This window comes from Acaryochloris marina MBIC11017 (assembly GCF_000018105.1).
Lineage (GTDB): Bacteria > Cyanobacteriota > Cyanobacteriia > Thermosynechococcales > Thermosynechococcaceae > Acaryochloris > Acaryochloris marina.
The window spans coordinates 2,825,479-3,286,851 of sequence record NC_009925.1; the positions used below are offsets into that span (position 1 = coordinate 2,825,479).

At 47.8% G+C, this 461,373-nt stretch carries 426 protein-coding genes, 3 tRNA genes, 7 pseudogenes and 3 riboswitches (2 of these 439 cut by a window edge); of the genes and pseudogenes, 230 read left to right on the plus strand and 206 right to left on the minus strand.

Annotation, left to right across the window (positions count from 1 at the left end; genetic code table 11):
* The 5 genes from AM1_RS12650 to AM1_RS12670 all read left to right on the plus strand — a co-directional run.
* Positions 1–6, plus strand: partial view of a hypothetical protein gene (locus AM1_RS12650; protein WP_012163240.1) — the end only. The gene continues 528 nt to the left of window position 1, outside the view; 6 of the gene's 534 nt are visible here — the last part of the coding sequence; the start codon falls outside the window, past its left edge; the stop codon is at positions 4–6.
* A gap of 42 nt (positions 7–48) precedes the next feature.
* Positions 49–330, plus strand: a complete 282-nt coding sequence (locus AM1_RS12655; RefSeq protein ID WP_041659792.1) for a hypothetical protein — start codon at positions 49–51, stop codon at positions 328–330.
* Positions 331–802: 472 nt separating this feature from the next.
* Positions 803–2,932, plus strand: coding sequence for a glycosyltransferase (locus AM1_RS12660; RefSeq protein WP_012163243.1), 2,130 nt, complete (start codon positions 803–805; stop codon positions 2,930–2,932).
* A gap of 482 nt (positions 2,933–3,414) precedes the next feature.
* Complete coding sequence (locus AM1_RS12665; RefSeq protein WP_012163244.1) at positions 3,415–3,795, plus strand: response regulator transcription factor; 381 nt, start codon at positions 3,415–3,417, stop codon at positions 3,793–3,795.
* A 17-nt stretch (positions 3,796–3,812) separates the two neighbouring features.
* Positions 3,813–4,301: a CYTH domain-containing protein gene (locus AM1_RS12670; protein ID WP_012163245.1), complete on the plus strand. Its 489-nt coding sequence runs from the start codon at positions 3,813–3,815 to the stop codon at positions 4,299–4,301.
* Between the two features lie 73 nt (positions 4,302–4,374).
* Here AM1_RS12670 and AM1_RS12675 read toward each other — a convergent pair whose 3' ends face one another.
* The 4 genes from AM1_RS12675 to msrA all read right to left on the minus strand — a co-directional run bounded on the left by AM1_RS12675 (position 4,375) and on the right by msrA (position 8,148).
* Positions 4,375–5,208, minus strand: coding sequence for a prohibitin family protein (locus tag AM1_RS12675; RefSeq protein WP_010471733.1), 834 nt, complete (start codon positions 5,206–5,208; stop codon positions 4,375–4,377).
* Positions 5,209–5,238: 30 nt separating this feature from the next.
* A complete protein-coding gene (locus tag AM1_RS12680) occupies positions 5,239–6,651 on the minus strand; it encodes a sensor histidine kinase (RefSeq protein ID WP_012163246.1) in 1,413 nt (470 codons plus the stop codon).
* A gap of 10 nt (positions 6,652–6,661) precedes the next feature.
* Positions 6,662–7,231 (minus strand): protoporphyrinogen oxidase HemJ, encoded by a 570-nt coding sequence (hemJ, locus tag AM1_RS12685; protein ID WP_012163247.1) that lies wholly within the window; start codon positions 7,229–7,231, stop codon positions 6,662–6,664.
* Between the two features lie 260 nt (positions 7,232–7,491).
* Entirely contained in the window at positions 7,492–8,148 is a 657-nt protein-coding gene (gene msrA / locus AM1_RS12690) for a peptide-methionine (S)-S-oxide reductase MsrA (protein ID WP_012163248.1), read from the minus strand.
* 197 nt (positions 8,149–8,345) lie between these two features.
* Between msrA and AM1_RS12695 the strand changes: the two genes are divergently transcribed.
* The 3 genes from AM1_RS12695 to smc all read left to right on the plus strand — a co-directional run bounded on the left by AM1_RS12695 (position 8,346) and on the right by smc (position 17,469).
* Complete coding sequence (locus AM1_RS12695; protein ID WP_012162310.1) at positions 8,346–9,764, plus strand: IS4-like element ISAcma16 family transposase; 1,419 nt, start codon at positions 8,346–8,348, stop codon at positions 9,762–9,764.
* 791 nt (positions 9,765–10,555) lie between these two features.
* Complete coding sequence (locus AM1_RS37585; protein WP_012163249.1) at positions 10,556–13,624, plus strand: zinc-dependent metalloprotease family protein; 3,069 nt, start codon at positions 10,556–10,558, stop codon at positions 13,622–13,624.
* 182 nt (positions 13,625–13,806) lie between these two features.
* The gene (gene smc, locus AM1_RS12705) at positions 13,807–17,469 is read left to right on the plus strand and encodes a chromosome segregation protein SMC (protein WP_012163250.1); all 3,663 of its coding nucleotides are present in this window, start codon (positions 13,807–13,809) and stop codon (positions 17,467–17,469) included.
* A gap of 21 nt (positions 17,470–17,490) precedes the next feature.
* On the opposite strand, the gene AM1_RS12710 is transcribed toward smc, so the two are convergent.
* Both AM1_RS12710 and AM1_RS12715 read right to left on the minus strand, forming a co-directional pair.
* Positions 17,491–18,723, minus strand: coding sequence for a glycosyltransferase family 2 protein (locus AM1_RS12710; protein WP_012163251.1), 1,233 nt, complete (start codon positions 18,721–18,723; stop codon positions 17,491–17,493).
* 134 nt (positions 18,724–18,857) lie between these two features.
* Positions 18,858–19,799 (minus strand): CpsD/CapB family tyrosine-protein kinase, encoded by a 942-nt coding sequence (locus tag AM1_RS12715; RefSeq protein WP_187152936.1) that lies wholly within the window; start codon positions 19,797–19,799, stop codon positions 18,858–18,860.
* A gap of 200 nt (positions 19,800–19,999) precedes the next feature.
* Between AM1_RS12715 and AM1_RS12720 the strand changes: the two genes are divergently transcribed.
* Positions 20,000–21,004 (plus strand): IS630 family transposase, encoded by a 1,005-nt coding sequence (locus AM1_RS12720; RefSeq protein WP_012163122.1) that lies wholly within the window; start codon positions 20,000–20,002, stop codon positions 21,002–21,004.
* Here the strand turns inward: AM1_RS12720 and AM1_RS12725 are convergent.
* A complete protein-coding gene (locus AM1_RS12725) occupies positions 20,930–22,270 on the minus strand; it encodes a GumC family protein (RefSeq protein WP_012163253.1) in 1,341 nt (446 codons plus the stop codon). The genes AM1_RS12720 and AM1_RS12725 overlap by 75 nt on opposite strands.
* 707 nt (positions 22,271–22,977) lie before the next feature.
* Between AM1_RS12725 and AM1_RS12730 the strand changes: the two genes are divergently transcribed.
* Together AM1_RS12730 and AM1_RS12735 are read left to right on the plus strand one after the other, a co-directional pair.
* A complete protein-coding gene (locus tag AM1_RS12730) occupies positions 22,978–23,565 on the plus strand; it encodes a hypothetical protein (protein WP_041659793.1) in 588 nt (195 codons plus the stop codon).
* A gap of 112 nt (positions 23,566–23,677) precedes the next feature.
* Entirely contained in the window at positions 23,678–24,421 is a 744-nt protein-coding gene (locus AM1_RS12735; RefSeq protein ID WP_012163256.1) for a PEP-CTERM sorting domain-containing protein, read from the plus strand.
* A gap of 90 nt (positions 24,422–24,511) precedes the next feature.
* Here AM1_RS12735 and AM1_RS12740 read toward each other — a convergent pair whose 3' ends face one another.
* Entirely contained in the window at positions 24,512–25,675 is a 1,164-nt protein-coding gene (locus AM1_RS12740; RefSeq protein WP_012163257.1) for an NAD-dependent epimerase/dehydratase family protein, read from the minus strand.
* Positions 25,676–25,937: 262 nt separating this feature from the next.
* Positions 25,938–27,035, minus strand: coding sequence for a TRAP transporter substrate-binding protein (locus tag AM1_RS12745; RefSeq protein WP_012163258.1), 1,098 nt, complete (start codon positions 27,033–27,035; stop codon positions 25,938–25,940).
* A 251-nt stretch (positions 27,036–27,286) separates the two neighbouring features.
* Between AM1_RS12745 and AM1_RS12750 the strand changes: the two genes are divergently transcribed.
* The 3 genes from AM1_RS12750 (at position 27,287) to AM1_RS12760 (ending at position 32,158) form a co-directional block, all read left to right on the plus strand.
* Positions 27,287–29,623 carry a glycoside hydrolase family 2 protein gene (locus tag AM1_RS12750; RefSeq protein ID WP_238549243.1) on the plus strand — a complete coding sequence of 779 codons (2,337 nt, stop codon included), beginning with the start codon at positions 27,287–27,289 and terminating at the stop codon, positions 29,621–29,623.
* On the plus strand, positions 29,607–31,346 hold the full coding sequence (locus AM1_RS12755; RefSeq protein ID WP_041659795.1) for a glycoside hydrolase family 9 protein: 1,740 nt from the start codon (positions 29,607–29,609) through the stop codon (positions 31,344–31,346). Before AM1_RS12750 ends, AM1_RS12755 begins: the two co-directional genes overlap by 17 nt.
* Positions 31,347–31,552: 206 nt before the next feature.
* Complete coding sequence (locus tag AM1_RS12760; protein WP_012163262.1) at positions 31,553–32,158, plus strand: hypothetical protein; 606 nt, start codon at positions 31,553–31,555, stop codon at positions 32,156–32,158.
* 3 nt (positions 32,159–32,161) lie between these two features.
* Here the strand turns inward: AM1_RS12760 and AM1_RS12765 are convergent, their stop codons facing one another.
* Together AM1_RS12765 and AM1_RS12770 are read right to left on the minus strand one after the other, a co-directional pair.
* Complete coding sequence (locus tag AM1_RS12765; protein WP_012163263.1) at positions 32,162–34,030, minus strand: NACHT domain-containing protein; 1,869 nt, start codon at positions 34,028–34,030, stop codon at positions 32,162–32,164.
* A 9-nt stretch (positions 34,031–34,039) separates the two neighbouring features.
* Positions 34,040–34,315, minus strand: a complete 276-nt coding sequence (locus tag AM1_RS12770; protein WP_041659797.1) for a hypothetical protein — start codon at positions 34,313–34,315, stop codon at positions 34,040–34,042.
* A 486-nt stretch (positions 34,316–34,801) separates the two neighbouring features.
* On the opposite strand from AM1_RS12770, the gene AM1_RS12775 reads away from it, so the two are divergent.
* The 3 genes from AM1_RS12775 (at position 34,802) to AM1_RS12785 (ending at position 41,702) form a co-directional block, all read left to right on the plus strand.
* The gene (locus AM1_RS12775) at positions 34,802–36,694 is read left to right on the plus strand and encodes a bifunctional serine/threonine-protein kinase/formylglycine-generating enzyme family protein (protein WP_012163266.1); all 1,893 of its coding nucleotides are present in this window, start codon (positions 34,802–34,804) and stop codon (positions 36,692–36,694) included.
* Between the two features lie 303 nt (positions 36,695–36,997).
* Positions 36,998–38,872, plus strand: coding sequence for a bifunctional serine/threonine-protein kinase/formylglycine-generating enzyme family protein (locus AM1_RS12780; protein ID WP_012163267.1), 1,875 nt, complete (start codon positions 36,998–37,000; stop codon positions 38,870–38,872).
* 88 nt (positions 38,873–38,960) lie between these two features.
* On the plus strand, positions 38,961–41,702 hold the full coding sequence (locus AM1_RS12785) for an AAA family ATPase (protein WP_012163268.1): 2,742 nt from the start codon (positions 38,961–38,963) through the stop codon (positions 41,700–41,702).
* A 28-nt stretch (positions 41,703–41,730) separates the two neighbouring features.
* On the opposite strand, the gene AM1_RS12790 is transcribed toward AM1_RS12785, so the two are convergent.
* Complete coding sequence (locus AM1_RS12790; protein WP_012163269.1) at positions 41,731–42,222, minus strand: hypothetical protein; 492 nt, start codon at positions 42,220–42,222, stop codon at positions 41,731–41,733.
* A gap of 698 nt (positions 42,223–42,920) precedes the next feature.
* On the opposite strand from AM1_RS12790, the gene AM1_RS12795 reads away from it, so the two are divergent.
* The 3 genes from AM1_RS12795 to AM1_RS12805 all read left to right on the plus strand — a co-directional run bounded on the left by AM1_RS12795 (position 42,921) and on the right by AM1_RS12805 (position 44,997).
* Positions 42,921–43,469, plus strand: a complete 549-nt coding sequence (locus AM1_RS12795) for a hypothetical protein (RefSeq protein WP_012163270.1) — start codon at positions 42,921–42,923, stop codon at positions 43,467–43,469.
* 133 nt (positions 43,470–43,602) lie between these two features.
* Positions 43,603–44,340 carry a CPBP family intramembrane glutamic endopeptidase gene (locus AM1_RS12800; protein ID WP_012163271.1) on the plus strand — a complete coding sequence of 246 codons (738 nt, stop codon included), beginning with the start codon at positions 43,603–43,605 and terminating at the stop codon, positions 44,338–44,340.
* Between the two features lie 156 nt (positions 44,341–44,496).
* Entirely contained in the window at positions 44,497–44,997 is a 501-nt protein-coding gene (locus AM1_RS12805) for a photosystem I assembly protein Ycf3 (protein WP_012163272.1), read from the plus strand.
* 125 nt (positions 44,998–45,122) lie between these two features.
* On the opposite strand, the gene AM1_RS12810 is transcribed toward AM1_RS12805, so the two are convergent.
* Complete coding sequence (locus tag AM1_RS12810; RefSeq protein WP_012163273.1) at positions 45,123–46,007, minus strand: DMT family transporter; 885 nt, start codon at positions 46,005–46,007, stop codon at positions 45,123–45,125.
* Between the two features lie 202 nt (positions 46,008–46,209).
* Here AM1_RS12810 and AM1_RS12815 point away from each other — a divergent pair, with 202 nt between their 5' ends.
* The 9 genes from AM1_RS12815 (at position 46,210) to AM1_RS12855 (ending at position 55,695) form a co-directional block, all read left to right on the plus strand.
* On the plus strand, positions 46,210–47,979 hold the full coding sequence (locus AM1_RS12815) for a DUF389 domain-containing protein (RefSeq protein WP_012163274.1): 1,770 nt from the start codon (positions 46,210–46,212) through the stop codon (positions 47,977–47,979).
* 386 nt (positions 47,980–48,365) lie between these two features.
* Positions 48,366–48,554 (plus strand): hypothetical protein, encoded by a 189-nt coding sequence (locus AM1_RS12820; RefSeq protein WP_012163275.1) that lies wholly within the window; start codon positions 48,366–48,368, stop codon positions 48,552–48,554.
* A gap of 129 nt (positions 48,555–48,683) precedes the next feature.
* Positions 48,684–50,198 carry a ligand-binding sensor domain-containing protein gene (locus AM1_RS37590; RefSeq protein ID WP_012163276.1) on the plus strand — a complete coding sequence of 505 codons (1,515 nt, stop codon included), beginning with the start codon at positions 48,684–48,686 and terminating at the stop codon, positions 50,196–50,198.
* A 157-nt stretch (positions 50,199–50,355) separates the two neighbouring features.
* Positions 50,356–50,492, plus strand: a riboswitch (guanidine-I (ykkC/yxkD leader).
* A 148-nt stretch (positions 50,493–50,640) separates the two neighbouring features.
* Positions 50,641–51,837: an agmatinase family protein gene (locus AM1_RS12830; RefSeq protein ID WP_012163277.1), complete on the plus strand. Its 1,197-nt coding sequence runs from the start codon at positions 50,641–50,643 to the stop codon at positions 51,835–51,837.
* A 3-nt stretch (positions 51,838–51,840) separates the two neighbouring features.
* Positions 51,841–52,221, plus strand: a complete 381-nt coding sequence (hypA, locus tag AM1_RS12835; RefSeq protein ID WP_012163278.1) for a hydrogenase maturation nickel metallochaperone HypA — start codon at positions 51,841–51,843, stop codon at positions 52,219–52,221.
* A complete protein-coding gene (gene hypB / locus AM1_RS12840; protein ID WP_012163279.1) occupies positions 52,205–52,903 on the plus strand; it encodes a hydrogenase nickel incorporation protein HypB in 699 nt (232 codons plus the stop codon). The genes hypA and hypB overlap by 17 nt, the downstream gene beginning before the upstream one ends.
* 27 nt (positions 52,904–52,930) lie before the next feature.
* Positions 52,931–53,956, plus strand: coding sequence for an ABC transporter substrate-binding protein (locus AM1_RS12845; protein WP_012163280.1), 1,026 nt, complete (start codon positions 52,931–52,933; stop codon positions 53,954–53,956).
* Between the two features lie 87 nt (positions 53,957–54,043).
* Positions 54,044–54,916: an ABC transporter permease gene (locus AM1_RS12850; RefSeq protein WP_012163281.1), complete on the plus strand. Its 873-nt coding sequence runs from the start codon at positions 54,044–54,046 to the stop codon at positions 54,914–54,916.
* 2 nt (positions 54,917–54,918) lie between these two features.
* The gene (locus AM1_RS12855) at positions 54,919–55,695 is read left to right on the plus strand and encodes an ABC transporter ATP-binding protein (RefSeq protein WP_012163282.1); all 777 of its coding nucleotides are present in this window, start codon (positions 54,919–54,921) and stop codon (positions 55,693–55,695) included.
* Between the two features lie 7 nt (positions 55,696–55,702).
* Here AM1_RS12855 and AM1_RS12860 read toward each other — a convergent pair whose 3' ends face one another.
* The 6 genes from AM1_RS12860 to AM1_RS12885 all read right to left on the minus strand — a co-directional run bounded on the left by AM1_RS12860 (position 55,703) and on the right by AM1_RS12885 (position 62,599).
* On the minus strand, positions 55,703–56,188 hold the full coding sequence (locus tag AM1_RS12860) for a hypothetical protein (protein ID WP_012163283.1): 486 nt from the start codon (positions 56,186–56,188) through the stop codon (positions 55,703–55,705).
* A gap of 62 nt (positions 56,189–56,250) precedes the next feature.
* Positions 56,251–57,390, minus strand: coding sequence for an anhydro-N-acetylmuramic acid kinase (locus AM1_RS12865; RefSeq protein WP_012163284.1), 1,140 nt, complete (start codon positions 57,388–57,390; stop codon positions 56,251–56,253).
* Positions 57,391–57,392: 2 nt separating this feature from the next.
* A complete protein-coding gene (locus AM1_RS12870) occupies positions 57,393–59,825 on the minus strand; it encodes a serine/threonine-protein kinase (RefSeq protein WP_012163285.1) in 2,433 nt (810 codons plus the stop codon).
* Between the two features lie 53 nt (positions 59,826–59,878).
* Positions 59,879–60,763 carry a DUF6999 family protein gene (locus tag AM1_RS12875; protein ID WP_012163286.1) on the minus strand — a complete coding sequence of 295 codons (885 nt, stop codon included), beginning with the start codon at positions 60,761–60,763 and terminating at the stop codon, positions 59,879–59,881.
* Positions 60,763–61,464 carry an iron-containing redox enzyme family protein gene (locus tag AM1_RS12880; protein WP_012163287.1) on the minus strand — a complete coding sequence of 234 codons (702 nt, stop codon included), beginning with the start codon at positions 61,462–61,464 and terminating at the stop codon, positions 60,763–60,765. Before AM1_RS12880 ends, AM1_RS12875 begins: the two co-directional genes overlap by 1 nt.
* Positions 61,465–61,468: 4 nt before the next feature.
* Positions 61,469–62,599 (minus strand): beta-ketoacyl-ACP synthase III, encoded by a 1,131-nt coding sequence (locus tag AM1_RS12885; protein ID WP_012163288.1) that lies wholly within the window; start codon positions 62,597–62,599, stop codon positions 61,469–61,471.
* A 558-nt stretch (positions 62,600–63,157) separates the two neighbouring features.
* Between AM1_RS12885 and AM1_RS12890 the strand changes: the two genes are divergently transcribed.
* Together AM1_RS12890 and AM1_RS12895 are read left to right on the plus strand one after the other, a co-directional pair.
* Positions 63,158–64,069, plus strand: coding sequence for a tetratricopeptide repeat protein (locus AM1_RS12890; RefSeq protein ID WP_148215737.1), 912 nt, complete (start codon positions 63,158–63,160; stop codon positions 64,067–64,069).
* 131 nt (positions 64,070–64,200) lie between these two features.
* Entirely contained in the window at positions 64,201–64,509 is a 309-nt protein-coding gene (locus AM1_RS12895) for a hypothetical protein (protein WP_012163290.1), read from the plus strand.
* A gap of 238 nt (positions 64,510–64,747) precedes the next feature.
* Here the strand turns inward: AM1_RS12895 and AM1_RS12900 are convergent, their stop codons facing one another.
* The 5 genes from AM1_RS12900 to AM1_RS42170 all read right to left on the minus strand — a co-directional run bounded on the left by AM1_RS12900 (position 64,748) and on the right by AM1_RS42170 (position 68,830).
* Positions 64,748–65,140 carry a DUF1823 family protein gene (locus AM1_RS12900; RefSeq protein ID WP_012163291.1) on the minus strand — a complete coding sequence of 131 codons (393 nt, stop codon included), beginning with the start codon at positions 65,138–65,140 and terminating at the stop codon, positions 64,748–64,750.
* Positions 65,141–65,143: 3 nt separating this feature from the next.
* Positions 65,144–65,731, minus strand: coding sequence for a DUF3611 family protein (locus AM1_RS12905; RefSeq protein WP_010475499.1), 588 nt, complete (start codon positions 65,729–65,731; stop codon positions 65,144–65,146).
* Between the two features lie 6 nt (positions 65,732–65,737).
* Positions 65,738–66,931, minus strand: a complete 1,194-nt coding sequence (locus AM1_RS12910; RefSeq protein ID WP_010475501.1) for a Coenzyme F420 hydrogenase/dehydrogenase, beta subunit C-terminal domain — start codon at positions 66,929–66,931, stop codon at positions 65,738–65,740.
* A gap of 141 nt (positions 66,932–67,072) precedes the next feature.
* Positions 67,073–68,596 carry an aromatic ring-hydroxylating dioxygenase subunit alpha gene (locus tag AM1_RS12915; protein ID WP_012163293.1) on the minus strand — a complete coding sequence of 508 codons (1,524 nt, stop codon included), beginning with the start codon at positions 68,594–68,596 and terminating at the stop codon, positions 67,073–67,075.
* Positions 68,597–68,662: 66 nt separating this feature from the next.
* The gene (locus AM1_RS42170) at positions 68,663–68,830 is read right to left on the minus strand and encodes a hypothetical protein (RefSeq protein WP_187152937.1); all 168 of its coding nucleotides are present in this window, start codon (positions 68,828–68,830) and stop codon (positions 68,663–68,665) included.
* A gap of 113 nt (positions 68,831–68,943) precedes the next feature.
* On the opposite strand from AM1_RS42170, the gene AM1_RS12920 reads away from it, so the two are divergent.
* Positions 68,944–69,753: an HpsJ family protein gene (locus AM1_RS12920; RefSeq protein ID WP_012163295.1), complete on the plus strand. Its 810-nt coding sequence runs from the start codon at positions 68,944–68,946 to the stop codon at positions 69,751–69,753.
* Between the two features lie 67 nt (positions 69,754–69,820).
* The gene (locus tag AM1_RS12925) at positions 69,821–71,167 is read left to right on the plus strand and encodes a UDP-N-acetylmuramoyl-tripeptide--D-alanyl-D-alanine ligase (protein ID WP_012163296.1); all 1,347 of its coding nucleotides are present in this window, start codon (positions 69,821–69,823) and stop codon (positions 71,165–71,167) included.
* A gap of 4 nt (positions 71,168–71,171) precedes the next feature.
* Here AM1_RS12925 and rph read toward each other — a convergent pair whose 3' ends face one another.
* On the minus strand, positions 71,172–71,891 hold the full coding sequence (gene rph, locus AM1_RS12930; protein WP_012163297.1) for a ribonuclease PH: 720 nt from the start codon (positions 71,889–71,891) through the stop codon (positions 71,172–71,174).
* A gap of 240 nt (positions 71,892–72,131) precedes the next feature.
* Here rph and AM1_RS12935 point away from each other — a divergent pair, with 240 nt between their 5' ends.
* Together AM1_RS12935 and dcd are read left to right on the plus strand one after the other, a co-directional pair.
* The gene (locus tag AM1_RS12935) at positions 72,132–72,668 is read left to right on the plus strand and encodes a P-loop NTPase family protein (protein ID WP_041659803.1); all 537 of its coding nucleotides are present in this window, start codon (positions 72,132–72,134) and stop codon (positions 72,666–72,668) included.
* Between the two features lie 16 nt (positions 72,669–72,684).
* A complete protein-coding gene (dcd, locus tag AM1_RS12940; protein ID WP_012163300.1) occupies positions 72,685–73,281 on the plus strand; it encodes a dCTP deaminase in 597 nt (198 codons plus the stop codon).
* Between the two features lie 11 nt (positions 73,282–73,292).
* Here dcd and AM1_RS12945 read toward each other — a convergent pair whose 3' ends face one another.
* Together AM1_RS12945 and AM1_RS12950 are read right to left on the minus strand one after the other, a co-directional pair.
* Positions 73,293–74,135 (minus strand): 2OG-Fe(II) oxygenase, encoded by an 843-nt coding sequence (locus AM1_RS12945; protein ID WP_012163301.1) that lies wholly within the window; start codon positions 74,133–74,135, stop codon positions 73,293–73,295.
* Between the two features lie 56 nt (positions 74,136–74,191).
* The gene (locus AM1_RS12950) at positions 74,192–74,983 is read right to left on the minus strand and encodes a cobalt-precorrin-6A reductase (RefSeq protein WP_012163302.1); all 792 of its coding nucleotides are present in this window, start codon (positions 74,981–74,983) and stop codon (positions 74,192–74,194) included.
* Positions 74,984–75,243: 260 nt separating this feature from the next.
* Here AM1_RS12950 and AM1_RS12955 point away from each other — a divergent pair, with 260 nt between their 5' ends.
* The 9 genes from AM1_RS12955 (at position 75,244) to rplL (ending at position 82,263) form a co-directional block, all read left to right on the plus strand.
* The gene (locus AM1_RS12955; protein ID WP_010475518.1) at positions 75,244–77,949 is read left to right on the plus strand and encodes an EAL domain-containing protein; all 2,706 of its coding nucleotides are present in this window, start codon (positions 75,244–75,246) and stop codon (positions 77,947–77,949) included.
* A gap of 114 nt (positions 77,950–78,063) precedes the next feature.
* Positions 78,064–78,426 (plus strand): 50S ribosomal protein L19, encoded by a 363-nt coding sequence (gene rplS, locus AM1_RS12960; RefSeq protein ID WP_010475520.1) that lies wholly within the window; start codon positions 78,064–78,066, stop codon positions 78,424–78,426.
* A gap of 133 nt (positions 78,427–78,559) precedes the next feature.
* Positions 78,560–78,632, plus strand: a tRNA-Trp gene (locus AM1_RS12965).
* A 279-nt stretch (positions 78,633–78,911) separates the two neighbouring features.
* Positions 78,912–79,184 carry a preprotein translocase subunit SecE gene (gene secE / locus AM1_RS43965; protein ID WP_012163303.1) on the plus strand — a complete coding sequence of 91 codons (273 nt, stop codon included), beginning with the start codon at positions 78,912–78,914 and terminating at the stop codon, positions 79,182–79,184.
* A gap of 6 nt (positions 79,185–79,190) precedes the next feature.
* Complete coding sequence (nusG, locus tag AM1_RS12975) at positions 79,191–79,811, plus strand: transcription termination/antitermination protein NusG (RefSeq protein WP_010475524.1); 621 nt, start codon at positions 79,191–79,193, stop codon at positions 79,809–79,811.
* Positions 79,812–79,818: 7 nt separating this feature from the next.
* Positions 79,819–80,244: a 50S ribosomal protein L11 gene (rplK, locus tag AM1_RS12980; RefSeq protein ID WP_010475526.1), complete on the plus strand. Its 426-nt coding sequence runs from the start codon at positions 79,819–79,821 to the stop codon at positions 80,242–80,244.
* Positions 80,245–80,334: 90 nt separating this feature from the next.
* Positions 80,335–81,045: a 50S ribosomal protein L1 gene (gene rplA, locus AM1_RS12985; RefSeq protein WP_012163304.1), complete on the plus strand. Its 711-nt coding sequence runs from the start codon at positions 80,335–80,337 to the stop codon at positions 81,043–81,045.
* Between the two features lie 253 nt (positions 81,046–81,298).
* Positions 81,299–81,829 (plus strand): 50S ribosomal protein L10, encoded by a 531-nt coding sequence (rplJ, locus tag AM1_RS12990; protein WP_012163305.1) that lies wholly within the window; start codon positions 81,299–81,301, stop codon positions 81,827–81,829.
* Positions 81,830–81,873: 44 nt separating this feature from the next.
* Positions 81,874–82,263: a 50S ribosomal protein L7/L12 gene (gene rplL / locus AM1_RS12995; protein WP_012163306.1), complete on the plus strand. Its 390-nt coding sequence runs from the start codon at positions 81,874–81,876 to the stop codon at positions 82,261–82,263.
* 96 nt (positions 82,264–82,359) lie between these two features.
* On the opposite strand, the gene AM1_RS13000 is transcribed toward rplL, so the two are convergent.
* The gene (locus AM1_RS13000; RefSeq protein WP_012163307.1) at positions 82,360–82,641 is read right to left on the minus strand and encodes a cell division protein SepF; all 282 of its coding nucleotides are present in this window, start codon (positions 82,639–82,641) and stop codon (positions 82,360–82,362) included.
* Between the two features lie 56 nt (positions 82,642–82,697).
* On the opposite strand from AM1_RS13000, the gene AM1_RS13005 reads away from it, so the two are divergent.
* Positions 82,698–83,150: a GNAT family N-acetyltransferase gene (locus AM1_RS13005; protein WP_012163308.1), complete on the plus strand. Its 453-nt coding sequence runs from the start codon at positions 82,698–82,700 to the stop codon at positions 83,148–83,150.
* Positions 83,151–83,212: 62 nt separating this feature from the next.
* Here AM1_RS13005 and AM1_RS13010 read toward each other — a convergent pair whose 3' ends face one another.
* Positions 83,213–83,947, minus strand: a complete 735-nt coding sequence (locus AM1_RS13010) for a hypothetical protein (protein WP_012163309.1) — start codon at positions 83,945–83,947, stop codon at positions 83,213–83,215.
* 294 nt (positions 83,948–84,241) lie between these two features.
* Entirely contained in the window at positions 84,242–87,226 is a 2,985-nt protein-coding gene (locus AM1_RS13015) for an FHA domain-containing protein (RefSeq protein WP_012163310.1), read from the minus strand.
* Positions 87,227–87,536: 310 nt separating this feature from the next.
* On the opposite strand from AM1_RS13015, the gene AM1_RS13020 reads away from it, so the two are divergent.
* From AM1_RS13020 to opcA, 5 genes are all read left to right on the plus strand, one after another.
* Positions 87,537–88,466, plus strand: coding sequence for an IS5-like element ISAcma6 family transposase (locus tag AM1_RS13020; RefSeq protein WP_012161013.1), 930 nt, complete (start codon positions 87,537–87,539; stop codon positions 88,464–88,466).
* Between the two features lie 310 nt (positions 88,467–88,776).
* Complete coding sequence (gene fbp / locus AM1_RS13025; protein WP_012163312.1) at positions 88,777–89,850, plus strand: class 1 fructose-bisphosphatase; 1,074 nt, start codon at positions 88,777–88,779, stop codon at positions 89,848–89,850.
* Positions 89,851–89,894: 44 nt separating this feature from the next.
* Complete coding sequence (tal, locus tag AM1_RS13030) at positions 89,895–91,040, plus strand: transaldolase (protein ID WP_012163313.1); 1,146 nt, start codon at positions 89,895–89,897, stop codon at positions 91,038–91,040.
* 121 nt (positions 91,041–91,161) lie between these two features.
* Complete coding sequence (gene zwf, locus AM1_RS13035) at positions 91,162–92,691, plus strand: glucose-6-phosphate dehydrogenase (protein ID WP_010475541.1); 1,530 nt, start codon at positions 91,162–91,164, stop codon at positions 92,689–92,691.
* Between the two features lie 42 nt (positions 92,692–92,733).
* Positions 92,734–94,086 carry a glucose-6-phosphate dehydrogenase assembly protein OpcA gene (gene opcA / locus AM1_RS13040; RefSeq protein ID WP_012163314.1) on the plus strand — a complete coding sequence of 451 codons (1,353 nt, stop codon included), beginning with the start codon at positions 92,734–92,736 and terminating at the stop codon, positions 94,084–94,086.
* A 53-nt stretch (positions 94,087–94,139) separates the two neighbouring features.
* Here the strand turns inward: opcA and AM1_RS37595 are convergent, their stop codons facing one another.
* Positions 94,140–94,442: a hypothetical protein gene (locus tag AM1_RS37595; protein WP_049783725.1), complete on the minus strand. Its 303-nt coding sequence runs from the start codon at positions 94,440–94,442 to the stop codon at positions 94,140–94,142.
* A 315-nt stretch (positions 94,443–94,757) separates the two neighbouring features.
* Here AM1_RS37595 and AM1_RS13050 point away from each other — a divergent pair, with 315 nt between their 5' ends.
* Positions 94,758–96,152 (plus strand): cobyrinate a,c-diamide synthase, encoded by a 1,395-nt coding sequence (locus AM1_RS13050; RefSeq protein WP_012163317.1) that lies wholly within the window; start codon positions 94,758–94,760, stop codon positions 96,150–96,152.
* Positions 96,153–96,156: 4 nt separating this feature from the next.
* Here the strand turns inward: AM1_RS13050 and AM1_RS13055 are convergent, their stop codons facing one another.
* The 3 genes from AM1_RS13055 to AM1_RS13065 form a co-directional block, all read right to left on the minus strand.
* Positions 96,157–96,780 carry a hypothetical protein gene (locus tag AM1_RS13055; RefSeq protein WP_012163318.1) on the minus strand — a complete coding sequence of 208 codons (624 nt, stop codon included), beginning with the start codon at positions 96,778–96,780 and terminating at the stop codon, positions 96,157–96,159.
* Between the two features lie 223 nt (positions 96,781–97,003).
* Positions 97,004–97,630 carry a Holliday junction branch migration protein RuvA gene (ruvA, locus tag AM1_RS13060; RefSeq protein WP_012163319.1) on the minus strand — a complete coding sequence of 209 codons (627 nt, stop codon included), beginning with the start codon at positions 97,628–97,630 and terminating at the stop codon, positions 97,004–97,006.
* Positions 97,627–98,376 carry a sucrose-phosphate phosphatase gene (locus tag AM1_RS13065; protein WP_012163320.1) on the minus strand — a complete coding sequence of 250 codons (750 nt, stop codon included), beginning with the start codon at positions 98,374–98,376 and terminating at the stop codon, positions 97,627–97,629. Before AM1_RS13065 ends, ruvA begins: the two co-directional genes overlap by 4 nt.
* Positions 98,377–98,433: 57 nt before the next feature.
* Between AM1_RS13065 and AM1_RS13070 the strand changes: the two genes are divergently transcribed.
* Entirely contained in the window at positions 98,434–99,711 is a 1,278-nt protein-coding gene (locus AM1_RS13070; protein WP_012163321.1) for an MFS transporter, read from the plus strand.
* Positions 99,712–99,886: 175 nt separating this feature from the next.
* Positions 99,887–101,491 (plus strand): serine/threonine-protein kinase, encoded by a 1,605-nt coding sequence (locus tag AM1_RS13075; protein ID WP_012163322.1) that lies wholly within the window; start codon positions 99,887–99,889, stop codon positions 101,489–101,491.
* A 21-nt stretch (positions 101,492–101,512) separates the two neighbouring features.
* Here AM1_RS13075 and AM1_RS13080 read toward each other — a convergent pair whose 3' ends face one another.
* Entirely contained in the window at positions 101,513–102,424 is a 912-nt protein-coding gene (locus AM1_RS13080; protein ID WP_012163323.1) for an alpha/beta fold hydrolase, read from the minus strand.
* A gap of 89 nt (positions 102,425–102,513) precedes the next feature.
* Between AM1_RS13080 and AM1_RS13085 the strand changes: the two genes are divergently transcribed.
* The gene (locus AM1_RS13085) at positions 102,514–102,738 is read left to right on the plus strand and encodes a hypothetical protein (protein WP_012163324.1); all 225 of its coding nucleotides are present in this window, start codon (positions 102,514–102,516) and stop codon (positions 102,736–102,738) included.
* A gap of 56 nt (positions 102,739–102,794) precedes the next feature.
* On the opposite strand, the gene psbA is transcribed toward AM1_RS13085, so the two are convergent.
* Positions 102,795–103,877: a photosystem II q(b) protein gene (gene psbA, locus AM1_RS13090; RefSeq protein WP_010482631.1), complete on the minus strand. Its 1,083-nt coding sequence runs from the start codon at positions 103,875–103,877 to the stop codon at positions 102,795–102,797.
* Between the two features lie 254 nt (positions 103,878–104,131).
* Positions 104,132–104,542 (minus strand): hypothetical protein, encoded by a 411-nt coding sequence (locus tag AM1_RS13095; protein ID WP_012163325.1) that lies wholly within the window; start codon positions 104,540–104,542, stop codon positions 104,132–104,134.
* Positions 104,543–104,606: 64 nt separating this feature from the next.
* On the opposite strand from AM1_RS13095, the gene recJ reads away from it, so the two are divergent.
* The gene (gene recJ / locus AM1_RS13100; RefSeq protein ID WP_049783726.1) at positions 104,607–107,033 is read left to right on the plus strand and encodes a single-stranded-DNA-specific exonuclease RecJ; all 2,427 of its coding nucleotides are present in this window, start codon (positions 104,607–104,609) and stop codon (positions 107,031–107,033) included.
* Here recJ and psb30 read toward each other — a convergent pair.
* Positions 107,030–107,149: a photosystem II reaction center protein Ycf12/Psb30 gene (psb30, locus tag AM1_RS44260; protein ID WP_071819949.1), complete on the minus strand. Its 120-nt coding sequence runs from the start codon at positions 107,147–107,149 to the stop codon at positions 107,030–107,032. The genes recJ and psb30 overlap by 4 nt on opposite strands.
* 186 nt (positions 107,150–107,335) lie before the next feature.
* On the opposite strand from psb30, the gene AM1_RS13105 reads away from it, so the two are divergent.
* The 5 genes from AM1_RS13105 (at position 107,336) to AM1_RS42860 (ending at position 109,090) form a co-directional block, all read left to right on the plus strand.
* The gene (locus AM1_RS13105) at positions 107,336–107,686 is read left to right on the plus strand and encodes a YkgJ family cysteine cluster protein (protein WP_012163327.1); all 351 of its coding nucleotides are present in this window, start codon (positions 107,336–107,338) and stop codon (positions 107,684–107,686) included.
* A gap of 18 nt (positions 107,687–107,704) precedes the next feature.
* Entirely contained in the window at positions 107,705–108,121 is a 417-nt protein-coding gene (locus AM1_RS13110; protein WP_012163328.1) for a TMEM165/GDT1 family protein, read from the plus strand.
* A gap of 19 nt (positions 108,122–108,140) precedes the next feature.
* The gene (locus AM1_RS13115) at positions 108,141–108,428 is read left to right on the plus strand and encodes a TMEM165/GDT1 family protein (RefSeq protein WP_012163329.1); all 288 of its coding nucleotides are present in this window, start codon (positions 108,141–108,143) and stop codon (positions 108,426–108,428) included.
* A 128-nt stretch (positions 108,429–108,556) separates the two neighbouring features.
* Positions 108,557–108,709, plus strand: coding sequence for a hypothetical protein (locus tag AM1_RS42855; protein WP_012163330.1), 153 nt, complete (start codon positions 108,557–108,559; stop codon positions 108,707–108,709).
* A gap of 27 nt (positions 108,710–108,736) precedes the next feature.
* The gene (locus AM1_RS42860) at positions 108,737–109,090 is read left to right on the plus strand and encodes a DUF6155 family protein (RefSeq protein WP_238549286.1); all 354 of its coding nucleotides are present in this window, start codon (positions 108,737–108,739) and stop codon (positions 109,088–109,090) included.
* 52 nt (positions 109,091–109,142) lie between these two features.
* Here AM1_RS42860 and AM1_RS13125 read toward each other — a convergent pair whose 3' ends face one another.
* The 3 genes from AM1_RS13125 to AM1_RS13135 form a co-directional block, all read right to left on the minus strand.
* Positions 109,143–109,382, minus strand: coding sequence for a DUF1830 domain-containing protein (locus tag AM1_RS13125; RefSeq protein WP_012163332.1), 240 nt, complete (start codon positions 109,380–109,382; stop codon positions 109,143–109,145).
* Positions 109,383–109,592: 210 nt separating this feature from the next.
* The gene (locus tag AM1_RS13130; protein ID WP_012163333.1) at positions 109,593–109,943 is read right to left on the minus strand and encodes a PipX family protein; all 351 of its coding nucleotides are present in this window, start codon (positions 109,941–109,943) and stop codon (positions 109,593–109,595) included.
* Between the two features lie 224 nt (positions 109,944–110,167).
* Positions 110,168–111,043 (minus strand): hypothetical protein, encoded by an 876-nt coding sequence (locus tag AM1_RS13135; RefSeq protein ID WP_012163334.1) that lies wholly within the window; start codon positions 111,041–111,043, stop codon positions 110,168–110,170.
* 259 nt (positions 111,044–111,302) lie between these two features.
* On the opposite strand from AM1_RS13135, the gene AM1_RS13140 reads away from it, so the two are divergent.
* The 8 genes from AM1_RS13140 to AM1_RS13175 all read left to right on the plus strand — a co-directional run bounded on the left by AM1_RS13140 (position 111,303) and on the right by AM1_RS13175 (position 119,723).
* A complete protein-coding gene (locus AM1_RS13140) occupies positions 111,303–112,112 on the plus strand; it encodes a Nif3-like dinuclear metal center hexameric protein (RefSeq protein ID WP_012163335.1) in 810 nt (269 codons plus the stop codon).
* Positions 112,113–112,215: 103 nt separating this feature from the next.
* Positions 112,216–112,671, plus strand: a complete 456-nt coding sequence (locus AM1_RS13145; RefSeq protein ID WP_012163336.1) for a hypothetical protein — start codon at positions 112,216–112,218, stop codon at positions 112,669–112,671.
* Positions 112,672–112,893: 222 nt separating this feature from the next.
* On the plus strand, positions 112,894–114,201 hold the full coding sequence (gene hisD / locus AM1_RS13150) for a histidinol dehydrogenase (protein ID WP_012163337.1): 1,308 nt from the start codon (positions 112,894–112,896) through the stop codon (positions 114,199–114,201).
* Between the two features lie 24 nt (positions 114,202–114,225).
* Positions 114,226–115,449 (plus strand): aminoglycoside phosphotransferase family protein, encoded by a 1,224-nt coding sequence (locus tag AM1_RS13155; RefSeq protein ID WP_012163338.1) that lies wholly within the window; start codon positions 114,226–114,228, stop codon positions 115,447–115,449.
* A gap of 39 nt (positions 115,450–115,488) precedes the next feature.
* A complete protein-coding gene (locus AM1_RS13160) occupies positions 115,489–116,046 on the plus strand; it encodes a GNAT family N-acetyltransferase (protein WP_012163339.1) in 558 nt (185 codons plus the stop codon).
* A gap of 770 nt (positions 116,047–116,816) precedes the next feature.
* A complete protein-coding gene (locus AM1_RS13165) occupies positions 116,817–118,193 on the plus strand; it encodes an aromatic ring-hydroxylating dioxygenase subunit alpha (protein WP_012163340.1) in 1,377 nt (458 codons plus the stop codon).
* 596 nt (positions 118,194–118,789) lie between these two features.
* Positions 118,790–119,233, plus strand: a complete 444-nt coding sequence (locus AM1_RS13170) for a DUF4079 domain-containing protein (RefSeq protein ID WP_012163341.1) — start codon at positions 118,790–118,792, stop codon at positions 119,231–119,233.
* Positions 119,234–119,291: 58 nt separating this feature from the next.
* Positions 119,292–119,723, plus strand: coding sequence for a GFA family protein (locus AM1_RS13175; RefSeq protein WP_012163342.1), 432 nt, complete (start codon positions 119,292–119,294; stop codon positions 119,721–119,723).
* 25 nt (positions 119,724–119,748) lie between these two features.
* Here AM1_RS13175 and AM1_RS13180 read toward each other — a convergent pair whose 3' ends face one another.
* Positions 119,749–120,342, minus strand: a complete 594-nt coding sequence (locus AM1_RS13180) for a flavin prenyltransferase UbiX (RefSeq protein WP_012163343.1) — start codon at positions 120,340–120,342, stop codon at positions 119,749–119,751.
* 232 nt (positions 120,343–120,574) lie between these two features.
* Here AM1_RS13180 and AM1_RS13185 point away from each other — a divergent pair, with 232 nt between their 5' ends.
* The 4 genes from AM1_RS13185 (at position 120,575) to AM1_RS13200 (ending at position 123,930) form a co-directional block, all read left to right on the plus strand.
* A complete protein-coding gene (locus AM1_RS13185; RefSeq protein ID WP_238549245.1) occupies positions 120,575–121,054 on the plus strand; it encodes a VanZ family protein in 480 nt (159 codons plus the stop codon).
* Positions 121,051–121,434 carry a VOC family protein gene (locus tag AM1_RS13190; RefSeq protein ID WP_012163346.1) on the plus strand — a complete coding sequence of 128 codons (384 nt, stop codon included), beginning with the start codon at positions 121,051–121,053 and terminating at the stop codon, positions 121,432–121,434. Before AM1_RS13185 ends, AM1_RS13190 begins: the two co-directional genes overlap by 4 nt.
* Entirely contained in the window at positions 121,412–122,200 is a 789-nt protein-coding gene (locus AM1_RS13195; protein ID WP_012163347.1) for an MOSC domain-containing protein, read from the plus strand. The genes AM1_RS13190 and AM1_RS13195 overlap by 23 nt, the downstream gene beginning before the upstream one ends.
* Positions 122,201–122,262: 62 nt before the next feature.
* The gene (locus AM1_RS13200) at positions 122,263–123,930 is read left to right on the plus strand and encodes a CTP synthase (protein WP_012163348.1); all 1,668 of its coding nucleotides are present in this window, start codon (positions 122,263–122,265) and stop codon (positions 123,928–123,930) included.
* On the opposite strand, the gene AM1_RS13205 is transcribed toward AM1_RS13200, so the two are convergent.
* Positions 123,904–124,788, minus strand: a complete 885-nt coding sequence (locus tag AM1_RS13205; RefSeq protein ID WP_012163349.1) for an ROK family protein — start codon at positions 124,786–124,788, stop codon at positions 123,904–123,906. The two genes, AM1_RS13200 and AM1_RS13205, sit on opposite strands and share 27 nt — an antisense overlap.
* Positions 124,789–124,811: 23 nt before the next feature.
* Positions 124,812–125,297, minus strand: a complete 486-nt coding sequence (gene ispF, locus AM1_RS13210; RefSeq protein ID WP_012163350.1) for a 2-C-methyl-D-erythritol 2,4-cyclodiphosphate synthase — start codon at positions 125,295–125,297, stop codon at positions 124,812–124,814.
* A gap of 283 nt (positions 125,298–125,580) precedes the next feature.
* Here ispF and AM1_RS13215 point away from each other — a divergent pair, with 283 nt between their 5' ends.
* The 3 genes from AM1_RS13215 (at position 125,581) to AM1_RS13225 (ending at position 127,809) form a co-directional block, all read left to right on the plus strand.
* Positions 125,581–126,081 (plus strand): hypothetical protein, encoded by a 501-nt coding sequence (locus tag AM1_RS13215; RefSeq protein WP_238549246.1) that lies wholly within the window; start codon positions 125,581–125,583, stop codon positions 126,079–126,081.
* 164 nt (positions 126,082–126,245) lie between these two features.
* The gene (locus AM1_RS13220; protein ID WP_012163352.1) at positions 126,246–127,223 is read left to right on the plus strand and encodes a hypothetical protein; all 978 of its coding nucleotides are present in this window, start codon (positions 126,246–126,248) and stop codon (positions 127,221–127,223) included.
* Between the two features lie 139 nt (positions 127,224–127,362).
* Positions 127,363–127,809, plus strand: a complete 447-nt coding sequence (locus AM1_RS13225) for a hypothetical protein (protein ID WP_012163353.1) — start codon at positions 127,363–127,365, stop codon at positions 127,807–127,809.
* Positions 127,810–127,894: 85 nt separating this feature from the next.
* On the opposite strand, the gene AM1_RS13230 is transcribed toward AM1_RS13225, so the two are convergent.
* Positions 127,895–127,967: transfer RNA gene (locus tag AM1_RS13230), tRNA-Ile, on the minus strand.
* A gap of 205 nt (positions 127,968–128,172) precedes the next feature.
* Between AM1_RS13230 and AM1_RS13235 the strand changes: the two genes are divergently transcribed.
* Positions 128,173–128,904 carry a hypothetical protein gene (locus AM1_RS13235; RefSeq protein WP_012163354.1) on the plus strand — a complete coding sequence of 244 codons (732 nt, stop codon included), beginning with the start codon at positions 128,173–128,175 and terminating at the stop codon, positions 128,902–128,904.
* A gap of 66 nt (positions 128,905–128,970) precedes the next feature.
* Positions 128,971–130,434: a hemolysin family protein gene (locus AM1_RS13240; protein ID WP_041659817.1), complete on the plus strand. Its 1,464-nt coding sequence runs from the start codon at positions 128,971–128,973 to the stop codon at positions 130,432–130,434.
* Positions 130,435–130,555: 121 nt separating this feature from the next.
* Here AM1_RS13240 and AM1_RS13245 read toward each other — a convergent pair whose 3' ends face one another.
* Together AM1_RS13245 and AM1_RS13250 are read right to left on the minus strand one after the other, a co-directional pair.
* Positions 130,556–130,855, minus strand: a complete 300-nt coding sequence (locus tag AM1_RS13245; RefSeq protein ID WP_010478653.1) for a 30S ribosomal protein PSRP-3 — start codon at positions 130,853–130,855, stop codon at positions 130,556–130,558.
* Positions 130,856–130,959: 104 nt separating this feature from the next.
* The gene (locus tag AM1_RS13250; protein ID WP_012163356.1) at positions 130,960–131,565 is read right to left on the minus strand and encodes a thioredoxin family protein; all 606 of its coding nucleotides are present in this window, start codon (positions 131,563–131,565) and stop codon (positions 130,960–130,962) included.
* A gap of 336 nt (positions 131,566–131,901) precedes the next feature.
* Between AM1_RS13250 and AM1_RS13255 the strand changes: the two genes are divergently transcribed.
* The 4 genes from AM1_RS13255 (at position 131,902) to AM1_RS13270 (ending at position 137,624) form a co-directional block, all read left to right on the plus strand.
* On the plus strand, positions 131,902–132,564 hold the full coding sequence (locus AM1_RS13255) for a hypothetical protein (RefSeq protein ID WP_012163357.1): 663 nt from the start codon (positions 131,902–131,904) through the stop codon (positions 132,562–132,564).
* 35 nt (positions 132,565–132,599) lie between these two features.
* Complete coding sequence (locus AM1_RS13260; protein ID WP_012163358.1) at positions 132,600–133,559, plus strand: DUF1822 family protein; 960 nt, start codon at positions 132,600–132,602, stop codon at positions 133,557–133,559.
* Positions 133,560–133,636: 77 nt separating this feature from the next.
* Complete coding sequence (locus tag AM1_RS13265; protein ID WP_049783728.1) at positions 133,637–136,744, plus strand: CHASE2 domain-containing protein; 3,108 nt, start codon at positions 133,637–133,639, stop codon at positions 136,742–136,744.
* Positions 136,745–136,775: 31 nt separating this feature from the next.
* A complete protein-coding gene (locus AM1_RS13270; protein ID WP_012163360.1) occupies positions 136,776–137,624 on the plus strand; it encodes a DUF928 domain-containing protein in 849 nt (282 codons plus the stop codon).
* A gap of 56 nt (positions 137,625–137,680) precedes the next feature.
* Here the strand turns inward: AM1_RS13270 and AM1_RS13275 are convergent, their stop codons facing one another.
* The 7 genes from AM1_RS13275 to AM1_RS13305 form a co-directional block, all read right to left on the minus strand.
* Positions 137,681–138,976 carry a DUF1835 domain-containing protein gene (locus tag AM1_RS13275; protein WP_012163361.1) on the minus strand — a complete coding sequence of 432 codons (1,296 nt, stop codon included), beginning with the start codon at positions 138,974–138,976 and terminating at the stop codon, positions 137,681–137,683.
* 632 nt (positions 138,977–139,608) lie between these two features.
* Positions 139,609–139,679, minus strand: a tRNA-Cys gene (locus tag AM1_RS13280).
* 159 nt (positions 139,680–139,838) lie between these two features.
* Positions 139,839–140,066, minus strand: a complete 228-nt coding sequence (locus AM1_RS13285; RefSeq protein ID WP_012163362.1) for a DUF2839 domain-containing protein — start codon at positions 140,064–140,066, stop codon at positions 139,839–139,841.
* 111 nt (positions 140,067–140,177) lie between these two features.
* On the minus strand, positions 140,178–141,722 hold the full coding sequence (locus tag AM1_RS13290; RefSeq protein ID WP_012163363.1) for a helicase C-terminal domain-containing protein: 1,545 nt from the start codon (positions 141,720–141,722) through the stop codon (positions 140,178–140,180).
* Between the two features lie 59 nt (positions 141,723–141,781).
* Positions 141,782–142,825, minus strand: a complete 1,044-nt coding sequence (gene trpD, locus AM1_RS13295; protein ID WP_012163364.1) for an anthranilate phosphoribosyltransferase — start codon at positions 142,823–142,825, stop codon at positions 141,782–141,784.
* Between the two features lie 4 nt (positions 142,826–142,829).
* Positions 142,830–143,306, minus strand: coding sequence for a GNAT family N-acetyltransferase (locus tag AM1_RS13300; RefSeq protein ID WP_012163365.1), 477 nt, complete (start codon positions 143,304–143,306; stop codon positions 142,830–142,832).
* A 14-nt stretch (positions 143,307–143,320) separates the two neighbouring features.
* A complete protein-coding gene (locus AM1_RS13305; RefSeq protein ID WP_041659821.1) occupies positions 143,321–143,767 on the minus strand; it encodes an ABA4-like family protein in 447 nt (148 codons plus the stop codon).
* A 132-nt stretch (positions 143,768–143,899) separates the two neighbouring features.
* Between AM1_RS13305 and AM1_RS13310 the strand changes: the two genes are divergently transcribed.
* Complete coding sequence (locus tag AM1_RS13310; RefSeq protein ID WP_012163367.1) at positions 143,900–144,904, plus strand: vitamin K epoxide reductase family protein; 1,005 nt, start codon at positions 143,900–143,902, stop codon at positions 144,902–144,904.
* A gap of 3 nt (positions 144,905–144,907) precedes the next feature.
* On the opposite strand, the gene AM1_RS13315 is transcribed toward AM1_RS13310, so the two are convergent.
* Both AM1_RS13315 and rpmF read right to left on the minus strand, forming a co-directional pair.
* A complete protein-coding gene (locus AM1_RS13315; RefSeq protein WP_012163368.1) occupies positions 144,908–145,501 on the minus strand; it encodes a sulfite oxidase-like oxidoreductase in 594 nt (197 codons plus the stop codon).
* Between the two features lie 5 nt (positions 145,502–145,506).
* Entirely contained in the window at positions 145,507–145,686 is a 180-nt protein-coding gene (gene rpmF / locus AM1_RS13320; RefSeq protein WP_010476021.1) for a 50S ribosomal protein L32, read from the minus strand.
* A 235-nt stretch (positions 145,687–145,921) separates the two neighbouring features.
* Here rpmF and AM1_RS37600 point away from each other — a divergent pair, with 235 nt between their 5' ends.
* From AM1_RS37600 to AM1_RS13330, 3 genes are read left to right on the plus strand one after another with little or no spacing between them, the layout of a single operon-like run.
* The gene (locus tag AM1_RS37600) at positions 145,922–146,482 is read left to right on the plus strand and encodes a hypothetical protein (RefSeq protein ID WP_012163369.1); all 561 of its coding nucleotides are present in this window, start codon (positions 145,922–145,924) and stop codon (positions 146,480–146,482) included.
* The gene (locus AM1_RS13325; protein WP_238549287.1) at positions 146,460–146,909 is read left to right on the plus strand and encodes a GGDEF domain-containing protein; all 450 of its coding nucleotides are present in this window, start codon (positions 146,460–146,462) and stop codon (positions 146,907–146,909) included. Before AM1_RS37600 ends, AM1_RS13325 begins: the two co-directional genes overlap by 23 nt.
* Before the next feature lie 26 nt (positions 146,910–146,935).
* Entirely contained in the window at positions 146,936–147,490 is a 555-nt protein-coding gene (locus AM1_RS13330) for a peroxiredoxin (RefSeq protein ID WP_012163371.1), read from the plus strand.
* A 188-nt stretch (positions 147,491–147,678) separates the two neighbouring features.
* On the opposite strand, the pseudogene AM1_RS13335 reads toward AM1_RS13330, so the two are convergent.
* The 6 genes and pseudogenes from AM1_RS13335 to AM1_RS13355 form a co-directional block, all read right to left on the minus strand.
* A pseudogene (locus AM1_RS13335) lies at positions 147,679–148,560 on the minus strand (FAD-binding oxidoreductase); the annotation flags it as partial.
* A gap of 155 nt (positions 148,561–148,715) precedes the next feature.
* Positions 148,716–149,552, minus strand: coding sequence for a prephenate/arogenate dehydrogenase (locus tag AM1_RS13340; RefSeq protein ID WP_012163373.1), 837 nt, complete (start codon positions 149,550–149,552; stop codon positions 148,716–148,718).
* Positions 149,549–149,836: a hypothetical protein gene (locus tag AM1_RS13345; protein ID WP_012163374.1), complete on the minus strand. Its 288-nt coding sequence runs from the start codon at positions 149,834–149,836 to the stop codon at positions 149,549–149,551. Before AM1_RS13345 ends, AM1_RS13340 begins: the two co-directional genes overlap by 4 nt.
* 4 nt (positions 149,837–149,840) lie before the next feature.
* A pseudogene (locus tag AM1_RS43205) lies at positions 149,841–150,689 on the minus strand (ABC transporter permease); the annotation flags it as partial.
* Between the two features lie 141 nt (positions 150,690–150,830).
* Positions 150,831–151,613: pseudogene (locus AM1_RS43210) on the minus strand (WD40 repeat domain-containing protein); the annotation flags it as partial.
* A 143-nt stretch (positions 151,614–151,756) separates the two neighbouring features.
* Entirely contained in the window at positions 151,757–152,269 is a 513-nt protein-coding gene (locus AM1_RS13355) for an adenine phosphoribosyltransferase (RefSeq protein WP_012163376.1), read from the minus strand.
* Between the two features lie 287 nt (positions 152,270–152,556).
* Between AM1_RS13355 and AM1_RS13360 the strand changes: the two genes are divergently transcribed.
* The 9 genes from AM1_RS13360 to AM1_RS13395 all read left to right on the plus strand — a co-directional run bounded on the left by AM1_RS13360 (position 152,557) and on the right by AM1_RS13395 (position 160,063).
* Complete coding sequence (locus tag AM1_RS13360) at positions 152,557–153,162, plus strand: DUF3038 domain-containing protein (protein WP_012163377.1); 606 nt, start codon at positions 152,557–152,559, stop codon at positions 153,160–153,162.
* Positions 153,163–153,167: 5 nt separating this feature from the next.
* Positions 153,168–153,947 carry a DUF4335 domain-containing protein gene (locus AM1_RS13365; RefSeq protein ID WP_012163378.1) on the plus strand — a complete coding sequence of 260 codons (780 nt, stop codon included), beginning with the start codon at positions 153,168–153,170 and terminating at the stop codon, positions 153,945–153,947.
* Between the two features lie 47 nt (positions 153,948–153,994).
* Positions 153,995–155,953, plus strand: coding sequence for an FAD-dependent oxidoreductase (locus AM1_RS13370; RefSeq protein WP_012163379.1), 1,959 nt, complete (start codon positions 153,995–153,997; stop codon positions 155,951–155,953).
* A gap of 14 nt (positions 155,954–155,967) precedes the next feature.
* Complete coding sequence (locus AM1_RS13375; protein WP_012163380.1) at positions 155,968–156,180, plus strand: type II toxin-antitoxin system HicB family antitoxin; 213 nt, start codon at positions 155,968–155,970, stop codon at positions 156,178–156,180.
* Complete coding sequence (locus tag AM1_RS13380; RefSeq protein ID WP_012163381.1) at positions 156,173–156,439, plus strand: PDDEXK family nuclease; 267 nt, start codon at positions 156,173–156,175, stop codon at positions 156,437–156,439. Before AM1_RS13375 ends, AM1_RS13380 begins: the two co-directional genes overlap by 8 nt.
* A gap of 120 nt (positions 156,440–156,559) precedes the next feature.
* Positions 156,560–156,718, plus strand: a complete 159-nt coding sequence (locus AM1_RS41000) for a hypothetical protein (protein ID WP_012163382.1) — start codon at positions 156,560–156,562, stop codon at positions 156,716–156,718.
* Positions 156,719–156,774: 56 nt separating this feature from the next.
* Positions 156,775–157,604 (plus strand): IS5 family transposase gene (locus AM1_RS13385; protein ID WP_148215738.1). Its coding sequence is split into 2 segments (ribosomal slippage): positions 156,775–157,195 and positions 157,195–157,604, totalling 831 coding nucleotides; the frame shifts between segments, so codons are not numbered across the junction.
* A gap of 3 nt (positions 157,605–157,607) precedes the next feature.
* Positions 157,608–158,912, plus strand: coding sequence for an AAA family ATPase (locus tag AM1_RS13390; RefSeq protein ID WP_012163384.1), 1,305 nt, complete (start codon positions 157,608–157,610; stop codon positions 158,910–158,912).
* Complete coding sequence (locus AM1_RS13395) at positions 158,909–160,063, plus strand: tetratricopeptide repeat protein (RefSeq protein WP_012163385.1); 1,155 nt, start codon at positions 158,909–158,911, stop codon at positions 160,061–160,063. Before AM1_RS13390 ends, AM1_RS13395 begins: the two co-directional genes overlap by 4 nt.
* 59 nt (positions 160,064–160,122) lie before the next feature.
* Here AM1_RS13395 and AM1_RS13400 read toward each other — a convergent pair whose 3' ends face one another.
* The gene (locus tag AM1_RS13400; protein WP_012163386.1) at positions 160,123–160,608 is read right to left on the minus strand and encodes a GNAT family N-acetyltransferase; all 486 of its coding nucleotides are present in this window, start codon (positions 160,606–160,608) and stop codon (positions 160,123–160,125) included.
* Complete coding sequence (gene miaE, locus AM1_RS13405) at positions 160,608–161,234, minus strand: tRNA-(ms[2]io[6]A)-hydroxylase (RefSeq protein ID WP_049783730.1); 627 nt, start codon at positions 161,232–161,234, stop codon at positions 160,608–160,610. The genes AM1_RS13400 and miaE overlap by 1 nt, the downstream gene beginning before the upstream one ends.
* A gap of 199 nt (positions 161,235–161,433) precedes the next feature.
* On the opposite strand from miaE, the gene AM1_RS13410 reads away from it, so the two are divergent.
* Complete coding sequence (locus tag AM1_RS13410) at positions 161,434–162,675, plus strand: ABC transporter substrate-binding protein (protein WP_315897249.1); 1,242 nt, start codon at positions 161,434–161,436, stop codon at positions 162,673–162,675.
* A gap of 12 nt (positions 162,676–162,687) precedes the next feature.
* Here the strand turns inward: AM1_RS13410 and AM1_RS13415 are convergent, their stop codons facing one another.
* A complete protein-coding gene (locus AM1_RS13415) occupies positions 162,688–164,571 on the minus strand; it encodes a bifunctional serine/threonine-protein kinase/formylglycine-generating enzyme family protein (RefSeq protein ID WP_012163389.1) in 1,884 nt (627 codons plus the stop codon).
* 217 nt (positions 164,572–164,788) lie between these two features.
* On the opposite strand from AM1_RS13415, the gene AM1_RS13420 reads away from it, so the two are divergent.
* The 3 genes from AM1_RS13420 (at position 164,789) to AM1_RS13430 (ending at position 167,475) form a co-directional block, all read left to right on the plus strand.
* A complete protein-coding gene (locus AM1_RS13420; RefSeq protein ID WP_012163390.1) occupies positions 164,789–165,700 on the plus strand; it encodes a carbohydrate ABC transporter permease in 912 nt (303 codons plus the stop codon).
* 3 nt (positions 165,701–165,703) lie between these two features.
* Positions 165,704–166,561 (plus strand): carbohydrate ABC transporter permease, encoded by an 858-nt coding sequence (locus AM1_RS13425; protein WP_012163391.1) that lies wholly within the window; start codon positions 165,704–165,706, stop codon positions 166,559–166,561.
* A 164-nt stretch (positions 166,562–166,725) separates the two neighbouring features.
* Positions 166,726–167,475 (plus strand): superoxide dismutase, encoded by a 750-nt coding sequence (locus tag AM1_RS13430; RefSeq protein ID WP_041659827.1) that lies wholly within the window; start codon positions 166,726–166,728, stop codon positions 167,473–167,475.
* A 16-nt stretch (positions 167,476–167,491) separates the two neighbouring features.
* On the opposite strand, the gene AM1_RS13435 is transcribed toward AM1_RS13430, so the two are convergent.
* Complete coding sequence (locus AM1_RS13435) at positions 167,492–167,803, minus strand: hypothetical protein (protein ID WP_012163393.1); 312 nt, start codon at positions 167,801–167,803, stop codon at positions 167,492–167,494.
* A 155-nt stretch (positions 167,804–167,958) separates the two neighbouring features.
* Between AM1_RS13435 and AM1_RS13440 the strand changes: the two genes are divergently transcribed.
* The gene (locus tag AM1_RS13440) at positions 167,959–169,698 is read left to right on the plus strand and encodes a GMC oxidoreductase (protein ID WP_012163394.1); all 1,740 of its coding nucleotides are present in this window, start codon (positions 167,959–167,961) and stop codon (positions 169,696–169,698) included.
* Positions 169,699–169,703: 5 nt separating this feature from the next.
* On the opposite strand, the gene AM1_RS13445 is transcribed toward AM1_RS13440, so the two are convergent.
* On the minus strand, positions 169,704–170,159 hold the full coding sequence (locus AM1_RS13445; RefSeq protein WP_012163395.1) for a VOC family protein: 456 nt from the start codon (positions 170,157–170,159) through the stop codon (positions 169,704–169,706).
* A gap of 224 nt (positions 170,160–170,383) precedes the next feature.
* On the opposite strand from AM1_RS13445, the gene AM1_RS13450 reads away from it, so the two are divergent.
* Entirely contained in the window at positions 170,384–171,091 is a 708-nt protein-coding gene (locus AM1_RS13450; RefSeq protein ID WP_012163396.1) for a hypothetical protein, read from the plus strand.
* A gap of 17 nt (positions 171,092–171,108) precedes the next feature.
* Here AM1_RS13450 and AM1_RS13455 read toward each other — a convergent pair whose 3' ends face one another.
* The 4 genes from AM1_RS13455 to AM1_RS13470 are packed head-to-tail and all read right to left on the minus strand — an operon-like array spanning position 171,109 to position 175,451.
* Positions 171,109–171,852 carry a DUF4340 domain-containing protein gene (locus AM1_RS13455; protein WP_049783731.1) on the minus strand — a complete coding sequence of 248 codons (744 nt, stop codon included), beginning with the start codon at positions 171,850–171,852 and terminating at the stop codon, positions 171,109–171,111.
* On the minus strand, positions 171,815–173,575 hold the full coding sequence (locus AM1_RS13460) for a GldG family protein (protein WP_012163398.1): 1,761 nt from the start codon (positions 173,573–173,575) through the stop codon (positions 171,815–171,817). The genes AM1_RS13455 and AM1_RS13460 overlap by 38 nt, the downstream gene beginning before the upstream one ends.
* Before the next feature lie 53 nt (positions 173,576–173,628).
* Positions 173,629–174,399, minus strand: coding sequence for an ABC transporter permease (locus AM1_RS13465; protein ID WP_012163399.1), 771 nt, complete (start codon positions 174,397–174,399; stop codon positions 173,629–173,631).
* Complete coding sequence (locus tag AM1_RS13470; protein ID WP_012163400.1) at positions 174,396–175,451, minus strand: ABC transporter ATP-binding protein; 1,056 nt, start codon at positions 175,449–175,451, stop codon at positions 174,396–174,398. Before AM1_RS13470 ends, AM1_RS13465 begins: the two co-directional genes overlap by 4 nt.
* A 118-nt stretch (positions 175,452–175,569) precedes the next feature.
* Between AM1_RS13470 and AM1_RS13475 the strand changes: the two genes are divergently transcribed.
* Entirely contained in the window at positions 175,570–176,388 is an 819-nt protein-coding gene (locus AM1_RS13475; RefSeq protein ID WP_012163401.1) for a PD-(D/E)XK nuclease family protein, read from the plus strand.
* A gap of 33 nt (positions 176,389–176,421) precedes the next feature.
* Here the strand turns inward: AM1_RS13475 and AM1_RS13480 are convergent, their stop codons facing one another.
* Positions 176,422–177,021, minus strand: coding sequence for a rhomboid family intramembrane serine protease (locus AM1_RS13480; protein ID WP_049783732.1), 600 nt, complete (start codon positions 177,019–177,021; stop codon positions 176,422–176,424).
* Positions 177,022–177,103: 82 nt separating this feature from the next.
* On the opposite strand from AM1_RS13480, the gene AM1_RS13485 reads away from it, so the two are divergent.
* Positions 177,104–177,586, plus strand: a complete 483-nt coding sequence (locus tag AM1_RS13485) for a hypothetical protein (RefSeq protein WP_012163403.1) — start codon at positions 177,104–177,106, stop codon at positions 177,584–177,586.
* 107 nt (positions 177,587–177,693) lie between these two features.
* Positions 177,694–178,344 carry a CPBP family intramembrane glutamic endopeptidase gene (locus AM1_RS13490; protein ID WP_238549249.1) on the plus strand — a complete coding sequence of 217 codons (651 nt, stop codon included), beginning with the start codon at positions 177,694–177,696 and terminating at the stop codon, positions 178,342–178,344.
* 78 nt (positions 178,345–178,422) lie between these two features.
* On the opposite strand, the gene AM1_RS13495 is transcribed toward AM1_RS13490, so the two are convergent.
* The gene (locus AM1_RS13495; protein ID WP_012163406.1) at positions 178,423–178,803 is read right to left on the minus strand and encodes a hypothetical protein; all 381 of its coding nucleotides are present in this window, start codon (positions 178,801–178,803) and stop codon (positions 178,423–178,425) included.
* A gap of 410 nt (positions 178,804–179,213) precedes the next feature.
* Here AM1_RS13495 and AM1_RS13500 point away from each other — a divergent pair, with 410 nt between their 5' ends.
* On the plus strand, positions 179,214–179,441 hold the full coding sequence (locus AM1_RS13500; protein ID WP_012163407.1) for a hypothetical protein: 228 nt from the start codon (positions 179,214–179,216) through the stop codon (positions 179,439–179,441).
* Between the two features lie 109 nt (positions 179,442–179,550).
* Here AM1_RS13500 and AM1_RS38700 read toward each other — a convergent pair whose 3' ends face one another.
* Complete coding sequence (locus AM1_RS38700; protein ID WP_010471365.1) at positions 179,551–179,814, minus strand: Mo-dependent nitrogenase C-terminal domain-containing protein; 264 nt, start codon at positions 179,812–179,814, stop codon at positions 179,551–179,553.
* Between the two features lie 402 nt (positions 179,815–180,216).
* Between AM1_RS38700 and AM1_RS13505 the strand changes: the two genes are divergently transcribed.
* The 3 genes from AM1_RS13505 to AM1_RS13515 all read left to right on the plus strand — a co-directional run bounded on the left by AM1_RS13505 (position 180,217) and on the right by AM1_RS13515 (position 182,671).
* A complete protein-coding gene (locus AM1_RS13505) occupies positions 180,217–181,614 on the plus strand; it encodes a chloride channel protein (RefSeq protein WP_012163408.1) in 1,398 nt (465 codons plus the stop codon).
* Between the two features lie 147 nt (positions 181,615–181,761).
* Positions 181,762–181,965, plus strand: coding sequence for a hypothetical protein (locus AM1_RS13510; protein ID WP_012163409.1), 204 nt, complete (start codon positions 181,762–181,764; stop codon positions 181,963–181,965).
* 46 nt (positions 181,966–182,011) lie between these two features.
* Positions 182,012–182,671, plus strand: coding sequence for an HAD family hydrolase (locus AM1_RS13515; RefSeq protein ID WP_012163410.1), 660 nt, complete (start codon positions 182,012–182,014; stop codon positions 182,669–182,671).
* 54 nt (positions 182,672–182,725) lie between these two features.
* Here AM1_RS13515 and AM1_RS13520 read toward each other — a convergent pair whose 3' ends face one another.
* Together AM1_RS13520 and AM1_RS13525 are read right to left on the minus strand one after the other, a co-directional pair.
* Positions 182,726–183,187 carry a hypothetical protein gene (locus AM1_RS13520; RefSeq protein WP_012163411.1) on the minus strand — a complete coding sequence of 154 codons (462 nt, stop codon included), beginning with the start codon at positions 183,185–183,187 and terminating at the stop codon, positions 182,726–182,728.
* Positions 183,188–183,340: 153 nt separating this feature from the next.
* Positions 183,341–184,528 carry a HEAT repeat domain-containing protein gene (locus AM1_RS13525; RefSeq protein ID WP_012163412.1) on the minus strand — a complete coding sequence of 396 codons (1,188 nt, stop codon included), beginning with the start codon at positions 184,526–184,528 and terminating at the stop codon, positions 183,341–183,343.
* A 225-nt stretch (positions 184,529–184,753) separates the two neighbouring features.
* Between AM1_RS13525 and AM1_RS13530 the strand changes: the two genes are divergently transcribed.
* The 8 genes from AM1_RS13530 (at position 184,754) to AM1_RS13565 (ending at position 197,331) form a co-directional block, all read left to right on the plus strand.
* Positions 184,754–186,691, plus strand: a complete 1,938-nt coding sequence (locus AM1_RS13530) for a ferredoxin--nitrite reductase (protein ID WP_012163413.1) — start codon at positions 184,754–184,756, stop codon at positions 186,689–186,691.
* Between the two features lie 75 nt (positions 186,692–186,766).
* Entirely contained in the window at positions 186,767–188,365 is a 1,599-nt protein-coding gene (locus AM1_RS13535; protein ID WP_012163414.1) for an MFS transporter, read from the plus strand.
* 391 nt (positions 188,366–188,756) lie between these two features.
* On the plus strand, positions 188,757–190,568 hold the full coding sequence (locus AM1_RS13540; RefSeq protein WP_012163415.1) for an iron uptake porin: 1,812 nt from the start codon (positions 188,757–188,759) through the stop codon (positions 190,566–190,568).
* A gap of 292 nt (positions 190,569–190,860) precedes the next feature.
* Positions 190,861–193,086, plus strand: a complete 2,226-nt coding sequence (locus tag AM1_RS13545) for a molybdopterin oxidoreductase family protein (RefSeq protein WP_012163416.1) — start codon at positions 190,861–190,863, stop codon at positions 193,084–193,086.
* 260 nt (positions 193,087–193,346) lie between these two features.
* Positions 193,347–194,825: a leucyl aminopeptidase gene (locus tag AM1_RS13550; protein ID WP_012163418.1), complete on the plus strand. Its 1,479-nt coding sequence runs from the start codon at positions 193,347–193,349 to the stop codon at positions 194,823–194,825.
* A gap of 318 nt (positions 194,826–195,143) precedes the next feature.
* Entirely contained in the window at positions 195,144–195,806 is a 663-nt protein-coding gene (locus AM1_RS13555) for an NAD(P)H-dependent oxidoreductase (RefSeq protein ID WP_012163419.1), read from the plus strand.
* Between the two features lie 82 nt (positions 195,807–195,888).
* Complete coding sequence (locus AM1_RS13560) at positions 195,889–196,152, plus strand: hypothetical protein (RefSeq protein WP_238549250.1); 264 nt, start codon at positions 195,889–195,891, stop codon at positions 196,150–196,152.
* A 6-nt stretch (positions 196,153–196,158) separates the two neighbouring features.
* A complete protein-coding gene (locus tag AM1_RS13565) occupies positions 196,159–197,331 on the plus strand; it encodes a trypsin-like peptidase domain-containing protein (protein ID WP_012163421.1) in 1,173 nt (390 codons plus the stop codon).
* 32 nt (positions 197,332–197,363) lie between these two features.
* Here the strand turns inward: AM1_RS13565 and AM1_RS13570 are convergent, their stop codons facing one another.
* Entirely contained in the window at positions 197,364–197,798 is a 435-nt protein-coding gene (locus AM1_RS13570) for an Hsp20/alpha crystallin family protein (RefSeq protein WP_012163422.1), read from the minus strand.
* Positions 197,799–198,008: 210 nt separating this feature from the next.
* Here AM1_RS13570 and AM1_RS13575 point away from each other — a divergent pair, with 210 nt between their 5' ends.
* Positions 198,009–198,365 carry a cyclic nucleotide-binding domain-containing protein gene (locus AM1_RS13575; RefSeq protein ID WP_012163423.1) on the plus strand — a complete coding sequence of 119 codons (357 nt, stop codon included), beginning with the start codon at positions 198,009–198,011 and terminating at the stop codon, positions 198,363–198,365.
* A 32-nt stretch (positions 198,366–198,397) separates the two neighbouring features.
* On the opposite strand, the gene AM1_RS13580 is transcribed toward AM1_RS13575, so the two are convergent.
* From AM1_RS13580 to thiC, 8 genes are all read right to left on the minus strand, one after another.
* Entirely contained in the window at positions 198,398–198,814 is a 417-nt protein-coding gene (locus AM1_RS13580; protein WP_012163424.1) for an NUDIX hydrolase, read from the minus strand.
* Positions 198,815–198,893: 79 nt separating this feature from the next.
* On the minus strand, positions 198,894–200,639 hold the full coding sequence (locus tag AM1_RS13585) for a putative bifunctional diguanylate cyclase/phosphodiesterase (RefSeq protein ID WP_012163425.1): 1,746 nt from the start codon (positions 200,637–200,639) through the stop codon (positions 198,894–198,896).
* Positions 200,636–201,637, minus strand: coding sequence for an adenylate/guanylate cyclase domain-containing protein (locus AM1_RS13590; RefSeq protein ID WP_012163426.1), 1,002 nt, complete (start codon positions 201,635–201,637; stop codon positions 200,636–200,638). The genes AM1_RS13585 and AM1_RS13590 overlap by 4 nt, the downstream gene beginning before the upstream one ends.
* A gap of 6 nt (positions 201,638–201,643) precedes the next feature.
* Entirely contained in the window at positions 201,644–202,135 is a 492-nt protein-coding gene (locus tag AM1_RS13595) for a Rab family GTPase (RefSeq protein ID WP_012163427.1), read from the minus strand.
* Between the two features lie 6 nt (positions 202,136–202,141).
* Complete coding sequence (locus tag AM1_RS13600; RefSeq protein WP_012163428.1) at positions 202,142–203,896, minus strand: OmpA family protein; 1,755 nt, start codon at positions 203,894–203,896, stop codon at positions 202,142–202,144.
* A gap of 187 nt (positions 203,897–204,083) precedes the next feature.
* Positions 204,084–204,707: a hypothetical protein gene (locus AM1_RS13605; protein WP_012163429.1), complete on the minus strand. Its 624-nt coding sequence runs from the start codon at positions 204,705–204,707 to the stop codon at positions 204,084–204,086.
* A gap of 203 nt (positions 204,708–204,910) precedes the next feature.
* Complete coding sequence (locus tag AM1_RS13610; protein WP_012163430.1) at positions 204,911–205,720, minus strand: DUF6816 family protein; 810 nt, start codon at positions 205,718–205,720, stop codon at positions 204,911–204,913.
* A gap of 11 nt (positions 205,721–205,731) precedes the next feature.
* On the minus strand, positions 205,732–207,108 hold the full coding sequence (gene thiC / locus AM1_RS13615) for a phosphomethylpyrimidine synthase ThiC (RefSeq protein ID WP_012163431.1): 1,377 nt from the start codon (positions 207,106–207,108) through the stop codon (positions 205,732–205,734).
* 7 nt (positions 207,109–207,115) lie between these two features.
* A riboswitch (TPP riboswitch) is annotated at positions 207,116–207,209 on the minus strand.
* 297 nt (positions 207,210–207,506) lie between these two features.
* Between thiC and AM1_RS13620 the strand changes: the two genes are divergently transcribed.
* The 4 genes from AM1_RS13620 to AM1_RS13635 all read left to right on the plus strand — a co-directional run bounded on the left by AM1_RS13620 (position 207,507) and on the right by AM1_RS13635 (position 211,439).
* Positions 207,507–209,168, plus strand: coding sequence for an alpha/beta hydrolase (locus AM1_RS13620; protein ID WP_238549251.1), 1,662 nt, complete (start codon positions 207,507–207,509; stop codon positions 209,166–209,168).
* On the plus strand, positions 209,169–210,038 hold the full coding sequence (gene truB / locus AM1_RS13625; RefSeq protein ID WP_012163433.1) for a tRNA pseudouridine(55) synthase TruB: 870 nt from the start codon (positions 209,169–209,171) through the stop codon (positions 210,036–210,038). It abuts the gene before it with no gap.
* An 85-nt stretch (positions 210,039–210,123) separates the two neighbouring features.
* Positions 210,124–210,894 carry a peptidoglycan recognition protein family protein gene (locus tag AM1_RS13630; RefSeq protein ID WP_238549252.1) on the plus strand — a complete coding sequence of 257 codons (771 nt, stop codon included), beginning with the start codon at positions 210,124–210,126 and terminating at the stop codon, positions 210,892–210,894.
* 215 nt (positions 210,895–211,109) lie between these two features.
* Positions 211,110–211,439 (plus strand): hypothetical protein, encoded by a 330-nt coding sequence (locus tag AM1_RS13635; protein WP_012163435.1) that lies wholly within the window; start codon positions 211,110–211,112, stop codon positions 211,437–211,439.
* Between the two features lie 272 nt (positions 211,440–211,711).
* Here the strand turns inward: AM1_RS13635 and AM1_RS13645 are convergent, their stop codons facing one another.
* Positions 211,712–213,199 carry an Ig-like domain-containing protein gene (locus AM1_RS13645; protein ID WP_238549253.1) on the minus strand — a complete coding sequence of 496 codons (1,488 nt, stop codon included), beginning with the start codon at positions 213,197–213,199 and terminating at the stop codon, positions 211,712–211,714.
* A gap of 233 nt (positions 213,200–213,432) precedes the next feature.
* Here AM1_RS13645 and AM1_RS13650 point away from each other — a divergent pair, with 233 nt between their 5' ends.
* A complete protein-coding gene (locus AM1_RS13650; RefSeq protein WP_041659839.1) occupies positions 213,433–213,861 on the plus strand; it encodes a hypothetical protein in 429 nt (142 codons plus the stop codon).
* A 157-nt stretch (positions 213,862–214,018) separates the two neighbouring features.
* Positions 214,019–214,243, plus strand: a complete 225-nt coding sequence (locus AM1_RS13655) for a hypothetical protein (RefSeq protein WP_012163439.1) — start codon at positions 214,019–214,021, stop codon at positions 214,241–214,243.
* 32 nt (positions 214,244–214,275) lie between these two features.
* Here the strand turns inward: AM1_RS13655 and AM1_RS13660 are convergent, their stop codons facing one another.
* A complete protein-coding gene (locus AM1_RS13660) occupies positions 214,276–215,151 on the minus strand; it encodes an alpha/beta fold hydrolase (protein WP_012163440.1) in 876 nt (291 codons plus the stop codon).
* Between the two features lie 111 nt (positions 215,152–215,262).
* On the opposite strand from AM1_RS13660, the gene AM1_RS13665 reads away from it, so the two are divergent.
* Genes AM1_RS13665 through AM1_RS13675 form a run of 3 tightly spaced genes read left to right on the plus strand, consistent with a single transcriptional unit; the run spans position 215,263 to position 218,125 of the window.
* Positions 215,263–216,489, plus strand: a complete 1,227-nt coding sequence (locus AM1_RS13665) for a SidA/IucD/PvdA family monooxygenase (protein ID WP_012163441.1) — start codon at positions 215,263–215,265, stop codon at positions 216,487–216,489.
* Between the two features lie 51 nt (positions 216,490–216,540).
* A complete protein-coding gene (locus AM1_RS13670; protein WP_012163442.1) occupies positions 216,541–217,014 on the plus strand; it encodes a SufE family protein in 474 nt (157 codons plus the stop codon).
* Positions 217,007–218,125: a CobW family GTP-binding protein gene (locus AM1_RS13675; RefSeq protein WP_012163443.1), complete on the plus strand. Its 1,119-nt coding sequence runs from the start codon at positions 217,007–217,009 to the stop codon at positions 218,123–218,125. The genes AM1_RS13670 and AM1_RS13675 overlap by 8 nt, the downstream gene beginning before the upstream one ends.
* Positions 218,126–218,135: 10 nt before the next feature.
* On the opposite strand, the gene AM1_RS13680 is transcribed toward AM1_RS13675, so the two are convergent.
* From AM1_RS13680 to AM1_RS13690, 3 genes are read right to left on the minus strand one after another with little or no spacing between them, the layout of a single operon-like run.
* Positions 218,136–218,654, minus strand: a complete 519-nt coding sequence (locus AM1_RS13680; RefSeq protein WP_012163444.1) for a GNAT family N-acetyltransferase — start codon at positions 218,652–218,654, stop codon at positions 218,136–218,138.
* 52 nt (positions 218,655–218,706) lie between these two features.
* Positions 218,707–219,273 (minus strand): hypothetical protein, encoded by a 567-nt coding sequence (locus tag AM1_RS13685; RefSeq protein WP_012163445.1) that lies wholly within the window; start codon positions 219,271–219,273, stop codon positions 218,707–218,709.
* A 57-nt stretch (positions 219,274–219,330) separates the two neighbouring features.
* Positions 219,331–219,903, minus strand: a complete 573-nt coding sequence (locus tag AM1_RS13690) for a hypothetical protein (RefSeq protein ID WP_041660889.1) — start codon at positions 219,901–219,903, stop codon at positions 219,331–219,333.
* A gap of 152 nt (positions 219,904–220,055) precedes the next feature.
* On the opposite strand from AM1_RS13690, the gene AM1_RS13695 reads away from it, so the two are divergent.
* Positions 220,056–220,643, plus strand: coding sequence for a TetR/AcrR family transcriptional regulator (locus AM1_RS13695; RefSeq protein WP_012163447.1), 588 nt, complete (start codon positions 220,056–220,058; stop codon positions 220,641–220,643).
* A 109-nt stretch (positions 220,644–220,752) separates the two neighbouring features.
* On the opposite strand, the gene AM1_RS13700 is transcribed toward AM1_RS13695, so the two are convergent.
* Together AM1_RS13700 and AM1_RS13705 are read right to left on the minus strand one after the other, a co-directional pair.
* Entirely contained in the window at positions 220,753–221,370 is a 618-nt protein-coding gene (locus AM1_RS13700; protein ID WP_012163448.1) for a cation transporter, read from the minus strand.
* Between the two features lie 85 nt (positions 221,371–221,455).
* Positions 221,456–221,821, minus strand: coding sequence for an ArsR/SmtB family transcription factor (locus AM1_RS13705; RefSeq protein ID WP_012163449.1), 366 nt, complete (start codon positions 221,819–221,821; stop codon positions 221,456–221,458).
* Between the two features lie 269 nt (positions 221,822–222,090).
* On the opposite strand from AM1_RS13705, the gene AM1_RS13710 reads away from it, so the two are divergent.
* The 3 genes from AM1_RS13710 to AM1_RS39830 all read left to right on the plus strand — a co-directional run bounded on the left by AM1_RS13710 (position 222,091) and on the right by AM1_RS39830 (position 225,340).
* The gene (locus tag AM1_RS13710) at positions 222,091–222,582 is read left to right on the plus strand and encodes a DUF29 domain-containing protein (RefSeq protein ID WP_012163450.1); all 492 of its coding nucleotides are present in this window, start codon (positions 222,091–222,093) and stop codon (positions 222,580–222,582) included.
* 105 nt (positions 222,583–222,687) lie between these two features.
* Positions 222,688–224,106, plus strand: coding sequence for an IS4-like element ISAcma16 family transposase (locus AM1_RS13715; RefSeq protein WP_012163451.1), 1,419 nt, complete (start codon positions 222,688–222,690; stop codon positions 224,104–224,106).
* 174 nt (positions 224,107–224,280) lie between these two features.
* Positions 224,281–225,340, plus strand: a protein-coding gene (locus AM1_RS39830) for an IS630-like element ISAcma28 family transposase (RefSeq protein WP_076611764.1) whose coding sequence is annotated in 2 segments (ribosomal slippage) — positions 224,281–224,757 and positions 224,759–225,340 — 1,059 coding nt in all. Because the reading frame shifts where the segments join, the coding sequence is not laid out codon by codon here.
* A gap of 11 nt (positions 225,341–225,351) precedes the next feature.
* Here the strand turns inward: AM1_RS39830 and AM1_RS13730 are convergent.
* The 4 genes from AM1_RS13730 to AM1_RS13745 form a co-directional block, all read right to left on the minus strand.
* Positions 225,352–225,801: a hypothetical protein gene (locus AM1_RS13730; RefSeq protein WP_041659843.1), complete on the minus strand. Its 450-nt coding sequence runs from the start codon at positions 225,799–225,801 to the stop codon at positions 225,352–225,354.
* A gap of 6 nt (positions 225,802–225,807) precedes the next feature.
* The gene (locus AM1_RS13735) at positions 225,808–226,617 is read right to left on the minus strand and encodes an HvfC/BufC N-terminal domain-containing protein (RefSeq protein ID WP_012163452.1); all 810 of its coding nucleotides are present in this window, start codon (positions 226,615–226,617) and stop codon (positions 225,808–225,810) included.
* Positions 226,593–227,423, minus strand: a complete 831-nt coding sequence (gene bufB, locus AM1_RS13740) for an MNIO family bufferin maturase (RefSeq protein WP_012163453.1) — start codon at positions 227,421–227,423, stop codon at positions 226,593–226,595. Before bufB ends, AM1_RS13735 begins: the two co-directional genes overlap by 25 nt.
* Positions 227,424–227,493: 70 nt before the next feature.
* Positions 227,494–227,808 (minus strand): BufA1 family periplasmic bufferin-type metallophore, encoded by a 315-nt coding sequence (locus AM1_RS13745; RefSeq protein WP_012163454.1) that lies wholly within the window; start codon positions 227,806–227,808, stop codon positions 227,494–227,496.
* A 424-nt stretch (positions 227,809–228,232) separates the two neighbouring features.
* Here AM1_RS13745 and AM1_RS13750 point away from each other — a divergent pair, with 424 nt between their 5' ends.
* Positions 228,233–228,745 (plus strand): hypothetical protein, encoded by a 513-nt coding sequence (locus tag AM1_RS13750; RefSeq protein WP_012163455.1) that lies wholly within the window; start codon positions 228,233–228,235, stop codon positions 228,743–228,745.
* A gap of 87 nt (positions 228,746–228,832) precedes the next feature.
* Here the strand turns inward: AM1_RS13750 and AM1_RS13755 are convergent, their stop codons facing one another.
* From AM1_RS13755 to AM1_RS13765, 3 genes are read right to left on the minus strand one after another with little or no spacing between them, the layout of a single operon-like run.
* On the minus strand, positions 228,833–229,093 hold the full coding sequence (locus AM1_RS13755; protein ID WP_012163456.1) for a hypothetical protein: 261 nt from the start codon (positions 229,091–229,093) through the stop codon (positions 228,833–228,835).
* A gap of 23 nt (positions 229,094–229,116) precedes the next feature.
* Positions 229,117–230,166: a WD40 repeat domain-containing protein gene (locus tag AM1_RS13760; RefSeq protein ID WP_041659845.1), complete on the minus strand. Its 1,050-nt coding sequence runs from the start codon at positions 230,164–230,166 to the stop codon at positions 229,117–229,119.
* A complete protein-coding gene (locus tag AM1_RS13765) occupies positions 230,154–231,122 on the minus strand; it encodes a CobW family GTP-binding protein (RefSeq protein ID WP_012163458.1) in 969 nt (322 codons plus the stop codon). Before AM1_RS13765 ends, AM1_RS13760 begins: the two co-directional genes overlap by 13 nt.
* Positions 231,123–231,655: 533 nt before the next feature.
* On the opposite strand from AM1_RS13765, the gene AM1_RS13770 reads away from it, so the two are divergent.
* Positions 231,656–232,636 carry a bacteriophage abortive infection AbiH family protein gene (locus AM1_RS13770; RefSeq protein WP_012163460.1) on the plus strand — a complete coding sequence of 327 codons (981 nt, stop codon included), beginning with the start codon at positions 231,656–231,658 and terminating at the stop codon, positions 232,634–232,636.
* A 481-nt stretch (positions 232,637–233,117) separates the two neighbouring features.
* Here the strand turns inward: AM1_RS13770 and AM1_RS13775 are convergent, their stop codons facing one another.
* Positions 233,118–233,843: a helix-turn-helix domain-containing protein gene (locus tag AM1_RS13775; RefSeq protein ID WP_041659848.1), complete on the minus strand. Its 726-nt coding sequence runs from the start codon at positions 233,841–233,843 to the stop codon at positions 233,118–233,120.
* Positions 233,844–233,942: 99 nt separating this feature from the next.
* On the opposite strand from AM1_RS13775, the gene AM1_RS13780 reads away from it, so the two are divergent.
* The 3 genes from AM1_RS13780 to AM1_RS13790 all read left to right on the plus strand — a co-directional run bounded on the left by AM1_RS13780 (position 233,943) and on the right by AM1_RS13790 (position 235,965).
* Positions 233,943–234,620 carry a DJ-1/PfpI family protein gene (locus AM1_RS13780; protein ID WP_012163462.1) on the plus strand — a complete coding sequence of 226 codons (678 nt, stop codon included), beginning with the start codon at positions 233,943–233,945 and terminating at the stop codon, positions 234,618–234,620.
* An 85-nt stretch (positions 234,621–234,705) separates the two neighbouring features.
* Complete coding sequence (locus AM1_RS13785; protein WP_148215740.1) at positions 234,706–235,077, plus strand: hypothetical protein; 372 nt, start codon at positions 234,706–234,708, stop codon at positions 235,075–235,077.
* Positions 235,078–235,395: 318 nt separating this feature from the next.
* The gene (locus tag AM1_RS13790) at positions 235,396–235,965 is read left to right on the plus strand and encodes a Uma2 family endonuclease (protein WP_012163464.1); all 570 of its coding nucleotides are present in this window, start codon (positions 235,396–235,398) and stop codon (positions 235,963–235,965) included.
* Between the two features lie 56 nt (positions 235,966–236,021).
* On the opposite strand, the gene AM1_RS13795 is transcribed toward AM1_RS13790, so the two are convergent.
* The 4 genes from AM1_RS13795 to AM1_RS13810 form a co-directional block, all read right to left on the minus strand.
* Positions 236,022–236,417, minus strand: coding sequence for a Fur family transcriptional regulator (locus AM1_RS13795; protein WP_012163465.1), 396 nt, complete (start codon positions 236,415–236,417; stop codon positions 236,022–236,024).
* A gap of 202 nt (positions 236,418–236,619) precedes the next feature.
* A complete protein-coding gene (locus tag AM1_RS13800; protein WP_012163466.1) occupies positions 236,620–238,080 on the minus strand; it encodes a WD40 repeat domain-containing protein in 1,461 nt (486 codons plus the stop codon).
* Complete coding sequence (locus tag AM1_RS13805) at positions 238,077–239,912, minus strand: nucleoside recognition domain-containing protein (RefSeq protein ID WP_012163467.1); 1,836 nt, start codon at positions 239,910–239,912, stop codon at positions 238,077–238,079. The genes AM1_RS13800 and AM1_RS13805 overlap by 4 nt, the downstream gene beginning before the upstream one ends.
* 407 nt (positions 239,913–240,319) lie before the next feature.
* On the minus strand, positions 240,320–241,441 hold the full coding sequence (locus tag AM1_RS13810; protein ID WP_012163470.1) for an NAD(P)/FAD-dependent oxidoreductase: 1,122 nt from the start codon (positions 241,439–241,441) through the stop codon (positions 240,320–240,322).
* 296 nt (positions 241,442–241,737) lie between these two features.
* Here AM1_RS13810 and AM1_RS13815 point away from each other — a divergent pair, with 296 nt between their 5' ends.
* Positions 241,738–242,328 carry a Uma2 family endonuclease gene (locus AM1_RS13815; RefSeq protein ID WP_012163471.1) on the plus strand — a complete coding sequence of 197 codons (591 nt, stop codon included), beginning with the start codon at positions 241,738–241,740 and terminating at the stop codon, positions 242,326–242,328.
* Between the two features lie 33 nt (positions 242,329–242,361).
* On the opposite strand, the gene AM1_RS13820 is transcribed toward AM1_RS13815, so the two are convergent.
* Positions 242,362–244,077 carry a hypothetical protein gene (locus AM1_RS13820; protein WP_148215741.1) on the minus strand — a complete coding sequence of 572 codons (1,716 nt, stop codon included), beginning with the start codon at positions 244,075–244,077 and terminating at the stop codon, positions 242,362–242,364.
* A gap of 681 nt (positions 244,078–244,758) precedes the next feature.
* On the opposite strand from AM1_RS13820, the gene AM1_RS37605 reads away from it, so the two are divergent.
* Positions 244,759–245,868: a GGDEF domain-containing protein gene (locus AM1_RS37605; protein WP_187152938.1), complete on the plus strand. Its 1,110-nt coding sequence runs from the start codon at positions 244,759–244,761 to the stop codon at positions 245,866–245,868.
* Positions 245,869–245,969: 101 nt separating this feature from the next.
* Here AM1_RS37605 and AM1_RS13830 read toward each other — a convergent pair whose 3' ends face one another.
* From AM1_RS13830 to thrS, 8 genes are all read right to left on the minus strand, one after another.
* Complete coding sequence (locus tag AM1_RS13830; RefSeq protein ID WP_012163474.1) at positions 245,970–246,497, minus strand: TIGR02652 family protein; 528 nt, start codon at positions 246,495–246,497, stop codon at positions 245,970–245,972.
* Between the two features lie 2 nt (positions 246,498–246,499).
* Entirely contained in the window at positions 246,500–247,654 is a 1,155-nt protein-coding gene (locus AM1_RS13835; protein WP_012163475.1) for a WD40 repeat domain-containing protein, read from the minus strand.
* Between the two features lie 35 nt (positions 247,655–247,689).
* Positions 247,690–248,313, minus strand: coding sequence for a Crp/Fnr family transcriptional regulator (locus tag AM1_RS13840; RefSeq protein ID WP_012163476.1), 624 nt, complete (start codon positions 248,311–248,313; stop codon positions 247,690–247,692).
* Between the two features lie 306 nt (positions 248,314–248,619).
* On the minus strand, positions 248,620–249,012 hold the full coding sequence (locus AM1_RS13845; protein WP_012163478.1) for a DUF1636 family protein: 393 nt from the start codon (positions 249,010–249,012) through the stop codon (positions 248,620–248,622).
* Positions 249,013–249,270: 258 nt separating this feature from the next.
* Positions 249,271–250,203, minus strand: a complete 933-nt coding sequence (locus tag AM1_RS13850; RefSeq protein ID WP_012163479.1) for a ribulose bisphosphate carboxylase small subunit — start codon at positions 250,201–250,203, stop codon at positions 249,271–249,273.
* Positions 250,204–250,240: 37 nt separating this feature from the next.
* On the minus strand, positions 250,241–250,726 hold the full coding sequence (gene hisI, locus AM1_RS13855; protein ID WP_012163480.1) for a phosphoribosyl-AMP cyclohydrolase: 486 nt from the start codon (positions 250,724–250,726) through the stop codon (positions 250,241–250,243).
* Between the two features lie 45 nt (positions 250,727–250,771).
* Positions 250,772–251,308, minus strand: a complete 537-nt coding sequence (locus tag AM1_RS13860) for an SgcJ/EcaC family oxidoreductase (RefSeq protein WP_238549255.1) — start codon at positions 251,306–251,308, stop codon at positions 250,772–250,774.
* 10 nt (positions 251,309–251,318) lie between these two features.
* Entirely contained in the window at positions 251,319–253,169 is a 1,851-nt protein-coding gene (thrS, locus tag AM1_RS13865) for a threonine--tRNA ligase (protein ID WP_012163482.1), read from the minus strand.
* A 142-nt stretch (positions 253,170–253,311) separates the two neighbouring features.
* On the opposite strand from thrS, the gene folE reads away from it, so the two are divergent.
* From folE to AM1_RS13890, 5 genes are read left to right on the plus strand one after another with little or no spacing between them, the layout of a single operon-like run.
* Positions 253,312–253,947 carry a GTP cyclohydrolase I FolE gene (folE, locus tag AM1_RS13870; RefSeq protein ID WP_012163483.1) on the plus strand — a complete coding sequence of 212 codons (636 nt, stop codon included), beginning with the start codon at positions 253,312–253,314 and terminating at the stop codon, positions 253,945–253,947.
* Positions 253,948–253,971: 24 nt separating this feature from the next.
* Positions 253,972–254,946 (plus strand): CobW family GTP-binding protein, encoded by a 975-nt coding sequence (locus AM1_RS13875; protein WP_012163484.1) that lies wholly within the window; start codon positions 253,972–253,974, stop codon positions 254,944–254,946.
* Positions 254,943–255,701 carry a CobW family GTP-binding protein gene (locus AM1_RS13880; protein ID WP_012163485.1) on the plus strand — a complete coding sequence of 253 codons (759 nt, stop codon included), beginning with the start codon at positions 254,943–254,945 and terminating at the stop codon, positions 255,699–255,701. Before AM1_RS13875 ends, AM1_RS13880 begins: the two co-directional genes overlap by 4 nt.
* Positions 255,702–255,729: 28 nt before the next feature.
* Positions 255,730–256,542, plus strand: a complete 813-nt coding sequence (locus tag AM1_RS13885; protein WP_012163486.1) for a metallophosphoesterase family protein — start codon at positions 255,730–255,732, stop codon at positions 256,540–256,542.
* A 25-nt stretch (positions 256,543–256,567) separates the two neighbouring features.
* The gene (locus AM1_RS13890; RefSeq protein ID WP_012163487.1) at positions 256,568–257,320 is read left to right on the plus strand and encodes a metallophosphoesterase family protein; all 753 of its coding nucleotides are present in this window, start codon (positions 256,568–256,570) and stop codon (positions 257,318–257,320) included.
* 62 nt (positions 257,321–257,382) lie between these two features.
* On the opposite strand, the gene AM1_RS13895 is transcribed toward AM1_RS13890, so the two are convergent.
* From AM1_RS13895 to AM1_RS13905, 3 genes are read right to left on the minus strand one after another with little or no spacing between them, the layout of a single operon-like run.
* Positions 257,383–260,478: a pPIWI_RE module domain-containing protein gene (locus AM1_RS13895; protein ID WP_012163488.1), complete on the minus strand. Its 3,096-nt coding sequence runs from the start codon at positions 260,476–260,478 to the stop codon at positions 257,383–257,385.
* Positions 260,479–260,488: 10 nt separating this feature from the next.
* Positions 260,489–263,920 carry a pPIWI_RE_Z domain-containing protein gene (locus AM1_RS13900; protein WP_012163489.1) on the minus strand — a complete coding sequence of 1,144 codons (3,432 nt, stop codon included), beginning with the start codon at positions 263,918–263,920 and terminating at the stop codon, positions 260,489–260,491.
* The gene (locus AM1_RS13905) at positions 263,910–265,415 is read right to left on the minus strand and encodes a restriction endonuclease-related protein (RefSeq protein ID WP_041659854.1); all 1,506 of its coding nucleotides are present in this window, start codon (positions 265,413–265,415) and stop codon (positions 263,910–263,912) included. The genes AM1_RS13900 and AM1_RS13905 overlap by 11 nt, the downstream gene beginning before the upstream one ends.
* A gap of 105 nt (positions 265,416–265,520) precedes the next feature.
* Here AM1_RS13905 and AM1_RS13910 point away from each other — a divergent pair, with 105 nt between their 5' ends.
* The 3 genes and pseudogenes from AM1_RS13910 (at position 265,521) to AM1_RS42175 (ending at position 266,853) form a co-directional block, all read left to right on the plus strand.
* Positions 265,521–265,856, plus strand: coding sequence for a type II toxin-antitoxin system RelE/ParE family toxin (locus tag AM1_RS13910; RefSeq protein WP_041659856.1), 336 nt, complete (start codon positions 265,521–265,523; stop codon positions 265,854–265,856).
* Positions 265,857–265,898: 42 nt separating this feature from the next.
* Positions 265,899–266,159 (plus strand): annotated as a pseudogene (locus AM1_RS13915) (helix-turn-helix domain-containing transcriptional regulator); the annotation flags it as partial.
* Positions 266,160–266,664: 505 nt separating this feature from the next.
* Entirely contained in the window at positions 266,665–266,853 is a 189-nt protein-coding gene (locus AM1_RS42175) for a hypothetical protein (RefSeq protein ID WP_012163493.1), read from the plus strand.
* A 34-nt stretch (positions 266,854–266,887) separates the two neighbouring features.
* Here AM1_RS42175 and AM1_RS13925 read toward each other — a convergent pair.
* The 3 genes and pseudogenes from AM1_RS13925 to AM1_RS13935 form a co-directional block, all read right to left on the minus strand.
* Positions 266,888–267,201 (minus strand): annotated as a pseudogene (locus AM1_RS13925) (HigA family addiction module antitoxin).
* 159 nt (positions 267,202–267,360) lie between these two features.
* Positions 267,361–267,564 carry a hypothetical protein gene (locus AM1_RS13930; RefSeq protein ID WP_012163495.1) on the minus strand — a complete coding sequence of 68 codons (204 nt, stop codon included), beginning with the start codon at positions 267,562–267,564 and terminating at the stop codon, positions 267,361–267,363.
* On the minus strand, positions 267,561–267,905 hold the full coding sequence (locus AM1_RS13935; RefSeq protein ID WP_012163496.1) for a hypothetical protein: 345 nt from the start codon (positions 267,903–267,905) through the stop codon (positions 267,561–267,563). Before AM1_RS13935 ends, AM1_RS13930 begins: the two co-directional genes overlap by 4 nt.
* A gap of 454 nt (positions 267,906–268,359) precedes the next feature.
* On the opposite strand from AM1_RS13935, the gene AM1_RS13940 reads away from it, so the two are divergent.
* From AM1_RS13940 to AM1_RS13960, 5 genes are all read left to right on the plus strand, one after another.
* Positions 268,360–269,397 (plus strand): CobW family GTP-binding protein, encoded by a 1,038-nt coding sequence (locus tag AM1_RS13940; protein ID WP_012163497.1) that lies wholly within the window; start codon positions 268,360–268,362, stop codon positions 269,395–269,397.
* A 251-nt stretch (positions 269,398–269,648) separates the two neighbouring features.
* Positions 269,649–270,683, plus strand: coding sequence for a porphobilinogen synthase (hemB, locus tag AM1_RS13945; protein WP_012163498.1), 1,035 nt, complete (start codon positions 269,649–269,651; stop codon positions 270,681–270,683).
* A 45-nt stretch (positions 270,684–270,728) separates the two neighbouring features.
* Positions 270,729–271,970, plus strand: a complete 1,242-nt coding sequence (locus tag AM1_RS13950; RefSeq protein ID WP_012163499.1) for a metal ABC transporter solute-binding protein, Zn/Mn family — start codon at positions 270,729–270,731, stop codon at positions 271,968–271,970.
* Between the two features lie 11 nt (positions 271,971–271,981).
* The gene (locus AM1_RS13955) at positions 271,982–272,752 is read left to right on the plus strand and encodes a metal ABC transporter ATP-binding protein (protein ID WP_012163500.1); all 771 of its coding nucleotides are present in this window, start codon (positions 271,982–271,984) and stop codon (positions 272,750–272,752) included.
* Positions 272,753–272,768: 16 nt separating this feature from the next.
* Positions 272,769–273,608: a metal ABC transporter permease gene (locus tag AM1_RS13960; protein ID WP_012163501.1), complete on the plus strand. Its 840-nt coding sequence runs from the start codon at positions 272,769–272,771 to the stop codon at positions 273,606–273,608.
* 132 nt (positions 273,609–273,740) lie between these two features.
* On the opposite strand, the gene dmeF is transcribed toward AM1_RS13960, so the two are convergent.
* The gene (dmeF, locus tag AM1_RS13965) at positions 273,741–274,721 is read right to left on the minus strand and encodes a CDF family Co(II)/Ni(II) efflux transporter DmeF (RefSeq protein WP_012163502.1); all 981 of its coding nucleotides are present in this window, start codon (positions 274,719–274,721) and stop codon (positions 273,741–273,743) included.
* Between the two features lie 1,355 nt (positions 274,722–276,076).
* Here dmeF and AM1_RS43220 point away from each other — a divergent pair.
* On the plus strand, positions 276,077–281,722 hold the full coding sequence (locus tag AM1_RS43220) for an alkaline phosphatase (protein ID WP_012163503.1): 5,646 nt from the start codon (positions 276,077–276,079) through the stop codon (positions 281,720–281,722).
* A gap of 339 nt (positions 281,723–282,061) precedes the next feature.
* Here the strand turns inward: AM1_RS43220 and AM1_RS13975 are convergent, their stop codons facing one another.
* Both AM1_RS13975 and AM1_RS13980 read right to left on the minus strand, forming a co-directional pair.
* Positions 282,062–282,385: a hypothetical protein gene (locus AM1_RS13975; protein ID WP_012163504.1), complete on the minus strand. Its 324-nt coding sequence runs from the start codon at positions 282,383–282,385 to the stop codon at positions 282,062–282,064.
* Positions 282,386–282,530: 145 nt separating this feature from the next.
* Complete coding sequence (locus AM1_RS13980; RefSeq protein ID WP_012163506.1) at positions 282,531–283,364, minus strand: DNA adenine methylase; 834 nt, start codon at positions 283,362–283,364, stop codon at positions 282,531–282,533.
* Between the two features lie 95 nt (positions 283,365–283,459).
* On the opposite strand from AM1_RS13980, the gene AM1_RS13985 reads away from it, so the two are divergent.
* The 4 genes from AM1_RS13985 (at position 283,460) to AM1_RS14000 (ending at position 288,923) form a co-directional block, all read left to right on the plus strand.
* Positions 283,460–283,666 carry a DUF751 family protein gene (locus tag AM1_RS13985; RefSeq protein ID WP_010480124.1) on the plus strand — a complete coding sequence of 69 codons (207 nt, stop codon included), beginning with the start codon at positions 283,460–283,462 and terminating at the stop codon, positions 283,664–283,666.
* Between the two features lie 64 nt (positions 283,667–283,730).
* Positions 283,731–284,147 (plus strand): 30S ribosome-binding factor RbfA, encoded by a 417-nt coding sequence (gene rbfA / locus AM1_RS13990; protein ID WP_012163507.1) that lies wholly within the window; start codon positions 283,731–283,733, stop codon positions 284,145–284,147.
* Between the two features lie 12 nt (positions 284,148–284,159).
* A complete protein-coding gene (locus AM1_RS13995) occupies positions 284,160–285,776 on the plus strand; it encodes a glycoside hydrolase family 3 N-terminal domain-containing protein (RefSeq protein ID WP_012163508.1) in 1,617 nt (538 codons plus the stop codon).
* A gap of 234 nt (positions 285,777–286,010) precedes the next feature.
* Positions 286,011–288,923 carry a pentapeptide repeat-containing protein gene (locus AM1_RS14000; RefSeq protein WP_012163509.1) on the plus strand — a complete coding sequence of 971 codons (2,913 nt, stop codon included), beginning with the start codon at positions 286,011–286,013 and terminating at the stop codon, positions 288,921–288,923.
* Between the two features lie 147 nt (positions 288,924–289,070).
* Here the strand turns inward: AM1_RS14000 and AM1_RS14005 are convergent, their stop codons facing one another.
* The 4 genes from AM1_RS14005 to hpf all read right to left on the minus strand — a co-directional run bounded on the left by AM1_RS14005 (position 289,071) and on the right by hpf (position 293,634).
* Positions 289,071–289,532 (minus strand): hypothetical protein, encoded by a 462-nt coding sequence (locus AM1_RS14005; RefSeq protein WP_012163510.1) that lies wholly within the window; start codon positions 289,530–289,532, stop codon positions 289,071–289,073.
* A gap of 2 nt (positions 289,533–289,534) precedes the next feature.
* Positions 289,535–291,343 carry a biosynthetic-type acetolactate synthase large subunit gene (gene ilvB, locus AM1_RS14010; RefSeq protein ID WP_012163511.1) on the minus strand — a complete coding sequence of 603 codons (1,809 nt, stop codon included), beginning with the start codon at positions 291,341–291,343 and terminating at the stop codon, positions 289,535–289,537.
* A gap of 146 nt (positions 291,344–291,489) precedes the next feature.
* Positions 291,490–292,779 carry an MFS transporter gene (locus tag AM1_RS14015; protein WP_012163512.1) on the minus strand — a complete coding sequence of 430 codons (1,290 nt, stop codon included), beginning with the start codon at positions 292,777–292,779 and terminating at the stop codon, positions 291,490–291,492.
* 216 nt (positions 292,780–292,995) lie between these two features.
* Positions 292,996–293,634 carry a ribosome hibernation-promoting factor, HPF/YfiA family gene (hpf, locus tag AM1_RS14020; RefSeq protein ID WP_012163513.1) on the minus strand — a complete coding sequence of 213 codons (639 nt, stop codon included), beginning with the start codon at positions 293,632–293,634 and terminating at the stop codon, positions 292,996–292,998.
* Between the two features lie 147 nt (positions 293,635–293,781).
* Here hpf and lipB point away from each other — a divergent pair, with 147 nt between their 5' ends.
* Positions 293,782–294,510 carry a lipoyl(octanoyl) transferase LipB gene (gene lipB, locus AM1_RS14025; RefSeq protein ID WP_012163514.1) on the plus strand — a complete coding sequence of 243 codons (729 nt, stop codon included), beginning with the start codon at positions 293,782–293,784 and terminating at the stop codon, positions 294,508–294,510.
* Positions 294,511–294,559: 49 nt separating this feature from the next.
* Positions 294,560–295,024 carry a molybdenum cofactor biosynthesis protein MoaE gene (locus AM1_RS14030; RefSeq protein WP_012163515.1) on the plus strand — a complete coding sequence of 155 codons (465 nt, stop codon included), beginning with the start codon at positions 294,560–294,562 and terminating at the stop codon, positions 295,022–295,024.
* 2 nt (positions 295,025–295,026) lie between these two features.
* Here the strand turns inward: AM1_RS14030 and AM1_RS14035 are convergent, their stop codons facing one another.
* The 6 genes from AM1_RS14035 to rpmH form a co-directional block, all read right to left on the minus strand.
* Entirely contained in the window at positions 295,027–295,530 is a 504-nt protein-coding gene (locus AM1_RS14035) for a YceD family protein (protein WP_012163516.1), read from the minus strand.
* 31 nt (positions 295,531–295,561) lie between these two features.
* Positions 295,562–296,086, minus strand: coding sequence for a Jag family protein (locus AM1_RS14040; RefSeq protein ID WP_012163517.1), 525 nt, complete (start codon positions 296,084–296,086; stop codon positions 295,562–295,564).
* 5 nt (positions 296,087–296,091) lie between these two features.
* Positions 296,092–297,306: a membrane protein insertase YidC gene (gene yidC / locus AM1_RS14045; protein ID WP_010468790.1), complete on the minus strand. Its 1,215-nt coding sequence runs from the start codon at positions 297,304–297,306 to the stop codon at positions 296,092–296,094.
* A gap of 252 nt (positions 297,307–297,558) precedes the next feature.
* On the minus strand, positions 297,559–297,960 hold the full coding sequence (locus AM1_RS14050; RefSeq protein ID WP_010468792.1) for a PH domain-containing protein: 402 nt from the start codon (positions 297,958–297,960) through the stop codon (positions 297,559–297,561).
* 30 nt (positions 297,961–297,990) lie between these two features.
* Positions 297,991–298,311 (minus strand): ribonuclease P protein component, encoded by a 321-nt coding sequence (gene rnpA, locus AM1_RS14055; RefSeq protein ID WP_012163518.1) that lies wholly within the window; start codon positions 298,309–298,311, stop codon positions 297,991–297,993.
* Positions 298,312–298,373: 62 nt separating this feature from the next.
* Positions 298,374–298,511 carry a 50S ribosomal protein L34 gene (gene rpmH / locus AM1_RS38705; protein ID WP_010468797.1) on the minus strand — a complete coding sequence of 46 codons (138 nt, stop codon included), beginning with the start codon at positions 298,509–298,511 and terminating at the stop codon, positions 298,374–298,376.
* Positions 298,512–298,663: 152 nt separating this feature from the next.
* On the opposite strand from rpmH, the gene dnaA reads away from it, so the two are divergent.
* The 3 genes from dnaA to AM1_RS14070 all read left to right on the plus strand — a co-directional run bounded on the left by dnaA (position 298,664) and on the right by AM1_RS14070 (position 302,197).
* Positions 298,664–300,031 (plus strand): chromosomal replication initiator protein DnaA, encoded by a 1,368-nt coding sequence (gene dnaA, locus AM1_RS14060; RefSeq protein ID WP_012163519.1) that lies wholly within the window; start codon positions 298,664–298,666, stop codon positions 300,029–300,031.
* A 626-nt stretch (positions 300,032–300,657) separates the two neighbouring features.
* The gene (gene dnaN, locus AM1_RS14065) at positions 300,658–301,776 is read left to right on the plus strand and encodes a DNA polymerase III subunit beta (protein WP_012163520.1); all 1,119 of its coding nucleotides are present in this window, start codon (positions 300,658–300,660) and stop codon (positions 301,774–301,776) included.
* A 217-nt stretch (positions 301,777–301,993) separates the two neighbouring features.
* Positions 301,994–302,197: a hypothetical protein gene (locus AM1_RS14070; RefSeq protein ID WP_012163521.1), complete on the plus strand. Its 204-nt coding sequence runs from the start codon at positions 301,994–301,996 to the stop codon at positions 302,195–302,197.
* A gap of 81 nt (positions 302,198–302,278) precedes the next feature.
* Here the strand turns inward: AM1_RS14070 and AM1_RS14075 are convergent, their stop codons facing one another.
* The gene (locus tag AM1_RS14075) at positions 302,279–304,252 is read right to left on the minus strand and encodes a glycosyl hydrolase family 28-related protein (protein ID WP_012163522.1); all 1,974 of its coding nucleotides are present in this window, start codon (positions 304,250–304,252) and stop codon (positions 302,279–302,281) included.
* Positions 304,253–304,381: 129 nt separating this feature from the next.
* On the minus strand, positions 304,382–305,416 hold the full coding sequence (locus AM1_RS14080; RefSeq protein WP_012163523.1) for a glycosyltransferase family 2 protein: 1,035 nt from the start codon (positions 305,414–305,416) through the stop codon (positions 304,382–304,384).
* Between the two features lie 56 nt (positions 305,417–305,472).
* On the opposite strand from AM1_RS14080, the gene AM1_RS14085 reads away from it, so the two are divergent.
* Positions 305,473–306,135, plus strand: coding sequence for a response regulator transcription factor (locus tag AM1_RS14085; protein ID WP_012163524.1), 663 nt, complete (start codon positions 305,473–305,475; stop codon positions 306,133–306,135).
* Here the strand turns inward: AM1_RS14085 and AM1_RS14090 are convergent.
* Genes AM1_RS14090 through AM1_RS14100 form a run of 3 tightly spaced genes read right to left on the minus strand, consistent with a single transcriptional unit; the run spans position 306,132 to position 309,478 of the window.
* Complete coding sequence (locus AM1_RS14090; protein WP_012163525.1) at positions 306,132–306,602, minus strand: low molecular weight protein-tyrosine-phosphatase; 471 nt, start codon at positions 306,600–306,602, stop codon at positions 306,132–306,134. The genes AM1_RS14085 and AM1_RS14090 overlap by 4 nt on opposite strands.
* A gap of 14 nt (positions 306,603–306,616) precedes the next feature.
* The gene (locus AM1_RS14095) at positions 306,617–308,068 is read right to left on the minus strand and encodes a carotenoid oxygenase family protein (protein WP_012163526.1); all 1,452 of its coding nucleotides are present in this window, start codon (positions 308,066–308,068) and stop codon (positions 306,617–306,619) included.
* A gap of 6 nt (positions 308,069–308,074) precedes the next feature.
* The gene (locus AM1_RS14100; protein ID WP_012163527.1) at positions 308,075–309,478 is read right to left on the minus strand and encodes a folate/biopterin family MFS transporter; all 1,404 of its coding nucleotides are present in this window, start codon (positions 309,476–309,478) and stop codon (positions 308,075–308,077) included.
* A gap of 200 nt (positions 309,479–309,678) precedes the next feature.
* On the opposite strand from AM1_RS14100, the gene AM1_RS14105 reads away from it, so the two are divergent.
* Positions 309,679–310,194 carry a hypothetical protein gene (locus tag AM1_RS14105; RefSeq protein WP_012163529.1) on the plus strand — a complete coding sequence of 172 codons (516 nt, stop codon included), beginning with the start codon at positions 309,679–309,681 and terminating at the stop codon, positions 310,192–310,194.
* Positions 310,195–310,440: 246 nt separating this feature from the next.
* Here the strand turns inward: AM1_RS14105 and fabG are convergent, their stop codons facing one another.
* Positions 310,441–311,136, minus strand: coding sequence for a 3-oxoacyl-ACP reductase FabG (gene fabG / locus AM1_RS14110; RefSeq protein ID WP_012163530.1), 696 nt, complete (start codon positions 311,134–311,136; stop codon positions 310,441–310,443).
* A gap of 213 nt (positions 311,137–311,349) precedes the next feature.
* Between fabG and AM1_RS14115 the strand changes: the two genes are divergently transcribed.
* On the plus strand, positions 311,350–312,018 hold the full coding sequence (locus AM1_RS14115; protein ID WP_012163531.1) for a hypothetical protein: 669 nt from the start codon (positions 311,350–311,352) through the stop codon (positions 312,016–312,018).
* A 113-nt stretch (positions 312,019–312,131) separates the two neighbouring features.
* Here AM1_RS14115 and AM1_RS14120 read toward each other — a convergent pair whose 3' ends face one another.
* The gene (locus AM1_RS14120) at positions 312,132–312,647 is read right to left on the minus strand and encodes a hypothetical protein (RefSeq protein WP_012163532.1); all 516 of its coding nucleotides are present in this window, start codon (positions 312,645–312,647) and stop codon (positions 312,132–312,134) included.
* A 144-nt stretch (positions 312,648–312,791) separates the two neighbouring features.
* Here AM1_RS14120 and AM1_RS14125 point away from each other — a divergent pair, with 144 nt between their 5' ends.
* Positions 312,792–313,124: a 2Fe-2S iron-sulfur cluster-binding protein gene (locus AM1_RS14125; RefSeq protein WP_012163533.1), complete on the plus strand. Its 333-nt coding sequence runs from the start codon at positions 312,792–312,794 to the stop codon at positions 313,122–313,124.
* Positions 313,125–313,196: 72 nt separating this feature from the next.
* Complete coding sequence (locus AM1_RS14130; RefSeq protein WP_012163534.1) at positions 313,197–314,585, plus strand: aldehyde dehydrogenase; 1,389 nt, start codon at positions 313,197–313,199, stop codon at positions 314,583–314,585.
* An 8-nt stretch (positions 314,586–314,593) separates the two neighbouring features.
* Here the strand turns inward: AM1_RS14130 and AM1_RS14135 are convergent, their stop codons facing one another.
* The 3 genes from AM1_RS14135 to gyrA form a co-directional block, all read right to left on the minus strand.
* Positions 314,594–315,202: a macro domain-containing protein gene (locus tag AM1_RS14135; protein ID WP_012163535.1), complete on the minus strand. Its 609-nt coding sequence runs from the start codon at positions 315,200–315,202 to the stop codon at positions 314,594–314,596.
* Positions 315,203–315,219: 17 nt separating this feature from the next.
* Positions 315,220–316,116 carry a hypothetical protein gene (locus AM1_RS14140; protein WP_012163536.1) on the minus strand — a complete coding sequence of 299 codons (897 nt, stop codon included), beginning with the start codon at positions 316,114–316,116 and terminating at the stop codon, positions 315,220–315,222.
* A gap of 121 nt (positions 316,117–316,237) precedes the next feature.
* Positions 316,238–318,853 (minus strand): DNA gyrase subunit A, encoded by a 2,616-nt coding sequence (gene gyrA, locus AM1_RS14145; protein WP_012163537.1) that lies wholly within the window; start codon positions 318,851–318,853, stop codon positions 316,238–316,240.
* Between the two features lie 427 nt (positions 318,854–319,280).
* On the opposite strand from gyrA, the gene AM1_RS42180 reads away from it, so the two are divergent.
* The 3 genes from AM1_RS42180 (at position 319,281) to AM1_RS42185 (ending at position 320,042) form a co-directional block, all read left to right on the plus strand.
* The gene (locus tag AM1_RS42180) at positions 319,281–319,445 is read left to right on the plus strand and encodes a hypothetical protein (protein ID WP_012163538.1); all 165 of its coding nucleotides are present in this window, start codon (positions 319,281–319,283) and stop codon (positions 319,443–319,445) included.
* A 97-nt stretch (positions 319,446–319,542) separates the two neighbouring features.
* Positions 319,543–319,896 carry a hypothetical protein gene (locus AM1_RS14155; protein ID WP_012163539.1) on the plus strand — a complete coding sequence of 118 codons (354 nt, stop codon included), beginning with the start codon at positions 319,543–319,545 and terminating at the stop codon, positions 319,894–319,896.
* Positions 319,893–320,042: a hypothetical protein gene (locus AM1_RS42185; protein WP_012163540.1), complete on the plus strand. Its 150-nt coding sequence runs from the start codon at positions 319,893–319,895 to the stop codon at positions 320,040–320,042. The genes AM1_RS14155 and AM1_RS42185 overlap by 4 nt, the downstream gene beginning before the upstream one ends.
* A 37-nt stretch (positions 320,043–320,079) precedes the next feature.
* Here the strand turns inward: AM1_RS42185 and AM1_RS14160 are convergent, their stop codons facing one another.
* The 3 genes from AM1_RS14160 to AM1_RS14170 form a co-directional block, all read right to left on the minus strand.
* Entirely contained in the window at positions 320,080–320,730 is a 651-nt protein-coding gene (locus tag AM1_RS14160; protein WP_012163541.1) for a DUF3386 domain-containing protein, read from the minus strand.
* Positions 320,731–320,902: 172 nt separating this feature from the next.
* On the minus strand, positions 320,903–322,018 hold the full coding sequence (gene wecB, locus AM1_RS14165; protein ID WP_012163542.1) for a non-hydrolyzing UDP-N-acetylglucosamine 2-epimerase: 1,116 nt from the start codon (positions 322,016–322,018) through the stop codon (positions 320,903–320,905).
* A gap of 158 nt (positions 322,019–322,176) precedes the next feature.
* Positions 322,177–322,548 (minus strand): hypothetical protein, encoded by a 372-nt coding sequence (locus AM1_RS14170; RefSeq protein ID WP_012163543.1) that lies wholly within the window; start codon positions 322,546–322,548, stop codon positions 322,177–322,179.
* A gap of 946 nt (positions 322,549–323,494) precedes the next feature.
* Here AM1_RS14170 and AM1_RS14175 point away from each other — a divergent pair.
* The 3 genes from AM1_RS14175 to AM1_RS14185 all read left to right on the plus strand — a co-directional run bounded on the left by AM1_RS14175 (position 323,495) and on the right by AM1_RS14185 (position 326,656).
* Positions 323,495–324,850: a type IV pilus twitching motility protein PilT gene (locus tag AM1_RS14175; RefSeq protein WP_012163544.1), complete on the plus strand. Its 1,356-nt coding sequence runs from the start codon at positions 323,495–323,497 to the stop codon at positions 324,848–324,850.
* Between the two features lie 62 nt (positions 324,851–324,912).
* Positions 324,913–325,731 carry a circadian clock KaiB family protein gene (locus tag AM1_RS14180; RefSeq protein ID WP_012163545.1) on the plus strand — a complete coding sequence of 273 codons (819 nt, stop codon included), beginning with the start codon at positions 324,913–324,915 and terminating at the stop codon, positions 325,729–325,731.
* A gap of 196 nt (positions 325,732–325,927) precedes the next feature.
* Positions 325,928–326,656 carry an HAD family hydrolase gene (locus tag AM1_RS14185; protein WP_012163546.1) on the plus strand — a complete coding sequence of 243 codons (729 nt, stop codon included), beginning with the start codon at positions 325,928–325,930 and terminating at the stop codon, positions 326,654–326,656.
* A 17-nt stretch (positions 326,657–326,673) separates the two neighbouring features.
* Here the strand turns inward: AM1_RS14185 and AM1_RS14190 are convergent, their stop codons facing one another.
* The gene (locus AM1_RS14190) at positions 326,674–329,034 is read right to left on the minus strand and encodes a tetratricopeptide repeat protein (RefSeq protein WP_012163547.1); all 2,361 of its coding nucleotides are present in this window, start codon (positions 329,032–329,034) and stop codon (positions 326,674–326,676) included.
* A 429-nt stretch (positions 329,035–329,463) separates the two neighbouring features.
* Between AM1_RS14190 and AM1_RS14195 the strand changes: the two genes are divergently transcribed.
* From AM1_RS14195 to AM1_RS14205, 3 genes are all read left to right on the plus strand, one after another.
* Entirely contained in the window at positions 329,464–330,522 is a 1,059-nt protein-coding gene (locus AM1_RS14195; RefSeq protein WP_012163548.1) for a D-alanine--D-alanine ligase family protein, read from the plus strand.
* 179 nt (positions 330,523–330,701) lie between these two features.
* Positions 330,702–331,100, plus strand: coding sequence for a DUF3592 domain-containing protein (locus tag AM1_RS14200; RefSeq protein WP_041660896.1), 399 nt, complete (start codon positions 330,702–330,704; stop codon positions 331,098–331,100).
* A 38-nt stretch (positions 331,101–331,138) separates the two neighbouring features.
* A complete protein-coding gene (locus tag AM1_RS14205; RefSeq protein ID WP_238549256.1) occupies positions 331,139–331,576 on the plus strand; it encodes a DUF3592 domain-containing protein in 438 nt (145 codons plus the stop codon).
* Positions 331,577–331,603: 27 nt separating this feature from the next.
* Here AM1_RS14205 and AM1_RS14210 read toward each other — a convergent pair whose 3' ends face one another.
* On the minus strand, positions 331,604–332,917 hold the full coding sequence (locus tag AM1_RS14210) for a D-alanyl-D-alanine carboxypeptidase (RefSeq protein ID WP_012163551.1): 1,314 nt from the start codon (positions 332,915–332,917) through the stop codon (positions 331,604–331,606).
* Positions 332,918–333,094: 177 nt separating this feature from the next.
* Here AM1_RS14210 and AM1_RS14215 point away from each other — a divergent pair, with 177 nt between their 5' ends.
* Together AM1_RS14215 and aac(3) are read left to right on the plus strand one after the other, a co-directional pair.
* Entirely contained in the window at positions 333,095–333,736 is a 642-nt protein-coding gene (locus AM1_RS14215; protein ID WP_012163552.1) for a hypothetical protein, read from the plus strand.
* 191 nt (positions 333,737–333,927) lie between these two features.
* Positions 333,928–334,677 carry an aminoglycoside 3-N-acetyltransferase gene (gene aac(3), locus AM1_RS14220; RefSeq protein ID WP_012163553.1) on the plus strand — a complete coding sequence of 250 codons (750 nt, stop codon included), beginning with the start codon at positions 333,928–333,930 and terminating at the stop codon, positions 334,675–334,677.
* 151 nt (positions 334,678–334,828) lie between these two features.
* On the opposite strand, the gene AM1_RS14225 is transcribed toward aac(3), so the two are convergent.
* The 3 genes from AM1_RS14225 to AM1_RS14235 form a co-directional block, all read right to left on the minus strand.
* Complete coding sequence (locus AM1_RS14225; protein ID WP_012163554.1) at positions 334,829–335,422, minus strand: hypothetical protein; 594 nt, start codon at positions 335,420–335,422, stop codon at positions 334,829–334,831.
* A 57-nt stretch (positions 335,423–335,479) separates the two neighbouring features.
* Entirely contained in the window at positions 335,480–336,223 is a 744-nt protein-coding gene (locus AM1_RS14230) for an SDR family oxidoreductase (RefSeq protein ID WP_012163555.1), read from the minus strand.
* A 63-nt stretch (positions 336,224–336,286) separates the two neighbouring features.
* Entirely contained in the window at positions 336,287–336,877 is a 591-nt protein-coding gene (locus tag AM1_RS14235; protein WP_012163556.1) for a TetR/AcrR family transcriptional regulator, read from the minus strand.
* Positions 336,878–337,098: 221 nt separating this feature from the next.
* Between AM1_RS14235 and AM1_RS14240 the strand changes: the two genes are divergently transcribed.
* Positions 337,099–337,617 (plus strand): YHS domain-containing (seleno)protein, encoded by a 519-nt coding sequence (locus AM1_RS14240; RefSeq protein ID WP_041659869.1) that lies wholly within the window; start codon positions 337,099–337,101, stop codon positions 337,615–337,617.
* Here the strand turns inward: AM1_RS14240 and AM1_RS14245 are convergent.
* From AM1_RS14245 to AM1_RS14255, 3 genes are all read right to left on the minus strand, one after another.
* Entirely contained in the window at positions 337,610–338,539 is a 930-nt protein-coding gene (locus AM1_RS14245; RefSeq protein ID WP_012163558.1) for a tetratricopeptide repeat protein, read from the minus strand. The two genes, AM1_RS14240 and AM1_RS14245, sit on opposite strands and share 8 nt — an antisense overlap.
* An 88-nt stretch (positions 338,540–338,627) precedes the next feature.
* Positions 338,628–339,248, minus strand: a complete 621-nt coding sequence (locus AM1_RS14250) for a DUF4272 domain-containing protein (RefSeq protein WP_063710522.1) — start codon at positions 339,246–339,248, stop codon at positions 338,628–338,630.
* A 39-nt stretch (positions 339,249–339,287) separates the two neighbouring features.
* The gene (locus AM1_RS14255) at positions 339,288–339,758 is read right to left on the minus strand and encodes a cupin domain-containing protein (RefSeq protein WP_012163560.1); all 471 of its coding nucleotides are present in this window, start codon (positions 339,756–339,758) and stop codon (positions 339,288–339,290) included.
* A gap of 82 nt (positions 339,759–339,840) precedes the next feature.
* On the opposite strand from AM1_RS14255, the gene AM1_RS14260 reads away from it, so the two are divergent.
* The 3 genes from AM1_RS14260 (at position 339,841) to AM1_RS14270 (ending at position 341,903) form a co-directional block, all read left to right on the plus strand.
* On the plus strand, positions 339,841–340,131 hold the full coding sequence (locus tag AM1_RS14260; RefSeq protein ID WP_012163561.1) for a hypothetical protein: 291 nt from the start codon (positions 339,841–339,843) through the stop codon (positions 340,129–340,131).
* Positions 340,132–340,236: 105 nt separating this feature from the next.
* Complete coding sequence (locus tag AM1_RS14265; protein WP_012163562.1) at positions 340,237–340,743, plus strand: DUF1499 domain-containing protein; 507 nt, start codon at positions 340,237–340,239, stop codon at positions 340,741–340,743.
* A gap of 2 nt (positions 340,744–340,745) precedes the next feature.
* Positions 340,746–341,903, plus strand: coding sequence for an esterase-like activity of phytase family protein (locus tag AM1_RS14270; RefSeq protein ID WP_049783737.1), 1,158 nt, complete (start codon positions 340,746–340,748; stop codon positions 341,901–341,903).
* 3 nt (positions 341,904–341,906) lie between these two features.
* On the opposite strand, the gene lepB (AM1_RS14275) is transcribed toward AM1_RS14270, so the two are convergent.
* Positions 341,907–342,581: a signal peptidase I gene (gene lepB / locus AM1_RS14275; protein WP_012163564.1), complete on the minus strand. Its 675-nt coding sequence runs from the start codon at positions 342,579–342,581 to the stop codon at positions 341,907–341,909.
* A 120-nt stretch (positions 342,582–342,701) separates the two neighbouring features.
* Complete coding sequence (gene lepB / locus AM1_RS14280; protein WP_012163565.1) at positions 342,702–343,310, minus strand: signal peptidase I; 609 nt, start codon at positions 343,308–343,310, stop codon at positions 342,702–342,704.
* Between the two features lie 245 nt (positions 343,311–343,555).
* Between lepB (AM1_RS14280) and ilvD the strand changes: the two genes are divergently transcribed.
* On the plus strand, positions 343,556–345,241 hold the full coding sequence (gene ilvD / locus AM1_RS14285) for a dihydroxy-acid dehydratase (RefSeq protein WP_012163567.1): 1,686 nt from the start codon (positions 343,556–343,558) through the stop codon (positions 345,239–345,241).
* Between the two features lie 71 nt (positions 345,242–345,312).
* Here the strand turns inward: ilvD and AM1_RS14290 are convergent, their stop codons facing one another.
* The 3 genes from AM1_RS14290 to AM1_RS41010 all read right to left on the minus strand — a co-directional run bounded on the left by AM1_RS14290 (position 345,313) and on the right by AM1_RS41010 (position 348,820).
* Positions 345,313–346,665: a hypothetical protein gene (locus AM1_RS14290; protein ID WP_012163568.1), complete on the minus strand. Its 1,353-nt coding sequence runs from the start codon at positions 346,663–346,665 to the stop codon at positions 345,313–345,315.
* A gap of 203 nt (positions 346,666–346,868) precedes the next feature.
* The gene (locus AM1_RS14295; RefSeq protein WP_012163569.1) at positions 346,869–348,149 is read right to left on the minus strand and encodes a hypothetical protein; all 1,281 of its coding nucleotides are present in this window, start codon (positions 348,147–348,149) and stop codon (positions 346,869–346,871) included.
* Positions 348,150–348,541: 392 nt separating this feature from the next.
* Positions 348,542–348,820, minus strand: coding sequence for a hypothetical protein (locus AM1_RS41010; protein ID WP_148215744.1), 279 nt, complete (start codon positions 348,818–348,820; stop codon positions 348,542–348,544).
* Positions 348,821–349,203: 383 nt separating this feature from the next.
* Between AM1_RS41010 and AM1_RS14300 the strand changes: the two genes are divergently transcribed.
* On the plus strand, positions 349,204–350,703 hold the full coding sequence (locus AM1_RS14300; protein ID WP_012163570.1) for an NB-ARC domain-containing protein: 1,500 nt from the start codon (positions 349,204–349,206) through the stop codon (positions 350,701–350,703).
* Here AM1_RS14300 and AM1_RS14305 read toward each other — a convergent pair.
* Both AM1_RS14305 and AM1_RS14310 read right to left on the minus strand, forming a co-directional pair.
* Positions 350,689–351,102 (minus strand): acyl-CoA thioesterase, encoded by a 414-nt coding sequence (locus AM1_RS14305; RefSeq protein ID WP_010468745.1) that lies wholly within the window; start codon positions 351,100–351,102, stop codon positions 350,689–350,691. The two genes, AM1_RS14300 and AM1_RS14305, sit on opposite strands and share 15 nt — an antisense overlap.
* A 95-nt stretch (positions 351,103–351,197) precedes the next feature.
* Positions 351,198–352,067, minus strand: coding sequence for a lysylphosphatidylglycerol synthase domain-containing protein (locus AM1_RS14310; RefSeq protein ID WP_012163571.1), 870 nt, complete (start codon positions 352,065–352,067; stop codon positions 351,198–351,200).
* Positions 352,068–352,288: 221 nt separating this feature from the next.
* On the opposite strand from AM1_RS14310, the gene AM1_RS14315 reads away from it, so the two are divergent.
* Together AM1_RS14315 and AM1_RS14320 are read left to right on the plus strand one after the other, a co-directional pair.
* Positions 352,289–352,714, plus strand: a complete 426-nt coding sequence (locus tag AM1_RS14315; RefSeq protein WP_010468740.1) for a VOC family protein — start codon at positions 352,289–352,291, stop codon at positions 352,712–352,714.
* A gap of 134 nt (positions 352,715–352,848) precedes the next feature.
* Complete coding sequence (locus AM1_RS14320) at positions 352,849–353,685, plus strand: prohibitin family protein (RefSeq protein WP_010468738.1); 837 nt, start codon at positions 352,849–352,851, stop codon at positions 353,683–353,685.
* Positions 353,686–353,742: 57 nt separating this feature from the next.
* Here the strand turns inward: AM1_RS14320 and AM1_RS14325 are convergent, their stop codons facing one another.
* The 3 genes from AM1_RS14325 to fabI all read right to left on the minus strand — a co-directional run bounded on the left by AM1_RS14325 (position 353,743) and on the right by fabI (position 358,831).
* Positions 353,743–355,722, minus strand: a complete 1,980-nt coding sequence (locus tag AM1_RS14325) for an EF-hand domain-containing protein (protein ID WP_012163573.1) — start codon at positions 355,720–355,722, stop codon at positions 353,743–353,745.
* Positions 355,723–356,478: 756 nt separating this feature from the next.
* The gene (locus AM1_RS14330; protein WP_012163574.1) at positions 356,479–357,960 is read right to left on the minus strand and encodes a hypothetical protein; all 1,482 of its coding nucleotides are present in this window, start codon (positions 357,958–357,960) and stop codon (positions 356,479–356,481) included.
* Positions 357,961–358,054: 94 nt separating this feature from the next.
* On the minus strand, positions 358,055–358,831 hold the full coding sequence (gene fabI / locus AM1_RS14335; RefSeq protein WP_010468727.1) for an enoyl-ACP reductase FabI: 777 nt from the start codon (positions 358,829–358,831) through the stop codon (positions 358,055–358,057).
* A 354-nt stretch (positions 358,832–359,185) separates the two neighbouring features.
* Here fabI and ntcA point away from each other — a divergent pair, with 354 nt between their 5' ends.
* Positions 359,186–359,875: a global nitrogen regulator NtcA gene (ntcA, locus tag AM1_RS14340; protein ID WP_012163575.1), complete on the plus strand. Its 690-nt coding sequence runs from the start codon at positions 359,186–359,188 to the stop codon at positions 359,873–359,875.
* 18 nt (positions 359,876–359,893) lie between these two features.
* Here the strand turns inward: ntcA and AM1_RS14345 are convergent, their stop codons facing one another.
* The 3 genes from AM1_RS14345 to AM1_RS14355 form a co-directional block, all read right to left on the minus strand.
* Positions 359,894–361,480, minus strand: coding sequence for a hypothetical protein (locus AM1_RS14345; protein WP_012163576.1), 1,587 nt, complete (start codon positions 361,478–361,480; stop codon positions 359,894–359,896).
* A 224-nt stretch (positions 361,481–361,704) separates the two neighbouring features.
* Positions 361,705–362,583, minus strand: coding sequence for a shikimate dehydrogenase (locus tag AM1_RS14350; protein ID WP_012163577.1), 879 nt, complete (start codon positions 362,581–362,583; stop codon positions 361,705–361,707).
* Positions 362,584–362,645: 62 nt separating this feature from the next.
* Positions 362,646–362,984, minus strand: coding sequence for a P-II family nitrogen regulator (locus AM1_RS14355; protein ID WP_010468720.1), 339 nt, complete (start codon positions 362,982–362,984; stop codon positions 362,646–362,648).
* A gap of 605 nt (positions 362,985–363,589) precedes the next feature.
* On the opposite strand from AM1_RS14355, the gene AM1_RS14360 reads away from it, so the two are divergent.
* On the plus strand, positions 363,590–364,684 hold the full coding sequence (locus AM1_RS14360) for an ABC transporter ATP-binding protein (RefSeq protein WP_012163578.1): 1,095 nt from the start codon (positions 363,590–363,592) through the stop codon (positions 364,682–364,684).
* Here the strand turns inward: AM1_RS14360 and AM1_RS14365 are convergent.
* From AM1_RS14365 to AM1_RS14385, 5 genes are all read right to left on the minus strand, one after another.
* Positions 364,635–365,615: a serine/threonine-protein kinase gene (locus AM1_RS14365; protein WP_012163579.1), complete on the minus strand. Its 981-nt coding sequence runs from the start codon at positions 365,613–365,615 to the stop codon at positions 364,635–364,637. The two genes, AM1_RS14360 and AM1_RS14365, sit on opposite strands and share 50 nt — an antisense overlap.
* 160 nt (positions 365,616–365,775) lie before the next feature.
* Positions 365,776–366,135: a single-stranded DNA-binding protein gene (locus tag AM1_RS14370; RefSeq protein ID WP_012163580.1), complete on the minus strand. Its 360-nt coding sequence runs from the start codon at positions 366,133–366,135 to the stop codon at positions 365,776–365,778.
* A 53-nt stretch (positions 366,136–366,188) separates the two neighbouring features.
* Complete coding sequence (locus tag AM1_RS14375; RefSeq protein WP_012163581.1) at positions 366,189–367,349, minus strand: AI-2E family transporter; 1,161 nt, start codon at positions 367,347–367,349, stop codon at positions 366,189–366,191.
* Positions 367,350–367,412: 63 nt separating this feature from the next.
* Positions 367,413–368,294, minus strand: coding sequence for a glycine--tRNA ligase subunit alpha (gene glyQ, locus AM1_RS14380; RefSeq protein ID WP_012163582.1), 882 nt, complete (start codon positions 368,292–368,294; stop codon positions 367,413–367,415).
* A gap of 131 nt (positions 368,295–368,425) precedes the next feature.
* Positions 368,426–368,977 carry an NYN domain-containing protein gene (locus AM1_RS14385; RefSeq protein WP_012163583.1) on the minus strand — a complete coding sequence of 184 codons (552 nt, stop codon included), beginning with the start codon at positions 368,975–368,977 and terminating at the stop codon, positions 368,426–368,428.
* Positions 368,978–369,057: 80 nt separating this feature from the next.
* On the opposite strand from AM1_RS14385, the gene AM1_RS14390 reads away from it, so the two are divergent.
* Positions 369,058–370,341: a glycosyltransferase family protein gene (locus AM1_RS14390; RefSeq protein WP_012163584.1), complete on the plus strand. Its 1,284-nt coding sequence runs from the start codon at positions 369,058–369,060 to the stop codon at positions 370,339–370,341.
* Here the strand turns inward: AM1_RS14390 and AM1_RS14395 are convergent.
* Both AM1_RS14395 and AM1_RS14400 read right to left on the minus strand, forming a co-directional pair.
* Positions 370,338–370,730, minus strand: coding sequence for a hypothetical protein (locus tag AM1_RS14395; RefSeq protein WP_012163585.1), 393 nt, complete (start codon positions 370,728–370,730; stop codon positions 370,338–370,340). The genes AM1_RS14390 and AM1_RS14395 overlap by 4 nt on opposite strands.
* 181 nt (positions 370,731–370,911) lie before the next feature.
* A complete protein-coding gene (locus tag AM1_RS14400) occupies positions 370,912–371,319 on the minus strand; it encodes a Fur family transcriptional regulator (RefSeq protein ID WP_012163586.1) in 408 nt (135 codons plus the stop codon).
* A gap of 300 nt (positions 371,320–371,619) precedes the next feature.
* Here AM1_RS14400 and AM1_RS14405 point away from each other — a divergent pair, with 300 nt between their 5' ends.
* Both AM1_RS14405 and AM1_RS14410 read left to right on the plus strand, forming a co-directional pair.
* Positions 371,620–372,483, plus strand: a complete 864-nt coding sequence (locus tag AM1_RS14405; protein WP_012163587.1) for a hypothetical protein — start codon at positions 371,620–371,622, stop codon at positions 372,481–372,483.
* A gap of 143 nt (positions 372,484–372,626) precedes the next feature.
* Positions 372,627–373,757 carry a sugar phosphate nucleotidyltransferase gene (locus AM1_RS14410; RefSeq protein ID WP_012163588.1) on the plus strand — a complete coding sequence of 377 codons (1,131 nt, stop codon included), beginning with the start codon at positions 372,627–372,629 and terminating at the stop codon, positions 373,755–373,757.
* Between the two features lie 337 nt (positions 373,758–374,094).
* Here AM1_RS14410 and AM1_RS14415 read toward each other — a convergent pair whose 3' ends face one another.
* Positions 374,095–375,447, minus strand: coding sequence for an oligosaccharide flippase family protein (locus AM1_RS14415; RefSeq protein ID WP_041660899.1), 1,353 nt, complete (start codon positions 375,445–375,447; stop codon positions 374,095–374,097).
* Positions 375,448–375,450: 3 nt separating this feature from the next.
* Here AM1_RS14415 and AM1_RS38710 point away from each other — a divergent pair, with 3 nt between their 5' ends.
* From AM1_RS38710 to AM1_RS14435, 5 genes are all read left to right on the plus strand, one after another.
* The gene (locus AM1_RS38710) at positions 375,451–375,657 is read left to right on the plus strand and encodes a hypothetical protein (protein ID WP_012163590.1); all 207 of its coding nucleotides are present in this window, start codon (positions 375,451–375,453) and stop codon (positions 375,655–375,657) included.
* The gene (locus AM1_RS14420; protein WP_012163591.1) at positions 375,636–376,589 is read left to right on the plus strand and encodes a stage II sporulation protein M; all 954 of its coding nucleotides are present in this window, start codon (positions 375,636–375,638) and stop codon (positions 376,587–376,589) included. The genes AM1_RS38710 and AM1_RS14420 overlap by 22 nt, the downstream gene beginning before the upstream one ends.
* An 84-nt stretch (positions 376,590–376,673) precedes the next feature.
* On the plus strand, positions 376,674–377,030 hold the full coding sequence (locus AM1_RS14425) for a HesB/IscA family protein (RefSeq protein WP_010468699.1): 357 nt from the start codon (positions 376,674–376,676) through the stop codon (positions 377,028–377,030).
* 12 nt (positions 377,031–377,042) lie between these two features.
* A complete protein-coding gene (locus tag AM1_RS14430) occupies positions 377,043–377,468 on the plus strand; it encodes a tetratricopeptide repeat protein (RefSeq protein WP_012163592.1) in 426 nt (141 codons plus the stop codon).
* 86 nt (positions 377,469–377,554) lie between these two features.
* On the plus strand, positions 377,555–377,806 hold the full coding sequence (locus tag AM1_RS14435) for a hypothetical protein (protein ID WP_010468695.1): 252 nt from the start codon (positions 377,555–377,557) through the stop codon (positions 377,804–377,806).
* A gap of 18 nt (positions 377,807–377,824) precedes the next feature.
* Here the strand turns inward: AM1_RS14435 and AM1_RS14440 are convergent, their stop codons facing one another.
* Positions 377,825–378,121 carry a hypothetical protein gene (locus AM1_RS14440; RefSeq protein WP_010468693.1) on the minus strand — a complete coding sequence of 99 codons (297 nt, stop codon included), beginning with the start codon at positions 378,119–378,121 and terminating at the stop codon, positions 377,825–377,827.
* Positions 378,122–378,495: 374 nt separating this feature from the next.
* Here AM1_RS14440 and AM1_RS14445 point away from each other — a divergent pair, with 374 nt between their 5' ends.
* Complete coding sequence (locus AM1_RS14445) at positions 378,496–379,383, plus strand: alpha/beta fold hydrolase (protein ID WP_012163593.1); 888 nt, start codon at positions 378,496–378,498, stop codon at positions 379,381–379,383.
* A gap of 9 nt (positions 379,384–379,392) precedes the next feature.
* On the opposite strand, the gene AM1_RS14450 is transcribed toward AM1_RS14445, so the two are convergent.
* Entirely contained in the window at positions 379,393–380,256 is an 864-nt protein-coding gene (locus AM1_RS14450; RefSeq protein WP_012163594.1) for a class I SAM-dependent methyltransferase, read from the minus strand.
* 793 nt (positions 380,257–381,049) lie between these two features.
* Here AM1_RS14450 and AM1_RS14455 point away from each other — a divergent pair.
* The 4 genes from AM1_RS14455 to AM1_RS14470 all read left to right on the plus strand — a co-directional run bounded on the left by AM1_RS14455 (position 381,050) and on the right by AM1_RS14470 (position 390,013).
* Positions 381,050–383,992 carry a beta strand repeat-containing protein gene (locus AM1_RS14455; protein ID WP_012163595.1) on the plus strand — a complete coding sequence of 981 codons (2,943 nt, stop codon included), beginning with the start codon at positions 381,050–381,052 and terminating at the stop codon, positions 383,990–383,992.
* 722 nt (positions 383,993–384,714) lie between these two features.
* Positions 384,715–385,467 (plus strand): peptidylprolyl isomerase, encoded by a 753-nt coding sequence (locus tag AM1_RS14460; RefSeq protein ID WP_012163597.1) that lies wholly within the window; start codon positions 384,715–384,717, stop codon positions 385,465–385,467.
* The gene (locus AM1_RS14465; RefSeq protein ID WP_012163598.1) at positions 385,464–388,421 is read left to right on the plus strand and encodes a peptidase domain-containing ABC transporter; all 2,958 of its coding nucleotides are present in this window, start codon (positions 385,464–385,466) and stop codon (positions 388,419–388,421) included. The genes AM1_RS14460 and AM1_RS14465 overlap by 4 nt, the downstream gene beginning before the upstream one ends.
* Entirely contained in the window at positions 388,418–390,013 is a 1,596-nt protein-coding gene (locus AM1_RS14470) for an HlyD family efflux transporter periplasmic adaptor subunit (protein WP_012163599.1), read from the plus strand. Before AM1_RS14465 ends, AM1_RS14470 begins: the two co-directional genes overlap by 4 nt.
* Positions 390,014–390,538: 525 nt before the next feature.
* Here the strand turns inward: AM1_RS14470 and AM1_RS14480 are convergent.
* The 5 genes from AM1_RS14480 to AM1_RS14505 all read right to left on the minus strand — a co-directional run bounded on the left by AM1_RS14480 (position 390,539) and on the right by AM1_RS14505 (position 400,783).
* Positions 390,539–391,412 (minus strand): IS630-like element ISAcma25 family transposase gene (locus AM1_RS14480; RefSeq protein ID WP_076611737.1). Its coding sequence is split into 2 segments (ribosomal slippage): positions 390,539–391,081 and positions 391,083–391,412, totalling 873 coding nucleotides; the frame shifts between segments, so codons are not numbered across the junction.
* A gap of 175 nt (positions 391,413–391,587) precedes the next feature.
* On the minus strand, positions 391,588–397,116 hold the full coding sequence (locus AM1_RS14490) for a calcium-binding protein (protein ID WP_012163601.1): 5,529 nt from the start codon (positions 397,114–397,116) through the stop codon (positions 391,588–391,590).
* A 171-nt stretch (positions 397,117–397,287) separates the two neighbouring features.
* The gene (locus AM1_RS14495) at positions 397,288–398,244 is read right to left on the minus strand and encodes a pentapeptide repeat-containing protein (RefSeq protein ID WP_012163602.1); all 957 of its coding nucleotides are present in this window, start codon (positions 398,242–398,244) and stop codon (positions 397,288–397,290) included.
* A gap of 157 nt (positions 398,245–398,401) precedes the next feature.
* Positions 398,402–398,713, minus strand: coding sequence for a hypothetical protein (locus tag AM1_RS14500; protein ID WP_010480514.1), 312 nt, complete (start codon positions 398,711–398,713; stop codon positions 398,402–398,404).
* A 405-nt stretch (positions 398,714–399,118) separates the two neighbouring features.
* Positions 399,119–400,783 (minus strand): adenylate/guanylate cyclase domain-containing protein, encoded by a 1,665-nt coding sequence (locus AM1_RS14505; RefSeq protein ID WP_012163603.1) that lies wholly within the window; start codon positions 400,781–400,783, stop codon positions 399,119–399,121.
* Positions 400,784–401,138: 355 nt separating this feature from the next.
* Here AM1_RS14505 and AM1_RS14510 point away from each other — a divergent pair, with 355 nt between their 5' ends.
* Positions 401,139–402,668, plus strand: coding sequence for a protein kinase domain-containing protein (locus tag AM1_RS14510; protein WP_012163604.1), 1,530 nt, complete (start codon positions 401,139–401,141; stop codon positions 402,666–402,668).
* Here the strand turns inward: AM1_RS14510 and AM1_RS14515 are convergent.
* A complete protein-coding gene (locus AM1_RS14515) occupies positions 402,665–403,192 on the minus strand; it encodes a hypothetical protein (RefSeq protein WP_041660900.1) in 528 nt (175 codons plus the stop codon). The genes AM1_RS14510 and AM1_RS14515 overlap by 4 nt on opposite strands.
* 465 nt (positions 403,193–403,657) lie before the next feature.
* Here AM1_RS14515 and AM1_RS14520 point away from each other — a divergent pair, with 465 nt between their 5' ends.
* Together AM1_RS14520 and AM1_RS14525 are read left to right on the plus strand one after the other, a co-directional pair.
* Complete coding sequence (locus tag AM1_RS14520) at positions 403,658–404,614, plus strand: DMT family transporter (protein ID WP_012163606.1); 957 nt, start codon at positions 403,658–403,660, stop codon at positions 404,612–404,614.
* 389 nt (positions 404,615–405,003) lie between these two features.
* Positions 405,004–405,156, plus strand: a complete 153-nt coding sequence (locus tag AM1_RS14525) for a high light inducible protein (protein WP_010480524.1) — start codon at positions 405,004–405,006, stop codon at positions 405,154–405,156.
* A gap of 112 nt (positions 405,157–405,268) precedes the next feature.
* On the opposite strand, the gene AM1_RS14530 is transcribed toward AM1_RS14525, so the two are convergent.
* The 3 genes from AM1_RS14530 to AM1_RS14535 all read right to left on the minus strand — a co-directional run bounded on the left by AM1_RS14530 (position 405,269) and on the right by AM1_RS14535 (position 409,591).
* Positions 405,269–407,551 carry a family 16 glycosylhydrolase gene (locus tag AM1_RS14530; protein WP_012163607.1) on the minus strand — a complete coding sequence of 761 codons (2,283 nt, stop codon included), beginning with the start codon at positions 407,549–407,551 and terminating at the stop codon, positions 405,269–405,271.
* Positions 407,552–407,783: 232 nt separating this feature from the next.
* The gene (locus AM1_RS41015) at positions 407,784–408,137 is read right to left on the minus strand and encodes a hypothetical protein (protein ID WP_148215746.1); all 354 of its coding nucleotides are present in this window, start codon (positions 408,135–408,137) and stop codon (positions 407,784–407,786) included.
* A 185-nt stretch (positions 408,138–408,322) separates the two neighbouring features.
* A complete protein-coding gene (locus AM1_RS14535) occupies positions 408,323–409,591 on the minus strand; it encodes a glycosyltransferase (RefSeq protein ID WP_012163608.1) in 1,269 nt (422 codons plus the stop codon).
* 310 nt (positions 409,592–409,901) lie between these two features.
* Between AM1_RS14535 and bicA the strand changes: the two genes are divergently transcribed.
* From bicA to AM1_RS14585, 10 genes are all read left to right on the plus strand, one after another.
* Positions 409,902–411,581, plus strand: coding sequence for a bicarbonate transporter BicA (bicA, locus tag AM1_RS14540; protein WP_012163609.1), 1,680 nt, complete (start codon positions 409,902–409,904; stop codon positions 411,579–411,581).
* Positions 411,582–411,690: 109 nt separating this feature from the next.
* A complete protein-coding gene (locus AM1_RS14545) occupies positions 411,691–413,058 on the plus strand; it encodes a cation:proton antiporter (protein ID WP_148215748.1) in 1,368 nt (455 codons plus the stop codon).
* Between the two features lie 94 nt (positions 413,059–413,152).
* The gene (locus AM1_RS14550) at positions 413,153–413,488 is read left to right on the plus strand and encodes a cation:proton antiporter subunit C (protein ID WP_012163611.1); all 336 of its coding nucleotides are present in this window, start codon (positions 413,153–413,155) and stop codon (positions 413,486–413,488) included.
* Positions 413,485–414,915 (plus strand): cation:proton antiporter, encoded by a 1,431-nt coding sequence (locus AM1_RS14555; RefSeq protein WP_012163612.1) that lies wholly within the window; start codon positions 413,485–413,487, stop codon positions 414,913–414,915. The genes AM1_RS14550 and AM1_RS14555 overlap by 4 nt, the downstream gene beginning before the upstream one ends.
* Positions 414,912–415,298: a Na+/H+ antiporter subunit E gene (locus AM1_RS14560; protein ID WP_012163613.1), complete on the plus strand. Its 387-nt coding sequence runs from the start codon at positions 414,912–414,914 to the stop codon at positions 415,296–415,298. The genes AM1_RS14555 and AM1_RS14560 overlap by 4 nt, the downstream gene beginning before the upstream one ends.
* Complete coding sequence (locus AM1_RS14565; RefSeq protein WP_010471110.1) at positions 415,295–415,546, plus strand: hypothetical protein; 252 nt, start codon at positions 415,295–415,297, stop codon at positions 415,544–415,546. The genes AM1_RS14560 and AM1_RS14565 overlap by 4 nt, the downstream gene beginning before the upstream one ends.
* The gene (locus tag AM1_RS14570; protein WP_012163614.1) at positions 415,543–415,824 is read left to right on the plus strand and encodes a monovalent cation/H(+) antiporter subunit G; all 282 of its coding nucleotides are present in this window, start codon (positions 415,543–415,545) and stop codon (positions 415,822–415,824) included. Before AM1_RS14565 ends, AM1_RS14570 begins: the two co-directional genes overlap by 4 nt.
* On the plus strand, positions 415,824–416,366 hold the full coding sequence (locus tag AM1_RS14575; RefSeq protein ID WP_012163615.1) for a DUF4040 domain-containing protein: 543 nt from the start codon (positions 415,824–415,826) through the stop codon (positions 416,364–416,366). The genes AM1_RS14570 and AM1_RS14575 overlap by 1 nt, the downstream gene beginning before the upstream one ends.
* Positions 416,363–417,025 (plus strand): Na(+)/H(+) antiporter subunit B, encoded by a 663-nt coding sequence (locus tag AM1_RS14580; protein ID WP_012163616.1) that lies wholly within the window; start codon positions 416,363–416,365, stop codon positions 417,023–417,025. Before AM1_RS14575 ends, AM1_RS14580 begins: the two co-directional genes overlap by 4 nt.
* A gap of 43 nt (positions 417,026–417,068) precedes the next feature.
* Positions 417,069–417,728 (plus strand): Uma2 family endonuclease, encoded by a 660-nt coding sequence (locus tag AM1_RS14585; RefSeq protein ID WP_012163617.1) that lies wholly within the window; start codon positions 417,069–417,071, stop codon positions 417,726–417,728.
* 174 nt (positions 417,729–417,902) lie between these two features.
* On the opposite strand, the gene AM1_RS14590 is transcribed toward AM1_RS14585, so the two are convergent.
* The 3 genes from AM1_RS14590 to nirB form a co-directional block, all read right to left on the minus strand.
* The gene (locus AM1_RS14590; RefSeq protein ID WP_012161147.1) at positions 417,903–419,321 is read right to left on the minus strand and encodes an IS4-like element ISAcma16 family transposase; all 1,419 of its coding nucleotides are present in this window, start codon (positions 419,319–419,321) and stop codon (positions 417,903–417,905) included.
* 127 nt (positions 419,322–419,448) lie between these two features.
* Entirely contained in the window at positions 419,449–419,790 is a 342-nt protein-coding gene (gene nirD, locus AM1_RS14595; protein ID WP_012163618.1) for a nitrite reductase small subunit NirD, read from the minus strand.
* Between the two features lie 116 nt (positions 419,791–419,906).
* Positions 419,907–422,468 carry a nitrite reductase large subunit NirB gene (gene nirB, locus AM1_RS14600; protein ID WP_012163620.1) on the minus strand — a complete coding sequence of 854 codons (2,562 nt, stop codon included), beginning with the start codon at positions 422,466–422,468 and terminating at the stop codon, positions 419,907–419,909.
* A gap of 210 nt (positions 422,469–422,678) precedes the next feature.
* On the opposite strand from nirB, the gene AM1_RS43225 reads away from it, so the two are divergent.
* Positions 422,679–422,873, plus strand: a complete 195-nt coding sequence (locus tag AM1_RS43225) for a hypothetical protein (RefSeq protein WP_238549258.1) — start codon at positions 422,679–422,681, stop codon at positions 422,871–422,873.
* 5 nt (positions 422,874–422,878) lie between these two features.
* Here the strand turns inward: AM1_RS43225 and AM1_RS14610 are convergent, their stop codons facing one another.
* Positions 422,879–424,708, minus strand: coding sequence for a serine/threonine-protein kinase (locus AM1_RS14610; protein WP_012163622.1), 1,830 nt, complete (start codon positions 424,706–424,708; stop codon positions 422,879–422,881).
* Between the two features lie 334 nt (positions 424,709–425,042).
* On the opposite strand from AM1_RS14610, the gene AM1_RS14615 reads away from it, so the two are divergent.
* The 4 genes from AM1_RS14615 (at position 425,043) to AM1_RS14630 (ending at position 429,354) form a co-directional block, all read left to right on the plus strand.
* On the plus strand, positions 425,043–425,627 hold the full coding sequence (locus tag AM1_RS14615; protein WP_049783832.1) for a hypothetical protein: 585 nt from the start codon (positions 425,043–425,045) through the stop codon (positions 425,625–425,627).
* A 166-nt stretch (positions 425,628–425,793) separates the two neighbouring features.
* Positions 425,794–426,252, plus strand: coding sequence for a DM13 domain-containing protein (locus AM1_RS14620; RefSeq protein ID WP_012163624.1), 459 nt, complete (start codon positions 425,794–425,796; stop codon positions 426,250–426,252).
* 558 nt (positions 426,253–426,810) lie between these two features.
* Positions 426,811–428,487, plus strand: coding sequence for a chaperonin GroEL (gene groL / locus AM1_RS14625; protein WP_010472301.1), 1,677 nt, complete (start codon positions 426,811–426,813; stop codon positions 428,485–428,487).
* Positions 428,488–428,786: 299 nt separating this feature from the next.
* Positions 428,787–428,877: riboswitch (Glutamine riboswitch) on the plus strand.
* A gap of 30 nt (positions 428,878–428,907) precedes the next feature.
* Positions 428,908–429,354 carry a DUF4278 domain-containing protein gene (locus AM1_RS14630; RefSeq protein ID WP_010472302.1) on the plus strand — a complete coding sequence of 149 codons (447 nt, stop codon included), beginning with the start codon at positions 428,908–428,910 and terminating at the stop codon, positions 429,352–429,354.
* Positions 429,355–429,529: 175 nt separating this feature from the next.
* Here the strand turns inward: AM1_RS14630 and AM1_RS14635 are convergent, their stop codons facing one another.
* From AM1_RS14635 to AM1_RS14645, 3 genes are all read right to left on the minus strand, one after another.
* Positions 429,530–429,748: a hypothetical protein gene (locus AM1_RS14635; protein WP_012163625.1), complete on the minus strand. Its 219-nt coding sequence runs from the start codon at positions 429,746–429,748 to the stop codon at positions 429,530–429,532.
* Between the two features lie 495 nt (positions 429,749–430,243).
* Positions 430,244–431,254 carry a CsgG/HfaB family protein gene (locus tag AM1_RS14640; protein WP_012163626.1) on the minus strand — a complete coding sequence of 337 codons (1,011 nt, stop codon included), beginning with the start codon at positions 431,252–431,254 and terminating at the stop codon, positions 430,244–430,246.
* A gap of 96 nt (positions 431,255–431,350) precedes the next feature.
* Positions 431,351–432,607, minus strand: a complete 1,257-nt coding sequence (locus AM1_RS14645) for a tetratricopeptide repeat-containing S1 family peptidase (RefSeq protein WP_012163627.1) — start codon at positions 432,605–432,607, stop codon at positions 431,351–431,353.
* Between the two features lie 284 nt (positions 432,608–432,891).
* On the opposite strand from AM1_RS14645, the pseudogene AM1_RS14650 reads away from it, so the two are divergent.
* Positions 432,892–433,987: pseudogene (locus AM1_RS14650) on the plus strand (ISL3 family transposase); the annotation flags it as partial.
* A 1,007-nt stretch (positions 433,988–434,994) separates the two neighbouring features.
* Here AM1_RS14650 and AM1_RS14655 read toward each other — a convergent pair.
* Entirely contained in the window at positions 434,995–437,172 is a 2,178-nt protein-coding gene (locus AM1_RS14655; protein WP_238548932.1) for an NACHT domain-containing protein, read from the minus strand.
* A 522-nt stretch (positions 437,173–437,694) separates the two neighbouring features.
* Here AM1_RS14655 and AM1_RS14660 point away from each other — a divergent pair.
* Positions 437,695–438,978 (plus strand): metallophosphoesterase family protein, encoded by a 1,284-nt coding sequence (locus AM1_RS14660; RefSeq protein WP_012163632.1) that lies wholly within the window; start codon positions 437,695–437,697, stop codon positions 438,976–438,978.
* A gap of 9 nt (positions 438,979–438,987) precedes the next feature.
* Here the strand turns inward: AM1_RS14660 and AM1_RS14665 are convergent, their stop codons facing one another.
* The 3 genes from AM1_RS14665 to AM1_RS14675 form a co-directional block, all read right to left on the minus strand.
* Positions 438,988–439,482, minus strand: coding sequence for a thiol-disulfide oxidoreductase DCC family protein (locus tag AM1_RS14665; RefSeq protein WP_012163633.1), 495 nt, complete (start codon positions 439,480–439,482; stop codon positions 438,988–438,990).
* An 85-nt stretch (positions 439,483–439,567) separates the two neighbouring features.
* The gene (locus AM1_RS14670) at positions 439,568–440,914 is read right to left on the minus strand and encodes a flavin-containing monooxygenase (RefSeq protein ID WP_012163634.1); all 1,347 of its coding nucleotides are present in this window, start codon (positions 440,912–440,914) and stop codon (positions 439,568–439,570) included.
* A gap of 23 nt (positions 440,915–440,937) precedes the next feature.
* Positions 440,938–441,756 (minus strand): SDR family NAD(P)-dependent oxidoreductase, encoded by an 819-nt coding sequence (locus AM1_RS14675; RefSeq protein ID WP_012163635.1) that lies wholly within the window; start codon positions 441,754–441,756, stop codon positions 440,938–440,940.
* A 116-nt stretch (positions 441,757–441,872) separates the two neighbouring features.
* Here AM1_RS14675 and AM1_RS14680 point away from each other — a divergent pair, with 116 nt between their 5' ends.
* The gene (locus AM1_RS14680) at positions 441,873–442,709 is read left to right on the plus strand and encodes a GNAT family N-acetyltransferase (protein ID WP_012163636.1); all 837 of its coding nucleotides are present in this window, start codon (positions 441,873–441,875) and stop codon (positions 442,707–442,709) included.
* On the opposite strand, the gene AM1_RS14685 is transcribed toward AM1_RS14680, so the two are convergent.
* Positions 442,706–443,989 carry a hypothetical protein gene (locus AM1_RS14685; protein ID WP_063710524.1) on the minus strand — a complete coding sequence of 428 codons (1,284 nt, stop codon included), beginning with the start codon at positions 443,987–443,989 and terminating at the stop codon, positions 442,706–442,708. The genes AM1_RS14680 and AM1_RS14685 overlap by 4 nt on opposite strands.
* 195 nt (positions 443,990–444,184) lie before the next feature.
* Between AM1_RS14685 and AM1_RS14690 the strand changes: the two genes are divergently transcribed.
* Positions 444,185–444,397 (plus strand): chlorophyll a/b-binding protein, encoded by a 213-nt coding sequence (locus AM1_RS14690; RefSeq protein ID WP_010472313.1) that lies wholly within the window; start codon positions 444,185–444,187, stop codon positions 444,395–444,397.
* Positions 444,398–444,479: 82 nt separating this feature from the next.
* Here the strand turns inward: AM1_RS14690 and rpaB are convergent, their stop codons facing one another.
* Both rpaB and AM1_RS41025 read right to left on the minus strand, forming a co-directional pair.
* Positions 444,480–445,193: a response regulator transcription factor RpaB gene (gene rpaB, locus AM1_RS14695; RefSeq protein WP_012163638.1), complete on the minus strand. Its 714-nt coding sequence runs from the start codon at positions 445,191–445,193 to the stop codon at positions 444,480–444,482.
* Between the two features lie 147 nt (positions 445,194–445,340).
* Complete coding sequence (locus AM1_RS41025) at positions 445,341–445,520, minus strand: hypothetical protein (RefSeq protein ID WP_012163639.1); 180 nt, start codon at positions 445,518–445,520, stop codon at positions 445,341–445,343.
* Between the two features lie 103 nt (positions 445,521–445,623).
* On the opposite strand from AM1_RS41025, the gene AM1_RS14700 reads away from it, so the two are divergent.
* The 6 genes from AM1_RS14700 (at position 445,624) to AM1_RS14725 (ending at position 452,249) form a co-directional block, all read left to right on the plus strand.
* Positions 445,624–445,767 (plus strand): hypothetical protein, encoded by a 144-nt coding sequence (locus tag AM1_RS14700; protein ID WP_010470165.1) that lies wholly within the window; start codon positions 445,624–445,626, stop codon positions 445,765–445,767.
* A gap of 464 nt (positions 445,768–446,231) precedes the next feature.
* On the plus strand, positions 446,232–446,384 hold the full coding sequence (locus AM1_RS14705) for a high light inducible protein (RefSeq protein ID WP_010472315.1): 153 nt from the start codon (positions 446,232–446,234) through the stop codon (positions 446,382–446,384).
* Between the two features lie 111 nt (positions 446,385–446,495).
* Positions 446,496–447,452, plus strand: coding sequence for an RNA polymerase sigma factor, RpoD/SigA family (locus AM1_RS14710; protein ID WP_012163640.1), 957 nt, complete (start codon positions 446,496–446,498; stop codon positions 447,450–447,452).
* Positions 447,453–447,837: 385 nt separating this feature from the next.
* Positions 447,838–448,035, plus strand: a complete 198-nt coding sequence (gene pgr5 / locus AM1_RS14715; RefSeq protein WP_012163642.1) for a cyclic electron transport protein PGR5 — start codon at positions 447,838–447,840, stop codon at positions 448,033–448,035.
* Positions 448,036–448,241: 206 nt separating this feature from the next.
* Positions 448,242–450,137: an ATP-dependent zinc metalloprotease FtsH gene (ftsH4, locus tag AM1_RS14720; protein WP_012163643.1), complete on the plus strand. Its 1,896-nt coding sequence runs from the start codon at positions 448,242–448,244 to the stop codon at positions 450,135–450,137.
* Between the two features lie 369 nt (positions 450,138–450,506).
* Complete coding sequence (locus AM1_RS14725; RefSeq protein WP_012163644.1) at positions 450,507–452,249, plus strand: hypothetical protein; 1,743 nt, start codon at positions 450,507–450,509, stop codon at positions 452,247–452,249.
* Positions 452,250–452,263: 14 nt separating this feature from the next.
* Here the strand turns inward: AM1_RS14725 and AM1_RS14730 are convergent, their stop codons facing one another.
* Together AM1_RS14730 and AM1_RS14735 are read right to left on the minus strand one after the other, a co-directional pair.
* Complete coding sequence (locus AM1_RS14730) at positions 452,264–452,671, minus strand: DUF6691 family protein (RefSeq protein WP_012163645.1); 408 nt, start codon at positions 452,669–452,671, stop codon at positions 452,264–452,266.
* Between the two features lie 10 nt (positions 452,672–452,681).
* A complete protein-coding gene (locus AM1_RS14735) occupies positions 452,682–453,110 on the minus strand; it encodes a YeeE/YedE family protein (RefSeq protein ID WP_012163646.1) in 429 nt (142 codons plus the stop codon).
* 154 nt (positions 453,111–453,264) lie between these two features.
* On the opposite strand from AM1_RS14735, the pseudogene AM1_RS14740 reads away from it, so the two are divergent.
* A pseudogene (locus tag AM1_RS14740) lies at positions 453,265–453,615 on the plus strand (response regulator); the annotation flags it as partial.
* 164 nt (positions 453,616–453,779) lie between these two features.
* On the opposite strand, the gene AM1_RS14745 reads toward AM1_RS14740, so the two are convergent.
* A complete protein-coding gene (locus tag AM1_RS14745; RefSeq protein ID WP_012163649.1) occupies positions 453,780–454,499 on the minus strand; it encodes a DsbA family protein in 720 nt (239 codons plus the stop codon).
* Between the two features lie 93 nt (positions 454,500–454,592).
* Here AM1_RS14745 and AM1_RS14750 point away from each other — a divergent pair, with 93 nt between their 5' ends.
* Positions 454,593–455,978, plus strand: coding sequence for a Glu/Leu/Phe/Val family dehydrogenase (locus tag AM1_RS14750; protein ID WP_012163650.1), 1,386 nt, complete (start codon positions 454,593–454,595; stop codon positions 455,976–455,978).
* A 97-nt stretch (positions 455,979–456,075) separates the two neighbouring features.
* Here AM1_RS14750 and AM1_RS14755 read toward each other — a convergent pair whose 3' ends face one another.
* Together AM1_RS14755 and AM1_RS14760 are read right to left on the minus strand one after the other, a co-directional pair.
* Positions 456,076–456,633, minus strand: a complete 558-nt coding sequence (locus AM1_RS14755; protein WP_010479074.1) for a mechanosensitive ion channel protein — start codon at positions 456,631–456,633, stop codon at positions 456,076–456,078.
* Positions 456,634–457,128: 495 nt separating this feature from the next.
* On the minus strand, positions 457,129–457,977 hold the full coding sequence (locus AM1_RS14760) for a DUF3179 domain-containing (seleno)protein (protein ID WP_012163652.1): 849 nt from the start codon (positions 457,975–457,977) through the stop codon (positions 457,129–457,131).
* Between the two features lie 123 nt (positions 457,978–458,100).
* Here AM1_RS14760 and AM1_RS14765 point away from each other — a divergent pair, with 123 nt between their 5' ends.
* Complete coding sequence (locus tag AM1_RS14765) at positions 458,101–458,760, plus strand: TetR family transcriptional regulator (protein WP_012163653.1); 660 nt, start codon at positions 458,101–458,103, stop codon at positions 458,758–458,760.
* A gap of 37 nt (positions 458,761–458,797) precedes the next feature.
* On the opposite strand, the gene AM1_RS14770 is transcribed toward AM1_RS14765, so the two are convergent.
* The gene (locus AM1_RS14770) at positions 458,798–459,385 is read right to left on the minus strand and encodes an NADPH-dependent FMN reductase (protein ID WP_012163654.1); all 588 of its coding nucleotides are present in this window, start codon (positions 459,383–459,385) and stop codon (positions 458,798–458,800) included.
* Between the two features lie 256 nt (positions 459,386–459,641).
* A complete protein-coding gene (locus tag AM1_RS14775) occupies positions 459,642–460,484 on the minus strand; it encodes an alpha/beta fold hydrolase (RefSeq protein ID WP_012163655.1) in 843 nt (280 codons plus the stop codon).
* A 361-nt stretch (positions 460,485–460,845) separates the two neighbouring features.
* Between AM1_RS14775 and AM1_RS14780 the strand changes: the two genes are divergently transcribed.
* Positions 460,846–461,373: the 5' portion of a tetratricopeptide repeat protein gene (locus tag AM1_RS14780; RefSeq protein WP_012163658.1), read on the plus strand. The gene runs 186 nt beyond the window's last position; only the first 528 of its 714 coding nucleotides appear in the window; its start codon is at positions 460,846–460,848; its stop codon lies beyond the right edge, outside the window.

The window sequence follows — 461,373 nt, forward strand, 5'->3', positions numbered from 1 at the left end:
CTCTAGCACTTCAATGACTACAAATGGACTCTACACATCGAGATAGCTGTGACAAAAAAGCCCACCGATTGGTATGAATTCCTCTTTTTATTCAGTCTAGCAATAGTGTTCGGAGCGGTTGCCTTGCCGACCATGGGTGGTATCTGGACCTTACCTGGGTGGCTAATCCTGATGCTGACTCCAGTTGGTTGGGTCCTCTACATTGCCATAGACGCAACATTGACGAACCTATACCAGAAGAAAGGGGCCGTCCTCCCTTTCACTGTATTTGTTTTGGGTAGCATCATCGGTGCCATGATACTGAGATGGCTCCAGTTGCTATTGAGCTAGAAGATTGATTGGGTTGAAATTCTTGCTCAACAGTCATCTCTGCCCTGTATGAGCCACCATAACGAAAAAGTACAGCCTTAGACTCCAGCCCTCTCCATAAACTGCACTAGCCCCCAGCCATCAACCGCTTGCTGCAAGTTGGATCGGTTAATTCTGATCCAAGGTTCACACAACACCCAAATCACCCTTCTTCCTAGCCAATTCAACCACACTCCTATTAGCAGCTCACAGCTCTACTGATATGGGCTATATATTCGCTTTAGATTTTACAGGAAAAAATATAAGCAAGATATAAGACACCAAGCTGTCTATTATGATTATTTTTGGGGAATTATAGTCAAACAACCGAATTATTGTCTAAAATTGCGATTATTTTCTACACTAACGCTGACAATGATTCATTAACAACATCCGGCAATTATGACTGTACCCCATGCAATATCTCTCTATTAAGGGACTAGGGAGCTAGTGAATGCGAGCCGTAGCCAACTACCTACGATCGCGACCAACTGACTATAGAGTTATTTGTAGTAAATATTTTCTAGTATTCCTTACGTTAGGGTTCATTGCCTACGATTTCACGCAAATTGTCCCCAAGATTGGATCCCTATCTCGCACCGTTTTACCCGCTTTACCGATCTGTTCTTCACTGTTGATTTTAGGGGCCTTAAGAATTTTTCTACCCCAACGTCCACCTAAATGGATTCAAGGGCTCTTAGTTTTTGTCTTGTTTTTTGTGCAAGCCAGGTACCTTCTATGGCGAGCAACTCATACTCTTGTTTTGAAGGGGCCAGAAGCTGTTTTGTGCATTGGCCTCTTTGCTTATGAGCTACTCAGCATTCTGAATAGCTGGACGAATAATACTTTAATCTTACGGTCACCCAACCGCAGTAGTGAAGCCGATCAATATAGTCAGTGGGTGCAAAAAACCTTTAAGCCCAGCGTCGATATTTTAATCCCCACTTATAACGAATCTTCCAAAATGTTGGAGCGCACGCTGATTGGTTGTAAATCTCTGAAATATCCTAAACAACAGAAGCACATTTGGTTATTGGATGATGGCCAGCGGCCCGATATCCAAGCCCTCGCTCAAAAATGGGATTGCAATTATCTCACTCGGCCGATTAACGACCATGCTAAGGCAGGCAACCTCAATCATGCGTTACAGCATGTCAATAGTGACATTGTGGTTGTTTTTGATGCTGACTTTGTCCCCCTCAATCACTTTTTAGAACGAACCATTGGATTTTTCAAAGCAGACGATAATTTGTCTATGGTCGTCACCCCCCAAAAGTTCTACAATCCAGACCCGCCTCAAAAGAATCTAGGCGGGCAGTTTATTACGGATGAACAAACTGATTTTTACCAAGTGATTCAGCCTGCACGTGATTCTGTCAACGCCGTGGTTTGTTCAGGTAGTTCCGTGCTGTATCGACGTCAACATTTAGATGCCATTGGCGGTATTCCTCTGGATACCATTGTTGAGGACTATGCAACAGGCATTTTAATGCAGGCTCAGGGCTATAAAACCGTCTATTTAAACGAACTACTGAGTGTCGGGTGTGCCGCCAACAATATTAATGAATATCTCAAACAACGGATGCGTTGGGCTGAAGGCACGTTAAGGATGGTGATTAGCCAACATAATCCGCTGAGGTTGCCTGGTCTCACCTTTATGCAGCGGTTTACCTATGCCTCTGGCACATTATATTGGCTAGAAGAGATGCTGAAGACTTTAAGCTTTTTGGCTCCCCTGTTCTACCTGTTCTTTGGGTTCAAAAGCATTGACATCACCTTAGGGGAAGCCAGTACCTACACCTTCTATAACTATTCCCTGTCTATTATTGTGATGAGCTGGATGCGAGGCAGCGTCTTGTTATTGATTATCTATAACCTATTACAAGGGTTTCATATTTTCAAAGTGATATTGAAAATATTTTTATATTCTCAAATCTCTGATCCCTTCCACGTCACCAATAAACAATTAGATGGTTTTGGCATCAGGTTCAATTTTCATAGCTTGGCACATCTTTTTGTCCTCTTCGGACTAACGCTCTTAGCAATGATAACTGGCTTATTCCACCACACAGGCGATGACCTGTACATTATCAATCTTATTTGGGCCCAAGTGAATCTAATCTTTTTGGCAACAGCGCTAATTGCTGGCGTCAGTGCCGATCATGATCGGGGACATCCTCGCGTCTTTTCGGATGAAGTTTGCCAGGTCACCCCTCCAACCGGACAGAGCATGATGGGGCAATTTATAGATATTTCGGAAGCAGGCTGTCGCTTTAAGACCAACCACCCGACTGCCCTAAACCTTTTTGAAACAGTTGAATTAGCCGTTCCCCGGACGAGCCTACGCATGATGGCTGAGATCCGTAACCAACAAAAAAACGGCATGGTATACGGCTGCATGTTTAAAGAGGTCGATGCAGTCACCCTCTGGAAAATTGTTAACTTTACCTATTGCAGTCCCCAGAACTGGAAACTACCTCGACTTCCGACTGAGTGGGATACGATCCGTGCGATCGCATCTGGCTTATATGGCCTTTATCCTTTTCGCAATCTTAAGCAATCCTGTAAAGTCAAGCCACGCTAAAAGTCATCACTACAGTTAACGATTCAACAGTCCTGACCCATAAAATTAAATACACCTAAACCGTCATTCTGGAGCGACACCTGTGTACTATTGAGATCGGACGGATCAATTACGATCTAAGTGTTTCCCCTGATTTGCTTGAGACACATCATGAATTATGCTTGTGCCTAGGTAAGCAGGAGTCTTGTTCTTACTTCGTTTAAGATAAAGATTGCACCTAAAAAAGGTAGATTTAGACTATTTGAATAACTCACGTTGTCTATAGATCTAGTCCAATCAAGGTAAAGATACTCTTGATCAATTTCCTGGTACCCATTTTAGTTTTGGCCCGCTCAACTCAGAGCCCAAGATAATGGCACCTTGTTGATTTAAAGCGAAATTCTCGTAAAAATACGGAGTATTCAAAGTTAGCTAGAGCGTCTTAACAGGGAATCCTTGAATGAAGAGCTGTGGGTCTCATGGAGGTAAAAGGGAAGAGAGACATGACAACAGTAATGGTAGTTGATGACAGCCCCACCATGCGTGCCATGCTAACGGATATGTTACAGCGCAATGGTTTAGAGGTCATTGAAGCTGAAGATGGTCTAGCAGCTAAAACGATGCTGCAAGACAGTAGCTATCCAGACTTGGTAATCACAGATATCGTGATGCCTCGCATGAACGGCTATGAATTGTGCCGCTGGGTCAAAAATGACCTGACAGACCGAAACTTACCCGTCATTATGTGCTCTACCAAAGGTGAAGCATTTGATCGACATTGGGGGATGAAGCAAGGGGGAGATGCTTACATCACCAAACCCTTTAACCCCTCAGAAATGCTCGATTTGATTCGTAAGCTGCTCAAAACCCGGGCCGAGTCCTAGGGGTTGGATTAGCCACTATGGGCATTGAGATCGAGCGTAAGTTTCTCGTTACAGGAGAAGCATGGCGATCCATGGGACAGAGTATCCCTCTTGTTCAAGGATATTTAGCCGGAAGTGATCAGGCCACCGTCAGGGTTCGTATTGCTGGAGACACCGGTTTTCTCACCGTTAAAGGAAGAGTCAAAAACCTAACGAGACAAGAGTTTGAATATGAGATCCCAGTGGCTGATGCTGAAGCCATGATGGATCTCTGCCAGCCAAGAGTTGTTGAAAAAACCCGCTACAAGATTCCGATAGAAAACCTCATTTGGGAGGTTGATGAGTTTGCTGGCACTAATCAAGGGTTAGTCTTGGCTGAAGTAGAGCTAACCTCTCCTGAACAGTTTGTGAGCTTACCCAGTTGGATCGGCCTAGAAGTATCGGATGATCCGCGATATTTCAATTCATACCTAGCTGCCCATCCCTATTCAACTTGGCCTAACGGGTCAAGCCCTCATCCAGAATAAGGCAACTGGCATTATTTATGATATCAGCCCTCATGTCTAAGGCATGAGGGCTGATTGCTGTTCAGGCCGGGTTTTATCCCTTACTATCCCCATTGAGGTTCAAGAGAAATGGCATCTGCCCGCCATCTTTGCCACTGCCACTAATCAAAACACGAGGCATTTGAGATCCGCCCTGTCTCCAGGCTTCAATCGCTTCTTTTTCTAGCACCAACTTGCCCCCTTGATCTTTCAAGGTTTCAGCTAATAGTCGTTGGGCTTCGGCCTTACCCTTAGCACGGTTCACTTCAGCCAGGGCTTCTTGCTCAGCCTCCCGGGCCACATAAACCGCTCGCTGTGCGCGTTGCTCAGCAATTTGTTTCTCTTCAACGGCCTGAGCAAATTCTGGGGAAAAGTCTAGATCCACAACGCTAGTATCCAGCACGATAATGCCGTATTTTTCCAGTCGCTTACTCAAAGCGTCATCAAAATCAGATTTCAGAACTTCCCGTTGGGTAATCGCTTCTTCGACGGTGCGGCGAGAGGCAGCAATCTTAAAAGACTCCTGAGTCTGGGGCGCAATAATTTTGGAAACAATATTTTGAAGAGACCCTTGCTTCCGTCTGACTTCTACCACTTCCGTTGCATCGAGTCGGAAGTTAATGGCAAACCGGGCGGTAAGGTCTTGAAGATCTTTAGTCGAACTCTGGGCGGGAACTTCAAATTTTTGAACCGTTAAATCATAAACATCGACTCTGGAAATAAAGGGAGCTTTGACATGGATCCCTTCCAAGAGCGCTCCATCCCGTGCTTTTCCCAAAATACTGAGCACGCCAGCTTGACCGGGATTGATAATCACAACAGAACTGAGGCCCAACAGAACCAACAACGCAATGATAATTCCGAGATTTGCTGGATTCCAATCCTTCATGCTTAAGCCTTTTTGGTAATCTTGCCTTTCTCAGGGTAGCTGATTTATCTCTTCCGAGGGCGCGGATTTAACGTCAATCTTTCTGGAGAGCTGCTGGGGTAGGGTCACTGTGAAGAGAGTCCCCTGCTGCAATCTACTGCTAACACTCATTTGGCCTTGGTGATTGTGGCAAATCGCTTGTGCGATCGCAAGCCCCAATCCCGTCCCCATCACTTTGCCAGAAGAAACAGGTTGCTGAGTCGCCGGTATTAACGACCGCTGTCGAGCCGGATCCGCTCGGTAAAACCGATCAAACACATGGGGAATTGCCTCCGCCGGGATGCCTAGCCCCTCATCTTCAACCATCGCTTTTAGGTAAGGTATGCCTTGTCGAAGAGACTGTTTGAGCGTCACCCTAACTCTGCCCTCTGCAGGGGTGTATTGAATGCCATTACTCACCAAATTGGTAAACAACCGGACCAGCTGATCGTAATCTCCAATCACCGAAAAGGGCTCTTCACTAGGGACCGTTTCTGCCCCTGTCTCTTCTAAATGCAAATGTAGATGAACCCCCTTACTCGTTGCTAAGGCTCTTTGGTCTTCCACCACTTCCATCAACACAGCATCCAACGGACAAGGTTGATAGTCAATCTCGAGCATGCCACTGTCTTGGCGGGCTAAAAACAATAAGTCATCCACCAAGCGTCCCAGACGCTGAGTCAGCCGCTCAATCACTTCCAGCTGCTGCCGTTGCTCAGGCATCTCCAGTTCGGGATCCGCTAACGCTACTTGCACATTTGTTTGGATCAGTGCGATCGGATTTCGCAACTCATGGGAGGCATCCGCCGTAAACTGCTTCAGATGCTGGTAAGAGTCTTGAATGGGTTCAATCGCTAACCCTGAGAGGAACCAACCTGTCATCGCCACTAACCCGACTAACAAACTCGTCCCTAAGCTCAGGTCAATAAACAATTGACGAGCAGGTTTTGTCACCTCAAACCAGGGATGGCTCACCCGCAGATAGCCCAGCACATTACCATTCAACATGACCCGCTGAGTGAGCTGCCGCAACAAGTAATCGTCTGCGATTTCAACCGTTTCGCCACGGTAGCCCAAACGAATGGGAACCTCTAATACTTCAGATAGAGTTGACCATAGCAAATCACCCTCCGCACTAAACCATTCCAAGTCAATTCGGTCATCATCCACCGCATCCGGTGGATCACCAAAGCTCGCTTCTAAATTGACAATAAACGGAGAGTCTAGAGGGGAAAGATCAGCATTACTCGCTTCGACGACTAGCGAACGCTGTACCACCTCCACCACATGGCTCAACGTATCATCGACCCGCTCAATCAAAGTTCCCCGTACATACAGATAAAAGCCGCTAGCAAAAACCAGCAGCAAAATCGCAGTGACCCCTGTATACCAGAGTGCTAATCGCCGTCGAGTTGTTTGGAACATGCCGTCAAGACTATTCTGATGCCGTTTCTAAAGCCAGCCTTTCCTTATCTCGCTTCCGCTTCTTGGCATAAAGCTGAATTGTCACCACCATCGCAATCACCATGGCAAAAATCACCCATACTGTTGTATCCGTTGGCAGACTATTTTTGAAGACCGCCAACAGCACAATGGCGACTAGCATCAATGTTGGCGCTTCATTTAACGCCCTCAATTGCTGCCCCGACCAACCACAAGTTCCTTCTTCTAGTTTTTTCATCAACCGACGACAGTAGAAGTGGTACACCAGCAGCAAGGCGACAAACGCTAATTTAACCTGCAGCCATCCTTGCTTCAACAAATCTGGTTGGGTTACAAGCATACCAATCGCCATCGTCACCGTCACCATCATGCCAGGACTAGTAATGATGCTATAAAGACGCTTTTCCATCAGCGTATACTGCTGCTTGAGAATAGCAGGTGCGGGCTCCGGTTCCTCGTTGGCTTCTACGTGATAGATAAATAAGCGGACTAAATAAAAAAGTCCTGCGAACCAAACAACAACGCCAATAATGTGAAATGCTTTGAACCAAAAGTAAGCCATAAACCTGCCAACACTTCAAAGAACCTAAAATCCATCCTAAACTAACCCTTGCCATAGCAAGAGCGCGACGAGGCGTTGCGTTATCTTCCTTAAAGATTGGGGGTCAAACGCAGATTCTCATAGAGTTGAGACAGTCATCAAGAACTAACTGTTCACAGCAACGTCGATCTACCCTGAATAGCAAAATCTTCAGTGCAATCTCTCGTGATTAACTTCTACTATTTGAAGTGATGGTCTGATAGAGAAATTGCACTGAAGATTTATGCTTCTACTAACGGAGGGCATGTCACGCTAGTCCCTCCTAATCCACAATAGCCACCCGGGTTTTTTGCCAAGTATTGCTGGTGATAATCTTCCGCATAGTAGAATTCAGGAGCATCCAACACTTCAGTCGTAATTTCGCTGAGGCCAGCTTTTTGTAAGGCATCCTGATAAATCTTCTTGGAAGACAACGCTAGCGCTTTTTGCTGATCAGAGTAGGTGTAAACCCCAGAGCGATATTGCGTGCCCACATCATTCCCTTGCTGCATCCCTTGGGTTGGATTATGGCTTTCCCAAAAAACTTGCAGCAAGCTTTCATAGCTAATTTTTGAGGGGTCAAAAATGACCATCACCACTTCGTTATGCCCGGTCATACCTGAACAGACTTCTTGATACGTTGGGTTAGGCGTTATACCACTGGCATAGCCCACAGCAGTCACATACACCCCTTCTTGTTGCCAAAAGCGTCGCTCAGCTCCCCAAAAACACCCCAAACCGAACATGGCTTGTTCCATTCCTTCAGGAAATGGAGGTTTGAGAGCATGACCGTTGACAAAGTGCTTTTCAGGAACAGGCATTGGCGTTGTTCGACCTGCTAATGCCTCCTCCGCAGTAGGTAACGTGAGCTTTTTCCCAAATAATCCAAAAAGAGCCATAGTACCAAAAATTAATTGATGAAGAACAGAGAGATACTATCTTCAGGGTAACGAATTCATGGATGGGCACGTTTCCCTTGACATGTCATAGATCAACATCTCCAGTAGCCACAAGCGTGAAAGATTAGAAGGCGAATCTATCGCTATTGCATCGTTCAATGGCACTGACTTAAGAAGTCAGGAAAAGGCTACAAGTCTTGATAGATATAGGATCAAGACTTGCACGCCATAAACTTCTGCCTTTCACTATGTCTGAGTCAGCCGAAATTCTCAAGCAGCAATTTTCCCAAAGCCTGGGTTTACCGTGGACAGATATCCTTCCAGCCTCAAGGTTAGAGGAACTCCTGAAAGAAGAAGCATTCTCCTATCGCAACCGGATATATAGCCCCATCGTTACGCTGTGGGCCATGCTTTACCAAGTGCTATCAGCCGATAAAAGCCTTCGTAACACAGTCAAATGCATCACGACTTGGCTCACAGCGGCTGGCATCCAACCGCCCTCATCTGATACCGGAGCCTACAGCAAAGCCAGAAGTCGCTTTCCAGAGTCACTGTTGCAACGTTTAATTCCCGAAAGCGCTGAGTGCTTAGCGCAACCCCTCTCCCCAGAGCACCTCTGGTGTGGTCGGCCCGTCAAGGTCTACGACGGAACCACCGTGTTGATGGCTGATAGTGCGGCCAACCAAGCATCATATCCACAACATGGCAATCAAACAGCAGGCTGTGGTTTTCCCATCGCTCGCTTGGTAGTGTTCTTCTGTTTGGTTACCGGTGCAGTGGCGTCAGCTTGTATTGCCTCCTGGGACACCAGTGAAATTGTCATGAGTCGTTTGCTCTATCAAGACCTTGAGGTCGGTGATGTGGTCATGGCGGACCAAGCTTATGGCAGCTATGTTGATCTAGCCATCATTCAACAACACAGGGCTGATGGAGTGTTGCGTAAACATCATGCTCGCAAGACTGATTTCCGCAAAGGCAACAAGCATGGCATTGGTGATCATCAGGTGACATGGCATAAGCCAGCCCAACGGCCTGAGCACATGAGTGAGCAAGATTTTGCCCTGATTCCTCAAACATTGGTCGTTAGAGAGGTGTGTTTGCGCTTATCCCTTAAGGGCTTTCGCGACCAGCACATTATTGTGGTGACGACGCTGCTGGATGCTCAACGCTACAGCGCTGGGCAACTGACTCGCTTGTATGGCTGGCGTTGGCCAGTGGCGGAAGTCAATCTGCGCCATCTCAAAACCACCTTAAAAATGGAGATGCTCAGTGCCAAAACTCCGGATATGGTGCGCAAGGACATTTGGGTACATTTGTTGGGCTATAACCTACTCAGAAGTCTCATGGAACTTGCGGCACCGCTAGCAGATAATGCTAGAACTCAACTGTCTGTGCAAGGAGCACGACAACACTTCAATCAGATGCTTGCTTTGTTGGCGACAGCCAACCGTGCGACCAGAAAGCGGTTGTTTACTCATCTACTTGAGACCATGGCAGCCGATCTATTACCCTCTCGACCGAATCGGCACGAACCGAGAGTCGTCAAACGCAGACCCAAATCTTTCCCGCGAATGCGACAACCTCGCTCTGCTCTCAAAGCTAAGCTAGCTGTTTGATTGAGCTTAAGTCAGTGCCATTGATTGCATCGTTCAATCTCTCAACGCTGAATCTACAACGCTATTTTACAGACAATTATGTAGATAAAAACACTGAGGATAACTTTAGAAGTTAGTTTGAGCAGCAAAACAGATATGAAAATTTTTTCGGATTCCATAGATACAATACTTTATTTGATCGGAAAACACTGAGGGAATCCATCGTTATTTTATTTTCAGATTATAAATATCAGAGTATTTACTGAGGTAGCCATATTTCTGAAGTAGCTACGCTAGTTATAGAATTCCCCACAAAATAAATATTCCGTATTTTCTCGCAATAAAAAATCTAAACACTCAATGATAAATCAATAAATCAGATATCAATCGATAGACTAAGCTAACCGTCAAAGCTTTTCCATAGCCAGAACTCACTTTTATCACTATTTTATTTTTTAATCAGGCTAAAAACAAAAGCAAAAGAAATTAAATCAGAACAAATAAAGCTTCATTATCTCTCTTCTAATCAAGTTATACATTAGATGAAGTTTAATGACGTTAATTCATACACGGCAATGCCAGTATTGATATATGGCCTTCTATATCAATAGAAATTCGTATGTCCAGATCACTCATTTTTATGAAAGTCTCATCATCAAACACACAACATCTGGGAAAGATTTACTGATTCATTTATAAATAAATGAATCCATTAACACGACATTTATAAATTCAAAAATCCAATTATTGCAAGCAGTAAATCTATAAGATATCTTTGCTAGCTTTTAATATCTCATATAACATCCAGCGTAATGACCAATCCAGCTAATCTCCAACAATCTAGTGATGTTATAAGTTCAGATCTGGATCATGATAAAAACTCTGATATTAAATTTTCATCTAGCAATACAGCGGCTGCTTCAAACAACAGAAAAGAAGATAACCATCTCTCTAAAGCTGGCATAAAACCATCACAATTTTCTATTGAAGCATTAGAATCTTTATCAACTGAAGGAGTCAGCTTTCAGCAAGGCGATAGCGTTGAACAATATCGTTTTGAACAGTATCTGAGCAGTAAGACATTTTCTCTATCTCCAAATCTGACCTCTCTCCTGACCCCTACCAAGCAACAAGCAAGCTGTTCCAAATGTGGTCAAGTCGGATGCGCATGTTCTTCAAACCAGGCCCAGCCAAACCAGCAAGACAACAATCCTGCATCCAGTGGACACAACCACTATCATGGCAGTACTTCACATACCCATGGATTAGAGGGAGATTTCCCTGTATGGAATACGGCTGGCACTTCAGCTAGTAACGCTCCATCTTCTTCTTTAGCTGTTGGCAACACGTTTCGGCTCCACAGCAATCCTAATGCACAACACACCATTTATTTAGACTTTGACGGACATACGACATCCGGTACATGGTGGAATAATGGAGGTACCATCCGATCCTCAGCGTATGATCGAGATGGAAATAGTTCATCCTTTAGTACGAGTGAATTATTAGAAATTCAGTCTATTTGGCAGCAAGTTGCTGAAGATTTTGCCCCTTTCAATGTCAACGTCACGACCCAAGATCCAGGTGCTGCAGCCTTAAGCAAAACCAGTAGCAGCGACCGTCAATGGGGCGTTCGCGTTCTATTCACTGACAATCGTAACGATCTAGATGGCAGTGCCATAGCCGCCGGAGCCGGAGGAGTAGCCTATATTGGAAGTTTCAACCGGAATGTAGACCAGCCTGTTTTTGTCTTTAATAAAGGAGCTAGAGCTGCTGCCGTCACTGCCAGTCATGAGGTAGGGCATAGCTTATACCTCAGCCATGATGGTATCAGCGGTCAGACTGACTACCACCCTGGCCATGGGAATGGTGCCACCAGCTGGGGAAGCATTATGGGTGCGCCTTTTCAGGAAAGCCTCACACAATGGAGTAAGGGAGATTACTACAACGCCAGTAATAAAGAAGACGATCTTGCTCTGATCACCACTAGGAATGGTTTTGGTTACCGATCCGATGACCATGGTAATAGCCAAGGTAATGCTTCAGCATTATCCCTAAATAATGCCGGTCAAATGAGTGCATTCGGCACTATCGAAAGGAATACAGATGTTGACTATTTTTCCTTCACGATAGGAACAGGCGACGTTTCCTTTACAATTACTCCTACATCCAAAGCCTTCGTTGGGAATGGTAGCGGTGGCTATGCCACTGAATATTTAGATGCTCAAGGCGCTAACCTCGATATCTGGGCAGGACTATACAACTCCAATGGCACGTTGTTAGCATCTTCTAACCCGAGCAATCTATTAACCGCAAGTTTAGACTTGTCCTTGACTGCAGGAACTTACTTTATCCGCATTGATGGTGTGGGCAAAGATAATCCCTTAGTCAGTGGATCACAAGGCTATTCTGATTATGGCAGTTTGGGCCAGTATTCCATCCTTGGAAGTGTTGAATCACTTGATTCGAGAGTCATTGAAGGGTCAGGGACTGCCTCATTACTCACGACAGCGGTTGGGTATCAAATTCAAGGGCAAGGAGAAACGGCTCAGTTTGTTCGGTTGAATGGAAATGTGGTCAGCGAAAACACCTTCTCTGGATGGTCTGCGATTGGTGTAGAAAAATTAGGGCAAGGCTTTCAACTACTGTGGAAAAATGTTGATGGCCGCTATTTAGACTGGCGGGTAGATGCGAAGGGTACATATCAAAGCTCTCAAAGTATCAGTCAAACAGAACTCACCAACTTAGAGACCACTTTCCTGCAAGATCTAAATGGCGATACACAGGTGGGGTGGGCTTCAACTGCGATAGAAGCAGTGGGGACTGCCTCATTACTCACGACAGCGGTTGGGTATCAAATTCAAGGGCAAGGAGAAACGGCTCAGTTTGTCCGGTTGAATGGAAATGTGGTCAGCGAAAACACCTTCTCTGGATGGTCTGCGATTGGTGTAGAAAAATTAGGGCAAGGCTTTCAACTACTGTGGAAAAATATTGATGGCCGCTATTTAAGCTGGCGGGTAGATGCGAAGGGTACATATCAGAGCTCTCAAAGTATCAGTCAAACAGAACTCACCAACTTAGAGACCACTTTCCTGCAAGATCTAAATGGCGATACACAGATGGGGTGGGCTTCAACTGCGATAGAAGCAGTGGGGACTGCCTCATTACTCACGACAGCGGTTGGGTATCAAATTCAAGGACAAGGAGAAATGGCTCAGTTTGTCCGGTTGAATGGAAATGTGGTCAGCGAAAACACCTTCTCTGGATGGTCTGCGATTGGTGTAGAAAAATTAGGGCAAGGCTTTCAACTACTGTGGAAAAATGTTGATGGCCGCTATTTAAGCTGGCGGGTAGATGCGAAGGGTACATATCAGAGCTCTCAAAGTATCAGTCAAACAGAACTCACCAACTTAGAGACCACTTTCCTGCAAGATCTAAATGGTGACCAGAGAATTGAGCAAGCTGCTCCCGCTTCTAATTTAAGACACAATGATTTGTTGTTAGGTGGACCTAGTAATCAGATGCTGGTGGGGAGTGCTAGGAATGATTTTCTAATACAAGAGGACAGCTCAAATCCATTTATTTTGCTGAATATCACGGATGGTATTGATACGATTACTAACTTTATACCTGGTAAAGATTTGATTCAGATTTCTGCTACAGATTTGGGCTGGGATGTTGGGGGTGATATACATTTAGCGAGTGAACAATTTGGATTAGGGGTTGGCGCAACCACTCATCAGCAACGTTTTCTGTATGATCAACTGTCAGGATATTTACGCTATGATGCTGACGGTATAGATAGCATCGCTTCTATCCATATTGCCACTTTTAGCTCAAAGCCTGAGCTGTTTCATCAAGATATTCAACTGGTGCTCTAAGGTGAGCTATTTTCCAGTGGGTTGACAATCCTTACATCATTAAGTACTAAGAAACGCAAATTTCTAAAGAGTCAATCTGGCAACTTGTAACAGTCGTGCTACCCTGTTGGCAATTCTAATTATCTTGTCTTGGAATTAGCTTTCCCTAGAAGTTCGCCACATTAGTTCGACCAAAGTAATTTGTGTACGTAAAACAGCTAGAGCTTTCTCACTTCAAATCCTTTGGTAGCACCACTGCCATTCCTCTATTGCCAGGATTTACAGTCGTCAGTGGGCCAAATGGATCGGGTAAATCCAACTTATTGGATGCCTTATTATTTGCGTTGGGACTAGCGGGATCAAGAGGGATGCGGGCTGAGCGTCTGCCTGATTTGGTGAATCATGCCCAAATTAAGCGGGGACATGCGATCTCAGAAACCCGAGTCACAGTCACGTTTGAACTCTCCCCCCAAGAGCTGGAAGAGTTAGCAGCAGCAGAAGCCGCTGAGGCAGAAGAAGCGGAACGACACACCGATACCAGCACCGTATCAGTGATACCAAAACCGGATACGGAAACCAATCTTGCTCCCAATGAATGGCAGGTAACCCGGAAGCTACGGGTGACCAAACAAGGCACTTATACATCCTCCTATGCCATCAATGGTGAGTCCTGTACCCTCACCCAGCTCCATGAGCAGCTCAATCGCCGTCGGATTTATCCCGAGGGCTATAACGTCGTTCTCCAGGGGGACGTCACCAGCATTATTTCCATGAATGCCCGCCAGCGGCGAGAAATTATTGATGAGCTGGCCGGGGTAGCAAACTTTGATCGGCGCATTAATCAGGCCAAAGACAAACTAGATGCGGTTAAGGAGCAGGAAGAGCGTTCTCGCATCGTTGAGCAGGAACTGAATGATCAGTGCGAAAGACTCGCCCGCGATCGCATCAAAGCCGAAAAGTACCAGAAACTGCGCACCGAACTGCAATCGAAAGCGGCCTGGGAAGGGGTATTGGCCTGGCGCGACTTACAAGCTCAGATTGACAAGAAGCAAAAACAGCTGGCCACAGAACAGCAAACCCAAGCCAAGCTGGAGATCGAAGCAACCACCCTCGCCACAGAACTAGAAGAAATCTCCCAGAAGCTGGAAACCCTCAATGCCCAAGTCAAAGCGTTAGGGGAAGAAGAACATCTCGCCCTCCAAGCTCAAATTGCCACTCAGGAAGCCGAACTCAAGCAGCTTCAGCGCCAACAGGGGGAGCTAGAACAATCCCAAGAGCAAATTGCCCAATCCATCCAAAATACACAACAGCAACTGCAAACGCTCCAGGCCGAGATTCAGCAGGTTGGGGAACAGCGACAAACCTTGGAAACCACAGAAATTCCTCGATTAACCCAAGCTCGTAATCAGGCCCAGGAAGCTCTGGATACCACCCGACAGCAGGCTCAAGCCATTGCCCAATCCGCCGATGCCTGGATCGAACAGCAGTCCCACCTGAATCAGCAAATTAAAACGGTGCTGCAAGCCTTGGAACCCCAGCGGGCCGAACAGGCTCAACTGCAAGAGCGGGTCCAGCAGTTAGACCGCCAAAGCGATCTGCAGCAGCAATCGGTAGAGCAAATCGCCCAAGAGGTGACGGAAACCCAAGTACAGCTAGAAACAGCAGAAGCTGAGGTCTTGCAACGGCAAGAGCAGGTGCAAGATTGTGCCGGTGCGATCGCAGAAATCGATCACGACATCAATACCCAACAAGAAACTCAAAATCGGCTGCTGCGGGAACAACAGGAGAAACAGCGTCAGCTTGATAAGCTAGAAGCTCAAGAACAGGCTCAGCAAGAAGTCCAGGGCACCCATGCCACCCATATTATTCGCAAGGCTAAGTTAGCAGGGGTCCACGGTTTAGTAGCCCAACTGGGGCAAGTGGATTCTCATTATCAAACCGCCTTAGAAGTCGCAGCAGGCGGTCGCCTCGGCTGCTTAGTGGTCGATGATGACGCTGTTGCCTCCGCCGGAATTGAACTGTTAAAGCGGGAGCGGGGTGGGCGAGCTACCTTCTTACCCCTGAATAAAATGCGGCCTCCGAAGGGACTGCCGTCGTTAACCGCCTCGGGAGCCATCGATTTTGCCATTGAACTGATCGACTTTGACCCCATCTATGAGCCGATTTTTGCCTATGTGTTTGGCAATACCGTCGTCTTCAAAACCCTAAGTGATGCCCGTCGCCATATCGGCAAATACCGCATGGTCACCTTAGATGGCGAACTGCTCGAACCCACTGGAGCCATGACGGGCGGCAGCCGCAATCGCCATAACACCCTCCATTTTGGGACCGGCGAAGCAGGAGAATCAGCCGCCATTATGGCTTTGAAACAGCGCTTGTCGGAAATTGCCACCCTACTCCAGCCCATTGAAAACAAAATCGAGCAGACTCAAGCTAAGTTAGCCAGCAAACATCAAGAGCTGAGTGGCTTACGGCAACAGCATCGTGAAGCTCAGCTCAAAACCGAGCAGTTGCAAAAAGAACTCAAGGTATTGGCGGATCGCCAAGCCCATCTGGAAAAACAGCGACAAACCTACGGCTCGGACCTCAAGGGTGCACAAGATCGCCTCCAGACCCTACAAACTGATCTCCCCCAACAAGAAACTGAATTAGAACAGCTGCGGGAAGCTTTAGAAGAGCTGGAGCAGTCCCAAACCCATGGCGAATGGAAAACCCTGCAAAACCAGATTCAGGGCCAAGAATCCATTGTGGCTGGACGCGAACAGGCCCTGCGCGAGGTCCAACAACACATTCAAGAGCTAACCAGCCAGCAAGAGCGTCTGCAAGAGAAACAAGAGCAGGCGGAAGTAACGTTGCAAACCCTACAGACCCAAACTGAAACCCAGGCTACTCAAAAAGCCGAAAATCAGGACCAGCAGCAGCAAATTGAAGCCACCATCGCCACTTTGCGCACCGAGTTAGCCAAATTAGAAGAGCGCTTAGGGAGTGAGAAACAGGAGCGCGATCGCGTCGAAAAACACTTACAAGAGCGCACCGCTGCCCATCAGCAACTCCTCTGGCAAATTCAAAAAACCCAGGATAAACAGCAAGAGCACCAAGACCTCATTCAGCAGCTACAAACCCAGCTGCAAGCCAAAGCAACAGAACTCCCCGATCCCTTACCGGAAATTCCTGAGGACCTAACCCTAGAGCAGCTGCGCGAGGAATTGCAAAAGCTGCAAAAGCGCCTCCAGGCCATGGAGCCAGTAAATATGCTGGCCATCGAAGAGTATGAGCGGACCCAAGAACGCCTGGTTGAGTTAACCGAAAAACTGACCACCCTAGAATCTGAGCGCACGGAACTCCTGCTGCGCATTGAGAACTTCCGTACCTTACGCTATCAATCCTTTCGCGAAGCCTACGATGCCATTGACGTCAATTTCCAGAGTATCTTCGCTGAACTCTCCGATGGAGATGGGCATTTACAGCTAGACAACCCCGAAGATCCCTTCCAGGGCGGCCTCAATCTCGTGGCCCACCCCAAAGGCAAGCCCGTCCAGCGCTTAGCCTCTATGTCCGGGGGCGAGAAATCTCTGACCGCTCTGAGCTTTATTTTTGCTCTGCAGCGCTATCGGCCGTCTCCCTTTTATGCCTTTGATGAAGTCGATATGTTTCTAGATGGGGCCAACGTAGAACGTCTGTCCAAAATGATTCAGAAACAGGCCAAGCAGGCCCAATTTATTGTGGTCAGCCTCCGTCGTCCCATGATTGAAGCTTCCGATCGCACCATTGGCGTCACCCAGGCTCGCGGCACCCATACTCAAGTGATTGGTATGCAACTACGCCCGACGGTGACCGAACCTGCTACCCCTGTAGAAGCCTCATAAATTAGCATTTATTCTAGACGCCTATTGCTTCGATGCTTCTGGTTCAATATCTCGTTCCGTTTTCAGCCAGCGCGTTTGGGGCTGGACAAAAAACTTGAAGTATATCGGCAATTTCCACAGAAGATAGACCGGAATAACAAAGAGCGTCGAGACGGGCAAATCTTCTCGTCCAACACTGAACCAGGCTGCACCTAAGGCAAGACTGAGGCAACTACCCATCAAGGTCAACACCAAGAGAGGGAGCCACGAGACGAGGCCTAGGATCCAGAACAGGCTAGAAAGACTGAACGCTAACAACCACAACAACACTAGCAGGGATAACGGCGGGACCGATAAGTCCAAAGCCAGCATCACAAGATCCAGTCGTTTCTGGTGCCATGCTTCCCTTAGCAGCTTAGGAACCTGGGTCAGAATCACCTCTAGATGGCCATGTTCCCAGCGAGAACGCTGGCTTTGAGCCGCCTGGTTTTGCATCAGCCGTCCGGTGACTCGGCCCGTGGTTATGTAGGTTGGAGTATGACCTGCGATCGCAAGATCGATCGTCAGCTGCATATCATCCACACACTTACTGCCCGCCAACGGGGCCTGCTGCAAAATAGTCCAGGGAAAGGCCATCCCCGACCCTGCTAAAACACAGGGATAGCCCAGCTGGGTAATCCCAACCGACCGCACCCAATTCCGCACCTTAATAGCAAAAACAGAGATGCGATCGGTGATACCACTTTCCGCTCCCACATCCATCAGATAGGTCGCCTGAATCGGGCACTGTTGCTGCACCACTTGCTGAGCCAATCGGGTAATCGTTCCTGGCATCAACTGACAATCAGCATCAACAATGATAACCACCTCAGGAGGGTTCGCCTGTATATGCTTCACTGCATAATCTAGGGCATATCCTTTGCCCGGACAGTTCGCATCCTCCCGCTCTAGAACCGTAACCCCACAGGAGCGCGCGATCGTCGCTGTCTGATCCGAACAATTATCCGCAATAACTATAATTTGAGAGGCCTCTGCAACTTGCTCTAACAATCCATCCAGAGTTGCCCCAATATGATCCGCCTCATTATGAGCTGGCACCAGAATATTGAGGCTGAGGGGAGACATCACCTCTTCCTCATCCACCTCCTGATGCCGGATAGTCGCAGCTCCAACTAAACACTCAATACAAAAGACAAGACTGGGAATGCCAAGGAGTACAGCACTACCCCACAGCAAAATATTACTAAACAGAGAGACCAACCGACTCAACAACACAGTAATTTCGCCTTACGCATGAGGACTAACCAGTCTGCTATTGCAGATAAGGCTTATCCCTAGTTTTCCCTGGATGCTCAACCTAATTTTCTCTTATGCCAAGGACTTGAACACCCGTCAAACCAAGGCATACCTTACTGCCGAGGACTGACCCTGAAAATATCAAACTCATCCTCTAATTCTTCTGCATCAAAATAGTCATCATCAATATATTCTTCCTCAGAGCCGCCACTTGCATCTTCTCCAGAAAAATTAGAAACCAGTCCCAAAATAGGCAACCGCGAAGCCTGGAGATCTTTCAACATTTTGATCAAACTAGACTGCTGTGTCTTACCAATCCCCACCACCATTAACAATCCATCCGCATTGATCGATAAGAAATTTGCATCTGCATGCCCCTGAAGATAGGGCGTGTCATAAATGACTAAATCAAACGTACTCTGGAGTTGTTCCATTAAATACTTCATTTGATTGGAGGCCGAAGACTTATTAGCCTTTGACCCCGTTTGTCCCGCAGTCAGCAACGACAGGTTCTTCTGATAGGGCACCCGTTGAATCAACTCATTCGGATCCAGGTTGCGATCGATCACATCACTCAATCCCTCCGCATTGGGCACACCTAAGCGGGTATGGAGTTGGGGAAACGCCATATTGGCATCTACTAGCAACACCCGTTGTCCCATGCGGGCAGCAGACTGGGCCAGATAGAGAGCCACGGTGGTCTTGCCATCCCGAGCTGCCACAGAGCTGATCACCAAGGACCGTACAGGGGGTTCGATCGGCAAAAACCGGATCTTGGTATACAGGGCCTCTGCTGCTTGCAAAAAGGCTTGGTTTTGATGATTCGCCACAGAGGCTTCCCCAAACTCACTACCATTGGGGTTCTTATCGATGGCTTCAATGGCTTGATTAAACGGTAAACTCCCCAATAAGGGCAACCGAGTTTGATCCGTTAAATCATCAATACTAAAAAAGGCATCTCGGTGTTTCTCTCGCAAGAGTGCAGCGCCTAACCCTAGCAAAAAACCACCAATCACACCCAAGGCAATTTTTTTAGTCCGACTTTGCTCCGGCAAGACCAAGTTACCCTCATCATCGGTTCTGAGCTGTGGTTCCGTCGGAATTTGCCAAGGGATTTCTCTTTGCGCAGCTTCAACTTTTAAAGCTTCTCGTTTTAATAACAGCTGATTCAGAGTTGTAGTAAGTAGATAGCCAGAAATATTTACATCATAATAAGTGGTTTCAGTTCAGTTGATAGCGAATAGCTTGTAGCCCAATGAAACAACGTTTTATTCAGGGATTGAGCCCAGAGACCATCCATTTACTCAGCCGGATTCATCGCCATAGTTATCACCACCAAGTCCGTCAACGTGCCCATTGCATTCTGTTGAGTTTTGAAGGGTTCAATGTCACAGAGTTAATGAGCATCTTTGCCGTCACCCGAAAAACGGTTTATACCTGGTTAGATGATTGGGACAACCACTGCTTAGTGGGTCTGTATGATCAGCCAGGCCGGGGCCGTAAACCTAAGTTGAATGACGTGCAGAAGGAGCAAATCCGAGCGTGGGCAAAAATGACTCCGCATAACCTCAATGCTGTGTTGGCCAAGATCAAAGAAGCCTGGAACATAGCGGTGAGCAAAACCACCCTCAAGCGCATCCTCAAATCATGTTCCATGAGCTGGCGTCGTCTCAGGCGGGTCGTTGCAGGCCAGCCAGACCCAGTGGAGTATGAAACCAAACGTCATCAGTTAGAGGTCTTGAAGCGCCAAGAGGAAAAAGGTGAGCTGGACCTGAGATATCTCGATGAAAGCGGGTTTTGCTTAGTGCCGTATGTCCCCTATGCTTGGCAGGAGAAAGGGGAAACACTAGGACTTCCCAGTCAACGCAGCAGTCGATTCAACGTGTTGGGGTTGATGAATCGGCACAATGACCTCACTTCCTATGTGTTTGACAAGAGTATTACCAGTGCTGTGGTGGTGGCCTGTATCGATGATTTTAGTAGGACCTGTGATCAACACACGGTTGTGGTGATGGATCAAGCCAGCGTCCATAAAAACGCTGAAATTGAAGAAAAAATTGAGGACTGGAAAGCCAAGAATGTCGAAATTTTCTGGCTACCTACCTATTCACCGCATCTGAATTTGATTGAGATTTTCTGGCGTTTTATGAAATATGAGTGGATTGAATTTGCTGCCTACAAGTGTTTAGGCAGCCTGAGTCTGTACATCGACAAAATCCTTAAGGGCTTCGGAAAAGATTATGTAATTGATTTTGGATAGGTACTTATCAATTTCTAGCTGACGACTCAGTTGCTCATACTTACGCTTTACGGCAGGGAATCGGCGCAATTGCGCATCCACTGTAGCAGCCGCTTGGACCGATGCCTGATTGCGTATTTCTAAGACTTGAATTTCATTCAACGTGTCGATCATTTGCTGACTTAACGAGCGTTGAATAGAATTTTGAAACTGAGGTAAAGCATTCGCACCAGACGAACCAGCGCGACTTTGGCTGACAAGCTTACGCGTCTCCTGGTTCAATAAAGCCTGCAGATTTCTTTGGCGTTCTCGTAATTCTTGAACCACCGGGTTGGCATCTGTAAAACGAGCTCGTTCTTGCGCCAACTGAGTCTCAATTTGCTTCAACTGATTCAGCAACTCTTGATAACGTGGATCTTCACTGAGAGACGATGCAGCAATCACTTGATTGGGTGCTAACCCTAGCTGTTTCTGCAAATTGGCATACAGTTTTTGCTGGGCTCTTAAATTCCGTTGGGTTTCTAACCGCTGAGTTTCTAGTTCCCTCGCTTGCTTCGCTAATTCAACCCCTTCACTATCCAAATCGCTAATGCGCTCTTGCTGTTGGAGGGTTTGCAACTGCCCTTCCAAACTGTTGACCCGTTGCCTCAGCTCTGGTAGTTGTTGCTCAATAAAAGCCACCCCACCTCCAATACGGCTTTTACGATCTTCAAGACTGTATTTGAGATAGCCGTTGGCCAATTGTTCCAGCACGTAGATAATTTTGACGCGATCGGCTGATTCATAACTGACTCGAATCAGCTTGGTTTTCTCAAACTCGTCCTGACCGATGCGCTCAACCTTCATATCTTTCAGCAATTCGTTGTAGCTGACTGGATATTTCGATTCAATTTGCTTCAAAATTCCCGCCAAGACTTTAGGACTTCTGAGGACTCGAATTAGCGTTGAGTAGTCTAGCCCTTCTTGATTGGGAATATTGCCATCACGAGACAACACAGAAGGATCGGTCAATCGACCCGTTTCTGTCACTGGCTCCACTAACAGCTGAAACTCCCCTTCATAGGTTAAGGGGCGACTCAGAACTAAATAAATCGTCAACCCAGCCACTAAGATGTTAATCCCACCAATCAGCAATATATTGCGACGAATCAATCGCCACAAGGGCCGAACGTTGAGTCCTTGCTTACCAGCAGACTGATGATTCTCTGGACTTCCTAGAGGCGTATACTCTGACTGCTCATAAGCCTGCATCAAAGATAAGGATTGTTCATCAAGTTCAGATTTCATCGTGACCTCAAAGGAGAAGGCTCAGGACCCTACATACATCAAAATACTAACTTGCAAATCGATTAGGGAATGAATTCACGAGCCTGAGTCGGTTCTTGCACACCATATTTTAAGATTTATCTGCTGTTTCCACGCCAAATTACATCAACAATTAGAGTCTTTCTGGAGAGAATATTTTTTTGATGAGTTCGACAGTACTGTTCTCTCCCGTGGTCTCTTGCGTTTGAGAGACAGAACTGTCTTTGCTGCTTAATAAATAGTATAACGAGGTATTTTCAAGAGCGTAAAATAGCTACAGTTGCTAAAAGCCTTATGGCTCAAGACTTTTCACCTTGCCTTCAGTCAAAGAGCCCATAATGAAAAATTTTAATTCTCGCAGAAAATATTTTATTTAAACTTCTATAATTTATCCCACCCCATACCTCATAAGTCCCTCACACTCTGAGAGTAGTTTTGTGACAAGATATTTTATTGAGTGCGGCAGCAGGGTATAAATTATTCAGTGAATCTAACTTCTTTTTCCCTAAGATTCATATTAAAATTTCCCTATTCAAAAGAATCTTTTCATTTGATTTCTCTTGTGTTGCCACTTTTATTTTCTTTGGCTATCCTTATGGAGTGTAATTTAGATCACAGCATTTCTTGTTTCACAAAACGGACTTGCGGGGGCATCCTAAAACCTATATTTTCTAAAAGCGAGAGCACTCATGGATAAATTAATGAGAGTGGCCAGATTATCGGTTTTGGTTGGTGTTGTCTCCCTTTGCCCAACAATTGTTATCACCCCAGCAGCTTCTGCAGAGTCTATTTCGCCGACTACTGCCGTAGGACAAGCTCCTCAAAATTACGGTATCGTTCGGTCAGCAGGCCTCAACACCCTGGAAATTAGACATTTAAGTGGGGGTTATCAGACATACTCGGTTTCCAGTGATTTAACCGCTTCCATGGCTTTAGGCCCAGGAGACTTTGTAGCCTTTAATGCGGATGCCAACGGCACACTCACCCAACTCCGTCCCCCTCGAATTGCTCGCATTTTTGAAGGAACGATTTCTAACATTCAAGGCAATCAGATTACGATTGTTGCACCGGACGGTTCATCGTTGACAACAACCGTTGCCGCCAATTCCGTGAATCGGCTAAAGCTATCTCTTGGAACAGGCTTAAGCGTGACTCAATACGAAGGCATTAGTGCCACGAAAGTATGCTGCATTTCTAAGTTTACACAACAGCCTCCAGTGGTCGTACCTCCGGAACCCGCGGCTGAACCTCCTCAACCTATCCCAGCCTTATGGTAAACTCACTCCTTCTCAACACCTCAAACAACAGCTGGCTCCTTCGAGGTCCGTCCCTTGATCCAGCTATAGCTCTTCTTCAGATTGATCCTGGGGAAATAGGGAGTAAACGCAAATGAACAACATTAATAAACATCCATCTCAAACGATTGGCCTCGCCATCACCCTAGCGGGTGTTATGCACACACTGCCCCTACACGCCGCGCAACTCAACTTTGATCAATCAGAAACCGAGGGCAGTCTAACAATACCCAACGCTATTAGTAATTGCACCCAAGAGTCTGATCCAAATTTGACATCCCAGTCTAATCCAGAGATCTCCAATCCATCCCAAACCTTGACACTGGGCTCCACTCTTATTGCTGACAATCGTGCCACGGCAAATGATGCTGGTTTGTTCACGTCCGAATCATCCTTAGTCGCTCAATCGGTCATAGATGATTGCTGTGTTGTTGGAGACACAGCAATTGGTGGCCCTTCTGCTTTTGAAGATGCTGCATTATGCGGTCTGGGTGGCGTACCTCCAACCGGGGGGGCTGCACCGGGTGGCTTTCCTTTTCCTGTACTAGCCGCTTTAGCACCAGCAGCAGCTGTTCCCTTGATCGCAACAGGTGGAGATCCAGAACCCACTCCAACACCAACACCTACTCCAACGCCGACACCCACACCTACTCCAACGCCGACACCCACTCCTACTCCAACGCCGACACCCACACCTACTCCTACCCCGACACCCACTCCAACACCGCCTCCCACCAAGCCTCCAGAAAAAGTACCTGAGCCATCTACAATGGCTGGACTGCTGATTGGCGGTGCTATCTTCGGCATCTACAAACGGAGAAAGAAATCAAAAGACTAGTGACGCCAGCTTGACTCCTTAAGCAAATAGCGACGGCCTAAAAAGACCGTCGCTATTTGCTCAAATTCAGCTAGGTAGTATTGAATCTGCCTATTTACGCCACTTAGACGTACATAGAATTTTGGAGTGATCGCACCGATCTTTATACTTCGCTGCAATTTCAGTTACTTCTTTCATCAGGCCAACATCTAACTTCGTCGGTTGCAGACCTAAATCCATAAAGCACTTATTCTCAACAAATAATTCGTTTTCTGCTGCCTCTGTTCTGGGATTTTCTAAGTAGTCAATCTTAGCCCCAGTAATATCTGCAATAATCTTGGCCAAATCCCTCACCCGGTGGGTTTCAGTCATTTGGTTAAATATTTTGACCCGCTCTCCAGCTTCAGGGGGGTTCTCAACGGCTAGTTGAATACATTTAACAGTGTCCTGAATATGAATAAATGCTCGGGTCTGACCGCCCGTACCATGCACTGTTAAGGGGTGGCCAATGGCGGCCTGCATCAGAAATCGGTTCAGGACAGTCCCATAATCACCGTCATAATCAAAGCGATTAATCAGGCGTTCATCCTGCTTTGTATCTTCTGTATTCGTTCCCCAGACTACACCTTGGTGCAAGTCGGTGACTCGAATCTTGTCATTCTTGTTGTAGTAGTAGAAGAAGAGCTGATCCTGGGTTTTGGTCATGTGATAAACACTGCCCGGATCCGCAGGATAGAGGATTTGCTTTTCAACCACCTCACCGGTATCAATCACCACCTGAACATCAAGATAGCCTTCAGGAATCTTCATGCCAGCAGTACCATAGCCATAAACGCCCATGGTGCCCAGGTGAACCACATGGATATCCAGGCCAGATTCAACGATGGCGGCTAAAACGTTATTGGTCGCATTGAGATTGTTATTAACCGTGTAGCGCTTTTGCCGGGATGACTTCATGGAATACGGTGCAGCCCGTTGCTCAGCAAAATGCACAACCACATCAGGGCGATAGGTGCAAAACAGATTTAAGAGCCGATCGTATTCCGCCGCGATATCGAAGTTATAGAACTGAATATGCTTGCCTGTTATGTCTTGCCAGGTTTTCAGGCGAATCGAAATCGGACTAATGGGGGTTAACGAGTTGGTCTCCAACTCATTATCAATGTTGCGCCTGGATAAATTATCCACAATGACAACATCATGGCCAAGTTTGGATAGATGTAGCGCAGTTGGCCAGCCGCAGAACCCATCACCGCCCAATATTACAATGTTCATGCTTTGTCCCTAAACCGAATGTCTCAATTACAGACGAGAATTTGAATCTTCAGAATTGCTGGTCAGTCAACGACACACCCTTTTCAGCAACCGTTAGATACGCTACCCGTTTATAACAGCTTCATAGTCTTTAAGAATATCTCAAATCGGGGACCATCACGATTTGGGGTTGTGACAATGCTCAGATCGTATTTTGGCCAACCGCTGGGATAAGGTGAGTCTTACAAATAATAAGGTTCAGTTTCTAGACCTCACATGGACTTTAGGCTTTAGGCATGATGAAATTGGCAAAGCTTAGCTCGTTGACCTTATTCCACTGGTAAACCTTCTCGCGAAAGGCTTTCCAGGGTTCGTAGATCTCTTTAAAGCTAGCCTCTTTTGCCGCGTTCTCCTCATAGATCTCAAAGGAGATTTTTTGGGCGGCTTGCAGGATATCGTCGCTATAGCGAGTGAGTTGCGTCCCCCCTGCCACTAACTGAGAGATAACATCACGGTTTAAGGCATCATAGGCGGCCAACATGTTGATATTGGCTTCGTAGGCCGCCGTTTTGAAGATTTCTTGGTATTCCTTGGGCAATTTATCCCAAGCTTGGCGATTGACTAGGACATCGAGGGTAGGACCAGGTTCCCACCAGCCGGGATAGTAATAGTATTTGGCGGCTTTTTGTAAACCGAGTTTCTGGTCATCATAGGGTCCCACCCATTCTGCGGCGTCGATGGTGTTTCGTTCTAAGGCCAGAAAAATATCGCCACCGGGCAGGACTTGCACATTGACTCCTAGCTGCCGCATCACTTCACCCCCTAAACCAGGGATCCGCATTTTGAGTCCTTTTAGATCGCTAGCCGTTTTGATCTGGCGTTTGAACCAGCCGCCCATTTGCGCTCCCGTGTTACCCGCCGGGAAGTTAATGACGCCAAAATCTGCATAAATTTTTTGCATGGCTTCCAGACCACCGCCATGATAGAGCCAGGCATTTTGCTGCTGGGCAGTCAAGCCAAAGGGAACGGCAGTGGCAAACCCCAGAGCGGGGTTTTTACCAATGTAGTAGTAACTAGCGGTATGACCACATTGGACACTACCGGAGCGAACCGTGTCTAAAACTTCTAAGGGTGGGGCAATTTCGCCCCCCGGTGAGACCTGAATTTGAAACCGACCATCGGTCATAGCATTGACGCGATCGCTAATGGTTTTGGCACCGCCATAGATCGTGTCTAAGGATTCTTGCCAACTGGTGGCCATCCGCCAGCGGACTCGGGGTAGGGAACCGGAGCTAGTCGTAGAGGAACGCCGACAGGCCGCGAGGGTGGTGGTTGCGATCGCACCCACGGCCGAATTTCGTAATAAATTGCGTCGTTTCAACTGTTCGCTCCTCAACCCTACAGGGGCCATCTCGCTAAGCCTGCTATCAGAGGACTTTCGGCAAATCTTCCGAGAGATAACCGCCTCCAATCCTACCGATAAATGAATCCGCTGCTGGAAAACGCAACAGAATGTTGCCATTCCTTCCCAATTTCCCTGATTTTTTAGGCAGAGGAGTAAATCAAGACTGTCGCTTCATGCAACGGTAGGGGAACTCTAGGGCCATAAATTGACTTGTCTCTGGTAGCAAGATGTCGAAAAGGCGACGATACCGACCGTTTTTAATTCTTTTTGCGATAGGAATGTTCCTAGGATGCTTAACTGCCACGCATCCTAGACTGATCGCCAATCCTCACTTATTCCATGCCCAAGCTTACTGGACTCCGACGGTTACCCAGACGGTCAATCAAACGTCCTTGGCGGGAACCTGGGAGTTTCAAGCCGATCCGCAGCCCCCGGCAGACAAGCTAGTGCTACAGCCAAGTGGCCCAGATCTCCCACCCCTACCGCAAGGACAATGGCAAAAGATTACCGTGCCCTCCAACTGGTATCTACAGGGGCAAGATGCATCGGGGGTGGTTTGGTATCGCCATCAATTTCGCGCTAACGATCGATGGCGTCGAAAGATTACCCGCCTCGTTTTTTCGGGGGTGGACTACACCGCCGATGTTTGGCTAAACGGACAATATTTAGGGTTTCACGAGGGCTATTTTCAGCCCTTTTCCTTTGATGTGTCTAAGGCCCTAATGTTTACAGGTCAGAATGAATTATTAGTCCGGGTCAATAGCCCCTTGGAGCCTGAAGGCCAGGATTGGTCCCTGCGTAAACGGTTGATTAAAGGCATTTTTAGCCACCACGATACCCGTCCGGGTGGGGCATGGACCGATCGCGGCCAGGAGAAAAACACCGGGGGTATTTGGGCACCCGTATTTTTGCAAGTCTCGGATCAAGTCGCCATTGAAACACTTCAAATCACCCCGGAGTTAGATACCGACCATCAACAGGCAACGGCCAAGGTGGATCTGGTGGTCAACTCTCCAGGGCTGGGCAAGACCACTCTAGATGCCCATATGAAGTTAGAGCCAGAGAACTTTGAAGGGGTACCGATTGGCCCCATTCAAGTGCAGCGAACCCTGCATCAAGGGGCCAATCACCTAAAGCTAGAGGTTCCCGTAGATGACCCGAAACTCTGGTGGTCTTGGGAGCATGGAGACCCCAATTTATATCGCCTCACGGTACAGTTAGCCGATGGCAATCGGCTCCTGGATAAGGCTTCTGATGTGTTTGGATTTCGCACCATTCAGTTTGACCCGACAGAAAAAATCTGGCGACTGAATGGTCGCCGCCTATTTTTGCGAGGCACCAATTACATTGCCACCCAATGGCTGAGTGAAATGACGCCGGACAAATACCAGACGGATATTGACCTGATGAAAGCGGTCAATATCAATACGGTGCGGGTTCATGCCCATGTGATCGGCAAGGAGTTTTATGAACTGTGCGATCGCAACGGCGTATTTATCTGGCAAGACTTCCCCTTGCAGTGGGGCTACGAAGATACGCCCCAATTTCTCAAAGAAGCCACCCGCCAAGCCAAGGACATGATTGGTTACCTTTACAACCATCCGTCGATTCTGGCCTGGAGTCTGCATAATGAGCCACCCTGGGATGCGGACTGGATGAAGTATAAGTACGAGTCCTATAATCCAGAGCAAAATCGCGAGCTAGATGCCAAACTGTTTGCCAATCTCCAAGGAGAAGACCCGACCCGTCTGCTCCATCCCGTATCTACCGTCGGGGAGCATCCCTGGTGGGGCTGGTATTCCCACACGATGTATAAATATGCAGAACCAACTACAGAAGCGATTATTTCCGAATTTGGCGCTCAAGCTTTACCCCATATAGATTCCCTGCGGCGCATCTTTACGGAGGACGAGCTATGGCCGGATACAGAAGCGGAATGGGATAAGTGGCTCTATCACAACTTTCAACGCCATGAAACCTTCAACATTGCCAAGGTGCCCATGGGCAACACCACCCAGGAGTTTATCGACAACACCCAGCAGTACCAGTCCCAACTGATTCAGTTTGCCGCCGAAGCCTATCGTCGCCAGCGCTATCAGCCCGTTTCATCCATTTTTCAATTTATGTTTGTGGAGGATTGGCCGTCCATGAACTGGGGCATTGTCGATTACTGGCGACAGCCTAAGCCCGGCCATGAAGCCCTGAAATGGGCCTATCAGCCGGTCTTACCCAGTATTGCGTGGCCGCAACTCACCTGGACCTTGGGAGAAACGGTAGAGCTGGAACTCTGGGCCATCAACGATTTGTGGAAAGACTATCCAGAGGCCATCTTTACCTATGCCCTGCGCCAGAATCAACAACGCCTTAAATCCGGTCAAAGTCGGATTAATTTGGCTGCCGATAGCAGTCAGCCTGTAGATAAGATCTTTTTCCAGCCCCAGAACTTGGGTAGCTACACCGTCACCGCCACCCTCAAGGATCGGCTAGGAACGGTCTTGGGAGAAAACCAGTTTGTGTTTGATGTGATTGATCGGGGGGATCAAACCAATGAGTCGACGTCGTAAGTTACGGACGCTATTGATCTGTTTTATCGCCTCAGTCGCCTTAACGATTGGGGTGGCTAAGTGGGTCTGTAGCCAGCAGCTCGCCGAGGACTTTGCACCTAAAATTGTGCTCAACCAAGTTGGGTATCGCGCTAACTGGGACAAGGTGGCCTTTTTACTCAATGCAGAAGACAATGCACCTATTACAACCAACGTCATTGACCGTCAATCGGGGAAAACAGTGGCTACGATCCAGCCTGGGCCCGCTGAATTGGATGAACAGAGTCGCGATCGCATCCAAACCCTAGACTTTTCCAACTTCAAACGATCCGGTGAATACTACCTGCAAGCGGGCGACTTAAAATCAGTCCCTTTCCAAATTGGCCAGGATATCTATCAAGACACCTTTACCAAGCTCCTACGCACCTATTATTTACAGCGCTGCGGCGTCGCCATCTTTGATCCAATTACCGGAATTTATCACCCTCCCTGTCATCTCAAAGATGCCGTAATCGCCCATGATGACGCCTTTCACAAAGCGGGCGATACAGTGCAAAGCCAAGGAGGGTGGCACGATGCAGGGGACTACGGCAAATACGTGGCGACCACAACGGTCACTATCGGCAGCTTATTCAGTCTGTACGAGCAATATCCCCAAAACTTTACTGACGACCAGTTAGATATTCCCGAAAGTGGCAACCAGCTCCCCGACTTGCTAGATGAGATGAAAGTCGGGCTAGACTGGCTGCTCTCCACGCAGCGCCAAGATGGTGGGGTCTATCGCAAGCTTTCAGGCAAGGAATGGCCCATTGGCAAAGCCCCCGATGAAGACAAACAAACTCGCTACCTGTACGGCGTGTCTACCCCTGAAACCGGGAAATTCGCCGCAGTGATGGCCATGGCCGGTCGGATTTACAAGGACCCCCAACAGGCCAAAACCTACCTAGATGCCGCTCAGCTAGCCTGGGACTATTTGCAGACTCAAGACCAAATGCAAGAAGGCTGGATTGACGGCGACGATAGTGGTTCTGGTAAGTATCTCCTATCTGAAATTGACATCGAGGACAGTTTGAAAACGGACATTGACGATCGCTACTGGGCCGCCGCCGAATTATTTCTGACCACTGGAGACTCAAAGTTTGAGCAATATCTGGTGGACCATTTCGATCAGATGCCCTTTAACCTCTACGAGTGGAAGGATGCCTCCACTCTAGGCATGGTCGATTATCTGTTCTATGCCAAGGCGGACCCCAACCAGCTCAAACCTCAAATTCAGCAAAAGCTTCTAGACCGTGCCGATCAAATTATGGGGCGGGTCGAAGGAAGTGGCTATCGGCTAGCCAACCATCGCTTTATTTGGGGGTCCAACAAAATGACAGTCGAAGAAGGCATTACCTTAGTCCATGCCTATCACCTCACCCAAGAGCAGAAATATAAAGAAGCCGCTCTCGATCAGCTCCACTACATGATGGGTCGCAACCACTTTGATCAAACCTTTGTCACGGGGGTGGGTACTCATCCTGTGGCAAAGGTGAACCACCTCTTTGCCAGAGCGAAGCAAATCAACATTCCGGGTTTAGTGGTCGGAGGGCCTAATGATGGAGCCCAGGATAATATTGCCCCCAAAGGGTTAGGCATTCGCAGCTATCTCGACAGCGAAAAGTCCTATGCCACCAATGAATATGCCATTGACTACAACGCTCCCCTGATCACTCTTTTAGGAATGCTGTTGGAGACGTCTTAACTGAACTCTTGCAACAACTCCTTGAATGCCAAAGGCCATAACACAGCATTCTTCCCCCAGCATATAGCCTACAGCATTCAAGAAAAGGGGGTCGGGGGGGCCTAATGCAGAGAAGTAAACTTTGACCCACGTTTTCATCAGGGGCTGTGAAGCGTCAACTCACCGAGTGTTATCTTGAGTCATACTGAATTACTTGAAAAAACCCCGTGAACACGCCTAGCCACACGATTATCAACCTTGCTCTGCTGATGAATGTGACGGAGCAGCCAGCGGTGTTGGCGGTGACGGCAGGAGCCATTGCCCCAGATCTACCCATGTTTGTGTTTTATGCCTGGGTGAAGGGGATTCGGAAATTACCAGAAGGCCAAATCTGGACGGAAGCTTACTATCATCCTTTCTGGCAAGCTTGCATCGATTTATGCCATTCCATTCCATTGGCAGGGCTGGCGGCGTGGGGCTGTTGGCAACTGGGGTGGATGCCTGCGGCGTTGTTTTTTATCAGTATGATTCTCCACTCTTTGGGAGATTTGCCGGTTCATAATGACGATGCTCATAAGCATTTTCTGCCGTTGAGTCAATATCGGCTGATTAGTCCCCTGTCTTATTGGGACCCAAAGCATTATGGTCGGCAAGTAGCGTTTGTGGAGATGCTGCTGGTGTTGGGGACTTCTGTGTTGACATTTCCGATTTTGGGTAATATTTGGGGCCAAGGGTTGGTGGTGTTGGTCAATATCTTTTACTGGTTTACCTTTGGCTATACGTTTTTGCGGCGACAGCTTCCAAATTTATTTTGTCGGGCGCGGAATGCTTGAGGGTTAGGTTTCGTCGAAGGATAGGTTGGCAAAATGTTCTTGGAGGTAGCGGTGAACGAAGACGTAGCTACCACCTGTGCGGTAGATAAAAAGGCGATCTTCCGCTTGCTGAAAAAAGGTGACAAAATTCCAGGGGATTTGCTTAGTGTGGTAAAGGACTAAACGCATCGCAAAGTGCTGAATAGAGGTTAGTCCTCCTCCTGCAAGAAAAGCTCCCATGATTGGTAACCCTATGACTAATCGAATAACGCGTTTCACTAAATTTGGGTCTAAGGACGAAAGCAAAATATTTTTCAAGAAAAAATAAATAATAATCGTAAAAAAAATCGATATTGTAACCGTGATCACCATAGTTTTGAGAGATTCCCAAATACCTTGATTTGGGAAAGTCCGCTTTATAATATCGACTTTTAAGCCTCCAATCAGCCCTAAAATTAGCCCAAAAATCAGTCCGAAAATCAGCCCTCCAATCAGTCCGAAAATCAGCCCTCCAATTAGCCCTCTAGTTAGCCCAACAATTAGCCCAAAAATTAGCCCAACAATTAGCCCAACAATTAGCCCTCTATTTAGTCCATAAGTTAGCTCTCTTCTCAACGACGCCAAAATGTCTCGTCCCGTTGTTCGGGACATTGAAATTTTTAAAGCTTCTACAAGAACAATAGGTTTTTGCCCTCCAATCAGTCCTCCAATCAGTCCTCCAATCAGCCCGTAAATTAGCCCTAAAATTAGCCCAGAAATTAGCCCTTCGGGTAGCCATCTAAGCCCTCTAATCAGCTCAAAAATCGGCTTAAAATTCGAATTGCAAGTCGCATCGATAGTCGAATCGCAAATCAAATCGAAAATCTCTCCTCTTATCACATCTCCAGTCAGCTCATAAATCAGTCCTCCAATTAGCCCTAAAATTAGCCCAAAAATCAATCCTGAAATTAGCCCATAAATCAGCCCATAAAGATATTTGTCTCTTGCTGTTTTTAACCAATCTTTGGGTTGCATTCGCTCAATCAAAAATTCTTTATCGGTCCCCATTTTCTTGGCTATTCCTCGGAGCCAGCGCAACATTTGTTGCTGTTCTTTCTCAGAAGACAAAGGTCGCTGAGCAAACATTCGTTCAATATAGCGTTCAAACAGGAGGCTTAATTTCTGGTCTTTATCTAAATGAAGTAACTCCTGAGGTGAGCGATTGCAATAGGCCAAAGTCAAAATCCTCAGAAAAAGCGGCGTATTGGTTAAATCCCGCAGCGAAGAATTGACCTTTGAAGAATTGGCCTTTTTTAAACCAACGAGTGCTTCCCCTCCCTGTTGTAAATACTCATTCACCTGCTTGTCTTTTAAAGGTTGAACATACACCGCTGCTTGAAACCCTTTTAATCTTGTGTTCAGTGCTTTATAGTCAGCAATTCGGCAGCACAGCACGATTTCGATATTGCCAAATTTTTGCCGAAACTGATTTAATGCGTCTACACAAGCATCACGATATTGGGGTTTGACTTCATCCAAACCGTCTAACAGCAAGGTCCATTTCTCTTGCCTCAGCCAAGTTTTCCCCACTTCTATGCGAACTAGATATTGCTGCCATAGCTCTTCCAGCAGCCACTTGGTAAAGACTAGCGTTCCATCTGCAGGGAACCGCTGACTGCCCCAAGCCGACAAATTCAACACAATCGGTATCGGTTGTTTTAGTTCTCGAAAATCAGTCGCTTTCAATAAATCTTGCGCTAGCTCCAACAGCAACGTCGTTTTCCCGGCACCCGGTTTTCCCAGCACCAGCAACGTTCCCCCACTGCCTAAATTGGCGAATCGATCCAGTAAGCACGTACCAGGGGGCAACAACTGTTGCTCTTCTCCCTCGCTTGGCCATTTCACCCCCACCATCTTAGGCCTCTACTCCAATCTCACCGAGATCCGAGTCTGCTCCTTCAGAGATTTTTTCAACCCCCCATCAATCCATGTAACCCGCACCTTATCCATCAAACCTTTGCGATTGTCTTGCCACCGGGCTTCATCTAATTCAGTCGTTGTCAGCATCTGGACTATATCCGCCACCATCATGCCCGATAGCCCCACCAGTACAACGACGTAGAGTGGACCAATCGACTCCGTATCAGGGCCCTTCGGTGATTTACTAAAAACAAAAGCAAACGCTGCCGATTCGACCACCAGTTTCAGCGATGTTCCCCACTTGGCTTTTTTTGTTCAGCCGGGATAAATCCTAATATCCAGCCCATCACCACTGGAATAAACACCGTAAAAAGAGGTGTTATGGCCGCCGGAAGAATAGAATTACTAAGTAATGTGAGGAAAGTCATCAAATTTTATGAGCATAAATAAGCAGTTATCAACGACTATAAATGAGACTGAAGGCAAAACCTACTCCCACTTACTCATTCAAACCCCGGTTGGTACCCTGTCTCGTGCGCCCGACGCTCTCATCTTTAATATCTGGGCAAAGTTATCAAGCTCCATGTCCTGACCTCACCCCTTCATACCATTGGCTAATCAACATAGATCCACCAAGCCAAGACGACTCCCCCTTAGAACCGGGCATTCTAGATATAAAGCGATGTAAAGTTGGCACCTTTGATTCAGACAGCCACCCTAGTGAAATCTGGAGCCGTCTGAGGATTTCCCGTCCAAAAAACGTCTATGCTCCATTGTCTGAACCCCACTTGCACCCATCCCCAGAATCTGGATGGCCATGAAACCTGCCAGAACTGTGGCCAACCCCTGATCGGCATATTGCGCCATCGATATCACATCATCAAACCCCTAGGGCAAGGTGGGTTTGGCATTACCTATTTAGCCGAAGATCTTGAGCGATTTAACGAAACCTGCGTCGTTAAACAACTAACCTACCAAAGCCCGGATAGCCCAGGAGCCCAGCAAAAAGTCCAAGACCTGTTTACCCAAGAAGCCCAACAGCTCTTTCAACTCGGCACCCATCCGCAAATTCCCAACCTGCTCGCCTACTTCCATGAAGGAGGCCGTCAATATCTCGTCCAAGAATTTATTGAGGGTCATAATCTTTTTCAAGAATTGAAACGTGAAGGGATCTATAACGAAACCAAACTAAGGCACTTTCTCTCCAGCATTCTGCCCGTTTTGGACTATATCCATACCCAAGGCGTCATTCACCGCGATCTGAAACCCCATAACATCATGCATCGCTCCGCCGACGATCGTTATTTCCTGATTGACTTTGGGGTGACCAAGCAGGTCAATACTCAAGAAACCGTCGGCACTGTTTTAGGCAGCGAAGGCTATGCCGCCTTTGAGCAATTAAACGATGGACGTACTTATCCTGCTAGTGATTTATACAGCCTAGGGGTGACCTGTTTTCATTTCTTGACAGGCCATGATCCACGGTCACTTCAACTGCAAATTGGATACTCTTGGACCCAAAACTGGCAGAAACACCTTTCACAACCCCTCAGCCCTCAACTCATCTCAATTATTGATACGCTGCTACAAATTAGACTCGAAAATCGCTACACCTCTGTTGAAGAAGTTCTCAAGGATTTGGAACAATCACCCACCTCCCCAACAACAGTAGACGTCGCTACCAACAGCCCCTTTATCCATCAAACCAACAAACTTGAGCTTGCTAACACAGCCGACCATACTGCCGTCTTATTTGAACCCGATCCCCCAGCACCACCCGTCGCACACCCCCTATCCTCCCCCTTAGAAACCACACAATTTGAAGTAGCAACCCTCGATCTCCTCGGTCAAATTCAGTCTATCCAAACCCTGAGTGCTCAACGTTATATCGAGGAATTAGACAATGGACTGTCCCTAAACATGGTTGCTATTCCAGCAGGGAGTTTTCTCATGGGTTCACCCCTCACAGAAATATCCAGACAAAGATTTGAAGGTCCTCAGCATCCAGTCACAGTCCCCGCGTTTCATATGGGGCAATTTCTGATCACGCAAGCGCAATGGCAAGCCATCGCGGCACTCCCCGCCGTCAACCAAGATCTTCTCCCAGATCCTTCCCAGTTCAAGGGAGAAGACCGCCCTGTTGAAGGAATTTCCTGGCTAGATGCTGTCGAGTTTTGCGACCGACTCACCCGTAAACTCAATCGACTCTACCGCCTCCCTAGCGAAGCAGAGTGGGAATATGCCTGCCGAGCCAACACCACAGCCCCCTTTCACTGTGGCGAAAATCTCACCTCCGATCATGCCAACTTGCATGGCATGAAAACCTATCGGTCAGCCCCCAGAGGGCAGTATCGCAATCAGACAACTCCTGTAGGCAGTTTTCGCCCCAATGCCTTTGGTCTCTACGATATGCACGGCAATGTCTGGGAATGGTGTGCCGATCATTGGCATCCCAGCTATCAAGACGCTCCTGTAGATGGCAGCATCTGGTTCGCCCAGGAGAATGTCATTGCAGACAATGCTCCTCATCCTTGGCGAGGAGGATCTTGGTATGATGCGCCCGCAAGCTGTCGTGCTGCCTATCGAACCTTTGCAGATGCCGACTTTAAGAGCAGTAATTTAGGCTTGCGTGTCGTCAGTCCAGTTCTGTCCCCCTAAGCCCCAAATTTACGGGGGGTTTGTGCTGGGAAAAAATCGCCAGAACGATGGTTACCAACCCTCGCTCAATGGGTTTATGCCAATACTCACTATCGATACAGTAAGGTATTAGTAACAGAAATAGGGGGTTTAATTGAGTTCTGTGAGTGCCTCAATTTCTCTAGCAGACTAATGTTTCAAAACATGGTAGCTTCAATATTTCAAGTGATTATTGGATAACACTATCAAAGTAAGACTTGAACAATAAGCTATTTCAGTGTGCTGAGTGATTCTTTTCAATTGATTCCTATGAATATCTAAGCAATGGTTTGTTGTCTCAATCCCAAGTGTGAGAAACCCCTCAACCCGGACACCAGTAAATATTGTCAACAGTGTGGTGCTAAACTAACGCTGTTAAGACGGCGATTCAAGATGGTTCGTCTGCTGGGTAAAGGTATGTTTGGCAATACGTATCTTGCAGAAGATCGAGATAATTTGCAAGAACCCTGCATTGTCAAACAGCTCATTTGTCAAGCCCAGGGAACGGATGCCAGCCAGACGGTTGTTGAACCATTTTTACAAGAGGCAGAACAACTTAGACGGCTGAAAAAAAACCAGCATATCCCCAGCATTTTAGCGTACTTCGAAGAAAATTATATTCCCTATTTGGTCCAGGAATTTATCGACGGCCAAGACCTGCAACAAGTCATTGAAAATCAAGGTCCCTTCAGTGAAAATCAAGTTCGGGCCTTGTTGCTAGAGCTATTACCCGTCTTACAGACCATTCATGATCAAGGGGTGATTCATCGGGATCTAAAACCCGCTCACATCATGCGTCAGCATTCGGACAACAAGCTGATTTTGGTGGGGTTTTGTGTCTCCAAACAAATCAATTTATCTCGGTTACAACAAACCGATAACGTTCGCGAGAATACCAGCTACGCACCACCCGAAGTCTTTGCCGTCGACAAAGCCCGTCCCGGCAGCGATCTCTATAGCCTCGGGGCAACCTGCGTCCATCTGCTCACAGGCGTTGCACCCCACGCTTTACCGATTCAGGGCGGGGCCGTATGGGTCGAACATTGGCAACAGCATCTTCCCCAGCCGTTAAGTGCTGAATTAAAGCCAGTGCTAGAGAAGTTATTAAAGACAGATCTAGCGGAGCGATATACATCCGCATTAGAAGTGCTCAGAGAAGTACGGGGCTTAGCCAAAGGAACCACTCGCCCCCTCCCTCAAGCACCAGCCGTTCGAGTCGCTCAGGCCGCTGGCCAGACAGCCCCGCAGGTCAGATCTCAGCCCAAAGCCCCTGCCCAGCAAACCACACTGCAGTCTAAACCCAAGTCTTCTACCCCTTCCTTCCAGGCGGAAGTTGCCCAAGTCGATGCCAATGGCCAAGTGGTGAGTCGCCAATTTCATCCGATTAGCTACATGACTGAAGATATCGGTAAGGACGTCAAGCTGGAGATGGTGCATATTCCAGCAGGCCGCTTTTCCATGGGCTCGCCCCCTAGCGAGCAGCATAGACAACAGACCGAGAGTCCCCAGCATATTGTGTCCATTCCGGAGTTTTATTTAAGCCGCTATCCGATCACTCAAGCGCAATGGCGGTTAGTCGCCGCCTTACCCGCCGTCAAGCGCGAACTGGATGATTCTCCGTCCCACTTTACGGGAGACAATCGCCCCGTCGAAAGCGTCTCTTGGTTCGATGTCGTCGAATTCTGTAACCGACTTTCCCAGCTCACCGGCAAGGACTATCATCTCCCTAGTGAATCTGCCTGGGAATATGCCTGCCGCGCCGCCAGCAACACACCGTTTGCCTTTGGCGAAACCCTGAACACAGAACTGGCCAATTATGATGGCACGGCAACCTATGGAGCTGGATCAACGGGGAGTTTTCGTCAACAAACCACCCAAGTCGGCAAGTTCCCAGCGAATCCGTATGGGTTATCGGATATGCATGGCAATGTCTGGGAATGGTGTGCCGATCATTGGCATGGCAACTATGGCAATGCTCCAGTTGACGGCAGCGTTTGGCAAGATCAATACTTTTTTGCCTGCGTGCTCCGGGGAGGAGCCTGGAACACTCAAGCGGCGAGCTGTCGTTCCGCCTCCCGCATTTGGGAAGCGGCCTCTGAACAAAGCAATCACATTGGTTTTCGGGTGGCTTGCACCATAGCTAAACCCGCCAGCCCATAAGCGCTGCCCACAGTCTTCAAGTCAGAGCGTAAAAAAACCGCAATAATGATGGGAATGCTCATTTTCATGAGGTGCAACATCCTGCCGGATGGAAGTTCTCTCCGTTACGCTGAAAAACTTTAAGGCCCATCGCGATCGCTACTATGAATTCCGACCGGGGGCCAATGCCATTTGCGGTGAAAATGGATCAGGGAAGACTAGCATCCTGGAAGCCATTGCCTGGGTTCTATTCGATCACAGTGAATATAAACGAGCCGAACTGATTAGCGTCGGGGCTAAAAGTGCCCAGGCCATGGTCAGCTTTATCTCCCACTTGGATGGGCGGATCTATGAGGTGCGTCGCTGTACCAGCCGTGGCTATGAGGTTCACGACCCCCAACTCAACCGCAAGCTAGAACTGAAAAAACTGGATGATGTTCGCTGCTGGCTCTGTGAGCACTTGGGGGTGGGGGTCCATACGGAACTCGCCAAACTCTTTGCGGAAACCATTGGCATTCCCCAGGGCACCTTTACAGTAGATTTCCTCAAATCGGCGGGCGATCGCAAAAAGGTATTCGATCCCATCCTCAAGGTGGAAGAGTATAAACAGGCCTACGATCAGGCCCAAAAATTAACCAGCTATGCCCAGGCCCAAGTCCAACAGCTAGAACAGCAATTACAGAGCTATGACCAGCAACTCGAAGGCTGGGAAGCACTGAAACAACAGAAGCTAGAGCTGGCCAACACCTTGACTCAACAGCAGGCCCAGATGCAAACCCTGGCCCAGCAGTTGGCCGAGATGCAGACGGAACTCCAATATTTAAAGGCCAAAGACCAGGCCATCCAAACCCTAGAAAAACAGGTTCAGCATCTCCAAACCCAATGGACCAGTAAACAGGAAATTCTCCAGCTCTTAGAAGAGAATTGGCAGCAGGCCGATCAAGCCGTTCAGATTTGCCGTCAGCATCGGCCCCAATTTCAGGCCTATCAAACAGCCCAAGAGTCCCTCAAAGACCTCGCTCAGCAGCAGAAGCAACGACAGCAACTGTTGCAAGAACGCGATCGCATCCAAACTACCCTGCGGGATCAGCAAGTCTTGCTCTCCCAAAACCAAGGCCAGCTTTCCACCTTCGCCAAAATGGAAACAGAACTCCAGGACTGGCAAACCAAAGTTCCCCAGCAACAGCACCTCGAACAAGAAAAGACTACCTGCCAGCAAGCTCTACAAACCCTGGTCTCAGAACAACAGCAGCTGCAACGACTGCAAGAACTGCGCCACAAACAGCAGCAGCATCGGGAAACCCTCAGCCAGACTATTAGCCAACTGGTCACCCTAGAGCCCCAAGTTCAAGCCATTCCGAACTTTGAAACTCAGCAGCAGCAGATTCAAGAACGACTGGGACGGATTGCCGCCGCCCAGCAATTTGCCACAGAATTACAGACCTTAATCACCGAAGCTGAACCCCAACAGCAGCAATACCAACAACAAGTCGGCAAAGCCAAAGCGCTCCTCAAGAGCCTATCTCTCACCCAAGCCCAAACTACCCAACTCTCCACTCTCCTAGACCAGGGGGCGGCCCTCACCCACCAAATTATTCAGCAGCTACAAACGGCGTTTGCCGACATTATTGATCCGCAGGCGGTTACCAAGCTCAAGCAACAGCTTCAACAGATTAAAACCCAACTCAAAGCCGCCCAAAAAGCCCAGACCCAGTGGCTGATGTTAGAGGCCAAGCAGCAGCAGCTGACAGAGCTGGATCAAGGGATGGAGTCCTGGCAGCAGGAGTGCGATCGCATCCAAGTCTCCCTCAACCAAGAACCCCAACTCCAAAGCCAGCTCAAACAGCTCAACACCCAGCTCACAGAGCTAAACAACCCCCAGGGCCATGTCAGCATCCTAACCAAACAGTTGCAAGAGGCTGCCCAACTAGAAGCCGAAATTGCCCGTCTCCAACAGGCTTGTCAACGGCATGAACAGTCCCTCACCACCGTTGATACCCAGATCAAAGCCTTGGGAGATCTGGAGGCCCAAGTCGATGCCCAACAGCAGATCCAGCAGGAGCATCAGGAGGTCTATCAGCTCTATTTACGCCATCGAAATCAGGCTAATACGTTTAAAGAACTGGATCAGCAACGCCGAGGGGCAATGGCAACCCAAGCTCAGCTTCAAACTCAGCTCACAGCAGCTCAAGCCCAATGGCAGGAGAAGCTGCACGTCCATAAACCGGAGCGTTTAGCAGAATTAAGTCAAACCTATGAACAACTGCAGCGCCAGCATGATCAACTTCAGGGTGGGTTGGCACCGCAACAGGCACAGCTTCAATATTTAGACCAACAACTGCAAGCTAAGCAAGCCCTTGCCCAAGAGCGTGATCAAATCCTAATCACCCTAGACAGCAAGCGCCAAATCTCACAGTTTGTCACGGACGCTCGCAATATCTATAAGCAAAGCGGTCCCCGGATCACCAAATTCTATCTCACGGAAATTTCTTGGGAAGCCGATCGGTTGTATCGAGAACTGCTAGATCGACCAGACGTGGCTTTACAGTGGACTGAAGATTATGAAATCCAGGTACAAGAACAGGGCCACTGGCGTACCTTCAAGAGCCTGTCTGGTGGTGAGCAAATGTGTGCGGCGCTAGCGGTGCGATTAGCCTTACTGAAAGTCCTAGTGGATATCAATATTGCGTTTTTCGACGAGCCCACCACGAACATGGATGAACTGCGTCGTCGGCAGTTGGCCGAAGCCTTAGGGCATCTCAAATCCTTTCATCAGCTATTTGTAATTAGCCATGATGACACCTTTGAGAGCGTTACAGAAAATATTATTCGGGTCGAGCGAGCCAGTTAAAGCTTCAGGCTCAGAGGCTCTCACTCCTTTAAGGGGTCGTCCATTGGGTCACAGGTGCCGCAATTTGCTGCTGTTTTTGGTAGGCCGCCACTTCTTGCTGACACATGCTTAGACTGTTCTGTTCAGTGTCACCCACGGATTTAATATGATGCATTTTAGTCAGGGGGACTTCAACTTCCAGAGCATTTTCATAGGGTGAACCTAAGGACAACACTTCCAAGCGCTGATTCTTAGCCGTGCCCGTAAAACAACTGAACTCGGATTGGGGATAGAAAAATGCACCTGTGACTGTCTGGCCTTGCTTTTTGAACACAACATAGCCGTGGCCGATTTGATTGGCCTGATCCGTATCGCCATAGAGATACGTACCATCGGCAAGGGGAGCCGCAGAGCCAGAGGCTGCAATATTTGTAGGTTCTGCAACCGCGATACCAGTGCTTCCTAACACCAGGGCACTGCTGACCGCTAATACAGTTTTCAGAGAACCAGAGAGGATTGAAGCTTGGGGAAATCTTTTCATTTTTAAAGTCTCACTACCACTTGTTTAATCTTCAGTTAAAAACCTAGGAAAAACCGTGATCTTGTTGTGTCTAAACCGTGCTTTAAATCAATCATGTGTGTGATCAAAATCACCCTTAATCCTGCATCTTTTTATTCCTCATTTTTTGGTTACTAAATAAAATCTGAGAGGCTGGATGGGGGAAGAAAATCGAGGGCGCAGTCAACTCCGTGTAATTGCTTATCTATACTGTGGCAGTTTCTTCATAGACCTCACAATGGTGGATACACTGAGCCTATCGAGGCCAGATGAGCAGAACCTGTGAGGGATACAAAAATCTGATGAGACTTCCGTATATATACGGTTGTTCTACTTTTTGTTCTCACTTCAACGCCCCACTAAAAAGAGGAAGGGCAAGCCAAATGTATCAGGTTGTAAACTCAAATCTTGGCCTATTTTCTAGCCATCAATCTGCTAAGAAATCCTTCTGTCTCAAGGCTGATTACCACTTTGAGCCCTGCTTGATCGCCCTTGTGATCCGGATCATGAAAAGACTTGATGTACGTTACAGCACAGAGATGGGCAAAAGAAGAATATAACCTTGTGAGTTAGATTCTTCGTGGATTTAACCTTCAGTCAGGTGGTATCGACAACAGTAAGTCCGCTGTAATTCTGCTTACATCCGTTTCGTTCTCTATCTTTTGAGGAGGGTACACCCCATGACTCCAGAAGCCAAACAAATCCTGGTTCAACTTCGAGAAACCTTCTACGCCCAATTTGCAACGGCTATGAAACGGGACGTGTCTGTTACCAAAGACAACTCCCTCATTTTTAGCCCATCTCTCGCTGCGATCTCATCTTGGGTCGATGATCATCAACGCTTTAACTATCTCAGCGTTCAGGCCCATACTGCTCCCGATGCCCTCTTCCCCGATCGTCCCCTAACCTTGCAGGTGACCATTAACCCGGCTAGTGGTGTCTTCACCAATACCAAGAGCGTTCATAAAAAAACGGGATTGAGCCTCAACGCAGATTGGAGCCTCAACCTCACGGTATTACCCGAAGAGATTGTAGAAATGGCCCATTGGGTCGCCAGCTGGATTCATTCCCAAGATAATGACAGCATTGCCATTGCTGCTCCTTATCGCCTCAAGGTCACGCCCACTGAAAACAGCGACGACTATCAAGTTTGGACGCAAACTGCTTGGTATAGCCTCCATCCAGAAGAGCAGCCTGCTACTCCCGTGGACCAGCCCCAAGCGGCTTAATGACAGTTGCTATATCAGATCGCCCAGGGCTAGCCCTCTGCTGCACTCCATCAGACCTCCTGGGCGATTACCTCCAGCTCAGCAACGCCCACCACGCTAAAGTGAGGACGATGCTTTCTGGCAAAAAGCGCTTGTGAAACCGTCGAATTCTGCTCCTACTCAACCTTGGAATGCCCGAGAAACCGTAGGATTAACGATCTTGGTTTTGGTCGTTTTTTTCAGTATCAGTACTGCGATCGCACTCTTCTTCGTCATCGTACAGTTGGTGACGGATCCTAGCCTTACCCCAGACATCGCTCTAGCGGCCATCGAAACCAATGGCTTGGCCCTGTCCTTAGCTACCCTCATTTCAGGGATTGTGGCTAGCGGCCTGATTGTCGCCCTGTTGAAAATCCGTCCGGCCTTCACCGTTAAGCAGTACCTTGCCCTGCGCAACCCCCGCTGGACTGACTGGTTGATCTGGCACGGCCTCTTACTGGCCCTAATGGTGCTGTCAGAATCGGTGCTGCGGGCCTTGGAATATCAAGAAACATTTACTGCCCAGATCTATCAAACCGCTCAATTCCCCATCCTGCTCTACATTGCCATTGTGGGAATTGCCCCCGTGTTTGAGGAACTGCTCTTTCGAGGGTTTCTCTTTCAGGGGCTGCAAAGATCTCGACTTGGACCAGCCGGTGCCGTTTTAATTACAGCAGTGGGCTGGGCTATTTTACATGTGCAGTATGGCTCTCTCATCATCTGCCAAATCGTTTGCTTTGGCCTGCTGTTTGGGGTGGCCCGCTGGAAAACCCAATCCTTGTTGGTGCCTCTTTCAATGCATTGTCTCAACAATTTGTTAGCCCTGTTGATCACTAGCCTGCAACAGCCTTAGCATCAGGGCTCTAGAGTAACGTCGTATCAAGCTTTTCTCAGGGACTGTATGGGACTCGATTCATCCCAAAGACTACTGCTAAACTAAAGTACAAACGCTTTAATAACGCGATATTCACATACGCCTGATTTACGTCTTACAACGGTTGAAGTCATTATGCCTAGCGACAATTTTATAGATAAAGCTTTTTCAGCAATGTCCGATGTCGTCATGAAAGTGATTCCTACGGATCAAAAGTCCAAAGATGCTTTCAAATACTATCGGTCCGGGATGGCTGCTCAGGTAGATGGCAACTATGCAAAAGCACTGGGCAACTATACCGAAGCACTGGCTTTAGAAGAAGATCCCTTCGACAAAAGCTATATCCTCTACAATATGGGCTTGATCTTTGCCAATAACGGCGATCATGAAAAAGCCTTGGATTACTACCATCAATCGTTAGAGTTAAATCCCAATTTAGTCCAAGCGTTGTATAACACTGGGGTCATCCTCCATTACAAGGGCGAACAGGCTGAAGAAGCCGCTGAATTGGATGAAGCCGAACGCTTTTTTGACCTAGCGGCCGACTTCTGGAAGCGGGCTATTAAAATTGCCCCTAACAACTATAGTGAAGTGCAAAACTGGCTGAAGACCACGGGACGCGTCGGCGTCGGCTAGCCCTAGGAAAGAGGTCAGTCCTTTAAACCGCTTTCCTCTTTTCCTCACCCTGACCTCCAAAGACAAGCATCCGTTATCGTCCCCCTAGAAATTTCTAGGAGGACTTGCAATATATATCGAAATGCTTATCCAGTCTGGGCCAATAATAGTCCGACCCCAATCACCGCCACAAAGGCCCCCAGCCATGCCCGGGAACTAATGCGCTCTCCCATCAGCACGGCCATAGGCAAGATAAATAAAGGACTCGTGGCATTCAAGGTTTGAGAAATCCCGGTTACCGTGTACTTGAGGGAGAGCTGCTGCAGCCAAATCCCCAAATAGGTCCCCGCAAACGAGGCCGCCAAAAGTCGGAGCAGCAGATCGGTAGTATTCATGGCTTGCCACCAGGTCTGAAGCTGCCGCCGCACCACTCCCCACACCACCACAACCACCACACCAGCCGCCAACCGCAACAAAGCGCCCCATTGAGGACTTACGGTTGTATTGTCTAAAGCCGTCCGCGATAAAATCGCACCAATGGCCTGAGCCAAAGATGCTAAGACGGCATAGAACAAACCCAGACCTTGATGTTTCACCGCATGGGTTTCAGCAGCCCGCTCACTAATCACCCAGACAATGCCCATAATGGTGACAGCAATTCCCACCCAGGCAAACGGAGAGAGCTGCTCTCGCAAAAACCACAGGGCCAGACAGGCCGACAAGGGAGGCGCTAGGGTGCCGAGTAGCAGCGTTCGTCGTGCCCCCAAATACCGTAAGGCTTCTAGATACACCGTATCGCCAAACCCAATCCCAATCGCCCCACTGAGAAGCAACAACAGGCTGCTTCTTCCGGCCAAAGCTGGCGCATCCAGTCTCTGGACAACGATAGTCATTCCCAAGAGGGCAATCGCGATTACCCCTTTGCCTAGATTCAAGGCCAGGGCAGGGGCTCGACGGCCTAAGGTAGCATAAATCATCGACGCCACGGCCCATAGGAACGCTGCACTGACAGCGGCAATTTCTCCGATCATGGTGTCGGCACGATGGAATGGCTGAATTGAATGCTCGTCATCTTAGCGGGTCATGGCTCATCGGGGTATGGAGGCTCATATTGGCATTTCAGGTATGTTTAAGCATCAAACTGGGAAGACTGGCAAATATTATGCTCTTGCGAATCTATTTTGGCGCAACAAGGGCTTAGGCTTAACAATGGTATGTCCTGGGGAGTGATTTGTGGCACTACACCTTCGTAACTGGCTAGCCGATCATTTAGAGATCAGTCCTCGCCGTAAAGCAGAAATTTATCACAGCCTCCTGGATTCCGTCAGCTTAGGGGATATCAGTTACTGGCTACAGGTACTCTTCTCGGCAGGCATTGCCACCCTCGGGCTGGTCTTAAATAGTCCAGCCGTTATTATTGGGGCAATGCTGATTTCTCCCCTTATGGGCGGCATTTTGGCCAATGGTTTAGCCTTTGCCGTCGGTGATTTGGTCTTAGGCACCCGGGCGATCGTTAATTTAGCCGTGAGCTGTCTGGCAGCCATTGTCTTTGCCATCCTCATTATTGCCCCTATCCCTTTTAAGGAACTGACACCCGAAATTGCCGCTCGGACCCAGCCCAATGCCCTCGATCTCTTTATTGCCTTATTCTCTGGGGCGTTAGGGTCAATTGCCACGGCCAAAGAACCCAAAGGGGTAGTCACCTCTATTCCCGGAGTGGCCATCGCAGTGGCCCTGATGCCGCCCCTCTGCGTGGTCGGCTACGGTATTGGAATTCGCCTCAGCTCTGATGTCGTCGGCATTAGTGGATTTCAAATTGCCCGAGGGGGTGGATTACTGTTTTTAACCAATTTGGCCGCCATCACCTTAATGTCCATGTTGGTGTTTTTGGCCCTCAATATCGGTATGCCCGAAGTGAAATCTCAAGCCATTGAATGGCATGCTGAGGATCCCGAAAGTCGATGGGTGCAAAATTTATTGACGCGGCTACCCGTCACCAATCAACTCCAGAAAATTGGCAGCTTACCCAGCCGCCTCGTGGTGATTTTGCTGCCTATTCTGGCATTACTCATTCCCCTCAATCAAGCTTTTTTGCGTTTACAGACAGAGTTAGCCCAAAAACAGGAAGACAATGCTCTACGCCGATTGGCGACCACAATCTGGCAGCGAAATTTTGCCAATACGGCCACCGGAGAACCTCGGTCCTATATCAGCCAATTGAGTACCGCCGCTATCGAGGACAAACTCACCGTTCAGTTAACGGTCTTTACTAGCGAGCCTTACACCCTAGATGATCGGCAGCAGTTTAGGGAGACCCTGGCTCGCCAATTAAACCGCCCTGTCAATTCTCTGGATATTCAGTTGATTGAGATTTTAACGGCGTCCAATGAGCTGCTGGCTCGGCTCGCCGATGACTCGGTAGCCCCCGAGCCCATTACGCCAGATACCCCACCCATCAGTGTCTCTCAGGCTCAAGTCACTTTGCTGCAAACCGTCGATAAAGCTTTGGGCACGATGGTATTACCGACACCTGCTCTCCCCCTTCGCCACGAAGTCAGCACCAGTGCTATTAATCCCCTCACTCTCAAAATTATCTATCTGAGCGATCGTGACATCGGCAAAGATGCCCAAACTTTACTGCGAGAAGATCTACGCAATCGCCTCCAATCACCCATGACTCAAGTCATTTTGGAGCGAGTCCCGACGTTTCCTACCCCCTTAAATTTTGAATTGGATCTGTCAGCGATTTCTCCCGCAAGTCAACAAACCTTGAAGCAAGTGGGCACCATTCTGCAACAGCAGCCCAATTTGTCCGTGGACATTGTGGCGCGAGCTGAAACCTTGGAAAACCCCGTAATGAACGAGAATCGGATCAAAGCCGTCCAAACAGTCTTGACGAAAACTTGGGGCATTAATCCCCAGCGCATTCAGAGCCGATCCGGTCCCATCTTAAAACGGGGAGAACGTCCGACGGTTCTGCTCAAAATTAACCTGAAGCAATAGTTTCTTCGGGTGCAGATAGAACCATCCAGGGCTTAATTACTATTGCCATAACTCTTTGGACAAGGGAATTAAGGCGTCTTAACAACCTAAAGTATGCTCAAAAAAGACGGTATAGTTGAAAAATTGTTGATATCCCAACTTCATCACTCTAGATTCAAGCCTATCTAAGCTTGGCTCATTTTTTCTTCAATCGATGAAATAAATAGCCTGAGTTTGGGCATGATAAGACTAGAGATACGTGATCCAGATCACAAATGCAAGCCGCTATAGTCACTGCTCGCAGGGGTTATTGCTGACATGCTGAATGGCAACCCTGTGCAACGATCCCGCAGAGATAGTCACAGTTGGGTGTCGATCCTGAATCACACCGTAGGGGGAAATGAGTCATGTCTGTTGTTCTAGCAGAACGATTTGCACATAATCCAGATTGGTCTAAAATTCAGCCGCATGATTGCGATCGCGCCCAGGAATTGGTGACTTTAATCCAGACTCAAATTCATCAGGACCGCCAAACTCTGGCAGATGACTACTACGGTTGGATTTACGAATTAACCAAGCTTTTAAGTAGCCTGTAACCCCTCTTTTTACTCTGCGCGTCGCATTCAGGTCATATGCGAGTAACGTTAGAGTGATATGACATGTCAGTTAAGATTTGTCAACAATCCAGATCACAAAGATCGAAAAAAGTTGGAAGATATTTAGCCTTGAGCTTGGGACTAGTGCTGCTATGGCCGCTTCAACGAGCTCAGGCCGATAGTCCCTTAACCTCCACCGATCTGGCCACAGCCTATCAAGAGATGCCGGAAGTCCAGTTAGCCCAACGCACCAAAGCTGCCAAGGGCCAGGTCTTAAAGTTCCTGCTGAGCGATGCCCCCACGGACCAAAAAGCAGCGGTGATTAATGCTCTGGGCTGGAATTTTAAGGGCCAACGAAATGGCTATCGTTTCCTAGCCGGTTTAGCTCAAGCCCAAGGACTGGCCCTGCAAGAGATCCAGCTTCACCATTTGCGGCCTACCGATCGCTTTGCCCTAGGCTATCTGCTGGCCATGGATGATTATTTTGAACTGTCTTCCTTATCTAAAACGGCGACTGAAGACCTGTGGAAAGCCAGTCCCCTACAGCTGATCAGTCAAGCGGCTTATGCCTTACCCGATGATTTTACGGTGCAGTTTGTTCGCGCGATTGTCCAGGGACAGAACGACTTTTCTCGCTCTTGGTGCTCAATCTATCTAGAGCCACAGCAAGTGTTAAACCAATTTCCTGTGGCGAAACGGAATTTGCGATCGCAAGCCGTTACCCAGGCCATGCAGTATCTCAATCGCTATGAGTCCCACTGCCAGCAACCTGCTTTCTTGACGAACCAACCGTCCGTTAACCCTGAACTCAACCAAATCTACAAAATTGTCGAATTTCAGAATCAGATAGTCACAGCCACTCAGGGCGGGATTGTCTTTTGGGATCCACAATCCCAGACGGCAACCGCAACCCGAGCGGAGAAGCTCTGTACATCCCTGATGGTCTGGTCCAATGCGCTATGGGTGGGCTGTCAACATCGCCTCTTGCGCTTCGACAGCAACAACTGGAAGCTCTATCGCTATAGCCCTCAATCCACGGAAAGCGGTTTTCAGCTCGTCCCAGGTCCTCAAGGAACCTTACTCGTCCGCCACGGGGGACAACTCTGGCAGTTTGATCCGAAGAAAGATCGGTTAGTCGCTGCCGATCCACAGTTGGGTCCCGGACACAGCTATGACCTGCTCTATCGACGCAATGGCGAGCAATGGCGGATCGATTTTCTCCAAGCCCTCTGGCGCAATCAGCAACGCATCTCGCTCCAGTCTGATGCCTATCCTGGTAGCGATCCGCGATCGTTTTATGAAGATGCCAACGGTCAACTGTGGGTGGTGGACTTTAACCAGGGCTTTTTTCGCTTCAATGACCAGACCCAAACCTTTCAAGCCATGACCCGTGTTGCCGGTAAGGGATCTGCGATCGCAACCGATCAACAGCACACCTACTTCCTGCACTACACCTCAGGATTGTATGTTCAGACGCAAGGTCAAGCCGACCCCACGTTCATTGACCTCTCAACATTACGCTATATGCGAGACCTCTTCGTCGATCAGAAGGGTGATATTTGGATCGGGGGCTGGAATCAATTGGTGCGATTACGTCGCCAAGGAAATCAGTGGAGCCGAGACCGTTATCGCCTGTTTAACTAAGAATTAATCTCTTCTTAAGTCGGATAATTCTTATTTGTTAAGCCCCTCACTTTCCGGATGTCACTTTTTTGTATCCTAAAATACAATTATTCATATCTAGACTTGATATTTCTTGTATAGAGACCCCATTAATCAATTAGTCATAATTCTTCAACAAAATACTTGTTTCTAGGGTTCCGATTTGAGCGCAATTTCGTCTTAAATGACTGGTCCAAGAGAAACAGCTAGCTTTTTACATATCTATTACCCACAGACATGTAGCTAGTGACACGGAGGGACAAAAGCCCGGGAGAATCAACGTTTACCGTACATTCGGTAATGATTGGCTCCGCGGGTTTTGTATTTTAAATTGACACGTCTCATCTTCCTCTAAAATGGCTGAGAAACAACATGAAGAAAGAAATTAACGTGACAAAGTAAAAACCCTAAATTTTCCGATATTATGGCTGAAAACTCGACCTTTGGTCCTCCCAATTCTGATCCTAATTTTTCGTCCACTGAGGCCAATCGTGCTTTAGAGAAAGAAGCACAATTGCCCCTCACGGGCTGGCAACAAGAAGTTGACCGGGGATTAGAACTGGGGTTAGAAGCGGCGGCTAGTATTCGCGATCGGAGCATCCCCACCTTCTCGCGAGGCGAGCTGCCCCACTATGCGGGCATCAATACCTTCCTCAAAGCGCCTTACCTAGAAGATGTGCGTAAAGTCGATGAATACGATATTGCTGTAGTAGGCGTTCCCCATGACTCCGGCACCACTTATCGTCCCGGTACGCGCTTCGGCCCCCAGGGTATTCGTCGGATTTCAGCCCTGTATACTCCTTATAATTTCGAGCTGGGTATCGATTTACGAGAGCAGATCACCCTCTGCGATGTTGGGGATATCTTCACCATCCCCGCCAATAATGAGAAATCTTTTGACCAAATTTCCAAAGGAGTCGCCCATATCTTCAGTTCTGGCGCTTTCCCTATCATCTTAGGGGGCGATCATTCCATTGGTTTCCCCACTGTTCGAGGGGTTTGCCGCCATTTAGGGGACAAGAAAGTCGGTATCATCCACTTCGATCGCCATGTGGATACCCAAGAAACGGATTTAGACGAGCGCATGCATACCTGCCCTTGGTTTCATGCCACTAACATGGCCAATGCTCCGGCTAAAAACTTAGTGCAATTAGGCATTGGCGGTTGGCAAGTGCCTCGACAAGGGGTCAAGGTCTGTCGAGAGCGAGCCACGAATATTCTCACCGTCACCGATATCACTGAAATTGGACTTGATGCTGCCGTTGACTTCGCCTTAGAACGAGCCTTAGACGGCACAGACTGCGTCTATATCAGCTTTGATATTGACTGTATTGATGCTGGATTTGTCCCCGGTACCGGCTGGCCAGAACCCGGCGGTCTGATGCCCCGAGAAGCTCTCTATATGTTGGGCAAAATTATTCAAAAAGCCCCCGTCTGCGGCTTGGAAATCGTTGAAGTGTCACCCCCTTATGACATCAGCGATATGACCTCGCTCATGGCCACTCGGGTCATTTGCGATACCATGGCCCATCTTGTGCTGTCGGGGCAACTTCCCCGGCAAAAAGCACCAGACTATATTCATCCTGAAGCCAATATGGCAGTAGGTTCTGAGTGGGTTTAGGCCATGCATGAAACGGATATGACCAAGGCCCTAATTATGACGGTCAAGGACTGGTACGATTCCCAGCCTGAAGATCCACAAATCACCAAAATTCATTTGGTGGTGGGTCGGTTTACCTGTGTGGAACCTGTCAGTTTGCAGTTCGCTTATGAAGTCCAGACTCGGGACACCTTCTTAGCGGGGACAGAGTTGGTGATTCGGGAGACCCCTTTAATCGCTTTTTGCCACCCCTGTCAGCAGGAATATTCTCCTGAAATGGGCTTGCAATATGCCTGTCCCACGTGTGGAGCCCCCATGGAAGATATCCGGTCCGGCCGCGAACTCAAAATTGACCACATCGAATATTGTTCTGATTCAGCCCAAACCTATGCACCAAACTGTTGACGCCGCCCTCGGCATTAACCTCTTACATGCCAATCAAGAAGGGGCCGATCACAACCAGGCTCACTTTAACGAATGGGGAGTGACCTGCTTTAACGTCATGAGCAGTCCAGGTGCAGGGAAAACGGTTCTGTTAGAGAAAACTCTGGCAGCTCTCAGCCCAGACCTCAATCTGGCCGTCATTGAAGGGGACATGACTACAGAACTGGATGCTGATCGCTTGCGAGCTTACGATGTCCCTGTGGTGGCAATTAACACGGGGCGGTCCTGCCATCTAGACGCCAAGATGGTGGCGGGCGGTATCCACCAATTGGAGCATTGCACCAATCCTAGAGAGTTGGATTTAGTGCTAGTAGAGAATGTCGGAAATCTTGTATGTCCGGCAGAATTCGAAGTAGGGGAGCATGCCAAAGTTGCCCTACTCAGCGTGACAGAGGGGGAAGATAAGCCGCTGAAATATCCAGTGATGTTTCAAGCAGCCGATTGTCTGTTGGTGACCAAGATAGATTTAGTTCCTTATCTAAATATTGATATTGAGCAGATTGTCCAAAATGTCCGTCAGCTCAATCCCCATGCCACGATTTTGCCAGTGTCTGCCCAAACAGGGACAGGACTTTCTGAATGGTTTGAGTGGGTTCGTCAGCAGGTTGTCCACCTCAAACGGACTGCAGTCGGTAGTCACTAGTTGTTTGTAAGCAGGTAAAAGATTTCTATGAAGCGACGAAATTTTCTATCCCTATGTTTAGTATTTTTTTGCAGTTTACTGCTGACGATCAGTTGTAGCCCATCGCCTGAGACGACCACGGATTCATCTTCAGGCAAGCCTGTGGTGATTGGCTATAGTAGCTGGGCAGGATGGTGGCCCTGGGCCATTGCCGAGCAAGAAGGTTTATTCAAAAAGCATGGGGCAAATGTCGAGCTGAAATGGTTTGACGGCTATTTAGAATCGATGAAAGCATTTTCTGCAGGCCAATTGGATGGCAACTGTCAAACCTTAAACGACACCATTTCCTTTGCAGCCGATGCAGTCAATGGAGAAGTGGCGGTTTTGGTCAATGACAATTCTGCTGGCAACGATAAAATTATCGTGACGGCTGAGATCAACAAAGTTGAAGACCTCAAAGGGAAAACGGTAGCCGTTGAAGCCGGGGTTGTAGACGACTTTCTCCTGACTTTAGCCTTAGAAGAAGAGGGTATGAAACGCTCTGATGTCAAAATTAAGGACTTACCGACAGATGCAGCCGCCGCCGCTTTTGCTGCCGGACAAGCGGATGCGGTGGGCGCGTTCCCTCCTTTTTGGTTAACAGCTTTAAAGCGTGAAGGTAGCAAAGAGCTAATTTCCTCTAAAGAGTTTCCCGGTGCCATTCCTGATCTGCTGGTGGTGAGTCAAAAGCTGATTGATGAGCGTCCTGACCAGGTCCAAGCATTAATCGATACTTGGTTTGATATCCGAGACTTTATGGCCAAGAACCCTGAACGTTCGGATGAGATTATGGCGCAACGAGCAGGTGTGAGTGTTGAAGAATTCCAGCAATTTAAGGAAGGAACACGATTCTTCACCATTGAAGACAACTTGGAAGCCTTTTCCGCTGGCGGCGACGATATGAAATATATGCCCTTTGCAGCTCAGCGGATGAGTAAATTTATGGTGGATGTGGGCTTTATTCCTAAAGGACCGGATCTCACTAAGATTTTCAATGACACCTTTGTAAAAGCCTATGCGGAGAAAACAGCCTAACATCTAGGATTGCCCCAAACAGCACTTCCCCCCTTTTTGCCCCATAGGGAAGGGGGGAAGTCTAAGAACGCTCACCCCATAAGAGTTATGAGTGCTAATTCTGTTCCACCACAACATGAGAAAACAGCGAAGACTCAAGGACTTCAACCCACAGTCTTTTGGCGCATCGCTGAGGATATCCCCCCTGGCCTCAGCTGGCTGTTGATGGTGCTTTCTGTTGCAGTACCCCTGACCTTTTGGTGGTTGTTGGCCACCTATGGTGACGTCAATCCTGCTTTCCTACCCTCTCCAGGTAAAGTCGGGACAGCATTTGTTGATCTGTGGCATCAGTACGATACCCTCAATCAAAAGGATACCTACCCACTCTTTCAAGCCACCCTGATGAGCTGTTTTCGGGTGGGTAGCGGCTTTTTGCTGGCCTCTATACTGGCTGTGCCAATGGGGATTGGCATGGGGGCCTTCGCCAGCTTGCGATCGCTGGGTGAACCGATCATTGGCATCGTTCGATATATGCCCGCACCAGCGTTTATTCCCCTCCTACTGATCTACTTAGGGTTAGAGGAAGAGCCGAAAATTGCCCTGATTTTTATCGGTACGATTTTCTTCAATGTGCTGATGATTATGGATGCCGTTAAGTTTGTCCCGAAAGAACTGATTGAAACGACCTATACCCTGGGCGGGAATCGGACTCAAGTCTTGCTTCAGGTAATTACTCCCTATGTTATTCCTCGCATTATTGACGCCTTCCGCGTCAATATGGCGGCGTCTTGGAATCTAGTGGTGGTCGCAGAGTTGGTCGCAGCCGACGAAGGTCTGGGTAAACGAATTCTGCTAGCCCAACGCTTTAACAGTGTGGATAAGATTTTTGTCTGCTTAATTGTGCTAGGGTTGCTGGGATTTAGTTTGGATCTCTTTTTTCGCTGGCTACAACATGTCACATGTCGATGGGCCATTGAATAGCAATGCATTTAGAAACCATCCATTTGTATAAAAGCTTTGCGGTTCGCCAAGGGCAGCTTTCAGTTCTTGAAGACATTAATCTGCATGTGGAAGCGGGGGAGTTTGTCTGTGTTGTCGGTGCCTCAGGTTCAGGTAAATCGACACTACTCCGTCTAGTGGCCGGTTTGGACACGCCGACCTCCGGCTTAATTACGGTAGATGGTCTCCGGGTGATTGGTCCGGGTAATGACCGCGGTATGGTGTTCCAACGCTATACCCTTTATCCCTGGATGACTGTGGCTGAGAATGTGGCTTTTGGCCTGAAGCTGCAAAAACTGCCTAAATCAGAGCGCCAGCAGCGGGTAGCCTATTATTTGGAGGTCGTGGGTCTCACTAATTTTGCCCGAGCCTTACCCCGTGAACTTTCGGGTGGAATGCAGCAACGAGTCGCCATCGCACGTTCCTTAGCCTGTCAACCCAAAATTTTACTGATGGATGAACCGTTTGGGGCCTTAGATGTGCAAACCAAAGAGACCATGCAGGAATTTTTACTGGATCTATGGCGACGGACAGGGACGACCATTTTAATGATCACCCATGATGTGGAAGAAGCCATTTTCCTGTCGCAGCGCATTTATGTTCTCACCGCTCGCCCAGGTTCGGTTCAACGGGAGGTGTTTATTAACCTACCTGCAGAACGGACGTATACGATCAAGCGTCAGGCTCTCTTTCAAGACTATCGCGATGAAATTATGGATCTGTTACGGGAGAAATCTGCCTTAGATCCAGTGATAGACTGAGGTTCAGCTACCCAGGTTGCCGTTCTAAAGTCGCTTCCATAGTATTAAGCAGATAGTGGTCGCTCATCATGCCGCTCGACAAGCGGTAGATATTATCAGCAATGCGATGAATGGTTTCAAAACCACTGCGGCGTTCCCGATCGCCCAAAACCCAAAATCGCTGCACAATCGATTCAGGACCGATCCAGCCTTCGCCTTCGACTTGGCCGAGTTGGCTATGTTTAAGGACATAGGTATACCGCTGGTCGTTACTGCCTAAACGACCGCGATACTGCATGATAATTTCTGGGGTGCCTTGACGAGCAATAGCAGACTCTTCCGGGAACAACAGCTTGGTTGCCATGGTAAACCAGCTGTCACAGTTCCACGCCACTAGAGTGCGGCCATGGATAGCAACAGGGTCTTGATTCCGTTCCATCCAAGTCCCTTTAAAAGTCCATCGGCCCGCATCCAATAAAAATGTGTGGGTCGCAGTGCCCCTATTCTCTGGCATTTTGTTAATGTTGGTGAGTCCTTGTTCTTTCCTTAGGATGCCCACTGGGCCAAGCCTCTGGATCAGACAAGGTGCAATTCTCCCAGGAGAATCGGGCCTGATGCTCCGGTCACCGCCGGTACGTTGCCAGGGATTTGCAGCTGTTGCCAATAGGCCAATACGGCAAATGCGATCGCTTCCTTCGCATCAGAATTCAACCCCACATCATCCGTCGTTAACACAGTGCTACCGCCTAAGCGCTGCTGCAAACACTGCCGTAAATAACCATTGCGACTCCCACCTCCACAGAGAACCACTTGATCAGGAGGATGTGGTAAAAACTGGTCATAGTTATAGACAATGGTGGCTGCGGTAAAATCCGTCAGCGTCGCCAGCATATCCGCCGGACTGAGCTGATAAGACGCTGCCGTTTGCAAACAAGTCTGTAAATAATCGGGACTAAATAATTCTCGTCCTGTGGACTTAGGGGGTGGCGCTTGAAAGAAAGGATGCCTCAGCCATTCCTCGATTAAAGGCTGACAAGGATTTCCCTGAGCCGCCCAGGCTCCGTCGGCATCGTAGGTGAGTTCGCCCTTAGAAAAGTGCGCCACGGCCAAATCCATTAAGACATTGCCTGGGCCAGTGTCCCAACCTTTAACGCCCATCCCCAGTTGGCTGGCATCGGTTAACGGCGGCAGGTAGGTAACATTGCCAATCCCGCCAATATTTTGCACACAGCGGTAGAACTCAGGATGGCTGAGTAAACAGATATCGAGTTTGGAGACCAAGGGAGCGCCCTGACCCCCGGCTGCCATATCGGCAACCCGGAAATTGCTGACAGTGTTGATGCCTGTTTGGTGGGCAATCACAGCACCACGTCCGATTTGGAGGGTATAGCCTAGGTTTCCCTGGGGAGGACGATGAAACACCGTTTGACCGTGGGAGCCAATCAGTTCAGCAGTCAGCGTGGCCTCAGCCTGAATCGACTGGGCCGCTTGGGCAAATTGCATGGCAATCGCATCATCCAATCCTGCCAATGCCTCAATACTGAGGGGCTCTCCCCGACAGACCGCGAGAATTTGATTTCGGAGGGCATCGGGATAGGGATAGGTCTGAGCGGCAATCAGATCAACCTGTAAATCCAGTTCTCGGCCAGAAATCTCTACGAGGGCGGCATCAATCCCATCCACGGAGGTGCCGCTCATCAAGCCAATCACATGCATGGTTATCCTTCTCCCAAAGAACGTAAAACACTAAGTACGTTGTTGTAGTCATCGGTGCGACCCTGCTTGGCATACAGATCAGCCGCTTTCTTTAGATCAGTAATGGCGTCTTGTCGCTTATTTTGCACGGAATAGAGTAAGCCCCGTTTATAGTAATCTTCAGCCGCATCTGGCTTAATCCGCAGGGCATCATTGAGATCTTGTAAGGCTCCATCCAAATCTTTGAGCTGGATTCTAGCGCTAGCACGGTTAGAATAGGCCGCTTGACTGCGCACCTCACTCTTGCGGGTGTCATTAATTTGAATCGTGCGTCCATAATCTTGGATCGCTTTTTCATACTGCTTCAACCGCAAATAAATATTGCCGCGCACCGTATACAAAGCAGCACTGCTAGGATTAATCTCCAGGCCTTTGTTGCAGTCTGCCAGGGCACGCTGCAGTTCATTCAGGGAAAATAAGGCCCCACAGCGATTGTTGAGGACAAAGGGATCCTTAGGGTTAATGGCGATGGCGCGATCATAATCTTGAAGCGCCCCTTCAAAGTCCGCCTGCTGGCCTTGATAAGCCCGCAGTTCCCCCCTAAGCAGATAGGCACTGGTCGAGTTGGGATTAATCTGGAGCGCCTGGTCAAAGGATTGACGGGCCTGCTCGATTTCCCCCTGCTCATAGAAAACTCCACCCAGATTGGTATGGGCACGGGTAAGTTGGGGGTTAATGGTCAACGCCTGGTTATAATCTGCGATCGCATCTTGTTTTCGGTCCAGTCTAGATTTGGCATAGCCCCGACTCGCATAGTCTTTCGCCGTGCGTACGGGCAGTTTCAGGGCCTTTTCCCAGTCTTGTTCTGCCCCCTCTGGGTCTCCTAGAACCGAGCGATAGCTACCCCGATTGACGTGGGCTGATAAATGATTCGACTCGGCTTGGATGGCCTTATCTAGCTCTTTGACCGCCGCTTCTAGCTTCCCCTGGACAAAAAATACAGAGCCTAAATTGAGATAGCCTTGGGCCTGGTTGGGCTGCAACCGGATTGCCTTGCGATAATCAGCAATGGCCGCTTCATACTTACCCAGCTCCACCTGGGCATCTCCCCGATGGTTATAGGTTTCCGCATCTTTAGGGTCAAGGGTTAGGGCTTCGTTATAATCTGAGATCGCAGCTTGATATCCTCCAGTAGCAAAGCGAATTTCACCTCGCTCGCGAAAGGCTGCTGCCGTTTTCGGCTGCTGTTTTAACAACGTATCAAACTGGGCAATGGCTTCCGGATATTTGCCAATTTCGGCATAGGTTTCACCCAACTTCAGAGCCGCTTCCGTATAGTCCGCTTTGAGTTCTAACGCCTGTTCAAAATTTTCAGTGGCCGACTGCCAGTTGCCGGATTGGGCTGCCTGCTGTCCCCAAAAATAATGCCATTGGGGACGAAAGAGAAAAAAGAGACTTGCAGATGCGATCGCAGCTCCCCCTACTCCTAAACCAATCCACTGCCACTTAGGCTTCTGGATCTTAGATGTAGGCTGGCGGGCAGTTGATAGTCCCGATTCCGTGGAAGCAGGCTCAGAACTGGCAGGTGCAACCTCATCTTCCGCCGAGGGATGGGACAATACCGTACTGGCTTGGGCCACAGACTGTAATGCTGTTCGCATGGCTGCGACTGTGGCAAATCGGTGCTTCGGGTGGGGCTTAACCAGTTGATCGAGCAAGCTTCGAAAGGGAGTGCTTAGATGTTCACAATCTTGTTTCCACTGCAAACGCCCCGTGGCACTATCGGTCTCAAACTGATCGGGAAACTTGCCCGTCAGTAAATAAATCGCCGTTAACCCCAAACTATATAGATCGCTGGCAAACGTTGGTCGCCCCGCTGCCTGCTCTCGGGGCATAAAACCGAGGGTACCAATCACAATCGAGCGGCTGGGCTGGCCCTGGGCATTTATTTGGGTCGCCATTACTTCCTTAACGGCCCCAAAGTCAATCAGACACGGCTGCTGGTCAGCATTACGAACAATAATATTGTCGGGTTTAATATCGCGATGAATAATGTTATGACCATGAATGTAATTGAGCACATTCAAAATCTGATAAAGCAGTTTGATCACCTCTGCTTCATTCAGGGAACCTTGGGCCGTGACAATTTCGGTGAGGGTCTGGCCTTCAATCCATTCCTGCACCAAATTGAACTGCCCCTCTTCTTCAAAGTAAGCAAATAGATCAGGAATTTGCGGATGCCCTTGACCAATCCGTTCTAAGATGGCCGCTTCCCGCTGAAATCGTTCCAGCACAATTTTCTGCACCCGATCATTGTTGAGTACAGGTTTGAGCTGTTTAATCACACAAAATCGCCGGGATGGCATCTGCACATCTTCAGCTAAGAAGGTTTTACCGAATCCACCCTCATTTAAAGCTTTGAGAATCTGATATCGGCCATTAACAAGTCCTACCATTTATTCTGTGATGCGCTGTATTCCCTTCAACAAGCAAGACAAACCCTGAATCCTCATGCCGCTAGGGTAACCTGCATTCGCTTTTGTTGCCGTAAATAGCCATGCAAAATTTCAGCATCCATACCGTGAAGCATCAGCCGAAAGCCAGCATGGAGGGTGATCAGCGGGATACAGGGATGGCGGTTGTTCACTAACCCCAAGGCCAGGGGATCTTGTAACAATTTGCTGATGTAAATGGCAATGGTTTCATCTAACTGCAATGAATTGGTGGCCCGCCAGAAATCATGATCCGACAGAAATAAGGCATAAACTGGCGTATACACCTCAATAGCAGACTGTAAATCCACAAAATTCAGCCATCCCTGGCGTCCAGGATTGATCTCAAACTCTCCATCCGTAATTGCGTCAAAGTTGAGCCGTTGTGGTGCTTCCAGGATTCGATTCTCCGCCTTCAGCTTTTGATTCAGCTCAATAATAAAGTTGTAAATATTCAAGTCATGAATCAGGAAGGTATTATCCTTTAAATCTTCTAGGCAGGTGGGACGTAAGGATTGGGTAGACGTGATTTCAACCCCAGCATTATCCGCAATAAATTTCAGAATCTCCGTCCCAATCACAAAGTGCCGCAAAATCAGATAGTTGCTATCGGGGGTCACAAAATACTTCAATCCCCAATAGATTAGCTGATGCAGCAGCCTCGACGAGCTTAACCATTCGGGAATCACAATCCGCAGCAGCTTCACCACCACAATCATCAACTTTGCAAAAGGGCGAACCAAGGGCAAAAAGATCCGGCGTGAGCGGCTATTATGCCCCCTCAGTAGCGCTCGTTTAGATTCATCATGGAGGGGCAGACTCGCATCTATATAAAGGGCCAACCAAGGATTGGGGTCTTTAATATTAACGATTTGTTGATCAAACTCAGTCTGCCAACTCATCAATACTGTCCTAGTTCTTCTAGCTGTAGGAGGTATAGCCGAGCCGTAACTTTGGCAGTGCGGACAATCGACTCATCCATTCCTGTTATATCCAAAATTGAGCTAGACAGCAGGTCTTCCAGTTCCTGAAGATGATCTTCATCATGGACCGCATGGTAGCGATAGAACTCAAGCTGATCGGGATCCGTGATTAGAGGGTTCTCGTCTAAGGCATTGGCAAAAGTTTGGGCAAACCGTTTACCTAAGCCTTCGATAATAAACATGGCTCCCAGTAGATCAAAGGGGTTAGGCTGCGAGGCTCGCTGATACATCCAGGCCGACAACGCTTCCGAGCCAATATTTTTACGGGCACTGATCAACGCCTCTTTTTGTCCCCCAGAAGCCAGATAGCTTTTCTCCAACATTTGATAGTCGAGATGTTCCGTGGCCGCATGGCGGATAAAGATAGAGCGCTGATCTAAGTAAGGAGCTGTAATTGAAGAGGCTGCTCGACTAATCCAACCACTCCCTTCCACCACTTGCTGGTAATGATCGCTAATTAGGGTGAGATAGTCCGCCAATCGCAGCTGCTGCTGCATCGCCCGAGCAACAATCGGCACCTTCAATAACCGACTCTCAAAATCGGCCCACACCATGGTGAGCTGGCGCAGCACCCGCTGGGCCTGGGTAACGTTGCTATGGAGTCGGGGTTGAGTTTGCATGGAATTACACCACAGTTAAATGCATAAAGGCGGCAATACAGCGCCCACTTTCGGGCACAAAACAAAGGATCCGCTGTCCGGGCTGCAATGGATGTTTTTGGACCAGCTCCTCTAGCATGATAAAGATGGAGGCCGTCCCGGTATTACCATAGCGCTCTAGGTTATTGCACCATCTCTCTTCCACGATCATGGCTCCTGTGCGGCGCAGCAGCCGCTTCATTTCCTCGCCCAAAGAGTGGGAAGAGTAGTGAGGTAAAAAATAATCAATGGCGTTGGGATCGAGATCGTACTTTTCTAGCAGCTCCAGATAGTAGCCCACCCACACGGGGAACATGGCATAGAGAATCTCAAAGTCTTGCTTGAGGGCGATGGCACCGGCTTCATAGGCAGCCTGAGGAGACTCATATAATCCCCATCCCTGGTCATCAGCCCCAGTATTGCTTTTGGCCCCTGCATACATACAGGGCGGAAATCGATCGGCAAAGGACTTAAATTGAATCCAATCAACCCGCAAAGAGACGCCATCAGGTTTAGGGCCGGGCTCTAGCACCAAGGCTCCTGCCCCATCAGACAGGGTCCACCGCAAAAATTCAATTTGCGGATCCGGTCTAGCCGCTTCGTCATAAAAAGGCCGATAAACCGAAGGGCGAAACCAACGGCTGGCAAATTCGCTGCCACTGGCGACGGCGAGCTGAGACTCACCCACTTTGACGTTGAGCCAGGCATTTTTAACCGCCATCAGGCTGCTAGCACAAACACTCTGAAACGAAAAAATGGCTAAGGGGGGAATGCCCAATTCACCATGGACTGCACTGGCAAAACCTGGCACCAGATAATCCCCTTGGGTCGTACTAGTGGCCAGTAAATCTACCTGTTCAGGCTGACAGCGAGCTTGCTTGAGGGCATCGTGGATGGCATGGGCTGCCATCGATGCGTTGGTATATCGATAGCCCCCTTCCGTATCGAGAGCATAGAAGCGATGCTTAATCCCATTTTTTCGTAGGATGGCAGATCCTAGGGTAGAGCTACGTTTGCTAATACTGCCGATATACGCCGCCATATCCTGATTAGCAACGGGCTCTCCGGGCAAAAATTTGCCGACTCCAGTGATAAAAACCGCTTGACCGGGAGACATAGGCAAAGCTAACTCAGAGGGCAGTAATGGTTGGCTGGTTTATACTCGATGCTGTCGCAGCATCTACTGCTGAATCATAGCTCGTCTCGGGTTGACTCGCGCTAAAGAGTGGACTACATTAATTTCCCGTCTTATATTGGTTTTCAGAAAGGAAATCACAACCCTCTATCCATGCCTTTACCAGACTTGAGGCAAGTCATTGGTTCGGCTCGCTACATTTGTAGCTTCACAGGCTGTTGTATTGTCAAAAGATGGTGAAACACGGGCATTCGATTAATTCCTCTGATAAACGGCCAAATCCATATTTGTTAATAGATTTACCGATTGAGACCTATAAGTTTGGCATCGAAATGGGCACACTACAGTCATCGGTGTTGATGGAGATTTGATATCCAGGCTATCGCCAACAATGGTTTGTCCTAGTCGTGTCCTAGCACACAAGTAGCAAGTTTAGCTTGCGGTCTCAGCGGTCGGGGGAGCCTGCATTAAGTTGCAGTAGGCCATCGCTTTTTTCAGCAATAGAGTCACGTCCTCTTTCGAGATGTAAGTTTTACAGTGGTGTTTTTTCAAAGATTATTTCGTCAACCTCAGCCGCCTAACCATGCCACACCTTCTGAAAGCCTAGAAGCGCGTTTAGCTGAGTATGATCAGGCGATCGCCCATGGAACAGATAATAACGATGTTTGGTTTGGGCGAGGGTGCGTCCAAGTTGAACTGAAGCGGTATCAAGAAGCCATTCGTAGCTTCGATAAGGCTTTGGCCCATCGTCCTAACCATTTAGATAGTTGGCACAATCGGTCTTTAGCCTTTTGTCAATTGGGTCTCTATGAAGAAGCGGTGAGTAGCTATGAACAAGCGCTTCATTTTAGTAGCGTCCCCTCTCAAGATTGGTATTTCTACGGCACCTTACTCGCTCAGCTCGATCGCTATGAAGAAGCCATTGATAGTTACGAGGAAGCGCTAAAGAAGGATCCTGAACGGGCTTTGATTTGGTACGACCGGGGGATTGCCTTGTCTTGGTTAGGGCAGTTCGAAGATGCGATCGCAAGTTACGATCAAGCCCTCAATCTAGATGCCACCCTTCACCAAGCCTGGTTCCGACGCGGCTTAGCCTTTAATCAATGTCACAACTATACCCAAGCTCTAAAATCCTTTGATAAGGCCCTATCAATAGACACCAAAGGTTCTGAAGTATGGGCTGCCAAGGGATTAGCACTCCTCCAACTTCAGCAATATAAAGACGCCATTACCGCCCATGATCAAGCGATCAAACTCAATGCCAAGGATGATCAAGTTTGGTACAACCAAGCCTGCTGCCATGCCCATTGTCAACAGTTAGATCAAGCCATATCCAGTCTTGAACAAGCCATACACCTCAATCCAGACGCCATCCGTGAATTGGCGAGTACGGATCCCGACTTACAGGTTTTGCATCAACACCCCACTTTTCAAAAGCTGATTTCGATGTAAGTCTCAGTTCTCAGGATTCTTATAAAACGTTCATGGACGATTCAGTCAATCCGATGACTTTACCCAGATAGTCATCATTCCAGCTTCAGGTACCTCTCTTACATTGGAGTCAATGAAGTTGGATAACAAACATGAAACGCACGACTCGAACTGCTTTATCGCTCTTAACCAGCCTGACGCTCCACAGCATCGGATTTACATCACCTACCCTGGCTGAAACTACCCTCACCCGTGGTCCCAATTTTGCCGCCCACCCGGTCAACATAGACAACAGCCCTGTCCCTGCGAACGCTCAAGGTTCCTCAGGAGCAACCCAGAGTCTGAATGATACAGCCCCTATTACCCAGACTGAATCAGGACGCGACACTACGACCCAGTCTTCAGAACCTCCTAAAATTATCACCCGTGGTCCCAATGGTGCAGCCCATATTTTGAATTAGTCCCATCATATTGAGGATGACCAGTTGATACACCCCACGACGCAGGGTCGATTGCTATAAGCAAACGGCCCATGTTGAAGTGCAAGTGATTTTCCCCTGGAAAGTCACTGAATCCATCTTCATTTGCCCCCTACTACTGAGAGACCTGTCTTGGTAGTAGGCTTTATTCTTCTGAATCAGTGACCCTCTCTTGAGATCTCACCAAAATCTTCCTCTCTATAGGTAGGAACACCGCTACTCACCCAGTATTTGAGGCTGCGGATTGCTTTAGGTAATTCAAAAACCAGTTCACGGCAGTGGCCCGGCGAGTTCGGCGCGGATTAAGCTCATCGACCGTGTACCCCCCAAAGCCTAATTCTGATTTCAGCAGCTGTTTGTTTTCTTTGGGAATGGAGCGGGTGAGTTTGATGGTGGCAGGACGACTGCCAATGAAGTCTGGCGGATCTGGGTAGGTTTCTGTCCAGACTTCATCCACTTGTGAAACATCCCATGCCTGCGAGGCTGGATCATAGCGATAGCCCAAGTGATACCAGAGCATCTGATTAACGATTTCATCAGGAATTTTGTCGTCCAAGATGGCCCAAAAGGTTTCTGCTATTAATTCCGGTAAATCAGATTCTGAAACAGACATAGATCATCCCGTTGGGCGCTGTTGAGTAGTGCGCTGAAGCAGCCATAATGACGCAACCACACCGGCAAACTGCCCAGCGATCGTATTGATACAGGCTTGAATCACAAATAGATCAATCGGTTCTACCAGTTGATTGGGGTTTAGGCTAAATACCGCCACCCCTTGAGAAATGGCCTTACCGATAATCGCCCCCACAAACCATTCTCCCCCAATTACGGTTACTAAAATACCGACTAGATCCGTAAGCAAGACCATTTTCAGTAATCTTAGGGTGGCGGCTTTAGAAGGGGCATTGGCACTAGACGGCGCTAAAAAACGACGTCCCCAGCGGGTATAGCGAAAACTCCAGAAAACGCTCACTCCCAAGAGCAAAATGCCTGCCACCGTAAATAACAGGCCTAAACCGCTGATCGTATTGCCCGCCTGATTCGGATTACTGGCGCGGCTGAAGAAGGCGAATAGAACCGTTACGCCCGAGATGATGCCTAACACCGCCTTGATCCAGAAACTGATCCAGCCCACAATGCGGAATGCACCACCCAAATTTTTCAAATTGGGCGACCGGGATAGAGCGTCAGACGGTCGGGTCATGCAAATTTAGTCCGGTAAGTCATATTGACTGACAATGCGCTTGGCGTACTCAGGTACATGGGCATCTACCTTATCAGGATAGTTGCGCTTCACATACAGGTAGTTCCGGGTAAAGTGGGAATCAATGGAGAACCGCGCATATTCTAAACCTCGGGGACCAATCTTGTCGATCACCACGCCCATCAGCTTCGCCGCCCACATGGGCAAGGTCACCCCTTTATCATAAGCAGGGATACTATTTTGCACTGCGGCATGGCGATCGCCTTCGGAAATCACGGGCTGGGTTTCCAGCTGATCCATCACCAGATCCAGCATTTCTTGCCCCGTTTCATTACGCACCACAAGCCACTGCCAGCCATAGGGCGACCCCATATAGCCCACCACAAGATCCGCCAGGGAATTGGTGTAGTCGAAGCAGCTCATGCAGGACGGCGCAAAAATATCCTTGAGCTTATTGGTCTTCAGGCCAAAGAACGGCACCGTTTCAATCGAGCCATCTTCATGCTTAAAGTGGATGCGGAAATCCTGCATAAATTCGTAGTGGACAACCGTATCTGGAGATCGGCTCGTGGTTTCTAAAAAAGTCTGTAACCCGGCTCGATTCACATTGTCTACACAAGGGGTTCCCAGAACATACAGCTTTTCTAGTCCTAAGCTGTCCTGAACAGACCGCAAAGCCTGGGTTTGACAGCCCACGCCAATCACACACAAACGCTTCAGGCCCGACTGTTCAATCTGCTCCAATACCGAGAGATTGGGGGAGAGGGTGGGCTTATTCACCCGAGCTGCCAACACCTCTTCTGGAGTACGAGCAATAATCGGCTTGGGTTGGAACCGATCTTCATCGGTATTTTGGATACAGACAACGCCGTCCACTTTGCCCTGCTTCAGCATTTCCATACCGATGGTGCTGACAATGCCTGTCCATTGCGCTCCCGGAATGGGATCGACCTTGCGGGCCGTCATCATTTGGTTGCTGACCCCAAAGTACCAATCATCTTCGTTATCCAAGTCACGGCTACGACCGTGGGCTTTTTCTTCTAATTCAGCTACCTGCTGATTTAAAAAGGCACAGGCTTCTTTTACATAGTGAATGTAGTAGGTATCGCACAGACCACATTCACTACAGAGTTCTTTAGCCGGTCGGCGACTCGTAGACTTGAGGGCTTTGGCTTTTTTATGGGGTTGTACCGCAGTCATAGTCAAATTAGGGTTCAGTCCTGCGAAGTAAGGGCAGGAGACCGAACTGAATGGTGATATCGCATTCCGATTGTAAACAGTTTCGGGACCGCGACCCAAGCCCCCTCCTTTTTTTCCTTCGCTGGATGCGTTTAGGAGCCGCTAATCATTATGGGCATGATCAAACGTGTACACATAAAACATGCGGCTAAATCGCTGGAGTAAATAGCCCCCCGTCGCGAAAACCACGCTACAGAGCACTAACTCCCAAAACTCAGGCGGGGGAGCCATTAAGAGTACAGAAGCATCGGGATGAGTGATGGCGTATAGGGCTTGCGATCGCGCATCCAGCATCACCCCCAATCCAAAACACACCACTGCGCTGATCCACATGACGACTTTCAGCTGCTGAATTCGATTTAAGGCCCCGCGGCAGACTTGGCAATCTTTAGTGTGGGTGTTCCAAATATCAAAGAGCTGTTCCTTATCGCGCTGAGGGGGTGGCAGTTGGGGATCACATTGCCACGGAATCCCTCCGCCTGCTCGGGTTTTGATCCACTGCCGTAGAGCAATTACCATCTTGTCTTGGGGATTAGGGGTATAGACCGTTTCTAGCCAATCTCCCGGTTCTTGATGCCCAATGCGCTTTTCCTGATAGTGGAGAAACACTAAATCTTGATGGAGAAAGAGGGGGGCCAAGACATGGCCGAGCCATTTTGGCATGGGCCAAGCAAAAAAGCCCAAACCGGGAGGGGTTTTTCCATCCTTATCTTTAATTAACACCTGGCAACCAATATGGCGACACCAGCCTGGGCGAGTGGGGCTGGCATAGAGCGCCAAAATCATCTGCCCATCCCTGGCAAAGGTGGTTTCAATCCGCATATGACAAGGGGGCTGAAAATTATGGACGGCCTTTCTGAGAATCGTATTGGCAAGAGGGGTGATATCAAAGGCAAAGCCTTCTTGAGTCGACACCTCCCGTACCGGACTCATATCGTAATAATTGGCATCTCGATAGCGATTGCCCATAATGCCATGATGCGACACCGGTACATGGGCTGGATCCGCAATATTCTCCATAAAAAAATCCCAGCCATAGGGCAGATCGCGCACATACCAGAACAGCTGAATGGCCCGATCGGGCAACTCTTCTAGCTCCGGGATAATCCGAGGAGAGCGCTCCTGGCTGAGGGTCTGGGAGTCTTCACTGGGATCGGGCCACACCCAAATGAGCCCTTGCTGCACCTGAGTCGGATAGGAAATTGCACAGGAGCGCGGGTTGGCTCGATTCTGTTTAGCCGTTTCTAAATCACGACTTTGAGGAATATCTAAGCACTGCCCCGAACCGTCAAATCGCCAGGCATGATAGGCACACATTAAGGTGCCATCGACTTCGATTCGTCCTTCCGATAGGGGTGCAAGGCGATGGGGACAGCGATCTTCAAAACAATGCCATTCTCCCTGCTGATCATGCCAAATCACCAGCTCTTTTCCCAACAATTGAATGGCATGCGGGCTTTTTGGAGCCAAGAACTCTACTACCGCCACTGGATACCATTGTTGTGTCCATTGAAATTGTTCAGGTGTGGCGAGGGACGTTTCAGCGTCTGACATGGGGGATGAGGTCTCGACCTGCTGAGAGGCGTCATGGGTTGGATCAAGGGACAAGCGGTTTTGAGTCGTCACTGTCTTAACAATTGCGCTCGCAGCTAGGGTTCATCTTCCCCAATATAATCCTCAACGTTCCACGGGTTAAGCGATTCCAGGCCACCCCGCCATCAAACCGATGCATTTTGGCACTGCCCCCTCACCGATCCGCTTAAAATCGAGGAACCGCTGACCTCGCTTCACCATCACTAACTCCAGGATGATGGAGATGAAAGGCCTCGGTTTGACAAAAGGCCAAAGAATAAGAATCATAATCCCCAGAAGCTTTGACAAGCATCCGAGGAATACTGAGCTCGATTTGTCTCCGGCTTGTTTAGACTCGCTTATTCTCTATTTCGCTGTCCACCCTCAACCTAAAGTGACTCATGACCGTCTCTGAGAACCGCCCTAACTTGCCGCCCTCATCCCGGGTTCTGACCTTGGTGGGTCTGATTCTAATCCTGACCTTCTTTCTAGATTTTCTGGTCCGCTTGACCTCGCCCCAGCTTGGCAATGCCGAAGTCCAATTGACCCTACTCAATGACTTAATCGATCGCGGCGTCATTCCCTTGATCGGTTTATCCCTGATTTATGCGGGCTTCTGGTTTCATCTATATACCAAGCCACCCCTGGTTACTGATGCTCAAGACGATAAGGAACTGCGGGCAGCCTGGCAAGATCCCAAATTCTGGACCTTTGTCTTCGCCAGTCTTCTAGGGTTGATGTTCTTACTGATTATTCCATTTCACTATGCCAAAACCGGAGATGTGATTCAGAAAGCCCTGGATCAAGTTGAAGCGGAATGGACGCGTAACAAAGCCACCATTGATCAGCAACTCAATCAGGTCAAAGTCGAAGAGCAGCAATGGCAAGCCATCGGTAAAGACCCCACCCAGCTCGATCAGCTGCTGAATAATCCCCAGATGCCGCCCCAACAGAAAGCTGCCCTCACCCAACTCAAGAAAGATCCCCAGGTACTGAAACAAAATGTAGATGCTCGGGTCAAGCAGCTTCAACAACAGCAAACCCAAGTCGCAGGCCAGTTAGCAGATGCTGAAAAGCGTAAAGCTGAAGTGGTCAAACGGGCAGAAGGAGAGCGATCCTTGACTCGTCTGCGGGCCGGAATTCGCAGTATCTTACTTGCGATCGCATTTGCCAGTATCGGCTGGACCGGACTACGGGACTCTTCCAACTAGGGCCATCAGCAGACGGCCAGCAAGGTTTAGGGGATAATGACTAGCAGTCTTTAGAACATCCTCTCCCATGACCTTGCAGGCTCCCCTTGCCCAACTAATCGAGATTCTGGCCGCACAGCCCCTTCATATCCCTGGTGCTTTAACCTCCCAGCAGGTTCAAGGCGTTAATACGGACACTCGCAGCCTGAAACCCCAGGAAATTTTTCTGGCCTTCTCGGGGGAGAACTTTGATGGTCATCGGTTTGCAGAATCGGCAGTGCAGCAGGGCGCAATCGCCGCTATTGTCGATCACCCCATCGATGCGGCTACTCCCCAGTTAGTGGTTCCAGATACCCTGGTGGCCTATCAACGCTTGGGGCAATGGTGGCGACAGCAGTTTCAAATCCCGATTATTGCCATTACAGGCTCTGTCGGCAAAACCACCACTAAAGAGCTGATTTCGGCGGTCCTCGGCACGGCTGGATCCGTCCTCAAAACCGAAGCCAACTACAACAACGAAATTGGTGTTCCCAAAACCTTGTTAGGATTAACCGCCGATCATGACTATGCAGTTGTGGAAATGGGGATGCGGGGGCCAGGAGAAATCGCAGAACTATCTCAGATTGCCCAACCCACCATTGGTGTAATCACCAATGTCGGCACTGCTCATATTGGTCGTCTAGGGTCTAGAGAAGCCATTGCCCAAGCCAAATGTGAGCTACTGGCCCAGATGCCTGCAGAGAGTCTGGCGGTTCTCAATGCCGATAATTCTTTACTGATTGAAACGGCTCAAACCGTGTGGTCGGGGGCTCAAGTCACCTATGGCCTCGACTCTGGCGATTTACAAGGTCAGCTAGCAGATCAAACACTACAGGTAGCGGATCATTCCTTTCCATTACCCCTGCCAGGGGCTCATAATGCCTTGAACTATTTAGCCGCCCTGGCCATCGCCCAGCATCTCCATTTGGATCTCGCTCCCCTACAGCAGGGTATTTCCCTAGAACTTCCCTCCGGTCGAGCTCGTAAACTCACCCTGCCCAACGATGTGGTGGTTCTAGATGAGACCTATAACGCTGGCCTGGAGTCCATGCAGGCAGCTCTCCATCTACTCGCCCAAACACCCGGTGAGCGGCGAATTGCGGTACTGGGGCCGATGAAAGAATTGGGAGAATATGCCGCCGAACTCCATCGCCAAGTGGGCCGTTTAGTCCAGACCCTAAACATCGATCAGCTTTTGATCCTCGATCAAGGACCGGAAGGAACCGCCTTAGCAGCAGGAACAACCACGGTCCCCACGGAGCAGTTTGCTGAACACCAAGCCCTGATGGACTATCTCGATCAGCATATTCAGCCGGGCGATCGTCTTCTCTGCAAAGCGTCCCACTCCGTGGGGCTAGACCGCATTGTCGACCATTTCACCCAAGTCAAGGCTTAGGCGCTTACGAGGCTAACGCCTGACGCTGGGCCTCGATTAACTGTTGAATGCCAATTTCTGCCAGGTCTAACATTTGATTGAGCTGGGGACGAGGCAAAGTGCCTTCTTCCGCCGTCCCTTGAACTTCTAGCAGCTCTAGCTGTTCCGTTGCCACGACATTCAAATCCACCGCCGCACCGACATCTTCTGGGTAGTTGAGATCTAGAAAGGGCTGACCTTCTAGCAACCCAACCGATACGGCGGCGACATGATGACGAATGGGGGATTGGGGAATTTCTCCCTTGCTCACCAGCTGATTCACCGCATCCACAAGGGCCACAAATCCACCTGTAATGGATGTCGTGCGCGTTCCTGCATCGGCTTGTAAGACATCGGCATCCACCACCAAGGTTCGTTCTCCTAGAGCCTGTAAATCGAGGGCTGCCCGCAAACTCCGACCGATTAACCGCTGAATTTCTTGAGTGCGTCCCGATAATTTCATCAGTTCTCGGCGCTGCCGTTCTGGGGTTGAGCCAGGGAGCATGCGATATTCTGCCGTTAACCACCCCTGGCCCGTATCTTCTAAAAACCGGGGGACACCGGGCTGCACAGAGACCGTACACAGAACTTTCGTCTGTCCACATTCTGCCAGTACCGATCCAGCGGCAAAGTGGGTATACTCTCGGTGAAACCGAATCGGTCGAAGCTGATCCGGTTGACGACCATCAGGACGTTGCCAAGTCATGTATGCTTATTCTCAACTACACAGGGGCTGGCATCCACCACTGACCTAAGTATTGTGGGTGAGCCAGTTTAAATCCCAACCAGCATACTCTAGATCACCCACTCGAAATCCGGGCTTTAGTAAAAGATTCTTTCAAAACTTAATACTTCCCATAAAAATGTTGACGGATCCGATAGATATGGTGTTGACTATGGGGGAAAGTTACAGGTGAACGCTACATCTGTTGTTAGCATCTAAACTATGGTAGCCCAGCTAGATACTCCTCCCCGCGCAGTTGATTCTCCATCACGCCATATTGTCGAAGGCTTGGTCAAAATCTTCACTGCACCACATCGCAGCTTTTTCACTTCGGTGATGGCGCAAGCACTTCGGGAGGCTGGGCAAGGGACGCGGGTACTCGTCGTCCAATTTTTGAAAGGGGGCATCAATATGGGCCACCACCACCCCATGCATCTCTGTCAAAATTTGGACTGGTATCGCTGCAATTTACCGCGCTGTATTGATACACCAGAGTTAGAGGCCGATGAAATGCAGGCCATGGAAGATCTTTGGCAGCATACAAAAACTGCGATCGCAGATGGGGATTACTCCCTTGTGATTTTGGATGAACTCAGTTTGGCCCTCCACCTCAATCTCATTCCCGAATCAGAAGTCTTAGGGTTGATTAAGCAACGTCCTCAGCATATTGATATGATTTTGACGGGGCCGAATATGCCCTCGTCCCTGATGGATGTCGCCGACCAAATTACTGAGATGCGACGCAGCGTTTGCCCTTAGTCCTGAAGAGGTTTCTGTGATCAAAAATGATGCCTGGATCACCAGGATGGCTAGTCAAGGCATGATTAGCCCTTTTGAACCCCAGCTCGTACGGGAAGTGGAAGGCAATCCAGGGGTCTCTCAGCGCGTGATTAGCTATGGTCTATCGTCCTATGGCTATGATTTGCGATTGAGTGCCAACGAATTTCGTGTCTTTCGCCACATCCCTGGCACCATCGTTGATCCCAAGCATTTCAACCCTGCAAATTTAGAACCCGCAGCCCTGCATACCGATGAGAATGGCAGCTATTTTATCTTGCCAGCCCACTCCTATGGTTTGGGGGTCGCCCTTGAGCGTTTAGCGGTGCCGGAAAATGTCACGGTCATCTGTATTGGCAAAAGCACCTATGCCCGTATTGGTCTCATCGCCAATTTGACTCCCGCCGAAGCTGGCTGGCGGGGCCATTTGACTCTGGAGTTTTCGAATTCATCCAGCGCTGACTGCCGGATTTATGCCAATGAAGGCATTGTCCAACTGCTCTTTTTTGAAGGCGAGCCCTGCACCGTTAGCTACGAAACCCGGCAAGGGAAATATCAAGACCAAGAAGAACAGGTCACCCTAGCCAGGTTGTGATCCCCGTCGCATTAACGCCGAATCCAGCCATTGATCGTAAAGCGACTGTCGGCAAACTGCTTCGAGGGACAAGTCACTGGTAACACTTCATGCATATAACGGCTGAGAAAAAAGACAATGCTGTTATTGCGGGGATCAACAGTTTGAAACGAATCTGCCTGGACGTAAAAGTTATTTTCGATTTTGCTGTCATACACCCGCAGCTCTCCCCCTGAGAAGGGCTTGGGTTCTTTATAGAAGTAGTAAACGTAAGTCAGCTCACGGGTCGCTGTATCAGGACTGCCGTTATCGTTATGCAATTTGTAAAAGTTGCCATCATTGTGGGACGTGAGCTGAGTTTCAATTTCCGAGGCTTGAAAAGCAGGCAGCTTCAGCTGTGTCAAAACGGCGGGCAAGACCTGCTCAATGCGTTCCATCACCCGCTGGGCCAAGCCATCTAAATTCGGCAGAATCATGGACTGACGGTAATCAGGGGTATCCGTTGTGGTTTGGGTGGGCACAAACGCAGATTCTTGTTGAATGGTGGTTTGGAGTAAGGCCTGATGTTCAGCAGCCGTCAAAAACTGCTCCATCTGCACATAGGGAGAGGGGAGCACCTCTAAAGGCGCTGGATTGAACGTCGGCTGAATATACATGGGGGGTTCAGTCACCAAACCCACTAAATGTTGACTGGAAAAGCACAGCCCCGCATGGCCTGCCTGTAACGGGATTTGAAACAATTCTGGCGGCTGAGACTTAGCCGAAACCGCTTGAAACAAACGCTGTAGCAGCGGATCTGTAGACTGCAAATAAACGGTTTGATGATGTCCGCCCTGGAGGAGCAATTCGACTTTAACGATAGAAGGTGGGGTCATAGCTGAATGTATTTCAAATCATGGCAGCCCACATCAGCGGTCTGGTCTTCCACATCTTAGACCGGTTTCTGGTGGAGGGCAGCTTGGCAAAATTGCACAGCAGCTTCTATATCGCTCGTTTGGTGCGGATAGGGCAATATAGGTCGCTTGATGATGATCAAGGTAACGCCCAAGGCCTGAGCCACACGACGCTTAATATCCTCTCCCCCAGGCTGGCCAGACGCTTTCGTAACAACAACAGAGATTTGCCACTGCTGCCAAAGGGCTTTTTCCAGATCGAAGGAAATGGGAGGGCGCAAAGCAATAATGCGATCGCAACTAAATCCTGCGTCATCTGCCGCCTGAAACGCTTGGGCACGCGGCAATATTCTCGCAAATAATGTGCTGGTGGATTGGTATTCTTGAAAGAGCGATAGCCATTTACTGCCAAGCGTCAATAAAACTCGCTGCCCCTCTAGGTATTGCCCATTCACTAGTTGCGAAATGGTATCAACCTTCACCACCCAAGGATTTTGAGTCACCCTATCATCAGCCTCAGAGAATCGCTCAAATCTTAAGTAAGGGATCCGGAGCTGAGTTGAAGCTTGCATGGCCAATTTCGAAATTTCCGTCGCATAGGGATGAGAGGCATCCAAAATCGCGCTAATTTGGTGGTCTCGGCAAAATGTTTGCCAGGTGTGATCGGTTAAAGCCCCTGTACAAATAGTTAGTCCCAACGCCTGAGGATACAGCGTCTGCGCCGAGGCAGCCAAGACCGTAATCACGCCAGGAAGACCAGCGTTATCTAAGGCAGAAGCTAACTGAACACTTTCTGTTGTCCCTCCAATAAGCCAAATTCGAGCAGGCATCTTTAAGCAATTGAGAGTAATTAGCTTTAACATTAAGTGAACACTGAGTCTATGGCTAGACTGCTAAATTAATGCCTGAAGAAAAATGCACTTTAACTAGACTTTTTTGGGCATCCTAGGGATTAAGAACCAATTCGTTCTACCTCAAGGGGGGAAACCTAGCAATAGGTTGTGAGGTTGTCGATATCAACGCAGGTACCTAACCAAAAGGCGCTGCTGTTATAAGCCTTTTAACAACTCTCAATAGACTTGAGTACGACTTGGTTGTGGAAATCAATCAGAAAAAACAGGCCCGACATTTACTCATTTTTGAGGACAAAGAAGGGTTAAGGTTGGTGCCTCTCGAGGCCTCCTCACACTCTTTGGGGCGTGATCCAACCAATTCCATAGTGCTGCATTCAAAAGCAGTTTCCCGTCAGCATGCGTTATTACTGCGGGTGACCAGCTCTGATCCCAATAACTATGGCTTCTTACTGATTGACGGCGACTTACAAGGCCAGCGCAGCACAAATGGCATTAAGGTCAATGGCGTTAAATGTCGGTCACGTCGCCTGCAAGATCAAGATCTACTCACCTTTGGCAACCACATCAAAGCTCGATACATTGCCGTTGTTCCTCAATCTGATGCAGAATTTGAGGAATATTGTCGTACTGCCGATTATGAAGCCCTCTTCACCCCTCCTGCGTCTCAATCGACAGTCGTCCCCGAACAACCTTCAGCCCTAGAAGAGGAAGGTTTGGACGAGGCCCCTCTCATTCGACTGGCCTCTTTCCCCGAAATTTCACCCAGCCCCATGCTGGAGATTAATCTCGAAGGAGAACTGACGTATCTCAATCCAGCCGCAGTCAGCGCCTTCCCAGAACTCCCTCTATTAGGGATGCAGCATCCAGCCTTAAACGGCCTCCTTAATTTCATCCACACCTCTGATACCAACATCTTAGTCCGGGAAATTACTGTTGCCGACAAGATGTATGAACAATCCATTCACTTTATTTCTGAGAGCGATCTGATTCGCTGCTGCGTCTTTGATATTACCGAGCGCAAGCTAGCTGAAGCTGAACTCCGCAAACGAGATCGCCTACTACAAAGCGTGGCTCAAGCCACTACACATCTCCTAGAAAATGTTGGATACGACGCCATTGACACGGCTTTGGCGATTTTAGGTGAAGCCGCTGGTGTGGATCGCATTTGTATTTGCAAAAATCACACGCTACCGGATACCGGCGAAAGCGGAACTAGCATGCGGTTTGAGTGGGTTCGCTCCTCCATTGAGTCCGTGCGCCACCGTCCCCATAGACAAGAGCAAAGCTATCACTCCCCCCATCTCAGACGCTGGTATCACGCCTTAACCGACGAGGTCACCATTCGCAGCCTGGTCCAGGACTTGCCCGAAATCGAACAACAGGTCTTAGCCCAAGACAGTATTCTGTCGATTTTAGTGGTTCCCATTATTGTCAATCACCGATTTTGGGGATTTATTGAACTTCATAACTGCACCCGCGAATATCACTGGTCCCTGCAAGAAGAATCCATTCTATTTGCCATGTCAGCCAGTATTAGCGCGGCACTACAGCGGCAAGACAAAGAAGAAATTATCCGCCATCAAGCCTTTCATGACGCCCTCACCGATCTGCCCAACCGTGTCCTCTTCAACGATCGGCTGAATATCGCCTTAGCATCTGCCCAGCGCAACAATGGCAGTGTTGCAGTTATGTTTATGGACTTAGACCGCTTCAAATTGATCAACGATACCTTAGGGCACTCCATCGGTGATGAGCTTCTTAAGGAAGTGGCCCTTCGTCTCCAGGATTGTTTGCGGGATGGAGACACCGTTGCCCGGTGGGGCGGCGATGAATTTACCGTTCTCCTGCCCAAAATTGAGTCTGTCAACGACGCCATTAATACGGCCTATCGAATTTTGGATGCGCTCAAAGCAGCATTTGTCATTCGTAGGCACGAATTGTTTGTCACCACCAGCATTGGCATTGCCATCTACCCCGAAGATGGCCAAGAAGCAGAAATCTTATTGCAAAATGCAGACGTTGCTTTATATCGCAGCAAAGAACAGGGTCGAGGCACGTGTCAGCTATATAACCCCACTATGAATGCCAAAGAGCAATTCATTCTGGAAAACAGCTTGCGCCATGCCCTAGATCGCGATGAATTTATTTTGCACTATCAGCCTAAGGTCAATATCTGCACCGGCGAAATTGTCGGTCTAGAAGCCCTTGTTCGTTGGGAGCATCCAGAAATGGGTTTAGTCTCACCAGCCACCTTTATTCCCATCGCAGAAGAAACCGGCTTAATTGTGGAGTTGGGAGAATGGGTGTTAAGAACCGCCTGTCAACAGGCCGTACTCTGGCACAAACTGGGACTAGCGCCTTTATCCGTTGCCATTAATCTATCCGCTCGCCAGTTCTATCAACCGAATTTAGTTGAAATTGTGGCCCAGGTCATAGAAAGTACCGGCCTCAATCCCCAACAACTCGAACTGGAAATTACAGAAACCATTGCGGTAAAAAATATGGAATTTGCAAAATCCATTCTCTGTAATTTGCAGGCCCTAGGGGTTCATATCGCCATGGATGACTTTGGCACTGGCTACTCTTCCCTCAATTATCTGAAGCAACTCCCTTTCAATACCCTCAAGATTGATCAGTCTTTTATTCAAGATTTAAAGCCCGCCTCTAAAGATGTGGAAATTATCAATGCCGTGATTGCCTTAGGCAAAGGTCTCGACCTGAAAGTGGTGGCCGAAGGTGTGGATAATGAAGAACAGCTAGAACTCCTCAGATCCCTCAATTGTGAGATTGTTCAAGGTTATTTATTTAGCCGTCCCTTGAGCGTCGATAGTACAACGGATATCCTACAAGCCAACTGGCTCCAACGGAACCAATCTCAATCTCTCTTGCGAACCCTAGTCTCTAGTCCAGAATTAAGTCAATCCACCTCTGTACAAACCTAGATTCATCTCATCCTGAGCTCACCTTCACTCTTGATTTCAAAAGCCATCATGAATGATGGACGATTAGTAAGGAAATATAGTATCCTTAGATCTTGTGACTTTTTGTGAAAAATTATGCACGCTGAGGAGATCATTCGCTCAATTGAAGCGGAGCATTTCAAAGAAACATTACCAACAATCTATGTTGGCGATACTGTCCGAGTCGGAGTCCAAATCCGAGAAGGCAATAAAGAGCGCACCCAGCCTTATGAAGGGACTGTCATTGCTAAACGTCATGGTGGAATCAATGAGACCATCACCGTTCGGCGGATTTTCCAAGGTGTCGGTGTAGAACGGGTTTTTCTGATTCACTCTCCTCGCATCACCAATATCAAGGTGGTTCGCCGAGGTAAAGTGCGCCGCGCTAAGCTGTATTACTTACGCGATCGCGTCGGCAAGGCAACTCGTGTCAAGCAACGGTTTGATAGAGAGCTGTAGAGGGAGTTTGGTGTGGTTCGCACATTATCCAACCAGCCTCAATCATCTATCAGTGCTACCGTAGCAAGGTAAACTTGAGAAAGTAGAGGTCCTTGAGACCCTAAACCTACTCAGTCCATCTAGGTAGCCCTATGCGCCTTTAGTTCAGTTGGTAGAACGCAGGTCTCCAAAACCTGATGTCGGGGGTTCGAGTCCTCCAGGGCGCGCTCAATTCAGATCAGTTTAGATGGACTGTGTCATGGGCTGAGTCAACCAGATTGATTTTCAACTCATGCCCTAGGTTTGCTTAAACGCAATTGCCTTATCTATAGCCAATTTAGTTGGCAAGCTCGATTTATAGTCGGCCGTGGGCAAGCTCGGGGCATAAATACCCAGCAGTTGGTATCCAAGGATTAGCAAAAGTGGCTAAAAGAAGAAAGAAAAAAAACAACGCAGCAAACAGTCAGCCGTCACCCGCATCCAACGTTGATGCAACGCCTGAACCCATGGCTGCCACTACTGCTAGTGCTGGGGAATCTTCAGAAAGCTCTAGTCCTACGCCAGAGCGAGCTGCGGTAGCAGCTACTAGCTCTAATGCCGCCAGCTCAACTGGTTTTTTGCAAGGAACCAAAGAAGAACTGGAAAAAGTGGTATGGCCCGATCGTCAACAGCTGATTAGTGAGTCGATTGCAGTCTTTTTGATGGTTTCACTCTCTGCCTTCATTTTTTCATTTATCGATAACTTGTTTAGGTGGGTTTCCACACTCGTATTTGGATAAGTGCCCATGACTGATGACCCCCTAAGTACCACTCCGGCTGTTAGTTCAGTCCCCGAAGGTCCCCTTGAAATTCGGCATTGGTATGCCGTTCAAGTTGCTTCTGGATGCGAGAAAAAGGTCAAGCATAACCTGGAACAACGCCTGCAAACCCTAGATGTTGCAGACCGTATTGTTCAGATTGAAATTCCACAAACCCCGACTATTAAGGTTCGGAAAGATGGTAGCCGTCTAACAGGCGAAGAAAAAGTCTTTCCCGGCTATGTACTAGTCCGCATGATTTTAGATGACGAAACCTGGCAGGTGGTCAAAAACACCCCCAACGTCATCAACTTTGTCGGTGCCGAACAGCAACGTCGGTACGGTCGTGGTCGCGGTCATGTTAAACCGATGCCCCTCAGTCCTTCAGAAGTCGAGCGGATCTTCCGCCAGGCTCAAGAGCAAGAGCCTGTGGTCAAAGTCGATATGTCTGTTGGCGATAAGATTCAAGTTCTCAATGGTCCATTCAAAGACTTTGAGGGTGAAGTAATTGAAGTTAGCCTTGAGCGTAACAAGCTCAAAGCGCTACTTTCGATTTTTGGGCGGGATACCCCCGTAGAATTGGAATTTAATCAGGTGCGAAAAGAGTAATTCATCCATGGCAAAAAAAGTAGTAGCAATTATTAAATTGGCAATCGCAGCTGGCAAAGCCAACCCTGCCCCCCCAATTGGACCCGCCTTAGGACAACATGGTGTCAATATCATGATGTTCTGTAAGGAATACAACGCCAAAACGTCTGATCAAGCTGGTCTCGTCGTACCGGTTGAAATTTCAGTTTACGAAGACCGCAGTTTTACCTTTATTCTCAAAACGCCACCCGCTTCTGTCCTTATCAAGAAGGCTGCTGGCATTGAGAAGGGATCAGGAGAACCCAATGCAGTCCAAGTAGGGCAAATTACCAAGGCCCAACTGCAAGAAATTGCCCAGACTAAAATGCCTGACCTCAATGCCAATGACATTGAAGCAGCCATGAACATTGTGGCTGGAACGGCCCGCAACATGGGCGTTGCTGTCGTTGATTAAGCCCAGTGATCAGGGTATGCTTTAATACCCGTCTTTGTTCACCTATTTGGGGAAGAGGCCATGGCTTCGTTAGTACCCCAGGAGTAAATTATGACTAAGAAAGTTTCTCGCCGGATGCGCGAGTTAAAACAGCAGGTTGAAGACCGTGCCTATGAACCCCTAGAAGCACTAGAGCTGTTGTGCAAAACCGCCACAGCTAAGTTTCCAGAATCGGCTGAAGCACATATTCGTCTTGGTATTGACCCCAAATATACAGATCAGCAACTGCGGACAACGGTGGCCTTACCTAAAGGCACCGGTCAAGAAGTGCGTATTGCTGTAGTCGCCCGGGGTGAGAAAGTTAAAGAAGCGACAGATGCCGGTGCTGACGTAGTGGGTTCAGAAGAGCTGATCACTGAAATTCAGCAAGGTCGGATGGATTTTGACCTGTTAATCGCCACTCCAGATATGATGCCTCAGGTGGCCAAAGTGGGTCGAATTCTGGGTCCTCGGGGTTTAATGCCGTCGCCAAAGGCAGGAACCGTGACGTTCGATCTGCCCCAAGCGATTGAAGAATTCAAAGCGGGTAAACTTGAATTTCGAGCGGACCGCACTGGAATTGTGCACGTGATGTTTGGCAAGGCTAAATTCTCTGCTCAAGATCTATTAGAGAATCTGAAGGCCCTTCAAGACACCATCGATCGCAATCGTCCATCGGGTGCCAAGGGACGGTACTGGCGTAGTCTCTATGTGTCAGCCACCATGGGGCCGTCCATCGAAGTTGATATTTCGTCCTTACGAGACCTCAACCTGACTGACTAGCCCAAACACATTTAAGTTTTTAAGGATCAAGCCTTTGCATTAATCCCTCATGCAACTGAATAGTAAAGACCGTAGACGGTAGGGGCTCAACGCTTAATGGCCTACTGAGGTTTTGAATGATAGCTCTTAAAACGCAAAAGCGTTCTAAGTCAGCGTTATCAAAAGACCTTGGACCTACCTGCACCCAAGGTCTTTTGTTGTGGGGACTGACAAGTTTCGTTTTTATGTACCGATTAAGGAGGTGAACAGAAGAATGGGTAGAACCCTAGAAGATAAAAAGCAAATTGTGGCAGGGCTGCAAGAGAATCTAAGTGATACCGTCATGACGATTGTCATTGACTATCAAGGATTAACAGTGGCAGAAATTACGGAGCTACGTAATAAGCTACGTCCTGCAGGTGCTCAGTGCAAAATCACCAAAAATACTTTGATGCGTCGAGCCATCAAAGGTGATGAAAAGTGGGAGCCTTTATCAGACTGGTTATCCGATTCCTCTGCTTTTTTGCTGATTAAGGATGACTTAGGTGGCGCTATTAAGGCCTACCAAGCCTTTCAAAAAGCAACGAAGAAAACAGAGCTCCGGGGCGGCGTCATGGACGGCCAGCCTCTTTCTAAAGAGGATATCAAGGCCATCGGTGACCTCCCATCACAAGAAGTCTTGGTGGCTCAAATTGCTGGGGCTATCAACTCTGTGACTGCCAAGGTTGCTGTGGGTATCAATGAGGTTCCCGCTTCACTGGCCCGAGCCTTACAAGCGCATTCAGACTCTGATAAGGCTGCTTAGCCGCATTTTCCATCCAATCATTAATACAAAAAAGGAAGTGAACCATGTCTGCAACTGAAGAAATTCTAGAAAAGCTAAAATCCTTAACCCTTCTTGAGGCTGCTGATTTAGTCAAGCAAATTGAAGAAACCTTTGGTGTGAGCGCTGCTCCTGCCGCAGGTGTGATGATGGCTGCCCCTGGTGCTGGTGGAGCAGCAGGTGGTGAGGAAGCCGAAGAAAAGACTGAATTTGATGTCGTCTTGGAAGAAGTGCCTTCAGACAAGAAGATTGCCGTTCTTAAGGTCGTCCGCACCTTGACTGGTTTAGGTCTGAAAGAAGCCAAAGAAATGGTGGAATCTACACCCAAGTCCATCAAGGAAGGGGTTTCCAAAGAGGACGCCGAAGAAGCCAAGAAGAGCCTGGAAGATGCAGGTGGAAAGGCTTCTCTCAAGTAGTGCCTAGCGTTGCCGTTTAGCCGGTTAAACCTGGCTGAATCAGCTATATCCTCTACATTCAAATTTCAAACTAAAGGCTTGTTAGGAGACCTTCTCTTAGCAAGTCTTTAATTGTGTGATGATATCGACGGTGGGAGGCGTAAACAGATAAAGTTGATGCCCCAGTTGTTGTTGATGTCCTGAGATCGCACACGTACTGCCGGCCGCAAAATCGGCAAATCGTTGAGCCAGTTCAGTCCCCAAGCTGGCAAAATTTAAGAGGATAACGGTTCCCGCCTTAAGGGCATCGACAGCCTGGGCAGTTTCGTCAAAGGTCTGGGGGGTAAGAACAGCAATTGTATAATTGGATATCCCAGGAAGTGGCAGTAAGTTAGCCATACTTGCTCACCTGAATCCATTGATCGTTACCGTCTAAACTAGCGCAACTTGTCAATATGCAGAAGCCTTTACTGCCAAAAGATTGCCAATTGCGTCCTGCCATCGCTACAGATATTGGCTCTATTCGGCGATTAGTCTGGTCTGCCAGACTGGATCCAACCCAGATCCGATGGTCTCAATTCTGGGTGATTGAACAACATCAAACTGTTATCGCTTGTGGACAACTGCGGGTCTTTCCAGATGCTCAAGAACTGGGTAGCTTAGTCGTGAAACCCACCCATCAAGGTCAAGGGCTAGGCACCCTATTGGCTCAACACTTAATTGAACAGGCATCCCAACCCCTATATCTCGAATGTCTAGGGCAACGATTATGCCAGTATTATCAGCGCATGGGATTTCAGATCGTGGAGTGGCAGGCACTGCCCCCAGGGTTGAAACGAAAATTTGGACTCTCCAGAGTTGCGAAGGTTTTACTCCGCATTCCCGTTGAGTTTATGTACTATGCGTAGTCCCTCGCTAATAGTGAAGAGGCAACGTATACAGACCTCATACAATTGATTGCCCTATCAGCCTAATGAACGAAATTAGGAAGTTCTGGCTGGGGAGAAGATGGATAGGAGGGTTGGATTTCTACATCCACCGTTGGCGGTGACTGCTTCTCTACGGAAGACTGAGAGGTAGGTAACGCCACAGTCTGAGGGCTAGTCTGTCGACCGCCTGTATTTTGTAGACCTAAGGCAGCTAGCTTCCGACAGCAAATCGCAAAGGCATCAGAGACACTGCTGGGATCCGTGGCAGACCAAGGCGAGACGGCGGAAGAAGAGGTTAGCAGCGAATCATCCACGGCCACGGTGGCATAGCCAAAGGAAACCATTTGCCGAGGGGTAACTTTAGCATTCGGTACAAAGGTGTTGGAGTTATTTTTCAATACTGTTTTGTATTCACAAATGCGGGCTTGTTGGCGACGAAGTTGCGATCGCAAGTCCTGACAAATCGACTGAAACTCTTGCAGCTTTTCAGCTTCCCGATGAGCATCCCGCTCGGCATTCTCTAAATCTTGCTCGAGCTGCGCGCGATGAGATTCATGGCCCACTAATTGTTCAGTGAGGGAATCGATCAAACATTGCTGATATTGCAGCAAATTATGGGCCGTTTCCAATTCTTGTCGCAAGACTGCTACATCTTCTTCCCCCAAAACTGTATCGACTGGCAACAGCTTGTCTTGCCATCGATGACTATTCAATTCAGAATCCACAAGGGTTTTGAGCCTGGGAACAGAAGATGGAATGATGCTTTCGTCGTGCATGGGAGTGCCCTATGAATTGAGCTATGGTGGCGGTTGACTCAAAGCAAACAGTCTACGCGCGCTTTGAATCGCATAGCATTCCATATCTGCAGGCCTAGGATTAGAGAAAAATCTTTAAGCTAAAACTGAAGCCTAAAATTGATAGCTGATCGAACGGTTCACAACCGACAGATGTAGAACGCGACTTTTTAAAGTTGTCAGTATGGGACCACCTCATATAAGATAGCTTCTTCTTCAAGGGAAGCAGGGCAATATCAGTGGTTTGAAACCTAAATTTACATATATTTATCAAAATTAGATGACATCTTGACGATGTTGGATAAAAACCACCAGACTCAGCATTCCCACCATGATTAATCCTAATTTCAGCCAATGTTTACCAACATTGACGGCAAATGCAGTGCCTGCCTTATCATGAAATCGCCCCACTAGGAGTTCTGCAGCTGCGATCGCAGTTCCGCGTTTTTCCCGCCAATCACTAAACTGATCTTGCCAAGTGTCCAATTGGTCACGATAGTCCTTAACCTGGTCGTTATAGTCTTCGATCTCATCTTCATAAGTCGACCGATTGTCAGCCGTTAATTTGGGCGGATCGCCTGGATCTTCCGGTTTAGCAGGCTGAGGCTGATCTACGGCTGGATCATATTCTTGGCGTAGGGCAGGGAAAGTACATTGGGTAAAAATTTGTGGTCCCAAACATTGGCAGTTCTCTTTACCCTCATCACTCAACTGTTCTCGCGCGTCCGTCGATAGTTGCCAGCAAGAATCTCCTGCAATATCTTTGCCCACTTCAGACAGGGTAATTAAACTTTCATAGGGCCAGCGAGTAACCGTCAGCTGACTCAGGACTTGTCCTGGCGTGCCCAGGGAATCCAGAGAGATAATGGCCCCAGAAAAAGTGATTTGAGGGAGTAAGAACAGAATCGTCAGCAAAGGTGCCACACTCTGGTTAGGAGCCAAGGCAGAGACAGACAGACCCATCACCATGCCCCCCAAGGTAGCCAAGAAAAGGGTGATATACATGCCTAGGAGGCCATGCCAATCGATGGGCAAGTTCACGGCCAAAACCTTGGTCAGCAGGAAGATAGCGGCTTGGTACAGAGCTAACAGGAGGCTCAGCCAGACCTTGGAAAATACATAGGGCAAAATCTTGAGCCCAATCATCCGTTCGCGTCGATAGATCTCCCGTTCCTTGACGATCTCCCGCATCATCGCCAAGCTGCCAACCATCACAGCCGTCAAAACCGTAATAAAGAGCAGCGTGAACACCTGCCCCGGATCACCCTTGGTGGCATCAAACATGGGGCGCTGCCACATCACGAAATCTAGCAGGCCCAAAATGGGAGCTAATGCCAGCATTAAAATCAAGCTAGCCCGATCTTGACGCAGAATGGTCCAATTGCGCTGGGCCAGAATCGCAAACTGCCGCCAACCTGAAATAGCCGTCGTTCGCGGCTGAGGGGGCTTAGATTTTGCTTTTTGGGGCGTGGTGGGAACGGATAAACTGGCCTGACGCTGAGTGATATAGGTCTGATAGAGGGTGGACTGGCGGTATTGCTGTTCCCAGATTTCTGGCGTTTGCTCTCCTTCTATTTTGAGGTAGATTTCATCAAAATCCTCTACTCCAAAATAGGTCAAGGCTTCAGCCGGGGGACCAAAATAGGCAATCCGCCCTCCCTTCGCCAAAAACACAACGAGGTCACAAACCATGACATTTTTGGTGGCATGGGTGATCAGAAGAATGGTTCGCCCTTGATCCGCAAGCCGCCGCAGTAACCGCATCATCAAGGTTTCAGTCCCCGGGTCTAGCCCCGAAGTGGCTTCATCCAAGAAAAATAAACTGGGCTGGGTTAATAGCTCCACCCCAATCGAGACTCGTTTGCGTTGACCACCACTTAAGGAGCGCACGCGCAGATGCTCCCGTTCCCGCAGCTCTAAATCTTGAAGCACAGATTGAATCTGCTGTTTACGTTCGGCTCGCGTTACATCAGCTGGAAGCCGCAGACGCGCTGCATAATCTAGAGCCTGGCTCACGGTCAGCTCCCGATGAATAATATCGTCTTGGGGAACGTAGCCTAGCTCTGTGCGAAAGAGGTTGAAGTTCTTATATAAATCCTGGTCATTGACCAAGACGGAGCCACTCGTAGCAGGGCGAAGTCCATTTAAAGCATCCAGAAGGGTCGACTTGCCCGCTCCACTCACCCCCACTACTGCGACAAACTCCTGAGGCAAGATCGATAGGGAAATATCGTTTAAAAGAATATTTTTCTTGCTGGTCACCTTACTCAGGTGCACCGCATCAAGGCGGAGGTTGCCTGAATCATTCTGCTGAATCAGGGTTTCATCAAAATTAAAGACAAAGTGATAAGGGCCAATGCGAATCGTATCGCCTGGGCGGAGGGGTTGGGGATTGCGGAGCTGGCGACCGTTTACGTAGGTTCCATTCGATGAATGGAGATCTTCGATCACCCAGGTGCCGCTTTTGAGGCCAATTTGGGCATGAAACCGGGAGACCACAGGATGATCAATCACGGTAGTATTGCGTGGATCACGACCAAAACTCAGACTTTTCAGTTCCCGCAAGACGAGGGTTTCGACCTGCTCAATGACATCCGTTTGCGGAATCACCTGATAGGTCAACGTCACCTGATCTTCAATGGAGAAAAAATCGCCATCCTGCAGCGCTTTCTCTTGAATTCGATCGCCGGCAAAGGTGAGACCGTGAGGACTGTCTAAATCTCGAATGGTGTATGTCTCATTCTCCCAGTTCAATTGGGCATGGCGATCAGCCACCACGGGTAAGTCAATGACAATATCACACTGGGGATGTCGGCCCAGGGTCAGGGTTTCTTGGTTGAGGGGAAAGTCCTGGGTCCATTTAGAAGTGGTGACTTGCAAAACGCGATCGCAATGGGTTTGGCTAACCACAGTTCCTGGCAAAGCAGACTCATGGGGAAATACGCCCGTGCCTAGGGTTTCCCGGAAATGAATGGTGGTACCACCCATCTGAATTTCATCCCCAGGATGGAGTTTGATCGGTTCTTTAGAGACGAGGGGTTTCTGATTGATGCGAAGTATCTCTGGGTTACCCAACACCTCCAGAACGTAATGATCGGCCTGCCACACAATTTCAGCCTGGTGCGGCAAAATCGATCCATGTTCTAAGACAAGGGAATTATCTGGATCAGACCCAATACTAAAGGTGGCTTGTGTTAACCGAAATTCTCGATTGTTCTCGTCGCCATCAGTAATGACATGAAGCTGAGCAGAAGTAGGCATAACGGGCCAAGGATAGAATGGAAGCGATACATTTAAAGGCAGTCATACAAAAGCCTAGGCTATTTTTCGCCCGAAATGGAGATAATCTTCCCAGCAGATTGAGCCCCCTCAACCATAACGGTCACTCCTAATGGCTCCAGGCAATGTCAGCATCGACAGGCTATGATTTACCATCAATCAGGCCAATCTTCACCCAGGTCTTGCGCATCACAACTCCATCACCCAGGGTTTTGATCGGCGTTGTTGCATGAATAGGTGCTGCGGATTAGGCGCGGGCTAGAGTTTATGTACCACCAAAAACCGCTAGCCCATGAGTTACCAAATCCGCAACTGGTCCGAGTATAACGCTGGTCTCAAACAGCGGGGAAGTGTGACCTTCTGGCTCGAACAATCAGCTATCGTTCATTGGCTAGAAACCACACCGAGACAAAAGCGGGGAGCCTCTCTGACCTATAGCGATACAGCAATCTCCACCTTCGAGACCGTCAAATGTATCTATGGTTTAGCAGGGCGTCAAACCGAAGGATTTCTAAATTCATTGTTTGAGTTGATGGGAATTGAGCTTCCCGTTTGTGACCACAGCACCGTCTCTCGGCGGAAAGGTCAGCTATCGATTTCATTGCCCGTTATACCTAAGCAAGGTGCCATTCACGTCGTTATCGATAGCACAGGGGTCAAAGTCTATGGTGAAGGAGAGTGGAAAACCAGGCAACATGGTGTGAGCAAACGTCGGACGTGGCGTAAACTTCACTTGAGTGTTGATGAGTCCACTGGAGAAATTCTCACGGGTGTCGTGACAACCAATGACGTTCAGGATGGTGAAGTGTTTGAAGATCTCCTTGAAGGCATCGACGATGAGATTGAACAGGTCTCTGCTGACGGAGCCTATGACCAAAGTCATTGCTATGATGCCCTCATGGAGCGCAATGCCACAGCTGCAATTCCCCCAAGGAAGAATGCCAAAATTTGGCAACATGGAAACTGCAATGCTCCACCCCATCCACGAGATCAAAATCTCAGAGCCATCCGAAAACAGGGACGAAAGAGGTGGAAAAAACAAGCCCACTATCATCGGCGGTCTCTAGCTGAAACGACGATGTTTCGCTTCAAAACTATCTTTGGGGGTCAGGTACGTTCCCGTAACTTTGATAATCAAGCCACAGAGTTACTCCTGCAGTGTGCGGCACTCAATCGAATGATTCAGATCGCCAAACCCGAGACTGTTTGGGTTGAAGCTTAAGAATAACGAGGAGAGGCAATTCATCTAGCCTTTACGCGATTCATGCAACAAAGCCGTTTTGATCGACTATTTTTTTACCGCCTTAACGAACATCATTACTCCTTTTCAGCAAGATAAATCCGCAATTTGGGCCGGTGTTGTTGACTGCTGGATAAACGGGGATAAGGAGGGCTGAAGTCGCAGAATATAAAGGTATTCTGTAGTTCACCTAAAGACTCAGGCCATTTTCAGAATGCCTTCTTAAGATGGGAGGTATCAAGACAGAGCCACCCGCAACAGGGCCGTCTGTCACCCATTATGGGGACCTCAAATGAATAGTTCTGACAGCACTTCCCTTGAACTAAGTTACGATTTTGCGCTTGACCGGGACTGCACGACCTTGTCTCGTCATGTTCTAGAACATCTCCAAAGTTTTAGCCCAGAAGCCCAAGATATGAGTGCTCTGATGACTCGAATTGGGTTGGCCGGGAAACTGATTGCTCGCCGCCTCAGTCGAGCGGGGCTTGTAGAAGGCGCTTTAGGCTTCACAGGCGATATCAATGTCCAGGGCGAAGAAGTCAAAAAAATGGACATCTATGCCAATGAGGTGTTTATTGCCGCCTTTAAGCAGAGTGGTCTGGTATGTCGGCTCGCCTCTGAAGAAATGGAGAAGCCTTACTACATCCCTGAAAACTGCCCCATTGGTCGGTATACCCTGCTATATGACCCCATTGATGGGTCTTCCAACGTGGATGTGAACTTGAACGTTGGCTCTATTTTTTCCATTCGCCAGCAAGTCGGTAACGATCCCGACCATACAGGTCAGGATCTCTTACAAGATGGCCATCAGCAAATTGCCGCAGGCTATATTCTGTACGGTCCCAGTACCGTCTTGGTGTATTCCATTGGCAAAGGGGTCCATGTTTTTATCCTTGATCCAAGCCTGGGAGAATTTATTCTGGCTGCTGAAAACCTGACGATCCCTAAACATGGTCCAGTCTATAGCGTCAATGAGGGGAATTTCTGGCAATGGGAAGATGCCCTCCGGGACTTTACTCGCTATGTTCATCGCCATGAAGGCCATACGGCCCGCTACAGCGGGGCTTTGGTGGGAGATTTTCATCGCATCTTATTTCAAGGGGGTGTGTTTATCTACCCCGGCACCCTGAAAAATCCTGATGGTAAGCTGCGACTGCTCTATGAATCGGCCCCCTTAGCCTATTTGATGGAGCAAGCGGGCGGACGAGCCAGTATAGGCCAATCTCCTTTAATGGACGTGGTTCCCGATCATCTTCATGCCCGTACGCCTTTGATTATTGGCAGCACTGAGGATGTGGCCTTAGTTGAATCTTTTATTGAAGACAGAGAAAGACAGGCGGAAGAAGAGCTTGCGCTGAAGTCCTAACGGCAGAACCTACCCTTATTACTCGATCGATTACGGAGTTTCCTATGACAAACCATCTCCTCGAAATCAGCACCTTTGGTCAAAGCATTTGGATGGACAATCTCAGCCGCGATTTAATTGAATCGGGAGAGCTGAAGCAGATGACCCAAGATCAAGGCATTCGCGGGATCACCTCTAATCCGGCTATTTTTGAAAAGGCAATTGCGGGCAATGCTACCTATGATGCCGACATCGAAGCCGGGATCAAAGCGGGCAAGTCGGTTCTGGATATCTATGAGTCTTTGACCTTTGATGATATTCGCAATGCCTGCGATATTTTCAAGCCCATTTATGACCAAACCCAAGGGCTAGATGGTTACGTCAGCATCGAAGTGCCGCCTAATATTGCCAACGATACTCAAGCCACGATTGAGCAAGCGCATCGGTATCATCGGGAGATCGGTCGTGACAATGTCATGATCAAAATTCCGGGCACACCTGCAGGCTTACCTGCTGTGGAACAGGTGATTGCCGATGGTATCAACGTCAATGTCACCTTACTCTTCTCAGTCCAAAGCTATATTGATACGGCCTGGGCCTATATTCGCGGCTTAGAAGCACGGGTTGCCAAAGGCGAAGATATTAGCCAGATTGCGTCCGTCGCCAGCTTTTTCCTTAGCCGCATTGATTCCAAGGTAGATGGGCTAGTCGACGCCAAACTCAAAGCCCTCAGCCCCGATCAGTCTCATCTGGCCACCCAAATTGCTCAGGTGAAAGGCAAAGTTGCGATCGCAAATGCCAAGATCGCGTATCAAGAATACAAAAAGATCATTCAAACCGACCGTTGGAAAGCCTTATCAGCCCAAGAGGCCAATATTCAACGCCTCCTGTGGGCCAGCACCAGCACCAAAAATCCAGAATACAGCGACGTCATGTATGTGGATGAGCTCGTGGGTCCTGATACCGTCAACACCTTGCCTCCCAATACGATTCAAGCCTGTGCCGATCACTGCGATGTTGACAATCGAGTGGAGCAGGATATGGAGAATGCCTATGAGACAATCTCAAACCTCTCCAACTCTGCTATCCATATCGACCTCGACCAAGTGATGAATGAATTGTTAGCGGAAGGCATTGATAAATTTGTGCAGCCCTTCAGTTCATTACTGAATTCCTTAGAAGAAAAGGTCAAGCAGTTGACCACCGTTTAGGCCTGACGACTCGCCCTTAGCCTAGGGGATTGGGCGTTACCCAAACGTCGAAGTGCGCTAGTGCAAAGGGCTGACTTTCACCGTTTCCAAGTTCACCTATTTCCCTTTGTTTGCCCAGCCTATGGTTACGCTTGCTGAAAATCCGCTCCGCGTCGGTCTACGCCAAGAACGCACACCAGAGCCTCTGATTATGGTGATCTTTGGTGCCTCTGGTGACCTCACCCAACGGAAACTAGTCCCTGCCCTCTACCATCTGAAACAACAGCGCCGCCTGCCAGCGGAACTAACCATCGTCGGTGTTGCCCGACGGGAGTGGAGTGATGATTACTTCCGGCAACAGATGCGCGAAGGGATTGAAGAATTTTCGGATGGGATTCAGTCGGAAGAGGTCTGGAATAGCTTTGCCGAAGGGTTATTTTATTGCCCTGGCAATATGGACGATCCCCAAGCCTATCAAAAGCTGAAAGCTCGTTTAGAAGAACTGGATGGTCGTCGCGGCACCATGGGCAACCGGGTGTTTTATCTGGCGGTATCTCCTAAGTTTTTTGCGGAAGCGATTCAGCAACTGGGAGCCGCCCAGATGTTGGCGGATCCCGTTAAAACACGGCTAGTGATTGAAAAGCCCTTTGGTCGGGATTTAGGATCAGCCCAATCCCTTAACAAGGTTGTACAAGAGGTCTGCGCCGAAAACCAGGTCTATCGCATTGATCATTACCTGGGTAAGGAAACCGTTCAGAACTTGCTGATCTTTCGGTTTGCCAACGCCATTTTCGAACCCCTATGGAATCGACAGTTTGTTGACCATGTTCAAATTACCGTGGCGGAAACCGTGGGGGTAGAAGAGCGAGCAGGCTATTACGAAACCTCCGGTGCCCTGCGGGATATGGTCCAGAACCATATTATGCAGCTGCTTTGCCTCACGGCAATGGAACCCCCGAACTCCTTGGATGCCGATGCAATTCGCACAGAGAAAGTCAAAGTGGTCCAAGCCATGCGCTTGGCAGATATCCATAACCTCGAGAATTCTGCTATTCGCGGCCAATATACCCAAGGCTGGATGAAAGGCGAGCAGGTGCCGGGCTATCACCAAGAACCCGGTGTAAGTCCCAAATCCACAACGCCCACCTATGTAGCCTTGAAGCTGCTGATTGACAACTGGCGCTGGCAAGGGGTGCCCTTTTATCTGCGCACCGGTAAACGTTTGCCCAAAAAGGTGTCCGAGATTTCTATCCATTTTCGCCAAGTACCATTCTTAATCTTTCAATCTGCTGCCCAGCAGGCAAATCCCAATGTATTAGCCATGCGTATTCAGCCTAATGAGGGAATCTCCCTACGATTTGAAGCCAAAATGCCAGGGCCAGACCTACGGACTCGTTCTGTAGATATGAACTTTAGCTATGGTTCCTTTTTTGGCCAGTCTACAGGGGATGCCTATGATCGCCTCCTCTTAGACGCTATGCTCGGCGATCAAACTCTGTTTACCCGCGGAGATGAAGTTGAGGAGTCTTGGCGGGTGTTAACGCCTGCCTTAACGGCTTGGGAAGAGCCTACAGATCCTGCCCTAGTGCCCACCTATGAAGCTGGGACTTGGGAACCAGAAGCTGCTGAGCTATTGCTTAACCGCGATGGTCGGCGCTGGCGACGACTCTAGATCTTTGAATATGCGCACTTAGTTCTCCATTTTCTTCGCCCTATGACTACAAAATCTGCTCCCATCGTCTCTTTGCAAGCCCCAAAAGACGTTTCGCTCAATGATATTAATGCTGAATTAAGTAAGATTTGGACCAGCTACAATTCTTCAGGCAATGGCGGCATGTTCCCCACGGCGACTCGGGCCGCCACTTTTAGCTTAGTTGTCTATGAACCAGAAGAAACTCAGCAGCTTTTGGCCGCATTAGGGTTCTACACTGGCCCTGTAGATGGCATTTATGGTCCACGAATGGAAGCCGCTTTACGATCAGCCCAAACGAAGTTTGGATTGGCAGAAACCGGCAAGCCGAATTCTGAAACCCTGGCTAAACTACGCCAGGCTATGACCGAGCAGCAAATCAGTCAGACTCAGGATGATGGCTATGTTTTGGATGCCGGGGGAGCGGGTATTGCGGACGCGATCGCAAGCCAAAGTCCTTGTCGAGTCATTTCCCTATTCCCCATGGGTGGAGAAGATGAAGGGGTATCCGCCCAGCTGTCCGCCTACTGTCCGGTCAAAAAACAGAATCGCAGCTCTCTGATTTGCTGTGAGTATATTTCTCTTAAAGGCACAGAAGTGGCCCTAGATCGCGTAGGAGGTCTCGTTCAGTCTTTAATGATCGGTGGACTCCCTAAATTTTTGTGGTGGAAAGCCGTGCCTGCCGCCAATATGGAGCTGTTTCAGCGGTTAGCCACGTCCAGTACGGCTGTGATTGTTGATTCCAGCCAATATCAAGAGGCTCAATCAGAACTGATTAATCTGCAAGAATTAATGTCTCAAGGGACCAATATTGTTGACCTTAACTGGCGGCGGTTAGCAGCTTGGCAAGAACTAACAGCCGAAGCCTTTGATCCACCTGCTAGAAGAGCAGCGCTCGGTGAAGTCGATCGCGTCACCTTAGATTATGAGAAAGGTAATCCGGCCCAAGCGCTGATGTTTTTAGGTTGGTTAGCAAGTCGCCTGCAATGGCAACCGGTTGCCTTCACGTCTGAAGGCGGCGACTATGATCTCAAACGCATTCAATTCGTCAATTCAGAGCAGCGCACGATTCAAGCAGAATTGGCAGCGATACCGACCCAACCTGGAGAAGTAGCCGGAGACTTAATTGATTTAAAACTGGCGTCTACCAATTTACAGGCCGATTGTTGTACAGTTCTGTGCTCTGAGACCCGAGGCTGCATGCGCATGGAAGCTGGGGGCGGAGCCCAATCCTGCCGGATTCAGCACGTCACACCTTTACAAGATCAATCTTCTGAGACTTTGCTCAGCCAACAATTGCAGCGCTGGGACCAAGACGTTCTATATTCAGAAAGTCTTGCCATAACAGCGCAGATGATCAAGCTTGCAGCGAGCTAACTCTCTCTCAAGGTTCTCATCCAACACTGCTGGGAACACTTCTTAGCCCAACATCATGCTGTTAAGGGGTAAAGCTGAGCCATCCACATATCTGCTGGATCACTGTAATACTCAATTTCATCAACCTGAAATTTGAGGGGTCCGTCGGGACTGGCAATCTCAATATAATCGCCTGGACGAACCGCAGGACTTTGAGCCGTCATATAGCTCACTGACGTATCGGCGGTCGTTTCGAGAAAAAATTCGGTTCCTTGCTGCCCCTGATGGTATCGGTGAGTTTTGTGTCTGCATGCTGGCCGTTTTTGATCAACAAACCATTGCCTGAGTTGGCCATTCGGATAAATGGATATTCCCATAGTTCCCCCATTGGAAATAAATGCCTACGTAACGATGGCTCCCAGGGAATTGCCAATGACCAGAAATGGAGCCTTAACAGTGATAAAAATTCCAACCTCTAAACTTGACAATAGTCGGTTGACTAAGGGGCCAAAACCGTAAGATTACTGAACTCTTGATTCGGTCTCAGAATTAATCAACCGTAAAACTACGGATATTCAACAGAGAATTCGATGATGAGTAGTGTTGAGAGAGTTCACTTTCAGAGCATAGATGTTGTACGCTGGCACAGCATCTTTGCAGATTTAGCGTAACCATTTTGAAGAGGACCCTGAATGTCACTAGTGATTGCAGCCGATCGCAGTGGTGTGGGCAAAACCACTGTGACCGCTGCCATCCTAGCGAGCTTGAAAGCTCGACCGGGTGTCGTGCAATCCTTCAAAGTTGGACCAGACTATATTGATCCAATGTTTCACACGGTAGTCACCCAGCGACCTTGCCGAAATTTAGATCCCATTCTCACATCTGAACCCTATACCCAGCAAATCTTTCACACCCATACTCAGCAGGCCAACTATGCCCTAATTGAAGGGGTCATGGGCTTATTTGATGGCGCTATTGGGCAGCAAGGGAGAGGCAGCACCGCTCATATCGCCCGGCTCTTAGATGTACCCATCGCTCTCGTTCTAGACTGTAGTCGTTTATCAGACTCTATCGCGGCTTTGGTCCATGGCTACCGATCTTTTGATCCACAACTCCAGATTGCCGGAGTGATCCTCAATCGGGTAGGAAGCGATCGCCATCTGCAAAGTTTAAAGTCAGCATTACAGCCGCTCTCCATTCGAATATTAGGTGTCTTGCAGCGACAGCCGTCCATCCATATTCCCGATCGTCACTTAGGTTTAGTCCCTATCGACGAATTAGAGGGGGCTGACGGGCTGTTACAGCAGTTGGCCACAGTCGGAAATCGTTGTTTTGATTGGTCAGCTTTATTGCCTTTATTAGCTACAACCCAAGCCACTCCAACGCCACTGGCAGCTCCTGTTCGGCCTCAAATCAGTGCTTTAACCTCTTCTACACCGTCTAGCCGTGTCCGTATTGCGATCGCAAAAGACGTCGCCTTTAGTTTTTACTATGCCGACAATCTCGATCAGCTCCGACACCTCGGTGCAGAACTGGTATTTTGGAGCCCAATCCATGACAACGCCTTACCCAACCATATCCACGGTCTCTATCTCGGTGGTGGCTTTCCTGAAATGTTTGCCGTTGAATTATCTGAGAATGTCGCCGTTCTGCAGGATCTTAAAACCGCGATTCAAGCTGGGTTACCCACCTATGCTGAATGTGGCGGGCTGATGTATTTGTGTGAATCCTTGCAAGGTTTGCAAGGAAAAAGGTTTCCGATGGTGGGCGTACTGCCAGCAAACGTCAAGATGGCGAAGCGCTTAACGCTGGGGTATCGATGTGCGATCTCAACCCAAAACACTCCCCTACTCACGGCAGGAACGACGGTTTGGGGTCATGAATTTCACCACTCCGAACTGGATCAGGACGGAGATAACCCCACGTATACGTTCTCACGACAGACCGTTGCTCACCCCTCAGAGATTTCAGAAGGCTGGCATCGCTATAATCTTCACGCCTCGTACCTACATCTCCACTGGGGAAACCAGCCTGAGATACCAAAACGTTTTATCCAGCAATGCCGAGACTTTAAAGCAACCTGCTGAAGCTCTAGCAGGCTTTTGGTCTCGCCAATGCATTCTTAGACATGGCACAACGTCGCAACCGAGGCAAACATTCTTGTTGATAAAAACCGCTGATCACCGGCACTGAAAGCCCTAAATCAGCTGCAATCTCTTCCCAACTTTGCTCAGGCGGTAAACGCCTCTCAATCAAGGTTTGGCAATTCGCAGCCGGATAATTGGCCAGATGAGTTGCCCTTAACTCGCCCTTAATGTCACTTTTAACCCATTCGTAGATCTGCATAGTTAAGGACGACACGACTTTCATTGAGTCTTTCCGGGAGGAAAAATCTTCTCGCTCCAGTCGATTTTCGTCCTGAGTAGCCTGCAAACACCGAAGCTGCTGTTGCAAATCTCGATTAAAAGATTGGACGAGCTGGGACCACTCTCCATACGCTTGAACGTCCAAGTTAGATGTATTGAAGTCCAGACAAAATTGGCTTAAGGTTTGCTGCAAGGCCTCATCATACAAAGGACTATCTTCTGACCAGAGCTGATCAGACTGAGTCAGAACAGACAGGATTCGTGTTAGGTAAATTTGGCGTTCTGTATCTTCTAGATAGCGTTGAAAAGCTTTTGTTATCCATTGATTAACAAGATGATTGGGTATCATTTTTCATTATCGAAGAAATAGAGATAAGCATAAATATCTATATTCCACTCAATAAAATAATTTAGTGACCTTGTCAGTATTCAAAGGTGACAAAAAGTGACCTCATTCGTCGTCAACCTGTTAAGAATTATGTTGTTTTATCCTGGCAAAACTGCTCTAGCTGACATAAGATATGTCTCCAAAACACTCTAGAAAAGCATCCCAAGCCATACCAGTTTCTAAGCTATTGACTTAGCCACGCAATAGCTTCTCGAATCCAGGCTTCAGTATCTGAATTTTTGGCCAACGCTGTATTTTGCCCTACGGCCTGTAACGCCCGCATCACTTCTTGGCTGGTATATCCCAAAGCTAAAAGCGTCATCTCCACATCTTCTTGCACACTATCAATCGGCCCAGCACTCGGTAAGGTCTTTAAACCTGCCTGATCTCGCCATTCGGCCAACTTGGATCGCAGCTCTAAGGCAATACGTTCAGCCGTCTTGGCTCCAACACCAGGCGTCTTAACAAGCATCTTTGTGTTGCTATTAACAATCGCTTGCACAAGATCCTGTAATCCTAAAGTATCAATTAAGGCCAATGCCAGCTGGGGGCCAATCCCGCTCACTGCAATCAGTTGACGAAACAAATCGCGCTCCGCTACCACTGCAAAGCCAAACAATACCATTTGATCTTCACGAACTTGCAAATGGGTAAACACCCGCATCTGTTCCTGGTCTGGGGGCAAATGTTGGCGGATACGACTGGGAACATAGAGATCATATCCGACCTGGTTCACATCCAAAGTCAACAAGGTTCGATGGGTACTGGTTTGCTGAAGACTAACGACATACCCTTGCAGAAAACCAATCATTGGACATAACTAAAATGACGGAGCCCTTCTAAAATACCGCCCGCACAATTCGCTTTAGCAAGGTATATATCATCCTGATTATGTTCTTGATACCATTGCAGCAGCTCGGAGCGAGCATTCCCCACAATAATGCCCCGTTCTGGCCCCGTACTAAATAAAGCCTGATCATTGCCCGAATCACCACATGCCACGGTTTGCTCGGCAGAAATGCCAAATTGCCCCCGCAAGTATTGCATGGCTTGTCCTTTATCCCCGTGCAGCGGCAGGATATCGAGGTCTTTGCCGCCACTATACACAAGCTTGACATCTAAGCCGCGAATATGAAGGGCTACATCTAAACGCGGTAAAAGATCCGCAGCCAAGGTGGGTTCTAGAAAAAAGCTGACTTTATAGGGGCCTTGGTCTGCCTCAGGCTGCAACACTAAATCATTAAAGTGGGCAGTAATCGACAAGACATCTTGACGCTGCCATCCTTGATTGAGTTTCTCAGACCAATCTGGATCCGGAGTGGTGCTACCGCCATAGTAAATTTCGGTGCCGACAGATGTCACTAGGGCATCTGGAGCCAACATTGGCTCTTGAGACCGCAATTGATTGAATGAGGTGAGGGAACGTCCTGTGGAATAGACTAGCAACAGTCCTTGCTCTTGCCGGACTTGCATGAGGGTCTGGTTGAGCTGTTCGAGGGCGGATCGATCGCCAACGAGCGTATTGTCTAAATCAGTTATCAAGAGAAATTTCGCCACAATAGTTCCTAAAACGCTCCCTATGTTCAGTCTATTATTCTGAGAAAGCTTAACATAATGAAATTTTTCCGTTGGCAGCGGTGGACCCGTTGGATCCCCAGCCTAGACCCACAGGTATGGATTTTAGCGGCAGGGCGGTTGCTCTCACAAATGGGAACGGGCTTCACGCTGTATTTCTTGCAGATTTTCTTTGTGAATAAAATCGGACTCACCGCTACCTCGGTCGGGTTTGCCATTGGAAGTGCTTCGATATCAGGCATTGTGGGCAGGGTGTTAAGTGGATCTATGACGGATTCTCGATGGTGGGGACGACGGCGAACCTTATTGTTATCGTTGTTTATTTCTGCGATCGCAGCCAGTATCATCGCAATCGCACACTCGTTTTGGATGCTGGTGGTTGGCAATATCGTGATGGGCTTGGGGGTTGGACTTTACTGGCCATCTACAGAAGCGATTATCGCCGACTTAAGCGAAGGAGAACAGCGCCAAGAAGCTTTTACCATTACCCGATTTGCCGATAACGCGGGCTTGGGCTTAGGGGTGATTTTCGGCGGCAGCTGGATTGCCTTGACTCAAGCTTATCGAACCCTTTTCATTATTGATGCCGTCTCCTTTGTCATCTTTTTGGGGGTCATTTATTTCACCATTGCTGAAACCTCACATCCCCAAACCCGGGGAAATCATGGATGGCAAGGCTGGGTGGTGGCCCTTCAGGATCGACGATTACGCACCTATATTATTGCCAATATTCTAATAACAACCTATCTCTCCCAAATTCACAGTACCCTGCCGTTATATTTTAAGAACTTTGCTCAGCAAGGTATAGGACTATCAGAAGTCATGATTACGGGATTATTCTCCTGGCATTTAGGGGCCAGTGTCGCTAGTCAACTGCCGGTTGCCCGCTTTCTGCGAAGATGGCCCTACCCTCAGGGGCTGATGGCCTCTGCGGGGTTCTGGGGTATCGGTTTTTTGTATATCGGGATAACTGGCTTTGTGGGGCAAGGCGTACTGATATGGGCCAGTTTGGGGCTGGGGATTCTTGCGATCGCAACCGTTGCCTATATGCCCATTGCCTCCTCTTTGGTTGCGGATTTAGCCCCTATCGAGAGTCGCGGAGTTTATCTGTCCATCAATTCTCTATGCTGGGCAGTGGGTTATTTTATTGGCCCCACATTAGGGGGACTAGCCCTCGATCAAAACCAGCCATTCATCGATATTTATTGGGGATTACTTGCTCTCAGTATTGGTTTAGTCATCATCGTTTTAAAGCGTTTGGGTCATCTGATCAAGACATCACCCACGGCAGCGTTGACATCCAGCAATCTACACTGACCGTTGTTAAGACCTGTCTGCACACTTTGAGCCACAGACAATGGCTGTTGAATGTTGAAAAACCGCTGAACTTCAGTCTCGATAACTGAAATTTGCAAGATGACGCTCCCCTCAGCTTTTTTGTCAGACTATGGGAGAGTAATATTCTCTCAGCAGCCAAGATCACATCCTTGCTATGACTCTCTGTATCGCCCCTCAATGTTCCAAGCCAGAAAATCCTGACAACAGTGTATTTTGCCAAACCTGTGGATCAGAATTGCTCTTAGAAGGTCGATATCGCGTCACCAAACTGATCGGCCAAGGTGGATTTGGCAAAACCTACGAAGTGCGTGAAGTCGTCAGAGCTACAGGCACCAGCAATAGCGGCATTCCTAAAGTGCTCAAAGTCTTAACCGATCAACAGCCCAAAGCCGTTGAACTCTTTACGCGCGAAGCACAAGTTCTCAGCCAGCTCCGCCATCCTGGGATTCCCCAGGTCGATACAGACGGTCACTTTATCTTCTGGCCTCGGGACAGCCAAACTGCCCTGCACTGCCTCATCATGGAAAAAATCGAGGGGCTAGATCTGTGCGGTTATATGAAGCAGCGCCAGTTTCGGCCCATTAGCGAACAGCTGGCCTTGGAATGGTTGATGCAAATCATGACCATTCTCAATGAAGTCCATGGCCAGCTGTTTTTCCATCGTGACATCAAACCCTCCAACATCATGCTGCGTCCAGATGGTCAATTGGTGCTGATTGACTTTGGTGCCGTCAGAGCGGTCACCCAAACTTACATGGCCAAGCAAGGGGCTCAAGGGATAACCGGCATTCATTCTATGGGGTTTACGCCTCCTGAGCAGATGAATGGACAGGCTGTGATGCAGTCTGACTTCTACGCCCTGGGCCGAACATGGGTCTATCTACTAACCGGTAAAGAGCCCACGGATAGCAGCATCTATGATCCCTATAACGATCAATGCCAATGGCGAGAATCAGCGACCCATATTTCACCCCCCTTAGCCAATTTAGTGGATGACTTAATGGCCCGATTACCCAAAGATCGGCCTGCCAACACCCAAATTATTCTGCAGCGCCTACGAACACTAGATCGAGAGTTCGAGCAATCCCGCCAGCAAACTGAAGTCAGCCAAGGGTCTAATCCACCCCCTTTTCCCCAGTCATCAGCCACACCCAGCTCTGCAGCTCAGCCGCCTCCTGTCCCTCCATCAAACGTGCCTCCTACAGATATTCAGGCACCGCCTGAAGCATTACCAATCTATACGCCGCCTTCAACTGCGCCTTTCTCCACTTCACAACCGTCTGCAGGTGTACCACCTACGGATATTCAGGCACCTGGGTATTCCACACCATCCCATCCCCCTAACCAACCCAGTCAACCACAACAAAGTCCACCGCCGTTAACATCTTCAGCCCATGAACTAGAGGAGGCCAACAGACAGATCAAAACCGCCTGGATTGCAGGTACTGTCACTACGGTTATCACGCTGCTGGCCATGCTGGTGCTATCAGGGTCAGAAGAAGGAGGCTTACTATGGATCGATGTCTTGCTAACCGCAAGTTTTACGTTTGGTATTTATAAAAAAATCCGCGCCTGCGCTGTACTGATGTTGATCTACTTTATTTTGAGTAAATTGCTACAAATCATTGCCGCTCTTGAAGCCGATGCAGGGATTAATCCGATTGCCATCGGATTTGGAGGGCTCTTTCTTTATTTCTATGCTCAAGGTGTCAAAGGAACTTATACATATCATCGATTGTCAAATCAACAGCAGCCTTAAGTGCATCAGGATAAAGACGATCTATTTCTCCGGGTGAGTGGCAATCCAGTTGCTCACTATCTGGTTAACTTGATGCGGCTCTTCATCCTGAGGACAGTGCCCCACCCCATCCAGCACAATAAAATCTTCAACCCTTGAGAACTGAGTTAACTCGCGCGCTAGGTCTACGGGTTCCCAAGGATCATCAGCCCCCCAGATACACAATACAGGGCAAGCAATTTCAGCCAATAAATCTTCGGGTAGCGGTCCCTGGGAATAATTAATAAAGGCCAAAAACACATCGGCTGCCCCTGGATCTAAAGCAGGTTGAATCAGCAAATCCACCAGTTCATCGGTCACAGCCTCCGTTCTACCATAGGCTTGCTCTAAAATCTGGCGCACCGTCTTCGGGCGGGCCAACCGATGAAAAAAGAAATGGCCAATGGACTTTACTGAGAGAACAGATTGAAACAATGGCGCTGAGAACTTGCGGTACCAGGGCAGACCTGCCCGTTTGCGATCGTGCAGCAACCGTAACGAGCAGTCCAGCATCACTACGCTGGTCGTGAGTTGAGGGGCTAATACGGCTGCCTGTAAGGCCACAATACTGCCAATCGAATTACCCACCAGGCATGCAGCTTCACCGACAACCTCCTGGCAAAAATCAACAATTTGTTGGCCCCACGTCTCAAATTCATAAGCAATACTCTGACCAGGCATCAGAGCGCCCGGTGTTGGCTTCGATGATTGCCCAAAGCCAATTAGATCTACAGCATAAACGCGATGGTCTTGGGCCAATTCAGCAATATTCTTACGCCAATGGCCACTAGACGCCCCAAATCCATGGATGAGGATGACTGCTGGACCGTTAGTTCCTGCATATTGATACCGAATTGAAAAACCTTGCCACTGCCAGTTAGCCGCTTGAGGTTGATTCGCCAGCGAAGTGACCATATTTGTTTCTCGATGCTTCTCAAATAATTTTAAACATTTGCTAGGATAGCGGGTGAAGTTTTAACCCATTCCTATAGACCACCATGAGAATGAAATCTTGGGAGTCTCCCCGCCGCGGTCGGCGACGCAATGACAAATCTAAACGGTCTGCCGCCCGCCTCAGACAACTGAAAAAACAACGCAAACAACTCCGTAAACGACTCCAACAAAACAACCAACCAACTAAAAACCCCTCAGGTATAACACCTGAGGGGTTTTTAGTAGAGATCCGGTTTAATCCAGATCTGGCAAATTCCCAAAAGCAAGCGGTGTAGCCCCGAAGGTTACACCGCTTGCTAATTAGATTAAATGATTAGGAACTCTAACCAAATTAACCGTTGATGACAGGAGCAGTAAGAGCAACAGGAGCAGACTCACCAGCAGCCAAGTCTAAGGGGAAGTTATGAGCGTTACGCTCGTGCATAACTTCGAAACCCAAGTTGGCGCGGTTTAGTACGTCAGCCCATGTGTTCACAACGTTACCTTGTGAATCAACGATGGAGTGGTTGAAGTTGAAACCATTCAAGTTGAAAGCCATGGTGCTGATGCCCATTGCAGTCAACCAGATGCAGACAACGGGCCAGGCACCCAAGAAGAAGTGCAAGGAACGGCTGTTGCTGAAGGATGCATATTGGAAGATCAAACGACCGAAGTAGCCGTGGGCTGCAACGATGTTGTAGGTCTCTTCTTCTTGGCCGAACTTGTAACCGTAGTTGGCGGACTCACCTTCGGTGGTCTCACGAACTAGAGTGGAGCTAACCAAGGAACCGTGCATGGCGGCGAATAAGGAACCACCCAATACACCAGCCACACCAAACATGTGGAAGGGGTGCATCAAGATGTTGTGCTCAGCTTGGAACACGAACATGAAGTTGAAGGTTCCGCTGATGCCTAGAGGCATACCGTCGGAGAAGCTGCCCTGACCTAGAGGATAGATCAAGAAGACAGAGTAGGTAGCGGCCAAAGGTGCAGAGTAAGCTACGCAAATCCAAGGACGCATCCCTAGACGGTAGCTGTACTCCCACTGACGACCGAGGTAGCAAATACAACCAATCATGTAATGGAAGATGATTAGCTGGTAAGGGCCACCGTTGTACAACCACTCGTCAAGAGAAGCTGCTTCCCAAATGGGATACAGGTGAAGGCCAATGGCGTTAGAAGAAGGAACAACAGCACCAGTGATGATGTTGTTGCCATATAGAAGTGAACCAGCCACGGGCTCACGGATTCCATCGATGTCGACGGGAGGTGCGCCGATGAAGGCGATTACGAAACAAGTTACAGCGGTGAGAAGTGTAGGAATCATCAATACGCCGAACCAACCGATGTATAAACGGTTGTTGGTGCTGGTGATGAAGCTACAGAATCTTTCCCATGCGCTGGCGCTTTCGCGTCTTTGCAAGACTGTTGTCATGGTTATGATTGCTGTTAACTAACATTAACTACGGGACAAAACTTAAAAGCTATGTCCACGTTACTAATGATAATGATTTTATTTTTTTTTGTAAACTTGGATTCAGTTTTTTTGAAGAGACTGTCTAATTTACAAAGGTCTAACGATTAACAGATAAAGGATTCAGATATTCTAACGAGGTTAAATCATTATTTTTCTGCGCGTTAATTGAGGTCTCTATCCTTTACAACTGTATCAATTCTGAGAGCCCAAACTTAACCTGCAAATTTGTGAATTACAACTGCAGCGGCAAACCCGAGGCCAAAGTATCGAATAAATTGCCAGAACGGCTCTTTCAAATCATGCCACTTCCAGAGTTGGCTTTCAAGGGTCATGCCGAGGGTCTGAATCTGGTCTTGAATTTGATCTAGCTCCGTTTGCAACGCTGCTAGATCTTGCTCTGTTTGGGCTTTGGCAGACATATCCGTCTGCACATCGGCTAGCTTCTTTTCTAATTGAGCTTTTTCGGTCTGGGCAGTTTTGATCTCAAGATAACGATCTCTAATTTGTTGAAGCGTATTTTCAGCCTCAGTTAAGGCTGCAGGGAATTCTGTATCGAAGTCTGTAGCAGCCTGCTCTGACTGTCCTGCCATGTTCTCTAGGGTGGGTTGTTCCGATGATTCCATTCTGGTTCGTCAAATTTAGGGATTATTAATTTATTGATCTCGGATCGGGGGGTGGAGCCCCACCATGACCGATGGTGGAAGTGGTCTAACGCAATTTTTCCCTGTGCCTAAACCATCTTTTCCACAGCAACGCTGGCAAATTGCTGATCCAGAGCACACTCTAGTAGACAAGATTGCGATCGCAACTGGATTATCGCCTCTTTTGGCCGCAGTATTAGCCAACCAAGGGATAGGGTCTGTCGAAGCGGCTCAACAGTTTTTGGCACCAGAGTCCCAGAGCTTACCCTCTCCTCTTGAAGCATTCCCGGATTTGGCTGCTAGCTTAACGTTGTTACAGGATGCGATCGCATCTCGACACAAAATTGCCATCTGTGGCGACTATGATGCAGACGGCATGACCAGCACGGCTCTACTACTGCGCGTCCTGAGAGCATTGGGTGCTGACGTAGACTATGCGATACCAAGCCGCATGCAGGAAGGCTACGGCATTAACCAACGGATCGTCGAGGAATTTGCGGCAGATAACGTGACGCTGGTGTTAACCGTAGACAACGGTATTGCCGCCTATGACCCTATTGTGAGAGCCCGCGAACTGGGATTAACCGTCATCATCACGGATCACCATGATCTGCCGCCTCAGCTCCCCCCGGCCAACGCCATTCTCAATCCCAAATTAGTGCCAGAAGACTCCCCTTATCGAGGGTTAGCAGGGGTGGGGGTCGCTTATGTCTTAGCCACCCTACTCGCCCAAGAGCAAGGTAATACCACCCTGATTACCCCTCTACTAGAACTGTTTACCCTGGGCACCATTGCTGATTTGGCTCCCTTAGTGGGGGTCAATCGCCGCTGGCTACAGCGAGGTTTAGCCCTCTTGCCCCACTCTCGATTAGCAGGGGTACAGTCTTTGATGCAGGTGTCGGGCTGTGTCTCTGCCGATCAAGCCCTCAAACCGGACGCTATTGGCTTCCGACTCGGTCCCCGCATCAATGCCGTGGGCCGGATTGCCGATCCACAAACGGTAATTGAGCTATTAACGACTGACGACCCAGGCATCGCGTTTGCCCGAGCCATGCAGTGTGAGCAGGCTAACCAGCATCGACGTCAGCTCTGTGCCGACATTGAGATAGAGGCGATCGAACTCGTTGAAACCCTTGTCCGACAGGGGAAAGCGCCGTGGCAACCAGAGGGCGATTGGGTGATTATGCTGGTTCATCCCGGTTGGCATCATGGCGTGATTGGGATTGTGGCGTCTCGGTTAGTGGAACGCTACGGACTACCGGTTTTTATTGCCACCTATGAAGCAGAAGACCATACCCATATCCGTGGATCCGCCCGAGGGATTCCTGAATTTGATGTGTTTGCAGCCCTACAAGCCTGTGATGAAGCCTTAGGTCGCTATGGGGGCCACCGAGCAGCAGGCGGATTTTCCTTAGCAACCGACCAGTTAGAGAAGATGCGATCGCACCTGCGTACCTACGCCCACCAAACCTTACAGATAGATCAGCTCAAGCCTCTGGTAACGGTCGATGCCCAAGCCAGCTTCACTCAGATCGATTGGGATCTCTACGAGCAAATTAATCAGCTGCATCCCTGCGGTATTGGCAATCCAGAACCGATTTTTTGGACCGCCAATGTTGAAGTGGTAGAGCAGCGACCCGTGGGCAAGGACAAAAGCCATTTAAAGCTCACCCTAGCTCATACTGAATCAGACGATCGGCAGCAGTTGATTAAAGGGATGGCATGGCGGTGGGGCACCTATTATCCTTTACCCCAGCGGATCGACGTTGCCTATCGCCTTAGAGAAAATACTTGGAACCAGCAAACCAATTTGGAGCTGGAAATTTTAGGGATTCGGGAGCCCGTTGTAGACCCACCCCACTCACTATCTCGTACTCCAATTGTGGTTGCCCAAGCCGATAAAGGGGCACCCGTTGTTCGCCAGCAAGTGGCCTTACACTGTCCAGAGCCCGACGTATCACCCACACTACTACAAGCCATAGAGTGGTCGAGCTTGGGGGATTGGCCTCAAGTCCTACAAGGCATTAGCGGTCATATTCTCATGTATGGTTATCAGCGTCCCTATGTATCGACGACAACCCTGCCCGGAACGGTGGAATACGACCGGCCTAGCCGTTCCTGTGACTGTCTAATTCTATGGTCTTTGCCGCCTTCATGGACCCATTTACGCTGGTTATTAGCCTTGGCTCGGCCCCAGCAAATTTATATTCGCAACCATAGTCCAGCAATTTTGCCAGCAGAGGAATTAAAGGCAAAACTAAAGTTTGAAATAGCAAAAAACGGTGACGACCCCCTTAACTTACTGAACTTAGGCCAGCAATGGTGGGTTGCACCGAGTACAATTGTTTCTGCTTTTAGAGAAATAGGTTACCCCTGCTCTGATTTCCCGGAGACGGGTGTGTTAGAGCAGGAGTTAAAACGCTTGCAACGTTGGTATCATTGTTCAGCCAATCGATTGGCAGGGTTAACCTAGGTTGCGTTACTCCGAAGAGCAACCAATAGCACGACAACTGGGCCAGCAATGACGACAGCGCCAAGCATAGATAGTTGAAGTACAACTTGTAAATTAAGTGCAGCTAGTAAGTCCATCCTTCCTCCCAGATTAACTCAAGTATTGCGAGCGAACGCGCCCTCTATTCTACCTGGTTACGGGATCGCTTGCGAGGGGGATTTTGATAGGATTATCTTATTAGCTCTGATCAGGGTGAAAATTGTTAGCGATTCAATCCCGATCCTGCAATTGATATCAGCCGTTTAGGATAAGGTCGCCAAGGTATGGCAAATTGGTGTTGCATCGAGCAATGTGGGGCCTGTTGTCATCTTGATCCAACGGAACGCCCTGATGTTCAAGAGTATTTAACCCCAGAAGAATGGGAGCATTACCTCAGCTTGGTCGGTTCCAATGGCTGGTGCATTCATTTCGATGCAGACCATCGGCGATGCAAAATCTATGCCGATCGACCTCAGTTTTGCCGGGTCAAGCCAGAGGTCTTTCAGCGCATGTATGGTGTGGCTCCTGAAGATTTGAATGATTTTGCGATCGCATGTTGTCGCCAACAAATCGATGCCGTTTACGGTGACCGCAGCTTAGAAAGCCTCCGGTTTGAACGGGAGATCGGTTTCTAGCTCGCCCTTCCAGGCATAATGGGTCTAGTCAGCTGCGATGTGAATGGCAGTCGCAGGTTTATTTTGTTTAGGCTTACCGTGAGTGATACCAATCCCGTCTCTGCCAATCTTCAGACTTCTGCCTCACCGAACAATCAGCCCCCCAACCCTACTAAAGGGTTTAGCAAGGAATTTGGGTTAGCCTTTGTCACGGTGTTCCTAGCGGAACTGGGGGATAAAACGCAGTTGAGTACCCTCTTAATGACGGCGGAGTCTCAGTCACCCTGGATTATCTTTCTTGGTGCGGCAGCCGCTTTAGTAACCACCAGCCTATGTGGGGTGCTGATTGGCCAGTGGCTGGCCCGTCGAGTCTCAGAAAGTACACTCAACACCGTGACTGGGGCTAGCTTGCTGTTTATTGCAGTCTTGTTGATTTGGGATACCGTACATCTCTAATGCTTAGGAGCCAAAGACCATGGATTGGAAGTTATTAGGGCTCAGTTTTGTTGTGGTGTTTTTAGCAGAACTGGGGGATAAAAGTCAGTTGGCCGCCATCACCCTCAGCGGCAATTGCCAACATCCTCGGGCCATTTTTCTCGGTACCTCTTCTGCCCTGATTTTTGCCAGTTTGTTAGGAGTTTTACTGGGAGAAGGCGTGGGACAATTGTTGCCCACACAACTGATGAAGGCCATAGCAGCCATTGGGTTTGCGCTTTTGGGTATTTCTTTCCTCTGGGCTCCTGCGGAAGCTGATGTGGAGTGATTCAATACTCCGGGTCACAACAGCAAATATTAATATTGAAATAGCTAGTCTGACTGGCATTGGCAGATGACTGGCAGGACTACATCAGGTCTTTTGATCCAAAGCACATTCATAGGTTCTTCACCCCTATGGCCGCATCCAAAATCAACCTCACAACTCTCAAGCAGCATCTCAAACAAGCTTCAAAAGACAACCTTGTTGAGGAGATTAGCGAGCTATTCAAAACCTTCCCAGGGGTCAAAGAATATTACCAACTCAAACCCAGTCCAGAAACGGAATAGTCTGTAGGGGAAAGCTACAAACAAAAAATTGAAAACGAGTTTTTCCCGAAGCGAGGCTTTGGCAAAGGTCGGCTATCCGTTGCTCGCAAAGCGGTCAATGACTATAAAAAAGTCTGTCGTACGCCCACTGCGCAAGTCGATATGATGCTGTTCTATGTTGAGCAAGGGGTTAAGTTTACCGATGCCTATGGCGATATTGACGAACCCTTTTATAACAGTATGGAGAGCATGTTCGCCTCTGCTACTAAAGCCATTGCTAAATATGGTTTACATGGAGTTACCGAAGGTCGATGCCGCCAAATTGTGCAAGACACTTCACAAACCGGTTGGGGATTTCATGACACCCTTCTAGAGATTTATCAAGAAACCTTCGGCAAGTAAGCACTCCAGAGGGATACATCAATTGTTTACTGGTGTGTGCCGGTGCCGCCCCCTATACGGTCTGATCCAAGTATTCTTCTGTAGTATCTACTTGAAGAAGCTCACAGGCAATTTTATCGACCAGTAAAGCTGTCGAAAACTCACTAGAGTAGATCTCTAAAACGGCCTGAGTATGACATTCAAATAGAATTCGCTGCTGCTGAAAAACCACCTTTTCAAAGTACCAATTCTGAATATTGGAAATGCGAATAATTTCCAGAAAAGGGGTTTGGTTGACATAGCTACACAGCATTGAATCAACAGCCTTACTTTAAGTAGATTTGAACGACTATCGAGATAAGCGCTAGGGAATCATTCCTCAACGATTCAGCATCAGCAAAAGTAAGTCTATGGAACGTAGGGCAGGCTGGCCCCTCTTATGTCAGCCTTGTTTGCAGTCAGACTTTGATATGGACAGCGAGTTGCCATAGTGGTTGTAATTTTTAAGCCCCCCACACCTCAATTAACCGCTAAAGGTATTTTTGTAGATTCCTTTAAGCTGCTCGTAATCTTGATTGAAGCCTGATTTTCGAAGAACGGCTAATCGTTTTTCTAGCGCCACCCTGGCATTATCTCGGCTGATGTTATTTATCTCTAGGCCAGCATTGGATGCAGTCACCAGAAAAAAGAGCCTTTTTGCATACAGGCTCGCGTATAGAGCACTCTGCATATCAATAATGCATAGATTCACAAGCAGACCAAAGACTGGATGCGATAAATAGGTCTCGCTAACAGCAGAGCTCGTATTTCCAGGAGTCTCTTTGTGAGAACGCTCTCGACTCAGATCATTTAAATGGTCCGAATAGCTAGACATGATGGTGTACCTAATCAGAGGTAAATGCCTAAGGCTTTTGGCCCATTGACACTATGTACATTGAGTTCGAGAAATTGAAAAGTTCGATCCACACTTTTAGTGTGGTGGCATATTAAGACACTGTCCCCCAGACTTTTGCATCCAAAGTTACGGATATGGGGTGAGCCACATCAGAAAAATAATGATACCGTGACAAACTCACTCTAGATCCAAGAGAGCTGCGCTTAACTAGCAGCCTGGTAAGGGCAGAATCCTTGCTTGCCAAACCCACAATAAGATTCACAGCGTTTGTTTTGCCCTAGACGTTGCTCAATCCATTCGCCTTTCTGGTGGGTTGTCATCCAGTCTTGAGCAGCAGTTTCCGAATCACACACCTTCAGCGCAGATTTACGACCTTTTTTCATCACGGCATAAGTTGTTGGGGTGGCCCAGCGCTCTTCGGGTGAACACATTGGAGGAGGCGTATCACCTTGTGCAGATGTATGAAGCTGGATGCGCGATCGCATGTAATCCCAAACCTCAATCTCAGACCATAAGGGCACCTCAATCACTTCTACAGGTTTAAGGCCATCCCGCTCATGGCGAGGCCCCCAGTCCCGGAGCAGAGCCACAATTTGCAGCTTCTGGATGTTAGGAAGATGGGGAATCCCTGATCCCTCAACCGCGTTTTCTAACAAAAATCGATAGACATTGAGCTGGCGGTCCCATTCCACCTTGCCTTCAGCTTTAGCCGATTTCACAGTCCAGGAACTTGTGAATTTATAATCCTGCAGCAGGCCATCAGCAGTCACCACCAAGTCAATATGGCCAGAGACCCGAAAGCCATCCACCTCTGCAATGGCTTCTGTTTCCACATGTTCTCCTTCGGCTGCAAACTCTTCTAAAATCGAATGCATCAGGGTGCCATACAGGGGCCACAGCCGTTCGGAAACATCTTCTTCGAGCTGATCGCTATATTGGCGTCGCAACCAAGCAATAAGCGGGGCATCAATTAATTGGGTACAAGATAGATCTGCCTTCCCGACGGAATGATGTGCATTTTGCCATTCCACGGCCCGATACAGAGGCATGGGCAAATTCAGCTTGTTGGTGAGTTTCATTTAATAGGTATGTATAAGAATATTTAGGTGCATTATCTGCAAGATAGGTACTTTTTCCCCAAGATAGATCATGGCTTTATCCCCTGCTGAGCGAGGTGTCTCTGGGGCGGGGTGGGGTCGATGGGTCCTCTCAAGAAAACCTACCCCTAGCCCTTCCCAAGAGGGGAATGTAAGCTAGACTTTTTATTGCTCGATTAGATCCCAGAAAGCTGAAGCTCTGATCGCATGTCCGACAACGCGTCAGGATGGTAATCCACCGATGAAAATTAGCGAATTGATTGAGTGGTTTGAAGGCTGGGCTAACCCCTCCTGGCAGGAGAAGTGGGATAACTGTGGTTGGCAGATTGAGCCAGGAATTTTGGATCAACCGGCTCGGGTACTGGTATGTTTAACACCGACTTTGGCGGTGATGGAAGAAGCGATTGCACTGCAGCAGCAGGGCACCCCTGTTAATTTAATTTTTGCCCACCATCCTTTGATTTTTAGCCCTCTGAAATCGGTGCAGAAAGGTGATGCCATTGGCGATATGGTCCGCCTCTCCATTAACCATCAAATTGGAGTTTACAGTGCCCATACCAATTTCGATCAAGTTATGGATGGCACAGCGGATGTATTGTCTCAGCTTTTAGAGCTACAGAGCGCGGAACCTGTAGAGCCGACTCAAGATGGCCTCGGATACGGTCGCGTGGGCAATCTGAAGTCTGCGCTGACCCTACAGCAGCTTTTAGCCAAGATTCAGTCTGCTCTCAACCCAGCCAATTTATTGGTATCACCCACAGCCGATCGTCAGCAAGAAATTGAGCGGGTCGCGGTATTGGGAGGGTCTGGCGCTAGCTATATCTCCGCCGTGAGCCAAACGGGTGCTCAAGTCTATTTGACATCAGACTGTAAATTTCATCAGTTTCAAGAGAGTCGCGATTTCAACCTAATTCTGATTGATGCCGGACACTATGCAACAGAACGACCTGCCTGTGAACGCTTAGCTCAAAAATTTACCGACAAGGGAGTTGCATGGGCACAACTGAGCCAGTTAGATGAAGATTTTCGTAATTTCTGGCAAACAGTGTAGAAAATTTGAAGTTTATCGAGGTATAGACTCTTGCCAACCTGACTTTTTGAATATTTCTGCAGTTCTGTGAATCGCACTATGGGGCTTAAGGTTAAGCAGGTTGATGAAAAAAGTTTGCCAACTTTATAGGCAACTGCCCACAAGGCTCACCAACAGCATTGAGATAGTCGGTATTGTCATTGGGCTATTGATGATGGTGATCTTGGCCAATATAGCTGCGGATGGCTCGATATTGGCTTTTATCATCTTTTCGCTCATTACCTTGGCCCTTTTAAGCGCTCAGCCTCTCCAGCAATGGCAGGGGCGTCGACACTCCAAGCAGCAGTTCAGACTTCGTCAGCAAAGAGTCGATCAGCTACTAGCAGGACGTCCTCGAGCAGACATTTTGAAGGCATCACCTTTCAACTATGGTCGTTGGCCCGACGGTGATAACAATTACGTAATTGATGATCAAAGAGTAGGTAAGATTGTTCACCAAGTCTGGAGTCCACAAGAAGCAGAGTTATGGATTTTAGAGCAAACGTTACATGAAGAAAAAAACAGTGACGGCAGAGCGTAAGAACACTACGCCTATAAAATCGACCCCACGTTGCTGGCATCAGCCTTTCTAGATTTCCGTTAGTTGGGATATCACTGCCATACCGTCATCAAAGATAGGCTAAATCAACCTTACCCATACATTCAAGTTTGTTAACCCCGCTTCTGAGCTAAGCTAGTAATGCTTATACACCGCTCGACGACATGTATCGGTCGTCGATTATTGATTTAAAGGAGACAGCACGTGGTCAGGATTCTCCGGTTGTCAGAGATGACATCTGAAGAACTCGCTTCCATCAAACGACGGGCCGAGTTAGATATTGAACAAGCGCTAGCTGTCGCCAAAGAAGTGATTGACGAGATTCGCGCCGACGGTGATCAGGGCGTGATCAAATACGTGCGTAAATTTGATTTTCCCGGTGCCACTGCCGAAAATCTTAAAGTGACTGAAGCTGAGTTTGCTGCTGCCCGCGAGCAAGTCGAGCCTGAAATCAAAGCGGCGATTGAGCAAGCCTATCGCAACATCAAAGAAGTACACGAGCGGCAAATGCCAGAAGAAGTGCAGCTTGCCGAAATCGATGGCGGCGTCTTTGCTGGGGAGAAAGTCACCCCCATTGCCAGTGCTGGACTATACGTGCCTCGGGGTAAAGGCTCCTTTCCTTCTGTGATGCTGATGCTTAGCGTGCCTGCGGTGGTGGCCGGGGTGGAAAAGGTAGTCGTCTGCACGCCACCTGATAAGAACGGCACCGTTGAGCCTGCCTCTCTTGTGGCTGCTGAACTTGCAGGGGTCAAAGATATTTATAAACTCGGTGGCATCCAAGCGATCGCAGGTATGGCGATTGGCACAGAAACCGTTCCTAAAGTCGATAAAATCACCGGACCTTGTAACGTTTATGGCTCCGCCGCTAAGCGATTGCTCTACGGCACCGTTGATGTGGGCTTACCCGCTGGCCCCAGTGAATCCATTATTCTTACGGACGAAACCACCGATCCTCGCATTGCAGCCCTCGATCTGCTTGTAGAAGCAGAGCATGGTCCTGACTCGGCAGGCTTACTGGTGACCCACAGCGAAGACCTCGCCAAAGCTGCCTCCAAACATGCTGATGACTATATGGAGAAGCTACCGGACTGGCGTAAAAACTTTTGCCAAACCGGGTTGTCTTCCTATGGTGGTATTATTCTGACCTCTAGTCTGGAAGAATCCATCGACTTCTTGAACGAGTATGCCCCTGAGCATTTGGAAGTCCTTGTCCAAGACCCCCTCAGCGTTCTCGGCAAAATCAAGAACGCCGGTGAAATTCTGCTTGGTCCCTATACCCCGATTCCAACGGCCAACTACTGCATCGGTGTTAACGCTATTCTGCCGACGGGCGGCTTTGCTCGTTCCTACTCGGCGGTGTCGGTATACGACTTCCTCAAACGCACCGGGATTGGTTATTTAACCCAGGAAGGCTTTGCTCGCTTAGGTCATACGGCTCAGACCTTGGCAGAGCATGAGGACTTCCCAGCCCATGCCATGGCCATTCGTGAGCGCAAGAACCTGCTCCCGTAAGGGGCGGCATTACCGAGGGTTACCGTGTCCGATCAACTCCTGTATCAGATTCAGACCTTACAGTTTTCTGATCAGGCAGCGGCGAATGCCCTGCTGAAGGACTTCGTTAACGACAATTTTCCCTTCAATGTGGAGCAAGTGCAGGTGCGGCCTTCGGCAGTCTCCCTCAACTCCATCAATGGATTTCTGCATACCGTGGAAGGGGACAAGCTGTTCTTCAAAACCCATGTGGAGCCTCAAAGCCTAATTCATGAGTATTACAACTCTACGATTATGGCAGAGGCAGGCTACCCGATTATTCAGCCCATTTTTAGCTCGACGGAATGGGGCAAGCAGCTGTTAGTTTATGAGTTTTTCGAGTTCCCCTCCCTGTTTGACGTAGCTCGTCAGATTGAAACGGGACAGCGAGGTGGGACTGACCGAATTGTTGCCCTGCAGGAAAAAGCCGACCAAGCCCTATGGGATATCTATCAGCAAACCTTGCAGCCTTTATCTGCTGAAGACCATGCTGACGTGCCCATTCATCAACTCTTTATTCATCGCCTGGTTGGGGGACGCTATCACGAGTTTTATGCGGGCAAAGAAGTCAAGTTACCGGGGCAAACCCTCAATTTTGATCAGCTGGCTCAACTGACTTGGCAGATTAATGGCATTCCTTACCGAGACACCCTTGCGGACATTATCCAAACGGCCAGTCAAAAACTTAATCCAACTGCTACTCCCTCTGTCGTCGGTCATGGGGATGCCCATAATGGCAATGTGTTTGTGGATGAAGGCACAGAAACCCTGATCTATTTCGATCCGGCCTTTGCAGGACGACATTCACCCTTTCTAGATCTCACGAAGCCAATCTTCCATAATGTATTTGCAATTTGGCTCTATTTTCCCCAAGAGATAGCCAAAGACCTGTCTATTAACGTGGAGATTTCAGCAGATCGCATCCAAGTGGATCATGATTTCCAACCCTCAGCCATACGACTGGGATTCCTGCAATCCAAACTTAAGCATGTCCTTCAACCTTTACTTGACCATCTCAAAGCTGCAGGACAACTCCCGGATACCTGGCGACAAGAACTCAAGCTAGCGCTTTTTTGCTGTCCCTTTTTAACCATGAACCTCTGCGATACCCAGCGATTTCCTCCTGAAATTACGCTATTGGGACTCTCTCTAGCAGTTGAAATGGGCAGTTTTAGCAGCTCTGAAGACCAAAGCCTGTTGGATACGACCCTAGACCAACTGAGCGCCTGAGCAAGACTTCAAGTGGTGCCGTCCATGTGGAATTAACCTATGCCGACGTTTCCTAAATTGCAGTGTAAGCGCGGCATTCTGCGAATGGCGACACAGGATGATATCGATGCCATTCTTAGGTATTTCATCGTTAATCGTGATCATTTAGAACCCTTTGAGCCGATCAAGCCTGTAGAGTTTTATACACCGGAGTTTTGGCGGGCATTGATTTGCGATCGCACCCAGGCATTCCTCAACGACCAAGGCATCAAATTCTTTCTCTTTGATCAGGATAATTCCCAGCAGATTATTGCAACGATCAACTTCTCAAATGTCATTCGAGGTGCTTTTCAGTCCTGCACCCTAGGGTTTAGTATTTCCGCCCAATATCAGGGGCAAGGCTATATGACCGAGTCAATACCTGTTGCTATTTCATACTTATTTTCTGACCTCAGCTTTCATCGAATTATGGCAGCCTATATGCCCCATAACCAACGTAGCGGCAGACTTCTCCGACGATTAGGCTTTCAAATGGAAGGGTATGCCCCTAGATATCTCTGTATTAACGGAATCTGGCAAGACCACATACTCACCAGCCTCATTAAAACTAATGTTTAGATTTTATTTAGATATACCCATCACCAAACCGAAAAAGACTTGGGCACAATAGGGGTAGCTATTGTCATGGAAGTTCGACGGGGGGCGCAAGCCCCTTTTTTTTTAGAGAATTAGACAACAAAACAACAACTTAAAATCTGGTGAATTGTTTCAAATTTTCCACTTCTGTACAACATTTTTTATTCTTTTGGCAACTTAAAATATCTTTAACTATCTCTCGCTGAATTGAGAGATAAAGCTTTGCAAAATCTGAGTATCTTTTCTATCGCACTGCTAAGAATGCGATAGAAGCGGCAGTCAAGAACTTTAATCCCCAAAGATCTCAAAGTTCAAAAAATAATTATTAATATTTCCTACAGAGATGTGTTTGTTTCTGTAGAAAATAGGGCATGATGTAATCAATTAGTCTCCAAATAAAAACCCAGCACGGGGGGTGCTGGGTCGATATGGGAGGTATTGGAACCCTCTGGATGAGTGAATGCATCGCATCCGAGGGTTTTTTATGGCATGAATTAACTAGTTGTTTATACTCTAACCACTCTTTCAAATCCAGACCTGAGAAGAACTACGGAATTATTATTTCTCTTGCCACCAAACCTCCAGTAAATACACCCACATTTACTTTCGCTCCATCTCATAGAAGTCATATCAAAAATAACAGAAACAGAACTTTAGGGAGACATTTATAATATTCACAACACGGGTAATAGTGCATTCCTCTCCTAACACGCTGAAATGAATCAATTAACAGTTTCTATGAGAGAGCAGGTATGGAAACTCAAACCAGTTCCAATCCGAGCAATTTAGATATTCAGTTCAATTTTTGGCAACAGTGGTATCCTGTCGCTCCCTTAGAAGATTTAGATCCGCAGCGTCCCACTCCCATCACGTTATTAGGGCAGCATTTTGTCATTTGGCAACCTAAAGATTCTGGCCAATATCTGGTGTTCCAAGATCTGTGCCCCCACCGCTTAGCTCCCCTGAGTGAAGGTCGCATTGACGATCAAACAGGTCAGCTCATGTGTAGCTATCACGGTTGGCAGTTTGACCAACAGGGTCTTTGCACCCACATTCCTCAAGCTGAAGCCGTTACCTCTCAGCAATCACAGCTTTACTGCGTCACGGTTATCCCCACTCAAGCGCACAGTGGGCTGTTGTGGGTCTGGCCGGATCCAGACACCCAAGATGTTGCTGCGACTCAACCTTTGCCTCTCTCTCCCCTCGTTGATGCGGATCAAAACTTTGTCTACTCCTCTTTCATGAGAGATTTAGCCTATGACTGGCAGACATTAGTCGAAAATTTATCTGACCCGAGTCACGTTCCCTTTGCCCATCACGGTGTCCAAGGAAATCGCAACCAAGCTGCTCCTATTCCCATGGAGGTTCTGACCTCCACCCCAGAGTTAATTGAAGTCCAGACCACGGGGAAGTTCTCCACCAACATTACCTTTCAACCTCCCTGCCGCATGGAATATCAATTTTCCATCGGCGATGGGAAACAAGCGACCATGGTCACCTACTGTATTCCCATTGCCCCAGGTCGATCTCGCATCGTAGCCTTGTTTGCACGCAATTTTGCCACCGGTTTAATGAAAGTGATTCCTCGCTGGGTAGAGCATATGTTAAACCGCAATCCAGTGCTGGATGGTGACATGATTTTGTTACGCTCCCAAGAAAAACAGCTGCTTCAGCACACCCAAACCCAAAATTGGCAAACCACCTACAAACTCCCCACCAGTGCGGATCGTCTCGTGATTGAATATCGGCGATGGTTCGAAAAGTATAGTCATGGACAAATTCCTTGGGGATCTGCTGATGGGCAGATCCCCGTTGCTTCCAACAACTATGCCTATTTACAGCCCCTAGGGGAGCAGCGACCTCAACTTCTGGATCGATACCATCAGCACACCTTGATCTGCAGTAGCTGCCGAGGAGCATTGAGCAGAATCAAGCAATTGCAAAAGATGTTGGTGGCTGTCTTTGCGATCGCCATCAGTGGAGCTGCAATTTTGCCCGACGATTTAAGAGCAACCTGGGGAATTCCTTTAGTGATTACAGCCCTTCTAGGATTAGGGGGTTGCTACTGGTTGAAATATTGGCTGGAACCCAAATTTTATTTTGTTGACTATATCCATGCTGATCACTAAGCAGTCAGGGCGCTTAAAACAGTGTTATGCCTTGCTAACCATCAGCTGTAAAACGGTGAATATGCTTAGCTCTCGCTGATGGGTTTCAAGATTAAACCATAAAACATCTTTAGAGAAGTCTTTCGATACCACAATAATTTGCAGGAAATAAAAATCTACATAGTTATTTTATGAATTTTTATTACTTTATATAAAATATTTCTAGCACCTAAAGTGAATCCCTACTTCGTAGGCTTATTGAACACAGTAGCGTTCCAAATTAGTGGCATCAACATTCTCCAAAACCTCTGCAAGACTTGAATTAAAAGGCTTTTTAAGTGTTTAAGGCAAGATGAAAATCTCGGATAGAGCATAGAGTATTGCGAATGTTATTGCATCATCAGCCCCAATCCCTTATATGGGGATCAAAATCAGCGCAACCTTTTTCCTAAAAGGATTTCAAAGATTATTCTTGTTATCTTCCTCCATATGTAAAGAACTGTATTGAGTCATGGCTATGTAAACCATGAGTATTAAGTATTTTTTCTTAGCCTGTTTGGGACTAGCGGGAGGATATACTTCTAGAACAGAAACGCTTGATGTTGTTGAGGTCGCGTATGGATTCGCCCCCTCCTATGTTGTTTGCGTCGATCACAGCCTTTTCCATGACGCTAGCTGTGTTCCTTTACATAGGACTTGGTGTACTAGGGATTGCCCTACGAAGATTGCGACTCCGTCACGGTGAAGCTTCTTGGGGATGGTTACGTTATATCCACTATGGTTTGGGTATCACGCTAGTACTAACCATTTTAGAGTTAATGACCATCGGTATTTTAGGTGCCTCCACTTATGAAGGAACCTCCGGTCATTCATCTCATTTACCCGCTGGCCTATTGGTGGCCGGTTTAACCTTGGCTTCTGCTTGGGCAGCCAGTCGTGTGCACCCCAAACGCCCTTGGGCTCGTCCACTCCACGTCAGCATTAACGGCATGCTTTTTCTAGCCTTAACCGCTGTGTCTTGGACAGGTTGGTCAGTGCTTCAAAACTATTTGCCTCAGTAACGCCTGATCAATATTCAACTCACAAGTACGCAGCATGTGTTGCGTACTATGTTGTCTTATGCAAAAACTAAGTGGTCGCTGTCTATGCGAAGGAATCGCTTATGAGATTTCAGGTGAGCTAGGTCCCATCTTTAACTGCCATTGCTCAAAATGCAGGCGCTGGCATGGGGCTGCATTTCGCACCCGAGCCACTATCAATGCTCAACAATTTCGGTGGACTAGGGGTGAAGAGCTGCTGTCTCGTTACCATTCGTCTGAGTTTGTCGTGAAGCATTTTTGCTCTGTCTGTGGCTCCAATCTCATTAGCACCTATGACAATGATCCTGAGAAAATCGGCGTTCCCTTAGGGGGGCTAGATCAAGCGCCTCACAATGCACCAGAGGGCCATATTTATGTGGGGTCTAAATCGCCTTGGTTCACCATTACAGATGACCTCCCCCAGCACGATACCTGGCCAGGCAGCCATGCCAAAGTTCGTGAGACCCGCTAAGTTCTCTTTGATAAGCCGCTAAGCATTATGCAGTCGGTTCAGTTCCCTGCCAACGCTGCAGGGGCACACAATCGATTCCGAGTTGATCTAAAGCCCGAGCAACCACAAAGTCTGCCAAATCTTCAATCGTTTGGGGGTTGTGGTACCAGGCAGGAATCGCAGGAACAATCCGAGCTCCCGCTTCTGCCAATGTAGTCAGATTTCGCAAGTGAATCAGGCTAAAAGGGGTTTCTCTAGGCACGATTACCAAAGGACGTCGTTCCTTCAGGTGAACATCAGCCGTTCGTTCCAAGAGGCTAGAACTGAGACCCGCAGAAATTTTAGCCACCGTACTCATACTGCAGGGAATCACCAGCATTCCTAAAGTACGAAAGGAACCGCTGGCAATGCCTGCACCGACGTTAGTCGCAGCATGGCAAGTTAATTTCCCACCCCATTCATCAGCTTGCTGACGCCAAAATTGCTCTTGCTTAACAGGGTCAGCGGGCATACGAATATTTTGTTCAGCTTGCCAAACCTGATACGTGGCCTTAGATGCCACTAGCTCAATTGAATAATTTGCGCGGAGCAAGAACTTAATGGTGCGTACGGCATAGAGTAATCCAGATGCACCAGACACGCCTAAAGTAACGGGTAAAGGTGAGTTAGAGTGAGACACAAGCGTAGGCCATAAAAGAGTGGTATTTCGCCTCAGCGGAACGTTTCATTATAACGTTGCTACTCTGTATCCCTCACACAGAAAGCGATCCCCAACCTAGGCTTGATCTCTACTCTGCTTGCAGGATAAGTGCTGTCGAGAAGGGGATAGAGCAATCTCTCCATACGTACAGCTTGACACCAAGGAACCCAGATTGAATCGAACTTTCTTCTCATCCAAAGGCTTTACATTACTCTGTTGGATCGTGTGGATGGCGGTCATGGTCCAGTTTTCCACTCAGCGATGGGGCGGCGAACAGACCCAATCCATTCTGACAACGCTCTTAGATTGGAGTGTACCAGCCTTACTGAATGCCCTCAGCCCAGAACAACTACACACCCTGAACTTTATCGTTCGCAAGGGGGCGCACTTAACGGAATATGCCATTCTCACCACCCTTTGCTTCACAATGGGAACATGGGGGTTCCAACAACCTTGGAAATCAGTATTACCTGTTGCAGTTCTGGGTTCAGCCATCTTTGCGGTCACCGATGAGTTTCATCAAGGCTTTGTCCCCAATCGCGGTGCATCTCCCGTAGATGTGATGATCGATATTACGGGTGCCTTGATTGCAGTGGGCTTGATCAGTATTTGGAAAACCCAATTTCAACCTGAGACGAAACAAGATCGATGACAGTAACTCAGTTTTTACATGCAGCCTTGCTTGTACAGGATTTAGAGCGCTCTCGGCAGTTTTATGGTGAGTTGCTGGGCCTAACGGAATGTCCTCGTCCCTTTGATTTCTCTGGGGCTTGGTATCAAATCGGTCCTCAACAGCTCCATATCATGGTGTCTCCAGAGTATTCTGCCCAACAAGCCGATCAAGAACGTTGGGGGCGCAATCGCCATGTGGCTTTGGCGGTTTCCAATCTAGAGGACTGTCAAACCCAGCTCAAAGCAGCTGGAGTGACCTATCAGTTAAGCCATTCGGGCCGAGCTGCATTATTTGTGCACGATCCAGATGGCAACATTATTGAGCTAAGCCAAGTCGATGCCCCATCTAGCCAGAATTGATCTGTATCCCTTTAAGTCTTTGGATGGCGTTACGGTCCGATCCGCCAATATTTTGGCGAGTGGAGCCCTAGAACATGATCGGGAATATGCTTGCTTTGATCGCCAGGGAAAAGTGGTGAATGGTAAACGATTTGCCCAGATTCATCAGTTGCGATCGCAATTCTCCAACGACTACCAAACCCTGACCCTACAAGCCCCTAATACCAATCCTCAAACCTTCCATATCGACCAAGAACGCGGCGCTTTAGAAGCGTGGCTGAGTGAATTCTTTCAACTCGATATTCAGGTTCAACAAAATTCAGCATTAGGTTTTCCCGACGATACCGACTCACCAGGTCCGACTCTAATTAGTACGGCTACCCTGGAAGCAGTCGCCGATTGGTATGACGATTTAACGGTTACAGAGCTGCGCCGACGCCTACGCACTAACTTAGAGATAGGCGGTGTACCTGCCTTTTGGGAAGATCAACTTTTCGCTGATGCAGACCATCTGGTTCAGTTCCAAATCGGGTCCGTGGTTCTAGAAGGCGTTAATCCCTGTCAACGATGCATCGTTCCCACCCGTGACTCCCAATCGGGTGTCGCGACTCCCAAATTCCAAAAGACCTTTCTCCAAAATCGCAAGCAGACATTACCAGACTGGGTTAATCCCGCACGTTTTAATCATTTCTATCGTTTGGCAGTCAATACGCGTACTCCGCAGGGTCAAGATTCTGTCTTAACTCAAGGAGATGAAGTCATCCTTCAAGGTCTTGTAGAAGCTTAACAATCCTCTCTAGAAAGCTATGGCAAAATGGGTCGAATGGACGAAAAAGAGTAAAGCTGCTCATGACTAAATTTGTATTTGTAACGGGCGGTGTGGTTTCCAGTATTGGTAAGGGAATTGTCGCTGCGAGCTTGGGCCGCCTACTGAAATCCCGTAATTACTCCGTCTCCATTTTGAAGCTTGACCCTTACATCAATGTAGATCCAGGGACCATGAGCCCGTTCCAGCATGGAGAAGTTTTCGTTACTGATGATGGTGCTGAAACAGATTTGGACTTAGGTCACTATGAGCGCTTTACCGATACAGCCATGTCTCGCCTCAATAGTGTGACGACTGGTTCGATTTACCAATCTGTCTTAAACAAAGAGCGGCGGGGTGACTATGAAGGGGGCACGGTGCAAGTGATCCCGCATATCACCAACGAGATTAAAGACCGCATTAAGCGAGTCGCTAAACAAGCAACCCCTGACGTCTTAATTATCGAGATTGGCGGCACCGTTGGTGATATTGAGTCATTGCCCTTCTTAGAAGCCATTCGTCAATTCCGCAAAGATGTGGGTCGAGACAATATTCTCTATACCCACGTCACCCTAATGCCCTGGATTCCGGCTGCAGGGGAAATGAAAACCAAACCCACCCAGCACTCCGTTAAAGAACTCCGCTCGATCGGTATTCAGCCCGATATTTTGGTTTGTCGCTGCGATCGCCCCCTCTCTGAAGGCATTAAAGAGAAAGTCTCAGAATTTTGTGATGTTCCCGTCGAGGCGGTGATCACCTCTCAAGATGCTAGCAGTATTTACGCGGTTCCCCTGATTCTGGAACAGGAAGGGTTAGCCCAGCAGGTTCTCAAGTTTATGCATCTGGAACAGCGGCGACCTGATCTAACGCAATGGCAAGCTCTAGTTCATCAGCTTGATCATCCCTCACAGACCATTGAAATTGCTTTGGTTGGTAAGTATGTACAGCTCAGTGACGCCTATTTATCCGTCGTAGAGTCTCTGCAACATGCTGCCGTTGCGCAAGGGATTGCCGTTCAGATTCGCTGGGTCAACTCAGAAGAAATCGAAGCCCATGGCCCAGATCGATATTTAGCAGACGCGGCGGGCATTATTGTTCCCGGTGGTTTTGGTATTCGAGGCGTCGATGGCAAAATCGCAGCCATTCAATATGCGCGCGATAATCAAGTTCCCTTTTTAGGGCTTTGTTTAGGCATGCAATGTGCCGTTATTGAATGGGCTCGCCATATTGCTGGGTTAGAAGATGCCAATAGTGCTGAGTTTAATCCCGAAACCCGGAATCCCGTCATTAACTTGTTACCTGAACAGCAGGATGTCGTAGACCTCGGAGGCACGATGCGGCTGGGACTATATCCCTGCCGTCTATTACCCGATACCCTGGCATCTCGCCTGTATCCCCAGGAGACCATTGTGTATGAGCGTCATCGCCATCGCTATGAATTTAACAACGCCTTTCGACCCCTATTTTTAGAGTCTGGCTATGTGGTGAGTGGCACCTCGCCCGATGGTCGCCTGGTTGAGATGATTGAGCTTCCTTCTCATCCTTTCTTTATTGCCACTCAATTCCATCCTGAGTTTAGGTCTCGCCCCAATGACCCCCATCCTCTTTTTGCCGGATTAGTGGGTGCCTGTCTAGCAGACAACGGCAACAATGCGAATCATCATGACAGTACACCTGCAGAACCCTTAGTATCCGAACCGCTGTCGAGCTAATTGAGCCGCTCCAATCATCCCTGCCTGGTTGCCCAAAGCAGCAGGCAGAATCACTAAATTTTCCCGAGACGTTGGCATCACCCGACGCTCGATTTCTGCTTGCACCCAGGGTAGAAATAACTCAGTACTCGCTGCAATTCCACCCCCTAAAATCACTGCTTCAGGCGTCAGTACATAGATCAGGCTGGCTAATCCTGCACCTAAGTTCCGACCATAATCTTGCCAAAATGCGATCGCACTTTCGTCTTCTCGCACCGCTAACTCATGGGGCTCACACTGATGGTCTCGGCGAATGGCACGTACCGAGGCAAATTGCTCTAGAGAACCATTATTACCGCTATTGCAGGGGGGACCATCGGGCCAAAGGGTAATCAGTCCTAATTCCCCCGCCGCCCCATCTCGCCCGGTATACAGCTCGCCATTCATAATGATGGCACCGCCCACTCCCGTACCTAAGGTGAGCATAATCAAGTTCTGAAAAGACTGTCCGGCTCCATAGAGAGCTTCGCCGAGTCCTGCACAATTGGCATCATTGGCAATGGTAGTGGGTCGTCCCGTTTTATCTTCTATCCACTCTGCTAAGGGTACATCTAACCAATCATCCAAGTTGATGGAGACCCTAGCAATACGGCCCGTATTATCAGCCGGTCCGGGCATGCCAATACCAATTACTGGAAGCGTTTTATCGGGATCTAAAGCGTGAACTGCCGTTGAGATCGCATCCACCACGGGTTCAGGCGTAGAGGGTTGTGGTGTCGGCACCGTAATCGAGCGCACACAAGTACCTTGAGGGCTACAGCAACCCAGCTTAATCGCTGTCCCTCCTAAATCAATCCCTAGTACCAGGTTCTCGGTCATCGCAGATCTTACTCAGCTCTCATCTACGAATCTGAGGTCAATAATGCTACTGCATAGGAGCAAATACCCTGCTCTTGTCCTACGGGTCCGAGCTTTTCATTGGTTGTCGCTTTTATACCGATTAATTCCGGGCTGAGATTTAAGACTTGGCTAATGCGATCGCGCATCGCTTCAATATGAGGTTTAAGCTTAGGGCGCTCAGCCACCACCACCGAGTCAATATTCCCGATCTGCCAGCCTCGATCCAGAATCAATTGGTGAACTTGTTCCAATAACTTCAAACTATCGGCTCCTGCCCATTTTGGATCGGTCGGTGGGAAATAATGACCAATATCGCCTAAACTCAAAGCACCTAATAGGGCATCCATAATTGCATGGGTCAACACATCTGCATCACTATGGCCTTTCAGTCCTAGAGAATGCTCGATTTGCACCCCCCCAAGAATCAACGGGCGACCTTCAACCAGTTGATGGATATCGTAACCATTACCAATGCGGATGGATGTCATAGTTTTACTACGGGAATCAATTGAAAAACGGCTCAGTGCTCTCGTACCATACTATGACGGTACCTCTCTATTTACAGCACTAATCGTTAGGCTGCTAAGACACCATTGGTTGAGAGCAGCGCCATCGGTTATCCATATCCTGTCAGCGTTACACTAGCAGCCACCCTTGAAGATTGGAACAGGTTCCCGGCGGCACCGTCTAAACAGTCAATGCTTTATGCCCAAGCAGCATACCAACTCAGTTCCCCTACAGTTACTGTTATTGTTTTCCAAATCACAACTTATGAAAAAATTCCTACTGTTTTCATCCATACTTCTAGCCCCCTTAGCGATAACTCCTGCACTGAGTGCTCAGGAAACCGTTGCTTCCCCCCGCTATTCCCAACCGCTAGTCATCGCACAAGATGCAGTGAAAGCCGACCCTTTCTTTTTAACTCGAGCCAAAAATTTGGCTCGGCAAGCCGCCGAACGAGAAAATGGTGGACTCAGTCAGTACCGGGCTGAAACTTCGATGTATGGCCCGGCCATCGACTCTCCTCACGTCGAGAATGAGGATGGCAGTGTCACTTTCTCTTTTAAAGGAGGTGCTCCTGGATTTGTGTCCCCCACGTTAGAGACCGTAGCCACCGTATCTCCTGCAGGCATCGTGACGATCGGTTACAACGGCCCCATTCGTCCCGCCGCTGCTCAGCCCCCCCAACCCGAACCTACCCCCGCAGCCACAGATCCCATCCCGCAGGTACCCTCTCAAATTATTGACCAGATCAAAGATTTAGTTGAATAGCCATCCAACGAATCTGGCAGGAAAAATCAGTAGTAAGCCTAATTACTGCTATCCGTCGTCTGCACTTATCCAACACAGATAGGCATCCTAACGATAGCCTATAGATGTTTTGTGCCTCTACTATGGGCAGATGGTTTTGTTTATCTCTCTTTAGGGTTGTGTCTATGCGCCAGTTTGTTGCTTTCTCGCAGGTTTTGTTACTTCCCATGTGTTTGGGGATAGGGCAGGTATCAGTCCATGCCCAATCCTCCCCATCCATCACACCTCCTCCTAAAGCCGCAGATCCCTTTTTCCTAACCCGGGCCAAGAACCTGGCAAGACAAGCCGCCGAACGTCAGAATGGCGGACTCAGACTCTATCGTGCAGAAGCTGCCATGTATGGACCTGCCATAGATGCCCCCAGTAGACAGAATTCTGACGGTAGCGTCACCTTTACTTTCAAAGGCGGAGCCCCTGGTTTCGTCACGCCCACTGTAGAAACTATCGCCACCGTGACCCCCCAGGGACAGGTCAGCCTTCAATACAACGGTCCTTTACGCTCCGTTGCTCTTGCCCAGGTCAAACCCACTCCATCCCAGACTCAAATACCAACACAGCCCCCAACCCCATTAACCAATTCATTAGAAAAGCCTGTTTTAATCCCCCGCTCTCAACCCTTACTGCCTAAATCTCCTCCACCATTAACCCCTCAACCCAAAGCACCACAAACACGTCTTCCCACCTCTGAACTACCGCCCCTGCAACCAGCACCAACAATCACCCCAACGCAAACATTGCCACCTCTCGCAACACAGCCAACGCCTGCTATTACCCCTCAGAGTACGCCCAGTCGCCCCGCTCAGACCTCACCTACATCCCTCCCAAAGAATAGTATTGCGGCTGATTTCTTTCTCTCTCGCGCCAAAAACTTAGCTCGGCAAGCTGCTATTAACGCGAACGGTGGTTTAGCTCAGTATCGACCTGAACCTTCCATGTTCGGTCCTGCGGCTAGCACGCCACATCAAAAAAATCCAGATGGCAGTATTACCTTTAGATTCCAAGGAGGAGCCCCTGGGTATCGCAATCCCACCACAGAATCCGTAGTCACCGTGACCCAAAATAGCATTGTCACCGTGACTTACAATGGCCCCATCCGACCTTAACGGCAGTGAAGTAATACTGTCCTGCTGAGAAACCCATGGCAAGCAACTTCACAAACTATAGACCATAGAGTAAGTTCCTCTAGTAAATGGGTAAACTAAGACATATCAGACAAAAAATTAATTGTTAAGGACAAGTAGCATGGGTTTGAGCTTCAAGCACTGGAGTGGGGGTATAGCACTAGCCACCTTGATTCTGACAGGGAATGGCGTTGCACTAGCTCAAGAAGTTGATCCACTCGATCAGCCATTACATCAACCCACCATCTCTGAAACACTGGATCAGCAGTCTAACCTCGACAGTTACTGGGAAGATGAGTCCGTAGGAGGGGATGCTAATTTTGCGTTCAGCGTTGAGACGCCAGAAGGGGTCATTAAAGATGCTGCTGAGCGTATTGAAGTGATCTACAAAGATCTACTCCAGCAGCAAGATGATGATTTTCCTACGGTTCGCACTCGCGATTTGGCTAATCCTTACGCAACTTCATTACTAGAACTGCAAAGTCTATCAGGCATTGGTAACTCTGAATCCGAGCCTGCTCCACAATATATTCCTCCTGTAGCGCCTGCTGTTCCTGCTCTTTGGTAGCCGCCAAACAAATTCATACAATCCAGAACAGTTAAAGCGCCCAACTTGCATTTCACAAGCTGGGCGCTTGAGCTATTGAAACCAATCCAGGGTGCAGGAGTTGAACCTGCCTAAGGCGAATTATGAGTTCGCTGCCTCAACCGCTCGGCCAACCCTGGCAAAATAACAGCTTTTGTATAGTGTGGGATGTTCAACTCTATACAGAATCTAGTAAAAATACCAGAATGACTATAGCACTATCCCCTAAGTTATATTATTACTGAATCTGAACGTCATTTTTATACGCACGTTCTAGTATTAGCGCTTAGATACAGAGTCGCAAGACATAACTCAGCTCTGGCATTTTTAACTTGATTCAAACGTGTGATCTTGGCTAAAGCGAATAAGTCCCCAACCAACAAAACTCGAAATCGATTCAGGATTGATCCATCTATCAAACGCACAGTATTACTGTTACTGCTGATGTTGATCGTCGGATCGATTTGCGGTGCCGTCGGTTATGTATTCGCCCGCCAATCTTTAAAAGGCATTACACAACCTGCCACCAACCCATTTCTGAAAGAATCTGATGATTTGGATCGACGTCCTCGCCAAGGAGCCGATTTTCTCAATGAGAAAGACCTTATTGCCAAAGTGAAGTCCCAAACTAGCGGTGCCAATATCGCCAAAGAGAAACAAAAAACAGCGCCTAAACCCAAGAAACCCAAATCTTCTGACAACAAGCAGGAAAAACAGTCACAACCCAAAACTCTCCCCATCAAAGTTGACAACCAGGGCATGAACTTTGAAGTCAAGTCCTTGTCTCGTGAGGATGATACGCTCATTCTTAACGTTGCCTTACAAAACAGTAGCGATCAAACCATTCAGTTTGTCTATACGTTTTTAGATATCACTGACGAGCAAGGGCAAGCCTTATTCTCCGAAATTCGGGGGTTGCCGACTGAGTTTAAACCCAAAGGAGAAATCTTTTTTGGCACGATCAAAATTTTAGATGTTCCGCCAGAAACGGTTGAGAAAGTCTCGATTTCCTTGAACGACTATCCTGACCAAAAGGTCAAACTCGATATTCAAAATATCCCGGTCACCGATGAGTAAGCGCCTATCTTACATATTCAGTCGATCTCACATCTCCAATAGAGGGCTGGCACAATCTCAGCTGGTATGACTCCACTTCCAATGCTTCCCTACTGGGCCCAGCTCAGTACGTCCCGCCTCTCCGATCAATTTTCAGGGCTGAGTGCACCTGAAATTGGATCACGGTTATTCGCCATTGCTGCCTTGATTGCCATTAATGGTTTTTTCGTTACAGCTGAGTTTTCCATCGTTGCCGTTCGCCGCTCCCGCATCAACCAACTCGTGCAAGAGGGAGATACTCAAGCCAAGTTAGTTCAACAACTCCAGCAAGACATTGCTCGATTACTTTCAACCACTCAAATTGGGATTACCTTGTCTAGCTTAGCCCTCGGTTGGATCGGAGAACATACCGTAGCTGTGTTGATTATCTCGTGGTTACGGCAGAGTGCCCTATCTGACTCCACTCAAGTCTTTATCGCCCATACCCTAGCGGTCCCTATCGCTTTTTTGGTCATTGCTTATCTACAAATCGTCCTAGGAGAGTTATGCCCCAAAGCGCTCGCTCTACTGTACTCCGAACAACTCGCTCGATTTTTAGGTCCGACTAGCCTAACGATCGCAAGGCTGTTTAACCCACTTATCTGGATTCTCAACCAATCAACCCGATGTTTACTAGGACTGGTGGGTATTGAATATTCAGATCAAGATTGGTACCACCAAGTTACCCCAGAAGAGCTGCAGCTCATGATTGCAACCTCTACAGAATCCACCGGTTTAGAAGCGGACGAGAGAGAGTTGCTCACCAATGTCTTCGAGTTTACGGATGTCTTAGTGGAAGAAGTCATGATTCCTCGAACTCGGATTGATTCCTTGGAAGAATCTGCGACGTTTCAAATGCTGCTAGAAGAGGTCGCCCGGTCCGGGCACAACTACTACCCTGTCATTGGTGAATCCTTGGACGATATTCGCGGCATCGTCCGTTTCAAAGAGTTAGCGGTTGCTTTTGCTAAAGGAGACCTCCAAAATGACACCTCCATCAGAGCATGGGTACAAACAGCTTGGTTCGTTCCTGAAGGCACCTTAATCAATGAGGTGCTACAGCTAATGCAGAAATATCACCTCGATATCGTCATGGTGAGGGAAGAAGAGGTCAATGGGACTGCCGGTTTGGTCACTCTGAATGATCTCGTCCATGAAATCATCGGGGGCGATGATGCAACTGGTAACGATGCTACACCTCCCATTCAAGAACTCGATAATCATACGTTCATTGTCCAAGCTCAAACCGACTTAGATGAAGTGAATGAGCAGTTAGGCATAGCGTTACCTATTGTGGATGATTATCAAACCTTGGGAGGGTTTTTACTATTTCAGCTGCAAAAGCTCCCTCTCCCAGGAGAAGTGCACCACTTGTACGATTTAGAGTTCACTATCATCTCAACCGATGGTCCCCGTCTGGATCAGATCCAAATCCATCAGTCAGAGTTTGGCATTCGCTCAGATTTACCTACTCATTTGGGTCATCAAACGGATAGCACTCCTAACCATTAGAGAAATATTACAGCCTATCGCCCCATAAAAATAAACAAGAAAAAATTCTCGATAACGGTATGTTTACAAATCGTTATCGAGGACATGAATCTGTCTTGAATTAGGTCTTATGGCGATATGGCTAAGCGGTGCCAGTAAAGACTACCTCAGGAAAGCGTGCTTTTGCCTCAGTCAGAGGGCGTCGACGTCCTTCTTCTTGCCAATAGTTAATCACCTCTGTGGCTTTGTTGAGGATAGAGATACGCTCAACCTCATCAATCCAGGTTTTTTTCTCTAATTCAGTTTTGAGATTTTCCCAGGCGTCGTTTCGAGGCCAAAAGAAGTAAGAGGTTAGGGGACTACTCCCATTGCCAACCACTTGATCCACTGCTAAGGCAACGTTTTCATCAAGCCAGAGCACTTTAAGAATAAACTTTGACAATCTGCCTCCTAAAACTGAAAAAAATTTATCACTACAGCCCTCCATTATAGTTGATAAATCTTCATCTTCATTAAAGACTTAATGGTGAGCTTCCTAAATAAGACTTAAGACCTTTCCAATCCACCTGCTGGCATGCCGCCATGACTACGTGGATCGTCTTGATTCCCCCGGACTGCAGGTTGAAATATAGATGTTTGTCCTATGGCTTGCGACTTGGGCACGGTTTCTTCCGCCACTAAGGCTGCTAAATTATCTGCCAAAATCTGTCGGGGTTGCTGCCCCACTGAGCTAGCTAAGGCTTCACCATCGCCATCCAGAAAGACAAAATGCGGAATACCATCAACATCAAACTTCAGCACTTCAGGGAGCCACTTGCTGTTGTCAACGTTCAACATCACAAAATTCACTTGATCAGAAAATTCTTGTTTGAGGCTGTTCATGTCGTCAGCCATTGCCTGGCAACTCGTACACCAATTCGCGTAAAACTCCATTAGAGTTGGTTTTTGGTTTGCCAAGGCGACTTCTAACGGCGTCGAATTAACTGCCAGGGTTGATAATGAGGGCTGTTCAGTTTGTTGACGAGAGCCGAGAAAAAGGGCGATGCTAAGTGCGATCGCAACCATAGCAACCAAAAAATTTCTCAATCGTTGACTGGAGGTTGCTGCATTAACCTCAGGATCGGACGGCATATCTGATGGATCTAAAGTCATGAGGTATCCAAAAACTTGACTAATCATTCCCATTCTCAGTTTAGTCATCCACCGGCTCAGTACACACATCTTTACCCCATAAAATTGCACCTTTGGCACTTTGGGCTACATTTCACTAGGTATCAGAGGTTGAGACGGATCGAATACATTTTTCCGTACCCTCGCCAGTGATTTACCTCACAACTACCCGTCTTCTAATCTTGTAATCTGCAAGATAATTTCCACAGCAACCTTTTCATCAGTGTGAAATTGACAGTATCAACTCACTGCAACAACTGCTCAAAACGTCTAGACACTCTCAGCCAACATTTATAAGGGGATTTAGGTGGGGGGCCTATGAAACTTAAAAATCAGCAGATGCTACCTCTCGACGAGCAACTCCGTCAACTGGTCATAGAAGCCCGTCAATACCCCTCTGGTCATTTGAAGCGCAAGCAATGTTTGACGCAGATTGTCAGGCTGATTGAGCAATCTCGTAAGCTCTGGCATGAGCATACGCCTTACTATGAAGATGCTTTACAGCAAACCTGGGTTTATTTTTGTCAGAATATTTGTGAAGCCGGTACTGGAGAACAATATGATCCGGACCGGAGTAGCGTCATTACCTGGCTCAACCGATATCTAAAATGGCGATTACAAGACTTTCGGATTAACAAACAAAAGCACCTCGCGAGATATACCTCTACAGTACCTAGCGCCATCAACAAAAACCAAGATGCAACGGATAATCTCGCCGCTCCACCCGATACTCCCCCCATTTTGGAAACAACCCGTCATTGGGTGGAAACTGATCCCTCCGGCGAATTAAGAAGCGTTCATATCCAAAACCGACCGGATGTCACTTGCCAAGCTTTACTCTTACGACGTCTTCCACCGGAACAAGGCTGGGAGAAGGTTTCCGAAGAATTTGGCTTGCCAATTTCGACGTTGAGTAGTTTTTACCAACGACAATGTATGCCTCGCTTGCGTAATTTTGGACAGTCACAAGGATATCTATAATAGAAGTTCCTGATTTTGACTCCATGCTTCCCTTGATGAGCGATTCGTTAGCCTTACCGATTACCCAAGCCGCAAGACAAATAGCCCAAGACTTTGGGCAGCAACAGTCCACACCCGAGAAATGCCAGCAAGTCTATCTCAATACCTTAGCGGTCTTAGCTGTTAAAGAGTATCTGGCATTGATGGAAATTCCTTACAATCTGGAAGCTAGCGATAGCTGGAATCCCGTAGTACGATTATGTGCAGACGTTGCCGACCTCGTCGTTCCAGGCATGGGAAGTTTGGAATGTCGCCCGATTTTACCAGACACGCCAACTTGTCTGTTACCCCCTGAAGTCTGGTCGGACCGCATTGGTTATCTGGTTGTTATCATCGATGATCAACAGCGGAGAGCCCGCATCCTAGGATTCACACCCACGGTTCAAGCCGGTCAAATTGCAATAGATCAATTACAGCCCCTCGAATCCTTATTGGCTCACATCAGTGAATTTATGTTGGTAGACACAAAATCACCGACATTCGTGCAGACCGATCTAGGTCAATGGCTACATGGTATCTTTAATCAAAGTTGGCAAGTGGTTGAAGACCTCTTACAACCTTCTACCCTAGAGCCAGCCTTCCACTTTAGAAGTGCAGCCACAACATCAACTGTGGAGCTGGATGACGATGCCGTCCAAATCAAACGGGCCAAATTAGTCAAGTTCAAAAATGACGCAGAAGAAATTCCTCTCGTTCTGATCATGAATCTTCTGCAAACTGAATCAGATAGCCAGCGTATGCTCTGTGTTCAGCTTCGACCTGCAGGTCAATGCGCCTCATTACCCGCTAATTTAGTGCTTAGGGTACTGGACAACCAGCACAACACCTTTTTAGAAGCCCAATCGCGGCAAGCAGACAACTACTTACAGCTGGAATTCAGCGGATTACCAGGAGAACAGTTCCATCTCGATTTAGAGCAAGGAAACCACATCCTTACGGAAACATTTATTATTTAAAATTTTTGCCCTGGCTGCATAGAAAGGAGATGCCTCTATAAAGAGTACAAGCCGTGGATAAATTAGTTGTATTGCGCATGGGAGAAGGTAGCTTTACACAGGGTTTTCCTGTGACCCTTCAAGTTGGCCAAGAAAACGATAGACCCTCTACTGAAATTGTCGGTTCTCTTCCTCCCAATCCTAATATCCCCGAGTATTATCAAGGGTGGCAAACGGCTTATCTCAACTTGGGATTAACCACCCGATTAGATGCTCCCACAGAACAATTAACCAACATCGACTGGCAAGAACTCCAAGTCAACTGCGAACAGGCCGCCCAAACCCTTCATCATGCATTAGACCGATGGCTCCTGGCAGACACCTTTCGCCCCGTCCGCGATAAATGGCTAGAGCAACTGTCTCTCCAAGATCACATTCGCATTATTCTGCAAACGGATAATCCGCAGCTCCAGCGCTTACCCTGGCACCAGTGGGAACTTTTAACTCGCTACCCTTTTGCAGAACTGGTCTTGAGCGCTCCCACCTATGAAGGCATTCAACGCCAATCCAGCTCTACTGCTGGCATCAAGATTCTTGCCATTTTGGGAAGTAGCCACGGTATCAATACTCAAGCAGATCAAAGGTTACTCAATCAGCTTCCTCACGCAAATGTGACTTTTCTCGTAGAACCACAGCGACAAGAACTCACTGATCAGCTCTGGGACCAAAACTGGGATATTTTATTTTTTGCAGGCCACAGCCATAGTTCCAATCCCTGTGACACGGGCCATATTTGCCTCAATGCCCATGAAACACTAAACATCAAACAACTGAAGTATTCTTTGCAGCAAGCCATTAGCAAAGGGTTACAGCTTGCCATTTTCAATTCTTGTGACGGTTTAGGGCTCGCCCATCACCTGGCCGATCTCCATTTGCCAGCCATGGTGATCATGCGCGAGCCTGTACCTGACCAAGTAGCTCAGTATTTTCTCAAGTACTTCTTAGCTGCTTTTTCTAAGGGCAAACCCTTTCATTTAGCCGTCCGCGAAGCCCGGGAACGACTCCATGACCTAGAGCCCCAGTTTCCCTGTGCCACATGGTTGCCAATTATTTGCCAAAACCCAGCCGAACCACCTCCAACATGGCAACAGCTCAATCAAAACGGTGGGGATGACTATTCTTTATGGCGCCATGACAATGACTCGGCGGCTCAAATCGTCACCATTGTCTTCACTGATTTAGTCAGCTCTACTGCCATTAAACAGGCGATGCCTGGCCTGGATGTCACAACTCGTAACCAACAGTACTACGACACGATCCTCCAACCCCATCGTCAACGCGTCACTACTAGCTTAGCGGCCTTTGGCGGTCGTTTGGTTAAAACCGAAGGGGATGGCTTTCTGATGAGCTTTCCAGGGGCTATGCAGGCTGCGCAGTGGTCCATTGCCCTGCAACAGCACCATGAACAAGATCCAATTGAGACACCGTTTGGCCCCTTGCAAGTCAGGATTGGTATGCATACAGGCAGCCCCTTATTGAATGCTGAAGATCATGACTATATTGGTCAAGAAGTCGACTATGCCTATCGCATTTCTGACCTGGCGGATGGTGGGCAAATCTTGCTATCAGAAGTCTCAGCGGTGTTACTGCGCAATGCTGGTCTAACAGATATTACCGTATATGACCATGACCATTGCCCCCTCAAAGGCATCGGCTCTGTCCCTATTTTCGAAATTCTTTGGGATAATCGGCAACCGCGCCCACTGCGGGGGAGTAAACCATCCACAGTCTCTAACGCTCTCAATACAGATCAGCAACCTGCGAACAAAACACTCTCTGAGCCCATTGCTAGACCGCCAATCGAGGCGGAACCGCCTGCAGAAAAAGTCTCTCTGTTTTCTAAAGTTCATCGTTTTTGTCGCCGCCCTCTATGGTCCGTTTTGCCCACCAGTCTATGTTTAACGGCAGCCCTGCTGGGTATTCGAGGACTAGGCTTGTTACAACCCATGGAGTTTTGGGCGTTTGATCAGTTATTACGCCTTAGACCTAACGAAGGGCCGGATCCCAGGCTACTAATTGTATTGGTCACGGATAAAGATATTCAGGCCCAAGGAGATCAGACCCGGCGCAGTTCTTTAAACGATCCAACTCTGACGCAACTTCTCACTAAATTAGACGAGGCCAATCCAAAAGCCATTGGCCTAGACATTTACCGAGATTTTGCCGTTGATCCTAACTACCCCAAGCTAACGACCCAACTCAAAAACAATGAGCGCTTAGTGGTTCCTTGTAAAGGAAGTGACTCATCCAGTGATAGCGATCCAGTCGGCATCGCCCCTCCACCAGAAGTTAAAGCACCTAATCGCATCGGCTTTACAGATTTTATCGAAGATGGAGATGGGGTGTTACGTCGCCATATTCTTCATATGAACCATGAGCCCGCTTCTCCCTGTCGAGCGTCTTTTTCCTTCGGGGCTTTATTAGCCTTTCACTATTTGGAACAGCAGTCAAAACAGGCGTTTTCATTAAAGTTTGCGGAACCCAATGGTCAACCTTTGCAATTGCAGGTTCAAACGGCTCAACCAGGCACTGACGCGACTCGAACCACAATCTTTAAACAACTACAACCCCATGGCGGTTATCAAGGGATTAATGATGACCGCATGCAGGGCTTGCAATTACTGCTGAATTATCGAGCATTGCAGAAACCGACCGACATCGCCAAAACGGTAACTTTGGAGCAAGTTCTAACAGGTCAAGTTAATGCCAATGCCATTAAGGACAAGGTTGTTTTAGTAGGGGTCCAATCTAGTGGATCTGGAGATTTTTGGTCCACGCCCTATGGTGCCGGCCCCACGCAGAAAGTTGCTGGTGTCTTTGTCCAGGCCCATATGGCCAGCCAAATCATGAGTGCCGTTGAAGATCAACGCTCCTGCTTCAAAATATGGCCTCAATGGGCTGATGGTTTGTGGATATGGGGTTGGACAATGATGGGCAGCATCGTCGCCATTGTCTTCAAATTCACCACTCGTACTGGTATAGTCAGCGCGGTTTTAATAGGTGGATTGTTCAGCCTCTGTTTATGGGGCATCGTCCAGGCCATCTGGATGCCGCTGATGCCAGCTCTAATGGCTTTTATCATCACAACTCTTGCGGTGCTATTAGTGCGTACGCAACAAATTGACCCCGATCATCAAGCTTCTTAAGTCCTCATCCCCAGTAAAGGAGATTTCGTTTATGCTGACTGACCAACCTTTTTCTCGATCAATGCTGCTCACGCTAGCGGTTGTTACTGTGGCAAGTGCAGGACTTTCTGGGCGCACACCTCATGTCATGGCTATGCATCAGCACAACCCTATGACCTTTACCATGCCAACGCCCCCCAGCGATCCTGGAGCGCCAACAGGTCGGCGTGAAGGTGGAAGTAGCCGTGGCGATAAAATTTACACGCTATGTAAAACGGTAGAAGAAGCTGCGAACAAACAATGTGCAACGTCTCGTTTAACCGCTCTAGTCCCTGAAGTTGATGCTGAAAAACAGATATGGGGCCTGACTGGAGCGGATCATCCAGAATTTCTGTTCTATTTATCGAAGTTCAGAACCCCCGAGCAACCCAAAACCACACACCTAAACATTGAATTCGTTTTGCAAGATGAGGATGATAAATACGTCCACAAAACCAGTTTTGTCTTACCGTTAACGGAAGGCGGCATCATTCGTATTCCTATTCCTGAGAATCGAGATCCTTTACAGGTCGGCAAGCGATATACCTGGACGCTGTTGACAAAATTTGGGCCAAACGAGACCAATTATGTCCACGGCAGAATTTACCGTAAGCAGATGGACACCCAACGCCAGCAAGAACTGCAAACCGCCTCTCCCTTGAAGCGATTGGAAATCTCTTTAAAAGAGGGGTTATGGTTTGATGCGATTGCGATGCTCGTTGATTTAAAACAGGATGCCCCTCAAGATCTCACCATTCTCTCAAGATGGAACAGTTTATTAGACGACATTAATCTTAAAGAACTGGCCACGGAACCCATGCTGTCTTGCTGTACCCCAGACCCCCACTTATCGTTCAAGTAATCCATGGCTGTATTGCTAGCTGAAGCATGGTTTCAAGATGGCCATTTTATCAATGGCTAGGCATAAGAAAGCGTTTGAGTGGTTTGATTCCATTGCCAGCACGGCTGATTGGGCCGAATTAATACACCACCTAACCAGCGATCGCAAGTTTGTAGCGATCGCCAATGTTGCGTTTGAGCAAGAAGCGCTAGCCCGAGAGGTGTAATGTCGAAGTGGCGTTGCGACCAAGGTAACTCCATGGTTTCTGGCTGAACGGTAAGCAGTGGATGCGGGCCATTGAGGAGTTGTTGCAACACAAACCAATACATGGTGTCTCCCAAATAGGGAAGTGGCTCTCGCTCATTGACTAGCATCTGAAACAGATCCTGACCCAGGCATGGCCCTTCAGCCACAATCGTCAATGTCAGACGTTCCGTTAAGCTGAGACCATCTTCCGCCCAAGGGAGCTCTTGTAAGTGACGTAGGAGTGCAGGGCCAAGAGCAGGTAATTGAGAGGTATCCTCCGTGGCGATGGACCACAGATCTTCTGGAGAAGGAGCCGTCAAGGCTTGCCAGGTGCGATCGCATAAGTGCATCTGCTCAGCAGTCACAGGCTGACGTTGGGACCAAAGCAGCGGCAAGGCTTCTAAGGGTAACTGCCCCAAACCCCGAAAACATCGGATACCCGGAAAGGAATCAATGCAGATCAAGTCTAGTTTTTGGGAATCCCCCAATTCATACCTAAAATAATGCAATAGGTAGGATAGGCTAAGCTGGTCATAACTATCGGCTTCAAACCACAACAGAATTCGAGGGTAGCGGTGGCTGGCTTGCAGGTGATGATATTCAGTATGAAGGCGATCGTGGATGACCTCTAGTTCCATTTCATAGGCTGTGGCCATAAACTCAGCCCGTCGTTGAATGTACTCTGACCGATTGGTCAGCGACTGCACCGGCCCTTGGCAAAACGGATCGGTAAACGCTAAATAATCTCCCACAAACCCGGCTTGTTGTAGACGCTGTTCCAGATCAGAACCACAGCGGATATGTAGCGTGGAACAATCAGCATCTGGTGGCGGGAGTTGCTGGGCTTTCAGTTGAGACCGAATCAATTCCATTTGGTCAATGTGAGCTTTCATTTGCGACCAGCTGGAAAACTGATTTTCTCGAGCAATGACCAACTGCGCATCTGCTAATTGCAGCAGATTCATAAACATGACCTGTCCAGGTTGGCAGTCCGGATGGTATTTCTGAAAGCGATCAATGGATACAGGATCCCCAGCTTTTGCCTTTTTCAAAATATCTTTAGCGCGCTTGCGTTGTTGCTCAAGATTTAAGCGGCCATCATTTTTTGAATCAGGGTGTTGGGACATGCAGCTCAGAGAATCACCTGCGTTCGCTCCTCAGGAAAAGGTTTTTAGCGTAACTAATGATGGGCGCAGCCCTTTCCGCGAACGTGGTGGTGCTCACAACACTCTATTGAGAAATATACCAGCAATATTTTTATTTGCACAAGAATTTTTTTATGTTGAGCCATAGTAAGAAACTAGCGTTAATCCGATGCCCGAGAACGTCTTAGATGCATCATTTTTCGGAAACAAGCAAATATTTGCTCTTCTCATAAAGATTATGAGGTATGAGTTATGGAAATATTTAGGCGATACTGAGAACAACCAATTTGAGTACCTAAATTATCAACCAACCAGGCGAACTTCCACATGATTTTTGAACCTAAAAGACAATGTTTTCTATAGGCAATATAGAAAACATTGTCTACAAAAAAGAAAACTATAACTACTTAATTAAGGTAAACAACCAATACAACATTCACCTACACATCCAAAATTTCAAGGATTCGCTATGCTTAAAATTGCTTGAACGGTTGACAATACCTCAGCACCTTCATCCGATCAGCCACTCAACCATCCTTGGCGAAAGACGCTATACAAAATGGCGTCTCTGCCAATACAGCGGAGAACACTCTTATACTTTGTTTCTTAATTAAAGGCGGCACCCAGATTCGAACTGGGGATAAAGGCTTTGCAGGCCCCTGCCTTACCACTTGGCTATGCCGCCGTTGAAGAACTTTAAGCTACTACCTTTTAGGTTAGCAAGATTACGAAAAGCTCAGCAACCATCAACCATATCATGGTTTAGAGAAGAATGGCTGCCTAGAAGCGAGTACTGGAGTTATCACTCAAGCAAACTCAACTCAGCAGCCTATGGTGTCATACCTTATAAACCTTCTGTGGGAACCAATTCCCATAACCCAAAGGCCGGTCCAATAAACCGCACTACTAACCAGGAGGCTAGCACAAGAAATATACCGACCCAGCTCCCTTTCATCACCAAGTTATAGATTTTTTCGAGCTGGCTCTTGGTCAACGGAAACCAAGACACCATTTTGGATTCTTTGCCGTAGTCGTTTCCTAAGGTTTCTTGACGACGTTTTGCTTCACCCATTTCTTTTCCCTAATTTAGACCACTAAAGTCGCAAACAGTACTGCCTAAATCTTATCGACAAAATGGGGATGGATTACAGAGGGATCATCCTGATTTAAGATACGGTCTCCTTCACTCAAGCCGCTGCTGACCAGACGCCGTTGCGAACAAGCTGTCATCCAAATAGTTGATGCGTGAATAGGGACTCAGGGCTGTTAAAACTTGTTGACCATAGCTACGATGTAAGACCCGATTATCGAAGAGCGCCACGATACCTTGATGACGTCTGATGGGTGCGATCGCAGCCTGTAGCGTTCGCAAAGCCGTAGGTAATAGGTAGAGTCGGAACCAGTCTTGGCGATGGTGCTTATAGTAAGCCACCCGACCCGCCACCCGCGGATCTTCCAAGGAGGGGATGGGCAGGGTAGCCACAACCAGCAGGGCGGGAGTCGGCAGGGTGGCCTGATGCTGTAACCAATAGTCCCAGCCGGTAATCAGAATCGTTTCTGCATCCAGATCTGACGTTTCCAGTTGGACCCGGGAGCCAAATTCCGAGGCCATCGCTGTCGCCATTTGGCGCTGCATCGGTGTGTCTTCGATAATAATGACCGTCGGTCCCCCAGGCTGGGCATTGGCAACCATCAGAAGATGCAGCTGCTTCAGTAAGGCTCCTTGAAATGAAGGGGTATTGGGCATAGGTAAGCCATCTGGGAGATATAGCTGCACCGCTTCCGCCTCTCGATGGGCTCCAAATTGAACATAGGTCATGTCTTCAAGGCCCAGTTGCTGGCGAAATAGCTTCGCCTCGGGTTCAAGGTCAAAGCTACTGCCCATCAGTACAACCGGCTGTCGCGACCATAACCCCTGCAAGCTGAGATTGACTTCATTGGGAGCACAGTGCAACGTAAAAGCACCATTGTCGCGGTTTAGGCCACTCCACAATAGATGATGATCCGATTGATAGGCCTGCCAAAACTGCTGCCAATTCGGCGGACTAAGGGCCATACCATGAGCCAGAATCGCTTGATGTAGCTGGGCTAAAATTTGACGTTCTTTCTGCTCAATAAGGGTGTGGCCATAGGGATTCTCAGGGTGCTGGAAAAGCGCACGAGTTAGCTTAACCCGAGTTTCCCGAATCAACTCTAGCAGCGGCGGGTAACACCAAATCAGTTGCTCCCAGTCCGGTGGGTGGAGCGACAGGGTGAGCTGTTGCTGAGCCCAACCTTCAAGCTGGTCAGCATTATCAATCAGGGTAGGGATATCAGAGGGAAATTGATAGGCCTGGGTCAGGTAGTCTCGTAACCATACCTCTGGAGTGACCAGTAAAACGCCTTTAAAGTGACTTCCGGGCCAATGGTCAGCAGCCAAAATTGGCTTTTTGATCTGCATCCATTCGTGAAGGTGGGGCATCTCAACCCGGAGCAATTGCTGTTGCGCAGCCAGGGGCGCCACTAGGATAACGGCGTCTCGCCAAATCATCAGCGGCGCTAAATAACTGAGTCGATGCAGCCCTTGATGTTTCGCTGACGCACTAATCTGAATCAGAGCACTGCGCTTAAGCCGGAAGGCACGAGCAACGAGGCGAGCAATGGTGAGGTGATGAGGCCATTGATCAGAACCCTGATCTCGCAGGAAGGCATGGAGTTGGCGATGAACTTCGACCTCAATCACAATCAAAACTAAAAAGACAATGCATGACTTTCATTCTGGCACAGTCCTCAGAATGTGCCGAGGGCCTAAGCCTGCTGTAAAAAAGCCACTAACTGCTGCAACTTCTGCCAAGCAGCACCGCTAGCCAGAATGGCTTTGGCTTGAGTCACTCCCTCAGCATAGGTCTCTACAGCATGACCGACAAATAAGGCTAATGCTGTATTCAGGGCCACAACATCGGTTTGGGCAGATGTGCCTTTGCCTTGGAGCACCGCTTGTAAAATAGCGGCATTTTCGTCCACACCACCGCCTTTTAGGGCCGTCAGCGGGGCCGCAGTCAACCCTAATTCCGCAGGCTCTAAAATATCCTGGCTTACCTGTTGCTGATCAACCACTGCGATATCCGTCAGATCGCCTAATCCGGCTTCATCTAAGTTTTCTCGCCCATGCAAAACGACCGCTCTTTGCACACCCAGGGTCTTGAGCGCCGAGGCGAGGGGATACAGCAGTGCTGGATCGTAGACCCCTAGGACCTGCCCCGTGGGTCGGAGGGGATTCACTAAGGGCCCCAATAGATTGAAGATGGTGCGTACTTTTAGGGTCTTACGCAGGGGCACCACCGCTTTCATGGCCGGATGCCAGCCCGGAGCAAACAAAAATGTAATCCCGACTTCTGCCACAGCAGCCTGAATTTTTTCCGGTGGGGCAGCCAGATTAATGCCCAAGGCTTCCAGCACGTCAGCGGATCCGACCCGACTAGAGGCAGAGCGGTTGCCATGCTTAGCCACCGGAAGCCCAGCAGCAGCTGCCGTAAAGGCAACGGCAGTGGAGATATTAAAGGTTGAAGCGCCATCGCCGCCAGTTCCACAGGTGTCAATCAAGGGACTGGGCATTGCGACCCCTGACTCCACCGATTGCTGCAAGAGCACGGTGGCCATCCCTGATAGCTCATCTGCTGACACGCCTTTGGCTTGCAGGGCGGCCAAGATCGCTCCCGACAGGACGGGAGGGACAGCGTCTTGAAGCCAGCCTTCCATCAATTGCGAGGCTTCTGCTTGGGTCAAGGACTGACCGTCTAGGAGTTGTTGGAGGAGTTGAGACCCGTCTAGGGTATCTGGTGCTAAGGTCATAACACTATCCTGAGGCTAGAGTGGTGAGAGCAGCCCCCGTGACTCGACAAGTTCGCCAATCGGGGAGAACGGTTGCTCCTAGTGTTTCATAGAATGCGATCGCAGATTCGTTCCAATCCAAAACACTCCATTCCAAGCGGCCATAATTCCGCTCTGCCACTAGTTTAGCCACCTGTTTTAACAAAGCCTTACCCACCCCCTGGCCTCGATGGTGCTTTTGCACATACAAATCTTCCAAGTACAACCCCGGCTGGGTTAAAAAAGTCGAGTAGCTGGTAAAGAACAGCGCATAGCCTACAATCTGCTGATCGATTTCAGCCACCAGCGCTTCCACATAAGGCGGGTCTCCAAACAAATGCTCTTTTAGAGCATCTGCACTTCCCGTAACTGCATCTTCTAAATGCTCATACTGGGCCAGTTCAAGAATCAACGCAAACAATGCAGAGACATCGCCCTGTTCGGCAGCCCGAATTGAAACCATTGCCTTCGCCATTTCTATTCCTCGGCCGCTACTGTCTCAGCAGATGAGAAACGCTCCGAGATCGCAGCCGTCATAATATGGGACAGCAGGCCAATGGGACCCACTAACAGACAGAGCACCAAGGAGTGGCTGGTCCAGATGCCTGTGCGCTGACCTTCCCAGTAGATCCAGCGTCCTACAAACAAATCCATCACCAAAAAATGCACCCAAGCTGCCGCTGCGATCTGTTCTTGACCAAACAACTGAGCAATATCAGCAAGGGTGGGATTCGCTAAGACCTTGGCAGACTCAGGTGTCAGCGCTACAGCAAATAGGGAGGTATACACAATGGCCAGACCCACAAAGGGCAAATAGGACGTGAGAATGCGACGGGTCCAATCCCATTGGGGCAGAATAATCATTAATGCCCAGAAGGGCAGCACAAACACGTTGGCAATCGTAAACCACTGAGAGATCGTCATCATCAAGACTGTTACAACGACTTTTGTCCCTATTGTCAACGGATCAGGGATCTTCTGCTCAAAAAGTTCTCAGGGTTATGGTCTAAGATAAATGAGTCTTGCGTCTATCAATATTCAACTTAGGGAACACCTATGCCACGCCGTCGTACAAAGACTTCTGGGTTACATCGTTGGTCACGACCACTGATTGGAGCCCTTGCTGTTTTGGGGGCTACGAATACAGGATATTTGACGGCCACCAAACTGGCAGGTGGAGAAGCAGCCTGTCCTACAGAGGGATGCGATCTGGTTCTGTCTAGTCCCTATGCCACCGTCTTAGGTCAACCCTTAGCCTTATTTGGCCTGCTGGCTTATATTGCCATGGCTATTTTTGCCTTGGCCCCCCTGGCCATCGGTGGCGACAACAAAGAGTTGCGAGCAACCGCTGAGAACACCACCTGGTTCCTGTTATTTATGGGATCCACGGCCATGATGTTCTTCAGTTGGTATCTGATGTACATCATGTACGCTAAGTTTGTGGTGCCCTATGGTGCGGGAGCCATTTGTATTTATTGCGTTGCTTCAGCTACGCTGGCCACGTTAATGTTCCTGCTCACCATTCTGGGGCGATCTTGGGAAGATGCCGGTCAGCTGATCTTTACAGGCATTATTGTTTCAGTGGTGACGTTAGTCGGCACCTTAGGCATTTACTCACAGATTGATCGGCCCGTCGCAGCCAATTCAGATACGGAGTACAAGGTCACGTCTGGAACGGGTCAAGTGTTCTTTACCATCACTGATTCATCTGGAGAAGCCGAACTGGAGTTAGCGAAACATCTCAAACAAACGGATGCCAAAATGTTCGGCGCCTTTTGGTGTCCCCATTGCGCGGATCAGAAAAAATTGTTTGGTGTCCAAGCCATTTCTGAAATGCCTTACGTCGAATGTGCACCAGAAGGCCCTAGTCCTCAAGTCGATTTATGTACGGAGGAATTAGGCAAAGCCAGCGAGAAGCTGCGACCTATCATTGGCCGAGATGCCGGTTTTCCAACTTGGAAGATTGGCGATAACTACTATTCGGGTCAGCAATCTTTAATCGATTTAGCAGAATATTCCGGTTATCAGGGTCCCAAAAACTTCAAGAATGTACTGCAATAATTTTTAGCGACTGCTGTAGCGCTCTTCTGCCCAGGGCTCTCCCCGACGGTGATATCCGTTTGCTTCCCAAAACCCAAGCTGTTCGTGATCCAAAAATTCTAAACTGTTCAGCCACTTTCCACTCTTCCAGGCATAGAGGTGGGGCACAACCAGACGTAGCGGCCCACCATGATCGGTGGGGAGTGTTTGTCCATCTAACGTATGGGCAAAGAAGCTTTGCTCATGTAGGAAATCGTCGAGGGTGAGATTCGTCGTGTAGCCCCCATAACAATGCTGCATCACATGGGTAACACCTGGCTGCAGCTCGATAAGCTGCATAAACTCAGATACAGCAAAACCGGCCCAGCTTACATCTAGCTTGGACCAGTGAGTCACACAATGAAAATCAGCGGTGAAATTCGATTGAGGTAAGGCTAGGATATCGGACCAGGCAAAGGTTTGTTCCTTAACTAAGCCCCAAACCTTCAATTGCCAATCTTGGGGGGTAATGTGCGGCGTTTCACCATAGGTCAGAACTGGAAACCGATTCGCTAGATGCTGCCCCGGAGGAACACGCTGCTTTTCGCTTATGTTGGGTTTGCGAAAATACTTACCCACGTCCCTTACTCATCATCGTCTTCGTCGTCATCCTTAGTCGGATATTCAAAGCCTTTGGCTCGGCCTGTGAGAATAGATTTACCAGTAGACAGCGCTCTTTGAGCAGCTAAATTTGCTTTGCGGTTCCAATGGGCTCGACGAGAATCGCGCTTAGAATTGGATGTCTTTTTCTTTGGGACAGCCATGGGTATCGATTAGGAAATAAAAATACAGCTTTGCCATCTTAACATTGAACTCTTGAGCAAGCGCTAATCATACTAGGAGACATGGGACAGAGATCCTCTCAAGCAATCTCTAGGACCAAATTTAGTGCCTAGATGTCGATAACAACTTAATTTTTCACTGGATATCCTCTCACTACAACAAAAGGATGCTGCTCTCTTCCGATAAGATTGCTGAAATTTCTGAAGATGTACGCCGTTGAATCGCCACTCCTCCCAGCAGGCTCACGATTTTTTACATCAATCATCCCTAGGTCTAGCGATTGTCGGCATTGTGCTGATGACACCGTTTTCCATCAATAATTTTCTACAAGGACGGCATTTACTGGGTGTAGGTGGACTGTTAATCAATGGAATTTTTGCCTTCAATACCTGGACCATCACGAAACGCAATTACTATTCCGATACTCTCACCCTGCTAGTGCTGGTGCCTATCGTCATCTTCTTTCTCAATCTGACATTTATTCAGCAAGGGATAATCGGAATTTTTTGGTGTTATCCCTCTGTTATTGCCTGCTACTTTATGCTGCCAGAGCGGAAAGCGTGGATCGCCAATCTCACGCTACTGTCCATTACCTTCCCCATTGCCTGGCACATTATTGAGCAAGCCTTAGCCATTCGGATGATCTCGACAGTAGTAATGGTGAGCATTTTTTCCGCGATTTTTGTTCGAGTGATCAATCGCCCAACAACAGAAACTCAAGCTTCAAGCCATCACAGATCCACTGACTGGGTTACTGAACCGAACGTCCCTCCATGAGACCCTTGAGCAAGCTATCGCCCAAAGTAAGCGGATGGGCATTTCTATGACGCTTGCTTCCCTAGATATCGACCATTTTAAGGCCATTAATGATGCCTTTGGCCATGCTACTGGCGACCAAGTGCTGCGGGATATCAGCGGCTTGCTCAAAGAACGATTGCGCCGTGTCGATCAGGTCTTTAGAATTGGAGGCGAAGAATTTCTGTTGCTCTTTTATGGGTCAGATACCGAGAGTGGATATCTGGTCGCGGAAGAACTACGCCATTTAATTGGAAGCCAACCATTTCTCCCGGATCATTCCGTAACGGTCAGCATTGGTGTAGCCACCCTACATCCTAAAGAAGACTGGACGACCTGGATGCAGCGAAGCGATGATTATCTCTATCGGGCCAAATCGGCAGGGCGCAATCAAGTGATGTGCAGGTAATCTCTTTTTCCAGGTATAACCAAAATATGAAACCGCTACGCCATCATCTAACCCGTATCTGTCTTGTTCTGGGACTGATTGTTTCCCTAGTTATGGCTGCCCCTGCAGCTTTTGCCATGGGGGGTGACCCACCGCCTCTGGATCAACCTGCACCCACATTCACATTGCCTAGCAATACAGGGGATGGTGAGGTGTCATTATCGGACTATCGAGGTCAGTGGGTGGTTTTATACTTCTACCCCCAAGACTTTACGCCGGGATGTACTGTCGAAGCCCAACGGTTCCAGCAGGACCTACCGAAATATATCGAGCGCAACACCCAAGTCATTGGCGTTAGCGTTGACTCCGTAGATAGCCACGCTGAATTTTGTGATTCTGAAGGGCTGAAATTTCCCTTGTTAGCCGATGAAGATGGCAGTGTGAGTAAAGCCTATGGCTCTTGGATGAGCTACTTTTCCCTACGGCACACTTATTTGATCGATCCAGAGGGAATTCTGCGAGAACAGTACGTCAAGGTGCGTCCTGTGATCCATAGCGAAGAAGTGTTAGCCCGCTTAGACGAACTCCAAGCCGCGAGTTGAACAGAATCCTGATTTGCCAAAAAAAAACGCCCCCGAAAGGGGGCATATTTGTTGGAATGCACGTATTGGGTTGATGACGACCCAACGCGCTAATGAGGTTTAAAGGGTTTGCTTATCTCTGGAATTAAAGATATCAGTCAAAAGTGAAGATATCGCGAATGCCAAAGAAATGATTAATTGACCTAACTTTAATAAGTCTCAACGTGCCATCGTCCGGCTTTCTTGAGGGCTTTGCGATATTCGATCCAATCGACGCCATGCTTTTGGGCGGCGACGGACATGCCGTCATCAATGCCCCCTTCCATACCTTTCAAACCACAGATATAGGTATGGGTCTTGTCATTCTGTATCAATTCCCAAAGGGCATCTGCCTGCTCGGCGATACGATGTTGAATATACATCTTGCCGCCCTGGGGATTTTGCTGCTCCCGACTAATGGCATAGGTGAGTTGGAACTGATCTGAGAATTGCGTGGCTAAGGCTTCTAGTTGCTCTTTATAGAGGATATTGGCCGTGTAGGGCACACCAAAGAACAGCCATGCATTGCCTTTGAACTGATAGTCAGGATGCTTTTCCTGAAACAATCGCCACAGATAAGCCCGAAACGGGGCGATGCCTGTACCTGTGGCAATCATAATCACATTGGCTTCTGGATCATCAGGCAAGAGCATTTCTTTGCCCACCGGACCTGTGATTTTAACAGGAGCACCGGGTTGGAGCTGGTTTAAATAGCTAGAGCAAACGCCATATACCCGCTCGCCTGTCTCGGGATGATTATATTCCAACTGCCGAACGCATAAGGAGACGGTTTTGTCGTCGCCCTGATCACCATGGCGCGTGGAGGCAATTGAATAAAGCCGCAGCTTATGAAGGCGACCGTTTTCATCGGTCCCTTCTGGAATAATCCCTAAGCTTTGCCCTTCAAGATAATGAAAATCGCTCCCTGCTAAATCAAAGGTGATGTGGCGAACTGTTCCTTCTCCACCGGGCTGAACCAGCTCTTCATTAGTCAGACACTGACTCGTTAAAGGTTCTTTGGGACGATAAATATTGACTGGGATTTTTTCTTTTAGCTGCATAGAGATTGAATCTGAAGTGAGCGAACCACCACCATAACTGGCAGTGGAGGAGATATTAAGACTCCAACAAGCCTAGGGGTATTCGTTGGATCCCATTGTCACTATCGGTACAATTTCCAAGAGTCTTTAGATTTATCAGATAGCTGTTACAGGAATTTAGGTCGTTCCGTCTGAGTTTGACTCAGTAAGCGTTCCAAAGCCAGCCAGTCTGAACGTTCTATGACCTCTGTAAGCTGATCGAGACTTTGGCGGTATTGGTGGAGAGATCGCAACAGTTCTTCCCGGTTGTACTGGGCCATCATGCAGCCTAGTTCCGGGTTGCCACCCCCCACGCGACTCGTATCTCGAAAGCCGGAGCTAGCAAAAGATTGAGCGAGTTTCAAAATCTCTGAATCCCCTTCACTCAAGCAAGCAGTAATTAACGCTGCACTGGTCATTTTAGGCAGGTGGGAAATCCAAGCCACCGCCCGATCATGAACCGTAGGAGAGCATTCATAGAGATTGCAATCTAGCTGGCCGATCAGATCTCTCATCGTCTCGATCACATCGGCTGGTGTCTCAGGGGTGGGCGTCAAGATATAAGGATTGCCCGCAAAAAGCCGGGACTGAGCTGCATGGATGCCCGTTTCTTCACTGCCTGCCATCGGGTGACCGCCAATAAAGCGAGGCCATAAAGGGGTTAAGCGCTTCACCACTGTTCCTTTGACAGAGCCGACATCTGTGAGAATCGCATTTTGAGACAAATGAGGAATTAAACGGGTTGCGATCGCATCTATCACACTGACCGGGGTGCAGATAAACACAACATCTACGGGAGCCAGCGAAGCAAGATCGCTACTGGCCGCATCGACGGCTCCGAGCTTGACCGCATCCTCGCAGGTTTGGGGCTGGCGACTCACGCCTAGCACTTTATATCCCAAGGCCCGGAAATCATAGGCCAAGGAACCACCAATTAAACCGAGGCCAACGATGCCAATGTTCATCCTGCCAAACTCATAAACTCTATGCGGGGAATCAGAGGATCTTTTACCATACCGATGCCTTGAAATTGCCAACGGTCCATAATTCCTCGTAGTTGGCTTTTACCAATGGACTCGACACTAAACTTAGAGGCGGCGGCTTGAGCATGGGTATTGAGATAGCTGAGGGCATCATAATGCTCAGGGAACAGCAGCAAATAGCGCTGAGGGGCTTCAGGATTAGGCTGAGCAGCCAGGTAATTACCATCGGCCCGAGAGCGAAGCGTGTAGTAGAGGGCAGTGTTCATCGGCCTAATTCAAGTTACTGAGCTTAATGCGCGGATCGACGACGGCTAAGAGAATATCCGCCAGCAAATTGCCGACAATCAACATCACTGCCCCCATCATCAACCCTGCCATCACCAAGTACAGGTCTTGGGCTTGGACGGCCTTGAGCAAGAGTTGCCCCAATCCGGGCCAGTTGAAAAAGAATTCAGCGATAAAGGCCCCCCCTAATAAACTGGAAAATTCAAACCCCAACAGAGTAATCAGGGGATTAACGGCATTGCGAAGGGCATGGGTATAGATCACCTTATTTTCCGGTAAGCCTTTGGCACGGGCCGTCTGAATATAGTTTTGCCGCAGGACATCCAGCATATTGCCACGAGTAATCCGCTGGAGGCCCGCAAACCCCGTGACGCTGAGGGCTAAAGTCGGCAGAATCATATGCCAACCCACATCCAAAATTTTGCCGAACCAGTTGAGATCAGCATGATCGATGCTGGTCATATCACCTACGGGAAATAGAGGCGTACTCTGGGCCAAAAATAGCAGCAGTAGAGCGGTGATAAAGCTGGGAAATCCCTGGCCGATATAACTGAAGATACGGAGAATGCGATCGCTCCACTGATTCTGATTCACCGCCCCGACAATACCCAGAGGAATGGCAATACTCCAGTTAATCACTAGAGAGGCAATGGCCAACAGCAGGGTATTGGGAATCCGCTCCCAAATTAAAGCGGTAACGGGGCGCTGATAGCTAAAGCTTTCGCCAAAATCTCCTTGATAAATCTGCCCCCAGTGGCCTTTCCAAATCTGAGATAAATCAAAGGTAAAAATATTTTTGAGCCAGAGGCCATACTGCTTAATTAAAGACCGATCCTTTTGCCATACCTGCACAGACTGATCGGCATTGATCAGGACCAATCGTTCTCCATTATCAGCAAACTGTAGCCTTTCTAGAGGGCCTTGCTTACCCTCGAAATTGCCCAAAGGCTGATTGTCTTTTTGGGACCACAGGCGCACCGTTTTGCCAACGCTGGTGGCAAAGGTGGTTCGATCTGGACTAAAGGCAGCCGCAGTAATCGGTTGAGAATGGAGTTGATTTAAATCCTCCGTTTTCAGAGATTTACCCTCTAAATTCCATTGCTGCCAGGTCTGGTGATTGGCAATAGTATTGAGCACCAGCTCTTCTGAATTTTGATTAAATTGGAGGGCCGTAATCGCCCCTTTATGGGTCAAGGTTTGCTGGAGGGTGCCAGAAGTTTTCCACAGGCGCACCGTTTTATCCCCACCGCCAGATGCTAAAAGACTACCGTCTGGACTATAGGCGAGCAAAGAGATTGAGCCTGTATGCCCTGTCAAAGTCTGAAGGAGACCTCCTTCAGTTTTCCACAGGCGCACCGTTCGATCTTCACTCCCAGAGGCCAAGGTTTTCCCATCACTACTAAAGGCTAAACTCGTCACTGCTCCTTGATGGCCTTCTAGGGTTTTCACCAGGGTGCCATCAGCTTTCCAAAGCTTAATGGTTTGATCCGCACTGCCGGAAGCGATCAGCTCGCCATCGGCGCTAAACGCGAGAGCAGTAATCGCCCCTTGATGGCCTTCCAGGGTCTTGAGGACGGTACCCTGGTCATCCCAAAGGGCAACGGTATTCGCCTCCCCGGTTAGAATCTGGCTGCCATCGGGCTTGATGGCTACGGCGGTAATGTCTTTGGCTGTAAATGTGGTTACGGCACTGCGATCGCCCCAGGTATTGCCCAACCCAAATTCTTGGCGCAGCTCTTCTAGGCGCTCTTGAGACATTTGGGGATTATTTTTGAACTGATCGAGGTAGTCGCCGGGGGCTAAATCGACGATATAAAAGGTCAATAGCGATGCCAAAAATAGGGTGATCAGACCTTGAAACACCCGCTTAATGGTGTACCCGATAAGCTCGCTACCGATAACTAATACTCCACCAACGCATTAATGTGACAGTCGGGCAATTTTTGCCGCCCGGCTAAGCCTGTCAGCTCGATGATAAACCCAAAGCCGACGAGTGTGCAGTTTAGGGGAGCAAGGAGTTGGGCCGTCGCTGCAGCTGTGCCACCCGTTGCCAGAAGGTCATCCACAACCAGCACCCGACTACCTGCAGGACAGGCATCTTGGTGAATTTCGAGGCGATCCGTGCCGTACTCCAGCTCATATTCTTGGGCATGGATGGCCGCAGGCAGTTTGCCAGGTTTGCGCACAGGCACAAAGCCAGCTCCCAACTGATAGGCCAACGGCGCTCCAAAGATAAAGCCTCGGGACTCAATTCCCACCACATAATCGATGGATTGCTCCCGATAATCCTCCGTGAACTGATCGATCACGTAGCGAAGACCATCAGGATTTTGCAACAAGGTCGTAATGTCCCGAAACAAAATGCCAGGCTTGGGAAAATCGGGAATATCGCGAATCAGTGATTTGAGATCCATAGGGGTTGTGATTTTGCGCAAGGTGTACAGATGGGATGACCTTTTATCCTGATGAAAGGACAGGGGACGGTACGTCAGAAATCGTACACTAATGTGGTTGACAATCTGGATAGCTCCCGCTGATTCCCCCAATACCCTGCCCCATCAGGCCAGGTTGGGTGTGAACTTTTAGAGCAACGCATCGTCGAGGGGTTTTTTCGGGCAGTCTAGATCTGGATGCCAATGCTAAGGTTTCTTCAGCCGTTGATTAAAAATCTCTTCCGTATTCTTGTCGTAATGGAATCGTAATGCAAGCCGATAGCCCCACTGAACAATTCACTTCCCCTATTCTGAAGGCGTTGCCAGACCCAGATGTCCCTGCTCAGGTCTGTCCACGACGAACCCGGATTCAGCTCGATTTTGTGTTGCTGGCCATCGAAGCATTGGACCTCTATGCCTCGGAATTGATGTTGATGAGCCTGGAAGAACTGCAGCTCCAAGATGTAATCGAAAATCGGGTGGACTTTTGGCAGTCGCGCAATACCAATCCCCTGCGTCGCTCTCATCAGCGCGACTCCCTGAGCTTGGATAAAGCCAAAGCCTTGGTGGCCGTAGGATGTCACATCGCCCGTCGCCAAACCGCCCAGGTCCGACAGCTTTTAAATGTACAGCGACAACTCGCCGAGAAACAGCTGACGCCCGATCACAGTGTGCCGTTAGCTAATTATTTAGAACGATTTCGTCGTCATTTCCGCAGTCGTATGAATCCCAATCGTACGGCTATTGCGGCTTACAAAGAAAATGAGCGCCTGGATGAGCTGGCGTTGAGTCTGTTGGAACAAGTGCTGTTTTGTACCGGAACAGCCGGAATGGAACGATTTTGGTCTAGTCTGTTTGATGGAGAAGTGGCCTAACCCCAATGACCATCCAACGCCCATTTATTCTGCCCAACTGTACCCTCAACCTCGAAGGCATCAGTAACTCAATCACGGATGCCGCCCTCGGAGAATCCTTAGATGTGCTCCTTCGCCTAGAGTGCCAGTTTGGGGATTTAAAAAAACCCCTGATCGGCGGCCTGGATCTGCTCAATAGCCTGATTCAAGCCACGAATCAATGTACTCAGTCCTGGATGAGTGGTGTCCCCCATCGTCGCTTGGCAAAGCTGAACCAAGATCAGTCTGCGGTTCACCTGTTGCCCAAGGAAGAAGATGGGTTTGAGCTGACCATTCCCCTGGAACTCCTCAACGAAGCCCCCAGCGATGCTGACGATCCGGTGCGAGTGGGCTTAACCACGATCCAGCTGTTTGATCTTGTGGAAGCCTTAGATCAACTCTTAGCCGATCAGCAAACCCTGCCCAATCTCTCCCTGGCCGTGCGGCCCTTGTCCCGTTCAGAAGCAGCTTCAGGCCAAGCCCTGCAGAAATCCACGTCTGCCGTATTGGGTGCAGCCAGTGTTGCGATCGCAGCCTCGATCTTCTACCTCCTGCCGGTTCCCAAAGCTAGCCCACCGCCGAAGGATCCCCCTAAAACCGCACCCACCAGCACGGAGAGCCCCGCACCAGGGACCGCACCTCCTGGCGTTCCACCCATCCAGGTCTCCCCCTCTCCAGAAGAATCCCCTGCCGCCTCTCCCAGTCCAGAGAACACGGAGGCATCGCCAAGTCCAGAGGCTTCGCCCGAACCAGAAGAATCTCCTTAACTTCTTTTCCTACCTATTAAAGCTGCACCTATAAATTCGCGAGCGTCATGAATCGATCTGTCTGGGCAATCGTTACGGCTCTCTGGAGTCTGGGAAACGTCTCTGCTCTAGCAGCGCCCCGACCAATTGATCGCATGGTGAACTGCGACATTTTAGTCGTGGGGGGTGGTCTGGCAGGGGTGGCCACTACCTATGAAGCCTTAATGGCTGGTCGTGAAGTGTGCATGACGGAGCTAACAGACTGGTGGGGTGGCCAGATTTCGTCTCAGGGCACCTCAGCCTTAGATGAAACCGTAGGACAACGCACTCGCGGGATTTTCCCCAGGGGCTATGCCCAATTTCGCCAGCGATTGATTGAGGTATCAGGACGAGATCGCCCCGGTGATTGCTGGGTGAGTCTGGTCTGCTTTTTACCCCAACAGGGACATACCCTCCTTCTAGACATGCTGAAAACAGCGGAGGCCGAAGGGAAGGGTAAGCTCCATTTGTTTCCCAATACGGTGGTTAAGTCCCTAGAAACCAATCCTGAGGGTGATTTGGTTACTTCAGTCCGAGGTATTCAGCATCAGCCTGCCCCTGGAGCACCCCCTCTCAATACCTATCCCCTTTCCCAAACCCTAGCCGACAGCTACACAGAAGAAGATTCGGATCGCTTCACTAAAACCATTCTGCAATTCCAGCCGCCCGCCACTGGGCAATGGATCGTGGTAGAGGCCACAGAGACGGGAGAACTGCTGGCGCTAGCAGACCTTCCCTACCGTCTCGGCATCGACCCTCGCTCCCATCTAGAACCGTCTTCCTCCAGCGAACAGGCTGACCCTTATTGCACCCAGGCCAGCACCTATACCTTTGCCATGGAGGCCACTGCAACTCCGCCAGTTCATCAGCCGCCTGCGTTCTACCCTGAATACGAGCCGTTCTATAGTTTTGACAAGCCACGCTATGCCAAAACGTCCAACTTAGTGTTTAGCTATCGCCGTATTTTTAGCGTCAAGCCGGGCACTGCTGATGCAGAGGTGAATGTAGGCGATATCTCCATGCAGAACTGGGGGGGAGGCAATGACTATGGACCTGGCACCGCCCAAGACAATCTGATTTTGACCCGCGATCAACTCCAAGCAGATGGACAGCTCCAAGATTGGCAGGGGGGCTTACGAATTGCCAGTCTGCAGGGAGGCGAAGAATTGGCCCAGGGCTATTTTTATTGGCTGGTAGCGGGAACCACGGATTCTAAGGTGGCGGCCCCTCCCAAACAGCCTTGGCCTAATCTCAAGTACCTGAAGGGGCTAGATTCGCCGATGGGCACCGCCCACGGTTTGTCCAAATTTCCCTATATGCGAGAGAGTCGGCGCTTAATTGGCCGCTATAGCTATGGTTATCCTCAAGGCTTTGTGATTACGGAAACGGATGTCTCTAAGCAGGATTTTCGGTTGCCTTATTACCGCAACACCCTATCGGGAACGGACTACCGAAATTTAATTACCCGGATGGCAGGGTTAAAAACTCTGGATGTGATTTTAGATCGCGTGCCGCTAGCAGAAGTGGAGCTGCGAACCAGATCTCGTATCTACCCCGACAGTGTGGGTATTGGTCACTATCCGATTGATTTCCATCCCTGTATGCAGCTCAGTCCACCCCAAGCACCGGGCAATCAAGAACGGCCAGGGGAAAGACAGGGGGCGACGCAGACCTATCCCTATCAAATTCCGCTAAGAGCGATGATTCCACAACGGATTAACAATTTGCTGGTGACGGGGAAGAGTATTGCCACGAGTCATATTAGTGCTGCGACCTATCGGGTCCATAGTTTTGAGTGGTCGTCGGGGGCAGCAGCGGGAACGACGGCGGCATTTGTGCTGAATCAGGGGGTATTGCCTTATCAGTTGGTGGAGAATTTGCCGCGACGGAGTCCGCAGCTGGAGAAGTTGCAGGCGATTTTGAATCGAAATCAAAATCCAACAGCGTTTCCCTATATGTCGATTTTTAATTTGAACTGGAAGAATTAGTGAGGGAGCGAACGATGAAACACAAATATCGCGTCAACATCATTTGGTCTGAGCAAGATGAATACTATTTGGTAGAACTCCCTGAATTTGCCCATGAGCTGCAGCGCTATTTCACTCATGGCGATACTTACACAGAAGCAGTGAATAACGCCCAAGAAGTCCTAGAACTATTAATCGAAGACTATACGGCTGCAGGCAAACCCTTACCTGCTAAAGAATTTGCCTGATTTTGCCATTGAGGTGAATTTAACGAGTGGCGGGGTGGATAAGCTGTCGATTTATCAGGGGTTGGGGGTATCGGAGGTTTTGATTTGGCAAGATGATCGGCTCCAGCTTTTTGATTTGCGTGATGGGATAAAAGTTATGACTCGCAGTCAGTTTTTTCCTGAGCTGGATTTTGAGATGTTGGCCCAATTTGTTTGCCCCCAGGATCAACCGCAAGCGATGAAAGATTTTTTGGCTACTCTTCATGATTTGAGTGGCTAAGGAGTATGGTCATTTACTAACAACCCGGCAACTGATCTAGAGGTAAACAGGGATAAAAACCTGATTTTGGGACTCATGCCATAGAATTGCAGAAAGATTTGGATTGGTGAGAGTCAAGACGTGGCTGAAGATTTTGAGATTTTGCGGGGAATCTACAATGCTTTTGATCCCTTTCGGCCTTTGCCCGCGAGAGATCCGGTATATGTAGACTGTCGGGAAGTACGAGGGGATGGAGATATTCTGGTGGAGTTGGGTAACCAGATTAGACCTCTTGCATAATTGGATTTGCGATATGGTATTGAGCCTGATGTTCTTTCTATTCAGTACCATACCCAATGAATTACGAAACAGCCCAACAGCTGAGTGCAAAGGACTTTAAGCGACGAACTGGGGTCTACAAGCAAACCTTCAAACGCATGCTCCACGCATGGCACACCTATCACCTAAGTCACTCTAATGCAGAGCGACCTCCAAAGTTGTGCCGCCCCGATCAACTATTAGTGGCCCTTCAATATTGGCGAGAATATCGGACCTATTTCCACATTGCTGGAGATTGGGACGTTTCTGAATCAACGGTTTGCCGTATAGTCCAGCAGGTCGAGAGTGCTCTGATGAACTCAGGACTCTTCCGCCTACCCGGCAAGAAACATCTAATACAAGGATTTGAGCGACCTGATGTTGTCGTGATGGATGTGACTGAGACACCGATTGAACGTCCTCAAAAAGGACAAAAAGCGTATTATTCAGGAAAAAAAAGAGACATACCCTCAAATGCCAGATTATCGCTAACCGTAGCACTTTAGAGATTATCTGCCTTAACTTTGGCAAAGGTCGTCGGCATGATTTTCAGATCTTCAAGGTTTCAGGTATCCACATCCATCCAAATACCGAGAGTCTGCAAGATAGCGGATATCAAGGGATTACAGCCTATCACTCCAATAGCTATGTTCCTTTCAAGAAGCCACAACACGGTGAACTGACTTCCCTCCAGCGAGAGTACAACCGTGCTCTGAGTCAGGAACGAATGGGCATTGAACACATTAATCGCAGCCTGAAGATTTTCAGAATTCTGTCGGAGCGCTATCGTAATCGTCGTCGTCGCTACGCGCTGCGGTGTAACTTGATTGCAGCTCTCTATAACCATGAGCTATCTTTGGCTGCTTAAGGAATGGCAAACAGCAATACCACATCGTCAAATGAATATTGCAAGAGGTCTATTCTACTAGCGGAGCGCTTTACCCACCAGCTTTATACCGGACATCGAGGGGCAGGGAAGTCAACAGAGCTGTTGCGGCTAGCAAAATTTTTGCAAGATCATGACTTCCAAGTGGTGTACTTTGCAGCGGACGATGAGGATATTGATGCGGAGGATGCTCAATATACGGATATTTTGCTGGCCTGTACTCGCCATTTGTTGCAAGTCCTGAAAGGACCTCAGGAAAACCCTGTTTGGCGATGGATGCAGTCCCGAAGTCAAGCATTGAAGAAACTGCTACAAAGCGAGATTACTCTAGACAACATTTCAATAGAGTCCCAAATTACTCAGTTTGCCAAATTGACGGCCACCCTAAAGGCTAGCCCCGATACTCGTGCAAAAATTCGCAAGATTGTTGAACCTCATACGGTGTCTTTGATCGAGGCGCTGAATCAATTTATTGAGGAGGCAATGGCAAAATCAGACTATAAATCTACCCAAAAGCTGGTGGTAATTGCCGATAACCTGGATCGGATTACGCCTGTGATTGCTGGAGAAGGGGGACGCAGCAACCATGAACAAATTTTTATTGACCGTAATGAACAGCTCAAGGCGCTGAATTGCCATGTGATTTATACAGTGCCGATTTCTCTGGTCTATTCTGGTCGAGCTACGGACCTGCGGGATATCTACGATACCGACCCGCAGGTGTTGCCGATGATTATGGTACGTAAGCCAGATTGGAAGGAACATCAGCCAGGTTTAGAAATTATGAAAGATATTATTGCTAGGCGGATTTACAGGACAGAAGTCGTGAATGCTAGTTTAGGGTTAGACTCACAGATTTTCGACGCACCTGAAACGTTGAATCAAATTTGTCTTATGAGTGGGGGGCATGTTCGCAATTTAATGTTGTTGGCGCAGTCTTCGGTGCGGCGGACTCAAGCTCTGCCGATTACAGAGCGAACGGTTAAACGGGCAATTACGGAAGCTCGCAATACTTATCGCAATGCAGTGTATGAACGCCAATGGACAATTTTGGCCCAGGTTGCTGTGACTAAGAAGGTTCTGAATGATGAAGTGCATCGCGAACTTCTATTTAATCGCTGTATTTTGGAGTATCGATTTTTGGATGAGAACGAGGAATTACAGTGCTGGTATGATGTGCACCCCTTAATCCGAGGGATCCAAGAATTTCAGATTGCTTTAAATAAGGCTGAGGATGCGGCAATGACAAAGGTCGAGGCAAAGACTAAAACTGAGGATGAAGCATCATGACTCAGTCACTGACGGATTGGGACGAGGATGTAGCGGTCGATCCGGAAGCAGGGTATCAAGCTTTACTGAGGACTATACGTTGGACAAACGGATTTGGCCTATCGTTTGTACGCTGTTCGCCTGCAGAGGCAGAACAATTAATTGAACGAGTTCAGCTAGATTTAGGGAGTCAACCACCTTCGTCTGAATCGCAAAAAAAGATTGAGGTTTTAAGGTTAGACCAGCCTATCGATAACTTTTATGAAATGGTTGCAGCCTTACCAAATCAGGATCAAATAGACGTTTTATTTATTAAAGGCATTGAAAAGTCTTTGATTGCTGATATTAAACCTGGATATCAAGGAGAGGGAGAATATTACAACCTCAACACACTGCCACGCATTTTAGGCCACTTGAATTTACAGCGGGAGCGGTTTCGAGATGATTTTGATATTTGCTTTATCTTTTTGGTGCCTCTATTTGCGCTGAAATACTTTACTAGAAGGGCACCTGACTTTTTCGATTGGCGATCGGGGGTTTGGGCGTTTGGCACTAATTCACAAGTTCTTCAGCAAGAATCATTACGTATTCTTCAGGAAGGAAATTTTGCAAAGTATTTAGCTCTCTCACCACAAGAGCGAACTCAGAAAATTTTAGAAATTCAAGAACTAATTGATGACATTTATGCTGTTCCACGAGAACAAATCTACTTGTTCTTTGAGCTAGGAAATCTTTTTGCGGCTGAAGCAGATTATCGATCTGCGATCGCAAGCTATGACAAAGCCCTCGAATTTAAGCCGGATGATGATCAAGCCTGGTACAACCGAGGCATTGCTCTACGTCAATTAGGGCGTCTCGAAGAGGCGATCGCGAGCTATGACAAAGCCCTCGAATTTAAGCCGGATGATGATCAAGCCTGGTACAACCGAGGCATTGCTCTACATCAATTAGGGCGTTTCGAAGAGGCGATCACAAGCTATGATAAAGCCCTCGCATTTAAGCCGGATGATGCTATGACCTTGCTCAACCGGGGAAACGCTTTCCTGCAACTAAGGAAATATAAAGATGGTTTTCAGAGTTTTGAAAAAGCTCTTGGGCCAAAGCCTAATATTGCAATTAAGCTAATATTTCAGGTTATAAAGTTTGTAGGTAGAATACGCTTTAAGTTTTGATATATTTCATCTCAATCCGCCTTTAGTAGCTACTAAATTCAGGTAATTCGTCTAAGGAGTTAGATATCCAATACCTTCGAGTAAATCAAATCGCAGCGTTCCGTCTCAATGCCTGTCGCTGGTAAATACCCACTACTCTCATACAGCTTCACTGCCTCCTTCAACACCGAAGCCGTCTCAATCCAAATCTCCCGAAACCCCTGGGCCGCAATTTCTTGCTCCAACCGCTGCAATAACCAACGACCTAACCCCTGCCCTCGCACCTGGGGCAACAAATACATCTTACGAATCTCTACCGTCCCTACCCCACGATTAACCGGGTAAAACGCTGCCGTTCCCACAATCTGACCTTGCTGCTCCACCACCCAAAAAGCCCCTCCGAGCTGCAAATAGGCCGTCTCCACCTCATAGACATCGCGATCTGCCCCATCTGGCTCCCAGCCAATTCCATACTCCGCCAACACCGACCGAATTACTTCCGCCACCGCCTGCCGATCCGAGGGCTGCCAGGCACGAATCACAAATTCACCAAATTGGTCCTGCATTAGCTATGAATCCGGGGGTGAGGGTGGAGGGTCGCTAGCAGCTCACTTTCCACCGTGGCTAGTTCTTGCAGACGGACCGTCACCTCATCTACTTCAAAATACGTGGTTGCCAAGACCCAATAGGCTCCATAGTGTCGGGCTTCCGATGCCATTAAACTGCGATAAAACTTCGCCAAATCTGGATCGGGGAGGTGCTGAGCCAACAGCCCCAACCGTTCATGGCTGCGGGCTTCAATCAAGCCAGAGACCAGCAGCATATCCAACAGCCGCTCTGGCTCATCTCGGCGAACTTGGGCACTGAGCTTCGAGCCATAGGGCGGGGCTGGCAAGGGCGCTAAAGCAATGCCCCGCCGATCGAGCCACTGATTAACCAGCTCAAAATGCTCCAGCTCTTCCCTAGCAATCGCCGTCAGCGTCCGCACCAGCTTGGTATAAGACGGATAGCGAAACATCATATTCACCGCCACCCCCGCCGCCTTGCGCTCGCAGTGGGAGTGATCCAGCAAAATCGTGTCTAGATTCTGCAGGGCCTGGTCAATCCAGTCCGAGCGCGTCGGTTGCTGCAAAAACTTGATCGTGGGTTGCGCCCGCTCAGGAGCATCAGTGGGCAACGTTGAGTGAGTCATCGTATTGGTATCGGATTTACCCTTCTTTACCTTAATCGTTGGCAGACAGCTTGCCTACCATCGGATTTTGATTTTTACTCACGGGGGATCTAGAGTGATGAGAACGCCTGCTGAGGGACTCATCAACATGAACATGCGATCACCGCAACTCTGGCGCACCCTAAATCCGTTCCATCGCCTTTCCAAGCGACTGCGCTTTATGGTGCTGAGTTTGCTGGTTTGCTTGAGCGTCATCGGGGGCTATTGGGTGTGGGCTCAACAGCCCGTTCGCCTATCCATGATGCTCCAGGGTCAGGAAATTCCTAACTGGCAGCTGATTGTTGATGATTTTGAAGCCCAAAACCCCGATATCAAGATTGACCTGATTGAAGGCCCCAACGCCACCAATCTTCGAGAAGATCTCTATACCACGTCTTTTCTGCTGGGCGATTCCCCCTACGACTTGATCTATATGGATATCGTCTGGGCCCCCAAATTCGCTGCTGCGGGATGGCTGTTAGACCTGTCTGATCGCATTTCTGATGAAGAACTCGCTGAATTTATGACCGGCGACGTGGATGGGGGACGCTATGAAGGGGGGCTGTATCGGATGCCCTTCCGCTCCGATGGCGGCATGCTCTACTATCGGCAGGATTTGCTATCTGAGGCTGGCTTTGAACCACCTGAAACCACGGCTGAACTGATCGACATTTCCAAAGCTCTGCAATCTCAAAACAAAGCCCAGTGGGGGTATGTCTGGCAGGGCAAGCAGTACGAAGGGGCGGCAGCCATGTTTGTGGAAATGCTGGAAGGCTTTGGTGGCTACTGGGTCAATCCTGAAACCAAAGAGGTGGGACTCGATAGTCCAGAAGCTATTGAGTCCCTGAAATTTCTGCAAACCACTGTTGCCGATAAAATTTCTCCTCCAGGAACAACTGCCACGGATGAAGAAGTGGCTCGCCTCCAGTTCCAAAGTGGCAACACAGTGTTTATGCGCAACTGGCCCTATGCTTGGAAACTCGGCAACACCGAACCAAGCTCCAAAATCCAAGGCAAGTTTGGGATTAAGCCCATGGTCCATACCGCAGGGCTGGGGAGCGGTGCCTGCCAAGGGGGCTGGGGTGTCGGCATCTCGAAAACCACGCGTCATGCCGATGAAGCCTGGCGGGCCGTCGAATACTTTAGCAGCACAGAAGCCCAGCGTAAGTTTATTTTGGCCTCTGGGTTTGTGCCCAGCCGAAAAGCGCTATTTACCGACCCCACCCTGGTCAAGGAATATGAGTATTTACCTGACTTACAGAAGGTGATTGAGAGCTCTGTATTGCGTCCGCCCATTGCCCAATATGCTCAGGCCTCCGATATTTTACAGCGCTATCTCAGCGCAGCCTTAACAGGACGGCAAACCCCTGAGAAAGCCATGCAAGCTGCGGCCCAGGAAACCCGACAGCTATTAAAAACCTAATTACCCCAACTTTTACAGGGTCAAGGCAACCCGAAATCCAATATCATTGACGCGGTTGTTGGGAGTATAGCGACTGCGATTGGCGGCGCGACAATACCGGGGTTTGTTATACCAAGATCCACCCCGAAGAACCCTGGGATCATTTTCTTTTGTAGTCATCCAGGGACTGCCGTCTACTGGAGATCCATCATAGTTTTTATGCCAGCAGTCTAAGCACCATTCATAGACATTGCCATGCATGTCATAGAGGCCAAAGTTATTGGGCGAGAACCGTCCGACAGGGGTTGTCGATTCTCGATAGACCCCTTTAGGACCATTACCATACACAAATTGCCCCTGATAGTTGGCCTGCTGAGAAGAGAGCGTCGGTCCATAGGAGAAAGGGGTCGCTGTGCCTGCCCGACAGGCATATTCCCACTCGGCTTCACTAGGTAACCGATACTCGCGACCTGCTTTTTGCGATAGGCGGGCGCAAAACTCGATGGCTTCTCGCCATGAAATTTGCTCGACAGGATAGGTAGCTCCCTTAAATTTGGAGGGGTCGTAATGGAGATCCTGGGACACTTTCGGCAGAGATGCAATGGCCCGCCACTGCAGTTGGGTAATCACAAACTTACCCATAAAAAACGGGGCAATCTTGACGGAATGGTAAGGGCCTTCATTGGTATCCCGATTCAGTTCATGGCTGGGGGAGCCCATCATAAACTGTCCTCCAGGAATCGCCACCATTTCTAACTTGACGCCATTGCCCAAACTTTCTTGAAAGAACTCGGCATTTTGCTGCCGACGCTGGGCCACTTCGCCTTTACTGTTAACGGTCACCACCTCAAACTGAAACGTTTTCAGCAACGGATGTTCGGCAGTGAGAATCGTTTGGGGCGGAATGGGGACGGGTTTAGGAGTGGGAACAGGTTTGTTATGGGGCTGGCTGGTCACCAGCTTAGTGGGGGCGATCGAAAGCTGGGAGACGGTTTTGGCAGGCGTTGGCGTTGACAATTGGACCACATGCTGAGCTTGCAAGTCTGCGAGAACAGCAGCAGCAGAGCCATAGCGCTGGCGCAAATCGTTTTGCAGGAGTTTATCCAGAATCGTCCGAAATCTCGAACTCAAAGGAATCTGAACATACTGCTGCCACTGACTGATCCAGCTATAGCCGTACTGCAAAAAGAAGGTATAGGGGACCTTGTTCGTCATTAACTGAAAGCAAGACACTCCCAGACTAAAGAGATCGCTCGCGGGGATAGACTTGCCTTCCTGCATTTGTTCTAAGGCAGCATACCCCTGGGATCCTAAAGTCGTGCCCGTTTTCATCAGCATCGACTCTGTAAAGCGTCGGGACACCCCAAAATCAATCAAGACCAGTTTGCCGCCATCATCTCGTCGCATGATGTTTTCGGGCTTCAAATCCCGGTGAATCACCCCCTGAACATGAATATCTCGCAAGACGGGCAGAATATTCAGGAGTAATTCACGAATTTTAGGCTCGCCAAATACGCCCGTGGTTTGAAGTTCTTTGAGGAGGGTATGGCCTTTGACAAATTCTTGGGCCAGGTAGAGATTGGCTCCTTCGGTAAAGTAGGCATATAACGTCGGAATCTGAGGATTTTGGCCCAGTTGCTGAAGTTGTTGGGCTTCTTGGGCAAATAGCTCTTCTGCTCGCTGAATGGCCCAGGTTCCCTGGGACTGATAGGCCAGCTGCTTTACCACACAGCGTTGATGGTGGTTATGGGTATCTTCTGCGAGGTAGATTTTGCCAAATCCGCCCCGGTCCAAGGGGTTCAGGATCTTAAATCGATCGCTTAATAACGGAACTAAGCGCAGACCACATTGCTGACAATGCTTGTGATTGTCAGGGTTTAGGGGCTTTTCACAATCTGGATTCAGGCAGCAGAGCATTGTGGGATCAGTGAGGAGGGAGAAAAATCTTTCTCTAGCCCACTTTAGCCTTGAATCATAAAAATTGAGAGGAGGATCTTAATGTTTTTTATCTGACGACAAAAACAAAGGCCAAGGCCAGATAACGGAGGCAGGTAATGCTGACTCGCAGTGGGTGGGACATTGTCTACTATTCTAGAGGGAAGTCTGACCCACTCATTTAGTGCCGAGTATGCCTATGTCCAACCTCAAAACGGTTCGAGATCGGGAGAAATTGACGGGTTGGTTACTGATTACCCCCGCTTTGCTCCTCTTACTGCTGGTCTTTGCCTATCCCATTGGTCGGGCCATTTGGTTGAGTTTGTTTACCAAAAACTTAGGCACCAACTTACAGCCTGTTTTCACGGGCATCGGCAACTATAGCCGCATGATGGGCGACGGACGATTTTGGCAAAGTATTGGCAATACCACGATTTTTACTGCGATCGCAGTTAGTATCGAACTGATCCTGGGCATGGGCGTGGCCCTAGTTCTTAACCAAAGCTTTCGCGGTCGGGGACTCGCCAGGACCATTGCCATTTTGCCCTGGGCCTTACCCACTGCCCTCATTGGCTTGACCTGGACCTGGATTTTTAACGACCAGTACGGGGTATTGAACGATATCCTGCTGCGGCTGCACTTGATCCCAGAAGCCATTAACTGGTTAGGGGATCCAACCCTGGCCTTGTTTGCCACCATCGCCGCTGATATTTGGAAAACCACCTCTTTCGTCGCTATCTTGCTACTGGCGGGATTGCAGTCCATCTCAGAAGATCTGTACGAAGCCCATGCCATTGATGGGGCAACGCCCTGGCAGAGCTTTCGTCAAATCACCTTACCCCTGTTGATGCCGCAAATCTTAATTGCCGTCTTATTTCGCTTTGCTCAATCCTTTGGTGTCTTTGACCTGATTAAGGTGATGACCGAAGGGGGACCTGCTGGGGCGACGGAAATGGTGTCGATTTATATCTATGCCACAGTCATGCGCTACCTCGACTTTGGCTATGGCGCTGCGTTGGTGGTCGTCACCTTTTTAGTCTTAATTGTCGCCGTTGCCATCTCAACCTTTATCCTCTCCAAACTCCGCACCAATATCTCGGGAGCCCAGTAAACCATGACCACCGACTCACCGTCCAAGCCCTCCGGGTCTCTCAAAGGGCTGCTGTTAACCAGCTCAGTTATTCTGGTGGTTTTGTTCAGTTTGGCCCCAGTGCTGTGGCAGCTTTTAACCTCTTTAAAGGTCAACGAAGATATTTCCCAAGTTCCGAATATCTACATTCCCGTGCGATATACCCTGGAGCACTATACCGAACTGCTCAGTCGCCGCCCCTTTGCCAGCTATCTCTTCAACAGCAGTTTAGTGGCGATCACCTCAACCCTGTTATGTTTAGGCATTGGCTCTCCCGCTGCTTATGCCTTAGCCCGACTGCGACTGCCAGGAGAGCAGATTATCCTCTCCGCCGTATTAATTGTCACCTTATTTCCCTACATTTTGCTATTTCTCGGGCTCTTAGAAATTGTTCAAGTCTTACACTTGGCGAATAACTATTTAGCTCTGATTATTCCGTATACCGCCATCAATTTGCCTTTAACTATTCTAGTCATGCGCAGCTTCTTTCAACAGTTACCTAGAGACTTAGAGGATGCTGCCAAAGTCGATGGTTACAACACGGTGCAAATGCTCTGGCAAATCGTCTTACCCACCACATTACCAGCCCTCGTAACGACTGGCATTCTGGCCTTTATTTTTGCCTGGAATGAGTTCATATTTGCTCTCACCTTTATTACCCGAGAAAGCATGAAAACCATTCCTGTGGCAGCGGCTCAAATTGGCGGATCATCCATCTTTGAGATTCCCTATGGCCCGATTGCTGCCGCTACAGTGCTAGGTACGATTCCCCTGGTATTGCTGGTTCTATTTTTCCAACGCAAGATTATTCAAGGACTCACCGCTGGAGCCGTCAAAGGGTAATAATCTCACTCAATTCACACCCCATCATGACGGCTATCTTTTTTCATTAAGCATAAAAAAATTGGAGAAAACTTATTTTTTAAATACTACGAAAAAAAGGAGTAGTCCCAGGCGACCGCTATCTGATTTAATGCAAGAACTGAGGACTTTTTCGGGTGTAAGTTATGCGGTTTCGATTCTCCAATACGCTTCTAGTGATCGTTATGTTCGTCAGCGTGGTGACCTGGAATGCCATGCAGCCTGCGGCATGGTCTCAAGCATTGACGGACTCTCCAGATAGCAATCTGATTGCCCAGGCTGATGAAGGCTTTACAGTGCCTCCCCTTCCCTATAGCTACTTTGCCCTGGAAAAATACATCGATACCAAAACCATGAAAATCCATCATGATAAGCATCATGCTGGGTATGTCAATAATTTGAATGCTGCCATCGCCAAGCACCCCAACTTAGCGGGTAAATCCGTTGAAGATCTCCTAACAGATCTGAATGCCGTGCCCGAGGATATTCGCACCGCAGTTCGCAACAATGGGGGCGGCCATGCGAATCACACCTTATTTTGGGACAGCATGACCCCGAATGCCGAAGGCAAACCGAAGGGCAAACTCGCCGACGCGATTGAGGAAAGCTTTGGCAGTTTTGTGGCCTTCCAATCCGAATTCAAAAAAGCGGGTTTAACGCGATTCGGGAGCGGTTGGGCTTGGTTAGTGCTGACGAAAGATGGCAAGCTAGCCGTTACCAGTACCCCCAACCAAGATAGCCCTCTTCTAGACGGCAATATTCCGCTACTGGGCAATGACGTCTGGGAACATGCCTACTATCTGAAATATCAAAATCGCCGCGGTGACTATCTAGACGCTTGGTGGAATGTCGTGAATTGGGCAGAAGTGGAATCCCGCTATGAGAAAGCAACCTAACCGGTCGTTGGGCGATTTAATTCATTGAGGTCCGTCGAAAAATAAATATGTCAAATTTTGCAGTCTTGCTGATGGCATTCGAGAAAAAAGTCGACCGGACCCCTGGCTGGGGCTGATGGCGATATCTGACTTTAGCGATCACACAAGCCGCATCTTGGGTATGGAAAACCTGCAGTCCTTCTGTCGATAACTTGACGATGGTGACCGTTGCGACAAAGTGGCGCACCTGCTGTAGATGATGGTCTAAATCTGTTGAATCACAGCCTGTCTGGTTATCGAAATAGATAATTGCGCCGTCATCTACATACAGCTCCCGCAGTGATTCCAAGTTGCGATCGCAAAAGCACTGGTTATACCGCTATAGGAACCACTCACATTCTTCTAGGTTGGCACATGTCATATGTCCGGGTTACGAGATCGCACGTCTCACTCTATTGCACATGCACTAGATAAGCCATTCAAACGACTCATAGAGAGGCGACAATGACTCAACTCACTCAGTGTGACCGTTTTCAAGACTATGACGTCATTGTAGTGGGTTCAGGGAATGGCGCTTGTGCATTCCTGAGGCAATATCTTGCAGCTTCCACCAACCAAAAAATTTTGGTACTGGAGGAGGGAGACAATTTCTTTGAAACCAGCGATATAACCCATCAGCGAAACTGGACTCAGTCTTATGCTGAGGAGAATATCTTTAAACTCCACAATGCTCATACCCCTAATAACCTGCCCATCCTGTCGGGGAGAGCCTGCACGATGGGGGGTGGTGGTTCGATCAATTACACCATGATCTTTGAGTCTTCGGCATGGTTAGCACAACATCTCGGCCACGATCTAGCTTATTGGGATGACCGTAAAGCAGAGCTCGCAGCCGCTTTTCATAGAGATAATCCGGCCCACACTCTTACTCAAGTCGCTCAACATGTCAAAAAAGAATTAAAAAACCACAAATTCACTGTCAATGAAGAAAATACTGGCTATATTCCCGTCTATACCGACGGGAAATTGCGTCAGATTCACATTTTTCCAACACAGTTCAATGAGTTTGGTCAGAGAACCGCAAGTGGCGTGTCATTATTGAGCTGGTACGAGAATGATCGCCTGGACTTTATGACCCGGCATCGAGTACTGAAGCTTCACATCACTGAAGATGAAGGAGCGTTACAACGCTGTCACGCCATCACAGTCTTAGATTTAGAGAGGGAGCAAACACATACCTACACCCTAGGCAAACGGACCAAACTTATTCTCTGTGCTGGTGCAGCAACACCTCAGTTACTTTACGAACATCGGACTCAGCTTCAGAATCTGGAAATTGGCAAACATGTGAACGATCATATTCTGCTGCCCTTGGGTATTTATTTACTCAATGACAACTTGCAACCGACCCTGAAGGATCAGTACATCTCACTCTTTGCAACAACAGAAATCAGACCTGATGTAGACAGTACAGAAGAGGCAACAGTATGTAATTTTGATTTCTTTTCAGGGAAGTTAGATGTGCTGCTGTATTTGATCTCCCACTTATTTCTGGCCTTTTGGGTACCCAATGGCATCAAACGCTGGATGATTCAGAGTCCTACAGTGTTTAGATTTCTCAAGCGAATCAGCCGATTACTAGTTAGCATCTTGAACGCTATTGATGATTTACTGTGGTCCGTTGTGCATCCTGACCAAATAGGCAAGCATGAATGGAACTTGATCTCTGCAATCGTAAAGTTCAACATTGCCCGGGAAGGGTACTACACCCCCTCTACTAGCCCACTGTTGTCTACCCAGACCCATCATTCATCCTATGACATCATTCTTCGATGTTTTGAAGAGAGTAACCCAGAAAAAGATCGAGATTTTCAAGTTGCAGAGCAAGCGATTAAAAATCAACTCGGCCTAATGGGAGCATTGGGGACTCCACCACACCGGATTTTTCAATGTCTGATCCGGTTATTGACGCGTATGCCTTACAACCAAGACCAGGTCGAGAAATATATTCGCCATTACAGTCGCAATGATCTACTAACAGAGCAGCATTTATCAGGAGGCTGTATTTTCGGCAAGGCTATTGATATGGGACTCGAATCCCCCCAAGAGACAGGCAAAGTCTTGGGAAGCCAGAATATCTATGTGGCCGATCTATCTGCCGCACCTCTGCCACGAGTCAGTCCACAAATGACGGCTTATTTAATCGGGCATCATGTGGCGACCCAGCTTTGCCAAGAGTCTTAGGAGCGTCAAGACGCTTTAGCCATCATTTGATTGAAGATTGCGATCGCATCCTGAGGCAGCACTTCCTTCACTTGGGTAGCCAGGGTCCAGGCATAGCCAAAGGGATCAGCGACAGTGGCTGTGCGATCGCCCCAAAACATATCCTCTGGCTCACTCACACTGGTTAGCCCAGCGTCTATCGCTTTCTGATAGCTAGCATCTACATCGGGTAAGTAAAGGTAAAAAGCCACAGGTGACTTAGGACCGGGAGCTTGTCGGGGTGAACCTTCAAATTCATCACTCATAAACAAATGGGAATCCCCAATCGTTGCGGATACATGCATCACTGTGCCATCTGGCGTTTCAAGCAAAGTATCCACAGCTAACCCAAAGGCCTGTTCATACAGTTCAATGGCTGCTTTGGTATCGCGATACGTCGCATTAGACGTCATGGTATGAAAACCAGCAGGTTTGTAATCCATCGGAAAGTTCTCCAGTTGTGACGTACATTTTTAGTACAAATGTACTTTTATGTTATCAGGTCTGATGCCCAGTGCATGTCGCCTACACAACAATCCAAAAGCCATGAGAGGACAAGCCTACTGCGTGACCTGCAGCACTGCTCGGGTCAGATGATCAAGATAAGGTCTTCGGGAGCAGTTATACATGCACATCCTGACTAACAGTAATCTTTGGTGGTCCAGCCATGACAGTCACTGCACCCCAATCAAACCGCCCCAAAGCCGCCAAGCAACTTCGACGATCTGCAATATTGACCTGTTTGAGTCTGGTGGCCTTAGCAGTGTTTGTAGCATCTCGGCTGTTCAGCTTGTTTCCTATCACTGCAGCTATTGTGCCGTTTACGCTGCTGGTTGTAGGAAGTCTGAGCTATATCAATGCAAGGGTGCTCAAGTGCCACCGCTTTTACTGGTATGGCGCTGCCAACCTTCTGTTTACAGGATTCAAATATTTTATTTTGGGACTGTTGGTCTGGAGTTGGGGGCAAGAGCCTTTCAATGACTATGCGGTATGGGGCCATGCCATCTGGTTCTTTCTGGGTTTTGAAGGGTTGAATGGTTGTGTGTTGTGGTGGTACATCACCCAACCGACTCCTTTCAAGATGAACCGACTGATGTCGTTACTGACGACCGTCCTTGGCGGTTGTGCTTTGATTGCAGTCACGGTTTCAGGGCTGATCAATGAGCCGAGGCACGTAGAACTTCGCTATTCTGGGTACGATAAATCCCTAGCCCAGCAGGTTGAGGTTTTCCATATAGACTACGGTGGGTCATTCAGCTCCCGTGGAGGAATTCATTGCAAGGAATTAGTGGTACAACCATTCGGCATCTTTACCCATAAGACACCCTTAAAGCTTTCTTCTATCCGCTATCGTAAGCATTGTGCTGCTTTATAGATGATGAACCACCGATCTTACTGAGGGACCTGTGGGGGCGGTAGGGGAATTGAGGGGCCAGGATCAATAGACGGGGTGGGAGGCACGGCGGGAGCTGCGGGCTGATCCGGTTTAGTTGGGGCCTGCCATTCCGTTAAGGGTCGGTCGATAGCACTCACAAAAGACGTCGGAACAAGAACCACTTGCAGATTTTGACCAGAATCGAGGTCAGGATCGACCTGAGCATAGATAAAACTTTCCGTTGGATCTTGGCCACCCAACACTAGCGTATGAGTTTGCTTATTTTTGAGAACGACCTTGACATTACCAGGAGACTTCTCAAAGCCAAATTCTTTTTGGCGCGTCGGTTCTACCGATAACGTTCTAGGGCTCTTCGTTGTCGCTAGAAGGTTGAGTAAAAAAACAATTGCCGCTTCATCAGCAGGCTTATCTTGCGGCTTCTTCATCCGCCACGTATGGGGGAAACTCTGTTTTGAACGCTCAAACACTAGCGCCAGTTGAGGTGTCCTTACCGTTAGGGTGGCCACCTGATCTTCATTGAACTGAAATAGTTTGAGTACCTGCTCTTGCTGCTCTGTAATTTCTTCTGGGGTATCTTGAGAGCTGATCCACAGAAAGACACCCACTCCACCGACGATAGCCGTACAGAGCAAGATCATCGTTGTAGATTTAAGCTTCATCCCTTTATTTACAGTCAAAATTAGTTCGTTTTCCTCTTCTTTTTTATCGTCGTTGCCACCATAGAGCAGCTGCCGTTGCAAACGCAGTTAACGGCAATAGCACAATCCCAAACACGCTCAGCAGCATATTCATTTGGTCGGAAATGGCTAGGGTTCTTTGAATCACTCGCTTAGGGCGAATAGACAGGGTCGGATCATCGCCATCCATAATCAGCCAAGACACTGAATTGACGAAAATATCGCGATTCACCGTCTGCTCAAAGTAGGGGTCATCTTTGGCAAAATCAGAGTCGCCAATAATCACCACCCGAGCAGCCTCCCCTTTAATTTCAGGTTGGAGAGATTCCGCCGTCGGGGGGGATACCGATTCCGTGGATAGGGGAGGCGTAGGAGCCAAGGAAGGGCTAGGAGCCGCCTCCGTATTAGGCGTTGCGCTAGAACTAGGCGCTGACTCAGTCGCTGGAGAGGCTGTCGGGGTTGGTGATGAACTAGAAGGGGACGGAGAAGCGGAGTGTTGCGGCGCAGGTTTCGTTTTGGCAGGGGGAGCAGAGATAGAGCGTTTAATCGCAACCCCAATGGTTAATGGACCTTTGCGATCGCGTCCTTGGTCCAGCTGAATTTGCTGGCCCGTCAGATCCGTCTCCGCCCATGACGCTTCACTTGTTTGTAAGAGAGGCGTCACTAGTTGACCGGGCTGTTCTTGCACATCCACGGCTTGGGCAAAGGGAAAGAAAGACAACTTTTGACTAAAGCTCTCCGTAATGGGATGTTCACCATAGGTCAAGGCAGCGGGCCAAGCCAAGCGGGCATGTTTGGGATCAACAATTAGCCGACCATCTAATGTGGCACCCATGACTTCGAGAATAGGCTTTAAGCCGACATCCACCTCGGGATCCAGCATCAAGAATAAATTGCCACCCTCTTTGAGAAAATCCCGAATTAAGGTCACTTCGGCTTCTAGCAACGGTAACTTCGGCCCCGCAATCACCAACACATCTGCATCATCAGGAATTTGTTGCTGGAGGGATAGATTTAGGGGTTCAACGGTAATTCCTTCCATCTTCAGTTGATTGATTGCACCTGCCAAGCTCTCTGTAAACCCCGATAAAGGCACTTCATTATGCCCCTGAATCACGTAAGCTGTAGCTTTTCGTTCATTCGTTAACAATGCGATCGCAGGGGTTAACGTGACCTCTGACAGTCCCGAAGACAGCAACTTCATACGCTGGTCATACACCAAGCTAATATCACCCAAATTTCGAATATTATGCTTGCGGGCTAAGCCGGGTTCCGCCTGGGGATCGATAAACCGGAATTTGAATTTATCGGGCTGCTGTCGTTGGTATTCCTTCAGCAGTAACTGATTCTGCAACACAATCTGGCTTTGAGAATCAGAAGCAGACGGATCATTACCGATAAAGACCAACACTTCCACAGGTTTAGGGAGTGCGGACAACACATTCAGGGTTTGGGGCGCGAGGGAGTAGGTTTTCTGTTCTGTAAAATCTGCGCGATAGGGATAACGCACAACGATAAAGTTCACCAAGCCCAAAATCACCAACACCGCCAGGGTTGCCACCAAGGCATTGGTACCGGATTGGGTGGATCGCCACTGCCACCATTGATTGGAGGGCGATAGTCTTTGCCATCGCCACATTAAAGAGATGCCCAACAGCACCACCCCACTCAACATCACCCCCAGGGGTAGCGAAAACCACTGACCAGAAACAAACCCAGCAGAGAAGCCTGCAACCATTAAGGCCACACTAAACCAGCTCAGCAAATTGATGACTTTAGAGCCCACCCTTGTCACGTCTGCACTTCCATTCTGAAACTTCAACCCCCATGTATCGCACCCTAGCGTCGCTGGAACCGTAATAAATCAATGGACTGGGCCGTGAGAAATAAACCCAAGACAATGTAACTCACAAACAAGATCACACTGCTCATATCTAAAACGCCTTGGGTTAAGGTAACGTAGTGTTTCACCAGCGACAGCTGATCAAAAATAGCCACCCAAGGCTCTCCCCAGCGTTCTCCCAGCAAAAACAGCAGCGATAAGATCAAAATCAAAGCATAGGTGAGGATAATGGCCAAAATGGAGCTATCGGCCAGGGATGAAATAAACAGTCCCAGGGATAAAATGGCCGCCGCCAACAAAAAGAGCCCCAGATGACCCACGATAAAAACTCCGGCGGTAATCGGTGGATCCGCATGACTCAAGAACAAAATCTCGAGGACACCCACTGGCACCATCAAGGTCACAAATAGGGTCCACACCGCTAGGAGTTTTCCCAACGCTACGGCCCAATTGGTAATCGGGGAGGTAGCCAGCAATTCTAACGTTCGATGGCGGCGTTCTTCGGCATAGAGCCCCATGGATAAGCTGGGCATGATAAACATCACCAACCACCACATACCGGATAAAAAGGATTTCAGGCTTTCTTGGGGCACATCTACCACCTGGCCAGCGGTTTTTTGGGCCGTCCAGAGCTGAACTTCACTCACAAATAAACTACAGGCCAAGAGCCAAAAGACACCAGCAATCACATAGGCCAACGAAGATTTAAAGTAACCCTGTAGTTCTTTGCGAAAGATGGCCACGATATTGTTAAAAATCAAAATCATGACAGGTCCTCGGCATTGGGTGGATCGGCTTCTTCCGAAGATGAAGTGGGATGTCTGATAGCGTCAGAAACAGGCAGTTCAGCTGGGTCGATCTCTGACTCCGCAGACGTATCCACCTCTTCTTTCGTAGTTAACTCTAAATAAATTTCTTCCAAACTCGTTCCTAACCGCCGCATCTCATACATGGCCACTCCGGCATGCACTAGAGTATGGGTCAGTTGTGGTCCCACTTGAGGATCAGGATTACAAGTGACTCGAACTTTACGACGTTCAGAGGGCTGTTCTGACAACCATTGCCAAGTCAGGACACCTTCTAGGGACTGTAAGGATTGTTCAACGCTATCGAGTTCCCCCTGCACATCCAGCTCATAGATCAGCTGCTCTGTTTGCTGGGCTTTTAGATCGGCCAGGGTATTGGTAGCCACCACTTTGCCGTTGTTGATAATAGCTACTCGCTGGCAGGTCATATTCACTTCTGGCAGAATATGAGTCGATAAAATAACGGTTTTATCAGCGGCCAAGGATTTAATCAAATTGCGCACATCAATAATTTGGCGAGGATCCAGGCCAATGGTAGGCTCATCCAAAATGATCGCTGGGGGATTATGGACAATCGCTTGGGCAATCCCGACCCGCTGTCGAAAGCCTTTGGAGAGTTTATGAATGAGCGTTTTTTGCACATCCTGCAAATTGCACTGCTCCATGGCCCATTGCACTCGCTGGGGGCGATCGCCTGCGGACAATCCTTTCAAACGTCCCACAAAATGTAGATAGCCCTCTACCGTCATATTGGGATAAAGGGGTGGCACTTCTGGCAAGTAGCCAATCCGCTGGCGGACAGCCATAGGATCCACATGCACTTCAAACCCTGCAACGGCAGCAGTGCCTTTAGTTGCGGGTAAATAACCGGCCAGAATACGCATGGTGGTGGTTTTACCTGCACCATTAGGTCCCAGCAGCCCTAGAATCTCTCCAGGCTGGGCCGCGAAGCTGACATCTTGCAGGGCTGTGGTTGAGCCGTACACTTTACTGAGGTGTTCAACCTCAATCATGGCGTTTTTGCACTGAGTTACGATAATCGAAATTCCCCCACAAACCTAGCTTATCGCCCGTTTGCATTCCCTGACACTCCTCAGTGTGACCCAGTCAATATTCTTTCGTTCCCAGATTATGCAAAATATCCATCAGCCCATCTGGCAACTCTCCCAAGGTCATCTCAATCTGTTGGAATCTTGCCCTCGCAAATTTCAACATCGTTACTTGGACCGTCTTGACACATCCGTGGGGATCGATGCCCATCCCCATCAACAGCTCGGCTCTCAATTTCACCAGCTGATGCAGCAGCAGTCTTTGGGCCTCCCCATCACTCCCTTACTAGAAACAGATGATCGATTACAAGCGTGGTTCGAGGCCTTTCTGCAGCACCCACCCCAGATGATCGAAGGAGAACAGGAGAGTGAACACCAGCGCTTGTACTGGCAAGATGGATTTGTGCTGGTGGCCATCTACGATCTCTTGATTCAAAATTCTCACCAGGCCCAGATTGTGGATTGGAAAACCTATCCGCTCCCCAAACAGGCCGATCGCCTACGCACCCATTGGCAAACTCAGCTCTACCTATACGTGTTAGCCGAAACCAGTGAGTATCCGCCTGACCAACTTTCTATGACCTACTGGTTTGCTGAAGCCTCGGCCCAATCCGGTGGCAAGGCCAGTTTTCTCACCTTCCCCTACTCCAAAGCCCAGCATCAAAAAAACCAGCAATCTTTGGCTGATCTACTCGCTAAATTACGGCAGGAATTGACGGATTACGAAACGGGGGAAGCAATGCCACAAGTAGCCTTAAACGATGGCAAATGCGTTTCTCCTAACCATCAATGTGAATTTGCAGAGCGATGCCAAAGACGCCTGGAAGAAGAGGCTGCGATCGCATTGCAGGATGCATTAACCGATCTTGAAGCGATGCCAGAGATTCCGTTATCAGACTAAAGTTCTAACGTTTTTGAATGAGATGCCATTGGGTTAAACCAGCGTCGTTTGCAGCAATTCCTGGATTTGGGGCAGATAGTAAGCACAGAGCCCGCCCGTGAGTACACCAAATAAATGGCCTTGCCAAGAGACTCCCCGTTGTAACGGCAGAATGCTCCAGAGGGTGCTGCCATAGAGGAGACCGACTAGAGTTGCCGTTGCGATCGCAACCCCGCTTTGCTCTACATAGCCATTCATCAGTAGAAATCCCAGATAGCCAAACACCAAGCCACTCGCTCCAATATGGTTGGATTTAGACCCCGCAAACAGCCAAACCCCTAGCCCGCCAATCAGCCAAACGGCAGCAGTAACCACCACAAATACTTGGGTCGAGCGCACCAAAATCAGCCAGCCCAAAACCACCAGGGGCACTGTATTCATGGACAGATGCCGAAGATTGCCGTGGAGTAGCGGAGCCAACACAATGCCTCGCAAGCCAATCCATCGCCGTGGCAAAATGCCAAATCGATTCAGCCAGCCTTTCAATATCAACGTATCTGCAATCTCTAGAACCCAGAGCACACTGATAAAACCACCCAAAATCCGAACATGCAGTGCCCAGTCTGGATACGTCACAAAGGCATCGAAGTGCATAAACGTTTCAACCCAACCCTATTGATTCCGTGAGGGGTTCAACAGCCCCTTCAACAACCTAGCAATCCTTAGGAGAAACATCATGAAAAAGCAACTTCTACTCGCCTTAGCCCTGAGCGGTGCCGTCACCGGAGCCATTACCACCCTGCAAACGCCCGCTCAAGCCCGGTCTCTCAATTGTGCACAAGTCCAGAACCTGGGTACTCGTTACAACGATCAGTTACTGAATGCCGTCAATCGCAAAGTGGCCGACAAAACCCACCACATTAATAAACGCAAAAAGCTACGGATTAATCGGGTAGACGCAGTGCAATTTAATGGCTGTCGAATGAAAGTCAGAGCCAATGTTACCCTCAAACGCAAAGTACGCCGGGATGCCCATGGCACCGTCAAAATGCAGGCTAGAGTGTCTTCTTTAGATTTAGCCCAACGGAAAATCTGCTATGACAGCGCCCGCGTCACCGATGTCAACCTCAGTCGCACCCTAGGAATTGGCGAGCGCGTTTACAAGTGGGTCGCTAATATCGTTCTTCCCAACCGTGGCTGTTACACCCTCCGTTCATAAGAAAACCATGCTGCATCGAGACTCTCAAGAGTGGACTCGTTACCACACAGAGCCCACTCTTGAGAGAATAAAGATCCTGCGACTTCACAACCCACATCAGACCATCCTTGAAGATAACAAACCCGTCTTCACCGATACAAACATTCTTTGGATTACTCCTGGCGCTGGGTAGCTTGCCCTGTTTGGCTCTTCTACAAAGATCACCGCCAGACACTTGGATCGCTTATATTGTCGGACCTTTATGTCTGATACTCGCAGGCAGTTCCCTCCTGGCGCTGGTCTTCTGGTGGGAACGTCTACCTTTAACCAGTATTGGTTTGAAATCGCCTAAGCTTGAAACCCTCGTTTGGGGTTTAGTCATGGTAGGTCTTCAACTGTATATCGTTACGCCTATCGGGACTGATCTCATCACTCTCCTCAATTTACCCAGTTTGAATATAGGCGTTGATAAACTTCAAGCTCTTCCAAAGGTGTACTTATTACTCTTGGGCATCGTCTCTGGCTGTGTAGAAGAGTTATTTTACCGAGGATATGCCACCGAACGCCTCGGAGCATTAACTGGAAAGATAGAACTAGGTGGATGCTTGACCTTAATCGCTTTTGCCTTATCTCACCTACCGTTTTGGGGTTTGGGTGGCGTCTTTTTTACGCTATTTGGGGGAAGCATTTTCACGGTTTTTTATCTTTGGCGACGTGATTTGTTAGCCAATATGATGGCCCATGCAGCCGTTGCCAGTATTCAGCTCCTATCTATATAGTGGTTAGGATGCGACCGCTTAATCGAACCTTCCATTGAACCATTCTGGGCACAAGGCCACCGTTCACCCTCTGGTCATCTACGGCAACAGAAACTCAGGAATGTCCAGAATATGCCAATGGACAAGGCCAACAATAACGATGGTATAGAGGGTTGAACTGCCCAGTCCTATCCAGAGTTCTCGCTGCCAGGATCGAGGTTGATCGGCCATCACCATATCCAACGCGCCGGACTGCATCATCAAGATGCCTAAAACATTAGAGAGCCAATATCCGGCAACGGTTGCTGGCAAAAAGGCATCAGGATAAGCCCAACTCACGGCATAACCAAAGACATAGGCAATGGGCAAATTGAAAAATAGATCGTTCCACCAAGATAGGGGCGAAAGCATATAGCCCACCCCAATCAACAGAGTATTTTTGACCGTCTTGCCACTAAACAGTTGAGTTAGAAAAAGCATGAAACAGATAAAACACTGCTCACACACGATATCAAATCAGCTCAGATTGAACGCAAATGTCACAGCAGCCTCTCTCATGGGCTCGCCCGAGATCCTATGACAAGGTTGCTTGGGTGATAGTCGAGATCTATGTCAGCCGATGCTTGAACGATGACATCTTCTTCTAGCAAAGGACGTTAGATAATATGCAAAACCTGCACCATATCGATGGTTAAAGCGGATATTAATGAGCGAAATGTTTATATAGAACAACTACCGTAAGGCTTGGCATGAGACTTTAGCCCTTGCACACCGCCATTTTGGTTTAGCATTCCGCCCACTATCCTATCTAGTGCTGATGACTCCGACGCGATTTTCATACTGCACTAGGGCGTTGAGTTCAATTCATCTAGCGGGTCTCAGAACGACTTATGAGCTATATCCAGGTTCTACGAGAGTATTTAATTAGCCAGTTCCCCTGCTTGCAAGGGTGCCAATTACAATACGACCCTGGCCCCAAAACCCTCTATGTAGACTGCCAACATCTAACCATTCAAGAATTTATCGTCAAGGAAATAGAAACCATTTCTCTCCTCGATATTGGGGTAGCCCATTTCATCATCACAGTCCCTAATGCCACCGATATTGTCCGAGACTAACATTTCAGCATCTTTACAAAGACGCTTGAATCTAGCTAGCGCAAATTTTTAGGAGACAAGCTTAGGTGCTGCAAAAGATATCCCTGGCAGGCTCGTTTAGATTGAAGCATTATGCGAGGGATTCTGTGTTGTGCTCTGCCAGAAAGCATAAGGCTTGAAATCTTAAGCATATAAGCTGCTCATAGAACGGATTCAGCTTACATAACGGCGGAATTCGCATCACTGGATGTCCAAATACGGCAATGGTCCGCGCAAATGGGCACTGGGCAGGTATGAATCGACACAACAGATTGGCTTGGCGGCGATCATTAACATGAATGGCTTCCAGCCAGTGGCGTATGCCATCTAGGGGATTGATATTGAGTTTTATCACGTCTGTAGGCTCCTAATCACAGAACACAATGGTTACGTCTGTGAAAATTGAGAATAAATGATGAGGCTTAGTCTAAACCTGTAGCATTTAGCTTGGAGAGTAGCGTGACTGACTAATCGCTATCGTCACGTTCGTGGGTTGCCACAGGCAAAATAGCCACCCCTCATCCTATAATTAAGCCCAAAAAATTCAGTAGTTGTTACTACAGAGTGCAAAAGAATTTCTTGACATGTAGATCTCGCATTCAGTGCATGTAGCTCTTGCTTCCAGGCCGCCGTCTCGGTGTTTATGGATACGAAAGTCAAGGAAAATTCTCCGTAATCTGCCTAAATACGCTTTCAAAGCAAAGCACTTGGATTGGCAGCTATCCACTGCCAATCGGTAGATGGAGATTCAGCATTAATGACACAGACGCTAGCCAGTGGTCCAGAAGAACAGCATGCGCTGTCGGCACCATTCGAGATAGGAAAACGTGAGCTGACCTACTCACAATTAGTTATATGTGCCGCACTGATTGGCGTATTTGGGGGATTAGTGGCCACTGCATACTACTTTGTTCTCGAAACCTTGATGCATGGTGTCTGGCACACCGTGCCCGATCGGGTTGTGCCCTATTTTCCCAGTTGGCTCCCTCAACAACATTACGTCTGGATCGCCTCGACCATTGGTGGTTTCTGTGTCGGGCTGGTCCTATTCTTTATGGGCCTACCAGGAGAGATGGCCCAAGTCGTCGACAAAATCCACAGCCCCGGCAAAATTGATATTCGCAAAACCCCAGCCATGATTATTGCGTCCTTAGTAGCGATTACCTCCGGGGGGAGTGCTGGCCCCGAAGCGCCTTTGGTGCAGGTCAATGGTAGCTTCGGCAGTTGGCTAGGAGAAAAATTGCAGCTCACTACCACTTCGGTGCGGGTGCTGACCTTTTGTGGCATGAGTGCCGCCTTGGGTGCATTTTTTGGTGCACCGATTGGTGCTGCTCTATTCGCTTTAGAGATTCCCCATCGCAAAGGTTTGGAATATTACGAAGCCATTGCCCCCGCCGTCGTTTCCGCAATTTTTTCCTTTGCAGTGTTTCGCATCAATACTGGCATGACCATTGGTGGTTTCTATCATTTCGAAACCGTGCCACCTTTAACCCCAACTAACTTACTGGAAGGATTAGTACTGGGTGGGATTGGGGCAGGCGTTGCAGTGATGTTCATTGGCGTATTTCGATTGGTGGGCCATTTACTCGCTCCCCTAGAGCATCATCGAATTCTTTTAGCCACCCTAGGGGGACTCACCATTGGCTTGATCGCCTTAGCCTTTCCCCAAACGCTATTTTTTAGCGAAGAGCAAATTCATACGGTGATTGAAACGGGGGCAACCCTGGGCATTACCTTTTTGCTGATGATTGCAGTGGCTAAAATGTTTGCCATTAGCGTGACGCTTCACTCTGGCTTTTTAGGTGGCTTTATTTTTCCCCTCTTTTTTATTGGTGCGAATGTGGGTCTCGCCATTTCCTTGATGGTGCCGCAGGTGCATCCCACGTTAGGCATGGTCTGCTTAATGGCTGCCGTTAATGTGGCAGTGACTAAGACCCCTGTGAGCACCAGCATTATTCTCAGCGTGTTGTCTGGGATGGCGATGCTGCCAGTGATTGTGATTTCAAGCTTTGTCAGCTTTCTACTCACCAGTCAAATTGCCATGATCAAAACTCAACGGTCCCGAGAGTTAGAAGGCTTTCCCACGTCTGCTCCTCAAACTTCTGAGGCTTCTCCTAGATTGGTATCGAGCCCTGCCTCGTTGGCCATTGAATAAGATCGCTGACCTCTCATATCCACCATGCTGGAATGCGACATTGCAAACTTTCTTGTTGATGAGCTGTCATTGCTGAACGACTCGATCTAGCTTGACGATAATAGCTTTATCATTTCAAGTGGTTGGCAGCTCATCATTCAATGCGTCATGTCGGATTCCATTTTTGCGCTATTTCTAGGATTTGGATTCATCTGGATCCTGATGGGTGTAGGGGGGATGTTTTTGCTGATGAAGTCTCAAAACCAACCCCTCCGCTTTAATCGGGATGGTATTCTCGTCTTCCTACCCATAGTTTTAGTATTTTTGATTGCCCTCAGCTTTGGAGCAGTGGTGTTAGCTAAAAGCGGTTAACCTCCATAAAAGCCGCTGACACTGTAGGTTGCTCAGGACGAATCATATGGATGCTGTAATCTTTGATCTCGATCAAACGCTGCTAGATCGTGACCGGTCTTTACGAGACTTTATCCATTGGCAATGTCACGGCATGCTCAGGCCGTATCTATCGAATCAAGCGGATTTTATCGGTCGCTTTATGGAGCTGGATGCGAATGGCACACTTTGGAAAGATAAGGTCTATACAGCACTAATCGAGGAATTCTCTTTGACAGAGTGGTCTGTTCAAGAGTTACTGAGGGTCTATGAAAGCTGTTTTTGTGCGTTTGCTGTACCTAGAACGGGGGTTATTGAGGCGATCACCCACCTCTCTCCACAATACAAACTGGGCTTAATCTCTAATGGCAAGTCCCCTTTTCAAGAACGCAATTTCACCGCGTTGGGAATCGCTCCATTATTTAAGAGTGTTATCGTGTCCCAGGCTGTTGGCCTTCGTAAACCAGACCCTAAAATTTTTCTACTTGGGTGCCAAGAACTTGGAGTATCACCGCAAAAAACGATTTACGTTGGTGACAATCCGATTGCAGATATCAATGGGGCAATCAATGCGGGATTGCATACCATTTTTGTGACAACCTCCTTATACGCTGAGTGTAAAAATGCTCATGCAGCTTGTGCAGATCTAAAGAGCTTGCCAGCGATTGTGGAATCACTTGCCGGCTGAAGTACTGGGTAGAACTGGTATCCATATATGAATACATATGGGTTCTGTGCTGACTTAGCAGGTAGATGTCAACGTAAAGTCAGCAGTGATCTCAATTTTGGCATCCGGTTTACTGCCGTCATAGAAATTGACGTCTTGCGTACGGGCTATCCAACAAATTTTGAATATATTGCGGGATTGCGACAAGATCGACACTTGGTTATCCCGTAAAGGCTGATGTTCGTAATAGTAGAACAACGCACAGCATGAATCTCCGTCATCGCTAGATATTCCAGGATGAGTGAACTGTTGTCCTACAAGCTTTGAAGAATCAAATTGGGCCATTCGTATCCCAAGCTCAGCACTGGGAGTAGCGGGGTATACCAATGTATCTGCATTGAAGTGAGCCCCTTCTTTTGTAGCTTCAATTTCAAACCAAAGCGTGAGATCCTCATTGTCTCTCAAAGTGAATAAATGGGCAGATGCAATCGGGAACACTTCAGTACCGTTAAAACGAGTGATGGTTAACTGATTCATGTTCTTTCTGTCATATTGAATGCCGACGGACATATACACCGGACCCAGGGAAAAAAGAACACGCTAATCCAAGAGATGCTTTGGAAAGTCACTAGGGTTCGATATTTCAATAGTGCCCCTGGGATTCAGTTCAGTACGGTCAGCTAGATTAACTCACCATTCTTGTAGTGCGATCGCAACGCCGTCTCGCACATTTTGATCCACCGTATCGTTTGCTGCTAAAGCCTGAAGCTGAGTGTAGGCAAGCTCTGAAGAGATTTGTTTGAGGGCTGCGATCGCATGCAGTCTCACCCCCATATCCGGTATTCCTAAAAGCTGAATCAGCTCCGGTATCGCTTGTGGCTGACCGGACTGTCCCAAGGCACTCGCAAGGGTTTTCTGCAGAGCTGGATCGGACACCGGCTGGTGGTGCAGGCAATAAATCAATGCCTCTGTCGATCGATCCACTTGCCGATTCAGGGCTAATGCTTTAACAATCACTGCTGCAAGGGTCTGATCCTCATTATCTACCACCTGCAGCGAAGACCTGGAATGAGGCCATAGTTTTTGTAACATCTGCACAGACTGATCATTACCAATCTGTCCTAGGGCTTGGACAATCGTTAGCTTCAAGGGGAGAGGGACCGTCTCAGCCCCAGCAGTTATGCTTAAGGCCTCAACCGCTTCCTTCGTTCCTAGACGTCCTAGGGCCAACGCTGCCGTCTGACAAACTTGCACATCAAAATCATGCAGGCACGGCACAATCAAGGCCACCGGGTCATGATCATGCATTTGGAAGAGAGGGGCACGATAGCTGATCCCAGCGATGGCAATCTGGCGAACCTTGCCATTGAGATCAGACAATCCTTGCAGTAACGCCGGGATGACCCTGAAATCATGGAATCGGCTCAGGGTTTCCACCGCCATCACACGAACAGATACATCCGTATCCGCTACGACCTTGAGCAAGATAGGCACAATGATCGGATCTTGCATTTGAGCTAACGCCGAGACCACCCGAAGACGCGATGGGGATGATTCAAGCAATGCAGCTAATGCATCTACAGACTGGGGCCCTATTTGGGCTAACATTTGGGCCGCAATTTCAGCAACATCATCTTCTTCGGCATTTTGCATCAGCTGAGCCAAGGCGATGACCGCATCTGCATGATTGAACTCACCCAACACCCGAGCCACAAACCACTGCAGTTCTGGATCATCAGACTTGTTGTGGAGTAAATCCACCAAAAATGCAATGGCAGGCTCACCAAAATTAGGAATCTGCTTAGCAGTTTCCCAGCGAGATTGAAAATCTCCTGTCTCTAGCTCAGATAAGACGGATACAAGTTCACTCACGATCATTAGCAGTTACATGCCACTGCTATTCTCTCCAAACAATTCAAAAGCTTTGTAGGGTTCTATGCAGCTTTAGCATGAATCAATTGCAAGAACTACATTTAGCCTATCACTTTGTAACGACTGATACGAACGATCCCAATGGGAGTCGCTAAGTTAGTATCCCAATCGCAGAAATTGATTTTGATCAATTCTCTATTGGATTAAGACGCGAGCTCAAGAGGAATTTAAGTGACTAATACCGCACCAGCTGCGCCCAAAATGAATAAGTTTGAGCGTTTCAAAGCGGAAAAAGATGGTTTGGCCGTTTTACCCGAGCTTTCCCACTTTGCTCAGATTGGTTGGGAAGCCATGGACGAAACTGACCTGACACAACGTCTCAAATGGTTAGGGTTATTCTTCAGACCCGTTACACCTGGCAAATTCATGCTGCGGATGCGGATGCCCAACGGTATTCTCAGCGGCGGACAAATGCGGGTTCTGGCTGAAGTGATTCAGCGATACGGCGAAGATGGTTATGCCGATATCACCACTCGCCAAAATATTCAGTTGCGCGGTATTCGCATCGAAGATATTCCTGATATTTTTAATCGGTTCCAGCAAGCCGGTCTAACCAGTGTGCAATCTGGGATGGATAACGTCCGCAATATTACCGGATCGCCTGTTGCGGGGCTGGATGCTGATGAGCTGATTGATACCCGAGGTCTGGTCCGCAAAGTCCAGGACATGATCACCAATAATAGTCAGGGTAATCCAGCATTTACGAATCTGCCTCGGAAATTCAATATTGCGATCGCAGGGGGTCGCGATAACTCCGTCCATGCTGAAATCAACGATATTGCCTTCGTCCCAGCATACAAAGATGGCAAGCTTGGCTTTAACGTTTTGGTTGGCGGTTTCTTCTCTGCTAAGCGCTGCGCTCCTGCCATTTCCATGAACGTTTGGGTGGACCATACCCAAGTCGTGGATATCAGCGAAGCCATTCTCATTGTCTATCGGGACAACGGTTCCCGGGCCAATCGCCACCAATCTCGGATGATGTGGCTGATCGACGACTGGGGAGTCGAACGCTTCCGGGCCGCCGTCGAAACCCAGATGGGTGTTACGCTCCAAGCCGCTGCCGACAAGGATGAATTTGACTGGGACAAACGAGATCATCTCGGTGTCCATGCTCAAAAGCAGCCTGGCTTAAACTTTGTAGGCATTCACGTTCCCGTCGGTCGGTTTTATGCCAACGATATGTTGGAATTAGCCCGCATGGCCGAGGTCTACGGCAGTGGCGAAATTCGTCTAACTGTCGAACAAAACGTCATTATTCCGAATATTCCTGACTCCCGCTTAGAATCTTTCTTGGCAGAGCCTTTACTAGAAGTGTTCTCCATCAATCCTGACCCATTGGCCCGTGCCTTAGTCTCCTGTACTGGCAATCAGTTCTGTAAGTTTGCACTGATTGAAACTAAAAATCGAGCCGTGGCTTTGATCGATGAACTAGAAGACGAATTAGACGTGCCCAAACCGGTTCGCTTTCACTGGACCGGATGTCCTAATTCCTGCGGTCAGCCCCAAGTCGCTGATATCGGCCTGATGGGCACCAAAACTCGCAAGGATGGCAAGACCGTCGAAGCGGTGGACTTATTTATGGGTGGCAAAGTCGGTAAAGATGCTGTCCTCGGTGAAAAAGTCCAAAAAGCCATCCCCTGTGATGAGCTCAAAGACGTCTTAAAAGATATTCTCATTCAGCAGTTTGATGCTCAACCCCGATCCACTCCGCGTTCACCCAAAGGAACCGCCAGACTCGCCCGTCAACGCACTGTGCAAGACACTGTGAGTCCAAACGGTTTTGCGGCTCCTGCGTCAGTCACTCCGGCAGCCCCGCCTGCCCCCACCCCGGCAGCCGCGGCCCAGCCGGCTGTGGTGACCTTTGCAGCGTCTGGCAAGGAAGTCAATTGCGATGACAGCCAATCCTTATTGGAAATTGCGGAGGCTGCAGGCGTTGAGATTGAAAGCAGTTGTCAATCTGGAAGCTGTGGCACCTGCATGGTCAAGCTGATTGAAGGTGAATTTCGATACGAAGCCGATCCAGACGGCCTAGAAGATGCAGATGCAGCATCAGGGCATATCTTGACCTGCATTGCCTATCCAGTTGGAAAAGTGGTGCTGGATGCCTAGTTTAAGTTTGCTCTTGGCTTATCGCGTTGTTTTTGGCTGATTTAGTTTTTTTATTTCTGTTTTGGAGAAGAATGCATGTTAACGGAAATGTGGTCCTTTAAGGGCCGCTACAAAATTCTACACATGACTTGGTTTGCGTTTTTCTTGACCTTTGTGGTCTGGTTTAACTTTCCCCCCTTCGCCACCACAATCGCTCAAGATTTAGGGCTTTCCAAGCCGCAAATGGGCACCATTGGTCTTTGTAATGTTGCCCTCACGGTCCCTGCCCGGATCATTATTGGCATGGTCTTGGACCGTTATGGCCCCCGCTTGACCTATTCCTTACTGTTAATGTATGCGGCGATTCCTTGCTTAATTTTTGCCACAGCTCAAGGATTCACCCAGCTCGTGATCGCTCGTTTGCTGATGGGGATTGTCGGTGCAGGATTTGTAATTGGTATCCGCATGACCGCTGAGTGGTTCCCTCCCAAAGAAGTTGGAACAGCCGAAGGCATCTATGGTGGATGGGGCAACTTTGGTTCTGCCTTCTCTGCATTCACCATGGTTTTGTTTGCCACTGCATTAAGTTTCATTCCTGGTGCTTTCAACTTTGGTGAAGCTCAAACCTTTACCGTTTTGGGTCTATCATTTTCCAGTGCTGTTTTGAACTGGAGAGCGGCCATTGCGGGTTCAGGTATTATTGCTGCCATTTATGGCTTTATCTACTACGCCAATGTTCGCAATACTCCGCCAGGAAAAGTCTATCAACGGCCTAATAGCGCTCGGGGCTTAGAAGTCACATCAGTTCGAGACTTTTACTTCCTGATGTTGATGAATATTCCTCTAACTGCAATCTTGATGGTGTTGGCTTGGCGCTTAAATAAGGTCAATTTCTTGACACCGTCCGCCATGTATATCACATGGGTTGCTCTCTTGGGTCTATACGCTTTCCAGTCTTACAACTGCTGGAGTGCCAACAAAGAATTACTGTCAGGCCGAAAGCGCTATGCTCCTGAAGATCGTTATAAGTTCAAGCAAGTTGCCATCCTGGAACTGACTTATATTGTTAATTTCGGTTCTGAGCTCGCAGTGGTCACCATGCTCCCTGCTTTCTTCGAAGGGACCTTCGGTTTAGACAAAGCCATGGCCGGTATTATCGCTTCTAGCTATGCCTTTATGAACTTGGTCTCTCGTCCAGGTGGTGGCATTATCTCCGACAAGATGGGCAGCCGGAAATGGACAATGGTTATTCTCACTGCCGGTATGGGAATTGGCTATCTGTTGATGAGCCAAGTCACTAGTAACTGGTGGTTGCCTGGTGCTGTTCTATTGACCATGGCCTGCTCTTTCTTCGTGCAAGCTTCTGAAGGATCGACCTTTGCGATTGTGCCCTTAGTTAAGCGTAGAGTCACAGGTCAAATTGCGGGTAACGTCGGTGCTTATGGTAATGTTGGCGCTGTTGCATATTTGACCACTCGCCTTCTATTTGTAGATGGCGCTGGTGCAGAACCTAACATGGCTGCCGTTAACTCTAGCTTTTTCCAAGTCCTGGGTACTACCGGTTTGATTGTTGCTTTCCTCTGTATCTTTTTCCTAGAAGAACCCCAAGGCTCTTTTGCCGAACACCATGAAGGTGAGACAGAAGCATCATCAACCAATAGTCCAATCGGTGCAAAGTATCCTACAACTCCTTAGGCCTAAATCAGTCCATCACGGACCACAAAATTAGGTTTTCACTCACAAAAGACCGCAGATTCATCGACTGAATGAACCTGCGGTCTTTTTTATATCAAGCCAAATTATTTTTGGATTTATGGCGTGAGAAGCCACACATTGGACGCCTATTATTAGAGGATTCATTTAGACCCAATCAAAGATTATTATCATTACCTCAAGATTTCTAAAATGGACAGATAATTCATGCGATTCATGCATATAATCCATGTGAATTATTCATAATTCTTGTCCTTATTGTACGAAGAGATACAAATCTAGGAATAGGTATTCATTAAACTGAGCGGACGTTGAACGGAGGTTCTCCCTACATGTTCAGCTCATTAATTCGGTGTGAGGTTACTGAAACAATATGTCCAAATTTTTATCCTGGTACCGGCTGCTTTTAAGTACCAGTATGTTGGGAATCGCAATGGTGCATTGCATCCCTGCTCAGGCAGTTACGGAGACATCAAGCGCTGATGTCACTGCAGAAGAATTGGAGATCACTCCCAGTGGTGATGCCCCTTCAGCAGTAGAACTACCGTCTACTGACGGCGAACTGGAACTTGCCCAAGCAGTGGAACCATCCACCTTGGCAACACCCCCGACTTCCATTACAGACCTTTCAGGGAATCAAAGCGACCCCTATTTCCCTGCAGACCCCAGTTTGCATGCCTCTGAGGCATCCTTAGGTCAGGTCACTTCTGTTTCCCAATTATCAGATGTTCAGCCGGATGACTGGGCCTTCCAAGCGATCCAATCCTTGGTGGAACGCTATGGTTGTGTCGCCGGTTATCCCAACGGCACCTTCCGTCCGAGCCGAGCCATGTCCCGTCGTGAAGCGGCTGCCTTGGTCAACGCTTGCTTAGATAACCTCAGCAATCGATTTGCTACCAAAGAGGATCTAGATGCCCTCAAAGCTCTGCAAGATGAGTTTGCCGCCGAACTGGCCACCCTCAGAGGTCGGGTAGACGGTTTAGAAGCAAGAGTCGCAACTGTAGAAGCTCAGCAGTTCTCAACCACCACTAAATTAAACGGGGAAGCTATTTTTGCGTTTAGTGGTGTCGCTGGTGACAATGCCACCACTGGTGCTGACATTAGTGGGCGCGTCTCCTTAAACCAGAGAACCCGTCTCAACTTTATTACCAGTTTTACCGGTAAGGATCGGTTATATACCCGACTACAAACCTCTAATCGTCCCGTCAACTTTAGTGATGGTGCCATCCCTGGAATTATTGATAATACAGGGACTTTGCAAACTCGGATTGCCTTTGACACGGGCAATACCAACAACAACGTTATCCTCGATCGCTTAGACTACAAATTCCCCATTGGTGACAAGCTAAATGTCACGGTCTTTGCAAATGCGGCCTTCCACCACTACTACGCAACCACTGTTAACCCTTACTTTGAGGGATTCGGTGGTGGTAAAGGTGCGCTTTCCTTCTTTGGTGAGCGTAACCCCATCTACCGCATTGGTACGGTTGCGATTCCCAGTGTTGCGGGTGTCGGCACCTCCTACATGTTCAACAAGGAAAATGATTTTCGGCTGGACTTAGGCTACTTAGCAGGTCGTGCTAACCAAGCGACAGCAACAACTCTGGCCAACGGTGAAAATGAAGGTGGGTTATTTGGGGGAACCTATAGCGCGTTAGCCCAGCTCAGCATCAAACCATCAGAAGGGTCTCAAATCGGCTTAACCTATATTCGTAATGAAGCCCCTGATGGCTTAATGAGATTTGGCACTGGAACGGTCTTTTCTAATAATCCCTTTGGCGGTGCCAATAACATCACTGGTGATTCCTTCGGCTTCGAAGGAACGCTCAAAGTAACAGATTGGCTAGCGGTAGGGGGTTGGTTTGGCTACACGATTGCTCGTGAAGACAATACCAATAACAAAGCAGATATCATCAATGCTGCAATTAACTTTGCCTTTCCAGACCTAGGCATTGAAGGCGCCACTGGCGGTCTCATCTTTGGTGTCCCACCAACAGTCATTGATAACGATGTTGCTGCTCGGGAAAACCCAGATCAGACCTATCATCTAGAAGCACTGTATTCCTTCCCAGTTAATGATTTCATCACCATTACACCGGGTGTTATTTACCTCATTGATCCGGAAGGTAACTCTGCCAACAGTGACATCTTAGTGGGAGTCATTCGAACTACATTCAAGTTCTAAAAACCTTCACACAATAGATAGAAGTTGATGACCTAGGGAGCAAAATCACATTTGTTCCCTAGTTTTTTTTGTACAAGAGATAGCGTTTTTTCCACACTGCAGCATTAGACAAGTTGCAATTTAGACTTTCTATCAGGGAATGATTAAATTGCATAGATACTATGTTGAGAGTGCATTAGATCGATCCGTAACCGTAGCCAATCTTACAATTCTCGATTGAAATATTAATGATTATAGAGTTGGATAAGTATTTCAATTTTTTTCTCTGCTCCTTGCTTAATTCAAAACAGTTATGACTAAACCCGTTAAAACTTTATGTCCATACTGTGGTGTAGGCTGTGGATTAGAAGTCTTACCTCCGGCCTTACCCGGTAAGCCTGTCAATCGAGATAGTGCTGGAACGCCCATCTGGCGAGTACGTGGTGATCAAGCCCACCCTTCCAGCAAGGGCCAAGTCTGTGTCAAAGGAGCCACTGTCACTGGTGCATTAGATAAAGATCGGCTGCGCTATCCGATGATGCGAGATTCTCTCGACCAACCGTTTCGCCAGGTCACTTGGGAAGCCGCGTTACAACGGGTGGTGAGGGAACTTAAGACAGTACATGCTAATCAAGGTCCTGACGCCATTTGCATGTATGGATCCGGGCAGTTTCAGACGGAAGATTATTACATTGCTCAAAAATTACTGAAAGGGTGCCTAGGCACCAATAATTTTGATGCCAACTCTCGTCTTTGCATGTCTTCAGCCGTGGCTGGGTATATCCAAAGTTTTGGCTCTGATGGTCCACCGGCTTGCTACGACGATCTGGAACAGACAGACTGCGCCTTCTTAATCGGGACCAATACGGCGGAATGTCATCCGATTGTATTTAATCGGTTGCTCAAGCATCACAAGAAAAATCGCCACGTCAAAATGATTGTAGTTGACCCTAGGCGCACTAAAACTGCAGAAAAGGCCGATTTACATCTGGCGATTAAACCCGGTACCGATATTAATTTGCTCAATGGCATTGCCCATTTGCTGATGCGGTGGGGCAAGTTTGACTCTTTATTTATTGATGAATGTACGTCGGGTTTCGCCAGTTTTGCTGGCGTTATTAGCCAATATCCACCGGAATTAGTTGCCCGAGCCTGTGGCATTCGCGTTGATGAACTCGAAAAAGCAGCGCGTTACTGGAGCGAATCCCAGCGAGTCCTGTCTCTGTGGTCCATGGGCATTAATCAATCTTCAGAAGGAACGGCAAAATGTCGCACCATCATCAATTTGCATTTGATGACGGGCACTATCGGTAAACCTGGCTGTGGACCCTTTTCTTTAACCGGGCAACCCAATGCCATGGGGGGGCGCGAAGCAGGTGGCTTAGCTCATATTCTGCCTGGATACCGGGTCGTTAAAAATCCCCAACATCGACAAGAAGTGGAGCAAGCTTGGCAACGCCCTCCAGGCAGTATCTCTTCTCAGCCCGGTTTAGCCGCTTGGGATATGATTCTGGGACTAGAAAACCAAAGTGTAGGGGTTTTCTGGGTGGCTGCCACCAATCCTGCCGTTAGTATGCCGGATATTAAGCGCACTAAAGCTGCTTTACTCAAATCCCGGTTTACGATCTGTCAGGATGCTTACTATCCAACCGAAATGGCCGACTATGCCCATGTTCTTCTACCTGCGGCTCAGTGGGGTGAGAAAACAGGGATTATGACCAATTCTGAGCGGGTGGTGAACTACTGTCCAGCCTTTCGAGAGCCCGTGGGAGAAGCCCGAGCGGATTGGGAAATTTTTGCTGAAGTCGGGCGACGCTTGGGATTTGAAAAGGAGTTTGCCTTTGCCAATTCCGCTGAGGTCTATGCCGAATTTGTGCAGCTAACCCGCGATCGCATCTGCGATATGAGCGGCCTCAGTCATGACCTACTGAAAAACGGCCCTATTCAATGGCCTTTCCCTGCTTGTGCCGTGGGCGATACTATCGATGCCACCGCAACGGGTAAACGCCTCTATACCAATCACCGATTTCCTACCGAAGATGGCCGGGCCAAGTTCTCTGCCTTCCATGCCAAAGGATTGGCCGAAGCCCCTGATCCAAATTATCCGTTTGTGCTGACCACAGGTCGACTCTATGGCCATTGGCATACCCAAAGCCGTACGGGACGGATTGAGAAGGTGGCAGGGATGTACCCCAATCCCTTTGTCGAGATCCATCCTCGGGATGCAGCTCGCATCGGTATTCAGGAAGGGGAAGTACTGGAGGTGCGATCGCGCCGGGGTTTCGCCCGCGTCCCTACCAAAATTACGAAAGCGATTGCTCCTGGCACTGTCTTTATCCCCATGCATTGGGGAGCCTTATGGGCAAAACATGCTGAGGTGAATGCACTCACCCATCCAGAAGTCTGCCCCATTTCCTTAGAACCCGAGTTAAAAGCTTGTGCCGTACAGCTGATCCCTACTAAAAATTTATCCATTGACTCTGACGAAGATACTGCCGATCAACTGGCTTCATCCCTAGTCACTCATTCTCATCCTTAGAGCAATACATCTAAGATATTTTCAGAAATTTTTTGCATCTGAGGGCTTGAGCATCCATCAGGAAAGAGCCAACGATCATCCTATCCAGGTAACTTGTGTCGTTCCCTAGATAGCGGCTGTTCAATTACCCCCGTTGACCCTGTGTTCTCAACGGAACTGATTGCTATGATCAGAACGACGGATTGGCTTGTGGGAGGAAAAACTCGCAAAGTCAGCAACTTACAGTTTGAACATTCAGCGTTGAAGGATATGGGTTGAGGATGAAGATTCAGGCAATTGAGACAGTGGCGGCCGACTGGTCAGGCGATTATTTAGGCATTGGTTTTTTCGAAGATTCCGCAGCAATAGACGCTGGTTTGACCCAGCTAGACCAATCCCTCCAGGACATCCTCCAAGATCTGGTGAGCGAAACTGAATTTCAAGGCAAAGTGGGGGAACAGCCCTGGACTCGAATTGCAGGACCCGGCTCCATCCGCAAAGTTATGCTGATTGGCCTTGGCTCCCCAGATGCATTTACATTAGACAGTCTGCGCCAAGCTGCCGCCGCCTTTGCCAAAGCTGCTCAAAAACAGAAAGCTGCCTCTGCGGGTCTGCAGTTGCCCTCATGGGACGATGATGCCGCAGCTTCAACTCAAGCTATGGCAGAAGGAATTGAACTTGCTTTACATCAAGAGATTCGTTTTAAGTCTGATCCTGATGCGAAAAAGCCTGGCGAATTTCCGCAAGAGGTCCACCTACTAGGTCTTGCCAATCAAGCTGCCGCCATTGAAAAAGCCCAACAGATTTGTGCAGGGGTCATTCTGACCCGTGAACTTGTAGCAGCCCCTGCCAACGTGGTCACTCCCAGTGCTTTAGCAGAAACTGCAGCCCAAATCGCTGAGGACCACGGTTTGACCCTAGAAGTTCTAGAGCGAGAAGAATGCGAAGCCCAAGGCATGGGCGCTTTTCTGGGCGTTTCTCTAGCATCTGAGCTGCCTCCCAAATTTATCCACCTGACTTACAAGCCCAGCGGCACTCCTCGCCGCAAACTTGCCATTGTGGGTAAAGGGGTTACGTTTGACTCCGGTGGCCTCAACCTCAAAGTTGGGGGCAGCGGCATCGAAACCATGAAAATGGATATGGCAGGATCTGGTGCGACGTTAGGAGCGGCCAAAGCCATTGGTCAACTCAAGCCTGATGTGGAAGTTCATTTCATCGTCGCAGCAGCTGAGAATATGATTAGCGGCCATGCCCTCCATCCTGGCGATATCCTGACTGCATCCAATGGCAAAACTATCGAGATCAATAATACTGATGCGGAAGGGCGGCTCACCCTTGCCGATGCTTTAGTCTTTGCGGAAAAGCAAGGCGTCGACGCCATTGTTGACTTGGCCACCTTAACTGGAGCCTGCATCGTCGCCTTAGGCAATGATATTGCTGGCATGTGGACCCCAGAAGATAGCTTGGCAGAAGAGCTGAGCCAAGCGTCTGAACAGGCAGGAGAAAAGTTTTGGCGGATGCCCTTAGAAGAAAAATATTTTGAAGGACTGAAATCTCCCATCGCCGATATGAAAAACACTGGACCTCGTCCAGGGGGTTCCATTACCGCCGCTTTATTTCTCAAACAATATATTGAGAACACGCCCTGGGCTCACTTAGATGTGGCAGGCCCCGTCTGGACTGAGAAAGAGAACGGTTATCTCAATGTGGGTGCGACAGGGTTTGCAGTCCGGACTTTAGTCAATTGGGTAATGGGTTAATGGCCTTCCTCCATCGATAGAAGCCACTTCGGCAAAATCTAAATCCACCTCACGCCACACCTCGGACAGGCCTTAGCGGCGTATTTCACACTGATCATCTCGATCATTTAGCCGTTAAGCCCTGTCCAGGAAACTCCACTTACTTCTGGCTGAAACACCAACACGCAGTAGCTTTACCATGCAGAGCTACCTGATATTCAGCTACTTTCTTCATCTGAACGGGCTGCTCTCTGCTTTTCATAGGTGATCCGCTAACTTTTCTCAGCGTCCAAATATGTGATGCTTTTACCATCTACCCTCTTCTAGCCTATTTCTGTTATGAGTGATTCCACCCTGACCCCTGAACAACTTCTGCACCAACTCCAATGGCGCTATGCTACCAAAAAATTTGACCCCACCCAAAAAATACCCACAGCCACTTGGGAGGCCCTGGAACAAAGTTTAGTGCTCACCCCGTCCTCTTTTGGACTCCAACCCTGGAAATTTTTTGTCGTTCAAAACTCACAAATTCGCCAGCAACTCCTGGAATATTCTTTCGGCCAAACTCAAGTTGTGGACGCCTCTCATCTGGTCGTCTTAGCCATTAAAAAAGCAGCCAATGCAGACGATGTTGATCGCTATATGCAGCGAACCGCAGAAGTCCGTCAAGTCGACATCGACTCTTTAACGGGCTTTGCCAATGTCATTAAAAACTTTTTAGCCAACCCCCATAACCCTGACTTTGATCCAGATGAATGGGCAACCCGGCAGGTCTATATTGCCCTAGGCCAACTCATGACTAGTGCTGCAGTCCTCGGCATTGATGCTTGCCCTATGGAAGGCATTATCCCTGCCAAATATGATGAAGTCTTAGGCCTGACAGACACTGAATATCAAGCCGTCCTAGCCTGTCCTGTCGGGTATCGTCATCCCGAAGATAAATATGCTGTGCTCCCTAAAATCAGGTATGCGCAAGAAGAGATCGTGGCTCATATTTCCTGAGGTATGAACCGCTCTAGAGCAGAGTCCTTACAGATATCTCATCATTCCAGTCTGTTCAACCCCCAGAGCTGTCTAGACTAAGATGAGAAAAACATCTATGGGGGTTTTCGCCATGGCTTTAGAACCCTGCCGAGTCTGCGGTACTTTGAATAGCACGGAAGCAGAGATTTGCCTCAGCTGCGAATTTCCCACCAAAGGTCGTCGCCGCCCTGCTATTTTCCAATGGGCTGCGATTGGCTTGTTTGTGCTGTTCACCATTCCCGTCATCATGACGGTGATGAATCAGTTTAAATCCAAGCCCCAGACGCCATCTCCCCAACCTGTCTCCCTTCGCCTATCTCGATAATTTTTGATGATGACCCACCTGACCTTGCCCCGTCGCCGCCTGTTACAAATGGCAGGGGGCTTAGCATTGACACTACTGTGGCCGCACCAGGCCGATGGGCAAACTGGACGACAGGTACGAGATATTGCCAAAGCCGTAACGGTCTTGGTATCTCCCCAAAGCAGTTCCGGGTCAGGAGTCCTGATCAAGCAGGAAGGAAGTAGCTACTATGTGCTCACCGCTAAGCATGTCATGGAGTCTACCCGTGCGGGGGAAGAGGCAGATGTGATTACATCTGATGGCCAGTCTCATGCCATCAATACCCAGGCCATCCTATATCTTTCTGGGGTAGATTTAGCCTTGATTCGCTTCGATAGCGATCGCAACTATCCGGTAGCCACCCTGGGTAATTCAGCATCCATAGCCGAAACCGATACCATTTATATCGCTGGTTTTCCCCTACCAGGCCAAGCCATCACTTCACCCACCTTCACCATTACGAAGGGCGCGATCACCGGCAAGGGGCAATACCAACGCGGATACGGTCTAATTTATGACAACGTCACCCAACCGGGCATGAGTGGTGGCCCCATCCTCAGTCAGACCGGACAAGTAATTGGCATTCACGGCCTAGCCGAGGGTGAGCGCGTGCAAGGGGTCGCCGTCAAGGCAGGCTTGAACTTAGGCGTGCCTATTAACACGATTTTGGACCTCACACCCCTGGCTCTTCAACAAGCTCCTCCAGAAACATCATTTTCTTCATCTCCAAACCCTGTAGCTTCCGCAAGTGAAGCGGAACGAACCTTTCGCGCTTTTCTAGATCAACATTATGCAGCGATTGCCCCTTTAATTGAAACTCGGGATGCCGCTCGGCTCTTTAACTATATGCCGATTGATAAGGAACGCTTTCGCTACAGGCAGCATACCGGGGTGGTCCAAAACTACAACGATCGGGTCGCTGGAGCATCACAGTTTTTCGCCAAAAAACCAGCCAGAGAAAAATGGAAACTGTCTTTCGAAATAACCGATGTGCAAATGCCAACGGTCGATCAGGCCATCGTCTCTCATATTGAAACGGTGAAATGGTCTTACTGGCCAGGAATCCTCAGAGGGGTGTTCCGTCGCCGCGAAACAACGTCCTGGGAGCGGGTCAACGGCCAATGGAAAATTGTCTCAGTGGAAGAAGTGGAAAGGCTATAGCACTGGCATCATTGGACACCAGCGCTCACAACCTACGAGTTAACCTGAACTTTGACGACGTTATGTTTTTCTTCTTCCACTTTGGGAAGGGTAACGGTTAACACGCCTTGCTGGTAATCGGCCTGGACCTCTTGAGGATTGATGCGCCCCGGTAGCGGAATCACCCGTTGAAATGTCCCGTAGTGAAACTCGCTGCGAGTCACTCCCTGATCTTCACTATGGGTCTCGGAACGACGCTCACCACTAATAGATACAGAATTTTCTGTGACTTCGATATTGACATCTTCAGGCTTCAGGCCCGGGAGTTCTAAGCGTAAGCAATACTGTGCAGCAGTATCCTCTAATTCCACCGCAGGAACAAATCCAACACCAGACTGGCGAGTCATTGAAAGACGATCAACGAGACGATTCACATCCCGCTGCATCTCTTCTAATTCGCGGAAGGGTTGCCAGTGAACTAATGCCATAACAATAACCTCCTAGTTTATACAGGATGAACTGGGAAAAGGCTCTTCAAACCTTTATTGCTCTTAACTTTTGAGAATACTGTAAGACTTTACGATCCTAGGTGAGGAGATAATCCCCTAGGGAGTAGGGATAACCCACCGAGTATTATTTTAGGGTCATCTTAATCTTGCTATGGTTGTCTTGAGGATGAGGTTTACAGAATCAGGGTTATGAATCTAGAAGAGATTTTTCAAAACGATCCCAACATTCAATCGTTTACTGCAGGACATACCCTGTTTACTGAAGGAGATCCTGGTGAGTATATGTATGTGGTCATTACTGGCAACCTAGAAATTCAAGTTCGCGGACAAGTTATGGAAACCGCTGTCCCCGGCGATATTTTGGGAGAGATGGCTTTAATTGAGCATGGTACTCGTAGTGCAGCTGCGATCGCACGCACCGATGTCACCTTAGTCCCCATTGATCAAAAGCGATTCACATTTTTGGTGCAAGAAACTCCGTATTTTGCCCTCCATGTGATGAAAGTCTTAGCTGATCGCCTAGGGAAAATGAATAAGATTGTGTAGTGGTACTAATGGTCAGGTCTCAGCCTTTTGGGCTATAAATTGAGCCATTTTTCAAACTTTCCTAGCATCTTCCGTAACGACTTCATCTCGACCAATTTATAGGCTTTGGCCACAGAAACCACCCGCCTTTCCCGCTCATGATCCTCTTGCCATGCTCGGTGCAGCTGAGTGACCACCAAGGGAAACACCTGCACCGTACAGGTACTCCCCCATTTTTGATGAGCGTAGGTGCCTAAGGGTTCAGTCGCAATCAAGCCTTCAATCCCCGCTTCTTCCCAGGCCTCTTTCGCTGCAGAATCCCAGGCCGTCAGATCCGGTTCAATTTCTCCTTTAGGGATAATCCACCGACCTCGCTTACGGGATGTAATTAAGACCACCTTCAAACCATCTGGCTGAATCAGGTAAGGCAGGGCAGCAGAGTGCTGATAGCGCCCCTCGACTGGTGTCATAACAGGTTATTTACAAGGTATTAAGATGATCGACCGCTGTCTAAGAGCGTAGCGAGAACTATCGTCTTTGCCAACTGTTTCACCAATCTTTGAGACCGTTCGTCATCTTTTCCTGCAGCAGCGCCACCGCCATTTGTCCATCGACCGGTTTCGAGAACAAATGACCTTGCGCTTCTTGGCAGCCCATATCTAGCAAAAAGCGCCGCTGTACCGGAGTTTCAACACCTTCAGCCGTCACACTGAGCCCCAGATCATGGGCTAACTCAATGATAGAGCGCACTAGATCGAGATTATCCACATCCATCCGTTTAATAAAGGACCGATCAATCTTTAACGTATCCACCGGTAATTGCTGCAAATATTGCAACGATGCATAGCCTGTCCCAAAATCATCGATACAAAGGCTAACCCCCATATTTTTGAGCTGATGAAGCGTATCGATCGCCGCTTGGTCTCGACTAAACAACACACTCTCCGTAATTTCAATCATGAGCTGTTGCGGAGAAATGCGGGTTTCCAGCAACACTTGCCGGACTTGCGACACTAAATCGGGTTGATCAAACTGCTTCGCCGAAAAATTGACGCTAATCGAGAGGGGTTCTTCCGTAAATCGTCGCCACTGCTGAATGCGAAAACAGGCTTCTTTCAACATCCACTGATCGATCTCGAAAATCAGGCCCGTTTCTTCGGCAATTGGAATAAACTCTAGAGGAGACACCATGCCTAGCCTGGGATGCATCCATCGAACTAAGGCCTCAAAGCCAATAATTCTTTGATCGGCCAAACAAACAATCGGCTGAAAGAATAAATTCAGTTCCTGCTCACGCAGCGCTCGCTTCAAATCATTTTCAAGCTGCAGCAGTCGTACCGCTCGCGCATGCATGGTGGGATCAAATACCACATAATTGGCTCGCCCCAGTCCTTTGGCATAACTGACCGCTGTATTGGCATCTCGAAGTAAATCTTCAGCCCGGTCATACTCCATCAAGGTTAAAGCAATCCCGACACTGGCCGTTATAAATAACTCTTGACCACTCAATCGAAATGGGGTTTGGAACTCTGCCGAAATTTGGTTGGCGGCTAAGATAGCTGTGCTCGTCGCGTCAATTTCATCCAACAGAATGATAAATTCATCTCCACTCAAACGGGCGAAGATATCAAATTCATCCAAGCAATTTTTCAAGCGCCAAGCAATGGCAATCAGGAGCTGATCCCCTGCCAAACGGCCAAAACTATCATTAATACTTTGAAAGCGGTCAATATTGACGATCAAAATGGCAAAGTGATAGCTCTTTTTGCGCTTAAACCGTTCAAAAGCATGGGCCAGCTGAATCAGGAAATAGGTTTGATTCGGCAGCCCCGTCAAGGCATCATAAAACGTCGTCTTGAGAATGCTTTCGCTCGTTTGTTTCCGCTCTTCAATAAAATCTAATGTGCTTTCCCGCGCTTTTTGAATAAAGGAGAGGAGTTCAATATATTCCCCCTCTGAGGCCTTAATCAGGAGGATTTTCTGAGATCCTAAATTGAGGGCTGCCGCCTCCAAATGAATCTCTTGGTCACGATGATCGGTTTCACACCACATGCCCGACTTATACTGACCTGGCTGATTGTCATGCCAAAACTCCATCGCATCCACCAGAAAGTTAGCCAGAAAAGGCAATTTTCTTTCGATCCAAGCCACATCTAAGGTGAGTTGGACCTGGGGATAGAGTTTAGTGAACCAGGAGGGCGCTGTTCCTACAATGGTTAAGGAATGCTCATTAACCCGCTCTAAAATTAAAATATCTAAAGCAGAGAGTACATTTGCAGGAAGCGATTCCGTCATTGCATTGGGTGATAAGAATATAAGCTCGGGCTGTTAGTCAGAGAACTGCCAGCAAGAGACGTGGGTTGAAAAGACTTCTGCCTTTTATCTAGCCCATCAAAGGTCTGTTTGTCGATGATCAAGGTCCCACCTTCAGAATTTTCATTTAAATTCACTGCCATATCCATCGGTTGTCCCATCACCGTTAAGGTTTTGCCAAATCCAACCTGTAACAGCCCAATCGTTACCATTCCCGTTGTTACCACCAAGGCACATTGAGCGGATGGGCCAATGGGGGGCTGACGCTCCTCAAATAGTTGGAGAATACGTACACTCGCATCTATCGCTTGCATTGAGGGACTACGGGTTGAGGGCAACACGCCAAACACCGCCACAATAGAGTTGCCAATATTTTGATGAATTAACCCCCCTTCATCCAAAATGGAAGGGGAAATGGCTGATAGGTATGCATCTAAGATTTTAAGGGGATTAGAGGTAACCGTTTTATCGTCTAGGCCCTCGATATTACAACATTTTACGACTAAAATACTGAGGGATTTTTGTTCGCCTGCAGGCCGAATATCGAGAAAGTTTTCTGCCACAATCTCTGATTGCATCAAGTGCCCGATTGAGCGAGCCTGCTTCCGCCGCAACAGGCTGAGATCATTCACCTTTTGCTGAATCAGAACATGCTCTTCATTTTCAGAGGTGGCATCAAAGAGAATGACCCAATCATGCTGGTCTTCTACGAAGAGGTGGACTTCAGCAATAACATCTTGGTCTAGCTGCAGGAAGGGAATGTGCATCGCCGCTTCTTGCAAAGGCAATAAACCCGCCAAGAAGAAAATTTGCTCATCAATCGACTGGTGTAGCTTTAAAGGAGCTAAACCATACCGCTCACAAGCCCCACCAAAAGCCAGTAATTCACCTGTTTTATTGACTTGCAAATAGGCCGGAAAGCGATCTCGAACGATTGTAGAACAAAGGAATGCCACAATCGGTTGTGGGAGATTTAACATGGGTAACTAAATCATCATTTGCGCCAATTTTATAAAGCACTCTTCTACCCCTAATCCAGTCCTTGCACTCCCAAGACAGTAAGTCCATTGCCGTTGGGATAATTCTTCGAGATCGTCCTCTCCGATTTCCCAATCTTGGCTTAGATCATACTTATTGAAAATTGTAATAAATGGCACTTTGCCAATGGTGTCTTCCACTTTAGTTTGTAATTGGAAGACTGTTCCTAATGTATCCCGTCGAGTACCATCTACCACCAAAATATAGGCGGCTGATCCTCGCAAGTACGACATTCTGATTTTTTGAAACTCATCTTCACCATGAATATCCCATAGAATTAAATTTAAGTCTTGTCCGCCAACCGCCACACTTTTTTTATCAATTTTGACGCCAACAGTCGTCTGATATTTATCAGAATAAATACCCTGAACATATCGAGCGACAAGGCTCGTTTTCCCAGTCGCAAATGCACCGATCATACAAATCTTTTTCTGGAGCATAAGCTATCAATCAGCGTCCGATGGTTGAACAAAAATAACTTTAAAAGTAACCTTACGATTGGATTTAGAGATTTTAGCTGAATCTAACTTTTCTACTGCAGGAGGCTCAACACTCACTGCCTGAAAAAGGTTTTTATCAATGCCCTGCTTGGATAGCAGGGAAATAATCGCCTTAGCACGAGTTTCCCGGACATAGAGATTGATCAACTCAGATCCACTAGTATCGGTATGCCCTTCAACGAGAACAGCAACGGTTTGGTTGATGGTTTTAGCTGTTTTAGCCAGTTTTTTAATGTCTTCAGCCACGGTTTTAAGCTTGACATCTTGTTGAGGGACCAACTGAGCATTTTGGGTAAAGAAGATGGTGTGAGCCTCAAGTTTGGCCTTAATGTCTGCAAGAGCACCTGCTTCGACAGGCACAATTTGTTGAGTGTTGAATTGGGTCACATTAGGCAATCGCAAGGCTAGCTGTTTTGCTTCCGTGATCCAAGATTGCGGGGCAGTCCCTGAGGCTTGAATCGCCCCATTAGCATCAACTTTCAGCTCAACTGTTTCTGGGGGCTGCAACAGCGATATCACTCTGGATTCAATAAATTCAGTATCGAAGGATAGATAAGGTTCCCAACTAAAAGCAACCTTGTTTGGATCTAGATCTGTCTTTGATATCAAATCAGTGGGCTTAGACGCCAGGGGATCTTTTAGGCCAGAGATCACATATTTACCGTCCTGTTTTTTGGTTTGCAAGACGACGATACCGGATTCTCGATTCAGTTGATCGACAAAGCTTTGAACTTGGTTTCGCTCATAGTTAGACAAAAAGCCCCAGACCCCTAATCCTAAAATGAGAATTCCAGCTGCTCCGCCAATCCATTTCAACGGAGAAGAGCGCTTCTTTTTCGTTTGATATTGGGACTGTAAACATTCTTCTAGATAAGGCTGGCTCGGTTCAAAGGCACTGCTATCCCCCTGAAACTCGTGAAGCTGACGCTCTTGGACCAGGTGAATTCGCTCCAGAGCATTTTCCATCATTTGCCGCAGTTTGCCAGGTGGGTTACCCCGAATAACACAAGCAATAATGGCTTGAGGGCCTTCATTCACCCAAATGGTTAACTCTCCGACTTGCAAACTCCCTAAGGCTTCGTCACTCACACTAAATGAGTCGCGAACAAAATCTTGAATCGCGGTAAACATAGCAGAGACTAAATCTGCATCCTGAGCAGCAGCCGTTGCGGCAGCAAGATGCTGGAGAACTAAGCCTGAGGATTTATGGATGAGAAAAACTTGTTCGACCTGATAGACAAGGGTACGCAACAACAAAACTTCAGCAAAAGATTTCCCTGTACGCCAGGCTTCAAAGCGCCAACTGAGACTTTGAGGAGAGAGGCTATGTTCTAGACTCTGGTTCAGGGAATCGGTTAAATTCTGGATGGCCGCTGCGATAGCTTTCCGTATCGCTGGTCCCATAATCGGGAACAGGGCTTCAGAGAGAATATTTTGATCGGTATTCACAGACGATTTAATCGCATGCTCCACCGTTGGCATCACAGCTTCAGATACAGTCTCATCACTCGTTTTGAGGGTGAGTTGGATCGCTTCGGGTAAAACCCGACTTACGTCTTCCGATCTCAACTGGGCATTCTCGAATCGTCCTTTCAGATCTGGCCCAATTAGCAAACTTCGCAGCTCATTCAATTCGTTAGCTTGACCAGGTTCTTCTGGATAAGCAGCATCCCGATTGGCATTAGTAGGTAAATTACTCATTGACTATAGAACTGCAAAGACTAGATGGGCTGACAGAGCATGCGCATCAGATCTGCCATCATTATTGATATTGCTATAGTAAAGGCCACAACGATAAACAACTTGAAGATTTATTGCGTAGCATCTAGGCTCGCCTGCTACTACGTCCGACAAACCCCGCAAGATGCACGGACCATCATCCTATAACCTATGAATTTGAGCGAATATTCAGGGCTAATTGGCTAAAGAGATCCGCTAATTGATCACGGTCTTGAGCATCAACCGACTGCAGAGACTGAACTTCACGTTCTAATAAAGCTTTCAGTTCAGCATGCCTATGGTTAAAGTCTGTCCCCAAAGAGGTGACTTTTTCCTCCAAAGTAGACAGGATACTCAGTCGTTGCCGCTCCACTTCTTCACCCAGTTCTCTAAGCTGACCACTGGCCGTTGATATCCCACTTTGATAAGTAGCTTCTAGATCCGATACAGACGTAGTTTGAGACGCATGATTGGATTGCACAATCTGGGCTAAGGTTTGCAAATCATTGCGAATCGCTGTTTCTAGGGCTTGCAGCCGTTGATCCATTTGATCACGGATGTCAGCACATTCTTGATTCAGTCGATTTTCGAGCTGGTCGAGCTTTTGTTCCTGGCTATGTACCTGCTGGCCAAATAACAAATCCCTAATCTTATTGAGGGTATTAAGATCAACCTCTTCATTGGGAGAAGCATTGACCAATACACCCTCATTTGAATGCTGATCACCATCTACTGGCTGCTCAGAAGATGATGTTGCTAAAGCTGAAGTTATCTGATCATTAGAGATGGTCATGGCCACATTGCGGTAGTTTACGACTTGATTGAGCCAGTCATGTTCACGGCTTGAGTGGCATTACTGCACTATGCACTAGCCATAGACTTCCCTACGTTAGCCTAGATCTTAGCATTGCTTTACAGAACATGGCTGGATCCATTTGCCATCGCTCGCGACTAGCGTTCATCCAGGGTCAATTTAACCCATGCCATACAGTTAAATCACTTAGCGACTAGCACTAGATGATAGCGATAGAGGGCCACCGGTTGATTCAGGGCTTGAAAATAGTTGGGATCCTGGGGGGATAAGTAGATCGCCGTCACTTGATCCGCGTCGATTTGGGCCGGACTTGTGTTGATGTAGCGGTACGACGTCGTATTTTCGACTTGGTTGAGATACAGTTGGGCGCTGCTGCGAAACTCTTGCTGAAACAGTTCGCTGGCAATCCAGGTATCGGTCTTAGCATCAAATTCAGTGGTGCGATCGCTAATGGTCGATACGAGTTGTCGCCCCTGATTGAGCACCGTCGTTTGGCGATTGGGAAAGCGAGGATCAACTTTCACCGTTTGCACAGCCGCTTCACCGAGGTAAGCAGCAGCTAAACTCCGACCATTGAATGCTAAGTCAGCAATCACCGAAGGTTTACGGGACAACAACTCCCAAGGGGATGCATTGGCCAGCACTTTTGCCTTTAAAGGCGTCCGTTCTTCGACAAAGCGCACCGCAAAGGTCACGGGCTGATCTAACAAGCGCTCATTATCGGCATAGCCGGGGGTAACTAAGTCAGGCGCTAAGGGAGCCGCCAGATCCACGAGGGTACTGGTAACCTGCCAATCTCCTAAAAACCAGTCGGGATAGATCAAGTCGCCAGACGCCGGTTTCAGCACCGGCTTTCCTTGCCAATCGGGAAAGGCTGCTAGGCGTTCTGTTAAAGGACTAGCCAGCCCCGGTAAAGACCAGCAGCAGAGCAAAAGTGCCAGACAAATACCCCACCCTTTCACTCTATAAGACTGCCAATCTTTACCGTTCACCTCTTTTTCTCCTAACGGGCAGAACCCACTTGATCCTTAGCTAAGAACTTCTCCAGTTCAGTTAAGGCATCCGCATCGACCTTGGTTTGCATGGGGCAGAACTTCGGTCCACACATGGAGCAGAATTCGGCCGTCTTGTAGATATCGGCGGGTAGCGTCTCATCGTGGTATTCACGAGCCCGCTCCGGATCGAGGGACAGCTCAAACTGACGATTCCAGTCGAAGTTATAGCGGGCTTCTGAAAGCTGATCATCTCGATCGCGAGCCCCCGGACGATGGCGAGCAATATCTGCGGCATGGGCAGCAATCTTATAAGCAATGAGGCCATTGCGCACATCCTCTGCATCCGGCAGGCCTAGATGTTCTTTAGGAGTCACATAGCAAAGCATGGCGGTGCCATACCAACCTGCCATCGCGGCCCCAATCGCAGACGTAATGTGGTCATACCCTGGCGCAATATCAGTGACCAATGGTCCCAACACATAGAAAGGTGCTTCCGAGCATTCCTCCATTTGCTTGCGAACATTGAATTCAATTTGGTCCATGGGCACATGACCTGGACCTTCCACCATCACCTGAACATCATGTTCCCAAGCTCGGCGGGTGAGTTGTCCTAAGGTCTTCAGCTCTGCCAGCTGGGCATCATCAGAGGCATCGTGGGTACAGCCAGGGCGTAGGGAATCGCCCAAGCTAAAAGACACATCATGCTTTTTGAAGATTTCGATAACGTCATTGAAGCGGGTATACAGTGGATTTTGCTTATGATGATGCAGCATCCAGCGGGCCAGAATACCTCCGCCACGGGAGACGATACCAGTGATGCGATCGCGCACCAAGGGCAAATGCTCAATCAAAATGCCAGCATGAATGGTTTGGTAGTCCACTCCTTGCTGGGCATGCTTGTCAATGATGTGCAAAAAGTCATCAGCCGTTAGATTCTCAATGTTGCCATGCACACTTTCTAGAGCTTGATAAATAGGCACTGTGCCAATGGGTACTGAAGATTCATTGATAATGGCAGTGCGAATTTCATCTAAATTGCCGCCGCCTGTCGACAAATCCATAACCGTATCGGCTCCGTACTTGACCGCTAAGCGGAGCTTGTCGAGTTCTTCTTCAATATTGGACGAGTTAGGAGAAGCACCAATATTGGCATTCACCTTACATTTGGACGCAATACCAATGGCCATCGGTTCCAAATTAACGTGATTCACGTTGGCCGGAATGATCATCCGTCCCCGAGCCACTTCTTCTCGAATCAAATCAGCTGGAAGATTCTCACGTTTGGCAACATAGTCCATTTCTTCCGTGATTTGGCCCTGTCGCGCATAGTGCATCTGACTGACATTGCTCTGTCCGCGACGGTTAGCAACCCATTGATGACGCATATTAAGTTCCTCGGATGAACAGCTTCCCTCCGCCGGTGCTAGCCGGTCTCAGGTTCTAAGGGTTTGATCTCAGCCGTAATACAGCACCCCTAGCTGACACAGATCCTAGCATTGACAGGCAAGGCCCATCTCTGCAATTTTGTTTAAGTTTTACAAGAATTTGTGGAGTTTTGTCCGCTTTCTAAAACAAGTCGGTCAGGGATCTCATATTGACGCTGCCATCAGTCATTTTTTGAGATAAACACCCCCGGCCAAAAAAAGAGTGGCAACTCTTCAAAGAAACACAGTAGGCTGGCAAACGTAGGGCTATGCTGCCATTGCTGCGCTTCCCTTTGTAATGGGTGACCGTTGCCGACCGATCTAGTCTAGCCAATCTTCAAACCGTCCGGAAAACAGTGATGAGACGACCGTATTTCAATTTTCGTCGATATAGCCGCTTGCTGAGTGTCGCTTTGGCTGTAGCTTTGCTGCAAGCCGGGCCAATGCTAGCGGCTGAGCGTATCTTTTTATCCTTTCTATTCCTAGAGCGTTCCATTCCGATTCGCGACTTAGAACTTTATGCCAAGGAAGGTCGCAAGAGCAAAGCTTTGGCACCTTATTTGGGTTACTTTACCCCGGAGCAACAAACTCAACTGCGGGCCAGCTTGCAAGAGCGCCTCCCTCTCAACTCCGTCGCCATTGCCCAATTTCTCTACACCCCCGTGGGGGAAGCCTTGCTCAATCGAGTCCAACAGGTAGTGCGGACCAAGTCCGGACAAGGCAGTTTCTTCGCCCTCCGTTCTGCCTTTATTTTGGCAGCGAAAGATCCGGAAGGCTTAACGGCCCTGAGCGTTTTGCGCAATTTCCCTAATGCTGGCGTCCAAGTCGATGTTGATACTGCTCTGGAATTACTGAATCAAGTGCAAACAGCTGTCAAAACGACGAACGCCACCGTCAACGCCGTCATTCAGCAATCAAAAGCAGATCCCCAAGCCGATAGCCTAGCGGGCTGGTCTTTATCCCAGTCGGGTCTATACGATTGGGAGCGCATCACCTTAGACAACCTAAAGGATGAGAGTGAAAAGCGCATGAAATACACAGGCAAAGCCCGGGACTTTGCCGCCGATTTATATTTCCCGACCACGGCTTCAGAGACGCCCTATCCGGTGCTCGTGATTTCCCACGGATTTAACTCGGATCGCACTACCTACGCCTACTTAGCCAAGCATTTAGCTTCTCATGGCTATGTCGTGATCATGCCTGAACATCCTGGCAGTAACGGTCAGCAAATTTTCGATCTATTGCAAGGGCGGGCTCAAGACGTCACGGATCCGACCGAATTTATCGATCGCCCCTTAGATGTCAGTTATCTCCTCGATCAACTGGCTCAGACATCCATTCCCGATCCACGATTCAAAGGTAGTCTCAATTTAGAGCAGGTCGGTATCTTAGGCCATTCCTATGGGGGATATACCGCTTTTGCCTTAGCGGGGGCGAAACCTAATTACCCGCAATTGCAGCAGGCCTGCCAAACCGGCTTAGAGTCATCCCTCAACATTTCCCTCGCCTTGCAGTGTCAAGCCTTACAAACGGCTGATAAAACCGTGGATTTGAAGGATTCAAGAATTCAATCCGTCGTGGCCATTAGCCCCATTGGCAGTAATTTATTTGGAGAATCGGGTTATCAAGCGGTTCAGGTTCCGGTGATGATCGTGGGTGGCAGTGCCGATACGATCGCACCCGTGCTACCTGAACAAATCCAGCCCTTTCAATGGTTAACCACCCCTGAAAAACGGCTCGTTCTCATTAACAATGGAAACCATAACTCTACAATCAATACCTCTGCCAGTTCTCCCGATGTTTTTTCTGCCTTAGGGACAGGCAACGGTCCGAGTCCATTAGGCCGTTACTATACCAAGGCCCTGAGTACAGCCTTCTTTGGTCGTTATGTTCAAGGTCAAGAACAGTTCACCCCGTTTCTCTCCTCTAGCTATGCCGCCAATCTCAGTCGAGAACCCTTAACCTTGCATCTCACCCCCACTCTGACCTTCCCTGCAGCTCAAACCTCGCAGGACTCTTGAATGCTTGGTTTTTTGAATTTGCATAAGCCTACTGGCATGACCTCTCATGATTGTGTCGGCAAAGTTCGGCGAATCTGTGGCCTCAAGCGGGTGGGTCATGGGGGCACCCTGGATCCCTTGGCGACTGGCGTCTTGCCCATTGCCTTGGGACCGGCAACCCGCCTCCTACACTATTTACCAGACCAAAAAACCTACCAAGCGACCATTCAGTTTGGCTTGACGACTACCACGGATGATTTAGCTGGAGACATTCTGTCAGAACAGTCGGCTAACCATCTCGCTCAAGAGGTAGTTGAAAAAGCGCTACCGCAATTCCTCGGTTCCATTGAACAACGCCCACCGGCCTATAGTGCAATCCAGGTTAAAGGTCAGCGCTTATACGATTTGGCTCGCCAAGGCAAAGACGTAACGGCTCCCCTACGCCAAGTGGAGGTGTTCGACATTCAGATCTTGGACTGGCAGGGGGGAGAAAAATCGGAGTTGCAGGTTGAGATCGCATGTGGTCCTGGCACTTATATTCGCTCTATCGCCAGGGATTTAGGTGAGGTTTTGGGGACTGGGGCCACCTTAGCTCAACTCACGCGCACCCTAAGTTGTGGCTTTGCCCTCGCCGATAGTTTGACCTTTGAAACATTAGCGGAGCAGGTTCAAGCCGGAACATTTTCACCCCTGGAGCCATCTTTTTCCCTACAACAACCGATTCTTCATTTGCCTCCGGCAGAGGCCCAGCGTTTTTGCTGGGGGCAAAAGCTTCCTCAAGATTGTGCAGATGGCATGATGCAGGTGCATGACACTAGCGATCGCTTTTTAGGGATGGGGGAAATCATCGACGGGCTGCTCAAACCCAAGGTCGTATTGCCCGCACAATAAAAATTGTGCCGATGACACCACTCCTAAAATCAGCAATGCTATACTCTGAGCCAAAATTATCGTTTCCTCCTCTCCAAACCTCACTATGCGCCGGTTCACGTCGAATTCCCCTCTTTTTAAAGGTCTAGTCTTATTCATCGGAGCATTGGTCTGCATCCTTGCCCTCCATACCAATGCCGTTAGCCAAACAGTTCACTCGGAGCTAACTAACTTTCGACCAATTACCGTCTGGCGACCTGCCCATGAGACTAATTTTGGTAAACGGTATCCCAAAGACATTTACGGTCGGCCTGTAAACAATGAGCCGATTGTGGTGCTTCATGAAACAGTCAGTTCTGGAGCCAGTACTATCCGCTTCTTTCAGACGCCTCATTACAATGAAGCCGAACAAGCCAGCTACCACGATCTAATTATCCGCAACGGCACGATTGTGCATATCGTATCTAGGGAGAATCGGGCTTTTGGTGCAGGGAATTCAGTGTTTAATGGCCCTAACGGCCCTGAGAGCGTCAAAACCCATAAGATCTATTCCGCTTCGGTCAATAATTTTGCTTATCATATTTCCCTAGAAACCCCCCCTGATGGCCGGCATAATGGCAATCGTCACAGCGGCTATACCCAAGCCCAATACAAATCCCTTGCCTATCTGGTGGCGAATAGTCAGATTCCCCTGTCCCGAGTCACCACCCACAAAGGCGTCGATCGGTCTGGCAGCCGCAGGGATCCTCGGAGTTTTAACAATCGCTACTTTACCAGTCTGGTTCAACGGTTTAGTCAGGTGAATAACGCTAAAGCAATCAGTCAAACTCCCCCAGCTTTTGTGGAAGCTGAGTCGCCGAGCCTCAACATCCCATAAACCCTACTTTGAACAGGGCCGCCTGCATCAATATTGGTGCAAGCCTATTTGCTGTGGAGGATTACCTCTTAGCCCCTAGGGTTTTGCATCCTTCTCAGGATTCTCATAAATCCCTTATGGTCTCTTCAGCAAATTACTGGGAATCACCCAGATCGCCATCATTCCAACTTCAGATACCCCCCGTACATTAAAGACATTGAAGTTGGAGAACAAACATGACACGCATTCATCAAGTCGCTTTTTCAGTCGTCACAAGCTTCACCGTCCTCAGCATTGGTATTGCGTCCTCAGCACTTGCTGAAACGATTACCGTCACCCGTGGTCCTAATGGCGCTTCCCATCAAGTCAAAGTAGACCGTATTCCTCAAGATGCTCAGGTTCAGCCCGACACACCTGCAACCTCAGTACCAGCAGTCACCACAAAAGGACCCAATGGTGCTTCTCAGATTGTTCAATCCGAGGCTCGCTCAGTCGCTGCGCAATCGTCAGGCAACCTACAAGTCGTTAAGCGCGGTCCGAATGGTGCAGCCCATATTGCGAATTAGGCCCATTGATCCAAGCTGATACCCAAGTAGTCACCACATACCAGAGCTGATTTTACCCCCCTATAATCAGCTCTTTTCTCTATATCAGCTTTGCATTTTTCTCCAACAGATCCCTTACGACTGAGGGGTATGTCCCTTGGTCGTAGGCTTTTCTTCTGGCATAGCTTTTGCCAGACCTCCTTCACAATCTGGAGATGCATAAAAGTTAATGCTGTTACGCTCAGCAACCTTTCACATGATGTTTTGAGGTTCGTGAACATCATTCACTACCTTTAAGGCAACCAGAGGGGTTGAACACCTGGGAGCAATTTCTGGGGTTTTGTCTTCTTAAAGAAAACAGCGTTGGTCTCCTGTAATGGATATAGCCATACGTGACTTTCACTGACCGTTTGCCCTACTGAATTCAGAACAACGCTTTGGCTGGGCTTATCGATAACGGTCACCTCTTCGTAGAGTAGGGCTGAACCATCGGGAGCAAGGCTAAGGGTTCCGCTGGACTGTTTAGGAATCGTAATCAAACGCTGTTGTTTGCCAGTCTCTAATTCAATGGCACTGATGTGAAGATCAAAATTGGCTGTTTGACTGCGATTAAACGTCGTATATAGACAGTAAACAGTTTGTGTATTGGGATTAATCTCTGCATCTAAGAGGTACCCGCCAATTTTAAGTAATTCTTTTTCTTGCCCTTGATTGGATAACAGGTACAGAGAACGAGTGGAGTCAGGATTATTTTGGGCCATCAAGGCTGCAGAACCATCCCTGGCAAAATTGAGAATTTGGTCAAACTTGGGCCAAAAATCGACGGGCTTACTTTTTGCATCCCCATTTAGCGACACCATCGCTACACCTTGATTTTGAGAAATAACCAAGGTTTGACCATCGGGCGTAATTAAAAATTGGCCATCCGCATTATGTTTCAATCGACGCGGGGGTGCTGCATCTGTTAACACCCAAAGACTGATGGGTTCATTTTCCCGGCGACTAAACTGCTGGACGATCAGAACTTCTCCATTGGGGGTGATATCAAAGTCTAGGAGTTGATAATCTTGATTTTCTAATAAGAGCCGGTATTGAGGTTGGGCCTCTTGAGAGGCTAGGGAAACAGCATAGAGTTTTTGCTCAAATAAATCTTGATTGGTATTCCCGCGATCGATAGCAGTAAATAGAATGCGATTTCGGGTGGGATCCGCCTTAAAATCCAGCACGGTCAACGTTGCTGGCGTTAGGATCTGATGGGTGTTTTGGGTGAGATTATGCAGGACTAAACGGCCATTTTCTTCCCCATCGATACCAAGCAAGACTAAGGTGCGATCGCGACTTCGAAACTGTCCCGTAAACGGCTGCATTTTGACCGCTTCCTCGGCATCACCCCGAGTAGCTGCCGTGGCTTGGTCAAGGGTGACTTGAAACGACTGACCGTAAGGAATGGGTTGGTTAAGGGTATAGGCTAAGCGACGGCCAGACCAGCTAAACTTGCCCGGAATGGGGGGCTGAATCTTCAAATTCTCCGTCACCGATTGCCAATCCATGGCTCGATTAAAGGTGAGAATAAACGCCGAGTCTTCCACCCCAATCTGCTGATCTTGCCAGCTAAACTCGCGCACCTTGGGAAAGGTATGATCTCCACTCCAAATAATTCCCCCAATCAACAGACTCAACACCACAATCATGGCAATGGCAATGCGATCTAAAGGATGCGAATTAGACCAACGATTTACCCCCATCCACGGGTGCTTCAAATTATCCTTACCCAATGTCATTCGTTTCTATGATTTTGATGTACCCATCTGCACTCTTCGTTCCTGGCTGATCAATCAGAAGGTTGTATCGGATTGGGTCTGTCATAACATTGGCATCTTTGCTTCGGCAAGGGATTTAACATCATTTCCCTCTTGTTTCTGATAAGCTGAATGCAACTTTTGGGATATTACCGTCGTCGTGCAGTTGTAAAGCCATTAGTACAAATATTATTGCCTGATCAAGGGGATGGATTATGTGTGTTGGATGCTACGCCATGCCGATTATGACGTTGATATCGCCAGGGCCAGAAGCGCCACCTGCAACAGCGGTTCCCTTGATTGACTCGCCCGAAGCCAAGGTTATGCAGGTTCAACCCCAAGTTAGCGCAACCCAGGTCAGAGCTGACATTGCTGCAATGATTGCACGGTTGCCCGATTCTGCGGACTCGGCCATTCTGCGCGAAGAATTTACAGCGATTTATCAACGCTTAGAAGGCGTCACCAACGTAGATGAAGCCAATACGATTGTGGGCGAGGGAATGCTGAATATTGCTGATCGTTTGGGATCAAATCCCAATGCAGATCGGGTGATCAAGATCTTGCATGAGGTCCAAGAACCTGAACCTCAAAAACAAGCCACCCATCCTTTACTCAAACAATCCGCTTGGGGCTGGATTTCCTAAAGAACGGTTTGAATATTCAAGGCTGAAAAACCATGCAGTCTTTAGGGCATACTAGTTTCAATGCCTCTCAGCATGTTTTGGCATCGCAAACACGCCAGGGTTAAGCCATTGGCAAACTGGCTATACTGGATTAAACCTTCATCACAAGGCTTTAGGAATGATCGATCAAACAAATATTCTGACGACGTTAGGATGTTCAGGTTCTCTGCTGCTGGCTTTAGCGATGCCCCAGTCGGCCTCGGCAACGGCCAATATCCAGGATCAGATCGAGGCTGAGCAGGGTTTCCCCACTGTGGAAATGTCTCAAAGCGATCGCATGGAAGATGCCATTGGTTGTGGCTGTGCCATCTGCCAAAGAGCCCCTATCGAAACGGGTCTGTAAATCCAGTCATACTCTAGACTTTAGCTTTCCAACTAGACTGGTGCGGTGTTTCCTTGTAGAAAGGGGAGAATCATAGGTGCGATCGCATCACCAAACTCTTCTGCCATGCCCAGGCTGCCAGGTACGTAAGCAGCTTTGATATTTGGTAATTGAACCATTGCTTCCATTTCAGCTTTTGACTTTGGTGGGGCTTGTTCCGCCACGATCACCATCACTGGCTCAGTTTGTTGTGCCAAGCCAGTTAAGAATTCCTCTCGCTCGTCTACTGGATCTAAGCCCCCTGTAACAAAGGCGGCTGGTGCATACCGGGCACCGGGTTGCTGCGTGTTTTGATATTTCTGAGCCATAAATTCAGCGGTCAATTGGGTTTCATCGACAAAGACATGGCGACGATACATCCATTTCAAAAACCCAGGACGAGTATTCAGCCCATACAGCGCTGAACCGATCATAGGTGCACTCACGAGCTGGCGAATCCCGTGGCGCATCGCCACTGGTGCCCCCATAACCGCCAGTGGACCTCGCCAAGTCGGGGCAATCAATACCATTCGCGACCAGGACTGGAGGGCGAGCGCATACCCAGCAGCATGGCCCGCCGCTACAACCGCCACCTCTTGCGGAAAAGTATCTTGAACAAATGCCTTCAGAAATTGACGATAGAACTCCGGCTGATATGACACCGCAGGACGGTCGGAATCGCCAAATCCCGGCCAGTCTAGAAGCGTAACCTGAAAGTGAGAGGCCAAAGCCTGGGCTAAGGTTGCCAGTTCCGCCCGAGTAGATACCGTACTAAAGGCGGGTAATAACAACACGGAAGGACCGGAACCAAGAGTTTCAGTAGCAATATTTAGGGTGTGATTTTGCCATTGCCAGGTGTAGGTGTCCAGTTGCAGTTGTGCCGATGCCATCCAATCCTCCATCAAACCTGATCAAGATGTTATAGGCTGGTCAGGTTTAAAACTCATATTATAAAATGATAATCATTATCACAATGACAAACCTCACTCTTCTCATTATCTGTGAACCATCAGATTGACATTGCCATTATTGGGGCAGGTCCCCAGGCACTTACCCTTGTTACCCATTTGCTGCAGAAAAAGCCTGCTCTTAAGAATCGCCTTCAGGTTTTTGACCCCAGCGGCACCTGGATGGTCCAGTGGCGGCAACAATTTGCAGCTCAGGAGATTCCCTATTTACGCTCACCCGGCGTTCATCACCCTGATGTGAAGGAAACTCTCTTCAACTTCGCGGACCATCGTCAGGAGGAGCTGTATTACCCTTACAATCGCCCTGGAACCCAACTGTTCCAAGATTTTTGTGAGACGGTCGTTGATCGGTGGAAATTACGCGATCAGGTGACTGCCGCTCAGGTGGTTCAACTCACGCCCTTGGCAAAGAGATTTCAGCTGCAGCTGGATACGGGGGAACAGGTTGAGGCCCGGCGAGTGGTGTTGGCAACGGGTGGGGGAGCCGCCCAAGTCCCCGGTTGGACCGCCGAGGTGAATCCACATCCACCCGGACGGTTGTGTCATAGCCAGGACATTAAGCTGCCCAAGCTACCGGATCTGAACGATGAGACGGTCCTAATTATTGGCAGTGGTCAATCCAGTGCTCATTTGGCCTTGGGGGCGATTAAGCGCGGAGCCAAGGTTTTGATGATGGCTCGACGGACCCTCAACGAAAAACTGTTTGATGCAGAACCAGGATGGTTGGGGCCGAAGTATCTCAAGGGATTTCAGGCAGAACCCGATTGGCAGGTGCGTTGGCAAATGATCCAAGACGCTCGCAATGGTGGATCTATTGCCCCTGAATTACTAACCCAGTTACGGCGGTTGTCCCAGTCCGGTCAAGTCACTTTTTATGAACAGTGCCAGGTGTCCCGTGCCCATTGGCAACAGGAAGCCTGGCAGGTGCAGTGTAATGTGGCCAAAACTCATGATTGTCTGGCCCATCAGCGGATTAAGCGGATCTGGTTAGCCACGGGCACCACCACGGATATCACAGCTCATCCTTTGATGGGAGAGATATTGGAGCGATACCCTAATCAGATTGTCAATGGATTGCCAGTGCTCGATGAGCATTTGCGCTGGCCTGGATGCGATCTGTTTTTGATGGGGCCATGGGCCGCATTGCACGTGGGTCCCGTCGCCCGGAATTTGCACGGTGGAAGAATGGCGTGCGATCGCATTGTTCCAGCCCTCACCAAAGCCAGTGTTGCCCGGACTGTGATTCATCCCCCCAGATAAGCATCTTCGCTTATTCTTATGGTTGATATCGCCCTTTCCCGGTCTCCCATTATGTCTGTTGATCCGTCTCTACCCCCTGCCCTTGCCAAAATCGTGAAGCGCTTTCAATCCATTACAGATACCAAGCGTCGGTATGAATATTTACTGTGGTTTGCCAAGCAACTCCCGCCTTTTCCAGAGGCTGATAAGCAGCCTGACAATAAAGTCGTGGGTTGTGTATCTCAGGTTTATGTCACGGCAACGATAGAGAATGGCCTCGTTCATTTCCAAGGTGACTCGGACGCCCAAATGACCAAAGGGTTAGTGGGGTTACTGATTAAAGGGTTGGATGGGTTACCCCCAGAACAAATCGCTCGGGTCACACCTGACTTTATCCAACAAACCGGGCTCAATGTGAGCTTGACACCGTCTCGGGCCAATGGATTTTACAACATCTTCACCACTCTGCAGCAGCTCGCCCTGACGCTCTCAGCTGCATCATCAGATTCTTTCCCCACTCAGCAATTGGAGGACACCGTTGACTAATTCAACTGCAAACGTTCAGACATCCCAATCCCTGGATATCAATCTGCCCAAAAAAGGCATGCCCGTGACGATTATTACGGGGTTCTTGGGGAGTGGCAAAACCACGCTCCTCAACCATATTCTCAATACCAGCCAAGACCTCAAGGTGGCTGTACTGGTCAATGAGTTTGGTGATATTGATATTGACAGTCAGTTACTGACCACCATTGATCAAGATATGGTGCAGCTGACCAATGGCTGCATCTGCTGCACGATCAATGACGACCTGGTGGAGGCGGTCTATTCCGTCCTAGAACGTGAGGAAAAAATTGATCATGTCGTTATCGAAACCACGGGGGTGGCTGATCCGCTACCGATTATTCTCACCTTTGTCAGCTCTCAACTGAAAGACGTAACGACGTTAGATTCCATTATTACCTTGGTAGATTCAGAAACCTTTACCCCTGAATGTTTTCAGAGTGAGGCGGCCCTAAATCAAATTACCTTTGGCGATATTGTCGTTCTCAACAAAACCGACCTGACCACCGATCAAAAGGTAGAAGAACTAGAGGAGTGGATTCGTGAACGCAAATGGGGTGCACGGCTCTTGCGATCGCAACAAGGTCAGGTCCCTCTGCCACTAATTCTGGATACTGCTCTCTTTGATCCAAAGGCTTATGAAGCGGAAGCCAAAGCCTTTGCAGAGGAGGAGGCTCATCACGATCATGACGATCACCATCACCACGATCATGACCACCATGATCATGGCCACCACCATCACGGAGATCATGATCATCATCACCATGACGATCATGATCATCACCACCATCATTCGGATCATCTCACCGTCGACGGCTTCTCATCTATGGTCTTTGAAAGCGATCGGCCCTTTATCCTAGAAAAAATGCAGGCTTTCGTGACCGATCATCTACCAGAAGAAGTCTTTCGAGCCAAAGGTTTTATGTGGTTTGAGAAAAATACATCCCGCTATATTTTTCAGCTCAGTGGCAAGCGCTATACAATGGATGCTGATCAGTGGCCGGATGCCCCAAAAAATCAGTTAGTCTTTATTGGCCGCAACATTGACAAAGCACAGCTTAACCAACTGCTAACGGATTGTTTAGCTCCCTAACACACCACAATCACAAAATCCGCTCCATCAGAACGCTCGGTATGCTGTGACCCAAGACCAGCGGAACGTCGAGTCGCCGCACTGATCTAAAACCCAAAGCAGCATAGAACCCTTCTGCATTCAAACTTGAGTAACATTCAAGCCGTTTGATGCCTACCGCTCGCGCAGCCCGTTCGCAAACCGTATAAATTGATCGACCAACGGACTGCCCCATCCATGCGGGGTGAGTGGCAAAATGGCGAATATGGCCCAGTTCAACTTCAATCTGCCGAGTACCCGGTCGCTCCCGCGTCCAGCCGCCACAGCCGATCACATCCTTGTGCTGGGTTTCCGCAAGATAGAATGTGCCTGACGCCAGTAAGGTTGGGTTGGCCTGGGTGATGAGTGGGAGTAATGCTGACAGCACAGTGGGGGAATACGCCGAACGCATCAAGACAGGATATGACACCTTTAGCAAAGTCGTAACGGATGGCTGATCCGCAGCGACAGTAGTCCGAACAGTAAATTTTTCTAACGTATCAGGGCCCATTTTTCTCCATCCTCCGAGATCATCATTCGGCATTCGAGAAAGTTTCAGAAACTTATGAAAGACCCATCGCAGAGCGCGTGGCAAAGATGATAATACCAACCCCAAGCAGCATGATGGCAACTGCAGTGCTGAACTGCTTGGACAGAGTAAAGGAGTGGTTGCCAGCTTGAGGGCTAGCAGTCGATAGCCCGCCACCGCGCCGTAATCCTTGCAGGGAAACGAGCATTAAGGGCAATGAAATAAGAGTCCCAAGGACTTCAATCACGAATAAAGCTAGAGGCATTGCATCAGGAGACACCGGGAACAGGCGACCTAAGTCCAGCACATACACCAGGAAGTAAGACAGACCAGCAAAAGCCGAAGCTGAATAAGCCCAACGCTGACGTTGCCAGGTAAAGTTAATCAACAACAGACTCACAAGACTTAGAGAAGTTAGAAAGGTATTGAAGCCCCCTAAAACGACGGGATTGATGTGGGAAAAGCTGCGGGTCTCAATGAGTCCTCCTGGCACCAAGCTAGTGAGTAAAACCGATGAAAGAGCGAGTAGAGCAGGAGCACCATACTGGATTACTTTTGGGAAGTGAGCAGGCTGGTGGTTAGACGAAATGATAGTAGTCATGATGATATCCTCATACTTTAGGTAAAAAGAACTCGAAATCGACAAAAAGCAAGTGACCTACAGCTTTTCACCAGGGCGATAGGGTGTTTCATGAAGTAGGTGGCTAACCAATAGTTTCAGAAAAAGCAGGGGCAAGAACCACTCCAAACCAGAAGTAGCTGCGAAACAGTAGCGATCGCCTAGTAGCGCTACAGCATAAAGCCCCAGAGCAATAGGCCGCTGGAGATAAAGCGGGCAGCCCAAGATCAACGCCGATGCCCCCAGCAGATAGCCAGAGACACCGACAAAGAAAGGCCAATCACCCCCCCGAAACAGCAGCGCAACAAGACCAATATGGACCAAGTGCAGAGCCACAAAACCCATATGCTGTTGCCATCCCTGGCTGGGTCGGTGATACCAACGCTTAGCAGCAGCAGTCGCGTTCGTCAGAACACCTCCAACAAAGTCGACACCTAAGACCGAAATAAGTCCCAGTTGTAGTGGTGTCCATGCAATCGACAATGCCATTGCGTAAGCCGGAGCCGCGATCGCTGCTAACAAGGCAGGTACAAACTGAAGAATCATCTCAACAACAGTCGCACTGGGACCAATGAAGCGATCCAATTGCCCCCTGAGACCAGGGCGGGGCATTGGACTAGACCAGCATTCTTGGGGCTCAAATTGTATTGAGGCTTGAATTGGATCTTTCATATTCGTAGCATCATAACAGTTGTTATGTAATCAACATAATGACTGTTATGATATTTGTCAATCGAGTTTGTACTTCGTTGTAGTTAACGTTTATGTCTCAGCAAGACCGGCGTCTTGAAGTCTCTGAAGCTGCCTGGCGTGTCATCGTCAGGGAGGGGTTAGACCGTGCCAGTATGCGTGCGATCGCACAGGAAATGAATTGCACGACAGGGGTCGTCACCCATTATTTCCGAAATAAGCAGGAGCTAATTCTGTTTGCCTTGCATCAGGTCACAGAACGCTTGAAAGTGAGGATGCAGGTGGCAATTGAGAATGTCGCGGGAATTGATCGATTGGCAACAATGCTATTGTCCTTTCTGCCACTAGACCAAGAACGGCAAGAAATCCTCCGGGTATGGGTTGCTTTTTTAGGCTACGCCGTTGGCCGTGATGGTTTGATGGAAGAGCATCGACAGAGTGCCGCAGAACTGCGGGCAGTCATCATTCAGGAGTTGCAAGCTCTCCAATCCAAGGGGCTTATTCAGGCAGATCTCGTGCCTCAAGTGGAGGCCAATGCCCTACTTGCCCTTGTCAATGGCATTGGTATAGATACCTTGATTCAGGCTGACCATCTAGGTCCTGGTCAGCAAGAGGCAATCATTCATCGGTACATCGCAGGTATGGTGACAGGTCAGTGTTGAAGATGATTTAAATTGAACGGACAGAGATCCCTCAATTGATCTTCGATATCTCAGCAAGCCAAGCGAATGAAATCCTGAAAGCATAGATACACCGCCTATATGACGGCAATTAGACTTGTTGCATCTGTCGCCAAGATTGCGACAACACTTTTGCTGCAGACTGGGTAAAAACGACTGTTAGCAGCAACCCCACCGCTAAATCCGGCAGGATAGACTGAGTCAGGGAGACCAATCCTGCTGCCGCTAACACAGAGGTATTGGCGATAATGTCGTTGCGAGAACATAACCACACTGAAGACATATTCAGGTTATCTTGCCGATGTCGGGTGAGGAGTTGGAGACAGAACAAATTTGCAAGCAAAGCGATAATGCCCACTAGGCCCATGGTTGAAGCTTCTGGACTCGCACCGGTAAACAGTTGATAGCTGGCTCTAGCAAAAACACCAATCGCCAACAAGAACATAATCAAACCCTTAAGAAAAGCGGCTCCTGCTTGGGCTTTAACGCTCTTATTGAGGACATACAAACTGCTGGCATAGACCAAGGCATCCCCCAGCATATCCAACGAATCCCCAGTGAGGGAGAGAGATTCTGCCCGAATCCCTGCCCCAAATTCAACGAAAAACATTAGAAGGTTGATCAGCAGAACGGCCCAAAGCACTTTTGCCTGCTGCTTTCTCAGCTTTGACAATTCCTTGGCTTTGGCTTGGCAGCAATGATCACCCATAGTGGCTCTCCACATTCAAACATTCAAAGCAGTATTAGAACGTTACCGCACCCAATTCAAACATTCAAGCCAACATTAGAATGACTTATTCAACCAGTTGGTTCAGTGTATGGTGGAGAATCTCAGCGACGCGCTGATCCTTGAGAGAGTAGTACGCTAATTTGCCATCATTGCGATACTTCAGAATTTGGAGATCCCGTAGCTTTCGTAAGTGGTGGGATGCCGTTGCGATCTTCATCCCCAGCAAAGACGCAACATCACAAACACAGAGTTCAGTTCCTTCACTCAGGGCATACAAAATCTTTAATCGGGACCGATCCGCTAACGCACTGAACAGCACTTGAGCCTCCACCAGCAGATCTTCTCCCGGCAGTGCTTCATTCGCTTGGGTGACCAAGTCTTGGTTAAAACAACGGACTTGGCAAATATCTGTGGGCTTAGTCTGGGTCACAAATTTGAAGGGTTACACCTTACCTGCTCTTAGATTTTAACGACCAACTGTTGAGGCGTTGTACCCAATGCTGCTATCTAAAAGGATGAAATCGCAGATACCTCTATCCAGGGCACATTCAGGTTTAAGTTCAGGTACCCTCGCTGAGGAACGGGTTAGGAGATAAACCAGTCTAATCAAAGGTCTGGATTTTTGTGATCCAGAACTACTCGTCAATGAAATGGTTCGATGTGTCAGATTAGTGATGTAACCAAAGTTTTGGTGACGATATGGCCAGCACCCAACTCCCTAGCTCTGAAAAATCTGGTGAGCGCAATCACCTATCTAACGAATATCTCTATGAAACTGATTTCGTTAAATGGATCGATAAAACGGCTGAGCTACTGAAGCAAGGTAAATTTAGTGAGCTAGATCTTGAGAATTTAATTGAAGAGGTTGAGAGCTTGGGACGCCACGAAAAGAATGCATTGAGAAGTAATCTCCGTGTTCTTTTAATGCATCTACTCAAGTGGCAGTACCAACCCAGTAAACGGAGTAATAGCTGGCGCGGGACTATCATTGAGCATCGGATTCGCATACAGGACACCCTAGAAGACAGTCCCAGCCTTAAGAACTTCTATCCACAGATTTTTGATAAAACCTACCAACAGGCTCGTAACAAAGCAGCAGAAGAAACAGGACTTCCTCTAGAAACCTTTCCTGTGGAGTCCCCCTACACGTCAGAGCAAATGCTTGATGCTGAGTTTCTACCCGAAGAGTAGCAACTGCATTCTATAGTCTCGTCAGTTAACGTTCAGGAAACGCTGCATCTGTCATCTAACGGATCAATGGCACTGACTTAAGAAGTCAGGAAAAGGCTACAAGTCTTGATAGATATAGGATCAAGACTTGCACGCCATAAACTTCTGCCTTTCACTATGTCTGAGTCAGCCGAAATTCTCAAGCAGCAATTTTCCCAAAGCCTGGGTTTACCGTGGACAGATATCCTTCTAGCCTCAAGGTTAGAGGAACTCCTGAAAGAAGAAGCATTCTCCTATCGCAACCGGATATATAGCCCCATCGTTACGCTGTGGGCCATGCTTTACCAAGTGCTATCAGCCGATAAAAGCCTTCGTAACACAGTCAAATGCATCACGACTTGGCTCACAGCGGCTGGCATCCAACCGCCCTCATCTGATACCGGAGCCTACAGCAAAGCCAGAAGTCGCTTTCCAGAGTCACTGTTGCAACGTTTAATTCCCGAAAGCGCTGAGTGCTTAGCGCAACCCCTCTCCCCAGAGCACCTCTGGTGTGGTCGGCCCGTCAAGGTCTACGACGGAACCACCGTGTTGATGGCTGATAGTGCGGCCAACCAAGCATCATATCCACAACATGGCAATCAAACAGCAGGCTGTGGTTTTCCCATCGCTCGCTTGGTAGTGTTCTTCTGCTTGGTTACCGGTGCAGTGGCGTCAGCTTGTATTGCCTCCTGGGACACCAGTGAAATTGTCATGAGTCGTTTGCTCTATCAAGACCTTGAGGTCGGTGATGTGGTCATGGCGGACCAAGCTTATGGCAGCTATGTTGATCTAGCCATCATTCAACAACACAGGGCTGATGGAGTGTTGCGTAAACATCATGCTCGCAAGACTGATTTCCGCAAAGGCAACAAGCATGGCATTGGTGATCATCAGGTGACATGGCATAAGCCAGCCCAACGGCCTGAGCACATGAGTGAGCAAGATTTTGCCCTGATTCCTCAAACATTGGTCGTTAGAGAGGTGTGTTTGCGCTTATCCCTTAAGGGCTTTCGCGACCAGCACATTATTGTGGTGACGACGCTGCTGGATGCTCAACGCTACAGCGCTGGGCAACTGACTCGCTTGTATGGCTGGCGTTGGCCAATGGCGGAAGTCAATCTGCGCCATCTCAAAACCACCTTAAAAATGGAGATGCTCAGTGCCAAAACTCCGGATATGGTGCGCAAGGACATTTGGGTACATTTGTTGGGCTATAACCTACTCAGAAGTCTCATGGAACTTGCGGCACCGCTAGCAGATAATGCTAGAACTCAACTGTCTGTGCAAGGAGCACGACAACACTTCAATCAGATGCTTGCTTTGTTGGCGACAGCCAACCGTGCGACCAGAAAGCGGTTGTTTACTCATCTACTTGAGACCATGGCAGCCGATCTATTACCCTCTCGACCGAATCGGCACGAACCGAGAGTCGTCAAACGCAGACCCAAATCTTTCCCGCGAATGCGACAACCTCGCTCTGCTCTCAAAGCTAAGCTAGCTGTTTGATTGAGCTTAAGTCAGTGCCATTGATCTAACGGATAGGTCTCAGGGGTGCGAGAATTATTTCAAAGCATTGGCAAATAGCTTGTGCCGAGCGTCCCTTGCAGACCCTTGTCATACCAATTCCATATATGTGTGACTTGTATTATGGGAGTAGCGCGTTGCTGATACTTATCCCTCATGCCCAGACCCTTACGAATTGATATCTGTGAAAGTGAAGACACACTCAAACGTTTATTACGTCAACAATCCTCCGGTCGTCGCAAAGAACGCTTGCAAGCCCTCTACTGGCTCAAAAGTGGTCAAGTCACCACTCGCATGGAGTTGGCAACCCTGACCGGACGAGGGGAATCCACGGTGTATCGCTGGATCAAACTCTATAAATCAGGGGGATTACAGGCAATGCTGGAGATTCCTACCTCTCCTGGGAAGCCCCCCATGATTGGTGGAGAGGTCCTCGAAAAGCTGAAAGCTCGTCTAGCTGACCCCAGGGGCTTTGAGAGCTACGGGGCGATTCAACAATGGCTTTTAGATGAGTGTGGATTAGACGTACCCTACAAAACGGTTCATCAAACCGTGCATTATCGGCTCAAAGCCAAGCTCAAAGTTCCTCGACCTCGCTCACGCAAGACAGAGGAAGCTCAACAACAAGCCTATTAAAAAACTTCCTCGTGTGATTGAGGTAATGACCCGCTATTTTGCCCAAGGACACCCAGTGCGCTACTGGTGCATGGATGAAAGCCGCTGGGGACTCAAGACACTCACGGGTCGGGTTCTAACGTTGCGGGGTGTCAAACCTGTGGTGACGGTACAGTGGCCCCGAGAGGCTTTCTGGCTCTATGGCGCTGTCGAACCTCTCACAGGAGACAGTTTCTTCTATCGGTTTTCTCATCTCGATAGTGTTTGTTTTGAGCGCTTCCTGGAGCAATTCAGCTTGGCGTTTCCCCAGAGTCTCAATCTGATGCAAATAGATCAAGCCGCAGCCCATATGGCGACTTGGGTTCGATGGCCTGAGAATGTGTTGCCGATTGTACAGCCGTCTCATAGTCCAGAACTCAATCCGGCAGAGCGATTATGGCAGGACCTAAGAAAGCCTTTCAAAGGCAAAAACTTTGATTCTATTGGGGCACTGGAGACCGCTTTATTTGAGCATATCAATACCCTCTCCCAGAAGGTGGTGGCTTCTCTAACGGGATATTCTTATATCTTGGATGCTTTGACTATAAAGGTCACTCAATAAGTGAATTGGTATCAGGTTACAACACGACACACAATCTGTGGCTTTGTGGTTGAAATAACATCAACGCAATGATTTAGGCAACAAAAACCATAGTGGCTGAATGGACCTGGGTAGTCAGAAGTGGCGAACGTGCTAACCTCCATAAACTCTAGATAAGCCGAACTTTTGTAAAGACGAGCTAACTTGCCGACGTAGTTGTCTTGAGGTGCATTATCGGCATAAGACTCGTTCGCGACGTTGTAACAAATGTACTCAGCAAAAAATATTTCATAAATAGCACAGCCTTCGGTAGTTTCAATGTTACGCAGCCCAGATATTGTTGTACCAGCTATTTCCATGTCATGCTCTGGGCCATTCGCTGTAGCTTCGGCTAAGACTAGACGTAGAGTATTATCTTCTGGTTCGGTAATTGATTCGAGGTACAGATACTTACTTCTGTTGATTTGATCGAAAGCTTCCATGAGAGCCTAACTATTCTCATCTAAGCCAAGCATAAATCCGGATATCCATCCTCGCTGAACCCAGATTGGAAGCAAGGCTGCCACGTCAATCTCATCGTTGTGCTCAAACTGGGCGCAAATCTCTCCAAACGGAGCACCGGAAGCAAACGCCTGTAGGAGCTGCCACTCAGCAACATTGGGCAAGTCAATGCGGGTTTCATACTGGTCTCGCCAGAGAAACAGATTCACGTCGCCTTCATTTAGATCGATGGTCTCGGTACTGGCGGCATTGGCCTGATTCACTTGCCAAATTCGGTGAACCGGATAGGGGGAGGTCATTAAGACACTATGGTCGGGGAGTTGGAGCACCAGTTCGGGCCAACGGTCAGGCGGCACTTGACCCAAGGCCGCCAAATCTAAACCCGGTTGGTCTGAACTGTTAAAGATGCAGTGCCAATGCCACTCTAAGCGGGCTACATCCGGCAGATAGGGTAACGAAGCCGCTGGTTCAAACGCTGCGATAAATGCCGGGAGCTGTTCCCCATAATCTCCGAGATCGTGGGATTGAGAGGGATTGCGGCGGATATATTGCCGAGCCATGGCGGTAAAAAACTGGACCCCCACCAACCGACAACAGACGGGATAAATATCTTCGAGGGCACGGCTCAATTTACCGACGACGCTGCCTTGGTAAGCCGATAAACCTCGTTCGAAGGAGAGGTGTTCAGTGCTGCGCATTTGAGGTTGGAGCTGCTGGATGCTGTCGGCATCTTTGGTTGAGATCGCACCATAAAACAACCGCTGTAACTCTCTTAATTCTGGGGGCGGTGTTGACATAGATAGGTGTCGGCCTGCTGGGCTTCGGCCATCAAAACATCAAAGCTGGGAATATCCGTATCCCATTCAATCAACGTCGGCACCGGACCAAACCGCTGGAGCGCTTGCTGATAGAGCGTCCAGACTCCAGGCTGGACTGGATAGCCGTGGGTATCAAATAAAAAGTGGTCCTGCTCTTCATAACCCGCTAGATGGATCTCTTTAATCCGATCGACGGGCAACGCATCCAGATAATCCAAGGGGTCAAAGCCATGATTGGTGGCATTGACATAGACATTGTTAATATCCAAAAGCAGATGACAATCGGCCTCAACTAAAAGGGCGGCTAAGAACTGCCATTCGGTCAGGCTGTTGTGGCGAAACTGAAGATAGGGCGATAGGTTCTCAATCAAAATCCGGCGACCGAGAAATTCCTGTACCTGCGAAATCCGATCGGCAACGTAATGGAGCACTGATTCCGTATAGGGCAGCGGTGCTAAGTCATTGAAGTAATGGCCGTTGACGGACACCCAGGCCAGATGATCAGAGACATGAACCGGTTCGATCCGATCCGCCAGTTGCTTGAGCTGAGTTAGGTAGTCCATATTCAGCGGATCTGCTGACCCCAGGGACAGACTAACGCCATGGAGGGTGATCGGATACTGGGCTCGAATTTGTTCTAGGTGATACAGGGGCAATCCACCCCCCAAATAATTGTCGGAGAGGGCTTCTAGCCAGGGTATGGCTGGTTGATGGGTGAGGATATGGGCGTAATGTTGCGATCGCAACCCAATCCCAGCACCCTGAATTGCAGTCATGGCAACCATAAAATACTCCAAAACGTAAGGTGCCTGCTTTTCACAAGCAGGCACTCAAACTTTGCATGATTGAAACGACCTAACCTTCTTTCTTGCCTTCTTCAACCGCTTCAGCAGGGGGGGCAGCTTCTTTCAAGGTAGATCCAACAATCTTTTCACAGGTGCCAGCAGGCACATAAATCCACTCTTCTGGATCATTATCAACGGTGGCTTTACCAGAGCAGTCATGCTTGCTAGTACCACAGTCATTGAGACCAGCCTTGACGATACCGGCGCACTTTTCATAACCGGGCTTACCAGCAACCGCATCATCCGATTGAGTTGCCACTAGGCCGAGAGCCAGCACACCGGATAAAGCAGTGGTAACAGCAACGGCTTTAGTCGTCGTTTTCATAATGGAGAATTCCTTTTAGGATTGTGCATTCTTTGAGCAGCGTAAGCCGACGCTTGGCTGTTGCTCACATATAGAATACGAGCAACTCCTCCCTTTGGATGTAGATTGTTCGAGTTTATCGGCGTTTGCACCCAGATTCGTTGCCTAAAGAGCGCTTGGAGCATGGCGATGGTCTCTGACTGGCCTGCCTCCAGAGAAGGAGCTAAGTCCTGCGAACGCCCAAAGGTACGCTAACGGCCATCACAAACCCACTGCCAAAAACAACAGTAGTTTTGAGAATATCACTGTGCTTTCCTCTCGATTGCACCATGGATCAAATATAAAATTCTCCTTAAATCTTATAAAATTGGGATCGTTCATATCCTTATAGCCTGGCTGAAAAATCAGCACAGGCTTAAGTTTTTTTATTTATTTGGAGATAAAAGTGAAGAAACAAGCATTAACTCTTGCTTTAGCGAGTATCCTCATCCCTGCAAGCGCTTACGCTTCCGATATCACCACTGAAGAAGTCGAAGCAGCACAAGCCGCGTGGGGTAATGGCATTGTAGAAATCGGTAAAGCTGAAGACCCTAAACAAGCCGCTATCGCCCATATTGATAAGTTCTATGGGTTTGATATGGGTTCCGTTTTGTTCAAGCCCACCTTAGCGTCTGAGGATCAATTCCGAGGGACTAAGCAAGAAGCTTTGTCTTATTTCATCGGTCAAGATTTGAAGGAAGACAAGGGGTTTGCCCTTGCACCTTACACTAAAGTTCGCTGGGAAAACGAAGGCATCATCGTTGACGATGACTCAGCTGTAGCAATGGGAAATTACTTCTTCACCAAAACCGATGGTGAAGAAGTCAAAGTGGAGTTTACCCTTGGTTACGTTAAAGATGAAAATGGCAACTTAAAGATTAATCTGCATCATTCATCCCTACCCTATAGCGCCAACTAATACAGCTCAGCCTTCATGAAGCATAACGCCCCGCTGGCTCAGGTCACGGGGCGTTATATCACTGAACAAAAGAACACTCACCAGACCTTAACCCAAAGATTTACAGAGAGCATCAACATCTGGCTTAGCAATCTCATGAACGGCCTGATGGAGCTTATATTGCTGAGGGGGCTGGGTCATGATCGCAATCACCGTTTCTATCGGTGGGCAACCCGGCTCATGACAGGCCAACTGACTAATGGATACCGGGATATCCGCAGGAATGGCGAAGGCTTCATACACCCAGGCTTTCAGCCGTGCAATCTGTTCTGGATCCGCTTTAGGCGTGGATGCTTTAAACAAATCCATTAGAACTACTCCCCATTCAACAACTAGAAAAATCCTTGACCTCGTGCACTTTGGGTCCAAAGCTGCCATTCTCCTTGCTGGCCCCCTAAAGCTAGGGTCTGACCATCTGGACTCCAAGCCAGGGCTGAACCACTGATACTTTTTTGCGCTTGGACTAGCTTACCCCCACCTTGCCACAGACAGAGAAAGTCATCCGCTGCAGCAGATACTAAAAGAGTGGTATTAGGCTGAAAGGCAATGGCATTGACTGCTTGCGTGTGCTCTTCTAACAGCTCTGCTTCCCAGCCACTGCCTAGGCGGTGCCAAGTCGTAATGCAGTTACCACTGGCTGCGGACAGCAGGGGGTCAGCATCAACGGATTCAGCATCCGCTGACCAGGCTATTTGCCGAACTTTGCCAGGGAAACCCGTCATCCGCCAGGGTACGTCTTCTTCTGAAGGCCACACCACCATAGTGCGATCTAAATTTCCTGACGCTAAATATTGCCCGTCCGGCGACCAAGAGACACAGATACTCGATCCTGGAAGCTCTCGAATGGCGGGATCTTGATCCCAATCCTGCCAAATTTTGACCCCTTGATGGCCACCGACCGCCAGCCAATCCTGTTGCGGATGCCAGGCTAAATCTAAAACGGAAGAGTTTTCAAAGGCGAGAGTCGTCAGGACTTGCTGGGTCTCAACCTCCCAAACCTGGGCATAGCGCCCCAGGCTAAACACCAATTCTGGACGCCGAGGATGCCAGGCCAGTTGATCCACCCAGGTGCGAGGGTTCTCTAAACAGGTAAACAGCGTCGGTGCGTCGCCGCTCATCTCCCAAATCGAAACACGGCCATCTTGCCCTCCTGCTGCGAGAAAACGGCCATCAGCGGAGTAAGCCAATGCATCCACTGACTGTCCGGTGCCCGTTTGCAGACTATGGGTTTGTTGGGTGATTCGATTGAGACATTGAACATTACCCGCTCCATCGCAGGCGGCCACCTGCTGGCTATTGGGTGACCAGGCAATGGCCGTCACATAATCATCTAAACGCCCACGCCATTTGCGTCCAAGTCGTGGCTGAGTTACACGAGGCAAGCTTGGAACCCCTTTCTTAACTGATCTTCATCTAAATTGCGGCCAATAAACACCAACTCATTCTTGCGGGTTTCGCTAGCCTTCCAAGGGCGATCTGCACGGCCATCAAACAACATATGGACCCCCTGAAACACAAATCGCTGATCTTCTCCGGCAATATTCAAAATTCCCTTCATCCGAAAGATATCAGGCCCCTTGGTTTGCAACAGATTGCCTAGCCAACCGTTGAGCCGTTCGCCATCAATCTCCCCCGATTCTGTTAAGGCCACCGACCCTACGGTTTCGTCATGCTCATGGGCATCTTCTCCCAAAAACTCAGGGTCGATCTCTAAAGCTCGGTCTAGATCAAAGGCACTCACACCTAAGATGGACTCCATCTCCACTGCCGCATCCTGAGTGCGATAAATTTTGGTCATGGCATTCATGGACCGGATTCGATTTTCCAGATCCGCCAAATCCGCTTCGCTGACTAAATCGGTTTTATTGAGTAACACCACATCCGCAAAAGCGATTTGCTCCTGGGCTTCATCCGCATCCCAATGCTGGTGGATATGCTTGGCATCCACGACCGTCACTATCGCATCCAGATTGAGCTGGGTCTGCATATCTTCATCCACAAAGAAGGTCTGGATCACCGGAGCTGGATCCGCTAGCCCTGTGGTCTCAATCACCATATGGTCGAACTTATCTCGTCGTCGCATCAAGTTGCCAATAATCCGAATCAGATCGCCTCGCACGGTGCAACAGATGCAGCCATTGTTCATTTCAAAGATTTCTTCATCGGCATCGATCACCAGCTGATTATCAATGCCCACCTCACCAAATTCATTGACAATCACGGCTACTTTTTTGCCATGTTCGTGGGTGAGAATGCGGTTGAGTAAGGTTGTTTTTCCGGCTCCCAGATAGCCCGTTAGAACGGTGACAGGGACGGTATCTATTGCAGCGGTAACCATGACGATGACCTCATCGGAGAATGGTTGAGATAACGATTATCATTCTACAAATATTTCGACGTCAGTTTGGCGACTTTACCTTAGCTTTAGCTTTTCAAGGCGATGGGATAGGTTCTGGATTTCTCACCAGCCGATGCCAACAAACTGCATGAGTGAGTAACATCAGTTGATTTAATCGCAGATCAGTAGCCGTTTTTGACTCACCCAGTCCATCTGTTCTGTGTTGATGATTCTCTACCTTGATTCAGTGAATGATCGCAATTGGGGTGGAAGTGAGGGTGTTATGCGACACAATATCGGAATAACCCTTTATTTTGGAGAATTCTCCAACATCTGGCCTATAATCCACTGAGAGAAGGTGTTATACGATAGGTGGTACCTAGCATTACTTATAGATGTGTTATGCGATAGCCTGACGTATCCATAGTTATGTACAAGAACCTTCATCGAAAATGATTGAGAAAGATCATTGTGTAAACTCTTCGAGACCCTCAATTGCTCAGTCAATTGAACTACAGCATAGATAAAAATATATGAATGTTGTTTTTATTTTGGGAAATGGATTTGATCTTAACCTGGGATTAAACACCAGCTACTCCGATTTTTACAACTACTATAAAAAACAAGTTTCATCAAACGAAGTAATCAAAGAGTTAAAGGAAAATATAGATTCAAATACAGAAAACTGGTCTGATCTAGAGCTTCAATTGGGGCGCTATACCTCAAGACTAAAAGATCAAAATGACTTCGATATTTTCTATTTCGATATAGTAGACAATCTAAGAGACTATCTTGATCTTGAAGAAGATAGTTTTGACTACTCTGCATTTGACAAGTCCGTATTGTTGAGAGATCTTGTTGAGCCTGAAAGAGTTTTATCTCAGAGAGAAAGAAATAAACTAACAGATTGGTATCGAAAATTCGGAGGTAATATAAACACTAACATTTTGACATTTAATTATACTCAAACAATTGAAAAAATACTTGGCAAAAATGCCACTAGTCAGCCGATTGGCACAAATAATAAAGGCGTACAAGTTTTACTAAATAGTATTGACCACATACATGGATATCTTGAAGATGGTCTCGTACTAGGAGTAAATGATGAGGAACAAATTGAAAATGAAAAATTACGTCTGTCTCAGGAGGTTGTCGAGGCCATTGTTAAGCCCATGCACAATCAAGAGTTAGGGCATACGAGAGATGATCGCTGCATGCAAGTTATATCTGCAGCGAACCTAATATTTGTGTTTGGCTGTTCGATTGGTAAATCTGATCAGATGTGGTGGGAAAAAGTTGGCAGCACACTAGGGGAATCTTGTCGGCTAGTTATATTTCATCGAGGTAGTAATGTGAATAGCCAGAATGATATCCTGTATGCTCGTGAGAATCGTAAGATAATAAATCGATTTTTATCACTAACGAACTTGGATGAAGAAAAAAGGGACATTGCAAAGCAGTATATTACCGCTGCTGTGACTAAAGACCTGTTCAAGCTTGTCAAAAGTACATAATCTTGCCACGCAAGGGATACTCAAAATTCCCTTCAAGTTGTGTATTTTATAATTCTGCTCGTACCCCTGATGAATGACAGTTAAATTTTAGTTCGTAAGAAATTTTGCCTTTCTTTGTGCTGAAGAATTGGGAAGCATGCTTGTGCTTGTTATCTTAAAAGTACAATTAAATGCGTGAAGATTGTCTCAGACACTAATATTTTCGTGGCCGTTGCGCGTGAAGAAGAAGGTTAACTTAAGCGTAGATCGGTAGCCGTTGTTGACTCACCTACTCAATCTATTTTGTGTTGATGATCCTCTACCTTGCTTCAGTGAGTTGTCTCAATTGGGGCAGAAGTGAAGTTATTATCCGATACCTGGCATATAATCCGCTGAAATAGGGTTTTATACGTAAATATTATTCATAGATATGTTATACGACTGATGTATACTCACAGTCCGGCTGCTACTGCTAATTGCTTGATAAAAGCTAAGCGAAAGGTTACAGGTGAGCGTTGGATTGAGGTTCTTCCTCACGCACACTACAAGTTTGTGTCGCAAAAAGTTGTGCAACCATTTTTGTCCGCGACGAAACTTTGAGCTTACGAAACATTCGCTTTAGAGCCTGTTTGACAGAATTTTCGGTGATCCAAAGTTCCTTGCCAATTTCTGCATTGGTTCGTCCTAAAGCAACTAAATTGGCGATCTCCAACTCACGCGGCGTTAACCGTTTGGTGCTCAACAATGGGTTCTGAGAGTTCATGGTGCTTTGTTGCGATCGCACTGTAGTCGTCCAGGTAGACAGGTGCAAACAAACCGCACTTAAATCAGCTAAATCCTGATGATCAAAGGCTGGCATCGATTTTTCGCGAGTACAACCCACTGCACCGACTAACTGACCGCAGTTAACGATCGGTCCTGCCATCACATGCCAATGATCCGGTCGAGGACAGATCAATGTCCAAGCTTTGGGTGTTGTCACTAATCCTTCATGGACAGGGGTATGGCATTCCGCAAGGTAGCGCGCCAGCGGATTGTGTTCCAGGGAGAGAACGATGTTTAGAATGCCCTGAAACTTAGGCTCCGAGAGAAGCTGGTCAAAGAAAAAGATCCCTGATCGCTTCGCTGTAAAGTACTCACCCACCTTCGGCGCTAGGTGCGATCGCAAGTCATCCTCATGCTTACACTGGTGAGTTTCTTCAAATAAAAGCTTCAAAGAAAGAGTCATGGTCGTGAAAAGAGTACCCGATCGAGGACTAGGCGCACTGGGCCGTTATTCATAGCATAGGGATAGATTCAACAACGATCAAAATAAGGAAATTAATTCATGCCTGCCCCACAAAAGCACGTCATTGGCTTGGTCTTTTATCCTGGCATGACCTCACTAGACATGGTGGGCCCCCATCAAGTTTTCGGTGCACTACCCGGTGTCGAACTGCATCGGATTTGGAAAACGCTAGCTCCAATTACCTGCGATGACGGCTTAGTGATCGTGCCAGATACCACATTTTCAACTTGTCCACCTTTGGATGTTATTTGTGTCGGCGGCGGTTTAGAACAGCGGGCAGTCGTAGATGATCCAGAAGTGCTGGACTTTTTCCATAAACAAGGCAAAACGGCGCGGTTTATTACCTCTGTCTGTAGTGGGGCAGAGTTTCTAGCAAAAGCAGGGTTGCTAGAGGGCTATCGAGCAGCGACCCATTGGGGCATGCGCGAACAACTAATGACAAATCAGGGCGTTGAGATTGTAAACGAGCGTGTTGTTGTCGATCGCAATCGCATCACAGGGGGAGGCGTGACGGCCGGGATAGATTTTGGTCTAACGGTTGCAAGTATCCTGTGCGGCGAAGAAACCGCCAAGATGATTCAACTCTTACTGGAGTACGATCCTGCGCCTCCATTTGATGCAGGTTCACCTGAGAAAGCGGGGCCTGAGCTGGTCGAGAAAGCCATCGCACTGATGCAGCAGATGTCAAGCTTAGAATTTGCAAACCCCGTTCGCTGATCTGACGACAATCCCCTCTTCATCCACGTTATAGCTTCGTTAGTTTATGAGCTTCTTTAAAGACTTAGTTCAGTTTTGGAACGCCATGGGTTCGCTGCCCTGGACAATCCGGGTATGGGCAATACTCTATCCACTGCCACAAGTGCTAGGTGGTCTGTATTTCATTGGCGAAACGCCAGGTTTGGTGATTTTGCTGGGTCGGGTGTTGTCCTTTGTGATTGGGAGTCAAGTTCATCGTCGCCGACCGTTCTCAAAACTCATCGGCCCCATCGGGCACGCCCATTGGCTGTTGATACTCCCTTACCTACTGTATCTCCTGGCTACACAAACATTGGATGATGGCTTGTACTGGTTCATCGTGTATGTGTGTGTCATTGGTATGGTGAGTGCAGTCATCGATATCCGCGATACTATTGGGTATTGTCAACGCGGCGAGTCGTTCTATAAACGAGACTAGACAATGGTTATCCCAGACTGCATCAAACAATTCTGTTGAAGCGGGTTATTGCCGGATGGCAATGCATACGAAGTCTACTGATAACCGCTCAACAGGAACGTTAGATTCCAAAGACACCGAAGCTCAACCAAAATACAGAGTGTGTTGTTTGCAAGATTCTCTGCAAACCTGCAGACGGCTATAGGCAAACTAATCTAGGGCTGGTGAGAAATCCAGGTGGTGGGTTACCTTGCTCTGGGGGCGTAGTCGCGATCGCCAACACTTTCCAATTAGAATCAGAGCATAGGCAACATTTGAGTCACACTGAGTAAGCTGTCTATGGAAACGCTGACCATCAATGCTTCAAAAGCAGCATTAACTGAAGCGCAGTTTTACGACATTTGTCGTCAAAATGAAGGATTACGCTTTGAAATGACCGCACAGGGAGATTTAATCGTTATGCCTCCAGTGGGCGGTCTAAGTGGAAGTCGTGAATCTGATTTGAATGCAGATGTGCAGATTTGGAATCGGCGTACTGGCTTAGGTCGGGTATTTAGTTCTTCAACGGTGTTTCAATTGCCCAATGGTGCGAAGCGATCACCGGATGTTGCCTGGGTCGAACAAAGTCGCTGGGATACCCTCTCAAGAGAAGCGCAAGAACGATTCCCACCCCTAGCTCCCGATTTTGTGATTGAGTTACGGTCTCGGACCGATGACCTAGCTGCACTACAAGCGAAAATGCAGGAATATGCAGAAAACGGCGTGCGGCTCGGTTGGCTAATCAATCCACAGGATCAGCAAGTAGAAATTTATCAACCAGGGAAAGATACAGAAGTGCGATCGCTGCCAACTCAACTGTCAGGAGAAGAGATATTACCAGGTTTTACCCTGGATTTATCGCCGTTTTAGGGGTTAAGAACCTTTAGCGTCTATGTTCTACTTGAGGCTTACCTAAATTCCTTTATTTAGGCTAAAGCCCCCACTTCAGCGCAGTTCTGGCATAGGCCAAAGAATTCTAGGGTGTGGTAAAAGACTTGAAATTTCTGGGTTTGGGCAAGCTCTTGTTCTAACTCGTGGACTGGGCAGTTCAGCAATGGCATGGAAGTGCCACAGTTGACACAAGTCAGATGATGCCGATGAGCAGAAGCAATACTATAGACTGCTTCACCATTCGTCAAAGTACGCGTTTGCACCTTGCCATGCTGTTGGAGAACCTTGAGGGCACGGTAAATGGTTGCCAACCCCACTCGTTGTTGCTGTTTTTTTAACTCTTGGTGCAGATCCTGAGCAGAGAACTCTTGGGGCGTGGAAAAGAGGACTTCCAACACGCGCCGCTGATGAGGGGTTAGTTTCTCTGGCATGCTCAACTCCTTACTGCACCTGGAATGAGAACAGTTTTTTGGCAAATCACAAGATTATCAAACATGATTATCATTCTCATTTTATGATAGCAGCCGTTCTTAAAGAGTCCGTCAATATTACGATTTAGCCCTAAGTCTTTTTGGGTTAACGACCAGAGGAATGCAGCTACTTCAGGTAATTACAGAAGATTAATTGTGGCCCTCACGGTAACCATTGTGGGTCAATGCCTGAGCCAACGGAAGCAGGCTGCTGATTACTACTGTCTAAGGGCAAAATCCACAGATTACTGGTGGTCACTGAACTGCCTTGATTCGTCTGAGAAATCTCTGGATTGTTGGGACTCGCTTCAATCGCTTGATCGAATAGCAACGCTGAACCATCTGGAGCGAGGGCCATAGTTGTATCACGCTGATTAGGTAGATTTAAGAGCCGAGTTTCTTTTTGGGTGGCTAAGTCAATTGTGGCCAGATAAGGGATTTCTACATACTCTTCGCCAGCGCTGACCTGAGTCAGCAAGCAGTAAAGGAACTGTTTTTTGGGGTCAAAGGTCGCTCTGAGAATTGAGCCACTTGTCTTGAGCAGTTCCGTTTGCTGGCCCTGAGTCGTGACTAAGAACAAAGACTTAGTGAAATCGGGGTTGAACTTAAGCATCGTAGCGGCTGATCCGTCTCTTGCGAAGCTTAAAACCATCCCAAATTTGGGCAGAAACTCCAAGGGCTGATCATTTTCACTGCCTTCTAGGGGTAAGATGGCCAGTCCTTGTCCTTGGGCAATCACGAGGGATCGGCTATCAGGGGCAATCAAGAAATTGCCTCCTTCGACCTTCTCCAACAGCTGGATCGATTTACCTGTAGGCAGTTGCCAAAGACTGACCTGGCCTAAGCCTGCCCCTTCTTTCAGTGCCCGCTGGACAACAATTCGGCTGCCGTCTGCAGCTAAGTCGAATTTGAGAATTTGATATCTCTGGTTATCCAAGACCTCTTCAATCTCACCTGGGGGTTTTTGAGAACTGTTATTTAGATCAGGGGGATTGGCCTGTAACCCTGTCGTTACTGTGTAGAGCTTTGGGTTAAACTCTCCTTCCGAGACAAGACGCTTGGCCGTAGCAGAGAATAAAATGCGATCGCCATAGGGATACGGCTTAAATTCTGTGACGACTAGGTCGTTAGGCGTTAGAATCGTTTTTTGGTCTTGGGTTAAATTCTGAAGAATTAACCGCCCAGATTCTTCCCCATTAACTCCGATGTAGACATAGGCGCGATCGCGACTCCGAAACGTCCCCGCAAACGGCTGCATCACCTTGGGCTGGACATTGGGACTCAGACCAACTTCTTCCACTTGGCTCAGCTGGACTTTGAATTCAGTCCCATAAGGCATGGGCTCAGTCAGCGTATAGGCCAGTCGTCGGCCAGACCAGCTCAATTTTCCCGGCAACTCAGGAGTTAAGGTCAGGTTTTCTTCCACCTTGGGCCAATCCATAGTTCGATTAAACGACAAGATAAAAGCGGTATCTTCCATGCCAACCCGTTTCTCTTGCCAACTAAAGTCTCGAACAATGGGTACCGCATGGTCACCCCCCATGATGATTAAGCCGATCAAGATGGTGAGAATAGCCATCACAGTAATGGCAATACGATCCAGGGGGTAAATCCGGTGCTTCATAGAACTGCAACCCCTACTTCAATCAGTTTTGGCACAGACCCAAAAAGTCTAGGGCGTGGTAAAAAACTTGAAAATTCTGTATTTGCGTAAGTTTCCGTTCTAGCTCGTAGACCAGGCAGCTCAGTCATGGCATGAAACTGCCACAGATCAGATGATGTTGATGAGGGGTGGCCCTCGTTGGCTAATGCACCTGAGCACCAGTACCCACCCCAAGCCAAGATCAAGGAGAAGCAAGTTGCCGCTATTGCCTGACGACCCATTAACGCTAGGGCAAATCGGAGAGACTGTTCTCGGGCAATCGTCAGGGCCGTGACCAAACAAGGCAACAAGACACCTGCCAGGTAGACTCCTGTGAGAATTTGCAGCGGTGTGAGAGCAGAGAGGGTTTCAGGTTCAGCAAAGAGCAGCAGACCATCTTTGCGAATAGAGGCCAGAATCATAGGCAAGGCTGCTTCTGGTGGGAGGCGAAAGATCTGCATTAGGGGATGAATAATAGATGCAGCAGCACTCAGAAGACTCAGCTGATCTAAAATCGATGCGATCAAGGTAATGGCCACAAAAATGGGAATGGCATTGGTAAAAAACTGATACAGCGTACCTTGGGTTTCTCGCCAGATGGTGGCCCAGCGGGGTCTTTCCAAAAACGTGCGGTGTTCAATCATCAACTGGTTGTGACGCGAACGAGCCGACTTAGGAGCAATCAAGCGAGTGTAGACCAGCGTTGTCACAGTGAGATAACCCAGGTAAGGAATCACTAAGCCAGGCCGATGGGCTGCACTAAACACTGCTAGCGTGGCACCAAATTGGTAAGAACAGGCGGAACCAAAGGCAATCGCCGACATACAAGTTTTGCGAGCGCAACTCGAACAGGCACGGGTACTGATCACCGCTGGCACATTACAGCCAAATCCCATCACGACCCGCACCAGATCCCGTCCAGATAACCCCAAGGGGTGCAACAGTGGATGGAGAGCAACCGTGATCCGCTCTACCAAGCCACTGGCCTTGTAAGTTCCCAGACATAACGCATAGAGAATAACGGTCGGCACAGCCCAAACCCATAGCAACGGTCCCATGGTCAGCAAGCCATAACGCCCAATCAGCATTTCCCTGGGCAAAGTCAGAGGTATATTAGCCAGAACGTCTATCAGAGGCTGGATCAACGCTTGCATCAGAGGATCGGCAACTGCCGCAAAGCTATTGGCAAACCAAACCGCAAGTAGGGTCGGCAGAAGTAAGAGAATGATCGCTACCAACCAGCCAAACTGTGGATGTTCTAATAATGTTGGTCGCGGTTCAATCCGCCAGCCAGCCAGAATAGGTTGCCGTGAGGAAAATATAGTCGGCTCTTGCAAGGCTGCCCGAATGTTGTGGTGCTGGGCTGGGGTTAGATGTCTTGCATCAACGGGGATAAACGCCAGATTCGAGGTTTGGTCCCAGCATTGAACAATCTGCTGGGTAAACCCAGCTTGAGACGCTTTGTCCCAAAACGTGATCACGACAATGCCCCGCTTCCCCACTACCAAGGGCCATAAATCCGCTAGATCTTCATCCACATGGGTTGCTTTGATCACTAGCAACACGGTGTCATGGGCTTCTAATTGTGCCAGTGCAGCTTGAGTGGTGATCCGATCAGAACGGTACAAAATACCGGGGGTATCTACAACTGTCAGTCCGCCGCCGACATAGGTGTCACAGGCAATCGTAGAGCCACGGAAGTTAATGCTATAAGGCAAACATCCCGTAAGGGAGGCAACCAGTTGAGATTTGCCCGTATTCTCTTTACCGATCACGACGATCGAGCGCTGGGCTGGTGAAGTAAGCAGGAGCATGGCGGATCATTAACAGAATCGGACAAGATCACGCTGCTCTCTCCCCAGTAGTAGAGCCACTGGCGAAATCAGCATTTGTTTACATAGCAAAGCCTTTTGCAGCCCCCTAAATCCCCCATTCTGGGGGACTTTGAGCCTATAATTAAGCTGGATAATAGGACCGAAAATCTCAAGCATTGTTCTCTCAAATCTGATTTTGCATATCTGTGCGGAGAAATAGGTAAAGTCCCCCACTGGTGGGGGATTTAGGGGACGAGTGCAAGGGTAAAAGCCATCGATATAATCGCCCAACATAACTGGACGTAAATGTCGCCAGCAGTATCAGAATTGGGGGGCTGTAGGGGGCGAGTGCAATCCATAAAGGGTAAGAGCAGCTTCAGGTAGGATTCATACAAGAGGTCTAGTGGCTAGCAGATACAGTCGTTGTCGCAACAAGACAGGTCATCTAGAAACATGCCTTGCTGGCGGTAGATTTCTAAAGGTGCAGGGTCAAGGTCTAACCGACGTGCGATCGCATCAGCCACTACCGCAAACCGCTGCCGAAATTTATAGATAAAGCAAAAAATAACATCGTGATGACGGACTGAAGGGCCAACCACAAATAGACCTGGCGTCAGCGTAGACTCATCTTCATCATTCAAAATGGCATGCCCCCCTGACCACAGAAACAGCGATGCAATCTGCTGCAAACTGGTCTCAAAACCAGTACAGAGAATCGGAGGATGAACCGTCAGCCATTTTTGGTATTCGCTGAAGACGGCATAGCCCTCTGACACTTTTTTGACTTCCTCAATAGAGACATTGCCGATCAATTCGAGACGACCCGTTTGATGGGCCAACATCACGCGCTGCAGCGTATAGGGTGACAAGGAAATACTCGGATCCGTCTCCTGGTTCCCCCACACCCCAGTCCGATCTAAAACCCTGACGCTCTTCCCTAAGGCGACTAAGTGGGTCGCGGCATCCATACCACTTTCATAGCCACCGATGATCGTAAATTCATCCCCTGGCAAATTTTTCCAAGAGCGAATCTGAGAATTGTGAATGCAATAGTCTGCCCCCAAAAATGGATTTAACTTTGGATATTGGAATTCTCCAGCAGCCCAGATCACAAACTGGGTTTTGACGTCTCCGCCAGAAGTCTTGAGGATAAAGCCGCGACACTGAGAAAGGGGTTCAATTGCCAAAACATCCGTTCCTGTCTTCACAGGCAACTGGAAGTGATCGACCACCGTTTGCAAATAGAGCGCATACTGCTGGCCATTGATATGTTCTCGGCGAAAGGCGATCGCTGGCGATGTTTTCAAGGTAATGGCATTGAGATCGAGTAGGCCAAAACCATGACTCGGAAACGAGGGGGTGATCAAGTTCATCTCCGCTGGCCAGCGGCTAAAGGAGGCTCCGACCTGCTGCCGTTCCAACAAGATAAAGTTTTCCAGGCCCAGCTCCTGCAACACAACAGCACAACCTACTCCGGCTGGCCCTGCACCGACTATCACCACGTCATAGGAAGAAGTTGTCTGTTTCATCGATAGACTTGCTGCCAGCAGGGTTTTATATAATGATAATCATTATCATATTTTTTGGGATTAGCTAACACTGCGTCAACGTCATCGAGATATGGCAACGATACGAAGGGAAATCAAGCTGGGATTTTGCTGTGTGGGCGTTGTGAAATCTACCTCGGCGGGCAGTCCAACACTAGCCAGTAGAATCAGATGATATTGGCCTATCGATTGTTCACCTCGAAAATACAAACGGATGTGGGGATTAAGTAGGGAGAATAGATAGGATAGGGAAGAAGGCAAGAGCGCAGGCCACAGCCATGACTGCTATTACACTCAACCTGGAGTCGTTAATAACGTTGACCCATGACCAGTTCTACCAACTTTGTATGGACAACAAAGATGTGGCAATGGAGCGCAGTCGGTCAGGGGAGTTAATCATTATGCCTCCAGTGGGTGGTGAAAGTGGCGAAAAAGAAGCAGACTACATCATTGATTTAGGCATTTGGAATCGCCGCACAGGATTGGGGAAGGTATTTAGTTCCTCTACGGTATTTAAGCTACCGGGTGGGGGAGATCGCTCTCCCGACGCGGCCTGGATCCGTCAAGATCGCTGGGATGCACTATCTGCTGATGAGAAGAAGCGGTTTCCACCCATCTGTCCTGACTTTGTGATTGAGCTGCGATGGTCTCCGACCGGCCTTCGGCCATCAGAAAGCGATAGATTGAAGCCGCTTCAAGAAAAAATGCAGGAGTATCTTGGAAGTGGTTTGAGGTTGGGATGGTTGATTAACCCCCAGGATCGAACAGTGGAGATTTATCGAACAGGGCAAGCCGTGGAAGTGGTTCAGCTTCCGGCTACCCTGTCAGGAGAAGATGTTCTCCCTGATTTTTTGCTAGAGATCGTCTAATGTCTACTTTCTCGTTAGGGTTGGGGGAAAGCGTCAAAGGGCTTTAAGAACAGCTTTTAGTTCACTAGGCACAGGATGCTGATCTGCTAAATTCTGAAAGGTTTCGCGATCAAGAACATCTGAAACATCACACTCAAATTGCACCGGATAAACTGATGTGTATGCAGAAGACAACCACGTGATATCAGTATTCACAGATCTACCTGTTGCATCAGTAATCTGGACCTGTGGCTTTTGCTCAAACTGTACGGATATTTTTTGACTCAGCACACCACATACCACCGAAACCCGCGTCTTTTTCCGCATAACGTCATGGTAGAGCGGCACCATCATTCTGCAGTCGGCCAGAAGGTCTGGCTCGTGTTTCCAATTGCTTAAAAACTTGCGAGCCTGCCCCCGAGACATGCATCCTACCGCATCCATCGGTGGCGTTGGGAACCCTAAGTCTTCCCGACAGAGCGCTGCTGCGCCAGAGAAGAGCGCTTGCATTTCAGTCAGAGAATCTAGGATGCACGTGGGTTGATCGTTGCGATTGCGAACCTCACGGGTCAATGCTGATTCACCCCATAGCTCCACTAAACCATCCAGTAACCAGCCATAGTTATGAGCCATGCGCTCGTAGTAACGTGGCACAGGTTCTAGCCGGAGATGAGGCATAATCGCCAAGTTCAGCATGGCACCGCCTGCGTAGGGGGATTCAAGCTGCTTGATGTGGGTTTCGCGCGCCAGGGACATGAGGCCCTTGAAGAGCTGCTCTAGCGTTTCACCATATTTAGGACCGACTCGAAGGCGATCGCAACTCGGATTCAGCAGGGCTTCCAAAGCATAGAGTTCTCGCAAATACCAGCCATCGTCTTCTGCTGGACTCAGATCTAAGCGTCCCCCTTTGACCCGTACAATGACTTCATCGAGTAGGCAAAAGTCATCAGGAATGGGGACATTGCCATAGAGCTGCTTGATTAAATCGGTCTCCGGTGCCCTAGAAGGTGGGAACAACGCATATTGATTTTCAGGAGATAACTCAGCCATTACGGACGGAACAGCAAATTGTCCTGTCAATTGTTCATTGGCTTGAAGGTGCCAGCGATATGCATTCAACAGTTGAGCTTGTGTAATTGCATCTCTCAAAACTTGTGCAGCATTGCGATCAAGTGGCTGCTGCAACATGCGATCATGCTGAAAAAGGCGGCGCAATGACTCTGATGCTGAATAAAACCCAATGGGACGGGACACCAGCGGTTTCGCCTCAAACTCTTTCAGTGCTTGTTTGACCCGTAGCCGGAGTTCGCCTGGGAGGTGAGAGAGGTCAGACCCACCACCCAAATATTCAGCCGCACAGAGCATAGCCTTGAGATCAACTCGATCTGCTGTATCGTCTAGGGCTACACGTAATTGGCTCACCAAAGCTTGCCGACCCAGGACAGGAGAATCACTAAGGAAGGCAGAACGATCTAAGGTGCCATAGAGCCAGTCGTTGAAGCGTTTTGCTTTATACGCAAACGCCATTAAAGGGACAGTTTTTCCGCTGACCTCTTCAGCAATGGTAGGGGCAGGGCTAGGTTCAAAGGGTCCTGAGTGAAATGAAAATAGGGGGATTGCTTCTCTATCATCGTTTGACCTGAATGCGAGGCGGTTGCAATCGCGAGGTCGCAGCCTTGTCTCTCGCTCATTAACCTCGACGGATAGAACCTGAGTCGAGCGATCCATGCGAACAAGGCAATCTTTGTGTTTGAAAGAGTACTCACTCATTAGAGCCTAGAAGTCCTAGCTGCAAGTAGCATCAGTCTTGGGTTACCCATAAAACTTAGCATCAGAGAGAGTTTTAGGTACCCATGAGCTACCTAGCTGAAGATAACGATTGAGTTGAACTGTCAGAGATCCTAAAACTGATCTCCTAATCTTAAAGAAAAGCAAGCAGATCACATCATGAAAGTACTGATATACAAGACTTTAAGAGCAGCATGACCTTTGTTTTGTATGAATCGTGATATTGTTGGCGAATTCCTGAATTGAGCCTCAAACTCAGTCAGTTCGCTCTCAGCTTCTAGGCTAAATCACCGAGATCTCATTGATTTAGAGCTGGACTTAAATTCGCCAACAGTATCGAGTCGTTGCCATACCCCTACTAGTGAGATGGTGCTCTACACGGCAATGGTCAGAAGGCCTGCCTAAATCTGTTCAAACACGTTCTAAGAGGGGAAAAATAATAGGGGGAATTCTGCTCATTAAGTAAGTTTGGCTTCTCATTCCTGACGGATTCAACTTAGATTGCATGTCTGGCGATGCTGGATGTGCCCATCTAACACAATGTCAAAAGCAACCTCATCAACTCGCGTTTGGATAGGGTCGCAGTCAGTAAATTTATCTAGGCAATATTACCAGTGTTTGCAACGGAACGGAGCGATATCTAGATCTACATCTCAGAACCCAATGCCGTCCCCTGAAGCGCAAAACGTTATGTTACACACTGATGAAACATTTATTCGAAGAACTGCCCTAGCTACCCTAGCGATCGCTGTCATGTCGGCGGGATCAGCGACGCTTATCCATCATTATTTGGAACCTGACCCATATCTAATGGATCTGGTCCTCCCTCCCCTGATGTTTCTAGTCTTTTCATTTCTGTGGTGTTGGCTGTATCTACGCCCTGAAAGCCTGCAAAAAGTAATGAGGGTTAGCTTAATCACAATCTTTTTGGGAGGAGCTGCTTTTCCAGTCTGGACTTCTCTTGGGCAAGCCATTTACTTACCCGACGTCACGCTGGTCGATCGTTTGCCACCAATGAGCAGTTTTCCGATGGCCATCATCGTCATCATGTTTATATTTGCCACTCCGCAGACCGTTATCACCACTGCTGTTGTGGTTTGGCTTGTCGTCTCCTTACCTGTTCTGGTCTATCTGATAGCTCACCCGACCGAGCTCTGGAGTCCTCGCGGCATGGAAATGGCTTTGACACTCGGCCCGATCACGGGGGTTGTTTCAACCCTTGTTCCCTTTCATCGCGTATTACAACAGAGGCTCACATCCTTACAGGATGAACGAGCGCTCATGCAAATACTTTCAGAAAGAGATTCACTCACTCAACTTTACAATCGCCGTGTGGCCGAAGAGTTTCTCTCTACCTGTGTAGCGGATGCAGCTTCCAAGAGTGGGGTGATTTTATTTGATATCGATCATTTCAAACGCATCAACGATACTTACGGACATCAGGCGGGCGATATTGTCTTGGTAGCCGTAGCAATGCGCTGTAGCCAAGTTTTGCGCAAGACTGATTGCCTTGCCCGTTGGGGAGGCGAAGAGTTTTTCGTCGTATTGCAGCATGTTGGGGCTGAAGCGATCGAACGGATTGCGGAGGAGTTACGACTAGCCATTGCCTCGGAAGAGATTGAACCCGCAGGCAGTGTCACAGCATCGTTCGGTGTGAGTTTGATAAAGTCCAATGACACCATTGGAAGCTTATTACAGCGGGTAGATAAAGCAATGTACGCGGCTAAAACAAGTGGGCGCAATCGCGTAATGACTGATAAGTCCTTGAGTTAACAGCAATCACAAGGGAATTAACAGACTGCTACAATCACTGCGATGTCTGCATTGAGTGATAAAGGGGTATGGCAACGATTCAATGCCCATCCCACCGACCCTTATGTTGACTTACCAAAACCCCCATCCCATCTGGTACAGAACGGGTAAGCATAAGCTGGTGGGCCAAATTCTGTAGAGAACTCAAAATTAATCACCTGCCAGCGAGAATCAGCATCAATGACAGGGCTAAATTCTAAAGGCAGCCCATAGAGCCGGGGTTTCGCATAGTAAATTTGTCGCCACCAATCAGATTGGAATTCTAAATGGGGCTGGACTAGTGCTTCATATCGGCGAGCAAGGGTCAGTTTAACCGCCCGAAAACCCTGGTAATGCAGGTGATCAAGCACTTGGAAAACTTCTATCTTTAGCCCTTCTGGGTTGCGGTGCTGCTGATACCAATTGCCCTGCCAGGGATACCAACATCGCTCCGTATCGAGGTGAACGAGACTGCCCGTTACCGGATCGGCTTCAAAGACCCCATGACTCGGGCAAAGATACGCCTCGGTTAGCATCAGGGCTGGACTCTGTCGGCGGCAAATCGGACAGCTAATATGGATACCAAAAATAGGCCAATCTAACAGGGTCATGCTCAGTCCAGCCCCCATTCGTCGTTTTCATAACCCAAACCTTCATAACCCAAGTCAACGGACCAAACTAAAACTTCACCCCGTTGCCCCCCTGCGGCGAGACACTGTCCAGTGGGGTGCCAAGCCAAACATGAAAATCCGTCCATCGCTCCATCGAGCATCTGAGCAGCCTCAATCGCTGCTTTCCACAAAATGACCCAACCATCTTCAGATAGAGAGGCAAGCAGACCTGTTTGGGGCTGAAAGGCAATATCTAAGACGTTTGCAGTGTGGCTATCTAATATCCAACTTTGCCAGCCTTCGTCGGGTACCAGCATCGACATCGCTACCAGTTCACGGGTTGCAGCCGCTAAAATAGGGGAGCGATCTGCATCAGGTACATCAGCCCAAGCCAGTTGGCGGATTTTACCAGGGAAGCCCCGAATGAGGGTTGGTAAATCATCTTCCGCAGTGGAAGCCTGATTGATAAAGGACACCTTGGCCCACGTTAGAATACTGACACTTAAGTCTTGATTTGCTGTTGCGAGATAAGCCCCTTCCGGCGACCAGGATAAAGACATTGCTGGAGCCATCAGTTCCCATTGATGGAGAGGGTGATCCCACTGTGGAATCCGCCAAATGTGGACTAGGGTATTGGCTGCCACCGCAAGATGTTGTCCATCAGGCGACCAGCCAATGTCTTGAACTTGGGCAGCGAGTTCAAGAGTAGTCAGCATTTCAGCTCTATCAGCATCCCAAATTTGCACCGTCTTCCCTCGATTGAAGGCGAGTAAGTTGTGGTGGGGATGCCACTGGAGCCGGTCAATCCAGGCAGAGTCTCCCGTTAGGGTCTTTGTGGCTGGGGCTTTCTCTGTCGCCATCTCTATCGTCATTGGCCAGAGGTTAATCTGCCCTGCTTGGCCACCGGCTGCTAACCACTGGCCATCAGCGGAGAAGGCGATGTCATCGATGGATAGGCCATTGGCGTCTTGAAGCAATAGATCGCTATCGTTGTGCAGCAAAAGAACCTCTCCTGCCCCCGACGTCACCGCCAGGGTATTGCCAACGGGCGACCATGCGATCGCAGTAATGTAATCCGATAGCTGATGATGGTGACTCAGTTCTGCTAGGGGCTTAAGTAGGGGCATCGACAATGGCGAAGGAGTGAGGGTGAACATCTTGTCAAGCGGTTACTTCATCAATCATTCCGCCGTTAACGACGTCTGAAGGGATACTCGACAGGCTTTGGTTTAGGACCAGAATGATGACGCAAGACGCAGCCTTTTTTTGACCAAGACAGGGTATCTTCTCTCTCGAACTCCCCGATTAATCGCGTCACCGTAACTCGGCTGGAGCCAATGACTTCAGCAATATCTTGATGAGTGAGGGGAAGCGGGATAAAGCATTCGTCTTCAGACCGCTGGCCAAATCGGTCAGCTAACCAATTGAGAAACCGACTAAAGCGCGTTTGAACTGACCCATGATGCATGGTGAGCAAGGCTTGACTTTGTTGAATGTGAAACCACATAGCCTCTTCCAGTGCTTGGTAGTCATCGATCAATAGTCGATGGACTCGAACAGTGCCCAGACATTCAGCTTGGTAAGGTTCAATGCCAGCGAACGGATGCCCAATAATATCTCCCGCGCCCCAGAGTCCCAGAGTGGTAATATCACCCTCTTCGTGAAGAGTAATGCTGCGAACCATACCCGTATCAATTTTCCAGAGAAGGTTCTGAATCATGGGTAAACATTCCCGCCGCTTAAACGTCCGAACGACAGGGCTAGTCTCTTGTTGGTGAGTCGTGGCGTATGTGGATGTGATCAGTGAGGACATCATGCATAAAGACCTAGATTTAGGGATGTGCCGAAGACGCAACTTAGAGCCGAACGGATCTGGTGTCCTCAGCTAGCAATGCGCTATTTCCGGGGTATCAATCTCTAGATAGATGCCTGGATTGGCTCTAAATATTTAGAAAATCGCCCGGAAACAGCGCTTGCTCAATGGCATTTCCAGAATGATTAGCTCAGATGAGTGATCTGAACAGAGCAAGTTGAATTGACAGATCTGCATAAAATAGTCTCCTGTGGGATGCAAGGTAGAGGGTCAACCCATTGAGTCATGGAACAGAGTTCGGATGCGCGATTACAGACTGGGGTAGGGAATCCTCGCTAGAATCCCTTTTTGCAGCGACTCTGGACGATGCTGACGGGGAACGATGCCATCTGAACTGGAATAATATTGGCGGGCCAGTTGCAAAACTGCTGCGGCACTGTCTAGGGGCAGTAGGTCACCAAACATTAGGGAGTTTTTCCCTGCTGCTGCTAGGGCAATGGTGCAGGGGCGATTGCAGGCACTTAGGCAGTCCACCGCTTCGATCTTGAACTCAGGCGGTAGAGGTGATTGCTCCTGAAGCTGTCGTAAGCTGCTAAGTAGGTAATAACCACCGCGTTGTCCTCTGTAATCCCGTTGGGTCGGCGAGAAGGCACAGGACCGACAGACGAATAGAGCATGTTGAGTCATGATGGGCGATGCCATACTTAAACGTCATGGGTAGTCGCTAGCGAGATGAGCCACCCGGAATAGATTGAACCGCTTGCGTAAGATATTCTCAAAATGATAATGATTATCATTCTTTTTTGCAACCCGACGTTCTGGCTCTTGCAACCTGGCGGTAAAGTGATGGGTCTCTGAGTTTGACAAGCGACGAGATTACCCAGCTTTTACCATCGTTAAGGATGCAATGGACTGAGATCGGCTATTGCGCATAGCTTGGCTCTTCTCCTGAGAAATGCACTAAGAAGGAATAGGCCTTTGCAAGAGCCACTCCATCACCCGTTGCTTATGGGAGTCGATGCTAAAGACTCGCACTGCGTTACCCTGATATTCCGTCATTCTGCGATTGAGACTATCCAGAACTTGCTGTGGATAGGTCCCTTCAAGGGGTGGACAACTTTGCCAAGATCCAACCTTAAAGTGTCTAGCATCGGCCTGTTCAATGCCAATTTGATTCCCCAACCGAAGTTGACCCAGAATCTGTTCCAGCACTTCAGCGCTCAGCTGTTCTTGGAGCCTGTCAGTCTGGGGTCGAGCTGTCTCAGAGCGATGGCCATTGTTCAGCGGTGTAGTACAGGCAACATCGTCTGCACATCGGTAGCCTGCCAGTAAGGCTCGATTGATCTCCACCACATGATGAGAAAAACGATGATCGGTGGTCTTGGCATCCGGTAGTCGGTCAGCCTCGCTTTGGTTGGTAATTACAACCCCTGATCCAACATATTTTCCCGGTGGAATTTCCACATCCTGGATCAGTGCATGCATCATCACAATACAGCGGTGCCCGACCTTTGCATTAAATACCGTTGATCGAAAGCCGATAAAGCAATCATCACCAATATAGGCAGGTCCGTGAATCAAAGCCATATGGGTAATGCAGGTATGTTCACCAATCCAGACCGAGTAGGACTCACCATCATCTCCAGTGACTCGCCCTCGTTCTAAGCCATGGATGACCACACCATCCTGAATATTGGTGTTCCCACCGATGTAAAAGGGCATCCCTTCGTCTGCTCGAATGGACGTGCCGGGAGCAATTAAGACCTGATGCCCCAGACGAACATCTCCGATCAAACTCGTTGAGGGATGCACATAGGCTGATTCATGAATTTGAGGCTGATCTAACCCTCGATCCCAAGGAGTCGGAGGCGAAGGTTGCTGACGTAGAGGCATCTTTAATACTCCATTGGTTTAAAGTCGGCTGAACCCTTCAAAGCTGCGTCGGATTAGGGGCATCCCCATAGACCTGTTGAGGGTCAAAGGTTTTAGCAGCTTCAGTGAAAGTCAAAGCAATGGGAGAGGAACTATCCACGGCTTCTGTCCCCACGGGAATTTGACGATAAAAACAGGATCGATAACCCACATGGCAACTGGCTCCAGAGCCCGCAACAGTCACCCGCATCCACAGACAGTCTTGATCATCATCAATCAGTAACTGCTGGACATACTGAACCAAGCCACTAGTCGCCCCTTTATGCCAGAGGGTCTGGCGACTGCGGCTGTAGTAATGGGCCTCTCCCGTTTCAATCGTTTTCATCAGCGCAGTTTGATTCATATAGGCATGCATCAATAGTTCACCTGTCTGGGCATCAGTCGTCACCACAGGCATTAAACCGTCTGAATCAAATTTGGGGGAAAGCAGCGATCCTTCTTCAACTTCTTCGACAGAGGTACGCTGAGCAAAGGGGAGGGGCATGGTAGTTCTCAGGGATTGGGCAAAACAGTTAAACAGTAGTTATTCTTAGGACATTTTTTCCGGCATGCCGGAGGAGTGGTGATCCACAATGAGCCAGCGATCGCCAATTTTGCGATAGACAAAGGTAAATCTTGCCATCAGATCGGAAGGTTGGCCTTCTTTGACCACTGCAAAGGCATAGAGACCCGAATTAACGGCCAGATCACAAAAAACCTGGATATTTTGCTCCACGATCCGCCCATCCGGCTTAAGGGCCAGAAAGCCTTTGAAGTAATCTTCAATTTCAGCAGGGGTATGTCGAACTCGGTTGGAAACCGTAGGCACCAGAATGGCATCAGGGGCATAGGTTTTGACCACTTCACTCGGTCGACCGGTTTGCAGGGATTGATCCCACTGCTCAAACAAATCGGCAATCTCTCCTGGGGCCACGGTTGGGCAGGCAGTTTCAGCTAGAACGGGGGTATAAAAAAGACTTAATAGTAAGCAGCAGCCCAGCAGCATTCCGATCGCATTCTTGATTCTGAGAAATGTTCTCTGCTGGGGCTGATCTGAGCTGCAGGGCTGATAGGCAACGTTCATCATTTTTCCTACTCTAAATGTGTTGTTTGGCATCAATGGCAGACTGCATTTTTTCGCACAGTTCGGGGAGCTTCAATAGCTCCTGCTCTTCTGAATGCCGAGTTCGAATATTGAGGGTCTGGGCTTCGACTTCTTTTTGACCCACCACGGCGACCACCGGAATTTTTTCCAGGGCGGACTGGCGAATTTGTTTTCCTAAACGCTCTCCCGTCTGATCGATTTCAGCCCGAAAACCCTTCTGCTGAAGCTGCTCTAAGACTTCAAGGGCATAGGGGCGTTGGGCATCACTGACAACGAGTAGCCGAATTTGTACGGGGGCTAGCCATAGGGGGAAATCCCCTGCATAATTCTCGATTAAAATGCCGAAGAATCGTTCTAAAGACCCGAAAATGGCCCGATGAATCATAATGGGACGTTGCCGCGTTCCATCTGCAGCGACATATTCCATCTTGAAGCGCTCGGGTAAGTTAAAGTCCACCTGAATTGTGGAGCATTGCCACAGCCGTCCGATCGCATCCCGTATCTTGAGATCGATCTTCGGTCCATAAAAGGCACCCCCGCCTTCATCCGTCAGGTACTCCCAGCCTTTACGGTCTAGGGCCGTGCGCAAGTCCTGGGTGGCCAAGTCCCAAATCTCATCGCTACCCACTGATTTATCAGGCCGGGTTGAGAGATTAACCTCATAATCCCGAAAGCCAAAGTCCGACAACACCGTTTCGGTTAGATCCAGAACCGCCAAAATCTCATCGGCCACCTGATCCGGTAGACAGAAAATATGGGCATCGTCTTGGGTAAAGCCCCGGACCCGCATCAGTCCATGTAAGGTCCCGGAGCGTTCGTACCGATAGACCGTCCCTAACTCCGCCCACCGCAGGGGAAACTCTCGATAGGAGTGGAGGTCGTGCTGATAGGTGAGCACATGAAAGGGACAGTTCATGGGTTTGATCTGATAGGCCTGGGTCTCCACTTCCATTTGATCAAACATGCTGTCCCGGTAGAAGTCGAAATGACCCGAGGTCTTCCACAGATCCAGGTTGGCCATATGAGGGGTATAGAGCAACTCATATCCCCCCTGTGTATGCGCTTGTCGCCAGTAGGTTTCAATGACCTGGCGAATTCGAGCCCCTCGGGGATGCCAAAAGACCAGTCCTCCGCCAGCGTTGTCTTCAATACTAAAAAGCTTCAGATTTTTGCCCAACAGGCGATGGTCTCGACGCTGGGCTTCTTCTTTTTGGTGCAGGTAAGCTTTTAACTGCTTCGGTGTTTCCCAGGCGGTTCCATAAATCCGCTGTAGCTGCGCTTGGGTTTCATCGCCACGCCAGTAGGCTCCGGCGACGCTTTCGAGCATAAAGGCCTTAGAGTGCAGTTCCCCCGTACTGTTGAGATGGGGACCCGAGCACAGATCCCACCAAAATTCATTGGGGGCCACTGGTAGAGGCTCAATGAGTGAGGCTTCCGCCTCGGGATGTTGGGTCCGTCCCGTGTCAGGACTGCCAATAAAATAGCGGGTAATGGTTTCCCCCGCCGGAATCTGGGCCAATATTTCTAATTTGTAGGGTTCTTGCAACTGTTCCAGTTCGGCCTGCATCTGATCGCGATCCACTTGTTCGCGGATGATGGGCAAATTGGCTTTGATAATCCGCCGCATCTGAGTTGATATGGCATCTAAATCTTCTGGCGTAAATGCCTGGTCCCGGTCAAAGTCATAGTAGAAACCGGTCTCTGTCGTTGGACCAATCGTCACCTTCGTCTCCGGAAACAGATTCTGCACCGCCATGGCCATCACATGGGCGCAGGTGTGGCGGAGTCGCTGCAATTGTTCAGTGGAATTGGGCGCTGACAGGGTCGAAGAAGCAGTAGACATAGAGGCTTGAAGGGAAGGGTGAAGGGTTGCTTAAGCATATGATAATGATTATCATTATATCTGTATAATGTCAGTTTGCTTTTGGATTAAAGCCGACTGGATCTCGAAGTTCCTCTTATCCCTTTCCGCATTAGGAGTTTGTATGACCGTGCCTTCCATCCCTTCATTTGTCCCTGAGACGCTTACCACTGAAGCTCAGCCCATCGTCTCGGAGGCCGAAATGGAGGCCGCCGTCCGCACGTTGTTGCTGGGTATGGGTGAAGATCCCGATCGCGAAGGCCTGCGAGATACCCCTAAGCGAGTGGTTAAATCTTTAAAATTTCTGTCTTCGGGTTATCAGCAATCCCTGGATGAATTGCTAAATGGGGCCGTCTTCTCCGAAGATCTAGATGAAATGGTACTGGTGCGCGATATTGACCTCTTTAGTTCCTGCGAACATCACATCTTGCCCATCATCGGCAAAGCCCATGTGGCCTATATCCCCAACGGCAAAGTGATTGGCCTGTCGAAAATCGCCCGCATCTGTGAAATGTATGCTCGGCGACTTCAGGTCCAAGAACGGTTAACCGCCCAAATTGCTGATGCCTTACAGGGTCTCCTGAAGCCCCAAGGGGTAGCTGTCGTGGTAGAAGCAAGCCATATGTGTATGGTGATGCGTGGGGTACAAAAACCCGGATCGTGGACCTCCACCAGCGCGATGCGAGGCGTCTTTTCCAGTGATGCCCGCACCCGCCAAGAGTTCTTTAACTTGGTTGCCCACGCACCCGCCATTCGCTAGTTCCGGCTTCAGCCGATCAGCACTATGCTTCCCGTCCCTGGACTCTTTGAATACCGTCTGCCCGTCACCCTGATCACGGGCTTTTTGGGGAGTGGTAAAACCACTCTGCTGAACCATCTAATGCGCCATCTGAGGGATCGACGCGCGGCGGTGTTTGTCAATGAATTTGGAGCCATTGACATTGATAGCCAAATTCTGGTGACCGTAGATGAAGATCTGGTGGCCTTGTCTAACGGCTGTATCTGCTGCCAGATCAGAGATGATTTTCTGATGGCCTTCCGACGGGTTTTGGCCTATAACCAAATGCAAACGTCTGCCGGAAAACGGGGGCTAGATGCCATTTTCTTGGAAACATCTGGGGTGGCCGATCCCTATCCACTGATGCTCACCTTTAGAGCGACTGAACTCTGGAGCTTAACCCGGTTGGATGCAATCCTGACCGTTGTGGATGCTGAGACCTTTACAGCTGAGTATTTCCAAAGTCAGGCTGCTCTTGCCCAAATTCAACATGGCGACATCATCCTGCTGAATAAAACTGATCTAGTGGATGACGAACAGCTTAGGTCTGTAGAAACAGAAATTCAGCGCTTCAAGCCCCAGGCCAGGATATTACCGATGACCTATGGTCAAGTTCCTCTTTCCAGCGTTTTGGATGTGGATCTCTATTCCGAGGACATGTCAACAGACTCCCCCTCAGGAGTCCAGCATCTGCAGAATGACGGGTTTGTCGCTGTCCCCTTTGAAAGCGATCGCCCCTTTAGCTTAAGAAAATTTCAGAAATTTTTGGACTATCAGCTCCCCTCAGAAGTCTTTCGAGCAAAAGGGGTTCTCTGGTTTGACGAAAGTCCCCACAGACATCTCTTTCAACTCAGTGGTAAGCGGAGCCAACTTCAGGATGAGGCTTGGCAAGATCCTCCCAGAAACCAACTGGTGTGCATTGGCCGTAACCTAGATGAAGAAGAATTACAACATCAGCTCCATCAGTGTCTTGCCCCATGAATAGTCCTTCTGTTATAGCCGTCGCTGGCCCCTGTGGCAGTGGTAAAACCACCTGGATTAACCAGTTTTTAAAAATTGAAACGGCTCCCTTCTTTTATTTCTATCCAGACCTAGACCGGAGCTCCGTTGACTTAATACGGATTGGCTATTCTTTCCCTAGGACCCAGGTGATGTCTGATCTGCAGGCTCCTCAGATGTTCTCCTCCCTGCCCGACGGAGCAATCATCTATCTAGAGCTAGATTTTCCTCAGCCCATAGAACCTCTCCTGCCGAAGGCGCTTCCTTGTCATCACGTGGCTTTACTGCCGCCTTATCTTCAAGATTCTGCCTGGCACGAATGGGCAGATGAGATTGTTCCAGGAAACAAAATTACGATTCCAAATGTAACCCAGCCCTCTGAGCGATGGCACGCCCCCTTGCAGGGGCAAGTCTTTGATCCTGCAAGCTTAGAGGTCGTGCTGACGGAACTGATCGAGGGAGCCTATGGTGATGTTGATCGTTTGAAAGGTATCTTTGAGATGCCCGATGGCCAAGCCCTTTATATTGATTTTGTGGCCGGGCTAGAGGGGGTTGAATATACCGAACTCAATATTCCTCGTTGGCTAGAGGGACGACCCGACCGCTGGAGTGGGATTGAAGTCATAGGCAACAATCTACAGCCTAAAATCATCTCCGAAACCCTCTTGGATGGAGGCCTAACTGATCAAATCATTGCCTATTATCAACAGCAATACCAAGCCTTAAGCCCTGCATAACCTTAAGCCCTTTATAAAATCGTTCAGTATGAAACTTGCGGTGATTTCCTGTATTCATGGCAATTATGAGGCCCTGAATACCGTGCTCTCTGATATTGATCAGCATCAAGCCGACCAAATTTACTGTCTGGGTGATTTAGTCGGTTATGGTCCCCACCCCAATGCTGTAGTGGAGATGATTCGTTCCCTCGATATTCCCACCTGTCAAGGCTGCTGGGACGAAGATGTGGTCGAAGGTCTCAATGCCTGTGAATGTAGCTATCCTTCCTTGATCGCAGAGAAGCGGGGAAGGCAGGCCCATGAATGGACGAACCAAGTCATCCATCCAGAGGTGCGGGACTATCTAGCCCAACTCCCCATGACCCTGCAGGCTGAGAATATGGTCTTTGTCCACGGGAGTCCCAACAGTCAGCATGAATATTTACTGCCTAGCATGGATGGATTTGCTGCCCTAGAGCGGGTAGTCTCCACCGACGCAGATGTCTTGTTCTGTGGCCATACCCATGTTCCCTATGTGCGGGAGCTAGAGGATGGCAAGCTCTCCGTGCGCGTTCACCAACCGGGACAAGACGACCAGCAGCACCAGTTCACGGCGTCCTTGAAGCGAATTATCAATGCCGGATCCGTGGGAGAACCCCGCCATGGACGTCCCAATGCGACTTACGTTCTCTATGACACCGATACGGCCCAGGTCACCCTTCGGGAGGTGCCTTATGACTACGAGAAGACCTGTGCAGCCATTGTTGACAAGGGCTTGCCGCCCATTTTTGCCTGGCGCTTGGCGCGAGGGATGGAGTTTGCAGAGCGAGCCGATGATCCTAGCCATGTATGTCAGCGGTAGCTGGCCCCAATTCAGGAGGTAGAAAATGGAACAGTGGGCAATTTTAAGCGGGATTGAGGGCAATCTCGGCGCCTATGAGGCGGTACTGGCCGATATTCGCCGACAGCGCGTGTCGGACCTGTATGTCTTAGGCGACTTTGTGGGCTTCCAGGGAGACAACGAGGCCGTGATCCAGCGACTCCAGTCTCCGGGTGTTGGCGAATTAGAACCTCAAATTTGTATCGGCTGGTGGGAGGAACAGTGCTTTAATTTGTACGGGTTGGGCGGCCTGCCCGATGCCCCAGAACTGGTAGAACAAGAGGGAGCCGATGCGGTTCAGCGTCTCTGGGAATCGGTCTCCCGGCAGTCTGTGCAGTGGATGAGATCACTTCACTTTGGGTTTCACGAATTAGACTGCCTGCTGATCCACGGCAGTACCGTGGGCTATGCGGATGAACTCACACCGGATACCCCGGCGATGCAATTGTGCGATCGCTTGATTCGAGCCGATGCCAACCATCTCTTCTGTGGCCGTTCAGGCCGCACCTTTGAATGCTGGGTCACTCCCACTCAGCTAAACTCTACCGTCACCACCCTAGATGGAACTCAACCTACCCAAGACCAAAGCAAATCGGCCCGGCGCGTCATCGGCGTCGGTTCAGTCGGATGCAATCCTGGGGAGGCTACCTACACCTTGTATAGCCCAGGCAGTAACCAGCTCTCTTTTAGAACTGTCAACTATGGGCAGGCCCAATACGGAAGAACAAAGAGAGAAAAAGTAAAAGGTTTCGGCTCCTGATAGGTTTTTCGCTTAAATGCAATGTCAGATAGTCTCAATGAGGTGTAACGATGTATCCATTCTTACGGAGAATCGCTATCTTCAGATTCTTCCATGATTTCGAAATCACTAATGTATTCCCGGACAACACGCTCGAAAAATAGTGGTGCCGGTAAAGTCGTAGATTCTGAATAGTGCCCGACTACATATCTTAAAGACTCAACAAGACAGGCTATTTGGTCAGGATCGTCTTCTTCCTGACATAAGGTCACGACAATCTCAATTGGATTGGGCGTTGGCCATTGCTTTATGAAAGGCATTTTTTCAGACAATTCTCGTACTTCGAGACCAGCGGCATTTTTTATAGTTTTTACCTTCTTTGTCAAACCCGAATTTTCTGAGGATCCATCATCATTCTGAATCTCTACAGCGGTGTGTGCTTGAGTAGTACGATAGCAGCTTTGACCTCTCCACTGTTGCTGAACAGCTCTACTGCCGATAGACAAGTATGTTTTGCATCCTGTTGAGTTAGATGTGGATAGCCTGAATAGCTTGCCGAGCGTACTAGAGGCAGATGGGATTTTGAGATCTGGGTCTGCTGTAGCTCTTTGTTTCAATTCATCTAAGGATCTCCCATCGTCCATGAACGTTTCCATAAGGTGGCGTACTTTCTCTTCAATGATTCCCGGCGTAAATCCTTGTCGTATACGAATCAATCTCGCACCTGCCCATTCTTTATGCATCCAATTGGAAACTCCTTCAAGGCGAATATCGTTCGCATCTATACGAGAATCAGCCAGCCAGGGCCATAAATACGCACAGTTGGTAGAATCTACCATTATTAGTGGATGCATGTTTTTCTCAACAGAGTCAGAAACAACGCATCTGACAAACTGCATGAAGTTTTTCTTGCGCATTTCACGATTATTTCCTATCTTGACGGGAGAAATCGCTGAAACTTTCGTGAGTGCATCAGAAAATCTTTCCCACTCAGTTATCTCAAGCTTATTCTCGTCTGCATAAGCGCAGCGCATATCGCATAGCCCCGTTTCAACCTGAATACGAATCGCGATAGGTAAAAAGGTACTTTCAATACGCCCTCTCACACGTCCCTTTTGTTTCCGAACGATAGTGATAGCGATAATTTCTTTAGGTTTAGATTCTGACGGTATCTTCAAGCACTCGTCAACTTTGGCTTTGATGCCCTCGACACGACCTGAATGCGCAGATAATAAATCTTTTAGCGCCTGCTGCGCTCGACGGGAATAGTCTACTAAATCAACTTTGCTCTCTTCCTTCGTCCTCTCCATCTGAGTGATAAATTGTACACAAGCGCCACCGACGCTAGCTAATGCTCTTCGTGTAGATGGTTTATTAATTGGATCATCTCGTTTATCTATGCCATTGTCTGTGAAAAACTTTGGAGCCAGCACAAGGCAGAATGTGTGCTCCTCTCTTGCAGCAATTTGATTAGCGATTGACTCCCATGCTTTAAGACGTTGTTTAGAACGCTCTTTCCCTTTTTTATTAGGTTCTGGAAGATCGTGTTTTGATCCATGTGTGTCTGGTGGTAAAGTGTTTGTCAAAATCTCAACGGATTTACCCCAGAGTAATTGAGCCGTCGCTTCCAGGAAGCTTAGCTCTTTTTGAAAGCCGTCTTGATAAAAGATGAAAAGAGATAGCTTTTTCCCTGGATATATTCTCTCTAGGGCACTACTGTTGCGGTCTCTGATCACCTTAAGTGCTTCAAATTCTTCCCTCTTTAATTCTTTAGTCTGAAGTCGCTTTCTCCCAGCGATAATAGCTTCTAACGAAAGACAAAATTTTTCTTTCATCTGTTTCTCAAGCTGATTATCGCTAAGTTTATTTACGTAGTCTGGTGTAAAATTAACTGACTCAGACTCTTGTGCTTCGAGCATAGCGCTTAATAGTGTTGGTAGCTTAATTTCTTTTTCTTTCTGTCGTCCGCTGCTTTTATTTTTGACAACCTCATAATCGGTAAAAGGTACTAAGCCAATAGAACGCACTAATTTCTCTATATTTACGTAGGCTTCTAACTTATCAGTCTCTGGTACGCCTACATCAATGCCATGTTTTTCCAGTCCGTTTCGATGCGTGAGGGCAAGCTGTGAGCCACCATAATCGGCCTTCTTCAGGACAATGTCTTGTCCACTAAATGCTTGCATACCCAAATCTAGCTGATTGCGAATAGCACCAAAGTCTTTAGCTGTTTTCCAACTCCACTCTTTGTTTTCTTTGCAGCAGACGACTTTGAAGCTGAATGTACGGCCTGGCAAATCTGGAGAAAATGCATAACCAAAAATATCGTTGCGATAGCGATCAGGTGCCTCAAGTGAATCCAGCCATCGACGCTTCGAGACATCTATCTCAATTACTGGCTGGTGGACTGAAGGAAAGGTGACGAGCTGTAGCTTCACCACCAAACTAAATCGGCCTTTATTCGTTATTGAGATCGGGGTAGTTACTAGCTCAGCAGTACTGCTCATAAATTTCCCGTAGCTAGAGATGACCCGCCTCATGGGACCGCAGCCTTTAAATATTTCTTGGCCTGCAATTAAACGAGCAATGTAATCTACAACTAACGTGTAGGCACGGCCGTGATCTGCTTTAGTCGTTCCAGTTTTCTGCTGCCATGGCCACGGCAGAAGAGTCATTTCAAAGGGACGACTGTGTATGAGATTGCCTTTCTCAGCCAGCTCTCGTATTTGTTCTAGTAATTTCTCAGGGATATCTTTCTTTTCGCAGAACGGTCTCAAGTCATTAGTAATCCAGTTATTCAAGACAAGTCGCAATCTCTTTGAAAGCTCTTCATCGTTATCGCTATCTATCAGACGTGCGAAGTCATAATTTTGCGGATTGCTACTGCGGATTTCTCTGATTAAAGTGCTTTTTAAGCACAAGTGATTCTCAATTCGATCAATTTCTTTTACTAGGACGTTCAGTAGTCCTCTTAACGATTGATAGGGAAGTTCTTTGTACTTTTCTTCTTCTCCATAGGCTGCCTTGTGAATGTCACTAAAGCTCTTTAGAGCTTGCCTTGTCCAGACAAGTGTTACGCCACTGGCGTGAATTGGCGGTAAGTCATCTGGAACTGTAAATGCCAAAGCAACATCACGCAGCTTTTTGATTTGACCAGGCTGAATGTAGTATTTTGTCATGGATAGCTAATCACTGTTCGTAGAAATGTGAGTATGAGTCGAAATCGTCTGTTTCGGGTGTCTCATCTGAAAGGTGCTGTGGCTCTTTGGGATACTTAACGCCAGCGATTTCTCTCAAGGGTTCTAAAAAAGCACCGTAGAGTTCTTGGTAAATTGAACGGTCAGTTGGATCGGGATGATTGATACAGTCTTCTAAAATGCTGCGCATTTGAACTAACATGCTGTCTCTGCCTGAATCCGGTTTGCCTAAAGCAGAGTTCATAGCCCAAGCAGCATCTACAAAGTAAACTGCGACGGGGCAACCGTTTCGCATACCTCGGCCGATGGTTTGTAGAATGGCAACCATTTGGTTCGCAGTGAAAGCCTTAAACAGCTCGGGACTCAGGCGACTGGCCATGATAGGCTCCCGCAGAAGTTGATTAGCCGTTCTCCACAGGTCTTTTCTGGCCTGTTGCCAAGAATTGGCGATCGCATCCACATCTTCTTCTCCAAACGTCCTGCTATCAAAATCCTGCGTTGCCTGCCCTGCCAAGCTATACAGCAACTGCATATCGTCGCTAGTAGGATGCGGCCGAGTCAAAAAGTAAATAGAGCCAATCGCCGCATCTAGCATTCGCGGCCCTTTTGTGAAAACGATATTAACGCCGCGACCGATTGCTAGCATCGGGAAAACAATAATGTCGCAACTATCATCATCACCTAAAGACTCGCACTGTCCCGTTGTTACATAGTCGTCAGATTTTTCTCCTTCTTTAAGGAATCGAACAACCGCCTTAGTGCGACGTCCGGTCTCTGGATAGTATCTATTTAGAAATGTTTTAACCATTCTTGCTTGTTCATAGCTATTCACAATGAGCGCTGCCTTCCGCTTTTGGCCACCGCGAACATCAAAATTATTGATAGATTTATAAATCTCAGACTGCCGGGCATCTTCGTTTCTCGTTCCACCCTTCACCAGTTCTTCAATCATTTTTTTGAGATTGCGTTCTCTAGATTCTCCGGCTCCGCTGTAACGTAGGGGTTGGCTTCTCCACTCTTTATCTGCCTGCCACTTAAACTCATACCGACTGGGTTCAGTTTTGTACAAAGGTTCAAGAGGTTTGAGAAGATAGTCCGGTTTGATGTTTACGTTGTAGGCAGGACTTGCCTCCAGGAATGAAGTTGCCGATGTTAATAGAGTCGCTGGGCCGCGATGATTATTGTCTGGAGATAGCAACTGATGAAATCGGTACATTAGCATTCGGGGGGCACCTACAAATGCTACGTACGATATTTCTACATTTCTAGCGTTTGTACGGGTTGTTTGTGCCTTAGAGAATGTGTATTTAACGCCAGAGAGCGAGCCAAGTAGACTGCTTGGGATCATCCGCCGTAGCGATCGCGAGGCTGTGGATTGAATAATTGGATCCCGAATCAAACCTTCTGCAACTAGAGCCCGAGTACCTGGAATGATACGCTGGTAGCCAAGAATAACGAACGTTACTACGATAAGTAGTTTGATAGCATCTGATTCCTTTCCGGTCGATGAATGATCAGGAAAGCAAATTGATAGATAGAACTGGGATATTTCCTGAGAGATTTCATCTCTTCGCTGCGCTAAGCCTTCTGCAAGATAGCGCTGAAAATGTTGAATGAGCGTGTCTCGTTTCTCTTCTAGCTCTGTTTCTGAAATCCTTAGAGTAGCCGCATTAAAAGAAAGGTTTTTCCACTCATCTCTATTGCTACTAGTACGGTTGTAAAAAGCGTTGTAGGCTGCGGTCTCCCAGAAATCAGTCAGCGCCCGACTGCGGTTAACCTTAAGTCTTCTACCCTCATCTGTCGGGGGCTTCTTCTCTTCAGGATTCAATCGGTTCTGCCCGTTCTCGTTTACTATTTCGCTAACGATTTTAAGAACAGTCAGTAGCTGGTTCTCGTATTTTTCTCCAATGTAAGACTCATTGAGATTTTGAACCGTTGTAACGAGCGCACTATTATGGTTTCCAAAGTCGGATAAGTGCCAGCTAAAAGTGGCAATATCGGGATCTGCTAGGCGATGATTGTCTTTGCCTGCAAAACGACTGTGAATTTGCTCTTGAATGGTTCTGTGAATAGATTTCTCTGAGCCAGAGATACTCAGTGTTGCCGCGCCGTAGGCATCTAGATTTGACTGCACCATATCCGCTTCATCGAACACGACTACATCAAAAGTCCGTGCAATCAGCTCAAAGTAGCGAATTCGCACTTGTACTGCATGAGACGAGACGGGTGTATCCATAGAGCGAATATGCCCGACCCATATGTTGGATGTAGTTAGCTCACGTACGGATTTGTTCCGTCCACACATGGTCCAAAGTGGACACAAGCAGGGTTTCAACTCTCCTTTGCTGTCACTTTGCAGAACAGCATTACAAGGCGCGTAGCCAAACCCCCACATTGATGTGTCCGCATTGGAAAAGGCAGGCAATACACAGTTGAGACTGAAAATATCTGCAACGCCTAGCGTATGGGAAAATCCTCTGTTCGGATATGCTGCCGCGATCGCCTCTGCTAAATTATCGGCATGGCGTCTGCGCGTTTCATCGCTTTGCCCTACCAACATACCGACTTTAACGGCATGAAACTGTAAAACGTCCATGTACTGCCTGGACACTTCAATAGAGGGAAAGACGAACATCGCTTTGTAGTTTTCTTGGGCTAGCCACATAGCAATGAGAATAAGGATTGTTGTTTTCCCTGATCCTGGTAATCCAATCAGATGCTTTATTCCCGCTAAAGTCAAAGTATCTGTTGGTTGTAGTCCATCTGCTGTGGGAACGGTCAGCATAAATCTCTCTAGCCGACTAGCCCATCGACCTGGACGCCGTTCAGGATAGTTTGCCTCCCGGTCGTCCATCTTGACAGCCAGTACTTTTAAGTCTTCGAGAGGAATTCGAATATTGTCTTGTAGCTGTCGATTCAGTGGATGGTAATGTCTTTGTGCGATTTTTGCTTCGATCGGCGGAATTGGAATTCTCGTCGATGTGGAGTCTGTGCCTAGCGCAACACTCATTGCCTGTCTTACCTCTGCAACCTTGGTCGTATTAGGTTGGTATGAAAGCGGCGCTCGCAAGATTTCCTTAGCTTGCGTAATCAAAGAATCTTCTAATGGATTTGTCCTTTCGAATGTCAGGTTTTGGGCATCGATTTGGTAGGAGCCTTGCGTTCCTTTCAGGTAGTGATGATTGTTGTAGATTGCGATCGCGTGATTAACAGAGCGCTGCGTGACATAGGCTAAAGACATCTGCCTCATATTGAAAATAGCTTGGCGAGCCTCGATCAGTGCAGAAGCATTCAGTATGCTGTGCATCCCGGACATTACCGCTGGTGCATGTTCTAAAGACTCACTGCCCACAAAAGACTCCATCAAAACGCAGAGCCAACAGATTTGGTTCGGACCGGTCCAAAAATTAGGTTTAACTCGCATAAGCAACCTCCTGTAAAAGCTTGATCACAGCAGATACAGGCAAAACTTCTACCGTTGCCGGATCGCCCTTTTTTGACAATGTAGATTGCAGAGTAGATAGATAGCTCGGGTTATCTGCAATGAGCTGATCGCTAATAGCAATGATGCGACGCTGATAGTAAACCAAGCCACCAATACTTTGGTTGAGTCGCAGTGCTAGTGAAACTGGGCTGATGTATGATTTTGCATCAATTCCAATCTCGTAGTCATTGAGTGATACATCACACAAATCTGACTCGGGGTACAGCTCAGCTCTGAGACCTTGCTGTTTCGCAGTGTCGAAAATGGCAAGTTCGTCAATACCTGGGCCCGTCCAATAGGTCAGAATCTGAGGCTTCGCTACGAGTAGGCGATGCTGCTCCGGGTCCAACGCCTCACTTACTTTCGGCGTATAGCGACTATTACATTGCCGAATCGGACATCGTCCTTCCTTAAAGCGCTGGTCATTTGGATGTGGGTGCATCAGGGTTCCGCAGTAAGCACATCGATTTGCTTTGCCTTTGATTAACCAACTCTCAGGGATTTGATCGAAGAACGTGTCGACAATCCTTTCTTGCAGTGGCAACAGTTGACGATCTTCGAGATAGTCCCAAAGTGCCTTTTCTCCGATGAGTGAGTGCCGAACTGCAAGTTCGCGGAGTGCTGTATACCCAAGGTGTTGTCTGCGGGTGCCCAGTTGTTCTGTATATGTTTTGAGTCGCTGATACAGGCGGTACTCAACAACATTATCTTCCCCCCAGCCTCCATTAGCTTGTGCGACTTCAGTGCAATCTGACGTGGGCACATATAGGTCTGGATCAATAAGAACGACATCCGAAAATCGAAAATCGTTCTGACTAAAAACCTTTAACCGCCAATCTTCGGAACGGAAACTGTGTCGGGCGCGATCTAGCACAGTATGGACACAGGCAGCTTTATCTGGTGTGCCCTCCTCTATGTATAAGCGGCCTAGCTTACACATCGCTCGATAGAGTTCGGACGGCATGCTGTCGTTTTGTCGGACAATTTCTTGATTAAGAACGCGCGTGTACTGCTTCAGAATGCCTTGAGCCAGCAAAACGACAGCATCTTCTGCAGTGTCTATGATGTTGTGTAGACTAGCTGCAAAAGAATGACCTTGTGCGATCGCAGCCGACCAGTTGGGGTCTCTATTTTCCGACTCAGCTAAAATCTGCCTCTCCATATCAGCATCCGAAAAATTAGGCAGCACTTCTCCAATGGATGCTAATGTCCAGCCCCTTTTCAAGAGCAGCGCTGTTGCCAATCCTTCTAAAATCTGGCGAAACCCAAACTTTTTACCTTTAGGTTGGGAGAGTAGTTTCTTCGATCGCCAAAGCCGAATTGTCCGCAGTGCAGGCGGTTCTATCAAGATATTCAATAAACCAGTCTGATGCTGAATTTCTTCAGTCAGATCTTTGGCAGACCCACTCCAACGGCGCACGCGGTCGAATTGCATTTATCCAAGCGATAGATTACATTAATCAATGATTACACCATTTAGTGTAAAAATTGAATCTGTTTCACAAATGTATTAAGTTGACCCTCAATAAGGCACAAAGCTATGGACACGTCTCCACAGGAAATTCGCCTATATCTGCGACCAGACGGTAGCTGTCCCTTTGCGCAGTGGCTAGAAGGTTTGCGAGATCGGCGTGCAAGAGCCAAAATCAGGCAGAGCTTAGATAGGATTGAGCTGGGCAATATGGGTGACTTCAAGCCTGTCGGCAAAGGCGTCTTGGAGGCTAGAATTAAGTACGGCCCAGGATATAGAGTTTATTTTGCTCGTGCAGGTCGGCAAGTTGTCTTGCTGTTGTGTGGCGGAGACAAAAAGACGCAGAATAAGGATATCCTCAGAGCACAGCAGTATTGGATGGACTTTCAAAAGTACAAAAAATAGAAAACATCTAAAAGCTACCACTCGTACCTAGTCGAATCGCTAAAGGATAAAGAAGAAGCAGCCGCTTATCTAGATGCCGTGTTTGAAGATGGAAGTCCAGAAGAAGTGGCGCTAGCACTCAAAAATGTTGCAGAAGCTCGTAGACAATCAGTCGATACCTCACAGACAAGCAACGCTGACTGGGAAAAGTGCTACCACTTACTTGAGCAATCAAAAATGCCAGCTTTGCCTATGCTTTTGATGCTATTGAGTGAGTTGGGATTAAAACTGACTGTCACTGTAAAGCAGGGGCAACCAACGTAATTCATACTTATCTACTCAGATAACATCTACGAGTTGCAAGCATTTGATGTCAGAGTCAAAATCATCGAGCCAGGTGGAATCAAAACGAACTTTATCCATAGCGATACGACATGGGCAAACTCTGTTGACAGTCCTTATCATGAACTCACGCAACAAGTGAAATCCTTCAGAAAGCGGCTAAATGAATCATTGTCAGGGCCACAGAAAGTCGCTGAAGCGATTTATCAGGCAGCTAATGACCAGTCTGGTAAGCTACGCTATTCTCCACATGGACAGGCGTTTCTATTACTACACGCATGCTGCCTGATAGGCTATGGCGATCGCTCGTAGGCCGGATGATGCGAAGAAAGAACCTTGGGTCTAAATCGCTTAGATGATGCTCGATAGTGTTAGAGGGTAATGGTGCGATCGCCTAATTCGAGCCGATGCCAACCATCTCTTCTGTGGCCGCTCAGGACTCGCCTTTGAATGTTGGATTGAGCCAGGAGATCTACGCTCCACGGTTATGACTCTGGATGGCACTCAGACGATCCCAGCACAAAAATACACGCCTCGACGCATCATTGGTGTAGGCAATGTTGGCCGCCATCCCGGACAGGCGACCTATACCCTTTATAATCCTGCCAACAATCAAATCACCTTCAAAACCGTGAAATATAGTAAAACCAAAGGCTTTGCTGTGCAGAACTCCTAGGGGTATTTTGGGAAATCGATGCCTGTGCGATCGCTTATTGCTTTGAACGCTCACTCCCTAGGGCAACCACTTCTCTATTCAGTTGCTCCCCTACTTCATCTTCAGCCACATCCAAGTCGTAATCCATTTGCAATCCCAACCAAAAGCGCGGCGACATATTGAAATAACGAGCTAAACGAAGGGCTGTATCCGCCGTAATACGGCGCTTTCCATGAACAATTTCGTTAATCCGTCGTGCAGGGACTCGAAGTGCCAGAGCCATCTGATTTTGACTAAGATTCATTGGCTTGAGAAACTCTTCAAAAGTACCTCACCAGGATGTACTGGCATCAGCTTATCTTCATTCATACTTCTACCTCGGTGACAATCAACGATCTCTGCGTCTAAAGCATCACCGTCTTACCATAAAAAACCAATTCGCTACTGATTGGGCTTCAGCGGTGATAGAGATCATCGAGTCACCATCAAAGTGTTAAGTCCATCTGTTGCAAATCCTAACTAGACAAGTCAGGGACTTAGCGGTTGCTTGTTGTCACGATTTGAGGATTTCTGAATGCGTTTCAGCCTTTGCTGACGAATCTCCTCATCGAATCTAGCGAGCACCCCATCGAGCTGCAACCCTAATTCTTCAATTTCTAGACGAGCGCGATTCAGGTTATCTAAGAGACGTTGATCAACCGATGGATCGGGCATCAATGGTTGGTTTGTCATGGTAACTCCCACTCAGTCCTGATTTCTTGAATACTTTGTTCCAGTGCTGGCAGTCTAGCTTCCGTATTCAAGATGCTCTGCATCACTAGCTCTAGCATATCTCCTGGAACATGAGGCTGAACATTGAAAATCCGAATTTGTAGACTCGAAAACTGGGAGAATCGCTCAGTAGCTTGCTCCGCAACACTGTGCAAATCATCAAGATAAACAATTGTCCGTTCTGTTTCACCAAATGTGTTGAATAGGGCAAACTCAGCAGTTCTGGCATTCTCGATAACATCAGCTAATTGCCGCTTTAATCTCCAGATTCTCTCAGAGACCTCGTTTGGAAGTTTTGCCATACTTGTTGTGTCGGGAGCAACCTCTACTGCTGGTAAGAGGTTACCACCTACTTGTGCGCTCAACTGACTGATAATCTCTCAACGTCAGATCCCACAGCAGAATTAGGATCTAACGTTGGTCATCACCGGGTTGCCGCTAGCGATGTGGGTTTCCAATTCGGCCTGGTTCGGAAACTCTGCTATCTCACAGACTACTCACCCTGCATAAGGTATCGATATAATGCCACCGCTTGATGTAGTCAATGATAATGATTATCATTTTAATTGCACTTCCTCACTCCACATGCACCTATGTCTACGGTGACGCCTGCTCTTTCCCCCGCCCTCGCCACAAGTGTGCGGCGCTTTAAACAACTCTCTGCTCCCAAGCGACCGTAAGACTATCTGCTGCAGCGATTCGCCCTGAAGCTTATACATCCAGAGCCAACTCACTCACCTCAACCGGAGTTCACTCATGATTCAATCTCCCACTCAACAAGCCTCACCCCAAACCGATCTGAAACTTCCCAAACGAGGGTTGCCCGTGACAATTATTACGGGCTTCCTTGGCAGTGGGAAGACCACACTGCTCAACCATATTCTCCAAGACTGCCAGGATCTAAAAGTCGCGGTGTTGGTCAATGAGTTTGGCGATATCGATATTGATAGCCAGCTCTTGGTTTCTGTTGAAGAAGATATGGTACAGCTCAGTAATGGCTGTATCTGCTGCACCATCAACGACGACTTGGTGGAAGCGGTCTACAGCATTTTGGAGCGGAACGAGAAGGTGGATCACTTGGTGATCGAAACAACGGGGGTGGCCGATCCATTGCCCATAGCACTCACGTTTGCGATGCCGCCCCTACGGAATTTAACCCAGCTAGATTCCATCGTCACGCTAGTGGATGCAGAAGCCTTCTCCCCCCAACATTTTGAGAGTGAAGCCGCCCTTAATCAAGTGTCCTATGCCGATATTATTGTGCTTAATAAAACGGACTTAGCTGCCCCTCAACAGGTAGATACGTTGGAGGCATGGGTTCGAGAGCAGAAATGGGGGGCACGAATTTTGCGATCGCAAAACAGCAACATCCCCCTGCCATTGATTTTAGATACCAATCTCTTTCAGCCAGAGCGCTATACCGCAGAAGCAAAAGCAATGGCTGAGACGACGCATGATCACCATGCCCCTCACTGCCACGACCACCACCATCACTCCAACCATCTCGTCAATGATGGGTTTGTATCGATGGCATTCGAAAGCGATCAACCGTTTGATTTGGACAAATTTCAAGATTGGCTCGCCGATGATCTGTCAGAAAACGTCTTCCGAGCTAAGGGATTCCTATGGTTTGGCACCATTACCCCCCGCTATATCTTCCAGCTCAGCGGCAAACGCTACACCTTAGACGCAGACAAGTGGCCTGGAATACCCAAGACACAGCTCGTCCTGATTGGTCGCGAGTTAGATGCCCCAAAACTACAGCATCAGCTTCGAGACTGTTTAACCTCTTAGCCGATCTCATCCACATCCATAACTCATAAAGAGTCTGAGCGAGATTCCTCAGGATTAACTGGGGGATCTAGCCAAAGCTGAGGTTCTAACTCACTGCAGCAGCATATACAGATGCTATGGCATCGTCAGAACCTGAGAACGAAAAAGCTCTCAGTACCGAGATATTCCCACGAAAGAAAAAGATTTTCTGAAGCCTCTGCTTAGTCCAATTTCCTAGGATATGATAACGATTATCATTCTTCTCAATCCTTATGGTCATTTCCCAACCTAAGCCCCAAGAATCTGAGGTCAATCCGTCCGTTAGCACCCCTGCTATCCGCCATCGACCTCGGCGGTTACGACGCACTGACGCCTTGCGGCGATTGGTGCGGGAAACTCAGTTAACCCTCGATGATCTGATCTATCCCGTGTTTGTGCGAGAGGGGACGGAGATTGAGGAGGCCATTCCATCCATGCCCGGGATTTATCGCTACTCCCTGGATGTATTGCTCAAGGAATTGGCAGTCGTGTTACGACTAGGGATTAAAGCCATTGCCCTGTTTCCCCTTATCCCGGCTGAACAAAAAGATAATGCGGGCACCGAAAGTTATAACCCCGAGGGTTTAGTGCCTCGCACCGTTAAAGCGATCAAGGCGGAATTTCCTGAGCTTCTGGTGATGACTGATGTGGCCCTAGACCCCTACAGCAGTGCAGGCCATGACGGGATTGTGGAAGACGGCGTCATTCTCAATGATGAAACCGTAGACGTGTTAGTGAAACAAGCCCTATGTCAGGCCGAAGCAGGCGCTGACTTTGTCTGTCCTTCAGACATGATGGATGGTCGAGTGGGCGCCATGCGCCAAGCCCTGGATGCTGACGGGTGGACCCAGGTGGGAATTTTAGCCTATTCCGCCAAATATGCTTCAGCCTACTATGGTCCCTTTCGCGATGCCCTAGACTCTGCTCCCCAGTTTGGGGATAAGAAAACCTATCAAATGGACCCTGCCAACGCCCGCGAAGCCTTGAAGGAAGTGGCTTTAGATGTGAGTGAAGGTGCAGATCTAGTGATGGTCAAACCGGCCCTCGCTTACCTGGATATTATTAGCCAGATTAAGCAAGCCACCACCCTACCTGTGGTCGCCTACAACGTCAGCGGTGAGTACGCCATGATTAAAGCCGCCGCTGAACGAGGATGGATTGATGAACCGTCCGTAGTGCTGGAAACCTTAACCAGTATGAAACGAGCGGGAGCCGATTTAATTTTGACCTACTTTGCCAAGCAGGTTGCACTGACCTGGCTTCCATAAAATTGCCCTGCGTTTGCCCTTGTCTCAACTATTAGGAATGTTGCCATGACCCCTAACTCTTCTCGTCCCTCTCGGCTGCAAAAATACCAACTCTCCATCGCTCTGCTGTCGGCACTGGCCCTGGGTAGCTGTGCCTCGACTCCTTCAGAGGACCCCAATTCTACTCAAGGGGACTCGAAGCTCCAGATAACAACGACCTTTTTACCCATTACCAATTTTACGAAAGCAGTAGCCGGTGATCGTGCCCAAGTGACGCAGCTTTTGCCCAACAATATTGGTCCCCATGACTACCAGGCAAAACCCGAAGATGTCCAGAAGCTAGCCAAGGCTGATGTTCTAGTCATGAACGGTCTAGAAATGGAAGCCTTTCTAGAAGACATGGTCAAAAATGCGGGCAATAATGAGTTAGCCATGGTTGACTCCAGTGAAGGCATTGCCGTTATTCCCAACGAAGAAGAGCATGGGGATGACCATGATGAGCACAAAGGCGAAAAGCATGAGGACGAGCATGACCACGACGACCATGAAGGTGAAGACCATAAAGACGAGGATCATGCCGAAGACAAGGACCATGATCATGACGAAGATCATGCTGAAGGTGAAGATCATAAAGACGACGACCACGCTGAAGGCAAGGATCATGACGAGGAGAAAGACCATGCCAAAGGCGGCCATGACCATGACCATGGCGAAAATAATCCCCATATTTGGCTGGATCCGAAGCGAGCCATTCAGCAGGTTGAAAATATTCGAGATGGTCTAATTAAGGCGGACCCGGACGGGAAGTCGACCTATGAAGCCAATGCCGCTGCCTACATCGATGAATTGAAAAAACTCGATACGGAATTTACCGAGCAACTGAAGCCCTTTGCCGGTAAAACCTTCGTCACCTATCATGACTTTGCGGACTACTTTGCCCGTAGCTATGATTTAGAGGTGGAGTATCTGGTCGGCATTCCCCACGAGAATGCCTCCCCCGAAGATGTTAAGCGAGTCATTAACGCTGCGAAATCTTCGAACCTGAAGACCCTACTGTCTGAGCCTCAAGCTTCGGGTAACCCATTTGCAGCCCTGGCCCAGGATCTTAAGGTTCAGGTGGGCACGTTTGATCCCATAGAAACTGGCGGAACAGATGCCCTTGAGGCAGATTATTACTTGACAACTATGCGAGAAAATCTTAAAAATCTGACCACCGCCTTTGGTAACCAGCCTCAAGCTTGGGTGCCAGCGCGACCCAGACAACGGACTATCGCAACCTTGCCCCAGTGGGTTCAGGTGAAATTCTAGGAGGTTCAAATTTGCCAGAGGCCATTCTGCGGGTTTCAGGACTAACGGTTGTTCGCGACAAGCATGTTGCTGTCGAACAGGTATCGTTTGCCGTGCAGCCGGGGACTAATGTGGCCATCGTTGGCCCCAATGGCGCGGGAAAGAGTAGCTTGATTCAAGCTGTTCTGGGGGTACTCCCGCGTCAGGTGGGCCAGGTAGAGGTGCTGGGTCATACCCTGAGTCCCCAAGGCCGACTGCCAACCAAGATTCGGGATGCGATCGCATATCTACCGCAAAACTTTAGTTTCGATCGCCGGATTCCCATGACCGTCGAAGAAGTGGTGGGCTTAGGCTGGCATACCCTCGGTCTCCAGTGGCCCTGGACCGGGCATAGAGCGAGACAGATTGCGGTTCGTCAAGCCCTGGGCCAGGTGGAGGCGCTCCATCTGAAACGAAAACGGATCAGCGATCTATCGGGGGGCGAAACTAAGCGAGTCCTGCTGGCCTATTGTCTGGTTAGGCCGCGTCGTTTGTTGATTTTAGATGAGGCCCCTGCAGGTCTAGATCTGCGGGCGGAAGCAGAATTCTACCAATTGCTGAACCAGCTCAAACAACAGCATGGATGGGCCATTTTACAAGTCTCTCACGATCTGAATATGGTGCAGCGCCAGTGTGATCATGTGTTGTGTATTAACCGCACGTTACTCTGTGAGGGAGTTCCTGAAGTGGCTCTGTCTAGGGAAAGCTTGAGCACAGTCTATGGTCCCGAATTTGCCCGCTATCACCATTCCTGTTCGTTGTAGTTTGTAACCCCATTCCATGCCTCTTGCCAGCGAAATCACTCGAATTATCGACCTGTTTCAGTTTCCGTTTATGCAGCGGGCAGTGATCAGCGGCATCCTGACTGGACTAGCAGGCGGGATGCTCGGCAGCTTCACGATTCTGCGACAACTCTCGTTTTTTAGCGATGCGTTGGGGCACTCTACCCTGCTGGGTCTTAGTTTCGGGATACTGTTGGGCTGGAATCCCACAGCAATTGTCCTCCCTTTTGCGGTCTTATTTGCCTTGGGCGTGACCTATCTGCTGGAACGAACGCGGCTATGGACCGATGCGCTACTGAATATTGTCTACTCCTCTTCCTTGGCCCTCGCGGTTATTGTTCTTAGCTTTACTGGAACCTACAAAGGAGGGATTCATCAACTGTTATTTGGCGATATTTTAGCGGTGCACACGACTGATTTGTTTATTTGTGGGGCTTTGCTGCTGGTCTGCGCGCTGTATATGGGGCTGACATTTCGGACGCAGATGCTGATTACCCTGAATGAACCTCTTGCAGTTGCACGCGGTGTATCCGTCTCATTCCATCGAACCACTTTTATTGTGCTTCTGGCATTGGTCGTGGGGATTTCAATCAAAGCCGTCGGAGTACTCTTGATTAGCGCCTTTATCGTAATTCCAGCCTGTGCATCGCGATTACTTTGTCGCCAATTCAAACATCATATTGTTCTCTCGGCCAGCTTAGGAGCATTCAGTGCAGTAGTGGGGATGCTGTTGTCAGCGGGACTAAACTTACCCTCCGGTCCAAGCATCGTAATCGCTCAACTGGGGATTTTTATGGGGGCGATGATTTACCCTCAATTTTATAAAGCCGTGGCTTAGTGCGGTTCAGCTTCCCCACTGGCCCAAATTAGATGACTCTTATCAAAAGTGATTCTCGTACCAGCGCTATCCACCCCGCAGCCGATTCTACCGAGGTCATGTTCATTTCATTTGATTTTCAGCTACCCATTATCACCCTAGTGTCGCCGATGCTGGGTTTAGACTGTGGTCGATATCCAAACAAGGCTCACCATGACAGGGATTGACCTCAATAAGCACATGCGAGAGAGATGGAATCTGACTGAGGAGGCTCTTGTAATACTCTGGCGCTTGCGGATAGTGGGTGACTAGCGAAACCGTTGCAGACAGATGCTTTTGGCTGACACGCCAAACATGCAGATCGACCACACGATTATCCGCATCGTCTTCAATGGCGTTTAAAATATCCTGCTTGATGTGCTTATCAATGCCGCCATCCAGCAAGATTGAACCCGTTTCACTCACCAAGTCGGAGGCCCATTTAGTGATAACTCCGGCCCCCACGATTCCCATGGCGGCATCCAGCCAGATCCAACCTAGAAACTTCCCAGCAAATAAAGCAATGATGGCCAAAACAGAGGTGAGGGCATCCGCTAAAACGTGGACATAGGCAGCCCGCAGATTGTGATCCGCATGATGGTGGTGACCATGACTGCCATGATGATCGTGGCTATGGCCGTGATCATCATGGAGTAACCAGGCACTCACTAAATTAACCACTAATCCAAGAATGGCCACGCCAATCGCTTCGTTAAACTGAATCGTCTGGGGCTGGAAAAATCGACCGACGGATTCAAATGCCATGACAAACGCGACGACCGCAAGCGCAACAGCACTAGCAAACCCACCCAGTACACTGACTTTGCCCGTACCGAAGGTATATCTAGCATCAGTAGCATGTTGGCGAGCATAGCGATACGCAAACACTGTGATACCAAACGCTGCTACATGAGTGGCCATATGCCAGCCATCCGCCAACAGGGCCATCGAACCCAAAATAGTACCTGCTGCAACCTCAGCAATCATCGTGGCTGCGGTGATCAGCATCACGATCTTGGTATTTTTCTCCGCTTGATTCTGATTAACCGAGAAGTCGTGAGAATGTTGCCACTGATCAAGGGTTTGAATATGCATTGAATCTCTAAATCCTTGAGTTGAAGACTTTACCAATCAGTATTCCTGAATTTTACAACCCCACTGGATGCCCCTACGAGATGGGGTGAGAGGAGAGAGTGATACGGCGCTCAATTGCACCTCACAGAATTTAGACTGTGAGTTGAAGGTTTCTAGCAGCATCTACTCAGGAAACATCGCCAAAGTCCATCTGTACATCTCCATATTGGGTCATTCGAGCTTCAACACGATTCAACGGTTGATCATTGAGAGCATACAGAACCAGCACTCCCCGCTGACGGAATTACCAAGGGACTTTCTTGGCTGCCAGCCATACTGTTCTCCGAGCAAGTAAATGGCTGCGGTCAAACAGAGCGGTAAGCAAGGGTAGTTCTAAAGCTGAGATGGTTTCGACACAGCGACAATAATTCTTGTCTCGCTGATTAGTCAGAACAATGATAGGAAAAGGGTAAAGAGATATTTGTAAGAAATTTGACCTCGATTTCGTGAGGCCATAGGGATCGGCGAATGAGTAGACTACCCCATAAAACCTTCAGAAATCTATGTCTTTTAAATCACCAATATATTACTCTTAATTAAATTCTTATTTGTTACAAAATCGTACACATTTAGTAACCATTCACGATACAAAAAATCAAGATAGATATATGGCTTTCAAAAATTTATTCGAAAGCACTTGCCAAAATCGACACTTTTGTTTTCGTTATTCCTTGTTTTCTTCTTCCTAAATCAAGATTAATTCCTTTAATCCTAAATTATTTTTTTCTTAAACTCAACTTTTTTTATTCTTAAAGTTAGAATGAAACCCTGAGTTTGGGAAAGATTTTCAAGTTGATTATCTTTTGAGATTCCAACCTGTAAATCTCATTGAGAATGCTTCTGCAGATTAAGCTTCAGCATTCTCCTTTTCTAAGACTTATTTTTTATGTTGATACATTAAATAATTTCACCGTACATATTGGTGTTTTGTGGGGATCATCTCAAAGTGTATGTGTCAAAATTTTTAGTTAAGGACGTCAGCCTCTTCAATTCAAAAGAGTCTTAATAAAGCCTGCTGATTCACAGTGTTTTTACTGTGAATTTCCTGCTTTTCACAGCATGTATGTCAGCCAGTAGTGAGTTAAACCATTTAACTACTGAGCAATTTTTAAGGTGTTTGATAAATTTACACTTTTATTGATAAAGACTGTTGTCAAAAAATTATTCATTTATTAACTTTCCGATGGCTACTCCTTAACCTAAATAAGAAATTATTTCACATATAAATATTCGCTGTCGGCATTTTCTTCTGGACTAGGATTTCTATGTCCAGAGCTAATACAGCAGCTAATGAATTAATTTCTGAGGTTTAGTTCATGACAAGTAACGTCATTTTTATTCATCCTGATGGAGCAGACCCATCACATTTTGCTGCTGCCCGGTTCAAATCTGTTGGCCCAGATGGTCGTCTGAACTGGGATGAAGCACCTGCAGCAGGCGTCTATCTAGGACACTTAGACGATAGCGTGGTCGCCACATCTAATGGAGGTGCGGTCGTCCATGCTTATGGAATCAAGTCTGTTGCCCCCAGCTATGGCTTTGATGAAAACGGGATTGCATATCAATCCCTTGCTGCTCTTCAAGGTCAGAATGTTGCGGGTTCAGCTCCAGACGCAACGGTTCTACAAGAAGCGATTGCAGCAGGTCGCCCAACGGCTGTGATTAACTCAGGTTTCATTGCCGAACCCGGTACGGGCGTATTCCTAGCTGATGCAGAAAGTCGACGCGATCGCGAAGGTATTACTGCTCAGATTGTTGAATCCGGTGTCAACGTGATCATGGCTGCGGGTGAAATTGATTATCTTCCTGTTGGCACTGTTGGATTCTTCGGTGAAGAAGGAACCCGAACAGATGGCCGTAACCTGATTGAGGAAGCCGAAGCTTTGGGCTATACCGTTGTGTATACCCGTGAGCAATTGGAAAGTCTGCCTGCAGACACCGAGCGCGTGTTGGGTGTTTTTGCTGCTGATGATACCTATAACGATGTTCCTGAAGGGCAGCTAATTCAAGACGGTTTTGTGGATGATAATGGTGAACTGATTACCTATGGTCAGCCACCTCTCAATCCAAATCCGCCTACTGTGGCTGAGATGCTGGAAGCAACGCTCAAGCTCGATTTATTTAGCCAAGAAGAAGACGGATTCTTTATCGTTCTTGAAGAAGAAGGAACCGATAACTTTGGCAACAACAACAATGCTCGGGGGACGATTGATGCCACCCTCAGAGCCGATGCTGCTATTGGGGTTGCAAGGGATTTTATTGATAACGTCAACTCCAATACCTTTGTTGTCACCGCCGCAGATAGTGCGGGTGGGGCTTTAGAAATTGATGATGTTTCGGGTCCAACAGTAGGAACCACCACGACCCAACGGCAGTTGAATGCAGCCGGAGAAAACAGTGGCATTACAGTACCTTTAGATGGCACAACGGGCAGCGACACTGCACCATTTGTGAGCGCACCGGATAGAAATGGTAACAGCTATGAATTCGGTGTTGCTTGGGCCGGTTTACCAGACTTTGCGGGGAGCATTGTTTCAAAAGCCTACGGCGAAGGGGCAGACCGTTTACCTGCAACCCTCGATAACACAACGATTTATCGACTGATCTACGAAAGTCTCTTTGATGTTCGTCTAGATGCACCAGAGGGTGTGCCCGATGATCTGGCTCCTCGTGAAGCCCCTGAACCCACTGCCGATACTGGCAATGTCATTTTTATTCACCCAGACGGGACCAGCCCTTCCCACTACGCAGCAGCACGGTTCTCATCCTTGGGGACTGATGGCCGTCTCAATTGGGACCAGATGAGCAATGCAGGGGTCTATTTAGGCCATATTGATGATCGTCTTGTTTCCACGTCTAATGCAGGAGCGGTTGTTCATGCTTACGGTGTAAAACCCTTTGCAGGTAGCTATGGGTTTGATGCACCTGTTGACGAAGGGGGCCAAGAAATCGTTGCCCTTTCCGGTCAGAATGCCACCATTGCCCAAGAGGCCCAGGCTGCTGGTAAAGCCGTCGGCATCATCAACTCTGGATTTATTGCTGAGCCAGGCACAGGCGTTTTTCTAGCTGATGTAGACAACCGGGGTGAGACAGAGGCCATTACAGCTGAAATTCTGGATCAGCGACCAGATGTGATTCTCGGGGCAGGTGAAACGGATTATTTGCCCGTTGGTACAGTCGGTTTTTTCGGGGAAGAAGGAACCCGAACTGATGGCCGCAACCTAATTGAAGAAGCCGAAGCAGCAGGGTATGAAGTTGTTTTCACCCGTGACGAACTGTTAGAAGTTGACACTGAAAATACGGATCGCTTGCTAGGTATTTTTGCAGCAGAAGACACCTATAACGACTTTTTCGAAGATGAGCTGCGTCGAGATGGTTTTGTCGACGAAAATGGCGATCTGATTCTGTATGGTCAGCCCCCTCTCAACCCCAATCCACCGACTGTGGCTGAGATGCTAGAGGTGGCACTGCCCATTCTCAACCGTGACCCAGATGGTTTCTTTTTGGCCTTGGAAGAGGAAGGAACAGACAATTTCGGTAATGATAACAATGCTGCTGGTACTATCGAAGCTGCTCTCCGTGCCGATGAGGCTATCGGTGTTGCCCTTGATTTCGTCGACAATATTGATCCCAACACATTAGTCATCACAGCTGCAGATTCTGATGCAGGTGGCTTAGAAGTCGACGATGTCCCGATTAGTGGCTTTGGCTTAGATCCAGCCGATCCAGCTGCAGGGTTTACACTAAGAACTCAAGCTGAATTGGCCGCTTTTGGCGATGACGCTGACGGAACGCTTGTTCAGGTTGATGATATTGACGGCAGCAATGACGTACCTGGCTTCAGTACCGATATTTTCGAAGCTTTCACCACAGGCGCTCCCGATGCCGATGGTGACGTGTTTGACTTCGGTGTTGCTTGGGCCACTCGCTCTGATGTCAATGGTGGCATCGTCTCCAAAACCTATGGTCTAAATGCTGACCTATTACCTGCCACAACAGACAATACTGATATCTATCGCGTCATGTATCAGACCCTGTTTGGTGTTGCTCCTGAAGCCGCAGGTAACAGCGAGTTAGAAGGATTTGCGTCTCTCCCCGCCGACACCTTTGCTGAGGGACCTCCTGCAGGTGGCGACAATGGTAATGGCGGCCCCATCGATGCCAACGGTCGCACGGGTCCTTTTGAGGGTCAACCCGTCCAAGGTTTTAGTGGTGTACAGTTTGCAGACAGCGATGGTAGTTTCTGGTTCTTGTCTGACAATGGCTTTGGGGCTAAAACCAATAGCTCTGATTATTTACTGCGACTCTACAAAGTTGACCCCAGCTTTGCAGGTTCAGAAGGTGGTGATGGATCGGTTGAGGTCGAAGACTTTATTCAACTCTCTGATCCCAATAACCTCATCCCTTTTGAGATTCAGAATGAAGGTACGACTGAGCGTCAGCTCACCGGATCTGATTTCGATATTGAGTCCTTTGTCATTGATGGCAATGGCGACATTTGGGTGGGTGAAGAATTTGGCCCTTACCTCCTGCACTTCAATAGCGATGGTGAGTTAATCGAAGCCCCCACTGCTACACCCAACCCAGTAGAACTGAATACCCTCAACGGCCAAGATCCCATCGTAATTGGACACCGGGGTGCCAGCGGTATTTTGCCAGAGCACACACTAGAGGCCTATGCCACAGCCATCGCCCAAGGAGCTGACTTTATTGAGCCTGACTTGGTGATCACCAAAGATGGTGTCCTGATTGCTCGCCATGAGCCGCTGCTAGATGACACCACCAACGTCGCCGATGTTTTCGGTCCTGAGCGGATGTCGACCAAAATGTTGGATGGGGTAGAAACCACTGGCTACTTCGCCGAAGACTTCACCTTAGAAGAAATCAAAATGCTGCGAGCCGTGCAGTCTCGTGATTTTAGATCGCAGGATTTCAACGGCGCTTTCGAGATTCCCACCCTCAAAGAAGTGATTGAGCTGGTCCAGGAAGTCGAAGCCGACACTGGAACAGTGGTTGGCATTTATCCCGAAACCAAGCACCCCACCTTCTTTGATTTACAGGATCTGTCCCTGGAAGAGCCACTTATTGCGACCTTCCAGGAAACAGGCTTTACGGATCCTAGCCGTCTATTTATCCAGTCCTTCGAGTTTCAGAACTTAATTGAACTCCAAGGCATGTTAGATGCAGAAGGTTTAGGCGATATTCCCCTAGTCCAGCTCTATGGCAATACCACTGCGAGTGCCAGTCCTGATTCTGGATTTTCTGTGCCCTACGATATTCGCTACAACGTTGAACAAGGCAACGACTTAGCAGCCATTTATGGGCAAGACTTCTTAGATGCAGCAGAAAACGCGCCGTCCGAAAACACCATTTACAGTGATTTAGACAATCCTGAAATTCTCCAAATTATTAGCGAGAAATATGCCGAAGGTGCTGGCCCTTGGAAAAATAATTTCTTACTGCGAGAAGCCCTTGATACTCCTGTAGATGGGGATGGCGACGGCAATGCTGAAATCACCACCCAACTGACCGGGGAAGTGACCTCTTTTGTGGATGATGCCCACGCCGCTGGATTACAGGTTCATCCCTATACCCTGCGGAATGAAGAGCGGTTTCTAACCCTCAATGCCGATGGCACTCCACAAACCCCTAAGGAGGAAATTAAGCAGCTGATTGACATTGGGGTAGATGGGTTCTTCACCGATTTTCCAGGGACCGGAGACGCAGTTCGAGATCAAATCGTGGCCGATGTGGTACGCTCACCCGATAATCCTGATGTGTTGACAGGGGATGAGGTTTCTAACCTACCTCGCTCGCGCGGATTCGAAGGAATGGCCATCAGCCCCGATCGGATGACCCTCTATCCCATGTTGGAGGGCACCGTCGAAGGCGATCCAGAAGGTTCCCTCAGAATTTATGAATTCGACGTAGAATCCAGCGAATATCAAGGCCTAGTCGGTCGCTATCAGCTAGATGACCCCAGCCATGCCATTGGTGATTTCACAGTCATTAACGAGAACGAATATCTGGTGATTGAGCGGGATGGTAATCAAGGAGATGAAGCTGCCTTCAAGAAAATCTTCAAGGTGGATTTGTCTCAATTGGATGACGAAGGGTTTGTGATGAAGGAAGAACTGGTTGATCTTCTGAGCATCAATGATCCGAATGATTTGAATGGAGATGGAGAGACAACTTTCAACTTTCCTTTCGTCACCATCGAAGATGTCCTGGTCATTGACGAAGATACTCTATTGGTTGCCAATGACAACAACTATCCTTTCTCTATTGGTCGCGGACCTGACATCGATAACAACGAAATCATTCAGATCAAGCTCAACGAACCACTCGACCTGGATCCACGGGTTGGCTTAGCCGGTCTTGATGGTGGTGATAGCGATTCTGATGGTGAAGGTAATTCTGATGGTGAAGGCAGCGGCGATTCTTCCAGTGACGATAGCCAAGGCAGTCGCGGAATAGACGTCCTTTCGGGTGGTCCCACTGATGATGATCTTAGCGGTGGTCGTGGCGATGACACTATCACAGGTGGTCTCGGTGATGACAACCTCATGGGAGGTCGGGGTAACGATCTCCTAGAAGGTGGTCAAGGTGACGACGATCTGTTTGGAGGACGGGGTCTAGATACGCTGAACGGTAACGAGGGTAGCGATATCCTAGTGGGTGGTCGAGGAGATGACCTACTGACGGGAGGCTCAGGTGAAGACCTATTCGCCCTCGCTGCAAGTGACGGCACCGACACCATCACAGATTTCCTTATTGGCGAAGATGTCGTTGGTCTAATCGGTGGCTTGTCCTTCGAGCAATTAGAAATTGTTCAAGGAACTGGAACGCAAACCGCAGACACTCTGATCTCCGTGGCAGAGACTGATGAACTCTTGGCTGTTTTAAGTGGAGTCCAAGCGACTACCCTCACTGACTCAGCCTTTGAAACATTCGTCGTCTAGTCCAAATTTACAGCGTTAACTTTCCTGATAAACGACTGAATCAGCAACGAGAGGTGAATTCTGTTCCGAACCACCTCTCGTTTTTTTTACTTTGCGAGGTGCCTATGTCTCTACAGTCCGATATTCAGTTCAAACCTCAGACGCTGGACGAAGGGTAGGGATTCCTCGCGGCGGCCTTTGAGCAGCCTGTGGCCATCGCATCTTAAAAAACCTCTCAAGACCCTTTAAGTCTTGCAGCTGATTCCTGCAATACATAAAAGAAAAGAGCCGATTGCAGAAAAATTAGCAATCAGCTCTAAAAGGTGTGAGGTATGTGTGTTTAGCGTTTTGTGATCTCAGTTAGCGAATATGAAATGCACCATTAGGACCACGCTGAATCACCTGTAGCGTTTTTGATGATTGAGCAGCATTTTGGCGAATTTCCCGAGGTTGAGCAATCTGCGCTGCACCATGAGAGCCACGAGTAACAATATTGGGAAAACCTTTTGCAGGAGTGTTAGGCCGGACTTGAGCATCATGGGGAATGCGGTCGACCTTGACTTGGCGAGCTGCACCATGAGGACCGCGAGTAACAGTAACAGTTTCAGCAGTAGCGGGGGAAACAAAGCCTAGACTGAAGACTGTTAAACCTGCCAAGACAGCGACTTGATTGTTGCGTTTCATTGTTTGCGCTCCAACTTCGATGACTTCAATGTACGAGGAGTATCTGAAGCTGGAATGATGGCGATCTGGGTGAGTCCCTGTAATTGGCTGAACAGACCATAAGGGATTAATGAGAATCCTGAGAGGTTCACTCAACCCACGATGATTACCAGGATGTGACCAATACCTCCGTAATCTTGCCGCGCTTTTGGGGGTTAGAGTTGATGGCCCGAGCCGCTTGAATCGAGTAAATGTTGAACGACTGGTAAAGGTCGCGGATAAACGAGCAATCTGAGTTAGACAGCATCACCTGTACGCCTCGACTTGCTAATTCAGCAAACACCTGAGCCAATTTCGTTTGATCTTTCGCCGTAAACGCACCTTTTGAATAGGCTGTAAAATCGCTTGTAGCGCTGATGGGATGATAGGGCGGATCGAAATAGACAAAATCCTGGGCTGATTGGGCCACCTCCAAAATCGTTTCAAACGGCTGCTGGTGGATCTGAACGGCTTGGAGAACTTCAGAAACCGCTTTCAGGAGCACTACATCACAAATTTTGGGTTTCTTGTATCGGCCCATAGGCACATTGAACTGTCCTTTGGAGTTTTCTCGATACAGACCATTGAAACAGGTGCGATTGAGATAAATAAATCGAGCGGCACGTTCAGCGGGTAAGGATGGATTGAGAGCTCGAATTTGGTAGTAGTAGTCATGACCATGCTGGCAGGCATGCGTCTCCAGATATTTCAAGACGTCATCTATCCGATCGCGAACACAGGTATAAACATTGACCAGTTCAGGATTCACATCAGAAAGAACTGCCTGCTCCGGCTGTAAATGGAAAAAGATAGCACCACCGCCTAAGAACGGCTCATAGTAAGCACCAAAGTTCTGAGGGAAATGCGGACCATATTGAGTGATTAATCGACCTTTGCCCCCTGCCCATTTCAGAAACGGACGGGCAGGAACTCGCGCCTGAGTCGGCAATGGACTAGTCATGGACGGGCAACCCCACAATGTAGAAGGTAAAGGCTTTGGGTTAAGATCAATCCTGTGAATCAGAGAAATCAATAATATATATCGACTAAATCACTATGGGTGACTTTTTTAAGAAACTCTCCTCGTATCCCAAGTTCTTCTTGGCGATTGTGGTTGGAGTATTTTGGACTTTACTCAAGCCTCTGCAGGGGTTTGCTAAGAATCCAGTGACTGGCTTGGCTGCCCTGGGCGTTATCGTCGGCGGCTTTGCCTTTCTTAGCTTCACCCTCAGTGCCATGATGGGGATGACTCCATTAAACTAGGCCTTGGGGAGACAACATATCTGTTAGCGGTTTCATCTCAGGGGAGATGGAGGAGTAGAAACGAATGGCTACAGGACGACGGGTTTCTCGTGTTGCCGAATTAATTAAACGCGAAGTCAGCCAAATGTTATTGCATAGCATCAAAGATGATCGAGTCGGATCCGGGATGATTAGCGTTACGGCTGTGGATCTATCGGGTGATCTCCAACATGCCAAGATTTTTGTCAGCATTTATGGCACTGATGAAGCTAGAGCAGAAACAATGGCCGGTCTAGAATCAGCCACAGGCTATGTTCGTAAACAATTGGGGCATCGCATCCACCTTCGCCGCACTCCAGAAGTCATTTTTTGTGAAGATCGCTCCTTTGAAGAAGGCAATCAGGTACTGTCGTTGCTCCATAAACTCGATCATGAGCGCCAGAATAAGCCTGCTGCCTCAACCGAAAAGCCTCCTGTAGGATCTTTAGACGCTGATCTCTAGTTGGATGAACTCTTGACTCATTTATTGCCAGAGCCAGATTCTCTGTCTTTGCCAGAACAAGTTGCTCAAATGTTGGTCGTCCGAGCCTCCGGCTATCTGTTCGATCATCAAATTCAATATCCCAGTTGGGAACCCAGCGCTGAGGTGCTGCGCCACTGGCTCACGGATTTAGGAGTTGGTGGGGTGATTCTGCTAGGCGGTAGCGCCGGAGAGATTGCCTGTCGATGTCAGCAACTGCAAGAGTGGTCTGCAATCCCCCTATTGCTAGCGGCGGATATTGAGGAAGGCGTCGGACAACGTTTTTCGGGAGCAACCTGGTTTCCTCCACCTTTAGCGTTAGCAGGGATGGTCCAAGCGGGAGCGGCCATCGAACAAGTTCAGCAGTCTGCTCAAGCCATGGGGGCTTGGACAGCCCAAGAAGCTTTAGCTATCGGTTTGAACTGGGTGTTGGCTCCGGTCGTGGATGTGAATAACAATCCCCAAAACCCGGTGATTAATGTGCGGGCATTTGGGGAAACACCAGAGCTGGTCAGCCAATTATCTACAGCCTTTATCCAAGGAGCCCAACCCTATCCAGTCCTGACAACGGCGAAGCATTTCCCGGGGCATGGCGATACGGCTACGGATTCTCACTTGGATTTGCCAGTGATTCCCCATGATTGCGATCGCATCTACAATACCGAGTACCCTCCTTTCCAGGCGGCGATTGCAGCCCATGTGGATGGGGTGATGAGCGCCCATTTATTGATACCGGCGTTAGACCCAGACTATCCCGCCACCCTATCTCCCAAAATTCTGACGGGAGAGCTTCGCCAAAAGTTGGGGTTTGAGGGGCTGATCGTCACGGATGCATTGGTGATGGGAGCCATTGCCAATCAATATGGTGCCAATGAAGCGGCAGTGCTAGCGGTCGCTGCTGGAGCCGATATCCTGATGATGCCTGCGGATCCGCTGGGGGCAATTTCTGCGGTGTGTGAAGCGGTGGAACGAGGACGGATTCCCTTAGAACAAATTGAAGCGTCGGTGGAGCGGATTTGGCGGGCAAAGCAAAAAATTACCCGCTATGAAGTGGAGGATACAAGTTATCAACATGCGTGGGAAACCCATACGCCTTTGCAGATCGATTTAGATCGGTTAGGAACGGCAGAGGCGATCGACGCGACTACCACGATCCTGAAGAGATCGAATGTGGTGCATGGACAGATTACTGCGATTCCTGACAATGCCCGAACGCTAATTATTGTGGATGATTTGGTGGATTGTGAGTTTCTTAGTCGCAAGGCTCTAGCGATTGATTTACCCCGCAAGTTGGGTTATCAGGTGCAAATTGTGGATGGTAATACGCCTGAGATACCGATGGATAAAGTGGGTCAGCCAACATTTTTGCAGTTGTTTATTCGCGGTAATCCGTTTAGAGGCAGTGCCCAGTTAAGTCGTCAGGCTGAAGCTTGGTTTGAGTTTTTGCTGCAATCTGACCAGTTACAGGCTTTAGCGGTTTACGGCAGTCCCTATGCATTAGCTCAGTTTCAAGGACAGCTTTCTGCTGAGATTCCTTATGGGTTTAGTTATGGGCAAATGCCTTTGGCGCAAAAACTTGTTCTCAAGCAATTATTAGGGCAGTTGGGATAAAACTTTGAAAAGTTTCTAACAGCTATCACTCCCCAAAATTTAGAGCATCTGATTCGGTTGGATCAACCATGACGGAAGCTGAGAAATATGAGTAATCTTTACCAAATACAAATTACAGTCAACTGCAAAAACTCTTTAAATAACTTAAATCTTAAAGTTCTACGTTGCTAAAACCAAGCAATCTAAAAATTGCGATAGTTTAAGGATGATAAAGCGTCATTATTCTTATTTCGCATGGGTTTATTGCAAGGTTTTTGGAATTTTCTGAGTACAGATGTTCGAGATTTTCCATGGGGGGAAGTTGCTCAACAAGGAATTGAAGCAGTCAAAACAACCTCTGAAGTTGGAAAAGCGATTAAAGAACAGGCACCGCATATCAAGCAACTGAAGCCGCATCTCAAGCAGATTGAACCCTTTTTAGAAACCATCAATTCACCTATTACCCAATTGGCCGTATCGGGATTGCCCTTTTTGTCGATAGGGATTAGTTTTGTCAAAATTTATCTCTCCCTATCTAAGGAAGAGCCATCTTTTGAAAGCTCTGTTGTTCTCGTTTCCCAGCTTGCCTACTTACAGAGCTTAGAAGAGGTGATCAAAGGAAATCATGATGAAGAGACCCAAAAAAAGTTAGAAAAAATTTGGTTACAGAAGCTTGTAAAAAGACAGTTGAATAAGATAACTGCCCAAGAGCTGAGTCAGTCTGAGGCGAAAGCAGCCACCAGTCGGTTTCCAGAATCTAGCTTGGCACAACAATTCAACAGCGTATTACAAGAACAACTAGACCAAATAGAACTAGATAGCACCTTGAGTCAGCGGTTTGTCAACCAGGTGTGTTGGGGAACCCATCAGTTTTTGCATCAGGCCATTGCTGAAGCGGGTGACGAGGTTAGTGTCCTTGCTGATGTTTATCGGACCGGCGGAAAAGCCATACAAGATAGATATGACAGCATCAACACTTATTTACAAGAACATATTCAACCCCTACCACATGAACAAGTCTTCGATGAAACAGAACCACGGATTACCTTTCTAGATCTCTATGTGTCTTTGGATGTGCAGCCGTTAGACCAATCAGGTGATCCAACTGGTCAACAACCAATCAATATTCATAAATGGGCTAAAAATATTCTCGACTCTAACGATGAGCAACGCAAGCTAATGTTTATTGAGGGAGAGGCAGGTCGAGGGAAATCAGTTTTTTGCCGAATGTTTGCAGATCTCGTACGGCAAGACTATCAGTTTTCGTTTGTACCCATTCTAATTCGTCTGCGGCGTTTACAAGTATTGAAAAATAATTTGACTGAGACCCTGGAAGATTCTCCAGAGTTAGAACAGGTAAGGTTTATTCGAGGTAACAATGCGTGGTTAGCAGACCCCAATACCAGGTTTTTAATTATTTTGGATGGTTTTGATGAGTTACTACTGGAAGGTCGTGATAGTGGCGGGTTAAAAGAATTTTTGCAGCAGGTTGCAGCTTTCCAAAATGAAAGTAATCATCAATGTTTGATTACTGGACGCCCTTTAGCACTTCAGGGGATTGCTCAGTTGATCACTCAGACCAAAAATTTACAACGGGTCAAAATTCAGCCCATGAACGATCACCTGCGTAGTGATTGGCTAGGAAAATGGAGGAGAAAATTTGGCAATCAAGAAGTCACTGAATTTGAAAATTTTTTAGCAGCATGTCCTGAAGAAATTCACAACAATTTAGCACGCGAACCACTCGTCCTATATCTATTAGCTCGACTGCACCGAGAAGGTCGATTGCAATCAGCGATGTTCGCAAAAGCCGAGGGTATTGCCGCAAAACTCTGCATCTACCGAGAGTCTATCAAGTGGGTCTTGGAAAAACAGCGCGATGACGAAAATATTAGGTTAGCAGGTGTAGAAGATCTTGAAGATCTACACGATGTTCTGAAAGAGGCAGCGTTGTGTGTTGTGCAGTCGGGTAACGAAACTGCCAAGCTCTCCATGGTCAAGCAACGATTTAAGAATACGTCTAACCCTGTTGCCGAGATTTTAAAGCAGGCTGAAGATACGACAAAAACATCTGAAGATAAAGTCCTCAATAATTTATTGACCACGTTTTATATCAAGCCGGGAGAAGGAGACAAGCGAGGATCCGTTGAATTTGCCCATAAGAGTTTTGGTGAATTCTTATTTGCCGAAAGACTACAGTCAGCAATTGAAGATTGGACCCGCTTAGATCATAGGGGTCGACGATTTGTTTTGGATGATCGTCAATTCCATGAACAACTCTATGATTTGTTGGGATATGGCGGATTGAGTGTTGAGATCGTTGATTATTTAATGGAACTGCTCAAGACCAGCAATCAGTATCAGCCTATTCCACTCTTCCAACGTCTACATGAGTTCTATTTAAATTGGTGTGAGGGTGAATTTATAGACAGTTCACCAGCAGAAAATTTGCCCCAAAAAAAATTTTTACAGCTACAGTCCGTTAATATTAATTCTGGTCTGCGCCAGGTCGATGTCTTTACTGGACTTAATGTATTAATTTTATTGCTGAGGTTGCACTCAGATAATCAACAGAAACCCAAAAGTGAAGCATGTGACGAGCTGATTTTCTATCCTTGCGGCAAAAGAGAGTCTACTGACTTTAAGACTCACAGATTTCTTCAGATTCTTCAGTATTCAGATTGTTTAGGCCCTGGTACATTTACCCGTCTAATCGGTTCTCATAGCCGATATGCCAACCTCTCCGATACCTACCTCTCCGGTACCTACCTCTCCAATGCCAACCTCTCCAGTGCCAACCTCGACGGTGCCAACCTCGACGGTGCCTACCTCGACGGTACCAACCTCTCCGGTGCCAACCTCTCCGGTGCCTACTTCGACGGTGCCTACCTCGACGGTGCCAACCTCTCCAATGCCAACCTCTCCAATGCCTACCTCTCCGGTGCCTACCTCGACGTTGCCAACCTCTCCGGTGCCAACCTCTCCGGTGCCAACCTCTCCGGTGCCAACCTCTCCGGTGCCAACCTCTCCGGTGCCAACCTCTCCGGTGCCTACCTCTCCGGTGCCTACCTCGACGGTGCCAACCTCTCCGGTGCCTACCTCGACGGTGCCAACCTCTCCGGTGCCAACCTCTCCGGTGCGATTATGCCTCAAGGCTTTACTAGTTGAAATCACAAAAACTCTACTTCCCTGTCAAGTAAAATTCATGTTTCTCAGCCCAACATCACAGGTCACGGGCACCCCTTACAAATATTAGGGTTGCTTTATGGTTTAAATTTAAATCGCCAACTTGTCTTATAAAAACATTCCGCCAATCTAAGCAATATCCATTGGCGGAGAAGGTTGATTTTGTCTCAGGGCTGTCTGAATTAACTGTTGTAGCTCATAACGAGTAATTTCTTCTCCCTGATCCAAATCACCCATCGTCTCCAAAAAGAGAATGCTATCCACAGGCTCCAACGCCAACAGCTGAAACAACAGCGGAATCACTGGCACTGGCAACGCCACCAAATCTGCTGACCGACTGGACCGAGTTGCATCCTGCAAATTGGCAAAGGCATAGACCACCGTCTTTTCCAACCCCGGCTTTTGCCGATGCTGCAAGGTCGTTAACTGCCAATTTCCCTGCAAATTTTGCAGAATATAGTACTCCTCAAACTTCAAACGCTGCTCTGCCAACTCTTGCAGCAACGGCGCAATAATTCGAATCGCAGCAGGCATCCCACCGTCTTGCGGCGCTTCATCAATCAGTGCTTGCACCTGCGGCTGCAAATTCATGCTTACAACTTTGTCCCGCACTCAGGGCAAAAGTGATTTGTTGAGGTATTTTTGGCCCCGCAGTTACTGCAATAAATCAGCTCTGCTGCCTTTTCTAAGGTTTTCTGATCCGGCAACCCTAGCATTTGGGCATTGCTCTTACCCGGTGCCACCATGGGATAGCAGTTTTCATCCCGCGTCACCTGGGCATCTAACAGATAGGGACCATCAAACGCTAACATCTCAGCAATGACACTTTCGAGATCATTTCGCTCCCGCAAAATGCCACCCTTGACGCCAAATGCTTCCGCCAATTTCTCAAAATTAGGCATCCCGGCTTCCATACTGGAGTTGGAATAGCGCTCGCCAAAAAAGGCTTGCTGCCACTGGCGCACCATCCCTTGCCAGAAATTATTGATAATGACCGTTTTGACCTTGATACCGTATTGGGCTAGGGTAGCCAACTCCTGCAAATTCATTTGGAAGCTGGCATCACCACTGATACAGATCACTTGATGATCGGGTAATGCCACCTGTACCCCCATCGCCGCCGGTAAACCATAGCCCATGGTTCCCAGACCACCACTCGTCACCCACTGGCGAGGACCATTCTTCAGGAACTGAGCCGCCCACATTTGGTGCTGTCCGACATCTGTTGTGTAGTAGGCATGGGGTGCCTGTCGTTGCAGCTCCACAATCACCTCTTGGGGCGACAGCTTTGTGTCTGGTCTAGGCACCATCAATGGATAATCTCGCTGCCAACGTTCTACCCGAGAGCGCCACTCTTGTGTCTGGGCTGTATCAGGCGGTGAAGACTGTTTTGCTATTTTCAGCAGTTCCACTAAGACAGGCTTCACGCTACCCACAATCGGCACCGTCGGGGCACGATTTTTGCCCACTTCCGCTGGGTCAATATCGATATGAATCACTTTTGCCCTAGAGGCAAATTCATCAAGCTTACCCGTCACCCGATCATCAAAGCGGGCACCCACGGCAATCAGCAGATCACATTCACTAACGGCAAAATTGGCATAGGCGGTGCCGTGCATACCCAACATCCCCACGGATAAGGGATGGGCCTCATCAAAGGAGCCTTTGCCCATCAGCGTTGTGGTTACCGGAATATGGAACCACTCAGCCAGCTCTTTCAGTTCAGCATGGGCTCCCGACGAAATGGCTCCACCACCTACATATAAGAGGGGAGATTTAGCCTGTCGAATGAGATCTAGGGCTTGTTTAATCTGACGCGGATTGCCTTTGACCGTGGGGCGATAGCCCTTTAAGCTAATGGTCCCTGGCTGCACAGGAGTATAGTCAAACTCTTGAAGGCCTACGTCCTTGGGCACATCAATTAAAACGGGTCCTGGTCTACCGGTACCAGCAATATGGAAGGCTTCCGCCACAACCCGAGCCATATCCGCCGGATCACGCACCACATAGGAATGTTTCACCAGGGGCAGCGTAATCCCAAAAATATCGGTTTCTTGGAACGCATCACTGCCAATATTGGTCCGAGGCACCTGCCCCGTAATCACCACCATCGGAATTGAATCCATATGAGCGGTGGCAATTCCGGTCACCAAGTTGGTTGCCCCAGGACCGGAGGTCCCAAAGCAGATGCCGACCTGCCCCGTTGCTCTAGCATAGCCATCAGCAGCATGGGATGCACCTTGTTCATGGCGGACCAAAATATGTTTGAGATCGCCCCGCTGTTCTGCCTTATACACCTCATCATAAATCGGCAAAATCGCACCACCGGGATAGCCAAAAATATGTTTGACGCCGTGATTTTTTAGACTATCGATTAACGCAAAAGCTCCGGTTGCACGCACAGGAGAACCTCACACTCAGATCCTAGTTGCCAAATAAGAGAATTTATCGTCCGTTGAGAAATGAAAACCTTTTAGATCTATATAGTTTAAGCGGAGCGACTTCAACCTGTCGAGAGAAATTGCAGAAGAGTTTACAACCTTGGATTTTAAATCACATCCTGGAGAACCTTGCGGGTACTTCGCCAAACCAAGAAACCCGCCACTACGACCGTGATCCCCATGGCAATCAGCACCCGCCGTAGTCCCAAAACGTCAGCCAAAATACCTGCAATCGCCAAGGGCACGCTCAAGGCAATATTGACCACATTGTTTTGAAATCCAAACACTTTACCGCGCATATCTGGCGGCGTTTTCACTTGAATCAGAGTTTGCATCGGTACCCCAATCATGGCTGCCCCCATGCCCAGGAACATACTTAAGCTCAGGCTCAAGGCAATACTGAGGTCAATTCCCAACCAATCCTTATGAATAAACGAGAACAATACCAACACAATGCCCATACTGAAAAACCCAAATAGGGGGAGGGGTAAATGATGAAAGCGATCGCCCCACTGACCCAGAACGCCCGCACCAATCACCAGACCCACACCAGCCGCTGCCAGCAAGAAGCCAAACTGACTGGGTTTATCAAAGCCTACTTTTTCCGCTAGGCCAATGGACAGCACTGATAGGGCTGCAAATACGCAGTACAGCATTGTCAGCTGCACCATGGCATTGCTAATCAAACGATTTTTCCGCAGGTAGGCAAAGCCTAATTTCAAGTCACTAAAAGGGTGCAAGGCCACGGCTTCGTTATGCTTTTTCTCTCGCAAGGGCAGCATAATCCCTAACACAATGGCTGATAAAACATACAGCCCACCAACTAAAAATTCTCGGCCATTCACACCACCCCAGTTCTGCGACCAGCTCAGCAACGGATCGCCCACGGCAAATCCCACCACCAAAGAGCCCATCATCGTCGTCGTAAATAGGGCATTGGCAGGCATCAGGTTGTTTGGCTTCACCAACACGGGAATAGCGGCCTGTTCAGCCGGAGCAAAGAACTGAGTCAAGATTGACTCCAAGAACGCCACCGTCAGTAAGAGCGGAAAGAAGGGCAGGGACTTGGGCAACACAATAATGACTAAGGTCAGCAAGCCCCGCATCAGAGTTGTGGTCCACAAGATCTGCTTCTTAGACCATCGATCGACAAAAATTCCAGCTGCGGACCCAAAGAATACCGCTGGCAGCGTATTCGCAATCATCACCGATGACCGCATGGAATTCTCAATATTTTCTGGGGGTTGATAGTCTCCCACCAAGGTAATGAGCAGTACAAAAAAAAACTTGTCCGCTAACTGTGAAATAATCTGTCCTGCCCACAGCACCACAAAGGCCCGATTATCCATCAGGGAACGAAATCCACCGTTAGGGGGTTGGGGGTCAGAAGTCTGCATAAATCCGCATCATGATGTCATCGGTTGGAAGGCGAGGGAGTGTAATCTATAGACTGCCCAGTCCCAGGGCAAGACACAACTCAAGCAACCGCAATATTGTACTCAAATAGGGGGCTTTGCCGAAATTGGCCTCCCTATATCAACCATAAAGATAGTCCATACATAGCATTAAACCCCTGACAAAGCAGGGGTTTATATCGTTAGGCTGAGAAAAAGCTATGCAGTTTGAAAATCAGCTTGTTTCACGTGACCATTGCTAATGGGATTACCTTGGCGAGGCTGAATCACCCCATACCCTCCATGATTGCGCTCGTAAATCACATTTAGTTGACCCGTGTCAGCATTTTCAAACACATAAAAATCATGGTCAACCAGATCTAATTGCTCAAGGGCATCATGAACGGACATGGGGGAAATAGCAAAGTACTTACACCGAACCACTTCCTCGGGCAATTCAGGGGCACGATCCCTCGTTAGATCCCCAATAAGTGGCTGCTCTTCTGGAGTTTGAAGAGCAACAGCTTTCGATCGATTAGAGCCTTTATTAGGCCCTTTTGTTTGCCGCTTCTCTTTGTACTTACGGAGCTGGCGAGCAATTTTATCGGCGACCAGGTCAATGCTGGCATATAGGTTTTCTGAACTTTCTTCTGCTCGAATGACAGAACCATTTACAAATAGGGTTACTTCCGCGGTTTGTTTCGTCGTTATTCTAGGATTACGAGCAACCGATAGATGCACATCGATTTCGGTCGTTAAATTCTGATAATGATTGGCAGCCTTCTCTATCTTTTGGTGGACATATTCACGAATGGCATCGGTGATCTCAATATTCTTGCCGTGAATAACAAGCTTCATAGGGTTGCCTCCCCTAATGGTCAGTGTTAACCTCACCCTAACACTTTGTTTTCTGCAAGGGGGGGCTGTTCTACCGTGTCTTCAACTTGCTTTGCATCCCGTGATAATTCTTAAATGCTATCGTCATAGGATTACTCGGAAATACCCTTGATTTCATCTCACCAATCGGTTAAGGATTCGGACTCATCTCTCCCTAAACGTCCCTGTTGGCTGTACCAACTGGGTCTGGTGGACTACCAAAAAGCGTGGGATTGGCAGCGGCAACTGGTGTGCGATCGCATTCACAATCCTCAACTTCCCGATACATTACTCCTGTTAGAGCATCCCCCGGTCTATACCCTGGGACAGGGTGCAAGTTTAGACTTTCTTAAATTCAATCCTGACCAATCAGACTTTGCCCTGCACCGGATCGAACGCGGAGGAGAAGTCACTTATCACTGTCCGGGTCAACTCATCGGCTATCCCATTCTCAATCTCAAGCACCATCAAACTGACCTGCACTGGTATCTACGGCAGCTAGAAGAAGTAATCATTCGTACCCTGGGCATTTACGGACTAGAAGCAGAGCGTATTCCGGGCCTTACAGGCGTCTGGCTAGACCAGTGCAAAGTCGCAGCCATCGGCATTAAGGTCAGTCGCTGGATTACCATGCACGGCTTTTCTCTCAATATCAACCCCGATCTGTCTGGCTTTGACCAGATCATTCCCTGTGGTATCCATAATCGGGCCGTCGGCAGCTTAGAGCAGTTTATTCCCAACCTAGACAGTGCTGAGGTCACTGCCACACTGCTGCATCAGTTTTCCCGGGTGTTCGATCTAGATTTGAGACGAGAGGGCCCTGAACCTTTTATCTGTCATCCTTCATCGCTTGATTAAGTCATTACGATAATCCGTCATGATAGAGAAGCAGTGCCCTTCTCCCGCCATGACTTCCTCTGTTGCTTCTACAGACGATCACTTTCTGATTACATTTGCTCCCCTGAGCGTCGAGGAAGTGTATCATCAAGCCGATCATCCCCATAACGGCGCTGTGGTCGTCATGAGTGGCACCGTTCGTGACCAAACGGACGGTAAAGCCGTACTCTCCCTGGAATATCAAGCCTATGAACCCATGGCCCTTAAAGTTTTCCAGAGCATTGCCCAGGATATTCGTCAGCGCTGGCCAGAGGTCAACCGGATTGCTATCCATCACCGCACGGGTCATCTCAAAATTAGCGAGATTAGCGTCCTCGTTGCCGTGGGCTGTCCCCATCGAGCTGAAGCCTTCACCGCCTGTCAATACGCCATCGACACCCTCAAGCACAATGCCCCCATCTGGAAAAAAGAGCACTGGGCCGACGGTTCGAGTAGCTGGGTCAATATTGGGGCCTGTGAACAGGAAAACGCTTAGGCTTAGTTTCCCTGCATTTGTTCTTTTAAAGACTCTAATGCAGCCCAGCGTCGATCAACGGGTTGCTCAATCTTCTCTGCCTCTTTCAGCAAACCTTCACAGTTTTGATCACAAAGCTGTCGATGGGGCAGTTGCAAACTCAACTGCTGATACAGCCAATCTTCAGGACTAAAGTACCCTCGGGGGGATAATGTTTCGACCGGGTCATCGAGGGTGACTTCAATTTCCAATCCAGGCTCATCTGCCGGGACATCTGCCGATAACCAAATCATCTCTGAGGCATCTACTGTCAGCCGATGATTATATTGCTGCAAACAGCGATCGCAATTCAGAGTCACAATCGTTTTTGCTTGGCTGCTCACCTGCAGATAATTACCCTGGTGCATGAGGGTAACTTGCCCTTGCACTGCCGTTAGGGAAGAAAGTTCAGTTAAAAACTCATCAACATCCAAAACCAGGGTTTGCTTGGGCGCATTTTCAATGTCTGGGATGTAAACCTTGTCCATCGCGGGGAACCTTTCTCCATCCCTTCTCTACTTAATCGTTCTGAGCATCCTCATTCGCCGCCAGCATCACCACCAAACGGCGATCGGGTTCTTGGCCACGGCTGACCGTCTCTAAATCTGACTCATCAAACAAAATTGTATGGACTAACCGCCGTTCCGCTGAATTAATCGGAGGCATCACATATTCTTGCCCAGTTTCGCGAACCGATTGAGCCGCTTTGTCTGCGAGTTGCGTCAACTCTTCATACCGGTTGACGCGAACATCAGACATCTCAATCGTATAGGCCGTTCGGGCTTCTTTATCTTTGCCCAAATTCAAAGTTGAATTAATCAAATATTGAATCGCATCTAACATGCGGCCATTGTTGCCAATGAGTAAGTCAACCTGCTCTGGAGACAAGTCACTGTCTTCAATAGTGAGCCAGAACCCACCAAAATCTTTAAACTTAGTTTGGGCAATATCTGGCTTATCGATACTGACCGGAGTCTCAACTCCCAAATGGCCTAACAAATTGGACAACCACTCTTGTCCCCGTTGAACATTTGACTCACTCATGGGTGTCAACTCGATGCTTTCTTTTTAGAGTACTCAGGTTCAAAGGGTAGCGCACCCCGCTCACCATCTTCAGCCACCACCTTCGATGCCCGCTCTTCTTTGGCTTTCTTCCGCTCTTGTTCATCCACAATCTTTTGCAGATTCTCAGGCAATGGCTCTTTCGATAAGAAATAGCTTTGAACCGTTTGGAAGATGTTGGCTAGCAGCATATACAACAGCACCCCCGCAGGCAAAGGGAAGAATAAAAACATGCCTGAAAACATCACCGGCATATACTTATTCATCGCTTGCTGCTGTGACCCAGAGTCGCCACCGCTTTGTCCTGACAGTAACTGGTTGACATATAAAGATACGCCAAACCCAATCACCATAAACAAAATATCCCAATGGATGGCATCCGAGTTGAACTGAGCGCCATCATCTGTTGTGGTAAAGATTTCACCCTCAACAGCACCCACACGACCTAAGGCTTTAATAAATAAGAACCCTTTCTCAGCAGCAATCCCAGTCAACGTCCCTTGAATCGTGACATCACCGGGTTGAAGGGCAACAATATGACCATTGTCATCAATGCTGACCCGATCTTCACCCTTCATCACCTTCCAAGTAGGAACGATATCGTTAGCTTCAGACTCAGGAATAATATCTTGGAGCGGTTTCCCACCAATCGTTTGAAACTGGAAGTCAGTAGATTGACCCACCCCTAACTCTTTACCAGAAGGCACAATACCAACTACAGGGTAGTGGGTTTTCTCCGCCACAAAAATATTCTGTGATTTAGTCGTAAATGGCTCAGGCTGAACTTCCGCAATCTTATCCTGGGGCAGAATTTTTAAGTTCACCGAATAGTTAACGTTGGCAAAGGGCGATCCTCTCAACGTTGCAAACAACGCAAATAGAATCGGCATTTGGATTAACAGCGGAAAACATCCGGCTAGAGGATTGCCAAACTCTTTAAATAGCTTGGTTTGCTCCTCTTGCAACTTCGCTGGATCATCTTTGTAGCGCTCTTGCAGCTCCTTTTGGCGCTTTTGCATCACCGGTTGTGAGACTTTCATTCGCCGCATATTGCGAATTTGGCCTGCACTCACCGGATACAAAACAGAGCGAATCACCAGCGTTAGGGCAACGATGGCCAATCCATAACTAGGTACGATCCCGTAGAAAAAATCCAGGATCGGCAACATAATGTTGTCCGAGATAAATCCAATAAAGTTCATTCGTGTATAGCCGACCTAAGTGCGGAAATTAGCAAAATACTGAGTTGACTGAGCTTTTCACTGTGTCCAGGAAATATAAAAGCTTCTAGCCTTTACAAGCATGATTTTACTGGTAATACATACTGTGGGCAAACAGCCAGCCAATCTCAATACTATTTTAAGATTGAGCACAAATTGAGACAATCTTTTCCATCATACTCATCTGAGCAACAAATGTTGAAATCTGAGCGGATCATCGCCCAACCCAACTTTCTAAGATGCAGACCCACTCGCAACGGTGGATTTTGCCTGAGATTTTGCTTCCACTCTCTCTTCTATATAGGCAGCAATTTCCCTAAATTTCGGCAAAGATTTCAATTCAATCCGACTGCCATCTTTTAAAATAATCAGCATATCTCCCCAAAAGCCTAATCCTCTGGGAATCACAGATACTTCAGAAATTTCAGAATAGACCAAGTCAGTCCGGCTACGTCCAAACCAGCCCCCATTCACTGTTACACGTCGGCTGGTAATCCGAAACCGTAGCCAAATGGCTCTGACCAATGCACCAATCGTCAGAGGAATAAAAAATATAGTTAAAGCTAAGAAAGAATTTAAGATTAAATCACCAATATGAGGCCCTCCTTCAAAGTAGACCTCCTCCTTAATACCCATTTAGGATCTCCGCGTCTGCAAATAACTTTCTTAATTGTTGTCAGAAATTAGAAAGTAATCGCACTGAACGGCAGCCGTCCGAACAACAATCACTACATCCCAACCTGGCTGTAATTCAGGCAGGAGCTGGCGACATGCCGCTCTTAACTGCCGCTTAATTCGATTACGAACGACGGCTCGCTTGCTGACTTTTTGGCTAATCGAAAAACCAATACGAATTGGTTTTTTTTGTGAATTTGCACCCGATCGATAGGTTCTTAGCACTAAATATTTTGTGCTTTGGCGTTTACCTTTACGGTACACAACACTAAATTCTCGGTTTTTTTTGAGTCGATGGGAGGTTGATAACATTTAGCCTGCGCTACGCCCATGGGTTCAAAACGTTCAGCAGCCTTCGGCTCACTCACTCTTCGCTATACGGATAAGCGCTTACGGCCTTTACGTCGGCGAGAGCTAATCACATTTTGGCCACTCTGAGAGCGCATCCGGGCTCTAAATCCAGACGTTCTTTTGCGCTTGCGGCAGGTTCCGCCCAAGGTTCGTTTAGTCATAATTTATTCAGTCAAAAGATTTCACAAGGTCAAGGCATTTAGGTCGAGCGTTTGACCCAGAATCCATAGTTTACAATCTTATCACCCACTCTTGCCAGACCGAATGAAACCCCTTACGCTCAATGTTGCTCAGCTTGCTGTCGAGGTAATCCATGGAAACTTCTCTTGAAACTCTTTGGAGCCAAGTTTTAGAACGCTTGCAGCTGCAGCTCAGCCGCCCCACCTTCGAAACTTGGATTAAAACCGCCAATGCTGAACAGCTAGATGAGAATCGCCTAGTGATTCGCACGCCTAATCCGTTTGCCCGGAATTGGTTGCAGAAATACTATGTCAAAACCATTCGAGATGTCGTCCATGAGATTTTGGGGCATCCTGTCGAAATTCAAATTGAAATTGCCCAAGGGGATTCCAACGCTACGATTTCAGCCCCGGAGGTTGCCTCACCACCGCCCACCGCTAGCCCAGTTGAAAATACCAACACTAGCCAACGCCAACAAGCCAGCCTCAATCCTAAATATGTGTTTTCTCGCTATGTGGTCGGCCCCAATAATCGCATGGCCCATGCCGCTTGTTTAGCGGTTGCTGAGTCTCCAGGGCGCGAATTTAATCCATTATTTCTCTGTGGCGGTGTTGGATTGGGAAAAACCCACCTAATGCAGGCCATCGGCCATTACCGACTAGAGATTTCACCGAACTCACGTATTTTCTACATCTCCACTGAACAATTCACCAATGATCTGATTGCCGCCATTCGCAAGGATGGAATGCAAAAGTTTCGAGAACATTACCGAGCAGTAGATGTGATGTTGGTCGATGACATCCAATTTATTGAAGGCAAAGAATATACCCAAGAAGAGTTTTTTCATACCTTCAATACATTGCATGAGGCAGGCAAGCAGGTTGTACTCGCGTCTGACCGTCCACCCAGCCAAATTCCACGGCTACAGGAGCGTCTCTGTTCCCGCTTTTCCATGGGATTGATTGCAGATATTCAGCCCCCTGATTTAGAAACACGGATGGCCATTCTGCAAAAGAAAGCAGAATACGAAAATATTCGCCTTCCTAGAGAAGTCATTGAATATATTGCGTCTAGCTACACCTCTAACATTCGAGAACTCGAAGGCGCTCTCATTCGGGCAGTGGCCTATATTTCCATTTCTGGACTGCCCATGAATGTGGAAAATATCGCTCCAGTACTCAATCCACCGACTGCCAAAATATCGGCTTCCCCTGAAAGCATTATTAACGCCGTCGCTGATACCTATGGCATCTCGATTGATGATCTCAAAGGCAATTCCCGACGCCGGGAAATTAGCATGGCCCGCCAAATTGGCATGTACCTTATGCGCCAGCATACCGACCTCAGCCTGCCAAAAATTGGCGAGGAATTCGGTGGCAAAGACCACACCACGGTTATGTATAGCTGTGACAAAGTATCAGACTTACAAAAGAAAAATCCAGAACTCGCCCAATCTCTACGACAGTTAGGTGATCGGATCAAGCTGGCCAACCAACCCTAAGGGGAAGCCAGCTTGTTATTCATCTCTCCCGAATGGGAAGAGGACGAAGTGCTGCCATCCAGTGATATTGAACTCTGGTAGTCATTGCTATACCAGAGGAACACTGTGGATATTGTGCACAACCTGTGGATTACTAGATGTTCCGAACGACTGGCTATAAATTTTATTTTGAAAAGACTATAATTCTTTGAAATCTTTATTTGGTAAGGATTTCAGGTAAATATAAACACAATCTTAAATCTTTCATCAAGAATTTTAAACGTTCAATTTACCCCTGTGGAAAACCGCCATTTTTCTGTGGAAAACATGGGTGAAACTTTGTGGAAAACCCAGGGGTCTTGTGGAGAAAAAAATATTAATTCACACCCTGTGGAAAACCCCCCGATCTTTTCCACAGGTTTTCCACAGGTGAGCGATCGGCTAAAGCCTTGTTCTCAATGAGGCTTTCTACTTTTTCCACATTTTCCACAGCCCCTACTATTACTACTATTATTTAAATTTAAAAAGAGGGGAATATAGATAGACCTGATTTTTGACCAGCATTTCTTGCAACTTTGAGGGACAGGGCAATGATGTTACGATGTTGCTCCCAGAGTTTAGAAAGTGTTGAAGTCCCTAGAAGCCTTATGAAGTTGGTCTGTCAGCAAAGTGATCTAAATTCCAAACTGTCACTCCTTAGTCGAGTAGTCCCTTCGAATCCTACCCACCCGGTTCTAGCGAATGTTTTATTGACGGCTCAAGCCGAACGCCTCGGTTTAACCGTGTTTGATTTGAGTTTAGGAATTCAAGTTTGGATTGCTGCAGATGTCGAAGAAACCGGCGCTTTAACGTTGCCAGCTCGGTTTCTCAACGATATTGTCTCGCGTTTACCCAACTGCGATATCGAAGTCGAAACCGATGACACAGCTGTAACATTGACCTGCGATTCAGGCCATTACCAAATGCAAGGATTAGTGGCGGAAGAATTTCCAGGACTGCCGAGTTTGGATGAAATACCCGCCCTAGATCTGCCCACAGACGTGTTTCTTGAGGGATTGCAGGCCACTTTGTTTGCAGCGAGTACTGACGAAAGCAAACAAATTCTGACGGGGCTGCATCTGAATACTTCAGAGTCAGGGTTTGAATTTGCAACAACGGATGGGCATCGACTTGCGATCGCAAACTTTCCTGACCTCGTCACTCCAGAGCCCATGACCATGACCATACCTGCGAAAGCCTTACGAGAGCTAGAGCGGATGCTGGGAAGAGTCAATGCCGATGTAGCCCTACGATTTGATACCAATCAGGCCATTTTTGAACTAATCGGCGAACAAGGAACGGAGCGCCTGAGCTGTCGATTGTTGGAAGGGCAATATCCAGCCTATCCTCAACTTGTGCCGAAGCAGTTTGAGCGGCAAGTGACAGTGGAGCGGCAGCTGTTGCTCAGTAGTGTGGAACGGATTGCAGTATTAGCCGCCCGCAAAAATAATATTATTCGTTTAAAGATCGATAGTGCTGAACAGAATGTGGCTCTGTCAGCAGAGGCGCCTGAGTTGGGTATGGGAGAGGAACGTTTGCCAGCTCAAATCTCAGGAGAAGATTTAGACATCGCCTTTAATGTGAAATATTTGAGTGATGGCTTAAAGGCACTGGATAGCCAAGAAGTACAGCTGCAAATGAATTCGGCGACTATGCCAGCGGTTTTATCTCCCTTGTCGGGTCGTCAAATTACCTATTTGATCATGCCAATTCAAATTCGCGGTTAGCCTAGCCCATCAATCATGGGTATCTTAAGTAATATGGGGAACTATTTAAATTGATCCATGATCTAAAGTATGAGTGAGTAGACTATTTATATTGCTGACGGATAAACTGAGTTAAGTTTGACGGATAGATTGAAATTTGAAGAGAAAACCTTCTAAGATTTGATCCTCCAATGCATATCAGGCCATCCTTCAGCTAACTGTCTAAAGGGTTATGAGAATGAAAGAAATCGTAATTTTGGTGTTATCCGTGAGCTTGGTGAGTGTCTTTGCCAGCACCGCTAACGCTATGCGTTCATTTCTCACTGCGACAGAAACGGCTGAGCCTGCTTTTGTCGATTCAGAAAACGATTGTGCGTTGACCCCCATCGTCGCTGACCAACCTCCTGAAGATGAGGAACATTGGCCAGGTTGCCGCGATTAATTTCAACCACTCCTGATAAATTGCATCTATAAAAATATCCCCCGCAATCTAACTGTTGCGGAGGATATTTTTATAGATGCCCTATGAGGGATAGGCAATATAGGCATCCGCATTTTTAAAGGTATCGGTGGTTTGAGTTTTCCCCTTGCGGGTTTCCTTGGCAACAATAGAGAAGCCTTTACCGTAAATACCCGCTACTGAGAAAGAAGAGTCTTCCGTGATAAATCGGGGATTATCGGCATTGGAGACACCACTGCCGACATGGGCTGCTCCAAACAATTCCGTTTTGCCGCCGTTGATTGTTTTAATCGTGGTTCCCTCATCTTCGGTTTTGTAGCCAAGTATCCACACTTGGGCGTTATCATTCAGTACTTTGGCAGTAATGTTGAGTTGAGATTGGGTATTACTTTCAAGATTCAGCTGTCGAGCCCAGACATTTTGATCTTTAAAGATAACGGAAGAACCGACACAGTCATTAATAAACACATCTCCAGGCTTTGAGGCTTTAGGGACATAGTGGAATCCCAGTAAGTTGTTCAGTACCAAGGTCCGCTGAGAGGTATGTTCAATAGTTTCTACCTTCTCCAAGCGCTCAATGATGACCGTGGGAGACTGACCCGGACCGACTCGAATCACAGCATTCTTTGCCATTTTGACTTTGGCTTCTGTGCCCATCAACCGGCGCACATTATTCCGGAGTTCTAGAGGCTGATTGATGGTCCATGTCCCCCTCGGTAAGTAAACGGTCGTGGCCCCAGAATCGATGGCGGCCTGAATAGAAGGTGTGTCATCTAGATCATCATCTGGGAGACCACTAGTGCCGAGCAGGTGCTTATGGGGACCATCCCACTTACTCAAGTCTTGTTCCCAAGGCATTTCAGGGGTTTCCTTGATCGGCAACCCTAACATTTGGTTGGCGGAGGGAAAGAGGGTGACTGGCCCGCCTTTTCTGTTTTCACCAAAGCCATTGGCTAAATAGTGGGTGATGTTACCGCTGGGAACATTGCCATTGCCACGGCCCCAATTCACGTTACTTTTGACCGCTAGCTTATAGCCTGTGGTCTGAGTTCGGTCAATATACATGGATTTTTGATTGCTGATGGCGGGTTCAGAGGCTGCAGCACCAGAGCCTGTTAAGGTAGAATCCAGCAACACAAAGCCTGCTTCGCCATCGTTGATAATGGCGGGCACAGTATTCTGGCTGCGCACCTGCCGGGCAAACACTTTCTGAGAATTGGTGTTCCACCATCCACAGACGTTTTGGTTGAGCAGAGTAATATTTTCAAAGGTTTGGCTGGCAGTGGGCCAACGGGTTTTGATGCCATAGTCAAAGCCGTTGACGGTGATGGCTTTGACTAATAACGGGCCAATCTCGTCTGTGTAGCTCATATCAAGGCCGATATTGCCTTTTCTGTCTTCAGACAAGATGGTTACATTCTGGGCAGTGCCCTGATTGCTGGCATTAAATTGAACGCCAATACTTTGAGGATGATTGCGACCCACATTGATAGTCATGTCGCGGATGGCGTTACGAAAGCGCTGAGCGGGAGCAGGGCCAAAATTGAGAATGGCTTTGGTATAGGTAGAGGGCACACTATCCATGAGTCGAAGAATGGTTCCTTGCTGACTTTGCCCTTGGAAGATATTGCGCTTTTGGCTGCCTGCTAAGGTCAGCATGTCGCTGATATCGTAGGTGCCGTTGGGAAAGTAAAAAATATGGTTTTTCGTAGGATGAGCTGAAATGGCAGCTTGGATGGCAGCGGTATCATCTTGACCATCGTCCGGAATCGCTCCGAATTGGGTGACATCAATGATGCCTGCATCGCTGGGAAAGACGATGGCTGGCCGATTAATGGGAACGGCCGCTAAGGTCGGGTTGGTGGCCACATGGGGAGAGTTTGCTGGTGACGATCGATTAGATGCTGCCGGTGTGCAGGCTAAGGAAAGTAGAAAAGATAAGCACATCAAGCCTAAAAACGATCGAAATCGATGGGAAAACTTTTTTTTCCCCCATAACCAGATTTTTTGAACCTTAGAGGATGATTGGACAGACATATGGCTCGGCTCCCAACGAAGGAATACGATTGGTCTTCTTGTCCAAGCCTATCAAATTCAAGAAATGGGCTTTTTGGGGTCTGGAAGGGCTATGAGGTGTGCGTAGGGTTGGAACGAACGGGATTGAACCTAGTGGGTACGAGGCAGGGATGATGCCTGAGAATAGGTGGTTTGTGGGCTAGGGACGTTCCCAATCTCTTTGACCGTATAGAGGGGACGGCCTTTAATTTCTTCGTAAATTTGGCCCACATATTCTCCTAAAATGCCGAGACAAATCAGCTGTACAGCCCCCAGGAAAAAGATCGCCATGGTAATCATGGTGTAGCCGATTAACTGGCTGGAAGGATTGAAAAATCGCCAGTAGAGGGTCAAGAACATCATAAAGACCGCTAAAGCTGACGCAAATAACCCCAGATACGTGGCCAAGCGTAAGGGGACTTTGGAGAAGGCCATAATGCTGCTGAGAGCTAAGGTCAGGGATTTGTGAAAGGTATATTTGACGTCTCCCGCAAATCGAGGGGGACGATGAAGGGTAATGGCCGTTTGTCGAAAGCCCACCCAAGCCCGGAGACCCCGGATATAGCGGTTGCGCTCGGGCATTTGGTTCAGCAAATCTACCACTTGCCGATCCATCAGGCAAAAGTCACCGGTGTCCGTGGGAATGTGAATATCAGAGAGTTGCTGGAGAAATCGGTAAAACAGATAGGCGGTCAAGCGTTTAATGATGCCTTCTCGCTGTCGCGAAATTCTTTGAGCGTAAACGACCTGGTATCCCTGCTGCCATTGCTGAATCAGATCAGGGACGACTTCGGGTGGATCTTGTAGGTCGGCATCCATGACGATAATGGCTTGGCCGGTGGCAAACTGGAGACCGGCGGTTAAGGCAATTTGGTGGCCAAAGTTACGGGCTAGGCTGACGTATCGAACAGTAGGGTCATCTTGGTGCAGTTGGCGAATGAGAGGGAGGGTGCGATCGCAACTACCATCATCCACCAAAATCAGCTCTGCAGAACCATCCAGGGTTTTGATCAAGGCCTGCAGGCGTTGATACAGTTCAGCAATATTCTCTTCTTCGTTGTAAATCGGAATAACGAAAGAATACGTTACATTACCTGTTTGATCTGAATTGCTTGCAATTGATGAAGGGGAACTGAATGATGTCAAGGGATTGTTATAACTAAACAAAGGAGACGATACCTGCAAAGCGCACGCGACATTTTATGCCTTTAACCGTGTTGATCGTGGATGATGAACCGGGCATTCGGTTAGCGGTCACCGACTATCTGGAAGCAGTGGGATATACAGTGATTTCAGCCGCAACGGGCAAACAAGCGTGGCAGCTGGTCCAACAGTATCGTCCTCATCTGCTCGTGACTGATATTAGAATGCCACAGATGGATGGCTATGAGTTAGTGAAGCTGGTGAGACAACAACCGGCTTTTCGATTGCTTCCCGTCATCTATTTAACGGAATGCTCCCAAACCCAAGAGCGAATTCGAGGGTACAAATTAGGGTGTGATGCCTATTTGGCTAAGCCGTTTAACTTAGAAGAATTGGCAGCCGTCATCCGTAACCTATTAGACCGAGTGCAAATTGTGCAAACGGAAATTCAGGCGGTTTCTCAAGCGACTCCTAGCCGTGAACCGGTGGATACTGCATTAATCAACGCACTCGATCTGACCCAGCGAGAACAGCAAGTGTTGCGATTGCTGATGGAAGGGCTATCCAATGCCCAAATTGGTGAACAACTCCATCTCAGCTCCCGGACGGTGGAAAAGTATGTGAGTAAGCTCTTGCAAAAAACAGAAACCAGCAATCGAGCCGAAATCGTCAGGTTTGCCATGGAACATAATTTATTAGGGGCGATAGAGAACGATCCCTAAGATTTGTGCAAATGATCCAATAAGCCACTGCAAGCATCCAGCAGAAGATCAATCACATAATCAAACCCTGAAGGCCCTCCATAATAAGGATCGGGCACCTCTTTATCGGCAAAATTAGAGCAAAAATCGCACATCATGTGGATTTTATCGGCATATTGCTCATCTGGATTCATGGCTACCAAATCGCGGTAGTTTTGGCGATCCATGGCCAGAATTAGATCGAACTCCGCAAAATCTTCTGGTTCAACTTGGCGGCTGTTGCCGGTGAGTACGATACCTTGTCGTAAGCCAGCTGCCGCCATTCTCCGGTCTGGAGAAGCGCCAATATGATAGCTGCTAGTGCCTGCAGAATCACATTGGTATTCATGGGTGAGCTGCTCTTGCTGCAGCAGGTGATTCATAATCCCTTCGGCAGAGGGGGAGCGGCAAATATTGCCTAGACAGACAAACAAAAGCTTTTGGGGCATCGGGTTGGGACCGGTTAAAACAGCGTTGGCGTAAAACTGCCATGTAAACCGTAGGGGATATGGTGCTTTAAGTGCAAGCGGGCCAGCGGTCCCTGTTCGATTCGCTCGGCATCAAGGATAACCACATCGGATCGATCGTGATCGCCATCGTAAACCAGCGCGATTAACCAACCGTGATCTTCTTGGGTGGCGTTAGGTTTGGGGATAAACACCGGTTCTCCCATAAAGCCTTGAGGGGCGGCACTCCAGACTTGTTCTTCGCCTGTTTTAACGTCTTGCTTCAGGATGGCTTGTAAAGGCGCGTTGCCCGTACTGGTATCCGTGGCACCAATATAGACGTAGCGGTAATCGTGGGCCACATTTGCAGGATTCAGGGTTGGAAACTCACAACTGCGCTGGATTAGCGGTGTTTTCTCAACGGTGGCGGTCTCAGGATTGAGATGGAATCGCCATAAAGAGCCGGGAGGAACCCCGTCAAAATCAATGGTGCGGAAATCAATCCCCGATTCTAAGCCTGGGAAAGTGTCGTAGCAGATGGAGTCTACAATGACTTGACCATCTTCTTCATAGGCATTGGCATGGTGGAAGACAAAGCAAGCATCCGTGTCTAGCTGCTGGGGTTTATTCTCGCCTCGTCGGACCAGCCAAATTTTGGTGGGACTACCAGGCTTAAACGAGATACATTCCCCTGCCCCTTTGAACCCCAATAGGAAGGGAATGGGATTCAGAATGACGGGATTTTGGAAAAAGATGTAGTAGTTGGGGGTAACGGCAAAATCGTGAATAAAGGCAAACCCTGGAATGACAAACTGCTGCTGGTGAACCACCTCACCGGATGGGTCAAACTCGAACAGTTTTACCTTGCTGGAAAGGCCAGGTTTGATGGCAAAGTTAACGAGGCGATCGCCGTCCGCATGGGGCAAGATTCGGGGGTGAGCAGAAAATGGATCACCAGGGTTGAGAAGACCCGAAAAGTCTTCCAAGCCCAATGTGTCTAAGGTGGATGGATCGAGACGATAGGGCTGATCGGCTTCCCAAAGGGCCAGTAGCTTGCCTGCCCAGTAGATGATATGAGTGTTGGCAATATTCTTAAAGTTGATATCGAAGGCGTTGGCCAGTAAACCGCCGGGTTTAGGGGTACCAAATACGCCACGGTACAGAATCTTGCCCGCTTCTTGTTCTGCTAAATAGCCTTCTGTACGGACAAAGCGGTTACGGAAATGGGCCTTGCCCTGATCGAACTGAATCGAACAAATCATACCGTCTCCATCAAAAGGATGCTGGAGTGGAGTACCGTTGACATCCAATAGCCCCGGACCGTTGCGAAATAGAGTGCCGCTCAGCTCAGCGGGAATTTCACCGTCTATGTCTGCGATCGCATAGTCGTATTCCTCTTTCAGAGATTGGTGGCCTCCCTGCCAATTATGGTCGAGGTAGGTGTTACGGGTTGGAGCAGAAACGGTCATAGGGATTCAATTACGAGGTTCAGTAACAAGTTCAACAGCGAGAGACTCAGCTAAAAGCGGCTCGACAGGTGGATTGATATTCAAAGCAAGGTCTTGATCTAAGACATCCGTACCTTGGTCTGGCAGCCAATTCAGGAGTGGTAGAGGTAAGAGGGTGCTGAGATTGGCAATAATCACCAGTAGCCACAACTGCTGGAAATTGGTTTCTGTAATGCCCAGTCCATGCATAATCAGGGCACCAGATTCATGGGACAGTAGGCCAGCTAGATTACTCACAGACATCAGCAAAGCAAACATCGTGGCTTCAATACCCGGAGGACAGAGGCGCGCGGCTAACACTAAGACAGGCATATAGGCAATTTGCCCCATCACCGTCAGAATCAGGCTGTCGCCCAGGCTAAACCACTCGTCACTAATGCCTAAGTTCCGGTTAGCATGGGTGACCAATAAGAGAGTGGTCATGCCGAGAGCTGCAGCAATTAACGTGCTCCATAGGAAGATGCGGCGCACGGGAACGGCTTTGAGATAACGCTGAAACACCCAGATACCCAGCAAGGCTGCCAGACTCGTCACCAGTCGCACTCGACCGAGAAATTCCGGCTCAAAGCCTAAATCATTGGTGGTGAAGAAGAAAAATGCGGCTTCAGAACTGGGGGTGGCTTGCCAGAGAAAGACGAAGATAACCGGCAACAAAATCTGTTTTTGGGTAATGGCTTGCCAGAGCTGGCTAACTTGCTGCTTGGTGGAGTCTAGGTTGATTTGAGTGTCAACTTTGGGGTCTGCAATCAGCCCAGCAATTGCAGAAACCAGCAGAGGAAAAGTGGCTGTGATCCAAAAAACGCTTTGGGTACTCATATGGGCTAAGAGCCAGCCGCTAAAGTAGGCGGTCAGTATCCCGCCCAAGGCGGTGGCAGACCAGCAGAGGGATTGCAGCGATCCGGCATCACTCTGAGATTCTTGTCGAACCCGCTCAACCACGAGGGAGTCAACAATCACATCGCTGATGGCGACGGACAGAGAGCTGAGGACAATGGCAATGGTAGCGGCTAGAGAGGTATGAACAATGCTAGCCATGCCTGCCCAGGCTAGGCATCCCAGTATCCCGGACAAGACGAGATATGAGCGGCGACGATATCCGAAGATGGGGACGCTATCGGACACAAACCCAAAGATGGGCTTGATCACCCAAGGGAGCGCAGCAATTCCCATCATGGCGGCGACTTGAGCCGGGGTTAAACCGAGGTCGTCTTTTAAGAAGAAGCTGACGGCTAACCGCGCTAATCCCAAGATGCCCTGGACAAAATAGACCATTAATATGGCCAGTAGCTCAGGTGTGGGATCTTGACCATAAAAGACGTTTTCTTTTAGGAAATCGCGCACCGAGTCGAGTCTCGACTGAGATACAAACATTGATATTTGTAAACTATTATCAATGTTTGTATCATACCCTGATTTCTTAGGTTGATTCCTATGTCACGACCTTTAGCCATTCCCAATCGTGTTGAATTAAGTCGAACCAAAGTCTGGTTTCAATTCTGTGGAGTTTGACGTTGATGCTGTTGGGTGGATATGCCAGATTGCAGACAGAGTATTCTTGATTTTTAGAATTCATGACAATAGCAGTGAGCTATCAAGAGCGGTTCCTGAGTTGTTTGGAACCAGGAGATGATCCTGAGTTTTGGAAGATTGCGATCTCAACCCTATTTCAAGACGTGGTAGCAGAGTTAGACGCTTGTCCGACCAAGAGACCCGTTTATGCTCAGCTAGGTGCTTGTTCTCATTGGTTGCGGCCTCACCAAACCCGCTGGAAAGCTGCTGGAGGATTTGCTTGGCCAACCGGTTATGGAGGCAGCGGATTCTCAAGGTTAGGGCTACCAGAGTTTGATTGGTCTATTTTGATGGTTTGGGATGTCGGTCAGCGAACTTGGCTTCCCGTAGACAAATTTCACGAAAAGCGGAGATTTCTATTCAGGGCTGCTCTGCCTACTCGGACCAAAAGACACTTACAAGCTGCAGCGCATACCGTATGGGTGCCGGGTAAACCCTCTCAAGCAGATCAAAAATCTACGATGTTCTATGGTTTTCGAAAAGTGAATGAACAATGGACCTGCGTGACTCATGACTAGTATCTTTGGCGAGCACTAAAGGTCATCTTCGTACCAAGTGACAGCTTTAATTTTCATGATCTTGAAGAAGCAATCTGGGAGTGTGGTCAGTGAGTTCAGTTGAGCTGCTATGACGAGATGTAGATTGTTTGAGGACCATTGCCGCAGCGAGATATCAATAGTGCGATTAGCAATACGCTTCACCTTTAATAGGTGTGAAAAGAGAATTTATAGGTGTGAAAACGTTTTTGATGGCTGGTAAACAGATTAAGCATTCCCGTATACAGGAATAGCGGCACCTCTAACATCCTGGGCGGCATCGGAGGCGAGAAAGCAGATCACGTCTGCTAAAGATTCGGGTTTAACCCATTGGTCGGCGTTGTTTTCACCCATGGCTTCTCGATTCGTAGGGGTATCAATAATGCTAGGCAACACGGTATTAGCAGTGATGTTGGTGCCTTTGGTTTCATCTGCGATCGCTTTCGTTAATGCCACCACTCCTGCCTTGGCAGCACAGTAAGCGGCCAACTGCCCTCCTGGATCAACCGCTCCTCTAGATCCGACCGTGACAATCCGGCCATAGTGATGCTGCAACATCCGCTTAAGGCTATGTTTGCAAACCAAAAAGGTAGTGTTTAGGTTCAGGTTCAAATCTCGCTGCCAGTCTTCAAAAGCATATTCATGGGTTTTGCCCATGGAAAACCCACCGACTAGATGAATCAAAGCATCCACTCGATCCATGCCTTCCACGAGTTCTGCGACTGAGGCTTCTTTGCCCAGATCGGTGGGGACAAAATGGGTTCTGACTAATTCTGCGGGAGAGAGGATATGCTTTAGTCGCTCAACTTCGGATTCAACGATGTAAGGCAGCGTTACTTCTGCCCCGGTGGCTAGGACTTTTGGTGTCACACCTAGTCCTAGTCCGCCTGTACCACCCGTGATTAATACTTGACTATTTCGCATATCGTTGCAGCCTCTATCTTTTGAGATGGATGAGCAATCTTGTTAAAAAGTATTTGATATCAAAGTTACAAGCTTCACAAGCTAAAGGATAGTTCTGATCAACAAAGTGGAACAGTTAGTTAGAGAGGGCTGCCATTCCCTTGGGAATTTCTATCCTTCAGGCTGAATGAAATTTCTCGTGAAAGTCAGGATGAGCCTGCAATTTGAGTTGAAATGCTAGAGACTTTTGTCGACACCATCAATACGCAAGACTTTAGTGAAACGGGATTTATAGAGATTTTGTCTGTTCAACAGAGAAAAAATACGGGGCATCTGAACATAGCGCTGAAGCTACAAATGGCTATTTTGTCAGAACCTGGGGTAGAAATGACGGAGTATTGGCGTTTGGATTTAGAACAAGTGCAAGCAAATTCAATCTCATTGGGTTATTCACGACACAGCCATCTGTCGCCAGAGCATTGTCTTTTATGGTGTTATCAGCAACCCATAAAGTCTGTGGTGATTCCTAATCCTCTAGAAGAGGCTGAAATAAACTACCTGCTTGGTCGTTGGTATTGTATCCATCAAGAACGAGTGGGGACTTGGATACCTTTCAAGATCAGTAAATATAAGTTGTTGCGAGGTGGTTATGTCATTGCCCAAGCTCCAGAAACCCTGATCTTGGACTATCAAACAGTTCTGGATGAAATGGAGATAGACTATTCTGCTTATGTCTCTGACTTACCGTCATGGCACGACAGTAATCGAGGATGGGTTGAGGAGAAAAAAGACTTTCAGATACTGACGTTTGATTCGTCTTATGTCATTGCTGCTGACATATCAGCTAAGTGTTTTTCGACACGGTATGGAAGTGCTGAATGGTATGGAAGTAGCGAAAATTAACATCTGATTTTTTCCTGAGACATCAGCATGCCAATTGCCATAAAACCTCTGTGCGATTCCTGTGCTCGCTGTAATTCCCTGGGTAAAACTTGGAATATGTCTAGGGCTTGGCTTTATGGATAGTCACTCAGGCAGAGTTGTTGCAGCCGTTGAGATAAGGTTGGCAGATCAAGCGTCTCAAACGTTCGATTGATGGTCTGGATGCTTTCAGGTATCTCATCATGGGTTAAAAACATGTTTCCCATAAAGCCTGGAAGTTGGGCAAAGCGTTGGGGACCTAAGCCATAGGCGAGAATTGCACCAATTGAGCATTTGTTGATGCTGAGAATATCAATACAGTTGTTCGAGCTAAAATGGAAGCCATTTTTCCCTTCTGGGGTCGCCAGAGCGTTCCATAATGTTTGGAAACTCTCGATCATAAAGGCTAAGACGAAGTGGTTATAAATGTCACCTGTTCCGTTCGTCCAGTCTTGAAATAGGTGATCGGGATTCTGCTGCCACTTCTGTAGAACAGATTTGGATTGAGTTGGCAAAGTAGCTGACTTCACAGCTTCCTCAAATAAAGGTTGCAAAATTTGCTCATCTCGTTCGGAAGGATGGCATATAAGCCAAGAATAGTCGGTACTCATAGGGATGAATTTTTAGAATATTGGGGTGCTCTGCCTAAAGAAGTCCGTTCTACCACAGCTCTTAAGGGTGTTGCTCTGCAAAAAGTACAGAATTTGACTTCTCAGTACAGTTAAGAATGGCGTCTCAAAAAATCATGTCTGACTATGCCCCAAGTTACAGCTCAAGGGAAAACGTTTTCTTGCCCCGTTGGCGCTAATTTACGTCAAGTTCTACTGGAAAACCAAGTCGATCTCTACAATGGTCAAGCGCGGCTGATTAACTGTCATGGCATTGGCACCTGTGGGACTTGTGCCGTGGCGATTATGGGTGATGTTTCAGAGGTGAATCGACGCGATCGCATGCGTCGGTCCTTACCACCCCATGATTCGCAACGCGATCTGCGGCTGGCTTGCCAAACCAAAGTGTTAGGCGATATTACCGTCACTAAATTTGATGGATTTTGGGGACAGGGAACCACTCCTGAATGGTCTGAGTGACTTAAAAACTCCCATAAAGAGTAATAAAACTGATTATCCTGAAGATGGATGCTTTCCCTGGAGACCCCATCAATGACTGCCCAACTCACCACCTCTCCAATTCAGAAATTGGTTGCTGCTCAAAGAACGTATTTTGAGACGGGGCAGACAAAATCCCATGAATTTCGGTTAGCCCAACTCCAAAAGCTGCGGCAAGTGATCATTGAGCGTCAAGATGACATTGCTGCTGCTGCGAAAGCTGATCTAGGGCGTCCAACCTTTGAGGCTTATTTTGAAATTGCGGCCTTAGGAGAAATCAAGGTCGCTATCAAACAGCTAAAGACCTGGATGAAGCCCCAGCGCGTCGCTACGGGAGTCGATGTCTTTCCTGGATCGGCCTGGATTCAGCCTGATCCGCTAGGTGTGGTCCTGGTAATTGCGCCCTGGAACTACCCCTTTTCTCTCCTGATTAATCCGTTAGTAGGTGCGATCGCAGCAGGAAACTGCTCGATTCTCAAACCCTCAGAACATGCTCCTCATAACGCTCAGGTTGTGTCTAAGCTGATTGGTGATACCTTTCCTGAAAACTATATTGCGGTGGTTGAAGGGGAAGCAGACACCAGCAAACAGTTGTTGGCCGAGAAGTTTGACCATATTTTCTTCACCGGAGGCACTGCCATTGGTCGAGAGGTAATGAAGGCAGCGGCGGAAAACCTCACCCCGGTCACCCTAGAACTAGGGGGTAAAAGCCCTTGCATTGTTGATTCAGAGATTCACTTTGAGCATGCAGCGAAGCGGATCATTTGGGGCAAATTTATTAACGCGGGTCAGACCTGTGTAGCCCCCGATTACTTGCTGATTGACCACACCATCAAAGATGAGTTTGTTACCTATCTCAAGCAAGCCGTTCACAACTTCTATGGTGAAAATCCTGCCAATAGTCCTGACTTTGGTCGACTCATCAACCAGCGTCATTTCAATCGACTGACCCAGTTTCTAGACAATGGTGAAGTGATTGTTGGCGGTCAAACCGATCCAGAAGCTTGCTATATTGCACCGACGTTGATCGATCAGGTCACTTGGGACGATCCAATTATGCAGGAAGAAATCTTCGGTCCCATTTTGCCGATTTTGACCTACAACACTTTAGATGAAGCGATTGCTCAGGTAAATGCCCGTCCTAAACCCTTGGCTCTCTATTTCTTCTCCAAAAATGAAGACAAGCAGCAACAAGTGTTGACCTCAACGTCATCGGGAGGGGCTTGTATCAATGAAACGGTCCTGCATGTCGGGGTTGGCACCTTACCGTTTGGAGGGGTCGGTCCTAGTGGTATGGGCAGCTACCATGGCAAAGCCAGTTTTGATACATTTTCCCATCAAAAAAGTGTTTTGAAACGAGCTTTCTGGCTCGATCTGGGCTGGCGATATGCGCCCTATACGGTCAAAGGCTTAAATCAAGTGAAGCGGATTGTGACGGGTTAGAACGCACATTAACCTCCTCCAGCACCAATCGCATTGTGGCGAGTAATGGCAAAGGGCCAGCTAATCATCTCTGGGGGATGCCAGAAATTTTTATAAGCCAGTGCCATCTGTTTAGCCGCTCGCTCAAAGGGCATTTGACCCGTCGCCGTTCCTAAACCTGGACAAGCAACACTGCGAATTGGTTGCGCATGGGATTGGTTGTGATGCCAAATGGCTAACAGCATGGCCCACATGGCTTGGTAGACATTATCGGTCGTGGCAATTGGCATGGGCACCCGCATCGTTGGCGTATGGGCCAGAAAGGGATGTTGGGGATGATGAGTCTCAATAATAAATGCAGTACCTACGGGTTGCTCGCCCCGAAAGTGCTGAAGGATACAGGTTTGTACTCGATCCATTAGATCCAGGCCAAAGTAGCGTGTAATGGCTCCATCGACGCCACCATCCATCAGGCCAAATGAGTTGCCAGCACTCACCATACAGTCATATTGGGAGAGATCTTCAAACCGACCGTTGATGATGTCAACCTGAGATTGCCCTTCAAATTTGAGCTGCCATTGCTCGCACAGTTCGGGAATAGGATCGACCAGAATGAGTTGTAAGTCGGTTAACTGCATACATTCTTCCTCTGAACTTAGCAGCCTCTAGGTGGATAGTAGAGAGTGGGGCCTACAGTTGCAGACCACCAGGGAATCCAGCCTTCATGGAACTTGAACGTTTCTTCAGTGCCACAAAAATCACGGGGAATACTGATTCGGACTCGCATCCAGTTTCCCTGTATTTCTAACGGTTCGATACCATAGTCTCTGCCCGATAAATCTGACTGCAAGGTGAAAAGTGTAGGACTGGAAGCACTAGGGGGGGACTTCAGCGAGATAGAAGGTGAAAGTTGTTCTCGCTTGTACAAATAACCCCTGTTACTTTTTTGGGCAGTATCCACAGGTTGAAAGAGGTCTTTCCAGTATTGGACGACCGGTGGATATTGTTGTTGAAAATGGTCTTTTCTCACCCAGGCCGTCCCATCGCGATCTCCTTCGGGATGCGCATATTGAATCTGAAACCATCCCTCTGGCGTTTCTTGCAAGACGATAAAGGCATAAGTTTCATAGGACGTCTGCACCATATTGGGCTCAAACTCTAAAAATTGGGCTGTAGAGCCCGATAGATCGACGACCAATTTTCCTGTTAGTACTCCCCACTGTTTACCTTGTGCGGAATTGTACAAAGGTAAGCAAAGCCGATTTAACCACTCATCTCCAGGATTAGAAACAGCTATATTTCTCGAAGATGGATCTGATTGTGAGCGACGTTCAACTAAAAAGCCGATACCCCAATTGGGCTGAGCGGGTTTCCGATTGAAGCTTTCCCCATTAGACATTGGTATCCGACTGTTATCCCATGAACAGTGCAGTACGTCAGTTTCTTCAGCGATGGATCGAGGAGATTGAAGCTGTTCCGCTTGTTCATCACCAGAGACAGGCACCGTATTTTGGCTAGGTCCCTGTTCACAGGCGATAGACAGTAGTGCCATGCCCAACAATATCCACACGAAACGGTATTCGTAACAGTGTTGTTTTGTTACGGGCTTTAGCATCTACGGATCAAGAGCGGCACTGAGGAACAGATTCTTAGATGGCATTGTTTCCTGTGAATTACTCTAATTCAGTTTCACCTTCCTCATCAGAGAGATCCTCGGGGGGGACTAGCGCAACTGCCGCAATATAGTCATCTTCATCCAATCGTTGGACTCGGACGCCAGTAGCTGCGCGAGACTGGGATGAAATATCTGTTACCGCTTGTCGAATCACAATGCCTCGGCTAGTGACCAACATCAACTCATCTTCAGCATTGACGATCCGAAGTGCGGCTAACTGATCGGGCGTCTTCAGCTTTTTGAACTTGGTAGCGGTGACCCCTTTACCGGCCCGATTTTGCAGCCTGAATTGAGCCACAGGCACCCGCTTACCAAAGCCATTGGTGGTAATGACTAAGACCCAAGGTCCGGGCTGTTCAACGGTTTCAGATTCTTCTTCATTGCCGTCGTCCTCGACCAAAACATCTGGATCATCCGTCTCTTCATCGTCTGCATCCGTTGCGTTGCCTAATGTCTCTACAACGGCACTCGATAGGATGTCCATACCGATAAATTCATCGCCTTCCCGCAGACGCATGGCCCGTACCCCTCGCGTAGCTCGTCCTAAGGGCCGAAGCTGTTGATGATCCGCCCGGAAATGGATGGACATGCCTCGGCGAGAGCCAATGACGATACTGTCTTCTGCTCGGGTTAACCGCACCCAGCGCAGTAAATCTCCTTCTTCTAGGGAAATGGCAATTAGGCCATTGGCCCGAATATTGCTGAAGGCCGCTAGAGCAGTTTTCTTGATAAAGCCGCCAGCAGTCATCATAACTAGATATTCGTCTTCACTAAATTCGCTGACGGGGATGACGGAGGTAATTTTTTCTTCTCGCGGAATGGGTAAGAGCTGCACTAAAGGCACACCCCTGGCTGTGCGGGAACTGACGGGGATTTGATAGGCACGCAGGCAGTATACGACGCCGCGATCGCTAAAAAATAACACACTGTCATGGTCGCAGCAGCCAAAGAAATGCTCTACCGCATCATCTTCTTTAATTTTGGCCCCGGCTCGACCTCGAGTGGCTCGGCTTTGAGCATTAAAGGTATCCACAGGCATCCGCTTCACGTAGCCCTGTTCTGTCACCAAAATCACGGCCTGATCGTTGGCAATCAGGTCAATATCGTCTAGGTCTGCTAGATTAGCCTCAATTAAGGTGCGACGGGGGCTGGCAAACTTGGTTTTAAGTTCGGTGACTTCCGTTTCGATAATTTCTAGCACTCGCTCGCGACGGGCCAGAATATCTTCTAGATCAGCGATTCGCTCTTGTAAATCTTGATGCTCTCGCTCGATTTTTTCAGCTTCTAAAGCAGTGAGTCGGCGAAGCTGCATTTGCAGAATGGCATCGGCCTGGGTATCAGATAGCCCAAATCCATCCATCAGTTCTTGACGAGCTACTGCAGAATCTGCCGCTTGGCGAATGAGCTGAATGACTGCATCTAGATTGTCTAAAGCAATGAGTAATCCCTGTAACAGGTGATCGCGTTCTTGGGCTTTGCGCAGCTGGAAACGAGTGCGGCGCAAGATTGCATCTTCCCGGAACTCCAAAAAGACGCTCAGGAACTGCCTTAGGGTGAGAAGCTGCGGATCGCCGCCCACTAGCGCCAACATATTGGCCCCAAAATTCGTTTGGATGGGGGTTTGTTTATAAAGATTGTTAAGAACCACCTGGGGATAAGCATCCCGCTTCAGTTCAATCACAATCCGCATCCCGTCGCGATCGCTTTCATCGCGAATATCTGAAATGCCTTCTAAGCGCTTGTCATTGACGTTTTCGGCAATTCGCTCAATCAGGGCAGCTTTATTGGTTTGAAACGGTAGCTCTGTGATGATAATGGCTTCCCGATCAGGACGCCCAGATTGTTCTAAGGTTTCAATCTCAGCCACCCCACGCATGGTGATGGAGCCACGGCCGGTGGTATAGGCTTCACGAATACCAGCTGTTCCTAAAATCCGGCCCCCTGTGGGGAAATCGGGACCTGGAATGATTTTCATCAACTCCAGATCGGTAATCTCAGGATTATGAATGAGAGCCACTAGGCCATCAATGACTTCTCCCAGATTATGGGGAGGAATATTGGTTGCCATTCCCACCGCAATCCCTGAAGATCCGTTGATTAAAAGTTGAGGGATGCGAGCAGGCAGAACGAGAGGTTCTTGTTGTGACCCATCAAAGTTATCGCCAAAGTCAACGGTTTCTTGCTCAATATCGGGTAGAAGCGAGTCCGTACTGAGGGCCTGTAAGCGACATTCTGTATATCGCATGGCCGCAGGTGGATCGTTATCAATCGATCCAAAGTTTCCATGGCCATTAATCAGAGGCATGCGCATGGAGAAGTCCTGCGCCATGCGTACTAAGGCGTCATATACCGCCGTATCACCATGGGGATGATATTTACCCAATACTTCCCCAACCACACGAGCGCATTTCCGGAAGGGGCGATCAGGGGTTAAACCCAACTCATACATGGCGTATAAGATACGTCGATGCACGGGTTTGAGGCCATCTCTAGCATCTGGCAAGGCCCGACCAACAATGACGCTCATGGCGTATTCCAGGTAGGAGCGCGACATCTCATCCCGTAGATCTGTGAGAATAATGCGGTCCTGCGCTGGATCAGAGGAGAAGGTCATATGGTTTGAAAAACTCCTAAAAAGATGCTTAGTTGAGAAATAGCTTGATCAATAACGACTTACCATTAATATCATTAAAAAATTAAGCTATTTACCCCCGATTACAGCAGTTATTCTATCATGTTTTGATGCTTGACGGCTCCATTTGCAGTGTTGGCAATAGCTCACAAAGTTTGCTCCTAGTCTTGCTTTCAAAGATTGCTTACATAATCAATTCTGACCCGTAAAGTAATTCACTAGAAATCTGTAAATATTAAATGGCCTTGCCTGTAGATTTTGCTAACTACAACGGTTTTTTAAAGTGACGTAGAGTAAGGACATCTTTGCAGAAAAATAATCTTTTTTCAGAATTTGCGGCGGATTATGACCCGTATTGAGTGATGGGCTCTGCTCCCGTTATCGATCAGCGATGTTCAGGTTTAATCCCATGTCCATCACTCAAGATTGGATGGGCACAGAATGGGCTTTGAGGCAGCGCATTCGCCAAGAGTTTAAGGCACTTAAAGTTGAAAATGAGACGGATGAAGAGACCGGATTTGGAATCGGTTTTGGGGTTAGCGATGCTCTACCTTTGACCTCATTCAGAGAATGATCGATCAAACTCATGAATTTGGGAATTCGCATATTCTAAAGTCTGGTTTGATACTGATCTCCTTGAGTTAAAAATTGAGATTTCTAACGGCATCTCATTGTTTGCCAATCAAGTTTATATTCAACAAGAGACCTTGACGATGGTGGTGTCTGATCTAAAAGTCTTCAGGACTCAGGTCCATGGGGGGATTCTGGATGTCTGTCTGGGATCGTTTGGTCCAGAGTATTCTGGCGGAGCATTTGATGCTCGATTTCACTTTCAGAAATTAGGACAGCTCTACATTACTTGCAGGCAGCAATCTCAGTTTACAGACTTTCCGCTTCGGCTGGTTGCTGATGAAGCTACAATCCACTTAAAAACCGAACCTGTGCTGCTAGATTATTTCATTGTTGGTCTCACAGCGTTGTATATGGGGAATCCTGCTGAAGCTTATTTGGAGGCCATCCCATGACGGTGGAGTCTGATGGATACCTCACTTCACCCTTGTTTATGTTTGAAGATCTTGTCTGGTTGCGAGTATGTGGGATGGTTACGCAAAAACTTCTGCCAGAATTGAACTGGATCTTTGAAATTCTCTCTACCGCTCGGTCAGAATAATTTTGATAGTCCTTAAAACTTCAAAGAAGATTTCTCTCTAAACGGCTGCAGGTTGTAATAGCTTCACGTTGGAAAACTGGATATCGGTAAGGGATGTTTCGCCTTGCTCATGGGTACGGACCACCTGACGTGTCATCACGTAGTAGCTACCCACAGGTTCATAGGTATCCTCGAATTCCATTTGCCGAATAATCTCATTGGTTTTGGGATTACGGAAAACAGCGGAATAATCAGAAGAAATATAACCTGCTCCAGTCTCTAAGCTTTTTTTGTGGTGAATGATGAAAGCCATGCGTCCCATCACCCGGCTAACTAGAGAGATTTGCTTTTCGCGAACGCAGTAATTTGACCCCATTGCATCCCCTTCAACAATAATCTCTTGAGAACCAGACGAATCGAGTTTTCCGAGGGTAAAGGTGCTCGAGCCGTGAGCTTTGTCGAACGGAGTGTGTTTTCGATGGGTAATCACATCTCGCATTTGGGTATATAGAGATTCTTGGATCGTTTCGTCTACGATATCCATAATCTCGACTTTTAGGTCGGAAGCTACGCGGATTTTACCGGTGTGAACTTCACCCCCTTGTCTAAGTTCAACGTCAGCGACATAGCCGGGGAAATCACTATCCCAGGTATAGCGATTCTCATAAGCTGCACGAAATAAATCACGAGCTTGGGTCTGAGCGGCCATTACATGAAGTCTCCTTAACTTGTTTCGCGCGTTAGACTTTTTTCCAGTCTAGACTAATTTTTGGCTCAACCATCGTCATTATGGCATTTGGGGTGGTCATCTCTCTAGGGTCTAAGGGCTCTTTATCTGCATACATCAATTGAGAACCTATGAAAATCTAGAATTTCGGAAATTAAAGCTGCAGAAAATCTTGAATAGCGGTGATGATCCGTTGGGACGCTTGTCCATCTCCAAAGGGGTTAATGGCTTTGGCCATATCGTTGTAAGCCTCTTCATTTTCTAAGAGCAGGCTAGCTTCGGCCAAGATTTTTTGGGTACTGGTGCCGATCAGCTTGGCGGTACCGGCTGTCACGGCTTCAGGTCTTTCGGTGGTTTCTCTTAAGACTAAGACAGGTTTACCAAGACTGGGAGCTTCTTCTTGCAACCCTCCAGAGTCTGTCAGTAACAGATGACATCGCTGAATAGCACCGACTAAATCAGTATAGTCCAGAGGCTCAGTTAAGAAAATGCGCGGATGGTTCCCCAAGATTGCCGTTAAGGGCTCTCTAACGGTTGGGTTACGGTGGAGCGGCAGAATTAGTGCGGTATCAGGAAATTTGTCTAGAACTTGGAGGAACCCCTGGGCAATATCCTGTAAGGGGGCGCCCCAGTTTTCTCGACGATGAACGGTTGCCAGAATGGTTCGATACTGGCTCCAGTCTAAATTGGGAATATTGCAGGAGGGGTGTTTGTCCGCGACGGTCAGTAGGGCATCAATAACGGTGTTGCCAGTGTGGTGAATCGTTCCTGTAACTCCGGAAGCTTTTAAGTTTTCTACAGCTTTAGTGGTAGGTGCAAAGTGGAGTTGGGTGATTTGAGAGATTAAGCGCCGGTTAGCTTCTTCTGGATAAGGGTTGTAGATATTATCAGTGCGTAAGCCTGCTTCAACATGGCCGACAGGAATTTGTTGATAAAAGGCGGCTAGGCCTGCAGCAAAGGCAGTTGTTGTGTCTCCCTGTACTAGAACCGCTTTGGGGTGTAGTTCTTGTAAAAGGGTCTGTAGTCCTTGCAAACTCCGACAAGTGATGTCAGCTAAAGTTTGTTTGGCTTGCATGATATCTAAGTTATGGTCAGCTTCGAGATCGAAGATTTGCATCACTTGGTCGACCATTTCTTTATGTTGTCCCGTTAATAAGACTTGAGTGGCGAATCGAGCATCAGCCCGAAAGGCTTGAATGACGGGGGCAAGTTTAATGGCTTCTGGACGCGTCCCTAAGACGATACAGATCGGAAGGGGAGAATTTGGCATGCTGACGCTAGAAATGCATAAAGACCATACTACTGAAAAACCCGGTTAAACCGGGCTCAAGCTTCAAGATAACTCATGTTTATCGTAAAAGAGAGGCGCAGTGATCAATTACACTGCGCCTCTCTTTTGAATATTTTATTTTTTAGAAGATGTCGAAACTAGTTGCGATCGCAAGTCAACGGACAAGCAGCATAGATGGTGCTGCTGATGGGGTTAGCTTTGCCATTGAGCCAGCGTAACCAGCGAACTTCATGGGGGTGAATGCCTTTGAAGGTCAGCATTGCAGCACCTACCATAATCGCTAGAGCGTTAGCAGCTAAAATGCCACCTGCTACTAAGGCAACAGCGCTCATCGGTAGCACTGCCTGAAGTGCAACAGCGGTTAATGCTCCGCCAGTAGCCATCAAGACAACGAGTGGAAAACCCACCACGAGCCAACAAACGGTCAATGTGAATGTCCAGATCAAAAAACTCTTAGCAATAAACACAAAGCTATGTTGCTTTAAGTGAGAAGCTTCAGCCAATGTCATTTTTAATTCCTCCCGCCAACCAACAGCGACTAAAAAATATATGTCGTCAAAGTCTTAATTCAAGTTTTTTTAGTATAAAGAATGAAAGTATCAAAACCGGTTGATTGTTCAACATTATTTACATTAGGGCAAAAATGTTAAGATAATATTAATCTCTAATATTCTGAAATCTTACGCTAATCGACATATTTTTGAATCCTTGAAATCCTTTCTGGGATTAGGTTTTATCTAATTTTATAGGTTTGAATTAAGACAAGATAAGTTGATGTATGCAGGCTCCTCCATTGATCCCCATCATTAACTTAGTTTATATATCCCCCTCTTTCTCTCAGGTTTATCCTATGAATTCCTGGTATTACTGGCTTCAAGCAACAAGATTTTTGGCCTTCTGAATCCCGCTCGACGTCTAGGCGCACCCTCAAAGACCGAAAACTCGTGGGAATGGAGGATGTTTATATTTAGGCCGAAAAAAGATAGCGTGAGTATTAATACATGGGTATAAATAACTACTAACCCATCAAGAATTTTTGAATATTATGACTAGTTGTCTAAATGACTATCGTTGATTAGCTAGCGTTATGAATCCTTGGTGACGGGGTAACACCGTTATGTTCCTGTATAGAACGTGTAAGACAGCTATCCCGCTGTCGATCCTATGTTTGCTGTATGGCAATTGGGACAATTAGCTACTTTTATATAGAAGAAGGGGAGTCATAGGCGCTGCTTTATGATGATGGAGTCTTCTCTGGCCTCACGATATTCAGTCAGTGATTGAGACGTACGTCTTGGTAATTCCAGGCAAAACGTTAAATTTTTAGCGTTGATGGTGAACACTCTTTAACAAACCATCAGTTGCAAATTAAGTAAGATTGCCCCTTTTGGCTTCATCGTTGAGCACTGAAGAGTATTCAAACCAGTATGTCCATCGCTTGAGATAAGTATTGCTATGACAGATTACCAGCGTCCACCCTTTCCACCCCCACCCGCACCTTTACCAGCGGTTCCCCCTCCTCCTCATCGTGATCAACGCTCGGAAGGAGACGCGATGGAAACCGAAATGATTGCCACCCCTACGAAAGTGGTGCCGACAAAAGTGGTGAGCGCACCCCCCCCTCAAGCAGCTGAGGAACCCACTGCTTTTCCTCAAACTCAACCCTATGCTGGATATGGGCAAACTGAGGTTGATAATGGTGAGCCGACTCAATCGACATTACAAATGCGAGGTCGACCTCCGGGAACTGGCGTGACCTTGGAACAACTGGTTCGTGAAGCCTTTGAGAATAACTTTTCGGATATTCACTTAGGCGTGGGTGAAGTCCCTCGCTTTCGAGATCGCGGTCGCCTAGAAATGTCTCGTCATCCTGTTACAGATGACACGACCTTCGAATATTGGTTGGAAGAAATTTTAACGCCTGAAGAAATCCAGCGGTTTCATGCTGAGCAGGAATACGATGGTGCCACTCAATACGATGGCATGGCTCGGGTTCGAATCAATATTTTTGTCAGTCTAAAAGGGCCATCGATGGTCATGCGATTGATTCCTTTAAAGATTTTGACCTTAGAAGATCTCAATCTCCCCCTCGTGTTTCAGGATTTGTGTCACTACCACAAGGGTTTAATTCTGGTAACGGGACCCACCGGATCGGGTAAATCCACGACGATGGCAGCCATGGTTGATTACATCAACACAGAAATGCCGAAACATATTATCTCCATTGAAGATCCGATTGAATTCGTCCATCAAAGTCGCAAAGCGATGATTCGCCAGCGGGAAGTGGGAATTCATACCAAGAAATTTGATAACGCCCTAAAAGCGTCCTTGCGTGAGGACCCGGATGTCATTCTGATTGGGGAAATGCGAGATCGTGAAACGGTGAATACAGCCTTAAAAGCAGCCCAGACCGGTCACTTGGTGTTTGGAACCCTGCACACCAACAGTGCAGTGAAAACGATTGAGAGAATTCTCAACCTGTATAAGCCAGAAGAACAAGAACCCATGCGGGTCCAAGTGGCTGAATCCTTGGTGGCGGTGATTGCCCAATCTCTCGTACGAACCACCGATGGCAAACGAGCGGCGATTCATGAAATCATGATTAACACCGATGCCATTAAGGACTACATCCTACGCGGTGATGTAGAAGAAGTCGAGGCGATGATTCCACAATGTAGTTATGACGGCATGATTACGATGAATCAGTGTCTGCATAATCTCTACGAGGAAGGCCGCATTGATGAAGAAACGGCTCTGGAAATGTCTCCCAAGCCGAATGAAATGGCTCAAATCCTAAGAGGACGTATCTAGCCAGCATTGGAGAGGTTTGTTATAAGGTATCTGATAGGTCTCTGGTCTAACATGGACTGCTTGTGACTACTTTGCGATCGCAACCTCTCCCCTTTCTATATAAAGGTCTCGCCCTGTTTACACCGGGGGGAGACCTCATTTATTGTGTCGATCCCAGCAAACAAGGCCATTGGCATTTCCAGCTTTGTCAGGCCTTGCAAACGTTGCTGCATTTGCCAGAACCGCCCCTCTTTCTTGTTCCCTGCTATACGGCAACCTTAGATCGGTGGTTACATCCTCATACTCAACAGCTGCAAGTTTCAGCTGAAGCCTATCCTCTTGTGTGGCGATATCGCAGTTTGCTTAATGTGCTCTTTGGGTTGTCGGCAGAGCATTGGCATATGATATCGACCCCAGTGGAAACCTGTGATGCAGCCGTTCTCAATAGCTATAAACAGCAGTTTCCACAGCTGTGGAAAAATCATAATTTAGTGATTCGGTTAGATCAGGTTTCAATGAGTGCTAGTCCTAACGTTGATGCTCTGGATCCTGAACAGATAGATCCAGTTAAACCAATGAATCCTGTGGAGACTTTACAGGTTAGCGCATCGGAGGCGGATGTGTCTCAAGGCTATGTTTTGCGCCTATTTGTCGCTAGCCAGAATACCCGCACGAAAAGTATTTTAGAAAATCTACATCAGCTCCTCGATCAAGTGTTAGATGTCCCCTATACCTTGAAAGTGATTGATGTAGTGAAACACCCTGAGCGCGCAGAAGCGGATCAAATTTCAGCGACTCCCACTTTGGTTAAAGTTTGGCCACAGCCAGTACGAAGACTGGTGGGTGATCAATTAGAAACGGATAATGTGTTGCAATTGCTGGATGCTATAGAAACCCGCTAGAAAAACTGATTTGTGGATGGTGTTTCAAGAAGATTAAATCCCTGAAATCTAGAGATAAGTCATTCCCTACAAATATAGGGATTTTTGAAGAATTCAAATTTGTAGATTTATTGGATTCAAATAGTCTACAAATACGCTTTATTCACAATGGGTCTTCTGATACACTGGCTCGGCAGGGATAGGGATTCGCGCAGCTGTGACCTTGGATTGGATCTTTTTTGATTGCTTTAATACCCTCATTGATGATTTTGATCAAACGGGGGAAGAACTAGCCCTTCTTCCTGTCTATTCGCTGCCTGCTGAGGTCGGCTTATATACGTCTGCAGCTGAATTTCGACAACATTATCATGCTTGGCGAAATCGCCAATGGCAGTCTGAACATCGTGAAATCGAGATGGGCGATCGCTACCAGGCTGTACTACAAGAAAAAGTACCATCCATGTCTTTGGCAGAGCTGGGAAAAATAACGACAGAAATGGTTGCTCGGTTTCAAGCTTGTTATCAACAGTCGTTGCGTTTACCAGATGGTGTTAAAGACATGCTGGAATTTTGGCATGGGCGGGTACGGCTGGGTGTGGTTTCCAACTTTTATATTCAAGGTTGGCCCACGGAGCTGCTAGAGAGTTTTGGATTACGGTCTTATTTCGATTTTGTGGTGGATAGTGCAGCCTGTGGTTGGCGTAAACCGGGACCCCATATCTATGAACTGGCCTGCGATGTCGCAAAAGTCTCTCCAGTGGATCGCCACAAGATTTTGTTTGTAGGTGATCATCTCTTGAATGATGTGTTGGCGCCTCAAGAGTTAGGAATGCAGGGTCTCTTTTTTGATCGTTCCCAGGTCCGCCCTACCTATGCGCCTTCGAAAGAAGGCGTGAACTGTATTACTGAGTGGAATCAATTTCGGGCTGATTTCTGCATAAATTAAGAAAGTTAGATTTGAGTCTAGTTGAAGAATTCTTCTAATTTTGTTAAGTCAGCTTTAGCTTTGTCCGGATGCCCCATATCGAAGTAAATCTCTGCTCGTGATTCATAGGCCCATGCATTGTTTGGATCGATGGAAAGGACTAAGTTTAAGTCTTTAAGTGCTTCTGGGTAACGTTCTTGCTGCTGGTATAGCAGCGCTCTCTTCATTAAAGTGTCAGTATTCTGAGGCTTGATTTTTAAAGCTGTGTTGTAGTCCTGAAGTGCACCATTGTGGTCACCCATATTTTGTTTTGCGTTGCTTCTTCTCATCAAAGCTTCAATATTTTCTGGATTTTGCTTGATTTCTTGCGTGGCTTTAGCAATTTTGGGCAACCACCGTATCTCGTTTCCTTTTTGGCGATCTGCTTTAGCTTGATTGAGGTTTCCCGCTAATTGATGAGCTTGGCTGCGAAGATAGTATGACTCAAAGGTGTTAGGGAATTGATTTATAACCAAGTTTGCATCCGCAATACTGCCCTCTATGTCTTGGAGAGCTAATCTTGCGTACCCTCGCCTCAGATAAGCTGTTGAATCATGTGGATTGTTCTGAATTTTTTGGGTTTCTGTCTTGATTTCCTGACGCAAGGATGCTTTATTTTGCTGAGATGCATATTGTTTGAAGTTTTCTACAGACCGGCGAAATTGGGCTTCGCGTTTCTGAGATTCTGATTTTCCTAGGTCTTGAACAATCGCTTCAAGTTGACGTGGCGAGAATAATGAGTAAATTCCTCCACCAATTCCGACCACTAAACACAAAAGATAAATGATCGATAATCCTATGCGTGATAGCCAAGGTGCAGTCTCAGTCCGCTGCAGTTCAAGGATGCCAGATGCGATCGCTTTTTTCTGAGCATAGGAAAGTTCGGGTGTGTCCTTCAATTTGGTAAAAATAAGCTGGGCTGCAGCTGCTTCATCTGGCTCAGGTATCTTTCGTAAGTCTTGTCGTAATTCAGACCTCCAGCGAGCTATCTTAAAACTTGCTGGAATAGATGCTGCAATGACGATACTGAAGATCAACATCAGTGGATTTGATAATCCCAGTAAACAGAGCACTAATGCGCCAAAGCTTTTGTACATGCAACCCAGATAAGGATTGCGTGAAAAGACCAATAAGTCTGCAATTTGACCACCATCTAAGGGATAAATAGGCAAGAGATTAAATAGATTTAAAATAATTAATATAATGCTTGTTTCTTTCCAAATACTTTCATTCCAATTGCTGAAAAAACTGGTAGATTCCTGACTAAAATTACCGACGATCGCGATACCGAGTCCTAGAATAAGTCCTGGTAATGGACCTGCTAGAGAAATCCAAAACTTTTCTGTGAGCGAAGCATTCTCTTTGCGGGCTGTAGCTAATGCCCCTAAGAAAGGGATAAATAAAACGGAGGGTGCGCTATAACCAAATAGCAGCATTGCTAGTAGGTGCCCTCCCTCATGTAGGATAATTGCACCAATAAAAATAAGTAACGCTATGGGTTCAAATTGAGTTGCAAAACTTGCTGTAAATGCAGCGAGCGATGCAAGAACTATCCATTTTGATTGACCTTTAGTCTCAGCTGTTTTTGATGCTCTTGACTCTAGAAATGTCTGGACTTCATACTCAACCTGAGTATTTTGATTAATTGTAGGAGTCGTTCTGTTATCTTTTGGTGAAAACCAATTTTCCAATACAATTTTTATGGCAAGTCGGACAGCATTTTTAAAAGAGTGACGATAGGTCTTTCCTTCTTCTATCCAATGGAAGTTGCCACTATTCACACAAAAGGTGATATGAGCTTTGTAGTGTTCCATTAGCTTGGTATGAAAAGCGTCAGGTTCTAAAGCTATGGGAGAAACGGTACTCTTACTAAGCTGAGAATTGTGAGCCTGAAATAAATCATTTATGGAAGCATGGACCAGATTTTGCTTTATTTCACTGGGAAAAGGCTTAAAAGAACCATAGTTTTTGGCATTAGTTGTAAATAAAGCAGTACTATCCTGTAAGAAAGTAACCATCTCAACAATGCTAGTTTGTTGCATCTCACAAAAAGGTTGCAGGGCAAATAAACTGCAATATTTTGAAGAAGTTGGGTCTTGAAAGCGTAATTCCCATGCAGGTGGTTCGTTTTGGGTTATAAAAATATGATAGTAACTAATAAGTTTGAAATTTAAGCTCTGCAACTCCTGTATGTAATCCTGGAGTGCCTCACGAATGATTGGAGGTAATTCTTCTGGATCTGCAAGCTCAAATTGTGGGCATGTTTGAATGCTCTGTGTGCCTTTATAGCTGGCATAAGCGATCCAAGCTAGAAAAAAGATCAAGCCAACAAATAGTGCTAAGGCTATATCGGACAGCATATCAATAACAGAAAAAAGTGAGGAAGGATAAAATTCTCTAGAGAGACCTAACTTAGTTTTCCCAGCTATTCTTTTTAGAAAGCATTTATAGATGCTTTTTATAACTCATACTAGATTGATGGTTATCGATGTTAATATTTGTCAGATTTTTTTGATCGAATGCTGATAGACTTTTGAAGTTTTATAGATCTTCTGTTATTTATTGATCCACATTATTATGTGGTGAGTCTTACTATTCTGGCTTGAGTAGTTGGTATTTGAAAAGGCTTAAGAATGAGATCTGATGATCTAAATCAATAGTTTGTTATCAGCATTGTTCTGGTGGGGGAAAGGTAGAGTTGGAAGGTCTCTGATCACTAAGGTCTTTATCCTAGATTTATAAGTGGTTGTGATAGTCTATCTGGATTGACGTGTGCCTGGGAGTTAACTGTGGAGAAATTGCGAGTCGGTTTAGTGTTTGGGGGATGTTCGGGAGAGCATGAAGTATCCATTACCTCAGCGAAAGCCGTTTGCGGTGCACTTCAAACTGCGCCTAATCCCGATAAGTATGAGGTGATTCCCTTTTACATCCATAAAAATGGGTGTTGGCAAGCGGGGGAAGTGGCGAATCAAGTTTTAGAAATGGGGAAACCTCAAGATCAAGCGGAAGAAGGCAGTCGATGGCATTTTCCTGAGGCGGCAGCTTCTATCGATGTCTGGTTTCCGATCTTGCATGGCCCCAATGGGGAAGATGGCACGATTCAGGGGCTATTGCAATTGATGCAAGTGCCTTATGTGGGTTCTGGCGTGTTGGGTTCGGCAGCGGGCATGGATAAGATTGCCATGAAAACCGTGTTTGCAGCGGCGGGATTGCCTCAGGTGAAGTATGAGTCTGTGACTCGGGAGCAGGTCTGGTCTGATCCTTGTGTGTTTAAGCAAGTGTGCGATCGCATCGATGAAACCATTGGCTATCCCAACTTCGTTAAGCCCGCCAACCTCGGATCGTCCGTGGGCATTTCTAAGGTTCGATCTCGGCTGGAACTAGAAGCGGCTCTAGATAGTGCTGCTTCCTTTGATCGCCGCATTGTTGTAGAAGCAGGCGTAGTGGCTCGGGAAGTAGAATGTGCGGTTTTAGGGAATGGCCGACCTCGGGCATCGGTAGTGGGAGAAATTAGCTTTGATAGTGATTTCTACGACTACGAAACGAAATATACGGAAGGACGAGCGAGTCTGCAAATTCCAGCCCCATTGCCCGCGGATATCACCGAAAAAATTCAAGAGATGGCAATCAACGCTTTTATTGCAGTCGATGCGGCGGGCCTATCGCGGGTAGATTTCTTTTATGTGGAATCTACTGGGGAGGTGTTGATCAATGAAATCAATACCTTGCCTGGGTTTACATCAACCAGCATGTATCCCATGCTCTGGAGCGTTTCAGGCGTCGATTTTCCCAAATTAGTGGATCGACTGATTCAATTGGCTGTGGAATATCATGCTCCTGCCGATTAGCCCGGTCTGTAAGAAAAACGGTTTTTGGGTGGTGGATGATGATTTGGGATTGATCCGTCAACTGCTTGCTGTCGATTAATTAGATTTTTTTGAAAAGCAGTTTGGGAATAATAGGTATGAAGTCCCAGATTTGCAAACATCTACATACACTCCATCAGATGACTTTTATCAATAATCTTATGACTCTGATTTTTGTTGGAGTACCCGTTGTAGTGATGGTTTGGATATATTCCTGGGTGTCGAGGGCAGATGTTGTTGAAGGGCAAATCGTTGGGTTCGAGGTGACGACTAACGATGAAGGTGGCAATCGATTTAAGCCCAAAGTAGTTTACGAAATTGATGGCGAAACCCGAGAATTTACGTCTTCTTGGTCAGCTAATTTTACTGGATTTAGGGTAGGTGAAACCGTCAAAGTTTTCGTCAGCCGCAATCGTAAACTCACAGTGATTGCGGCTTATATGGAGCTTTATGGCGTACCGATATTCAGTATTGTACTTTTCCTCTTCCTCCGTTTAGGAGGCTTCATCTATCAATATTCAGATGCGATTTTTTACTTTTTGCATCCTCAATTGGTCTAATGAATGGACCTTAATTTACATTCAATAGGTATTTCAGTATGCGGCGTTGGCAAACTCAGACTATTATTGCAGCGTGTATTCTCTTAATGATTGGATCAGGCATCTTTGCCCTGTGGACTTTCGCTTGGGTTTCATTTGCTACCGTTGTGGATGGTCAAGTGGTGGAGATCATCACTCGCAGAGGTGAAGGTGGAAGATCTTATACTCCTAGGGTGACCTATACTCTGGATAATCAAGTACATGACTTTGTTTCCATTATTGGGTCGGCTTATCCGCCTCAATTTGAAGTTGGTGAGTCTGTGAAAGTGGCCGTTAGTCGTAACCGTGAACGGGAAGCCATTGGCTCTTTCCTACAATTATATGGAGTACCCACCATTTTGTTTCTGATTGGGCTGCTGCTAGCAGTAGAAATGGCGATTATCCAGGCTGGTGATCAGCTGCTGTACTTCTTGCATCCCACATTGAAAGACGAGTAGTTAACTGTGGCATACTTTGCTGCTGACTCAATTGGAGAGCACTATTTTGCTAGTAGTCGTCAGATTTTGTCGTGTAGGATTAGCCGTGATCAGATCAAAAGTCTTGTTGGTAGTTCCCCAGGACTGCATTAAGTTCTGAAGTAAAGTTTCTTGTTGAGCTCTGAACTGGTCCACATTACCTTCACCGTTAATGACTGCGAACCAGATGACCCCTTGATTTTTGGTGGGCAAGGCTCCAGCAATGGAACTGACACGATTCAAAGTGCCCGACTTCATCACGAATTTTTGGGGGAGAGGGCGTTCGTTATGAACCCCTGGATCAGTGCCGATGACAGCAAAAATATCTGCAATCGTCATTTCTTGAAGGTGCAATAGGTGAGCAATGGCCTGAAACATGCCGCAGGCTGCTCGGGGTGAGATACGATTGTCGACCCCTAAACCTGAACCATTGATTAATTGAATTTCTTGAGACGGAACTCCGGCTTCTTGGGCTGCCATTTGAGCTACCTGGGTAGCACCACCCACATATTCCGCTAGCATTTCGGACATGGCGTTGTTGCTGTACTGATTCATTTTTTTAAGCAGCTCAGCTACAGGGAGAGAGCGATGCTGAATCAATGGTTTGACTTGATCAGGGCGTGAGGCTGCAGTTTGGATGTTGCCTGCGATCGCAACCTCAGGTTTAGCCGTATCAGCTGGCAAGGTTTGGTACTGCGTTTGGGCTTCTGCAGGCCAGCGGGTGTGATCGAGTCCCTGCTGTAACAACGTTCCAGACGTAACGGGGTCGGGTTCATAGTTCATGTAAAACGGACCAACCACAATCAAATTGCCGCTAACGTTGCGAATCCCGTTTTGATTGAGGAGGTTACCGAGTGCGATCGCATCTTCCCACACAAAAAACGGATCAGCGCCTCCCTCAATCACCAAATCCCCGTTTAGTTCTCCATTCTGAAGGGTGCCGATATAGCCAATTTTGGTTTCAAATCGGTGATCGGGGCCTAACTTCTTCAATACGGCTAAGGAGGTAGCGACTTTAGTGATGGAGGCAGCCGGTAAGGGAATCGTGCCTTGATGGTTGGCGAGTAAGGTGTCTTGAGTTTGAATCCAGACTCCTTGACTCACTGTTGGTGCGCCTAACTGGGATAGGTATGTTTCGATCTGAGAATTAGCAACGGTTTCAGGATCAGCTAGCCCTAGCTGGAGCGGTGGTGGGGGTTCAGGAACGCTAGAAGTTGGCTCGGGTGAAGGAGAAGAAGAGGGCTGAATATCTGAGTTAGAGCAACCACTGATGATCAGGCTGAGGGCGATGAATATACAAGCAAGACGTGGGGGGCAGATCATAACGAGACAAAACTAGCAGTCGGCAATATTCCACATCTTATGATCTGGTTATCTCTTTCAGATTGAATGGATCAATCTATATTGGGGCTGATACGGCTTTGCGGAATGCAGCAGGAAACGGTTATCGCTACTCATTGAGTTTGGCGACCTATCCAACACTCAATATGGAGGCCTTTAATGGACCAAGCTTTAGTCTTTGGCAATACCTATAGGATTCTTGTGAAGGAACTGTTTGGTACCGAGCTAACCTCAGACTATGGTTTTCTGGATGGAGAAATTGCGATTATAGAGCAATGTTTGCGAGCAAAATTACCTTTAGCGCTTCGAGAGTACTATCAAGTCCTTGGGCGATTTGATCGGTTGAATACTGCTCACAATCACCTACTGACGTTGGATGAGATGTCGTTTTCAGGGTCAATGCTGCGGTTTATGGATGAGAATCAATCCGTCTGTACATGGGCCATACATCAAGCAGATTTAAATAAGCCCAATCCTCCTGTTTATCAAGGAAATCCTATTAGTCATCCTCGCTGGTACGATGAGAAGCTTCAGCTTTCAGAGTTCCTGACTCTCATGATTTACCAACAAGCTGTATGGGGTGGTCTTGAATTTATTGGCGACCACTGCAATTCATCACGACTCCTGCCTAATCTTGACTCTTCTTGGGTAAAAGTTTTTGACCATGCTGGACTCAGAATATGGAGACATGAAGGAATGCTGATATCGAATTTACGAGATGATGATTGTTGCATCTGTGCCACTGAGCATCCATCAAGCTTTGAATACCTTTTACAAGAGTTAGGTTTTGAGCCGCAATAGAGGGGGTCACTTCAAGTGCGGTCCATCAAGATCAGAATTTAAAAATTGCAACTTTGAGAGCCATCATGAAAGTGGCTCAATTGTCTGAAGACGACCTGCATTAAGGTTGAACGGATAGACCACAAGTTTAATACTCAAGACTGTAAGGCTTGTGATGGCAGAAGTGTGATCCAAGACGGACAAGGTAATAGTTGTACATATCATCTGAGCAACTAAAACAAGATCTGATAAATGTCGGTGTCTGTGCTGGCGATACGCTTATGGTCCATGCTTCACTTCGCGCCCTTGGACCCATCGACGGCAGAGCTGAAGCATTGGTAAGGACTGTGCTTTCAGTCTTGGGAAATCAAGGGACACTCGTCGCTTATGTCGATTTTGAACCGACGCCCGATATTCCTTACTTCGATCCGCAAAGGTCGCCAGCTAGTCAAGAATTTGGTGTCTTAGTTGAAGTGGTTCGGACTTGGCCGGGAGCGGTTCGTTCTCTTAATCCTGGTGCCTCCATGGTGGCGATTGGCGCTCAGGCTGAGTGGCTATGTCACGGTCATCCTCTGAACTATGGCTATGGTCCTGGTTCTCCCTTATCTAAGCTGGTGGAAATTGGTGGAAAAATTCTATTGCTGGGCTCGGATTTGAACAATGTGACGATTCTCCATTACGCCGAACATTGTGCTCGGTTGCCCAATAAGCGCGTGATTCAGCGGACCGATCGAATGCTTGTCGATGAGACTGTTGTGGATGTTGGCATCGAAGAATTCGATACGAGTGCATTGGTGATTGATGCAATGCCGACGGATTACTTTGCGCAGATTACCCAGGAATTTGTAGACGCTAGATATGCTCACACGGGCAGGGTAGGCAATGCACCCTCAATTCTTCTTCCAGCGCCAGAATTTGTATCCTTTGCGATCGCAAAAATGGAACGAGAATTTGGTGGGTGAGTGGTTCAATCAGTACTGGTCATTCTTCAACCCTTTGTAGGGATAAATTTTTAGAACAATACGATTTCGTTAAAAAGTAGTCGCTGGATAGGCCAACCCCGAAGAGAGAAGTAGACTGCCACTTCTCTCTTCGGGGTTGCAGAATCAACGATTAGCGATGGAGTAGTTCCCTGCGATGCTTCAACAGCGTATCTATCGCAACTATGCTACTTGCACCTGTTACAGGCACGCCAAAGAGCGGAATTAGAACAATGGGAAACGTGGCAATGTTCTCCATTAGGGGGACTTGTAGCACCGTAAAGGTCAATCCTGTCCCAACTGCGATCGCAAAATCGATCTGACCCAATAGATGAAATACGAGATATTTCTGAAGACTGGGCTGGCCGATCAAAATCAGTGGAACCAATAAACCAACTGCCAAATCGCCATATCCCGCATTGATTACAAATTGTCGGGGAAGCAAGGCTTGACTGCCGTAATACAGGAAAGTGATACCCGCTCCAATCCGCCATAGGTGAAATAGGATCAGGTGGCGAGGATTAAGAGAGGCCAGGTAGGTATAAATGGCTGGAATTGTGTAATACAGAAGCAGTAGCATAGCCAAACTAACGACTACCAGAATAGATAGGCTAGGCAACGGTAGAAGGGTAAACCAATTGAGGGAACCCGCGATGGCGACAGTACTGCCCCAAATCCCTAGTCCAATTAGGATGTGTTGTTCTGTTGGCTTGATGGTGTTCAACATAAAAATCTCCAGTAATGTTGAGGGGCCAGCCAGTTTCAACTGACTGGCTGCAAAGACTTATTCTTCGGTCATCGTGACTTCGACAACGTTTGTCGCAAAGCTTTGATAAGCGCCACCAATTTGTTGAGCCATCGTGTCTGGAAAGACATGAAATTCCCCGGTTTTGAGCGCTGCAATGATGCCATCGGCCACTATAGTGGGAGATTCGGCAATGTCTCCCAGGCCAGCCGCACTGCTCATATCCGTTGCAATTGGACCTGGATGAATGCTGAGTACCCTCGTGCCTTGCTCGCTGAGTAGCTCACGCAACGCTTGAGTCATCGCATATGAAGCTGCTTTGGACGCAGAATAGGTGGCAAAGTTGGCAAAGGTCTTAATGGAGACAACGGAATTGAGTTGGACAAAGGCTCCTCCACCGTTGGCTTTGAGAGTCGGGGCAAAAGCTTGGGCCATTCGAATGAGGCCATACACGTTGATATCCATTTCCAGTTGCAAAGATGCGATCGCATCTTCAGCCAAAGGTGTGGTGCCTTGGAAAGCCCCGGCATTGTTCACCACCATCTGCACATCGGATGCAATTTGAGCAGCGGCAGTAATGGAATCAACGTCGCCTAAATTAATTTGAATTGGGACAATTTTGTCGCCATAGGTTTCCACCAGGGCAGTGGCGCTATCCAGATTGCGAACGGCGGCATAGACTTTGGCTGCACCCTGTTCTATCAAAGAGGTCACTAAGGTTTTGCCAATGCCGCGATTAGCACCTGTAACCAAAATGGTTTTGTTAGCAATATCGAACGTCATGGGATTGTCTCCTGTAGGTAAGATTAAACTTTGAACGATTGGTCTAAGTTGAGCCAAAAAAAATTAACTGCTCTCCAGCAAGGACATTGCCGCTTCCACCGTTCCGTCTAGTAAGGTGTCATCTTCCATAACGCGGCCTAGCAAGGCCATCCCCTGGGTTGTACAGAGCAGTAGCTGAGCCAGGTGACGAGGATGAACGGTAGAACTGATTTCTCCCTGGTCTTGGGCATGGGTTAATGCGGTAGTGAACACATCTTCTAGTTGGCGTAAATAGGTCCGCATCACTTTTGCGATCGCTTCGTCGTGGGTATTAAAGTCAGCAATATTCGTGCCGAGCATACAGCCACAACTCCCCGATTGACTGTGCATGATCTGCCAGTCTTTCAGTAAGTGCTTGAGGTTGCCCAGAGGTGACCCTTCTGCATTCAGGCGATCGCGTATATCCCTTAGGGTGGTTCGAGCGTAGTAATCAAGTGCCTTTAGAAAGAGCGATTGCTTATTGCCAAAGGTGTCATACAGACTTTTCTTACCAATCCCCATATTTTTCAGCAATTCTGAGAGGCTAGCGGCTTCATAACCGTGCGCCCAAAATACTTCCATCGCCTTACTAAGGGCGACTTCAGTATCGAATTGCTTATCGGGACCCCGTGTCATTGCGAACCTATGGGTGACTTGACCATGTATCAAAACTAACATAACTTAAACCAATTGGTCAAGGTTATTTTTAAAGTCATAACTTCGATATGTTATTAATTTTTTTTTGAGAATAAAAATGTTATTCTCAAAAGCGGTCTAGAATAATCACGCAAATACTCTTGTGATGTTTAGGGTTGACGTTACGCTTCTCTCTTTAGCCCATCTTTTCTCAATAGCTTATGAAGCCTAAACCGAACCTGCTCTCGCTTTTTGCAAATACAACTGTGCTGATGATGGCACTTTGTGGGACAGCCTCGCTCATGATTCCTGAGTGGACGAGATTAGCCGCAGCGAATCCCGATACTCGTTCGACGGCTTCCTCAACTCCTATTTTTGTGGACAATGGTGCGGCCATTCGAGGCACAGATCCAGTGGCATATTTTACAGAAGGCGAACCAGTACAAGGACTCCGAGAGTTTGCTTATGAGTGGGAAGGGGCAACTTGGCTATTTGCCAGTGCTGAGCATCGAGACCGATTTGCCGATAATCCACGAGCTTATGCACCTCAATATGGAGGGTTCTGTGCGTATGGCTTGAGTTATGGTGCGTTGGTGTCGACGATGCCAGATGCTTGGTCTATTGTCGATGGCAAGCTGTATTTGAATTACAGTATCGCTATTCAAAATCAGTGGAAAGAAGACACCACCGGTAATATTGACCGAGCCAATCTAAATTGGCTGGATTTAAGTTCTAAATAGTTTTATAAGCTGGAGTGAGACCTGTTTTGGCCATTTCGTAAATTGCTTGCTCGTACCTTGTTAGCAAGTCTAATTGCTTTAATAACTGCATCAGTCGCTGCGAGAGTTCAGCATGATTGATACAGGTACACAGTATCTCAACCGCTTCGTCAAGATTAGTGACATCATAGGTTTTCTGCTCATCGTCCAAAGCTTCGATTGCATCAAATAATTGTTCAAGCCGCTGGGTTGATTCTTGAGTCTTACCCAGTTTTGCAGCACAGAGGGCTAATTGCTCATCTCGTTTGAGCTTTCGCCATAACCATGTAGGGTGTTGTGACAAGAGGCTGTCCATATCAACGGCGAGATAGGACTGATAAGCCGATTGCCAAACACCAAGGTCATGATAGCAATGGGCTTGATATAGAATTGCCATCTGATGATCGGGTTGTAGAGCATGGGCATGCTCAAAGCAACTTAAAGCTTTCCTTTGGTATGGAGATTGAGGCTCATGCCTAGCAGGATGGTTGTAGTACAGTAGCCCTTGCCTGAAGAAAATGTCTGCATCATCAGGGGCTATTGCTGCTGCCCGGTTCAAAGCATATTCTGCATCAAGTGCAATCTGAAGCCGTGTTTGATAATTGGGAGTGTGCCATTCTTCAATCCAATCCAAGGCAGATACGGCTAAGGATATCAAGACCTCGATGTTGTTAGGATCTGCTTTTTCAGCAGCGGTATAAATTCGTTTTAATCCTGACCAGCCATCTTCAAACCTCTCGTGTTCAAGAGAGATTGCTAGACGTCGGAGTAATTCGGACTGATCAGGAGCCAGATCTTCAGCTGTGGAAATAAATTGGGCAATTTTATTGTTTGTGACCCTAATAAGCGATGCGTTTTCCGTAAAGGCTTCAACTAATTCGGAAGGAAGAGGCAACAAGTCCATCAACACGCAAGAATTTTCTGGAGTTTGATGCTCTCAGTGTAGTCAACAAACCGGAACATCAGCTGGTAACTGACATACAAGTTGGATTCTAGGTATCAAGGCGGATATCGTCCCATTCGTCACGACTATGCAGCCATTCAAAAGCATAATGACGTTGGACTAGTACGTCGTAGATTAAGTCGTCTGGAACCGTGTTGCTTTTGAACGCTTGCCGAGCGTAGCAGTGCAAATTGTAGACCCGATTATCTTCAACCCATAGGGCACTTGATGACCTTAGCTTGGCTGAAGCGATAAAGGTGGCAATCGGATCATCCAGTTTGGGCATGATGTCATCTACCAGGGTTGCTGTATTACAGGTTTGGGTAGGCAATCCCAGAGATTGAACTTTAGAGATAGACCACAGCAAGGTCCATTCTGCTTCTATGCGCCAACCTAAACGCCTGCGTTCTTCATTGGTCATTTCCTTGGCGGTGAACCAAGTTTTTTCTAGGGGTGAGACATAATCCCATATCTGCTGATCTTTGAGCCAATCAACTAAACATTTGGAATCCACCCTGTATCCAACAGCTGCAACGGTATGCAGGATGATGGATCGAATTGCAATTTCTTCGACTGAACGTGGGCATGGCTCCCCTACCTGTTCCTTGAAGGGAACGGTTGCTTCGATGCATACGCCATGAGTTTGAGCCCATTCAATGGTGGTAGTCATGATGTGAATGATGGGGGTGGTTTACCTCTTGGTGAGTCCTTAACTGTCTTGATTGAGGTAAGGCCTGCCGTCTTTATGGGTGAATTGCCACCCTTCCTCAACCCATTGAGCCACTAAGTCATCATCGGGATATTCCACCCGATCATCAGAGGTGCGATCGCCAATTTCTAGATAAACTGCATCCGCATCAGACTCATTGCATAAATGGTGGCCATTCGCTTCTCCAGCAGGAAAACCAGCCGCCATCCCTGCTGTCAGATTTTCCTTGCCTGCATTGATTTTCAGAACCAATTCACCTTCCACCACATAGATCAATTCGTCCTGTCGGCTATGCCAATGGCGAAGGGCAGAACAACTGCCCGGTGCTAACCGGACTAGGTTGACGCCAAAGTTTTTGAGACCGGCTGCATCCCCAAGCCGCTGTTTACTGCGACCCGCCACTTGAGCCCTAAAAATCGAAGGGTAGTTGGAGCCAGTGTGGATGGGAATTTGAGAGAGATTGAGTCGCATGGGTGGTCCTAGTGAAGGAGGCTATGATTATTGTGGTGGGTTTCCTCGCCATGTAGAGATTTTGTGGTGAGGATTTTAAGGTATGAAATGGGTTAGAGCCATTGGCGGTATTGCCGTAGCTGTGGGGCTGGTTGTGGGTTGGAAGTTTTATAACCGGTTCAGTATGGCGGCAAACGTCAGACAGATATTTCTAGCAGCCTGTGCTGAAGAGAGTCAATGCACAGGTGCAGTTGACCAGCATTTTCAGTCTTGTTTTGATGCTAACTATCATTGGGGGGGGCGTCGCCAAGCGGGTCATTTAAATGGGAATAAATTTACAGATTGTCTAAGGGAGAAGGCTGGCGCGCCTGTCCTCCCAGATCCATCAAAATAGACGGCTTGTCCTACCCTGTTTTCTTGTGGCTGTCTACAATGCTTATGGGCGGTCTTAAAGGACGGGCTCATCCCTTTTCAAGTTTTGAGGAACATCCTAAAAAATATGCTGCATCGATTGACTGCCTTAGCTTGGGCAAGCTTGGTCTCTATTGTCCTTCTCATGAGCCCTTCGGCTTCTGCTGCGACCTTAGGGGCATTGCCTGGAGCTGCGAGCTTATTTGCTGGCAACGCTCCTGAGTTGGGTGTGCAGGAAGGACAGCTCTCCCCCTGTCCTGATTCGCCGAATTGTGTGGCCAGCCAAAACGCAGATGCAGATCATGCGATCGCACCCCTGTCTTACAGCAGTGATCGCGACACTGCCCGAGAAACGCTGTTAAAAGTATTAACCGTTGTGCCTCGAACCCGAGTGGTAGAGCAGACCAACGATTACATTCGGTTTGAATCCAGCAGTCGATTGTTGGGGTTTGTCGATGATGGTGAGTTTTATTTCCCTGCTGAAGACAACATTATTCAGATGCGTTCCGCCTCCCGAGTGGGAGAGTCCGATCTCAGCGTTAATCGCCGAAGAATGGAGCAAATTCGCCTCGCCCTCCAGGACTTAGGTGTGTAGACGTGACCAAATTACTGCGGTATTGCTTGCCGCTGTTGTGTTGTGTGCTGCTGTTGACGGGTTGTGATCTGCCCCAGGTAACGGCAGAAGCCCGCATCTTCCTCAATCTATCTGTGGATTATTTAGGCGGGTATCAACTCTATGAAACGGAGTTTGACGGGACACGCTTCGGTGGCATTTCTGCGATTACCTATGATCGAAATCGCGATCGCTTCTATGCCTTGTCTGATGACCGGGTGCAACCTCGCTTTTACACCTTGAACTTGCAATTGGATCAAACGAAACCCAATCGTCCCCAGATTCAAACCCTGGAAATTGAAAATGTCACTTTCTTACAAAATGAAGACGCACAGCCTTATAAGACCGATCGAATTGATCCAGAAGGAATCGCCCTGACCCCTCAGGACAAGTTGTGGGTGAGCAGTGAAGGCGTCTCCCGTTTACAGAGTCCCCCTGCTCTAATCGAATTTGATCTGAAAGGTCAGTGGCAACAACAGCTCACCTTGCCCAAGCAATTTTTGCCGATTCCTGCCACTGACGAGAATCCTAACCCACCGCCCCACGGCATTGACGATAATCGCGGTTTTGAAGCGTTGACTCTGAATCCAGAAGGCGATCGCATCTTCGTAGCCATCGAAGCTCCCTTACAGCAAGATTACCCAGACGCCGAGGTGGAAGGAGAAACCCAGCATTACAACCGCTTTCTTCACTATTGGATTGGCGAACCTCAGCCCCAATTTTTAGCCAACTACCTTTATCCTCTCAAGTCGGCTGATCTACTCAAAGGGCTAAACGGTCTGACAGAACTGTTGACCGTGGACAGTGCCGGACATTTCCTCAGCCTTGAGCGATCCTACAGTCCATTTACAGGGTTCAGTGCTGAAATCTTTCAAATGACGACTGCCCTTGCCCGAGATACCTCCAAAATTGATCCCTTACCCAGCGACCTCACCGGTATTACACCCATTCAAAAACAGCCCCTCCTGGATTTGAAGCAGCTCAAAATTCCCGGCAGCAATTTGGAAGGCATGATGTGGGGACCTCAGTTAGCCGATGGCAGCCAGTCTCTAGTTCTAGTCAGCGACAACAATTTTGAGCCGAATGAACCAACTCAGTTCTTGCTATTTCGCCTCCGCCAAGATAGTCAGCTCGTGTCTTAATTCCTATTCGCCGATGGTCACTTCCGCGGGCGGTAAAGTGCCAATGCGATCAAAGGGCAGAAAACGAAAGACAGCTCTTCCTACTAGATCGGCATGGGCAACTAATCCCCAACAGCGACCATCATAGCTATTGCCTCGGTTATCGCCTAAAACAAGGTAATGCTTGTCTGGAATCGTTTGAGGCTTTTCTAAAAAGATAGGAACGGGCGGTTCAATGGGCTGGCTATCGACATCTGAAGTGACATAATTGTTACGGCAGTGGTCTTCGCTAGGTCCAACAGTGACGCCTTCAGCGGTGTAATTTTCTTTAATGGGCTGATTGTTGACCCAAACCACCCCATTTTTGATTTCAACTTGATCACCGGGGACACCCACGACCCGTTTAATAAACGCTTCTTTAAAATTGGCTCGCTTTAAGGATTCAGTAGGATTGAACACCACTACATCACCCCGTTCAGGATCCCGAAAGCGATAGGTGACTTTATCAATGATCAAACGATCATGAATTTGCAAAGTGGGTTCCATCGACCCGGATGGAATAAAGCGGGCTTCCGCGACAAAGGTGCGAATTCCAAATGCCAAAAGTAGACTTAACCCGACCGTCTTGGCTGCTTCCACCCACCAAGATTCTTCTGGTTGTTCCGTTGGTTTCAGATCAGGGGGTTGGGGTTGCGTCATAAAGATAGGTACAGGCCTTGAAGGATAGGGATGGGTTACGTCTTACAAATCAGTTTTCCCAGTAAGTTGATTTATAACACAATCCTGTCTGGTCAGCGCTTGTGCTTGATCACAGCCGTCTTACTCTAAATTTCCAATTCGGTGAACTGGCCAATAGCGAAAGACTGCTCGACCCAATAAATCTGAACGAGATACTAATCCCCAACAGCGGCCATCGTAGCTGTTGAGACGATTATCACCCAGAACGAGATAGTGGTCTGCAGGTACCACTTGGGGTAATCCTAGAAAGGATTTAGATAGAGAGGGTGGACAGACTTGAACAGATGTTTTGGCCTTATGAGCCACATATTGTTCTCGAATCTTGACCTGATTGCGATAGACAGCGCCATCTTTAAGCTCTAATTGATCTCCCGGGATGCCAATCACACGTTTAATAATCGTGTCCATGGAGAGTGGAGCGTCCTGTCGATCGACATGCTGCCGTAAAGCCTGGGGCGGACGGAAGACGATAATATCCCCCCGTTGAGGGGAATTAAATTGGTAAGTGACTTTATCGATAATCAAGCGATCGTGAATTTGCAGCGTTGGCTCCATCGACCCTGAAGGGATGAAACGGGCCTCGGCGACAAAAGACCGAATACCAAATGCCAACAACAAGCTGAGTCCCACCGTTTTGGTTGCTTCTCGCCATCCCACTTTTGTAGAGAAAAAAAATGACTTTTTCAGCATAGCTGGAAAGAAAGTGAATCTTGGCTGTATTGGGGTGTAGTGCTTGCCCTATCGGAATGAGAATAGATACGTCAGCACCCGTTGAGAAAAGCACCAGTGAGTTGCTGTTCAGATTCCCACTCGGTCATCGATTCTGGGACAATAGACAGTTGAGTAAGGTCATTGGTTCCAACCTGAGTTCTGCTACTCACGGGTCGTAATCTTAGCCTTCTCTTGCTTTTGCGTCGTGAACAGAAAGAAGTCGTATGTCTGACAATCGAAATAGCCAAGTCGTCACTCAAGGAGTTCAACGAGCCCCCAACCGGGCCATGCTAAGGGCTGTGGGCTTTGGAGATGATGATTTTACCAAGCCGATTGTTGGGTTAGCGAATGGTTTTAGTACGATTACCCCTTGTAATATGGGCATAGACTCTCTGGCTACACGGGCAGAGGCCAGTATCAGAACGGCTGGAGCCATGCCGCAAAAGTTTGGCACCATCACTATCAGTGACGGCATTTCCATGGGCACGGAAGGGATGAAATATTCCTTGGTGTCCCGGGAAGTGATTGCAGACTCCATCGAGACGGCCTGTATGGGCCAAAGTATGGATGGAGTACTCGCCATTGGCGGCTGTGATAAAAATATGCCGGGGGCTATGCTCGCCATGGCTCGGATGAATATTCCGGCCATCTTTGTTTACGGCGGCACGATCAAACCCGGACATCTAAATGGTGAAGACTTAACCGTGGTTAGTGCCTTTGAAGCTGTGGGTCAGCATAGTGCTGGACGGATTAGTGAAGCCGAGTTAACGGCAGTGGAGAAACATGCTTGTCCGGGTGCTGGATCCTGTGGCGGTATGTATACGGCCAACACCATGTCTTCTGCGTTTGAGGCAATGGGCATGAGCCTGATGTATTCTTCCACCATGGCAGCGGAAGATGAAGAAAAAGCCGTCAGTGCAGAACAGTCTGCCGCTGTTTTAGTGGAAGCGATCCACAAGCAAATTCTGCCCCGCGATATCTTGACCCGCAAAGCCTTTGAAAATGCCATTGCTGTGATTATGGCTGTAGGCGGATCCACCAATGCCGTTCTCCACCTGTTGGCCATTTCCCGCGCGGCTGGAGACTCCCTGACCCTAGATGACTTCGAAACCATCCGGGCTCAAGTTCCAGTGATCTGCGATCTCAAACCATCAGGTCGCTATGTAGCCACAGATCTCCATAAAGCAGGTGGAATCCCATTGGTGATGAAAATGCTATTGGAACATGGTCTTCTCCATGGTGATGCTCTGACCATTACGGGTAAAACCATTGCTGAGCAGTTGGCTGATGTCCCATCAGAGCCTTCCCCCGATCAGGATGTAATTCGGCCTTGGGACAATCCCATGTATAAACAAGGCCACCTCGCCATCCTCCGGGGTAACTTGGCCACGGAAGGAGCGGTTGCCAAAATCACAGGCATTAAAAATCCCCAAATTACGGGTCCAGCTCGGGTATTTGAATCGGAAGAGGCTTGCTTGGAGGCGATTTTGGCAGGCAAGATTCAGCCTAATGATGTGATTGTGGTGCGGTATGAAGGCCCGAAGGGTGGGCCGGGAATGCGAGAGATGTTAGCTCCCACGTCCGCGATTATTGGGGCAGGTTTGGGTGATTCAGTTGGATTGATTACGGATGGTCGCTTTTCTGGTGGAACTTACGGCATGGTGGTTGGGCATGTGGCCCCAGAAGCTGCGGTGGGTGGTACGATTGCCCTTGTGCAGGAAGGCGATCAGATTACAATTGATGCCCATGCTCGAAAGTTGGAGCTGCATGTGTCTGATCAGGAGTTAAAAGAGCGGAAGGAGAAGTGGGAGCAACCAAAACCTCTCTATAACAAAGGGGTTTTGGCAAAGTATGCCAAGTTAGTTTCTTCTAGTAGTGTTGGAGCTGTTACTGATTTAGATCTATTTTGATCATCGTATTCTCTATCACTTATGCCTCAGCCAACGTGAATTAAGCTTCTTGATCTTAGATGATAAAAGATTTAGCTTTTTTCTTCATTAGGAGGAGCACCGGCATTCCGAACATTTAAAATCCGACCTAATAAGTCAAACCAGAATGGAGCTCCCATGGCAATTGCAATAGCAGTTACTAACCAGCCAAGTGTGGCTTTAAATAAGCCACCTTGATGGTTGATTTGTTGTGTAATTTTGGTCCAAGTAATTTTTGGTTCATTTTGCTGTGAGTCAGAAGGCTGTTCTGATGAAGACGGCTGTTCAGTCTGGATAGTTTTCGAGTTCTGTTCCGCTTCAGATAGTGGTTTCTGCTGGTTTTCTTGAGTAGGCTCTTCTTCTTTAGTAGAAGGAGAAGCTTTGTCTATTACAGATATTTTCTGATCTTTCTTAGCTTGAGATGACGGATCTGATTTTTCTGGCGGTGTATAGTTCCAACCAAGAGGTAAAGGGCCTATGGACTCAAGGATAGGATTTATTTCAGAAACAAAGTTATCAATACAGTCTAGAGAAGGGGTGTCTTGAGTGTTTTGATTGCCCTCTGATTGTTTAGAGTCACAGCGAAACAACTCTGAATTTTCTTCAATAGCTGTAGAAAGCGAGGTTGTATATTTTGTAGGTGAATGGTTTAAGCTACGCAAGATTTGAAAAGTATCAGCATTAGCAATAACCGCGACCATAAAACCTAAAAGGAAAGATACACCTCTAGCATTACGCTTGTATACCCCTGAAGATCTTTTCTGGACACTAACAAAGATTTTCTGAATTTGCTCACTAAAATCCGCCAACGTAGCATTGCTACTTTGGATTCTTAAGGCTTCTGTAATTCTTATTAGTGACGATATTCCTGCAATTTTTGGTTCTAAATACTGTAGCTTGTTAGTGACAATATCAACAGTATCATCATTCTTTAGATATTGGGGAGAATCTAGTTGAGATAGTTCATCTTGCAATGTATCGATTAGTGCATTTGCAAAAGTCTCAGAAGAGTCAATATATGAAGGTCCTGTAGAAAATCTAAATTTTGTGCTACGATGATTTTCTAGAAAAATACTTAGAATAAACTGCCATAATCTTCTTACATAATTTTTGTATGTTCGTTGATTCAATGATGCTATTAATGGACTTTCATATAAAAGATTAGTAAGAGATTTCTTACTTTTTTTGCTATTTTTATTTCCATCATTCTCGTCATTTTCACTAGGCATATTGTAGGCATCAACTTTATCTTCACCAAACAATATAAAAAGTGATGTTTTTAATCGATTTGCTCTAAATTCAAGAATCGAAGAGATTGCTTCTTGAATCTCACTGACAATTAGAGACAAAAGCAAATAAATAAAAATCAGATAGATTACAATTTGAATTATTTGAGAAAAAGACATAAATAGTATAAACGATAGAATTTTATATGATTTATTAATAGCAATTATCTATCATAATGATCTGCATTGAAATGTAAAATACTACAAAGATATCGCTATTCCTAAACAAAACTTTCATAAAATTAGATATATAGATTTTTCTAAAAATAAGTTTAAAAAGCAACATATATGTTGCTTTTTAACTATCAGAAGATGCTTTTTATCTAGAAAGTTAAGCCTAATCCAATTGACAATTCGTTAACGTTTTGGCCAGTAAGATCTATATCTCCTACTCTATAATTAACTAATAAATTTGCATTACCAGTATCATCAAGCCGATAAGAAAGGGTGGAAGAAAATAGATGGCTTGTTTCACCATCTCCGGCAATATTCTGCAAAAAACTATACTCAGCTTGCAATCCTAACCGACCGAAAAATTCTGCTTCACGGTTTGCTGGGAAAAACTCGATTTCAAGTTTTGGCCCTGCTCTAAAAAGCAAGTCACCATCTACTCTATCTGTAATATTGCCAGCATCTAATACAGTTGCCAATTGAGTTTCTAAAATTGCACGCCATCTGAAACGGAGGGCATCACCGAAAATCTCTTGGGCTTGACCTAATCCAATATGCCTATTTTTTGGCTCCCATTGAAGCTGAGCTCCAAATATAGAGCTATCAAAATTAGAATCAGTTTGATATAAAAAGTTACCTCGGAAATATTGACTTGGGAAAACACTGCTACCTTGGACTTCAAAATCTGTATTGAGTGCAAAAGTTAAGATATCTTCATCGTCAAAAGCATCAGCACTGTTTTCAACTCTATCTATTTCAATGCCTGGAGTTATTTGGTATCGAGTTAAAGTCAATTTATCTGGCTCTAAATCTTCTTCATTAATTTCGGTTAGTATTGGATAAAAAAGTCCACCACGCACAGTAAAAATTGTGTTGTCAGCTTCAAAATCTCTTGTAAAGTTTAGAATGGCGGAATCAGCTTCTTGTATTGGGGCTAAAGAGTCAAGAATAGTTACATCTTCGATATCTCTTCGTAACCTTATACCAGAACCAGCAATTCCATCTTTCTCAATACTGGGTGGAGGACCAACTATTTTACTAATGTAATCATTTGCCACCTCTAGCGTTAATTGACCATCATTTTTTTGCCTTAAGCTATTTAATTCATCATTCGCAATTTTTAATCTATTAATTTTGACATCATTATTATTTGGATCTGAAATTTCAATGTCATCATTATTAAATGCATTCTTTATCTCTTCAAGAGTGACTATACCATCTGCTGGATCAATATCTATCTCTAAAAATGACGGATTAATTAATTTCATAACAAGCTTTTGCTGCTCATTATTTTCTTCGGAATTATCGACTAATTGATTCCCATTTGCATCAAAATCTTCTGCCTTAATCTGTGCTTTTACTAATGTAGAAAAATTACTAAATAGTAATGTCAAAATTACAACATATATTCTTGATTTAATATTCATATCCATTTTTTAAATCTACTTATATAGAAATCTGAGAGCTGATTTACAAGGCACATCTTGAAGCCTCTACATCCCTAGTTTAGTAATAACTAAAGCTATGAATTTGATAGGTTTATCTCATAAATTCTTGTCTTTAGAAGATTCCAGAAACATAACGAAACAGCTCTGAGTTCGGCACAATCTGAAACCCAATCTTTATGTATGCATATTTCAAAATTTTGCTTAACTTAAGCTTCGAATTGAAGATATAAATGGTAGTTCATACTAATTTCATATAGGATAAACCTAGATATTTTGAAGTGAATAATTTTGCAGTGCTTTAACTACTCAATGTAAATCATTATTCAATAAATATCTCCATTTAAAATCTTCTTGAAGTCTCTATAGAAACAAAACAGTTATATTTTGCCCCAAATAAGTGCTGCAACTTCCGCTACTAATTCACATGCTTGATACTTAGATGGTATGATTGCAACGCCACCTATATCAGCAAAAGGAGCGCCATCTCGGACTGAATTGAATTCGGCTGATAGGCCACTTATTGCACCTTCATCCATCCCTAAATCTTCACGCAAACGTTGCAATAGAGAGTCAGCATCAAGATGTTCTTTAACTCTGTTGTTTACTTCTGATCTACTTAAAGTATGAGATGATCTTGAGACATTATTTGACGTCATAATTTCGCAAATCCTCGAAAAACCACTAAATCTAGCTAATAATCTAAAAATATCCAATTTAAATATTCTCACTCTTAATCAGTAGAAAAAATTATTATATTTTGAATATTCAAATTCACTTTTGATATTCAAAAAAGACTTATACAAAAGATACAAAAGTAATATCTATAAGTCAGTGCTAAAAAGTGACTACTTGTATTAAGAAAGTTTTCAATAAAGTCTTTTAATAACACATCGTTGTTTTAAAAAGTTTGATTGATATCTTCAACTTTAGATTTTGTTTGCATAATCTACTAGCCCAGGCCTGACAAGTATTACAGAAAGATGTGATCTAAATTACATCGAGCTTTGTTGGAATACTCTACTGGGTGCAGATAATCACGATGACTATTGAGGATGCCTTAGCTTTAATTGATACAGCCCTTGATCCTTCTTGCTTCAAGAACCTCCACCAAGATATCTTTCGCTTATCCTGGGAAGGCAAATCCTACCAAGAAATAGCTGAAACCTGCGGCTATGACACTGATTACGTCAGACATGTTGGCTATCAACTTTGGCAAAACCTCTCTCAAGCCTTGGCACAAAAAGTGACTAAAAGGAACTTGCAAGTTGTATTCCGCCGTTTAGAACAACAAAGCCAAATCTTAAGTAATGACGTAGAAGAGATTGCCAGTCTTGTTCCCAAACCTCAACAAGCTAAAAGCAATATCAACGCTTACGTCACTAAAGTTGAACTCGTCTCAGATCAAACAACTTACCCACTCCTATGGTCTGATTCACCCAACTATCTCTATACCAAACATAGTCAGCATTTTGTAGGTCGCCAACAGGAACAGAAAAATCTGATTCAGTGGCTAACTCGTACAGGACAAGACCAAACGCTTCCTGTTCAACTCATTAGTCTTCTAGGCATGGCAGGAATTGGCAAAACCTCCCTAGTACAACAAGTGATTCATCAGATACAAGGTCACTTTCAAAAGGTTATTTGGTGCTCCCTTCGTAATGCTCCAACCTTTAATGAAACCTTCGCCAACATAGTCAATACTGATGAGCAAGAAGCCCTACAATGGCCTACTTATATTGATGCTCAAATTGAAATTCTGATGCGCTATTTCTGCCAGCATCGGTGCTTATTGGTTTTAGATAACTTTGAAACCATCTTGCAACCTGGTCAAATGGGAGGACATTATCGCTCTAATCATCAAGCCTATGGCCAACTCCTCAGGCATTTGATGGATTCCCCTCATCAAAGTTGTGTTCTACTCACCAGTCGAGAACAACCTATTGGCATTAACTTACGCAATCAACCCACCGTGCAAACCCTTTACTTACACGGACTGTCACCTTCAGAAACCCACCTCCTCTTGAACCATCAGGAGGTCAAGACAACCCAAACCGACGCTGAAAACTTAAACGCTTATTATGGGGGCAATCCCTATGCACTTAAAGTCGCAGCGACCAATGTTACATCTTTATTTCACCGCCAAGTTGCTGAATGGATAAAACAAGGCAACTTTGTATTTGGAACCATTCAGCAACTCTTAAAACAACAGCTCCAACGACTAGCGCCTCCCGAGCAGGAGATCGTTAACTTTATTGCTGCAGAAACAGGCAACGTCACCCTAGATCGACTGCATACAGCATTAGTTCTCAAAGATCTCGTTTCAACTACCGATCTTTTACCTGCATTGCAATCTCTTCAGAGTCGTTCTTTACTCTGTAACCAAGAAGATGGTCTACAACTATTGCCGTATCTCCGTGAATATTTGCGTTGTTACCAGACCTCTATTGGTGCAAAGCATAGAGCCAGTACACCCGAAGTATTGACGAGTTTTCAGCCTGCAGCGCTTCTCTCTACTTCTCTGCCCTTAGCTCATGGCTAGACTCCATCGCTGAATCCAGGTCACCAATTCTTTTGGTAGGGGCTGGCGTTGCCGATTAATGGGATTAATACATACATGCCGAATCGTCGCCTTGGCAATCAGACGTTCCCCTTTATTCACCGCTGTAATGTTGTAGCGAACTTCAAATTCATCTTCAGCGAGTTGGTGAGTACTCAGTTGAAGGGTTAACTGATCGCCACAAAAACTGGGCTTGAGAAAATCAATATCGGCATGGATGATTGGCGTTGCCGTATCTGGGTTGCTAAAGAATGTACGAATATCAATCCCCGCTCCCATCAGAGAATCTTCAAAGGCTTCATGACAGATATCAAGGGCGCTGGTGAAATAGACTACCCCCGCAGCATCAGTATCTTGGAGACGAACGGTACGTGTGTACATGGGCCACTGTATAAAACTGAATATTAAGAGGATAGACACAGATGGTCCCCTCTTGATCAGTGCATATTTTCTGGCAAAGAAAGAGAATTTAGATATTAGCCTTCTTTCAGCAAATAGGCGCACCCTGCCCCCATCATCTCAGCCCCAACATTGATAAACCGATAAATCGCGACTGCTGTTAACAACAACCCAGGAGACAGATAGGGGTGCAAGATATCAATAGCGGATGCTTCAAAGACACCCATACCTGCTGGAGTAGGTATCACTAAGCTCAGTAGCCAAGCCATGCTAAAACCACTCATCAATGGACTAAGTGCTGACCAATTAATCGGTGTAAAGGCCAAGACAATCAGGATAAAAATTAGCCCTCGTAGCACCATAAACAAGATGGCTCCCAGTAGAACTCGCAGCGGATAGTATTGCATCTTGACACTACTCACTTGCTTGCCCTTGAGCTTACGAACCTGCTGCCACAAAAAATTGAGAACTCGGGGATGGAGGATCAGCAAAATCACGCCGAGCAATGCGCTTAGCCAAAGGCCGTAGGACGTATTCCACAATGCCAGTCCGATGGCGGCCGCAATGACGAAGAGTGGCTCCAGTAAAACACTTAAGGTTGCTAACTCTAGCCCTAAACCTTTTTTCTGGGCAGCTTTGACCTGACCATATAAATGCCACACACTACCTGGAATATATTTAGCGGGAGTATGTCTTAAGAAGGTGATGATGGCCCATCGTTTAGGGAGTGGATGTTTAAAGGCGGCTAAAATCCAGCACCACAATATACCTAACCAGAGTTGTGCGAAGAGTGCGATCGCAAATGCAGCACCCCCATATAACCAGGCCTGTTGCTGTAGTTCCAGGGCTTTGACATCCTGCCAATGATTGAGCAACGTCTTGATCAGGAAAATAAGGGTTGCACCCAATATTCCCCAGCGAACAAAAAACTTGAAGTACCGATGCATGAACCTAATTCCTAACTGCCCCCGGCTCTGCCCTTAACGTACCCAGGTCAACCACAGGTCCATAATGCAGATAAAAGACTTAACCCTTGGAATGTGCCTATCATGCGCGATCTGTCTCTGTTGATGTTGTATGGTGGGTCACATGAGCATTTCAAGGAAAGGGTTGCACTCCACTGAAGTTTTTGCAGCAGCCCTAATCGAACTATTTGCCTGCGAACATCATGAGAGATATCGGACTAACCCATATTGCCCTCCCGGTGGCAGACATTCATCGCAGTATTGAGTTTTATGCCACCTATGCTCAGATGCAGGTTGTTCACAAACGTCTCGATGGGGCATCCGGTATCCCCGTCGTGTGGTTATCGGATGGCATCCGACCTTTTGTGATTGTGTTGATTCAAAAAGAAGTGGTGCAACCTGTGTTAACCCCATTAGCCCACTTAGGAGTTGGGTGTCCCAGCCGGGAAGCATTGGATCGCCTCTGTGATCAAGCGAAACAACAGGGAATTCTGTTAGATGGGCCTCAAGATTCTGGCTATCCCGTTGGTTATTGGGCCTTTCTACGAGATCCAGATGGTCACACCTTAGAGTTATCCTATGGCCAAGAAGTGGGCCTGACTGTTGAGCAAGCTATCCAACAAGACTAAACATCTCTCACCCCAACATTTGACGAGCACAATCCACATCAGCCTTGGGCAATTGGCCGTCGCGACCCCACCATCCCTCAGCAAGATCGGTATACTGATAAACGGTTGAACAAGCATTAGGGCACAACTTCAATATGCAGGATAGTCGCAGTAATAGTTTGATCACAGTTTTCAGTGTTGCCTTAATTGTATTAGTGGTCGTCTTCAGTAGTTTTTTTGTGATTAACCCTGGTCAGGCAGGTGTCGTCAGCATCTTAGGAAAAGCCAGAGATACCCCATTCTTAGAAGGCATTCACCTCAAGCCCCCTGTGATTTCGGCTGTAGATGTCTATGACCTCACAGTGCAAAAGTTTGAAGTCCCCGCTCAAAGTTCGACCAAAGATCTCCAAGATCTCAATGCTCGCTTCGCCATTAACTTCCGACTTGACCCGATGCAAGTCGTAGAAATTCGCCGTACCCAGGGGACCCTAGCGAACATTGTCTCCAAAATTATTGCCCCTCAAACGCAAGAATCCTTTAAAATCGCTGCTGCAAGAAGGACAGTCGAAGAAGCTATTACCCAACGGGCAGAACTCAAGCAGGATTTTGATGATGTCTTAGAGAACCGTTTAGAGAAGTACGGTATCCTTGTCCTGGATACCAGCGTGATTGACTTAGAATTTTCGCCTGAGTTTGCTAAATCTGTAGAAGATAAACAAGTTGCAGAACAACGGTCTAAACGCGCTGTTTTTGTTGCCCAAGAAGCTGAGCAACAAGCCCAAGCAGATATTAATCGTGCTAAAGGAAAAGCGGAAGCCCAAAGATTATTAGCAGAAACCCTCAAAGCCCAAGGCGGCAACTTAGTCTTGCAAAAAGAAGCCATCTCGGCTTGGCGCGAAGGGGGATCTCAAATGCCGGAAGTTCTAGTTACCAGCGGCTCTGAACAAGCGAATGCTCCATTTCTGTTCAATTTCAATGACTTGCCGAAATAAGTGACTTTGATCGGTCGGTAGCTACCAGTATTCGGAAACATCAGCCCAAGCGCCATCCTAGAAATTCTCGTTTCGGTAAGAAAATTGATGTTGATAGCATTGGCGTCTTAAAGTGCTAGATAACCCTCTAGGACCACAATAGTAAACGTCGACGGGCTCCGTTGGATATTGCTTCTTTAATTGGGTAAAAATCGACTTCCAATCGGGCCTACCAGCCTGAATTTGGTTCTTTAAACCTGTAATTAAATCAACCTGATGCTCTTGATGGAGTAAGTCAAAGGCAGCATATGTAGTTAAAAACTGCAGATTACTCCCTGTGGGGGCACCCGTTAAATACAAATTGAGATCAAATAAATCAAAATTATCTTCTGCTTCTAGTCTTTGTAGCATCTCCAATAACCATTCAAATGAGTCTTGGCTGCGATTAAACCAATAGAAATGGACTTTCTGAAGCTGCAGGAGAGTTGACTCAGCTTGACGCTGATGCAAAATACTTTGTAGTAATGAGGCATAGGGGGTTACGCCAATGCCTCCAGCAATTAAAACGGCATATGTGGATTGATAGATATGGCTACTGGGGCTGTGATAAGGACCATCTAAATACACTGGAATTTTAGGCAAAGCAGTCTGACCATTCCGTTTTTCTGTGAAGTCTCGAAATTGACTATAGAGAGTACCTGTCCAGCTCCCTAGTGCTCGTATATGTAAAGACAAAGTGTCCTCTCGTTCAGGGGGACTGCTAATCGTAAAAGGATGCCATTCATAAGTGGCAATATGGGGGCATCGTAAATAAAGATAGTCAGACGCTTTGAATGTGAAGTCGTGGGGACGAGCAATTTCTAATGCTAGGACATTGCTGGGTAAAACTTGGGCATTGACGATATGGGTTTGTTTTGTACTACGACGATATCGAACAACTTGCTCAATTAGAAAAGCGCCAATGGATACAGCCGCCCACTTATAAAAATGAGGACCATGTAAAAGCATGAGTCCGATCCAAGGGATATACGCTAAATGCATGGTGAAAAAGAGATTAAAATTCCCCTTCTCTCGAATAAAAGGTAGAGCAGTAAACCACATTAACAACAGCAAGAGCATCAGTAATAAGCCGGTCCATCCTGAGCCGTAAAGTAAGAAAAGACGCACAGGATAATCAATTTGAAAAGCTGCTGTTTCTGCAAGATGATTATTCAGATGAGCCACGGTATGGACAAGGCCTAACGAAAAAATCATTTGGCCAACCAGTTTATGGAATGCTAGATGCTCATCAATGGGTAAATAGTCATTCAGCTTGGTTTTTCTCAGCCATGTCATCCAACGCCGCAGGATGGGGACTAAAATCAATGCGCCATTAAAATTAAGGGCTAACCCACAGCCTCGAGCGATTCGATACCAAACAGTATGGAGCCTATACTGCGGTAAACGATAGGCGTAACAAAATAAAGCAATATTGATTCCAAAATACAGCGCTAGAAATAGAAGCTTAATCCAATTGTTTTGGACATAATGCCATCGCTGTAGCCAATATTCTGGCTGGCTCTGTTGATCTGAGCTGTCAGACCTTGGCTGCAACCATTGCGCTGGACTGACAGATAAAATGTCTTTCAATCGAGGAGATTGACTTAGTAGATCCTTAAATTCTGATAAGGATATTTCTTTATTTTGATTAGTATCTGCTTTCTTAAATAGGATGTCTCTGACTTGCTGAAATTGTGCGGTTGAGAGATCAAAGTTTCCCTCTCTCAAGCTACTTCGAATAAATTTTGCGAGTTCTTGCTTATCAATACAGCCATCATCATTGCCATCATGGAGTTGAAAAGCAAATTCGAGTGGATTCTCTTGCGCTTGATGAATGCCGTTGTGAAACTCTTCAAAACTAATCCCTTTAGTTTGATCAGCATCAAAAATATGAAATAGACGTTCGCACAAATATTTGTTCGTCAACTCAAAAGCGATTTGGAATTCTTCAATCGTGAGCCTTAGATCATCGCCAGCATAGTCTTGAAACTTTTGTTCTAAGATTTCTAGATTATTCATGGGTGGGCTAAAGGATAAAGAAATTGTTCGAAGCCTCTAGTCTTTATATTAAAGCTAACCTTTTAAGGCTGACTTTTAAAAAATTAATGAGAGATATTTTTGATATTCTAAAGGTGGAAATAAAATCAGATTTAAGTGCAATTTAATTTGTGTCTTGCAAACATATTGATAAATGTTTATGCATAATACTTGACTGCGATTTTGGATTTTTAGATAAAACCAAAAATTGGATAACTTGAAACTATATAATTTCCCATTAGGTTGGAAAGTGTAAAGCGTATAAAAATGATGATAGTCTATAGTTATTGAAAGATGGTACTAGCAATATATACGTTTTTTCTACTAATTATTAATGATAAGAATATTTATATTATCTAAGCTGAAAATAATATGTTTATATTCTTCTTGAGATGATATATGACCAATCGTTTGGTCATTGCTAACTACCATAGTTCAGAGGTTATTTATAAAGCAAACATTAGATGAGGTCTGAAATCCATGATGTGCAATCAAACTAGCGTTTTTATCTCAGAAGTCATCATTCAAATCTCACAGCCTTTACTCAAAAGCGTTTAGCCTCATCTAATGTTTGCTTTATAAATAACCTCCCAGTGGATATAGTAAGGCAATTTGTTCATGGGCCTTGCTATGCTTTCTCTGGCTATATAAGCTACCACTGCTGAACACCATGCCATTTTTGAGGTAACCAGCAGATGAGAAATTAGAGCTTGGTATGACAACTGTGATGATACTGGCTTACGGTAACCATTGCGGACTGATGCCAGAGCCAACGGAATACGGCTGCTGCTTACTACTGTCTAACGGTAAAATCCAGAGATTACTGGTGGTTACTGGACTGCCCTGATTCGTCTGAATAGGCTCGTCATTTCCAGAGCTGGCCTTAATTGTTTCGGAACTAGCTTCAATGGCTTGGTCAAATAGCAACGCTGAACCATCTGGCGCAAGTGCCATACTGCTATCGCGCTGATTGGGTAAATTCAAGAGCCTCGTTTCTTTTTGGGTGGATAAGTCAATCGTGGCAAAATAAGGGATTTCTACATACTCTTCGCTAGAGCCTACCTCCGTAAGCAAGCAGTAAAGCAACTTTTTTTGGGGGGCAAACGTGGCCTTGAGAATTGAGCCAGTTACTTTAAGCAGTTCCGTTTGCTGGCCCTGATTTGTAACTAAAAACAAAGACTTGGTGAAATCGGGGTTGAACTTGATCATCGTAGCGGCTGATCCGTCTCTTGCGAAGCTTAAAACCATCCCAAATTTGGGCAAAAACTCCAAGGGCTGATCATTTACACTGCTATCCAGGGGTAGGATCGCGAGTCCTTGTCCTTGGGCAATCACTAACGAGCGACTATCAGGAGCAATCAAGAAATCGCCTCCTTGTACATTTTCTAAGAGCTGGAGGGATTTGCCTTCGGGAATTTGCCAAAGACTGACTTGCCCTAGGGCAGCACCGTCTTTGGGTGCTCGTTGGATCACAATCCGACTGCCGTCTAATGCTAGGTCGAATTTGAGGATTTGATATTGTTGGTTATCCAAGACTTGTTCAATTTCGCCAGCCGGTTTTCGAGGGCTGCTATCGAGATCAGGTGGATTGGCCTGTAACCCTGTCGTGACGGTGTAGAGTTCGGGATTAAACTCTCCTGCAGATGCAATACTTTTGGCTGTGGCGGCAAATAAAATGCGATCACCATAGGGATACGTCTTAAACTCTGTGACGACTAGATCAGCAGGCGTCAGAATTGTTTTTTGGTCTTGGGTTAAATTCCGGAGAATTAACCGCCCAGATTCTTCTCCATTGACCCCGATGTAGACATAGGCGCGATCGCGACTCCGAAACGTCCCCGCAAACGGTTGCATTACCTTGGGCCGAGCAGTAGGACTCCGGCGAGCTTCCTTCACTTGGCTGAGCTGAACTTTGAAGTCCGTTCCGTAGGGAATGGGCTCGGTTAGCGTATAGGCCAGTCGTCGGCCGGACCAGCTCAATTTTCCCGACAACTCAGGGGTTAAAGTTAGGTTTTCTTCAACCTTGGGCCAATCCATCGTCCGATTAAACGACAAGATAAAGGCCGTATCTTCAATCCCCACCTGTTTCTCTTGCCAATTAAAGTCTCGAACAATCGGCATTGTATGGTCACCCCCCATGATGATAAAGCCAATCAGGAATGTGAGAATGACCATCACGGAAATGGCAGCACGATCGAGGGGGTGAGGCCGATGCTTCATAGGGTGGGAATCAGGCGGCTAGTCATCTCAGGATTAGAGTTCTAGTCTAGTTCAGGCGTGTCAGAAGTGACCTATTTAATGGATGACCCAGGCTTTACATGCCCATAATCGAATAGCCTGAGTCGACATAGAGAATTTGCCCGGTAATGCCAGTCGATAAATCACTACAGAGGAAGGCTGCAGTGTTGCCTACTTCGGTTTGGGTGACCGTTCGCTTCAAGGGAGCCACTTCTTCAACATGGTGAATCATATCTAAAATGCCGCCCACAGCAGAGGAGGCCAAGGTTCGGATGGGTCCAGCTGAAATGCCATTGACGCGAACGTTTTGAGGACCCATTTCTGCCGCTAAATAGCGAACATTCATTTCTAATGCCGCTTTGGCGATACCCATAACGTTGTAATTAGGCACGACTCGGGCACCGCCTAAGTAAGTCAAGGTCACAATGCTGCCCCCTTCCGTCATCAGCGGTTTAGCGGCAGCGCTCAATTGCACTAAGGAGTAAGCACTGACATCCAAAGCCAGGTTGAAATTGTCTTGTTGGACCGCACTAAAATCACCGCCCAAATCTTCTCGGTTGGCAAAAGCCAAGCAATGAATCAAGATATCTAACTTGCCCCACTGCTGCTGAATCGAACTGAACGTGGCATCTACTTGCGCTTGATCTTGAACATTACAAGGTAAAAACAAGCTGGGCGCTAGAGGTTCAACCAGCTTTTTAACTTTGGACTCGTTCCGTCCTTTCTCATCGGGTAGATAAGTAATCCCCAGATTGGCCCCGGCGCTGTGGAGTTGCTGGGCAATGCCCCAGGCAATGGACCGGTTATTGGCAATTCCAGTGACCAGGGCGTTTTTTCCAGTTAAATCAAGCATGAAAATCAGTTGAATAGAAGTATGACAAGCCAGGGGAAGAAGGCGGTCAACAAAAGCCTGAACCTTGACTCCAGTTCTAGCTTAGAACGAGATGTGAGCAAAACTGATATCTTTGCAGTTGAGGGCTGATTCAAGAGGGAGTTTTTGTATATGTATATTTTGATACATAAAGAAACCCATCAGTCCGCTTAATTTATGTAAACTACACTTTTTGTTAAATCTGACTTTGATATAAACCCTAAGATTGCAGAAGCGACTTTAATTTCACCGTTTTACCTCAGACATAAACACTAATTTTTCTTGCTTGTCTCTTCCTATACATCTTCCGTATCGAGTCAGGGTATGAGTATGTTAATGGCCTCGCCTCAAGCTAATCGATTAACCCCCGAAAGTCCTCTTGCAGCTGTTTTTCGGCAGATGGGGAGTGGACTATTTCCTCCCGTCACCGAAACCTTTGATCGAGGAAAAACGATTTTTTTCCCAGGTGATCCGGCAGAGCGTGTTTACTTTTTAATTAAAGGAGCAGTTAAGCTTTCCCGCGTTTATGAAGCGGGTGAAGAAATTACCGTCGCACTGCTCCGGGAAAATAGCGTCTTTGGCGTTTTATCGCTACTGACGAAGCAGCGCTCTGATCGCTTTTACCATGCGGTTGCCTTTACGCCCGTTGAACTCCTCTCTGTGCCCATTGAGCAGGTGGAAAAAGCTCTGCAAAGTGATCCTGACTTACCCATGGTGCTGCTGCGGGGCTTGTCATCTCGGATTATTCAAACCGAGATGATGATTGAAACCTTGGCTCACCGGGATATGGAATCTCGCTTAATCAGTTTTCTGCTCATTCTCTGCCGTGATTTTGGGATTCCCAATGGTAGCGGCATTACCGTAGACCTAAAATTGTCTCACCAAGCGATCGCAGAAGCGATTGGCTCTACCCGAGTGACTGTGACTCGCTTACTTGGGGATCTACGAGATCAGGAAAAAATTTCCATTCATAAGAAGAAGATCACGGTTCACGATCCGGTAATGCTCGGTCAGAGCTTTGCCTAGGGCTATTTGTCTATATCCTTAGGGTTTGTAAGGACGGTTGGATAAACCGAGAATTTGTCGCTCCTTCTGGGCCGCTACGGCAGTAGTTTGGGCCGGATTGAAGGTAAGGGTCGGTGATTGACCGCTGGCTTCTAGCAAGGCGGTTTCTGACTGTAACGCTTTGAGAATGGCAGCTTGATGCTCTTTCAGCCATTTATATTGTTTCCACTCCTTGTCGTCTGTGGCGGCGGCAATGGCATCGGCATAATGAAATAGATCGGCGAGCTGTTGAACTTTGGGTTTGGCGGTTTGCCAGCGCTTGAGATACTCGGCGATCACGTCCTGATAGTCTTCGGTCTGCTTGTATCGTTTTTTCCACCCCTCGAAGCTTGGGGTGGTCTTTTTGAGATCGGTGCTGTCTTCGAGATCGGTTGCTTTGCTGGGAGAGGCTTGAGCGATTAAAAAAGGCTGGCTGGCCATCTGCCTAGGTTGGGTGGGCAGTGAGAGACTTTGACTGCTGGCCTTCTGCATTAATGTCCAGCCCATGTTGGCGAGGGTCACTTTTTCTGGGGGGGCTGTTTTGGAGGTTGTTCGAATAAAGCGAATTTCTGAAAAGGCATAACCGACAAGATTGGGATCATCGGGAATAGCTAAAGGGGTTACGGTATCGTCGTAGTCTGTTTCAATCCGGTTGCCTGCGGTATCTGCGATCGCAACAATGCGACCCATGGTATCGCGCTGAACCTGATACTTTTCCGGTACGGCAATTTGGATCTCGGTGCGGCTATAGCCCGCGGGTAAATACCGGATAAAAAATCCATTCGGGTGATAAGACCATCGCCCTTGGGGCACGGTTCGATCCTTGGCGTCAGTCTTGGGGTTGCCGGATTGGACCGCAATCTTGGCTAGATCACCATAGCTTTTCTTTTGGTCAAGAGCGACTCTCATGCTGGCTTCTGCCTTGACTGTGGTTAGGGCGGCTGCGGGCACATTGGTAAAAATCGCTTCTTTTTGATCGGCAGGAATTAGCCCCAAGGCTTGCTGATTCAGAGTCTTAATCTCTTCAGGTGTCAGGAGTTGTTTTGCCGTGGCCTGCAATTCTTTAGATAAGCCTTTCATCTCGGCCCGAGAGAGAATGGCCCAAATTAGCGTTTGGATTTGAGCTTGAGGGATATCGGGCCACTTTGCAGCTTGTTGTAACATACGACCAATCAGCGCTCGATTATTTTCCACCAAAGAGGCCGGTAGATACCCGCTGCGTTTACCAGGACCATAAGAACCCACTTGGAGACTGTAACTTTCGACCTCTAGGGTATAAAGGCCAGGCTTCAGTTGGAAATTACCCTCGGCATCCTGAGAGAGATCCGTCAGGGGCTGCATGTCTTGGGGTTGCCAATCATCGAACAGTACAACTTCAGGATAGGCTTTGGCTAAGGATGTCGTAATGGGGGGAGATGGGTTAACTAGATCGGTCGCAGTAGGAACGGGTAGGCCTCTCGGTTTAATCTGGGTGGCTTCTGGTGCCTTGGGCACTTCCACAGGTAAGCCAAACTGAGCAATTGCCCCTGTTGGAATTAACGCCAATGCTGGTAAGGCGAAAAGTCCGAATGTTAACAGTGCTTTCATCAATCTTGAATCCCCCAACAACCTCATTCGCCAACATAAGAAATAACCTCATGCAATTTGCATGAGGTTGTCATAACTAACTATTTAGATTAGTTTGCCCATCTATTGAAGAGATTGAGCAGCTTAAGTAAAAGAATTTGCTGATTTTTTCGCGAATAAAGTCTAATGCAGCTAATTTTACCCTGTTTGGAGAATTAAATGGTTGTGCTGGGCTTGCCAATAACCTAAGTAAAACAGGCCAGCAGTGCCTCTCGCATAATGTCCACAGGAGCGGGTTGATCGATCCATAGAGATAAAGCTGCAGCCCCTTGCTGTACCAGCATCTCTACCCCAGTGATGGCGATGCGGCCACTGGCTTGGGTTTGTTTCAGCAATACCGTGGGATTGGGAGTGTAAATCAAATCATAGACAATGGCCTCTTTGGGCAACTGATCAATCTCTACTGCGGAAAGAGGCGAGGCTTGGATATGAGGAGACATGCCGACCGGCGTGGTATTGATCAGCAAAGCAGCTTGGGGTAATAGAGGGGCAAGATCTTCCCACAGATGAATTTGAATATCAATGGATAGGGTAGTGGCGCAAGTTGATTTGAGGTGTTCTAACTTGGCAGGTTGACGGCCAATGATATGAACCTGGAGACAACCGAGCTGAGCACAGCCGGCTAACACCGCTCGGGCAGCGCCACCACATCCTAAGATGCAAGGGGTGATGGTCGACCAATCCCGATTGAGGGGCTGTAAAGGGGATAAAAATCCTTCCACATCCGTGTTAGTGCCTGCCCAGCCGTCATCGGTGGGCCAAACGGTATTGACAGCGCCCACTGCTTTGGCGATGGCGGTCGTTTCCGTCAGCAAAGGCATAATCGCTTGCTTGTGGGGGATCGTGATATTAAAACCACAGCATCCCAGCTCCCTTAAGCTGGAGACCACAGCAGGGAGGGCATGAGCGGTCACCGGCAAAGGGATGTAGACATACTCCAGAAAACGGTGTTGCTGGGTCGCTAACGCTTGGAGGGCGGCATTGTGCATCACTGGGGATAAAGAATGTTCCACGGGATGACCCATGACGCCCAACAACTTTGTGGCACCCGTAATCTGAACCATGTCTTGGCAATCGCTACTTTTGCATTTTGACTTGCAGGTGCATTAAAGGCACGTCTATCAGGCTAGACGGCTTCAAAATCCTTTTCGCCAGTCCGAATGCGGACAATCTGATCTACGGGGCTGATAAAGATTTTACCGTCGCCAATTTCCCCTGTACGGGCAGCATTGACGATCTTGTCGACAACCATATCGGCTTGGTGATCTTCCACCACGATTTCGACTTTGAGCTTTTGCAGAAATTCAACGGTGTACTCAGAACCCCGATAGCGCTCAGTTTGTCCTTTTTGGCGACCAAAGCCTCGGACTTCGGAGACGGTCATGCCGACTACGCCTGCATTGACTAACGCAATTTTGACTTCATCCAATTTAAAGGGGCGAATGATGGCTTCAACTTTTTTCAACGTCTTTGCTCCAAACTGATTAGCACAAGATCAATGTAATGAATAATCTGACATTAACGAATGAACTTTATGGAAATATCATCATTTTCCAAATTGGAAGTTTGTGGGCCAGGCTACTTAGATACAGATCACAGCTATAAATGTTGATAGACGACTAGGATCTTGACGGTATCAAGATCTTTGAAATTGTAGACTGTCGAAGATCTATCTAGCCACGTCTTTGAAAGCATCGGGGTAAAGGTATAGATATTGTCAGGAAATGCTGGTAATGATGGTTTAAGTATGGCCCAGCGGTTGGCTATAAGGTGGAAACTGGCCAGTTTGACCCGGTGCCCGCCAGTCTAGAAGCAACTTCAACCGTCAAGACCCTAAGGCTTTGCCAGACACTTAATAAGAATTAGTTGCAAAAACTGGCCGACTACAGAGAGAATGAGAATAATTACTCTAACTCAGATTGATGGAATGTAAGCAATCCAAAAGCGTTGTTCAGCTATAGATAGTCTTTTTTTGACGACAGGTTGGCATGCTCCATCGGCGTTTGGCAACATCACCATCATCTGTGATTTGGATTGATATTTTTTCTCCTCCTGTAGCTTGAATCTTTCATGATTGATCCTGTTATTTTGCAGCTAGACAGTATTACTAAACGCTATAACGCCCATATGTCGGCTGCAGTCAATCGCGTTTCTCTACAGCTCAAGCAAGGAGAGATCTTGGGGTTGTTAGGACCGTCTGGTTGTGGCAAAACAACATTATTGCGTTTAATTGCTGGCTTTGAGCAGGCAGATGCAGGGCAATTGCTCTTGAATGGTCAAGTGATTGCTGGCGTCCGGCAATGGACGTCTCCTGAACAGCGCATGATTGGCATGGTGTTTCAAGATTTTGCTTTGTTCCCCCATCTGACGGTTGCAGACAATGTCACCTTTGGTTTGAAGCAAACGAAAAAGATTTCGACTGAGGTTCAACAGCAACGCCAGACAGAGGTCTTGGGATTAGTGGGATTATTGGGTATGGAAAACCGATATCCCCATGAACTGTCTGGCGGTCAACAGCAACGAGTGGCCTTGGCACGAGCCTTGGCCCCCCAACCCCAGTTGGTGCTCTTGGACGAACCCCTTAGTAATTTAGATGTGCAAGTTAGACTGCGCTTGAGACAAGAGCTGAGAGATATTCTCAAAACGGCTGGGACGACGGCAGTGTTTGTGACCCACGACCAGGAAGAAGCTCTTGCGATCGCAGATCAAGTAGCAGTGATGCGTCAGGGCTGTTTGGAGCAAATCGGGACCCCAGAAGAGATTTACCAACGGCCCCAGTCTCAATTTGTGGCAGAATTTGTCACCCAGGCCAACTTTTTGGAAGCTCAGCGATACGGTAACGCCTGGCAAACAGAAGTTGGAGCGTTTACCCCCAGTGAAGGGGGAGATCTCTCGGCTGAGGATAGCCAAGCCGTGGTTATGATTCGTCAAGAAGATTTAATCCTCCAGCCCGATCAGACCGCCTCAACCATCATTCGCGATCGCCAATTTTTAGGTCGGGAATATCGATATTGCCTAAAAACTCAGTCGGGCCGAGAGTTACATGCCCGCTCTACGTCTGCAGAGGCGTTACCCATTGGCACCTCTGTCAGCTTATCAGTCGTGCCTCAAAACCTTAGGATTTTTCTTCAGAGTTCGAGTCAGCCTGCCCAAATAGCTGCTTGATCAAGGTATTTGCACTGGGAAACAGCCATTTTTGGGTAAAGGCACCATAGGCCAACCCAACTCCCAGCATGCCTGCACCCCAAGATGCAGCGGTTTGCAGCATCTGACGCCGTTCAATGGACGGCACTTCTGTAATCAGCTCATTGACATCTGCCAAAGCTTCAATGGCCGAAGGATAGCGCTGGCGGAAATCATAGCGGACCATCTTATCAATAATGTCTCCCAGGACAGGGTTAACGGAGATATAGCGTCGCCAGGCAATCTCACCCGTCTTCAAATCAAAGGAAATTTTGCCTTTGGTCGGATCCATGCCTGTTAATGCTTGAATGGCAATAATACCGACGGCATAAACATCACTACTAAAGTTGGGGCGGCCAATAGACTGTTCGCTTGGCATATAGCCATCAGTGCCGATCACAACGGTCTGGGCAATCCGGCGCTTATTTTTAACGGAGCCGAAGTCAATTAAAACAATTTTCTTGTCTTTCTTGCGTCGAATCAGGTTAGCCGGTTTGATATCCCGATGAATGACCCGGCGTTGATGGACGTAGGCTAGGGTGGTCAATACATCCTGCAAGAAATTAATCACCTTCGCCTCAGGCCAGCGTCGCCAGCCAAATTCTTGCTTGAGGTTTTTGCCTTCGATATATTGCTCGATTAGAAAAAAGTCTTCATTTTCTTCGAAGTCATCAAAAAACTGGGGGATTTGATCATAGTTACCCAGGCGCTTCAAAACTTTGACTTCTGTCGCGAATAAACGGCGAGAGGTTTTCACCGTGAATAAGTCATCGGACTCAGGCTGTAGTTTTTTGACGATACAGCGGCGTTTTTCGGGGTGCTGTGTATCTGTTGCTAAATACGTTTTACTAAATCCACCACTTCCGAGCGCTTTGGTAATTTTGTAGCGGTCGGCTAATGTGGTTCCCAACATGAATGTACTCGGCCCTGCAGTAAATCATCATACTGTAGAGCCGAGCACGGTCGCATAAAATCGTGAAAAAGCCGGTTTTTGAAATAGAAATATTACAATTCATGATCCCAAGTCTGGGAATTATGACTCAGACTTGGATGGCTTTAAGACAAAAGAGCCCCTAAAATTCATCTTCATAGGTGTTGACGGCATTGGGATCACTATCTCGTTTTGATCCCAACAAATCCAACCGATCAACGCGAATAACGGGGCGGGATCGATTGGCACCAGTGTTGCGATCCTGCCAGCGGTCGAACTTAAGCGCTCCAGAGACCCCAATCAAACTGCCTTTACGGACATAACTGGCAGCGATCTCCGCTGTTTTGCCCCAAATTTCTAAACTAAACCAGTCGGGCTGATCATCCCGAGAGCGGCGATTGACGGCTAGGGTGACATTGCAAACGACGCTGCCGGACTCAAAATATTTAACGTCTGGGTCCATGCCTGCACGACCCACTAGGCTAACTAAATTTAAACTCATGGTTGGATTTCCTAGACGTAACTTAGCCAAGACGGCCATAATGCTGATCGATTCTAGCTGGATTCTTCCTCATCCGGCGTTACAGTTGGTAAATCAGCGGACAATTGAGTAGGGCCATCGGCTAAGGCAACGATATCTGGTGCAAAGGTGGGATAGGAATCGGAGCGCTCGTCTTCGCCCCAGCGATCCAAAATATCTTTGACCAGCACTTCTTTTACCCAAATTTGGCCGATCACCATCAGTGGCAGAGCCAACAGGAGTCCCAGAAATCCAAAGAAAATGGCGAATACAATTTGAGACAGTAAAGTGACGGCAGGTGCTAGGGAGAGTTGTTTGGCCATCACGGCAGGCACTAACAAATACTGCTCTAACTGCTGAATCAGAATGTAAAGGATCAGCACGGCAACAGCTTTCCAGGGTGCATCAAGTAGAGCAATGGCCATGGGTGGTATCAAGCTAAGGGTCGGGCCTATGTTGGGAATGGCTTCTAGCAGACCAGCAATCAAGGCATTGGCAAGTACCAGATCAACCCCTAATACCCACAGTCCCAAGCCGCTAAAGACGGCAATCACCGTCATATTGAACAAAATGCCCACAATCCAGTTATCTAAAGCAGAGTCACATAATCCCAAGATGTAATCGACCCGTCGCCGATAAAAGGACGGAAACAGTCGGATAAAAATGCGGCGATATTGGTCGGGGTCAACCAAGAACATAATGGTTAACACCAGAATGAGGAGGATATTCAGGGCCACCAAAAGGGAATTGGAAAATAAGGCAAAAAAGTTATTGACAACGCTTTCGGCAAACGCGGGAATCTTTTCCCGTAGGTTGTCGATTAGAGAATCAACCGGAATTTCGATACCAGCGCTGGGCATGCCAAAGGCTAAGCCAGTTTCTTGAGCTTCATTGATGAGTTCTTCAATGCGAGTCAAACTATCGGGCACACGATCTAGCAACTCTTGGGCTTGAGTGACAAAAGGCGGGATCACCAAGAGTCCGATCAAACAGGCCACACCCACAATGGAAAAGATGGCTGAGGCAACGGCTAGTCCGCGACTCAGGCCCCGCTTCGTCAGTTGGCGAACCAGGCCATTGAGTGCAGAGGCGAGTACGACCGCCGTAAATCCTAACAGCAAGACTTGGCGAATTTCCCACAAAATGTAGAGAGAAACCAAGAAGACAACTAAGCCAATCCATTTCCCTAGACTCAAAATCTGCCTCCAATATCGATATCACTAATTGGAAGGGAAGATTCCCCTCGTGCTTACCGAATTTTAGGAGACGGATTGCGTTTTCAGTAAAGGGAATCCTAATTCTTCACGTTGCTGAAGATAGAGTTGGGCTACTTGGCGGGCCATTTGGCGAATGCGGCCAATATAGCGAGTCCGTTCGGTCACGGAAATAACGCCTCTGGCATCTAAGAGGTTGAAGGTGTGGGAGCATTTGAGCACATAGTCTAACCCGGGTAAGACTAATTGTTTCTCGATCAGTTGCAGGGCTTCTTGTTCATACAAACTAAAGAGCTGAAACAGCAGTTCGGGGTTAGAGGCTTCGAAATTATAGGTGGATTGTTCAATTTCCCCTTGCAGATGAACATCTCCATAGGTGAGAGTACCGTTCCAGTCGATTTTGGCGATGGCATCGGTTTCCTGCAGGTACATGGTCAGTCGTTCTAGACCATAGGTGAGTTCAATGGAGACAGGGCGGCAATCTAAACCACCGCACTGTTGGAAGTAGGTAAACTGAGTGACTTCCATACCATCTAGCCAGACTTCCCAGCCGACACCCCATGCGCCCACGGCGGCATCTTCCCAATTGTCTTCGACAAAGCGAATATCATGATCTTCAGGCTGAATGCCAAGGACTCGTAAGGAGTCGAGATAAATATCTTGGATATCATCGGGGGAGGGTTTGACCAAGACTTGGTATTGGTAGTAGTACTGATATCGATTAGGGTTTTCGCCGTAGCGACCATCGGCGGGGCGACGGCAGGGTTCGACGTAGGCTACAGCCCAGGGTTCTGGCCCTAGGGATCTTAAAAAGGTATGGGGGCTTTTGGTGCCTGCCCCTTTTTCAATGTCGTAGGGCTGAACAATTAGACAACCGCGATCGCTCCAAAATTCGTGGAGTTTGGCAATAACGGATTGAAAATTCACAGCGCTTGACCTGTTTGTAGATGGGTGTCAGTTACCTAGTCTACGAGGCTCGTTTACATTTTGGTCGCTTTTTTTAGAACTCCTCCCATGGAATAGGAAGTGTGGGTGAGCAGTGGAGGACCAAAACGGTTTTAGCTCCAGCGCAATTGTTCTAATTTACGCTTGGCTTCTGGATCGAGCGAGTGGGCCAGTAAACGGCTGGGTGACCGTTTCTTCGTATTTTGCTTAGAGCGAATTTTGGTAGTCGTGGCTGCCATTTCCTTAACCAGTTGAAGAGCTGACATCCACTCCGCACCATAGCCCATCACCGTCAGCTGTTGGGCACGATCAGATGTTGCTACAATCAGCCGGGCCTGTCGAGAACGAGCTTTGGCGCAGTACATTTCAATATAGGTATCCGCCGTTTGGCCATAGTCGGTGTAGTAGAGATCCAGAGAATCCGTAAAGGGCTCACAGACGCCTTTCTCTTGTCGATTCTGGGCATCAAAAACTAGCTGTGCCTGATATCCTTGAAACGCACTGTAGCTGGCAAGAGCATCCGCAAGGTGAAGTCTGGCTGTCTCTAGTTCTTGGATATTTTCAAAAATCTCAGCAGGGGCATGACCATTCTGGTGCTGTGACCAAACACCAAGGATGTTGTAACCGTCTACTAATAAGATCGGTTGTTCAGAGAACGCCGCCATGCTAATTCGTAAATTTTTTTAATATTGCTTAATCATTTCTTTATTGTGACATTTCTGCTGCACTTCCGCAGGTTTATCTGATGGCCGAAGCTTTGGCCGATCTCGTTATTCTCAGCAATGGCCCTGGTGAACTCTCCACTTGGGTCCGCCCTGTACTGCAAGTGTTGAGCAGGCGACCACAGTTTAGTCGAGTCTCCATCCTTCTCTCCCCCTGTCCCCATGCTGGGGGACATGAGCAGGCCGTTGCGGAAACCTTCCCTGGAGTGGATCGCGTGTTAGAACCACAGCAGTTTTTCCAGTTTCTGCTCTGGGGTCAAACCCCTGATGCCTGGCACTGGCATCCCCAAGGCGTGGTGGTTTTCTTGGGCGGCGATCAGTTCTATGCGGTGGCGATTGGTAAGCGGCTAGGCTATCGCATCGTTACCTATGCTGAATGGACGCCCCGTTGGTTACCTTGGATAGACTACTGCGGAGTGGCTCAGCCTCAAACGCTACAAAAAGTCCCACGTCGATATCGCTCCAAGGTAACGGTAGTGGGTAATTTGATGACCGATATTCAATCAAGTGTCGGTTCTGACGCATTGTTAGATCAGTTAGGGTGGGCTCCAGACACTGAAATAATTGGGCTATTGCCAGGATCAAAACCTGCCAAATTAAGGATAGGGGTACCATTTTGCTTAGCTGTTGCAGAGCGACTCCAGCAACATCGACCCCAATCACAATTCATCATTCCCCTAGCCCCAGGGCTGTCCTATACAACCCTATCTCGCTATGCTTGCGCCAGCGATAACCCGCTGATTGCAACCTATTTAGGGAACTCTGCTACTTTAGTGCAATCAAATGAGGAACTTCCTTATCTCTGCACCCCACGGGGCACGAAAGTCTGGCTTTGGCTGCCCAGTCCTGCCTATGATGTGCTGATGCATTGTCAAATTTGCCTAACCACCTTGGGGGCCAATACGGCTGAATTGACAGCTTTAATGGTACCAATGATGGTAATTCTGCCGACCCAACATCTGGCTGGCGCACCCATTGGAGAAGGTTTGTTAGGCGTACTGGCTCGCCTATCTTTTGTCGGCGCAGCCATGAACCGCTTCATTCTGCCCCAAGGCTTTAAAGCTTGGCCGAATATTTGGGCCGACCAAGAAATTGTGCCGGAATGGGTAGGACCTTTATCTTCTGAATTAGTGGCTCACTATTTGCAGGCCCTCTTAGCCTCTCCATCCAGACTGCAAGCTATCAAAGCAGCTCTAAGAGAGGTGCGAGGTGAAGTGGGTGCCGTAGCGCGATTTGCTCAGCTAGTGTCAGAAACGCTAATAAAAGAGAGGGGGGCTGAAGCGCTTGTGATTCGGGATGCCCCTTAAGAATCTTGGGATTGGCCATCGCGACGGCCTAATTCGTAGACGCCACCGATCAGCAAACAAATCATGCCTAGGCTGACCCCCCAGCTACGACCTCCAAAGCTCCAGGTACTGGCGCAATAACAGAGACTGCCCACAATTAGAAATGGCAAAATACTAATTAAGGATGCACAAACTAAATTGCGAGCCTCACGAGCAGGACGAGACTTCTCAAATGCTTCGACCGATAGGTATAAGGAGCGGTCAACATAGTTTAGCCATCGGCAAAGCTGGTTCGTCAGCCACTGGCTTAGGGGATTTAATCCGATGTATAAACCAGTCGCCCATAGACTCCCCCCGGCAATGGGTAGAGCTTCGATCTGAAACTGAAATGGAAGAAAGTCAATGACCATAAGCAATAGAGAGACCAAAGCTGCAGGCCTGAGGTCTGCAAGCTTCGAAGGCAGCAGTAATTGTGAAGGTTTATATCACTATGACACCAAATCCTTAATAAACCCACAAAAATCTTAACTTTTATATTGTCTGATGGGGCAAAAATCCTATTCCATGTCGTGCATGAGTCGCTTCAGAGATCTAAGGCTTTGAATGCGACTGTTCGAGTTGGCATGGCGTGCAAAGGCCGAAAAACTCTAGCGTATGGTAGAAAATTTCGAACTTTGAGGATTGTTTGAGCTGATCTTCCAATTCATGAACGGGACATTCTTCTTCCTGGATGGGAATCGAAACACCGCATTGTAGACAAGTAACATGATGTCTATCTTGTTGAGCAGCGGTATACAGGGTTTCACCATTGCTCAGTAGCCTTGCTTGGACGATACCGCTGAGCTTGAGAGTATCTAATGCTCGATAAACCGTGGCTAGCCCCAAGGTTAGTTGGGCTTTGCGCAACTCAAGATAAAGTTCTTGAGCTGAAATCTCTCGATTCAACTTCTTTAAAAGTTTGAGAACGGTATTTTGACTACGAGTAAGGTGCGATTTCATGAAAAGGGCATCAATAGCTGATGATGCAATGGTCAAGGGGTGAGAATGGGGTGCTTCAAATTCTCGATTGCCTATCGATAGACATGATTGAGAGCGCTCCGATCCTAGAATAGACCAACATATCTAACTTGAGTTTGTTACCTTAGGGACGATGCTGGCAGTCTATACCCATTACATTGGATATCACTCAGATAGAGCATGATCAATGTTCAACCCACAACATACTAGGATATGGGAGAGAAACGCTTCTCCATTATTTCTTCCTCATAGTGTTGATGACCTCGCCCTAGAACCAATTTTATGACGCGTAGCAAGCTCTCAGATTCCGATAAGCAAACGATTACTCAACTCTTCCGAGAGTCTGAAGAGACCATTGCCCAACTGGCAACTCGCTTTGAGGTCAGTAGTTCAACGATTCGGCGCATTATTAAAAATCAACTGCCGGATCAAGAATATGATGCCCTCATTGCCACCAAGCAAGAAAAGCGCGGTCCCAAATCTTCTCGCAAGCAGACTGCCGCCGCTAAGGCGGAGGTCGTGGAAGAGGCGAAGCCCGTGAAAGTTATCGATGCACCCGTACGACCAGCGCCTATCAAAAAGCGTAAACGCATAGAAGAACCAGCTGATGCGGCAGAGGAAGAAACACCGGCGCTGGCGGTTGCCCAACTAGATGACCAGGAAGATTTAGCTGAAATCATCGCTGAAATTAAGCATGATCTGCATGATCTACCGGTAGAGGATGCTGAGGAAGATACCGAAATCGATGATTTTGATTCCGAAGATGCTGAAGAGTCTGATTTAGAAGATGGCGCAGATGCGGATGATGGGTTGGGAATGAACCTAGAAGCCGTTGAATTAATTCAAGTGTTGCCCTTTTCAGAAGCTAAGTTTCCCAAAACCTGTTATTTGGTGGTAGATCGGTCGTCAGAACTGATCACGCGTCCCTTACAAGCGTTTGGAGAATTAGGCACGATTCCAGAACAAGAAGTGGATGCTAAAACCTTACCTATTTTTGATAATCATCGGATTGCTCGCCGTTTTTCCCATCGCACCCAAAGAATTGTGAAAGTTCCCAACAGTAATGTTCTGAAAAAGACTTGTCCTCAACTACTAGCCAAAGGAATCACACGATTGCTGATCAATGGCCATGTTTATTCTCTATGACGCTTTTTTTAAGGCCTAGGGCAATCTAAGTTATGAGCTATGATGCCTAGACAGGTAGAGTGATATACAACTACATGAACTCTGAGAGTCAGAATATAAGTATTACGGTTGGTTGCTAATTCTTTATAAGCAAGAAATTTGATATGAAAGCGATGATTTTGGCGGCGGGTAAAGGTACCCGCGTTCGCCCAATAACATTCACTATCCCTAAGCCCATGATTCCGATCATGCAAAAGCCTGTGATGGAATTCTTAGTGGAGCTACTTCGTCAGCATGGCTTTGATGAAATTATGGTGAATGTCAGTCATTTAGCCGACGAGATCGAGAACTACTTTAGAGATGGGCAGCGGTTTGGCGTTGATATTGCTTATTCTTTTGAAGGTCGAATTGAAGATGGCAATTTAATTGGGGATGCCGTTGGTTCTGCGGGTGGTATGCGTCGCATTCAAGATTTTTCGCCCTTCTTTGACGATACGTTTATTGTTTTGTGTGGAGACGCTCTGATTGACCTCGACCTGACGGCAGCCGTGGAATGGCATCGGCAAAAAGGCTCGATTGCCACTATCGTTATGAAGACTGTGGATCCCAACGATGTCTCTAGCTATGGTGTTGTCGTTACGGATGAGGAAGGGCAAGTCAAGTCTTTTCAGGAAAAACCCAGTGTAGATGAAGCCCTTAGCAACACGATTAATACGGGTATCTATATCTTTGAACCTGAAGTTCTCGACCTGATTCCTTCGGGCCAAGAGTTTGATATTGGGGGTGACCTCTTTCCCAAGCTGGTGTCGATGAATATGCCTTTTTATGGCATTGCGATGGATTTCCAATGGGTAGACATCGGTAAAGTGCCGGATTATTGGCATGCCATTCGCAGTGTGTTGATGGGTGATGTCAAAAATGTGGCGATTCCAGGTCATGAAGTGAAGCCCGGCGTCTATACGGGGCTAAACGTTGATATTGACTGGGATAAGGTTGATATTCAAGGCCCTGTTTATATTGGCGGCATGACGCGCATTGATGAAGGGGTTAAGGTTATCGGCCCCACTATGATTGGTCCCAACTGCCATATTTGTACGGGGGCAACGGTGGATAACAGCGTTATTTTTGAATATTCACGCTTAGGGTCAGAAGTGCGCCTTGTCGATAAGCTGGTGTTTGGACGCTATTGTGTAGATAAAACCGGCGCTTCGTTGGATGTTCGAGCTGCATCTTTGGATTGGCTGATTACCGATGCCCGTCAAGATGCTCAGGTTCCGTCACCGATGGTAGGCTAAATTGGCAGCGACAATGCTGATGGGATTGCCCCTATGCTTGGAACGTAGGTATGAGGGTAGTAGAGTCATTGTCCTCAAAAAATTAATGATGTTGGTTTGACCCAACTCGGCAGTTAGGTCTCAGAACGACTGGGCATTATTGGCTACAGCGGTAGTGAATGAAGCGGAAGATTTTGGGGTATCAATTATGCGATCGCAACAGGCAGATCAGAGCATCCTCCATGCCTGGATCTGAAATCTCTACTCCCACAGTCCTTGCCAAAATCTAGAAGCAGAGCAAAGGGTATTCAAGAAAGCTAATCTCAAGGAATTACTGGGGTGGGATGAATACCTGTGATCAGGCTGGCTGTGAGAACAGTGAATGAATCGGTAAGTCGAGATTAAAGTGAAGACGAACCGCAATAATGAGTGTCAAACATCCTAGCAATAGGAATGTTGCCAGCAAATCCTGCATCATGCCATTTAAGCCTTCTCTTAGCAGACCGTAATTGACGGAAAGGTAGTAGAAAAAATCATTTAGGGCTACTCCCATAATTGCCCCCGCATTGCCAAAATACCGAAAACCAATCCAGATACCCATGACGGTGCAGGAAAGGCGCAAGATGTTGCCGCAGGTGGTGTATTGAAATTTGCCGATGGCGAATAAGTAGGATTCATTGGTTTGGGAGAGCAGACGAGGCCAAATCCCCAAAGCCAAGATAGGAAGCATCCAGGAAGCATCGAGATAGCGAGTGTCATAGAGGGTCGTAATCAGCAGATCCCCAAACCCTGCTAAAACCACCACTAAAAAAATAGAGGCAAATAGAAAAGGACGTCGATTCTTAAGGATCTTGGGAAATAGAATGTCCCGAGGTTGATCAATACTTTTACTGATGGCGGGAAAAATTACCTTATTGCTGATGCTCATCACCACCTTATAGGGCATATCGCTAAGGGTGAATGCAATTCCGTAAATACCTAATAATCGTAGGGAAAATAGATCACCCAGCATCAGTCGGTCAGCTTGCTCAGCTAGAAACGTGAGGGCTGTATTGAGAAATATCCACCGACCCAAGTTGAGCAGATCTTTAAGGGCTGCTTTGTCCCAGGCAAATTGGTTGCTGGAGCCAGGGAAAAGAAAGTGACTCCAAACCATTTTCAGACCTGTAGAGGCCAGTCCCCCCATCACGAGCGCCCAAATACTAGGGGCAATCATTGCCCACACAATCATGATGATGATGCCGACTGCTTGGGTTGTCAGTTCAAACACCACTTGTTTCTGGACGTCCAGATTCCGTTCGAGCTGAGCAACCGCAGTTGATTCAAAGCCTGAGAAAATGGTGGTGATGCCGACAATGGGAATCAGCCATAGCAATTCTGGATGCTTGTATAGGGTGGCAATGGGCCAGGCAATCACTAAGCAGCCGAACCAGAGAATGAACCCACGAATGACATCAACGGTCCAGGCTGTATTGAGAAAGACCGGATCGTCGCCCCGCTTATTTTGGACCACACTCCAGCCGGTTCCCAGATCTGAAAAGAGTTGGAGGCCAATAATAAAAATATTGGTGAGGGCCATTAACCCGAAGAGGTCTGGGTATAGAAGTCGAGTCAGAATAAGATTGCCACCGAATCGCAGACCTTGACTGCCGCCATACCCGATCAAAGTCCACAGGGTGCCACGAATAACCAACTTTTTGAGGGATGCCATAGATTGGGGTTGAATGGGGGCAATGCATGGGTCGCCCTTTTTCATGTCCATGATGCTGGCTATAGAGAAGGCGATGGTTTTGTGAGTAAAACAACACCCACAGCATCATGGATGGAGAGAGAAGAGACCTATGTCAAGATGACGGGTAAAGCTGGAAAACTAAAAGTTGTAGAAAGTTTAAACCAATTATGGATGGACAGCGGTGGCTAGCACGTCAGGAACCCCAGTGGCGGCGGTATGAAAGCTTGCTACAAAAGGCTGAAAAAAGAGGCCTGAAGAAATTGACCGGCCGAGAAGTGCAAGAGCTCAGTGGTCTCTATCGGATGGTGGCTGCAGATTTAGCACGAGCACGGGCTCGACAATTAGGAACAGGGGTAACAGATCAGCTAAAGCAACTGACCTTGCGGGGGTATTCCCAAATTTATCAGGGGGGACGTCGACCGGCTTGGCGTTCCGTTTGGGAGTTCGTGTGCTGGGGCTTTCCCGCCGTGGTGCAAGAGACCTGGGTGTTTACGGTGCTGGCTACGGCCGTGTTTCTTGTCGGAAGCTTGATTGGCTGGTGGTTTACCTGGCATGATCCAGTGTTTATGCATTTGATCATTCCTCCACGAATTATCGATATTGTCCAAGAGGATGGGCAACTCTGGATGGGTTCCATTGTGGGGAGTGAACCCTTGGCGTCGAGCGATATTATGCAAAACAATATCAGCGTCACCTTCTCGACCTTTGCCGGAGGGTTGCTGGCGGGGGTGGGCACCCTCTATATTCTGTGGATTAATGGACTCAGCATTGCTGCGATCGCAACCCTAGTCGGCCAAAATAAATTAGCTTATCCCTTTTGGGCCTTTGTTTTTCCCCATGGTGCTTTGGAACTACCCGCGATTTTTCTGGCTGGGGGAGCTGGATTGTTACTCGCTAGGGCAGTGGTTTTTCCAGGACGATACAAAAGGCTAGCAGCCTTAAAGCTGTATGGTGCGCAAGCGATACAGCTCATGTTTGGCGTCGTGCCGATGCTGATTATTGCCGGGGGGATTGAAGGATTTTTCTCACCTTCACCAGGGATTCCTGAACCTGTTAAGTATGTTGCAGGTCTGGGCTTGTTGTGGGGGTTACTGCTGTATTTACGTCGTCGGCCAGTGTGAAGGCGGCTGATGTCAAGGCCCTGAGATAGAATAAACGGTAGAAGCAGTTGTTCATATTGATTTGCAGAAGGAATAGGTGAACCCATGGCAGAAGCAACTCAGTCTCAACAACGCGGCATTATGATGACTGACAACGCCCTGAAGCATGTTCTGGAATTGCGAGAGAAGCAAGGAACCGATCTGTGTTTACGCGTCGGTGTTCGGGGAGGTGGCTGTTCTGGTATGTCCTACACCATGGACTTTGAAGATCCGAAAAATATTCAGGAATCGGATGAAGTATTTGATTATGACAGCTTTAAAGTCGTATCCGATCCCAAGAGTATGCTGTATATTTATGGTTTGGTTCTCGACTACAGTGATGCCTTGATTGGCGGTGGGTTTCAATTCACTAACCCCAATGCGACGCAGACCTGCGGTTGTGGAACGTCTTTCTCTGCCTAGGATTATTTGGGAATGACTGACACCACCCTTGACGATGTCTTTAAGGAAGCGTTAGATCGCTATCAAGCAGGAGAACCTGCTGAAGATTTAATTCCTGTATTTAAAGACATTTGTGATCGCGCCCGTAAGAGTAGTCCTGCATGGACCTGTCTAGCCTGGCTCTATCTGCTAGCGGGAAAGCATAATTCAGCCTATAAAGCAGCCCAAAAAGCTGTGAAGCTGAATCCGCAAGACCCGCAAGCGCGGGTTAACCTCGTGGTTGCCATGCTGGAAACGGGGCAAAAAGGGGTTCGCAAGCATATTGAAATTGTTCAGCAAATTGCGATGGCTGTGCCTGAATTACGAGATGAGCTGAAAGAGAGTTTTGATGATGGCTTGAAGCGAAAGCCGGATTGGGCGAGTTTAGAGCGCGTCCAGGCTTGGGTCTTTGAAGGTTAGTTGCTCTTGGTATGAAAAAATGAAAAAGACATCAGTGGTTAAACTGGTGTCTTTTGTAGTTGAAGCCAGACAAGTAAGAGAGAGTTATGTTTGAAAAACTCATCAATGGCATTAATACTGTCCTGATGATCGACGTATTTTTCGTGATCTTCTGTTTTATCTGGTTTTTAGTGGGACTTTTAGGCCGACAGCTCGGGATTCCTCTAGGGTTTGACGTGTGGTATTCCCTATGGCCCAACGTGATCCAACCTGCAATTGGTTTGGTGATGGCAGGTTCTATCTTGACCGGCGTCGTTGGCCAGATTCGCAAACGGATGCCGTCTTCTCAAGAGTGGTGATGGGTTGTTATCAGCTGGCTAGAGACGCTCGAACTGGTCTGGTGACAGTTCGTCTAGATCGTCTTCATCATCCCAGTCATCGTATTCGATCACAGGATCTGTAAGAACAGCTTGTTGGGCTTCATATAGGGTTAACCATTTTCCCGGCTCACGGATCCGTTGGGGAGGATCTTGGTAGCGGGCAAAGAACCAAGGAGGTGACGTGGGTTGAGTAAGTTCAGCTTGAACACGATAGGGATCAAGATCAGGATAATCGGGATCCCGCTCAACCTTCACCCATACTTTTTGGCCAATTAATTCATCTGGAGACAGCATGATGACGGTTTGAACTTGAGCGCTAACATTCTCTTAAACACTTTTATTGTACAAAAATGAGGTATCTCAACGTTGTACTTAAATGGATTCTCAAGGATTGGTTTTTAATAATCTAATCATTCCCAGCTGAAATGACAACTTGACGTTCAGTATGGGATCAGTTCGGGGATCAAAGATGCAGTCTCTGATACTAAGCATGAGCGTCTTTCTTTTGTAAGTCTATAAAACCACAAGACTTGAAATTTAGTGTATTCATAAAAAAGAGGGACTCATCTCAATATTGCTACGAACATGGGCCGCTACGTCCACAATGTTCGGCCTACTTGGGCAATAGTGAAGACCCTATTCACTCAATACTTTTCAAGGACCTAATCGTGACAGCTGCATTAGAACAGACTCCAACTTCCCAGTATTGGCAGTGGCAGGGATGGCGGATTCATTACGTACAACAAGGAGAGCAAGGACCCTGTGTAGTTCTGCTCCACGGCTTTGGTGCCTCTACAGACCACTGGCGCAAAAATATTGAAGTGCTCTCCCGCTACTACCGAGTGTGGGCCGTTGACATGTTGGGATTTGGCCGCTCTGAAAAGCCGGATATGGATTACACCGGGGATTTATGGCGGACTCAGATGCAGGCCTTTTGTGAAGAGGTGATTCAAGAGCCGGTGTTTATTGCTGGAAATTCCCTAGGGGGCTATGCCAGTCTCTGTTTTGCGGTCGATTGCCCAAAATGGACCCGAGGGGTGGTGTTACTCAACTGTGCCGGATCGTTTACAGAAGTAGAGCCTAAACCTGAATTGCCAGCTTGGCGACAACAGCTGCAGGATCGACGCAAAACCGTGATGCGATCGCGTCCGGTAATCAACGTCATGAGCTATTTCTTGTTTAATCGGATGCGTAAGCCAGACAATATCCGCAAAGCCTTGTCCCAAGTGTATAAGGATCAATCGGCAGTCACGGATCGCCTGGTCGAAGAAATCTATCAACCCTCCCTAGACAAAGGGGCCCGGGGCGTTTTTGCCGGTGTATTTAAATCACCACCCGGCCGCAAGCTTGATGAATTGCTACAAAGCTTGGACCGCCCCCTGTTTCTATTGTGGGGAGCAGCCGATCCATGGATGACGCCGCAAAAAGCAGAAAAATTCCAGCAGTTTTACCCTGCAGCTGACTTAGTTTTAGTCGATGCAGGGCATTGCCCCCATGATGAGCGTCCCGAAGTCATCAATGCTGAACTGCATCAGTGGATTCAGAAACAGCTATAAGTGGCCCGATTATTTGACCCCAGCAATGGTGATTGTCCTGAAAATCAGAGACTTTTCAGCGCAGGTGCGTCTTAGAGGAAAGGGGAGGAGTCCTACTCCCTTTTCGAGGGCCAAGATGACTAAAGAGATCGGAAACATCACCGGTAGAGACAGCACCCGATTTTTAAAAACCTTATAAATCCGAATTTTGGAGAACCCGGCTCGTTTAAAAAGCTGGGCGAGCTCAACAATCGAATATTCCTTGAGATGAAACCCTGTGGCCACTTCATCAAAATACTTAGAGATGTCGTGGGGACCCGATAGGCGATGAGGGGTCACGCAGACATAGGTGCCGCCTGTTTTTAGGGCAGTGCAAATATTCTTGAGTTGGTCATAGGCATCCTCGGGATGCAAGTGCTCCATGAGCTGGTGGCTATAGGCTAAATCAATACTACTAGGTTCGGTAGGAATGCTACAGCCGTCAGAAATAATTAAGTCAACGTTTTTAGGTAGGGCTAAGTCTTTGGTTATTTCTGTGGCGACGTCAACGGCATAGACTTGCTGAACATGGGGGGCAATTTCGCGGCAGAGATGACAGTTGCCTGGCCCGATTTCCAGAAAGATGGCGTCGTTGGCCATAAAGTGCTGCAAAAAGTCGATGCGTTGCTGAATGAGTGTGTTGGCGCTGGCATCGGTGGGACGAGAGTGATGAGAATGATGGTTAACTTTCGAGAATAGAGCATCGTAGAGTTTGGTGTAGAGGGACCCCTCTAGGCGCTCAGATTTATTGGAGTGCCGAAGCTGATCAGCGAGCTGTTTTTCGATGTGATAATGCTCGGTAATTTGCTCAACGGTTCTATCATCTGAAGCTTTTATTTTTAGCTGTGTGCTCATAATTTTATTTATAGGTGTAGAACATTAGCTTGGAACAGCGCAGGCCGGTCTCGACGACTATGATGAAGCGCGTTGTTCAGGACAGAGAACACATGCCTACTACTATAGCCTTGCCTTTAGTGACTGACGAATAAAGGTAGACTTGGCAAGGGTAAAGATGATTGAAAAGTCTGTAAACCTTTCAGAGTAAGAATTTTGGGCGAATGTGTTGCTGATATACAATAGGTGACTTCAATTTCTGGAACAACTGGAGCAAAAAGTGAGGCATTTTTTCTGGGAGTCTGGAGTACAACCATCAGCTAAGCTTCATCTGAAAATTTAATTTATAAAAATAAAATTCTAGCTGATCCATTTCTGAATCGATCTGAGTCGAACTTAAGGATGGTATGAAAGAAATCTGAGAAAGCTGAAAGCTATATGAGAAGAATTTTTTAGGTTATTGACGCTTGAATAGTCTGAAAAAAAGTGAGGCAAAAAGTGAGGTTTTTTTGCTGTCCAGATCTTTTATTGTCAAAACAGTAAGGTCATTGAAATCAATTGGATTTGAGTAACGCTCCAAGTCTGCCTGAGTAACTTGTGAGCTGCCATTTCCTCAAATCTAGGGAGTGCGCCTCAGATGTGATAAGCGCTCCTCAATCATTTTGATACGTACCACAGACATCCCTTGCATTGCGGCTGGTGGATCGTGCTGCCAGCGCGTCTGTTGATCTTGCTTCCCCTATTGATGATGGGCGATAGCCCGAGTTCTGACCACAAGCACACTATCTGTCTAAAAAATTTTGGAGATGCAACCATGCCTAATTTCAACTCAATCAATGATGGTGATCTAGAAAATGGTAACGGTCCCATTGTGCTGGATGAATTTCGTGAATCTCTGCGTGTCCGCTCGGGTCAAAATCTACAAACAGGCGATCAAAATAGCGTTGTAACAGAAGGTGTTCTCAACACAGTTGTTGTTGAAGAAAATGCTTCGATTGAAAGTAATAACACGGCTGTGGAAGCCAACGGTTTAGCCAGCATCGTCTTGAATCAGGGCACGATTGCGGGTGGGGTGAATGGTGTCAGTGCGACGGGCAATCGATTCCGATTGTTCAACCGTGGCACCATTGCTTCTGATAGTCGAGCGGTGGATATTAGTGATGGAGATGGCAGCATTGTTGTCAATTCTGGCTCGATTCTGGGCACAGACGATCAGCGAAACGGCACCCTATATGTCGATGGCACTGTTGATAACTTCCGGCTTCTGAACCAGCGCTCGGGTGTGATTGATGCGGGAGAAGGCAATCTTGGCGATGCTGTGTCGGTGCAGGTGGGTGCTGCTAATGATCCTACCAGTGAGCGCATCAATATTGTCAACAATGGTTTATTCCAAGGCCGGGGCGATGGCCCAGAGGTCTTTGCCAATGGCACCCGAGTAGGAGCGAATGGATCCAGTGGTCTGCGATTCTTTAATGGTTCAGGACAGCCCGAAACAGCCGTGAGTGGGTCTGTTATCAATAACGGCACGATTACCGCTGAAGTCAATGTGGGTTTCTTAGGAGGCTTGGTTGTCGAAGATGGTGTGGGCTTTAACGGGCAGATTATCAATGGCCGTAATGGTCTGATTAATGGTCCTCGAAATGGTCTGTACATTGGTAACGCGGACCATGATCTAACGATTCGCAATTTTGGAACGATTCAAAGTGGAAGTCGGGCTGTCAATATCGATGGCACAGGTGTAGATCTGCTGAATAATGGCACCATTATTGGAACCGGCAATCAGCGGAATGGCACCGTTTACTCAGATGCCACTGCAGAAAACTACCGGATTTTTAATGGTCCGAACGGCCTTATTGATTCAGGGGTCGGAAATCAAGGTGCAGGAATTGCCTTGCAGACCGGTGAGGTTGCTGGTGATGTGGTTCATTCCACATTAACGAACCTTGGTACGATTCAAGGCCGGGGTCAGGCTGCCGCTAACCTAGGTTTAGCAGGTGATGGTCTCAGAATTTTCTCGGGTGTTGATGGCGGCGGTACGGTCTATCGAGGCAGCATTTTTAACCGAGGCGATATTTTATCCGAGAGTACTCAAGGGGCCACTGCTGCTGTTCGCTTTTCAAATGGTCTGGCCTATCAAGGGACCTTAACTAACGCCAGAGGCGGTCTCATTGATGGTGCTCAGAATGGCTTGTATTTTGGCGATGCTGAGCATGATGCCACGGTGGTCAATCAGGGGACCATTCAAAGCGGGAGCCGGGCGGTCAATATCGATGGTTCTGGAGTCGATCTACGTAACTTTGGCCAAATCCTCGGTACGGGTGATCAGCGGAATGGCACCGTCTACTCTGATGCCACAGCCGAAGACTACTCTATTTTCAATGGACGGTCTGGTTTGATTGATGCTGGTGAAGGCAACCAGGGTGCAGGAATTGCCTTGCAGACAGGTGAGGTTGCTGGCGATGTAGTGCATGCGACGCTGGTTAACCAAGGCACGATTCAAGGCCGGGGTCAGGCTGCCGCTAACGTAGGTTTGGCGGGTGATGGTCTGCGCATTTTTTCGGGTGTTGATGGTGGCGGCACGGTTTATCGAGGCAACATCTTTAATCAGGGCGATATTTTGTCTGAAAGTACCCAAGGTGCAACGGCTGCTGTGCGCTTTGCTAATGGTCTGGCCTATGAAGGGACCTTAACTAACGCCAGAGGTGGCCTCATTGATGGTGCTCAAAATGGTCTGTATTTTGGGGATGCAGAGCATGATGCCACGGTCATCAATCGCGGCACCATACAAAGTGGAAGTCGAGCCGTTAATATCGATGGTTCGGGCGTTGATCTACGTAATTTTGGTCAAATCTTGGGAACGGGTGATCAGCGTAACGGTACTGTTTATGCCGACTCTACCGCCGAAGAGTATTCCATCTTTAATGGACGTTCAGGTTTGATTGATGCGGGTGAAGGCAATAACGGTGCAGGGGTGTCCTTGCAGACCGGAGATGAAGATGGCGATATTGTTGAAGCCTCTCTCGGCAATGACGGTATCATTCGAGGTCGTGGTGATAGCACAGGTAATCAGGCTGGTGATGGTGTACGTCTATTTACAAGTGTGACGGGATCCACAACCTTCGCCGGTGACTTGGATAATCGAGGTCAAATCTTAGGAACCGATGATGGCATCGACATTCAAACTGGGGTGACGCTAGATGGCGATATCAACAACACAGGTTTAATTAGGGCAGATCAGATTGGCGTCAATATTAGTGGAGCGCTGAATGGTGACTTGAATAACCAAGGCACCATTACTGGGGGAGCTGCTGCCATTGATGCGAGTGCGGCTACTGCTGGCGTTACCGTCAATAACCAAGGAGCGATCAATGGTGATGTGATTCTGAGTAACTTTGACGATATCTTTAACGGTGCTGAAGGAACCGTTAATGGCGTCATTGATGGGGGTGGGGGCAACGACCGTTTGATTGGGAGTCGTCAGAACGAGAATTTCGTGGGTGGCGATGGCCAAGATACGTTTGTGTTTGGAGCGAATTCAGGAACTGATTTTGTCTTAGACTTTTCAACATCAACCGTTAACGGGAGTGATGTTCTTGATTTCAGTGCTGTTTTTAGTGATATCAACGAAATTTTGGGGGTTGGCGGTGCTGCTACTCAGGTCGGCACTAGCACCTTGATTGATCTGGGCAATAACGATTCGGTCTTCCTGGTCAATGTCTCTGTGAATGACCTAACAGCGGATAACTTTATCCTCTAAGTAAGTTAGCGGCAGGCTCTGAGCCTGCCGCATATTCCATCTGTTGGCAGTGCTGATGTGTGGTTTTCATGCCATAGACCGGCAGAATTCTGATTCCAACTCGGTCCTTCAAGAGGCTAACCAATCCATCTATTTCTCTTCTCAATGTATGGGGGTAATAGCGCATAAATTTTCTCCAACTGACCGATAAGTAGTTGATGCCCCTAACCCTTCATCTCTAGCGCAATTGGTTCTGATCAAACCATAGGGTTTATGACCAGCCCTAAACTTGTGAAAGCCAATATTAACAAAATTATTTATTCAAGATAGGAATAAATCTAGAAATGATAGTCCTAAGACTGTAGTTTTTATCAGTTGTTAAACAGGAGGATTAGGAATATCCCAATATAGGTCGAAAACTGATTGTTATTGGCAATATAATTCTCTGTAGTTTGTAAAACATAAAAGAATTATTTGCCTTAAAAAAATAATTTTACTAGATGTTAATGTCCTGGCTAAGACCTAATTCTAAATTTCTAAATAGATTAATGAATAGGGTTAGCAGTGTCGAAATGAATATCTTGGTAATGCTTGGAACTGCCTTGTGAAAGTTACATCTTCTCAGAAAGAAGGGTATGGTAACTATACTCTTCCTTCGTTTATCCTTTCATCTGTTTTATTCCTATAGTCTCTAGATTGATCTTTAGACTTGAATAACTCTCTCTATTAAGAGTATTTTTGATATGATCTCTGCTCTACCGATTGTGGATAAAACTGTTCAACCCTCTGATTTAATTCCTTTACTTGGACAGTATCAGCTTCTGCCTCAGTTGCTGAAAGAACTGATTATTGACCAAGTGATTCAGGATGTGCAATTAAGCTCAGAAGAAGTTGTTCAGGCTGTAGAGCAGTTCTATCGCCAGTATCAAATTGGTGAGGAAGCTAGGCGTGAGGCCTGGCTAACGCATTACCGGATGACGCCTCAGCAACTGGCGGCCCAAGCTCAACGGCAGATGAAGTTGTATAAATTCAAACTCCAGACTTGGAATAACCAGGTAGAGTCTGATTTTCTGCAGCAGAAAGGGCAGTTCGATCAATACGTTTATTCCTTGATCCGAGTCGCAAGTGCTGAAGTGGCTCAAGAGTTGTACTTTCGGCTACAAGCGGGTGAACAAGCATTTGCAGATTTGGCAACCAAATATTCTCAAGGGCCTGAAGCACAAACAGGTGGTTTGATTGGTCCTGTCACGGCTGCTAATCTGCACCCCACATTAGTGCAAATTCTGACCAGCGCTCAACCGGGGCAAGTACGCCCACCCATTCGTTTAGGTGAATGGTTTGTGATTGTCAGCTTGCAAAAATTGATCTCGGCTCAACTAGATGCCCCACTTCGACAACAATTGCTAGAGCAGCGCTTTAATGAGTGGCTGCAATTGCAACTGCAATCTGTTGTTGTATCTGATGATTCTATTGCTGTTTCTGCGCAAACACCATGACTTCAGCTATCCTTGCCCTAGAATCTTTTCTCAAAGATCTGCCCGGTTTTGACCAGCTGTCAGAAGCGGTTTTATCTTCGGTGGCGAAAGAGTTTCAACCGTTGCGCTATCCCATGGGCCGTCCGCTGGTCTCTAACCGGGCTATGCCCCAAGACTTTACCCTCATCTATCAAGGGCAGGTGCGGCTATTAGGCTATGATCCCCGAACCGATGCTCCAGTGACCCTCAGTCTATTGGGACCAGGTGCTGCAGTGGGATGGATTAGTCTCGTGCGCCAAATTCCTTGTGAGACAGCCATTGCTTCGGTAGAAACAGTGGGCTTGAAGTTGCCCGCTGCGACCTTTTTAGAGCTGCTAGACCATGAACCGAGCATTGCCCAAGTCTATGAGCAGCAGCCCAGTGTCTTAGAAGCGTTTGAGGTCCTTGGTCAACAGTTATTGATACGGGCGGATGGTTCGACGGACCTCAAACGATTGGCAGAACGAGCGTTACCCGACAGTTTGATTCAAAACCGCCCCATACGAGATATCTCCATTGCCCAATTACAACCGAATTTGGAATGGTTTGTGAGTGGCGGGTCTATTCCTGACTTAGAAGTTGGGCAACCCTTGGAAACTTGTCTAGAGCAGCTCAATGGCACGGTCTCACGTTCAGAAACGCTCCGGTTGATTGGCTTATCGCCCATCAAGGCCCAGCAGCCAAAGATTGAGCCAGTGGCATCTGCTCCGCAAACCGATGCGTGGGAGGAGATTCCAGAAGCACCGACGTTGCTGCCTACGGTGGATGAAGCCCCGGTCAAGCATGGCAAATATCCCTTTAAATCAGGTCGGGGTCCTGTTGATGCTCCGCTGGCCTGTTTTCAAATGCTGGCGCTGCATCTCAACTTGCCATTTCGCAAAGATGTGATTCGACGGATTCTCAAAAACCAAACGGAGCGGAATGGTCCGGGAATTTCCCTACCGGTCTATGGTGCGATCGCAGAATCGATGGGCTTGCGTGCTCAACTCGTGGAAACTCCTGCCTCAGCTTTTCCTCGCCTTCCCGTTCCTGCTTTGATCAACTGGCAGGATCGCATTGCGCTGGTGTATGAAACTGGCTCAAAAGAAATTGTGTTTGCGGTGCCAGAGCAAACCATGCTCCGCAAGCATCCAGATGATTTTCTAGAAGCTTTTGATGACAAGGTGCAGGTGCTGCTGTTAGAGCGCACCCATGATACGCCTCAAAGTCGTTTTAATCTGAGTTGGTTTTGGCCGTCGATTAAGAAGCACCGTAAGGTTTTGATTGAGGTGTTGATTGCCTCGTTCTTTGTGCAATTGTTTGGCTTAGCGAATCCGCTGATTACGCAAGTCATTATCGATAAAGTCCTATCCCAAGGGGCTCTTGGAACCCTGAACGTGCTGGGTTTGTTACTGGTTGGTGTGGCTATTTTTGAAGCCTTGCTGACGAGTTTTCGAACCTATCTGTTTGTGGATACCACCAATCGGATTGATATGTCTTTGGGGGCAGAGGTCATCGATCACTTGGTGCGTTTACCCCTACGCTATTTTGATAAGCGGCCTGTGGGAGAGCTAGCCACCCGAGTCAATGAATTGGAGAATATCCGTAAATTCTTGACGGGGACTGCCTTGACGGTGGTATTGGATGCGGTGTTCTCTGTGGTGTACATCGTTGTCATGGTGTTTTACAGCTGGCTGCTGACGATTATTGCCCTAGGCACAGTGCCGCTGTTTGCCTTGCTAACGTTTATCTTTGCACCGATTATTCGCCGCTTGGCTCGGACCAAGGCTGAAGAAAATGCCAAAACCCAGTCTTACCTGGTGGAAGTTGTTTCGGGTATTCAAACGGTTAAGGCCCAGAATATTGAGCTGAAATCTCGCTGGCAGTGGCAAGATCGCTATGCTCGCTATGTCAGCTCCGGATTTAAGGCGGTGGTGGCGTCTACCACGGCGGGTTCCATGAGCGGCTTTTTGAATAAATTATCCAGCTTGCTCCTGCTGTGGGTTGGAGCCTATCTATTTATTCAAGGGCAACTGACCGTGGGCGAATTGATTGCTTTTCGTATCATTGCGGGTTATACCACTGGTCCTTTGCTCCGCTTAGTGCAGCTATGGCAGAACTTCCAAGAAACGGCGCTTTCTCTAGAGCGCTTGAGTGACATTCTCGATTACCCCCAAGAGGTGACTGAAGCGGACCGAGATTTAATTCCCATGCCGCTGATGGAGGGGGCGGTTAAATTTGATGAGTTATCTTTCCGATTTAAGGACCATGGACCGATGCAGTTGCAGCAGGTGTCTTTGGAAGTCCCTGCTAAGACCTTTGTGGGTATTGTCGGTCAGAGTGGTTCAGGTAAGAGTACCTTAATGAAGCTCTTGATGCGGCTTTATAACGCGAATGGAGGACGGATTTTAGTCGACCAGTATGACATTAGTAAGGTCGAGTTATATTCTCTCCGGCGTCAAATTGGCATGGTGCTACAAGACAGTTTGCTGTTTGATGGCACGGTCCAAGAGAATATTGCTTTATCCTCTCCCGATGCAACGGCGGAAGAAATTGTGGAAGCCGCCAAAGTGGCCTATGCCCATGATTTCATTATGGAGCTGCCCCAAGGCTATAACTCCCGAGTCGGTGAGCGGGGGTCATCTTTGTCTGGTGGCCAACGGCAACGGATTGCGATCGCACGTATGGTATTGCAAAATCCCCAGCTCATTATTCTGGATGAAGCCACGAGTGCACTAGATTACAACGCTGAGCGCCAAGTTTGCCTTAACTTAGCAGAAGCCTTTGGCGATCGCACCGTCTTTTTCGTCACTCACCGTCTCAAAACGTTGGAATCTGCGGATATGATTCTGATGATGGATCAGGGCAATCTAGTAGAACAAGGTACCCATGCTGAATTGATGCAGCAAAAAGGTCGATATTACTGGCTATACCAGCAACAGGAGATTCAATCATGACCAGTACTCAAGATTTCGCTGGCGACCCCACCAAACTGAATGGGACGAATGGAAATAACGGCAATGGATCTGAGCCAACGGTCCTGTCCCTGACTAAATCAGAGCCCAAAAAAGAAAAACCCTTTGATCGGCCAGTTATTCTGCAGCAATCTCCGTTTTGGTCTAGAGCCATCATTTATGGAATTGTAGGGGCGGCTGCAGCAGCATTGGCATGGGCCTGCTTGTTTGAAATTGAAGAAGCTATTCCTGCCACGGGACAGCTCGAACCCAAGGGGGCCGTTAAGGCTGTACAATCCCCTGTGACTGGTGTGGTTAAAGAGATTAAGGTCGAAGAAGGAGACCTGGTGAAGAAAGGGGACGTTTTAATTGTTCTCAATCGTAAAGCAACGCGATCAGAGATCAATTCCCTAAAACGCCAGCGTCGTAACCTAGTGCAAGTCAACGAGTATTATCGCCAACAGCTGAAAGGACAAACCGATACCCCCTTGCCGGATTTAATTGATCCCGAGTTGATTAATTCCACCCGCGATCGCCAATCTTTAGTGGCGGAAAATAAATTATTTAGAGCCCAGCTGAATGGTGCTAATAATGCTCAAGCCTTTTCCGCAGAAGAGCGGCAGCGTTTAAATTCAGGTCTGCTGCAAGGAAAAACAAGCGTGGCGGCTGCCCAAGCCCGAGTCATGCAAGGGGATAAACAGCTTCGCCAAATTGAGGTCCAGCTAGAACAGACCAAAATTCAGCTGGCGAGTGCCCAACAGACTTTAGCCCTCAACAAAGAAATTGTCGCAGATATTGAAGATGCCCATAAGAAAGGGGCTATTGCTCGGGTTCAATTCAAGCGCCAAGAAGATGAAGTGCAGTCTGGTGAAGCCGAGGTCTCTCGCTTACAACAGGAACAGATTCGCCTCTTGCGGCAAATGGAGCAGATTGGACAAGAAAAACTACAGTCTCAAGCCCAAGCGCTTAATACGGTAGCGACGAATCAGCGAGATTTACTAGACCGAATCGCCGCTAATCAACAGCGTATTACTGAAATTGACAGTCAGCTGACCAAGGCCATTGTCGATAATCAGAGAACCATCGCTGATCTTGAAAATCGGCTACAGCAAGCAGAATTAACCCTGGATTACCAAGAGCTGAAAGCACCAGTCGCTGGGGTTGTGTTTGATTTGCAGCCCAGTTCACCGGGCTTTGTGGCAAATGCGAGTGAACCCATTTTAAAAATTGTCCCTGAGGATAATTTGAAAGCCAAAGTTTACATTACCAATAAAGATATTGGCTTTATCCAGACTGGTATGCCTGTAGATGTCAGAGTAGATTCCTATAACTTTAGTGAATTTGGTGACATTAAAGGCACCATTGAATCCATTGGCTCAGATGCCTTGCCTCCTACAGAAGTGCGACAGTTTTATAGTTTTCCCGCCGTTGTTAAATTAGATACTCAAACTTTGAAGACCAGGGGCCGCCGTGAATTAGACTTGCAATCTGGAATGTCGGTCAGTGTCAATATCAAAGTCCGCGATCGACCGATTATTAGCTTGATTACTGATCGCTTTTCCAGAGAAGAGGATGGCATTAAGCATTTGCGCTAAGTCATAAAAGTCTCGGCTGAGTAGCCCCTGGTGACGAGATCAGTGAGTCAAATAAAAACCCTAACGAAATACCGTTAGGGCCAAGAGATCGATATTGGATTCAGAATAGTTCAAGCGTTATGGCGGAGCTTAAGCTGCTATCCTCGCCAATTTATTGCTGGATAACTCTTCTAGGGTTTCGAGCTCTAGAGACTCGTTCATGCTATCTACATCTAGATCGAGCAGTATAAAACTGTTGATTTCTGCGTCAGATAAAAAGAGAGACTGTTCAGAATGGAAAACAGTGGTGTTTAACGTGTTAAGAAGAGTCATAGTCTGAATATTTTGGAGAAGTGCCATCTGAGAGGTCATGGTCATTGGGGGAGTGTGGGTTGGTTGCTTATAGATATAGACTAGCCATTACAGTAAGCTTGAGAGTCAAGCTAAATTGGTATAAGAATAAGTTATACTTTGAAACTCAATCCTATACTGATCGTTAAAACTATTGATCTACAAAGCTTTTATGTATAGCAGTCGCCATTCTATTCAGGACACTAGATGTAGAACATGTTCCATTGCTTCTCTGAGAGATCCAAAATGTTCTAATTGGTGACGGATGCGACTTTTAATCCAAGACCAAGACCGCTCAATCTTGTTCAAGTCAGGGGAATAAGGCGGTAAATACCAAACCTCACATCCTGCTTTTTCCACTAATTCCTGTATTTGTCCTCCCTTGTGAAAAGTGGCATTATCTATCACCAGCTTCTGCCCAGGCTTGAGCACGGGTATCAAGCAACGCTCTAGCCAAAGTTCAAACACAGTCCGATTGCAAGCTCCTTCGATCGTGAACGGTGCCATCAACTGCTTTGCTCTCAACGCCGCAATCATATTGACTCGGCCGCTTCTACGCCCAGTCTTCAAAGCATAAACCCGCTCACCTTTGGGGCCATAAGCATAGTCATACTCGTCTCGATGATCCATGCCCGACTCATCCGCATAGACGATATCGTCTGGGTCCACGGTACTCAGACGTTTGATGAACGCTGCCCGTTTGTGCTTATCTCGTTCTCGGTACCCATATGTTTTTTTTTCGAGTAAATCCGATTTTCTGGAGGGCTCTTGAGATGGTTCGATCACTAATCTCTCCATCCCATAGTTGAGCCATCTGAGCTTGGGTTTTATGACGATGCTTGTGGGCAAACGCTCGAAACTTGTCCCAGTCAGTGATTTTATGGCTATGGCCAGGATGATGGACTGGCTTGGGATGCAAATCACCCGTTTCCGCCTTGAGGTGTTGCCATTGGTTAATGGTGTTACGACTGATATCGAACAGCTCACTAGCCTCAGAAGGGCGCATCCCATCTAGCTCAATCGCATCTATCACTTTGCAACGTAGGTCGTAACTATAAATTTTGGGCATCACACAGGAGAAGGAATAAAATACTTCTCTAGTTTAAGTCCTTCTCAATATGGCGACTGCTATATGTGTAATGTCTATTTTGACGATATACATCGTATAAATAAAAAAACTGCTCTGGCATAACCAGAGCAGTTTTCGTTTTAAGCCTTATGGATTAAATGATGTAGATTCAACGCTAGATATAGCTGAAAGAACTATCTGTCAGGCTAAATCCAGAGTCACCCATAACATTGGCAATTAACTCATCAGCGCCGCCAGCACTGCCATCACCATTAGAATCTAGATAGATTCCAGTTCCGCTCATGCCAGGGGCTGAAGCTCCTAAGACGTAATCAGATGCAGAACCACTGAGTTGAATCGTATCCTCGCTGCCATTGAAGTCAGTAATGACGGCAAAGTCAGTGAGACCTGCTGATGTTTCATCGCCATCGTTGTAGTAGGCGACGTCACCGCCAAGGACAAAATAATCTGCCCCTTCATCCCCAGTCATATAGTCGATAGAGCCACTGCCTTTAAGGGTGTCGCTGTTGGCACCGACTAATACATCGTCACCACTACCGCCTAGTAGAGTGTCATTGCCTTCTTGACCAATTAGGGTATCGTTGTTAGCGCCCCCGTCAAGGACATCATTACCTGCGCCAGCATAGAGGCCGTCGTTTCCGGCATCGCCAAAGAGCTGATCATCACCACTGCCACCATATAAGGAGTCTAGACCTGCACCACCCTGTAGATTATTAGATCCGTTGACTCCATAGAGAGCATCGTTACCGTCTCCACCCAGCAGTTGGTTATCCCCAGTGCTGCCAAACAACTCGTCGTTGCCAGCGCCACCATCTAAAAGATCATTATCGCTATCGGCATACAGGGAATCGTCCCCTTCTCCCCCTAAGAGAGTGTCAACACCAGACCCACCGTAGAGCTGGTCATTGCCACTGCCTCCTTCGAGGAAGTCATTTCCGCTACCGCCTTTGAGGATATCTGCTCCTGCACCAGCATTGAGGATATCGTCATTGCTGCCGCCGTCCAGGGTGTCTTTACCATCGCCACTGGAGAGGGTATCGTTCCCAGATCCACCCTTGAGGGTGTTATTGCCACCCGTAGTGGTCAAAACGTCATCCCCGGCACCGCCATCTAAGCGGTCGCTGCCGCTGCCACTAGAAAGGGTGTCATTGCCTCCTTGGCCGTAGAGCTTCACTTTTGCCCCGTTGGTGGAGGTAATTTCGTCATTGCCGCTATTGGCATAGAGCGTTTCAATGCCGGCTGCATCGATATCCATATTTAGGTCAGAGGTGCTTTGATAGTAAGCCGTATCTGTACCAGTGCCGCCTTCAACCACCGTATCGTCAGCGTCGAAGTAGAGTTTATCGTTACCAGCGCCCCCGATTAATTGATCTGCACCTGCATCTCCTTTCAGGGTATCGTTGCCAGACCCACCATCTAAGAGGTCATCGCCACTACCGCCAAGCAGACTATCGTTGCCGTTACCAGAGCTTAGAGTATCGTTACCAGACCCACCATCTAAGGTATCTTTGCCTCCGGCAGTCGTCAGGCTATCGTTACCGTCGCCACCGAATAGAGCATTGTTGCCACCGCTAGAGGATAAGACATCGTCGCCGCTGCCACCATCTAAGCGATCGCTACCGCTGCCACTGGTAAGGGTGTCATCGCCAGCTAGGCCATACATCTTAATGTTGGTGCCATTGCTGGAGGTGAACTGGTCGTTCCCAGCGTTACCGTGAATTTCTTCGATGCTGACATCATCAATATTGAGGGTTAGACCGTCGCTACTTTGGAGTTTGGCAACGTCTGTACCGTCGCCACCATCGAAGGTGTCATCACCATCGAAGTTCAGGGTGTCGTTACCTGCACCGCCCATGAGGGTATCGGCCCCGGCATTGCCCGAGAGCACATCATTGCCTTCTTGGCCTTCTAATAGGTCATCACCCGCGCCGCCGGAGAGGATATCATTGCCTGCTCCTGCGAGAATGGTGTCATTGCCATCACCGCCATCGAGGTTCTCATGGCCGGTGCCGCCCGTGATACTGTCATCGCCAGCTTCACCATGAATTTCGACATTCTCGGTACCGGAATTGGTAAAGACATCATCGCCGCCAGAACCGTAGGCTAGCTCAATTTGGCTGGTGCCCAGGTCTAAGGTGACCGGTTGGTTGCCTTGGGCGCGAGCGATGTCATAACCGTCGCCGCCATCGACTACGGTATCGTCCGCGTCGAATAGCAATGTGTCAGAGCCTTCGCCTCCATACAGTGCGTCTGCACCATCGCCACCGACCAACATGTCGTTCTCGGTACCGCCTTCGAGGGTGTCATCCCCAGCACCCCCATCCATGTAATCATGGCCCGCTTCCCCAGAAATTAGGTCGTTGCCTTCACCTGCGATCGCAGTATCTTCACCGGCTCCACCGGCTAGGGTATCGTCGCCCGTGCCGCCTTCAAGATAGTCATTGGCTGAGCCACCGGATAACTGGTCATTACCGCCGTTACCGAATAACGCCACTGTGGTCGAAGCGGGAGTTCCAGCACCATTGGTATGGGTGAAAACATCATCACCACTGTTGCCGTGGGCTTCATCAAAGCTGTTGGCCCCTGCATCAAAGACGACGCCTTCTGCAGACTCAACAATGGCAACGTCATAGCCTTCACCACCGAGGATTTGAGTGTCGGCAGCGTCAATAAAGACAACATCATTTCCGTCTCCACCTAGGAGGGTATCAGCCCCTTCACCTCCACTTAAGAAGTCATTGCCGCTGCCGCCATCAACGATGTCATTCCCGGCGTTCCCGGACAGCCACTCGTCATTGCCGGTATTACCAGAAATAACGTCAGCTCCTGCACCACCTTCAATGACATCCTGGCCTTCGCCACCACTGAGTTGGTCGGCCCCTTCACCACCACTTAAGTAGTCGTTTCCGGCATCACCAGAGAGGACGTCATCCCCGGCATCGCCCATGAGAACGTCTTTTTCTTCGCCACCGAAGAGGGTATCATTGCCAGCACCACCTTCTAAAATATCTGAGCCAGCTTCACCCTTCAGTAAGTCAGCATCATCACCGCCGCCTAAGGTGTCGTTACCAGCCCCACCGTATAGGGTGTCTAGTCCAGCATCGCCTTGGAGAACATCGTTTCCTGCATCACCAGTTAGTAAATCCTGGTCAGCGCCACCCAGAACGGTATCATCGTCTTCACCACCGGAAACAATGTCGTTCCCCCGGCCACCAGAAACGATGTCGTTGCCTGTACCGCCGGAAATAACATCGTTGCCCGTACCACCGTCGACCCAGTAGTCATCACCTGTTCCGGCGTTGAGAATGTCGTTGCCAGCCCCGCCAGTCAGAACGTCGTTGCCTTCATCCCCTGCCAAGGTGTCGTTACCCGTACCACCGCTGATGATGTCACTTTCTAAGCCACCGCTTAGCTCGTCATGGCCTGTGCCCCCATCTAGGGTGTCCTTGCCTGCGCCGCCGAAGAGCGTGTCGTCGCCGAGACCTCCTTCTAAGATGTCGTCGCCTTGGTCGCCAGAGAGATAGTCATTACCGCTGTTCCCCAAGATGGTGTCGTTGCCTTCACCCCCCATGAGGACATCATTCACAGATGAAGCCGTGCTCGCGTGCACCGAGACGCTATCTAGATATCCACCCAAGCTATCGTCGGTGCCCACGGCTCTAAACTCAAGGGCAGTCGTATCACCATTGCCACCTTGGAGCTTATAGGTATAGGTTTGCCATTGTTCGCTTTGGCTTTCACCGTGAATGGTATCGATGAGTTCGCCATCCCAGTAAACTTCAATTGGTGTACTGTTGAGATCTACACCGGGTCTGGGAGTGTAAGCAAAAGACAGCTCGTAGGTTTGTCCTGCTACCGTGTCTAATTGCTGCATCATGCCACTGTTGTTGTGGCTATCGAGTTCTACTCGGGCTTGGCCGTCATCAGCGACCCCTATCTGCTGAACTTCGATGCCGGACCCTTGGGTACTTGTCCAACCGGATATGGATTGGAAAACATCCCAACTCTTATTGCCCAGAGGATTGTCTTCGAAACTGCCATTGACGACGAGATTGATTTGACCCAGGCTATCTTCTTGACCGCCATCGATAAAGTCGTTCCCAGTGCCCCCGTAGATGGTGTCGTCTCCGGAACCCCCATCCATAATGTCGTTGCCAGCATTGCCTGACATTAAATCGTTGCCGGAGTTACCCAGAACGATGTCTTGGCCTTCACCACCGCTAACGGTATCTTCACCAGCACCGCCAGCAACCACATCATTGCCGAGGCCGCCTTCTACGAGGTCATTACCATCGCCACCGTCGACCCAGTAGTCGTCGCCTTCACCTCCATCCAGGACATCATTGCCCGCGTCGCCCATCATGACATCGTTACCGGTGTTACCCAGCAGGGTGTCTGTCCCTCTACCGCCAGACAGCACATCTTCTCCAGCGCCGCCATCGATTAAATCAGCGCCTTCACCACCCGAGAGCCAGCCATCATTTCCAGCGCCACCGTCGATGGTGTCATTGCCCTGGCCGCCTTCAATGGCATCCATGCCTTCATCACCGGAGAGCAGATCATTCCCGACCCCACCATCGATAAAGTCATGACCCGCACCACCGCTGATGGTGTCTTGCCCAGCATCGCCGTAGAGAACGTCCTGGTCGCCTTCGCCGGAAATGAGATCATTGCCTTCGCCGCCATGGATATTGTCGTCTCCATGTCCCCCGTAGAGGGTATCTGTACCGGTGCCCCCATCCATATGATCGATATGTTCACCACCAAAGAGAGCATCGTCGCCCGCTCCCCCCATCATGGTGTCATCATCTGCGCCGCCGTAGAGGATATCGTTGCCTTCGCCACCATCCATGATGTCGTGGCCTTGCTCACCGTAGAGGGTATCGCTGCCTTCGCCGCCAGACATCCAATAGTCGTCACCGGCACCCCCGATTAGCTCATCGTTACCAGCTTCTCCCATGAGAATGTCATTGCCAGACTGGCCCAGGATTTTGTCATCCCCTAGACCGCCTTTAAGGGTGTCAGCGCCTTCACCCCCATCCACTAGGTCATCCCCAGTACCGCCATCCACATAATCCGCGCCAGAGCCGGCTAATAGGCTATCTTGGCCTTCATTTCCGAGTAGATTGTCGTTGCCAACACCGCCGGTGACAAAGTCATTGCCTTCGCCGCCGCTGAGAATATCATCGCCTGCGTCCCCATGTAGGGTGTCGTCACCTGCTTCACCGGCTAGCCAGTAATCATCGCCTTGGCCGCCAATAATCATATCTGCGCCTTGGTCACCCATGATGGCGTCTTTACCTAAGCCACCAATGAGGACATCATTACCAATGCCGCCTAAGAGAAGGTCATCATTCTGGGTACCGCTGCTAATAGCGTTGGGATCGGCGAAACCTGCACCGCTTTCATCGATGGGACCGGTATAGGTGTAGTTACCGCTTGCATCTTGTTGCCAGTTTTGGGTACCCCCTTCATCACCATGCATCCAGTCATTGCCTTGGCCGCCAGAGAGCGTATCGTTGCCTGTGCCACCTTTGACGACATCATCGCCTTCATTACCCGATAGCCAAACATCATCGCCTTCGCCGCCGATAATGGTATCGTCGCCTTCCTTGCCGACAACGACATCATCTGCCTCGGAGCCGAATAGAGCTTCGCTGCTGTCAGTACCAAATACTTGCATGGTTTCCCCCTGGTTTGTAATTCTTCTTAACGCTAATTGTTCAAGTTCACTAGAGTGTCAATAGGTAAAGCTATAAAAAAAACTTATGTATTGACATGGATAGGCAGGACGGTTTGTGGACTTCACCCATTGATGGAGTCCAGTAGATTAGAAATGAGGGTTTAAATGGAGTTAAGGAACAGGCTGTGGATAGCTAACGGTTGAGGTATCCACAACGATGGGTTCATCCACAATCACATCGTCAAGATTGGCATCAATTAAATTGCTGCCAAATAAGTTGACCCCTCGTAAATCTGCTCCCTGTAAATTGGCTCCCATAAGGATGGCTTCGCTGAGGTTGGCACCTCGCAGGTCGGCTTCACATAAGCAAGCGCCACCCAAATTACTGCCAATTAAACTGGCGTCTGTTAAGGTGGTTTCACTTAAATCTGTACCAATCAGAACCGCATGGGATAAATCGGCCTGTTTGAGGTAAGCACCAATCATATCGGCTCCACTCAGATAGGCTTCGCGAAACGTGCATTGTTCTAGGGCAGTTTCGTTTAAACTCGCCAACATCAGTTCAGCCCGATTGAAATTGCTATGGCTGAGGAGAGTGCCGCTCAATTTAGCTCCAATCAGCTTCATACCTGCGAAATGGCGTTCACCTGCTGCATATTTTGCCAATATGCTTCGGCTAATATCTTCATCTCCTTCCAGATCTGCATGACTATGCTCTTCAATTGTTTGTAGCAATTTGAGAAGAGATTGAGATTGGGGGCCGACCGTACTCAGCTGCTGTAATTGTTCAAAACGACGTCCTAGTTGTTGTCGAGAATGGTTGAGTTCTGCGAGCTGTTGGTCTAATTCTTCGACATGGTGGGCTACCATTTGCTGCATGCGCTGTTGTGCATCTTTGGAATGTTCACCAAGGTCTAGCAGTTCTTTAATTTCGTGTAGGGAGAGGCCAAAATTTTGGGCACTGCGAATGATTTGTAATCGGTTTTGAGCGGCTGTGGTGTAGAGACGATAGCCGGATCGATTCCGTTCGGGTTGTTTCAGGAGTCCAAGTTGCTCATAATAGCGAATTGCTTGAGGCGAGACACCAAATTTACTGGCTAATTGGCCAATGAGCAGTCCAGTCGTCATTTCATTATCAGGGATTAGAAATCCAAGTTTTTTATCGGTTATTCTTAGGATGCCCAAATAAAAAGGCAATTTAGCGGAGTAAAGACGACAAGCTCCAGCAAAAATTGCCTTTGACTGATATAAGGTTTAAGAGGAATAGTTCGGATTTGACTGTTAGTTAAGCCACGGCAGCCACTAAATGATTTGTGGTTTTTGGGCCAACTTTTTCTTTGAGAACATCTTGGATTTGGCGCAAATAATCTTCGGCAACTTCTTGAGGAAAATTGAGGTGAATGGTGAGATTAGGATTGCTGCTATAGATGTGTAATGAACCATAGGTGGGTAACCAGCCTGAGAAGCCAGCGACCTGTGTATAGGCGATAAATTGGAAAGCCCGAGTGCTGGGGTTAGAGTACTCAATCCCGCTTTCTGTAAGGGTAATAATGACATCGCTGTTTGCATCTTTGGGATGAAAACCTTTGAATTCCATTCTCATGACAGACTCCTAGACATGGGTCAATTTAATGTGCTCAATCTGGTGTTTGCGGAGTATTCTTTTATAGAATATTTTTGCTAAAAAAGAGTAAGTTTTCTATTTGTCGTGAGTACGAAAGCAGAAAAAGAATGACTCTTTAGTCAGATTGGATATTTCAATATTGCCCAAAAAGTAGTTCTATCTAACTTGATAATGTTGTGGTGTTTAAGTAAAAAATTTTAGACTGTATTTAATTTTTGTCGGAGATATATGAAGACTCAAACAATTTATTTTTTGTGTATACAAAATAGACAGAAAGATATACATCCTAAACGGTGTTTTTGGATGCTCAGCAGATGGGACAGAGTCTTACTGGAGGTCCGTCTGCAGGCTGCTATTGTAGGTCTAGCACGAGCAAGTCTACGGTTCCCTAGCCATCACAGCTTGCCCTTGGGCAGGAGGGTTCTTTTGGTCCCAGAGCAGCCGGTATAGCTGAATGGGGTCTTGAATGCCTTTGACTTGCACAGGTGTCAGCTGCTGGAGCGGTACGTCACACTGATGCAGTTCATTTAAGGTGCTTTGGGAGATCAGGATTTCGCCAGCACGGGCCACGTCACATATACGACTACTGACGTTAGTGGTATTGCCAATGGTGCCGTATTGAAACAGTTGTTCAGACCCAATATTGCCAGCGGCAACGACGCCAGTGTTCACCCCAATATGAATCTGAATGTTAAAGTTCCACCGCTTGGCCCAGCGTTGATTCAGTTTGGAGACGGCTTTTTGCATGGCGATGGCGGCTTTCACTGCCCGCTCTGCATCGTTGGGATGTTGATAGGGGGCTCCCCAGACGGCCAATAGGGCATCGCCAATATATTGTTCTAAGGTGCCTTCGTATCGGAAGACGATTCCCTCCACCATGACGCTAAAGTATTCGTTGAGCATGGTGATGACTTGGCGGGGTTCGAGGCGCGAAGAGAGCTCTGTAAACCGACTGATGTCAGCAAAGACGACGGTGACTTTGGTGTCAATGACCTCTAATTGGCTTTCCTCACTTAATTTTCGCCAAACGTTTTGTGGGAAAAAGCGTTCTAATTTGGTACGCAGAACGGCTTCAGTTTGAATCTTTTTGTAGAGATGGGCATTGTCGATTGCGATCGCAGCCTGATTCGCTAATCCACCTAAAAATTCCAGGTCTTCTTCCGAATAAATGGCCCGCACAGACAGGTTGTCTGTGTACAACACCCCAATCACCTCATCCCTAGGCTTCAGGGGGACGCACATGGCGGCATGGATGGCCTGCTGGACGATGGATCGCGATTCGTGAAATCTGCGATCGCGGGCGGCATCATCCGTGAGGATGCCTTCGCCCGATCCATAAACAAAATTCGTGATGGTGGTGCTGTAAAAGCGAAGTCCCGTGGGAATACCACTCCGGAATTTGATCGCTTTTTGTTCTAGCTCCTGGGTGTGAGGATTGACCAAGAGAATTAAACCCCGGTCAACGGTCATAATCTCAAACAGCAAATCGAGAATTTTATCGAGCAGCTCTTCTAACTCTTTGGGAGAAGACAGCTGTTGACTGACTTCGAGCAGAATTTTGAGCTTATCAACCGAGCGGGTTTGATCATCCTGTTGTTTGAGCTTCAAACCCACCCCGGATTCGCCGGGGGCTTCGGGTTCTAGTAAATCTTGGAGTTCAATCCGAGTATTTTCCGGGGCAAAACGACTAATGATGGAAAGGGATTGATCTGGGGGTGGACTGGGGGGACTCAGATCTGGGATGGTGGCCGTCAAATTCCAGGTGATTTGCATATCAATGGTCCCGAACCGGACCCGATCACCATCCTTGAGATGGCATTGCTGAATCGGCTGATCGTTAACGTAGGTATGGTTGAGGCTATCTAAATCCTTGAGGACAGCCTGACCATTTTCTTGGACCATCAGCTCCGCATGATGACGCGATAAGCTTGGGTGCATCAGCACAATATGATTGTCTAACCCCCGGCCAATCGAATTGGATCCTGTAACCAAGGTGTAGGATTTGGGATTTGGTGCATTGGGGGGAGCCACTAAGTACGGCACATGCACTCCTGTCGTGGATAACGCATCTTGATCACAACTTTAGAGATAGTTTAACGGTTGCCAATCGCTAAATTAGGGAAAGTTAAACACTATATTAATGTCTAAATTCAAGAACTCCCAATAATTAGGTGAGTTTTAGGTCGGCTTTGGCTCCAGATGTCGCCTGACTTATTTACACAATAAGAAAGCTCAATCACAATAAAAGGGAGGTTACCGTTTCGGCAACGACTGATGTTCTGAGTCAGTCGGGGACTCGCAAGTTTTGGCAGCGATGGGGGCAGACTGACACATATACAGATGGCGCTTGAGGTCAGACTCAAGTTATGACTGAGAGGCAGGTTGAGACTGAGCTGTTATGACCAAACTCTTAAATAACCGTTATCAAGTCCTGGATGTGTTAGGGGGCGGTGGCTTTAGCACCACGTTTTTGGTCGAAGACACCCATATGCCGTCTCGGCGTCGCTGTGTCTTAAAACAGCTCAAGCCCGTGAGCGTTGACCCCTCGATTCAAACGCTGGTGCAAGAGCGGTTTCAGCGGGAAGCGGCCATTCTAGAAACCTTAGGAGAAGTCTCGGATCAGATTCCCCGACTGTATGCCTACTTTACGGAAGCCCATCAATATTATTTAGTCCAAGAGCTGATCGAAGGGCGAACCCTAGCAGAAGTGATCCAGACGCAAGGCGCGCTCAGTGAAGCGACGGTCCTCGATATTTTGATGAGATTGCTGCCGATTATCGATCTGATTCATCAACGAGGCATTATTCATCGAGATATTAAGCCAGAAAATATTATCTTGCGTAACCAGGATGGCAAACCGGTCTTAATTGACTTTGGGGCGGTGAAAGAGACCCTAGGGACGGTGATGAATCCCCAGGGCCAACCCACTAGCTCGGTGGTGATTGGCACTCCTGGATTTATGGCGACTGAGCAATCTCGAGGTTTTCCTACTTATGCCAGTGATTTGTATAGTTTGGGGCTGACCGCGATTTATTTGCTCACGGGTAAGTTTCCCCATGAGCTGAATATCGATCCCCAAACCAGCCAGTTACGCTGGCATCAATCGGTGCTGAATGTATCTCCTGGGTTCGCGACGGTTCTCGATCGATCTATTAACCTGGCAGCTCGTGATCGCTATGGGTCAGCTCCTGACTTTTTGCAAGCGCTCCACGATAGCACGATCAAACCTGTGGCTGATGCGGTGCAGCCGCCCGCCGCACCTGCCTATGCTGAGCCGCCCCCGATCATGCAGCCAGAGGGATTGCCCACGAATACCGCTGCACCTACGCCTGTGCCTAACTTTACTCCTAAGAAAGTTGGGATACTAAGTGCGATCGCACTCGCGTCTGCGGTGGTTAGCTTTGTGGCCGTCCAACAGCTATGGCCAGTGATGGCAGGACTTGTAGCGGGCCGTACTGATGATCCTAGCCCCACGGAACTTAGCCCTGGCGTATCGCCCACTGATACACCTGAGGCATCATCCAGCCCGACTCCAGAGGTATCGCCTAGTTTAACCCCAGAGGTATCACCCAGTGTGACGCCGGAGGCATCGCCGCCACCGACGACCCAATTTGCTGCGATTGCCTACTCCATCCCCACAGGTACTTATGGGTATGGGTTGCGGTACCCGTCTCAGGCGGCTGCCGAACAACGGGCTCTTCAAGAATGTAATCAGCGTGTCCCGGCACAAGATTGTCAAGCCTTGTTTTGGTTTAAAAATGCCTGTGGGAGTTTAGTCCGGGCCACATCGGGAGCCTATGGCTGGGCGTGGAGTGAAACTATTCAGGAAGCAGAGCAAGAAGCGCGCAAGCAATGTTCTAGCTTTGGGGGCACCGATTGTCAAATTTTGCTGAACCTGTGCAGCGATCGCGTGATCCAATCCAGCTAAGCCGTCGTTTTCTCCAAATATCGGCGAACCCCTACCCCCATTTGGGTGAGGTTGGGGCCAATCTTTTGACTCAGTAACTCTTCTACAAACCCTGCCACTTGACTCCTTAAAAAGTCAGGAATGCCGTCAATTTTGCGGGGATAGATAATCAACTCTCCCCGGTTCTCGACAATCGTGGTGTCCCCCTGCTCGCGAAAGAGATTTTTGCCGGAACAAGACACGGCTTCTGTGAACGCATGGGTTGTAATCCGCCACTCCAATGAAAAATCGGCTTCATTCCAAATGTTATGTTCAGTCCAAGACAACATTTGCTCGTCAATAAAGGCCTTGGCAATGGTGGGAATATCACCGCCCCCATGCCATTCATTGGTACAAATCACCCGCTGATCTTCCTGCTGGTAACTCTTGGGCTCAATATGATGCACATTGTCCATATAGGGTAAGAGTTCTTGTAACTTATCCCGGTAAGTTGCAAATACAAGGGATCTAGGAAATGGGATGTGGGCATCTACAGAGATGTTCATGTTGAGCTGACCGATAACAAACACATATAAGCAACCGAATGGGAGTCAATGGATGATGGATTTACAAGCTTCTATGTAGATATCGCATTTATATGGCTTCTGCGTTTAGATGTAGTAAAAATCAATGAAATTAAAGTGTTTGTTGAACAGTTTTTTTATAGGTTCACATCATGTTAGTGTAGGGTGTTGAAAACTCTTAAACCCTTGATGGGTAAGCTTTATCTCTACCTCGCTGTTCAATAGCTTGGCGTAATCTCTGCCTATTCTGGCAGCATCTTAACCTGAATGCTCAAATCAGAAGTTTTAAGACTCCAAGAGGGTGAGACAATTGTAAGCAAATAGAGTGATAAATGCTCTAGCCAAAGTATTTTTTAGATTCGTTAACGTTTTAGCTCACTTCTCATCAAAACCCTTCCTAAATCGGTTTAGGAAGCACCAGTGTGTGTTGAAGCCAAGGTTCACCTTATGACATTCAAACTATCGCAGGCTAAACAGCCTTGGAGACTTTCGGCGGAACTATTCCCGTTTTTAGCCATGTTAGCGGCGATTGTGGCTTTATCCTTAGCTGCTATTTTTATCAAGTTAAGCGAACGCGAGTTGGGACCCTTTGCGACCATCTTTAATCGCTTTTGGGTGGCCTATATTGTTCTATGGGTGTGGCATGAGTGGGAGAGTCTTCGAGGGTCGAAAGAAGCAGTCAAAGAAATTGAATATACTCAACGGGATCAAGGATTACTGGTTGCAGCAGCCCTGATGTTTTGGGGGTGTATTGCCTTATGGGCTTGGTCTCTGACGCGCACAGAAGTGGCAAACTCAACGCTACTGCATAATCTCACCCCTTTATTTACCACCCTGGGGGGATGGTTACTGCTACAGCAGCGCTTTGATCGTCGCTTTGTTGTGGGACTGGTGGTAGCAATCATTGGGGCAGTGGCTTTAAGCGTTGGGGATTTCCAAGTGTCAACTTCTCATTTAACAGGCGATCTGGCCTCCCTCTTATCAGCCGTCTTTTCTGCAGCCAATTTGATGATTATTGAGCGACTGAGGGCTAAGTTCTCTGTCAATACCATTCTCCAATGGTGCTGCTTTTGGGGGGCAATCTGGACATTACCCGTCGTGTTACTGACCGAAGACCGCCTATTTCCGGTCTCAGCCTCGGGTTGGCTATCGGTAATTTGTCTAGCCATTGTTTGCCAAGTGTTAGGCCAAGGACTACAAGCCTTTAGTTTGAAACGGCTGTCGTCAGGACTGGTGGGTATTTTGTTGCTCCTTGATCCAGTGTTAGCAGCCCTGACCGCTTGGGTGCTGTTTGCCGAGAGCTTGACCCTATTGAAGTGGACGGCCTTTTTTGTGGTTCTATTGGGTGTCTATTTGGCTAAGTCAAGTGATGCCGCTACCCATCCTGTTGAAGAAGGAGCTTGACAGCTGATTGAGGCTTAGACCCTGGGCTAAGACATGCAATGCACTGGAAGCGTTGCTCCCAAGATTGGATCCAAATGGGGAAGGGAGCTGTGTACAAATAACTTTACAGATACTGTTACAAACATCTCAAAATAGAGCTGACTGGGGATGGATAACAGAAGTGTAAATCTCTGCTGAGCAGAGTATGGGCCAAGATTTTAGAGTGAAGATTGAAACTTATAATTTTTGTAGAGAAAGGATTTGAGCCTACTTTTACCTGGTTCCGTAGCTATCGATACATAGAGAATATAAATGATCAACATTGTCAAATAAACATTGTTATTTCTTATGATTCTCGTTACAATCGTATCCATCGGGCTAAACGCCTAGCAATTACGGAGTCACATGTCATGAGCACACAAAATCAAACTTTCGGATTCACTAGCTTTGCAGAGACCCTAGGTGGTCGCCTTGCAATGGTTGGTTTTTCTCTGGCCGTAATCACTGAAGTTCTAACTGGACAAGGGATTGTAGGTCAAATTGCAGCTTTACTGAGCTTCTAATCTGAAGCTGCTGACTAAACCGCATAGTTTTGAGTAGAATAGTTCGCGCTTTAAGCCCCCAGCATTGCTGGGGGCTTTTCTTATATCTATCTACCCAGGGGAGGTTTTTTGATTAGACAAAGACAAACCCTTGGCTAAAGTCATTGAGAGTAACTTGGGAAACAACCCCAATCAACTCATTAGTGGCTTGCTCATGCCAGATTTCTGTGGAGACTCCATCTTGAGCCAGTCCCAACACATAATCTGCAGCACTCCCTTGGAGCTGAATCACATCATCACTGAGGGCAAAATCAAGAATATTGGCATAATCTGTAGCTCCACTGGTGTTGACATCACCATCGTCATAAAACAGACCGCTGGCATCACCCAAGATAAATTGATCCAGACCAAGGCCACCCATCATGGTGTCGAGCCCTTCACTGCCCCAGAGCATATCGTCTCCAGCGCCGCCATCCAGGTGATTGTCGCCAGTACCACCCGTCAAGGTGTCGTTGCCTGCTTCTCCAGCTAGGTCTCCTAAGTCTTTACTTAAGACATCATCCGCTAATCCACCATGAAGAATGCCAGAAGCATCTTGGTAGACTCTCACATAGTCAATATTGAGAGAACTTTGGTCTGGAGTATTGGCAGTGGGCTGCCCGGGCCAATCGCCTCCAATCGCTAGATTGGAGATCAGGTACATGGGGACATCAGGAATATCATGGGTGATTTCATACAGGGCTTGACCATCGACAAACCAAGTAATCTTATCGGCATCCCACTGGGCACCAAAGGTGTGAAAGTCAGCGCTGAAGTCAATATTGCTGAACACTTGCTCTCCACTTTCTGAGGCAATATTAGATTGACCATCTGTATAGTGCAAGGAGGTGAAGATCCGATCTGTTTGGTCACCCAGCACTTCCATCACATCAATTTCTGGGGGCCAGCCACCATCGGTGGGTAGCATCCAAAAGGCGGGCCATAAGGCTTCACCACTCGGAACTTGAGCCCGAATCTCCATATAGCCATGGGTAAAGGCTTGCTTGTTGTGGCTGGAGATCATCCCGGAGGTGTAGCCAAAGGTCTGGGTATCGGCATAACCTGTAAGGGGGTCGATGATGTCAGCCGTAATACCCTGGTCGAGTTTTTGACCCAGCAGTTTAAGAGTCCCGTTCTCAATGTCCATGCCGTCATAGGTGACGCCATCAATGACCTCGTTGTCGCCGACATAGTATTGAGCTTCGTTATTCCAGAGGTTGGTGCGACCGTTGTAGTGATTGTGGTGGGTATAGCGAGTATTCCAGAAAGATTCATCTAAAGACGTGCCATTAAACTCATCTTGAAAGACCAGTTCCCAATTGGAATCATTCGCTGGATGCCAGTCAGTGGCATTGGGGTTATCGGTATAGTCAAAGTAATTGGCTGAAAGAACGACACTGTCAGCCTTTAAGTTTTCAACCACTGCGACCAATTCGTCAGTGCTATCCCAAGTACCGTTGTTATTGGTATCCAGATAGATACCAGCATTTTCACCGGAGAATTGAGATTGGAGGCTGGTGGGAATATCAGAGACCACGTAGTCACTAGCACTGCCATGGAGTTGAATGCTGTCTTGGAGGCGATTGAGATCCTGGATAACCGCATAATCGTTGTCGCCCTGGGTGGCGGCATTGCCATCATCGTAATAGGCAGAGATGGAATCTCCTAGGATGAAGGCATCGGCTCCTTCGCCGCCGAGCAAGGTATCGATGGTATTAACGCCACTGTGGCTGTTGTTGGAGGCTCTTACGCCATCTAGGACATCGTCTTGAGCACCACCATTGAGGGAGTCGTTGCCTTTGCCGCCCCAGAGTTGGTCATTACCTGTACCACCGTCGAGGGTGTCATGACCGTTGCCCCCTTCTAGGCTATCTTGGCCGGTATAGCCATACAAGACGTCTTTGCCGCCATTTCCATAAAGGACATCATCTCCGGCTCCCCCATCCAGGAGGTCAGCTCCGCCTCTGCCATAGAGCGTATCGTTATCATTTTCGCCATAAAGGGAGTCTTTACCTGCGCCACCGTCTAAGAAATCGACGCCATCAAATCCGAAGATAAGGTCATCGCCATCGTTGCCGTAGAGGAAATCGTTACTGACGTCTCCAAAGATCAAGTCATTGCCACCCTGGCCACTAATCGTATCGTTTCCAGCACCGCCATTTAGGGTGTCATTACCATCGCCGCCATCGAGGGAATCATCCCCTAAGCTGCCGTAGATCTCATCATTTCCTTCTTCACCAAAGAGAGTATCGTTGCCGTTATAACCGTAGAGTTTATCGTTACCTTTTCTGCCGTAAACGATATAGTCGACTAGATCTTCCCAGCCACCCCAAATGTCATCTCCATCACTTAAAAAAAATGATTTTATAGTTCTCATTGACCAATCCTTTTTGTGTGTATCCTTTGTGCCTTGGAAGACATTTTTGTGTTGTGTAAGTCGATTCTAAATTCTCTATTTAGCTGTAATGTCAATAGATTGCTTGATTAGTATTTCTTATGATTTTTTATAAAAATGAGTTGCATAAAACTTATGCAACTCATAAACGAAACATTCAATTGTGTGCTTCTTAGCTTTAATTGATGAATTGAATATGGCTTCAATCTATGATTTAGAATGAATCAAATGGCGAATACCCAGTGATAGAATGACAGCACTCTAGTTGAGTCGATAAATGGATACAACCTATGCCAACTGTGAAGTTGTAAGCTGTTTGAAAGAGTTCAGCAATAACTTTTGCACCATAACTATCGATTAAGCGAGTATTCTGAAAATCTAATACAATATATTTATTTGAAGTGATAGCTTCACAGATTGTTTGAAATAGTTGTTCTGTGTATTCTTGATTGCTTTGTGTCACATATTCAGGCATGACTAATATACAAGGCTGATAGCTTTTGTGGGTAATAGAACTAGTTTTTAAAGAAGCGGAAACATGTTCTTTTAGTAATGTGGCGTAAGACATGGTTTATCGTTCCAATGAGTCGAATTTGGCTCTCAGTAAAATACTTACTATGTAGGCCAACTCATCTACTATGGCAGTCCCATGTATGCAAACATGTTTTTGCCAAATAAAAATAGGTATAAGTTTCGTATAACAATGGCGGGGACGCCAAAAAATGGGTGTGGATCGCTGGAAGCGTAACCGTTTTAGGCGGTCATTTGCAAAATATGCTGTTGATAGAGTTGGCTCAACTGCTGGGCTACACCTTGCCAGCTAAAAGTTGTTTCTACTCGTTTGCGGGCGGCGAGTCCCCATTGTTCTCTGAGAGAGGGATCTGCCAAAATTTGATCAATGGCTCGGGAAAATCCAGGAATATCTTTGGCCGGGATGAGTAAGCCCGTTTCATGGGGTAGAACGGTGAACTGCAGCCCCCCTACATCGCTGGCAATCACGGGTGTTCGGCTAGCCATTGATTCTATGGCAACTAGGCCAAAGGGTTCATAGTGACTCGGAACGACACTGACATCAGCTGCTGCATAGTAGTAGGGCAAGGCGTCATTGCTAATTCGCCCCGGGAATTGTGTATGGTCGGCCAGATCGAGGTCTTGAACGATACCTTCGATGCGATCGCGTTCCCAACCATCTTTTTCTCCCGGACGACTACCGCCCCCAATAATCAATTGTAAGGTGTCATCTGTCCTAAATTTAGACTGAGCCACGGCTCGGACGAGGGTTTCAATGCCTTTGCGAGGGTCAAAGCGACCAATATAGAAGACGACTTTAGCGTCTAGGGGAATTCCCAACTTTTGGCGGGCCTCGGCTCGGGTCATCGCTCCATAGCGACCAATGTCGGTGCCACAGGGAATGACTTGAATATTGCCACGGGATGAAAGATGCGATCGCATATGGGCTTCTTCCTGGGGACTCGTGGCCACAATACAGTCCGCAGCTTCTAAGCACTGCTTTTCGATCGCGAGCCGAGTCGTCGCAATGGCAGGAATATTGGGAACATTGGCATACTTGATCGCCCCTAGGGAGTGGTAAGTATGCATTTGAACTAGAGGTTGGTGCTGTTTTAGTTCCATGCCGACCCAGCTGGACAGCCAATAATTCGTGTGCACCAAAGGGTATTGACAGCTTTCTTGCTGTTGAAACCCTAGGAGTTCTCTGACAAATTGTGGTAAATACTCGAAGATTTCATCCCGACTCACAAATTCAGTGGGGCCAGCAGTGAGGCGAATTGTGCGACAACCGGGACAATGTTGGACCTGCTCAGCTTGCTGGGGATGAGCCTTGCGGGTAAACATATCTACCTGCCAGCCGAGATGAGCTAGCGCTTCACCCACTTGGCGGACGTAAACATTTTGGCCTCCTGCTTCTTCTGCACCGATCTCAACTGCAGGATCACCATGTACAGAAATCAGTGCAACTTTGGTTGGCGGTCCATGGGGTGAGATTGGAGTAAATGGACTCATGACCCTGCGCAGAACTAAGTAACACTTAGCAAGAATACTTCCAAAATTTGCAAAATAAATCAATAAATATTTATACAAAGCATAGCCTACAACCATCCCTTCCCTGATGAATTGCTGTGTTTCTCAACAATCGCCCAGAAAAAAATGCTGAATGCGGAAATGATCCCCATTGTGATCCCTTTCCATAAGCTGGGGTTTTCGTATCCATTAGACATCAAAAACAGCAATTATCCGTAAATGCTTTGTTATAGATTTAATCCAATGTATATTGTTGTTAACATTGATTAAAGTCAACTAAAAGCGCTGACCTATGCAGATAACGAACCGAATCCATTTCCGAAACTTTAGCGGTGACCTCTTTGGGGGGATCACCGCTGCTGTTATTGCTTTGCCTATGGCCTTGACCTTTGGGGTTGCTTCTGGTGCAGGTCCTGCTGCGGGACTCTATGGTGCCATCCTGGTGGGCTTCTTTGCGGCTTTGTTTGGGGGCACACCTACCCTCATCTCAGAACCCACGGGTCCCATGACCGTAATTATGACAGCGGTCATTACAAACCTAACGGCGGCAACGGATGATCCCGAGAAAGGCTTAGCAATGGCCTTTACGGTGGTGATGATGGCAGGGATTTTCCAAATTCTGTTTGGTGTTCTGCGCTTAGGGAAATATGTCACCCTAATGCCCTATACCGTTGTGTCGGGCTTTATGTCAGGGATTGGCATCATTTTGGTGATCCTGCAGTTGGGACCCTTTTTAGGAGAGGCAGCGCCCAAAGGTGGGGTGCTAGGTACGCTCAGGGAGTTGCCGACTCTTTTGTCTGATATTAATGTCTCAGCCTTGTTTTTGAGTCTGCTAACGGTCGCCACCATTGTTTTGATTCCGATCCTTGTGCCGACGCAACTCAAGAAGTGGTTCCCACCTCAATTGGTTGCCCTATTAGTGGGTACCTTTGTCGCTCTGTGGTTGTTCCCAGGTGCCAGCGTGGATCGGATTGCACCGTTTGAGGCCGGGTTGCCCACGCTACGAATGCCTGTTTTTACCCAAAATGAGCTACAGCTTATGGTTGTGGATGCCATGATTTTGGCTGTTTTAGGGTGTATTGATGCCCTGTTGACTTCTGTGGTGGCCGATAGTCTGACCCGCACGGAGCATAATTCTAATAAAGAACTGATTGGCCAAGGGATTGGCAACCTAGTGTCTGGTTTGTGTGGTGGTATTGCGGGGGCTGGCGCCACGATGGGTACCGTGGTTAATATTCAAGCGGGTGGGCGAACAGCCCTCTCTGGTTTGACTCGCGCTTTTATCTTGTTGATTGTGGTTCTCTGGGCAGCCCCTTTAACCCAGAATATTCCCTTAGCCGTACTGGCAGGGATTGCCCTCAAGGTCGGAATTGACATTATTGATTGGGATTTCCTAAAGCGGGCCCATCAGGTGTCTTGGAAAGGAACGGCCATTATGTATGGTGTGATTGCCCTCACCGTTTTTGTTGATCTGATGGTGGCTGTGGGCATTGGTGTATTTATTGCCAATATCGTCACGATTGATCGCCTGAGTACTCTGCAATCCAAATCAGTGAAGGCCATCACGGATGCAGACGACGAAATTCAACTGACGGAGGAAGAAAAACAACTCCTCGATCAGGGCCAAGGACGCATGTTGCTCTTTCATTTAAGTGGCCCCATGATTTTCGGTGTTGCAAAGGCGATTTCACGAGAACAAAAAGCCCTGAAATATTGTGAGGCTTTGGTTCTAGACTTGAGTGATGTGCCTCATATGGGGGTTACCTCTTCCTTGACCATTGAAAATGCGATTGAAGAAGCTCTCGACAAAGGTTGTTCTGTGTTTGTGGTTGGCGCTGCTGGTCAAACTAGACGCCGTCTAGGCAAATTAGGGATTTGGGACCGTCTTCCCCCAGAAAATGTGTTGGCAGATCGCGTGGAAGCGTTGCGCAAAAGTGTAGCGGGTCTGGATCACTATGCGACCTCTGGTTGAAGATAGCTCACCCTCGATCTCTAGATGCTTGATCAAGGATGTTTTTCTGATTTGACAGATTATTGTTCACTCAATGTGGGATATGAATACATTCATCGATACTTTATCAATGTCACCGCTTCTCCAAGGCGGCATTTCTCAGCCTTGGTTAATCGCTGCAGCTAATGCAGATGAAGCGCCCCTCATCCTCTCAGGGGTACTCCTCAGCCTAGTGGTCATTTATCTCGCTAGTAAGCTTGGCGGTGAGTTATCACAGCTCTTAAACTTACCGCCTGTATTAGGAGAACTAGTCGGAGGGGTGGCGATTGGAGCCTCAGCCCTGCACCTGCTGGTCTTTGCAGAAGGTGGAACGGTTGCCGCTGATTCCGCCTTAATGCCAATTCTGCAGTTTATTGGCGGCAATCTCAGCGCCGAATCCATCACCTCGATTTTTGAAAGCCAGAGCGAAATCATTGAGATTTTGTCCGAGCTGGGGGTGATTATTCTACTATTTGAAATTGGCTTAGAGTCGGATCTCAGAGAACTAACGGAGGTGGGCTATCAGGCAGTGTTAGTGGCGGTAGTCGGTGTAGTAGCGCCCTTTGCGGCGGGGACTGCCGGATTGGTGCTGTTGTTCCATATGCCCACGATTCCATCGATTTTTGCCGGAGCTGCATTGACGGCAACCAGTATTGGTATTACCTCCAAGGTTCTGTCTGAATTGGGCTTCCTTAAATCCAAAGAAGGGCAAATTATTGTTGGTGCAGCCATTATTGATGACGTGTTAGGCATTATCGTTTTGGCAGTGGTGGCCAGCTTGGCTAAAACTGGCGAAGTGGATATCGTTAATGTTCTGTATTTGATTGGTAGCGCCTCAGCATTTTTGGTGGGCTCTATTCTGCTAGGTCGATTTTTCAATCAAGCCTTTGTGACCATTGCCGACCAACTGAAAACTCGCGGCAAACTAGTGATTCCTGCTTTGAGTTTTGCTTTTATCATGGCTTTTCTGGCCAATGCGATTCACTTAGAAGCGATTCTGGGGGCCTTTGCTGCTGGTTTGGTGCTCGATGAAACGGATAAGCGCAAAGAACTGGATAAACAGGTGGTTCCCATTGCCGATATTCTCGTGCCGATTTTCTTTGTGACCGTAGGGGCAAAAGCAGACTTGAGCGTCCTCAATCCAGCAGTGCCTGAAAACCGAGAAGGATTAGTGATTGCCGCTTTTCTGATTGTGGTCGCCATGATTGGCAAGCTGATGACGGGTTGGACGGTTGTCGGTCAGCCTGGCATTAATCGCTTTGCGATTGGCGTTGGCATGATTCCTCGAGGGGAGGTCGGCCTAGTCTTTGCCGGGATTGGTTCAGCCAGTGGTGTGTTGGATAAACCTTTGGAAGCAGCGATTATTACGATGGTGATTTTGACCACCTTTGTGGCGCCGCCATTGTTACGGGTGGCGTTTAAAGGCGGTGCGATCGCAATTGAGTCTCCAGCGAACTAGCACCTTTCGAGAACTGCGATGCTGGGGTGATATCGCAGTTCCCTCACCCACTTCTCTCACCCCCTTTTTTTAATTAACCCTTTTTAAAATCACCATGTTAGAAGCGTTTATTTTTGCGACGATTCTCTGTGGCTTTTTCGGCATCATCCTTAAGCAAAATCTGATGATGAAGATTATTGCAATGGATGTGATGAGTACTGGCGTTATTGCCTATTACGTCAAGATCTCAGCCCGACAAGGATTTTTCACCCCCATTCTCACGAATAGTCATCAGGGGGCCTATGCGGATCCGGTCCCGCAAGCCGTGATTTTGACGGCAATTGTGATTGGGTTTTCAATTCAAGCGTTGATGCTGGTGGGCGTCATGAAGCTCTCCCGCGACAATCCCACCTTGGAAAGCCGTGAGATTGAAAAGACCTACACACCATGAATACCCTAACGATTATTTGGATAGCCCTGCCGTTTTTCGTGGGGTTTGTAGGGTATCTGGTCCCTAAGGTTGATCGATACTTAGCCTTGGCCATGACCTTAGTGTCTGCCAGCTATGCCGCTCGAGTGTTGATGGAATCAACGCCGCTGACGGTAGAGCTGATGGATAACTTTGGGGTCACCCTCCAGATTGATAGTCTGAGTGGCTACTTTATCTTGACCAATGCCCTAGTTACGGCTGCCGTGATTTGCTATTGCTGGGGGACAGGAAAATCCGCATTTTTTTATACCCAGACCATTATTCTGCATGGCAGCGTCAATGCCGTCTTTATTTGCGCCGACTTTATTAGTTTATATGTCGCCTTAGAGGTGATTGGCATTGCCGCCTTCTTGTTGGTGTCCTACCCGCGTACGAATCGGGCGATTTGGGTGGCCCTGCGCTACCTGTTTATCAGCAATACGGCCATGCTGTTTTATTTGGTGGGCGCTGTGTTGGTGTACCAAGCCAACAACTCCTTTGCTTTTGCGGGCTTGGAAAAGGCACCCCCAGAAGCCCTAGCCCTGATTTTCTTGGGACTGTTGACCAAAGGCGGCATATTTGTATCAGGGTTGTGGTTACCCTTAACCCATTCCGAGTCCGAAACCCCTGTCTCTGCCCTACTCTCCGGCGTTGTGGTCAAAACCGGGGTCTTTCCTTTGGCTCGGATGGCCTTAATGGTGGATACAGTCGCCCCAGTGATCACCCTATTTGGGATTGGCACTGCCTTTTTGGGGATTAGCTTGGCTCTCTTTGAGCAAGACACCAAGCGACTTTTGGCCCAAAGCACTATTTCTCAGCTTGGATTTATCCTGGCTGCCCCGGCTGTGGGTGGGTTCTATGCCTTGACTCACGGTTTGGTGAAAGCCACCCTCTTTTTAACCGCAGGCACCTTGCCTAGCCGAGATTTTCAGGAACTGCATAAGCAGCCAATCCCACGATCCCTATGGCTAGTCCTGTTGATGGCCAGCTGCTCTATCTCCGGTCTTCCCCTCTGGGCTGGGTTTGCCTCTAAGGCATTAACCCTAAAAAGTCTGCTGCCTTGGCAAATGCTCGCCCTCAATATTGCCACCGTAGGCACCGTGGCCACCTTTGCCAAATTTATCTTTTTGCCCCATCAAAGGGGCTCCAAGTCGATTCGAACTGGATTTTGGGTGGCGGTGCTGCTGCTGTTGGGGGGCTTACTGGCGGCCAATGGTGCTTATTACCAGGCCTATACCGTGGCCAATATCGGTAAAGCTTTAGCGAAGGTGGCAATTGGCTGGTTGGTCTATTGGCTAGTGATTCGACGGGTAGTGCTGAAACTGCCACGGGTGCAGGAGCAGCTCGAACATTTAATTGGGGGGATGAGCTTAATGTTGGTTCTATTGTTCTGGATGGTGTTGGCATGACTGGATATCTGAATATTCTGCTGCGTTTAGCCATCTGGTTTTTGCTAACCGCCGATTTTGGTATTGCCAATACCATCATTGGCGTCTGTGTGGCTTTACTGTTGCCCCGTCGTGCCAATCCGGGGGCCTTAAAAGATTGGCTGCATGCGATCGGGGAAATTATTATTGCCATTCCCCAAGCCTTTATTGAAGCGATTGAAATTATGGTCCGTCCCCACCGTTATGAAGCGATGACGATGGAACATGTCAAACCGCAGCGCACTCCTGGACTGATTTTTCTCGATATTTTCGTGATTACCTTTACCCCGAAAACCATTGTATTGAAGTACCACGAGGAAGGGTTGTACGAAGTCCACCGGATTCAGCGGAGGAAGCAGTCATGAATATCATCCTGATTGCGATGATTCTGGCCCTGGCCATTCCCATTTATGAAGCCTGTCAGGACGAGGATGTGTGGCAGAAAATGCTGGCCTTTGCCAGTATCGCCAGCAAAACGTCGATCATGATTTTGGTGATTTCAGTCCTGCGGGATGACTGGATGATTGGCGTTGTCGGGGTGCTGATTCTCAGCGTTGGTAATGCTGCCCTGATGCTGTTGGCCCATATTATTAAACGGATTAGTGACGGATGATTAACGTAATTAGTTATGTCTGTATGGGCATGGGGATGGTCTTTTGGTTTTGGGGCACCTGGCCCTTAGTGGGTCACCGCTCGGTGCTGTATAAGCTCCATAGCCTCTCTGTGGCCGATACCTTGGGTTCCATGTTAATTGTCGTCGGTTTGCTGCTGAAAATCCCCCGAGAGTGGCCCTTGCTGGTGCTGGCCATTCTATCCCTGGCGATTTGGAATACGGTGCTGGGATATGTGTTGGCCTATTGCTCAAGTAGTCCCAAGGAGGCAGAGACGTAATGGAAGATAGCTATGTTTACATCATTATTGCCCTGCTGCCTTTGACCGCAACGATGGTGGTGCTGCAGGTCAATCCCTACCATGCTCTGATTATTCGGGGGATTTTGGGTGCGGTAGCCGCTCTGGTCTATGCCGTCTTGGGGGCAGCAGACGTAGCTTTAACAGAAGCGCTCGTCGGAACCATGTTGGCGATAACCCTCTATGCGGTGGCGGTCCGATCCTCTCTAGTGGTGCGCTTGGGTGTGCTCCAGGCCGTTGAACCCCAAGGGTTTCAATCCTGGATTGAAGGATGTCGGACGGTATTCTCTAAGCACTATATGCGCTTGGAACTGGTCAATTACCCCAATGACCAAGACCTCCGCCAAGCCTTGAATGAAAAGGAAGTGCATGCCATTTATCTGCCTCAACAGCCTGCTGAAGCCCAGGATCAAGCCCTAATCCGCGTCCCTCGCTTATACGAAATTATGGAAGCAGAATTGACATCACCCGATACAACTCTGACCTGTGTAACGGTGGCTGAGTCAGCGGAGGTGAAGGTATGAAGTGGCTGTATATCCTTGCAGGCCTCGCCCTCTATGTCAAAATTTTGGTGATGCCCAATCCAGAATTGGATGTTGCTGATTTGTCGATGGTGCAGGCTGTCGTTGATGATAGTGGCGTTCCCAATGCCTTAGCAGGCATTATTTTCAGGAATCGCCTCTACGACACCATTTTCGAAGTGGTGGTGTTTACCATCGCCATTATGGGTGTCCGTTTTCTGTTGGCGGATGAGCAGCCCTCTAAAAAGGTGCATCGATTTACGGATCAACCTTCGATTGTCCTCGCCAGACTAGGGGCAACCATTGCCTCATTGGTCAGTATCGAGTTGGCGATTCGCGGCCATTTAAGTCCTGGCGGTGGGTTTGCGGCGGGTGTGGCAGGCGGCACAGCCATTGGTCTAATCGCAATTACCTCGTCTTCCAAGTGGATGCAAGGGATCTATCAGCGCTGGCGAGCAGCTATGTGGGAGAAGATCTCTGTTCTAGTGTTTTTGGTCTTAGCTGCAATCACATTGGTTGGTTTTGAATTACCCCACGGTGAACTGGGTGCTTTGGTCAGTGGGGGTGTGATTCCCATTCTTAATGTATTGGTAGCGATTAAGGTGGCCCTCGGTTCTTGGGCGGTGATTTTGGTGTTTATTCGATATCGGGGCTTGCTGTAAGGGGTTGGATACAATAGAGACACCCCACATCTAAAGCAGAGTTATGGTTGCAACGGTTTTACCTGTTGAGCGTCAAGCCCTTGGAGAAAAACGCGTCAGTGTTAGTGGTTTGACCTGGGAAGCCTATCAGAAAATTCTGCATGCCTTACCTAACAGTCGAGCGATTAGACTCACCTATGACCAAGGAACTTTAGAAATTGCGATGCCTCTGGAAGATCATGAATTTGCCCTGCGATTAATTGAGCGATTCATTGTGATCTTGGTGACAGCTATGGGAATGAAGATCAAAACCATGGGGTCCACAACCATGGATCGTCCAGATTTAGATCGGGGATCTGAACCTGATTGTGCCTATTACATTCAAAATCAAGCGGTGGTGGCAGGCCGTAAGGTTGATTTCTCGCAAGATCCACCGCCAGATTTGGTAGTAGAAGTGGACATTACCAACACGGATATTGCTAAAGATCGGCTGTATGCATCGATGGGAGTGCCTGAGTTCTGGCGCTATAACGGGCAGGTGTGGCGGATTTTTCAACTGCAAGGAGAAGCGTATCAGGAATGCGATCGCAGTCCCACTTTCGATTGGGTCAACAAAGAAAACCTATACCACTTCCTAGAACAAGCTCAACAGGATGAAATTGCTGCGGAGCAAGCGTTCCGAGCATGGGCACAAGAGCAATGCCAGCAAAAGTTACAGCAGTGAAACTGGCTGGGTTAGAGCCTGTTTGAGTACACATCTGCACAAGAATATTAGGGTGCCAGATAAAACACTTTATGGGAAAAATAAATAGGCTTTAACCCACGTTGACTGCCAGCGTATTCAAATCACCGCCTTGGGATAAACTATTAAAGTTCAATGGCACTGACTTAAGCTCAATCAAACAGCTAGCTTAGCTTTGAGAGCAGAGCGAGGTTGTCGCATTCGCGGGAAAGATTTGGGTCTGCGTTTGACGACTCTCGGTTCGTGCCGATTCGGTCGAGAGGGTAATAGATCGGCTGCCATGGTCTCAAGTAGATGAGTAAACAACCGCTTTCTGGTCGCACGGTTGGCTGTCGCCAACAAAGCAAGCATCTGATTGAAGTGTTGTCGTGCTCCTTGCACAGACAGTTGAGTTCTAGCATTATCTGCTAGCGGTGCCGCAAGTTCCATGAGACTTCTGAGTAGGTTATAGCCCAACAAATGTACCCAAATGTCCTTGCGCACCATATCCGGAGTTTTGGCACTGAGCATCTCCATTTTTAAGGTGGTTTTGAGATGGCGCAGATTGACTTCCGCCACTGGCCAACGCCAGCCATACAAGCGAGTCAGTTGCCCAGCGCTGTAGCGTTGAGCATCCAGCAGCGTCGTCACCACAATAATGTGCTGGTCGCGAAAGCCCTTAAGGGATAAGCGCAAACACACCTCTCTAACGACCAATGTTTGAGGAATCAGGGCAAAATCTTGCTCACTCATGTGCTCAGGCCGTTGGGCTGGCTTATGCCATGTCACCTGATGATCACCAATGCCATGCTTGTTGCCTTTGCGGAAATCAGTCTTGCGAGCATGATGTTTACGCAACACTCCATCAGCCCTGTGTTGTTGAATGATGGCTAGATCAACATAGCTGCCATAAGCTTGGTCCGCCATGACCACATCACCGACCTCAAGGTCTTGATAGAGCAAACGACTCATGACAATTTCACTGGTGTCCCAGGAGGCAATACAAGCTGACGCCACTGCACCGGTAACCAAACAGAAGAACACTACCAAGCGAGCGATGGGAAAACCACAGCCTGCTGTTTGATTGCCATGTTGTGGATATGATGCTTGGTTGGCCGCACTATCAGCCATCAACACGGTGGTTCCGTCGTAGACCTTGACGGGCCGACCACACCAGAGGTGCTCTGGGGAGAGGGGTTGCGCTAAGCACTCAGCGCTTTCGGGAATTAAACGTTGCAACAGTGACTCTGGAAAGCGACTTCTGGCTTTGCTGTAGGCTCCGGTATCAGATGAGGGCGGTTGGATGCCAGCCGCTGTGAGCCAAGTCGTGATGCATTTGACTGTGTTACGAAGGCTTTTATCGGCTGATAGCACTTGGTAAAGCATGGCCCACAGCGTAACGATGGGGCTATATATCCGGTTGCGATAGGAGAATGCTTCTTCTTTCAGGAGTTCCTCTAACCTTGAGGCTAGAAGGATATCTGTCCACGGTAAACCCAGGCTTTGGGAAAATTGCTGCTTGAGAATTTCGGCTGACTCAGACATAGTGAAAGGCAGAAGTTTATGGCGTGCAAGTCTTGATCCTATATCTATCAAGACTTGTAGCCTTTTCCTGACTTCTTAAGTCAGTGCCATTGTATTAAAGTTGGCTTGACCTGAATCGGGCATGTCAAACGCATGGGAAGACGAGCAGTTGATGAGCTATTGAGGTGAGGGTGTCAAGTTACTCAACTGTTTGTACCTGCACCTGACCATCAACCACCCGAGCCGGATAGACCGCAAGCTTGACAGCATCATTATCTAAGCAGTCTCCTGTTTGTAGATTAAAATTCTGTTTATAAATCGGAGAGGCCACTTTCAAGACGCCTTTGCGATCGCCAATTAGACCCCGCGACATCACAAACGACTTGCTAAAGGGATCAAAGTTATCTAAGGCATAGACTTCATCGGTTTCACCAATGCGAAAAATAGCCACCTGATTGTCTCCTACCAGAGCATTAACACCCGTGTTAGGTGCGATCGCATCTAATGAACAAACGGTGATCCAACGGTTGGCTGTAATCATCGGGGCCGGGGTAGATACGGATTGTTCCATGACAGCTTGGGTAATAAGGATCAAGAAAAAACAAGGGGATACAGCTGTGGTCGTCATGTCTGCATCCCTGTCGCAAGGTTGAGAGACTAGCCGGGTGTGACCAAGGCCTCTCCCTGTTTTAAGATGGCTCGCTCTGCCTCTGTGGCCGGACGCTTTTGGCCCCGCTCCTGTACATAAACCAAAGACGGGTCTGTGGCATCGGCATTCACAAAGTGACGGAAACGCTGCATATGTTGCGGACTCTCAAGAGTGGCGGCCCACTCACACTGATAGGTGTCCACATGGTGCTGCATCTGGGCTTCCAGCTCCGCTGCAATGCCAAGGGAGTCCCCAATAATTACCTGTTTGAGATAGGCGAGTCCCCCTTCTAGCTTGTTAAACCATGTAGAAGTACGCTCCAGCTTATCCGCCGTACGAATGTAAAACATCAAGAACCGGTCGAGATAACGAATTAGGGTTTCTTTATCGATATCCGTCGCCAGCAGAGTGGCATGTTGGGGCTTGGTGCCACCGTTGCCACAGACATATAGGTTCCAACCATTTTCCGTGGCAATAATGCCAAAGTCTTTACCCTGGGCTTCGGCACATTCCCGTGTACAGCCTGAAACCGCCGACTTGAGTTTGTGGGGCGATCGCAATCCCCGATAGCGCAGCTCCAAATCAATCGCCAGGCTGGTAGAATCCTGCACACCAAATCGGCACCAAGTACTGCCCACACAGGACTTCACCGTGCGCAGCGCCTTACCATAGGCATGGCCTGACTCAAACCCAGCGTCCACCAATCGCTTCCAGATCAGGGGCAGTTGATCCAGCCGCGCTCCAAATAAGTCCACCCGCTGGGCTCCGGTAATTTTGGTGTACAGGTCAAATTCTTGGGCCACTTGACCCAACACAATGAGCTTCTCGGGGGTGATTTCTCCCCCCGGTATTCTGGGGATCACAGAATAGGTGCCGTCTTTTTGAATATTGGCCAAAAACGAATCGTTAGTATCTTGGAGGCCCACATGGGGACGATCCAGCACATACTCATTCCAGGTGGAGGCTAGCATCGACGCCACTGCTGGTTTACAAATCTCGCAGCCATGGCCCGAACCATGCTGGGCGAGCAGCGCATCAAATGATTTAATCTGTCCCACCCGTAACAGGTGATATAGCTCCTGACGAGAATAGGGAAAATGTTCGCACAGGTGGTTATTAACCTCGATACCCGCCTTTTTCAGCTCTGACTGCATCAGGTCTTTCACTAGCGGTACACAACCACCACAGCCAGTGCCTGCATTAGTGCATTTCTTCAGGCCAGGCAAATCGGTGATATGGTCGTCTCGCACCGCAGAACAAATTTGCCCTTTAGATACATTGTTACAAGAACAAATCTGGGCCGTATCTGGTAGATTCTCCACACTCAAGGATGGGGTCTGCCCTTCAACCGCTGGCGCCATTAGGCTTAAAGGGTTGGCTGACAGTTTGACCTGGTTTTGAGTCAGTTGCGAAAATGTCCCATAGTCCGAGGCATCGCCGATCAGTATGCCTCCTAGCAGTAGCGACCCGTCGCTGTTGACCACTAGCTTTTTGTAAGTGCCTGCGATCGCATCGGTCACTACCAGCTCTTTAGACCCCGGTGTTTTGGCAAAGTTGTCACCAAAGCTGGCCACATCCACCCCTAGCAGCTTCAGCTTGGTGGACATATCTGCCCCAGTAAACTGTTGCGGTTTCACTACCTCCATCAGCGTATCGCTGACCACCTCCGCCATATGGTATCCCGGTGCCACTAGGCCAAAGGTACGGTCCTGATAGGCGGCGCATTCACCAATGGCATACACCTTGGGATCTGAAGTTTGGCAAGCTTCATTGATGACGATGCCACCTCGGTTGCCAATGTCCAGGTCGCAGTTTCGGGCTAACTCATCCCTGGCCCGAATCCCCGCTGAGAAGACAATCATATCCGTCTGTAGTGCTTCGCCATCAGCAAATTCCATTCTCACCAGCTTGCCGTTTTCGCTGACAATATCGGTGGTGGCTTTGCTGGTATGTACCTGTACCCCTAGGGCCTCAATTTTGTCTTTCAGTACGGCACCGCCTGCCTCATCGATTTGCACGGGCATCAGCCGGGGGGCAAACTCCACTACATGGGTGTCTAAACCCAGGGATTTTAGCGCGTTGGCACATTCCAGACCCAGTAGTCCACCGCCTACGACCACGCCGGTTTTTACCTGGGAACCGTAGTCTTTAATGGCGTCTAAATCTTCAATGGTGCGATAGACAAAGGTGCCGGTGGCGTCATTGCCTTTGATGGGCGGGACAAAGGGGTAGGAGCCGGTGGCGATGACCAGCCGATCGTAAGCAATTTCAAGGCCGTTGGCAGACTTGACGATCTGGTGTTTGCGGTCAATCTCCACAACCTGGTCGCCAATGTAGGTGGTAATGCCATGCTCTTGGTAAAAACCAGGCTCTACCATAGTGAGGTCTGCGGCGGTTTTACCTTCAAAGTACTGACTCAGGTGTACACGGTCGTAAGCGACACGGGGTTCTTCTCCAAAGGTGACTAGGTGCCAGCGATCGCCACCTCCTTTCTCTACCATTAGCTGGAGAAACCGATGTCCCACCATGCCGTTGCCAACAATGACGAGAGTTTGCTTATGGTTCGGCATATGTTTAGTTTTTGAGCAACATACTGAGCACCAGGGTGATCGATCCCTGGCGAAAAAAACAGCCCCTGTATGCGCTAATTGATTTAGATCGATGCAATAAACGCGTTTAGAGGTGCATTATTAACAGTTATTTTCAAAAGTAAAAAAAACAATGCTGGAACATAACAAGTTGTTATTGAACGGTAATCTTTTGCAAAGCATTTTGTGACAGTGGATTGGTTTCTAGTTCTCAAAAAAAATCTGCAGAATGAATTCAGTTGCGTCTATTTCCGGATGGTGACGACTGGCTTCGATTGGGTCAACCAAGAAGACCTGTACCACTTCCTTGAACAAGCCCAACAAGATGAAATTGCTGCCGAGCAAAATTTTCGAGCATTGGTGCAACACAAACTTCAGCAGCAATAATCCACTTATGGTCTGTACATCACCCAGCCTCTAGAGGTGAGAAACTGACTGTTGGAGTTTGAATTGCCATAACTGAGCATTTCATGTTTGGCCGACTTGGGGCAGCCATCGGTACTCTGTTCACCAATACAGAGCAGCTTCCAGCCAGAAAAGGTAGTGGAACTACCGGGAGAAATCGGCTCAATACCAGGATTGACTGATTGAAATTGGTTAAATAATTGATTCAGTGCTAAAAATTGGGACTGACTGAGAGATGCAATGTTGGCACTGTAAGCGGGAATGGGTTGATTAGGATTTTGGATCACTTGATCAACAATAGAAATCTCAGGCTGCCTTGCTGGTGGGGGCGTACTCCCAAGATCTTGCACATCAGGCTTGGCCCATTGGGGTTTGAGAGATATGCGACAGCGTGGATTGTCTAAGTTGCAGTACAACTCTTGACACTGAAGCTGTTGCCAAAGGGCTGCCTCGTCACTATAAAAGAAATCACTGCCAATTCCTGGACCTCTGGGTAAAAGAACATTACAGGCATGTTGTCGAGTGCCCGTAATTTTTAATACGCCAGCCGTATAAGTCTGAATTTCGTCATTATTGCTATTGGCAACATTGACTGTTTTGGTAATGGTAGGGTTGGGGGGCGTGTCATGACTGAGGGGGGCAGCCGAAATGGCTTCCTCATCTGGATCATTGAAGCTATCAGCAGGGGCGGCTGCCTCATCCTCAGCATCTTGCTCTGCAGCATTGGTAGAAATGATGGGATTCACTTCCTGAACGGGCGGTTTTAAGATCATGGCTGCTCCCATAATGCTGGCGGCAATTACACTAGTGCCTGCAATGACAGGAACCAACCAGTTCTTACTCGGCTTTACCTCTGCTTGGTTAGACACTGGTGCAGCAGGTTGTGAAGTCATGGGTGTTGGCACGACATACTCAGTCGTTGCCAAGGTGTCTGAAGTTTGCGGAGTAGGTGGTATGGGTGGCGTATCCCTAATGGGAGTCGAAGGGTTGACGACGGTGGATTTTGCTTGTTGTAAGGCCTGAATGGCTTCTCCAGCGGTTTGATAGCGCTCTTTGAAGTGGTAGCGCACCATTTTGGTGAGAAATTGAGCAAAGCCACTGCTAACGTCGGCTTGGCCGATCCAAACTAGTTCGCCTTCGTCATCTTCTGGGAGTTGGGCAGGGGAGAGTCCGGTGAGGGCTTGAATACCAATAATGCCAACGGCATAAAGGTCGCTGCTAAATCGAGGTTTGCCACGGGTTTGTTCAGTGGGCATGTATCCTGGGGTGCCAATCGCGACAGTTTGGCTGACTTGTCCTGATATAACAGTTTGTTGGGCACGCACTTCTTTAACCGCTCCAAAGTCAATCAGAACCAGTTGGTTGTCCTGTTGGCGGCGAAGAATATTGTCTGGCTTAATGTCTCGATGAATCACCTTTTGGTCATGGACAAACGTAAGAATATTGAGAATTTCCTCCATTAGCTGGATAACCTGGGGTTCACTCCAACACTGGCCGAGAGGTAGCTCCTGAGTAAGCGGATGCCCTTCAATAAATTCTTGTACCAGATAAAATTCAGCACTTTGCTCAAAGTAAGCTAACAGCTGGGGAATCTGAGAGTGCTTCCCCAGTTTTTGGAGAGTTTCTGCTTCGCTAAAAAATAAACGCTTAATCGTAGTGAGAAAGTCAGAATCTGCCTTGGCCGCATGGAGGCGCTTAACCACGCATTGGGGCTGACCTGGTAAGTGGGTGTCTTTGGCGATAAACGTTTGTCCCATCCCTCCAGCAGCGAGTGGTTGGATGATCTGGTAATGCCCAGCAAGAATTTGTTCAGTCATAATATCCCCTCTCTGTAATCAGCATTCCCTGTCAGAGCCGTGGATTTTTCATATAGGCAAGTCAATGCCTTTCAGGCTTTTGGGTAGTCATAGTAGGGGTTTCTAGAATGCACAAACCTAATCGTAAGGTGGAGTTTGCTAACCCTCCCCTATCAAACAAATGGCAGTATCGTGCTGGCATCTCGGTTGACGATGCCCATTTTAGAGTCTGAAATATGAACTGTGCTGTGATAGCTGGTGGACGATACCAGGCTGTTCTAAAGATAACCAGCATTAAGACCCGCAATATCATGATTTGCTGTATGGTCTGAGCAACTTACTGGCAACCGAATTTATGACTGCTGACCATCCTTTATCGGCTCAACAACAAGAGCTTAGCCATCTCAATTTCCGTGTTTTGGAAGTGACGCCAGATACGATTATTGGGGCTCGGCGGACGTTTAATTGGGAATGCCTGTTGACTTGGGTGAACTATACCGTCTTTGTTCGCCGCGTTCCTCTCCTCAATGCTCAAGTCATGGAAACCGATCAACAGAACTTAATGCAAAAGGCTCAGCAGGCGAATCAGTCACCATTGCCTAGAGGATTTCAATCGGGCAATGCGGTTTTGGTTGCCTATATTGCCGACCAAGTAGATTTAGAGGCGCGCCAACTCTGTCAGCGAAAAACTAAAATTCGCTTTGCTCAGTTTTATGTACCTGCTGCCTCGGATCATGAAGGGCAAACGTATCTGATTCAAAAAACGCCCCTGTGGGGATTTATCTATTACGTCAAATTTCGCTACATTCTCAACCGTCTCTTAAAACCGACAGGAACGCCGAATCAGGAACCCCGATCAACAGCTGGCCTGATCCTTACAGGAGTCTTTGTTCTGTACATGCTGTTCTTGGTCGTGATTCTGGCTACGATCTTTAATTAGCAGTGAATGCTTAGATTGCGAAGGTGCCCCATCGGTTTGCTAGAGCTAGCGCTCTCCTCTCAGCAAATCCTCAAGTTTATTTATGAACCTCTCAGGGGCGGATCAAATCCCTCTCAAAATGTCCCGGCATTATTAGAGATAAGTTCAGTCTTACAGGGAATTTGTTATGAAACGTCTTGCTTTTGGCACCTTATCCGCTTTTCTGCTCGCAACTAGTGTGATTCAGCCCAGTCTAGCTATTGAATCGGTTCTCCAAGGGAATGCCAATGAATCGTCTTTTCTCGTAGCTAAGAAATCGGTTGTTGCATCTGGACAGTTTGTCACCGTCAAAAAACAATCCACAGGGTCTGCTCAAATTATTTCGAAAGGCGGCAAGCGCTATTTAGAATTAAGCACTGACTTTAGTACTGCCAAAGGTCCTGATGTAAAAGTGGTCTTGTCTCGACAAGCTCAGGTTCCAGGCTCCATTGAAGAAGGAACTTATGTAACCCTAGCTCCTCTACAAAAGTTTCAGGGTAAGCAACTCTATGAACTTCCTAGCGATATTGATTTAGACGATTATGCATCAGTGGCTCTATGGTGCAGACAGTTTAATGTCACGTTTGGGTATGCTCCCCTTAGTTAGTTTCATGATGGGGAGATGAGTGGTCTAATCCTCTGGACTGGAGTAGACTATCTCAGATTTGCTCTCAATCCTTGTCATGTGAATAGTGTTCGCCCGAGTCTCTTGTACCGATGGGGTAATCTTCCAAGCGCTTCTATGAAGATTGCTCCATTTTTTATAGGGGCCGGTTGATAGCTACAAATAAGGGTAAGGGTCTGGGTCTGACCTACAGTATCGTCAAGCGGGTCAATGGTGAACTTGAAGATTAGGGTCTATGACACCTCGCAAGTGCTTGCTCACAATTGAGAAAAATGGCTGACTTGCTCGATGGGGTAATTGGTTGGCACGACTCAAGACAGAATGACAAGGGAAAAGCCCTAATGAAGGTTGATCCTCGGGGTTGCGTTTGTCCATACCAAGAAGTTCGGTTATCTGGACAATAACCCGATATTTTAGTTCGGGCCTTGAAGCTACAATGGGTTAGCTTTAGCACTCTCCTCTTGAGAGTGCTAGTGTGCTGACAAACATGAAACGTTGTGTGTAATTCACTGAGAAGGCGCAAACGAGAGGACGCTTGTAATGGCCAAACATGTAGTATTTGATGAAGAATCGCGTCGCGCTCTTGAGCGTGGTGTGAATTCTCTGGCAGATGCCGTACGAATTACATTGGGACCTAAAGGTCGCAATGTGGTTCTGGAAAAGAAATTCGGAGCACCCCAAATTATTAATGATGGGGTGACCATTGCGAAGGAAGTTGAGCTGGAAGATCCGTTGGAGAATGCGGGTGCACAGCTGATGCGTGAAGTCGCTTCCAAAACCAATGATGTCGCGGGTGATGGTACCACTACCGCTACAGTTCTGGCCCAAGCTTTGATTCGCGAAGGTTTGAAGAATGTGGCTGCTGGTGCTAACCCCGTGGCCCTTCGCAAAGGGATTGATAAGACGATTGATGCCTTAGTGAAAGAGATCGAAGCCAAGTCGAAGCCCGTTGCCGGAGATGCGATCGCACAAGTGGCAACCATCTCTGCCGGGAACGATACCGAAGTCGGTCAAATGATTGCCCAAGCCATGGATAAGGTGGGCAAAGATGGCGTCATTACCGTAGAAGAATCCAAGTCCCTCGCCACCGAAATGGAAATTGTGGAAGGGATGCAAATCGATCGGGGTTATATCTCTCCTTACTTTGTGACTGATGCAGAACGCATGGTTGCTGAGATCGAAAATGCCCGCTTGCTGATCGTTAACAAGAAAATCAGTTCTCTTCAAGATCTCGTCGGTATCCTGGAGCAAGTTGCCCGTGCTGGACAGCCTCTCCTAATTATTGCTGAAGATCTAGAAGGAGAAGCCCTAGCCACGTTGGTGGTGAACAAGCTGCGGGGTGTCCTTAATGTTGTGGCTATCAAGGCTCCTGGTTTTGGTGAGCGCCGCCAAGCCATGCTTCAAGACATTGCCGTCCTCACCGGTGGACAGGTCATTTCTGAAGATGTGGGTTTAACCCTCGACAAAGTTGATTTAGAGATGTTGGGGACGGCTCGTAAGGTCACCATCAGCAAAGACAACACCACGATTGTGTCGGAAGCAGCCAATGCAGGTGATGTCGGCAAGCGAGTAGAGCAGCTCCGTCGCCAGTTGGATGAAACCGATTCTGAGTACGACAAAGAAAAGCTGCAAGAGCGGATTGCTAAGCTGGCAGGGGGCGTTGCTGTCATCAAAGTAGGTGCTGCAACCGAAACCGAGCTTAAGGATCGTAAATTGCGCATCGAAGATGCGCTCAATGCAACGAAAGCAGCCGTAGCTGAAGGGATCGTTCCTGGCGGTGGCACCACCCTGATTCATCTCACCAAAACCATTGAGAGTGTTAAAGCTCAATTGAAAGATGAAGAAAAAGTCGGTGCAGATCTCGTGGGTATTGCGTTAGAAGCGCCTCTCACTCAAATTGCAGACAATGCTGGTAAAGAAGGCGCTGTCGTTGTAGAGAAAGTCCGTGATGCGGACTTCAGCTATGGCTATAACGCCATGACTGACACCTACGAAGATATGATTGCTGCCGGAGTCGTTGATCCTGCAAAGGTGGTTCGTTCGGGCCTCCAAAATGCGGGGTCGATTGCTGGCATGGTGCTCACCACTGAAGCCTTAGTAGTGGATAAGCCTGAACCTGCAGGTGCTGCTGCGCCCGATATGGGCGGCATGGGCGGCATGGGTGGCATGGGCGGCATGGGCGGCATGGGTGGCATGGGCGGCATGGGCATGATGTAAGCCCAAGCACCTATGACTCGTCAGCACTAAGTTAGCTCTGAGTCTTGCAAAACAGCTTGTCATCTGACAGGCTGTTTTTTGGTGTATGAGCAGTCATGCTAGAGAAAAGCAGCAGTTCCTAGTGTCAACCGCCGTTAGAGCCAGAATTTCAGGTTTGTTGAAGTCTTGAAATCAATATTCTCAAGGCAAAAAAGTGTCAGAGAATACAAAAAAACTATATTTAATCAAAATTTAATTTTTTATCGGGTTTTGTAGGCCGATCTTTAATTTGAAAAGGGTATTATTAGATACAGAAATGAATCGTTCATCTTGCATCGCTTGTCTGTTTGATTCCTGATCAAAGGTGAGTCAGCAAGACGGAAGTAAGGCATTTACCTGAAGGAACGCGCCTCATCCCATCTATTCGGTCGGAGGCCAACCGTGAAATATTCCTATCGTGGTGTCGAGTACACCCCTGTTTCTCCCTCAGTAGAAGTCACAGAAACTGAAATTATTGGCCACTATCGTGGCACTCCCTGCCGCCGCCGGCAGTATGCAACTACGGATCTTCATCAACCCACTCACGTTATGACCTATCGTGGCGTTGAGTATGGACAAGGAGTGAACAACTCTACAACTCGCCAAGAGTCTACCTTGCCTCAAACACCCAAGATTCCTGATGTTGTGCCTCAATCTATCTCTGTCGGAACAGCCATGAATTATTCCAGACCCTCTGGGCGTTTGGGTATTCGGGATGTATCCGATTTGGAAAAAGTTCATAACACTTTTATTCGTCAGACCTTGGAGCATCGTCTTGCCGTTGCCAAACGTAAAGGTGATCAAGGACTGGTTCAAATGCTAGAGCAAGAGCAGCATCAGCTGAATTAACGCTAGCATCAGTCACTGAGTTACTTAAAAAGCAATGCCCTCGATTTAGCTAATCGAGGGCATTTTTGTGATGGATAGACTAACCATGGCAGACATTAGCGAACAAAATACAATCCTCTGAACAGATATTCCAGCAAACTAATGACTTCTGGGGTATGGGTGTATAGTGGGCAGTCTAATCTATCGCTTTCAACAACTGTGAACGCTCTAAAGTCGCTTGTCCAAAGCCAGGAATCCATGCAATCCAGCGATCTCGATCTCCTGGGCACAGCAGCAAAGCGGCATCTTCACTGTAGTCAGACAAGGGATTGCGGAGCTGCACCCATTGATGTGCTCTAGGAATAAAAACGTCGGCTGCTATGGATTGCTGAGGCTTTTTAGTAGAAATACTCATTGCTAAGCTAAAATCCGTATCTTTTGATACAGAAATTTTATAGCTTTTTTGAAATTTTTTTGTCGTTGATGGTGAAACTTAACTTGGTGTCTAGACAGGCGATATGTCTCCCAATCCCTTACCTAGCCCCCATCTCCATAAAAGATGAAAAAGAGGGATGGATGGGCGATGTTACGTAAAAGGCATAAAACCACATATTTGTATGGGTTTCTATAGGATTTGAGGCTTGTTTAATCAATTTTTTTATGGTCTAATCTGGCAAAATTTGCACCTGCGTTTTCCATGATTACCTTCAATCCTGTGCTGCTTATTCTGACGATTGCTTCAGGATATTTATTTACGATCTATATGGTCTTAGGGCTGATAAAGCAAAGTGATCAGCTCCATTAAAAGCCCCCCAAAAGACCAGCCTTTTGGGGGGGATCGGTAGCTTGATTGGCCATGCGTCTGAGGAGCAATTGCTAGGACTGTCCTAGACAGTATACAGCTGTGAATTTACTCAACGGCTTTGGCTACGTCTCCAACCTTAAAACCTGTGCCGGTCAGAATCTTGCCGACAGAGGATTGGGCATCGACTTCGGTGAGTTGAATGCGACCCACAGACTGAGTCTGGCGACGTAATAATTTACCCGTTGTCGGATCCTTAATATCTTTGATCACTCGTTCGACAGAGACAACCATACCAGGGCGAAAGCCATGAACGCCCCCCTTGTTGAGAACGATTTGATTGCCAGTGACATCGGCAACCACCATTTCTTCTACAGGGAGAGTGGCGGGCTTGGCCGCGAGCTTAGGAGCTACTGCTGCAAGTTGGGATACAATTTTATCCACGGCTTGACCTGAAGCTTCACCCAAGAGGCGCTCGCTACTGTCAGAGTTGCTATCAACACCAATACCAAAAATACGACCACGACCCCCACTTTTATCTGCTTGGCCGGTGCCTTCAGCAGCGGTGAGAATTTCTCCTGTGGCTGTACTGACGAGGCGGGTAGAGAGTTGAACCGTTGCAAGCTGGGTTTTTTGTTTGCCTCCTAGACCAAAGAATCCTCCAATAGAACCGCCTTTGGATTGTTCTTCGATATGAAACTGAGTAATGGAACCAATCAGGACTGCATCGACTCCAAGGACTCGACCAATTTGAGCAGCAGTGGTGGGCTCAATCCGACCTGATGCGCCTAGGTTCTGTTCAGCTAGGATGGTGTCAATTTTGCTGCGTTCCACCAGGACGTAGGTGCCATCTTTGACGAGTTCATTGGTCAGCAGATTACTGATACCTCGGGATGCGCCGTTTTTGCCGTATAACCCATAGCTAATCCCAGTTTTGCTAACGTTGGCATAATCGAAGTCGAGAACGGCGATGCGTCGGCTTTCTTTGACTTTGATTTGCTCAACCCCAATGCCTGGAGCGCTGAAGGGGTTGGCATAGACTGAACCCGGAACGCAAAAAGCGGTTAGAACCGTGAGGGCAATAGAAAGTTTCGCAATGGGTAAAACTGTATGTTTCATGAAAGTAGCGTCCAGTACATCCTTAAAGGTTTTGACGGTAGTGAGAAAGATTCAGTTTCCAGATCTTAAGAAATAGAATCTGGAAGGAGAAAAAAGTTAACGATCACAAATGGTATGAATCGACTGTCGGCAGTTCTTGGAGGCAATATTGATCGCTTCTAAGGCTCGCTGATAATCAGCTTGGTTGTTGTCTTTAAGCGCTAGATCGGCGGCGGTGCGTAAGTCGGTGAGGGCGGCCCCTTGTTGACCTTGGTTGAGATATACAATCCCTCGGTTGTAGTAGAGAATGGCGTGGTCTCCCTGGAGCTGAATGGCCTGGGAGTAATCTGCGATCGCACCCCTCGTATCCCCTAGAGACGATTGCACCAAAGCCCGACCAATATAGGCTTGCAGCAGATTTTTGTCCAACTGAATCGCCTGATTAAAATCCTGTAAGGCTCCCGTCTGATCTTGTTTGACGAGGCGAATGCTGCCTCGCAGGGCATAGGCTGGGGCAAATTGAGAATTTTGGCTAATAGCCTGGGTGGTATTGCGTAACGCTCCGGCCATATTCCCCAGACGATATTGATCTAAGGCTTGCACGTAGAAGTCAGAGGCACTGGAAGGTGCAGAGGGGATAGAGGTAATGGGTTTAATGGGGGTAGTGACGGTATTGGCCGGGGCCATCTTCAAGAAAGTATGAATCGGAATCCCGAGGTTAAACCCCGTTTTGATAAAGATATCGGGGTTGATATTTTGATTTTGAACCGTAGTGGTGGTGTCTGCACGGCCATGAATGCCTAGTAGTTTGCCGTCCTTATCTAGAACGGGTCCACCACTCATGCCGGGGAGAGTGTTGTTGGTATAAACCAGGGCATAGCCATCACTTAAGGGACGAGTGGCATTGGCCGTAATCGTGCCTGTGGTGAAGTTGTAGATAATATCTGTCAACGCCTGAGTTCGGCTGGGAAACCCGGCGACGTAGCTTTCGCTGCCTTCTGAGAGCTGTTGAGAGTCGCCAATTTTGACCACCGTATAGGGGCGGTCACTGGTAAATTCCAGTAAGGCTAAGTCAACCCCAGGAAATTTGGTAATCGTTTGCACATTGACGGGATATTCCTGGCCATCATTGGTGATCACGACGTATTCATCGACGGTGGCCACAACGTGGGCTGCGGTCAAAACGGTATAGCGATTGCCATTGCGTTTGATAATTACGCCAGAGCCGGGGGCTTGGCTATCGACCCGCACAGTGATTTGTTTGGCGACTTTGTTAATTTCAGCGGGGCTAAGGGCGAGGGTGACTTGCGGTGCCAAGACCATGGCGGCAACCGTTCCTAGGAGCAGGGTGGAAAATTTTTGGGGAATGTTCATGCAGTGTCCTAAAAATATGCCATTGGCATATAAACCGATGCTTGGATGTCTTACCTAGTTAGCATATGACTCTGGTTCGAGGATACCCTAACCCTGTTTGAGGTTAGACAAGGTTTTATTCACCAGAATAAAAACCAGCATCTGTTTTAATCTTAACGACTTAATTTTAGGAGACTAAGACTTGGATCACGGCTAGGGAGTGATCTTGGAAGGGTCTTGGCCGCTTTTGGTGATGCCAATTATGAGGTAGAGGATAGAGAAGTAAACCCTTGCCAGATCTGGTTATGGAACTCCTCCAGCAATTCCTTCCGTGCCAAGACACCCTCCATCTAGAAAGTTGGGATCTTGAATTCTAACCATCAAATAACCTTCCATGTTTCTTCAACCCAAGTCTTTGCATGTTGTCCAGTCTGCAATCAAATCACCCACCGCGTCCACAGTCGTTATGAGCGAACCCTGAGAGACCTTCCCTGTGTGGATTTCTGCCTGACCATTCTGCTTCAAGTTTGCAAGTTCTTTTGCCGTAACGAGGCTTGCAAACGCTGCATCTTTACTGAGCGATTGCCCAAGGTTGCTGTTCCTTGGGCCAGAAAGACTATTCGGTTTGCTGAACACCTTACCTCGATTGGCCTAGCCCTTGGGGGTGCCGCAGCAGCGAGGCTGAGCTATCAGATCAATTATGGGAGTAGTCGCAATACGATGTTACGCTCTATTGCCAAGCTAGAGCCTCCCCCTGCCCCAACCCCTAAGATTCTAGGGGTAGATGATTTTGCCTTTCAGCGTGGCCATCACTATGGCACGATTCTGGTGGACTTAGAACACCATCGGACTATTGCCCTCCTACCAGATCGTGATGCAAAAACTTTAGTCGCTTGGTTGGAAGAACACCCTGGTGTTGAAATCCTTTCTCGTGACCGCTCCAAGACCTACAAGTCTGCCATAAGTGAAGGTGCGCCCAATGCCATTCAGGTCGCAGATCGCTTCCACCTGCTGAAGAACTTACAAGAAGTATTGGAAAAGGTATTTCACTCTAACTATCCTGCGCTGAAAAGTGTTGATGCAGCCCTCTTGAAATCTGAAGTACCTGAGCCACATGCACCAGAGAGTAACGAGAAAAGCAAGGTGCCTCCCGATGAGCAAGGTCCTCGGAGTCGTGCTCATCGATTGAACAACTATCAACAAACTCATGCCTTGAAGCAGCAGGGGTATTGAGTGACTGACATTGCTCATCATCTAGGTATTGCCAAAAGGACTGCTTACCAGTATTTGTCCCACCCATTCTTTCCTGAACATCAGCCCTATACCCGTAAAGTGCCTACTGTTATCGAGCCTTACAAAGACTATCTTTACCAAGAGTGGATGGCTGGGCGACAGAATAGCTATTGTACGAAGTACCGTGACGCCTTGATTGGGCACAAATCGATCAAGTGTGTTAAGACGAACGATCTCGATGCTGAGACCGTGGCCGTTCTTGAAACTCTCCCCCGCCTTGAGCAACTTCAGATCTCACATCGCCGGATACCGTCATCCCTCAACCTGGCTGGTCTTTCGAGTTGCCGCTATGTGATGCTAAACGATGTGCGTCAATTAGAGAGTCTTGACATTGTCGCTAACATGCCGTCGCTTGAGTGCTTGTTCGTGCGTGGTCCCAAAACGCTAGATCTGGAGGCGTTGTCAACTCTCAATTTGCGCGAGTTGGCCATGTGGTGCTTTTTCCCCTGGACGGAAATGGATCCACTTTTTTCAAATACAAAGCTTGAGTATTTGTGTCTTGGAGGAATTAAACCTGCGCCGGAAGATTGTGGTCGATTTCGAGATCTTAAGCACCTGGAGCAGATCGAATTCAACAGCAGTTCTCATCCCTTTGATTTTTACGCCAGAATGGATAGCGTTCTTTCCCAACGAGTTGACCGCAATTGGAGACTACTTGTGCGACTTGCAGAGGAATGCAGCGTACACCCTGGCCACCCTCTCCTTCAGGCGTCGGGTTCGCGACAACGACCATTCTGTGAATTGTGTTCCCCGAAACGCCTAGAAAAACTCGCTGTTTGTTATGCCTCTCTTACCGGAGTTCCGCTGCCTGTCCCGAAGGTGGAATCAGAGCAATTTGGAATGTCAAAAGACGGCAAGCACTATCGCTTTTTTACATGACCAGATGTTGGCATTTTTAATGGGACTGATGACCAAGCCGTGCACAGGACAACGGCATTTTAATATTTACATCATTCCGTAGTTGCTGGGGACACAGATAACCATGGTATGAACGCGGAGCCAGCGAACTCGCGTTTTGAAGATGGAAGGATTTCTGCGCCAGCCCGTTTATGCCAAACGTTACCCTACCTTCTCAGATCACCAAAAGCGGCCAAGACCCTCTTGGGTTGAAAATTCTACCGAACACTGGCTTGAGTCACTTCCTTGGTCTGTTCTTGACTTGGTATTGCTATATTGTCAGGATCTTGCCTGCAGTATTGCTCTTTAAAGTGTTCCTGAACGTAGTAATGAACAAATTGATAATGCCCCGCAACACACAGAATGAAGCGATAATTTTCAGCTTGTTGCAAGAATTTTGCGAAGTTCCAAGGGGCAACACCGGACTGAAAAAGAACAAAGCGTAAACAGATGTGTTTAATTACTTCTTCAAGTCCGCTAGTTAGCATAACGATAAGTCCGATAGTTAATCCGCAAATACATCCTCCAATCAGCCAGCTTGTTGAATTGAAAAGTACTACAATCACTAGCCCTCCAAGTACCCCTCCAATCACCCCTCCAATTAGTCCAAGACTTATGGAAGTTGCGATTGATTCTTTGATTCCTTGATTGGGACTTGGATGGTGAGTTCTCTTTGATTCTTTAACTATACCAGCGCTTAATCCTTCAATTAGCCCTACAACTAGTCCAAAAATAAGCCCTCCAATATGCCCTTCAGTCTGTCCAAAAGTTTGCCTAAAAATTAGTCCTCCAAATAGTCCTCCAAATAGTCCTCCTATTAACCAGAACATCAGCTTTTGTCTGAAATTGGTCCAAGAGAACTTAGTTTTTCCTGTTACTTTAATATCAGTGTTCCATTTTTCATGCCCTCGTTTTAATCCACAGCTTAGACCAATTATTAGACCTCCAATTAGCCCTCTGTTTAACTTGAATATTGGTCCTCCAATTAGGCTATCTAAAAGCCTTCCAATGAAGCCACCAACTAATCCTCCGGTTAGTGAAAAAATTAGTATAGTTATCTGTCTAAAAAATTTTTTTTGGTCTGGTTTTAACCAAGATGGCTGTAAACCCTCAATCCAAAAACAGGTTGGTGTTTTATGGGTATCTTTGCTTTTGCTAAGGTTCTTGGCTAGCCAACCTAGGTAATCTAAAATCTTATCTGATGTTGGCAATTTTTTTGATCTATGAATGCTATTTTGATCATCTTTACTGAGTTGATAATGTATATATTTATCGATAATCTCATCACGACAGAGTGGCATGGTAAGTGAATCAATATCTTCATCTTGATAAGCAGCTACCAACATAGAGAGGAAAAAAGGTAAATAAGTTATGTCTTCCTCTTCATGAGTAAAATTCTTGCTTAATACACTTTTGAGTGATCCCTTACCTAAGTTATGAAAATAACTTTGAATTTGAAGTGTATCAGGTTTCTTTAAGTTAATGACTCCGTTCAAATATTTAAATATTTGAGTGTTGCTTTCTGGGTTTTCATTTCCTTCACTTCTACAGCAAATTAGACATTTAGTTAATGGATTCTGTTCTAAGAAGCCATTTATAGATTGAATACATAACCTCTGACTTTTTGTGTATGAAGATTTGATACTATCTAACTCATCTATTTCTCTTAGATCATCTAATCCATCTAGAAATAGAAAAATATGATTTTGATCAATTAATATTTTGGTGTCTGATTTTGGAACGCCATATTTGTTTTTAATCTGAGTAAATAGCCATTTCTCAAACTCTTGTTCTTCATAAGAATATTGAGATAGGTCTAAAGGTATTGGGATAGGATTGTCAGATAGTGTTTTATGTTTTTGTAGAAAAACTATCTCTTCTAAAAGAAGTTGTTTAGCTGTTTCTAGCAACTCATCAGTTTTTCCTGACCCATGTTCTCCAAGCATGAGGCATCTACCTTTTATATAGTCATGCTCTAAAAAAGAAACTGTTGTTGGGTGATCTGCATAATTTAGGATTCGTGGTGTTTTCTTGTCTGAAAAATTTTCATTAGGTGGTATGACTGTGAGAAGAGCTGTCTTATGCTGAAGACCAATACGAAATTTGGATTCATATCGTGAGTCTTTAAGTTTTAAAATGACTTCTTTCCAAACTTTTTTGAGTAAGGTTTGACGAGTAAATAAGATTTCTTGATCTTTGATTTTTGCTTGTCTAGGGAATAAATTATGAATGGTTTTTTGTATGCCTTCAATAACTGTAGGAGCGTTCTCAGTAATCTTTGCTAGTGCTGTAATTATTGAAGACGTACCTAATGTATTTAGAATGTTTTGCCAACTGCTAGCCACTTCAATGGCATCAGATGGGTTGGCTTTGCTACTGGTTGCAATGGTAGACACCCACGATATAATGTCATGAATCATAATTTTTACCGATTTATAGAGATTCTTTTGGAATGACTCTCTTAATGCAGATAAAATATTTTCGATTTATAGATAGTATTATAAGACAGGTGATTATGTGAATGGAGGTTCTTGACCAACTTGCTTGGTTCAACGAATGTCACCTTGAATTTATAGCGATCTGATGATCGATGCTATGGCTTGATGACGGTATTTTCAGTGGTTTACAATTACATAAACTGAAAAATTCATTTTCGAGATGAGCATATGTCGAAAATAGTATGTGTTATTTTATTTGGCAACAATAAGTCTTTGGCATAGCCGGTCCTACTCTATATCTGTTGAAGCGTGATTAGTGTGTAAGACTTTTTTTCAGTAAGGAATTCTAGAATTTCTTTAGCAAGCACTCTTGAAAATCTTTCTAGTTTTAAGTTTGATATCTCTATCATGATTGAATAAAAATAGTGCTAAATAGACTAGTACAATTATCCCTACTTATTTTGTATGGATTAGAGCATTATGCCTCGTTTCCTCCATGTTGCTGATGTACATTTGGGCTACACCAAATATGACTCACCAGAGCGTACCAAAGATTTTTTTCACGCTTTTAGTGATGCGCTTGAACGCTATGCCATTGAACCCCAGGTCGACTTTGTCCTGATTGTTGGGGACTTGTTTGAGCATCGCCAAGTGCTACCTGCGATCCTCAATCAAGCGCAGCTCTGCCTGAGACGATTACAAGAAGTCGGTATACCCGTCTTAGCGATTGAAGGAAATCATGATTATTGCCTCTATGGAACGAATACCAGTTGGTTGCGATATCTAGCGAGTTGGGATCTTCTAATGCTGTTGGAACCGGATGAGAATGAGCAGTTGATGCCTTGGGATCCGGATACTAAACGTGGAGGCTATATTGATCTTGACTGTGGTGTGCGAGTGATTGGGTCTCGGTGGTATGGAGCGGCTGCGCCTCAGGCAATTCAATCCTTAGCCCCTTTGATAGAAAAACTCCCTTCTGGCCCTGATCATACGGTGATGATGTTCCATCATGGGTTAGAAGGACATGTCTCTCGCTACAGTGGTGCATTGCGCTATCAAGACTTTGCTCCCTTGCTAACCGCAGGTGTAGATTATTTAGCCCTTGGCCATATCCACCGCAGCTACTCTGCCGAAAGCTGGATTTTTAACCCTGGCTCCATCGAAGCGAATAGCGTGATTGAAAACCAAGACCAGAATCCTCGGGGGGTGTTCTTGGTCAACCTAACCAAAAAAGGAATCAAAGCTGATCTCAAATCCGATTATTATCAACGCCATATTGAGCGCTTAAACCTAAAAGCAGATCCGAAGCAAACGGCTGCAGAATTGGAAGCAGCGGCAATTACTACGATTGAAACGGCCTACAAAAACGGCAAAACAGAAGATGCCATCGTAGAACTAAAAATTCAGGGCACAATTGGATTTGAGCGTTCTGATTTGAATGTGAAAGAGCTGAGGACTCAACTCCATACCCTCAGTAAAGCTTTAATCATGCTGATTAAATATGAAGTCACTGGGGTTGAATATCACAGCTATATCAGCGATCAAGAAGAACTCCCCTCTCGCCACGATATTGAGCGATTGGTTTTTACCGATCTTTTAGCTGCGAATGCTCATTACCGAGACCAGGCAGAATCCCTTTCTTCAGGCCTTATGGATCTAAAAGATCGCCTACTTAAACAGCAAACTGAACCTGAACTCTATCAATATGCTCAGGAACTGCTGTCTGCAAAGTCTTCAGAAGCGGATAAGCCAGTGCAAGATTAGACCAAAAGTCTATTCCACAGGAATCTTGCACCGATCTGTAGAGCAATCAATTTGCCGTTGTCGTTCAGCTAGGATTGTTGCTAAATCTGCTCTGCCTGTCAACTTCAACCGCCAGTTTGCCCAGATATCATAGATAAAGTCGGCAATAGGACCGATGATAGGCAACTTGGTGATGGCATAAACCCAACCCATCCCCAAGACTTCATAGACTTTGCGAAAAACGGGGACGCCCACCATTACCGTGCCATCAGGCAATAACGCATGAATCGTTCCCATCGCCGTTTCAAAGTCAATGTTGCCATTCTCTTCTGGGGCATAATTCAAGTCTGCAATATCGACAAAGGCTACCAACCCTTGACCTGCATCCCGGTTCTGTAAAAAGTTGACTTCTCTCAAACAGAGAGGGCAAGCGCTATCGTAAAGCAGCTTAATTTGCCAAGAAGGGTTTAAATCAGATACAGCGGCTGCAGTCGTACTGGGAGATGAGGTGGTTTCAGTGGTCATAAAGGCTAGGTAGGAGCTTCTTTTTTGACTATAACCTTATCTTTATGAGCAATGGGGCTTATTCAAGTCTCCCTAGCAGGTCCACCTAATTTGACATGGTTGTTCTCAGCATGTCATGGGTCTGAGCAGGTAGCGGTTGGTTCCTAAAGTTAGGATGCTGGGCGTCAATTTGATGGGCTTTTTGAGTAATGGAGCTAAATTGACGGTCGGTTTGTTCTAAGTCACTAAAAATTTGCTGTGGATCGAATAGATGGGTCGTTGGCAGTGTTTTACCGAGGGTTTTGAGTACTAACCCGATGGGCACATTAATTGTTTCTTGTAGCTTAAGATAGCGTGCCAAAACAGGGGCAAATGCACTAATAATCGAACCAATGCCGCCCCGAGGCTGATACCAACCTACAAAATAGAGACCCTTGTAATCATCCAGAAATGCACCGTCATAGCATTTAACCACTGAGCCTTGAACGCGTTGCAGCTCTGGCGCTAAAAACGGGTAAGCCACATAGTAGCCCGTGGCGCAAACGATCAGGTCGAAGTCTTCGCGGCTGCCATCTTCAAATTCCACTGAGTCTCCATCTAGCTTGCGGATGCCCGGCTTAGGAGTAATGCGACCATGCTTGATGTAGTAGGGAACTTCACTATTGATGGTGGGGTGTTTCTCAAAAATTCGATGCTTGGGTGTCGGTAGACCGTAACTTTCATGTTTGCCAAAGGTCAGACGGATCAGTAGATACACCATCAGCCGTTGATACCAGAGAGGGCTGGGGCCTTTACTGTTTTTGCTGAGGTCGGCTACGGGAACACCGGCAAAGGTTTTGGGAATAAACCAAGGGGTATCCCGCATACTCAAGACACATTTAGCCCCCACCCGGGCGGCTTCGGCGGCCAAGTCACAGGCTGAATTACCCGCACCGATCACTAAAATGCGTTTGCCAATGAGCTGTTGAGGGCGTTTGTAGTCCTTGGAGTGAATGATTTCTCCGTTAAAATGCCCTTCAAATTTTGGCAGTCGCTTGCACCAGTGATGGCCATTACAGAGCACAACCCCTTGATAGAGTCGCTGTTCATCATTGGCAAAGCTAACTTCCCAGAGATTATCTTCGACAGGGCGAACAAAGGTGATTTCGCGGTTGAGTTCAATGGTGTCTCGTAATCCAAAATGATCGGTAAAGGCGTTAATGTAATCCCGCATATTTTGGGCGCTGGGAAAGTCAGGATACGTTTCCGGCATAGGGAAGTTCGTAAACTGAGTGATGTTACGAGAAGAGATGATATGCGCCGTTTCGTAAACGCCATGGTACCAATTCCCGCCGATATCATCGCTGGCATCCACCTGATCGTAGGGAATCCCTGCTTCTTTTAGAGCCTGAGCCATTCCCAAGCCTGCGTAGCCAGCACCAATAATTAGATATTTTTCGGAGGTTGTTTGCACGGATTTTCGAGTGAATAACTGCGTTAAGACGGTTTTTGGTATTGTCGTTTGATCTGGTTCGTGGTCCATTGGAGCAGGCCCGGACAATATCGTTTGATCCGGGTTAGGACTCGGGCAGGCAGATCCGGAAAGACTTCTGGTTTGTTCTGCTGAATGCCCTGAAGGGTGGCTTGCATGATTTTATGGGGATCTGTGGTCATCCAGTGGGGCAGTTCCGATTTCCCCTGAGCGAGGGAGCCAAAGCTATCTGAGTTGAGAATCGGCGTCCGGCTAAAAAAGGGGTAGACCGTGGTGACTTTGATGTTGAAGTCTTTCACCTCGCTGCGGACCCCATCACTGTACCCCCGTAGCCCAAATTTACTGGCGGCATAGCCGGTTAACCCGGTTGGAGCAATCCAGCCAGCGACGGATGAAATATTCACGATATGGCCCTGGCGGCGGGTAATCATATCTGCTACAAACCGGTTACTCAAGCGCATGGGAGCCAAGAGATTGAGCTGCATCATTAGTTCCCAGCGTTCGGTTGGGGTCTCATCCATGCGTCCATAGAGGGCAATGCCAGCATTGTTAATCAAAATATCAACAGGATGATTGAGGGCTTGAACGTTCTGATAAAGATCCTCACACCCGTCTGCCGTGCCCAAGTTGGCCACAAAACTGGGCAGTAGTTCTCCGGGGTGGCGGTCTGGATTGAGTTTTTCGGCCTGCTGTTCCAGCAAGGCCCCATCGATATCCGTGCGGATCACTCGACTGCCTGCCTCTAACAACAGTTGAGTCAGCTCGTGGCCAAATCCCCCGGTTGCTCCGGTTAAGAGAACGACGGCATTATTTAACTCGGTCATGGCTAGACCTTCGGTTACTGTGATCAAATTGTAAAAGATGTATGGATGTCAGGGACCTCTTGTCTATTCACTTTTATGATCGGGGGGCCTACCCCTACTCACCCCTGAGGCAATGAATGGACTTCCAAATCCGGCCGGCTCAACAAACAGATCTCCCTAGGATTCGGGCTTGGGCTGTACAAGAATCCTGGAATCCGGGCCGGTATGACTTGGAAGTGTATTGGCGACAAAATAGTCTGCTGGTGGGTTGGTTAGGGGATCAGCCCGTGGGCTGTATTTCTGCGGCTGCTTATGATGCAGACTTTGGGTTTTTAGGCTGTTATTTGGTCGATCATCGCCATCGAGGCCATGGCTATGGTCGATTTTTATGGGAGAAAGCGATTGCTTCACTTCCGGCTCGCTGTATTGGCCTAGAAGGGGCGGTGGCTCTGCAGGATACCTATCTCCGCCATGGATTTGTCAAATCTTGTTTGCATGTTCGCCATCAACTGCAGTCTGGTAATGGCGATCCAGTTGCGTCGTTGTTGCAGGCCATTCATGCCATACCGTTTGAGCAAGTGCTGGACTACGATACGCGTCATTTTGTGGGGATGCGATCGCAATTCTTGCAGCATTGGCTAGGAAGCCCAGAAATGCAGGGCTGGGGATTCGTTCAGGCGGATCAGCTGCTCGGCTATGGCCTGATTCGTCCGGCAGATATGGGGTACCGGATTGGACCCCTCTTTGCCGATAGGGCTGAGGTGGCTCAGCAGCTGTTGGCCGCTCTTTTGCAGATACCGCCCCCTGATCAGCCCGTTTATATGGATGTGCCGAAAAGTAATGAACAGGCGAATCAGCTGATGAAAAACGTTCAGGCTATTCCTTTGTTTAGTAATTGCCGCATGTATAAGGGGGAGTTTCCAGAGCTACCCTTAGATGAAATTTATGGAGTGACCACTCTAGAAATGGGCTAGGGGCTTGGTGTGCGGAGGATAGTACCCGAGAGGGGATGGGCCGTAGGGGTATAAGACTTAAGGCCATATTCGGCACCGTAATCCGTGCCTAGGCCGAAATACCATTGGTTTTGGTATTGGGTGAGCGATCGCGCAAAGGTATCGGCTTCAAACCGCAGAATTTCACACCAGTGCTGAGGGTGATTGGCTTGCCTGACACGATTGATAAATCGGAGTTTGCCCGCGCCCCGCTGTCGCTCACTGGTCAAAACAAATAGGCCTTTCGGGGTTGTAATCACATCCCAAGGGACTTCCTGGGGCTTCAATTGGACGCGCTGCACCTGGGTGTTGTTGGAGGCTAGGGAGGTAGCGATAAATAAACCGGGGGGTTGAAGATGAGGATCTGCACTGTTGAGCACTCGGATGGCTTGCGAGGTATGAGAGATATACCGGGAGCCTTTGCTGATATAAGCCAGCTGGGATTGGAAAACCGCCGTTTTCCTGACCTGAGTGGCTTGCGAGTGATTGGGGAATAGAGTGGTTCGATCTAAATCTTGCCGTTGAATCGGCTTGAGGGTTGACCCAACCTGCCAAGGACGTCCGCCGACAAAGATATACAGGGACTTTTCAAACCGGGCCATATGGGCAGGACTGGTGTTCAAGGTTTGGATATCTTGCCAGGTCTGTCCTTTATCCCTGGAGGTGATTAAATAGCCCCGGTTGTCTGACCTGCGGATCACGGACCATAATTGGTCTGCGAATTTTGCAATGGACCAGACATGCACTCCCCCGGGCAAGGTGCGAATTTTTTGCCACTCCTGCTGTTGAAGACGGTAGATATTGCCCAAGTCCCAGCTCTCTCGGGCATCAATCCCAGGGGTATATAATTCCGAGTCAATGGTCTGAAAGCTGCGAATCTCTTCTTCTGGGGCAACGAACTTGAACTGAAACTGGTTGGCATTGGGGTCGAAAAACCACAAAGGAATTGGCCCTTGATTGGCATTGCTATCGCCATGGCCTAGATAGATTTGATTTTGAAAGGGCACCATGACCCACACATTGCGAGCATAGGGTTGAGACTTGGCATACTGGCCGGTTGTAAAAGGCGAACCCAAATTCTCTAGGCGTGAGGTGACATCAGTGGTGGGAACCTGGGAACAGACCTGGACAGCTGAAGAAGACCCTAAAGGCCATTGCACAAACTGAGAGGCGATGGCACCTGTTCCTGCGATCACACCGATCAGAATTAGCGCCCAGCGCCCATAGTGGGGGTGTTTAGGGAGTGAAGGTCTGAGGTTCACAAGTGACAAGGGCTAGGGATGTAAAACGGCTTGGGTCTAGAGCACTGGGTCCAGAATATAGCGGATTTATAAGCTGGCTCAACTGGATAACAATGCATAACGTTTGGAATAGATCAGAGATTCGCAATGTTTCTTTACAAAAATTGCTTGCTTGTGTTACATTTATTTACATAATCAATTACGGAGCTTACACACATGACATCTAGCGGATATACCTCTGACGATCGCGGTCGCGTTAATCGTTTTGCAGTAGAGCCTAAGACTGCTGCTAAAGCCGAACCTGTATTTGGTTTTAATAAGGATGCTGAAAGATATAGTGGCCGTCTAGCTATGATCGGCTTCTTCGGAATTTTATTAATTGAACTGGCCACCAATCTCACCTTTGTCCAGATTGTGACCGGCGCATAGTTGCGAACACCATCATCCATGCCAAGCTGAGGTACTGCCTCAGCTTTTTGCTTTTTAAAGCGTCAAGGAACCAGAGATAGCCTTAATCACCCCGTTGGATGGCATAGCCTACGCCTCGTACAGACAAGATCAAGTCGGGTTCTTCCGTATCTTCTTTCAGCTTGTTCCGGAGGCGCGACATATGAACATCGACGACACGGGTATCAATCTTGCCGTCAGGGCTATAGCCCCAAACCTTTTGTAAAAATTCAACTCTAGAGATGGGTTCTCCGGGGCGGCTAACCAGCAGCTCTAGTAGATTAAATTCGAGATGAGTGAGCTGAATGCGTTCTTTATCTTTATAGACTTGGCGTTTATTGGTATCAATTTCTAGATGGCCGACCTGAATCACTCCGGCTGATTTATGGTGAGAAGAGTGGGATTTTGTAATCCGTCGAAGAATACAGCGAATGCGTGACTCTAGTTCTTTGGGAGAAAACGGCTTGACCATATAGTCGTCTGCGCCCATTTCCAGACCCGTAATCCGATCGGCGACGTCTGAAAGAGCCGTCAACATAATGATGGGGACATCTGATTCTTGCCGTAGGGATTGGCAGACCTGATACCCGTTCAGCTTGGGCATCATGACATCCAAAATAATCAAATCTGGTTCTTGATGCTGAAACACTTGCAGGGCTTCCTCGCCATCAGCGGCAGTGATGACAACGAACCCCATCATGGAGAGACGAGTTTCTAGGATCCGACGAATGCTAGCTTCATCATCAGCGACTAGAATTTTTTGCTGCTGATCTTTCAAACTACTTTAGTATCCAAAGACAGACAACGTTGAAGAGACTAATACTCTTTGAACCATGAATAAAAAGCCCAATAAAGTATGAATATGAAGTTTTTTTACATATTCTTAGAGGCTTCTAGAACTTGAGTTTAGCAGTTGGTAGTCGGTTCACTGCATTGTTGTGTCAAAGTTTGCGCTTTCGGTGACAGAGACGCCACTGGAGACAGACAACAATTGCTCTTTGATGGGCAAGGGACAGATGCAGTTCAACCCAGGATTAGGGTTGTGTGGACAACGATAGACCTGGATGTCAGTAGGCTCAAACCTTACAAGATCTTGAATATCCATAGTTTGAACAAAAAGCCCTTAATTGTTTGACATGTCTTTACATTTCTGTTACATTTATTTACATAAAGTTACGACACACATGCATTAATCGGAGTCTACTCACATGAATACATCTAATAATTTCTTTGGATTTAACCCCTTTGCTGAAGCTTGGAGCGGTCGCTTAGCTATGGTGGGTTTCTACGCCGCTATCGTGATTGAACTGGTGACAGGCAAAGGCGTGTTGCATTTCTGGGGTTTGATGTAAGCACTCAGGTTGATGGGCCAATCATATCTAGCTCAACCTGAAAGAGATGAAATAGCCCTCATGCCTTGCCTGCACTGCATTGATAGAGGCTAAAAATCACTATCTTGCAGTGCTCTGGAGCCTACACCAGCTGACTTAGTGCAGCCCCAAAAAGTTCAATCCTTCTCTGTTAGTAGCCAGCCAAACTGCAAAAATGCCTTTAATCCTCGCCAGATAAAGGCTTGCCGTTGGTAAAGCCCAGCAGCTTAATTCTCATTATCAAACTGACCTCAGCTACATAGCTGGGGTTTTCTTTTGGGGGTATGTAACAACATGTCTCCTCAATATGAGAAGTCCAAACCCTTGTGAAATCCTCATTTCGAGCATATGAAGGAAGCGATGTTTTCATATTCTTGACAAAACGTTACACATTAAGTTACATTTATTTACATAAGATTCATTTCTCGTTTACGGAGTCCAACGCTATGAGTACACAAAATCCAATCTGGGGTTTCACCGACTTTGCAGAAACCTTTGGTGGTCGCTTGGCCATGATGGGATTCTTTCTTGCCCTGGTGACTGAAGTGCTGACCGGTCAAGGAATTGTCGGTCAGATTGCCGCCTTACTAAACTTCTAAACCAGTGTTTTGGGTTTAGAACGACTCTAGTTCATCTTTAATATTTTTTCCCCGGCATGTGCCGGGGAGTTTTATTTATCAGTTATCTGTGTTTACCCAAACATTGCCATTATGAAAAATTCATTTGTTAGTAAAGATTCAATCACTACCTACCTGCGTGAGATTAGCCGCTTTCCTCTGTTGAATCATGAACAAGAAGTCATCTTTGGCAAGCAGGTACAACGCCTAACAGCTTTGCAGGAGATGAAGCAGGAACTGCAAGATCACCTTGACCGAGAGCCGACCCAAAAAGAATGGGCAGAAAAAGCCCAAGTGTCTGTAGCGCAACTGCAAAAAGAATTGAAGTTAGGCCACAAAGCCAATCGCAAAATGGTGGAATCTAATTTGCGCCTGGTGGTCTCAATTGCCAAGAAGTACAATAAAGCGAAAGTTGAGTTTTTGGATTTGATCCAAGAAGGCACAATTGGTCTGCAACGGGGTGTCGAAAAATTTGACCCGATGAAAGGCTATCGCTTCTCTACCTATGCCTACTGGTGGATTCGTCAAGCCATGACTCGTGCGATCGCAGAACAAGAACGAACCATCCGCTTACCGATTCATATCAATGAAAAACTCAGTAAGCTGCGCAAGGTCAGACGCCAACTGTCGCAAAAACTCCATCGCGACCCTACTGTGCAAGAGCTAGCGGTAGAGATGGACCTCGCGCCTAAAAAGATTGAAGACTATCTTAACTATGCGCGTCGCTCGATCTCGTTAGATATTCAGATTGGTGACCAGCAAAATACAGAGCTATGGGAATTGCTAGAAGATCCTAATGAATCTCCCGATACCTATGCTACGGCCTCTTCTCTGCGTTCGGATTTAGCCAAGCTGCTTCAAGACCTCAGCCCGCAGCAGCGGGAAGTGATTACTTTGCGATACGGCCTGATTGACCAAAATCCGCTGACCTTAGCAAAGGTGGGTGAACGTCTAAACGTCAGCCGGGAATGGGTTCGCCGGGTTGAGCGGGAAGCCTTTAAGATTTTGCGATCGCAAAAAGTGATGCTGCAAGAATATATGGCTTGCTAAGCAACGATTTCCAATCTCAATCTGCGCATCAGCTACTCTTCTGCCTGCAAGAGTAGCTTTTTTGTAACAGAAAATTTACACTTTGGTAGCCTATCCTTTGAGTTGGGAATCTTAGATTGTCGCTTTCACCGGGAGAATGATGGTTTAAAACAAAAAGACTATATTGCGTTTATTTTTCTTTTTATTCAGTTTTATCTAATAAAAATCTCAATAAATCAGCTTTTCTTGAATTTACTCTTTTATAAGCTGATTTAATTTGTTTTTTGGGATCTTTATACCTTAATGAATTAAGTACCATCAGTTTTAAATACTCGCAACTTTTGTTGACATTATGTTACAAATTAGTTAAAATATTTAACATAACGTTACACAAAAGGAATTCATCATGTTTGCTCCCCTCGTCGTGCTAGTCCGCAACATTGTCGGTCAACCCAGATTTATCAAACTCCGTGGGAAAGCCATTGCCCTGCATTCAAAAGCCATTACCAACTTCTGCAATCAGATTGGTATTGATCGGAGTCGTCGTCAGGGTTGGATTCGACTAGCACGCGATAACGGCAAACGTCTGGGCTTACTTGCCTAAAGAATGAGTCCCTAGGATGGCTATCTACGCCTTAAAGCAGATGTGTCATCACTCAAAGGGCTGCATCATGGCAAAGAGCTAACTTCTTGCAAATCAGCGCTACAACCGTTCAGATTTTCACTTTTTGGGTGGCTCAACTTTCGGGTCATTGAAGCTTTTTTACTCCCTTAAACCATCCGCATCATTTTTTAACTAAGGACATTCTCATGCCAGTAAACGATAAACCACGACGCCCACGTCCCAATCCTCTCAGCACCATTTTGCTGCTGCTTCCTTTAGCCTTACTCGTTGTCAATTTAGTCTTGACCTTTGGTAATGGTTCCCGCGTCTCTAAAGTGCCCTATAGTTTTTTCATCGAACAAGTTCAGGACGAGCAAGTGGCTCGGGTCTCCGTTGGCCAGAATGTCATTCGTTATCAGATGAAAGATATGGATGGTAACCCGGGTCAAGTCCAAGAAACCACCCCGATTTTCGACCTAGAGCTGCCCAAACTTCTCGAATCCAAAGGCGTCGAATTCGCCGCCACTCCCCCTCCTAGCAACCGCTGGTTCACCACCCTATTGAGCTGGGTCATCCCCCCCGTCATCTTCGTCGCCATCTTCCAATTCTTCAGCCGCGGCGGCATCGGTGGCGGTGGTCCCCAAGGAGCCCTCTCCGTCACCAAAAACAAAGCCAAAGTCTACGTCGAAGGCGATGACAACAAAGTCACCTTTGATGACGTGGCTGGTGTAGAAGAATCTAAAACTGAACTCGAAGAAATTGTAGAATTCCTCAAGTCTCCCCAACGCTTTACTGAGATTGGTGCCAAGATTCCCAAAGGTGTTCTCTTAGTGGGTCCTCCTGGAACTGGTAAAACCTTAATGGCCAAAGCCGTCGCTGGTGAAGCAGGCGTGCCCTTCTTCAGCATCTCTGGTTCAGAATTTGTAGAACTGTTTGTTGGTACCGGTGCGGCCCGAGTCCGTGACCTGTTTGAACAAGCTAAAAAGAAAGCCCCCTGCATTATCTTTATTGACGAACTTGATGCCATTGGTAAATCTCGGGCTGGTGGAAATGGTTTCGTCGGCGGTAATGACGAACGCGAGCAAACCCTCAATCAGCTGCTCACCGAAATGGATGGCTTTGGAGCCGGAGATGCCACCGTTATCGTCCTAGCTGCTACCAACCGTCCTGAAACCTTAGACCCCGCCCTTCTGCGTCCCGGTCGCTTTGACCGCCAAGTCCTCGTAGATCGTCCAGACCTCACAGGTCGTCTGGCCATCTTGGAAATCTATGCCAAGAAAGTGAAGCTGGGTGAGAACGTAGACCTTAAAGCCATGGCTACCCGTACCCCAGGTTTTGCTGGCGCAGACCTCGCTAACTTGGTGAATGAAGCCGCCCTATTAGCCGCCCGTCGAGGCAGCAAGGTCGTTGAGACTCAAGACTTTGCCGAAGCCATTGAGCGCGTCGTTGCTGGACTAGAGAAAAAGAGCCGCGTCCTCAACGACAAAGAGAAGAAGATCGTTGCTTATCACGAAGTCGGTCATGCCCTCGTCGGAGCCAAGATGTCTGGTACGGATCAAGTGGAGAAGATTTCCATTGTTCCTAGAGGTATGGCAGCCTTAGGCTACACCCTCCAGGTCCCGACAGAAGATCGCTTCTTGTTAAACGAAGCTGAACTCAAAGGTCAGATTGCCACGCTTCTAGGTGGACGAGCTGCAGAAGAAGTCATCTTTGGTAGCATCACCACAGGTGCATCCAATGACTTACAGCGAGCCACGGACTTAGCCGAGCAAATGGTCACCTCCTATGGCATGAGTGAAGTGTTAGGACCCCTGGCTTATGACAAGGGTCAGCAGAATAACTTCCTCGGTGGCGGTATGAATGCGAGACGAATGGTCAGTGATGAAACAGCCAAAGCCATTGATAAGGAAGTCAAGGGCATAGTGGAAACCGCTCATCAGGAAGCTCTGAGTATTCTCAAAGAGAATAAGGAATTACTGGAGACGATTTCGGAGCAGTTGTTGGAGTCAGAGGTGATTGAAGGCGAGGGCCTCCGAGAGATGCTGGCTAAGGTTCATCCTGAATCCCATGTCCAGACTGCGGAAGAGCCCGTAGCGGTCTAATAACCCAATTGTGTTTTCCTTTTAGATGGCCCCCTGCTTAGCAGGGGGCCATTTTTCGGTTGATGGAGGGATAGGCTGAGTTGGTCGATAAACCATTTTGCCTGCAGTTCAGCAATGCTAATGATTTATTAATATAAGGAAAATCACTTTTTGCTCTCAAACTGCTGACTCATCTGTATTTAGTCATTCTAGCTGTTGACTATAAAAGCTAGAAAATAGCAATAAATCAAAACTTGTTAAATTACTTGAACCCAGACCTTTTGAACGCTAACTTTGGCCGCGTTCGCTTGGTTTAATTCTTGTTACTCTAGGTCGCTTTGTCACCGCTGAATTCTAAAATGTGTCGCAAGATACACTAATCAGGTAGCTATGGAACGTGTTTTCGGACGGCTAAGATCGAATGCCATTACTGCAGTTGTCGCTTTACCTTTGGGTTTAGGATGTCTTGTCAGCGGTTCAGCTCTGGGGCAATCTTCTATTGACTATGAGATTTGGGGGTCAGATCAGTCCAATTCTAGAGCTGATGCTGGGGCACCCGGGGTGAGCGGGAGTTGGCTCTGGATTTGGGACAGTCAGGATATCCAAGGGAAACTGAGGGCAAACAAAGCCCCGCAACCGCTCGGCTGTGATGGGAACAACGCCGCAGGAGCAGGTCCATGTAATCTCTACGATGTGTTTCCGAGCAATCTGGCTGAGCATGATAGTGATGGTGCTACGGGCAAAACGCTGGAAGATTTGTCTGGGTTTGGACGACTACATGGTATGTTGCCCGATCCGCAAAATCGCTACATGAACTTGAATATTTTTGCCCCAGATGGTGGCTATGTAGGGATTATGGATGGAGAGAGTAAAGCTGCGATCGCGCTCTTCCGGGTGTCAGGTACCTCTAGTGGTCGTTCTGTTCACATGTCTTTCTGGAATGCAGATGGTTCAGCACTGTTGGTGGCCAACCTGCATGGCAAAGTTTTAGAGCGGATTGACGTTGAACGGGACAGTAATGGCAAAATTACCCAAGCAACGCTGAATCGGGCTGCAGCTTTGGGAGTGGGTAAAGGCTTGCAGATTACCGATCAGCCTAAGGTCTATCTTGGTAACAACGCTCAAGGGCAGCCGATGCTCGGCAGTATTTCGGGGGCTTACGACACAGATGCCTTAGGGGATTTAACCCCGAAAGGGGACTGTAAAGAGAATGGGTGCGCTGCTGAGGCTGATGGTGACCAAGGGGGACGCCCCAACAACGTCATTATTTGCCCCATTGTTTCTGACAGCAATAAGGCTTATATCACCTTTGGCGCTGGTGGGCTACTGGTGGCAGATACAACGACGACACCGATGACCATTGTGGGTGAATACGGCAATCAAGCTATCAATGGTGCAGGCTGTGGCGGTGTGCAGGTCAACAAAAATATGTGGTTGAATGCAGGGGTTTCAGCCTCTAGCGCAGGGGCAACCCAATCCACCTTTACCATCTACACCCTGGATGACTCAGCCTTTAGCTCCACCGCTAGTCAGCCTGAGCCGCAGGTGATCTTTAGAGACAGCACTAATACTGCCACCATCGGCAGTGCTCAGGGCGCAGCGACCAACGACACAGGCCAACTACCCGGAACCACCACTCGGCGTGATTCCCACGGTATGGCCAAAACGACTTCAGGCAAATTCATCCACACTGTAGACCGCATTCAAAACACGGTGGACGTCATCAACACAGAGACGCTTGAACGAAGTACTTATGACCTCACCTCTGCTAATGGAAAAGGTCAAGGACTGGGAGCCTGTGCTGCTACATCGGTGTCAGATGACCCTGCGTTACCCAAAAACGATCCAGCGCCCGATCTCTTGGAAGCAACGCCCGACGGTCAGTATTTGGTGGTCGCCCTGCGAGGGCCTGTCCCCGTCTCGGTGAATCATTCTGCGCAGGGGAGTTGCCCTGGTGTTGGCTTAATCAAGCTGACCCAGAACGGGGCCTCAGGACGTTTGTTTGGCGTGCTGAGATCGACGAACACGGTTGACACTGCCACAGGCAGTGCACCGGGAGGACATGCCTATACAGGGCTGGAGCGCAGTGATGTCCATGGAGCGGCGGTGCGACGGAAGTCACCGCTTCGCTGAGCAGGCCAAGGGATTTATTGCTGAAACCGCCGATATGCCAACGATCCAGCAACGAAAGCGCCTACAAACAGTACCGGATTCCAAATCCCTAGTACGAGGGCTGTGAGGCTGGGACCGGGGCAGTAGCCTGTGATGCCCCAGCCAATTCCAAAGATGATGGCTCCGGTGATCAGTTTCCGGTCAATGTCTTTGCGGTTGGGCATGCTGAAGGTACTGACCAGCACGGGCTGCTTGCGACCCAAAACCCAGCGAAAACTTAAAAGCGTTACCCCCACGGCTCCTCCAAGCACGAAAATGAGGGTTGGATCCCACTTTCCCGCAATATCTAGGAACCCGATCACCCGTTCTCGATCCACCATTTGGGACAGGCCGAGTCCTAGGCCAAATAGGATGCCGGAGAGTAAAGCGATCAGCTGTTGCATCCTATTTTCCTCACAATCCGCCTGGTAGAACGTGGTGGGTGAGAAAGACCGTTGCGATCGCGCTCGCCATAAAAGTCAGGACTGCAACCAGCGATCGCAGAGACAGGCGACCCAAACCACAGACGCCGTGCCCGCTGGTGCAACCATTTCCCATCCGCGTGCCAAATCCAACAAGGAAACCACCGCCCAGCATTGCCCACGGCGCGAAGGTAGAAATGGGGGTGGGCTGAGCCGCAAGAACGTACTCGTAGAGGGCGCTGCCCATTAGCATGCCAACGATAAATATCCACCGCCAGCTTTCCGCAGATTTGAAGCTAATTGCACCATTCACAATGCCGCTGATCCCGGCAATACGGCCATTGAATAGCAGTAGCACTGTGGCACTGGTACCAATTAATATCCCCCCGAAGAGGGCCGTTAGTTCATTGAAGCCAATCACTTAAAACCACTAGTCTGCAGGATTGGGGATGTTGCTTTTCACTTGTTTAATATACTTGAGTTTGGATTCAGTTGGGATTGTGCTGAGTAGATGAAAACCAGATGAAATGACAATAGTCTCAGTAGAATCGGCTTCATGGTCAGGAGCTGAGACAATGCGAATCCTGCTGGTAGAAAATGAAGGAGATTTGGGACAGGCAATTAAACAAGTGCTGGTCGGCGAAAAGTATGTGGTGGACTGGGTGACTGATGGGGCACAAGCGTGGCACTGTTTAGAAAGCCGGTGGACGGATTACACGGTTGCCATTTTTGATTGGCTGCTGCCAGAACTCTCGGGTTTAGAGCTATGTCAGCGACTTAGAGACCGCCAAAATCCACTTCCCATTTTGATGTTGACTGCTTTGGGGCAACCTGAAAATCGCATTGCTGGCCTGGATGCTGGGGCCGACGATTATTTGATGAAGCCCTTCATCATGGAAGAACTGCTAGCAAGACTGCGAGCCTTACATTTCTTGATCTATCAAGGCTAAACCCATATCTAGCGGTAGTTTGCAAGCTGTGGTTTTTCTGTCAATCGTCTGCAGCGATTTGCTCAAAGAGATTCGGGTGCTGAACAAGTGCAATTGCTTAGCTGAGAAGTGCAGTTTTGTCTTTGCCTTGGTGTTGATTATCAGTTTTTGAGTAAAGCGTTGACGGTTGAGCCATTGAAGGGCAAGGGTAAGACTTGGCCGTTGAGGGCAAAAAATGGCGTTCCCGTAATCCCGATGCTTTGGGCCAGATCTAGATCTGAATTGATGGCTTTAAGGGCGGCATCACTGTTGCGATCGCGATCAAACTGCGCCAGATCCAACTTCAGTTGCTGGGCAATGTCCGTGTAGAGCTTGTCCCCTAATTCATCTTGTCGAGTAAAAAGTGCATCATGGTAGGACCAAAATTGTCCTTGTTGCTGAGCAGCCCAAGCTGCTTTTGCTGCAGACAGGGCTTGGTCATGGATGGACTGGAGGGGGAGATGTTTATAGGTAAAGGTGAATTGATTCGGATTTTGCTGCAAAAAGGCCTGCACATCGCTAGCGGCTTGGGCACAAAAGGGACATTGGAAATCAGAAAACTCCACTAATAAGTTGGGGCTATTCTGAGCACCCGTGGTAGGTGAGCTTCCGACTAAAGCATTAGGCTTCAGCTTTTCGATCGCCGCTTGCTGGGCTTGTTGCTGGGCCTGTTTTTGGTTCTGTTGATAGGTTTGTACCGACTCAATAATGGCTTCAGGGTGATTTCGAATAATCTGTAAAACCTGTTCTTCCAGATTGTCAACGGCCAAGGCTGGCGTGCCCCAACCAAGCCATAGCCATAGACTCAGCAGTCCCATTGCAATGAATCGGAGTGATTGCATTGTTCCCCCTTCCTTGGGTTTTAGAGAATAATAGCGTGATTTGTTCTTTTTGCCGGTCCTTGGCTTTGCAGCGATTAATGGTTGCGTTTCGTTATGTTTGTTGAATCTCGACTGAGATCGCACGCCCAAACCCAAAGTCGAGAGTACGCTAGAATCAGCCCTTCACAGCAGGATAGTCTCGTGGGTACGGATGATCAACTCTTTAGCGATGCCACTCACCGCCTAACCACTGCCTTAGAGCATGTGGATTTACCCGAAGATGTTTTGGAAACCTTGAAATATCCTAAGGCCCAACTCGGAGTCTCCATTCCGGTGCGTATGGATAATGGCGAACTGAAAATCTTTCAAGGCTATCGTGTCCGCTATGACGACACTCGCGGTCCGGCTAAGGGTGGGGTTAGGTATCATCCCGGCGTCTCCATTGATGAAGTCCAGTCCTTGGCATTTTGGATGACCTTTAAATGTGCTGCCCTAAACTTGCCCTTTGGCGGTGGCAAAGGCGGGATTACGGTCGACCCTAAATCCCTCTCCCGGATGGAGCTAGAGCGTTTAAGCCGAGGCTATATTGATGCCATTGCTGATTTTATTGGCCCGGATGTGGATATTCTGGCTCCCGATGTCTATACCAACCCGATGATTATGGGCTGGATGATGGATCAGTACAGCATTATCAAACGCCAAATTTGCCGAGGAGTGGTCACGGGAAAACCCCTAGCAATTGGGGGCAGTGTAGGCAGAAACACAGCCACGGGGATGGGAGCTTTTTTCGTGATTGAAGCGATGGCACCAAAGTTGGAGCTGATTCCTGAGCAAACCACAGTGGCGGTGCAAGGGTTTGGTAATGCTGGAGCGGTTGTTGCCGAGCTGCTAAATAAAGTGGGCTATAAAGTCGTTGCCGTTAGCGATTCTCAGGGCGGTATTTATGCCCCGCAAGGTTTGGATATTGCCAGTATCCGCAAGCATAAAGACGCCAGCCGCTCCATGAAGGCGGTCTATTGTGATGGCAGTGTCTGCAGCATTATTGAGCATGACACGATCACGAATGAAGAGCTGTTGGCCTTAGACGTGGATGTGTTGATTCCTGCTGCTTTGGAGAATCAAATCACGGCTGATAATGCCCAGCAGATCAAGGCGAAATATATTTTCGAGGTGGCTAATGGTCCTGTCACTTCAGCCGCAGATGCAATTTTAGTAGAGTCTGGCACGACGGTCTTCCCGGATATTTTGGTAAATGCGGGGGGCGTCACGGTGAGCTATTTTGAATGGGTGCAAAATCGGAGTGGTCTCTACTGGACGAAGGCAGAGGTGCAGAAGCAGCTTCAGCAAAAGATGGTGGAGGAGACGGAGACAATTTGGCAAATTGCTCAAACTAAAACAATCTCTGTAAGGACTGCGGCCTATGTGCATGCCCTCAACCGAATTGGTGAAGCTGTAACGGCTAAAGGGACAAGGGACTACTATGCGAATCACCCATCATGATCTGAATTTGTGTCCTGTCGCTATTGCTTTAATTGGTACGGGAATTTCCACTTTTTTGAGTCAAGGTCAGTGTCTACAGCAACAGAACGGCTAAAAATTAATCTTCATCCCAGTAGAACCGATAAAATAACTCTTCATCTTTAAATTGATGGCTATCAGAAACATGATGGATCCATTTGTCATCCATTAATCGTTGCCCTAATCCAATCGCCTCTTCTCGCGACAATTTAACATTGTGCATCAACCAGCGAACTGCCTCAGACCCAATAAAGCAATATGGATACTCTTTTAGCCGATAAACCCGATTCTTGATCTTGATGCCACCGACAGTACGCATCTTGGCGACTAATTTTTCCAGATTAATTAAGGTAATTCGGTCAATAGTTTTTTCAGGAGCAAGAGACGCTTGCTTATCCTCAACCCAGGCAGTGAATTCTGTTTCATCCTCAACTAGTAAAACCGAGCTATTACCTTTAGATTCGAGAAAAGCCGTTCGACAATATTCTAAGGCTTCTTGTCGTTGATTTTTGGAGAAATTTGACTGACGAACATATAGTCTATCTTGATAGCTAGCACCAGCTAACTTCTTTTGATTTCCATCAATATTATGATATAAGCTACAATGCTCGATTTCGGAACTTTCAAGTATTAGCATTTGGTTTAATCACGTCCTAATAATATGAGTACGTCTCTGTAAATATTATTCCCAGAAGACCATACTGATATTACATAATTTAAGAACGATATAAATTCTATAAATCAGTCTCAGAAAGGGTTAAGAAGAATTTCAGCATAATCTCATTTATGTTTTATTGCCATAGACTGAGTGACTCTTTATAGTCAGTAGTTCTATTTTTTTGAAGCTGTCATCATTGACGAATTGTCCCAGAACTTTATTGTTGTGGCCCTCTTATAATGCTCCGGTTTTACTGCCCATGTAGATAACTATAATTTGACATGTTTTGTGGAGAACTCTTGACAATCATCAAATGGTCTCTTGATAGTCAAGTCATTGAATTGAACGAAAAATACACTTCGTATTTCTCAAGAATATGGAGATTATCCCTAAGCGTACGGAAGCAGCAGGAATATCTTGCACTGCCTTGAATATCATCTTATTGGAGCCTTCGGGGCAGGATTATTCAAAGTGTCAGATCACTTCCTTCTGGTCTAAACCGTAAATACTACAGTGGGAGAAAGTCAGGGCAAAGCCGTACCAGCGGAGAAAGTATTGTAAAGGTCGAGTGCCGTCAGCCCAGGTTGCGCTGGGGACACCATCTAGTGGATTGAGTGATACCTGTAGCGTTCGCCCGTTCCAGTCATCGGTCACCTGCGGTTCAATCTCAGCGTGGGGATAGAAACGAGCACTCCCATCGACCACAACTCCCAAGCCCATGGTCATTCTGGATAATCGTGGATCTTCGGGAGCCATGGTTTGGGTAAACAGCTTCGGTAAATAGCCTGTTTGACCAAACGTCCACTGGCCAAAGCGCATCACTCGCCGGAAAATGGGACGCTGATGCGATCGCAAAATCCGTAACTCAGGTTCTTGCCGGCGGGCCGCCGCCACCGTAGTCATTTCCAGACTCCAAGTATCTAGCTGAGTCCCTGCTAAGGGACCATAGACTGCTTGCCCCGTAATGTGGTCCCAGTAGGTGCCCGTTTCATCATCCGTGAGAATGGCAACCCCGTTGTACAGTCCACCTACCTGAAAATGATAGGATTGCCCCTCCACGACAGGCGTCAGTCCCACACCGCTATGACAGACACCACAGAATGAAACGATATAAGGCTGTTCCGCCAACGTTCCTTGAGCCAGATGGTGATACGCCATCTCTTGCACTAACAAAGCCCGTCGTTGACCATGTCGTTCAAACACAATCAGCTCAGCAGAGTCCGGTAGCCGAGTGGAGGCAATAGATCTCCCTTCATCCATCACCTCAAAACGCTGAAATAGATCTGGCTGCTTCTGCAAGCGACTGGGGTCGAAGTGAGACATGCTCTGACTCCTTAATGAAGAAAAGGGCGATTTAATTAAACACTTGTTTAGTTAAACTATCGCTGCTGAATGGAGCTGTCAAGTTTTACCCTAGTGCTCATGACTGTGACGAAGGATATCTGCATGGCGTCTCTTGATCCACAACCAAACGCTACTCCAAAGGGGAAGCAGAAACGGGATGCAGCAGCGACAAAAGCTCGGATTTTAGCTGCGGCAACGGAAGAGTTTGCTAAGTATGGGTTAGCGGGGGCGCGCACAGCTGCGATCGCAACCCAAAGCCAAGTCACTAAAGCGATGCTGTGCTACTACTTCACCAACAAGGAAACCCTCTATCGGGCGGTGTTGCAGCGGCTAGTCAGTGATATAAATTCGGCCTTTAAACCGACTGATTGGGACCAACAGACGCCAGCGCAAGCCTTGGAAGCGATGATTCGGGCTTACCTGACCTTTGAATCCCAAAACCGATGGCATGGCATGTTGTGGTTTCAGGAAGCAATTCAGAATCAAGGGCGGTATGGAGAAGAGACGGGGTGGCAGGCAGGTTTTCAATCGATCGTTAGTGTCTTAGAAACAGGGATGGCAACAGGCCAGTTCCGGCAGCTCGATCCGTTTTTGACGGCGATCAATATTTTGGGAGTCTGCTCGTTTTATTTTGATGCCCACGAAAACTTGAAATATCTGGATACCCAACAACAACTGTTGAGCCCCGAAATGGTGGGGCGACAGACGGAAGAAGTAGTGCGTTTGGTTCTCGCTGGAGTTTCCGCAGATCCCGAAATATAATGACTCTCTCACATGACTTGGGGACATTGGGAAGAGCTTACTGGGATAGCTTTGCGGTTACGGTGGCGAGCTTATTTGCGATCGCACGTACCGCATCAACCTGTTTCTCATCGACTAAATTACCCTGATCGTCAAAGGCTTGATAAGCCCCTGAAATTGCCTTCTGCTCAGGAATGACTAGGACCCCAATCCCTTCTAAAATGGCGCGCACATGCACTAGACCCCGCATTCCCCCTAAACCACCTGGGGACGCAGATAGCAGCGCAGCCACTTTACCCTTAAAACAACTCAATGCCATGGGTGCTTCCCCCGGTTCTGGGCGAGAGGCCCAGTCAATTGCATTTTTCAGCAATGGGGTAATAGAACCGTTGTATTCAGGACAGGCCAATAGTAATCCCTGGTGGCTTTTAAGGAGTGCCTTAAACTGAAGAACCGACTCCGGGAGGCCATCTTTGGCTTCCAAATCCTCATTAAATAAGGGCATGGGATAAGTCAGTAAGTCGATCAGGGTGACCTCAGCACCCGCATCGGCTGCACCGGCCGCCGCGATCTTGACGAGCTTTTTGTTGAAGGACTCAACACGGGCGCTACCGGCAAAGGCCAGGATTTTAATGGGGGATGACATGATTCTTCTTCCACCAACTAGAAATTTGCAAGAGTGCTACTACCCCATGTGCGTTTGATTAATCATAGGGAGGCGCTGTAACCTAACAGAATTTTAATCTACTTGTCTTGTTCTTCCTTGACAAAATTGTTGGAATTTTGCGCCAGGTATCCACCTTGAGATGGCTTCAGTGTGGTATTTGTAGCCGTCTTTCGTCGTTCGATGACTATCGTAAGCACTCCGAAAGGATCAAGATAACAACCAACATCTTGAAAACCTAAAACGACGAAAGAAATCCTAGAATGATCTGATTGAATTTCTGGGGATGCTCAATGGAACTCCAATGACCACATTCCTCGAAAATTTCCAATCGAGCATTGGGCATGATTTGAGCAGCATTCTGACCATGGCTGACAGGAACCATAGGATCTTGTTGCCCCCAAATGATGAGGGTTGGGGCTGTGATGGTCTGTAGTCTCTCAGTAATGGGCTGGGAGAACTGCCCCCAGATGCTGAAAATGGAGCGTCCTAAGTTGATCGTTGCCGCTGCGGCTCCTGGTAGGATAGCCATTTGATAGAACTCATCGACCATTTCTTCAGTAATGAGATTCGAGTTATAGACTGACTGCTTACACAACATTCTTAAACCTGATTTAGTGGGCGAGCTCAATAACTTACCTAGCCCCGGAATCGCTGTAATCCGAAGTAACAGATTAATTTCTGGACCTAAGCCAGCACTCCCAGCTAAAACGAGGCGGTCGATTAACGCTGGAAATTTTAGCGCAAACGTCAGCGCCACACCCCCTCCAGCAGACGTTCCAATTAAATCTGCTTTGGGGATATCCAATACCTTCATAAACTCTCGGGTGAACTGAGCCATAAAATCATATGTGTAATCGGTATTTGGTCTTTCAGAGCGACCTGCACCGACCATATCAAAGGCATAAATGCGATGATGCTTGGCTAATTCAAAGATGTTGTATTTCCACAACTCAATATAACCGCCACCTCCATGCAGCAAAATGACAGCTCTACCTGAGTCGCCAATTTGCCAGTATCTCGTATTGACAGACCCAACTTTGACATAGCGATCTTCTGGTAGGGGCTCAGTTGGTTTCATCTCAGCTGATTCATTACTGGGTAGCGACCACATCACTTCTATCACGTTTAACCATTGCCGAAAGTCTGCTGCATCTGAAAACGCCAATCAACAAACTTTTAGTAGTTCTTCAAGTACGATTCCAGCAATCTAATGTCCCAAATCAGCAGCGGCAGATGATCTTGAAGTTTCGTCTACTGCGTTTAAATGAATGATGCGATCATCTATCGAACAACCCATAAAGAAAATAGTTTTCATTACTATGAACCTGATCCAAACATCCTAAGCTTTGCAAGGATGCTTGCAATTGAACGAGGTCATGGAAAATTTTGATCACACGGTATGTCCGACCATCATTAATAAGCAATCTTAAAGCAAGCATATGGAATATTTTCAAAAAGCTAATGAGCTTTATGATTTAGGGCAGTTTGAAGAGGCAGTAATGACTTATGATCAAGCTCTTCAAGTTAATCATAAGGATGATGCAGTTTGGTTTAGACGAGGTATCTCTCTAGGTAACTTGGGTCGTTATGAGGAAGCAATTGATAGCTTGGATCATGCTCTAGAGATTCAACCAAGTTGGTATGAAGCTTGGTATAGTCGAGCGCTTTATTTACACTGCTTAGGCAATAATCGTGAGGCGATTACTAGCCTTCATAGTGCATTAAAGATTCAGCCAAACTATCTTTTAGCTTGGGACATGCGTGGACTGATTCTAATAGAATCAGGTCGTTTTGAAGAAGCTCTTGCTAGCTTCGATCATGCTTTAGATATTGAACCAGATGATGTTCAAATTTGGATAAATAAGGCAGGTACCCAATTACTATTAGGGCGTAAGAAAGAAGCAACTCACAGCCTCAAGCAGGCTCTAGAAGTTACCCCAGAAAATTATCCAGATTGGAAAATGCTT

Coding starts and splice junctions, on each gene's coding strand:
- AM1_RS12900 (WP_012163291.1), bottom strand. CDS start 65,140: ATGTCTGTTTCAGAATCTGATTTACCGGAATTAATAGCAGAAACCTTT.
- AM1_RS13800 (WP_012163466.1), bottom strand. CDS start 238,080: ATGAAGCACCGGATTTACCCCCTGGATCGTATTGCCATTACTGTGATG.
- AM1_RS14325 (WP_012163573.1), bottom strand. CDS start 355,722: ATGAATAATCTAGAAATCTTAGAACAAAAGTTTCAAGACTATGCTGGC.
- opcA (WP_012163314.1), top strand. CDS start 92,734: ATGACTACAAAATCTGCTCCCATCGTCTCTTTGCAAGCCCCAAAAGAC.
- AM1_RS14290 (WP_012163568.1), bottom strand. CDS start 346,665: ATGTCTTTTTCTCAAATAATTCAAATTGTAATCTATCTGATTTTTATT.
- AM1_RS13860 (WP_238549255.1), bottom strand. CDS start 251,308: ATGATGAACGTTGCCTATCAGCCCTGCAGCTCAGATCAGCCCCAGCAG.
- AM1_RS12675 (WP_010471733.1), bottom strand. CDS start 5,208: ATGAAGGATTGGAATCCAGCAAATCTCGGAATTATCATTGCGTTGTTG.
- AM1_RS13620 (WP_238549251.1), top strand. CDS start 207,507: ATGAGACGACCGTATTTCAATTTTCGTCGATATAGCCGCTTGCTGAGT.
- AM1_RS13365 (WP_012163378.1), top strand. CDS start 153,168: ATGACCATCCAACGCCCATTTATTCTGCCCAACTGTACCCTCAACCTC.
- AM1_RS13275 (WP_012163361.1), bottom strand. CDS start 138,976: ATGTCCCAACACCCTGATTCAAAAAATGATGGCCGCTTAAATCTTGAG.
- AM1_RS13710 (WP_012163450.1), top strand. CDS start 222,091: ATGGCCAGCACCCAACTCCCTAGCTCTGAAAAATCTGGTGAGCGCAAT.
- AM1_RS13985 (WP_010480124.1), top strand. CDS start 283,460: ATGGGTGACTTTTTTAAGAAACTCTCCTCGTATCCCAAGTTCTTCTTG.
- AM1_RS13285 (WP_012163362.1), bottom strand. CDS start 140,066: ATGGGTGAAGCAAAACGTCGTCAAGAAACCTTAGGAAACGACTACGGC.
- AM1_RS43220 (WP_012163503.1), top strand. CDS start 276,077: ATGACAAGTAACGTCATTTTTATTCATCCTGATGGAGCAGACCCATCA.
- AM1_RS13330 (WP_012163371.1), top strand. CDS start 146,936: ATGAAACCGCTACGCCATCATCTAACCCGTATCTGTCTTGTTCTGGGA.
- hpf (WP_012163513.1), bottom strand. CDS start 293,634: ATGAAGCTTGTTATTCACGGCAAGAATATTGAGATCACCGATGCCATT.
- AM1_RS14455 (WP_012163595.1), top strand. CDS start 381,050: ATGCCTAATTTCAACTCAATCAATGATGGTGATCTAGAAAATGGTAAC.
- AM1_RS42175 (WP_012163493.1), top strand. CDS start 266,665: ATGACTCTGGATGGCACTCAGACGATCCCAGCACAAAAATACACGCCT.
- AM1_RS14435 (WP_010468695.1), top strand. CDS start 377,555: ATGTTTGAAAAACTCATCAATGGCATTAATACTGTCCTGATGATCGAC.
- AM1_RS14440 (WP_010468693.1), bottom strand. CDS start 378,121: ATGCTGTCTCCAGATGAATTAATTGGCCAAAAAGTATGGGTGAAGGTT.
- AM1_RS13575 (WP_012163423.1), top strand. CDS start 198,009: ATGAATCTAGAAGAGATTTTTCAAAACGATCCCAACATTCAATCGTTT.
- AM1_RS14365 (WP_012163579.1), bottom strand. CDS start 365,615: ATGTTGGGAACCACATTAGCCGACCGCTACAAAATTACCAAAGCGCTC.
- AM1_RS37605 (WP_187152938.1), top strand. CDS start 244,759: ATGCCGTCCCCTGAAGCGCAAAACGTTATGTTACACACTGATGAAACA.
- AM1_RS13170 (WP_012163341.1), top strand. CDS start 118,790: ATGGATTCGCCCCCTCCTATGTTGTTTGCGTCGATCACAGCCTTTTCC.
- nusG (WP_010475524.1), top strand. CDS start 79,191: ATGACTGATGACCCCCTAAGTACCACTCCGGCTGTTAGTTCAGTCCCC.
- AM1_RS14300 (WP_012163570.1), top strand. CDS start 349,204: ATGACTATTGAGGATGCCTTAGCTTTAATTGATACAGCCCTTGATCCT.
- AM1_RS14130 (WP_012163534.1), top strand. CDS start 313,197: ATGACTGCCCAACTCACCACCTCTCCAATTCAGAAATTGGTTGCTGCT.
- AM1_RS12895 (WP_012163290.1), top strand. CDS start 64,201: ATGAAACGCACGACTCGAACTGCTTTATCGCTCTTAACCAGCCTGACG.
- AM1_RS14520 (WP_012163606.1), top strand. CDS start 403,658: ATGACATTCAAACTATCGCAGGCTAAACAGCCTTGGAGACTTTCGGCG.
- AM1_RS14295 (WP_012163569.1), bottom strand. CDS start 348,149: ATGGATATGAATATTAAATCAAGAATATATGTTGTAATTTTGACATTA.
- AM1_RS14245 (WP_012163558.1), bottom strand. CDS start 338,539: ATGGACTTGTTGCCTCTTCCTTCCGAATTAGTTGAAGCCTTTACGGAA.
- AM1_RS13830 (WP_012163474.1), bottom strand. CDS start 246,497: ATGACCCTGTTAGATTGGCCTATTTTTGGTATCCATATTAGCTGTCCG.
- AM1_RS14770 (WP_012163654.1), bottom strand. CDS start 459,385: ATGTCATCCCCCATTAAAATCCTGGCCTTTGCCGGTAGCGCCCGTGTT.
- AM1_RS13485 (WP_012163403.1), top strand. CDS start 177,104: ATGAAAAAGCAACTTCTACTCGCCTTAGCCCTGAGCGGTGCCGTCACC.
- AM1_RS12885 (WP_012163288.1), bottom strand. CDS start 62,599: ATGTCTCCCGGTCAAGCGGTTTTTATCACTGGAGTCGGCAAATTTTTG.
- AM1_RS13425 (WP_012163391.1), top strand. CDS start 165,704: ATGACCACCGACTCACCGTCCAAGCCCTCCGGGTCTCTCAAAGGGCTG.
- AM1_RS14615 (WP_049783832.1), top strand. CDS start 425,043: ATGACTGCTGACCATCCTTTATCGGCTCAACAACAAGAGCTTAGCCAT.
- AM1_RS13050 (WP_012163317.1), top strand. CDS start 94,758: ATGTCACTAGTGATTGCAGCCGATCGCAGTGGTGTGGGCAAAACCACT.
- AM1_RS13780 (WP_012163462.1), top strand. CDS start 233,943: ATGCCTGCCCCACAAAAGCACGTCATTGGCTTGGTCTTTTATCCTGGC.
- AM1_RS13935 (WP_012163496.1), bottom strand. CDS start 267,905: ATGGCAAAACTTCCAAACGAGGTCTCTGAGAGAATCTGGAGATTAAAG.
- rph (WP_012163297.1), bottom strand. CDS start 71,891: ATGACTTGGCAACGTCCTGATGGTCGTCAACCGGATCAGCTTCGACCG.
- AM1_RS13950 (WP_012163499.1), top strand. CDS start 270,729: ATGACCCCTAACTCTTCTCGTCCCTCTCGGCTGCAAAAATACCAACTC.
- AM1_RS13160 (WP_012163339.1), top strand. CDS start 115,489: ATGCCGACGTTTCCTAAATTGCAGTGTAAGCGCGGCATTCTGCGAATG.
- AM1_RS14775 (WP_012163655.1), bottom strand. CDS start 460,484: ATGAAACCAACTGAGCCCCTACCAGAAGATCGCTATGTCAAAGTTGGG.
- AM1_RS42180 (WP_012163538.1), top strand. CDS start 319,281: ATGTCCATCACTCAAGATTGGATGGGCACAGAATGGGCTTTGAGGCAG.
- ruvA (WP_012163319.1), bottom strand. CDS start 97,630: ATGATTGGTTTTCTGCAAGGGTATGTCGTTAGTCTTCAGCAAACCAGT.
- AM1_RS13910 (WP_041659856.1), top strand. CDS start 265,521: ATGGACACGTCTCCACAGGAAATTCGCCTATATCTGCGACCAGACGGT.
- AM1_RS12880 (WP_012163287.1), bottom strand. CDS start 61,464: ATGCAAACTCAACCCCGACTCCATAGCAACGTTACCCAGGCCCAGCGG.
- AM1_RS14040 (WP_012163517.1), bottom strand. CDS start 296,086: ATGAGTGAGTCAAATGTTCAACGGGGACAAGAGTGGTTGTCCAATTTG.
- AM1_RS13505 (WP_012163408.1), top strand. CDS start 180,217: ATGACACAGACGCTAGCCAGTGGTCCAGAAGAACAGCATGCGCTGTCG.
- AM1_RS12905 (WP_010475499.1), bottom strand. CDS start 65,731: ATGACCCGACCGTCTGACGCTCTATCCCGGTCGCCCAATTTGAAAAAT.
- groL (WP_010472301.1), top strand. CDS start 426,811: ATGGCCAAACATGTAGTATTTGATGAAGAATCGCGTCGCGCTCTTGAG.
- AM1_RS14765 (WP_012163653.1), top strand. CDS start 458,101: ATGGCGTCTCTTGATCCACAACCAAACGCTACTCCAAAGGGGAAGCAG.
- lepB (WP_012163565.1), bottom strand. CDS start 343,310: ATGCTGAAAAAGTCATTTTTTTTCTCTACAAAAGTGGGATGGCGAGAA.
- AM1_RS14490 (WP_012163601.1), bottom strand. CDS start 397,116: ATGCAAGTATTTGGTACTGACAGCAGCGAAGCTCTATTCGGCTCCGAG.
- AM1_RS13835 (WP_012163475.1), bottom strand. CDS start 247,654: ATGTTCACCCTCACTCCTTCGCCATTGTCGATGCCCCTACTTAAGCCC.
- AM1_RS14430 (WP_012163592.1), top strand. CDS start 377,043: ATGACTGACACCACCCTTGACGATGTCTTTAAGGAAGCGTTAGATCGC.
- hisI (WP_012163480.1), bottom strand. CDS start 250,726: ATGCCCCTCCCCTTTGCTCAGCGTACCTCTGTCGAAGAAGTTGAAGAA.
- AM1_RS13345 (WP_012163374.1), bottom strand. CDS start 149,836: ATGAACACTGCCCTCTACTACACGCTTCGCTCTCGGGCCGATGGTAAT.
- AM1_RS13240 (WP_041659817.1), top strand. CDS start 128,971: ATGACTCCACTTCCAATGCTTCCCTACTGGGCCCAGCTCAGTACGTCC.
- AM1_RS13735 (WP_012163452.1), bottom strand. CDS start 226,617: ATGTCAACACCGCCCCCAGAATTAAGAGAGTTACAGCGGTTGTTTTAT.
- AM1_RS14030 (WP_012163515.1), top strand. CDS start 294,560: ATGACTTCCTCTGTTGCTTCTACAGACGATCACTTTCTGATTACATTT.
- AM1_RS13590 (WP_012163426.1), bottom strand. CDS start 201,637: ATGTTAAATCTCCCACAACCGATTGTGGCATTCCTTTGTTCTACAATC.
- AM1_RS13790 (WP_012163464.1), top strand. CDS start 235,396: ATGGAAACGCTGACCATCAATGCTTCAAAAGCAGCATTAACTGAAGCG.
- AM1_RS14620 (WP_012163624.1), top strand. CDS start 425,794: ATGAAACGTCTTGCTTTTGGCACCTTATCCGCTTTTCTGCTCGCAACT.
- AM1_RS42170 (WP_187152937.1), bottom strand. CDS start 68,830: ATGATTCTTATTCTTTGGCCTTTTGTCAAACCGAGGCCTTTCATCTCC.
- AM1_RS13020 (WP_012161013.1), top strand. CDS start 87,537: ATGAGTTACCAAATCCGCAACTGGTCCGAGTATAACGCTGGTCTCAAA.
- AM1_RS14570 (WP_012163614.1), top strand. CDS start 415,543: ATGATTAACGTAATTAGTTATGTCTGTATGGGCATGGGGATGGTCTTT.
- AM1_RS13105 (WP_012163327.1), top strand. CDS start 107,336: ATGGCAAATTGGTGTTGCATCGAGCAATGTGGGGCCTGTTGTCATCTT.
- AM1_RS13515 (WP_012163410.1), top strand. CDS start 182,012: ATGGATGCTGTAATCTTTGATCTCGATCAAACGCTGCTAGATCGTGAC.
- AM1_RS14395 (WP_012163585.1), bottom strand. CDS start 370,730: ATGGTCATTGACTTTCTTCCATTTCAGTTTCAGATCGAAGCTCTACCC.
- AM1_RS13680 (WP_012163444.1), bottom strand. CDS start 218,654: ATGGGCCCTGATACGTTAGAAAAATTTACTGTTCGGACTACTGTCGCT.
- AM1_RS13305 (WP_041659821.1), bottom strand. CDS start 143,767: ATGACGATCTCTCAGTGGTTTACGATTGCCAACGTGTTTGTGCTGCCC.
- AM1_RS14725 (WP_012163644.1), top strand. CDS start 450,507: ATGGAACGTGTTTTCGGACGGCTAAGATCGAATGCCATTACTGCAGTT.
- AM1_RS13250 (WP_012163356.1), bottom strand. CDS start 131,565: ATGACTTTAGATCCATCAGATATGCCGTCCGATCCTGAGGTTAATGCA.
- rplS (WP_010475520.1), top strand. CDS start 78,064: ATGCACGCTGAGGAGATCATTCGCTCAATTGAAGCGGAGCATTTCAAA.
- AM1_RS13400 (WP_012163386.1), bottom strand. CDS start 160,608: ATGCAGGACCAATTTGGTGAATTTGTGATTCGTGCCTGGCAGCCCTCG.
- AM1_RS13815 (WP_012163471.1), top strand. CDS start 241,738: ATGACTGCTATTACACTCAACCTGGAGTCGTTAATAACGTTGACCCAT.
- AM1_RS13390 (WP_012163384.1), top strand. CDS start 157,608: ATGGCAAACAGCAATACCACATCGTCAAATGAATATTGCAAGAGGTCT.
- AM1_RS14525 (WP_010480524.1), top strand. CDS start 405,004: ATGAGCACACAAAATCAAACTTTCGGATTCACTAGCTTTGCAGAGACC.
- AM1_RS41025 (WP_012163639.1), bottom strand. CDS start 445,520: ATGGATATTCAAGATCTTGTAAGGTTTGAGCCTACTGACATCCAGGTC.
- AM1_RS13700 (WP_012163448.1), bottom strand. CDS start 221,370: ATGGGTGATCATTGCTGCCAAGCCAAAGCCAAGGAATTGTCAAAGCTG.
- AM1_RS14470 (WP_012163599.1), top strand. CDS start 388,418: ATGACCAGTACTCAAGATTTCGCTGGCGACCCCACCAAACTGAATGGG.
- AM1_RS14255 (WP_012163560.1), bottom strand. CDS start 339,758: ATGCGACTCAATCTCTCTCAAATTCCCATCCACACTGGCTCCAACTAC.
- AM1_RS14660 (WP_012163632.1), top strand. CDS start 437,695: ATGCCTCGTTTCCTCCATGTTGCTGATGTACATTTGGGCTACACCAAA.
- AM1_RS13340 (WP_012163373.1), bottom strand. CDS start 149,552: ATGAACATTGGCATCGTTGGCCTCGGTTTAATTGGTGGTTCCTTGGCC.
- ntcA (WP_012163575.1), top strand. CDS start 359,186: ATGGCCTCGCCTCAAGCTAATCGATTAACCCCCGAAAGTCCTCTTGCA.
- AM1_RS13650 (WP_041659839.1), top strand. CDS start 213,433: ATGTGTGTTGGATGCTACGCCATGCCGATTATGACGTTGATATCGCCA.
- AM1_RS14635 (WP_012163625.1), bottom strand. CDS start 429,748: ATGAGTATTTCTACTAAAAAGCCTCAGCAATCCATAGCAGCCGACGTT.
- AM1_RS13005 (WP_012163308.1), top strand. CDS start 82,698: ATGCAGAAGCCTTTACTGCCAAAAGATTGCCAATTGCGTCCTGCCATC.
- AM1_RS13895 (WP_012163488.1), bottom strand. CDS start 260,478: ATGACAAAATACTACATTCAGCCTGGTCAAATCAAAAAGCTGCGTGAT.
- AM1_RS13440 (WP_012163394.1), top strand. CDS start 167,959: ATGACTCAACTCACTCAGTGTGACCGTTTTCAAGACTATGACGTCATT.
- AM1_RS14640 (WP_012163626.1), bottom strand. CDS start 431,254: ATGAAACATACAGTTTTACCCATTGCGAAACTTTCTATTGCCCTCACG.
- AM1_RS13195 (WP_012163347.1), top strand. CDS start 121,412: ATGCCCCATCTAGCCAGAATTGATCTGTATCCCTTTAAGTCTTTGGAT.
- AM1_RS12680 (WP_012163246.1), bottom strand. CDS start 6,651: ATGTTCCAAACAACTCGACGGCGATTAGCACTCTGGTATACAGGGGTC.
- AM1_RS14610 (WP_012163622.1), bottom strand. CDS start 424,708: ATGACTGAACAAATTCTTGCTGGGCATTACCAGATCATCCAACCACTC.
- AM1_RS37595 (WP_049783725.1), bottom strand. CDS start 94,442: ATGGGAATATCCATTTATCCGAATGGCCAACTCAGGCAATGGTTTGTT.
- AM1_RS13255 (WP_012163357.1), top strand. CDS start 131,902: ATGAAACTTAAAAATCAGCAGATGCTACCTCTCGACGAGCAACTCCGT.
- AM1_RS14000 (WP_012163509.1), top strand. CDS start 286,011: ATGGGTTTATTGCAAGGTTTTTGGAATTTTCTGAGTACAGATGTTCGA.
- AM1_RS13085 (WP_012163324.1), top strand. CDS start 102,514: ATGAAATCTTGGGAGTCTCCCCGCCGCGGTCGGCGACGCAATGACAAA.
- AM1_RS13820 (WP_148215741.1), bottom strand. CDS start 244,077: ATGAGTGAGTACTCTTTCAAACACAAAGATTGCCTTGTTCGCATGGAT.
- AM1_RS13500 (WP_012163407.1), top strand. CDS start 179,214: ATGAGCTATATCCAGGTTCTACGAGAGTATTTAATTAGCCAGTTCCCC.
- AM1_RS13070 (WP_012163321.1), top strand. CDS start 98,434: ATGAAATTTTTCCGTTGGCAGCGGTGGACCCGTTGGATCCCCAGCCTA.
- AM1_RS12875 (WP_012163286.1), bottom strand. CDS start 60,763: ATGAGTTGGCAGACTGAGTTTGATCAACAAATCGTTAATATTAAAGAC.
- miaE (WP_049783730.1), bottom strand. CDS start 161,234: ATGACTCACTCAACGTTGCCCACTGATGCTCCTGAGCGGGCGCAACCC.
- AM1_RS12845 (WP_012163280.1), top strand. CDS start 52,931: ATGAAGCGACGAAATTTTCTATCCCTATGTTTAGTATTTTTTTGCAGT.
- AM1_RS14415 (WP_041660899.1), bottom strand. CDS start 375,447: ATGGCATCCCTCAAAAAGTTGGTTATTCGTGGCACCCTGTGGACTTTG.
- AM1_RS12950 (WP_012163302.1), bottom strand. CDS start 74,983: ATGCCTGCTCGAATTTGGCTTATTGGAGGGACAACAGAAAGTGTTCAG.
- AM1_RS13850 (WP_012163479.1), bottom strand. CDS start 250,203: ATGCCTCTACGTCAGCAACCTTCGCCTCCGACTCCTTGGGATCGAGGG.
- AM1_RS14745 (WP_012163649.1), bottom strand. CDS start 454,499: ATGCAATCACTCCGATTCATTGCAATGGGACTGCTGAGTCTATGGCTA.
- AM1_RS13845 (WP_012163478.1), bottom strand. CDS start 249,012: ATGGCATCGCCCATCATGACTCAACATGCTCTATTCGTCTGTCGGTCC.
- AM1_RS13475 (WP_012163401.1), top strand. CDS start 175,570: ATGCAAAATATCCATCAGCCCATCTGGCAACTCTCCCAAGGTCATCTC.
- AM1_RS13130 (WP_012163333.1), bottom strand. CDS start 109,943: ATGTCTAGCTATTCGGACCATTTAAATGATCTGAGTCGAGAGCGTTCT.
- AM1_RS14760 (WP_012163652.1), bottom strand. CDS start 457,977: ATGTCTCACTTCGACCCCAGTCGCTTGCAGAAGCAGCCAGATCTATTT.
- AM1_RS14240 (WP_041659869.1), top strand. CDS start 337,099: ATGAAGCCTAAACCGAACCTGCTCTCGCTTTTTGCAAATACAACTGTG.
- AM1_RS12670 (WP_012163245.1), top strand. CDS start 3,813: ATGGGCATTGAGATCGAGCGTAAGTTTCTCGTTACAGGAGAAGCATGG.
- hemJ (WP_012163247.1), bottom strand. CDS start 7,231: ATGGCTTACTTTTGGTTCAAAGCATTTCACATTATTGGCGTTGTTGTT.
- AM1_RS13510 (WP_012163409.1), top strand. CDS start 181,762: ATGTCGGATTCCATTTTTGCGCTATTTCTAGGATTTGGATTCATCTGG.
- AM1_RS13685 (WP_012163445.1), bottom strand. CDS start 219,273: ATGACTACTATCATTTCGTCTAACCACCAGCCTGCTCACTTCCCAAAA.
- AM1_RS14310 (WP_012163571.1), bottom strand. CDS start 352,067: ATGCATCGGTACTTCAAGTTTTTTGTTCGCTGGGGAATATTGGGTGCA.
- AM1_RS13470 (WP_012163400.1), bottom strand. CDS start 175,451: ATGATTGAGGTTGAACACCTCAGTAAAGTGTACGGCTCAACCACAGCC.
- fabI (WP_010468727.1), bottom strand. CDS start 358,831: ATGCTTGATTTAACTGGAAAAAACGCCCTGGTCACTGGAATTGCCAAT.
- AM1_RS13225 (WP_012163353.1), top strand. CDS start 127,363: ATGGGTTTGAGCTTCAAGCACTGGAGTGGGGGTATAGCACTAGCCACC.
- AM1_RS14495 (WP_012163602.1), bottom strand. CDS start 398,244: ATGACGACTGGACTGCTCATTGGCCAATTAGCCAGTAAATTTGGTGTC.
- ftsH4 (WP_012163643.1), top strand. CDS start 448,242: ATGCCAGTAAACGATAAACCACGACGCCCACGTCCCAATCCTCTCAGC.
- AM1_RS14100 (WP_012163527.1), bottom strand. CDS start 309,478: ATGTTTGTATCTCAGTCGAGACTCGACTCGGTGCGCGATTTCCTAAAA.
- AM1_RS13600 (WP_012163428.1), bottom strand. CDS start 203,896: ATGAGTAATTTACCTACTAATGCCAATCGGGATGCTGCTTATCCAGAA.
- AM1_RS13135 (WP_012163334.1), bottom strand. CDS start 111,043: ATGAAACTCACCAACAAGCTGAATTTGCCCATGCCTCTGTATCGGGCC.
- AM1_RS14140 (WP_012163536.1), bottom strand. CDS start 316,116: ATGGCACTACTGTCTATCGCCTGTGAACAGGGACCTAGCCAAAATACG.
- AM1_RS13940 (WP_012163497.1), top strand. CDS start 268,360: ATGATTCAATCTCCCACTCAACAAGCCTCACCCCAAACCGATCTGAAA.
- AM1_RS12740 (WP_012163257.1), bottom strand. CDS start 25,675: ATGAACATTGTAATATTGGGCGGTGATGGGTTCTGCGGCTGGCCAACT.
- AM1_RS14750 (WP_012163650.1), top strand. CDS start 454,593: ATGTTTGTTGAATCTCGACTGAGATCGCACGCCCAAACCCAAAGTCGA.
- AM1_RS13540 (WP_012163415.1), top strand. CDS start 188,757: ATGTCCAAATTTTTATCCTGGTACCGGCTGCTTTTAAGTACCAGTATG.
- AM1_RS13555 (WP_012163419.1), top strand. CDS start 195,144: ATGAGTGATTCCACCCTGACCCCTGAACAACTTCTGCACCAACTCCAA.
- msrA (WP_012163248.1), bottom strand. CDS start 8,148: ATGGCTCTTTTTGGATTATTTGGGAAAAAGCTCACGTTACCTACTGCG.
- AM1_RS13630 (WP_238549252.1), top strand. CDS start 210,124: ATGCGCCGGTTCACGTCGAATTCCCCTCTTTTTAAAGGTCTAGTCTTA.
- AM1_RS14205 (WP_238549256.1), top strand. CDS start 331,139: ATGCGGCGTTGGCAAACTCAGACTATTATTGCAGCGTGTATTCTCTTA.
- AM1_RS13080 (WP_012163323.1), bottom strand. CDS start 102,424: ATGGTCACTTCGCTGGCGAATCAACCTCAAGCGGCTAACTGGCAGTGG.
- dnaN (WP_012163520.1), top strand. CDS start 300,658: ATGAAGTTGGTCTGTCAGCAAAGTGATCTAAATTCCAAACTGTCACTC.
- wecB (WP_012163542.1), bottom strand. CDS start 322,018: ATGCCAAATTCTCCCCTTCCGATCTGTATCGTCTTAGGGACGCGTCCA.
- AM1_RS12665 (WP_012163244.1), top strand. CDS start 3,415: ATGACAACAGTAATGGTAGTTGATGACAGCCCCACCATGCGTGCCATG.
- AM1_RS14190 (WP_012163547.1), bottom strand. CDS start 329,034: ATGCTGTCCGATATAGCCTTAGCACTATTTGTTGGCTTGATCTTTTTT.
- AM1_RS13730 (WP_041659843.1), bottom strand. CDS start 225,801: ATGGAAGCTTTCGATCAAATCAACAGAAGTAAGTATCTGTACCTCGAA.
- AM1_RS14425 (WP_010468699.1), top strand. CDS start 376,674: ATGGCAGAAGCAACTCAGTCTCAACAACGCGGCATTATGATGACTGAC.
- AM1_RS14315 (WP_010468740.1), top strand. CDS start 352,289: ATGAGAGATATCGGACTAACCCATATTGCCCTCCCGGTGGCAGACATT.
- AM1_RS14125 (WP_012163533.1), top strand. CDS start 312,792: ATGCCCCAAGTTACAGCTCAAGGGAAAACGTTTTCTTGCCCCGTTGGC.
- rnpA (WP_012163518.1), bottom strand. CDS start 298,311: ATGTTATCAACCTCCCATCGACTCAAAAAAAACCGAGAATTTAGTGTT.
- AM1_RS13655 (WP_012163439.1), top strand. CDS start 214,019: ATGATCGATCAAACAAATATTCTGACGACGTTAGGATGTTCAGGTTCT.
- AM1_RS12820 (WP_012163275.1), top strand. CDS start 48,366: ATGTCTGTTGTTCTAGCAGAACGATTTGCACATAATCCAGATTGGTCT.
- zwf (WP_010475541.1), top strand. CDS start 91,162: ATGGTTACGCTTGCTGAAAATCCGCTCCGCGTCGGTCTACGCCAAGAA.
- AM1_RS12780 (WP_012163267.1), top strand. CDS start 36,998: ATGGTTTGTTGTCTCAATCCCAAGTGTGAGAAACCCCTCAACCCGGAC.
- AM1_RS12920 (WP_012163295.1), top strand. CDS start 68,944: ATGACCGTCTCTGAGAACCGCCCTAACTTGCCGCCCTCATCCCGGGTT.
- AM1_RS13465 (WP_012163399.1), bottom strand. CDS start 174,399: ATGATTTTGATTTTTAACAATATCGTGGCCATCTTTCGCAAAGAACTA.
- AM1_RS13450 (WP_012163396.1), top strand. CDS start 170,384: ATGACAGTCACTGCACCCCAATCAAACCGCCCCAAAGCCGCCAAGCAA.
- AM1_RS41010 (WP_148215744.1), bottom strand. CDS start 348,820: ATGACGTCAAATAATGTCTCAAGATCATCTCATACTTTAAGTAGATCA.
- nirD (WP_012163618.1), bottom strand. CDS start 419,790: ATGATTACAGCCAACCGTTGGATCACCGTTTGTTCATTAGATGCGATC.
- AM1_RS13535 (WP_012163414.1), top strand. CDS start 186,767: ATGTTAACGGAAATGTGGTCCTTTAAGGGCCGCTACAAAATTCTACAC.
- AM1_RS41015 (WP_148215746.1), bottom strand. CDS start 408,137: ATGTCTTACGCCACATTACTAAAAGAACATGTTTCCGCTTCTTTAAAA.
- AM1_RS14215 (WP_012163552.1), top strand. CDS start 333,095: ATGGACCAAGCTTTAGTCTTTGGCAATACCTATAGGATTCTTGTGAAG.
- AM1_RS13810 (WP_012163470.1), bottom strand. CDS start 241,441: ATGAAACAGACAACTTCTTCCTATGACGTGGTGATAGTCGGTGCAGGG.
- AM1_RS13205 (WP_012163349.1), bottom strand. CDS start 124,788: ATGACCGAGAACCTGGTACTAGGGATTGATTTAGGAGGGACAGCGATT.
- AM1_RS14230 (WP_012163555.1), bottom strand. CDS start 336,223: ATGACGTTCGATATTGCTAACAAAACCATTTTGGTTACAGGTGCTAAT.
- AM1_RS14265 (WP_012163562.1), top strand. CDS start 340,237: ATGCTGCATCGATTGACTGCCTTAGCTTGGGCAAGCTTGGTCTCTATT.
- AM1_RS14675 (WP_012163635.1), bottom strand. CDS start 441,756: ATGACCGAGTTAAATAATGCCGTCGTTCTCTTAACCGGAGCAACCGGG.
- AM1_RS13420 (WP_012163390.1), top strand. CDS start 164,789: ATGTCCAACCTCAAAACGGTTCGAGATCGGGAGAAATTGACGGGTTGG.
- AM1_RS14545 (WP_148215748.1), top strand. CDS start 411,691: ATGTCACCGCTTCTCCAAGGCGGCATTTCTCAGCCTTGGTTAATCGCT.
- AM1_RS37585 (WP_012163249.1), top strand. CDS start 10,556: ATGACCAATCCAGCTAATCTCCAACAATCTAGTGATGTTATAAGTTCA.
- AM1_RS14360 (WP_012163578.1), top strand. CDS start 363,590: ATGATTGATCCTGTTATTTTGCAGCTAGACAGTATTACTAAACGCTAT.
- AM1_RS12925 (WP_012163296.1), top strand. CDS start 69,821: ATGACCTTGCAGGCTCCCCTTGCCCAACTAATCGAGATTCTGGCCGCA.
- AM1_RS12870 (WP_012163285.1), bottom strand. CDS start 59,825: ATGGTAGGACTTGTTAATGGCCGATATCAGATTCTCAAAGCTTTAAAT.
- AM1_RS14075 (WP_012163522.1), bottom strand. CDS start 304,252: ATGTCTGTCCAATCATCCTCTAAGGTTCAAAAAATCTGGTTATGGGGG.
- AM1_RS13900 (WP_012163489.1), bottom strand. CDS start 263,920: ATGCGAGTTAAACCTAATTTTTGGACCGGTCCGAACCAAATCTGTTGG.
- AM1_RS14410 (WP_012163588.1), top strand. CDS start 372,627: ATGAAAGCGATGATTTTGGCGGCGGGTAAAGGTACCCGCGTTCGCCCA.
- gyrA (WP_012163537.1), bottom strand. CDS start 318,853: ATGACCTTCTCCTCTGATCCAGCGCAGGACCGCATTATTCTCACAGAT.
- AM1_RS13645 (WP_238549253.1), bottom strand. CDS start 213,199: ATGACATTGGGTAAGGATAATTTGAAGCACCCGTGGATGGGGGTAAAT.
- nirB (WP_012163620.1), bottom strand. CDS start 422,468: ATGCCGAACCATAAGCAAACTCTCGTCATTGTTGGCAACGGCATGGTG.
- AM1_RS14535 (WP_012163608.1), bottom strand. CDS start 409,591: ATGAGTCCATTTACTCCAATCTCACCCCATGGACCGCCAACCAAAGTT.
- fabG (WP_012163530.1), bottom strand. CDS start 311,136: ATGCGAAATAGTCAAGTATTAATCACGGGTGGTACAGGCGGACTAGGA.
- AM1_RS13220 (WP_012163352.1), top strand. CDS start 126,246: ATGCGCCAGTTTGTTGCTTTCTCGCAGGTTTTGTTACTTCCCATGTGT.
- thrS (WP_012163482.1), bottom strand. CDS start 253,169: ATGTCTACTGCTTCTTCGACCCTGTCAGCGCCCAATTCCACTGAACAA.
- AM1_RS14580 (WP_012163616.1), top strand. CDS start 416,363: ATGAAGTGGCTGTATATCCTTGCAGGCCTCGCCCTCTATGTCAAAATT.
- trpD (WP_012163364.1), bottom strand. CDS start 142,825: ATGACCTTAGCACCAGATACCCTAGACGGGTCTCAACTCCTCCAACAA.
- hypB (WP_012163279.1), top strand. CDS start 52,205: ATGCACCAAACTGTTGACGCCGCCCTCGGCATTAACCTCTTACATGCC.
- AM1_RS14005 (WP_012163510.1), bottom strand. CDS start 289,532: ATGAATTTGCAGCCGCAGGTGCAAGCACTGATTGATGAAGCGCCGCAA.
- AM1_RS13175 (WP_012163342.1), top strand. CDS start 119,292: ATGCAAAAACTAAGTGGTCGCTGTCTATGCGAAGGAATCGCTTATGAG.
- AM1_RS13585 (WP_012163425.1), bottom strand. CDS start 200,639: ATGACGGAATCGCTTCCTGCAAATGTACTCTCTGCTTTAGATATTTTA.
- AM1_RS12860 (WP_012163283.1), bottom strand. CDS start 56,188: ATGCCAGAGAATAGGGGCACTGCGACCCACACATTTTTATTGGATGCG.
- AM1_RS14550 (WP_012163611.1), top strand. CDS start 413,153: ATGTTAGAAGCGTTTATTTTTGCGACGATTCTCTGTGGCTTTTTCGGC.
- AM1_RS13480 (WP_049783732.1), bottom strand. CDS start 177,021: ATGCACTTCGATGCCTTTGTGACGTATCCAGACTGGGCACTGCATGTT.
- AM1_RS13015 (WP_012163310.1), bottom strand. CDS start 87,226: ATGCCTACTTCTGCTCAGCTTCATGTCATTACTGATGGCGACGAGAAC.
- AM1_RS14400 (WP_012163586.1), bottom strand. CDS start 371,319: ATGAAATCGCACCTTACTCGTAGTCAAAATACCGTTCTCAAACTTTTA.
- AM1_RS12855 (WP_012163282.1), top strand. CDS start 54,919: ATGCATTTAGAAACCATCCATTTGTATAAAAGCTTTGCGGTTCGCCAA.
- AM1_RS13395 (WP_012163385.1), top strand. CDS start 158,909: ATGACTCAGTCACTGACGGATTGGGACGAGGATGTAGCGGTCGATCCG.
- AM1_RS13980 (WP_012163506.1), bottom strand. CDS start 283,364: ATGACTAGTCCATTGCCGACTCAGGCGCGAGTTCCTGCCCGTCCGTTT.
- AM1_RS13605 (WP_012163429.1), bottom strand. CDS start 204,707: ATGACCATCTCTAATGATCAGATAACTTCAGCTTTAGCAACATCATCT.
- AM1_RS12775 (WP_012163266.1), top strand. CDS start 34,802: ATGCTCCATTGTCTGAACCCCACTTGCACCCATCCCCAGAATCTGGAT.
- AM1_RS14385 (WP_012163583.1), bottom strand. CDS start 368,977: ATGGCGGCGTTCTCTGAACAACCGATCTTATTAGTAGACGGTTACAAC.
- AM1_RS14015 (WP_012163512.1), bottom strand. CDS start 292,779: ATGCAGACTTCTGACCCCCAACCCCCTAACGGTGGATTTCGTTCCCTG.
- rplK (WP_010475526.1), top strand. CDS start 79,819: ATGGCAAAAAAAGTAGTAGCAATTATTAAATTGGCAATCGCAGCTGGC.
- AM1_RS12730 (WP_041659793.1), top strand. CDS start 22,978: ATGGATAAATTAATGAGAGTGGCCAGATTATCGGTTTTGGTTGGTGTT.
- AM1_RS14515 (WP_041660900.1), bottom strand. CDS start 403,192: ATGAACATCTCTGTAGATGCCCACATCCCATTTCCTAGATCCCTTGTA.
- AM1_RS13875 (WP_012163484.1), top strand. CDS start 253,972: ATGCTTCCCGTCCCTGGACTCTTTGAATACCGTCTGCCCGTCACCCTG.
- psbA (WP_010482631.1), bottom strand. CDS start 103,877: ATGACAACAGTCTTGCAAAGACGCGAAAGCGCCAGCGCATGGGAAAGA.
- AM1_RS14500 (WP_010480514.1), bottom strand. CDS start 398,713: ATGGAATTCAAAGGTTTTCATCCCAAAGATGCAAACAGCGATGTCATT.
- AM1_RS14710 (WP_012163640.1), top strand. CDS start 446,496: ATGAAAAATTCATTTGTTAGTAAAGATTCAATCACTACCTACCTGCGT.
- AM1_RS14530 (WP_012163607.1), bottom strand. CDS start 407,551: ATGAGAACTATAAAATCATTTTTTTTAAGTGATGGAGATGACATTTGG.
- hemB (WP_012163498.1), top strand. CDS start 269,649: ATGGTCATTTCCCAACCTAAGCCCCAAGAATCTGAGGTCAATCCGTCC.
- AM1_RS13415 (WP_012163389.1), bottom strand. CDS start 164,571: ATGCTCTGCTGCCTGAATCCAGATTGTGAAAAGCCCCTAAACCCTGAC.
- AM1_RS13960 (WP_012163501.1), top strand. CDS start 272,769: ATGCCTCTTGCCAGCGAAATCACTCGAATTATCGACCTGTTTCAGTTT.
- pgr5 (WP_012163642.1), top strand. CDS start 447,838: ATGTTTGCTCCCCTCGTCGTGCTAGTCCGCAACATTGTCGGTCAACCC.
- truB (WP_012163433.1), top strand. CDS start 209,169: ATGCTTGGTTTTTTGAATTTGCATAAGCCTACTGGCATGACCTCTCAT.
- AM1_RS13885 (WP_012163486.1), top strand. CDS start 255,730: ATGAAACTTGCGGTGATTTCCTGTATTCATGGCAATTATGAGGCCCTG.
- AM1_RS14560 (WP_012163613.1), top strand. CDS start 414,912: ATGACTGGATATCTGAATATTCTGCTGCGTTTAGCCATCTGGTTTTTG.
- AM1_RS13110 (WP_012163328.1), top strand. CDS start 107,705: ATGGGTCTAGTCAGCTGCGATGTGAATGGCAGTCGCAGGTTTATTTTG.
- AM1_RS12735 (WP_012163256.1), top strand. CDS start 23,678: ATGAACAACATTAATAAACATCCATCTCAAACGATTGGCCTCGCCATC.
- AM1_RS13635 (WP_012163435.1), top strand. CDS start 211,110: ATGACACGCATTCATCAAGTCGCTTTTTCAGTCGTCACAAGCTTCACC.
- AM1_RS14420 (WP_012163591.1), top strand. CDS start 375,636: ATGGATGGACAGCGGTGGCTAGCACGTCAGGAACCCCAGTGGCGGCGG.
- AM1_RS14095 (WP_012163526.1), bottom strand. CDS start 308,068: ATGACCGTTTCTGCTCCAACCCGTAACACCTACCTCGACCATAATTGG.
- AM1_RS13670 (WP_012163442.1), top strand. CDS start 216,541: ATGTCTGTTGATCCGTCTCTACCCCCTGCCCTTGCCAAAATCGTGAAG.
- AM1_RS13660 (WP_012163440.1), bottom strand. CDS start 215,151: ATGGCATCGGCACAACTGCAACTGGACACCTACACCTGGCAATGGCAA.
- AM1_RS12865 (WP_012163284.1), bottom strand. CDS start 57,390: ATGCATGTGATTGGCTTGATGAGCGGCACCTCCGTGGATGGGATTGAT.
- AM1_RS14585 (WP_012163617.1), top strand. CDS start 417,069: ATGGTTGCAACGGTTTTACCTGTTGAGCGTCAAGCCCTTGGAGAAAAA.
- AM1_RS14160 (WP_012163541.1), bottom strand. CDS start 320,730: ATGGCCGCTCAGACCCAAGCTCGTGATTTATTTCGTGCAGCTTATGAG.
- AM1_RS14200 (WP_041660896.1), top strand. CDS start 330,702: ATGACTCTGATTTTTGTTGGAGTACCCGTTGTAGTGATGGTTTGGATA.
- AM1_RS13310 (WP_012163367.1), top strand. CDS start 143,900: ATGCCACGCCGTCGTACAAAGACTTCTGGGTTACATCGTTGGTCACGA.
- AM1_RS14575 (WP_012163615.1), top strand. CDS start 415,824: ATGGAAGATAGCTATGTTTACATCATTATTGCCCTGCTGCCTTTGACC.
- AM1_RS14705 (WP_010472315.1), top strand. CDS start 446,232: ATGAGTACACAAAATCCAATCTGGGGTTTCACCGACTTTGCAGAAACC.
- dnaA (WP_012163519.1), top strand. CDS start 298,664: ATGGAAACTTCTCTTGAAACTCTTTGGAGCCAAGTTTTAGAACGCTTG.
- AM1_RS13890 (WP_012163487.1), top strand. CDS start 256,568: ATGGAACAGTGGGCAATTTTAAGCGGGATTGAGGGCAATCTCGGCGCC.
- AM1_RS14175 (WP_012163544.1), top strand. CDS start 323,495: ATGACAGATTACCAGCGTCCACCCTTTCCACCCCCACCCGCACCTTTA.
- AM1_RS14450 (WP_012163594.1), bottom strand. CDS start 380,256: ATGAGCACACAGCTAAAAATAAAAGCTTCAGATGATAGAACCGTTGAG.
- secE (WP_012163303.1), top strand. CDS start 78,912: ATGGCTGCCACTACTGCTAGTGCTGGGGAATCTTCAGAAAGCTCTAGT.
- bicA (WP_012163609.1), top strand. CDS start 409,902: ATGCAGATAACGAACCGAATCCATTTCCGAAACTTTAGCGGTGACCTC.
- AM1_RS14225 (WP_012163554.1), bottom strand. CDS start 335,422: ATGTTGAACACCATCAAGCCAACAGAACAACACATCCTAATTGGACTA.
- AM1_RS13075 (WP_012163322.1), top strand. CDS start 99,887: ATGACTCTCTGTATCGCCCCTCAATGTTCCAAGCCAGAAAATCCTGAC.
- AM1_RS14085 (WP_012163524.1), top strand. CDS start 305,473: ATGCCTTTAACCGTGTTGATCGTGGATGATGAACCGGGCATTCGGTTA.
- AM1_RS14460 (WP_012163597.1), top strand. CDS start 384,715: ATGATCTCTGCTCTACCGATTGTGGATAAAACTGTTCAACCCTCTGAT.
- AM1_RS12755 (WP_041659795.1), top strand. CDS start 29,607: ATGAGTCGACGTCGTAAGTTACGGACGCTATTGATCTGTTTTATCGCC.
- AM1_RS12805 (WP_012163272.1), top strand. CDS start 44,497: ATGCCTAGCGACAATTTTATAGATAAAGCTTTTTCAGCAATGTCCGAT.
- hypA (WP_012163278.1), top strand. CDS start 51,841: ATGCATGAAACGGATATGACCAAGGCCCTAATTATGACGGTCAAGGAC.
- AM1_RS13550 (WP_012163418.1), top strand. CDS start 193,347: ATGAAGATTCAGGCAATTGAGACAGTGGCGGCCGACTGGTCAGGCGAT.
- AM1_RS12810 (WP_012163273.1), bottom strand. CDS start 46,007: ATGATCGGAGAAATTGCCGCTGTCAGTGCAGCGTTCCTATGGGCCGTG.
- AM1_RS13525 (WP_012163412.1), bottom strand. CDS start 184,528: ATGATCGTGAGTGAACTTGTATCCGTCTTATCTGAGCTAGAGACAGGA.
- AM1_RS13355 (WP_012163376.1), bottom strand. CDS start 152,269: ATGGATCTCAAATCACTGATTCGCGATATTCCCGATTTTCCCAAGCCT.
- AM1_RS13545 (WP_012163416.1), top strand. CDS start 190,861: ATGACTAAACCCGTTAAAACTTTATGTCCATACTGTGGTGTAGGCTGT.
- folE (WP_012163483.1), top strand. CDS start 253,312: ATGACCGTGCCTTCCATCCCTTCATTTGTCCCTGAGACGCTTACCACT.
- AM1_RS13055 (WP_012163318.1), bottom strand. CDS start 96,780: ATGATACCCAATCATCTTGTTAATCAATGGATAACAAAAGCTTTTCAA.
- AM1_RS13145 (WP_012163336.1), top strand. CDS start 112,216: ATGAAAAAAGTTTGCCAACTTTATAGGCAACTGCCCACAAGGCTCACC.
- rplL (WP_012163306.1), top strand. CDS start 81,874: ATGTCTGCAACTGAAGAAATTCTAGAAAAGCTAAAATCCTTAACCCTT.
- AM1_RS14120 (WP_012163532.1), bottom strand. CDS start 312,647: ATGAGTACCGACTATTCTTGGCTTATATGCCATCCTTCCGAACGAGAT.
- AM1_RS14465 (WP_012163598.1), top strand. CDS start 385,464: ATGACTTCAGCTATCCTTGCCCTAGAATCTTTTCTCAAAGATCTGCCC.
- AM1_RS14250 (WP_063710522.1), bottom strand. CDS start 339,248: ATGACTACCACCATTGAATGGGCTCAAACTCATGGCGTATGCATCGAA.
- AM1_RS14235 (WP_012163556.1), bottom strand. CDS start 336,877: ATGACACGGGGTCCCGATAAGCAATTCGATACTGAAGTCGCCCTTAGT.
- AM1_RS14730 (WP_012163645.1), bottom strand. CDS start 452,671: ATGCAACAGCTGATCGCTTTACTCTCCGGCATCCTATTTGGCCTAGGA.
- AM1_RS14050 (WP_010468792.1), bottom strand. CDS start 297,960: ATGGGTATTAAGGAGGAGGTCTACTTTGAAGGAGGGCCTCATATTGGT.
- AM1_RS13430 (WP_041659827.1), top strand. CDS start 166,726: ATGCGGTTTCGATTCTCCAATACGCTTCTAGTGATCGTTATGTTCGTC.
- ispF (WP_012163350.1), bottom strand. CDS start 125,297: ATGACATCCATCCGCATTGGTAATGGTTACGATATCCATCAACTGGTT.
- AM1_RS13300 (WP_012163365.1), bottom strand. CDS start 143,306: ATGGTTTCAATTCGGGCTGCCGAACAGGGCGATGTCTCTGCATTGTTT.
- AM1_RS14645 (WP_012163627.1), bottom strand. CDS start 432,607: ATGAACATTCCCCAAAAATTTTCCACCCTGCTCCTAGGAACGGTTGCC.
- AM1_RS13840 (WP_012163476.1), bottom strand. CDS start 248,313: ATGATGTCCTCACTGATCACATCCACATACGCCACGACTCACCAACAA.
- AM1_RS13975 (WP_012163504.1), bottom strand. CDS start 282,385: ATGAAACGCAACAATCAAGTCGCTGTCTTGGCAGGTTTAACAGTCTTC.
- AM1_RS14210 (WP_012163551.1), bottom strand. CDS start 332,917: ATGATCTGCCCCCCACGTCTTGCTTGTATATTCATCGCCCTCAGCCTG.
- AM1_RS12850 (WP_012163281.1), top strand. CDS start 54,044: ATGAGTGCTAATTCTGTTCCACCACAACATGAGAAAACAGCGAAGACT.
- AM1_RS13125 (WP_012163332.1), bottom strand. CDS start 109,382: ATGCTGTGTAGCTATGTCAACCAAACCCCTTTTCTGGAAATTATTCGC.
- recJ (WP_049783726.1), top strand. CDS start 104,607: ATGACCGATGGTGGAAGTGGTCTAACGCAATTTTTCCCTGTGCCTAAA.
- AM1_RS42855 (WP_012163330.1), top strand. CDS start 108,557: ATGGCCGCATCCAAAATCAACCTCACAACTCTCAAGCAGCATCTCAAA.
- AM1_RS14680 (WP_012163636.1), top strand. CDS start 441,873: ATGGACTTCCAAATCCGGCCGGCTCAACAAACAGATCTCCCTAGGATT.
- AM1_RS14510 (WP_012163604.1), top strand. CDS start 401,139: ATGACCAAACTCTTAAATAACCGTTATCAAGTCCTGGATGTGTTAGGG.
- AM1_RS13200 (WP_012163348.1), top strand. CDS start 122,263: ATGACTAAATTTGTATTTGTAACGGGCGGTGTGGTTTCCAGTATTGGT.
- AM1_RS12725 (WP_012163253.1), bottom strand. CDS start 22,270: ATGAAATCTGAACTTGATGAACAATCCTTATCTTTGATGCAGGCTTAT.
- ilvD (WP_012163567.1), top strand. CDS start 343,556: ATGTCTGACAATCGAAATAGCCAAGTCGTCACTCAAGGAGTTCAACGA.
- AM1_RS13805 (WP_012163467.1), bottom strand. CDS start 239,912: ATGCTCCTGCTTACTTCACCAGCCCAGCGCTCGATCGTCGTGATCGGT.
- AM1_RS14350 (WP_012163577.1), bottom strand. CDS start 362,583: ATGGTTCAGATTACGGGTGCCACAAAGTTGTTGGGCGTCATGGGTCAT.
- AM1_RS13140 (WP_012163335.1), top strand. CDS start 111,303: ATGAAAATTAGCGAATTGATTGAGTGGTTTGAAGGCTGGGCTAACCCC.
- AM1_RS13930 (WP_012163495.1), bottom strand. CDS start 267,564: ATGACAAACCAACCATTGATGCCCGATCCATCGGTTGATCAACGTCTC.
- AM1_RS13095 (WP_012163325.1), bottom strand. CDS start 104,542: ATGGAATCATCGGAACAACCCACCCTAGAGAACATGGCAGGACAGTCA.
- AM1_RS13410 (WP_315897249.1), top strand. CDS start 161,434: ATGGTGCTGAGTTTGCTGGTTTGCTTGAGCGTCATCGGGGGCTATTGG.
- thiC (WP_012163431.1), bottom strand. CDS start 207,108: ATGCGTCATCAATGGGTTGCTAACCGTCGCGGACAGAGCAATGTCAGT.
- AM1_RS12750 (WP_238549243.1), top strand. CDS start 27,287: ATGTCGAAAAGGCGACGATACCGACCGTTTTTAATTCTTTTTGCGATA.
- AM1_RS13775 (WP_041659848.1), bottom strand. CDS start 233,843: ATGACTCTTTCTTTGAAGCTTTTATTTGAAGAAACTCACCAGTGTAAG.
- AM1_RS13265 (WP_049783728.1), top strand. CDS start 133,637: ATGGGAGAAGGTAGCTTTACACAGGGTTTTCCTGTGACCCTTCAAGTT.
- rplJ (WP_012163305.1), top strand. CDS start 81,299: ATGGGTAGAACCCTAGAAGATAAAAAGCAAATTGTGGCAGGGCTGCAA.
- bufB (WP_012163453.1), bottom strand. CDS start 227,423: ATGGTTGCCATGACTGCAATTCAGGGTGCTGGGATTGGGTTGCGATCG.
- AM1_RS13270 (WP_012163360.1), top strand. CDS start 136,776: ATGCTGACTGACCAACCTTTTTCTCGATCAATGCTGCTCACGCTAGCG.
- AM1_RS12720 (WP_012163122.1), top strand. CDS start 20,000: ATGAAACAACGTTTTATTCAGGGATTGAGCCCAGAGACCATCCATTTA.
- AM1_RS13215 (WP_238549246.1), top strand. CDS start 125,581: ATGAAAAAATTCCTACTGTTTTCATCCATACTTCTAGCCCCCTTAGCG.
- AM1_RS13785 (WP_148215740.1), top strand. CDS start 234,706: ATGGGTTCGCTGCCCTGGACAATCCGGGTATGGGCAATACTCTATCCA.
- dmeF (WP_012163502.1), bottom strand. CDS start 274,721: ATGCATATTCAAACCCTTGATCAGTGGCAACATTCTCACGACTTCTCG.
- psb30 (WP_071819949.1), bottom strand. CDS start 107,149: ATGGACTTACTAGCTGCACTTAATTTACAAGTTGTACTTCAACTATCT.
- AM1_RS13690 (WP_041660889.1), bottom strand. CDS start 219,903: ATGCCCCGCCCTGGTCTCAGGGGGCAATTGGATCGCTTCATTGGTCCC.
- AM1_RS13695 (WP_012163447.1), top strand. CDS start 220,056: ATGTCTCAGCAAGACCGGCGTCTTGAAGTCTCTGAAGCTGCCTGGCGT.
- AM1_RS13880 (WP_012163485.1), top strand. CDS start 254,943: ATGAATAGTCCTTCTGTTATAGCCGTCGCTGGCCCCTGTGGCAGTGGT.
- AM1_RS14135 (WP_012163535.1), bottom strand. CDS start 315,202: ATGCAGTTAACCGACTTACAACTCATTCTGGTCGATCCTATTCCCGAA.
- AM1_RS14260 (WP_012163561.1), top strand. CDS start 339,841: ATGAAATGGGTTAGAGCCATTGGCGGTATTGCCGTAGCTGTGGGGCTG.
- AM1_RS13375 (WP_012163380.1), top strand. CDS start 155,968: ATGAAACACAAATATCGCGTCAACATCATTTGGTCTGAGCAAGATGAA.
- rpmF (WP_010476021.1), bottom strand. CDS start 145,686: ATGGCTGTCCCAAAGAAAAAGACATCCAATTCTAAGCGCGATTCTCGT.
- AM1_RS13360 (WP_012163377.1), top strand. CDS start 152,557: ATGCAAGCCGATAGCCCCACTGAACAATTCACTTCCCCTATTCTGAAG.
- rplA (WP_012163304.1), top strand. CDS start 80,335: ATGACTAAGAAAGTTTCTCGCCGGATGCGCGAGTTAAAACAGCAGGTT.
- AM1_RS13755 (WP_012163456.1), bottom strand. CDS start 229,093: ATGGATTTGTTTAAAGCATCCACGCCTAAAGCGGATCCAGAACAGATT.
- AM1_RS14565 (WP_010471110.1), top strand. CDS start 415,295: ATGAATATCATCCTGATTGCGATGATTCTGGCCCTGGCCATTCCCATT.
- AM1_RS13570 (WP_012163422.1), bottom strand. CDS start 197,798: ATGGCATTAGTTCACTGGCAACCCTTCCGCGAATTAGAAGAGATGCAG.
- AM1_RS13190 (WP_012163346.1), top strand. CDS start 121,051: ATGACAGTAACTCAGTTTTTACATGCAGCCTTGCTTGTACAGGATTTA.
- AM1_RS13745 (WP_012163454.1), bottom strand. CDS start 227,808: ATGAAAACGACGACTAAAGCCGTTGCTGTTACCACTGCTTTATCCGGT.
- rbfA (WP_012163507.1), top strand. CDS start 283,731: ATGGCTACAGGACGACGGGTTTCTCGTGTTGCCGAATTAATTAAACGC.
- AM1_RS14170 (WP_012163543.1), bottom strand. CDS start 322,548: ATGACATTGGCTGAAGCTTCTCACTTAAAGCAACATAGCTTTGTGTTT.
- AM1_RS14755 (WP_010479074.1), bottom strand. CDS start 456,633: ATGCTAATACTTGAAAGTTCCGAAATCGAGCATTGTAGCTTATATCAT.
- AM1_RS12785 (WP_012163268.1), top strand. CDS start 38,961: ATGGAAGTTCTCTCCGTTACGCTGAAAAACTTTAAGGCCCATCGCGAT.
- tal (WP_012163313.1), top strand. CDS start 89,895: ATGACAAACCATCTCCTCGAAATCAGCACCTTTGGTCAAAGCATTTGG.
- AM1_RS12935 (WP_041659803.1), top strand. CDS start 72,132: ATGGTAGCCCAGCTAGATACTCCTCCCCGCGCAGTTGATTCTCCATCA.
- AM1_RS13010 (WP_012163309.1), bottom strand. CDS start 83,947: ATGCACGACGAAAGCATCATTCCATCTTCTGTTCCCAGGCTCAAAACC.
- AM1_RS13445 (WP_012163395.1), bottom strand. CDS start 170,159: ATGGATTACAAACCTGCTGGTTTTCATACCATGACGTCTAATGCGACG.
- fbp (WP_012163312.1), top strand. CDS start 88,777: ATGAATAGTTCTGACAGCACTTCCCTTGAACTAAGTTACGATTTTGCG.
- AM1_RS14330 (WP_012163574.1), bottom strand. CDS start 357,960: ATGAAGCATCGGCCTCACCCCCTCGATCGTGCTGCCATTTCCGTGATG.
- AM1_RS12660 (WP_012163243.1), top strand. CDS start 803: ATGCGAGCCGTAGCCAACTACCTACGATCGCGACCAACTGACTATAGA.
- AM1_RS13580 (WP_012163424.1), bottom strand. CDS start 198,814: ATGACACCAGTCGAGGGGCGCTATCAGCACTCTGCTGCCCTGCCTTAC.
- AM1_RS14665 (WP_012163633.1), bottom strand. CDS start 439,482: ATGACCACTGAAACCACCTCATCTCCCAGTACGACTGCAGCCGCTGTA.
- AM1_RS14555 (WP_012163612.1), top strand. CDS start 413,485: ATGAATACCCTAACGATTATTTGGATAGCCCTGCCGTTTTTCGTGGGG.
- yidC (WP_010468790.1), bottom strand. CDS start 297,306: ATGAACTTTATTGGATTTATCTCGGACAACATTATGTTGCCGATCCTG.
- AM1_RS14035 (WP_012163516.1), bottom strand. CDS start 295,530: ATGGACAAGGTTTACATCCCAGACATTGAAAATGCGCCCAAGCAAACC.
- AM1_RS13770 (WP_012163460.1), top strand. CDS start 231,656: ATGAATGTTGTTTTTATTTTGGGAAATGGATTTGATCTTAACCTGGGA.
- AM1_RS14370 (WP_012163580.1), bottom strand. CDS start 366,135: ATGAGTTTAAATTTAGTTAGCCTAGTGGGTCGTGCAGGCATGGACCCA.
- AM1_RS14070 (WP_012163521.1), top strand. CDS start 301,994: ATGAAAGAAATCGTAATTTTGGTGTTATCCGTGAGCTTGGTGAGTGTC.
- lepB (WP_012163564.1), bottom strand. CDS start 342,581: ATGACGCAACCCCAACCCCCTGATCTGAAACCAACGGAACAACCAGAA.
- AM1_RS12910 (WP_010475501.1), bottom strand. CDS start 66,931: ATGACTGCGGTACAACCCCATAAAAAAGCCAAAGCCCTCAAGTCTACG.
- AM1_RS13560 (WP_238549250.1), top strand. CDS start 195,889: ATGAGAAAAACATCTATGGGGGTTTTCGCCATGGCTTTAGAACCCTGC.
- AM1_RS13495 (WP_012163406.1), bottom strand. CDS start 178,803: ATGCTTTTTCTAACTCAACTGTTTAGTGGCAAGACGGTCAAAAATACT.
- AM1_RS12945 (WP_012163301.1), bottom strand. CDS start 74,135: ATGACCCCACCTTCTATCGTTAAAGTCGAATTGCTCCTCCAGGGCGGA.
- AM1_RS14700 (WP_010470165.1), top strand. CDS start 445,624: ATGAATACATCTAATAATTTCTTTGGATTTAACCCCTTTGCTGAAGCT.
- AM1_RS13765 (WP_012163458.1), bottom strand. CDS start 231,122: ATGGTTACCGCTGCAATAGATACCGTCCCTGTCACCGTTCTAACGGGC.
- AM1_RS42185 (WP_012163540.1), top strand. CDS start 319,893: ATGACGGTGGAGTCTGATGGATACCTCACTTCACCCTTGTTTATGTTT.
- AM1_RS14105 (WP_012163529.1), top strand. CDS start 309,679: ATGACAATAGCAGTGAGCTATCAAGAGCGGTTCCTGAGTTGTTTGGAA.
- AM1_RS14115 (WP_012163531.1), top strand. CDS start 311,350: ATGCTAGAGACTTTTGTCGACACCATCAATACGCAAGACTTTAGTGAA.
- rpmH (WP_010468797.1), bottom strand. CDS start 298,511: ATGACTAAACGAACCTTGGGCGGAACCTGCCGCAAGCGCAAAAGAACG.
- AM1_RS13165 (WP_012163340.1), top strand. CDS start 116,817: ATGGAAACTCAAACCAGTTCCAATCCGAGCAATTTAGATATTCAGTTC.
- AM1_RS12830 (WP_012163277.1), top strand. CDS start 50,641: ATGGCTGAAAACTCGACCTTTGGTCCTCCCAATTCTGATCCTAATTTT.
- AM1_RS14345 (WP_012163576.1), bottom strand. CDS start 361,480: ATGAAAGCACTGTTAACATTCGGACTTTTCGCCTTACCAGCATTGGCG.
- AM1_RS13795 (WP_012163465.1), bottom strand. CDS start 236,417: ATGCCAGAGAAACTAACCCCTCATCAGCGGCGCGTGTTGGAAGTCCTC.
- AM1_RS13115 (WP_012163329.1), top strand. CDS start 108,141: ATGGATTGGAAGTTATTAGGGCTCAGTTTTGTTGTGGTGTTTTTAGCA.
- AM1_RS14305 (WP_010468745.1), bottom strand. CDS start 351,102: ATGTACACACGTACCGTTCGTCTCCAAGATACTGATGCTGCGGGGGTA.
- AM1_RS13565 (WP_012163421.1), top strand. CDS start 196,159: ATGATGACCCACCTGACCTTGCCCCGTCGCCGCCTGTTACAAATGGCA.
- AM1_RS14090 (WP_012163525.1), bottom strand. CDS start 306,602: ATGCCCCAAAAGCTTTTGTTTGTCTGTCTAGGCAATATTTGCCGCTCC.
- AM1_RS13000 (WP_012163307.1), bottom strand. CDS start 82,641: ATGGCTAACTTACTGCCACTTCCTGGGATATCCAATTATACAATTGCT.
- AM1_RS14390 (WP_012163584.1), top strand. CDS start 369,058: ATGGCCGAAGCTTTGGCCGATCTCGTTATTCTCAGCAATGGCCCTGGT.
- AM1_RS13905 (WP_041659854.1), bottom strand. CDS start 265,415: ATGCAATTCGACCGCGTGCGCCGTTGGAGTGGGTCTGCCAAAGATCTG.
- AM1_RS14690 (WP_010472313.1), top strand. CDS start 444,185: ATGACATCTAGCGGATATACCTCTGACGATCGCGGTCGCGTTAATCGT.
- AM1_RS14405 (WP_012163587.1), top strand. CDS start 371,620: ATGACGCGTAGCAAGCTCTCAGATTCCGATAAGCAAACGATTACTCAA.
- AM1_RS13595 (WP_012163427.1), bottom strand. CDS start 202,135: ATGCTCCAGAAAAAGATTTGTATGATCGGTGCATTTGCGACTGGGAAA.
- AM1_RS12795 (WP_012163270.1), top strand. CDS start 42,921: ATGACTCCAGAAGCCAAACAAATCCTGGTTCAACTTCGAGAAACCTTC.
- AM1_RS13520 (WP_012163411.1), bottom strand. CDS start 183,187: ATGAATCAGTTAACCATCACTCGTTTTAACGGTACTGAAGTGTTCCCG.
- AM1_RS13260 (WP_012163358.1), top strand. CDS start 132,600: ATGAGCGATTCGTTAGCCTTACCGATTACCCAAGCCGCAAGACAAATA.
- AM1_RS14320 (WP_010468738.1), top strand. CDS start 352,849: ATGCAGGATAGTCGCAGTAATAGTTTGATCACAGTTTTCAGTGTTGCC.
- AM1_RS12790 (WP_012163269.1), bottom strand. CDS start 42,222: ATGAAAAGATTTCCCCAAGCTTCAATCCTCTCTGGTTCTCTGAAAACT.
- AM1_RS12765 (WP_012163263.1), bottom strand. CDS start 34,030: ATGGTGGGGGTGAAATGGCCAAGCGAGGGAGAAGAGCAACAGTTGTTG.
- AM1_RS13370 (WP_012163379.1), top strand. CDS start 153,995: ATGAATCGATCTGTCTGGGCAATCGTTACGGCTCTCTGGAGTCTGGGA.